The organism is Alistipes sp. i18-0019-D1 (assembly GCF_042852885.1).
Classification (GTDB): Bacteria; Bacteroidota; Bacteroidia; order Bacteroidales; family Rikenellaceae; genus Alistipes.
In genome coordinates, this window is sequence record NZ_AP031424.1 from 461,372 (window position 1) to 922,744 (window position 461,373).

Below are 461,373 nucleotides of genomic sequence, written 5' to 3' on the forward strand. Positions count from 1 at the left end.
GGATACTGCGTGAACCGTTCGTCGTCGGACCGCGTGTCGATCCGCATCGCCGAGATGTACCTCATCGCCGCCGAGGCCGGCTCGTACCTGCCCGCGGAACTGGAAAAGGCCAAGGGATACCTGCTCGACCTGAAGGCCAAGCGGCTGAAACCCGAGGCGATGGAGGCCCAGCGCACGAAGGTCGGAGCGATGGATGCGGAGCAGCTGCGCGCAGAGGTCGCCGACGAGCGCGCCCGCGAACTGCTCGGAGAGGGACACCGTTGGATGGACCTCCGCCGAACGACCCGGCCGGCCATCACCAAGACCTACAAGGACCGGACCTACACCCTCAATGCGAACGACGCGCGTTACACGCTGCCTTTCCCGCAGTCGGCCATCGACAGCAACCCCGAGCTGAACAACTGAACCGCGGGAACGATCCGGAAACCTTCGGAGTCCCGATGAAAAACAGTCCGGTTTTTGCACCGGACTGTTTTTTTTGTAATTTTACACGTCATGAGAGCCATTATCATAGAGGACGAACCGCTGTCGGTCGCGGAACTGCGCACGACGCTCGCGGAGATCGCACCGCAGATCGAGGTCGTCGCCACGGCATCGTCGGTCGCGGAGGCTGCCGCGGTCATCGCCGGCGTCGTTCACGACCTGATTTTCATGGACATCCACCTCGGAGACGGCAGCGGGTTCGACATCTTCGAACGCACGGAGATCACCGTGCCGGTCATCTTCATCACGGCCTACGACTCCTATGCCCTGAAAGCCTTCGAAAACAAGGGCATCGACTACCTGCTGAAACCCTTCGGACGCGAGGATTTGCAGCGGGCGATCGATAAGCTGGGGCTTTTATCGGGGGGGGGAAGCGCGTCTGCGGAGCACGGCGCCCCGACGCAGACGCCTCCCGTTTACCAGGAACGCTTCCTGGTACACATGGGCGCCCGGATGAAATCGGTCACTACGGCCGAGATCGCCTATTTCATGGCCGACGGCAAGTACCTCCACCTGGTGACCCACGACGGGAAAGACTACATCGTCGACCGCACGCTGACCGAGGTGGGCGAAAAACTGCCGCCGAACCTCTTTTTCCGGATCAACCGCCGCTTCATCGTCGCCTTCGACGCCATCCGGGAGATGATACGCTACTCGGGCAGCCGGATCAAGGTGGTGCTCCACCCGCCCCTCGCCGAAGGGGAGGAGGCGTTCGTCAGCACCGACCGCGTGCCCGATTTTCGGCAGTGGCTGAACAGATAATGTTCCGGGCCATACGATCACAGGCTGTCCGAGAACGGATTTTCCGGAATATCCCTGCGATTTTTGATTTTAAGCCGGAGAGTTCCGTGCATCGTGAAGAACGGGATGGATGAACAATACTTCGGTACTACCCATTCACATCCAGATAGAGTTGTAACTTAAAAAGTTATGACTCTATTTGCATATAGCAGCTAATGGTTAGGAAACGGTTGTATGCATTTGTTCGCATCTGCTTTCCTTCATGTCAAACAACTCCTGTTATTGAATACAAATTCAATAAAAAGTCCCGATTTTTCAAATAGGATAATTTATGCCATAGTAACTCATTTTGGGAAATAGACTGTTCTTCGATGGTCATATTCCATCAAATGGTCGTGAGCAACGAAACCATTTCGGAGGATATGGCGTTTTCGTTCCGGAATATTGAGGAACATAAACACATTGACAACCGCTTGTACGCTATATAGAGCGTATGATTTTGAATATTTGGAATACGAATATCAAAGCGCATTGTATGGATCGCCGATAGCACAGCATTCGAGCAGGCAGGCCAGATATTCCCGGAACGAGCACATGCAGAGAGTTCAGTTTCAATAGGCTCTCCCGTTTCGAAATAGGTTGAACCTGATAGATAAGCCCATTATATGCGATATTAAACCGTTTACATAAATATCGATCGCTTCTGAAGCATACGATACCCCCCGGGGATCTCTGGTTTTGGAAACTCATGAATCCCCGGGGCGATCTATGATGAATCCGTTTTTCGGTGTGGGTGGGATCAAAATAATGTAACGGCTTTATTGATCAGATCGTTACATTTTTGCATCGGATAATAGGTAATGAGAAAGTAACGGTTTGTTTTCAGTTTGTTGCACTCAAATACCGCGTTTCAAATAACTTCTTGTAAGATACGAAAATTTTTGGGGATAGGCAAATTCTCTACAACAAAGGAAGGGTTTGCATCATCGTTATCAATACCGAATGTCTTGCTACACAGAATCTGTACATGTGTCACCAAATTGTCCAGTCCTGCAAAAGGCCTCGTCCCCTTTCCGTTTCGGCAGGCTATATGAAAAATGCCATCGCCGAGAGGAGTTTGCGCAGTTCGGCCAGCGCTCCCGAGATGTGGTACTGCACGGTCTTGGGGCTGATGTTGAGCGCCTCGGCGATATCGTTGTAGGACATGTTCTCGTAACGGCTCATGCAGAAAACCCGGCGCCGCTGCTCGGGCATGTTGCGGACGGCCACGTCGATCATCTCCAGCAGATCGTCCGTCGACACCCGATTTTCGGTTTCGGGAACAAGCGGATTCTCCCCGGTCCCGACCTGCGTCTGGTACTTGTACCGGACCTGCCGGTATTTGAAGGCATTGAAAATGGCGTTACGCGTCATGCGGAACAGATAGCCCCGGAACGAAAGTATCTTCCCCATATCCCGGCGCTGCTCCCAGATCTTGAGGAAAATATCATGCGTAACATCCTCGGCATCAGTACTGTCCTTGAGAAGCCGGAAAGCGAAGTCGCGGACCTTGGAGGCATAGCGCAGGTAGAGGATATCCAATGCTTCAGAGTCCCCGTCCCTCAATTTTTTCAGGATGATATGTTCGTCACTGTCCATGGTCGGCTGGTGCAAATATAGATTTAAAGCGAATAAATCAAAAATCTTTTCACCTTTTTTCACTACTTTTTAACAGATCACCGGAAAAATAAAAAAAATTGTACGAACTGACTGGCAATAACCGCCGGTCAGTTGTCTTATTAATGGAACCGGTCCGAAAACAACCTTTTAACTTTAAAAACTGAAGATGAAAAAACAGCTACTATTCATTGCGTTCCTGTTATGCGCATGTCTGGCGGGCGGTTGCAAGGACGACGATCCGTCGGCCCCCGACAGCCTCTACATGTACAGCACCTCGGGAACCGTCGAGGCCGTTGCCGGCACACAGTCGGTGACGATCTACACCACCTGCGGCTGGAAAGCCACCGGCGACGACTGGATCACGGTCGCCCCCCTTTCGGGAGGCGAAAAGGGCATTTTCGCCGTTCACCTCAGCTTCGGGGCCAACGACACGGGCGCACTGCGCACCGGCCGGGTCGTCTTCGAGGCCGGGACCTATTCGGAAACCTACACCCTGACCCAGAAAGCGCAATAAACCACAGCCCCTCTAAAACCGGCACACGATGAGCAAAACGGAGCGCAAGCGAATCATCGGCTATATATTCCGCCATCCGGACACCCCGGAAGACATCCGGCAGCAATTCGAACGCTGGATGCTGGCCCGGGAGCAGGAACCCGAGATCGACGAGATCCTGTGGGAGATATGGAACACGCATACCGCACCCGTCTCGGAAGAGGAGGACCGCAAGGGGCTCGAACGCCTCCGGGCATCGCTCCGTGCGAGCCGGGTCCGCACGCTACCCCGTCGCGTCCTGCGCTATGCGAGCATGGCCGCTGCCGTGGTGCTGGTATTCCTCGGAGGCTATTTCGCTGCCACACAGACGCTCGCACCCGAAAAGGAGGTCACGCTGTTGACTGCCAAGGGACATGTCGGGGAGTTCACCCTGCCCGACGGAACGAAGGTGTGGCTCAACGGCGAAAGCCGGTTGAAATACGACGCGGATTTCTCGGGAAAGACCCGTGACGTGGCCCTGACGGGCGAAGCGTTCTTCGAAGTGCGCAAAGATACGCTGCGGCCGTTCCGCGTCAGCATGAACGACCTCGAGATCGAGGTGCTGGGCACCTCGTTCGACGCCATGAACTATGCGTTCGGATCGAGCGAGGAGGTGGTGCTCAAAACCGGCTCGGTGAAGATCTCCGGGGAGTATCTCCGCAGGCCCGTGACGCTGCGTCCCGACGAGAGGTTCTCGCTCGACCGATTCTCGAAACGCGCCTGTGTCGAAAAGGTCGACGCCCGGAATTACAGCCAGTGGTTTTCTCCGCGTCTGATCTTCGACAACACGCCGCTGAAAGACATCATCATCAACCTCGAACGGAGGTACAACATCGAAATCGCCCTCTCCTCGAACATCTCGCCTGAAAAACGACTGTCGCTGGTCGTCTGCCACGAACCGCTGGAAGACCTCATGGAGGTAATGTCCTCGCTGATGTCGATCCGCTACCGCATAGACGGCAACCGCGTTCTGATCACGCAGAGATAAATCCTGTAACATAGACGGTCTGTTCCGAAGCCTCCCGCAACAAGAGGTTCCGGCATACCCTTCCATTTGAAAAACCGAATCAAACACAAACCGAAACTATCATGAATGAACTCAACGTTTTGAAAAGGATCTGCCGGCATCTGTATCTGGCTGTCCTCCTCTGCGCGGTGTCGGCCGCCACGGCTTCGGCCCAGGTCCCGACCGTCACCGTCGATGCGAAGAACGTTACCATCAAGGAGCTGTTGCAGCGCATCGAAGCCAACAGCCAGTACACGTTCGCCTACATCGACGCCGACATCAACCCCGACAAGCGGGTCTCGGTGAAAGCCGTCAACCGCAGCATCGCCTCGATCGTCGCCGAAGTGCTTCCCAATGTGAATATGGAAGTCAAGGGGTTGAAAATCGTACTCACAGCCAAACGGGGGGGGGAATCGCAGATCCGCCCGGCCGCTGACGCCGGACGCTCCGTGAAGGGCCGCGTGACCGACGAAAGCGGCGCGCCGGTGATCGGCGCCACCGTCATCCTGAAAGGCACCACGACGGGCACGGCGACCAACGCCGCCGGCGAATACGCCATCGACATCCGGCAGGCCGACGCCGTGCTGGTCTTCTCGCTCATTGGCTACAACAAGGTCGAGGTGGCACTATCCGAAGGTCAGACGCAGGCCGACGTTACGCTGAAGAGCGAGGCCATCGCCATGGACAACGTGGTGGTCGTGGGCTACGGCGTACAGAACAAGCGCGACGTGACGACGGCCATCTCGTCCATCAAGGCCGAAGACTTCGCCGCCATGCCGACGGCCGATTTCCGCGACGCCATGGCCGCCAAGATGCCTGGCGTGCAGGTGCTCACCCTGGGCGGCCAGCCCGACGGCAACGTCTCGATCCGCATCCGCGGCATCCAGTCGGCCACGTCGGGCAACGACCCGCTCTACGTCATCGACGGCGTTCCGTGCGACGCCCGGGCCTTCTCGAACCTCGAAAGCAGCGACATCGAAAGCCTCGAAGTGCTCAAAGACGCCTCGGCGGCTGCGATCTACGGTTCGCGCGGTTCGTGCGGTGTCATTCTCATCACGACCAAGCGCGGCGAAGGCGAACGCCCCGTCGTGAGCTACGACGGCCAGTTCAGCGTCTCGAACGTTTCGAAGACGATCGACATGCTCGACGCCTATGAATTCGCCAGAATCTTCAAGGAGGCCCGCGACGGCGCCTACCTGTTCAACGTCCCGACGGGTTCGATCGACGACCCCTACGAGGACCGTCCCCAGACCTACCACCGCGTCGACCCGCTCATCACGGCCTACTTGCAGGACAAGACCGGCACGATGACCGACACCGACTGGCAGGACGCCATCTTCCGCACGGCCTATTCGACCAAGCACTCCGTATCGGTCTCGGGCCGCACCAAGACGCTGGGTTACTACATCGGCGCCAACTACCTCTACCGCGAAGGAACGATCATCGGCTCGGATTTCGAACGATACAGCTTGCGGGCCAACATCGACGGCAAGCGCAACCGGCTGAAATACGGCGTCAGCTTCTCGCCCTCCTATTCGAAGACCAACTATATCTCCTCCGACACGCAGTACGGCAGCGACGGCGTGATCGCCTCGGCGCTGATGGCGCCCCCGGTCTTCCCGGTCTACAACGCCGACGGCTCCTACAACTGGGACATGAACGGATTCCTGCGCGTCAACAGCTGGGACACCCAGACCAACGAAGTGCTGAACCCCGTGGCGCTGGCGCTCGAAATCGACGACGTGCGCGAGAAGATCAACATCCTGGGCAACGCCTATGTCTCCTACGAATTCATCAAGGGACTGGAATACAAATTCACGGCCGGCGGCGACTACTACTCCTACATCCGCAACTACTACCGACCGTCGTACATCCCCCTGCGCGGCCTCAAATACCTCGACGCCCCGTCGGACCCCAAGGCACAGAACAACATGCAGTCCTACTTCCACTGGACCATCTCCAACCAGCTCTCCTTCAACCGCACCTTCGGCGACCACTCGGTCAATGCCGTGGCGGTCTACGAAGCCGAGAAACAGAGCATCCAGACCTCGCAGATCGTGGGCACAGGCACGGCCGGCGACGACAAGATCCGCACCACCAAGGGCAAGACCCTCGATCTGGACAACACCTACAACAACAAGTACGCCTACACGTTCGCCTCGTGGCTCGTGCGTGCGCAGTACTCCTACAAGGGCCGCTACATGGTTTCGGCCTCGATCCGCGGCGACGGCTCGTCGCGCTTCGCCCCCAATACCCGGTGGGGTTATTTCCCCGCGGCCTCGGTAGGCTGGCGCATGAGCGACGAACGTTTCCTGCGCGACGTGAAGTGGATCGACGACCTGAAACTCCGCGCCAGCGTGGGCCAGACCGGCAACGCCCAGATCGGCAACTCGGAATACCTGGCGCTCTACGGCACGACGAACATCGACCTCGGCAACGGACTCACCTCGCAGGTCTATCCCTCGCAGATCGCCAACAACGACCTGGGCTGGGAGAAGAACACGCAGTACAACATCGGCCTCGACGTGAGCCTCTGGCGCGGCACGCTCGGATTCACCGCCGACTACTACTATTCGAAGACGACCGACATGCTGTTCGACGTTCCGGTTTCGTCGGTGTCGGGACTCACCTCGTCGAACGTCAACATCGGCTCGATGCAGAACCGGGGTATCGAGCTGGCGCTCACCTCGCGGCGCAGCTTCGGCGACTTCTCCTACGCCTTCGCGGCCAACTGGTCGCTCAACCGCAACAAGGTGCTGAGCCTCGGCGATGAGAACGCCGACATCATCAAGGAATCCTCCTACGCCGGCGGCTACTACCTCACGCGCGTGGGCCAGCCCGTCGGCTGCTACTACCTGCTCGTGCAGGACGGCGTCTTCCACAGCCAGGAGGAACTGGATTCCTATCCCCATTTCGACACGACGACGGTCGGTGACTTCCGCTTCGTCGACGCCAACGGCAACGGCATTCTCGAAAAGGACGCCGACCGCGTCATCGCGGGCAACTACATGCCTGATTTCTACTACGGCTTCTCGGTCAACCTCTCGTACAAGGGCTTCGACCTGGCAGCCAACTTCCAGGGCGTCTACGGCAACGAGATCCTGAACCTCGAACGCCGCTACCTGCTCAACATGGAGGCTTCGTCGAACATGATGAAGGAGTCGCTGCAACGCTATCCCTACGGGGAGCTGAACCGCGCCACCCGCAAGTCGAGCGGCAACAACGGTGCCTGCACATCGACGTTCCACCTCGAAGACGGCTCCTACCTGCGCCTGCAAAACCTCTCGCTGGGATACACCTTCCCCGACCGCTGGACCCGCAAGGCCGGCATCTCGAAGCTGCGCGTGTACGTGCAGGGCACGAACCTCTTCACGTGGACCGACTATTCGGGCTACAACCCCGAGGTCAACAAACGCTCGACGGACGCCCTGCGTCCGGGCGAGGACTACTGCTCCTACCCACTGTCGCGCACGTTCAGCGTCGGTGTGAACTTTAACCTGTAATCAAAAAATGACGATGACCATGAAACCGAAACATATCCTTGCGCTGGGACTCCTCGCACTGGGCCTGGGCTCGTGCGGCGAAGGATTCTTCGAACAGTACCCGAGCAACAACATCACCGAAGGCAACTTCTACAAGACCGACGACGACTTCAACCAGGGAGTCGTGGCGTGCTATGCCAAGCTCAAAACCCAGATGAGCTTCCACCTCACGGAGATCGGCTACCGCAGCGACGAAAACGTCCTCGAATCGATGGCCGTATCGACGCAGGACCGTTACGACATCGACCATTTCGCCGAGACGGCCAGCAACGGCATCCTGAACGACATCTGGGATGCCTGGTACAACGGCATCTACCGCTGCAACGACGTGCTTGACCACATGGCCGGAGCCAAGATCGCCAACTACGACAAATACCGCGGCGAATGCCTCTTCATGCGGTCGTGGTGGTATTTCAACCTTTACCGGGTCTTCGGCGTGGTGCCCATCACCCGCACCGTAGTGGCCCCGGCGGCCGCCAAACTCATCCCCCGCTGTACGGAGGAGGAGATGTACACCCTGCTGACCGAAGACCTCGCGGAAGCCGCCCGACTGCTGCCGTCGACGCCCGGCGCCGAGAAGGCCCGCGTGGCGAACATCGCAGCCTACACGCTGCTGGCGAAGGTCTACCTCACGTTCGGAAAGCCCGCCGAAGCCAAAACGGTTCTGGAAGAGGCGATGAAAAACACGGCTTACGGGCTGGAATCCACGACGAAAAAAGCCTTCGACGTGGGCAACAAGATGAACAAGGAGATCATCTTCGCGCTCTACTACAACAAGACCAACGACAACGGCCACGGCTACTGGTACAGCGCCAATACGGAAGTGCTGGCCGACATCCGGAACCCGACGCCCGAATTCAAGGCGATCTACGACGGCGGGAAGGACAACCGCCTGCCGCTGATCGGCACCTACACCAAGATTTCGAGCAACCTCTTCGCCATGACCAAATGGTACGACACCTACGACGCGACCTACACGACGCAGGTGGGCAACGACTTTCCGCACCTGCGCTATGCCGACGTGGTGCTGATGTACGCCGAGGCGCTGGCCGAATCGGGCGGCAGTCTGGGCGATGCGCTGGTGTGGCTCAACAAGACCCGCACGCGGGCAGGCCTCGACGAACTGACGACCGACGAGGTCAAAAGCCTGGCGGAGTTCCGCCGCGAACTGGCCGCCGAACGGGGCCGCGAATTCGCCCTCGAAGGCCACCGCTGGTTCGACCTCGTGCGGCTGGGGCTGGCCGTCGATTATTTCCGAGGACTGGGCTATACGCTCGACTCGCACAACCTGATCTTCCCGATCCCGCAGAGCCAGATCGAAATCGTGAACAACCCGTCGATTCTGTGGCAGAATCCCGGTTTCAATTAACCAACATTATAAGCCAGAACAAGCATGAAAAAGATAATCAACCTTTTGCTGACATCGTTCATCGCCGCGGGCCTCACCGCATGTTGGAGTGAGGATATTCCCGAAGCCGGAGCGTCCCGCCGTCAGGTCACCGACCTCACCGCCACACCGGGCGACGAGGAGGTGCTGCTCGCCTGGAACCTGCCCGAAGGCTGGAACCCGACGGATTTCATCGTCTACTACACCGACGCCGATTCGGAAACGGTCACCCTGCGCACGGGCGGCGAGATGAACTGCACGGTCGACGGACTCGTCAACGGCATGCAGTACACCTTCTACGTGCAGGCGGTCTACGAAAAACTCGTCTCGAACTACGTCACCGTCCTCGGCAGGCCCGCCACGACGCGGTTCCCGATCACCGACCTCACGGTCGATGCGGGCGATTCGTTCGTAAGCCTCTCGTGGACCAAACCCGCGACGACGGTGCTTTCCTACACGCTTTCCTACTACAACGAGGACGCACCCGACGACATCGAGCGGCAGACGCTCGACAAGGAGGCGACGAGCGTGACGCTCGACGGGCTGACCAACGACAAGAACTACTACTTCTCGCTGGCGGCCAACTACGAAAAGGGCGCTTCGGAGCCGGCCACCGCCAAGGCGATGCCGACCCTGGCGATCCCCTACATCCTCGACCGCGACCAGGCGGCCAAGAACCAGCCGATCACCTTCACGTTCAACACCGAAGACTACCCGACGGCCACCGACGTAAGGTGGACCTTCCCGGGCGAGGTCGTCAAGGAGGGTACCGTCGTGAAATACGGACTGGGCACGGTCGGCACGCAGACCGTGAAGCTGAACGCCACGATCGACGGCAACGCCCGCTCGTGGACCCTCGAGGTCGAGATCCGCGAATACGTCATCTACAGCACCGACTGGGCGCAGGACGGTTCGAACTACAACGGTTTCAAAGGTTCCTGCCCGGTATTCTCGCCCGACGGAAAGACCGTATACATCGTCACTTTCAACAAACTCTCGGCCCTCTACGCCTTCGATGTCGCAACGGGCAGCGAGAAGTGGCGCTACAAACCGGCCGCCAACACCGGCAGCTACAACATGCTCACCGTAAATCCCGTGACGGGCGACATCTACTACGGCACGCAGACCCCGGGCCACTTCTACGCCGTAACCTCCGAGGGATCCCTGAAATGGGTCTTCGAAGAGGCGGGGTCGATGCAGAGCGCCGCCCCGGCTGTCAACGCCGCCGGAACAGCGGTCTACATCTGCGACAAGAGCGGCAACACGTTCGCCATTGACGCCGCATCGGGACAGAAGATATGGAACTTCACCGCGGGCGTCCCCGGAGGCGGCCTGCTGGTCAACGGCAGCGAACTGCTGATCGGCGCCGAAAGCAACGCCTTCTTCGTCAACATCGAAACCGGCGAGCAAATCGCCAAGGTGGCGCTGGGCTGCAAGATGTCCGACATCACCGGATTCGCCGTCAGCAGCGACAAGACGCTGGCCTACTTCGGAGCCGCAAGCGGTTATATCGGCGCGGTCGATCTGACGACGCACACGGCGAAAACCCCGCTGCTGGCCGGCACGACCAATCCCAACACCATCTACGAACCCGTCGTGGCCCCCAACGGAAGCATCTTCGCCGGTTCGAAGAACGGCTCGGTCTACAACGTGAAGGGCGACCTTTCGGCCGTCAACTGGGAGCACGTCCACACCGGAAAGGCCGTCAACAACACCTACAACTATTCACACCCGTGCGTAGACTCCGAAAACCGGTTCTACATCACGGCGGGACAGACGACCAACACGTCCTATATCTTCGACGCCGAAGGCAGGGTCCTCGACTCGTGGAGCTACACGGGAACCACCGCCGCGGCGCAGCGCCAGATGGGCGGCAACAACTATCTCGACGGCGTGTTCTATTCGGCGTTCATCGGCAACGGCGACCAGAACGGCATGTTCGTCGGGAAATACGTCGGCGGCGAACGCGCATCGAGCTGGAGCACCCACGGCGGCGATATCTGCGGATCGTGCTGCGTTAAATAGGCTGAAACAATGAAAAAACTACTGTTCATAATGACAGCGCTCCTGCTGGCCGCCGGGGCTGCACGGGCCGAATATCCCGTGGGCGTATCGCTCGGCATGGTAAAGGTGCCCGAGCCCGAAAAACTCGCACAGATCAAGGCCGCGGGCATCGACCATGTGGAGGTCGTCTTCAACTATTTCTGGCGCAACGCTCCCGAGAACGAATGCTACACCCGCGCCTACCGCGTCAAGGCGATGCTCGACGAGGCCGGACTCGAAGTCTGGTCGTGCCACCTGCCTTTCAGCCGCACGCTCGACATTTCGGTGCTCGATCCGCAGCGGCGCGAAGAGAACGTCCTGCTGATGGAGCGGATGATCCGCCTGGCGGAGATCTTCCACCCGCAACGGCTGGTGCTGCATCCCAGTTCGGAGCCGATCTCCGACGGGGAACGCGAAACCCGCCTGCAAAACTCCGCCAACTCCATCGGCCGTCTCGCGCTGGCCGCCAAAGGGATCGGTGCGGTGCTCTGCATCGAGAACCTGCCCCGCACCTGCCTGGGACGCGACTCGGGCGAGATCATGCGGCTGATCGGCGATTTTCCCGAAGTCATGGTGTGCTTCGACTCGAACCACCTGCTCCAAGAGGAACACGCCCGTTTCTTCGAAACCGTAGGCAGCCGTATCGGCACGATCCACGCTTCGGACTACGACCGTCGGGACGAACGTCACTGGCTGCCGGGCGAGGGCGTCATCGACTGGCCCGACTTTCTCCGCCGCCTGCGGGCGTCGGGCTACAAAGGGGTCTTCATGCACGAGGTCCGCGCCGGAGAGAACGCCACGCCCGCAAACGTCGTGAAAGCCTACAAGGAGGTCATTCTCGGCAAATCGAAAAAATAACCCACCCAAAACGTACAAAACATGAATAACATAAAATTCCATCTGTTCCGGGTCCTGCTGCTCTGTGCCGGAACGGGATTCCTCGCCGCAGGCTGTGCGAACGACGACGACGATTCGCCCCGTGAACTCGCCGCGAAAACCACCCTGACGCTGTCGAAATACTACAACGACAAGGGAGCGACGACGCTGCCCACCTGGAACAGAAGCGACAAGGCCGGACTGTTCGTCGCGGACCGTAGCGCCCCGGAGGCCGTCTATGCGGCCCCGATCCAGTCGGGATCGCAGAAATCGCTCTTTCTCTTCACGCTCGACGCACCGCAGCACGCCGCCTCGACGGTCGTCGCATTCTGGCCCTCGGACGCCGGCCTCCGCTGTGAGAACGGCACACTGAAAACCGTCGTCCCCACGGCGCAGACGGGCACTGTCGCCCCGATTCTCGCCGGAAAGGCCACGGCGCAGGTCAACGCCTACGAGGGTTGCAGCATGGAGCTGACGAACCTCTTCTGCACGATGTACGTCAGCGTGAAAAAGGGCAACTACTCGGTCAGCAAGGCGGTCGTAAAGGCCAACGGCGGCGAAGGGATCGCCGGAGAGCTCACGATCGGCATCGACGACTGGTCGGCGTCGGCATCGGCGCAGACGATCGCCGTGACGCTGCCCGCACCCCTCGACTGTTCGAAAGAGACGCAGCTGATACCTGTCACGATCGCCCCCGTGACCCTGTCGCAAGGCTACACCGTGACCCTCACCGACACCGATGGCAATTCGTTCTCGGTAGAAAAGACGGAGCCCGTGATCTTGGAAGCCGGAGGCAAGCACGAAACAGACGACGCCCGTTCGAATTTCGTGACCGAACTGGTCTTCTGCGGCGACAACATGGTCTACATGATCGACGCCGGGCTGGCCGACGAAACCACCTACAAGGATGCGGTCACGTGGAGCTGGGACGCGACTGAAGCAGCTTCCGTGCTCGGACTGGCCGAGAACCGCTGCGACCACCTCGACGACTGCAAACCGGTGGACAACGGCAAGAAACTCCTGTGCACCAGCTCCTATAACTGGTGCGTGCTGCTCGACATCGCCACGAAGGAGGTGCTCTTCCACACAACGGCGACGCCCAACGCCCACTCGGCGGAGCTGCTTCCCGGCAACCGCATCGTCGTGGCCTGCTCGGACGGCAGCGGCTCGGGCAACAACTCGGTGCAGCTCTACGACATCTCGCAGCCCAACCGGATTCTCTACCAGTCGGCACTCGGCTCGGCGCACGGCGTGGTGTGGAACGGAACGACCCAACGTCTCTATGCGATCGGCGGCCAGAGCCTCCAAATCTACAAACTCAAAAACTGGGACACGGCAGCCCCGTCGCTCGAACTGGAAAAGACCGTACAGACGCCCCAGGGTGGTCTGCACGACATGTGCTACGTCAATTCGAACACGCTCTGCATCGGCGGACGCCGGGCCTATCTCTACGACATCGGCGCCAACCAGTTCACCGAGATGACGCTTTTCGCCGCATCGACGGCGATCAAGTCGATCAACTACAACGACGAGACGGGTGAACTCTGGTACACGGACTCCACCAAACCCGAAGGCTCGCAGTCGTGGTCGACGCAGACCATCCGCTACTCCACAGACAAGAACGCCTCGACGGAAACACGGACGATCAAGGTCCCCGACCTGGATATGTACAAGGTCCGCGTAATGAACTGGTAACACGGAGCGAATTCCGGCGGAAAATCGTGTATGTCCACGCGAATACACGATTTTCCTTACTATATTTATGTACCATTGAATCAATCCAAACGATCCATGAAAAAACTGCTTATTCTTCTTTCAGGACTGCTGCTTTTACAAACCTCCTGTTCACACTCCGCATCCGTTCCGGGAAACCATGCCGATTGGGTTGTCTCGGAGCTCCACGACCCCTCCTCGGACAAGGTGCTTGTCGCCTGTCACCGTGGCGACTGGCGCAACTGGCCGGAAAACTCTTTGGCGGCCATCGAATCGGTGATCGGCATGGGTGCCGACATCGTGGAACTGGATCTGGCGCTGACCTCCGACAGCGTTCTGGTGGTCTGCCACGACCGGACGCTGAACCGCACCACCACGGGACGCGGACTTATCGCCGAGATTCCCTACGACTCCGTCCAACGGTGCTTTCTCAAATCGGGCCACGGTGTGGCCACGGCGCACCGTATGCCGACGCTCCGCGAAGCGCTCGAAGTCTGTAAGGACCGCATTGTCGTCAATATCGACAAGGGCTACCAGTATTACGACCTGGTGCAGGCTCTTTCCGAGGAACTCGGCGTAACCGGACAGCTCCTTATCAAGGGCAAAAGCCCCGTTGAAGATGTCGCCGCAAAGTTCGCACGCTACGAACACAACATGATGTATATGCCGATCATCGACATCCTCAAGCCCAAAGGGCAGGCGCTCTTCGCCGAATACCGGGACAAAGGCATCACTCCGCTGGCCTATGAGGTCTGCTGGTCGGAATACACGCCCGAGGTGAAGGAGTGCATGGACAAGGTCGTGGCAAGCGGTTCGAAACTGTGGGTGAACTCGCTCTGGCCCACCCTGAACGGCGGTCTTTGCGACGATGCGGCCTTCGAAGGCGACCCTGCGGAAGTCTACGGGAAGCTGGTTGACATGGGGGCCACGATGATCCAGACGGACCGTCCCGAACTGCTGATCTCCTACCTCCGCTCGCGCGGGCTGCATGATTAAGAGACTGCGATGAATCGTATTTCCCGCTTCTACCGCATCAGCGCCCCCGCTCCCGCCCGGGAGATGGACGAGGCCGCACGTGACAAATACTACCGCCGCCTGCGTCTGCAGGCCTTCATTGCCGCCACGCTCGGGTACAGTCTCTACTACGTCTGCCGGACGAGTCTCAACGTGATGAAGAAACCGATTCTCGACAGCGGTTCGCTGGACGCTTCGCAGCTTGGCGTTATCGGCTCGGCGCTGCTGTTCGCCTATGCCATCGGCAAATTCGTCAACGGCTTCATCGCCGACTACTGCAATATCAAACGCTTCATGGCCACCGGGCTGATCGTCTCTGCGGCGGCCAACATGCTGATGGGCGTGCTGGGGCTGATGCACTCGGTCATCCCCACGGCTGTGATCTTCATCGCGTTCGCCGTGATGTGGGGGCTGAACGGCTGGTCGCAGTCGATGGGCGCCGCCCCGGCGATCATCTCGCTCTCGCGCTGGTATCCGCTCAAAGAACGGGGAACCTATTACGGTTTCTTCTCGGCGAGCCACAACCTCGGGGAGTTCTTTTCGTTCCTGTTCGTGGGTTCGATCGTGACCTTTGCGGGCTGGCAGGCGGGGTTCTTCGGGTCGGCCGTGGCCGGGGCCATCGGTGTGGTCGTGATCCTGCTGATGCTGCACGACACCCCGGAATCGAAGGGACTGCCTCCGGTGGAGGCGCTGGCGCATGAGAAACCGGCGGCTTCGGCCGACAAGTCGGTGAAGGAGATTCAGAAACAGGTGCTGCGCACCCCTGCGGTGTGGATTCTTGCCGCGGCGAGTGCCTTCATGTACATCTCGCGCTATGCGATCAACGGCTGGGGCGTGCTGTTCCTGCAGGAGGCGAAGGGATTCTCGGACGTCGAGGCGATCTCGGTGGTCTCGATCAACGCGCTGCTGGGCATTCTCGGCACGGTACTTTCGGGGTGGTTTTCGGACAAGCTGTTCAAGGGCGACCGGAAGATTCCGGCGTTGATTTTCGGCGTGCTGAACGCCGCGGCGCTGGCGCTGTTCTTCTACGGGGGCGACGCCATGTGGGTCAATGTGCTGTCGATGGTGCTGTTCGGCATCGCCATCGGTGTGCTGATCTGCTTCCTGGGGGGCCTGATGGCCGTGGACATCGTGCCTCGGAAGGCCACGGGCGCGGCGCTGGGCGTCGTGGGGATGACCTCCTACATCGCTGCGGGGATTCAGGACGTGGCGAGCGGCTGGCTGATCGACTCCAACATCACCGTTGCCGCCGACGGGGTGAAACACTATGATTTCGGTCCCGTGGCGATCTTCTGGCTTTCGGCGGCGGTAATCTCGTTCCTGCTGCCGCTGCTGAACAAAAAACAAAAACCAGAAATATGAAAAAATTGATATATCCATTCCTCTGCCTGCTGATCCCGGCGATGGCAGCCGCGGAGGAGACGCCGACAAAATATACGGATGCGGCAAGTCTCACGATCGTCGGCAAGGCCCAGCCCGGAGGTCCTGCATTCGAACGCATCGAGGTCGCCCGCTATCCCGAACTGACCCCGACGGTCACGAAATACTACCGCTATCCCACGGGGCTGGTCGTCGCGTTCCGCACCGACAGCCGCAACATCCGCGCCCGCTGGACAACGGTCAACAAACAGGCGGGAGCGAATTCGACGCTCATTTTCCAGCGGGGGCTCGACCTCTACATCCGCCGCGACGGCAAATGGGTGTTCGCCGGGGTCGGGGTACCGAAAAACACCGGAACGGAGCATGAAGCCCCGCTTGTGGAGAACATGGACACCACGATGAAAGAGTGTCTGCTGTATCTCCCGATCCACGACGGACTCACCCGGCTCGAAATCGGGACCGACCAAGCCGCACGGCTGGAGGCAGCCCCCGATCCCTTCCGCCACCGGATCGTGGTGATCGGATCGAGCATCACCCACGGCACCTCGGCAAGCCGTCCGGGAATGACCTACACCGCCCGGTTGGGCCGCACTTTGGGATTCGGATTCATCAACCTGGGAGCCAGCGGGCAATGCAAGCTCGACGCCTTCTTCGCCCGCATCGCGGCGGAGACCCGGGCCGACGCTTTTCTGTTCGACGTCTTCTCGAACCCCTCGCCGCAGCAGATCGACGAGCGGCTGGAGCCTTTCGTGCGACGAATTCGCGAAAGCCATCCCACGACGCCGCTGATATTCATCCAGACTGCCATCCGCGAAAGCGGGAACTTCGACCTCCGGAAGCGGGCATTCGAAGCCGACAAGCGGGCCATAGCCCGGGAGGGGATGCAGAAGCTCCTGAAAACGGACCCGAACATCTATTTTATCGAGCCCGGCATGGATTTGGGTGACGACCACGAAGCGACCGTCGACGGCGTGCATCCCACCGACCTCGGGTTCGAACGCATGCTGAACCGGCTCACGCCCCGGATCGCCCGCATCCTCAAAAAATACGGGATCGAGTAGGCCGACAATCGGGTCCGGACCGGAGAACGGCTGCGAAAAAATCGTATCTTTGTCTCGGAACTTAAAATCGGACAGTTATGATCGAACCCGTTTACCAGCCGTCGCCGTCGCGTTACGAGGGCGGCATGACCTTCCGGCGCGCCGGGCGCAGCGGCGTGCTGCTGCCGGCCCTGTCGCTGGGCATGTGGCACAATTTCGGCAGCGAGCAGACCTTTTCCAACGTACAGCGAATGGCCCATTATGCCTTCGACCGCGGAATCACCCATTTCGATCTTGCGAACAACTACGGTCCGGCCTACGGAACCGCCGAGGAGAATTTCGGACGCCTGATGGAGCGGTCGTTCCGCCCCTACCGCGACGAAATGTTCATCGCCACCAAGGCAGGATACGACATGTGGCCGGGGCCCTACGGCAACTGGGGATCGCGCAAATACCTCACGGCGAGCCTCGACCAGAGCCTGCGCCGCATGAAACTCGACTACGTCGATGTCTTCTATTCCCACCGTTACGACCCCGAGACGCCCCTTGAGGAGACCCTTCAGGCGTTGGTCGACATCGTCCGCCGGGGCAAGGCACTCTATGTCGGGCTGTCGCGCTATCCGCTCGAAGCGGAACGTTTCGCGTTCCGTTATCTGGCCGAGCGCGACGTGCCGTGCCTGCTGTTCCAGGACAGATACAACCTCTTCGACCGCAAACCCGAAACGTCGGGCGTGCTGTCGCTGGCCACCGAGTCGGGCTCGGGATTCGTGGTCTTCTCGCCGCTGGCGCAGGGGCTGCTGACAGGACGGTACCTCAACGGTATTCCGCAGGATTCGCGCATGGCCGAGGGCCGTTCGCTACGGAGCGACGTGCTGACCGACGCCATGCTGGCCCGCATCCGGGGACTGAACGATCTCGCCCGCCGACGCGGGCAGACGCTGGCCGAGATGGCGCTGGCATGGCTGTTGTCCGACCGGCGCGTCACGTCGGTCATCATCGGGGCCAGTTCGACGGCCCAGATTGCGGACAACCTGCGGGCGTTGGAGAACACGGCCTTTTCTGACGAGGAACTGGCGCGGATCAACGCTCTCTCGCGGGAGGAAGCGTAAAGTAAATAAATTCTCTCGTAAACAACGTCGAAAAAAATTTCCGTCACTCTCTCCTCTTTTTCTCGACGAACGATAGATTTTACTTGCGCCTTCTTCGTCTTTTCCGCCGCAGAATCGCCTTTCCCGTTCTTCATAAGCCTGCGGTATCGGCCAAATCCAATACGATGTCGACGACTCTAGAGAGCGGATTGACTTTATAGCTTCGCGCCTCATACTTCTGCTCCGGATGCTGTTCCGCAGCATGCCACTCCTCTTCCTTCGGCGCCGGATAGGTTTATTGAAGATATTTGTTGAGAACTCTTTTCCCAATACCAAACCGTTGGCCGACATACCTGCACTGTGGTCGATAAACGTTACGCCGTAGATTCTACCTGCGGGGGGGGGTGATACGGAAAACAGTGTCGATACCGTCCACTTTGAGTTGTTGCCGGAACACCTCACGCAAATTATGAGGACTTATGGCATCCCGGACAGTCTGTTTAAGCGGTCGAATACTCCATTTATCGTAATACTTTTGAAGAGCCTTATATCCGACATCTTTTTCTATTTTACTGTAAAGCCTCCGAATAAATGCAACTGCTTTCACTTTAGTACATGATTTACCGTTGACTAAAAAGTATGTTGAGCAAAAAAGAAGTAGCATTGATAGAGAGTTATAGTACGATGCAACAAGTAAGTCTGGTGGTCAGTCTATAAAAATCCGGGATCAGTTCGCGTTTATTATCGTGCGAAACACATGTATCTGAAAGAATAAAAGCAAACTGTGTCAAGGGTTGTTTTCGGGGCGATTTTGGGATTATCCAAAATTGCTAAACCGGTTTCTGTTATGCTCCGATCCGGCCTTGCAAAGCAACTCCTTGAAGCGGATATTCTGCTCTTCATTGAGGCGGAAAGAATACTTATAACCCGGTGTTTTAGGTTGCTGTCTTCTTTTTTGGTTGGTATTCATAGTTTCAGGTTAAAAGGCGTTCGACTCGGGAGAACGCCCCAGCCTCGCAGAGCGAGTACCTTTGTCGGACAAAGGTACAGCTCGCTGTTGTCTGGCGACAACAAGAATCCGCGCCGAAGAATTGCTGCCGAAAGTTTCGGAAGTCCTCCATGACGGGTCCTGAGGCCGGGTCTGTTCCCGGTGCAATATTACAACCGTGCGGGCGCTGGAACAAGCCCTCGGTGCGGACTGGTGCGGTCGTGAGCGGACATCGAAACCGAAGCGTTATCCTGTTTATATTGCGGTAGAAATAAAAGGAAGCGTTTGTGAGCCATGAACTTGAATCATCCTAAAAGGCTATCGTGTCGGCGCGATGGCGATTGTCCCGGGACGAAATTCGTTGTTAAAATTGCTCTTTCCCTTTTTCGGAATAAAGGATATTCATAAACTCTGAATTCCTGAAAGAATGCATTTCTGAATGCAGCAAAAATGCAAAATCTGGCAGAATGGCTATCCCCAAACGCGAGTTGTTGAACCTTTTAAATGCTGTATCATGAACATCACCCCTGTAAACATTGCCGTCTGCAATCAGAAAGGTCGCGTCCAGCAAAACGCCGGGGACGGAAATCCGCAAGACTCGCCCTCGGGCGATTCGCATGGCCTTGCGGATTTTCATCTCCGGCGATAAATTCCCTGCCGGCGGAAAAAAGAGCTGGATTGAATCTCCGTTCGGAATTTATCCGACCGCTTCTTTTTTCAGAGTCGGAAATTGGAACTGTTCGCCAATTTGGTCCTCTATTCGGCTTATCGCATTACCTATCATTTGGTTTGTCACCTTGGCATAGATATGAGTCGTAGTCGTGTATTTGTGCCCCAGCATTTTTGATACCGTTTCCAGCGGAATACCGTTCATCAGCGTGACCGTCGTGGCAAAGGTATGTCTCGCGCAGTGAAATTTCAGATTCTTGGTAATTCCGCGTTGTCTGGCGATCTGTTTCAGGCAGGCGTCCGAGTATTTCAAGGAAGCGACCGGGAAGACCCTATCCGGATTTCCGGGAAAAAGTCTGTTGAACCGGTTTGTCGGAATACGGTACTTTTCAAGGATTGCCTTTGCGACCGGAAGCAGTTTTACCGTGAACGCGACTTTCGTCTTCTGACGGATACTGCTAATCCACCATTCTCCGTCCGGAGTTTGTTTCAACTCCTCATAATTCAGTTTCGCCAGATCGGCATACGACAACCCCGTGAAACAGCAGAACAGAAACATATCCCGTGTCCGATTCGGTGAGGTATTCGATCTCCGGCTGTTCGGCAACATAATAGTAATAGGCGAACGGATTCTTGTCTGTTTGCCCGTCGTTAAACGCTTTCTTGACGATATGCTGCAGCGATTTGATCTCAACGCTGACCGTCGTGTCGGCAAGGCCTCTGACATGCTTCAGATAGGCGGTAAACTTTTCTGCAAAAGACTGGTCCGGTTCCGCAAGGGGAATATCCCTGACTTTATAGTTCCGGCAGACGAAGAGACTCAAATCACGTCTTAAGGTTTGATAACGAAGTAAGGAGTGGATGGTACGGTCGACGTCTACACGGGTCTTGTAATCCTTACAGAATTCATCGCATAACTCCAGTAACAGTTTATACTTTCTGCCGAAACCCAGACAGGCATTCTTCACCTTATCGGCGGAAACATATCCGTCATGGTCGCAGATAGATTGATAGTGTTTACCTATCTGGATACGGATATTATCCAGATGGCGGTTGATACGGTCGGCTTCAAAGCTTTTGCCCTTGGCTCTTCCGCCCTTCACTTCCCACAGATGGGGAGGTACGTTGAGTTTGGCGCTGAACTGGGAGATAGTACCGTTGACGGTAATACGGCCCATGACAGGAACAACAGGCTGAACTTTGTGTTTGTCCTTTTTAAGGTAGAACAGAACCTTGAATGTGCTGCGCATGCTCCGAGGAAATTTAGGGGTTAAAAACTAATTTCTTCAGAGTCGTTTGTCAAGATGAAGGACGATCCAAAAAACTACAGATGACTGTTTTATGCAAAACACAACAAAACAGACGAGGTAACGATCTGGAAACCGTAACCTCGTCTGGAATTACCTTTTTATGCCGGTTATTCCCAAAAAGAGAAAACTTTTGCAAATATCAAATTATTGAAAACTCAATATTTACACCATTTTTCACCTCACGGAAAACGAAGGGATAGTGCCGGCGTACGTCCCGTTCACCCCGCGTGAGGGATGTGCGGAAAAGCCGCTTACAAATCAAAAAGGAAGATCGTCCGGATCGTCGGCCGGAACCGAAGGAGCTGCCGGCTGGGGCTGCGGAGCCGCTGCCGGACGGGGTGTCTGCTGCTGGTAACCGCCCTGCTGCCCGTAGGAAGCGCCCTGCGGCTGTGCGCCGTAGGCGGGAGCCGGAGCACCGTCCGAAGCGGGATTGTCCGAGCGGCGGCCCAGCAGGTTCATCGTGTCGGCCAGAATTTCGGTCGTATAGCGTTTGTTGTTGTCCTTGTCCATCCATTCGCGGGTGCGCAGGCGCCCCTCGATATAGATTTGCGAACCTTTGCGGACAAAACGGTCCACCACGTCGGCAAGACCGCGCCACAAGGTGATCGTATGCCATTCGGTGTGTTCCTTCGTCTCGTTCGACGCCCGGTCGAACAGGCGCTCCGTCGTCGCCAGACGGACACGGGCGACCTTCACGCCGCCTTCGGTCGTACGCACCTCGGGGTCGATGCCCACGTTGCCGATCAATATGACTTTGTTTACCATTTGCTTACAGGTTTTTAATCATTCGACGGAAAAGAACCTCCATGCGCACGCCGGCCTTTTTACCCTGCCGCTGCACGTCCTCGTGATCGCCCACCTCGTCCGAAAGACCGCAGTTGGTGATGACCGACACGCCGAAGACGGGAATCGACATGTGGCGCGCCACGATCACCTCGGGGACGGTCGACATGCCCGCAGCATCGCCGCCGATGGCCTTGAAATAGCGGTATTCGGCCTGCGTCTCGAACGTGGGTCCCGTGCCGCCGACATAGACGCCGTACTGGAGCTTGATCGACTCCTCTTCGGCGATCTTCGTGGCCGCGGCGATCAGGGACTTGTCGTAGCAGTTGTGCATGTCGGGGAAGCGCGGCCCGAGCTGGGCCATGTTGGGACCGATCAGCGGATTGGGCATCAGGTTGATGTGGTCGGTAATGACCATCAGGTCGCCCACGCGGAACGAGGTGTTGATGCCGCCCGAAGCGTTCGACACGAAGAGGTATTTGATGCCGAGCTGCTGCATCACGCGCACCGGGAAGGTCACCTGCTGCATCGTGTAACCCTCGTAGTAGTGGAAACGGCCCTGCATGGCGACGACCCGGCGGCCCTCGATCAGACCGAAAATCATGCGGCCCTTGTGGCCTTCGACCGTCGAAACGGGGAATCCGGGAACGTCCTTGTATTCGATGATGAACCGTGCGTCGATCTTATCGGCGAAATCGCCCAGCCCGGTGCCGAGTATGATCCCCACTTCGGGCGAGAAATCCTCGGTCCGGCTCTTGACGAAAGCGGCGGTTTTCTTAATTTCCTCTAACATCTTCTTCTAATTTTTGCAGAAAATCCGTTGCCGAATCCTCTATGAATGAAATATTTATCGGTAAATAGTACAGGTTGCTGCGGACCCGGGCGGGGATTTTCGCCCGGTTGGTCATCTTGACGGCATCCTTCTCCGTGGTAACAATTACCGCGCCCGGATGCTTCTCCAGAAGCGCCACGAGGGCGTTCATGTCGCGGACCTTGTAGACATGGTGGTCGTCGAGCGTCATCTCGGCCACGACCTCGTAACGTTCGCGGAGCGTCTGCAGGAAGGGCTTCGGGTTGCCGATGCCCGAGAGGGCGATCACCGGCCGCCCCTGCGCCAGCGGCTCGCCGGACGCCTCCTCGGCGTAGAGCGGCTGGGGCATGAAACTCTCGAAACGCGTGAAATAGACCCGCTGGTAGGCCACCTGAATCAGCACCTTGCGCAGGATGCGGCGGTCGATCGGGGCCATCCGCTCGGGGCATTTCGTGACCACGAAATAGTGGGCGCGGTGCAACTCCTCCGGAAGGTCGCGCAGCGTTCCCACGGGCAGCATCCGGTCGTGCTGAACGGGCCGCGTGGCGTCGATCATCACGACATTGATTTTCGGTTCCACGTAGCGGTGCTGGAAACCGTCGTCCATAACGATCAGGTCGACCTCGGGATGCTCGGCGCGGATGCGGCGGATGCCTTCGGAACGCTTCTCGCAGACGGCGACCACCGTATCGGGAAACTTGAGCTTGATTTGCAGCGGCTCGTCGCCCACGTCGCGGTAGTGCGAGTCGGCACGCACCTCCAGATACCCTTTCGTACGGCGTCCGTAACCGCGCGAGAGCAGCGCCACGTCGTGCATCTGGGACATGTAGGCGATTACCATTTCGGCCATCGGGGTCTTGCCCGTGCCGCCGACGGTGATGTTGCCGATGCAGATGATCGGAATGTCGAACTTCTCGCTCTTGAGGATGCCCCAGTCGAAGAGGCGGTGACGGAACGTCACCCCCGCTTTATAGAGGAAGGCCGCAGGTGCGAGCAGGCATTTGAGCATCTTTCTATCGGTTTGAACAGATAACTTTCAAAGGTAACGATTTTTCCCGGGACCACCAAACCAAAATCCGCAAATCTGGTTCCAGAGCGGAAAATAGCGACTGATTTGCGGAAACGGATTTCCGGATACCGCCTCTTGCTGCGGGAGTCTCATGTGTTTTTCAGCCGCAAAAAAACGAACCGCGGCGAGTGCTGCGGGGTCTTCTGTACTTTTTGCCCGCAAAAAGTCCCGAGCGCAGTCTTCGACTGCTTTTCTTTACCGCTTTTTGGTCGTCAAAAAGCGGCGCAAAAAACCGCCCCGCCGACAAAAAAGGCTGAAAGACGCGGCCTAACGCTGGCTCCGGGGACTATTCGCGGGTTTGCAAGCAAACCCGCGAAGGCGCCCGTTTTAGCGCAGCCGAGCGACGGTCCCGCGAAAGCGACATGCGGATGGTTTTGGTGCTACCTTTTGACACCAGAAGGTAGCTACTCCCCGCGGCGCACGCCGCGGTTAACCGCCGACCAAAAAGCGGCAAAGAAAAGCGGGCGAAGATCGCGGCTTTACTGCTTTTTGCGGCCAAAAAGTACAGAAAACCCTGCGGCCCGCGCCGCACGACGGCAAGCAATCCGCAAAAAAATTTGGGATTGCGTCCGGCTTGCACTATCTTTGACAGTGCCTTAAACAGGCGGCGGCTCGGCAAATTGCAAACAAGTTTGCATTTGCGCTCGCCTTGCACTATCTTTGTCTTCATCTATGAACGGTCTGAAAATAACGATATGCGCCCTGCTACTCGCGGCGGCAGGCGCCTGCAACCGGCCCCAGGGTCCGGTGGTGGAAGTGGAGGACGCAGAGGAGCCTCACAACATGCTTTACGGCATCAATGCCGACGATTACCGCACCGAGACCGGGGAGGTCGGAAGCGGCGAAACGCTGGGAAAAATACTCAACGGATTCGGCGTGTCGGCCCTCGCGGTCGACCGGCTGGACAAAGCCTCGAAGGAGGTGTTCCCGCTGCGCAACATCCGCGCCGGGCACAAATACACGGCCTTTATCCACGAGGATTCGCTCTACGCGCCCCATCTCGACTACCTCGCCTATGAAATATCGGTCACCGACTACGTGGTCTTCGGATTTCACGACGACTCGGTCTCCGTGCGCAAGGACGCCAAGGCCTACACGCTGCGCCGCACGAAGAAAAGCGCCGTGATCAACTCCTCGCTCTGGGGTGCGATCATGGAACAGGACCTGCCCTACGCGCTGGCCGCAGAATTGGAGGACATTTATCAGTGGACGGTGGATTTCTTCGGCATCCAGAAGGGCGACAACTTCACGGTGATCTACGACGAGCGGTTCATCGACGACACGGTGTCGGTGGGCATCGGCCGCATCTGGGGCGCGAAGTTCTCGCAGGGCGGCAAGGAATATTACGCCATCCCGTTCCGCCAGGGCGGCAAAATCCAGTACTGGGAGGCGGACGGAGCGAGCCTGCGCAAACAGATGCTCAAGGCGCCGCTGAAATACTCGCGCATCAGTTCGAAATTCTCCTACGCCCGCAAGCACCCGATCTACAAGGTCTACCGCCCGCACACAGGTGTCGACTACGCCGCACCGAAAGGTACGCCCGTGCATGCCGTAGCCGACGGCACAGTGACGTTCAAGGGCTGGGGCGGAGGCGGCGGCAACACGCTCAAGATCAAGCATGCCGGCAACCTGATGACGGGTTACCTCCACTTGAGCGGCTATGCCAAAGGCATCGCCAAGGGTTCGCGCGTGTCGCAGGGCCAGCTGATCGGCTACGTCGGTTCGACGGGCGCATCGACCGGCCCGCACCTCGATTACCGCGTCTGGAAGAACGGCACGCCGATCGACCCGCTGAAGATTCCGTCGGAACCCGCCGAGCCGATCGCCAGCGAGAACCGCGCACTGTTCGAATTCGTCCGCGACCGTATCTCGGCCGAACTCAACGGCGAGGTGAAGCCCGGGGAGCAGATCACGCAGCTCGATTCGCTCGTCCTGCCCGCAGCCGCACAGACACCCGAAAACCGATAAGCCGATGGAAAGCACGGGAATCATCATCGTAGCAGGGGGCAGCGGAAGCCGCGCGGGCGGCGCACGGCCCAAGCAGTTCCGGTTTCTGGGCGGCATGCCCGTACTGGCGCGCACGATCAACACGTTCGCTGCGGCGCTGCCCGGTGCGGAGATCGTGGCGGTGCTCCCCGAACAGCACATCGGGTTCTGGAAAAACCTCTCGGCACGTTTCGACGTCGCCGAACACAAAATCGTCGCGGGAGGCGCGGAGCGGTTCCACTCGGTGAGGAACGGATTGGCGGCGCTGACGTCCGATCCCGGCCTGATAGCCGTGCAGGACGGCGTGCGCCCGCTGGGGAGCATCGCGATGATCCGCCGTGTGGCCGAAGCCGCCGCAAGGCACGGGGCCGCGGTTCCGGTCGTGGAGCCGGTGGATTCGTTCCGCGAAACGGACGCGGACGAGGCGGGGAACGTTGCGTCGCACATCGTCGACCGCCGGTTTCTGCGCATCGTGCAGACCCCGCAGATCTTCCGCGCAGACATCCTGCGCCGGGCCTACGAGGCCGAATACCGTGCGGAGTTCACCGACGACGCGTCGGTGGTCGAGGCCATCGGGCAGACGGTCTGCCTCGCGGAGGGCGAGCGCGAAAACCTCAAACTCACGACCCCCGGGGATTTCGTCGTCGCCGAAGCGCTGATCGCCGCACGCGAAGAGGCCGAAAACGAAGAAGAGACGACCGATGCAGAGCACGTATAAATACCGCTTCGATCACAGCACGATCTACTGGACGCTGGTTTACATCATCGTCTTCGTCCTGCTGGGCGGCCTGCTGTACCACCTCTACGAAGGGGGTTACCTTTCGGCGTGGTTCACCTCGTTCATCGTGGCGCTGGTGGCCCTGATGTCGCTGTCGATTCCCCGCAAGATCGTCGTGTCGGACGAGAAGGTCGAGGTGCGCTGTCTGCTGGACATCACCGAAATACGCCGCGATGAAATCGCCTCGGTGCGCCGGGTGGACCCCAAACACATGAAATGGTTCCTGCCGATCTTCGGCGGATGCGGGTTCTTCGGCTACTACGGACACTTCATCGACCTGCGGAGGCTGGACCGCGTGCGGCTATACGCCTCGGAGTGGCGGAATTTCGTCGAGATCACGGACATCTACGAAGACCGGCTCTACGTCTCGTGCGCCGACGCCGACCGTCTGGTGGCCGAACTCACCCCGCCGGGCGGCAACCGCCCCGACGAAGACGCGGAGGAGGAAGATAGCGGCAGCTAATTTGCATACCATTATTCACCTTATAAAATACAGTTAAAGATGAAAAAGTATCGTTGTGTAGTCTGCGAATGGATTTACGATCCCGCAGTCGGCGATCCCGACGGAGGCATCGCCCCCGGAACGCCGTTCGAGGAGATTCCCGACGACTGGGCATGCCCGGTTTGCGGCGTCGACAAGAGCAATTTCGAAGAGGTCGAGGAGTAAGCCCGCGCTTCGGAGAAACGAAGGATGCGCCCCCGATGGGGCGCATTTTTTCGTCCCCTCCCTCCCCCCCCCTTCGGCTGACCGATTCATAAAAAAACTGCCAATCCATAGTGGATTGGCAGGTGTGGAAAAAGAATGGCTTTTCCGGCTTCCATTTCCCGTTGCTTATCGAATAGGGCGCAACGATGTTTCGAGTTTCGGGGCTTCGCAACAGTCCGAGGAGAGGACCGCCCGAATGATGAATGCGCAGTTTTTCATTACCGGATGGAATTTAACAAATCTGTTTTACCGTCGTTTACGAGTTTGAGGATCAGCTCCCCGAACAGTGTGTTCTGCCATGCGAACCATACGCGGGTGTAATCCGCGGCGTCGTGGCGCGAGAACGACTCGTGCATGAAGCCCGTTCCGGCGTCGGTGGTGATAAGCTGGCAGATGCAGTCGCGGATCTCCTCGTCGTCGGTCGAGGTAAAAGCCCGCATCATAATGCTCATGGGCCAGATCATCTCGACTCCGATATGCGGACCGCCGATACCTTCGCCCGCGGCGCCGCGCCAGAAATAGGGGTTGTCGTCACTCCAGACGAAGCGGCGTGTGTTTTCATACACGGGGTCCGTGCGTTCCACATCGCCCAGATAGGCCATCGCCAAAAGCGACGGCACATTGGCGTCGTCCATCAACTGCTGCCCGCCGAAACCGTCCACCTCGAAGGCGTAGATTTTACCGTATTTAGGATGTTCCACGACGGCGTATTTTTGCAGCGCCGCCGCCACCTCGTCGGCCAGCGCCGTACACTCGGCAGCAAGCTCCCGTTCATCGTTCACCGCCGTGAGAATCTCGGCGGCCTTGCGTAGCGACGTGACGGCCATAAAGTTCGAGGGCACGAGGAACCCGAAGGTCGTGGCGTCGTCCGAAGGGCGGAACGCCGAGGCGATCAGCCCCACGGGTTTCACCGGGTTGCCGCGTCCCACATGGCAGCGGGTGTCCAGCTGGCGGTCGGTCGTGCGCAGGAAGATGTAATCCCCGGGACCCTCCTTCATCTGCTGCTCTTTGAGGGTTTTCAGCATGTTGCGCACCGCCGAGGTCCACGTCCCGTCGAAGACCGACTCATCACCCGTCGTTTTCCAGTAGTGGTGTGCCAAGCGGATGGGATAGCAGTGGGAGTCGATCTCCCATTTGCGCTCGAAGACCATCGGGTCGGTTTTCGGGAAGTCCGTCTTGTTGTGTTCGCCCGTCGGCGCGACGTTGAAGGCATTGGCGTAGGGGTCGATGTTGATGAGCTTCAGCTGCCGCCGGATCACCCCCGCGATCATCTTCTGCAAGGCAGGGTCCTTGCCGCACAACTGCACGTAGGGCCACACCTGCGCTCCCGAGTCGCGCAGCCACATGGCCGGAATGTCGCCCGTGTAGACGTAGGTGTCGGGGTTGCCCGCGGCATCCTCGCCGTAGTGGACCGTGGTGTCGAGCGTATTGGGAAAACAGTTGGCGAACATCCACCGCAGGCGCTCGTTGGTCAGAAGGGCGCACACGCGCCCGATCTCCTTTTCGACCGCTTCGGAAGTGAAAAGCCGCTTGTCTTCGGCCGGGCGCTGGTCTGCATACGTTTCGGGTTCGTCGGGACAGTACCACACTTTAGGCTCGGCACCCATCTCGAAGCGCAGTTCTCCGCCCTTCATCAACTCTTCGTGCCACAGGTAGGGCTTCGTATAGGGACGCCCGTCGAGCCACACCCGCTGGATGTATCTGTTCTTCGCGGAGTTGTTCTTAGCCGTCACGATGAACGTACCGCCCGGAACCGCAATCTCCACCCGGTCGAACAGGGGCGATCCGAACCAATATCTTCCGCCCGCAGGCTCCACCTCATACATGCCCAGCGCCGAGAGGACGTACCACGCCGACATCTGTCCCACGTCCTCGTTGCCCGAAAGTCCGTCCGGCTGGTCGTGGTAGAGCGTCGTCAGCACCTCCCTTACTTTATCCGCCGTCTTCCACGGCTGGCCCAGCATCGTATAGAGGTAGAGAATGTGGTGGCTCGGTTCGTTGCCGTGGGCATATTGGCCGATCAGTCCCGAGATATCGGGCGAAGTCTCGCCACCCTCTATAATGGAACTTACCGTAAAGAGCGAGTCGAGTTTTTCGATCATCTTCTCCCTGCTGCCGAAGCAGGCCTCCAATCCTGCAACGTCGTGCGGCGCGAGCCATGTATACTGCCAGCCGTTGCCCTCGCAGTAGTCGTCGGCGCGGTGGGTCGAAGCAAACGGGTTAAACGGCGTGCGCCAGCCCTTCTTCGAGTCCCGGCCCCGCATGAAGCGCGTCTGGGGGTCGAAGTAATTGCGGTAGGAGCGGCTGCGCTCCGTAAAGTACTTCGCCTCCTCCGCCTTGCCCAGCGCCCCGGCGGCACGCGCCGCCGCGCCGTCGGCCAGCGCATATTCCATGTCGTAGGCCACCGCTTCGTTGAACAGATCGCACGGGATATAGCCGTACTGCATCCGCAGGCCGTTGCCCCGGTCGGGGTTCATAGCTGTCTTTTTGATGGCTTCGAAAGCCTTCTCCTTATCGAACCCGCCGATACCCTTCACGATGGCGTCCGCAACGACCGGGATGCCCGGGTTACCCACCATGCAGTCGGTCTCGTTGCCCCACAGGTGCCACACCGGAAGGCGCCCCTGCTCGTCGGCGATTGCCAGCATCGTCCGGATGATGTCGGGCATCTTCTCCGGGTGAAGAATCGTCATCAGCGGCATCGCGGCCCGATAGGTATCCCACAGCGAGAAGGTCGTGTAGTTCGTGAAGCCGGGTGCACGGTGGATTTCGCCGTCCGAGCCGCGGTAGTCGCGGTTGACGTCGCAGAACACCGACGGAGCCACCATCGTGTGATAAAGCGCCGTATAGAAAATACGCCGGGCCGCCTCGTCCGTCGTCGTGACCTTCACTTTCGACAGTTCGGCATTCCATTTCGCGTCAGCGGTCTGCACGGTAGCGTCGAAATCCCAGCCGGGGAGTTCCGCCGCGAGATTCGCCTTGGCACCCTCGATACTCACGGGCGAAAGGGCTACTTTCAGCAACACCTGTTCGCCCTCAGTCGTTGCGAACGACGCCCGGGCGTATTTGTCCCCGATGGTCTCGAACTTCGCAAAGGGTTTCGAGAACTCCGCCACGAAATAGACCCGCTGATCCTTGGCCCAGCCCGTCGAGTAGCGGTAACCCGTAATACGGTTGTCACTCTCTTTCTCCAGATGCGTCTGCGTCGCCTTGTCCCAGCAACCGCCGTTCTCCAGATCGAAGACTACGGCCGCGGCGTCCGACGCCGGGAAGGTATATCTATGCAGCCCCACACGTTCCGTGGCGGTCATTTCGGCCGTGATGCCGTAGCGGGTCAGCGGCACCGAGTAGTAGCCCGGCTTCGTGATCTCTTTTGTCCGATCGGCATAGGACCAGAGGCCCGAAGCCAGGTCTTTCTCCTCCCCGCGGGCATAGGTCACCTCGCCCACCACGGGCATGACCGTAATGTCGAACAGGTCGCCGATGCCCGTACCGGAAAGGTGCGTATGCGAGAAGCCGATCACCGTCGAGTCCGACTCATGGTAGCCCGACGTCCAGTCCCACGCCTGCGGGATGCTCGTCGGGCCTACCTGCACCAGTCCGAAAGGAACGTTCGCACCCACGAAGACGTGCCCGTGGCCGCCCGTGCCGATCTTCGGGTCGACGAAGCGCGTGTAATTCTCCTCTGCGGCGGGTTGTGCGCAGGAGGTCAGCAGAACCGCGGCAAATAAAAATCCGGTAAGTTTCATCTATTTGTCAGTTTGAAGTTCAAAAGTAAGTTTACCGCCCTTGAGCAGTTCGCCATGCAAGATACGATAATTTTTCAACGGTTTATCGCCCAGCGTCATTTTCCGGATATAGCCCTCGCCGTGTCTCTCGATCACCAGCGTGCCGCCGTCGGTGTCGATCTCCGCCCGGTCGAAAGTCGGGGCCGTCAGCGTATAAAACGGCTCCCCGGGACAGTCCGGGTAAAGGCCCAGCATCGAGAAGACCGCCCAGGCCGACATCGTGCCCGTGTCGTCGTTGCCCGGGATGCCGTCGGGCGCTGTCGTAAAGTATTTATCCAGCAAACGCCGCGTCTCTTTTTGCGTGCGCCACTCCTCGCCCCGGAAGCGGCTGAACAGGTACGCATAGGCGATGTCGGGTTCGTTCGCAGGATCGTAAAGGCCCTCGTCGAAGACCATTTGCAGCTTCTCGACGAACTGCCTTTTCCCGCCCATCAGCCGTGTCAGTCCTTCCACGTCGTGCGGCACATAGAACGTGTAGTTCCACGCCGAGCCCTCGTGGAAGCCCGGCGCTGCCGTGAAGTTCTCGCCCGCCTGCGGATCGAAGGGGCTTAAGAAGCCCCCTTTATGAGTAATAGGGCGAAAAGTCCCGAATTCCGGGCAGTAGTAATGTTTGTATCCCGATGAGCGTTCCCGGAACAGGACGGCATCCTCCTTTTTGCCCAGCGAGTCGGCCAGCAGCGACAGCGCCGCGTCGGCCATGTAGTATTCCAGAGCATGCGACACCGAAACGTCGCCCGCAAGGTCCTGCGCGTAGAACCCCAGCGGGATATAGCCCCGCTCGATATAGGGGTCGATGTCCGGACGCAGGGGGTTCTGCGCCCCGGGCGTCGTGGCAGACTTGCGCATCGCCTCGTAGGCCGTCGCGATGTCGAAATCCCGAAGACCTTTCATCCAACTGTCGACAATCACCGGAATCGCCGGGTCACCCTCCATCGTGAAGGTCTCGCGGCCGTACAACTCCCACTTGGGCAGCCAGCCCCACTCCCGGTACATGTCCACCATCGAGCGCACCATATCCAGTTGCCGCTCCGGGTAGACCAGCGTCAGCAGCTGGTGGACGTTGCGGCAGGTGTCCCACAGCGAAAAGACCGTATAGCGCTCGCCGTCGGTAACCCCCGCCTCCCCCGAGCGCTCCATCAGCGGATATTCCCCGTTGACATCGCTCAGGAGGTTCGGGTGGAGCAGCGCGTGGTACAGCGCCGTATAGAACACCCTCTGCTGCTCGTCGGTGCCGCCCTCGATGCGGATGCGCGAAAGGTCGTCGTTCCAGCGTGCGCGGGCCTGTTCCCGGATAGCGTCGAAAGTCGCACCCGCAGGCTGCTCCGCGTCGAGATTCCGACGAGCGTTCTCCGTACTTACATAGGAAATGCCCATGCGCACCTCGACCTGTTCGCCCGCCCGCAGGTCGTCGAACGTGAACCAGTAGCCCACGTCGTCGCCCGCCATCTCGCGGCCGTACTCCGTATAGAGTTTGTAGCGGCCGTTGTCGGGCGTCCACTCCGCCTCGACGCCCGTCATCGGACGCTGCTTCTTCCAGTAGCCCGAAGCCGACGGGACTTTCGACACCCGCAAAACGAAATAGACCGGAAACACCTTCTGCGGGTTATAGCAGAACGTCCCCAGCAGTTTCGTGCCCTCGATCTCCGTGGCGCTCACGCGGCGCACCATCGCGCCCGACTCGTTCGTGAGGCCCTCGCCAAGATTCAGCAGCAGGTGTCCCTTGCCGCCGGGGAACGTATACCGTTCGGCAGAGGTGCGCGCCGTGGCCGTGGCCTCGGCGAGGATGTCGTACTTGTCGAGGTGCACCGAATAATAGCCCGGCGTGGCCCGTTCGTCGCGGTAGGCTGTGCCGTACTCGCGATAGTCCACCGTCAGCGGTCCGGTCGTCGCCATCGTCAGCAGCGACCCCATATCCGGGCACCCCACGCCGCTCAACGCCCCGTGCGCGAAGCCCGTGAAGAACTTGTTGTGGTACTCGTAGGGCGTGGACCACCACCGCGCGTCCTTGTCGTAGAGGTTCTCCGCAGAACCCATCACGTTGAACGGAACCACCGACATCATCCCGTTCGGGGTGACGGCTCCCGGGTTCGTAGTCCCGAAATTCGTCGTCCCGATAAACGGGTCGACCTTGTCAGCTGGGGTCTGCGCCGAAGCCGCAGCGCCGAAAACGGCTGCGGCGAGCGCTGTCAGAAGAAGCGTTCGTCGCAGTCGCATCACAGAATCGAGTTTTTCTTCGTGAATTCGATGATTTCAGGGAGATAGCCGAACGCAAGGCCCGTCACCGTGTCGGCGCATCCGTAGTAGACCGCCACGCGTCCCGTCGCGGGGTCGTGCAGCGCGGCGCACGGAAACGTCACATTGGGAACGTCGCCCATACACTCGTAGGTCTCACGCGGCGAGATCAGGTAGGGGCCGCTGCGGGCCGTGACCTTCCACGGCTCGTCGAGGTCCAGCAGCGCCGAGCCGAAGGCGTAGACATAGCCGTTGCACGAGCGAAGCACACCGTGGTAGAACAGCAGCCAGCCCTCCGAAGTCTCGATGGGCACGGGACCCGCGCCGATCTTCATGCACTGCCACGCCGAGACTTCGAACGCCGCAGGCGACATCACATGCCGGTGGCGGCCCCAGAACTCCATGTCGGGGCTTTCGCTGTAAAATATATCCCCGAAAGCCGTATGGCCGTTGTCGCTCGGACGCGAGAGCATGGCGAACTTCCCGCCGATCTTACGCGGGAAAAGCACCCCGTTGCGGTTGAACGGGATAAAGGCGTTCTCCAGCTGGTGGAACGTCGCGAAATCATCCGTCCACGCGATGCCGATCGTAGGGCCGTGGTAGCCGTTGCACCAGGTGACGTAGTATTTGTCTTCGATCTTTGCCACGCGCGGGTCGTAGCCGTAGACCCACTCTGCGATCTCGGGGTCCGCGCCCGTCAGGCGGAAGTCGGCCTCGTCGATATCCCATTTCAGACCGTCGACCGAAAATCCTACATGGATGCGCATACGGCGATTCGTGTCGTCGCAGCGGAAGACCCCTGCATAGTTATACTTGCCTTTTTTAAACGGAACGACCGCCGAGTTGAAGATCGAGTTCGAGGTCGGCAAAGCGTCGCGCCCGATAATCGGGTTCGCCGAGTAACGCCAAAGCACCTCTTTACTCCCCGCGGGGCGGTCCTCCCACGGCATATCGGGCAGACTGCCGCCCGCAATTTTCAGATTATTCATACTATTTGTCCTTTGGTTTGTCATCATAGGTAAAGGGAACCAGCTTCGTGATCACGAAGGCCGGAACGGTGGCCAGCATCACGGCGATGAAGAAGAACCGGTAGCTCAGCAGATCGCTCAAAAATCCCGAGGCCATGCCCGTGAGCATCACCGAGAGGTTCATGATCCCCGAGGCGAAGGCGTAGTGCGCCATCTGGTGACGCCCCGGAGCCACCTGCTGCATCATGAAGAGCGTAAGTCCCACGAAACCGAAGCCGTAGCCGAAGTACTCCACGACGATGCCACCGCCTACCAGCCACATGCTCGAAGGCTGGAACCACGCCAGCAAAGCGTAGACCGCGAACGGAAAGTTGAAGACGCAGCAAAGCGTGAACAGCGTACGCCGAAGGCCCCGCCGGGCGATGTAGTAGCCTGCCAGCAGCGAACCCAGCAAAAATGCGCCCGCGCCGAACGTGCCGTAGTAAAGGCCGATCTGCTGGTTCGTGAGACCCAAGCCCCCGGATGCGGTATCCGCCTTGAGGAACAGAGGCACGATCTTCATCACGAAGCCTTCGCCCAGCCGGTACAGGATGATGAAGGCGATATAGTATCCGATATGTTTCTTCGTGAAGAATGCCGCGATAACCTCTTTCAGGCCCGAAAGGCCCTCCCGAAGCGAATGGTGTCCGGCAGCGCTGCCGCCCGAAGGAAGTGCGCGCAGGTGGTAAGCCCCCAGAGCCACGAGCGTGGCGCACAGGATCATCAGCACAACCGTCCACGAACGAACAGAAGCGTCGAACGTCGCCGTGCCGTCCGCCGAAAAGCCCTCGTAGAGCCACCCTGCCAGCCACACCAGGCCGCCCGTGGCAACCAGTTTGGCCAAGTTGTAGAAAGCACCCTGCCAGCCGATATACTTCGCCTGATCCGCCGTCGAGAGTTCTGCCATATAGACCCCGTCGGCGGCGATGTCGTGCGTGGCACCGCTGAACGCCACAACGGCAAAGACCGCGACCGTGACGGAGAAGAACGTCGGCAGGTGAAGCGACAAAGCAGCGACACCGAACAGCACGCCGCTCAACAACTGGGTTGCAACGACCCAGAACTTCTTCGTGCGGTACAACTCCAGAAAAGGGCTCCACAGAAACTTGATCGTCCAAGGCCACATGATCAGCGACGTCCAGAACGCAATTTGCGCGTCCGAGATGCCCAGGTCCTTGAACAAGACCGCAGAGACCATGTTCAGCACCACAAACGGCAGGCCCATCGCAAAATACAAACTCGGGACCCAGCGGAGGGGTGAACGCAATTGATCCGTCATCGGGTTTTACATTTTTTGAAATACGGAATGATACAATGAAAGAATCTCATGTCGCAAAAGGATCTTACCTGTGGATTCGACTATTTGCTGAAGAGTTTGTCGAGCAGGGCGGCACGCTGCTGGGTCAGGGTGCGGATGCGTGCGATCTCTTCGGAGTAGGTCCTGGCCGGCATGTTGGCTTCGTCGCTGTACTGGTAATAGAATTTCCAGACCGAGAAGTTCGCTTCGATGGCCTTGGCCATGTCGACGGGGACTTCGTCCAGGATTCGATTGGTCACGGCGAGCAGTTCGGCCTTCTTGTCCGCCCAGCGCTTCGCGACGAAGGCCCGGAAGCTCTCGTCCTCCCACAGACGCCAGAACCAGTCGTTCTCGACATAGGAGGGCATCCAGAATCCGGCATGGATCATCAGGCTCGACAGCGGCTGATAACTCGGATGAGGTATGCGCTTGTCGTTGTTCCAACCCTTGTCGCAATCCCAGATCGGACCGAAGAAAAGTTTGTCGACTCCGCGGCGTTTGTACATGTAGGTGCTCGTATAACCGTCCAAATCGCCGGCCAGCTCCTTGATGATGATAAAGTCCGCAAGGGTCTTTTCGTCGAAGTATTTGCGCCAGCCGTTCTCGCGGTCCTTGTAACCGGAGGCGTAAAGCGCCTGCTCGGCCCGGTTGATGAATGCGGTGATATACTCGTACTGCTCGGGTTTGCACTCGTCGTCCTTGGGGTATTTGTAACTCATCTTGATCCGCTTCAGAGCCGAATAGAAATTGCCTTCGTGGAGGTCGGTTTCGATGATGTAACCGCCCTCGATGTCTTCGGTGGGAGACTTTTCGTTGAGTTTATCGACCTCGATGCGGCCGGGGGCGCGCTCCATCTGGTCGCTCATCTGGTAAACGCCCAGATAGTCGCCGTCCTTCCGCTCGCGACGGCCCGTCGAACTGTCGTAATAAGTACCCGTGAAATAGACGTTGACATACTTCGAGCAGGCGGTGAACAGCACGGCGGCATCGTCGTGGTAGTTATCCGCCCTGTTGTAGAGAATGCGCGAATAGGAGAAGGCGATATGCGTACGGATCAGCGACTTGTCCATATCCTGCGACAGCAGCACCCAGCTTTTTTCTTTGGCATGGTCGAGCCCGATCGGGCTGAACTTTTCGGGGAACTTCATGCGGAAAGGCTTTTTCGGAAGCCCCCACGTCGAATTGCCGCGTCCGCGCATCTGGATCGTCTTGCCGTTCTCGTCCGTATTCCACCATCCCTCTCCGGTCGCTCCGGACGTCTTGTCGAAAAGCTCGATCCGGGTGTCCACGTAGTTCTCCTTGCCGACGATCTCGGAGGCGGGCTGCATGTGGAGCACCGCCAGTTCGGTGTTGATCTGCGGGCAGTTCAGCGTCACGGTGTAGACTTTCCGGTCTCCGCTTTCGGCCACCACCTCCAACTCCACGTCTTCGGCCAGCGAAATCTTCGTCTCGCCGGAGACGACCGGCACGCCGTCGACGAGCACCTTTTCGCCGTTGTGCGTGAATGTCGGAATCATCATCTCCGGGTTGGCGCCCTCGATCCATTTCAGGTACATGGCCTTGAGCGTGCGCGCGTTTTTGTCGAACGTGAACGCGAGGTCGCCCGTCAGCGCGGGATTCTTCGATTTCGTGATGCCAAAGGTCAGCAGGTCGCAGCCCGTATCGAGTTTTTTGAGCTGCGTGACGACGATCTGCCTGGGTTCGCACGCCGGAACGCTTATCGTAACCGTAGCCGTACGCTGCGCACCGGTGTTGGCGGCAACAGTCAGCGCGAGGTTGTTTTTGGCGGCCGAGGGGTTGTAGGAAGCCTCGCACCACTTTTCGCTCGACGCGACCCGAACGCCCGGCTGGTTGGTCGTGACCGTCGCCGTGAGTTTGTCGCCCGCACTGCCGACTTCGGGGAACTCGTTCACGGAGACCGTGAGGAACGGTTCCGGCGCACGGGCGGCCTGCGTCACGGTGATTGCCACCGATTCGCACTCCGGAGCACTTACCGTAACAGTCGCCGTGCGCTCTTTTTCGTCGGGATTGGCCATGACAGTCAGGCGGAGATTATTCTTCTCGGTGTCGGCGAGAAGTTCCGCTTCGCACCATTCGTCGGACGATCCGACCGTCACGGTCCGACTGGAAGTTACCGTCGTGTAAAGCGTTATGTCGTCGACATCGACGTCGTTGAATTCCGTTTGGGCGACTGTGAGATAGGGGGCCTCCGGCAAGTCTTCGATCTGCTTGTCTTTATCGGAGCAGGCTCCGAACATCAGGCCTGCAAGCAGCGTACAGACCGGAATGAGAAAACGGGACATAAATTTCATGTTAGAGGTTGGTTTGAGTTGAAGGATATTTTTCCCGGCCGGGTCGGATACGGCGCGTCCGCCGGAAAAAGGAACAGCTCCGAACCAGCCGATTCGGAGCTGTTCTGCTCGGTTAGTGTCGTTGTGCGTTAAGGCAGGCTGACGGGTTCCCATTTCAGGCCGTCGGATGCCAGATCGTTGCGGTAGGACGTGTGGTCTTTGACGACGTCACCCTGGCCTTCGTCGAACTTCCAGTAGGTGACCAGACCGTCCGCTTTGGTATCCACGTCGTAACGGCGGCCCTCCTCGGCAAGCTCGGTGGCGGTCAGCGCCCGGTTCCAGATGCGAAGCTCGGACATCATGCCCCGGAAATCACGTGCAGGCTCATACGAGTAACCTACCCAGAAGCAGCGGGTAATCTGCTGTCCCGAAGGAGCCTGCTCGTCGTTGTGCGCGACGCCGAAATTCACCGTCGCGGGAACATCCGTCGTCGTGGACCCTTTCTCCACGCCGTTGATGAACACCTTGACCGCTCCGTCGCCGAACGTGACGGCGATATGCGTCCATTCGTTGAGGTTGACCTTCATGTCGCTGTTGCTCAACTTGCCTTCGACCGGACCCCAGGTTCCCTGTCTGCCGGAATCCCAGCATACCTGAACCTGGTTCCAGGGAATACCGACATCGCCCAGACGAACGAGGAACTTGCCCTCGATGCCCATGATCGTCGACAGGCTGCCGCTGGTTCTGGAAACAGTCGGGTTCACCAGCGCTTCGAGCGTGAACGCCGACATGTTGGTCACCGGCGCGGGATCGGTCCATGCGGGCCATGCGCGGGTGCCCGTCATATTGACGGCCGTGCTGATCATGCCTTTGGTTTTCTGCGAGAACATCAGGACGACGGTCAGCGGCTGCGTGCCCGCTGCGGGCTCCTTCTCGGTGAGGGTCGCCGTGCAGGAGCGGATGGTTCCTTCGGGCAGATCCTGATAGGTGAATTTCAGTTTGCCGTCGGCGAAGCTGTTGTATTTGAACCAGTCACCGGCCGACTCGGAGAGCGTCACGTCGAATCCGACGTTGGCCGTTACGGGAATCTCGATCGTCGAACCCTTGACCTCCAGATAGTAGGATGTCTCGGCCACTTCGATCCTGGACTGGGGCATCTGCTTGACTTTCAGAATATCCTCACCGCCTTTGGGACCGGTGATCTTCACCGAAGCCTCGCGCGGGCCAAGCCCGTCGTTCTGCGTCATGTCGAAATACATGATGACTTCGGTCTCGGTCGCGCCCTGAACCGTCACGCCCTTTGTCAGCCAGCCCTCCTCGGTCGAGGTGATTTCGGCTGCCAGATCGCGGTACGGGACATTCGTGTTCAGCGTCACGGCGATTTTGTCCTGCTTCGTATAGGCGAACTTCAGCTCCTTCTCCCCGACGATCTCCAGGGTGTAGATGACACCGCCCTTCACCGTGATCCGGAAAGGCACGCTCTTGCTGCCCATCTTGAAAACGTAGTCGGCGACCTTGTCCTCTTCGGTCTCGTTGGGATCGACCGCGAAGGTCACCTCGGCGCCGTCGCTGCCGGTAGCGGCCGATGGATGCACGAAGGTATAGGAGCCTTCGAGCGTCCATTCGTCCGAACTGGTTACCAGCACCGAGACGTTTCCGCCCTCGCGGGGCAGGATGTTCGATTCGGGAACGAACGCGATTTCGAGCTGCTCCTCGGTCTGCGAGGCTCTCTTCTTGAGGGTGATCGCATAGGAAGCCGTCTCCTTGCCGCAGGTGAACGTATAGTTGAAGGTCTGGTCTTCCTCCTTGTCGTTGGCTTTTACCGTAAACTTCACGATGTCGCCGTCCTTGCCCTTCAGGGCCGAAGGCGTCACGTAGTCGTTCGTGTTGTCGGAGAGCGTCCACTGACCCGAGCTGGTGACCATTACGGACGCCTCGCCGCCCTTGCTGCTGACGTTGGCCGTTTTCGGGGTGATGGCGATCTTGTCCGGAGCCGGAGCCGGCTCCTCGTTGTCTTTATCGTCGCAGGCGCCGCACAATACGAGCGCGGTTGCAGCGAAGAGAAACCATTTTGCTATTTTCATGGTATCGGTTGGTTTTGGTTTTTGTGGGAAAAAGCGGCGGTATGCAAGCGCGTGCGTTTTTCATACCGCCGCCATAAACTGGTTGGATTGCTATTCTTCGTAACGGGTAGGATCATACCTGCCTGCTCCGGTCTTTTTGTAGTAACCGGTTCGCGGCATCAGTTCCTGGTCGTAGAGGCCTTTGGCAGCAGCCGACAGCTTGCTCCAAGGCTCGCGGCCCAGTACGGGATCGAGTGCGAACCACATGCACCAGCCGTAGCCGGCCTCTTTGGCCTGACGGGCCGAATCTTCGCTGACCCAACCGCCTCCGAGGTTGCACTCGACGGACATGAACGAACACATCGACTTGTCGCCTCCGGCTACCGGCGAAGCGCTGCCGCCGTAGTTGGCATTGACCATATCGACGAACTCCGCCGGCTGGCGGCCGTTGATCGCCGGCATGCCCGAGCCGTAAACGCCCCAGTAGAATACCGCGGTCATCGTCTCCCAGGGCACGTCCTTCTTCATGTAATAGTTCGCACGCTCCAGGAAGTAGGTCGCCTGCTTCAGCGAGGTGCTGCTGCCCGTGAAATACTCGTTCGTGGGAGCCTTGTAGTACTCCGAGTACTCGTCGTCCATACAGATACCGTCGAGACCGTATTCGACGCACATCTCGGCGATATGCTCGGCGAACACCTCGGCGCCCTTTTCCGTCAGGTTGGCCGGACCGCTGCCGTCGTGGTCGCCCAGAACGCCCATCAGCACCTTGATGCCCCGGTCGCGCAGCGGCTGGATGTACAGATCCTTGTCCTTGAGCAGCGCCGTGACGTTGTCGTTATAGTGCATGTAGGGCTTGCCGCTCTGCGTATCCCAGTGGATGTTGCCCGAGAAAAGCACGACGGCGTCGAAGAACAACTGACCGTCCGCCAGTACATATTCCAGCGCATTGAGCGGGTTGGTGTCGTTCACCTCGAAATAGAGGAAGTTCCGGACCGTTTTCGAACCCTGCTGCTTGACGATGAAGTTCACGCGGGCAGCGTCCGTTTTCACGGTCACATTGTCCGATTCGGCCACGGCCTGCAGGGGAACCATATAGGTGTCCTTGGTGTTGAGTTCTGCGCTCGGGGAGAGCGTAACCTCGATCGTGGCGCTCGTAGCACCGGCTGCGATCGTCACGATGTTGTTATTGGACATGGCAACGCTCGCTTTGGGGAAAGCGACGTGCTTGGTCCCGTTGAGATAGTTGAACTCCGCAACATAGGCCTCGTCGAAGTTGATCTTCACCCGGGTTTCGGCTTCGGCGGCCTTCTCCAGTTCGAAGGTGAGGGTTTTCTTGACCGCTTGAGGCTCTTTGTAGGGGAACGTGTGGCTCAGCGCGTCGGCGGTCGTCAGCGAACCGGCGATCTTGTCGGTCGGATCAGGCTCGGTCGAGGCGGCCTTCTGCGTCACGGAGATCTTCACCGTCTTCTGCTCGGCGGTGATGACGATCTGGCCCACATGGGCGTCGCCCGTGTTGTCCTTGGCATTGACCGTCAGCTTGTCGCCCTCCTTCGTCGCGGTCATCCACTCCTCCGGGAAGGTGTAGGTCCACTCGGAAGCGTTGGTCGTAACGGTCAGCACGACGGCTTCGTTGCCCTTGGCCTCGAAAGCAATGGGATCCGAAGGCGTTACGCTCAAAACGATTTCACCGACTTCGAGCGCTTCCTGGAGCACGTTGATCTTGACAGGCTCGGCGTTTCCTGCCGAAATCGTGATGCGTCCGGGACGCTCCGATTCCGTCGTATTGGCTTCGGCGTTCACGGTCAGCTTGTTGCCGTTCTGCTTGACCGTGATCCAGTCGGTTTTCTCGACACTCCATTTATCGGCATCGGTGACGACGGTCAGGACTACGTCCTCGTTTCCGTCGGCCTTGAACGAAATGTCGGTCGAAGGCGTAACTTCCAATTTATTTACGCCGTCCGTGTCGTCAGAGTCGTCGCAGGAGACGAATGCCCCGGAGATGGCGAACATCCCTGCAAGAAACATCAAAAATGATCTTTTTTTCATGTTTTAGTAATTAAAAGGTTAGTGAATAGTATTTGTGTTGTCGTGATTGTCTAATCCTCCGCGGGAACCGATACGTTCTGCCAGTTGGCGTTGTTCTTCGTTTCCAGGTGGAAGCCGTTTCCCGAATAGTCCTTGATGACCTTGTCCTTGGTGTTGTTGTCGTTGAATTTCCAATATGAAACCAGACCCGGGGATGCGGGGTCGATCTTGTAGAAGTGATCTTTGGCATTGATCTCCTCGGCGGTGAGCACCTTGTTCCAGACGCGGATCTCGCCCATCATACCGTCGAAACTGCGCTTGTCGTCGTAGGAGTAGCCGATCCAGAAGCAGCGGGGCTTGCCGTCGCTCTCGTCGGAGTGGGGAACCGCAAAGTTGATCTTGTCGATCAGCACGGGATTGCCCTGCTCGTCCTTCTTGTCCGTGACGGTCTGTCCCGATGCCTTCAGCTTGCCGTCGAGGTAGACACATATATTGCCCTTATCGAACGTCACGGCGATATGATACCAGCGGTAGAGCTGCAACTTGAGCGAGGACGACGTTATGTAACCGCGGTAGGTCGAACCCTCGTCCTTGGTGCAGAACGCGACCTGCACCTGGTTCATGGGGATGTCGGCGTCACCCACGCGCAGCAGGAAAACATCCTCGATGCCCATGATCGTCGAAACCTCCTTTTTGAACGAGTTGCCGTAAACGAGCGCCTCGAACGAGAAGCGTTCCATGTCCTTCACCGCTTCGGTGTCGCTCGTCCAGTTGGGCCACGCGCAGTTTTCGTTCATGTCGACCACGACGTTGACCAAAGCAGCTTTCATGAAGACGAAATAGACCGTCCGGGCACTTGCGAGGACCTCCATGCCGTCGGCCGAAACGATCGTCATCGGAAGCACGTAACGCTCCTTGTTTTCGATAGGCAGTTTGTCGAGCTTTTTGAACGTAAAGGCGAGCGGCTCGCTCTCGACCAATCCCGTCCGGATGACGGCCGAAACCTGCGAGAAGTCGTAATATCCCCCGTCCGAAGGAAGCAGCTGCGCCGTCGGATCGTCGTAGAACGTCCGGTAGCGGTCGAGCAGTTCGGGAGCCTCGGCGAACGAAACGGTGATGTCCTGGGCGACGGGCTGCGCCATGGCGACGGTGATCTCGCAGGTCTGCTCCTCGGTCACGTCGAGCGCGTCGCGCATGACGCGTACCTCGGGAGTATAGCTCGCGGCCGAAATGAATACCTTGTTGTCGAAGTGGTGTTTGCCCTCCTGGTCGCCCTGGCAGCCGGTAAACGCCAGAGCCAGAAGGATGCACCAGGCAAATCCTGATTTATTGATGATCGTTTTCATTGTCGTTGTCGTTTTCGGGGTTCAGAATACCGATGGCCTCGCGGATGTTTTTGTAATTCGTCAGGTTGTTGAAGTAGTCGTTCGCAGCGTCCAGCACGCAGAGGCCCACCTTGTCGTAGTCGACTTTCGTGTCTTTCGCCGGATCTGCGACCCATGCCGCCGCAACCTGAACCGACGCGCCGGTCTGTTCGCCGGTCTCAAGCGACGGAACGGAGGCTTCCATGACGAAACGGTCGGAGAACTCGCTGAACTTCGCCTCTCCGAGTTTGTCCCTGGTGTCGCGCAGGTGGTTGCGGGCCCACAGCGTCAGGTCCGAAGCGGTCTTCCGGCTCGCGTCGGCGACGAGAATGATGAATTTGCTGTCGGGCAGCAACTCCGGGTTCAGCAGGTTGGGGATATAGGCGGCTCGCGTGAAAAGCAGCAGATCGGGATTGCTTTGGCACCACGTCCTGACGCACGCCATGAAGGTTGCCTGCCCGTCGGCGATCTCGTCCCCGGGAGTGGTCGTATAGGAGATCACGACGCCGTCGAAACCGTACCGGTTGCAGTTCGAGAGCTGCGTTTCGGTCTGCGCTTTGCAATAGGCCGGGAATTTCTCGTCGGTGTAGTCGCTCTCGTGCTCCGTATCCGCGGCGGCCTCTTTCAAGGCGTTCCACACACTCTGGATCGCCGCGTAGTCCACGATGTTGAGCGAATGCGTGCCTTTCGTCGAGCGGACTTCGGCGATCTCGGCCACGATCTCCGGATGCAGGTCGTCGACATCGGTCATCAGCAGGTAGTCGACGCTGTCGGGCATGGCCGTCGGATGCTGGTTCTGCCGGTTCGGCATCGCGGAGGTTCCCTGAATTGTCATCATCACCACCTTGTGCCCGCTTTCGTCGGCCTTGAAATCCCGGAGCGCGGCCAGGTAGGCCGGGTCGTCCTGCCGTATCTGGGGCAGGTAGTCCTTGTTTTCGGCTTCGGTCCACTCGCTGCAGGAGGCCAGAAGGGCCGCTGCGGCAAGAGCCGGAATGAGTATGTTTTTCATGTCGAATTTCATTTTATACGTTTTAAACTGCATGAGCGGTTATTTGACGTCGGGGTTGCAGTCCCACCAGATGCGGGTCGCCATGTTGTCGCTGCCGCCCAGCAAGGCCACGGCCTTGGCGTAGTTCTCGGCATTGCTGGTCCTCTCTTCGGTAGGATAGGGCATACGGCGGGCGCCGAGTTTCGAATCGACGACGCTGCTCTTGTTCGCCGTGGCGGGAAGCAGGCGCGGGAAGCCCGTGCGGCGGTAGTCGGCCCATGCCTCGTTGCCCAGCTGCCAGTTGGCGATCCACTTCTGGGTGATGATGCGTTCCTGCATCTGGGCTTTCGACGCACTGTCGTCCCAGGCGACGCCGAGCCGGGAGAGGCTGTTGTTCTTGTCGCTGTTCGCACCGCCGTTCGGGTCGATGTAGGTCTGCGGGAGCGTCGTGCCGGCGAGGTATTCGGCGACACCCGTGACACCCCACTGCTCGAACGAGAGGCGAACGCCCTCCTCGTAGAAGTCCCTGGCCGTTCCGGGGCCCATGTTCATGTCGAAGACGGCCTTGGCCTCGGCCTTCAGGAATGCGACTTCGGCGGCGTTCATCCAGTAGAGCGGCGTCTCGGCGTCGTTCTCGAACTTCACACCCGAATATTTGCGTCCGATCGTGTTCAGCGAAGGAATCTCGATGCCGCGGCGTATGCCCACATAGTCGATGCCCTCCCATTCGGACTTGATGAAATACTTGTCGCGGCGCGGATCGTCGTAGCCGTTCATGTAGCAGATGATGTCGGCTGCCGCGTGGGTGTCGCCGCCCGTATTCGACCCCTCCGGCTGGTTATACAGACAGGCGGCCCGCAGCGGGTTGCCGTCCTTGCCGAAGGCGACGGAGGGCAGTTTGGCGTTGTCGCTGTTCGACGTGAAAACGCCGACCTTGTTGCTGACGGCCTCCTCGGCCAGCTGCCGGGGCGTCTTGCCCTTCGAACTGGTGAAGTCGGTGTAGACGACACGCATCGCCAGGCGCAGTTTCATCGAGTTGGCGAATTTGCACCACTTCTCGGCACTGCCTTCGTAAACCGGGTCGGTCGAAGCCGTGATGGCCTCGCTGCTGTGCGCCGTCAGCATCTCGATCGCTTCGTCCAGCTCGTCGAACATCTGCCGGTAAACGTCGGCCTGCGTGTCGTAGGGAACCTGAATCTTACCGCTGATTCCGATTTCCGAGTAGGGAATCGGGCCGTAAGCGTCCGTTACGCGGTTCATGGCGCAGACTTTCGCGATTTTGGCGATGGAGAGCACGATCGGGTCCTCCGAAATGCCGTTCAGTTTCATCAGGTTGCTGTAAAGCACCGGGATGATGCGGTCGCTGTACATGAACACGCGCGTCCAGTCGTTCGTCGGGTTGTAATTGGAGATGGTCGTCTTCCAACCGTTCTGCGAGTCGGCGAAATAACCGCCCTGCGTACCGCCCAGCAGGGCGTCGGTGAACTGCGTCGTATTGACGTCGGGCGAAATGATCGTTCCGAAGATGGCATTGAGGTAGGAGCTGATGGCATAGCCTTTCCGCTGCATCTCCTCTTCGGTGACCTCGTAGGGGTTGCTGTTTATTTCGAGGTAATTGCCGGTGCACGATGCCCCGCTGCATGCGAGGGCCAGGACAAATACCGATTTGATAACTGTATTTTTCATAACGGTTGCAGCTTTAGAATTTGAGTCTGAGGTTGAATCCCACGTTCCGCAGCGACGGCATCATGAAGTAGTCGACTCCCTGATAGTAGTTGCCCGTCGTAGCGATCGACTCGGGGTCGAACGGCGCTTTGTTGTAGATCATCCAGAGGTTGCGGCCTACGAGGGATACGGTGATCTCGCAGACGTTGCGCAGCCATTTGCGGGGGATCGTGTAGCCGATCGAAGCCTCCTGCAGACGGACGTTGGTCGCCGAGTAGGTGTAGAACTGGGGCAGGGAATTGCCGCCGGCCACGGCCGAATACCAGACGTTGGCGTCTATCATGTCGCGGCCGTTGATCAGGACACCTCCCCTGTCACGCGCCGCCGCCGTGGCTTCCGACACGCCGAAATAGTCGAGCGTGGCCTGTGTGCGGGAGAAGACGATGCCGCCCAGACGCGCCGATACCATGAATCCGAAATTCAGGTTCTTCCAGCGGAAGTCGTTGCGCCACGACATATTGGCGTCGGGCAGTACGGAGCCCAGTTTGATGAACTTTTTCACATCCTCGATCGACTGGGTGGGCAGGTTGCCTTCCTCGTCGACGTAGATGGCGTTGTTGTTGTCGTATTTCAGATCGACCAGCGAGTAGAGGTCGCCCAGCGTGCCGCCTTCCATCAGCAGGAAACGGGCGTCGCCCAGACCGCCCATGTCGAGCAGGTCGATGCTGAACTGTTCGCCGGTCGCCGGGTTGATGCAGTTGTTGGCCAGCGAGGTGATCTTATTCTTATTGGTCGAGAACGTGTAATTCGTGTCCCACGAGAAGTCCCTCCAGGTGTTCTTGTAACCCAGCGCCAGCTCGATACCGCGGTTGCGGACGTTACCTGACTGGATGATGATGGAGGAGTAACCCGAACCGCCCGGAATCTGCGGGTCGAAGGTCTGGTTCTGCGTGCGCGAATTGTAGTAGGTCAGATCGAGGTTGAAGTGTTTGAGAAAACGCATGGTGAGGCCGGCCTCGAACGATTTGGTGCGCTCGGGCTGAAGGTGGAAAGCCGGATATTGCGTCTGGAGGTTCCAGCCCAGACCGCTCTCGTCCCAGCCGTAAAGCGGATTGGCGACGTAACGCGCGAACGATACGCCGACCGAAGCGAACGAACCGCGGAGTTTGATGTAGGAGAGGTTTTCGGGCATGTTGCCGATGATTTGCGACAGCACGACCGAAGCGCCGATCGACGGATAGAAGAACGACTTGGCGTTCGAGTGCGGACCCGCCAGCTGCGAAGGCCAGTCGTTACGGCCCGTCAGCGTCAGGTAGTACGTGCCCTTGTAGCCGATTTCGGCCGACGCGAAGACCGACTGGGTCTGTTCGCGCCAACCCTCCTGCAACCGGGTGGTCCGGGTCGAATTGCTCAGGTTCTGGATGTTGAACACGTTGGCCAGTCCGGCCTTTTCGCCCGACTTGCCGTCGGAAATGGGTCCGCGAATCTTCATGGCGTCGTTCTTCATGTCCGAGAAGGACGCGCCGACGTTGGCCTGCAACGACCAGTCGTCGCCGAACGTCTTGTTGATATTGACGAGGGCGTCGCCGTAAACCTGGCGGTCCATGCTTTTCGTAATGCCGAAAAGGCCGTTCTCCGACAATTCGGTCAGCTGCGTATTCGTCGAGGCATAGGCTTTCTCGGTGTAGGTGTTGTGCGAGTTGTCGACGCGGATACGCCCCGAGACATTCAGCCAGTCGAAGATGTCGTAGGAGAGCGCCGCATTGAGCATGTAACGGTCCTTGCGGTTCTCGCGCAGGTTGCGGTAGTTGACCCAGTAGGGGTTCTGCATGGTCATTCCGGCAGCGCCGATGGGCCAGTACTGCGTGGAAATCTTGTCCACGGGATCGTATCGTTCGTACATCTTGATCTCCTCCCAGTCGTTGCCGCGGGGAAAGAGGTAGGCGCCCACGATGGGGTTGTTGTAGGTACCCTGATTGACCATGTTGCAGTCTTCCTGCAGCACGTAGCTGGCTCCTACGTCCAGCCGCATCTTTTCGTTCAGGAAAGAGGTCGTGTTGCGGAAGGTGAAGTTGTAGCGGTCGTAGCTGTTGTTGGGCACGATGCCGCGGGAGTTGATCGCCGCGGCCGAAAAGTAGGTCTGATTGCGCTCCGTACCGGCGGAAAGCGAGAAGCTCTCGTTATTGGCCGTGCTGGTGCGGAAGTAGTCGTGACGGGGGTCGTACCCCATTTTGTTGGCGCTGTTGAGCGCCTTGCCCCAGCTCAGATGCTCGGCCCCGTCCGGCACGCGGAGGTTGCCCGTGCCGTAGCGGTTCTGGAACTCGGGAAGGACGAACGGAGTCATGATCTCGATGCCGCTCGTCACGGTGACGGAGAGCTGCCCGGCCTGTCCCTTTTTGGTCGTCACGACGATGGCGCCGTTGGCTGCGTCCGAACCGTACAGTGCAGCTGCCGCAGCGCCCGTCAGCACGGAGATCGACTCGATGTCCTCGGGGTTGATGTCCGCGATGGGATCGGTCGTGCCCTGCGAACTGAACTCCGTGCCGCCCTCCTGAGCCTTGGTGAACATCGGCACGCCGTCGATCACGTAAAGCGCATTGGAGGTCTGCGAAATGGACTTCATACCGCGCATGATGACCTTCGAAGCGCCGCCGACGCCCGCCGACGAGGCGTTGATGTTCACACCTGCGACCTTGCCGTTGAGCGAATTGATGAAGTTGGCGTCCTTGTTGGCCGTGATGGCATCGGAATTCACCTGCTGCACGTTGTACGACAGGGCTTTCTCGGCGCGTTTGATGCCCAGGGCCGTAACGACGACCTGCTCGACTTCGATGGACGAGTTGGACAGCCTGATGTCGAAAGTCGTGCGCGAGCCGATAGGCACGACACGGGTTTCGTAACCGACGAAGCTGACCGAAAGTTCGGGGTTGTCGACCGAGGCGGGGACCGTCAGGGCGAAGTCTCCGTCGATGCCGGTGGTCGTTCCGACGGTCGTGCCCTTGATCAGAACGGTGGCTCCGATAATGCCCAGGCCGCCGGAATCCTTCACCACGCCCGAGATGGCCGTCGGCCTCGCTGCGGCAACGCGCTTCGACAGCACGATGTTGGGAACCGTGATCTCATAGGTGATGTCCGTGTCCTTGAACAGCAGCGGCAGCACCTCGTTGAGAGGCTTCGAATCGGCCTTGATCGAGACGATGCGTTTCGTGTCGATTTCGTCCGTATAAAGGAAAAGATACTTGGTCTGCTTTTCGATTTCGTTCATGACGGTCTTCATCGGAACCTTCGTCATGTCGAGCTTCACCGCGATTTTCTGCGTTTGGGCCACGGCGGGCGCACCGCACAGGAACACGGCGAGAATTAGAGTAATCAGGCATTTTATCTGCCTAATACTTAAATTTTTCATAAGTTTGCTGATTTAAGATCAATAGGTTAGCAATCGAATCACTGTTTATCTCCCGCCGGCGGACACGACCGTGTCCGGACGCGTCGGCGGTGCAGCATAAAAGTGTCTTGAGGCAGAGGCGGTTTATTCCATAGAGTCGGTTTAGATTTTAGTTATTTTTATGTGGATCGTATTCGTCTCGTCGTCGCGCGTATAGGAGAAGTTATTGGTGATCTGGAGCAGCTTCAGCGCATGGTCCACACCGTCCGACACGCGGATTTTGCCGTGGTACTTGAGTTCGGGCATATCCTCGGGATTGTCGATCGTGATCCGGACTCCGTAATAGTTCTCGAATTTGCGGATCACCTCCCCGAACGACAGCGTGTTCAGGTTCATCAGCCCGTCGACCCAGCGGAAGTCGTCCGGATCGGTTATCCGGTTGAGTTTGAGATGTCCGTCGACCAGGTCGATCTGATCGTTGGGCGAGAGAATGAAGGATTCGCCGCCGACGAGGCGGTTCGAGATTTTCAGCCGCCCTTCGAGCAGCGCCGCCGAGAAATCGGCGGTCCGGGCATCGGCCAGGATGTTGAATTTCGTACCCAGCACCTCGGCATCGCAGGCGAATGTTTCCACGATGAACGGACGGCTGGCGTCGTGTTCCACCTCGAACATGGCCTCGCCCGAAATCTTGACCCGGCGTGTCTTTCTGGAAAAAATCGAAGGGTATTCCAACTTGGCGCCCGAATTGAGCCATACGGTCGTCCCGTCGCTCAAGGTGACGGACATGCTCTGCCCGTTGGGCGCGGTAATGGCCATCATGTCCTGGGCACGGTGTTCGAGGACCCTGTCGGCCAGATAGTGGCTCAACCCGGCACACACGAGCAGCACGGCGGCGGCTCCGGCACTCCATTGAGCCGCCCTCTTCCAGAGCGAAACGGTGCGTCTGCGGACACGAGGCTGCGCCTCTCCGGCCAGGATATTGAGATTGGAAATATAATCGAGCCGATCGAGATACCGCTGATTTTCCGCTGACGCATCCAACCAGTCGAGCACCTCGACGAGTTCCTCTTCCGAGGTCTCGTTTCTCAAGTATTTCTGCAATAAAAGATCGTCCATGTGTTCGTGTTATATAGTAATAACAAACACATGGACGGGGTAAGTAGTAAAAAATGCTGTTTTTTTGAAAAAAGATCGGAACGAGCTCCGGGCGGCCCTGCGGACGCTATCCTACCACCGGGACGAAAGCAGCAGGGTGATCAGTACGGCCGGGAGGTAATCCTTCAGTTCGGTGCGCATCAGGCTGAGCGCCCGGCGGATTTCGAAATTGACATGGCTGACGGAAATTCCCAGTTCGGCGGCGATCTCGCTGTACGTCATATTTCTGATCCGGCTTAACAGGAATACGCTGCGGGTCATTTTCGGCATCTTGCGGACTGCCTGTTTCAGGATGGCGCGAATCTCCTCGGAAAAGAGCAGGTCGGGATCGCAGGCCGACAGCGAGCGCACGTCGGCATGCAGCCGGCGCGTCAGCGTCGAATGCATGTCCTGTTCCGCCCTGCGGTGGCGGATTTGAGCGTTGAGATGGTTCAGGCAGCGGTTTTTGACCGAGGTGAGGATATAGGCCGGCACATTGATGTCCGCCGGCAGGTTTTCGTGCATTTCCCAAAAGGTCATGAAACTGTCCGACACCAGGTCTTCGGCGGTCTCCCGATCGCGGACATAACGGTATGCCAGGGCGATAAAACGGGGCTTGAATTCGAAAAATAACTTCCCGAATTCCGTGGAGGAGATGCTGCATGTCTTGACGTCTGCCATTTGAAGTCCCGTCTGCCCGATACACGAAAATACCGGCGACCCCGATTCAGGATTCGCCCATTACAAAAATCCCCCCCCCCGATAAAAATCGGATCGGGAGTCATTGATAATGTTGTATTTACCGAATTATTCAATTTCCCAGATGCTTTTGTCGGACAGGAAACCGTCGGTGGTTCCTATCATCGACAAAGATAGCAATAAAAGTGATAATTGAGCTGTTTGCGGTGAAATAGTTTTCCGATACGGAGTGGCCGAAACGGCCCGGACGACAACAAAAACGGCCCCGGAACCGCTTTGCGAAAAGAGCGGACGGATGATTTCGCCTATATATATTATCGGTATAGGACGTCGGCCGGATTTCCGCCGCGCCCGGAACGCCGTCCGAGGAGATTCCCGACGACCGGACATGCCCGGTTTGCGGCGTCGGCAAGAGCAATTCCGAAGAGGTCGAGGAGCAGCCCGGAAAGCGAGGCGCAGCCCCGAAAAGGAGCGCCCCGCGGCATTTCGGAGAGCCGTTTCAAAAAAATCGGGGGGGGGTATACAACCTTCGCCGATTTTTGCTATTTTTGTCCGTCGCGCACGGTGCGCGGTTAAGAATCAAATCAATACAATGATGAAAAAAATCCTATTCCTGATGGCTGCAACGGCCATGATGTGGGGGGGGGTGATGCAGTAAAGGCACAGACCCTCGAACCCGAATTCGAGGGAGAGGTCGTCGGCGTATTCCCCGACGGCTCGTCCAAGAAGCTCGAAAAACACAACGTGCGGATGCGAACGGGCGCCGGCGTCTACATCGCCGGATTCGCAGCCAGCAAATCCAAAACAAAAGTACTCGTGGAAGGCGGTTCGGCCAGCGTGCGGTTCGACGCCGCGCAACCGATCGCGCTCATCGTCCGCGCCAAGGACAACAAGGCCGACCCCATGTCCATCGTGCGCGTCTTCCGCATGAAGAGCACCAAGAAAAACCGGTCGGCGGTGATCTCGGCCGTCGGGTCGTTCTCGGTGAACTCCAACACGATGGACTACCTGCGGTTTTCGGCCGAGAAATACGGCGAAAGCTCCTACCGTCTGACCTTCGACGAACGCCCCGCAGGCGAATACGGCATCATCGTCTCGAACCCCAACAACGTGGACGAGAAGATGGTGATCGTCTCGGCGTTCGCCATCGACGGCGGAGCCGCGGCGAAAGAGTAAGCCGGAACCACACGGTTCCGATCAGTGCGGTGCAGAGCGATTCTGCACCGTTTTCGCTTATCGCGGAGCAGGTAAAGAGCCCGTGAGAATCGAAACGTCTTCGGTCAGTGCGGTGCAGATGTCGTGCATCGTGAAGAATCCCCGGATGGGTAGTCCTCGGCGGACGTCCCATTCGGGGATTCGAGGGATGTGCGGCAGGTGCGCCGCAATCATCGAAAACTAATTGATGTTGGGCAGGAACGAATAATCCTTCGCGTAGCCGAGCATCTGTCCCACGTAGTCGGCCGGGTAGGAGATCTTCACGTCGACGATCCTGCCGTCCTTCTCCACCAGTTCGTATTCGGGATTGACGAAACCGCCGTAAGGCTCGATGTCGAGCGCATAGTAGCGGTCGCGGACCTCCTTGTGCAGCTCGGGATCGACCGTGACGGCATACTGCTCGACCAGCGCCTTGCCGGCTTCGTAGTCGCCCTCGGACTTGATGCGCTGCACCTCGCGGAGCATCTGGCCGAACAGGTCGCGCAGTTTGCCGAAGTCGTTGACCACGGCGTAGGTCTTGCCGTTCTCCTTCACCAGCTCGATCACCTTGTCGGCCTTGCCGCGCTCGTAGCACCACTCGCAGATCAGCTTGCGGTTGCGCATGTGCGACTCCTCGACGTTCTTGCCCGGCTCGATGCGCGCCAGCTGGGTCATCATGCCGTTGAGGATATACTTGGCATAACCCGCCTTGGCGACGTCGAGCGAGGGAATCAGCCCCAGTTCGACCAGCTTCGGATCGCCCAGGTAGTAAAGCCCGAACAGGTCGGCGCGGGTCTCTTCGAGCGTCGAGCCGTAGCTCTTCAGCTCGCCGCCCTTGACACCCGGAGCCAGCTGGCCCGAGCCGTGCCCCAGGCACTCGTGCAGGTCGGTGTGCAGGTCGTCGGCCAGCTTGCCGTACCGCTCCATCCGCTCGCGGTCCTCGGCGCGGAGCACGAACTCCTCGTTGAAACCGTTGCCGTGAGCAGCCATGTCGTAGGCATAGGTGATGTTGTCGATGGTGACCGACTTCGAGCCGTACTCCTTGCGAATCCAGTCGGCATTGGGCAGGTTGATGCCGATGGGCGTCGCGGGATAGCAGTCGCCGCCGAGCATCGCCACGGTGATGACCTTGGCCGAAACGCCCCTCACGACCGGCTTGCGGTAGGCCTCGGCCACGGGCGAATGATCCTCGAACCACTGGGCGTTGTCGGAGATCACCTCCGTGCGGTGGCAGGCCTCGGTGTCCATGAAGTTGACGTTGGCCTCCCACGAAGCCTTGCGGCCCAGCGGATCGCCGTAGTCCTCGATGAAGCCGTTGACGAAATCGACGTTCGAAACGGTGTCCTTCACCCAGCCGATGTTGTAGCGGTCGAACTCTTTCAGATCGCCCGTCTTGTAGTAGCTGACGAGCGCCGCGATGTTGGTCTTCTGCGGCTCTTTGGCCACGGCCTGCGCCTTTTCGAGCCAGTAGACGATCCGCTCGATGGCCGGCGAATACATGCCGCCCAGCTTCCAGACACGCTCGCAGATGCGTCCCGCGTCATCCTTCGTCAGCTGCGAGTTCAGTCCGTAGGAGACCGGCTCGGGGTTGCCCGCATCGGCGGCGGCCATGTCGGCGTAGAACGCCTCGGCCTCGGCCTGGCTCACGTTGTGGTAGTAGTTGCTCGACGAGGTGAGCAGCAGGTCGTCGCCGGCCTTCTGGTTGAGCTTCGTCGGATAGAGCGCCGGATCGAAGATCGCCCGGCAGACCTCGCCGCGCAGGGAGTTCAGGGAGCCGAACTTCTCCTCGGGGATGGTCTCGATCGCGTCGAGCAGGTAGCCTTCGGTGAATTCGGGCACGAACTTGTCGTTCGAGTAGTGGTGGTGGATGCCGTTGGCGAACCATACCTTCTTGAGATATTTCTCCAACGCCTTCCACTCGGCCGTCGTGCGGTCGCCCTTATAGTTCTCGTAAACCGTCTCCAGCGTGCGGCGCACGGGAAGGTTCACCGGGCAGTTCTGGTCGAAAAGAATGTCGCGGCCGCATTTGGCAGCCTCGGAGAGGTAATAGATCAGCTCCTTCTCTTCGAGCGGCAGGGCGTCGAAACCGGGAACTTCGTAACGGATGACCTTGATGTCGTCGAAACGGTCGACGATCCACGGCATATCGCCCTTGGGGCCACCGCCGCACGAGGTCAGTGCGGGAATGATGAGTGTCATAGATACAATAGTAAAAAGCTTTTTCATGCTCGTTCGAAATTAGTATTCCTACAAAAGTAATGCTTTTTCTGCGATTTTCCTTCTTTATGTCTGCGGGAATTTCTACCTTTGCCCCGCAACTCGTTTCAAGAAAGAGATGAAAGTATTTACAAGCGTCAAGGAACTTCGCGCCGAACTGGACCGGACGGAACAGTCGGGTATCGGCTTCGTACCCACGATGGGCGCCCTGCATGCGGGCCACCGCTCGCTCGTGGAGCGCGCCCGCAGGGAGAACGCCACGGTCGTCGTGAGCGTCTTCGTGAACCCCACGCAATTCAACGACAAGAACGACCTGCGGCACTACCCCCGCACCCCGGAGGCCGACCGGCGCCTGCTGGAAGAGGCCGGCGCGGATTTCGTGCTGATGCCTTCGGTCGAAGAGATATATCCCGAGGAAGACACACGGATTTTCGATTTCGGGCAGATCGACAAGGTAATGGAGGGTGCGACGCGCCCCGGACACTTCAACGGCGTGGCGCAGGTCGTCAGCCGCCTGTTCGACATCGTGCGCCCGGCACGCGCCTACTTCGGGGAGAAGGATTTCCAGCAGATCGCCGTGATCAAGGCGATGACGGCCCAGTTGAAACTGCCGGTGGAGATCGTCGAATGCCCCATCGTCCGCGGAGAGGACGGACTGGCGCTCTCGTCGCGCAACACGCTGCTCGACGAGGCGCACCGCGCCGCAGCGCCGCACATCTACGCCACGCTGCGCGCAGCCGTGGAGAAATCGCACGAAATGACGCCCGCCGAACTGAAGGCATGGGTCACGGCAGAAGTGGAGCGCAACCCGCTGCTCAAGGTCATCTACTACCAGTCGGTCGACGCGCTGACGATGCAGGAGGTCGCCGCATGGAGCGACTCGGAGCGTATCCAGGGCTGCATCGCCGTACAGGCCGGGGAGATCCGTTTAATTGATAATATCTGTATCCGATCATGAAATTCCAGATTGAAGTCATCAAATCGAAGATCCACCGCGTAACGGTCACGCAGGCCGACCTGAACTACGTGGGGAGCATCACCATCGACGAGGCGCTCATGGAAGCCGCCAATGTGATCGAAGGCGAGAAGGTCCAGATCATGGACATCAACAACGGAGAGCGTTTCGAGACCTACACGATCAAGGGCGAGCGCAACAGCGGCTGCGTGTGCCTGAACGGCGCCGCGGCACGCAAGGTGCAGGTGGGCGACGTGATCATCATCGCATCCTACGCGCTGATGGATTTCGAGGACGCCAAGCAGTTCCGCCCGTGGATCGTTTTCCCCGACACGGCGACCAACCGGCTCGTGAAATAACGCGCCCCGGCGCGGCGGCAGGCCGACCCGACACAAAATCTCCCCGAAAAAGGAGGTTTTTTCGTTTAATCCGTTATCTTTGCAGAAGATAACCCCTGCGGCGGCCGCGCGCCCCGGCCGGTCCGGACGAATCCGCCCGGCTCACCGGATAGTTCCGCCGCCGCAGGGCCAAGCACTTTTCGATGGACATAACCCTCTCCATAGCCGCTTTCGCGCTCTCGATACTGGGCATCATCGGCTGCATCGTACCGGCCCTGCCGGGCGTGGCGTTGAGCTACGCCGGACTTCTCTGCGCCTGGTTCACCTCCTACTCCCAGATGACCTCCGGGGCGATCTGGCTGTGGCTCGCCGTGACCGTCGCCGTGAGCGCCGCCGACTATTTCCTGCCCGCATGGATGACGCGGCGCTTCGGCGGATCGCGCTCGGGAGCCATCGGGGCCACGGCAGGCGTCTTCGCCGGGTTCTTCCTCTTTCCGCCCGTGGGGATCATCCTCGGCCCGTTCGCGGGCGCCGTGCTGGGCGAACTGCTCAACGACCGGAGCGACGTTCCGAAGGCTTTCCTCGTGGGATTCGGGTCGTTCCTCGCATTCGTCGTCGGCACGGGCGTCAAGCTGGCCGCCTCGGCAGGCATGCTGATCCATGTCGCGGCCGACACCTACCCCGCTCTCCGGGACTGGTTCGCAACCACTTTCTAAAACATATCGCATATGAAAAGGTTTCTACTACTAACGGCGGTCATCCTCGCGATGCTCGCTTCGGCTTGCAGCAAATACAAGTACGAAACGGTGTCGAACGATCCGCTGAAAACCCGGATTTACACGCTCCCCAACGGCCTGAAGGTCTACATGAGCGTCATGAAGGAGCAGCCCCGCATCCAGACGGCCATCGCCGTGCGGGTCGGCGGCAAGAACGACCCTGCCGAGACGACCGGCCTGGCACACTACTTCGAACACCTGATGTTCAAGGGAACCGAAAAGTTCGGAACGTCCGACTACGCCGCCGAAAAGCCCATGCTCGACGAGATCGAACGGCTCTTCGAGGTCTACCGCAAGACCTCGGACGAAGCCGGACGCGCGGCGATCTACCACCGCATCGACTCGATAAGCTACGAGGCTTCGAAAATCGCAATTCCCAACGAATACGACAAACTGATGGCCGCCATCGGCGCCAACGGGACCAACGCCTTCACGTCGCAGGACATGACCGTTTACGTCGAGGACATCCCTTCGAACCAGATCGACAACTGGGCTAAAATCCAGGCCGACCGATTCCTCAATCCCGTGATCCGCGGCTTCCACACCGAGCTGGAAACCATCTACGAAGAGAAGAACATGTCGCTGACGCAGGACAGCCGCAAAATCTGGGAGGCGATGGACGCCGCGCTCTTCCCCAACCATCCCTACGGCACGCAAACCGTGCTGGGAACGCAGGAGAGCCTCAAGAACCCGTCGATCACCAACGTCAAGAACTACCACAAGACCTACTACGTGCCCAACAACATGGCCGTCTGCGTCTCGGGCGACTTCGATCCCGACGAGATGATCGCAACGATCGACAAGTACTTCGGCGGCATGCAGCCCAACCCCGACCTGCCGAAACTGGAATTCAAGCCCGAAGAGCCGATCACCTCACCCGTGGTGAAGGAGGTCTATGGTCCCGAGGCCGCGCGCGTCATGCTGGGCTGGCGACTGCCGGCCGCAACGGATCCCTCGAACGACGTGGCGGACATCGTAGGTTCGGTCCTCTACAACGGGCAGGCCGGCCTGATTGACCTCGACCTGAACCAGCAGCAGAAGGTGCTCTCGGCCTACGCCTATGCCTCGACGCAGCCCGACTACGGAACGTTCCTCATGGCGGGCAGTCCGAAAGCCGGACAGTCGCTCGACGAAGTGCGCGACCTGCTGTTGGCCGAAGCGGCGAAGATTCGCGCCGGAGAGTTCGACGAAGGGTTGATCGAGGCTTCGGTCAACAACTACAAGATGCAGATGATGAACGAGTTCGACAAATACGACCAGCGCGCCATGTTCTACGTCTACTCGTTCATCTACGGCAAGGAGTGGGCCGACGACATCCGCCAACTGGACCGCATGGAAAAAATCACCAAGCAGGATGTGGTGGACTGGGCCAACAAGTACCTCGGTCCCGAAAGTTACGCCATCGTCTACAAACGCGAAGGCAAGGACCCCAATGAGCAGAAGATCGCAGCCCCGAAAATCACGCCCATCGCCACCAACCGCGACGCGCAGAGCGCCTTCCTGGCCGAGATACAGAACTCCGAGGTGAAGCCCATCGAACCGGTGTTCGTGGACTACGGGAAAGACATGTCGCAGTTCGAAGCCCGCAAAGGCATCGACGTACTTTACAAGAAAAACGAAAGCAACGACATCTTCTCGCTGACCTACGTGTTCGACACGGGCACGGAGAGCGATCCGGCCCTCAACCTGGCGTTTGACTACCTGAGCTACCTCGGCTCCGAATCGCTGACGGCCGAGCAGATCGCCTCGAAAATGTTCGGCATCGCCTGCTCGTTCTCGATGCAGGCCGGACCCAATTCATGCCATATCTCGATCAAGGGATTGAGCGAGAACATGGGCCAGGCGATGGAGATCGTCGGCGGACTGCTGAACGACGCCAAACCCGACGAGGCGATTCTCGCCAATCTCAAGGCCGACAGGATCAAGAGCCGCGCCGACAACAAACTCAACCAGAGCCGCTGCTTCGGCGCCCTGCAAACCTACTTGTTCTACGGGCCCGACTTCATCCGCCGCACGACACTCACCAACCCGGAACTCGAAGCCATAACCTCCGAGGCGCTGCTGGCGAAGGTTCACGACCTGCTGGGCAAACGGCACAAGGCTCTCTACTACGGCCCGCAGTCGGAAACGGAAGTGAAGGAGGCCCTGGCCGCACACCACAAAACGCCTGCGGAACTCCAACCGCTCGAGAAAAAACACCTGCAGCTGCTGCCCACGGACGAAAGCAAAGTGCTGATGGCCCAATACGACGCCAAGCAGCTCTACTACCTCCAGTATGCGAACCTCGGCAAACAGTTCGACGTCACGGCCGACCCCGAAATCACGCTCTACAACGAGTATTTCGGCGGCGGCATGAACTCGGTCGTGTTCCAAGAGATGCGCGAGGCACGCGGCCTGGCCTACTCGGCTTCGGCATACATCATGCAGCCGCACTATGGCGACATGAAGTACGGCTACATGGCTTTCATCGCCACGCAGAACGACAAGATGCAGACGGCGATCGAAGCTTTCGACGAAATCATCAACCAGATGCCCGAATCGGAGGCTGCGTTCAAGATCACCAAGGAAGGGTTGATTTCGCGCCTGCGCACCGACCGCACGGTGAAGGAACAGGTGCTGTGGAGTTTCATCAAGCTGCGCAACATGGGCCTCGGAGAGGACCGCGACAAGCAGATCTTCGAGAAGGTGCAGGCGATGACGCTCGCCGACGTGAAAGCCGCACAGGAAAAGTGGGTCAAGAACCGCAAATACGTCTACGGCATCCTGGGTGACATTCAGGACCTCGACCTCAACTACCTCAAGACGCTCGGCCCGATCCGTACCGTTTCGCAGGAGGAACTGTTCGGGTATTAAACCCGGTCTTCCGAACAAAAGCCCCGGCTCGACGAGCCGGGGCTTTTGTTTGAAATAACCGCGTATTCGGTTCCGAACCTACGACTAATAGCGATAGTGCTCGGCCTTGTAGGGACCGTCCTCGGGAACGCCGATGTAGTCGGCCTGACGCCGGGTCAGGCGGGTCAGTTCGACGCCGAGGTTGTCCAGGTGCAGGCGCGCCACCTCCTCGTCGAGGTGCTTCGGCAGGCGGTAGACGCCGACCGCAAGCTCCTTCTGCCACAGCTCCATCTGTGCGAGGCACTGGTTGGTGAAGGAGTTCGACATCACGAACGAAGGATGGCCCGTGGCGCAGCCGAGGTTCACCAGGCGGCCTTCGGCCAGAATGAAGATCGAATGTCCGTCGGGGAAGGTGAACTTGTCGACCTGCGGCTTAATGTTCAACTTCACAGCCCCGGATTTTTCGAGGCGCGCCATCTGAATCTCGTTGTCGAAATGGCCGATATTGCAGACGATGGCCTGGTCGCGCATCCGCTCCATGTGCTCCAGCGTGATGATGTCGCAGTTACCCGTGCAGGTGACGTAGATGTTGCCTTCGGCCAGCGCACTCTCGACGGTCTTCACCTCGAAGCCCTCCATCGCGGCCTGCAGGGCGCAGATGGGGTCGATCTCCGTGACGATCACCCGTGCGCCGTAGGAACGCATCGAACGGGCGCAGCCCTTGCCCACGTCGCCGTAGCCGCACACGACGACCACCTTGCCGGCGATCATCACGTCCGTGGCGCGCTTGATGCCGTCGGCCAGCGACTCGCGGCAGCCGTAGAGGTTGTCGAACTTCGACTTGGTGCACGAGTCGTTGACGTTGATGGCAGGAACCAGGAGTTCGCCGGCCTCCTGCATCTGATAGAGGCGGTGTACGCCCGTGGTGGTCTCCTCGCTCACGCCCTTCCATTCGGCGACCGTACGGTGCCATTTTCCGGGATCCTCGGCCAAAATCCTCTTCAGCGTGCCGAGGATCACCTCCTCTTCGTAGGACGAAGGTTCGCAGTCGAGCGTCGTGGCGTCGTTCTCGGCCTTGTAGCCCTTGTGGATCAGCAGCGTGGCGTCGCCGCCGTCGTCGACGATCAGTTGCGGACCTTTGCCGCCGGGAAACGAAAGGGCCATGGCGGTACACCACCAGTATTCGGGCAGCGTCTCGCCCTTCCACGCGAAGACCGGAACGCCCGCGGCGGCAATCGCGGCGGCCGCATGGTCCTGCGTCGAGAAGATGTTGCACGAGCACCAGCGCACGTCGGCGCCCAGCTCCACGAGGGTTTCGATCAGCACGGCCGTCTGGATGGTCATGTGCAGCGAACCCATCACGCGTACGCCTTTCAGCGGCTTCTGGGGGCCGTATTTGCGGCGCACGGCCATCAGGCCCGGCATTTCATGCTCGGAAATTTCGATCTCCTTGCGGCCCCACTCGGCCAGCGACATGTCGGCGACCTTGTAGGGAAGTGTCAAATCCAAATACATATTCCTATCTGTTTTTTAAAATATATTCCTTGTCCCGTTCGATTTGCGCCCGTAGCTCCTCGATCGAGGCGAATTTGCGCTCGTCGCGGACCTTTTCGAGCAGTTCGACGCGCAGCAGGCGACCGTACAGTACGCCTTCGAAATCGAAAATATGGGTCTCCAGACGCCGTTCGACACCTCCGACCGAAGGGTTGCTCCCCAGATTCGACATGGCGTCGTAAGTCCGTCCCCCGACCTCGGCCCGCGAACGGTAGACCCCGTCGGCAGCGGCAATGCCCTCCGGGACGGCCAGGTTGGCCGTCGGAAACCCCAGCTCACGTCCCAAGCGGCGTCCGTGCTCCACAACGCCTTCGATCAGAACCCGCTCCATCAGATTTTTTCGGTCAGTTTACGCACCAGCCGGAACTGCGAGAAGAACTCCTTGGCAAAGACACGCAGGACCGTATAGGAAGGTATCGCCAGCAGCATGCCCAGGATTCCGGCCAGCGACCCGGCAATGAGAATCACCAGGAAGATTTCGAGCGGATGCGCCTTCACACGCTCGGAATAGAGCGTCGGCTGAAGGATGAAATCGTCCATCCCCTTGAGGATCAGCAGCGACCCGGCGATCACGAAGGCCGTATGCCCCACGCTCATGCCCTCGATCGGCGAGACGATGCCCACGAAGACCGAAACCACGCCGCCGATCAGCGGCCCGGCGTAAGGCACGACGTTCATCACGCCCATGATAAGACCGATGAACCCCGCGTCGGCGGCCTTCATCCCGAAAGCCATCATCACCAGCGTCACGGCGATCGTAAGCAGGAGGCTTTCCGAAAGGATACCCGTAAAGTAGCGCGCCAGCAGGACCGTCACCGAATCCAGCGCACGGGTGATGTTGTCGTGATAATGTTCCGGGAAAACGGAGGTGACCATCGCGTAGAACAGGCCCTCCTCCTTGAGGAAGAAGAACGTAATGAACGAGACGGAGAAAACGGCGATCACCGACGAAAGCACGAGGTTGATAACCGACGAGAAGATCGTGTTGAGCGAATTGAAGTCGATGATCTGCCGGAGGGCGGCGGTCAGTTCGTCGGAGAGCGAGAAGGTGCTCGCGGGCAGCGAAAAGAGCGTCTGCAAATCGTGCTGCATCCGGGCGATAGGCTCGCCGATGCTCCCCACGACCGCCGCGAAGTCGACGTGGGCGAACTGGTTTATCTTGTTGAAGACCAGCGGCACGAACAACGAGCAGAGCATGGCCGCCACAGCCCAGATCACCACGAGGGTCGCCAGTGCGGCCAGCCAGCGGGGAACCTGCCAGCCCTTGAAATGAAGTCCCGAAAGGAACTTCACCAGCGGATTGCCCATGACGGCCAGCACGGCCGAAACGAGGATGTAGACGACGATCGAGGAGAAATACCAGACCAGAAAGAGCACGGCCGCGGCAACCGCCGCGCCCGCGATGAACCGCAGGAAGGTCTGGGGCGTCGCCTTCATGGCGCTATTCGTTTTCGAGGTTCTTGCGCAGCCGGGCGATCGGAGTCTGCGAACCCACCGTGGGATCGCCGATCTCCACCAGCAGTTCGCTGTCCTTGGGGACGAGTACGTCGACGCGCGAGCCGAACTTGATGAATCCGCAGACGCTGTTCTGCTCGACCTGATGACCGACGGTCATATACGAGATGATGCGCCGTGCGATGAATCCCGCAATCTGGCGGAAGAGCACCTTTTGGCCCGAGGGCATCCGCACCACGGTCGTCGTGCGTTCGTTCTCGGTCGAGGATTTGGGGTGCCAGGCCACCAGAAAACGCCCCGGATGGTATTTGAAATACTCCACCTCGCCGCCCACGGGAACCCAGTTCATGTGGACGTTCGTAATGGACATGAAGATCGAAATCTGCAGCATCTCCTTCTTGAGGTACTCGTCCTCGGTGACGACCTCCGTCACGACCACGCGGCCGTCGCAGGGAGCGAAGACCAGATCGGCATCGTGGATGCGCACCCGGCGGGGTTCGCGGAAGAAGGCCACGATGAAGAACCAGAACAACAGCAGCACGAGGGTGCTGAACCACAGCAGCGAGACGTTCGCATCGTGGACCAGCAAATGGTAAAACAGCCACCACAGAAGCAGGCAGACAGCGCCCGAAATGCCGATGATTTTGTATCCTTCCTTATTGATTCTCATAACAGGGTTAAGTTTGCAGTTACATCACAAAAAGCATATAGACGAAGACGAACGGCGCCGAGAGCAGCATGGCGTCGAAGCGGTCCAGCACTCCGCCGTGACCGGGAATCAGCGTCCCCGAATCCTTGACCCCGGCAGCGCGCTTGAACATCGACTCCACCAGGTCGCCCAGAACGCCCGTCGCGGCCGCGACGAGCGCCAGTCCGGCCCACACCCAGTAGCTGCCGTCCATCACGCGGGCGGCGACGAGTCCCATGGCAACGGCCCCGGCGATGCCGCCGAAGAACCCTTCCCACGACTTCTTGGGCGAGAGGCGTTCGCACAGGCGGTGTCTGCCGACGGACATGCCCACCAGGTAGGCGAAGACATCGTTGGCCCAGATGATGAAAACATAGAAAATCATCACCCAGGGACTCCACGCTTCGCTGCCGATGATCGGAATGTAGCACATCAGCGAGAACGGCAGCGCCACGTAGACGACACCCATGAACGTGATGCCGATGTTGGCGGAGGGATTCTCCCGGCGGCGGTAAAGCTCGCAGATGAACATGGCGGGAAGCAGCAACAGCAGAAGGGCCATTCCGCAGGCAAAAGCCTGCCGGGCGTTGCCGAGTATCTGAATGTCGTCCGAAACGAATGCGAAGTTCAGTGCGAAAAGCACGAGTCCGGCAACCAGTCCGACGACCCGCTGGGGCTTGTTGCCCTGCTCCTCGGCCAGGGAATAGAACTCCGTCATGCCGGCGATCAGCAACGCCGCCAGCAGCAGGCCGAAACTCCATTGCGACCATGCGATAGCCCCCAGCATCACCACGGCAAGGACAGCCCCGCTCGCAGTGCGCACCCAGAGGTTCTTCATTTTTTCACTCATCGGTTTTTTAAGGGTGTAGTGGGTTTCAACGGGGTTATTTGGTTTCGGGTGCGGCAACGGCCGGAGTTACGGGAGCCGGCTGGGTCGTCGCGGCGTCGGTTTTCCCAGGCTCGTCAGCGACTGCGGCGGCCTGCTTTCCGGCCTGCGGCTCCTCACCGACCGGTTCACCGCCCCCGGTCCTGGCTTTCGCCTCGGCTTCGCGGCGTTCGCGTTCGATGTCCTTCTTGCGGCGGCCGAAGATGCGCTCGACGTCCTCGGTGAAAACCACTTCGCGGGAGAGCAGCAGCTCGGCCAGCTCTTTCAGGCCGTCGGCATGTTCGCGGAGCACCTTCTCGGCCATCTTGTAGGCCTTCTCGATCACCTGCTTGGCCTCGGCGTCGATCTGCTGGGCCGTCAGTTCCGAATAGGGCTTCGTGAAGGCCATGTCGCTCTGTCCCGTGGAGTCGTAGAAGGAGAGCGTGCCGACATTCTCGCTCATGCCGTAGTAGGCCACCATGGCATAAGCCTGCTTGGTGACGCGTTCCAGGTCGTTGAGCGCCCCGGTCGAAATCTCGCCGAAGGTCAGCTGCTCGGAAACACGGCCTCCGAGCGTGGCGGCCAGTTCGTCCATCATCTGCTCGCGGGTGGTGATCTGACGTTCCTCGGGCAGATACCAGGCGGCGCCCAGCGCCTTGCCGCGCGGGATGATCGTCACCTTGATCAGCGGACTGGCGTTCTCCAGAATCCAGCTCACCGTGGCATGTCCCGCCTCGTGGAAGGCGATCACGCGCTTCTCCTCGTCGGTGATGATCTTATTCTTGCGCTCCAGACCGCCCACGATGCGGTCGATGGCGGCGAGGAAGTCCTCTTTCGAGATGAATTTCTTGTTGTGACGCGCGGCGATCAGCGCGGCCTCGTTGCAGACGTTGGCGATGTCGGCACCCGAGAATCCCGGGGTCTGGCGCGCCAGGAACGAACGGTCGAGCTGCGGATCGAGCTTCAGCGGACGCAGGTGGACGTTGAAAATCTCCTCGCGCTCCTTCACGTCGGGAAGTCCCACCTCGATCTGGCGGTCGAAACGCCCGGCGCGCATCAGCGCCTTGTCGAGGATGTCGGCGCGGTTCGTAGCCGCAAGCACGATGACGCCCGTATTGGTCTGGAAGCCGTCCATCTCCGTCAGCAACTGGTTCAGCGTATTTTCGCGCTCGTCGTTGCCCGAGAACCCGGCGTTCTTGCCGCGGGCGCGGCCGATGGCGTCGATCTCGTCGATGAAGACGATGCACGGGGCCTTCTGCTTGGCCTGCTCGAAGAGGTCTCTCACACGCGAGGCGCCCACGCCGACGAACATCTCGACGAAATCGGAACCCGAAATCGAGAGGAACGGCACGTTGGCCTCCCCTGCGACGGCCTTGGCCAGCAGGGTCTTACCCGTTCCCGGAGGGCCTACGAGCAACGCGCCCTTGGGAATCTTGGCGCCCAGCTCCTTGTATTTGTCGGCCTTCTTGAGGAAATCGACGATCTCCATGATCTCGACCTTGGCCTCCTCCAGGCCGGCCACGTCCTTGAATGTCACACGCTTGGAATTGTCCTTGTCGAAGACCTGCGCCTTGGCTTTGCCGACGTTCATGATGCCGCCTCCGCCCCCGGCGCCCGCGCCGCGCGACATGGAGCGCATGATGAAGAACCACGCACCGATGATCACCACCCACGGCAGCAGGTTGATCAGAATCGAGGTCCAGTCGTTGGCCTTGTTTTCATAGATCACCGGAACGGTCTGCCCCGACTTCTCCTCGGCGGCCTTCAGGTCCTCGCGGAACGAGTCCACCGAGCCGATGGTGAACGTCAGCTGCACGCCCGACTCGGGCAGGCGGCGGAAACGCTTGTCCACCGAGTCGTTGCGGTATTTCTCACCGGCATCCTTTTTCAGAAACACCTGCGCCTGATCGCGGTTCACGACCTGGATCTTCTCCACGTCGCCCTTCTCGACCATCTCCTGCACGGTGGTCCAGTCGCTGGGCAGCGGCGCTTCATTGCTGCCGTCGAACAGATACCAACCGATGATGAACGCACCGATCAGACCGTAGATCCACAGCATCGAAGGCCGCGGCATGTTCATATTCATTTTATTGTTGTTCTTGCTTTTCTGTGCCATAATCCGGATTACTCTTCGTATTCATATTTCACCAGCGGTGCGTCGGCCCACAACTCCTCGAGCTTGTAGAAGCTCCGAAGCTCGGTCTGGAAAATGTGCACCACAACGTCCACATAGTCCATAGCGACCCACACGCCGTTCTGCTGGCCTTCGATGCGCCACACCTTCTCGCCCAGTTTTTCGAACACTTTCTCCTCGATTTCGGCGGCAATGGCGCACACCTGCGTCGTGGAATCGGCGTTGCAGACCACAAAATGCGAACAGATCGCCCCGTCGAATCCCGAGAGGTCCAACGATACAATATTCTTACCCTTTTTATCTTCAATCGCGCTGACGATCGTTTCGATCAGTTTATCCATAAATGTTCAATAGGTATCTATAACCTTGCAAAGGTATGAAAAGAGAATGAGATTTGAAAGCAACGCGGTAAAAATCGCGCCGCAAGCGGGCATATTGTTCCGGAAGCGATTCATTATTTCGCCCTTTTTGTTGGCGATTTCGTTTTTATCACTACTTTTGAGGACACTCCAACTAACCCGTTTTCATTTTATGCGAAAAATCTTCATGCTCTGTCTGGCCGGCGCACTCGCCCTGGCGGCAGCGTCCTGCAAAGAGGACAAAAAAGTAGTGACCCTACAAACGATCACCGTCAGCGGCCAGATGTACGAGGTCAAAAGCGCCTTCTATACAGAAAATCCGGCCGAAGAAGGGGGCGAGGCGGGCTTCATGCTCGGGCTTTTCCCGACGGTACTCACGACAATCCCGGAAGAGGAGCCCTCCTTCTATGTCGGAATCGAGATCTCGGAATCGCTCTGCGGAAAGACCATCGACCTGACCAAACCCATTGTAAAGAGCGGCACACTCGAACCCTACCTCGGCATCATCGCGTCTGCCGACGGCACAACTATCGAGATCGACAACTCCGAAGGGTCGATCGACATATCCGTCCAGGAGGCCGACTCACCGCTCACCGTTACGTCCGGAACCCTGAAGGTGACCAAAAACGGCGGGGACTTTTCCGTCAAATTCTTCGTGAACCTCTCCGACGGCCGCTACATCGCCGCCGACTGGAAAGGCACGGCGAAAAAAGTAGAGATACCCGGGTAAGGGATGCCCGATCCGAAACATTGCGCCCGGCAGGAGAACTGCCGGGCGCAATGTTTTATGACCGCGGAAGCTATGCCTTCGCTGCCGGGACGTTGGCCAGGATGGTCTCGGTCAAGGCCCGGATGATCGAGTTCTTGACGTAGGTGCGGCGCACGGCGACGGCGATCTTGCGCGAAGTCGCACCTTTCGAGAGGGTTTTCAGCCGGTCGCGGCGGTCCGAGGGAATGTATTCGACGGCCATTTCGGGAATGATCGTCAGGCACGACGTGCAGTCGACGATGCGCATGAGCGTATCCAGCGAACCCGATTCGAACGAATAGTGCGACGGCATCGAACGCCTGGCCTGGCAGAGTTCGATGATCTGGTCGCGCATGCAGTTGCCGGGACTCAGGATCACCAGGTCCTTGAGGTCGATCTCCTCGATGCGGATGTTCTGCCGTTCGTAGAGCGGATTTTCGGGCGACACGTAAGCGTAGAAGCGGTCGTTGAAAAGCTCCTGTTCGAGGATGCCCTCGCCGCAGGTTCCGCTGGCGACCAGCGCCGCGTCGATGCGGTCGCGCTTGAGCGCCTCGACGATGTCCGAGGTGATCATCTCGGATATTTCCAGTTCGACCTTCGGGTAGTCGCGCACGAAGGCCGGGATGAATTTGTGGAGCAGGTAGGGCGCGATGGTCGGAATGACCCCCAGCCGCAGTTTGCCCGCGGTTTCGCCCTTGAGTTCCGAAACGGCCTCCTTGATGTAATTATACGCCTTGATCGTCTCGCGCGCCTGCTCCAACACCACCTCGCCCGCCTCGGTGGGAATGACGGGCTTTTTCGAACGGTCCAGAAGCACCACGCCAAGTTCCTCTTCAAGTGCCTTAACCTGCATACTCAAAGAAGGTTGCGTCACGAAGCAATGTTCGGCGGCAAGCGAGAAACTCCCGCAGTTGGCCACGGCCAACAGGTATTCGAGTTGAATTATCGTCATAGCAGGCGTCTATTTGAGAGAGCGAAGATATAAAAAAAATCTATATACGGCAACTTTTTCGCATTGCCGCATAGTTTTTCGTATCTTCGGGGTCGTAACGACCCTTTTAGGAAGTCGGAAAGTTTTGCCGCACCGAATGCAATTCGGTTTTGGCGTCGTCAGTTCTTTTTCGTATCTTCGCCCGCAAAATGTACTTTCTCTAAAAATATGGCAAAAATCATCCTCACCGGCGACCGTCCCACGGGCCGGCTCCACCTGGGTCACTTCGTGGGTTCGCTCCGCCGCCGCGTCGAACTGCAGAACTCGGGCGAGTTCGACAAGATATTCATCATGATCGCCGACGCACAGGCGCTCACCGACAACGCCGACAACCCGGAAAAGGTGCGTCAGAACATCATCGAAGTGGCCCTGGACTACCTGTCGGTAGGTCTCGACCCTGCGAAATCGACGCTCTTCATCCAGTCGCAGGTGGCGGAACTGTGCGAACTGGCGTTCTACTACATGAACCTCGTCACCGTACAGCGGTTGCAGCGCAACCCGACCGTCAAGGCCGAGATCGCCCTGCGCGGATTCGCCGAGGGCGCCGCCGAAGGCGACACGACCCAGCGTCAGGGCATCCCCGTCGGATTCTTCACCTACCCCATCTCGCAGGCGTCGGACATCACGGCCTTCAGGGCCACGACCGTGCCCGTGGGCGAGGACCAGGAGCCGATGATCGAGCAGACGCGCGAGATCGTCCACAAATTCAACGCCGTGTACGGCGAAACGCTCGTCGAACCGGAAATCCTGCTGCCCGAAAACGCGGCCTGCATGCGCCTGCCGGGAACCGACGGCAAGGCCAAGATGTCCAAGTCGCTGAATAACTGCATCTACCTTTCGGATACGGCCGACGAGGTCAAGAAAAAGGTGATGGGCATGTACACCGATCCCGACCACCTGCGCGTGGAGGACCCGGGCAAGGTCGAAGGCAACACGGTGTTCACCTACCTCGACGCTTTCAGCCGCCCCGAGCATTTTTCGAGATATTTGCCCGAATACGCTTCGCTCGACGAACTGAAGGCCCACTACCGCCGCGGCGGGCTGGGCGACGTGAAGGTGAAGCGCCTGCTGATCGCCATTCTCAACGAGATGCTCGACCCGATCCGCGAGCGCCGCCACTACTACGAGGCCCGCATCGGCGAGGTGTACGACATCCTGCGCGAAGGTTCGGAGAAGGCCCGCGCCGCGGCTGCCGAAACCTTGGCGGACGTCCGTGCGGCCATGAAAATCAACTATTTCGACGACAAGGAACTGATCGCCGGACAGACCGAGCATTTCGCTCACAACAAGTAGGAAGATGTCCTTCCGCGCCGACCGCATCTACCTCGAATTCCTCCGGCTGACCCGGAGACTCTCCAACCAGCAGATCATGATGCTGCTGGCCGTGGTGGTCGGTGTGCTCGCAGGGCTGGGAACCTACCTGTTCGAAATGCTGCTGCACGGCATCAAGAGCGGGCTGATACGCTGGTTCCCGGTGGACAGCGCCCATATCCTTTTCCTGATCTACCCCGCCGTGGGCATCATCCTGGCGACGCTGTTCGTCAAATACATCGTCCGCGACAACATCTCCGAAGGCGTGACTCGCGTCCTCTACGCCATGTCGAGCCGCAACTCGCGCATCGCCCGGCACAACTGCTGGACCTCGATCGTGGGCGGTGCGACGACCATCGGATTCGGCGGCTCGGTGGGTCCCGAGGCCCCGATCGTGCTCACGGGTGCGGCCATCGGTTCGAACATCGGACGGCTGGCGCGCCTCAACTACAAACACACGACGCTGCTGCTGTGCTGCGGCGCGGGAGCCGCCCTCGCGGCGATCTTCAAAGCCCCGATCACGGGCGTGGTGTTCGTGCTGGAAATCCTGATGCTCGACATCACCGCCGGGTCGGTCATCCCGCTGCTGATCGCCTCGATCACCGCGACGACGATGGCCTTCATGCTGCGCGGCTTCGACCCGATCCTGGCCGTGACGCTGGCCCCCGCGGATGCTTTCGAACTGTGGCAGATCCCGCTGTTCATCCTTTTAGGCGTGCTGTGCGGGCTGATGGCGTGGTATTTCACGTCGATGAACTCGCGGGTCGGAGGCTTCTTCAAGGGCATCGACAAACAGTACAAGAAATGGCTGTGGGGCGGCGCGATTCTGGGTATCCTGATCTTCGTCTTCCCGCCGTTGTACGGCGAGGGTTACGAGGGTTTCACCTCCCTGATGCACGGCAACGCGCAGGAACTGTTCAACAACTCGCTCTTCTACCGCTTCCGCGACATCGACTGGGTGATCATCCTCTTCGTCATCGCCACGATGTTCTTCAAGGTCATCGCCATGTCGACGACCAACGCCGCGGGCGGCGTGGGCGGTACGTTCGCGCCGTCGCTGTTCGTCGGAGCCTTCACGGGCGCCTCGCTGGCGCTGGTGTGCAACACGCTGTTCGGATGGGAGGTGTCGATCGTCTCGTTCACGCTGGTCGGCATGGCGGGCGTCATGTCGGGGGTGATGAACGCCCCGCTGACCTCGATCTTCCTGATCGCCGAACTCTCGAACGGCTACGGGCTGTTCATTCCGCTGATGATCACCGCCTGCATCTCGTTCGCCGTGGACTACTACCTCGACCCCGACTCGATCTACACCAAGCAGCTGCGCCAGAAAGGCGAACTGCTGACCCACGACAAGGACCAGTCGGTCTTCGTCTTCCTGAAACTCGAAGAGCTGATGGAGACCGATTTCCTGCGCATCAAGGAGAACATGACCCTGGGCGACATCGTGCACATCATTTCGACGGCCCGCCGCAACATCTTCCCCGTGATCGACAACTTCGGCCGGCTGATCGGCGTGGTGCAGCTGGACGACCTGCGCGAAGACATGTTCAAACACGAGAAATACGGACACCCGATCTCGGACTACATGATTCCGCCGCCGGACAAGATCATCGAACACGAGGCGATTTTGAGCGTCATGGAGAAGTTCGAGGACAAGCACGCCTGGATGCTGCCCGTCGTGGACAAGCAGGGCCGCTACCTGGGATTCATCTCCAAGTCGCGCATTCTGAACGCATACCGCGAACAACTCGTAAAGATCCAGCAATGACCGCGGAAAACACCTTTCCCTGGGCCGAAGAGGCCGACTGCGCCGTCACGGTGTGCGACACCGGAGGCGTGATCCTCTACATGAACGAAAAGGCACGGGCGACCTTCGCCAAACACGGCGACCTGATCGGCCGGAACCTGTTCGACTGCCACAACGAGCGGTCGCGCGAAACGATCCGCCGCATGCTCGCATCGGGAGGCACGAACGCCTACACCATCGAGAAGCAGGGCGTGCGCAAGATGATCTACCAGACGGCGTGGAAGGAGCGCGGCGAAATCCGCGGGCTGGTGGAAATCTCGATGGAACTGCCGGCCGAAATGCCGCACTACATCAGGAAATAAACAAGGGGAGGCTTTTACAAACCTCCCCTTGTTTTACGGAAACGGCCCGAAACCGGCCGCATCGCTACAACTTGATGTCGTAAATCTGGATCACTCCGGACAACTTGCCGGCGGCGTCCGTCACGAGCAGCGAGGTGACCTTGTTGCGGGTCATCATCTTCTCGGCTTCGATCAGTTTCTCATCCGGCGAAATGGTCTTGGGATTGCGCGTGGCGATGTCGGCAGCCGTGATATTGAAGAACTCCCCGCGCAGGCGCTCCATCGCGCGGCGCACGTCGCCGTCGGTGACGATGCCCTCGATCCGCTCGCCGTCGCAGATCACGATCAGCCCCAGCCCGCCCTTCGAAATGGCGTGGATCATCTCCGCGGCCGGGCAGCCGGGAGCGACGACGGGCAGGTCGTGGTCGCGCATGACGTTGCCCACGGTCATCAGCAGACGCCGCCCGAGGCTTCCGCCCGGGTGCAGGCGCGCGAAATCGACGCTCGTGAAGCCCCGCATCTGCATCAGCGACACGGCCAGCGCATCGCCCATGGCGATCTGCGCCGTGGTCGACGAGGTGGGCGCCAGGTGCAGGATGCACGCCTCCTCCTTCACCCCCACGTCGAGGTGCACATCGGAGTTCTTGGCCAGCGCCGAGTCGGGGTTTCCGGTCATCGAGACCAGCTTGTTGCCGTTGGAGTGGATGAAGGGAACGATCTTGAGAATTTCGTCCGTCTCGCCCGAATAGGAGAGCGCGACCACGATGTCCTCCTTCGAAATCATGCCCAGGTCGCCGTGGAAAGCTTCGCCGGGGTGGAGAAAGAAACTCGGGGTGCCGGTCGAGGCGAGCGTCGCGGCGATCTTACGCCCCACGAGGCCCGATTTGCCCATGCCCGTGATAATACATTTGCCGCGGCTTTCGAGGATCAGTTCCACGGCCTCGGCGAATGCGTCGCCAAGGGTGTCTTCCATGCGTTTGAGCGACAACATTTCGGTATGGATCGCCTTGCGGGCGACCTCCAGAATCTGTGCCTTGGTCGTATCTGTCATTGCTTAACGAGAGTTAGAAGGGTACTTTACAGCAGGCTTTTCACAAGGGACTCCAGGTCGTCGAGCCGCAGCATGTTGGCCGCATCACTCAATCCCTTGTCGGGATCGGGATGCACTTCGAAGAAGAAGCCGTTGGCCCCGAACGCCTTGGCCGCGTGCGCCATGGCAGGCACGAATTCGCGGTTGCCGCCCGTCTTGCCGCCCGCCGCGCCGGGACGCTGCACCGAATGGGTGCAGTCCATCACGACCGTAGGGGCGATTTTGAGCATGTCGGGGATGTTGCGGAAATCGACGACGAGGTTGTTGTAACCGAACGAGTTGCCGCGCTCGGTGAGCCAGATTTCACCGGCCCCCGCCTCGCGGGCCTTTTCGTAGGGATAGCGCATGTCCGCGCCCGAAAGGAACTGGGCCTTCTTGATGTTCACCGTCCTGCCCGTCCTGGCCGCGGCGACCACGAGATCGGTCTGGCGGCAAAGGAAAGCGGGTATCTGGATCACGTCGACGACCTCGCCGACGGGTGCGGCCTGCCACGATTCGTGGATGTCGGTGAGCAGCCGCAGGCCCCACTTCGCCCGCACGTCCGAAAGCATCCGCAACCCCCGTTCGATCCCCGGGCCGCGGAACGACGATACGGAGGTGCGGTTGGCCTTGTCGAACGAGGCCTTGAAGATGATTTGCGTACCGAGGGAGCGGTTGATGGCCGCGAGCCTTTCGGCCACGGCGTCCAGCAGTTCGGCCGATTCGATGACGCACGGTCCTGCGATGAATATCGGACTTCCCATAATTATGAATTGTGAATGATGAATTGCGAATCGAGAAAGCGTTCCGCCTTCTCAAGGTCTTCCGGCGTGTCGATGCCGATGGTCTCGACCTCCGAAATACCGACCCCTATTTTGTAGCCGTTCTCCAGCCAGCGCAGCTGCTCAAGCGATTCGGCCAGCTCAAGCGGCGACTGCGGAAGCGCCGTCACCGCCCGCAGCACGTCGGCGCGGAAGGCGTAAAGCCCGATATGCTTGTAAAACGTGTGGCGAGCGAGCCACTCTTCGCGCGGAACGCCCCGCAGGTAGGGGATCACCGAACGGGAAAAATAGATGGCCCGCGACTGCGCGTCGAGGACGACCTTGGGAGAGTTGGGATTTTCGAGGGCGGCCAGCCCGTCGGCCTCGGCGAAGGGTTTCACGAGCGTGGCGATGTCGGTCGACGGATCGTCGAAACAGCGTTTCACGGTCTCCAGCTGCGAGGGCCGGATAAAGGGTTCGTCGCCCTGCACGTTGACCACCACGTCGTACTCCGCACCGAGGCGTTCGTAGGCTTCCCGGCAGCGGTCCGTACCGCTCCGGTGGTCCGGGGAGGTCATTTCGACCCGTCCCCCGAAAGCCCGCACGGCGTCGCGGATACGCTCGTCGTCGGTGGCCACCACGGCGTCGTCCAGCACGCCGGCGACCTGCTCGTAGACCCGCTCTATGACGGGCTTGCCGCCCAGCCGTGCCAGCGGCTTTCCGGGAAAGCGCGTCGAAGCGTAACGCGCAGGGATGATTGCGATGAATTTCATAGGTTATTCCTGTTCCGCAAGGGCGGTGCGCTGCTGCTTGGTCAGCTTCGCCGCCGCGAGTTCATACGAATCTTTTACCATATCCAGCAGCACCCCGTCGGGCACGTCGCTGCCGAAACGGACGCTGATCCAATGCCGCTTGTTCATGTGCCACCCGGGACCCACGCCCTCGTAACGCTCCCGCAGCTCGGGAATGAGCGCCGGATCGCATCGCAGGTTGCAGAAATCGAACTCCACGGCGTTCACGAAACAGAACCACTTGTCCGCCACATAGAAGACGAGCAGGTTGCGGTCGTATTCCGAAGCGGCCTTGCCGAACGGAAAGTCGTCGTGTGCGCCCGGAAAGGAGAGGCAGTGCGTTCTGAAATCTTCGATGTTCATTTTCCCGTCGAAAAGCCGCCCGGACTATTCCAGAGCCAGTTTCAGCACCTCCTCATTGGTCTTCACGTAGTGGAACGTGAGGCCCGCGACATATTCGGGTTTGATCTCGGCGATGTCCTTGCGGTTCTCCTCCGAGAGGATCAGCTCCGTGATGCCGGCGCGTTTGGCGGCCAGGATCTTCTCCTTCACGCCGCCCACGGGCATCACCCGCCCGCGGAGGGTCGTCTCGCCCGTCATGGCGATACGCTCCTTCACCTTGCGGCCCGTATAGCTCGACACGATCGAAGTGACCATCGTGATGCCGGCCGAAGGACCGTCCTTCGGGATCGCGCCCTCGGGAACGTGGATGTTGATGTCGTTCGTTTCGAACAACTTGGGGTCGATGCCCAGTTCCTTGTGGTGGGCCATCGTCCACTCGTGGGCGATCGTCGCCGACTCCTTCATCACGTCGCCCAGGTTGCCCGTGAGGCTCACCTTGCCCTTGCCGGGCGTCAGCACCGACTCGATGTAGAGGATGTCGCCGCCGACCTCGGTCCACGCAAGGCCCGTCACGACGCCCGTCATGCCGCCCACTTCGTACTCCTCCTTGAGGAACTTGGGCATGCCGAGGATTTTCTCTACGTCCCTGATCGAAATTTCGGGCGCGAAAGCCTCGTCGAAAGCAATCTGCTTGGCGCGGGCGCGGGCGATCTTCGCCAGGTTCTTGTCCAGCGAACGCACGCCGGCTTCGCGCGTATAGCACGCGATGACGTTCTCGACGACCTCCGGGGTCATCGTCATCTCCTGCTCCTTGATGCCGTGAGCCTCGCGCTGCTTGGGCAGCAGGTGGTCCAGCGCGATGCGCACCTTCTCTTCCAGCAGGTAACCGGCGATGTTGATCATCTCCATGCGGTCGCGCAGCGCCGGGGCGATATTCCCGACGTTGTTGGCCGTGGCGATGAACAGCACCTTCGACAGGTCGTACTCCATGTCGAGGTAGTTGTCGTGGAACGTGGTGTTCTGCTCCGGATCGAGCACTTCGAGCAGGGCGCTCGACGGGTCGCCGTGGTTCGAAACGGTCACCTTGTCCACCTCGTCAAGGATGATGACGGGGTTCGACGAGCCGCACCGCCTGATGGTCTGGATGATCCGGCCCGGCATGGCGCCGATGTAGGTGCGGCGGTGTCCGCGGATCTCCGACTCGTCGTGCAGTCCGCCCAGCGAGATACGGCCGAACTTACGGCCCAACGCCGCGGCCACCGACTTGCCCAGCGAGGTCTTGCCCACGCCCGGAGGGCCGTAGAGGCAGAGAATCGGGGATTTGAGGTCGCCCTTAAGTTTGATGACGGCCAGGTGCTCCAGCAGCCGCTCCTTCACCTCGTCCAAACCGAAATGGTCGTGATCGAGCTGTTCGCGGGCGCACTTGAGGTCGAGGTTGTCCTTGGTCACGTCGTTCCACGGCAGTTCCAGCAGCAGCTGCAGGTAGGTCATCTGCACCGAATACTCGGCCACGGCGGGGTTCAGCCGCTCGACCTTCTGCAACTCCTTCTCGAAGGTTTCGCCCACCTCCGCGGGCCAGTTCTTCTTCTTGGCCTCCTCGCGCATCTTCTCGATGTCGGCATCGGCGCCGTCGCCCAGCTCGTCCTGGATCGTGCGCATCTGCTGCTGGAGGTAATAGTCGCGCTGCTGCTTGTCGATCTCCTGCTTGACACGCTCCTGAATCTGGTTCTTCAACTCGGCCAGCTGCTGCTCGCGGATCAGGATTTCGAGCAGCTTGCGGGCGCGGGCCAGCAGGCCGGGGGCCTCCAGCAGCGACTGGCGGTCTTCGTCCGTCAGCTCCATGTTGGAGCAGATGAAGTTGATGATGCCGCGTTTCGAGTCGATGTTCTTGATGGCGAAGGCCGCCTCCTTGGGCATCGACGGCGAGACGTTGATGATGTTCAGCGCCACGTCGCGGATCGAGTCCACGAGGGCCTCGAACTCGATGCTCTTCACATCGGGAGTCGAATCGCGCAGGGCCGTCACCCGGGCCTTGAAGTACGGCTCGGTGGTGATGTATTCCGTGATCTCGACCTTCTCCAGACCGTTCAGGATCACCGTGAGGTTGCCGTTGGGCATTTCGAGGATCTTGATGATCCGCGCGGCCGTGCCGACCTTGTACATGTCGTCCGGCGCGGGGTCTTCGACATCGCTTTCGCGCTGCAGCACGGCGCCCAGGATGCCGCCTTCGGCATTCACGGCCCGCACGAGGTTGATGCTCTTGTCGCGGCCCACCGTGATGGGCGTGATCGCGCCGGGAAAAAGCACCGACGAACGCAGCGTAAGGATGGGTATGATTTCAGGCACTTCGACCTCCTCCACAGGCTCGTCGCCGCCGGTCACGATGGGGATCACGCGGTGATTGCCGTCGAGCAGCTCGGGGACGAGATTCACGTCGTCTACTTCGATGGTTTCGATCTTATCTTTTTTGCTCATAGGATATACAGATATATAATGTTGCAAAGATAACGATTTTTTAGAAATTTTATTTTATCTTTGACAGAATGTTAATAACTTTGCATCCCTGAAAACAAAGTTAAACTCAACGCGCCATGCAAATCGCAGACAAATACGCACCGCAGCAGATCGAATCCAAATGGTACGACTACTGGATCGACCGGGGGATTTTCCACTCGGAACCCGACGAACGCGAACCCTACACGATCGTCATTCCGCCCCCCAACGTGACGGGCATGCTCCACATGGGGCACATGCTCAACAACACGTTGCAGGACGTGCTGGTGCGCCGCGCCCGCATGTCCGGGAAAAACGCCTGCTGGGTTCCGGGCATGGACCATGCGTCGATCGCCACGGAGGCCAAAGTCGTGGCGATGCTGCGCGAAAAGGGGATCGAAAAAACCTCGCTAACACGCGAAAAATTTCTCGAATACGCCTGGGAGTGGAAGGAGAAATACGGCGGAGTGATCCTCCGGCAGCTGCGCAAGCTGGGCGCCTCGTGCGACTGGGACCGCACGTGCTTCACGATGGACGAGGCCCGCACGGAGAGCGTCCTGCGCGTCTTCTGCGACCTCTACGAGAAAGGCAAGATCTACCGCGGCGTAAGGATGGTCAACTGGGACCCCGCGGCGCAGACGGCCCTTTCGGACGAGGAGGTGGTCTTCAAGGAGTCGCACGGCAAGCTCTACTACCTGCGCTACAAGATCGAGGGGACCGACCGGGCGATCATCGTCGCAACGACCCGTCCCGAGACCATCCTGGGCGATACGGCACTGTGCGTCAACCCCAACGACCCGCGCTACGAGTGGCTGGCCGCGGACGCCCGCGTCGTCGTGCCGCTGGTGGGCCGGTCGATTCCCGTGATCCGCGACGAATACGTCGACATCGAGTTCGGAACGGGCGCCCTGAAGGTGACTCCGGCCCACGACGTGAACGACTACATGCTGGGTGAGAAATACGGGCTGGAGACCATCGACATCTTCAACGACGACGGCACGATCAACGACAAGGTGGGCCTCTACGTGGGTCAGGACCGTTTCGACGTGCGCCGCAAGATCGAGAAGGACCTCGACGCCGCGGGTCTGCTGGAGAAGACCGAGGAGTACACCAACAACGTAGGTTACTCGGAGCGCACGGGCGTGGCCATCGAGCCGAAGCTCTCGATGCAGTGGTTCCTCTCGATGCAGGAGCTGGCCGGGCCGGCGACGAAGGCCGTGATGGAGGACGCGATCCGTTTCGTGCCCGAGAAATACAAGAACACCTACCGTCACTGGATGGAGAACATCAAGGACTGGTGCATCTCGCGCCAGCTGTGGTGGGGCCAGCGCATTCCGGCCTACTATTTGCCCAAGGGCGGCTTCGTGGTGGCTCTGACGGCCGAGGAGGCGTTGGAGAAGGCCCGCGCGAAAACGGGCGACGCGTCGTTGCAGACGGCCGACCTGCGGCAGGACGAGGACGTGCTCGACACGTGGTTCTCGTCGTGGCTGTGGCCCATCTCGGTGTTCGACGGCATCCGCTTCCCGGACAACCGGGAGATCAGCTACTACTACCCCACCGACGATCTGGTGACCGGTCCCGACATCATCTTCTTCTGGGTGGCCCGCATGATCATGGCCGGCTACGAATACCGCGGCGAAAAGCCCTTCGGCAACGTCTATTTCACGGGCATCGTGCGCGACAAGATCGGCCGCAAGATGTCCAAACAGCTGGGCAACTCGCCCGACCCGCTGGACCTGATCGAAAAGTTCGGCGCCGACGGCGTGCGCATGGCGATGCTCATTTCATCGTCGGCCGGCAACGACGTGATGTTCGACGAGGCGCTGTGCGAGCAGGGCCGCAACTTCGGCAACAAGATATGGAACGCCTACCGCCTCGTCAACGGCTGGCAGGTGGACACCGCGGCGGTGCAGGGCGAGAACAACCGGATGGCCGTCAAGTGGTTCGAGCAGGCTTTGGGCCGCTCGCTGCGCCAGATCGCCGAGGATTTCAAGTCGTACCGCATCTCGGAGGCCTTCAAGGAGGCTTACCGCCTCTTCTGGGACGATTTCAGCGGCCTGTACCTCGAAATGGTGAAGCCGGCCTACGGACAGCCCATCGACGCTCCGACGATGGAGGCGACGAAAGGCTGGTTCGACGCCCTGATGCGTGTGCTGCACCCCTTCATGCCGTTCGTCACGGAGGAGATCTGGCAGGCCCTCGCGCCCCGAGCCGAAGGAGCCTCGATCTGCGTGGCGCAGATGCCCGAGCCCGTGGCCGAAGACGCCGCGATGCTGGCGCGCTTCGAGCTGGCGAAGGAGATCATCACCTCGGTGCGCAACGTCCGCAACCAGAAGAACCTGCCGCAGAAGGAGGCGCTGACACTCAAGGTCATCGTGGACGAGAACTATCCTGCGGAGTTCGCCCCCGTGCTGGAGAAGATGGCCAATCTCGCGACCATCGAGACCGTGGCGGAGAAGGACCCGGCGGCCGCGGCGTTCATCGTCAAGACCACGCAGTACTTCGTGCCGATGGCCGGAAAAATCGACGCCGAGGCCGAACGCAGGAAACTCACGGACGACCTGGCCTATTATGAAGGATTCCTCGCCTCGGTGATGAAGAAGCTCTCGAACGAGCGGTTCGTCGCATCGGCCCCCGAAAAGGTCGTCGCCAACGAGCGCGCCAAGCAGGCCGACGCCGAAGCCAAGATCACGGCGATCCGCGAACAACTGGCGGCGCTCGGGTCCGGCAAATAAGCATTAAAACCGCCGTCATGCCCCCACGATACAGACTCTTCCTGCTCTGCGGTGCCCTGACCATGGCGACTGTCTGTGCGTATGCCCGGGGATTCAGGCTGGAAGGCAGGATCGAGGGGCTGCAGGCCGGAGACACCCTCCGTTTCGAACGGATTCTCCTGCCCTCGTGGAAATACGCCCCGGGATTCGACGTCGTAGTCCGCAAACCGGGCGCATTCCGCTACCGGGGAAAGTCGGAACACGACCGGTACTACCTGATGACCTACCGTCCGAAAGCCGGAAGGGCCGCGGCCGGGGATCGCGGAGGCAAACCCGTCATCGTCAGGCCCGGCGACCGGATCGACATGACCGGATCGGCGGATGCGATCTATTACTGCCGTCTCGGCGGAGGCATTTACGACGAGCCTGCGTTATCCAGCCTGCTGGCGGTCGATGATTCGCTCGGCCGGATCCGGGGCCGTTACCTGGAAAATGCACGGGAAGCGTCGGAACGAAACGATGCGGCGGCCAGCCGGGAATGGAGCGAAAAATTCAGCCGATTCTACGACGGCAATCCCGGCGTAGACCGGAAGAATATGCTGCGAAAAGCCTACGAAGCGGCCAATCCGCACGGAAGCCTGTACCTGTTGATCGACAAGATACCTATGTTGTCGTACACTCCGGCCAAGGAGGCGCACAAAGCGTACGAGACATTATCCGAAGGGTTGAAAAAGAGTTATTTCGGTCGGATGTACGCAGACTGCATGGCAAGAATGGAACAGCTCGCCGAAGGGAAACCGGCGCCGGATTTCACGCTGGTAACGACCGAAGGCCGCACGGTCACCAAGGCAGATTTCAAGGACCGATACCTGCTGCTCTACCATTGGGGATTGTGTCCGGGTTCGATCTATATCGACCGGCAGGTGCGCGATCTGTCCGAAAAGTACAGGGAAAAAGGGCTGCAGGTGGTGGGACTGACCGAATCCATCGCCGATATCCGGAGCGTATACGAAAGCCTGCCCGCAGGCGAAAAAACGCCGTCGGCGGGTGTGGACGACATACGCCCCGTGCTGGCCGGCATGCTGGAACACGGATGGATCGAAGCGGAACTGGAAACCGGTCATCCGGAAAACCGGCAGATCATGGAAGCCTATGCCATCGAAGGCTGGCCGTTTTTCGTTCTGATCGGTCCGGACGGCACGATACAGGCCCGCAATTACACAAACGCCTTTTACCAGGCGAAAAAGATTCTGGGTGGGGAACCGGGCGGAACGGCCGCCGAATGAACCGCGAAACGGCCGGCGGCGGTACGACAGGCACAAACCCCGAAACCGGACCGGGGCATCCCTTATAATTTTTATGTTTGATCTCTAATCTACGAATATTTTGCCGCAAATCACCATCTACACCGACGGTTCGGCTCTCGGGAATCCCGGCCCGGGAGGCTACGGCGCAGTGCTCCTCTCGGGACACCACCGCAAGGAACTGTCGCAGGGATTCCGTCTCACGACCAACAACCGCATGGAGCTGATGGCCGTGTGCGTGGCGCTCGAAACCCTCAAGTTCGAGGGGTCGGACGTGGTCATCTACTCCGACTCGAAATACGTCGTCGACGCCGTCTCGAAAGGCTGGGTCTTCGGCTGGGTACGCAAGGGATTCGCGGGCAAGAAAAACCCCGACCTCTGGATGCGCTTCCTCAGCGTGTACAACCGCCACAACGTCCGTTTCGTCTGGGTCAAGGGCCACGCCGAAACGGTGGAGAACAACCGCTGCGACTTTCTGGCCGTGGCGGCGGCCAACGACAGGGCGCACTGGCTCGAAGACACGGGCTACGATCCCGCGGAGCGGTAGACGGCTGTACCGCCGCTCCGTTTTTCCGGTCTGAAGTTCATCAGAATTCATCGAATTATCGTACATTTTTCGCTTTTCGGGTTATTATTCCTATCTTTACGCCGCTAATTGCGTAACCAACAAACATACGCTCCGAATGTTCAAAACATACATGCGGCTGTTGGGTTTTGCCCGGCCGATCAAGAAATACGCGATCCCCTACTTCTTCTACTCGCTTTTCTACGCGTTGTTCAACTCGCTGACGTTCATGCTGATCATCCCGATCCTGAACACCATGTTCGACGCGAACTACGCCTTCGAATACGTCGAAAAACTGCCTCCCGTGGAGTTCAACCAGGACTACCTCGCGACACTCTTCAATTTCGCCTACTCGCACATCTTCGAACAATACGACCGCCAGAACGTACTGATGCTGCTGGCCATTGTAGCCATCTGCATCAGCCTGATGAGCAACCTGTTCCGCTACCTCGGCGCATGGACCATGGAGAACATGCGCACGCGGACCCTGCAACGCATGCGCAACGAAATGTTCTCGCGCGTGATGGACATGAACGTGGGTTATTTCTCGGACCAGCGCAAGGGCGACATCATTTCGAAAATCACCTCCGACGTGGGCGTGGTGCAGTTCTGCATCACCAACACCCTCCAGGTCTCGTTCCGCGAACCGTTCCTCATCATCGGCTATATCGCGATGATGATCGCCATTTCGTGGGAACTGGCCATCTTCTCGGTGCTGTTCCTCCCGGTGGTGGCCCTGCTGATCGGCAGCATCGTGAAGAAACTCCGCCACCCGGCCCGCACCAATCAGCAGCGCATGGGCGAAATGGTCTCGACGCTCGACGAGTCGCTCTCGGGCATCAAGGTCATCAAAAGCTACAACGCCACGGAATACATCAAGCAGAAATACTACGCCATCAGCGCCGACCTGGCTCGCCTGACCCTCTCGATGGCCCGCCGCCAGCAGCTGGCATCGCCGATGAGCGAGTTCCTCGGCATCACGGCCGTGGGCGTGATTCTCGTCTTCGGCGGTTCGCTCGTGGCCAAGGGCGCGCTCGACCCCGGCGGATTCATCGCCTTCATCGCCATCTTCTCGCAGATCACGCGCCCCGTGCGCACCTTCATCGACCAGTTCGCCAACATCAACCAGGGAATCGCCGCCGGCGAACGCATCTTCTCGATCATCGACACGAAACCCGAAATACAGGACAAACCCGACGCCCGGGAACTCACGGGGCTGAAAGAGAAGATCGAATTCCGCGACGTGCACTTCTCCTACGACGGGGAGCGCGAAGTGATCGACGGCATTTCGTTCGAGATACGCCGCGGGCAGACCGTGGCGCTGGTAGGTCCCTCGGGAGGCGGCAAGTCGACGCTGAGCGAGCTGCTGCCCCGCTTCTACGACCCCACGGCGGGCGAGATACTGATCGACGGCGTCTCGCTGCGCGACTACACGCAGGAGAGCGTGCGCGCCCACATGAGCGTCGTGGCGCAGGACACCGTGCTTTTCAACGACACCATCGAAAACAATATCGGCATGGGCAAGCGCGGCGCCACGCACGAGGAGGTGGTCGAGGCGGCGAAGGTCGCCAACGCCGACTGCTTCATCCGCGAATGCACCGACGGCTACGGGACCAACATCGGCGACCGGGGCGTGAAACTCTCCGGCGGCCAGCGCCAGCGGCTCTCGATCGCCCGCGCAGTGCTCAAGAATCCCGACATCCTGGTCCTCGACGAAGCCACCTCGGCACTCGACACCGAGAGCGAAAAACTCGTGCAGGACGCCCTCAACAACCTGCTCAAAGGCCGTACGTCGGTGGTCATCGCCCACCGCCTGTCGACCATCCACAACGCCGACCTGATCGTTGTCGTCGACCACGGACGCATCGCCGAACGGGGCACGCATAACGAACTGATGGCACGCAACGGCATCTACGCCAAACTGATCGAGATGCAATCCTTCGACTAAAATGACGGAACGGGAAAAGATGCTCGGCGGCGAGTGGTTCGATCCCCGGGATGCGGAACTCACCGCCATCCGGGACAACGCCACGCGCCTGATGCACCGCCTCAACGTCGAACTCTGCGGCCACGGCGACGCCTACCGCGCCGCGCTGCACGAGTTGTGCCCCGGCTGCGAAGGATTCATCCGCGAACCGTTCCGCTGCGATTACGGACTCAACATTTCGGTCGGCGAAGGGTCGTTCGTCAATTTCGACTGCGTGTTCCTCGACCTGGCGCCGATCCGCATCGGCCGCCACACGCTCATCGGGCCCAAAGTGCAGCTGCTCACCGCCCTGCACCCGTTCGACGCGGCACAGCGCCGCGCAGGGCTCGAGGCGGGCCGCCCGATCACCGTCGGCGACGACTGCTGGCTGGGCGGAGGGGTGATCGTCTGCCCGGGTGTCGAGATCGGCGACCGCTCGGTCATCGGCGCCGGAGCCGTCGTGACGCGCGACATCCCGGCCGATTCGGTAGCTGTCGGAAACCCGGCGCGCGTGATCCGCACGCTGCCGCGGCCAGGCGAAACCGAATAGTCCGCCGATACGCAAAAAATCATCCGGACAACAGTTCGTTTTCTTCCGAAATTTTCTATTTTTGCAGAATCATCGAATAAGGGTATTTCCGCCATGCACTCCGAACAAGCCGCCCCCGACCTGCTGCAAAAATCACTCGACGCCTCCGGTATCGGATGGTGGCGGCTCGACTTCGGACAGCGCGAGATGACCTGTTCGCAGCTGGCGGCGGAACTTTTCGGCGCAGACCGCACCCGCATTTCGTTCGAGGAAGTCTACCTGCTGCCCGGCGAGGAGCACCGGGCACGCATTTACACCCGCTGCGCCGCGCTCAAGGTCTCCGACACGCTCGACGAAACGTTCGTCACGGCCAACGGCGGCAGATGTCTGCAAGTCAGAGCCGTGGAGGCCGGCAACGATCCGCGGACGGGCGTCCGAACGGTTTTCGGGACCGTACGCCGCATCACGGAAGGCACTCCCGAAAATGCCGACCTGGCCTCCATCAATCAAAGTTACAAGGCGACGCAACGCAATTACAGCCACCTCGCACAACTGATCGAACACCTGCCGATCGGCTACCTGCGTGTCAACATCCTGCGCGACAAATCGGGCGAAGCGGTCGATTACCTGCTTTCGTACATCAACCAGCAGGCCGGCAGCATATTGGGCATCCGCACGCAGGACCATGCCGGGAAAACGGCCCGCGAAGTGGGAATAGACCCCCTGAAACACATCCCTACATTCGAGCACATCCCCTCCCGTTCCTTCTGGGAGCAAACCGGGAAAAGCCCGGACGGCAAACGCTCCTACCGCTGCCTGATCTATAACACGCCGGGCGACGACGACGAACTGGTCATCCTGCTCGAGGACATCACCGACGCCACACGCAGCCGCGAACAGCTGGACGATTTCGAGAACCTCTTCAACCTGGTTTCGGACTTCGCACACGTGGGCTGCGTCAACTACAACCTCCTTACGGGAGAGGGTTACACCAAAGGTCCCTGGGTACAGAACTACGGAGAGAGGGAAGATACGCCCGTCTCGCAAATCATCGGGACCTGGCAATACGTACATCCCGACGACCGGGACAGGATGAAACAACTGCTCGCACGCCTCGAACGCGGAGAAATAACCTCCTGCGCCGACGAAGTGCGCGTCATCCGCCCGGACGAACCGATGCGCTGGCTCATGACGCACGTCATCTGCCGCGACTACCGTCCGGAGGAGGGCGTGATCGACCTGGCGTGCGTCAATTACGACATCACCAAACTCAAACGCACCGAGGAGGAGCTGCGCGAAGCGAAGGAGCGCGCCGAAGAGTCCAACAAACTCAAGTCGGCGTTCCTGGCCAACATGAGTCACGAAATCCGCACCCCGCTGAACGCCATCGTCGGCTTCTCGGAGTTGCTGGCAAACGAAAACAGGGACGAAACCCGCCGGGAGTACACCGACATCATCCTGCGCAACAACACCCTGTTGCTGCAAATCATCTCCGACGTGCTGGACCTGGCGCGCATCGAGTCGGGACGCATGGACATCGAGCGCACGCAGTTCGACGCCCGGGATCTATGCCGGGAAATCGCCGACTCGCTCCGCCTCCAGCGCCGGCCGGGCGTGGAACTGCGCGTCGAGGAAGGGCTGCCGGAACTCTTCATCACGGAGTACCGGCAGGGGCTTGCCCAGGTGTTGAACAACTTTACGCGCAACGCGCTGAAATTTACCGGAAAAGGATCGGTGACGATCGGATTCCGACGGATTCCCGGCCACATTCGCTTCTACGTCCGCGACACGGGCATCGGCATCGCGCCCGAAGACCGGGAACGCATCTTCGAACGTTTCGTCAAACTCGACACATTCACCCAGGGGACCGGACTCGGGCTTTCGATCTGCAAGTCGATCGCCGAACAGCTGGGCGGCTCGGTCGGCGTCGATTCCGTGACAGGCGAAGGCTCCTGCTTCCGGATCGACATCCCCTCGGGGGAGTAACCCCGGAAAACCGCCCCGCCCCGGGCGCAGAGCCGGACGGGAAACGGCAGGACCGCTTGCCGCCCCGAAGCCGGACAGGAACGGCTCCGACGCGGGGAGGAGCCGGGCGGCGAGGAGAGCCGGACGAAGGAAAGGGATCGGCGAACACCCGCCCGCAAACCACCGCTTCCCGAAACGGACATCCATAAATCGAACGCTTCAAGTCCGTTTTTCAAATCTTTTTTTATATCTTTGCCAATTGTCAGAAAATTAGCGAAGAAATTTCTTACCGATATGAAGTTCAAGGAGTATAAAGGCCTCGACCTGGCAGGCGTAGCCGCCGACGTGCTCGGCGAATGGGACGCACGCGACACGTTCCACAAAAGCATCACGACCCGTGAGGGCCATCCCACGTTCGTATTCTACGAGGGTCCCCCCTCGGCAAACGGCATGCCCGGCATCCACCACGTCATGGCCCGCACGATCAAGGACATCATCTGCCGCTACAAGACGCAGCAGGGATACCTCGTGCACCGCAAGGCCGGATGGGACACCCACGGACTGCCCGTGGAGCTGGGCGTCGAGAAGAAACTCGGCATCACCAAGGAGGACATCGGCAAGAAGATCTCCATCGAGGAGTACAACCGCACGTGCCGCGAGGCGGTGATGGAGTTCACGGGCAAGTGGGAGAACCTCACGCGCAAGATGGGCTACTGGGTCAACATGGACGATCCGTACATCACCTACGACAACAAGTACATCGAGACGCTGTGGTGGCTCCTCAAGCAGCTCTTCGACAAAGGCCTGCTCTACAAGGGCTACACCATCCAGCCCTACTCGCCCGCCGCCGGAACGGGACTCTCGACCCACGAACTGAACCAGCCGGGCTGTTACCGCGACGTGAAGGACACGACCTGCACGTCGCAGTTCCGCGTGATCCGCGACGCGAAGAGCGAGAAACTCTTCGATGGCGTCGAGGGCGACCTTTACTTCCTGGCCTGGACCACCACGCCGTGGACGCTGCCTTCGAACACCGCGCTGGCCGTAGGCCCGGCGATCGAATACGTGAAGGTCAAGTGCCGCAACCCCTACACCGACCAGCCGCAGACGGTCATCCTGGCCAAGGACCTGCTGGGTTCCTACTTCACCAAGAAGATGGAAGGCACGTACGAGATCGCGGAAAAGACATGGATGGGCCCCGAACTGGAGGGCATCCGCTACGAGCAGCTGATCCCGTGGGTGAAGCCGGAGGGCGACGCGTTCCGCGTGATCGTCGGCGACTATGTGACCACTTCGGACGGTACGGGCATCGTGCACATCGCCCCGACGTTCGGCGCCGACGACGACCGTGTGGCGAAAGTCGCCGGCATCCCGCCGCTCTTCATGGTCGACCGCGCGGGCAAGAACCAGCCGATGGTCGACAGGCAGGGCAGATTCTTTTTGATCGAAGACCTCGACCCGGAGTTCGTGGAGACGCACGTCGACGCCGCGAAATACGGGGAGTATGCGGGCCGCTATGTGAAGAACGCCTACGACGAGCGGCTGTGCGACACCGACCCGACGCTGGACATCGACATCGCAGTGATGCTGAAAGCCGAGAACAAGGCCTTCAAGATCGAAAAGCACACCCACTCCTACCCCCACTGCTGGCGCACGGACAAACCGGTGCTCTACTACCCGCTCGACTCGTGGTTCGTGCGCACCACGGCGCTGCGCGACAAGATGATCGAACTGAACAAGACGATCCGCTGGAAGCCCGAATCGACCGGCACGGGCCGCTTCGGCAAGTGGCTGGAGGGACTGGTGGACTGGAACCTCTCGCGTTCGCGCTTCTGGGGAACCCCGCTGCCCGTATGGGCCACGGAGGACTACTCCGAGGTGAAGTGCATCGGATCGGTCGAAGAGCTGATGGGCGAAATAGAGCGTTCGATAGCGGCGGGCGTCATGCAGGAAAACCCGTACAAGAATTTCAGGGTCGGCGACATGTCGAAGGAGAACTACTCGACGGCGAACATCGACCTGCACCGCCCCTATGTCGATTCGATCGTGCTCGTCTCGTCGAAGGGCGAGCCGATGAAGCGCGAATCGGACCTGATCGACGTATGGTTCGACTCGGGCGCCATGCCCTATGCGCAGGTGCACTACCCGTTCGAGAACAAGGAGGGCTTCAGCGAGGTCTACCCCGCGGATTTCATCGCCGAGGGCGTCGACCAGACGCGCGGCTGGTTCTTCACGCTGCACGCCATCGCTTCGATGCTGTTCGACTCGGTGGCCTTCCGAAACATCATTTCGAACGGTCTGGTGCTCGACAAGAACGGCAACAAGATGTCGAAACGCCTGGGCAACGCCGTCGATCCGTTCGAAGTGCTCGACACCTACGGAGCCGACGCGACGCGCTGGTACATGATCTCCAACTCGCAGCCGTGGGACAACCTCAAGTTCGACAGGGACGGCGTCGACGAAGTGCGCCGCAAATTCTTCGGAACGCTCTACAACACCTACTCGTTCTTCGCCCTCTACGCCAACGTAGACGGCTTCACGGGCCGCGAAGGGGAGATTCCGATGGAGCAGCGTCCCGAAATCGACCGCTGGATCATCTCGCTTTTAAATACACTGGTTAAGAACGTTACCGAATCCCTCGAAAACTACGACCCGACCCCGGCCGCCCGCGCCATCCAGGAGTTCGTGGGCGAAAACCTCTCGAACTGGTACGTGCGGCTCAACCGCAAACGGTTCTGGGGAGGCGGCATGTCGGAGGACAAACTGGCGGCCTACCAGACGTTGTACACCTGTCTTGAGACCGTCACGATGCTCGCAGCGCCGTTCGCACCGTTCATCTCCGACCGCATCTTCACGGACCTCAACGCCGTGAGCGGCCGCCACACGGACGAGTCGGTGCATCTCGCAGCCTTCCCGAAAGCCGACGAACGGCTGATCGACGCCCGCCTCGAAGAGATGATGTCGCTGGCCCAGAAGGTCTCGTCGATGGTGCTGGCCCTGCGCCGCAAGGTGTCGATCAAGGTGCGCCAGCCGCTGACCAAAATCCTGATCCCGGTGCTCGACCCCGCGACGGCGGAGCGTATCTCGGCCGTGAAGAACCTCATCATGGGAGAGGTCAACGTCAAGGACATCGAACTGATCGAGAAGACCACGGGACTGATCACCAAGCGCATCAAGCCCAACTTCAAGACGCTCGGGCCGCGCTACGGCAAGTGGATGAAGCAGATCGCCGCCCTCACGGCGGAGTTCTCGCAGGAACGCATCGCCGAAGTGGAAGCCGCGCCGGAAACGGTGCTCGACCTCGGGGCGGAGCGGATCACCGTGACGCCCGCCGACTTCGAGATCACCTCGGAGGACATGCCCGGATGGCTCGTCGCCTCGGAAGGAAAACTCACCGTGGCGCTCGACATTACCGTCACCGAGGAGCTGAAAGCCGAAGGTGTGGCACGCGAGTTGATAAACCGCATCCAGAATATCCGCAAGGACTCCGGATTCGAAGTCACGGACAAGATCCGCGTAGAGATCGAGCAGAAGCCCCTGGTGGCCGACGGAATCGCCCGATTCGCCGGTTACATCGCTTCGCAGACCCTCGCCGTGGAGGTTCGCACGGCAGCGGAACCGGCAGGCGAAACGGTCGTCGAAACCGACGTGGACGACGAGCCGCTGCGCATCGCCGTGACGCGGATATAGCCCCTTATATATTTTGGTAAAATTTGGTAATATCGGAAATATTGCTTAATTTTACACTAAACCTTAAAAGAGAGGAGACTATTATGGCAGACGAAAGAACCAGATACAGCGACGCCGAACTCGAAGAGTTCCGGCAGCTTATCCTGAAAAAGCTTGAGAACGCGCGTGCGGACTACGAGCTGTTGCGCGCCACGATCACCCATACCGCCGACAACGATACGGAAGACACATCGCCGACGTTCAAGGTGCTGGAGGAGGGCGCCGCAACCCTTTCCAAAGAGGAAAGCGGTCGTTTGGCTGCCCATCAGATGAAATTTATCCGCAATCTCGAAATGGCGCTCGTACGCATCGAGAACAAGACCTACGGCATCTGCAAAACGACCGGAAAGCTCATCCCCAAGGAGCGGCTGATGAAAGTGCCCCATGCAACGGAATGCATCGAGGCCAAAGAGGGCCGCAGGTAAGGCGGGGCGTTCCGCGCCGAACGGCATATGAAAAAAGACGACCTTCGGGCCGTCTTTTTTGTCTTCTCCGCAGGAGGGGGGGGGCATGGCAGAAAAGAGAAGAAGAGAAGCGGGCGGAAAACAGCGATTATAAGCCATTCGGGGAGCCGCACCCGCCGCCGAGACGGAATAATCGGGATTCATGGGCGTCGAATCCTCAATTTAAGCCCCTGGGCCGCACTTTTTGCCGAAAAAATCCGTTATCTTTGACACAATGTTCGCCCGGTTCTGCATATTTTCCCTGATCCTGATCGGAGCGGCAACGGTCTTTTCAGTCCGTGCCGCGGGGCCTGCCATGCACACCCCCGACCGGTTCACGCCCGACAGCGCCCGCGTGGCGAATCCCGACGCATCGGCGCGCAACCAGCGTCTCTACGACAGCATCCAGTCGAAAACCAGCCGGCGCGCCGTGCCGCGCATGCTTTACCGGATGCTCTTCGTAAAACCCGTACTCGACACCACGATGAGCGGCCGCGTGACCGATGAAAGCCGCCTGCTGGAACCCTACGCCGGAAAAACAATCGGCGACATCACCATCGAACGCCAACAGGTTTTCGATCCCGGCGGCAACTGGCTCGAACGTACGGCCAACAAGACCCACATGCTCACCCGCGACCGCGTCGTCCGGCGCGACCTGCTGTTCCGCCCCGGAGACAAACTCGACCCGCAGCTCATCGTGCGCAACAAACAGCTGATCCGCTCGCGCGACTACATCTCGGACATCGACGTCACGGTGCTCCCCGACCCGGCGGACTCGACACGCGTGAACCTCCTGATCACCACGCGCGACAGCTGGACCATCTCCGTCGACGGAGGATGGCATTCCGAGGGCCGGACGATGGTGGGGCTTTCCGACGCCAACATCTTCGGGTCGGGCAACAAACTCAAATTCATGACCAATTTCAGCCGCAAGGACTTCTCCTACGGCGGCAACATGGTCGAATACGAAATCCCCAACCTGCTCGGAACCTTCTACACCGCCGAATTCGGCGCCGGACGCGACTTCTACAACTCGACGCTCAACCTCGGCATGCGCAAGGACTTCCTCAAACCGACGGACTACGAGATAGGACTCACGTACAGCGACGTCAAAGCCAAGCGCTACATGATCGAACAGGACACGTCGCTGCTAGTGAAGGAGCGCAACCTCGACGTCTGGGGCGGTTACTCGCACTACCTGCGCGGGATCAGATCGAGCGCTTACCTCTCGGGACGCTACAACTACCGGCGCGTGAGCCGCAGACCCCTCGTAGCCCCGGACTACAACCCCGCGCTGCACGACCAGGACGCCCTGCTGGTCAGCGGGGGGCTCTACCGCGAGAAATTCTACACGGCCAACATGATCTACGGATTCGGTACGCGCGAGTACCTCGCGACGGGTTACAAGGCCGAAGTGACGACGGGCTATTCGTGGGGCGAATTCAACGACGCCCTCTACCTCGGCACGAGTTACGAAACGGGTGGTTTCCGCGGACTGGGCTACATCATGGGCGGCTTCACGCTCGGAAGCTACATAGACCTCGAAAACGGCATGTGGCAGCGCAGCGCCGTCGACGTCGACCTGCGGTGGTTCTCCAACCTTTTCCTGTTCAAGCGCAGCCGCATCCGCCAGTTCCTCGCCTTCAACTACACGCAGGGCTGGAACCGCGCGACGGGCAGCGACGAGAGCATCCGCTTCACACGCACCGACGGCCTGCAAGCCCTCAAGGAGTACATCATCGGAACCAACCGCATGATCCTCAACACCGAAACGGTGGTGTTCACCCCCTACCAGCCGCTGGGATTCCGCATCGCCGTCTTCGGGTTCGCCGACTTCGGACTGATCGGCTATTCGCCCAATATCTTCAAGAACGACTTCTTCACCTCGTTCGGAGTGGGCGTGCGGCTACGAAACGAACGGCTGGTGTTCAACACGATCCAGATCCGGCTGGGCGTGGCCTTCGGCAAGCGCGGACTGGTCGAGAGCGAGTATTTCCGCCTTTCGAACTCGACGCGCATGGAGCAGTACCGCTACCGCCCGACACGACCCGAAATCGTCGAATTCAAATAGGCACGCACAAAAAAGCGGAGGATTCTTTCGAATTCCCCGCTTTCGTGAACTTTTTATCTGCTTATGGTTTTTCCTTTAAGCCTTTACCTGCGGGCGCGGATTTCGACCACGCCGTTGCGCCCCTTCTCGCCGTAACGCTTCACGGCCTCGTCGCCCTTGTAGACCTCCATGCGCTTGATCCTCCCGGGTTTCAGCCGTTCAACATCCTTTTTCGACGCCTCCCTGCCGTTGATACGGATCAGCATGCCGTCGGGAAATCCGCCTTTCAGCGTAACCTGTCCCTTATAAACCGACACCGAACTCTCCGGCGTTCCGTGAATCGTCACCCGGTCGGCATGCCCGGCATCCGCCGAAAGTTTAAGCGACGTTCCCACCGCTTTCTGCGCTTCGGAAAGCTGTGCCGAAGTCTCCTTGCGGGCCGCTTCAAGCTCTTTCTGGGCCTTGTCGAGCGCTTTCTGCGCCTGCTTCCAGGCGTCCGAATCCATATACTTGCGGGCGTATTCCATGCCTTCGCGGGCCGCTTCGATCCCGGCTCTCCCGGCTTCGATACCCTCCCGGGCCGACTTCGCGGCAGCCTGTTGCGCAGCGGCGGCACGCTTGGTCGTAATCATGATCACGGCATCGAAACCCTGTGCCTTATACATTTCGGGCGTCATGGAATCCTTGATCACCGAAACGGACTGTATCTGCTCCGGATCGATCGATTCAAGTCCGGAAAAGACCTGCACCCCGTCGACCAGAATGATCGGATTTCCCTTCAAAGAACCCGTGGTACGGATGCCTGACAAGTTGGACTTACCCGATATTACGACCGTCTTGGCGGAGTCGGCCGACCGGTTTCCCGATTTGAGTCCGTAGCCGATCACCCGAACATCGTCCGGCAGGTCCGCCCCGGTCGTCACCGAAACCACCGTCCCTTCCAAGCCGTCGATTCCGTTCAGCGTTACGACCTGACCCGTCGCGGACGAAACCGCGGCGGTTTTCGTTGAACCGGACTTCTCCGGGTTCTGTCCGCCCTCCTTTTTCAACGTTACAAGAATCACGCCGTCTTTACCCTTTTCCCCGTAAACAACCTTCGACGTCGAATCCTTGAGCACGGAGATGGATTCGATCCGGCCGGGATCGAGGCTGTCGAGCGTCGTCACCTCCCGGCCGTCGACCAGAATCAGTGCCTTTTCCATCAAATTTTTCGTAGATTTTCCGCTTCGTATCACGACGGTCCGATTTTCTTTTTTAATTTTGTCCTCCGGAAGGGGAACGAGGACGGTTTCGTCCGAGAGCGGTTCCTGCGGAAAGACATACGCGGTTTCGGCGAAAGCCCCCAGGGCGACGGCCGTGAGCGGCAGGAGCAGGAGCGCCCTGGCTCCGGCCCACCGCGACGATTTTTTACGTAACATCATGGTAATACGGTTTTTAAGTTTACTGTGATTGAAGCTGTTGGCGACTGAGTACCACCTCCCGCCGGCAGCTTTCTTTATTAACAACATCTGGTAACTCCGGGCGTCGACGCCGCTGTCGAGCACTGCCTCGTCGGCTTCGTATTCGTGGATGGCCCGCAGTTCGCGGCGCAGCAGCCACATCGCGGGATTGAACCATTGCAGGCAGCCCGCGACGTCGGTCACGATCAGGTCGAACGAATGGCGCAGCCGCAGGTGCGCCCGTTCGTGAAGCAGGATGGCATCGCCGTTTTCCGCCAGGTCCCTCTCGGACATCACGATATAGCGCCCCCAGCTGAAAGGCGTCACGGGCCGTTCCGTGCGCACCAGCACAGCCCCGTCCTCCAGCCGTTCGCGGCTCCCGCAGCGGATCAGGCGCAGGACCCCGGCGAGCGAACAAAGCGTCCACAGCAGCGTGGCGGCAGCCCCGAGAAGGAATGCCGCCCCGGCAAGCGTCTCCCACGGAAAAGGTTCGGGAAGCGGTTCGGCGAAGGCCGTCGTAACAGCGTCCCCTTCGGGGATTTCCGGCAGAACGGGGATTTCGCGGTAGACCGTGATCACGCACAGCGGCAGCACGAACGAGAGGAGCATCGCCCCCAGAACCACGATCCGGTTGAAGCGATGGAAGGTCTCACGGCTCAACAACAATTTGAAAAAGAGGTAGAAGACAGCCAGGCAGACGCCGACTTTCAGGCTGTAAATCATCAGGTCGTACATGGCGCTACCGGTTTTGGGTTTCGATGCGGTCGATCAGGCAGCGCAGTTCGTCGACCGAGATTTTCTCCTCCTCGACCAGCGCCGAGACCGCCCCGAGGTAAGAATTCTCGAAATAGCGGCTGATCACGCTGCCGAGCGTCGAACGCGAAAACTCCTCCTCGCTCACCACCGGATAGTATTGGTAGGTGCTGCCGAAGGAGTTGTGGGCGACATAGCCCTTGGCTTCGAGCGCGCGGACCATCGTCGAGAGGGTGTTGAAATGGGGTTTGGGATCGGGCGACAGGGCCACCAGTTCGCGTACGAACAGCGGTCCGTGCTCCCAGAAGCAGCGCATCAGCTCCTCTTCCCTGCGTGTCAGTTTTTCGGAATTCTCTTTCATATTTCTTTCAAACAATCTTTATCTGATATCGTTTTCAGTCGGAACGCCTGCACACCCTCCGGAAGAGAGGAGGCGTCCGACTGACGCCGGATTCGTCCTGCGATTTCCCGGACACACCCGGCCGGCAATGCGTCCTCCGGAACAGTCGCCCATCGCTTCATCGGTCCTTTTTCATGCACCCGGGAACAAAGGTAACTAAAAAAAATTCACATACAACTATTTTACATAGTTTTTAAACTAAAAAATTTAGTTATGCCGTTTTTCCCGGAATTCAAAGATTAATACGTATATTTGAATCATGGTACTTATAGCAGACAGCGGATCGACCAAATGCACCTGGATCACGGGAGACGGCACTCGCACGACACAGCTGCGCACGCGGGGAATCAACGCCGTGCAGCACTCGGCCGAACAGATACGCGAAGCCCTCGGGGAACTGCCCCCGCACCAGGGTGTCACGGCCGTGCGGTTTTACGGCGCGGGGTGCGGCGAGACTTTCCCGGAGGCGAGCGAAAAACTGCGCAGGGAGCTGGAAGCGCACTTCGGAACGGCGGATATTACGGTCGAATCGGACCTGCTGGGCGCGGCGCGGGCGCTCTGGGGCCGCGGGGAGGGCATCGCCTGCATCCTCGGCACGGGATCGAACTCCTGCCTGTGCCGCGACGGCGAAATCGTGTGCAACATTCCCCCGCTGGGCTATGTGCTGGGCGACGAGGGCAGCGGGGCCGTGCTGGGACGCAACCTGTTGAACGGCATCTTCAAGGGGCACATTCCGCTGAAAGAGGAGTTCCTCGCGGCGCACGGGCTGAATTACGAGGAGATCATCCGCCGCGTCTACCGCGAGCCTTATGCCAACCGGTTCCTGGCATCGTTCGCTCCCTTCATACACGCGCACACGGATTGCGTCGAGGTACGCGAAATGGTCCGCCGGTCATTCCGTGACTTTGCGGCCCGCAACCTGAGCCGCTATCCGGCGGGACTTCCCGTCTCGCTGGCGGGCGGCGTGGCGGCTCATTTTGAAGCATTGCTGCGCGAGGCGCTGGAAGCGGAGGGTTACCGCGTTGAAACCATTGTAGAATCGCCCGCCGAAGGGCTTTTGAAATACCACCATGGAGCATAGAATCACCGAACAGGATTCGGTCTACGACGACCTGCAACGGATGTCGGTGCACGACATCCTCACGGGCATCAACCGCGAAGACGCCCGTGTGCACGAAGCCGTGCGGCAGACCATCCCCGTCATGGAGCGACTCGTCGAACGTATCGTCGAACGCATGGAGCGCGGAGGGCGGATGTTTTATATCGGCGCCGGAACGAGCGGCCGGCTGGGGGTCACCGACGCTTCGGAACTGCCCCCTACCTACGGCGTGCCGTTCGACCGGGTGATCGGGCTGATCGCCGGAGGCGACGGCGCCCTGCGGCGCGCTGTGGAACATGCCGAAGACGATACCGAAGGGGCCTGGCGCGACATGGCGCCCTACCACCCCACGCCCGGCGATGTGCTGATCGGCATTGCGGCATCGGGAACGACGCCTTACGTGATCGGCGGACTGCGCGAGGCGCGCCGTCACGGACTGCTGACGGGTTCCGTCACCTGCAACCCCGCGTCGCCCGTAGCGGCCGAAGCGGAGTATGCGCTCGAAGCGGTCGTAGGACCGGAGTTCGTGACCGGATCGACACGCATGAAGGCCGGAACGGCCCAAAAATTGATGCTCAACATGTTGTCTACGGCGGTAATGATCCGGCTGGGACGCGTCGAAGGCAACCGCATGGTCAACATGCAGCTGACCAACGACAAACTCGTGGCACGCGGCACGCGGATGGTCGCCGAGGCGTCGGGACTCGACGAGGCGGAGGCCCGGAGACTGTTGCTGCGCTGGGGCTCGGTGAAACGGGCATTGGAGGAGATCGAAAAATAAACAAAACAAATAGATATTTCGAGGTACAAACCGTTTTCGACCGCCGTCATTGCCGTCTGCGGCGCCATCTACAAGCCCCGGCCCTTCCCAAGGGAGGGCGGCACATGCTCCCGACGGTTGAAACGATAAAGCGCATGATCGCATAAACAGAACCATGGCCAAACTTTTTTCCGACCGTGAAATACGCGCGACAGCGGTATTCCTGCCGCTGGCCGGGCTGCTGATCGTAGCCCTGATGCTCGTACGCCCGGCAGCCGATCCCGAAGCTGCCCGCCGCGCCGAGGCCGAGATGGAGGAGGCGCTGCCCGCGGACAGCGTCGAGATGTCGCACTTCGACCCCAACACGGCGACGCTCGACGACCTGCGGCGGCTCGGACTTACGAAGCACGAAGCGGTGAGCCTGCTGAAATACCGGGCCGCGGGGAAGGTGTTCCGCATTCCCGAGGACCTGACACTCTGCTACGGCATCGGCGACTCGCTCTACCGGCGGCTCGAACCCTGGGTGCGCATCGGCCGCAAATACGCCATCGCACCTGAAAAGTACCGCACGGGGCGTATTCTCCCTGAACCGCTCGCACCCGGGCCGTTCCGCATCGACACCGTGAGCGCCCGCTACCTGCGCGCCATCGGGGCCTTGTCGAAGCGTCAGGCCGAGGTGTTCATCCGCTGGCGGGATTTGAGCGGCATCTACGATATGGAGGACCTCAGCGAATGCTACGTCGTGAGCGACTCGGTGGCCACGGCGCTGGAACCCTACGTCATTTTCCCGGAACGGAAGGCGCGGCCGATCGAACAGCCCGTGGAACTGAACACGGCCGATTCGGCAACGCTGCGCTCGGTCACGGGCATCGGTCCCAAGACCGTCGTGGCGATCATGCACTACCGCGAACGGCTCGGCGGATTCGTCCGCGCGGAGCAACTCGCAGAGGTTCCGGGAGTGAGGGAACGCAATTATGAAAAAATTTTGAAACAAATTTACTGCGATAGTTGCGAAATTCGGAAAATTGATATTAACTTTGCAAGCCCGAAAGTGCTGGGGAGACACCCCTACATAGCACCGCAGGCATTACGAAAATTGCTGAAAGCAAGACAGTTGAAAGGAGGTTGGAACACCGCTGGAGAATTGGTAGAACAGAACATATTGACCCGCGAGGAGGCAGCACGGCTGGCTCCTTACCTGCAATTCGGGTCGGACAGCGGACCTGCCGACGAATAAACGACTTTTTTCGGGGAACGTGCATCCGGGATGCGCAACCCGCAGTTTTCAAAACGAACAAACGGATTCAAAACAACAAAAAACAAAGAATATTATGATTATCATGCCGGTAAAAGAGGGCGAAAACATCGAGCGCGCCCTGAAAAAGTTCAAACGTAAATACGAGCGCACGGGCGTCCTGAAGGAGCTTCGCCGCCGCCAGTACTTCACCAAGCCTTCGATTGCGAAGCGCGAGGCGATGCAGCACGCCGTTTACGTGGAGCACATGTACCGCGACGACGAATAAACCCGCGCCACAGCGGAAAAAACGGACGATTCCTTGCGGAATCGTCCGTTTTTCTTTGCCGCAGACCGTCCGTCATTTCAAGAAATCGGCCCGCAGGGGCGAGAAGATATCGAGGAGGGTACCCGCCTCCAGGCAGAACAGCTCATGCGGCTCGTCCGGAGCGACGTAATATCCGTCGCCGGGGCCGAGCGTTCGGCGGGTCTCGCCGACGCACGCTTCGAAGCGCCCGCTCACCACATAGGTCGCCTGGGAGTGGTAATGCGTATGCCGCGCGCCGACGGCGCCCTTTTCGAAGGCTACCTTCACCACCATCAGGTGCGGGTCGTAGCCCATGATCTGGCGGCGGAGTCCTTCGCCGCAGGATTCCCACGCCGTTTCGCGTTCGGGAATGAATGTGTTGCTTCGGGTTTTCATCGGTTCTCTCTATTTTCGAGCGACGCGATCAGCGTCGCCATGTTATCGATATAGGTCCGCAGACAGATGCCCTCCACCGGTTCGGTGACCAGCGAAGCCGTGTTGTGCGGATTGCCGAGGGTCTGCTCGTAGGTGTCGGGCACGGGGTCGTCCGCGCTGCCCGGCCCGATATAGGGAACCAGCACCCAATTCAGCGGCCCGATCCAGCGGCCTTCGCCGTCGAGCGACGAAAGGACGGCGTCCGCGTGCGACGGATCGGCGGCGGCGATGGCCGGAGTATGGTAACGCGGCAGTTCCAGCCGTCCTTTTCCCAGCATCGGGGAACCTGCGGTAGCCTCGGCCACGGGAAGGGCGCAAAGCGAGTCGTACTGCCGCTGAAGGCCGTCGACATCGATCACTACGAGCGCGGCATAGTGGCCGATAATGTTGTGCGGGTTCTGGTCGATGTAATAGACCCCGTTATCCACGTGCAGGCCCTTGCGGTGCATGTACAGCGGCGTCAGCGTCCCGGGCCTGACGAAGCGCGGGCAAAGAAGGCGTCCCTTGCCGGGTTTTCGGCCCAGCCCGGCGGCCGAGGCCTCGTCGAGCGCCGCGGCACGCAGGAAATCCAGCGCCGCGGGGATGCCGTCGAGGAATTTACGGTCCCCGGTGAGGCGGTAAAACTCCATCAGCAGGCGGATGCAGTCGCGGGTACGGACGGTGGAGACCGCCGCAGGTTCGAAATCACGCGCCTTGGCGGGTGTGAGATCGAGGTAGTACTGGTCGGCCCAGCCCGCTGCGGGAGTTCCCTGCTGGAGGGTCCGCACACAATTCATGGCCCGGACGAGCGGCTCCACCGCCCGGGCGTCGCCCAACACGTAAGCCACGTGCATCAGGATCTCGATGTTGTTGGGAATTACGTCGTCGTTGAACGTGATGCAGGCCGAGTAGTCGGGCGTACCGTCGGCGTCGGGATGGTCGTGCATCAGCGGCCAGCGCTGGGGCCAGCCCCCGACGGGATACTGGCTTTCGAAGATCATGCCGACGGCTTTGTCGAGCGCCGGCTTGAACTGCGGATCGTTCTTTTCAAGGTAGATGCGCATGAGGAAATTGAGCGCCGAGGCCGTCACATCGTCGTCGAACGTGGCGTTGCCGTAGTAGTGACCGTGCTCGCCCATGCCCCAGGCGTTGCGGCCGATGGTCTCGAACCACCGCCGTTCGGAGGCCGCTCCGGCCAGGTCGAACTTGTAGTTCCAGCCCCCGCAGGGAAGCTGTCCGCGGATGAGGATGCGGGCCGAGCGCACGGCCATGTCGTAATAGAACTCGTCGCCCGTGGCGTGGTAGGCGTCGATCATCAGCTGTCCCACCTCGGGGGTTCCCTTCTCGACCCACACCATCGTGGGGTAGGCTTCCAGTTCACCCCAGCGGCGTGAAAGGTCGGCGGTGTAGTTCCAGACGAACCCGCCCTCGGTGCTCACACGGTCGTACATGAAGCGGGTGGCTTTCTTCATGGCCGCAAGGAGCTTTTGGGAGTCGTTTTTCGGCGCGGCCGCCGCAGTGGAGAGGCTTGCCGACAAAACCAGCAGCAATAGGATACGTTTCATTCGGTTCAGGGTTTTTCTCGGTTGTTCTGCCGGTCGGCAATCGACCCGACAAGGCTGTTCAGGTAGCGTTCGAGCCACGTATATCCGCTCGCGGGATCGGTTTTCGCCCCATCCGCCGCATCGGCGGGGTCGAGTCCGTGCTGTCGTTCCCAGACATCGGGAATGCCGTCGCCGTCGCTGTCCTCCGGAGCGGCCGCCTGCCGGTACTCGGGCCAGCCGCCGACGGCACGCTGCGTATCGACGAAGCCGCCCGTACTGCCGTTGCCTCCATCCGTCACGGTCGCCGTGCCGGTACGCACATCGCGCACGATGCGTTCGTCCACGGCATCCCGCACGTGCGAAGCTCCGGCCCATGCCAGCACGAGCGCACAGGCGCGTTTCGCGTCGTGGGTCGTGGTGTGGCCTTCGGCAAGTCCGTTGACAGGCATCGGACTGTCGAGCAGTTCCCCCTTTTCACCGCCGGTCCTGGCGTAGCGGACCCCGTCGTAATTCGACCGCGAGATCGCCCGGTTGCCCTCCATGACGTTTCCCGACATGTAGAGCGTGGGATAGGGCGATTCGTAATAGACGCGCTCCTCCTTGTTGTGCAGGTCTGGGGTACGTCCGTAGGCGGTGATAAAGGCCGCCGTGCCTTTGTCCGGAGTCGCCGGACCGGGCTTGTAATAGTTGGCGACCATGTTGAAGCGCCCGCCTTCGCCGCCGTAGGTGTTATTCGAGCCCCAATTGTAGATGACGTTATTGCGAAAATCGACCACGCCGCGGAAATCGTCCAAAGCGACGTTGGGCAGGTACAGCAGCGGATGGTCGAAACGCGGATTGCGGCTGTCGTGCGAAGCGAGAAGGTTGTGATGGAACGAAGCGTTTTTGCCGCCCCAGATGCCCCCGTAGCCGTGACTGCCCTTATCGTGCAGCGAACGGCGCAGACTCTCGGAAAGGATGCACCACTGCATCGTGAAATTTTCGTTGGCATAGAACGAGGCGCATTCGTCCGTACTCCAGCTGATCGAGCAGTGGTCGATCAGGACATTGCGGCAGTAACGCCCCCCGAGCGCGTCCTCGTCGTGGGCCGCGGCGCCCATCTCGTCGCCCATGCGGAAACGCAGGTAACGCAGCACGACATTGTCGGCCCGCACGGCCACGCCGAAGCCCGCAATGCAGATGCCGTCGCCGGGAGCGCTCTGGCCGGCGATCGTCACGTCGCCGCCCGTAATGTTCAGCCGCTTCCGGAGCCGGATGACGCCGGAGACCCGGAACAGAATCGTCCGGGGATATTTGCGGGTCACGGCCCAGCGCAGCGATCCCTCCTGATCGTCGTCGTCCAGGCGCGTCACATAGAGCACACGGCCGCCGCGGCCCCCCGTGGCGTACATGCCGCCGCCCTCGGCGCCGGGAAAGGCCGGAAGCCGCGGCGACGCCGCCATGGCTGGGAACGGAGCGACAAACAGCAGAAACAGAAGCAGTTTTTTCATGGTTTTATCGGTTTTTCGGGTAGTTTCAGGCGTTGCGCATGTCCGTTAACGTTAACGGATCGTAGAACAAAAGTACGACAATTCATCTTTTTTCCAAAAAATTCAGACCGGACTTCTCCTCTTTATTCTTCGGTGAGGTAGAAATCGACATTGTAACGCGTCAGGATGTCGATCGAACTGTAATTGTCACGGCGGGGCGGACGCTGGCGAAGCACTAGAAAGTCGATCAGGGACTTCACGGCCTTAAACGCCTCTTTATCCGTACGTTCCGCTACGAGCACGGAGATCGTGCCGTTTTTCAGCGCACGCATGTTGGCTTGCAGCATGTCGAAACCGAGCAGCTTCTTGTCCCGGATGCCGCGGATCTCCATCCAGTCCGAGATCAGATGCGCACGCGAATTAAAGGTGATAATATGCCTCACGTCGGGATGCTCTTCGAAAAAAGCGTCGAAAAGCCGCATGTTATAGAGAAAATCGAAGGGCGACATCGAGCAGTCGGTGAGCGTGCAGCCGGGGTTGTTATCGTTCAGGTAGGCCAGGAATCCCCGGTGGCGGTTGAGCGTCGAATCGTTGGGAGGGGCCTCTCCGCGGTCGATATTGAAACTCACGACCTCTCGCACGCCGGGGTCGTTCCCCACGAGCAGGTCTGCGGCCAGATAGCCGCTTTCGAAAAGCGGCATGCCGAAGTAAGCGAGATAGTCGGTATTCCCGGGTTTGGTGTCGATATAGGCAACCGGAATCGATAACGACGTCAGATGGTGCACCAGACGAATGGTTTCCTCCTTATAAATAGGTGCGATGAAGAGGGCGTCGGGCCGCGCGTCGATCGTGTTGCGGCAGGCCCCCCGGAACGACTCCAGCTCGAACTGGTTGTAGTAAAAAATCTTCAGGTCGATATTCAGTCCCTGCGACTGTTTGACGGCCCTCGTAATGCCGTTATAAACCAGCTCCCAATACTCTCCGGTCTGGAAATAGGGAATGATGGCGACGATGGAGAAGTCCTTCCGACGCGACAGTATTGAGGCGTATATATTTGGTTTATAGCCTATTTCATTGATAACATCGAAGACTTTCTTGCGGGTTTTCTCCGAGACGCCCTCGCGGTTGTGCAACACACGGTCCACGGTCCCGATCGACACCCCGGCCGCTCGCGCAACCTGCTCCATCGTTGCTGTCTTATCCGATTCAATCATAGCCTGCGACTCGATAAATTTAGGTTGAAAATGTAGTTTTTCGCCAATTTGCGGTGTGTAAATATATCATTTTTTTTGCGAAAAATTTGCATCCGGAAGGAATTAATTATAGATTTGTAAACGTTAAAATAGTCTAAAAAGCCATTTTCCAACTATAATGTAAGCATAAATATACTTAAAATCAATATTTTACAAACATACAGCAAGATTAGATCAAAAACCGTGTACGTTAACGAATAGTGAACTGAAAAACTTCCCGACCCATGAAAACCTCCCGATTTTTCGGAATTCTCCTCGCCGCAGCCCTGCTTTTTTCAGCAGGAGAATCGCTAGCACAACAGCGAAAACGGCTGTTCACCATCGGCGATTCGACCATGTCCTACAACAACAAGCCTTACGATCCCGCCTACGACCGGGGCTACGGCTGGGGCGACGCGCTCAAACGGGTGTTCGACACCACGCGTCTCGAAGTCCGCAACTGTGCCCGTTCGGGCCGCAGCTCGAAAAGTTTCATCGACGAAGGGCTCTGGGACAAAGTGCTCGCACAGCTGGAGCCGGGCGACTGGCTGCTGATCCAGTTCGGCGGCAACGACCAAAAAGCGGACCCCAAGCGCCACACCGATGCCGAAACTTCGTTCCGCGACAACTTCCGCCGCTTTATCCGCGAGGCGCGCGAAAAGGGGGCCGAACCCCTGCTGGCAACCTCGGTCGTACGCCGCCGCTTCGACAAGGAAGGGAAACTGATCGACACCTACGGTCCCTACATCACGGCGGTAGAGGCTGTCGGGTCCGAATGCAACGTACCGGTCATGGACCTCAAGACGGCCACGTGGAAGCTGGTCGAACAGGCCGGCGTCGAGGGTTCGAAGCGCTATTTCAACCACATCGAACCAGGCGTGGTCGAACGTTTTCCCGAGGGTAACGCCGACAACTCCCACTGGAACTACGACGGCGCCTACGAGGTAGCCCGGCTTTTCGGCGCCGAACTCACCGAAGCGCACCACCCCCTTGCCGACTACCTGCTGAAATAAACCGTAACCGAATATGAAAACCCTGAAACTCCTCCTCTGCATGTTGCTGCTTCCGGCGGCGGAAGTCCTGGCCGAAGGTCCGGTGACGCTCTACGCGATCGGCGACTCGACGATGGCCCCCAACACCAAGTGCGACGAAGACCCGGGCGATCCGGGACGCGGCTGGGCCGAGCCTCTCCAGCGGTTCTTCGACCCCGCGCAGCTCGTCGTGCGCAACTGCGCCGTCTCGGGCCGCAGCACCAAGAGCTTCATCGACGAGGGACGCTGGCAGAAAGTCCTCGACCGCATCGCCCCGGGCGACCTGCTGCTGATCCAGTTCGGGCACAACGACGCCAAGAAGAGCGACCCGAAACGCTACACCGACCCCGAAACGACCTTCAAGGAGAACCTGCGACGCTTCGTGAACGAGGCCCGCGGGAAAGGCGCCACGCCGATCCTGGCGACCTCCATCGTACGGCGGCAGTTCAACAAGGACGGCACGCTGCGCGATTCCCACGGGCGTTATGTCCCGGCCGCGGCCGAAGTCGCCGCCGAGTTGAACGTCCCGTTGGTAGACATGAACCGCCTGACGGGCGAACTCGTCCTGAAATACGGTCCCGAAGAGTCCAAGAAACTCTACCTCTACGTCGAACCCAACGTCGCCGAACGCTTCCCCGACGGCAATGCCGACGACACCCACCTCTGCATACGCGGGGCCGAGGAGTTCGCGGCGCTCTTCGCCGAAGCGTGCGCCGCCGCAGGCAACCCGCTGGGCCGATACGTGAAACCGAATCCCGCCCGATAACTCAACCTTAACCCCCAACCTGAAACCGCTATGACCAAATTTTATCTGACCCTATGCTGCCTGCTGACCGCCCTTGCACCGGCGGCGGCCCAGCAGTTGACGGGCGTCGTGACCGACAACAACGGCGAACCGCTGTTCGGCGCCGTGGCGGCCCTCAAGGGCAAGACCGCGGCCACGACGACCGGCATCCGCGGCGAATACGCCCTGCAGGGCGCGGACCTGCGCAGGGATACGCTCGTCTTCACCTACGTAGGCATGAAAAAGCTCGAAGTGCCCGTCGCGGGCCGCACGAAAGTCGACGCACGGCTCGAAGCGATGAACACGGCCATCGACGAAGTGGTCGTGATCGGATACGGAACCGTGCGCCGCGCCGACCTCACAGGAGCCGTTTCGTCGGTCTCGGCCGAAGACATCGTCCGCACCCCCGTCAACAACATCGCCGAAGCCATCTCGGGCAAACTGGCCGGCGTGCAGGTGCTCACCACCGACGGCGCCCCCGACGCCGAGGTCTCGATGTACGTCCGCGGCCGAAACTCCATCACGCAGAGCAGTTCGCCGCTCTACATCGTGGACGGTTTCCCCGTCTCGTCGATCTCCGACATCTCGCCCTCGGACATCCAGTCGATCGACGTGTTGAAAGACGCCTCCTCGACGGCCATCTACGGTTCGCGGGGCGCCAACGGCGTCATCATGATCACGACCAAGAGCGCCCGGCAAAACGGCGTCAAAGTGACGTTCAACGCCTATGCGGGACTGAAATACGTGACTCCGATGCCCGACATGCTCGATCCTTACGAGTACGCCCTCTGGCAGTACGAACAGTCGGTCTACCGGAACTCCGTCGGCTCGATGTACGAGCCTTATTTCGGCGTTTACGAGGACATGCACCTCTATAAGAACTATGCGGGCAACGACTGGAAGAAGATCGTCTTCGGGCGTTCGGCCACCACACAGAACTACAACGTCGCGCTCACGGGCAAGGGCGACAAAATGACCTACTCGGCCAGTTACACCCGTCAGATGGACGACGCGGTGATGATCACCTCGGACTTCGTACGCGACAACTTCACCTTCAAGTTCCAGCACAAGCCCTCGCGCAAGGTGACGCTCGACTTCCAGTCGCGCTTCTCCGACACGAAAATCTCGGGTTCGGGGGCCAACGAACAGAGCGGCGGACGCAGCAGCGACCCGCGCATGCGCTACGTCATGCAGTACTCGCCCATCCCGCTCAAGGGACTCTCGACGGAGGGCTTCGACGACGACGAATTCTACAAGAACAGCGGCCTGTTCACCCCGACGGAGTATATCCGCGACAACGACCGCATCCAGAAACGCCGCAATCTGGCGCTTTCGGGAGGATTCTCCTGGACCATCGTCAAGAACCTCGTCTTCCGCTCGAGCCTCAACCTGGAGTTCAACTGGAACGAAAACCAGCGGTTCTTCGGCATCACGACCTACTATGCGCGCATGAACGCTGTGGTCAAGGACCGCCCGGCCATCGAACTGACGAACACCGACTCGCGCCGCATCTCCAACTACAACACGCTCAGCTACGACTTCAAGGACCTGCTGCCGAAGAAACACCGTTTGAACGTGCTCGTCGGACAGGAACTGAACACCACCAAGTCCCGGACGCTGACCACCGACGTCGACGGGTTCCCCGTGACATTCTCCGCCCGGCAGGCGTTCCGCTTCACGACCGAAGGCACGGCCGTCTCGACCAACAACTTCTACGCGACGCCCGACAACCTGCTCTCGTTCTTCACACGCATCAACTACTCCTACGACGACCGCTACCTGGTGACCGGAACGCTGCGCGCCGACGGGTCGAGCAAGTTCCAGAAAAGCCAGCCGTGGGGCTATTTCCCCTCGGGCGCCGTGGCCTGGCGCATCTCCGAAGAGTCGTTCCTCAAGGAGGCCGAATGGCTCTCGCAGCTGAAACTGCGCGCCAGCATCGGCCTGGCGGGCAACGACAACATCCCCGGCGGCCAGACCCTGGCCGAGTATACGTCCGACAACACGCAGCTGCTGCCCTTCGAAACGTCGGTTTCCTACTGGTCGCAGGGCAAATACATGACCAACCCCGACCTGGTGTGGGAAACCACCGTATCGCGCAACGTGGGACTCGACTTCGGGTTCTTCGACAACCGCCTGAACGGCAATCTGGACCTCTACCTCAACACGACGCACGACCAGCTGATCCTCTTCCCGATCAAGGGTGCGGGCTACACCCACCAGTACCGCAACATGGGCAGCACGCAGAACAAGGGCATCGAACTGGCGCTCAACGCCGTGCTCGTCGACAAGCGCGACTACTCGCTGCAATTCTCATTCAACATCGCGATGAACCGCAACAAGGTGCTCGACCTGGGCGGACTGGACCGCATCGAAGCCTACTCGTCGTGGGCCTCGACGCAGATCGACTACGACTTCGTCGTGACGCCGGGCCAGTCGCTGGGGCAGATCTGGGGCTACGTCTCCGACGGCCGCTACCCGGCCTCGGACTTCACGTGGACCGGCTCCTCATGGCAGGCCAACGAAGGCGTGCTGGACAACTCGCACATCGCCGGCAACGGCTGGGGTCCGGGCGCCGTGCGCTTCCGCGACCTGGGCGGCGACCCCGACGCCATCTCTGCGGGAACCGACCGCACCGTGCTGGGCTGCACGCTGCCCAAGGCCACCGGCGGATTCTCGCTCGCCGGGCGCATCAAGGGATTCGACTTCAACGCCAACTTCACCTACACGCTGGGCAACAAGATTCTCAACGTCAACAAGGCCGAATACACCTCGACGGCGGGCTACCGCTACCAGAACCTGCTGACGGCGATGGACTCCGGCAACCGCTGGCAGAGCATCGATGCCGCAGGACAGCGCATCACCGACCCGGCGCTGCTGGACGAAATCAACCGCGGCACCACGATGTGGACCCCCATGAGCGCCTACCGCTACGTCAGCTCCTACATCGTCGAGGACGGCTCGTTCCTGCGCCTCAACTCGGCCACGATCGGCTACTCGCTGCCCGAGGCGCTGCTGCGCAAAATCCGCCTGACCCAGCTGCGCATCTACGTCACGGGAACCAACCTCTTCTGCTGGACCGGCTATTCGGGCTTCGATCCCGAAGTGGACACCCGGCGCTCCACGCCCCTCACCCCCGGCGTGGACTACTCGCCCTACCCCAAGACCCGGGGCTTTATCGTCGGACTTAACCTTACCTTCTAAAGATGAAAACGCTGAAAACCATCATACTCCTCGCCGCAGCCGTCTGCCTGTGCTCCTGTCTGAACGACTTCCTGGAGGCGAAGACCGAGTCCTCGTTCACCGACGAGGCGGTCTTCTCCGACCCCACGCTCGCCACAGGTGCCGTGATGGGCATCTACGAGTCGATCAACTTCAACTCGTTCAACGGCCGTCTGTGGGCCTATCACGGCTACAACAACGACACCGAACGGCATTTGAGTTCCACGTCTGGCGTGACGCCTGCCCAGAACGACAGCCATTCGGCCTACGCCGTCTACAAATACAGCGAGACGGACAACTATTTCGGCGACGCCTTCTCCTATGCCATGATCGCCATCGAGCGGGCCAACAACTGCATCGGAGGACTGCGCGCCTACGGCGATACGGAGCATAACGCCGACATGGCCTACCTGCTGGGCGAGGCGCTTTTCCTGCGCGCCTGGATTTACTACGAACTGGTGGGCATCTGGGGCAACATTCCGGCCCGCTTCGACGCGCTTTCGAACGAAAGCCTCTACGCCGGGCGGGCGGACCGCGACGTGATCTGGAAACAGCTGCTCGCCGACCTCGAAGAGTCCGCACGGCTGATGCCGTGGCCCGGTCAGGGCGTCACGAGCACCGTGCTGCGCCCCAACCGCGCCGCCGCCAAGGCGCTGCGCGCCCGCATCGCCCTCACGGCGGGCGGCTACGCCTACCACCTCTACGGCGAGCTGAACACCGCGCAGCTGAGCGCCGATCCCGAACTGACGGTCGAGAAGACCTACACCATCGCCCGCGACGAGTGCCGCGAGATCATGCAGCACGAAGGCAGCGGATTCATCCTCGAAAACGACTTCGCCAAAATATTCAAGGACAACTGCGCCGCGAAGGTCTCGGCCGGAGGCGAACCCCTCTGGGAGCTGCCCTTCAAGTACAATTCGCGCGGCAACTGGATGGTCGCGGCAGGCGTTTACCACCGCGGCCCCGGGGGCAGCGGAACCATTTCAGCCGACAGCGACCCCTACACCAGCGTCTACATGGGCGGCACGATGGGCGTCGTTCCCACGCTCTATTACGACTTCGACGCGAAGGACAAGCGGCGCGACATCTCGGTCGTGGCGTTCCGCTGGGCCGACGGCGTGCAGGAACTGACGCGCCCGAGCATGATGACCGGCGGCAAGCTGCGCGCCGAGTGGAAAGACCCCTCGCTGGCCAAATTCTCGGCCAACGCCAACGACGGCATCACGCCGATCGTACTGCGCTACGCCGACGTGCTGCTGATGTTCGCCGAGGCCGACAACCGCCTCAACGGCGGTCCGACCGACGAGGCGAAACTGGCCCTCCAGCGCATCCGCGAACGGGCGTTCGGAACCTCGCAGGCCGAATGGATCGCCGGCGTCTCCGGCTCCGAAGCCGACTTCCTGAAAGCCGTCCAGGAGGAGCGGCGCCTCGAATTCGTCGGCGAGATGATCCGCAAGCAGGACCTCATCCGCTGGAACCTGCTGAAGACCAACATGGACAAGGTGAAGCAGGACATGTACGATCTGCGGACGCTTTCGGGCGGCTATGCTGACGTTCCGGCCTACGTCTTCTGGAAATACAAGAGCAACGCCGCCGGGGAGCGCGAGATCGTCTGGTACGGACTCAACCGCGGCGAAACGGCGCCCGGAACCGAAGGACAGCAGGTCACCGACCAGGCGGCGCTCGACGCCTGGATGAAGGCCGGAGGCTGGCGCAACTGGAATCCCTCGGGCAACGCCGCACCCGCACCCGCAACGCCGTCGCTGTGGATCACCCCCTCGGCCTCGTCGGGTTACCTCTCCGACGCCTACATCGAGGCGCAGTATCACACCGATCCCGACCGCAGACTCGACATGCCGCTGCCCTCGTCGGTCATCATGAACAGCCAGGGCCATTTGAGCAACGCATCACTGGGCTACAACAACTAAAACCGCGCGACCAACCATGAAAAACGCCATCCATACCCTGAAATTACTCGCCGCCGTGCTGGCGGCAGGACTCGGCGCCTGCCAGGATGCCGCCGTCGAGGTGTACGACGCCTCGCTGAACAGCCTGCTGCGGCCTTCCGCAGTGACGGCCGTCGCCGCCGATTCCGAGCACATCGCCGTATCGTGGCGCGGATCGGCCGGCGCGTTCCGGCTCGAATACGCCCTGAACGAAGATTTCGCGGGCGATGTCGCCGTCATCGAACCCGTCGAGGACAACAAATACACCGTCGGGGAGCTTACGGAGGCCACAACTTACTATTTCCGCGTGATGGCCCTCTCGGACAAAACGGGCGTCTCGTCGTCGGAATACTCCGCCGTGGCAACGGCCCGAACGCTCACCGAGCCGAAGATACCCAACGTCAAAGCCTCCTCGGAGATGGTCTACACCACCTCGCCGTGGTCCGTGACCTGTACCGTGACGATGACCTGGGGTGAGGCCGGAACCGAGCCGGAAGCCATTTCCGAGGTACGCGCCACCCCGACCGCAGGCGGCCAAGCGCTGGTCTTCCCCGTCTCGGAGGAAGAGGCCGCGGCACAGCGGACCGCCTTCAGCGAGGGCGTGCTCACCGACACGGAATACACGCTGGAACTCTACGCCGGCAAAAAGATGCGCGGCACGTGCACGCACCGCACCGTTCCCGGACCCGTTCCGGCGCTCTACGCCTCGGCGCAGCTCGACTTCACGACCGACCCCGTAAGCGCCTCGGCCGAAATCCGCTGGGAACTCTACTACGTCTCGCCCGAGGAACTTTCCGAAATCGTACTCACGCGCAAAGGCGTCGAAACGCCCGAGCGGCAGGTTCCCGTCACCCCGGCCGACATCGCCGCAGGTTCGGCGACCGTGACGGCACTCGCGCCCGGCGCGGAATACACCGCCGCACTGAAATCCAAAGACGGCAAGACGATCGCCTCGTCGGAATTCACGACGCCGGAGGCCCCCGGGCAGGATGTGATCGTCGTACGCCCGGGCGACGACCTGGCAGCGATCATCAGTGCGCCCGACCGTCAATATGAGACCGTCTATCTCGTAGCGGGCGAATACACGGTAACGGCGGACGCAGCTATCCCCATCGCACGCAATCTGGAACTCTACTCTGACGATCCGGCACGCACAACGATCTCCATAACCAAAAACTTCCAGCCCGAAGGGACATTGGAGCAAATCATATTGCGCAACCTGCGCATCGAATGCTCGACCTACCTGATGCAGGCGAGAAGCGATTACGACATCGCGCTGCTCCGCATCGACAACTGCATCGTAGACCTCAACTCCGGTGCAACCGGCGCTTCGACGCTTTTCAACACCACGAAGGGCACGGCCACCAAACAGATGCTGCACCAATACGAAGTGGTCAACTCCATTGTTTTCTCCAACGCGGGGCAGACACAGAACATCGTCTACGGTTCGGCATCGGGCAGCATCGGCGAGTTCGAAAAGATCGTCATGCGCCATTCGACCTTCTCCAACTGCGCCCGCGGTCTGATCTATGTGACCAATACGGCCGACTGCACTTACGAGATCGAGCTTGAGAACTGTACGCTCTACAACGTCGCCTCGGCCGGGAGCAATGCGCTGATCGACATCCGCATGGCGGGTACGGCGAACGCCTCCGGGCGCAGGATCGCATTGCGCAACTCGGTAATGTGGTTCGGCAGCACAAAGGGTTACCAGGTGCTTCGTTTCGCCGGAAGCGGCGAGGGCCAATATGTTCCCAAAGAGCAGATAGACTGTGCGAACTTCTACCACTTCGCCTCGCAGACCCCGGCTTTCGGGTCGAGCGCCTACAACGTCGCCGACCGGATGACCCCCTACGGCGGCACACCTGCCGAGCTGTGGCAGAACCCCACGGCCGACCCCTCGGCGGCAGGAGCCTCGTTCCGCATCAAGGACCAGTCGGTGCGCGCCGCGCAGGAAGCCGCCGGAACCACACTCGGAGACCCCCGCTGGGAATAATACGACCGAACGATGAAACGGACCCTTCTCACAGCCGCCATCTGCCTGCTCGCCGCCTGTACGGACGGCGGGCAGCAGCCCGGCGCCCCGCTGAACGCCTCGCGCAACGGCGAAACCGCCTTCGAAGCCATCGAAGGGACGACCGTGCGGCTGGAGGAGTACCTGCGTGTCACGGGCGGCGTGCCGCCCTACGGCTACGCGACCTCGCTGCAGGGGGACTTCTCCCCCTCGCTCGAACGCACCGTGCCCGCTCCCGAGCACTCCCCCGCCCAATACGGCGTCTACGTCCGCGACAGCCGGGGCGACCGGACCGAAAGCCCGGTGGTCGTCTCTCTGAAAATCCTTCCCGCCGGCGGGGAGCGGACACCGGCCTTTCCCGGTGCCGAGGGCGGCGGGCGTTACGTCACGGGAGGCCGCGGCGGCAGGGTTTACTACGTCACCAACCTGCTCGACGCCTACCCCGTGCCTCCCGAAGGGTCGCTGCGCTGGGCGCTGACGCAGCCAGGGCCCAAGATCGTGATGTTCCGGGTTTCGGGCGTCATTCCGCTGGCGGCGAAACTCTACATCCGCAACGACGGGCGTTACGCCGGGCAGGGATGCGACATCACCGTTGCGGGCGAGACTGCCCCGGGCGACGGCATCTGCCTGAAGAACTGGCCGCTGGCGATCACTTATGCCGAAAACGTCATCGTCCGCTTCCTTCGTTTCCGCCTCGGGGACGATTTCGACACCGGATCGGCGCAGGACGCCTGCGAAGGCCAGAGCAGTTCCGGCGTGATCCTCGACCACTGCTCGATGAGCTGGAGCGTGGACGAATGCGCCTCGTTCTACCGCAACCGCGACTTCACGCTCCAATGGTGCATCCTCACCGAGAGCCTGCGTCTGTCGACCCACGAAAAGGAGTCGCCTCACGGCTACGGCGGCATCTGGGGCGGCCGCGACGCATCGTTCCACCACAACCTCATCTCGCGCCACGACAGCCGCAATCCGCGGTTCGACGCCGCATCGAGCTATCCCGAAGCATATCCGGCCTCAGAGTGGCGGGGCAACGTCGATTTCCGCAACAACGTCGTCTACGGCTGGGGCGGCGAAGTCTCCTACGGCGGCGAGGGCGGGCATTTCAACCTGGTGAACAACTACTACAAGGAGGGTCCCCACTCCCCGGCGCGCAACCGCTTCCTGACGGCCTATGCCGCGACTTCGCTGACTCCGGCAGGCATTCCGGCAGCCTATCCCGAGGTCTACATCGACGGAAACCGCTACGAAACCCGCTCGGGAACAGGACTGACGCGCATTGAGGAAGACAATTACAACGGGATCGTCTGGTCGGGAGCCGGCGGCGAGGGGATACCCGCTCCTCCGGGCCGCGTTCCGGAATTCCCCATCGGGGGCATGACCGCCCATACGGCGACCCAGCCCGCCGCCGAGGCGTTCCTCGCGGTCGTCAATGGCGCCGGAGCGTGGCCGCGCGACAAGGTCGACCTGCGGGCCGCGACCGACGCCCGCAACGGCACGTCGACCGGATATACAGGCACGGCCGAACCGAGCAAGGCGGGGCTGATCGACTCGCCGTCGCAGGCAGGCGGATACCCCGCCTACGAAACGGCCGAAGCCCCGGCGGACAGCGACGGCGACGGCATGCCCGACGCCTGGGAACTCGCCCGGGGACTCGACCCGTCGGACCCGGCCGACGGAGCGGCGAAAAGCCTCTCCGAAGCCTACACCAACGTAGAGATTTACCTGCACGAATGCGCCGCGGCATTGCTCCGAGAGAAACGCATCAACGAAAAATAAACAACAAACGCATTAAACTATTCAACGACATGGTAACCCGACTGACCAAAGGAAGACTCAAAGTAACGATCTCCGAAACCCGCGCCGAACTGGGCGAGGTGGCCGCCCGCGAGGTGGGCGCATACATCCGTTCGCTGCTGGAAACGCAGCCCGAAGTGAACATCATCTTCGCCTCGGCCCCCTCGCAGAACGATTTCCTCGCAAACCTGCTGCTGGAAGAGATCGACTGGTCGCGCGTCAACGCATTCCACATGGACGAATACATCGGCATCGATCCCCACGCCCCGCAGGCGTTCGGACAGTTCCTCCGCGACCGCATCTTCTCCAAGAAGACCTTCAAATCGGTGAACTACATCGACCCGAAAGCCGCCGACCCGGCCGCCGAATGCGAACGTTACGCCGGACTGCTCCGACAGATGCCCGCCGACATCGTGTTCCTGGGCATCGGCGAGAACGGCCACCTGGCCTTCAACGACCCCCACGTGGCGTTCTTCGACGACCCGCTCACGGTCAAGACCGTCGACCTCGACCCGGCATGTATCCGCCAGCAAGTCAACGACGGCTGTTTCAAGGCCATCGAAGAGGTTCCGACGCACGCCTACACGATCACCATCCCCGAACTGCTGTTCGTGAAGAAACTCTACGCCATCGTGCCCACCATCGCCAAGGCAAACGCTATCAAGGGGACGTGCGACGGCCCGATCGTCACGTCGTGCCCGGCGTCGATCCTGCGCACGCACCGCGACTGTACGCTCTATGCGGACCGCGACAGCGCGTCGCTGGTAAGCAAATAACGCCAAAACCGCAAAAAATGAAAAATTTATTGATAACTTGCATCTGCGCACTGCTGGCGTTCCCCGCAGGAGCCGCCACCCGGTGCGTCGCCGCAGGCGACGACCTGGGACGCGCCATCCGCACGCTCAAGGACAACGACACGCTGGTGATCGCAGCGGGCAGCTACGCCGTCGAGGGCACGCTGGCTGTGAAGCGCAGCACGGTCATCGCGGGCGAAGCGGGCGCACGTCCCCGCATCACCGTCGGGTCGTTCCGGATCGGCACGGGAGCCGAACACCTCGTGCTGCGGGGGCTCGACCTCACGCTCGGCGGCAAACACCTCGTCGACACCCCCTCGGAAGGGAGCGTGGAGATCGGATTGATAGCCATCGAGAACTGCACGGTCGACCTGGGCGGCAGCACGGGCGCCGGGCTGGTGGGCAGCCGCACGTCCGGTACGGCGCGCAACCTCATCGGAGAGATCCGGGTGGAGGACTGCGTGGTCTTCAACGGCGGATTCCCGCAGCACTTCGTCTATTCGGCGGCCAGCACCTCGCAGACCGCCGTGGGCAAAATCCGGCTCTGCGACAGCACCTTCGCCGACATGGCCCGGGGCGCCGTGGTGACCAACGCCAGGATGCAGACCCGGGTCGAGATCGAACGCTGCACGTTCTACGACATCAACCGCGCGGACAACAACGCCGGAACCATCCGGCTGGGCAACGCCGAAGCGGACATCCGCGTCACGGAATCGGTCTTCACCTTCGCAGGTCCCGCCAGCCGCTTCATCGTCGCTGGTCCCGGCAGCAAAGTCGCCGTGGAAGACTCCTATGCCACGGGCGAACTGGCCTCGATACCCGGCGCACGCGGACTGAAGACGCTCCCGGCAAAAGCCGCCGAAGCCTACGAGGCTCCGGGTCGCAACCCGCTTGCGGAAGGCGTCTCGCTGCGCCTCAGGGAAAACAGTACGTCCGGTCGGAAGATCGGAGACCCGAGATGGAACAAACAAATGAAACGAATATGAAAATCAACGGATTAAGATGGATCATACTGAGCCTGATCATGCTCGTGTCCATCATCAACTACCTCGACCGCGGCACGCTCAACTACATGTGGGTCGCCAACACCAAAAGCGAATACCCGGCCGACAGGGCGGTCTACGATGCCGCAGACGGAACCTACACCCTGACCGCCGCAGACGGCACGACGGTCGTGGCGCCTGCCGACCGCGTCGCACAGCAGGCGGACGGCAGCTACGTCTACACCGCCGTGGGCGGCATCGCCGCCGAACTGGGCATCCTCGACCCCGCCATGCCGGAGGCCGAATTCAAAGCGCAGTCCAAGAAACTGCTGGCCGACATCACGATCTTCTTCATGATCGCCTACGGCCTGAGCCAGCTTTTTTCCGGAAAACTCTACGACCGCATCGGCACGCGCCGCGGCTTCGCCTTCTCGGCGCTGCTGTGGGGCGCTGCAGACGCTTTCACGGCCTTCGCCGCCGGATTCAAGTCGCTCACGGCGTTCCGCTTCATGCTCGGCCTGGGCGAGGCGGGACCGTGGCCGGGCACGACCAAGTCCAACGCCGAATGGTTCCCGACCAAGGAGCGGGCGCTCGCGCAGGGGCTGTTCAACGCCTCGACCTCGGTAGGCTCGATCCTCGCCCCGATCGTCATTTCGTTCCTCTACCTCGCATTCGGCTGGAAAGCAACTTTCGCCGTGGTGGGTTCGCTGGCCGTGCTGTGGATCATCCCGTGGCTCTGGGTGAACAAGAAAGGCCCGAAGGAGCACCCCTGGATCACCGACAAGGAACGCGACTACATCCTCTCCGGGCAGCCCGAAGGACACAAGACCGAACCCTGCCGCTGCAAAAGCTGGGGCGAACTGCTGCGCGAGCGGAAAAACTACGCACTGATCGTGGGCCGCTTCTTCATCGACCCGGTCTGGTGGATCTTCGTAACCTTCATTCCCATCTACCTGATCGAGGTGTTCAACCTCGACATCCGCGAAGTGGCCATGTCGGCCTGGGTTCCCTACGTGGGCGCCGCCATCGGGGCATTCGCCGGAGGATGGTTCTCGGGACTGCTGCAAAAGCGCGGACGTTCGCTCAACTTCGCCCGCAAATGCTCGATGATCGTCGGCGTATGTATCGCCCTGCCGGGCGTCGTGGGAGCCACGATGGCTTCGTCGGCGACCTTCGCCGTCGTGATGATGGCCCTGATTCTGGGCGGCTACCAGTTCGTGCAGTCCAACCTGATGACCCTGGCCGCCGACTTCCACTACGGCCGCACGGTCGGCTCGCTGGCCGGGCTGGGCGGTGCTGCGGCGGTGCTGGGCACCATCCTCGCGATGATCGTCGTACCGATGATCACCCGCGCGGGCTGGGCACCGTTCTTCATCTTCGGCGGCCTGCTCTTCCCCGTATCCCTGCTTGCCGTGTTCCTATTCGGCGGGCGCATTCAGAATATCGACGAAGAAAAACAGCGATAGCATGAAAACCCTGATTCCCATTTTCGGACTGCTGGCGTGCTGCCTTCCCGCGGCCGCCGAAGGCCCCCACCGGGTGAAAATCGTCAACGCCGCGGCGGTGATGCCCTCCAAAGTCGTGGAAAACGCGACGATCCTGATTGAAGACGGCCGCATCGCAGCCGTCGGAACCGACCTCGAGGAGGCATTCGAAGGCGCCGAGGTCATCGACGCGGCGGGCCGCTACGCCGCCCCCGGCTTCATCGACGTGCACTGCCACGGCGGAGGGGGCCATGACTTCTCGGACGGCACGGTCGAGGCGATGCTCGGCGCCGCCGAGATGCACGCGCAGCACGGAACGACGCTGATCTACCCCACCACCGCCTCGTGCTCCAACGCGACGCTTTTCAGCCTGTTCGACACCTACCGCAAGGCCGCGAAACGGAACACGCACGGCGCGGCGTTCGGCGGCATCCACATCGAAGGCGGCTACCTCTCGATGGAGATGAAAGGCGGACAGGACCCGCGCTACATCAAGAATCCCACGCCGGAGGACTATAACGCCATCCTCGCCAAAGGCGGCGACCTGATCGCCCGCTGGACCTTCGCGCCCGAACTGCCGGGCAGCGCGGCGCTGATCGGCGAGCTCTCCCGCCGCGGCATCCAGATGTCGATGGGTCACACTTCGGCGCTCTACGACGAGGCGGTCGACGCCTACGATGCCGGAGTGAACAGCATCACCCATTTTTACTCGATGTGCTCGGGCGTCACGCGCCGCAACGCGCTGCGCTACGCCGGGGTGATCGAGGCGGGCTATCTGCTCGACGGCATCTACGTCGAGACCATCGGCGACGGCATCCACCTGCCCGAACCGCTGCTCCGGCTGATCTGGAAAGTGAAGGGGCCCGACCGCATCGTCGGCATCACCGACGCCATGCGCGGTGCAGGCATGCCCGACGGCCCGACCATCCTGGGCAGCCTCGACGACGGCATGGCGGCGATTATCGAGGACGGTGTGGCGAAACTCCCCGATCGCAGTTCGTTCGCCGGATCGGTCTGCACGACGGACCGCGTCGTGCGCAACTACATGATCAAAGCGGGCGCCTCGCTGCCCGAAGCGGTGCAGGTGATGACCCTCTCCCCCGCACGGCTGATGCGCATCGACGACCGCAAAGGCTCGATCGCCCCGGGCAAGGACGCCGACATCGTGCTTTTCGACGAGGGGATCGACATCTCGCTGACAATGATCGGAGGAAAGGTCGTCTACCGGAAATAACGCCGGAAACGGTTTTTGATTTTAAGCCGGAGAGTTCCGTGCATCGTGAAGAACGGGACGGATGGATCGTACATGAGGTACATTCCATTCGTCCCGTTCGAGGGATGTGCGGGAATCGCCGCTTACAAAGGGGAAACTACCGCAGGAAGAGCAGTTCGCGATACTTCGGCAGCGGCCAGATCTGGTCGTCGACGATCTCCTCCAGCTTGTCGATATGGCGGCGGATCTCGTCGAAGCAGACAGCCACGGTGTCGTGGTAGGCAATGGCCTTTTCACGCGGGTCCTCGATCCGGTTGGCGACCTTGCGGGCATCGATCATCTCGCCGGTGAGCTTCTGGATCGAGGCCGTATGGTCCTGGATCTTCTTGATAAGCAGAATGTCCGACGAGGCGTTCAGTCCTCCGATCTGATGCATCTTATAGACCTTGTCGAGCAACTGCGCCTCGTATTTCGAAGCGATCGGCACGATGTGGTTCATCGCCAGGTCGCCCAGCACGCGGCCTTCGATCTGGATTTTCTTGGTGTAGGTCTCCCACTTCACCTCGGTACGGGCCTCGAGTTCGACCTTGGTGAAAACCCCCATGTCGCCGAACATCTTCAGGCTCTCCCTGTCCAGGTAGCGGTCGAAGATCAGCGGCGTCGACGTCTCGCAGTCCAAACCGCGCCGCTTCGCCTCGGCCTTCCACTCGTCGGAATAGCCGTTGCCGTCGAACCGGATGGCCTTGCAGGCCTTGATCATCTGCTTGAGCACCTCGTAAATGGCCTTCTCCTTCTTGGCCCCGGCCTCGATCTTGGCGTCCACGGCCTTCTTGAACTCGGTCAGTTCATATGCCATCGCCGAGTTGAGCACGATCATCGCCTCGGCACAGTTGTCCGACGAACCCACGGCGCGGAACTCGAAACGGTTGCCCGTGAAGGCGAACGGCGAAGTGCGGTTGCGGTCGGTGTTGTCCAGCAGCAGCGTCGGGATGTGCGAAATGCCGCTCATCTTGAAGACGTTCTTGGCGTCGAAACGGATGGCATCGTCGCCCTTCGATGCGGCCAGCTTGTCCAGCACGGCCGACACCTGCGTTCCGAGGAAGGTCGAGATGATGGCGGGAGGCGCCTCGTTGGCGCCCAGCCGGTGGGCGTTCGTCGCGCTCATGATCGACGCCTTCAGCAGACCGTTGTGCTTGTAAACCGCCGAAATGGCGTTCACCAGGAAGGTGATGAACTGGAGATTCTCCGAAGCGGTCTTGCCCGGGCCGAGCAGGTTCACGCCCGTATCGGTTCCCAGCGACCAGTTGTTGTGCTTGCCCGAGCCGTTGATCCCCTTGAAGGGCTTTTCGTGCAGCAGCACGCGGAACTGGTGGCGGCGGGCGATCTTGTCCATAATGGTCATCAGCAGCTGGTTGTGGTCGTTGGCCAGGTTGGCCTCCTCGTAAACCGGAGCCAGCTCGAACTGATTGGGAGCCACCTCGTTGTGGCGCGTCTTGACCGGGATTCCCAACTTCAAGCACTCGTATTCGAGGTCCTTCATGAAGGACATCACGCGCGTCGGGATCGCCCCGAAATAGTGGTCTTCCAACTGCTGGTTCTTGGCCGACTCGTGCCCCATGAGCGTACGCCCCGTGAGCATCAGATCGGGACGCACGGCCCAGAGACTCTCGTCCACGAGGAAATATTCCTGCTCCCAGCCCAGGTAGGAAAAGACCTTCTCGACATTCTTGTCGAAGTAGCGGCACACCTCCGTGGCGGCCTTGTCGATGGCCGTCAGCGAACGCAGCAGGGGCACTTTGTAGTCGAGCGCCTCGCCCGTGTAGGCGATGAAGACCGTAGGGATGCAGAGCGTCGTGTCGACGATGAAGGCGGGCGACGTGGGGTCCCAGGCCGAGTAGCCGCGGGCCTCGAACGTATTGCGGATGCCACCGTTGGGAAACGACGAGGCGTCGGGCTCCTGCTGCACGAGCAGCTTGCCGGAGAACTCCTCCAGCACGCCGCCCTGGCCGTCCGGCTCGGCAAAGGCGTCGTGTTTCTCGGCCGTGCCGCCCGTCAGGGGTTGAAACCAGTGGGTATAGTGGTCCGCACCGTGCTCCAGCGCCCACTGGCGCATGCCCGCCGCGATGCTGTCCGCAACTTCGCGCGTGAGCGGCGTGCGTTTTTCCATCGTATCGAGCAGAGCCGCATAGGTGCGCTTGTCGAGATACTTCCGCATGGCCGCACGCCCGAATACCTTCTTTCCGAAGTAGTCCGACGGGCGTCCTTCGGGAACTTTCACCTCGACGGCCGTGTGATTTATGGCCGCATCGACCATCTTGAATCTGAGTAATGATGACATATACCTGACTGATTAAGGATTAGTGTTCGTAGAAAAAACCGCGCGGGGAAGGACCCGATAATTGCAAACTAAAACCTAACCTGAAATTCAACCGGACAACTGCCTCCCGGCAGGACCTGCCGACCTAACTAACCCGGGGTCGCTCCCCCGCTGCGGTGCATCTTTCGTTCCGGTTACAAATGTACGAATTATTCCGTTACGTTGTTTTTCCAAAATCACTGTTTTTTCAAAAAACATGTATTTTTTTCATCGTTTCCCTGAAAAAACACCCGTTTTTCACCACATACACCCGAAATTTTCGGTCATTTTCCGAAAAACACCCTCATTTTTCACCAAAATCCCAATAAATCCGATTTTTCGTTTTTCTCAAAAATCAAGGATATAAAGACCAATTTTCAACCAATTTTCCACACCGGACACACTATCCGCACCGGGCCGTCCGGAAATGCGGCGGGCAGCGATATCCGGAAAAAACCCGCCGCACTGTTATTTTCGTAACAATTTCTTGTTACAATTCGGTAATTAATTTGTACCTTTACGTGCAATTTTGAAACAGAACGAAACTACACACATACTAATCTCTAAATAGTCATGGCAAATACCAAACGTGAAAAGCTGTTCACCGAGTTCCCGCCGGTTCCGACCGAGAAATGGGAAGAGGTGATTACAGCCGACCTGAAAGGAGCCGATTACGAGCGTAAACTGGTGTGGCGTACGGGAGAAGGATTCAACGTCCGCCCCTACTACCGCGCCGAAAACCTCGAAGGCATCCGTTTTCTGGGCTCGCAGGCAGGCGAGTTCCCGTACGTCAGAGGTACGCGCAGCCACAACCGCTGGCGCGTGCATCAGACCGTCGAGGTAAAATGTCCCAAGGAGGCCAACGCCGAGGCGCTGAAACTCCTCAACTCGGGCGTCGATTCATTGGGCTTCTCGATCGCGAAGGAAGGCTTCACGGCCGAAGAACTCGATCAGCTGCTCGCCGGAATCTCGATCCCGGCCATCGAAATGACCTTCTGCGGCGCGCAGACGGGCAGCATCGCCGAACTGGTGATCGCCAAGCTCGAAAAGGAAGGCGTAGCCTCCGAAGCGCACGTGGCGTTCTCGATCGACCCGCTGGTGAAGGGCCTGTCGCAGAAAGGCGACTTCTGCTCGCCCAACGGCGAAAAGTGCTTCGCGAAGATCGCCTCGCTGATCGAAAAGACCCGCGAGTACAAGCACATCCGCATCGTGACCGTTTCGGCCGGCATCTTCTCGAACGCCGGATCGACCATCGTCGAGGAGCTGGCGTTCGCCCTCTCGGCCGGTAACGACTACATCGCACGCCTGACCGACGCCGGCGTGGACGCCGAGCTGGCGGCCCGCAAACTGCGCTTCTCATTCGCGGTGACCTCGAACTACTTCCTCGAAATCGCCAAGTTCCGCGCGGCGCGCATGCTGTGGGCCAACATCGTCAAGGGTTACAACCCCTCGAAGAACTGCGCCTGCAAAATGCACATCCACGCCCGCACGGCGGACTGGAACCAGACCGTTTACGATCCCTATGTCAATATGCTCCGCGGCACGACGGAGGCCATGTCGGCCACCATCGCCGGCGTACATTCGCTGGAGGTGACGCCGTTCGACGCCGCATTCGAAAATCCCACGGAGTTCTCGAAGCGCATCGCCCGCAACGTCGAACTGCTCCTGAAGCACGAATCGCACTTCGACCAGGTGGTGGACCCCGCAGGCGGTTCGTACTACGTGGAGAACCTCACGCAGTCGATCGCCGCCGAGGCCTGGAAGCTCTTCCTCGAAATCGAAGAGAAGGGCGGCTACGCCGAGGCTTACAAGGCCGGCTTCATCAAGGAGCGCGTAGAGGCTTCGGCCGCCGCCAAGGACAAGGCCATCGCAACGCGCCGCCAGACGCTGCTCGGCGCCAACCAGTTCCCCAACTTCACCGAAGTGGCCCCGAAGGAGATCACCGCCGAGGCCGTCACCCGTCCCGCTGCCGAAGGCAACGTCCTTACGCCCTACCGCGGCGCCATGGCCTTCGAGGCGATGCGCCTGCACGTGGACCGCTCGGGCAAGCAGCCCAAGGCGTTCATGCTCACCTGCGGCAACCTGGCAATGGCCCGCGCCCGCGCCCAGTTCTCGTGCAACTTCTTCGCCTGCGCCGGAATCCGCGTGCAGGACAACACCTTCTTCAAGTCGATCGAAGAGGGCGTGAAGGCCGCACTCGAATCGAAGGCCGAGATCGTGGTGGTCTGCGCTTCGGACGACGATTACGCAGAGGCCGCACCGAAGGTGAAGGAGCTGCTCGCCGGCAAAGCCATTCTCGTAGTCGCAGGCGCACCCGCATGCGCACCCGAACTGGAGGCCCAGGGCATCACGAACTTCATCTCGGTGAAGTCGAACGTCCTGGAGACTCTGAAGTTTTATCTTAAAGAAATGGGCATCTGATCATGAGAGCTAAATTTTCAGAACTGACATATGACGGAGGCGGGCAGAAAAGCTGCTGCGCCTCGAAAGGCTGCGGACAGGTTGAGCCGTGGCTGACGGCCGAGCGCATCCCCGTCAAGGGCGCCTATACGGCCGAGGACCTCGAAGGCATGGAGCACCTGAACTACGCGGCAGGCATCGCCCCGTTCCTGCGCGGCCCCTACTCGACGATGTACGTGATGCGTCCGTGGACCATCCGCCAGTACGCCGGCTTCTCGACCGCCGAGGAGTCCAACGCATTCTACCGCCGCAACCTCGCCGCGGGACAGAAAGGTCTGTCGGTGGCCTTCGACCTGGCCACGCACCGCGGTTACGACGCCGACCACCCGCGCGTGGTGGGCGACGTGGGCAAGGCCGGCGTGTCGATCTGCTCGGTGGAGGACATGAAGGTGCTGTTCAACGGCATTCCGCTCGACCGGATGTCGGTGTCGATGACCATGAACGGCGCCGTACTGCCCATCCTGGCCTTCTACATCGTGACGGGCCTGGAGCAGGGCTGCACGCTCGACCAGCTGGCCGGTACGATCCAGAACGACATCCTCAAGGAGTTCATGGTGCGCAACACCTATATATATCCGCCCGAGTTCTCGATGCGGATCATCGCCGACATCTTCGAGTACACCTCGAAGAACATGCCCAAGTTCAACTCGATCTCGATTTCGGGTTACCACATGCAGGAAGCAGGCGCCACGAACGACATCGAGCTGGCCTACACGCTGGCCGACGGTCTGGAGTACCTCCGCGCCGGCGTCAACGCAGGCATGTCGATCGACGCCTTCGCACCGCGCCTGTCGTTCTTCTGGGCAATCGGCATGAACCACTTCATGGAGATCGCCAAGATGCGCGCAGCGCGTATGCTGTGGGCCAAGATCGTGGGGCAGTTCAACCCCAAGAACCCCAAGTCGCTGGCACTGCGCACCCACTCGCAGACCTCGGGCTGGTCGCTCACCGAGCAGGACCCGTTCAACAACGTGGCCCGCACGGCCATCGAGGCCATGGGCGCCGCACTGGGACACACCCAGTCGCTGCACACCAACGCCCTGGACGAAGCCATCGCCCTGCCGACCGATTTCTCGGCGCGCATTGCGCGTAACACGCAGATCTACATCCAAGAAGAGACCAACATCTGCCGCGAGGTCGACCCGTGGGCAGGTTCCTATTACATCGAGACGCTGACCAACGAGATCGCCCACAAAGCCTGGGAGCGCATCGAGGAGGTCGAGAAGCTGGGCGGTATGGCCAAGGCCATCGAGACCGGCATTCCGAAGATGCGTATCGAGGAGGCGTCGGCCCGCAAACAGGCCCGCATCGACTCCGGCGAGGAGAAGATCATCGGTATCAACGAATACCGCCTGGAGAAGGAGGCCCCGATCGACATTCTCGCCGTGGACAACACGGCCGTGCGCGAGAGCCAGATCAAGCGGCTCAAGGAGTTGCGTGCCAACCGCGACGAGGCTGCCGTGAAGAAGGCGCTGGCTGCCATCACCGAGTGCGTGAAGACCAAGCAGGGCAACCTGCTCGAACTGGCCGTCGAGGCCGCCAAGGTCCGCGCCTCGCTGGGCGAGATCTCCGATGCCTGCGAAGTGGTCGTAGGCCGCTACAAAGCTGTTATCCGTTCCATTTCAGGTGTTTACTCTTCAGAAGTGAAAAACGACAAATCCTTCGAGCGCGCCAAGGAGCTGTGCGCCGAATTCGCCAAGAAAGAGGGCCGTCAGCCGCGCGTGATGATCGCCAAGCTCGGCCAGGACGGACACGACCGCGGCGCCAAGGTGGTCGCCACGGGTTATGCCGACATCGGCTTCGACGTCGACATGGGTCCGCTGTTCCAGACTCCGGAGGAGGCCGCCAAGCAGGCCGTCGAAAACGACGTGCACGTAGTCGGCGTATCGTCGCTGGCCGCCGGCCACCTGACGCTCGTGCCGCAGATCATCGCCGAGCTGAAGAAGCTCGGCCGCGAGGACATCATCGTCATCGTCGGCGGCGTGATCCCCGCACAGGACTACGATGAACTCTACCGCGACGGCGCCGCCGCCATCTTCGGCCCCGGTACGCCGATCGCCACGGCAGCCATCAAGATCCTCGAAATCCTGCTCGCCGAGTAAATTCCCGGCATCCGAAAAGAGAAACGCCCGGTCTTAAGACCGGGCGTTTTTTTGTTCCGAAAAGACAAGGTTCGCAAAAAATCCATATCTTTAACACGGTACTGCGTCACAAACCTTCAAAACTTCACGCTCATGAAAACCCGCTTCAAAATCGGCATCTGCCTGCTATTGGCCGCAGGATTCGCGGCTTGCGACAAAGACGAAACGCCCGTGGTCGGGCAACTGAAAGTCGAATACATAAATATGGAGGCAACCTTTGTCAACATATATACGGAAGCCGGTAACGAAATCTACTCAAAACAAAATCCCAAATCCAACTTCACGGTGGATCTGAATCCCGGCAACTATGCCATCCTGTCAGGTTCATCAGGCAGCAGCGGTAGCGGCAAAGAGTATTTCCAGATTCAGGCCGGACGCACGACACGCGCCTCATATCATAATTCCGGCACGCCGATCATCAACTACGAATAGCTTTCCGATTTACGCTCTGCCGCGGGTTCCGATTGCAGGGCCGAAAACAAAAAAATCCTTTCCGGAACTTTTCGGGAGGGATTTTTTTATCCGCCGGAGACTGGAACGGGAGTTTTTGCGTTATCTTTACAACTGAAACTGAAAAACACAAATTCATTCCAACGTTCCACTCTCATGAAGAAAACCCTCATTCTGTTGCTTGCCTGCTGTGCCTGCATCCGGTCGCAGGCGCAGACTCCGGAGGCGACCGCCGCACCGGAACCCTCCGCAACCCGGACCGACAGCACCCTGACATTCCCCGAACCCGAATTCATCGGCCAAGCGCTGGCTATCCGGCCCGACAACAGAACCGAACAACTCGTCCAGGAGAGCCTGGCCCCGCGCCACCGTTCGTCCACCGGGCAGAAACTGTTCGGCATCGGAAAGGACCACATCGACGAAATGACGCTGAAAGGCACACAGTCCCCCGTCCGGTTCCGGAAGAACGACGGCATCGCCTTCATCATCCGTGTTCCGGACAACCTGATCGACCCGATGTCGGTGATCAGCGTCTTCCGGTTCAAGGTCAAGAAGAAGATGCGGATCGCCGAATACGCATCGGTCGGAACCTTCGGCGACCAGCAGCGCAACACGCTGGAGCGGCAGCCCTTCACCTCGCGCCGGTTCGGAAGCAGTTCCTACCTCATCATCCTCAAGGATGTCCAGGAGGGCGAATACGGCATTACGGTGGACGCATTGGGCAGTCTCAACGTTTCGACATTCGGAGTGGACGAGTGAACCCGCATTCCATGACAAACAATCCCCGCAGCTGAAGTTGCGGGGATTGTTTTGTTCGGATGCCTATGGAATCAGAGGCAGGCCTCCAGAATCCGGCGGGCCATGGCGCCGTCGACGTTCTGCGCCTCGCCGAACCTGTCGCCCGCGGCGTTGAAGCGGCGTTCGATCTCGGCAATCGTCTGCTCGCCGATGCCCTCCTCCGAAAGGCGTGTCGAGAGGCCCAGCGAACGGAAGAACGCCTCGTTGGCCGCAATCGTGCGGTCGATACGCTCCTCGTCCGAGCCTTCCGTAACGCCCCAAATACGTTCACCGTATTGCAGCAGTTTGCCGCGTTTCTGCTCGCGCAGCACGCGCAGCGTGCCGTTGATGACGATGGCCAGCGTCGCGCCGTGCGTCAGGGAGTGCAGCGCCGTCAGCTCGTGGCCGATCATGTGCGTCGCCCAGTCCTGCGTCACCCCCATGCGGATCATATCGTTCAGGGCCAGCGTCGCCGAAAGCATGTACTCCGACATCGTATCGTAATCGCGTTCGTCCGCCAGTGCTTTGGGAGCGATCTCGACCACCGTATGCAGGATGCCTTCGGCCCAGCGGTCCATCAGCCGCGACTGCCCGGGAGTGGTCATATACTGCTCCAGCACGTGCACGAAAGTATCCGCGAGTCCGCAGGCGATCTGCCGCTTGGGCAGCGAATAGAGTGTCTCGGGATCGAGGATCGAGAAGACCGGGTAATCGCCGTAGAAAGCATACTTTTCCTTGGTTTCGTAACGCGAAATGACCGCTCCGGAGTTCATCTCGGAACCCGTGGCCGACATGGTGAGGACCGTGGCCAGCGGCACGGTCTTGCCGGCCTGACCCTTGAGCACGATGTCCCACGCATCGCCGTCGTAGAGAAGGCCCGCGGCGATGAGTTTCGTGCCGTCGATGACCGAACCACCGCCGACAGCCAGCAGGAAGTCCACCTTCCGCTCTTTGCCCAGCGCAATGGCCTTGCGGAGGGTCTCGACAGAAGGATTCGCCTCGATGCCCCAGAACTCGACCAGGTCGCGGCCTTCGAGTGCGGCGACGACCTGATCGTAGACGCCGTTACGCTTGACACTGCCCCCGCCGAAGGTCAGCATGATACGTTTCCCGGCGGGAATGAGTTTCGGCAGACGGGCGATCTGGCCCTTGCCGAAAACCAGTTTGGTAGGATTGTGATAGATGAAGTTGTTCATGGCGAATATTTATTTATTCTATATGAAGATCATGAATAACCGGACGGTTCCGAAACCGGATTGCATATAGTTCGGCGGAGCCTTCCGAGTGTTAAAAAGGTCGTTACGACCCTAAAGATACGAAAAAAGCCGGATTGCACAGAGGATTCCCTACCAATTTTCGATCAGTGCGGCGAAAGCAGCATATTTGTGCCTGAACGAAGCAGGGCGCGGATGGGCAGTACCGAAATACGTCCCATTCGCGCCCTGCAAGAGCAAGTGCAAAAGATGCACCGTAAAATCAAAAGTTTAGAAGTACTTGCCGCGCAGGTCCTGAATCTTGGCCATCTGCTGGATAGCCGGAATGGCGAACTGCTGGGCCATGCCCTCGGCCATGGCCTGGGCACGGACTTTCTCGCCTTCGGCAGTCTGCCGGTCATCGGTCGTGACATCCTCGACCTCGAAGACATAGATGCCCGAAAGTCCCTTCACGGGAGCCGACAGCACGCCCTTCTCGGCCGATGCGATAGCGCCTACCAGGCGAGGCTCCATGCCCACACCGTTCACGTAGAACGAACCGAAGGTCACGCCGGAGAACTCCTCCACCTCCGAGCCGAAGCTTGCAGCCTGCTCGGCGAGGGTCGACCCCGAAAGGCTCTTGACGATAGATTCGTATTTCTTGTCGCGGAGCAGCTGCGAACGGATCTGGGCCGAAACCTTATCCAGCGGTGCATACTCGTTGTCGTCGATCTCGGTCAGCGTGGCGATCACGTAGTCCTTGCCCACGTTGAAAATCGCCGAAAGATCGCCCTCCTTCGCACCGTAGGCCCAACGAGCCACCTCGCGCGAATCCTCAAGGCCGCGGATCGTACGGTCGCCCTGAGCGATCGCAGCCACGCGGGGCGTCACGGCAGCCGTCGAAGCGGCATCGGCGAATGCGGCGGCCGAACCCTTGGCGTTGACCATGAACGAACCGGCCTGGTTATGCACGTCGCGGCGCGTGGCGGCCGAAGCCTCCACGGGATAGGTGATCGTAGCCACCTGCACGTGTTTCGAAGGTTTGTCGGCACGGTATACCTGCATCAGCTGGATGGCGTCGCCCGAAGCGATCTTCACGATGTCGCCCTGTTTGGCATTGGCCAGAGCGGCGGCGAACTCGCCCGAGAAAGCCGAGAAAGGCAGCACACCCACTTCACCGCCGTTGGCGGCCGTAGCGTCGTAAACCGAATAGCGGGCAGCGGTCTGCGCGAAATCGCCCCCTTTCTTCAGCGCCGTCAGCAGGCTGTCGGCAAGCGCCTCCTGCGTATAGGGCAGCACGATGTGGCGCACGCCCACCGAGTCGGGAACCATCTTCGAGTCGAGCACGCGGGACATCGTCCACTCGTTGTTCTTCAGCACGGGACCGTACATTTCGCCCGCCATCAGCGCCTTGGCCTCCTCGTCGGAGAGCTGTGCGGCGGAAACATAGCTGTCGGCGATCTTGCCGTTACGGTTGGCGCGGACGAAGGTCTTCACCTCCTCGGCGGCGGCGAACTCCTTACCCACCTCCGTCACGCTCTTCTCAAGCGCCAGCAGGTCATCGTCCGTGGGGGACACCTCGAATACGACATACGAAATCGTACGCGACGGGGTCTGCTTGAACTGGTTCTTATGGCTGTTGTAGTAAGCCTTCACATCACCCGACGACACCTTGACGAGCGAATCGGGAATGGCCGAGAACTTCTTGCCGGCCCACTTGCCCGAGAAAGACTTGTTGGCAGCCTCGACACCGCGGGCGACCTCCAGCGAATTGACGTAAACGCCGCCCTTCACCAGTCCGAAATACTTCTGCACCCCGCGCTCCAGACGGGCCTGCTCGTTGAGCTGCGCCCAGGCATGGGCCGCCTCGGGATTGGTCTCGGCCTGCGCGAGGAACTGGCTGATGGCAGCCACGTTGTACTCGCCCGTGCGGGGATCGGCGAAAGCGTTGTAGAAAGCCTGCGAAGGATGCTGTCCGCTGACCATCGCCAGACGTTCCGGTTCAGTGACGCGAAGCCCCATCCTGTCGAAACCGGGCGTCAGCACGTGCTTGGCGATCAGCGCCTGCCAGGCGGCATTGGCCAGCATGGCCGACTGCTGCTCGTCGCTCTCCTGCACGTTGTTCTGCGACTTGATCTGCTCGTACTGGTCGTAGTACTCCGAATAGTTGATCTTCTCGCCGTCGATCACACCGACACGCGGGTCGTTGCCCGAGAAGCCCATTTCGGTCTTCAGAGAGAGGATGAATGCCAAGAGGGCCAGTGCGATGATGATCGAAAGCACGATGCCGAACTTGGTTCGTAAAGTGTTTAAACTTGCCATATAAATTGTTAATTATTCGTATTGTTTCGAATTATCAGCCAAAGGTAGTAAAATTAATTGTAAAAAGAACAGAATAAAAGCAAAAATATACGCACGCTTTGCCGCCGTAATCCCCGCCGGGGCGGGAATTTACCGGAAACACGGCGGAATCCGGCGGGCGCTACAATTTCTTCACCCGCGCCAGTTCGATGCGCGAACGCGTCGTGCGGAGAATCCGTAATTGCAGGCCGCCGATGAAAACCGTCTCTCCGGCAGAGGGAATCCCCTCGTAATTGAAGATGATGAAGCCCGCCAGCGTGTCGTACTCCTTGCTCTCCTCGATGCCGAGGTTGTATTTTTCATTCAGGTATTTCACCTCCAGGCGGCACGAGAGGACATATTCGTCGGGGCCGACCTGCTTTTCGGTGAGGTCCGGAATGTCGTGCTCGTCCTCGATCTCGCCGAAAATCTGCTCCAGCACGTCTTCGAGCGAGATGACGCCCGCCGTGCCGCCGAATTCGTCGATCACGACGGCGATGTTCGAGCGGTGCTTGATGAAATTCTCCAGCATCAGCTGCAAAGGCATGGTCTCGGGAACGAAATTGACCTCCATCATCACGTCGGCGATCTGCCGGGGCCGCGTGAAGAGGCTTTTCGAATTGACGTAGCCCACGATGTTGTCGATCGATTTGCGCCAGACGAAGATGCGCGAATATTTCGAGTCGACGAACCGCGCCGTGAGCTGTTCGATCGAGGTATCGTCGATGTCCACGGCCTCGACGTCCACGCGCGGAACCATGCAGTCCCTGACGCGCAGGTCGGCGAAATCCAGCGCGTTCTGAAAGAGTTTCAGTTCGTTGTCCGGCTCCGAATGCTGCTCCGAGTTATTCGTATCGAGCAGCGCCGCAAGGTCCTCGCGGTCGAAACTCGGAGTGATGTTCTGCTCCTCGACGCGGCGGCCCAGAAGGCGCAGGATGCCGTGGGACAGCAGCGTGGTGAAGCGCGCCACCGGATAGAGAACGACGTAGAAAAAGTAGATCACCGGCGCCAACGCGCGGTAATAGAAATTGGGATTGTTCCTGAAAATCGACTTGGGAAGGAACTCGGCGAAGAAGATGATGATGACCGTCGAAACGGCGGTATCCACGGCGACCGAGCCGCTCCGGGCGAGCTGCTCCCACCCCAGCGAAGCGTAGATGCCGCGCAGAAGCATCGACATCGACAGCGAATAGACGACCAGCGCGATGTTGTTGCCCACGAGGATCGTGGTGATATACTGTCCCGGATGACGGGCGAAAACCTCGGCAATCTGGTCGAACATGCGGTTCTGCTTGCGGTCGATCTCCAGCTTGAGGCGGTTCTTGCTCGTAAAGGCAATCTCCATCCCCGAGAAAAAAGCCGACAGCAGCAGCATTACGACGATCAGGACGACGGTGGTAAGCATCGCTTTCAGTTTTTGAGTTTGGGTTCGGTGGAAACCGCCTCCTCACGCGGAACCGGACGGGCCTCCGCCCGGGAGTCGTCGAGCATTTTCTGCGGCCGGCGTTCAACCTCCGCTTCGGGCCTTTCGACCTGTCTTTCAGCCGTTCCGGCGGGAATCTCCCGGGCCGGAGCAATCGCAGCCCTTCCGGATTCGGACGCTTGAACGGCGGGCCGGCTGTCGGACGGCTTCGGAACCGGACGCACGGCCGTGGAATCCGCGGCGGTGGAATCGGCGCTTTGTTTCATCTCGACCTCCATACGGCCCTTCATGCGGCGGAAACGCCAGTCCTTGAACTCCTCGTCCGACTCGAAACCTTCGCCGATGAAGACGTCGCGGCCGTTGTTCTGCACGATCTTCGAATCGACGTTCGAATAGATTTTCTTGGTCCGCGCATTCCAGAACAACTGCTGGGTGTAAAGGGTTTTGCCGTCGGATTTCTCGACGACGACGTTGCCCTTGGCCTCCCACAGTTCGCGGTTCTCGTAATAGATGGCGTAGTTGGCCGTCAGCACGGCATCCACCGTGGTCAGCGAATCGTTCTGGTACGTAGTGATCTTCACCCCCTTGCGGAATTCGCGGTAAGGCTCGCGGGCCAGCGAATAACCTTCGAGCAGCGGCGTGACGAAATGGTACGACCGGCGGCCGTTCTGCGACATCACGACCGAAAGATCCTCGCTGTATTCGGTCATCATCGTCTCCTCGGAAGCCGAAGCGCGGCCCGTATCCTTGTCCGCACACGAGAATAGCAAGATAGCACTCCCCATCACGGAGAGTGCTACCCTGATCGTTCTTGTCATGCGTTTTCCCATCGAAACCTGTCGGGAGCGTGGTTTTTAGCGGGGACGGACAGTGGTGGTGATACCGGCGGCCGTTCCGCAGGTCACCGTATAGCGCGCACCCTCCTGCAACTCGTTGAAGAAGCACTCCTCCGAGCTGGGGAAAACCGAACGGAACTTGCCGAGGGAACTCTTGGCGTGCTCCATGTACTCCGAATCGGCCGGGAGCAGTTCGACCGCCTTGGCCATCGTATCGTAAGCGGCCCAATAGGTCGCCAGACCGGCGAAACCGCTGCACGAACCTGCTGACGAAGCATAGCACTGCGCCAGGATGAAGTACGGCACACCGTCCTCGGGATTCAGGTCGCGGGCCTGGCGCGCGGCGGCGGCAGCTCCCGGAATGTCGTTGGACACGAGGCCCACCAGCGCGATGCGCACGAGCAGTTTCTGACGCTCGGCAGGGTCCTTCTCGACATCCAGCGCCTCGTTCAGGTAGGTCTTCGCCTTCGCATAGTCCTTCTTGTTCTGGAAAGCCTGGGCCAGGAACATGGCCGTCTCCGACGAAGGTTTCACCTGGTAGTATTTCTCGGCGATCGAGAAATAGAAGTCGCCATCGCACTTGGCGCGCGACATCAGGGCCACGGCCTGCGAAAGCAGCGCCTCGTCGTCGGGAGCGGCGGCCAGCTTGCCCTTGAAGAGTTTTTCGAGATTCTCACAGCTCGCAGCGCCGCTCAATCCGAACGCAGCGTCGAACTGGCTCTTGTACTCGGCGGCAGCGGGGTTCTTCTCGAAGAACGGCGTCAGACGGTCGTACTCGGCGATGATTTCGTCGGGCATCACCTCGTCGGTATTCTTATAGTCGTCGCAGAGGTTCGAGAAATAAGCCACGACAGTCTCGGGATCGGTGTTGTCGCCGCCGGCCTCGATGGCTGCGCGGAACGCTTCGCGGATACCCTTGCGGTCGGCGGGTTTGTACATCAGGTATTCACGGGCCTTGCGGTCGAGAATATAGGGCGTGCCGTATTTGGGATGGTCGCCGAAATACTCGTTGCGCAGGTCGTAAACGATCATCAGCGAGTCGGTGTACGTGTTTTTCTCGGCGATGCTCTTGGCGCGCGCGATCTTGTTCTTATAAAGCGTGATGCCACGCACGAAGGTATTCTGCGAAGCCTTCGGGCATTTGTCGAGCAGTTCCTTGAGGTAATGCGCGGCAGCGTTGTAGTCCTTGTTGTCGAGCGACTCCTTGAGGAAGTTGCTGTTCAGGATGTTCTGCTCCCGCTCCTGAGGAGTGTCGCCCCAGACCGCGTACTTCGGATCACTGAAATCTTGCTGTGCCATCGCTGCGACTGCAAAAAGCGCACACGCAGCAGAAAGCAGGAATTTAACGTTTTTCATCGGTCAGATTAATTTTTGTGTTGTTCTATCTTTTATTTTTGCTTGCCTGTCACATCAATCGAACTTGGAGCGCATGAACCAATATTCGCCGTTCTCCATCTGTCCCGCGAAGAGCGTGAAGCCGATCGCAAACTTGAAATACTGCTGCCGGACCAGCCCCAGGCGGTCGGCGACGTTATAACCGCGGCGGCCGTACTCGACGCCGATGTCGATGGCCGAGAAGGCGCCGCGCCTCACCGGGATGCCGATGCCCGCCGTCACGGCGTACTGCGAGAGCTTGTCTCCGTTGAAAGTCTGGTTATAGGCCCCGTAGCGGAAACCCGCACGGTAGGACCAGCGTTTCAGCAGATGGCGCGCATCGTAACGGTTCGGAGTGTATTCCACGCCCATCTTGATCGTGCTCGTATTGGTATAGGCCACCTTGTATTCCGTCTTGTTCTCCCCGCTGCCGCTGGTTCCCGTCATCTCGTAGCCCGAGTTGCGGCCGCCCCAGTTCTGGAAAACGTAATCCACGCCGACGGCCCACCTGCCGGTCTGGTAATAGGCTCCCACGGCCAGCTGCCGGGGCAGCACCAGCTTCAGGTGCGTCGTATCGCCCTTGACCACCGTGTTGTACAGGTCGCCGATATAGAGGCTTTTCGTCACCTCCGGGTTCAGGTCGCCGCCGAAGTCGTACGTCGCGCCGAGCGTCAGAATGCGCTTCGCGTTCAGAATCGCATTCCACTGCACGCCGACCTGCCCCTTGATGCTCGAAATGCTGTAATTGTCCTGGCCCACCGTCGAGGTGAAGGTCCCTTCGCCCGTAATCGCGGTCGGGGTCATCACGAACGTACGGTCGATGTCGCCCCAGTAGTACTGTGCGGCGATACCCACCGAAAAATTCTTGAACGGCTCCCAGCCCAGGCCCACCTTGACCTCCGTCACGTCGCCCTCGCCCTGGTAATTGTACTGAATATTGCCGACGTTGGCGTAAATGGGGTCCTCGGGGTCGTATTCGTGGTAATACTTGGTCCTGTAACCCACCGAACTGTAAGGCGTGAGGCTGAAACCGAGTCCCAACCGCTTGGCCACCGGCATCTGGAAAGCGATGTCGTGGAAGTTGAACGTGTTGTAGGCCGTCCGTTTCCCGACGCCTTCGACCGTCTGGGCGTTGTAGTAGTTCTGGCCCTCCAACCCGAAGTTGAAGAGGAAGGTCTTCTGCGGAGCCGCACTGTAAGCCGCGGGGTTGAGCAGGTTAACCGTGCTCACCGAACGCATGGCCACACCCGCACCGCCCATCGAGCGCATCTGTAGCGTACCGGGGGTATTCTGTTCGCCGATGCCGTACATCGTATAGGGCGAGAATGCGTTAATACTGCTTGTCTGGGCCGAAACGGCAAAAGGAAACATCGCTGCAGCCGCGACAACCAGCTTAATCAAGGTATTCTTCACTTGCATTGTACTCTAAAATTCGATCCAATCCGCAAAAGACCAGATTACAATTTGCAAATATCGTGTTTTTAATTCTTTTCGCAAAGTATTTCGCGTCCCCGCCGGTAAAAATTACGCATAAATCGTCGATTTTTTTCTCCATCCGGGCCATATAGCCCTCGATTTCGAAGGTCAGCGAGTTCATCACCCCCAGGCGGATGGCCTCTTCGGTGGTGAGTCCCTGCAACTCCCCGCTATCGGTCGGGCCGCACAGCGGCAGGCAGGCCGTGTAGTCGTGGAGCGCCCGGAAACGGGTTTTCATCCCCGGCGAGATGCACCCGCCGCGGAACGTGTTGTCGGCCGTCACCAGGTCGATCGTCACGGCCGTGCCGAAGTCGACGATCAGCACGTTGCGCCCCGGGTAAAGCACCGTGGCGCCCACGGCGGCGGCCAGCCGGTCGCGGCCCAGCGTCTCGGGCGTACGGTAGGCGTTGGCAACCGGCACGGGGGTCTGCGAGGTGAACTCCAGCAGGTAATCCGCACGCGGGCGGACCATCTCCGTCACGTCGTCCGCTTCGCCGCGCGTCGAGGCGACGACGGCCTTCGCGGCCCTGCGGCCCTCCAGCAACTCGTCGAGCATCGACGGATGCAGCCGCTCCACGCAGCGCTGGGCAACGATCCGCCCGCCGTCGGAAACGGCCAACTTGACAAGGGTATTGCCTATGTCTACGATCAGATTCAAAGCTGCTGCAGCGTTTTGTATGCGTCTTCCACGTCTTTGACATTCCTAACGGTCATCGCCAGCCGATTATTGTGCTGTTTGAGCACAAATCGGTCGGGCCGCTGCGTAACCCGCTGCAACAGGGTCATGAAGGCCTCGCTCTTGTAGAAAGGCGAATTCTCCTCGCCCACGAAATGCACGATCATCAGTCCGTTCTTGACCTTCACGCGCTCCATGCCCAGGCGGATGGCCTCCCAGCGCAGGCGCACGACGTTCAGCAGCTCCTTCGCGGCGCGCGGCAGGGGACCGAAACGGTCCGCGAGGCGGCTCTCGAAGGCCTGCAAAGCCTCCTCGTCCTTCGTCGAGTCGAGTTCGCGGTAGAGTTTCAGGCGCTCGGCCTGCTGCGAAACGTAGGCGTCGGGCAGCGCGGCCTCGACCTCGATGTCGATGTGCGCGTCGTCGATGAAACGCATCTCGTCGACGACCTCCTGCTCCCCGTCGCTCAGACCCGGGACGTGAAGCCCCTCGGCACGCAGTTCGGCCACCGCCTCGTTCATGATCTTCTGGTAGGTCTCGAAACCGATGTCGGCGATGAACCCGCTCTGCTCGGCCCCCAGCAGGTTGCCCGCACCGCGGATGTCGAGGTCCTGCATGGCGATGTTGAACCCGGAACCCAGGTCGGAGAACTCCTCGATGGCCCGCAGACGCCGCCGCGCATCGGACGACAAGAGTTCGTTGGGCGGCGAAAGCAGGTAGCAGTAGCCCTTCTGATTCGAACGCCCCACGCGGCCGCGCAGCTGGTGCAGGTCGCTCAAACCGAAATTCTGGGCGTTGTCGACGATGATCGTATTGGCGTTGGGGATGTCGATGCCGTTCTCGACGATGGTCGTCGACACCAGCACGTCGAACTCCCCGTAGATGAAGTCCATGATGAGTTTTTCCAGCTGCTCGGCGGGCATCTTGCCGTGCCCGACGGCCACGCGGGCCTTCGGGCAGAGACGCGTGATCAGCCCCTGGAGGGCCGGCAGATCCTCGACGCGGTTGTGGACGAAATAGACCTGGCCGCCGCGTGCGAGTTCCGCCCCGACGGCGTCGCGGATGATCTCCTCCGAGAAAACGTGCGACTCGGTGAGGATCGGCTGGCGGTTGGGCGGCGGGGTCGAGATGACTGACAAATCCCGCGAACCCATCAGCGAGAATTGCAGCGTACGCGGAATGGGCGTGGCGGTAAGCGTCAGCGTGTCGACCGAAACGCTCATCTCGGTGAGCTTCTCCTTGGCGGCGACACCGAATTTCTGCTCCTCGTCGATGATCAGCAGCCCCAGATCGCGGAACACGATCTGCTTGCCCAGCATCTTGTGCGTGCCGATCAGGATGTCGATCCTGCCCGAGGCGAGATCCTCGCGGATCTGGCTGACCTCCTTCGCGGATTTCGTGCGGTTGATGTACTCCACCCTCACCGGGAAATCGCGCAGACGCTCGGTGAACGAACGGTAGTGCTGCAAGGCAAGGATCGTCGTGGGGACCAGCACGGCGACCTGCTTGCCGTCGACGGCGGCCTTGAACGCCGCGCGGATCGCCACCTCGGTCTTTCCGAAACCCACGTCACCGCACACCAGCCGGTCCATCGGCTGGTCGGACTCCATGTCCTTCTTGACGGCCGCCGTGGCCGACTGCTGGTCGGGGGTGTCCTCCCAGCGGAACGAAGCCTCCAGTTCGTGCTGCAAATAGCTGTCGTGCGAGAAGGCGTACCCCTTCGACGCCTTGCGCTTGGCGTAGAGGGCGATCAGTTCGCGCGAAATGTCCTTGACGGCCTTCTTGGTGGCGTTCTTCAGCTTCTGCCAGGCGCCGTTGCCCAGTTTGTAGACCTTCGGCGGCTCGCCGTCGCCCGACTTGTAGCGCGAAATGCGGTGGAGCGAATGGACGTTGACGAACAGCACGTCGCCGTCCTTGTAGACCAGTTTGATCGCCTCCTGCATGCGCCCGTCGCCCGCAGCGATCTTCACCAGCCCGTCGAAACGGCCCACGCCGTGGTCGATGTGCACCACGTAGTCGCCCGGGCGCAGCTGGTTCAGCTCGGCGACGGTCATCTGCTCGTCGCGCCGGATCTCGCCGTTGATGCGGTAACGCTGGTAACGGTCGAAAATCTGGTGGTCGGTGTAGAGGCACAGTTTCAGGTCGTTGTCCACGAAGCCCTCGTGCAGGGTCGCCGACAGCGACCGCACGACGGCCTGTCCGCGGCCGATCTGGTGGAAAATATTTTCGAGACGCTCGACCTGCGCCTTGTTCTCCGAAAGTATATAGGTATCGTAGCCCCGCAGCGCGTTGCGGATCATGTCATCGGCCAGCATCTCGAAATTCTTGTTGAATTTCGGTTGCGGCGCTGTCGAGAACTTCACCGCTGCGACCGCCGGCCGCTCGGGAAGATTGTCGCGCAGCAGGAAAATCCGGCTTCCGGAAAGGTCGGCCAGCAGCGAATTGCGGCTCGTCAGCAGCGAGTCGATCTGATCGGGATGCTCCATGTCCGAGAGCGTCCTGCGGCGGATGTCGTTGACCCTACGCAGCACGAAATCGGCGTCGTAGAACCACCAGGAAACCTCCGCACCCGCAAACTGCGCGAAGGAGACCTTCGCCGAGGCGGGAATCCCGGCGTTCAGGTCGGGAATGATCTCCACGCGGTCAAGCTTGTCCGACGACAGCTGGCTCGAAATGTTGAACCGCCGGATCGAGTCGACCTCGTCCCCGAAGAAATCCAATCGGTAGGGCTTGCTCTCCGAGAAGGAAAAAACGTCGACGATACCGCCGCGCACCGAGTACTGGCCGGGTTCATAGACGAAATCGACGCGCGTGAAGGCCGCATCGACGAGTGCCTGCTCCAGCACCTCGATCGAAATCCGGTCGCCGACCTTCACGCCGATGGTCTCCCGTTGCAGGGCTTCGGCGTCGGCGACCCGCTCGGCCAGCGCCTCGGGGTAGGTGCAGACCACCAGGTAGCCCTTCCCCGTGAAATTCCGCACGGCGTGCATCGCCGCCGTACGCTGCACCACGCCCTGCGCATCCTCGGCGCCGTAGGCCGCCGAACGTTTCCAGGACGAGGGGAAGAAATAAACCTGCCGTTCGTCCAGCAGGTTGTAGAAGTCGTTCAGGAGGTAGGCTGCGGCGTCACGGTCCTCGGCGACAAAGACATGCACGCCCCCGGATTCGGCCACGGCCGCCGCGGCATAAAACGAAAGAGCGCCGCCGACCAGCTCTTCGAGGTGGACGGTAGCACTCCTGTTTTCATATTCGCGGCACAGTCTGCCGAGGGCTTTCGACCCGGCGGCGAACTGCGCCAGCTGCTCGCGGGCGGTTGCCATACCTTATTTGGTTATAAGGTCGTTATCCTTCTTGTCATGGTAGTGGATTTCGACGATCCCGACACTCTGGTCCTCGGCGATCTGAAGGCGCACCTTGTACTTCCACTCCCAGCGGCGGCGCAGCGACCAGAGGCCCTTTCGGAGGAACGCCGCCACGTAAGGACTGACGACCAGCTTGATGAACTTGTGTCCGCGGTCCTGCGTGAGGAACGAAATCTGGTTCTCGATCTTCTTGTCCAGCAGCACCGTAGGTTCGATCTTACCCGAGCCGTTGCACGTCGGGCAGACGTCCGAAACGCTCTCGACGGCCACGGGGCGCACCCGCTGGCGTGTGATCTGCATCAGCCCGAATTTCGTGAGCGGCAGCACCGTGTGCTTGGCCTTGTCGGTGGCCATCAGTTTCACCATCTCGTCGAACAGCGCCTGTTTGTTCTGCGCCTTGTGCAGGTCGATAAAGTCGATGATGACGATGCCTCCGAGGTCCCTCAACCGCAGCTGGCGGGCGATCTCCTTCGCCGCGGCGAGGTTCACGTCCATGGCGGTCTGCTCCTGATTGTCCTCGGCCTTGGTGCGGTTGCCCGAGTTGACGTCGATGACGTTCATGGCCTCGGTATGTTCGATGATCAGGTAAGCGCCGCGTTTGAGCGACACGTACTTGGCGAACAGCGACTTGATCTGCTTCGAAATGTCGAAGTTGTCGAAAATGGGCACGTTGCCCCTGTAGAGTTTGACGATCTTCTCCTTCTCGGGGTCGATCTGGCGGATATAGTCGCGGATGTCCTTGAACATCGCCTCGTCGTCGACGGCGATCTGCGAGAAGGAGCCGTTCAGCGAGTCGCGGATGATCGTGTTGGCACGGTTCATCTCGCTCATCAGCTGCGCCGGGACCGACGCCGCGTTCTTCTTGATCGCCGCGCAGGTCTTGCGCCAGCGGTCGATCTGGGTCTGGATGTCGTGCTCGATGTCCTCGTCCTTGGCCTCCATGGCCGCCGTGCGGATGATGACGCCGAAATTCTTCGGCAGCACCGCCGCGGCGATGCGCTTGAGGCGCTTCTTCTCATCCGCCGAGCGGATTTTCTGCGAAAGGAAAACCTTCGAGGTGAAGGGGACCAGCACCACGTTGCGGCCGGCCAGCGAAATGTCGGCCGTCAGGCGCGGACCTTTGGTCGAAATGGCCTCCTTGGCCACCTGGACCATGATCTGCTGTCCCACCTGGAGGTATTCGCCGATCTTCCCGGTCTTCTCGACGGGCGGTTCGAGTTTCATGCTCTCGACGCGTAATCCCCGCTTTCCGGGCTGCTGCGAGGCGACGAGCTTCTGCAGCGAGGGGAACTGCGGCCCCAGGTCGAGGTAGTGGATAAAGGCGTCCTTTTCGTGCCCGATGTTGACGAATGCCGCGTTCAGTCCCGGCATGATCTTGCGCACCTTCCCGAGGTAGATGTCCCCCACGGCAAAGCCCGTCTGGCACTGCTCCTTGTTCAACTCGACGAGCACCTTGTCCTCGCACATGGCGATCGAGATCTCGGTCGGGTTTACGTTTACGATTAATTCTCTGTTCATCTATCGTGTGCCGCGCTCCGGGAAACCGGGCGCGGTATGGCTGAAATTAGTACTGAAGCCGCGTTTTGCTGTGAAGTGGCGGCGAACTCCAAAGGGAAAAATGGATGCCGGAAACATCCGGCGGAACGCGGGGTCCGGCATCCGGAAAACCCGCGAAAGAGGCGGAAAAACCGCCCGAAAAATCGGAAACCCGAAAATAGGTAAAGCTAAAAGAACCCTTTGGCCCCTTTAGCTTTATCTATCGTTAGCACAAAGGTGCTACCCTACTTTTTCTTGTGACGGTTCTTACGAAGACGTTTTTTCCGCTTGTGGGTAGCCATCTTGTGACGCTTATGCTTCTTTCCGTTTGGCATAGTCCTTAAATTTTAAGAGGTTCTTTATTTATCCGTTATTTCACCTTCGCTGCGAAGCTCTTTGCGGGCTTGAAAGCGGGGATGTTGTGTTCGGGAATGGTGATCGTCGTGTTCTTCGAGATGTTGCGGGCAACTTTCTTGGCACGCTTCTTCACGATGAAGCTGCCGAAACCACGGAGATACACGTTATTCTTCTGGGTGAGCGACGTCTTGATGCTCTCCATGAAAGCCTCGACGATAGCCTGCACCTGCACCTTCTCAACGCCGGTGCTTTTAGCGATTTCGCTTACGATATCTGCCTTTGTCATGTTTATATAGTATTTAAAATTAAGTTCATCCAAAATGATTCGGACTGCAAATATACGCTTTATTTACATATCCGCCAATAATCGGCAATTTTTTTTCACTTTTTTCCCGCGGCAGTGTAGTCTGCACGTTCACAACACGATAACAAATATCGGGCAAAACCCGGGCCAAAATTAAAATATTCTATATCAGTTATTTATTCCGAAGGCTCGACGCAAACGCCAAAAAACCATTAAACAACTGTATTACAAACACATATTAAACACATATCCCGACAGAATAAAGAATAAAGTCATCACTCCGAAGAATATCCCGATCAGCCGCCATGTCATCACCTTTTTCAACATCGTGGCTTCCGGCAACGACAACCCGACAACGCCCATCATAAAGGCGATAGCCGTCCCCAGCGGAATGCCTTTGGTCACGAAGACCTGCACCACTGGAACGATTCCGGCGGCGTTGGCATACATCGGTACGGCGCAAACGACAGCCAGTGGCACGGCAAACCAATTGTCTTTCGACATATATTGCTCGAAAAATCCTTCGGGCACATACCCGTGCATCGCCGCACCTGCACCGATACCGATCAACACATATACCAGCACACCCCGCACAATACCCCACGCATCGCGCACAATGACGGGAAGCCGTCGAACGAACGGCGTGCGCTCTTCGGTCCAAACTTCCGATTTCGTATCGGACTGCGCCTGCAACTGCCGCACCCACGGCGAAAGATAGCGCTCCAACTTGAAGCGGCCGAGTACGAAGCCGCCGATCATGCCGAGCAGAATGCCGCTCACGACATAAATCGCCGTCGCCCGCATGCCGAACGAACCAAGGAACATCGCCACAGCAACCTCATTCACAAGCGGCGAGGTAATCAGAAACGCAAATGTCACACCCAAAGGAATCCCGCCCTTGACAAAACCGATGAACAACGGGATCGACGAGCAGGAGCAAAACGGCGTGATAGCCCCGAACAGCGATGCAAAAAGGTATTGAAACCCGTACAGTTTGCGGGTCGCAAGGTAATGGCGCAGATTGTCAATCGGAAAATAGGCATTGACGATTCCCATTACCATACTGATCAAGAACAGCAGGATCAGAATTTTGACACTGTCGTAGAAAAAGAAATTGACAGCACTTCCGAAATGTGTTTCGGCACTCATCCCGAATACGCCGTAGACAAGCCGGTCGGCAAATCGTTGAATCATCGTTTTAACAGAAATAAATTACTCCATAATAAATGCCCACGGCTATAAAAAGCAAGCCTACAATCCGTGTGAGCCACTTTTGAATCGCCTGCATCCGGTTGTAGAATGCGCCCAACCCGGCAACGCTGTACGCCAGCAGCCATGCGACGATTACCACAGGAAGCCCCGTAGCGACAGCGAATACGGCAGGCAGGAGATAACCGCCCGTTTCTGCGGCCGACATCGGAATAAGCATTCCGAAATAGAAAACGCCGCTCGTCGGGCAGAACGCCAGAGAAAAAAGAATGCCGAGCCACAGCGCACCCCATCCGCCACCCCGCCCCATCCGCTCGCCGCGCCCCGAGAATCCGAAATTCGGCAGATTGAGCCGATGTCCGAAGAGCATAAACAATCCGATCAGAATCAGTGCCGGAGCGATCAGCAGTTCGCCCCATTTGCCGATTGCCTTCTGAATGGCGAAAACACTCGCCCCCGCACGCAACACAGCAATCAGCACCGCACCCAGCAACGTGTAGGCCGCGACACGTCCGAGCGTGTAAAGCAAACCGCTGAAGAAAATGCGGCGGCGGTTTTCCAAATCCTTCGAGATATAACCCACCGCGGCGATGTTCGTCGCCAGCGGGCAGGGGCTTACGGCGGTCAGCAGGCCGAGCAGAAAAGCTGTCAGTATCGGAACGGTCGAGCCGTCCAGCAAGTGCTGCAAATATTCCATACCTATTCGCCCAACTGTTTTCGAATTTCGGCACAGAGTTCCGCTTTAAATTGCTCCGGATTCGTGCGAGCATTGGCAAAGGCGAACTGCGTCAAATCGGTTACGGTTTCTTTCCCGTCCCGCCATTTATTCAGCAACAGCGCCGACCACGTTACTTCATACCTGTCGGCCAACGTTTCATTTTCCGGCTTTGCAATGTCGATAATACGAAAATACACCTCTCCGGCCCCTACCTGCCCGGCGAAATCGGTTTCGGCGACCTCTTTCACGCCGGTTTCAATCGCGATACAAGTTGCGCAGCGTTTTGCCCCGTAGAAACAAAGCACTTCGACACAATCATCCTGCTGTCTGTCGGCAACGGTTTTTCGCGGATGATTTCCGCAGGCGGCAAATACTGCGGCAGCCACAAGCAACAATAATCTTTTCATGGCGAATTATTTTGTCAGCAGTTCCTTGACCTCTGCAAGCGATAATTTTCGCCCTTTGGCTACGACCTGCTCATCCACGACCAATGCCGGCAGGGTCATCACATTGTAGGACATAATCTTCATAATATCCTCTTCCTTTACGACCGTTGCAGTCAATTCCAACTCGGCGACCGCCTGCTTTACCGTTTCGTGGAGTACCTTGCATCCGGCGCACCCCGTTCCCAATACCTTAATCTCCATATCTGTTTTTCATTAGATGTAATTCGCCGAACAACGAACAATGCCGATAAAAAAAACGTTCATCCGCAGCAGGAATCTTTGTCCTTACAGTCACAGAAGAAACCGACAAAAAGATTGCGCGCCACCGTCCAATTCGCACGGTTGATACAATAACGGACTTTCGGTGTTTCAATTTCACCCTGTATCAATCCGGCCTCTTTCAACTCCTTGAGATGCTGCGATACGGTTGCCTTGGCAATCGGCAGTACTTCGTGGATATCCCCGAAAAAGCAACTGTCCTGCCTGACAAGGAATTGCAGAATAGCCATCCGTGCCGGATGCCCCATCGCCTTGGCAAAGCGGGCGATTTGTTCCTCCTGGTCCGTATAGGTCTTTTTCGTCATATCCGTCATTATTGTTCGCAAATATACAAACAATATTCCGTTCCGGCAAAAAATTACCGCAATATTCACACAAAACCGGAGCCGACCCAATAAACCGCGGGGTTTTTGCGTTTGAAGATAAAAACATTAATTTTGCAAATTCTAAATCCGATAACGGTATGGTCAAAATACTCTGGGTCGACGACGAAGTCGAACTGCTGAAACCCCACGTGCTGTTCCTGCGGCAGAAAGGCTACGAGGTGGACACCTGCAACAACGGATACGACGCGATCGACATGGCTTCCGAAGGAGCCTACGACCTGATCATCCTCGACGAAATGATGCCCGGCATGACGGGACTCGAAACCCTTCCCAAGATCAAGGAGGTGCGCCCCACGACGCCCGTGATCATGGTCACCAAGAGCGAGGAGGAGAACATCATGGACAAGGCCGTGGGGTCGAAGATCGCCGACTACCTCATCAAACCCGTCAACCCCAACCAGGTGCTGCTCTCGATCAAGAAGAACGTGCACCAGCAGCAGCTGGTGACCGAGCAGACCACCGCCGACTACCGTTCGGAGTTCGGCCGCATCTCGTCCTCGCTCCAGATGGCCGACACGTTCCAGGACTGGTGCGCGCTCTACCGCAAGCTCACCGCGTGGGAGGTCGAACTGGCCGAATCCACCGACCAGAGCATCAAGGAGGTGCTGACCTACCAGAAGAGCGAGGCCAACCAGGAGTTCTGCAAATTCGTGCGCCGCAACTACTACAACTGGATCAACAAGCGTTCGGACGACACCCCCGTGATGTCGCATACGCTCATGCGCACCAATATCTTCCCCGTCGCCGACGAGAATCCCAAAACCACGCTGCTGCTGATCGACAATTTCCGCTACGACCAGTGGCGGTCGATTTCGTCGCTGCTGCGGGGCTGGTACGACGTGGCGCAGGACGACTTCTACTGCGCCATCCTCCCCACGGCCACGCAGTACGCCCGCAACGCCGTCTTCGCGGGGCTGATGCCGCTGGCCATCGACAAGCTGATGCCCAACAAGTGGCTCAACGACAACGAGGAGGGCGGCAAAAACCAGTACGAGGAGGAGTTTTTGAAGCGGCTGATGAGCCAGAACGGCAAGTCGTGGAAGTTTTCGTTCGACAAACTGGTGCGCCCGGAGCAGGGCCGCAAGCTGGTGGACAACATCCAGAAGGTCTACGACGCCGACTTCTCGGTCATCGTCTACAACTTCCTCGACATCCTCTCGCACGCACGTACCGAGACCGACATCATCCGCGAACTCACGGAGGACGACGCGGCGTTCCGCTCGCTGACGCGCTCGTGGTTCGAGCATTCGGACCTCTACACCATCCTCAAGCTCCTCTCCGAACGGGGACACACCGTCGTCATCACCTCGGACCACGGCACGATCCGCGTGGACAACCCGGTGAAGGTGACCGGCGACCGCGAGACCTCGGCCAACCTGCGCTACAAGACGGGCCGCAACCTCGCGTACAACTCCCGCGAAGTCTACGAGATCCTGAAACCCGAGGACGTGCAGCTGCCGTCGAGCAACCTAACGTCGAGCTACATCTTCGCCTACAACACCGATTTCCTCGTCTACAACAACGACGCGAACCGCCACATCCGCTACTACCGCAACACGTTCCAGCACGGCGGCATTTCGATGGAGGAGATGATCGTACCGTATATCGTTCTAAAGCCAAAACAATAGATGAAAACCATTCACATCACCTCGCAGGACGAGCTTCCGCAGGTCGCCGGGGCGATCATCGGCTCGCTGGGCCGCCGCACGGTGGTCGCCTTCCGCGGCGAGATGGGCGCGGGAAAAACCACGCTCATCCGTGAAATCGCCGCAGAACTCGGGGCCGCCGACACCGTGACCAGCCCCACGTTCGCCATCGTCAACCAATACAAGGGCGAGGGCAACCGACGCATCCACCATTTCGATTTCTACCGCATCAACGACCTGCGCGAAGCCTTCGACTTCGGTTACGAGGAGTATTTCTACTCGGGGGACCTGTGCCTGGTGGAGTGGCCCGAGAAGATCGAGCAGCTGCTTCCCGACAACGTGATGACGGTGCGCATCACCGTCGACAGCGACACGGCGCGCACCTTCGAGATCGACTGACCGGCCCCGGCATGGGGGGGGGTATTCGCCCGCAAGATCGCCGACGACACCGACCTCGCCAGATTCAGGAAAGCCGTCCTCGGCGAATGAAGACCCGATTGCGGGACGGATCGTTGCGGTCCGTCCCGTTTCGTTTTACGCAGTCGAAGAGGCCGGATGTTGCCCGTACCGGAAAAATCCCTATCTTTGCGCCAACCATACCCTTTCCACCATGAAAAAAGCCCTGAAAATCGCTGGCATCGTCCTGCTTTCGCTCATCGGACTGCTGCTGGTCCTCTTCCTGCTGATCCGTTTCGTCTTCCGCGAAGAGGCCATCGATTATCTGACCGGCCTGCAAAAGGAGCAACGCACGGAACTGCTGCGCAGCGCCGGTCCTTACGCCGCCGAGCCGGACGCCGACTACCGTTTCACCTATATACAGGATACCGCCCGGGCACGGGAAATACGCGACTATTTCCGTCTCGACACACTCGTCGATCCGGCAGCTGCGACCTGGGACAAGGCGCGCGCACTGGCAACATTCGTCGCCGAAAACATTCCCCACGCCAACCAGAAGGTCCACCCCGAAGTACGCAATGCCACCGCCTTGTGGGAGTACACCCGCACGGTAGAACCGGCCTTCAACTGCCGGCTGCACGCGATCCTGCTCCATGAACTGCTGCTCGCCGAGGGAATCACGAACCGCTTCGTGACGTGTCTTCCGGCCGATTCGCTCGACTCGGACTGCCACGTGGTCAACGTCGTCTGGCTGCCCGAGCACCGGAAATGGGCCATGATCGACTCCGACATGCAGTCCTGGGTCGCCTCGCCCGAGGGAGAACCGCTTTCGCTCGAAGAGATGCGGCAGCGCACCGTCGCCGGAGAACCGATGACCGTTCACCGGCTTCTCGGCACGCGCGACCCCGAAAACTACCTCTCCTACTGGGCCAAGAACCTCTACTGGTTCATGTGCTGGGAGCAAACCGGATACGACAAGGAGGTCGAATACGAGGGCCGGGTCATCGCCCTGCTGCCCGCAGGATTCGACGGGTTCAAACTGAACGAAGCCGTCCGAACCTCCGACGACGCCCGCTTCTGGGCCGCACCCGACACCGACACTACATTCTAAAACATAACGTCAACATGCAGGAATACATTTCGAAACAACACCGGATTCTACGTCCCGCCGAGCAGATTTACGCCGTCATCAGCCGCTTCGACAACCTCACGCCCGCCGTCGCCGACCGCGTCGAGGAGTGGCAGGCCACCGAGGACACCTGTTCGTTCAAGGCCAAGGGCTTCACCGTCCGTCTCCGCATGGAGGAGCGCGTCGAGCCGCGTCACGTCAAGATCGTGGGCGACGACGGGGGAATTCCGATGGATTTCGCCTTCTGGATTCAGCTCCACAAGGTTTCGGACACCGACACCCGCATGCGGCTGGTGCTGCACATCGAGCTGAACATGATGATGAAAATGATGATCGGCGGCAAGCTCCAGGGCGCCATCGACCAGATCGCCGAAGGCATCGCCCGGGCAATGCAGGCGCAGGCGTAAGACGCCTGTTTCAGGGGCAACCCCAGGACGACAGGCTTCCGACCCCGGCCGCTGCTTCCACTCTGTAAAATACATTGTAGAAAACAACCGCAGACATGAGACCGACCGACTACATCGCTTCGCTGTTCAAACCCTCCGGAGGACCCGGAGAGGAGCCTGCGGCCTATGATTTCGACCCGATCAGCAGCTATTTCTACAATCGCTCGGCCGAAGAGGAAGCCCTCCAGACCATCGATGCCGAGACGACGGCGGACCTCGACCTGAACGCCGTGTTCGAGCAGATCGACCGCACGACTTCGCGCGTCGGCCAACAATATCTCTACGCCCGGCTGCGAACCCTCCGGGGCGAGGAGGACGCCGCGGATTTCGACCGCCGGGTCGGTGTTTTCGAAAACGACGACGAACTGACGCAACGGTGTGCCGGGCATCTTGCACGCCTTTCGAGCGACGACGCCTACGACTTCCAACGGCTGATCTTCGACACCCCGGTCAAAGTCCGCCGCATCGGACTGGTCTATGCGCTGACCACCGCCGCCATCGTCTCGCTGCTCCTCGCGCCCTTCTACCCGTTGCTGCTCCTGCTTTTCATGGCGATCTACGCGGTCAACCTGGTGATCCACTACGGCAACAAACTCAACATCACGCGCTACGCTTTCGCCGTGCGGCAGCTCGCCGCAGCGCTGAAAACGGCCCGCTACCTCGCCTCGGAACAGATTCCCGGCTCGGACGATGCCGCACAGCCGATCCGCCGGGTCGCCCAGGTCGAACACCGCAGCCGCATCGTCGGCGCGCAGGGCGACGGCGGCAACGATTTCGCCGCCATCGCCTGGCTGGTGTTCGAACTGGTGAAGATCGCCTTCAACATCGAAACCATCCTTTTCCACCGCTTCACCGGCAGCATCACGGCCCACCGCGAAGCCATCCACGACGTATTCCGGTTCATCGGCGAGACCGACGCGGCCATTTCGGTCATGCGCCTGCGCCGCGGCACGCCGACCTGCCGCCCGACATTCATCGAGGGCAAATACCTCGAAGCCGTGCAGGTCGTACACCCGCTCATTCCCGGCTGCGTGGCAAACACGCTGACGCTCGACGGCACGGGACTGCTGCTCACCGGATCGAACATGTCGGGCAAAACCACCTTCGTACGCACCGTGATGCTCAACGCTCTGTTGGGCGAAACGATCTGCACCTGCTTCGCCGAGGGATTCACGGCTCCTTACATGCGGCTCCACTCCTCGATCCGCATTGCGGACGACGTGTCGGAAGGCACGAGTTACTACCTGCAGGAGGTGCTCACCGTGAAACGACTGCTCGAAGCCGCGGAACAGCCGTCGCCCTGTCTGTTCGTACTCGACGAACTGTTCAAGGGCACGAACACCACCGAACGCATCGCGGCCGGAAAGGCCGTGCTCGCACGCCTCAACCGCGGGCCGCACATCGTGCTGGCCGCCACGCACGACATCGAACTGGCGGAACTGCTGCGCGGCGACGACTACGAACTGCACCACTTCCGTGAAGAGGTGGCCGACGGGCAGCTGGTTTTCGACTACCGACTGCACACCGGTCCCCTCACCACACGCAACGCCATCCGCATCCTGGAACTGTACGACTACCCGCCCGAACTGATCGCCGAAGCCCTCGACACGCAGGAGCGACTGCTCGGCGGACGCGACACTCCCGTCTTATAAACGGGGGAGGGCATTCCGGAACGGGAGAGGAACGGAACATGGCCGGAAATCCGGCGACCGTCCGCCGTTCCTGAACCCCGGTTCGGAACCGGGTCAGATCCGCGGCTTCTGCAACATGCGGATCACCAGCGAAGCGGCGTAGATCAGCATGCCGTACATCACCGAGATAAACGACACCCTGAATCCGCCGGCCAACAGCGACGGGGAGATGTCTCCGGCCATCTGAATGACACCGAAAGCCTGGAACATGCCGAGAAACTGATAGAAGATCCCGGTCACCAGCGCCAGCAGACCGATCTCCTTCACCCATGCGGGCGCCTTCCATGCCGCGAACAGCATGCAAATCAGTTCGGCGGTCAGGATGGACATTCCCAGCTTGCCGCCTGCAAGAAACAAATCGAACATAACGCAAAAGTTTTAAGTCATCGCGGGACCATTCCCGTATTGCAAAGATAGGCTGCCGCAGGCCGAAACCACAAAAAAACAGGCCGTCGAATCCCGCTCTTGTCCGGTCGAAACCCGCCGATCGGCCCCGGAAGCGGTTTTTGCGGGACCGGAGGAGACACCGGAGGCATATTTTACCTATATTTGTAAAAACGGATTCTTCGGATGAAACAGTTTCTGCCCGTCGTCTGGTGGCTCTCGGCCGCACTCGTCATCGCCTTTGTCCTCGTGGGTTTGGGGTATCTCTTCGCCGACGCCCTGCTGCTCGGCGTACTGTTCCTGCCGGGTATGCTCACGGCCCGCTACTTCGTGCCGCAGCTGTCGTTCGAAAGGCGCAGGGAGGGAATCCTCAATGCCGTCTACCTCGCGCTGGCGATCCTCGGCATCGAATACCTCTCGCTGATGCTGGGCCATGCGGTAGCGCTCGGAACCGGCGAAGGCGGAATGCCGGGGCTGCTGCTCAACCCGCCCTTCATCCTGCTGCTCCTGACGGCCTTCATCGCCCCGGAGATGGCCCTCGAAAACCACCTCGAACGCCGCTGCCCCTACGCCCCTTCGATCAGCTTCGTCTCCGACCGCCGCAAAATCACGCTCGACCCGGCCGAAATCCGCTACGTCGAATCGAACGACAGCGAGGTATGGATTCACACCGCCGAGGGCGGCGCCTACCGGACCAAAACCCGCATTTCGCAATGGGAGACACAGTTGGACAGCCGTTTCCTGCGCATCCACCGCTCGTTCATCGTCAACACGGCACGCCTCGACCGCTGCTGCTCCGGGCACGTGGAGATCGGCGGCATGACGATCGAAATTTCGCGCAAATACCGGGAGGCCGCGCGCCAGCGGCTCAAAACCGCCGCCGACGCATAGCCCTGCAGCACGGAATTTGCCGCACGGGAATTATTGCCAACACATGCGGCGTTCCGGCCATTGTCCGGCGGCCGCAAAAGCGCGATCTTTGCAACATAAAACATCACTCCGGAAGACGGGAGGACACCCCGGAGCGGCAAATAAAGGAAAACTATGAAAAAGTATGATGCCGTCATCATCGGCTTCGGCAAAGGGGGCAAGACCCTCGCCGCCGAACTGGCCGGCCACGATCGGAGCGTCGCCATGATCGAACGTTCGGACAAAATGTACGGGGGAACCTGCATCAACATCGGCTGTATACCGACCAAGGCGCTGATCCACAGCGCCGGGCTTGCGGCCGCGTCCCATCCGCTGACCTTCGAACAGCGCAGGGCCTACTACCGGAAGGCCGTCGCCGAAAAACGCGCGCTGGTCGATCTGCTCCGCGACAAGAACTATCACAAACTGGCCGACGACCCCCGGATCGACGTCTACACGGGCGAAGGGCGGTTCCTCTCGCCGGAGAGCGTGGAGGTGAAGACCGCGGAGGGCGTCGTGCAGCTCGGCGGAAAGCACGTCGTCATCAACACCGGGGCCGAAACGGCGCTCCCGCCCATCCCGGGCATCGCCGAAAGCAAACGGATACACACCAGCACCTCGATCATGGAGCTGGACGAACTGCCCCGGCGGCTGGCGGTCGTGGGCGGCGGATATATCGGGCTGGAGTTCGCGTCGATGTACGCCTCGTTCGGTTCGGAGGTCACCGTGCTCGAAGGATTCCCGGAACTGATCCCGCGCGAGGACCGCGACATCGCGCAGGCAGTCCGCGAGGTTCTGGAAAAGCGTGGAATCGCCTTCCGGCTGAACGTCAAGGTAGAGTCCTTCCGCGACACGGCGGACGGGGTGAGCATCGCCCTCTCGCAGGACGGGACCGCCTCGCGCCTCGAAGCCGACGCCATACTGCTGGCCACGGGCCGCAAACCGGCCACCGCGGGACTGAACCTCGCAGCGGCAGGGGTCGAGACCAACGAGCACGGAGCGATCCGGGTGGACGAACGCCTGCACACCACGGCCCCGAACATCTACGCCATCGGCGACGTGACGGGCGGACTGCAATTCACCTACGTTTCGCTCGACGACTACCGCATCGTCCGGGACGAACTGCTGGGCAGCGCCGCGCGCACCACGGCCAACCGCGGCCCGGTCCCCTACTCGGTCTTCATCGAGCCGCCGCTCTCGCACGTCGGCCTGCACGAGGAGGAGGCCCGCAAGGCGGGATACGACATCCGGGTCCGGAAAATCGCCGTCGCCTCGTTCCCCCGGGCGCGCATCCTGGGTTCCGCGGAAGGGGTTCTCAAAGCGGTGATCGACGCCGAAACCGACCTGATCCTGGGCTGCACGCTTTTCGGGCCGGAGTCGAGCGAGGTCATCAACACCGTGGCACAGGCCATGAAACACGGCGTGACGGCGCGGGAGCTGAGCAATTCCATCTATACGCATCCGAGCATGAGCGAGTCGCTCAACGACCTGTTCGCCCGATAAAACGATAAAACGAAAGGACCCGCCCGCAGGCAGGTCCTTTTTCATTTCACGTCTGCGGAAATTCGGAGCCGGTCGAGCACCGTCCGCACCGTGGGATAACAATCGCCGGCGCGCGCCGCGGCCTCCCCGGGCGTGCACCACGCCACGGCGTCGATCCCCTCCTCGGTCTGGGGCGTCAGGCCGGAGCATCCGGGCGTATGCAGTTCGTACCAATGGGTTCGTTTCAGTTCCCAACGTGCGGTTTTCGGAAAATAGTAGGCGTGCAGCGTCTCGCACAGCGGACGCACGACCTCCGCCGCCACGCCCGTCTCCTCCTCGACCTCCCGCGCGGCGCACTCCTCGATGCGCTCCCCGCTTTCGAGGTGGCCTTTGGGCAGGTCCCAGCGGCCGTTGCGGTGGATCATCAGCCACTCGCCGCAGTCGTTCACCACCACGCCGCCCGCCGCCTCGACCGGCGTGAACTCCGCCGCAAAGGCCGCGAAAACCCCATCGGGATCGTCCGAAACGACGGCCACGGTATTGTGCGATTCGAGAAAATTCAGTATCTTGTCGCGTGATATGCCGCCGCCGGCTGTCGCCGCAACGGCGTACCACGCCCCTCCGGGGGTTTCTGCCGTGAACGCCACGGCCTTATCGGCGAAATAAACGGTACGGTTCATGTTTTCATCGGAAATTCGCGAACAAATATACGTAAGAAACCTCAAAAAATGAAAAAAATTCTCCTGATGACGGCTATTGCAGCTATGGGCCTCGGCGGATGCGACAAGCGTCCCGAGCCTCTGAAGATCGACAATGCGCTGACGGCCGAAGAGATCGCCGCCGGGCGCCTCACCCCCGAGGTGATGTGGAAGATGAGCCGCGCGGGCGCATCGTCGCTTTCGCCCGACGGCCGGACGCTCCTCTACCAGCAGACCGACTACAACATGGCCGAGAACCGCGGCGTGACGACGATCCGGGTCGAAGACATGGACTCGAAGGCCGTGACATGCCTGACGGACTTCACGTCGAACAGCCTCTCGCCGAAGTGGAGCGCCGACGGGCAGCACATCTATTTCCTCTCGGACCGCGGCGGTTCGATGCAGGTGTGGCGGATGAACGCCTCGGGCGGCGACGCGACGCAGATCACGGGCAGCGGCGACAGCGAGGGCATTCCCGACGTGGAGGGCTTCGGCGTAAGCCCCGACGGAAAACACATCTGGTGGGTGCAGACCGTGCAGACGGCCGACCGCCGTTCGTCGGACATCTACAAGGACATGGACAAATCGAAAGCCCGCATCTACGACGACCTGATGGCGCGCCACTGGGACTACTGGGACGAAGGCGAATACCGCCACATCTTCGTCGGCGAGTTGGGCAAGGGACTCGTGACGGGCGGCAGGGACATCATGCCCGACGCGCAGTGGGACGCGCCGCTGGCCCCCTATTTCGACATGGCCGAGATCGCCTGGAACAACGCCGGGACGATGCTGGCCTACACCTGCAAACCGCTGACGGGAACCGCCTACGCCGTGTCGACCGATTCGGACATCTTCGTCTACGACCTCAAAAGCGGCGCGACGCAAAACATCTGCAAACCCGCCGGCATCGAAGCGAAACAGAACGACCTGCCGGGCTACGACAAATATCCCGTCTGGTCGCCCGACGATTCGAAGATCGCCTTCCTCTCGCAGCGCCGCGCAGGCAACGAGTCGGACAAGGCCCGCCTGTTCGTCTACGACTGCCATACCGCCGAAATGCAGGACCTCACCGCCGACTTCGACTACAACGCCCAGAACGTCGTCTGGAGCGGCGACGACCTGATCTATTTCATCGCCCCGATCGAGGCGACGCACCAGATCTGCCGCGTCGCACCGTCGGTCGGCGAGGTGGAGGTCCTCACGAAGGGCGACCACGACATCAACGCCTTCACGATGGCCGGGGAGCGGATCGCCGCCGAGATGTGCACGATCTCGATGGCCACGGAGTTCTTCGGGATAAATCCGGAGGACGGCTCTTTGGCGCAAATCTCGGCCATCAACAAATCTGTCTACGACCATATCCGGATGGGCGAGGTGCAGAAACGCTGGGTCAAGACCACCGACGGCAAGCAGATGCTGACATGGGTCATCCTGCCGCCCGATTTCGACCCGTCGCAGAAATATCCCGTGCTGCTCTACTGCCAGGGCGGCCCGCAGAGCGTCGTATCGCAGTTCTGGAGCTACCGCTGGAATTTTCAACTGATGGCCGCACAGGGATATATCGTCGTCGCGCCGAACCGCCGCGGCCTGCCCTCGTTCGGACAGGAGTGGCTCGACCAGATTTCGGGCGACTACTCGGGCCAGAACATCCGCGACTACCTCTCGGCCATCGACGACGTGGCCCGCGAGCCGTGGGCCGACCGGGACCGCATGGGCTGCGTCGGGGCGTCGTACGGCGGCTATTCGGTCTACTTCCTCGCCGGATGCCACGAGAAGCGTTTCAAAGCCTTCATCTCCCACTGCGGCATCTTCGATTTCGACTCGATGTACGGCCAGACCGAGGAGTTGTTCTTCGTCAACAACGACTACGGAGGCTCCTACTGGGATACGGCGAACGCCACGGCACAGCGTTCCTACGCCAACTCGCCGCACAAGTTCGTCTCGAAATGGGACACGCCGATCCTGATCTTCACCGGCGAGAAGGATTTCCGCATCCCCTACACCCAGTCGCTCGAAGCCTTCACGGCAGCCCGCGTGCTGGGCATTCCGGCGCGGCTCGTGGAGTTCGAAAACGAAGCGCACCAGGTCTTCAAGCCCCAGAACTCGCTGGTCTGGAACCGCGAATTCTTCGGCTGGCTCGACAAATACGTAAAATAGCCGATCCGGCTGAAAACGAGGGCCGTCCGGAATTCCGGACGGCCCTCGTTCGCTGTCACACTCTCAAATACGTCATTTTACACCATTTCAGTCCCGGAGCTGTTTTCGGAATCAGCCTGTCCGTTGAATAAATCTGCCGTTTCGTTGAATTTATTTTCATCCGGTCCCTGCCTTACTTATATTTGCTTTTGACTCAATCAACAAATTTTGACCATGAAAAAAGCAAGCACCAATCACAAGGAGGGGGGGGGATTAGCTACGTCGTACCCCTGATTGAACGAATCGACGTACATGTAGAGAAGGGATTCGCCGCAAGCGACGATCCCGAAAACGGCGGCGGAGGCGTGACCGAGCTTACGTCCTACGACGATCCCTACGACAACTACTAAAGCGGAGGAGCCATGAAAGACATCTTCCGCACACTGCCGGTTATCGCTGTCATGACAACGGTAGCCGCCTGTTCCGGCGGCATCGAGGAACAGAATCCCAACGGCCCGGCAACGGGCGACAAAATCCGCATCGAATTCACCGCCGAAAATCCCGGGACCGGCATCGGCCCGACGCCCGCAGCCGAAACGCGCACCAGCATCCACATCGGCGACGGATCGTTCGTGTCCCGCTGGGACGACGGAAACGAGATGACCCTGCTCTACGGGAGCACTGCCGCCAAGGCGACTTACAGCAGCGCGACCAAAAAATTCGCGACCGAAATCACCCCGGGGACGCAGGATTTCCACGCCTTCTCGCCCCACGTCGAGAACTCCTATGCCGGCAGCGTCTTCACGATTCCGTTCGGGAACCTGCGTACGCAGGACGGCAACAACTTCAACCACCGCTACGATCCGCTGATCACCACGGCGGCCCGGACCGCCGACCCGGCATCCGACGAACTGGTCTTCACGCTCAAACGGCTGACTTCGATCCTGAAATTCGAAATCTCGGGCGGCAGCGATCCGGTAAAGGCCCTGTTGCTGACGGCGGACGAAAACCACCCCGTCTCCTCGTCCGGGTTCATCGGCGCGACCGACGGCACGGGCGGCATCGACACGAGCGTCCAGAACGGCATTCCGGCGGCCTCGAACGTGATCGCCATGACTTTCGCCGAAGGCACGGCTCCGACGACGGCCGGCCTGCACGCCTACTTCAACCTGCCGGAAGGCCAGTACGAAAGTCTGAAACTGGACATCATCACGGAAAACGGCCAGATCGGAAGCATCGATCTGGCGGGCCTTCCCGCATTCGAGGCCGGCGAGCTTTACCGCCTGAAAAAAACCGGCGCACCGGCGTTCGCACCGATCGAAAAGCCGTCTCTCGACTGGCCCGGACAGGACATGGACATTCCGCACGAGATCATCGATGAAGACGGCGACATGGTGCTGGATTATCCCGCGGCAATCACGATCAACGCCCCGGCAGGCATCGCACAACTGTACGTCGACGTCGTCTCCCCGGCGCTGAATGCCCTGGAAATCGGACGGCTCGACCTCTTCAACGAGACACAGCTGCCCATCGGGATCAACTACTCCGACCTGGGCCTGAACTGCACGACCCAGATCCAGTATCAGAAATCCACGCTGTTCGACATTACGCGGCTCGTTCCGATGATTCCGCTGCTGAAAGACGGTCTGGGCAGCCTGGTTTACGGCGACCACACGTTCAACGTCACGGTCGTCGACCTGGCGGGCAACACGGAAACCCGGCCTCTGACCTTCAGGTGCAACCGGGTGGAGTGCTCGGCAAGCGACCTGTGGGCCAACACGGGAACGCTGTCGATCTACGCCGTCGACCCGCAAGCCCGGTCGGTCGTCGTGAAATACCGGGCGGAAGGCGCTTCCGCATGGCACGAGCTGACGGCCTCGGCCGTCGACGCCGCCAACGGGACGTGGAAAGCCGACATCACGGCGGACAATGTCTGGAGCCAGGAGACGAACCCGAGCGGACTCACGATATACATTCCCGATTCCGACGCCGGCATCTTCGCGCAAAAGAACTATGAATACGAACTTCTGGTCGACGGCAGCCTCCTGGAAACCGGGAAATTCGCTCCCGAAAACAACGGAGGCGACGAGATCGACAAATTCACATCCGGCTCCACCTGCTTCACCACGAACAGTTCGAACGCCACTTTCTGGGGCAGCGGCAACAATACCTTCGCATCCTCGCTCTGCACCTTCTCCGATCCGTATGCCTATTTGCAGGGCCGGAAAAATGCACTGATCGGGATTCTGGCCCCGGGCAACCTGTTCACCGGCACATTCAAATTCGAATTGCTGAAACAGACCGGCACGGTAGGATTCGGGCAGAAATATACCTACAGCGCCCGTCCGACAGCCCTGACACTGACCTATAAAGCGGCATTCGACGTTACGGGGAAGGGATTTTACAAAAAATGGGAGGACAGCTACCATACGTCGATCACTTCGGGACAGGACCAGGCGAGCGTTGTCGTATGCATCATCGACTGGGAAGCCCGGCATGAAGTGGCCTCCGGCAACAAAGCGGCCCCGACCGGAGTCTGGAATCCCGAATCGCTGTACGGACTGAACGAAACGGAACGCGCCGGGCTGATCGCCTACGGCGTCGCCTATCCCGATGCCGACGCCAATGCCGACACGCCGCTGACCATTCCGCTCCGTTACTACGACAAGGACGCCGCCGCGCCGAACGGCAGCTACACCATCATTATCTCCTGCGCAACGAGCCGTTACGGCGACTACCTGAACGGCACGGAGAACGATTTTTACGCCAGGGATTTCGCGTGGGTCTACTGATCCCGCGGACGGACCGGAGCTGCGCTCCGGCGAATGCAAAACCTCCCTGTTTCCGGCAGGGAGGTTTTTTACCCTCCGCACCCCCGGAAAGGAGTATCCGGGAGGGCAAAAAGGGAGCTGTTCGTGATGAAAATCTCGGCGTTCGTTGAATTTATTTCCGCGAACGGGAACACGTGCCTATTTTTGTACACATTACAGATAAAAGAATCTATTCTATGCGAATAAATTTCCGGATTATTTTGCTCGCGCTGCCTCTGGTCTTCGGGGCATGCTCCGATTCTTCGGATGCGGACACCCGGCCCGCGACCGAAACAATCAGCGTATCGGTAGGCTCCGGCCCGAAGATCGACATCGAAGCCGAAGACAGGTCCCGCACCCAGCTCGGCGAAGACGGCGTATCGGTCAAATGGGCTTCCGACGACCAGATCGCACTCTGGGCCGTCAACTCCCGATCCGAAACCGCGTTCAGCAAACAGGTTTTCAAACTCTACCACTACAACGCCGAATACAACACGGCCAGATTCACGGGCGACATCACACCAATGCCCGAAGACACCTATACGTATTATGCCGTGTCGCCCGTTCCGCCAGAAAGCGACGGCACGCAGGCCACCTACGAGATTCCTGCCGTGCAGAACGGCGACTTCAACGGCGACTGGGACGTGATGGTGGCCGAGCCGGTCGAGGCTCCGGCCCTGGAGAAGAACGACACCGGTGAGACGGTGCAGTTCCAGTTCCGCCACAAGGTTCACGTGCTGAAGATACGCATTCCGAAGAACGATCTGGGCGAAAAGGTCTCGGAGATCACGCTGGCATTCCCGCAGCCCGTCACGGGGCGCATGACGGTCGATGCCGCCGACCCCGATGCCGCGCCGACGCTCACCGGCGGCGACAACACGCTGACGCTGCGTTTCGATACCCCGAAAGATGCGGGCGACGCGGTTTTCGCCGTCATCGCGCCGATCGAACTCACCGCCGACCAGGCGGTGACCATCACCGCGATCTGCGAAGCCGGGGAATCCGAGCCGCGCGACATCGCCGGCAAGCACTTTTCCGAAGGCCACACCACCCCGATCGCCTACCACATCCCCGCCATCGGCCGCTATTACACGCGTCTGAACTTCTCGCTGCCTGCGGACAAGGGCACGGCGACGCTGGGCGAGACGGTCGAAAAGATCACCCTCACGGCTCCCGAAGGCTCGCTGTTCGACAACGGCACGAACGTCCGCCAGTTCACGCCGGACGCCGAGGGCAAATACACGATGGTGCTCAAACCCTCGTGGACCGACAACCTCTCGGGAAAGACCGTCACGGTGCGCTACGAATCGGAAAGCGCCGTCGTTTCGAACACGCTGACAATGCCGCAGATCACCGAATCCGGCAGCAGCGACATCACGTTCAGCGTTCCCTACCTGCTGGCGGAGGATTTCAGCAAGGCCTCCTCGTTCACGGGCGGCAGTTCCACATCCGGTTCGGCGGCGGGCAACGACCTGTCCGACAAGGGCCTTTCCGGATGGGTCGGAGGACAACGGCTTGAAATAGATGCTGGTAAATGCGCAGTTCTACGAATGTATAGCAACCTCGGCGGTCCCTACCACTCCCGTATCGACACGGCTCCCATTACCTCCATCAAAGAGGGCAAGACGCCCCGTGTCAAAGTAACTTTCAACTGCGACTGGAAGAAAAACAAAAGCAAGGAGATGAAAATCACCGTAGGCCTTTCGACCGAAACGAATCTCAACTCCTCGATAAGCAACAGTACCAACATCACGCTGACAGACAATAAATCGGCGTCGGCAGACAACATTCCGACTTCACACGAAACGATGATCTCCTCATTCGGCAGAAACAGCCGTATCGCCTGGAAAACGAATGGATCAAACGGAGGATTCGTGTTTGCTTATGACAACGTCTACCTCGACAATATCAAAGTATCCATCGTCAACGAATAACCGCCATGAGAAAACTGCTTTATATCCTTGCATCGGCGGCTGTCGCAGCCGGAGGATGCTCCGAGAAGAAAGAGGCCCCGGCCGGAGAGGGCTGCGGAACCATCCGCATCGTCTGCGAGGCCGACGCCACGATCGACGCCGCATCGACGGTTCCGGCCCAGAGCGCGACCCGCGCTGCGGCAAAACCCGCCGGAGAGGATTTCGCCCTGCGGATCACGGGCGAAGATTTCGACCGCACGTGGGAGACGGTCGCGGCGTATAATGCCGAGGACACCTCCTACTCCTTCCCCGAAGGCCGCTACACGATCACGGTCACCTACGGCGATCCCGAAGCCGAAGGCGTGGACAAACCCTACTACGCAGGCTCGACCGAAGTCGAGGTCGCAGCGCGCCGCACCTGCACCGCGCAGATCACGGCGAAGATCGGCAATTCGCAGGCCCTGGTACGCGCCACCGAGTCGTTCAAAAAATATTACAACAACGCGGAGTTCTCCGTGACGACCGGAGCGGGCAATGTCTTCACGTTCCGTCCCTGCGACGCGACCGAAGCGGAATCCGTCTGGGTGCAGGCCGGTAAGCCGCTCACCGTGAAGGGCACGGCCCGGGGCCAGAGCCAGGACGGCACGTCGGAGGGTCCGCTCTACACCTTCACCCCCGAGCCGCTCGAAGCGGCACGCCCAGCCACGCGCCACATCTTCACCCTCGACGCCAGGAAGGCCGGCAGCGCAACGCTGACCGTCACCCTCGGCGAAGGATACACCGAGACCGTGGACCTCGACGTAGAACTCAACGACGAGGCCATCGAATAACGCAAATAAAAACACCGAGATATGAAAACCTTTACCAAGATTCTGACGGCTATGGCAGCGACGGCGCTGCTCGCGACCGGCTGTGTGAACGAAGATCCCGCTTATAAGAACAACGAGCCGGGAACGCTTCCCGATCCCAATGCCAAAGGCTACCTGACGCTGGCGGACATGAGCATGCGCGTCGTGGTCGACACCGATACCGAAACCCAGCCCGACGACACGTCCGACGAAACGGCCAAGCCCACGACCCGTGCGGAAGAGGCGCAGCCCGACGTCGACGCATACATCGTCGAAATTCGCGACGCATCCGGCAAGCAGGTGCTCAAGGAAACCTACGGCAACCTGATGGTCTCGATCGGCGAGGCGGGCAGGCTGGAGCTTCCGGTGGGCAGCTACACGATGGAGGTCCGTTCGGAAGAGGCCGCCACGACGCCGGCAGCCGAATGGGAACGCCCCGTCTATTTCGGTTCGCAGGAGTTCATCATCGAGAAGAACCGAACCACATCCATCGACGAGGTCGTCTGCACGCTGAACAACATCAAGGTGACGCTGATGTGCTCGAAAGACCTCGCCGACCAGCTCACCGACGACACCAAGTCGACGGTCTCGCTGGGCGAAACGACAATGACCTTCCTGAAGAACGAAACCCGCGCGGCCTACTTCATGCCGCAGGGCGAGACCAACACGCTCAAATTACACCTCGAAGGCGCTTTCGCCGATGCGCCCGACGCACCCGTCCGGATCAACAAGAGCATCCCGGGCGTCAAGGCCGGACAATGGCGCAAACTATCCATCGTGATCACCTACTCGGACAAGGGCGACATCAAACTGGACATCGACGTCGACGACTTCGTGGAGGACGACGAAATCCCGGTCAACGATCCCGACAACCCGGGCGAACCCGGACTTCCCGTCGCCCCGACCCTCGAATGTCCCGATTACGACCTCACGAAACCCTTCCAGCTTCTGGCCTCGATGTTCGACGCCCAGGGCAACTACACCCAGCCGTTCGCCTTTGACCTCGCCTCGCCCAACGGCATCGAATCGTTCGCGGTGAAAATCACGTCGGACAACGCGGAGCTGGCCGGCATGGTGGCCGGAATCGGCGGTCCGGAATTCGACCTCTGCACGATCGGGGCGTCGGATCCCGCCTACACGGTTCTCGCAGGCCTCGGCTTCCCGCTGGGCGACGACCTCAAGGGAGCGACTTCGAAGAGTTTCGACATCGCCGGAGCCATGAAACTGCTCTATCCCGCATACGAGGGCACGCACGCATTCGCCTTCGAGATAACCGACGCCAAAGGGCTTTCGGCCCGGGCATCGCTGACGCTCGTGGTCGATCCGGACAACGAAGGCCCTTCGATTGTCGGCGTAGATTTCAATATCGACGAAACGCAAACGCCGTCCGCAGACCGCGACACGGAGATCGACATCACGGCGCAAACAGGCATCAAATCGCTCGACGTGACCATCGACTGCGACAACCTCGACGCCAAGGAGCTCGGCAAGATGGGCATCCCGGCCCGGTTCGATCTCTGCAATATCGAGGGCTTCGAGGATACGGACGGAACCATGCATCCGGCCGAAGATGTCCGGAAAGCGATTTCGGCCCTCGGATTCCCCATCGATGATGCCGTCAAGGACAAACCGTCCATCCGGCTCAAGATCGACAAGATGTTTACCGGATTGCTGGCAGGCTTCCCCGGCAACAACAATTTCATACTCACGGTGACGGAGAACAACGGCCTCAGCACGACCAAGACCTTGAAATATTACGTACCGGTGAATTAAGGCTGACGAATTATGAAAAAATATATTACCGCCGCCCTGCTGTTCTGCGCCGCGCTGACTGCCGCCTGCTCGAAAGAGACGGCCGGGAGCATCGACGCAGGCGACACGGGGGCGCTCGAAATGCGGGTTTCGGCCACGCGGGCCGAGGCCGACGGGGAATACGACCCCTTGCAGCATCTTGCCGTACGCGTCTACCGCGGCAGCAACGAGCTGCTGCGCCAATACACCGGGGAGACGCTCCCCGCGCGGCTGGAACTGCTCGCGGGCGAGTACCGCGTAGAGGTCGACGCGGGAGAAGCCGTCCCTGCGTCGTTCTCGAAGCGTCTCTACAAAGGAGAGAAGACCTTTACGGTGGCAGCCGGCCAGACGACCGTCGCTGAAGTGGAGTGCAAACGGCAGAACGTCGTCGCCGAAGTGAAATTCGACGCCACGGTTTCCGCCGCTTTCGGCGAGAATTTCCATGCGTGGGTAGTCGCCGCCGACTCGTTCGACGCCGAAAAGGCCGAGTCAGGCAGCGTCCCGGCACTGAACTACACGGCCGACGGCACGGGCTACTTTACCATGCCCGAGGGTGTGACCACGCTCACGACCCGCTTCGAGGGCACGCACCCCGACCGCGGCGTCATCGTCAAGGAGGGCCGATTCGAAGGCGTGCAGACCGGCGGCAAATACAGCGTCTCCTTCCGGTTCTCGAAGGATCTGCCGGGCTTCATCGAATGTTTCGTCGTCAAGGTGGACACCTCGACCGACGACTATGACGACACATTCCCGTTCAGCCCCGAGCCGAGCATCGAAAGCGACGGCTTCGACATGGACCAGCCGCAGGATTTCATCCCCGGGACGACCGCCCCGAAACGTTACATGATAACGACGATGGCCGCCGTAAGGAGCGTCGTGATCGGCATCGGCGACGACAGCTACGACGTGCTGAACGACACGACCGAGGGTATCGAAGTCGTCAGGGAGAGCGACTTGAGCCTGACGGTCACCCTTTCCGACGCCTTTTTCGCAGGCAGGCCGGGCGGCAGCCATCCGGTAACCATCCGCGTCGCGGATTCGGCCGGCGCCGAAGCCACCGCCATCTCGGAATACCGTCTGCAAGGCCTTCTGCCCATTGAAAAGACGGATTACGACCTCTGGACGAACAGTCTCACGCTGCGCGCGCTGGTCCTCGACCCGAACGTCACGGCGGCGACCTTCGGGCTGCGCGCCAAGGACGGGCAGTGGCTCGACGCCGAGGGCGTAAGCGCCGGCGAGGGTCTCTATGCGGCCACGTTCACGGCCGAATGGGAGGAATCGACCAATGCCGCGGGCCTGACTGTCTACACGCCCGTTGCAGGTACAGGCGTCTTCGCCGGCAACAGCTACGAGGCGCGGGCGGCACTCAATAACGAAACCGTCTCCTCGGCAGAGTTTCAGGCCGCTGCCGGGCAGGTCATCCCCGACGGGGATATGGAAAGCGAATCGCTCCCCTGTTTCGGCAAAAGCACGTCGGAATCCACTACGTTCTGGGGCAGCGGCAATGCCGCAACTTCGGGACTGTGTGCGCAGTCGACCAAACCCGGCATGGGCGGCAACTACTGCGCCAAGCTCGAATCGCAGTCGGCGTTCGGCCTGCTCGCCGCGGGCAATCTCTTCTCGGCAACGTTCCGTTTTGCGAGTCTCTCGGGAACGGCCTGTTTCGGAATGCCCTACCAGTGGACAGCGCGTCCGACGGCCTTGCGGCTCAAATACCACGCCACCGTGGGCGCCGTCAATAAGGGGACCGTCACCGAAGAGCACGAATACATCCAGGACGGCCAAGACCGTTCACGTATCTTCGCCGTTATCGTCGATTGGAACAGCCGTCACGCGACTGTCGCCGGTATGGGATCGCCGACAGGCATGTGGGACCCCGCCAAAACCGCCAAAACCGACGAAGGCCCCGTCATCGCCTACGGATCGCTGCTGATCGGCGAAACCACACCAGGCGACGCGATGACGACCGTGGAGATTCCGATCGAATATTACGACAGAACGACCAAACCTACGGGCGCATATACACTCGTCATCTCCTGTACGACGAGCGCCTACGGCGACTTCAAGGTCGGTTGTCTGGGCAATGTCATGTACGTAGACGATTTCGAATGGGTATACTAATCACTAAACGCAAGCAGATGCGCAAGCTATTCATCCGCACGCTCGCCCTCGCGCTGTGCCTCACGGGCACGGCGCAGGCGCTGCGCGCACAGGAAACAACCGCCGCCCAAACTGCGGCGACAGCCGACCAGCGCCCGAAAACGATCAACGAAATGCGCCAGGAGCGCGGACTTACCGACACGCACAACCTGTTCGTGCCGAAAGGACAGTGGATTTTCGGCGGTACGGCCTCCTACTCGACCCATACCAACAAAGGCTACCAGTTCCTCGTCATCGAGGGAATCAACTCGAAAGGCTACACCTTCCGCGTCAGCCCGCTGATCGCCTACGCCTTCCGGGACAACATGGCCCTCGGAGGACGCTTCATCTATTCGCGTACGCTGCTCAAGCTGGACAACGCCGAGCTGCACTTCGGCAACGAGGAGACGGGCACGAACATCGTGGCCAGGGATTTCTACTCGCTGAAGCAGACCTATTCGGCGGCGGCGATCTGGCGGCAGTACATCCCGCTGGGACGCAGCAAACGCTTCGCGCTGTTCAACGAAATGTCGCTCTCGGCCGGCGGCACGCAGGCGCGCTTCGCCAACGACTCGCCCGTGAAAGGAACCTACGAAACCGGCTACACCCTTTCGCTGGGCATTTCGCCGGGCATCATAGCCTTCGCTACCAACAACATGGCCGTCGAAGTGAACGTGGGCGTGATGGGCATCACCTACAACCACACCAAGCAGGTTCACAACCAGGTCACCGTGGGCAAGCGCAACACGAGCATGATGAACTTCAAGGTCAATATCTTCTCGATCGGCCTCGGCATGGCCTTCTATCTCTAAAAACGGCATACTATGACACGAAGCATACTCTGCACCCTGCTGATCATGATCATCTCTTGCGGCAACGCGCTGTCGCGGCCGACCGCCGTGGCCGGAAACCCGGAGGAAACGGCCGCTGCGGCAGCAGCCGCAATCGCAGCCGCCGCAGCCGAAACGATCTCCACCGAAGACGAAGTTCCGGCCTCGGAAGCGGCAGCCCCGGCCGACGGACATGCCGGACAAAAGCCAATGCAGGCCCTCAAGGCCGCTGAAGCCGAGTCGCCGATCCGCGGCAAAAACCGGTTCCTGCCCACGCGCCGGCGCATCGACCGTGAGATCAACAAACTCAAGTTCGCCTACAAGGGCGAGGTGATGATGGGCCTGACGGCCTCCTACGGCACGATGTCGAGCGACGACACGGACATCATGCTCATCCTCGACGGCATCGACGCCGACGGCACGGTGGCCACCGTCAAGCCCTTCATCGGCTATTTCTACCGCGACAACAACTGCCTGGGCGTGCGCTTCGGCTACCGCCACATGGACGGCAACCTCGATGCCGCACGCTACGACCTGGGCGAAAGCAACGACGCCTCGGGCAGCATCCCGAAGGTCAATTTCAACAGCGACAACTATTCGTTCGGCATTTTCCACCGCTCCTACGCGGGACTCGACCCGAAGGGCCGTTTCGGACTGTTCGCCGAGTTCGAACTCTCGCTGTCGACAGGAACGTCGAAACTCTCCTACCAGCCGGACACCGCCAGCGACAACATGAAAACCACCCTCAGCGACAATACGCAGCTCAAATTAGCGTTTAATCCGGGAGCTGCCGTCTATATCTTCCCCAACGTCTGCGCCACGCTTTCGTTCGGTCTGGGCGGCATCCAGTACACCTCCGTCACGCAGAAGGACGACGCCGGCAACAAGATCGGCACGCGCAAGGCTTCGAACATGCGTTTCAGGCTCAACGTCGCCGCCATCAATTTCGGCATGACGATACACCTGTGGGACAAGAAAAAGAGATAAGTTATGACCAGATACCTGAAAACAGCACTCCTTGCAGCCGCGGCGCTTCTTGCGTCGTCGTGCATCCACAACGACATCCCCTATCCGGTCGTCGAACTCCGCATCGCTGGCGTCGAAGGCCAGGGCTTCTCGGTCTCGGAAAACAACGTCACGTCGCGGGTGGTCACCCTCTCGCTCGACGAAGCGACAGACATCCGCAACGTGCGGATCGACGCCGTGGGTTACGACGCCGTCATCCACAGCATCCAGCTCGACAAGAAGGAGGTCCTGCAACAGATCCGCAGCTCCCGGGAGCTGACCGGCACGTTCGACATGCGTTCTCCGATCTACACCACGCTTTCGCTCTATCAGGATTACGAATGGACGATCCGCGCCGCGCAGACCATCGAGCGCCGTTTCAGCGTGACGGGACAGATCGGCGCCACGGAGATCGAGGAGAAAAACCGCATCGCCCGGGTCTATGTCCCCGGCGGCACCGACCTGGAGCACATCGAAGTCACGGAACTCAAACTCGGTCCCGCCGACATCACGACCTATTCGCCTTCGCTCGAAGAACTTTCGGGCAGCAGCTTCGAATCGGTGCGCTTCGTAGACGTCACCTGCCACGGGATCACCGAACAGTGGCTGCTTTACGTGGAGCCTACCAATGTAAAGGTCGCTCTCCGGGCAACCGACCTGTGGAACAATACGGCCACGGCCACGGCACTCGTCTCCGCCGAGGAGTATGCCTCGGGCGCCGCGCTGGAATACCGCATCAAGGGCGACACGGAGTGGCAGAGAATGCCGGAGAGCAGCTACGATGCCGGCATCCTGACGGCGACGCTCGCGCCCGAATGGAGTTCGTCGACCAACCCCTACGGTCTTGCCGTCTACAACTTCGTACCGGACAAGGGTCTCTTCGCAGGTCACACCTACGAATTCCGACTGACGGTCGGGGGCGAGCAGACCCAGCTGATGGAATATGTGGCCCCCGCGGGCAACACGATTCCCGACGGCGACATGGAAGACAGTTCGCTGAGCTGCTGGACACAGAACAACAAGACCGCGGAGTTCTGGGGCAGCGGCAACAACACCTTCACCAGGGGACTCTGCACGCAGGCCACCTTCGACGGGGGCACACGTGCCAAACTCCAGGCTACGTCCGCCGTGGGAGTCCTCGCCTCGGGCAACCTCTTCTCGGGACTTTTCCAAAAGGACGTTCTGACCCGGGGTGTCGTGTCGTTCGGCCAGCCCTACGCCTGGAAAGCCCGTCCCAAAGCGCTGAAACTGCAATACTATGCGGAAAAAATCGGCATCGCCGACATCGACAAGAATTTCGGCGCACCGATCAGGGAGGGCGATCAGGACAAGGCCCGCATCATGGTCGCCATCGTGGACTGGAACACCCGCCGCGAGGTCGGATCGGGCACGGAAGCCCCCACCGGGACCTGGGACCCGGAAGAGGCGACGGCGGTCGACGAGGGACCGATCATCGCCTACGGCTCGCTCTTCATCGACCAAAGTTCGACCGGCGGCAAGATGATCGACGTACAGCTTCCGCTCAACTATTACGACCGGACGGCCAAACCGTCGGGACTGTATCAGATCGTGATCTCCTGCTCGACGAGCGCCTACGGCGACTTCATGGTAGGCTGCAAGTCGAACGTACTCTACGTCGACAATTTCGAGTGGGTCTATTAGACGACCCGGACCTCTGAAAAAGGCGCTTCTTCCCGAAGCGCCTTTTTCAATAACCGGCAAAATGCCCCGAAAAGCCGGACGCAAACATCCGTTTCCGCCTTTTTTGCCGGATCATAAAAAATATCCGAAGCCAGGGGTAGGGTTTTCGGGGGCTCGTCCGTGATATAAATAGAATGAAGACACCCGAACATCCCATTGAAGAACTGATAACCCGCCAGCTCGACGGTGTACCCCTCACCGACACGGAACGCCGAAAGCTGCACAAGTGGCTCGAAGCGTCCGAAACGAACCGCCGCGCTTTTCTTCGGGCTTACGAAGCCTGGGGCGACGCGCATCTTGCAGAAACCCGGTTCGACACCGGACAAGCCTTCGAAAATATCAGGGCCCGGATCGCCGAAGCGTCCAAACCCCGGCCTATACTACGGCTGCAACTGCGCCGTCTGGGCATCGGCATCGCAGCGGCAGCCTGTGTCGCGCTGGCGATGGCCAGCTACCACCGGCTGCAACTGGCATCCGTCCCGGACATCGAAGCCTTTATCCGGCAGGCCGAAGCCCCCGTATTCACGCAGAAGGAGGTGCAACTGGTACTCTCCGAACAGAAAACCCTCCTGCTCGAAACCCAAAAATCGACGATCCGCTACGACTCGACCGCCATCCAGATCAACAACGCCGAAAAGACCATTCCCAAGAAAGAGGCCGCGACGTTCAACCAACTGGTCGTTCCCTACGGCAAGCAGACCACGCTGACGCTCGCCGACGGAAGCCGTGTCTGGATCAACGCCGGGTCGCGGCTGATCTACCCCGTCGTATTCGAAAAACAGAAACGCGAAATCTATGTCGAAGGCGAAATCTACATGGAGGTGGCGCACGACGCCGAACGGCCGTTCTCGGTGCATACGGGTAAGATGGATGTCTGCGTTCTGGGAACCAAATTCTACATATCGTCCTACGGCCGCGACCGCACACAGGAGGTCGTCCTGCTCTCCGGTTCGGTGAGCGTGGCCCCCGCCGGGCGGCCTGACCACGGCATCCGCATCGTCCCCGGCCAACAGGCTGTCCTCGGGGCTTCGGAAACGTTGGAGGTTCACGAGGTGCAAGCCGAAAGCTATATCAGTTGGATTTACGGATACCTGCCTTTCGACAACGACCGCCTGTCGAATATCCTCGAACGCCTCGCGCGCTATTATAATTGCCGGATCGAGTGTACGCCCGAGGCCGCTGCGCTGACCCTCTCGGGCAAACTCGACCTGAAGGACGACTTAACCGAAGTGCTGAAGATCCTGAGCGTCACGGCTCCGATCCAACTGCAAATTATCAGTCCCGGAAATTTCCGGATCGACTACAACCCGGCTTCCAGCCGCCTAAACTGACCTGCCTATGTAACAGACCATCCCCGAAAAGAGACCGGATGTCGTCCCACAACGACATCCGGCGTGATTGAAAATCTAAAATTACCCTACTTTAAACTTCAAATCTTTACAAATGTACAACAAAAATGGTAAAATCGGTCTCTCCGAGGCCGATAATGGGGGATTATTCCGCCTATTCCGGATAACGCTCCTGTTTTTGCTGGCTGCAATCGGGTTCATCCGGCCCGTCGGCGCACAAACGGCAGAGGAGGCGAAAACCATCACGCTCGACGTACAGAACCGCCCTATCAAAGAGGTCTTCACGCAGATCGAGCGCCAAAGCGACTACATTTTCGTCTACTACGACAACATCCTGGACATCCACCGCAAAGTCACCCTGAAAGTCGCGAATCAGTCCATTTCAACGGTTTTGAAACAGTTGTTCGCCGGAACCGGCAACACGTGGAAACTCTCGGGACGGCAGATCGTCATCGGCCGGTCCGCGTCCCCGGGCACCGGAGTGCCCCAGAAGATCGCGCGTATCACGGGCGTCGTCAAAGACCCGAACAACGAACCGCTCATCGGCGTCACGGTCCGCGTCAAAGCCCGTCCGAGTATCGGTACGGCCACCGACATCAACGGCAAATACCTGCTCGACGTGTATCCCGGCGAAGTGCTGGAATTCAGTTATGTGGGCTACAAACCGCAGGATGTTCCGGTCGCAGACCGGGAAATCGTCGACGTGGTGATGCAGCAGAACGACGCGATTCTCGACGCCGTGGAAGTCGTTGGCTACGGCGTACAGAAAAAGATCAGCGTCATCGGCTCGCAGCAGACCATAGCGACCAAGGAGCTGAAAGTTCCCGTCGCTAACCTCACGCAGGGCCTTGCAGGCCGCGTATCGGGCCTGGTTTCAGTCCAGCGGACCAGCGAACCCGGCTTCGACGACGCCAACATCTACATCCGCGGCATCTCGACCCTGACGGCCAGCATGAGCGCTCCGCTGACACTCGTCGACGGCGTCCCCCGCTCGTTCGCCAACGTCGACCCCGAGGACATCGAGAGTTTCTCGATCCTCAAAGATGCGTCGGCAACGGCCGTTTACGGTGTCCGCGGCGCCAACGGCGTCATTATCATCAACACCAAGAACGGTCTGAAAGGGCGCCCCAAATTCAGCGTACGCTATACGGAAGGCCTTACCAAACCGACCAAGATCACCGATTTCGCCGACGGCGCGACCTACATGGAAATGTCGAACGAGGCATCGCTGACCCGCGGCGGCGGCCGGCTTTACAGCCGCGACATCATCGAAAAGACCCGCCGCGGGGATGACCCCTACCTCTACCCCGACGTAGACTGGATGAAAGAGATCCTGCGTGACTTCAGCCGCAACCGTTCGGCCAACGTCAACGTGCAGGGCGGTTCCGACAAGGCGGTCTACTACATCGGCCTGGCCTATTACGACGAGAACGGCATGTATAAGGACACGAAACTGGCCGACTACAATTCGAACACCTTCTACCGCCGTTACAACGTCACTTCGAACCTCACGCTCAACCCGTTCCGCACCACCGAGATCAAACTGGGCATCCAGGGCTACCTGGCCAACGCCAACTACCCGGCCTCCTCGCAGGCGAGCATCTTCGAATCGGCCTACTTCACGCCCCCGACCTACATCGCACCGCTCTATCCCGACGGCAAGCTCGGAGCCTTCTCGGGCGGCAACCTCAACCCCGTCGCACAGCTCGGCGCAACGGGTTACGCCAACCAGTGGCGCAGCCAGGTCTACTCGAACCTGCGCGTCACGCAGCAGCTCTACAAAGGGCTTTCGATCTCGGGCATGTTCTCGTTCGACACCTACAACTACACGAGCAACCGTTTCACCAAAACCCCGAACACCTACCACGCCACGGGACGCGACGCCAACGGCAACCTGCTCTACGAGCAGACCCGACAGGGAACCGAGAACCTCGCCTACAGCCTCAGCGCCAAGGGCAACCGCGCCATCTACCTGGAGGCGGCGATCAACTACCGCAACACCTTCGGCAAACACACCGTGTCGGGCATGATGCTCTTCAACCAAAGCGACGAAATCAACACCAAAGCGTCGAACGTCGAAGAGGCCCTTCCCTACCGTTTCCGCGGCTTGGCGGGACGCTTCACCTACTCCTTCGACGACCGCTATTTCGGGGAGTTCAACTTCGGATACAACGGCTCGGAAAACTTCGCTCCGAACCACCGCTACGGCTTCTTTCCGTCGGTCGGACTGGGCTGGGTGATTACCAACGAACCCTTTTTCAAGGGGGGGGGAGCCACGGAAGTGATCCAGTACCTCAAACTGCGCGGCACATGGGGCCGTGTCGGCAACAGTAATATCAGCGGACGCCGCTTCGCCTATCTGGCCACCGTCAAAGACAACAAGGACACGAGTTACCAGTTCGGCAAAAACATGGATCAGACCTACGGGACCACAGCCATTGACGAATATGCCGTGGACGTGACATGGGAAATCGCAGACAAAGCCAACATCGGCCTGGACATGCGCCTGCTCAACAACAAGTTCAACCTGCAGTTCGACGCCTTCAAGGAGTCGCGCAAAGGCATCTACCTGCGCCGCACGAGCATCCCGTCCTATTTCGGCATGATCAACGCTCCCTACGGCAACATCGGCAAGGTCGAGAACAAGGGCATCGAATTGTCGGTCAGCTACGCCAATTCGTGGAACGACTGGTCGTTGAGCGTCATGGGGAACTATTCGTTCAACCGCAACAAAGTCCTGGAGGACGACAGCACTGTGGCCTATCCCTGGCAGAGAACCATCGGCAACAAGGTCGACCAACGGTTCGGACTCATCGCGCTGGGACTTTTCGAAAGCACGGAAGAGATCGCCGCATCCCCCGTACAGGTCGGCGACACACGCCCGGGCGACATCCGCTACAAGGATATCAACGGCGACGGCAAGATCGACGAATACGACAAGGTTCCCATCGGCTGGGGAAGCGTTCCCGAGATCATCTACGGCTTCGGATTCTCCGTGGGCTGGAAAAGCCTCTCGCTGTCGGCCATGTTCCAGGGCGCGGCCCATGTCGACGCGATGCTCAGCGGCGAAGGCGTACTGCCTTTCGCACAGGGATCGAGCCGCGGCAACCTGTTGAGTAACATCACCGACCGCTGGACCGAAGCCAATCCCCGACAGGACGTCTTCTACCCCCGTCTCTCGATCGGAAACATGAACATGAACTACGAGGCCAGCACGTGGTGGCTCAAAAGTACCAGCTACCTGCGCCTGAAGAACATAGAACTCTCCTACACGCTTCCCGACCGCTGGATGAAACGCATACATATCAACAATGCGCGCATTTTCATCCAGGGCGTCAACCTGCTTACGTTCAGCAAGTTCAAACTGTGGGACGTGGAACTGGGCGACGGCCGCGGCGCCAAATACCCTAATATCGGCTCCGTCAGTCTGGGTATCAACTTCAACTTCTAAAACTCCCGACAAGCTATGAAACTTAAAATAACACTCCCATTACTGACCGCTCTCTGTATCCTGACCGCCTGCAACGACGACTTCTTCGACCAGGTCCCCGACGACCGGATCACCATCGAGCAGGTCTTCCAGCAGACCTCCTATTCCGAAAAGTACCTGGCTACCGTTTACAGCTACATCCGCGACGAATCGCACCGCACCAACGGCGTGCCCTGGGACCCCTGCTCGGACGATCTGGATGTCACCTACGACCGCGAAGATTACAACTCCTTCAAAATGAACCTCGGCAACTGGAGCGCTTCGTCGAATTACTACGAATACTGGACCCACTACTACCGGGGCATCCGCTCGGCGACCTATTTCATCCAGCACATCGGCTCGAACCAGGAGATGCTCGACGACCCCACGCGCGGTCCCATCGTCGTCGAACAGTATAAGAACGAAGCCCGCTTCCTGCGCGCCTGGTTCTACTACTGCCTGCTGCGCCAGTACGGTCCGTGCGTACTGCTGGGCGACGACGTGCTTTCCGGAGACCTCGACCGAGACGACGTGAAGATGAACCTGCCCCGCAGCCCCTACGACGAATGCGTGGATTATATCGTCCGCGAACTCGACGACATGATCGACAACAACCGCCTGCCGCTGCACTTCACCACACAGGCCGACAAGGACTACGGCCGCGCGACGCTGGCCATGTGCATGGGCCTCAAAAGCCGCGTGCTGCTGCTGGCCGCCAGCGACCAGTTCAACGGCAACCCGGCCTACGCCAACGTGGTCAACACGGACGGCAAACACCTCTTTCCGACCCGGAAGGACCCGGAAAAGTGGAACCGGGCCGCGCAGGCCGCCAAAGCAGTCATCGACCTGGGCATTTTCGACCTTTACAAAGAATACCACAAGGACGGTACGCTCGACCCCTACATGTCGTGCCGCAACGTCTTCCTGGAGAACTGGAACAGCGAGGTCATGATGGTCCGCATCAGCAACTCCCTGCAACACTGGGAGCGCTCGGCATCTCCGCGTCAGTTCAGCGGCTACGAGAGCATGGGTGCGACCCAACAGCTCGTCGACGCCTTCCGCATGAAGGACGGCACGGCCATCACCCCCGACAAGGAGAGCGGCTATTCGACAACCAATTACGCAGACACCAAATCGGGCTGGGTATTCGCTCCGGCCGGGACGCGCAACATGTTCGTCAACCGCGAGCCGCGTTTCTACGTCAACATCTGCTTCAACGGCGCCTACTGGATCGGCGACCAGAAAACCCGCATCCAGCTCTACTACACCGGCGGGTCGGGCAAGAAGGGCACGTGGGATTTCCCGCGCTCGGGCTATATCGCCATCAAGAACGTCTCGCCCTCGTCCAACCCCAAGAACAGCAACTACATCAAGCGGCCCTTCGTCATCATGCGCTACGCCGAAATGCTGCTCAACTACGTCGAAGCGCTCAATGAATACGATCCGGGCAACCCGGACATTGAGACCTACCTCAACCTGATCCGCGAACGCGGCGGCCTGGGTCCCGTCCAAAGCGATCTCAACCAGAACCAGATGCGCGAGCAGATCCGTCTGGAGCGCCGTATCGAACTTTGTTTCGAGCAACTGCGCTACTTCGACACCCGCCGCTGGCTGATCGCCGACCAGACCGACGGAGGACCCTTCTACGGCATGAACGTCGATGCCGGCAACAGCTTCACCGACGAAGCGTTCTACGAGAAAACGGTGTTCGAGACCCGTGTGTTCCGGCCCGAGTTCTACCTTTTCCCCATTCCCCAGTCCGAAATCAACCGCGATCCGCAGATCGTCCAGAATCCCGGCTGGTAACCGTTAAAACGAATAACAATCATGAAACTTACCGAATACCTGACTCTCCTCTGCTGCGGAGCGCTTTTCGCCGCCTGCGAAAACCCGGTTCAGGATGACCTGAACGTGGACAACCCCGAGAACTATACGCGTATCTACACGGTCAACGCCGCTGATGACACTTCCAAGAACACCCTTGTCTTCCCGCTCGAACGCGACACGTCGTTCATGGTCTATGCCAACCTGAGCGGCATCCGCAATCCGGGCTGCGACGTGACGGTCAAATTCCGGGTCGCGCCCGAACTGGTCGCGGCCTACAACGAAAAGAACCAGAGCAGCTATCCGATGATGCTCGACGGAAGCTATACGGTCGAAAACTTCGAAACGGTGATTCCCAACGGGAAATACATCTCCTCGCCCGTACGGATCGCCATCAACAGCCGGGCTTTCGACGGCGTGGGCGTCTTCCTGCTGCCCGTCAGCATCGAAAGCGTGACGCCCGGCCTGGCGATCAACGAATCGTTGCAGACCGCCTACCTGCGCATCAACGGCTACTACACCGAAAACCCGTTCCCTGCATATGACAAGAGCAGCTGGTCGATCGCGGGCTTCTCGACCGAAGAGGCCGAGGCGACGACCGCCTATCCCAACCGCGGGCGGGCCGTTTCGATCATCGACGGCGAGAACAACACCTATTGGGGCACGCAATGGCGCAGCGCCAAACCCGGTCCGCCGCATTGGGTCGCCGTCGACATGGGCGCACCCAAGGAACTGCACGGACTCACGATCCGCGGACGGTCCGACAAAGAAGGCTCCGACGTTCCCAAGAGCAGCGGCAACCCGCGTATCTTCAACATCGACGTGAGCGACGACAACCAAAACTGGACCCATGCAGGGACCTTTACCGTCGAAAACCGGATCGAGAACACGGTATACCTCGACCACAAGGCAACGGGGCGCTATTTCCGTATCTTCGTCACCGCCACGCAGGCCGATCTCTACCAGACCTGCATCGCCGAAGTATGGGCCTTCTGATCCGACAAACAATATTAACTTCAAACGAGAGACCATGAAAAAAACGATATGCCTGTGGACGCTCCTCCTGATTGCCGTTTCATGCACCAACGACGACAATTACAACGACCGCCACGGCGACAAAGCCGTCATTCCGCCCAAAGGCCGGATTCTCCGCGTAATGACCTACAACATCTACGGCGCACGCGCCACAAGCCCTGCCAATGCAGCCGACCTGGACGCGCTGGCCGAGGTGATCCGCCGGCAAAACCCCGACTTCGTGACCCTCAACGAAGTGGACGCCTTCACCAACCGCACGGGAAAGGACGTACACCAGGCCCGCGACCTCGCCGCCAAACTCGGCATGGAGTGGCACTTCTCGAAGGCCATCGACCGCGACGGAGGCGAATACGGCGACGCCGTACTGTCGAAGCACCCGATTCTCGAAACACGCAGCTACCGGCTTCCCTGCGCGGCCTCACAACCCGGCGAGGACCGCTCGCTGTGCGTCATCCGCGTCGAGATCGACGGCAAGGATCTCTATGTCGCCTCAACGCACCTCGACCATCTTTCGGGCGATGCGAGCCGCATGGTGCAGGCCAATGAAATCCGCCGCATCCGCGACACGGATCTGGGCGGGGACCTCATCTTGTCGGGCGACCTCAATGCGATTCCCAGTTCGAACGTCATCGCCACGATGACGGCGTTTCTCACCAACGTCGGAACGATAGACCAGTATACCTTCCCTTCGGACAGCCCCACACGCAAGATCGACTACATCCTGTATGCCCCGATCGAACACTTCGGCGTGCAGAACTGTACCGTAGTTTCGCGCGCCGACCAGCAGGTCGACGGAGTCGACGCTTCGGACCACCGTCCCGTGGTGGCCGACATCCGGTTCCAGACCGAGGAAGACCTTGTCGAAACACAGGAGTAAACTGTCCGAAGGATGAAAAAATTGCTATTCACACTCCTCGGGCTGGCGGCGTCACTGACGCTGCCGGCCCAGGATTTCAGGATTACGCACGGCCCATGGCTGTGCGACATGACCACCGACGGCGTAACCGTCCTGTGGACCACCGACAAACCCGCACTGTCGTGGGTCGAAGTGGCCGAAGACGACGGACGCAGTTTCTATGCCGCCGAACATGTCCGTCATTACGAGACGGTCGCAGGCCGCAAACAGGCGCACAAAACGCTCCACAGCGTGAGGCTGAAAAACCTGCGTCCCGGAACACAATACTGCTACCGCATTTTTTCGCAGCAAGTCGTCGAATGGAAACACGGGGACAATGTCCTCTACGGCAAAACCGTCGCCAGCGACGTTTACAGGCAGGCTCCGCTCCGGTTCCGGACATTCCCGGCCGCCGGAACCGACTGTTCGTTCCTCATCCTGAACGACATTCACGGACGCGCCGACGAGATGTCTGAACTGTGCCGGGAGGTCGACTTCCGCAAACACGACTTCGTGATGCTCAACGGAGACATGTCCAACAGCACCGAAAGCGAGGAACAGTTATTCAGGGATTTCATCGACGCTTCGGTAGGTCTTTACGCTTCGGAGACCCCGATCTTCTACAACCGCGGCAACCACGAGACACGCGGCGTATTCGCCGACCGCCTGCTCGACTACTTTCCGACGCGCGACGGTCGCTACTACCAGCTCCGCAAGGTCGGATCGGTTTGCTTCCTGTCGCTCGACTGCGGCGAAGACAAACCCGACTCGGACATCGAATACGGAGGACTCGCCGACTACGACGCTTATCGGCGCGAAGAGTGCGAATGGCTCCGCGAGGCGGTGGCGTCCGAGGCTTTCCGCAATGCTTCGGCACGCGTCGTCTTCCTGCATATCCCGCTCGACGCCGGCACATGGCACGGCAGCAAACACCTGCGGGAACTGTTCCTGCCGATCCTCAACGAGGCCGGCATCGACGTCATGTTTTCAGGCCACACGCACCGGTACGGTTTCCACCCGGCGGACAACGACACCCGTTTCCCCATCGTGGTCAACGACAACCAGAGCTACGTGCAGTGTGACATAACGGCCGACCGAATTGCGGTCCGGATCATCGGCCCCGGCAGACACGTCACGCATACGCACGAATTTCCGCTCCGCTAACCGGAGCAGGCGAACGAAAAAAGGGCAGCATCTCGCAGGATGCAGCCCTTTTTCCATTTTTCAAAGGAAAAGTCGCAGGAAGCCGCTGCGGCCGAGCCGTAATCGGAGTTTTGCCAATGCCGAGCCGATATGCTTCTCGACGGTCTTGACACTGATGTTGAGCCGTTCGGCGATCTCCCGGTTTTTCAGCCCCGTCATGCGGCTCAGCAGGAAGACCCGGCGGCATTGCTCGGAAAGGCCGGAAATGCAGAAATCGATCTCATCGCTCAACTGCGACAACTGAAACTCCTCTTCGATATGGTCGGCGACAAGCGTGCGAATACAGGTATCCAGCCCGTCTTCGCCCGGCTCCCCGCCCCGCCATTTCCGGGAGCGCAGCAAATCGATGGCGCGGTTCTTCACGGCAACGGACAGCAGCGGCTGCAACGGCCTGTCGAAGTCCACCTCCGCACGCCGTTCCCACAATGCAAGAAAAACATCCTGTACGATGTCTTCCGACGCCTTACGGTCATGGACCATCTGAAAAGCCCGTGCACACAAGGATTCATAGTGATCGAGGAATAACTGCTGAAAATGCGCCGAAAGATTCTCCACTGTTTTCTCAAAATAAGCCGGAATAATCCAAGCCATCATATCAAAGATAGTGATAATTCGGGAAACTGCAAAATTCAGGCTGTCTGTATCTTTCAAAGTTCGGATTTCGAAACCGTTCCGCGGGATAGGAACACAAAAAAGGCAGGACCCCGAAAAGGGTCCCGCCTTTCATTTATCCTGCCGCCGTTACCTCCCGGCAATGCGGCAGTATCTGTCGTAGCGTCCTATCACGTCGTTCACGTAAGCCAGCGTCTGCCGGCTGCCGGTGAATCGTCCGCATCTGACCACTTCGTTCTCGTAGAATTCCGGCTCGGCCTTCAGCGTAAGGTACCGGGCCACGACCTCCCACGAGTTGGGGTTTTCTCCGTTCAGGCGGGCCAGACGGCGGGCGTCGTTCACATGGCCGATACCGCTGTTATACGAGGCCAGGATGATGCTCATGCGGTCCTTTTCAGGGGTCCCCTCCGGAAAACGGAGCGACGACATGATCTTCGACATCAGCTTGTTGGCCAGCCAGATATTGGTCTCGGGATCGGTGATCTCGGCCGCGGGGACGTCGAACTGGCGTGCCACCGAGGGCATGATCTGCATCAGGCCGCGGGCCCCGCTGCGCGAGGTGATGTCGGGCGTGAAACGCGATTCGTGGTAAGCGATGGCGCTCATCAGGCGCCAGTCGTGGCCCTCCTCTTCGCTGATGTTGCGAATCAGATTGTCGTAGGCCGAAATGACGTAACTGCCCTCGGGGAGCAGCGAGTGGTGCATCCCGGCCAGTTCGTTCAGTGCGTCATCCGTCGCGGGAGCGCTGAACTGGGCGTTGAAGCCGTAAAATGTCGTAAGAATGGTTAAGAACGCAAACGTTAATACGGTCTTTTTTAACATAAAAGGTTGTTTTGCGGGCAGCTTACACCGCGCAGAACAGCACGTCAATCATAGAATCCCCACGAGATACCGATTTTGAACATGCCCGGATTGAGCGGATAGCGAGCCGCCGAGAAATATTCTCCGTTACCGAACAGTCCCTTGTTCACATGCTGATATTTCAGGAATATCCGCATTCTCTTCCACTTTCCCATGACGAAAGCGTCCATGTAGGGGTAATTCCCCGTCTCGACCTCCCGTTGGTTGTAATACACCGACAGTGCCGGATTGTAACTGGGCGCATAATACCTGGTATTATAGCGTCCGTCCAGACCGATCTGCAGGCGCAGCACATCGCGCACGACCCAGAATTCGTAGTAATACGAAAGGAAGGCGCTCAAAAGCGGAACGGGTACAACATCTTGATCCGTACTCCACTGCAACAATACCCTGTTGTCCAAATGAAGTCCGCCTAAGCGGAAATCTTTGCGAGCATACACACTCGTGAGGCTGACGTTCCCGCTGTGCTGGGCGACGTTGCTGTCCGACGCATAGTAAATCTTGTCGGAGACGACTCCCTGCCATGCCCCCGCTTCGAACGCGAAATCGGGAACCGAAAACTTGACCTCGAACCGAGTTTCATTCTCCTTGCTTAAAGGAGTGTTCCATATATAATGGTTAGAGAATAGATTCTCCTGCCAGTAGTTCGGCGAACGGCGGTCCATCGAGAACCGGCCTTCGAGAATCAGGGGGTGTCCGCGGAGATAGCCTTTCAGCGCGAGGTGCGCGCCGATCGAAAGGTCTCCGCCTCTGTATCCCGACGGGTAGAAACGAAGGTTTCCGTCCCAGTCGACATATTTTTTTATCTTTCCGCTGACGGAACCGTAGAAGAAGTAACTCGTCTTGTTGACCTTCGTGTACTTCCCCGTCAGGTAATCTTTCAGTTCGAATTGCGAGTAGGTGTGCATGTCGATGCCGATGCCGGCGTCGAGCGTTCCCACGATCCCGTTCCGGTCCCAGGGCTGCGCCTGCACGAAAAAGCGGTTCGAAATGTTCCGCTCGTAGATCGAGTCGCGCGTCTCCGCAGGGTTGATGAACCAGTCCTGGTAGTAACTGAGCGTGTCGGCCACGAAACCGCCGTTCTCGTCGCGGTGGGCGCGTTCGTTGATGTAAGGCTCGTTCTTGTCGGTGTAGACCTTACTCCACGAACTGTACTCGAACGAATGGCCGATGTACACCGCCGAAAGATTCGCCATCGAGAAATCGCTCTCCGTAAGCCGCTGCAACGGAATGCCGTAGGACTGCGTGACGAAGAAGGCGTTGTTGCGGTAGAGGTTCTTGGCCTCGGCGTCGGCCAGGCGCATCGGCACGCCCGAAGGCATTTCGAACGTCGTGTCCGCAATGGCCCACTCGCCGACCACGCCGCCGTTCTCCTGCTGCTCGATGTGGTTGTTGTAGTACCCCGCATGGACCGAATACCGCTTGCCCGTGTGGCTGATAGCCACCGAAAGGTTGTGGTTCTTGGTCCGCGACCAGACGTACTGGCCGCGCGTGCCCCGCGCCTTGTAGTCGATGTTGAATCCCGTCGTCGGGGAGATGTTCTGCGCATGCATGATACCGAAATTCTCCTCGCGGAAACGCTTCTGCCCCGACTCCGCGTAGTTCATCCGGATCATCGGCCTCTTCGTGTTGTAGAAGGGCACGTTCTCCATGTTGTAGGTGTAGGCGTAGTAAGGACTCGCAAAACTGAAGTCAAAGAACTGCGGACGCCGGAAATAGTTCAGCGGCAGCGACGTCTGGCCCAAAGCTCCCTGGGCGATGTCGCCCACGTCCTCCCGGTAGAACGGATAGTCGATCCGGTAATCGGTCAGCGTGGTGTCCAAAGGCCCGATCTCGACGCGGTTGAAATCGCGGCTCACGTGCCATTTAAAGTTGTTCAGCGCGCGGATCGAGTCACTGAAAAAATAGGACTCGAGCGGCTTGCGGATTTTCCGTTCCTTCTTGGTGGTGTCCTGCGGCTGCTGGTTCTCGCCCTCCTCGCCTTCGGTCTGCTCGTAGGGATTGCTGCCGTAGAGGTTACCCGTCTGGCCGTTGCGCTGGGCGCGCTGAAGGGTTTTCGCATCGAATCCCTGGGAACGCACCGCGGAAGGCGCTGCAAAAAACAGACCGAGCAGGAGCGTCAGCAATATGCGGTTCGAAAATCTCGACATGTCAGCCAAAGAGCGGAAATCCGCGGCAAATATAATTAAAAAAATTTAAATACACAACTATTCGGCTTTCCCACAGCCTTTTGCCCGGCAGGCAAGCCCCCGTACGAGCGAAACGAGGATATACAGCACGATGATCGCCGGCACGGCGTAAGTGCGCAGGAGAACGGCTGCCACAACGGCTGCGGCAATAAATCCGTAACGCAGTTCGTTTCCTTTCCAGCCGAAGCCGTGGAACTTGAGGGCGAACATCCTCACGTTCGAAATCATCAGCAGTCCCACGACCACGGCAATGGCCGGAATCGCCTCACGCGGAAGTTCCAGCCCATCGGTCTCGAACAACAGCCCCAGCGAACCGCAGAGCATCGCCGCCGCCGGGCTGGGCAAACCGCAGAACTCCGTACGCTGCGTGTCGTCGATGTTGAACTTCGCCAGCCGCAACGCGGCACAGGCCGTAAAGACGAAAACGATCAGCCCCGGATACCCCGCAGGCAGCCAGACGCCCGGAAACCACTGATAGAGCGAATACATGATCGCCGCGGGGGCCAGTCCGAATGAAATATCGTCGGCCAGCGAATCGAGTTGCAGCCCGATGGGCGAACTCTGATTGAGCAGGCGCGCTACGAAGCCGTCGAAAAAATCGAACACGGCGGCCAGAACCATCAGGCCGAAGGCCAGTTTCAGGTCGCCCCAAACCAGCGCCGAAACCACCGCTACCGTGCCGCAGAGCAGGTTCGAGAGGGTCAGCAGATTGGGTATCGTGAAGAGTCTGATTTTCATTGCCGGGGCGAAAATTTAATTTTCCAATAGGCGGCAAAGTTACTAAAATATTTTTATCTTTGTCGAAGTTAACTCCATATAATAACTCATGGGAAGCAATAAATATTGTGTCATCATGGCGGGCGGCATCGGATCGCGCTTCTGGCCCAAGAGCCGGCAGTCGATGCCCAAGCAGTTCCTCGACATCCTGGGGACGGGTAAATCCTTCATCCGCCACACCTACGAACGCTTTGCAAAAATGGTTCCTGCGGAGAATTTTCTCGTGGTGACCAACGACAAATACAAGAATCTGGTTCTCGAACACATTCCGGAAATCGGCGAGAGACAGGTGCTCTGCGAACCCGTGGGCCGCAACACGGCCCCCTGCGTGGCCTATGCGGCCTACACGCTGCTGAAACGCAATCCCGATGCCGAGATGATCGTCACCCCGGCGGACCACCTGATCCTCAACGAAGACGATTTCCGGACGATCATCGCCGAGTGCCTGGCCTTCGCTTCGGAGCACGACGCGCTGATGACCGTGGGCATCAAACCCACGCGTCCCGACACGGGCTACGGCTACATCCAGGTCTCGGACGACAAGCCCATCAGCAAGGTCAAGTGCTTCACCGAGAAGCCCGACATCGAACTGGCACGGGTGTTCCTGCAATCCGGAGAGTTTTTCTGGAATTCGGGCATCTTCGTGTGGAAGGTGCACTCGATCGTCGAGGCCTTCGAGAAATACCTCCCCGAGCACCACGCGCTTTTCAGCGGCGTGATGCGCGCCATCGGGACCGACGCCGAACGCAACGTCGTGGAGATCGCCTTTTCGGAATGCCGCGCCATCTCGATCGACTACGGCATCATGGAGAAGGCAGACAACGTCTACGTCCGCTGCGGCGAGTTCGGCTGGAGCGACGTCGGGACGTGGGGTTCGGTCTACCAGCATTCGCGCAAGGACCGCTATGCCAACGCCGTACCCGAAGAGGGATGCTACCTCTACGAGACCCGCAGTTCAATCGTTTCGCTCCCGAAGGAGAAGATCGCCGTGATCAGCGGGCTGAAGGAGTACATCGTCGTCGACACGGACGACGTGCTGATGATCTGCCCCCGTTCCGAGGAGCAGAACATCAAGAAATTCATCGACGAGGTCAAGTTCCACAACGGCGACAAACATATCTGATTCCTCGTCCAAAAACGGGGTAGCCATGTTAAAAAGCAAACCATTCCATGTGGTTTGCTTTTTTGTATCGAGAAATCCGGATCAACGGCAGCGCCGGTCCGGACCTGATTCATTTTTCACCGCTCCCCGACCGCTCCTTCACATGGCTTACGAAATATTTGGGTAAGACCCCGAACTGTTTTTGGAAGCATTTGGCAAAATACGATGCCGAATTAAATCCGGTCATATAACAAATTTCATTGATCCGGTATTCACCGTCCAACAACAATTCGGCCGCCTTTTGCAGCTTTATCAATCGGATAAAGTCGTTAGGAGGCATATGCAGCAAGCCCTTGATTCTCCGATGCAGATTGGAACGGCTCATCGCCATATATCGCGCAATGTGGTTAACCGTAAGATCCTGTTCGGATATATTGCTGTTTATAACGTCCGTCAACCGATTCAGGAACAGCTGATCCGCTTTGTTCAGGCGGTTCGGATCCACGGAAAAACAAGTCCCGATAAGCGGGGATTCCCTGAACTGCGACCGATTTTCCAATATCGTAGCAATCTGCGCCATTAGGTAATCGCTTGAAAAAGGCTTCTCAATGTATGCGTCTGCGCCGGCATCCAACCCGGATATTTTGGATGCCGTGTCCGATTTGGCCGACAACATGACAATCGGAATGTGCGAATAATTCTTTCGGGCTTTCAGAAACTTACACAACTCAAACCCGTCCATTTGAGGCATCATCACATCGGTTATGATAAGATTCACATCCTCATTGTCCAGTATTCCGAAAGCTTCATCGGCATTGTCAGCAACGGAAACCTTATACGATTTCGACAACAGCCGTCGCAGGAAATCCAACATCCCCTTATCGTCGTCGATAACCAGCACATGATATAATTGTCCGTCGGTTTTGGGCCGCAGCGGAGCCGGCATCTCCGGAACAGGATTCGTTCCCTCCCCGCATTGCGAGATATTCGTTTCGACCGTGGCGAGACACACTCTCCTCTGCCAGGGAAGGTCCACGACGAAACGGGATGACGACGCATCCGAAAAGACCGAAATGTTACCCCCATGCTGCTCTACCAAATGTTTTACCAACGACAAGCCTAGTCCGGTTCCGCCTTTAGCGTCCCCTTTTATCTGGAAAAACGGTTCAAATATTTTCCCGAAGTAGATTCCGGGAATAGCATCGCCGTCGTTTTCTATGGAAATGACGACCCGGTCCCGTTCCGAAGCGACCTCAAGGCAAAGCCCGACCTTATTCTGCGCATGTTTCACGGCATTGTCCAGCAGATTGCACACAATCTTGGTCAAAGCCTCTTCATCCGCATAAAGCACGACCGGATCATCGGGAACCGAGACGACGGACCGGATTCTCTTCTGCTGCATTTTCTGGGAAAACTGCAGCATACACTTTTCCAGCAGATCATTCAAATTCACATCCGACCGATTGAGCGCGAACCCCATACTGTCGATTTTCTGAAAATCGAGCAGTTGATTCGACAGGTTCAGCAGCCGGTCGATATTGGCCCCCATGATTTTGAGATTCTCCTTATAATCCGAAGGCTTGATCCCCGGACGGATGATTTGTTCGTAAGGTCCCCGGATCAATGACAACGGAGTCCTTATTTCATGTGTTATATTCGTGAAAAACGCGATCTTCGCCCTATATTCCTGCTGTTCCTGTTTCCGCTTCAACTCCTTGATCTCGAAATCGCTCCTTTGTTTTGTTTTACGCACATACCAGCTAACATACAACCAGATAATCACGGCTATGGACAACACGTACACGACATAAGCCATCGTAGAGGCATAATATGGCGGACAAATCTCGATTTCAAGCCGGGCCGGCTGATCGTTCCACATTCCGGTTCCATTGGCTCCCCGGACCTCAAAAACATATTTCCCGGGAGGCACATTGGAGAATGTCACACTCGGCTGCTTTATTTCAATCCAGTTGTCAATATAGTTGCGCATGATATACCGGTATTGATTCCGGCTGGAGGCATCGTAGCTGAGCATGGCAAAATCTATGGTGAACGAAGACTGGTCATATCGGAGTTTGATTTTATCCGTATACGGCATGGAAACATTCAGCGGGGATCGCGGGCCGCAGATTTCGGAGGACCGGTCGTTCAGTTTCAAATCGGTCATTACGACAGGAGCGAGATTGCTGCTCGTTATGAACTGCTCCGGAGAAAAACTCACAAAACCGTTGATCGTACCGAAATAGAGTTTACCGTTCAAATCCCTGAATCCCGATTTATAATTGAATTGATTGCTGGTCAGACCGTTACCAGAGGTATAAACTTTCAGGTTCCCCGATAAGGGTTCATAACAAACCAGACCTTTGTTCGTGCTGATCCATAAATTTCTATTTCTATCCTCGATCACTTTGTACACGACATCGTTCGGAAGTCCGTCCCGGGTCGTATACGCCTTCAAAGCGCCCGAAGAAGGCGTATAGCGCACCATACCCCGCCCTTCCGTACCGAACCAGATATGAGAAGCGCTATCCTCATTGATACTGATAACATGTTTGAGAAGACCTTCATCCCCGCATTCCACCTGTCCCCACTTCCCCGTATAGGGATTATAGGTAATGACTCCCCGATTATATGCGGCAAAATAGATGATCCCGTCGTCTCCCTGGTAAATATCGTATATAAACAAATTTTCAGGAATCTCCTTTACGAGGTCGAACGTTCTGTCTCCGGGATTAAACAGGCATAGCCCGTAAGTCAGCCCGACCCAAATGCGACCGTCATGATCCCGGAATATCGAGAAAATACTGTCGTCGGGAAGTTTTTGCGAACCCGATGCGACAATCTCATTCGTTTTCAGATCCATTATATTGAATCCTCCGAAGAAAGTCCCGATATAGAGCCGGTCGCCATCCACACATAATCCGTGTACGTTATCGCAGGAGAGACCGCTGTTACGGCTGTTGTATTGAGTGAATTTTCCGGATACGGGATCAAAACGGTTCAGTCCCTGATCTTCGGTCCCGATCCAGATGATACCGTTTTCATCCTGAACGAATTCCCGCACGGCCTTCCCGCTCAACTGATCGGAATCGCCGATGGGATAAAACTTATCGAAAATCAACGACGACGAGGGCGGAAGATAATTGACGCCTCCGAAATACGTTCCGATCCACAAGGCTCCCTCCTTATCGCAATAAATGGAATATACGGCTTTACAGGACAACGAATAGGGATTTCCCAATTCCTGATTTATGTGCCGTGTTTTCCTGGTCACACAATCATATATGTATATGCCGTTTTCAGTCCCGACCACAATTTCCCGGCTGTTACGGACAAAAATAGCCCTCACGAACAAATCCCCGCGTCCGGGATCCAAAAGCAACGGCCGACAGGTTCCCATATAAGGATTAAATGAAAACAGACCGTCTTTCATCGTACCTATAAGCAGTCGATTCTGCTTGTCCAATACAATCCGGCTGACATCCGAAAGTCCTTTCAGGCGGTGGCGGATGAACCGATCCGTTTCCCGGTCGTACCTGTCCAGCCCTCCGTTCTGGCTGCCCACCCACAGATTACCGTCTCCGTCGAAACACAGGTCCCACACATGGATCGAGCTGAGCGAAGTCGTGTCACCCGGAACCGGTTCATATAATTCGAGGGATTCATCCCTCCGATCATATCGGAAAACGCCCTGCCAGTTAACCCCGATCCACAAATCGCCCGCCGAATCGCATTTGATGGAACTGACTTCCCGGGAAATCACATCGCCCCTCTCCGTCGCCACGTCGAATTTGCGGAAATTTTCGGTTTTCGGATTATAAATGTAAACTCCGACATTGGTCCCGATCCAAATCCGGCCATCGGAATCTTCGTGCAATACGCGGATGAAATTATTCCCGATCGACATCGAGTCAGCCGCATCGTGTTTGAATACCCGGAACCGGTAGCCGTCATACCGCGTCAGTCCGTCTTTCGTTCCCAGCCAAATGAAACCGAGATGATCCTGCAATATGCAACACACCGTATTCTGGCTCAATCCGTCTTCTACCCCAATATGTGTAAAGTACAAATTATTGGGGAGTGTAACCTGCGCCGACAAATGCGTACAATAAAGCAATACGACGAATAATACATTGATGAATTTCATATCGAGAAAGTAGATGACAGACTTTAGAGACAACTCCAAGACATATGGGATTCGCAGAAATCGCAAGCAGATTATTTAATTTAAAATTATAGCTTAATTTCCTAATTTCAAAATCCGATTCTGTCAAAAAACAACCCAAATGTCCAATCACAGCCCGAATTCAAGGTAAAATCCGCCGTTGTCGACATCCATAACACTCTTTGGTCAGATTGTAGCATGCGACGTCCCGGAACGACTTTATATTTGTAACAACCGCTATCCGGCCCTCCGAACTTCAACAACGAACCATTATGAAACAAGTTCTCATCGGCATCCTCTGTCTGACAGTATCACTTCACGCCTTCGGACAACGGAACTACAACGGACCGTATTCCGGCAAATACCTCGACCGCGTGGCATTCCCGATCGGAGGGATGGGAGCCGGCATGTTCTGCCTGGAAGGGACCGGTGCGGTCTCTCACATGTCCGTACGCCACCACATGGACTTTTTCAACGAGCCGGGCATGTTCGCAGCCATCCATTTGAAAGGCGTGAAAAACGGCTCCAAAGTCCTTGAAATCAAATGTCCCGACTGGAAGAAATTCGGTCGTCCCAACTCCGGCCGCGGAAACGGACAGACACTTCTCGGCATGCCCCGCTTCGACAATGGACAATTCACATCCCGGTTTCCGTTCGCCGAGATTGCCTTACGGGACAAAGACATACCCATAGACATTCGGATAACAGGCTGGAGTCCCTTTATTCCGACCGACGCCGACAACTCCGGCCTGCCGGTCGGAGCCTTGGAATACACGTTCACGAATACGTCCGACGAGGCTGTCGAGGCCGTATTCTATTACGGCGTCAACAATAATTTCATGTCCGCAAAGCATAAGTCGGCGGCAGCTTCGATACTTCCGACTGCTACGGGCTTCATCCTCACGCAGGAGGCTGTCCCCGACGGCAGGGAACCATGGGTCGAAGGCCATTTCGCCATTTTTACCGGGGACCCGGCGACAGTCGTCAACCACTGCTGGTTCCGGAGCGTATGGTTCGACCCGCTGACATTCGCATGGCGGGATATAAGCGAGGGGAAACTGACTTCGAATCCACCCTCGAACGATGCCAAAGCGGCTTCGCTGGCCGTACCGCTAAAGCTCGGACGGGGAGAAAGCAAAACCGTAAAAGTACATCTGGCATGGTACGTCCCCTCATCGGGCAACCATATCGGAGGCGACGCCCGCAACGACCGGGACCGGGGTCCCTGTTACGATCCGGCCGACTACGAGGAAATCCCGTATTATTATAAACCCTGGTATGCCTCACGGTTCGAAAGCATCGATGACGTCATCGCATATTGGAGAACGCACTATGACGATCTGCGAAAAAAATCGGAACTTTTTGCGGATGCTTTCCATGCATCGACACTTCCTCCGGAAGTGACGGAGGCCGTAGCCGCCAATCTGTCCATCCTGAAATCCCCGACCGTAATGCGGCAACACGACGGACGGCTATGGTGCTGGGAAGGCAATAACGATTCGAGCGGAAGCTGCCACGGCACATGTACGCATGTCTGGAACTACGCCCAGGCCCTGCCGCACCTGTTTCCCGACATGGAGCGCACTCTGCGCGAAACGGAATTCATGGTCGACCAGGACAGCCGGGGACATCAGACATTCCGGGCGAATCTTCCGATCCGTCCCGTCGAACACGGATTCCATGCCGCATGCGACGGCCAGTTGGGAGGCATCGTCAAAGCCTACCGGGACTGGCGTATCAGCGGGGATACGGAATGGATAAAGCGGCTCTATCCGCTGATTAAATCGAGTATCGACTATTGCATCCGCACATGGGACCCGAAAGAAAAGGGTATCATCGAAGAACCGCACCACAATACATACGACATCGAGTTCTGGGGACCGGAAGGCATGAGCATGAGTTTTTACGCGGCGGCTCTCCGCACAATGGTCGAATTAAGCAAAACGTTCCGGGACGATCCGACCCGCTACGAGTCGCTGCTGCACAAATGCCTCGCCTACATGAACGGGAAACTGTTCAACGGCGAATATTTCATTCAGGAGATTCGCTGGACCGACCTCCAGGCTCCGGACCCCACGAAACAAGAACGTTATTACCGCGGCTATTCGCCCGAGGAAACAGCCGTACTTATGCAGGAAGGGCCTAAATACCAGTTCGGGAAAGGCTGTCTCTCCGACGGGGTCATCGGCGGCTGGATGATCCGCACCGCAGGGCTGGACGATCCGATGGACCCCCAGAAAACAGCCTCGCATTTGCGTTCCGTACACCGGTACAACTACCTGCCCAGCATGAAAAACCATGCGAATCCCCAAAGGCCGACATTCGCCATGGGGGCCGACGACGGAGGGCTTGTACTCTGCAGCTGGCCGCACGGAGGCCAGCCCAGCCGGCCGTTCGTTTACAGCAACGAAGTATGGACCGGAATCGAATACCAGGTTGCCGCGCACCTGATCTTTCTGGGCGAAACGGAGAAGGGGCTGGAAATCATACGCACGGTCCGGAACCGGTACGACGGGCGAGTCCGCAATCCGTTCAACGAGTATGAATGCGGACATTGGTATGCACGGGCCATGTCGAGTTACAGTCTGCTGCAGGCATGGACGGGAATCCGTTACGACGCCGTCGACAAAACACTTTATGTTGACCCTGCAACAGAGGGCGACTTCACCTCTTTCCTCTCCACGGCAGGAGGCTTCGGCACCGTGGAACTGAAAAACGGGAAACCGGTCGTCACGACCTGCTACGGCAATATCGACATCCGGCATTGCATGCTGCGCGGTAAAAAAGTGAAAGTCCGGACCATTCGCTTATAACACAGAAAAGAGGAGGCCTGCGCCCTCCTCTTTTCCGGCATGAACGGCCCCGAATATCCGTCACGGCAACAACTGCGACATCCTGGCCGCAAATATCGCGGCCATCTTTCGCTGAATGTACTGATCCTTTCCCCGCAACGGATGCCACCCGACCCGCACTCCATTCACCACCTGCGTATCGTCGGCATAAATCAGACTGATCTGCCCGCCCGTGACGGGATGCGGCATATGACGCGAGAATCCGATGTTGGCATCGAATTCCACAAGGGGAAGCCCCCACTTCGCAGCCAGTTTCCGCACGCTTTCATTATAAACCGTGCGCGCATCGTGCCAGTGCGTACACAGGACGATCAAAGCCGGCTTACCCGATCGGGACCGGTAGTACTTCGAATCCGGGTCGTCCCGCAGATTGTAACAATCGGACATATACCGTTTGATGACAAAATCGAACCCTTCCGCATAATTTCCCGTTTCCAGACAGGAAACGCATTCCTCCCAGCATTTACCTTTACCGAGGTCTTCGCTGACGTACACATCCCTGTCATGGACCTGCATGATCACCAGCGCATCCATCCGTTCGAGTTCTTCACGGGAATACAACGTACCGTCGAGCATCATCTTCACGGTGGATAAAACGGACTGCCCGCCGACGGCCCGGTTGATCGGCGTCGCCCCGATATGCCCGCAGCCGGTTTCGAACCAGGTATTGGAAGGCGACGCGAAAGAGGCACCCGTCAATACGAACGTGTATCCCGGATTTTCATCCTGCCCGCAGACAGCGGCCGGGTAAAACAACAACAGAGCGATAGACGCAATAAAATAACAGAATTTCATAACTCGCAAAATAAAAAAACGCCCGGCAGCCATTCCTGCCGGGCATTCCGGTTTCACAATGTCAATAGCACGGCCTCACCGTTTCCTGCACCTCGGTATAATCGCCCGAAGCGTTGGTGATCACCGTATACTTCAGGTCGAACGATTTCGTTGCCGGATCATATGTACTCACCGTTCCGTCCGTATTGGTCAGGGTCCATGAATAATTGCCGTAATACCCCACCAGATCGACCGTATTGTCTTCATTTATCGTGAGCCGGAATAAATTTACGGCGTTCGTTCCCCAGCCGCCGATAAAATTGCAGTCGTACGTATTGTCATTCGCACGTTGCAGAATCTTTCCGTAATTGGACCATGCAATCGGATTACCGGCCTTACCGCCCGTATATTGGACACGCGAGCCCGTGGAAACATAGGTCAGGAACTGCTTCGCATACCGTTTGGGAATCGTATCGCATGCACCTTTTTCGGGAATATAATAACAGACCACCTCGAACGAAGAATTCTCGTCCCCCAGCACATTGCCCACATCGTCGAACTTCGTCACCAAAGCCTGATTGGTCGGGTCCTTCTTCGAAGTGACATGTATCGTTTCCCGTTTTCCCGTCGATTTTTTCGTATAAACAATCTCCGAGCAGACATTCAGCATATCCGCATCTCCCCAGACTATCTCGATCGAATTACTCTGCGTCTCCGCATTCGGCGTGACCGCAACCGACGAAATGGCGCGCTGCCGCAGACCGTTCATATAGGCATCGCCATATACATGGCCCGAAACGGTCTGGGTCATGGAATACAGGCCCTCGACATTGCGGTTATACACCTCGAAATTGAAATTCCCCTCCCCGAGGCCCTCTATGAATACAGAATCTTTCTGCATTCCGGGAGTCGTCCTTACAAAAGGTTTTACAAGCGAATCCTGCCTGAAATTCCAATAGATGACGGTGCTGTCAATCTTGGGGTCCGAATTCATATACCAGCTCAGCATCGTCCGATTAAGGCCGCCATGAGCTTTCAGCGAATCGACCCGGCCGATATAGATTTTTTCCGGCCGGCCGGAATATTGCTCATGGATGCTGTCCATATCTCCGCAGGCAGTCACCGCCAACGAAGCCGCTGTCCCTGCCAACAAAATTCCAAATATGATTTTCATAGTCTAAAGTCTTTTATTTCTGGGGAACCGTATTATCACCGTACATGCTGAGCTCGGACAACATGAAATAATCGTTCAAAGCCCGCGGAGGATATATATCGGGTTGTGAGCCGGCCCCGCTCCACGTACGGCGTACGACAAACCGTATATAATGAATCGGTTCGGCATCAATGGGGAAATCGAAGGAGAAGCCCGCTCCGCAGGCCGCCAGAAATATCTCCTGCTGGTTGGCTCCTTCCGGCACATCCGGCTTCACGATCTCGAATTCACCGAGGCATTGCCAGTCGTTCTTCCAATGCTCTTTCGCGACCGGATCGCCGCCCTCTTCCGGTTCGTCGAATTCCGGAATATCCTGCCAATAATAATCATGCCCGGAGAGCATCTCCGTTTTCAGCGCGGAGGTTCCCCACACTTCGAAATTACGCACGTTGATGCTTCCGAACGGTTCCGATGCGGTCCGCAAACGGGGATACAGCACAACACGGCTCATTTTCATATGCTCGCCCAGATCGATGGTAAACATGTGTCCGTTTCCGAATTTGCTGCCGGACAGCCAGGCGTCCCCACTGGTACTGATGGACGTGTGCCAGGTTCCGTTGCACACATTGGAAAACGCCCAGGTATCGCTTACGACATCACCCGGCAACCTGACGCGGGAAAACGGCTTTTTCGACATCGTCTCATAATAAGGCGTCGTAGTCAGTTCCAGGGTATCGGACGTGTTCCCCCAGTTATCGATCAGACACGCACCGAACGTAGCCTCTTCGGCCTCGAATCCCCGGAACGTCTCCTTCACCTCTTCGAGCCGGGAGAAACGGTATTCGTTATCCCGGAATTCGCCCGTCTCATCCTTAACGAGGAATGCGACTCCGACCTCCGTGTTGAAGCGGTTCTTCCAGAAAACCGACACACCGCCGAAATCGGTCACGATCGAAAGCGTCTGCCGGACGAGGTAAAGCGGAGCAGTCAGGGGTTCGAACGTCCGGACGACGGGCTCCGATTTGACACCGTTCCGGGCAACGGTGTAGAAGGTAACCGTTACCGGATCGGTCGTAGCAAATCCTTCCATACGAATGGTATTGCTGTAAACCGACGATCGTTCGACGCATTTCTTACCATTCCGTTCATACTCGGCCATGACATACATGACCTCTTCGGAATCCGGGATCGAATACGTAGCAATCCCGCCTCCGTTAATCGGCGTTATGACATAATCTTCGATCACGGGAGGCTCCGGACCTGCCGGGCCTTCATCTCCGCTGCATCCGGACATCGCCGTCAGAGACGCCGAACACATTAAAAACACTATCGCTGCATATATCCGTTTCATATCGATTCTTTTTTTCATTACCACCCGAACGTCTGTTCCAGATTTCTGTTCACAAGCAAATCATTGAGGCTTACTGGCCACAGATACTCCTTAAACGATACCGAACGGCCCGTATACACCTCTTTCCGGACATAATAGGCTTCGGCCTTGCTTCCAAGGTTATCCCACCCATAGGTTGCCTGGGACCAATGCTGCTGCGCTGTTTTCCACCGGCGCATGTCCCAAAAGCGCTGGCCTTCGAAAGCCAGTTCGATAAGCCGCTCCCGCCGGATGATCTCCCGCATATCCGCCTTGTACTTGGGCCGATCGGGATAATTGGAATACTGGTTCCAGGCATTTACGACCCCTTCCAGACCGTTTACGGCCCGCACTCTGTCGATCCACTTGTAAACCTCGTCATCCGGTTCGTCCTTCACTTCGTTGAGCGCCTCGCTGTAAAGCAGATACAAATCCGCCAACCGTAGCAACGGCATCCGATAATTATAACCGCTGTACACGGGTCCCGTGGACTGGCCCTGGCTGGCACTCGTCTCGAATGCGACGAGTTTCTTGACCATATACCCCGTAACAGAGCCATTTCCAGGTTCCCCGTATCTCATTTTGAGCATATTGAAACTGGCCCCCGCATTCGAAGTCGTGGTCGTCAGTTCATAATAGCCCCGGTCGAAACCGAGACTTCCGTAAAATCTCGGCTCCCGTTCCATATTCAATTTCGCCGTGATTTCATTGACCCCGACAAAATGTCCGCTGAACGTGCCGGCCTTCACAATGTCGAAATTATAGCGGTCGGCATAGGGCCACGACTTGTCTTCATCAATGGGGACTCCGTTGCTCGTATAGAACAGTTCCGCCATATTCGCCGAAGCGGACATCTGACCGATCTCGGAACGCGTATCCTCGCTGAAAACCTTGGCCATCAACGTCCGCTGCATATTCCCATACGACGGGAAAGCCCCGAGTCCCGAACCTTTCCCCTGGCCGAAACTTGCCGTAGACACCCAGACCTGTCCCGGATTCCATCGTTCGGTCACGGCCTTGCGGACTGTCATGGATTTAGCCTGCTCGTCGTCCATGGCCATCGACCCGGTAAATTTGCTTTTATCGAATTCATAAAGCGCGTGTCCGGCAAAATGGCACGTGTCGATCGCTTCTTTCAACGCATCCGCAGCCCGTTCCCACTTTTCCCGGCTGAACGTCGGAGAGACCAGATGCTTTCCCCGGTTATCGGTCCAATTCGCATAGTCCGAATTTCCGTTGAACAACGGGCTGGCCGCGAGTACGAGGGCTTTGGCCCGGATTCCCAGCGCGATGCTCTGCGTAATGCGTCCGTCATCCTGAATAGGGTTGGGCGGGGTCGTCGGCAAATCGGGTGCGGCCTCCTCAAGCAGGTTCACGATGTAATCGATACATTCGTCCACGGGCTCCCGATACACCATCGTCTCTTCAGCAGGGGTCGAAATATCCAGATTTTTGTCGACGATGGCGACCGGGCCGTACAAAGACACCAGCCAATAATGATAGTAAGCCTTCAGGAACTTCACCTCGGCAATCCATCGTTTCCGCTCATATTCCGGAATATCCTGGGGCGTGCCTATTCCTTCCAGAAAAATGTTGCAGTAACGGATCGCCCGATACATTGTCGGCCAATAGTTCTGCTTGGGACTGTTGGCATTTTGCTGCCCGTTCGCTATGGCATACGCAGCAGTTCCGACAATCCAGTGCATGCTGCCGATCTCAAACTCGTCGTGGCTGGTAAAATAGGCCGGATAATCGTATGGATTCGTCGGGTCCGGCAGGAACGAATAACAGGTAAAAAGCGCCTTTTCGGCCGCCGCCCTGTTCTTGAAGGCGTCTTCGATCGTCGGAGCGTCGTCCGGCACGACATCCAGAAAATCACAGGCCGTCATCAAGGTGATAGCACCCAGAAGCGATATAAAGTATCTATAATGTTTCATGGTCGTTTTCTATTAAAAATTCAAATTCAGGCCAAGATTGAAAACCCGCTGAAGAGGATATCCGAGACCGTTTCCGGCCATTTCCGGGTCCCACATCTTAAAGTCGGACAAAACGAACAGGTTGGTCGCATTGAAATAGATCCGCGCCTTATCCATCTTCACCTTTCTGGTCCACTTCACAGGCAGCGTATAGCCGACTTCGAGTTTTTTGAGTCGCAGGAAAGATCCGTTCCGAAGCCACCAGGTGCTGTTCACCGTATTATTGGGCACTACATCATCGGCCAGTCTCGGCCATAAAGCGTCCAGCTTACGGTTGTCCTCCGACCAATGGTCGTCGGCATAATATTTCAGCAAAGCCCGCTGCCCGTTATTGAGGAACGGCGCCGTCTGCGTCGGACTGATCATGAATGAAGAGCGGCCCGATCCCTGGAAAAAACAGGAAAAGTCGATACTCTTGTAACCCAACGAGAAGCCTACGCCGTACACGACCTCGGGGGCTGTCGGGAATCCGATCGGAACCATATCGTTGGAATCGATCACCTGGTCGTTGTTAATATCCTTGTATTTGATGTCTCCGGCCCCATACTGAATGCCGCTTACCGACGATACGGTCTGAACGGGAGAATTCTTCACATCTTCGTCGTCGATGAAAAGACGCTCGGCGATATACCCGTAAATCTGATTGATCTTTTGTCCCACATGCGAACGCCAGGGCGTATCGGAAAAATCGGCCTCTTCATATTTGGTATATTTCCCGATCGCATACGTATAGTTGAACATCGCCGTAAGCCAGAAATCGGGATTAAAGGACTTGTTGAAATTCACCGAGACTTCGAAACCCTCGGAGTGCGCCTCGCCGACATTGGAGGTCGGCGTATATCCCAGCCCCATGGTGCTCGGTATGTCGGCCCGCGTCTGAAGGATGTTCCTCCGCTTGTCAAAAAAGTAATCCGCCTGAATGTCCAATGCGTTCCAAAGTCCGAGCTCTATGCCGAAATCCGCCTTCCGGGCAATCTCCCACGTAATATCGGGATCCGCATAGCGGTTGATGGCGATTCCGGGACGCGAATAGGTCAGATCCGTTCCGAATGTGTACCCGCCGGCCTTCATGTTTATATTCGACAAATAGAAAAACCGGTCTTTGAGATTTCCGATCTGGTCGTTTCCGACAAGTCCGTAAGTCGCTTTCAGTTTCAGTTTGGTCAGCACTTTTTTCACCGGCTGCATGAATTTCTCGTTGGAAACCATCCAGCCGAGACCGATCGACGGGAAAAATCCGAACCGATGGCTCTTTGCGAATCGTTCGGATCCGTTATAGCCGAAATTGCCCTCGACGAAATAGCGGGAATCGTAACCGTAAGCGAGTCGCCCGGACAGCGAAATATTCCGGTTCGGCAACGACTCGTACAACGACCACACCTCCGTAGTCGTGGCATTCCGGATCGTACCGACCAACATTGCCGTAATATTGTGTTTCTCCGCGATCGTCTTGGTGTAATTGGCGCGAAGTTCCCCGTACAAGGTCGAAGTCACGTATTTGTTTCCACCGTTAAAATCGAGGTATTCGGTTCCGTCGTCGGGATTGAGCGACTGCAACCGGTATTCGTTATTGGGCAGCCCGGCGACGGGGGCGTAATAAAACGGCACGAATCCACGCTGCAAATCATAGTACGAGTCCCGCTTCAGATTGAAAATTCCCGACAACACCAATCCCTCCAGCGCATTCTCGAACGTATGCGTCAATTCGACCTGGCTCGTCATCATCGAAGACGAACTTTTCTTGAATCCGCTCACCATTTCAGCATACGGATTCGTATAGACGAGTTTGCCGTCCTGGGTCTGATTTCCGAAAAGGGTATGCGTCGTATGGGTGTGCTCCTCATCCGGCTCATAAAAAGGAAGAAACATGACCGGAGTGGCATTACGCGCCGCGCTGAACATCTCGCTACCCTCCTTTTTGGGTCCCGTACGCTCATCGAACGTCCCGTAGAAGCGAATGACCGCCTTGGTCCTGCGCGTCAGTTTGATGTCGACATTCGAGCGCAGCTGAAACCTGTTCAGCTTGATATTGTTATCGAAATTATTCCGGCTGTCCTCCTTCAAAATACCCTGATCCCTCAAAAAATTGGCGGACAGATAATATTGTACGGCCTTACCGCCTCCGGTAATGTTCATGCTGTAACGCTGATTGATGGTAAAATCCTTCATCATGTAATCGTACCAATCGACAGACGGATAAAGCACCGAATTTCTTTTAAGCTGCGTATTCATTATCTTCGCGGTAGAATAGGGCATCATCTTTTCCGCGCCCCATCTTGTCCTCACAGCCTCGTTGTGCAGTTTCATATAGGTAACCGGATCGGCCAGTTCCACGAGGCTCGTGTTCATGGAGGTCGAGATCTCGGCCCGGACCGAAAGCCGCACGCTCTCTTCCACACCGCGCTTGGTTGTCACCAGAATAACTCCGTTCGCACCGCGTGCACCGTACAGAGCCGCAGCGCTGGCATCTTTCATGACCGAAAAACTTCCGATGTCGTCCACATTGAGACGGGCCAGATCGGAGGAACTCATTTCGATTCCGTCGATCAGAATCAACGGGTCTTTTTTACCGGCGCCGAACGAAGTCACTCCGCGAATGAAAAATTCGGCGTCGTCGAGTCCCGGCTCGCCCGAACGCTGGTACGCAATCACACCTGCCAGCTGACCGGCAAATGCACTCGTAAGGTTGCTGGCCGGAATACGCAGTTTCCCGGGATCGACGGTCGACACGGATGCGATCACGCTCTCCTTCTTCTGCGTTCCGAAAGCCACAACCACGACATTTTCAATTTCCTGCGAATCGGGCTGGAGCACCACGGCAAACCGGTCGGCCTCCTTCGCTTTGATCTCTTGGGTTTTATAACCCACATAAGAATATACGACGATATCTTCGGTATTCACAGTCAGTTCGTATTTACCCTCCGAATCCGTGGTAACGCCCTTGGTGGTACCTTTTATCGTAATGGTGACGCCCACCAGCGAAAAACCGTCGGGATCGACTACCCTGCCGGTCAGTTTCATCGATTTCGAACCCTGTGCGGAAGCCGACAAGGCGAACAACAAAGAGAGACAAAGGACCCGGAAGGCCGCTGTTATTGGCTTTCTTTTCATGGATTTATGTTTTAAAAATCGAATTAATCGTTCATCGAATGGGCATCCATTCCATGAACTGCATTCATCGTATCCTCCTGGCTGAGGTAAATGAGTATGCCGCGGCGCACTCTTTTGAAATAGGAAAAATTGCTGTCATAATTGTCGAAGTTCATGACAATGGCATTGATGTATTCGCGCGCCTTGGCCGGATTTTTCCGCTCCAGCATTTTCAGCAATTCATAATCATAAATGCCGTCCCTCATCGCTTCAAGCCGGATCGAAGAGTATAGTTTGCGGTATCCCGGATAGGTTATGTTGGCATCGCCGGCCGGAAGTTTACCACGGTCGCGCGAAGCGTCGGACGTCAGCGGGTCGCTGCCCCAGAAATTCAGTCCCCAGTGAAGATAGCCGACAAGACCGTATTTGTAATTGATCCAATGCAGAATACGGGTTTGCACGAGCGGCTGTTCCAGGAAACGGTTGGCATAATTCCCCCGGGGACCTACACAGGTGTAGAACCAGATTTCTTTCCCCTGTTTTTTGAGATCCTGGTAGAATTTCCAGTCCCGGTGTATCACGTCCAGCACCGGAACCCACACGTCGATCGTTCCGGCAAGCTCCTTGGAAGTAAGCACGGCGTCGAAGACAGGAACCCCCGGCAGGTGTTTTTTCACATATTCGCTGATTGCCCCGTACGACGGCGCATTCCGTGCCGTCGGCTCGTCGGCAATATGCTGCATGTAGCGGCTATACCACCCTTTCTCTTCGAGATGGGCTTTCAGCGCGGGCAGATACTGATCCAGATAGTTCTTCGTCCGGGGGTCCGTGATGGGCAGAATCACCCGGCGCAGTCCGTTTTCCACCTTATTGGGAGCGGCCGTCCCTTTGTATTTCCGGGTTTCCTCGTTGTCCGGAAGCAGAATCTCGACATGGAACGGTTCGTCCCAGGCGCCGGAGCGCCAGGCGAGATGCCCGCCTTCGATTCTCTTCAGAGGGGTCTCTCCCGCCGCATCGAAAAGCTCCACTTCCCGGTCGAACCGGCTGAAGTCGAAGGTATATTTACCGTCATCGCAGGTCGCCAGCACATGCCAGGAAGGATATATCCGATGAACGTTCTGTTTGTGCGAAACCATCATTTGAGCATGGACGCCGATCAGTTCCCAATATAAGTCGCTGTACAGTTCGACCGGAGCCATTCCGTTGAGATAGCTCAATGTCACCGGCGAGGTGTGTGCGGACCAGTTGCTCACCAGAAGCGAAGTCTCCCCGATCGTAACGGGAAAAACCCGCACATAAAACTCTTTGCTCCACGACTGTTTTTTCCGGTCGACCTGTCCTTCTATGACAAGCTTGCCCTTATAAAGGCCCGGTTCCGTATTCCTGGCAATCGGAACGGTGACCCACACCGGCTGCACATCGTTCACCTCCATATCCATTTCGACATCCGTCAGAATCGGATCGGGGAAATAATCCGACGGGGTACGCAGCAGATCCTTGGACGTCGGCTGATACTTCCGGCCGGCCCTTACATATCCGACCCAACCGGTCTGTGCTCCCTCGATCTTTCCGGCTTCTCCGGCAACAGATTCCACATAAGCCCGCATCTCTTTCACCTCCCGGTTGGACTTGATGACCACCTGAAGCGTCGCATATTCGCCCCTGGCGACTGCAAGGGTATCGATTTCATCCACGAAATAGCGCCGGTCCTTGAACACTTTATCCAATGCGTCCACCTGATAAAGATAGAGCACAGGATCTTTCGCGTGCAGGGCTGTCAGACAGCAGAACACGCCGCAAAAAATTAGAATAAGTTTTCTCATACGGTTAATTTTAGATTGGTTAGTGGTTCACTGTTATTCAAAAAAGCCGGTTGTCGGCCTTTGCCGTAAGCGCATGAATCAGGGGTTTGTAAAAATCCAGGGCCGTATCCGAAGCATATTCTCCGCGTTCAACCAATCCCAGAAACTCCTTTCCTCTCCGAAGCGCCGTTTCATCTTTTTGTACGGCAGTCCATCCATCGGCCAGTTCGCGGGCTTTCGCCTCATCTCCGGCTATATGCCAGGCCGCGGATTGCAGAAGCTGGTATTCCGGAGTATTTACATGCGAACCGACAAGACGCTGTAAGAAATGCTCCCGTTGCCCTTTCAGCCCCTCCCGTTCCGCGGCAACGAACGACAGCCAGTCCTCGAGCCTCGTGTCGATCACCTCGTCATACGGCTTGCCGACGCCGAGATTCCGCGGCCACAATTTCGCCTCTTCAATTTTATCCAAGGCCGCTTTAGGCTGCTTTTTCAGCATTTTATCCACCGCCAGCATCAACTTGATATGTTTTTGCAGGTTGATTCCGTCCTTTGCGCCCTCGAACGGAAGGATGCGGGTTTTCGCAAGGACCCGTTCGGCTGCGCCATACTCTTCATTGCAAATCAAGGCTCTCACCAAAAGCGTTTCCGTCGGGAAATGGTCCCGCTTCCGCCGGCTGAACTCTTCGATCACGGACAACGCTTTCCGATTTTCCGAATGCCGCATGTAAAACCGGGTGAGCGCATGTGCATAGCGCCACTCCGAGCTGTCGAGCGCCACGGCCTGCTTGTAATCCGCCTCCTGCAGCGTCTTGTCGGGTTCGAGACTCGCCCTCGTTATGTAAAACGGCGCGAAATCGGGTTCCCGGCCTTGTTTTCGCAACAACATCAAAGCCTCGGCATCGTTATTCCGGGAATAGTGGACAAGCGCCAGCAAATAGGCGCTCCGCCAGTTTCCGCTCTCCCTCATCGCCCATTCGAATACCGGCACGCTCTCCTCGCGAAAAGGAAACACAAACGAGACATCGGAAATATCCGCCTTTTTCAACAGGTCCCGATCCTGCGACAGGTATGCGCTCCAATACGCAGTTTCCGCATCGCCCGGCGACAGCGACAACACTTTTTCCGCCCGGCCGACCTGCCCGATCGAATAATACCAGATTGCCAACTCCAAATAATTTTGCACAGCCATCTCATTTCGGATCAGCGACTGAAAGGTGGTCCGGTTTTTCTCATCCGGGTCTGCCCAGTAGCGTTCAAAGCGCACGAAGTCATTGAGCGGATCGCAGTTTTCGATCGTCGAGAGCACGGCGTCGGCGTCTTCCGAGAGGCAATCGGACGCCATATACAACATTTTCAGACCTTCAATGTTATAGGCATTCCCGATCAAACTCTTCCGGGCATACTGAACGCCCTCTGCATATTGTCCGTCCCTGACATACAATTTGGCCAACTGCGTACAGGCCGCACTACGATATTCATTCGTAAGTGCCGCGACTTCGAATCCGTCTATCGCATCGTCAGTCCGGCCGAGCCTCATCGCCGCACATCCCATCAGGTAATTGGCCTCTGCATCGTACGTATCGACGGCAAGCGCCCGCATCGAACAATCGAAAGCTCCCTGACAGTCGTTCCGGTTAAGCAGCAGGGCGGACATCAGATTGAGTCCCGGCACATAGCACGGATCATACCCGATACTTTTCCGGGCAAAAGGTTCGGCGTCGGCATAATTACGAAGCCATACGAGATACTGCCCCCGCACCCATTGTCCGTAAGCCGTTTCCCAATTGAAATCCCCGGGGGCGACCATCGGACGGGAGAGCGTCTTGTCTCTGCCCGTCCACAACTCCACCCCGGAAGCCATCACCCGCCCCAGAGAGTCCGGAGAGACCCGCACTTCCATCCGGAAGGGTTTTCCGGGAGACCAGTCGGCCCTCCGCTCCGCAATCACTCTTCCCGATTTGTCATATACTTGCAATACGACGGATTCGCGGCGAAGCGGAGAGACGGCTATCTCCGTACCCGATTCCGTCTCCTTCAGATTGACGACGCCTTTCAACGTCACGTCGGCCGCCCCTTCCGTCCCGTGATACGGGAACCAGTATTCCGTCCACATATCGGTTCCATAAGGGGCGAAACCGGTCTGTTTGTAAGGAGTCCGAACGCTCGTAACCATATTTTGATTGAACAGACGACCGCTTTGAAGCTCCACGTACTGCCCCGCATTATCCGTAAGCAATTCCTCCCAGATGTCACCCTGATCCGACAATGCCCAACTGAACATCTTCCGTCCCAGCTTGTCGTCCCGCTCGCTGTAATGCATCATCCCGAAATTCCGGTCGGCCCACCATGTTCCGAAATATTTGTCGCGCGTACCAACGATGTGATACGATTTAGACCACAGAAAATTATTCTCACGCCATTTCGAAAGATCCTTGCCGTACTCCCTGTCATAGGGCCAATCGTGAATAGTGCCGTCGTGCCGCACGACCATCGTTCCGGGATAAACGAATTCCAGATCGTCCGTCGCCGAAACGCCCGAATTGGCCCAACTGTAATAAGGCTGCGAAACGCCCGAGTTATTATGCCACACGGAATTCGTCTCAAACCACATTCCATCGGCCGGCAGCCGAATATCGACACTCCAGGTCGTCCGCGTCAGCAAATCGAGCATCCGGATGATACAGCTCGCACTGCCGTCCGCATTTTCGCGGGTCAGATAATCCACGGGATACGAAGTCGTAGGGCTGTGTCCCACCACTCCGTAATTAAACTCGATACCTCCGCTCGTCCAGGGACCGCGCAGGGAAATATCGCGGAACTTGACTACGTCGTTGTCATAAATATACGCGAGACCCGTCGTTTTGTCCGTAGCGCCCCACACTTTGCCTCCGATTTCCGGCATAATGGTGACAGCCACATAATCATTCTCCAGCACCACGACATTCCATGCTCTGTCTTCCGCCCGGTCCGTGAATCCGTCATACCGAAAATACGGATATATCTTTCCCCGTACAGCTATCGGATTAGGGTCTGAAAAAGGATATGTTTTATACACCGTGCGTTTCTCCCTCACCGTGGCCCGCTGCCCTCCTTCTGCGACTGCGGCAGAAGGCTGCACAAGAATATAAAAAAGGAAAATCAGGATAACGTGTTTCATGACATTGTCGTTATGATTATGGCAAGTCGTTTCCGGCTATTTTGCCATCTGCGGGACCATGTAGTTTTTATCTATTTCCATCATATAGGCTCCATCCCTGTATCGGAACATGACGTTGCTGATGAACATGTTCCGCGGATGTATTTTCTCTTTGCTGTTGTGCGCATGGAACACGATACGCAACCGCCCCGTTTTATCTTTGAACATGGCGCTGTGTCCCACGCCGACCAAGTCCCCGGGGAACTGCAATAACGGATTATGATCGTATTTGGTCCACGGGCCGGCAGGAGAGTCGGCCGTCGCGCATCCGACGCCATAATTGGGGCTTTCGTAGCTATTTGCCGAGTAGGTCATGTAATAAATACCATTATGTTTTATCACGAAACAGCCTTCGTTCACCCGCGGCCATACAGTCTCCCATTCCTGGGAAACATGGATACATTTCTGCATTGTCCCGGGTTTAATCCGGAGCAAATCGTTTTCGAGTTCACACACCCAGATATTGAGACCGTCGTTAAAACGGTCGAAATACATGTATTTCCGGCCGTCGTCATCGATGAAAAGAGTGTTGTCGATACACTTCTCCCCTTCGATCATCGGTTTCCTTTCCTTCTGCACGAATGGTCCCAAAGGCGAATCGGACACTGCGACACAGATATGCGATTGCGCGGAGAAAAACATATAGAATGCTCCGTCTATACAATACACCTCCGGAGCCCAGAACCAGCGGTCTCCGTATACGTCGTCCTTATGCAAGGCCAGGCCTTCGGCGGCCCGGCCGGAAGCCTTGCGCCAGGTTTGCAGATCATCGGATTCGAAAACGGCGATTCCATTTTCAGCCTTTGTCCCGTAAGCGTAATACGTACCGTCATGCAACAGAATAAAAGGATCGGCCAAAGGTACATTCACCATCGAACGTTCTTTCTGTGATTCCGAACCCGACTTTTTCTGTCCGGAAGTTCTCAAACCACATCCGTTCAATAACATCAAAGTCGTCAATACAAAAATTGCTGATTTCATTTTCATTCGAATTCCGTTTTTAAGGTTATAGCAAATGTAAGGGAACCCCGATCCTTTTCGGGAAAGTATCTCGCCAAAAAATACGACAGTCCGGCACCTGTCGCGCAAAGCCATTACACAATGATTACAAGAAAGTTACACAAAATAAATGTAAGTTTGTAGCATAATTTGACCGGAATACGTCATTAATAACGAAGCGGAAGCGATGTAAAACAGTTTCTTGCAAAATCCGATTTAATTCCTATCTTTGCCTCACCGGTCGATCCACAGATGGGAACTTGTATCCGCCGGCACCGATTTTACCTCACAATCGTTATCTCAAACAATACCTCGAAAGTGATAAGCAGACCTTTATATCACGCTGCAAAACACCACCGGACGGTAAAACAGAAAAAACGCTAAATCTTCGTTACACACCCTATATGTCGGAATTATACGAACTTTTCAGTCAATATCCCCGCATCTCGACCGACACGCGCCGGATCGAACCGGACTCCATCTTCTTCGCCCTGCGGGGCGATACCTTCGACGGCAACCGTTTCGTCGCCGAAGCGCTCGAAAAAGGCGCGGCCTACGCCGTCTCCGACGATCCGCAGGTCGCCGCTTCCGATGAGCGGCAGCGTATCCTGCTCGTCGACGACACACTGAAAGCCCTTCAGGAGTTGGCCCGGGAACACCGCCGGGCGCTCGGAATCCCAATCCTCGCCATCTCGGGCAGCAACGGCAAAACCACCACGAAAGAACTTGTCAGCCGCGTGCTGGCCGAGCGGTTCGAGGTCTACGCCACCCGCGGCAACCTCAACAACCACATCGGCGTGCCGCTGACGCTGCTCGCCATGACCCGCGACACGGAGTTCGGCGTGGTGGAGATGGGCGCGAGCGCCTGCGGCGAACTGGCCCTGCTGGCATCGGTCGCCGAGCCGAACTACGGCATCCTGACCAACATCGGCCTGGCGCACCTCGAAGGCTTCGGGGGACCCGAAGGGGTTCGCCGCGGCAAGGGCGAACTGTTCGATTTCCTCGCGGCGAACGGAGGCCACGCCTTCGTCCCGGCCGACGACGAAATCCTGACGAACATGGCCTCCGAGCGCAATCCGCTGGCCGCGGAATATTACTCCGTATCGCTGGCCGACGGCATCGAGAACCACCTGGACGGCAGCTACAACCGGTTCAACATCGCGGCCGCCGTCGCCGTGGGTCGCTATTTCGACGTTCCCGACGAACGCATCCGCCACGCCATCGCCGGTTATGTCCCCGACAACAACCGCTCGCAGCGTATCGGGACGCCGCGCAACACGCTCGTCGCCGACTGCTACAACGCCAACCCGTCGAGCATGCGGGCTTCGGTCGGGAATTTTCTCGCCGAGCCGCTCGAAGAGCGCCAGCGCCGGGTGCTGATCCTGGGCGACATGCTCGAACTGGGCGACTGGTCCGGACGCGAACACGCCGCGATCATCGCGATGGCCGCGCAGGACCCCGGAGCGGAACTGCTGCTCGTAGGCCCGGAATTCGCCAGAGCCTACGACGGACTCGCGGAAAAGCCCGCGAACGTCACACTCTGCCCCACGCGCGACGACCTGATCTCGCTGCTGAAAGTATCCCCCGTGGAAAACTCCCTCGTGCTGGTCAAAGGCTCGCACGGCATGGGGCTGGAACAGGCGCTGGAGATGCTCTGACCGCTGCCGGAAACCGACCCGAAAACAACCGGAATAACCCCGACCCAAAATAAACCGACCCATGAAAAAACTACTCGTTATCCTTCCCCTGCTGGCACTGCTCTCCTGCACCGGCGTCCCCTCGCAGACCGTTCTCTCGCATTTCGACTGGACCGAACCCGCCGATCCGCAGGGAGAGCAACCCGAAACCTGGAACGGAGTCGAAAAACCGCTCGTCACGTTCGGCTCGACGGATATCCGCTATCCCCGCGCGACACCCTGCGCAGATGCCGTGACGGACCAAACGGCCCTCACGGGCTGGCGCGGCGAAAAGGTCTCGGCCCAGGCTGTCGTCTCTACTCCTGAAGCCATCGACGGCCTGACCTGCACCGTGGGCGACTTCGTCGCGGACAACGGAGCCAAACTCGCCGGCATCGCCCGCGCGCGTTTCGTCAAATACGTCGTCAGCGACCGTTTCCTGCCCGACCAACCCTGCGGCGCACGGCCGGAGAACAACCCCGCCCACCTCGAAGCGGACCTGCTCGACGAGGCGGCTTCACTCGACGTGCGCGCCCGGTCGACCCGTCCCGTCTGGATCACGGTCGACATCCCGCGCGACGCCGCCCCCGGCCGCTATACGGCTCCGGTTGCGGTAAAGGGCAAAGGCATCGACAAAACGCTGACGCTGTGCCTGAACGTCACCGGCCGCACCCTGCCCGCGCCCTCGGAGTGGACCTACCACCTCGACCTGTGGCAGCATCCGGCGGCCGTGGCCCGTGCCGAAGGGGTAGAGGTCTGGAGCGACGAGCATTTCGAACGGATGCGGCCGACGATGCGGCAGCTCGCAGACGCCGGGCAGAAAGTCATCACGGCAACGCTCAACAAGGATCCCTGGAACAACCAGTGCTACGACGCCTACGCCGACATGATCGTCTGGACGCGCCTGGCCGACGGCACGTGGGAGTATGACTTCACGGTCTTCGACCGCTGGGTGCAGTTCATGCTCGACCTGGGCATCGGCAAGTACATCAACTGCTACTCGATGCTGCCGTGGAACAACATGCTCCACTACAAGGATGCCGTGACGGGCGAATTCGTCGACGTCAAGGCCGATCCGGGCACGCCGGCCTTCCGCGAAATGTGGGGTCCGTTCCTGCCGGCCTTCGTCGGCCACCTCCGCGAAAAGGGGTGGCTCGGCATCACCAACATCGCCATGGACGAGCGCTCGCCCGAGGTGATGGCCGCCGCGACGGCCCTGCTGAAGGAGGTCGCACCCGAACTGGGCATCGCGCTGGCCGACAACCACAAGATCTTCAAGCAGTATCCCTACATCAAGGACATGTGCGCCAGCATCTTCGGCCCCATCGAACAGACGGACATCGTCCAGCGCCGCAGCCAGGGGCTGACGACCACCTTCTACGTCTGCTGCTCGTCGGGGTTCCCGAACACCTACACCTCGTCGGGACCGGCCGAGGCGACCTATTTGAGCTGGTACGCCGCCGCGGAGGATTACGACGGATTCCTGCGCTGGGCCTACAACTCGTGGGTCGAAGACCCGATCCGCGACTCCCGGTTCCGGAAATGGGCTGCCGGCGACACCTACATCGTCTACCCCGAAGGCCGCTCGTCGATCCGCTTCGAACGGCTGATCGAAGGCATTCAGGACTGGGAGAAAATCCGCATCCTCCAGGCGGAATCCGCCGGCGACACCGCCAAACAGCAAACCCTCCTCGACCTGCTGGAACCGTTCCGTTCGCCAATCCCCTTCGACGGCTGGGAACAGACCCTTCGCGACGCCCGCGCGACGCTGAACACGCTCTGACCCGCCGCTGACGCCCGACCCGGATTCCGCCAAAGCCGCCACCGCATTTACCGGCAATCCGCAAACACACTGCTTCCATACGAAAAACGAGCGATGCCGCGGCATCGCTCGTTTCGTTTCAATGTTTCAGCACCCGTCCGGGCGGCAGGTCGATATGAGGAGGCTCGGCCAGCGTCTTTCCCCGGTTGTAGGTCTGATCGTCGGGAAGCCCCCTGCGGCCGGTTCCCTCCTGCATCAGGGCTTTCAGCTCGCCGAGGTGGTAGCGGTAAATATCGCGCGGCAGCGCGCCATGCTTCCGGCACAGCGAAGCCGCCATGCCCACCACTTCGCCCATCATGCCGGTCGTCCGCATCACGCGCACGGTTCCCAGCGCCACGTGCGTCACGCTGATATTCCGGCCCGCCATGAAGAGGTTGTCGACGTTACGCGAGTAGAAGCAGCGGTAGGGAATCGGATAGGGGTGAATCGGAATCTGCACCGAAATGGCCTTGAACTCGCCCCCGGGGAAATGACGGCCGTTGACCGAATCGGGGTAGTGCAGATCGATGCTCCACGACGTCGCGGCCGTGCCGTCCTCGTGAAAAACATAGCGGCGGATGTCGTCCTCCTTGAGCACGTAATCGCCGATCAGGCGGCGCGATTCGCGTTTCCCGGCGACATAGGCCACCCATTCGAGCCGGCGGCCGCGGAACTCGTCGTTGGCTTTGAGGTCGTTTTTCAGGTAGCTCCAGTTCGAGTAGACCGCCAGCAAGCCGTAGTCACGGATGCGCTCGAAGTCGTCCACCTGGTTCCGGAACATCCCGGTCTCCCAGGTCCACTGTCCGCGGATCACGCGTTCGCAGCTCTCGTCGCTGAATTTCAGTCCGTATTCGAAACGGGGGAACTTCGCGCTCCCCGGCTCCTCCACCGAGTACCACTGCACCGATGCGCCCATCGTCATGCTATCCTGTTTTTCGGGGGCTTCGAGTTCTCCGAACTGCGCCCGGGATTCGCGCCCCATCAGGTAATCGGCCCCGGCCAGATAGCCCACCGCACCGTCGCCCGTGCAGTCGGCGTACACCGGAGCGCGGAACACCACGCGCTCGCCGGTCTCGACCTGTTGCGCCACGATCTCCGTAATGCGCCGTCCCTCCATCGAGACCCCGTTGGCACGGTAGCCCAGGAAAAGCGTCACGTTCGGCTCGTTCTTCACGAAATCCAGCTTCCGCTCGTCCTGGTAATAGTCGGGCGTCCCGGCGTTCATACCCTTCGGCGAGGCGAACTCCCGGACCATGTTCCCCAACTCGGGATAAGGACCGACCCCGAGGCGGCCGCCCAGCAGCACACGCACCTCCGAGCTGTTGTTGCCACCCAGCACCGGGCGGTCGTTGAGCAGCGCCACGCGGCATCCCAGCCGCGCCGCCGAAACCGCCGCGCACATTCCGGCCAGGCCGCCGCCGACCACCACCAGGTCGTATTCACCCGCATCGCGCGGCTCGGCAGGCCGGTTCGACAGCCGGTCGCGGAACGCGGCCAGCTCCCCGGCTTCCGCGGGCGGTTCGCGCCGCTCCGTCGAGAAGTAGAGCGCATCGCAACGGCCGTCGAATCCCGTCAGGTCGTGCAGGGCGATCTCGGCCTCGGTTTTGCGCACGGCGACCTTCCCGGCGTACTGCCACTGCCAGCAGTCGCCGCGCCCGCCCAGCTCCGCGGCCAGGCGGCGGCCATTCACCGAAACGAAAAACCGCCCGGGACCTTCGCCCGCATACCACGGCGAAGTCCAGTTATAGGTCCTCACGTAAACGTGGTAGACGCCGCGTTCGGGAAACCCGACCGACGCCACCGCATCGCCGACGGGACGGCCCAGGCCGTGCGCCAGCAGATAGGGCGAACCCATCCTGTCCATGAACTGCTGGTCGACGACCCAGCCCCCTTTCCTTCCGAACGCCTCGGCCTCGACCAGCAGTTCGGCGGCACGTACCCCGGTCAGCGAACAGAGTCCCAGCAATAAAATCCAAAATTTTTCTTTCATACTCTTTTTACCTATTTATAACCGATTTGAAATTTCGTTTCGACAACCAATATCGGCATTCCGAACGGCATATACAACACCCGGAGGGCAAAAAATCGTCGGGAACGGTTGCGGGAACGCTCCCGACGATTTTTTCGGCAAAACGCTTGTTTTTTGTTTTCGGGTTTCCTTATCTTTAGTATTGCGAAACCAAGACTTAAAACAAATCAACCATTTAATTCAAAGCATTTTACACCATTCCGAACACCCGGAGGTTCCGGATCGGAAAAATTGCAGGAATAAACCCTCTACAACCTTAAATCCATGAAGCGAACTCTACGATTCACCCGGGCAGTCTGCTTCGTCTGCCTGCTCCTTGCGGCAGCGGTCGCACATGCCCAGCCGCGCACGGTCTCCGGCACGGTCGCCGACAAACAGACGGGCGAACCCATGCCCGGCGTCAGCGTTGTCCTGAAAGGCTCCACGCTCGGCACGACGACCGACAGCAAAGGCGCCTTCCAACTCAAACTCCCCGCGCAGCAGAGCACGCTGCTCTTTTCGTTCCTGGGGTACAAACCCCTCGAAGTTCCGACGGGCAGTAACAAGGACGTATTCGACGTCCGACTCGACAAGGAGACCCTCGACATCGAACAGGTGGTCGTGGTCGGCTACGGCGTACAGAAGAAGGTCAACCTCACGGGCGCCATCTCCACCATGGAGGGCGACGACATCTCCCGGCGTCCGGTCATGCTGGCCTCGTCGGCCCTGCAAGGGCTTTCGGCGGGCGTCACCGTCACCCAATCCTCGGGCCAGCCCGGCTCCGACGGCTCGACGATCCGCATCCGCGGCGTGGGCACGCTCAACAACTCCGACGCACTGGTGCTGGTCGACGGCGTGGAGGGCAAGCTCGACGGCGTGAACCCCAACGACATCGAGTCGATCTCGGTGCTCAAGGACGCCGCTTCGGCCGCCATCTACGGCTCGCGCGCGGCCAACGGCGTGATCCTCGTCACCACGAAGATCGGCACACAGGAGAAGTTGAGCGTCAACTACAACGGCTACGCCGGATTCCAGCGGTTCACCACCCTGCCGGAGTTCGTCAACGGATACACCTATATGAAGGCCATGAACGACGCCTATGCCAACCTGGACATGACTCCGCTCTACTCCGACACCTACCTGCGCGACTACCTGCGCTACAAGCGCATGGACCCCGACAACTACCCCGACACCGACTGGCAGAAGGAGGTCTACACCGGTTCGGGCTTCACCCAGAGCCACCACGTCAGCGTCAGCGGCGGCAAGCGGGTCAATGTGCTGGCGTCGTTCGGTTATCAGGACCAGGACGGTCTGCTGCCGCACTTCTCGTCGGACCGCTATTCGTTCCGCCTGAACGCCAAAATGAACATCACCAAGGCCATCGAGGCCTCGATACTCGTCGACGGACGGCGCGCCGACATCAACTCCCCGACCGGCTCCGCGGCGGTCAAGAGCAGCGTCAACCGCATTCCGAACATCTATCCGGCGCGCTTGAGCGACGGCCGCTGGGGCACGGGACTCAACGGCAACAACCCGCTGGCGCTGGTCACCGAAGGCGGCATGAACAACGGCGTCTACTATAACCTCCGCGCCAGTTTCCAGGTGACCGTCAGGCCGTTCGACGGCGCGAGCGTCGAATTCAACTTCACGCCCAAATATTCCAACTCCCACGTCCGCAAGTTCAACAAGGCCATCGAGACCTTCGAACCCGGCCGCGAGACCCCGGCCTACACCTCCCCGGCCAAGAGCAGCCTGAACGAGAGCGACAGCAAGACCACCGAGAACCTGCTGCGCGTGATCGCCCGCTACAACAAGACCTTCGGCAGCCACGAGATCGGCGTCCTGGCCGGTTACGAGCAGATCGCCAGCAAGACCCGCGACATGGGGACCCGCCGCGAAGGTTTCCCGCTCACCAACTACCCCGAGATGAATGCCGGTTCGACCGAGAACATGAGCAACTCGGGCGGCGCGAGCGAATGGGCGCTGTTGTCGTGGTTCGGACGCATCAACTACGCCTACAAGTCGCGCTACCTGTTCGAAGCCAACGTCCGCGTCGACGGCTCGTCGCGTTTCGCCCGCGGCCACCGTTTCGGCACGTTTCCCTCGGTATCGGTGGGCTGGCGCCTCTCGGAAGAGGAGTTCCTCAAAGAGGTGCGGTGGATTTCGAACCTCAAGCTGCGCGCCTCGTGGGGCCAGCTGGGCAACCAGCAGATCGGAACCTACCCCGCCTACACCACCATCACGCTCGGCCCGAGCTTCATCTTCGGCGGCAAACCGGCCGACGGCGGCGTGCAGAAATCCTACGCCAACGCAGGCATCACGTGGGAGACCACCGAGACGACCGACGTGGGTCTCGACGTGGCGCTGTTCGGCAACAAGCTGAGCGCGACGTTCGACTTCTACAACCGCAAGACCAGGGACATCCTGCTCACCCTGCCGCTCCCCGGCATCACGGGCATGAACGAACCCTACCAAAACGCCGGCGTGGTGCAGAACCGCGGCTGGGACCTCGAACTCAAACACACCAACACGGTGGGCAAATTCAGCTACCAGATCGGTTTCACCCTCTCCGACGTCCACAACAAAATCCTCGACCTGAAAGGCGCCGGGCCGATCATCAGCGGCTACAACCTCAAGGCCGAAGGCTACCCCATCAACTCGATCTACGGTTACAAGGCGCTGGGACTGTTCCGCACCGAGGAGCAGCTGGCCGAAAGCCCCAAACAGACCTTCAGTTCCTACGATTTGGGCGACATCCGCTACGCCGACCTCAGCGACGCGGGAGCGGCCAACACCATCGACCGCGAGGACCGCACGGTAATCGGCAACCAGATTCCGCGCTTCGTCTACGGCCTGAACATCAGCGCGCAGTGGCGCAATTTCGACCTCTCGGTGCTGATCCAGGGCGTCGGCAAGAAGGACGTGATCTACACGGGCGACGTGGTCTGGGCGCTTTACAACGCCGGCAAGATGCAGACCTGGCAGACCGACTACTGGTCGAAGGAGAACCCCGACGCCTCCTACCCGCGCCCGATCGCGGCATCGTCGCACAACAACTTCCAGAATTCGAGTTTCTGGGTCTACGACGCGGCTTACCTGCGCCTGAAGAACCTCCAGGTGGGCTACACTCTCCCGGCACGCCTCACGCGCAAAATATGGATCGACAAACTGCGCGTCTATTTCACGGGCGACAACCTGCTGACCTGGGACAAAATGCCCAAGGGCTGGGACCCCGAGACCCCCAGCGGCGACGCCGAGATCTACCCCATCGCCCAGACCTTCGTCTTCGGAATCCAACTTACCTTCTAACCTGAAAACGCCATGAAACTCAAATACAGCCTCATCCTGCTGGCCTCCGCGGCGTTCGCCTCGTGCCAGGACTTTCTGGACCGCTATCCGCTGGAGGAACCTGCCAGCTCGGAGTTCTACTCCAACGAAGACGAGCTGACGCTGGCCGTCAACGGCGCCTACCGCAGTCTCTACTGGCTCTCGAACGACGACGTTCCCTACCAGCTCTTCATCGACGGCGCCACCGACATCGTCTACATCCGCGGAACCTACGCCAACATGACCGACATGCGCCGGGGCGAAGGCTCGGCCGAAACGGCTACCTTCAAAACCATCTGGGACACCTTCTACGGCTACATCGCCCGCTGCAACAACCTGCTCGACAACATGCACAACGCCCGGGGGCGGGTCAGCGAAACGTTCTACAACCGCATCGAGGCCCAGGCCCGGTTCCTGCGCGCCTACAACTACTTCTACCTCGTCAACCTTTACGGCGACGTGCCCTTCGCCGAGCACGTGCTCGACTGGCAGCAGCCGCGGCTGCCGAAGAGCCCGAAGGCGGAGATCGTCGCGCGCCTCTACGCCGACCTCGACTTCGCCAAGGACCACCTGCCCGCCAAGTGGACGGGCAACGACGCAGGGCGCGCCACACGCGGCGCGGCATTCGGTCTGAAAGCCCGCATCGCCCTCTACGCCAACGACTACGAGACCGCCGCCGCAGCCGCCGATTCAGTCATCCAATCCAAGGCCTACGAAATCTACCCCAGCTACGAAAAACTCTTCCGCCACAGCGGCGCCGGCTCGTCCGAAGCGATGCTCTACATGCCGTTCCTGCTGGGCACGCAGACCAACCAGATTCCCAAATACGTCGGAACCCGCCTGGCCAACTGCTACTCGATCATCGTCCCCACACAGGTCCTCGTCGACATGTACCAGTGCACCGACGGCCGACGCATCGACCGGTCGCTGGCATACGACCCGAAGAAACCCTACGAAAACCGCGACCCGCGGCTGGGTTACTCGATACTCTACCCCGGCCAGTGGCATGCGGGCTATAAGTTCGAGGTGCACCCCGACTCGACCAAGACCAGCGCCGTGATCAACGGCGAGACCGTGCGCATCAACAATACCGAGGTGACCAACGCCTACGGCACGTTCACGGGCTACATCGAAAAGAAATATTACGACGAGTCGGACGTTCCGGGCAAGATCACACAGTGCGAACTCAACTTCATGCTGATGCGTTACGCCGAAGTCCTGCTCACCTACGCCGAGGCCCGCATCGAACTCAACCGCATCGACCAGTCGGTGATCGACGCCATCAACGCCGTACGGCAGCGCAAGGACGTGATGATGCCCGCCGCGACGCTCTCCATGTCACGGGACGAACTGCGCGAACTGGTGCGCTACGAACGCACGATCGAGCTGGCGATGGAGGGCTTCCGCCTGCTGGACATCCGCCGCTGGAAGATCGTCGAGCACGTGCTTCCGGGCTACATGCTGGGCAAGCGGACCAAGGCCGACTGGTACACGCCTGTCGTTCCCGCCTTCAGCGACTACGGCAAACCCGAATATCCCGACGAGTCGATCTTCCAGAAACTCGGATTCGCCTCCTTCAACCGCGACATCCAGTACAGCTGGCCCATTCCCCAGGCCGAGATCGACCGCAACCCCCTGTTGAAAGACTAAAAATGAAAACCATGAAATCTATGAAAATCCGCAAACCGAACCTGCTGCTGTTCGCCGCGCTGACGCTGCTCTGTTTCTCATGCAGCGCCAACGACCACAAAGCGCAGCCCGTCACCCAGCCCTACGGCATGAAGGCGCTGCCCTACACCACGGCCGTCGAAGTCGTATGGCCCGCCCAGGAGGGCACTTCACGCTACGAAGTGCAATACACGGAAGGCACGGACTTCACCGCCGCAACCGCCCGCGAAGTGACGGGCGAAAAACTGCTCGTCGAAGGGCTGAAACCCGACACCGAGTATTCGGTGCGCGTGCGGGCCGCCGCAGGCAGCGACTGGACCGACTGGAGCGTCACCAAGACGGTCACGACCTACAGCCTCGAAATCAGCGTCGGCACGTTCAACCTGCTGGGCGCGACCTACACCTTCAAAGGTTCCTGGGACGTACGCAAAGGTCCCGCCAGAAAACTCATTCTGAGCGATCAGTTCTTCCCCGACATCCTGGGCACGCAGGAGACCGCCAACGAACAGCAGATGAACGACATGATCGCCATGCTCCGGGAGCACTACGACTACCGCGCCGGAGAGCACGAAACCATGTCGGCGCACCTCGTCTTCTGGAAAAGGGAGCGGTTCGAACTCGTCGAGGCCGAAGATGTCGACATGATGGGCGACAACTACCCCGGCAAATACCTCACTTCGCGCTATGCCAACTACGTGCGGCTGCGCGAGAAGGCCTCGGGCAACGAAATTCTCGTCTACGACATCCACCCGCGCGCGGGCAACGACGTCGAAACGCAGAAACTCCGCGAGATGACGGCCAAGGGGCTCACCACGGCGGCGCTGCGCAAGGCCCGCGAGACGAATCTTCCGGTCATCATCACGGGCGATATGAACAACTACCCCACGACGATGATCGAAGGTGTGGCGGGCACCCCGCTGACCCTCACGAGCAAAGGGTTCCTCGACACCTACGCCATGACCGAAAACCGGACCAACGGCGACTTCAGCACCCACTGTTCGCAGGAGAACGTCGCCGAAGACGGGTCCCTGACCGTCGGCAGGAACGGCACGAAGCGTATCGACTACATCTACGCATATCCCTATGAACGGGCGGCGGCTTCGGATTACGCCATCGTGATCGACTTCGCCGACGACACGCACACTTCGGCCCGCGTGCCGATGCCTTCGGACCACCTGCCCGTGCGCACGACGCTCCATTTCCGTTACTAACCCCCAAACCGATCCGACAATGAAAAAGATATTCCGCCATCCGGCCTGCCTCGCGGCTTTCGCCGCCCTCGCGTGCCTGGGCTGGTCGTGCGACGACCAGCCGGAGGAACTGCCCTGGTTCCTGGACGTCAACCTGAAATTCTCGGCCCGCGTAACGCCCCGACCGGGGCAGGAGGTGAAATGCCAACTCTACTACAAGGAGGTGAAAGGCTCGGAATTCACGGCGCTCACGCCCGACATGGAGGTCGGCGCTGTACTGACCGAAAAAGACATCGCCGAAGGGCTGCGCCTGACCTTCGACCCCGTTCCGCGCGAGGCCGAAAAGGTCTACGTCTCCTCGTGGGTCGACATCGACGGCGACGGCACGCTGAACAAGGGCGACCTGGCCGCGTTTTACGGCAACTGCCGCTTCGAGGACGTGGCCTCCGGCGCCGCTTCGCCGACCAATGCCGGCGGGGACTATGCCATCAACCTCAACCACATGCTCATCTACGGCGATGAACTGGTGGCGCGCGACGCCACCGACATCGAAGGCAACGTCTACAAGACCGTAGTGATCGGCGGACAGGTGTGGTTCAGGGAGAATCTCCGCACCACCCGTTTCGCCAACGGCGACGCCATCCCCACCGGGTTCGACGACACCGCGTGGATGAACCTCTCTACGCCGGGATACGCCCAGGCCCCGGGCACGAAGCTCGAGGAGGACGGGCTGCACTACAACTGGTACGCCGCGTCCGACGCCCGGGGGCTTTGCCCCGAAGGGTGGACCGTGCCGACCGAAGCGGACTGGGAGACGCTCGAAGTCACCATCGGCATGGACGCCGCGACGGCCGCCAAGGACGGCTGGCGCCACACCGCCTACGAAGGCGAAAAGCTCAAATCGAAGGAGCGGGGATTCGGCGGCTCGGACGAGTTCGGCTTCAGTGTCCTGCCCTCGGGCGAGCGCATGAAGGACAACGGCACGTTCAACAACATCACCAACTACGCCTACATCTGGACGGTGACGATCAACCCGAAGAACGCAATGCAGGCCTACCGGCGCATCTTCCGCAGCAACTACCGCAACCTCAACAAGCAGCCCATCAAGTTCACCGCCGGGTGCAACGTGCGCTGCATCAAGGTACTCGACGAATAGGCGCGCGGCCGGGACAACGAAAACGGGCGGGCCTTTCGAAAAGGCCCGCCCGTCGTTTAGGGAAAAAGAAACTCAACGGTTCCGGTCGGTCGATTCGCGGACATTGATCCGGGCATCGAGCACTTCGGTCCGGTCGGGCGTGCCGGGTTTCTCGATCTTTTCGAGCAGCAGTTCCGCCGAAAGCCGTCCCATCAGTTCGAGCGGCTGGGCCACCGACGTCAGCGACGGAGTGAGCAACGGGGCCGTCGTCGACTCCGTAAAACCCATCACCCCAACCTCCCGGGGAATGCGGATGCCGTGAGCCTTCAACGCCCGAAGCACCCCGAAAGCCAGCGGGTCGCCGAACGCGTAAACCGCATCGAACCCGACGCCTGCGGCGAAGCTCTCCTCCGTCAGTCGCACGCCCTCTTCGAGCGTGATGTCGCGGCAGTTGCACACGAGGCGTTCGTCATAGGGAATGCCGTGATCGCGCAGCGCCTCGCGGTAACCCCGGTAACGCGGCTCGGTGTTGTATATCCGCTCGGGACCCCGGAAATAGAGCACCCGGCGATAACCCTGCTCAATGAGGTGTTCGAAGGCCAGGTACGACATGCGACAGTCGTCGATGCAGACCCGGCTGGCCGGAACGGCCTCGCACACCCGGTTGAAAAAGACCAGCGGAATGCCCGTGTCGAGCAGGTGGCGGTAATAGTCGACGTTGTCGTCCTGATGGGTCATCGAAAGGATGATCCCCTCGACCATGTTGTCCTCCAGCATCCGGAGGTTGCGGCGTTCGATCTCGCTCGACCCGTTCGACTGGGTGATCAGCACGCGGAACCCGTACTCTTCGGTGACGTTCTGTATCTCGGCGATGATGCGCGGGAAAAACGACCCCGAGAAGCCCGGCACGACGATACCGATGGTCTTGGTCCGGCGGCTCAACAGGCTCAACGCACTCGGATTGGGCTTGTAATGGAGTTTCTCGGCCATCTCCAGCACGGCCTTCCGGGTCTCGGGATTCACGTCGAAACGGTCGGCAAGGGCACGCGACACAGTCGATTTGGATATGTTCAGGGCATTGGCTATATCCTTGATGGTAACGTGTCTCTGCATAGGCTTCAAAACGGATTGATCGGGTATTCCCGACGAAGTTAAACATTTTACGCCGTTTCTCCAAAAACAACGAAAATAGGACTATCTTTGCTATTCCTGATTTTTCCGTTTTTGCAAACGCTCGACTATATCACCATCGTCCTCCTGCTGGCGGGGATTTTCGTCGCCGGAAGCCTCTTTTTCGGCTCCGGGCACAACCTGCGGAGCTTTTTCGCCGGCGGCGGCAACATTCCTTGGTGGATCGGGGGCCTATCGCTTTTCATGAGTTTTTTCTCGGCCGGGACCTTTGTCGTGTGGGGTTCGATCGCCTACACCGAAGGGTGGACCGCCGTCACGATCCAGTGGATGATGGCCGGAGGCGGCGTGATCGCCGGACTGCTGATCGCACCCCGCTGGAACCGCACGGGCTGCCTCACGGCCGCCGAGTACATCACGCGGAGATTCGGCGCCCGGGTGCAGAAATTCTACACCGCGCTGTTTCTGTCCGTCTCGCTCTTTTCGACGGGCACGTTCCTCTACTCCATCGCCCGCATCGTCGAAACGGCCGTCGGCATCTCCTTCATCACGAGTATCCTGGTTCTCGGACTGCTCTGCATCCTCTACGTGGCCATCGGCGGCTTCCGGGCCGTCGTGGTGACCGATGTATTGCAGTTCCTGATTCTCACGGCCGCCGTGGTCATCGTCCTGCCGCTGGCTTTCGAACGGATCGGCGGCACAGACACACTCTTCCGGCAGACCCCCGAAGGCTTCTTCCGCCCTGCGGCCGGGGAATATACGTGGGGTTTCATGCTCGCCTCGCTGCTCGGCAACGCCTCCTCGCTGGGCGGCAACTGGGCCTTCGTCCAGCGTTACACGAGCGTCGCCACCCCCGCCGCAGCCCGCAAAACGGGGCTGCTGTTCGGCGCCCTCTACCTGGTATGCCCCGTCGTCTGGATGCTGCCGCCGATGCTTTTCCGCCTCCACGAGCCTTCGCTCACGGGCTTCGGCAGCGAAAACGCCTACCTGCTAATGTGCCGCGAGGTACTGCCACCGGGACTGCTCGGGCTGATGCTCGGCGGGATGATCTTCGCCACGCTCAGTTCGTTCAACACCATCCTCAACACCTCGGCCAGCGTCGTGACCAACGACCTGCTCAAACCCCTCCTGCGCCGCTTCCCGGAGCGGACGCTGATGCGCGCAGCGCGCCTCTCGACCGTCGTTTTCGGAGTCCTGGCCGTCACCTTCGCGCTGTTCATCCCCCGCTGCGGAGGCATCGTCAACGTCGTAATCAGCATCGGCGCCATGACCGCCGCCCCGATGTGTCTGCCTGTCGTCTGGTCGCTCTATTCGAAGGGGCTCTCCGGCCGTGCCGTACTCGGCACGACCCTCGCGGCGCTGGGCATCAACCTCGCATTCAAATTCGCCGTTCCCCTGCTCTTCGGATTCTCGCTCTCCCGGGCCGGGGAGATGGCCCTCGGCGTACTCGGCCCGGCGGTCATCCTCGCGGGGCACGAGGTCTGCCGCCGGTTCCACAAACCCGCCACGCAATCCCCGATGCCGCAGAGGTCCGCAATCCCCGACGACGGTTCCGCCGCCCGGAACAACCGTTTCAGCCTAAAGGTGATCGGCGTCGGCGCAATGCTCTCGGGGGCGCTGGTCTCGGCGCTCGGCATTCCGGCTCTCGCCGTCAGCCGGTTTCCGCTGGGCATCGGCCTGCTCCTGCTGGCCGCCGGACTGCGGCTCTATTTCCCCAACCGTCGGATCTGAACCCCGCGTCTCTGCCCGCCGCCCCGTTTTCCGCAGGAAGCGGGGCTTTTTACTGCGTATTCTTAAATTATTTTGCTATTTTTGTACGATTGTAAACCTTCAAATCAAAACAATGACACTCAACGAATACCAGCAGCACGCCCTCGAAACGGCAATCTACCCCGACGACCGCCGCATCATCTACCCCACGCTCGGCCTTACGGGCGAGGCGGGCGAAGTGGCCGACAAGGTCAAAAAAGTGATCCGCGACGCCCACGAGGAGTTCACCCCGGAAAAGAAACTCGAAATCGTCAAGGAGATCGGCGACGTCATGTGGTACTGCGCCACTCTCGCGCGCGACCTGGGCTACGAACTGGACGACGTGGCGCAGATGAACGTCGACAAACTCCGCTCGCGCATGCAGCGCAACCACCTGACGGGCAGCGGCGACAACCGGTAAATCAATCTCAAAAAACGCGCATACATGGAACCGAACAAAATCCAGACTTCGCTGCCCGAAAACGCCTACCGCGAACTCAAGCCGGGCGAAGCGTACACGCCCGTGATGCCGGCTTCGTCCAACCCGAAGGAGGTGACGCCCTATTCGGTCACAATGGGCATCATTATGGCCGTCGTCTTCTCGGCCGCCGCGGCATTCCTCGGCCTCAAGGTCGGACAGGTCTTCGAAGCGGCCATCCCCATCGCCATCATCGCCGTGGGCATGGGGTCGGTGCTGGGCAAGAAGAACATGCTGGGACAGAACGTCATCATCCAGTCGATCGGCGCCTCGTCGGGCGTGATCGTCGCCGGAGCGATCTTCACCCTCCCGGCACTCTACATCCTGGGGCTCGACGCCGCCTTCTGGCAGGTATTCCTCTCGTCGCTGTTCGGCGGACTGCTGGGCATCGTCCTGCTGATCCCCTTCCGCAAATACTTCGTCAAGGAGATGCACGGCAAATACCCCTTCCCCGAGGCCACGGCGACCACCGAAGTCCTCGTCTCGGGCGAGAAGGGCGGCTCGCAGGCCAAACTGCTGGCCGTGGCGGGACTCGTGGGCGGATTGTACGACTTCGTCGTCGGCACGTTCGGCCTGTGGACCGAGTCGGTCTCGACGCGCATCTGCGAATGGGGCGCTGTCGCCGCCGACAAGTTCAAGGTGGTCTTCGGGCTGAACACCTCGGCCGCCGTGCTGGGTCTGGGCTACATCATCGGCCTGAAATACGCCATGATCATCACCGCAGGTTCGTGCCTCGTGTGGTTCGTGATCGTCCCGGTGGTCGGCTCGCTGGCCGAAGCGGTCGACCCCGCCGCGATGCTCTCGCTGCTGGGCGTCACACGCGCCGACATCGTCGCCGACCCGCAGTCGATCTTCACCGCCGAGAACCTCTTCGCCTTCATCGGCAAGCCCATCGGCATCGGCGGCATCGCCATGGCGGGCATCATCGGCATCGTCCGCCAGTCGAAGATCATCCGCCAGGCCGTAGGCCTCGCGGTCTCGGAGTTCGGAGGCGGCAAAAGCGCCGCCGCAGCCCCCGAGCGCACGCAGCGCGACATCTCGATGAAACGCATCCTCACCATCCTGATCGCCACGCTCATTTCGGTCTTCGTCTTCTTCCACTTCGGGCTGCTCGACGGCTGGGTACAGTCCGTCACGGCCATCCTGATCGTCTTCATCATCGCGTTCCTCTTCACGACCGTCGCGGCCAACGCCATCGCCATCGTGGGAACGAACCCCGTCTCGGGCATGACGCTGATGACGCTGATCCTCTCGTCGCTGGTGCTGGTGAGCGTCGGGCTGAGCGGCACGACGGGCATGACCGCCGCGCTGGTGATCGGCGGCGTGGTCTGCACGGCCCTGTCGATGGCCGGCGGCTTCATCACCGATCTGAAGATCGGCTACTGGCTCGGCACGACGCCCCGAAAGCAGGAGGCGTGGAAATTCCTCGGCACGTTCGTTGCTGCGGCCACCGTGGCCGGGGTGATGATCATCCTCAACAAATCCTACGGATTCGTGGGCGAAGGGGCGCTGGTGGCTCCGCAGGCCAACGCCATGGCGGCGGTGATCCAGCCTCTGATGACCGGCGGCCAGACCCCGTGGATGCTCTATTTCTGCGGCGCGGCGCTGGCGCTGGTGCTGACCTCGATCGGGGTTCCGGCCCTCGCCTTCGCGCTGGGCATGTTCATTCCCATGGAACTCAACGCCCCGCTGGTGGTGGGCGGACTGGTGGCCTGGTTCGTCTCGAACCGCTCGAAGGACGAGGGGCTGAACAAGGCCCGCTTCGACCGCGGCACGCTGATCGCCTCGGGCTTCATCGCCGGAGGTGCGCTGATGGGCGTGGTAAGCGCCATCCTGAAATTCATCGGCGTCGACTGGTTCCTCTCGGGCTGGGCCTCGTCGAACGCCGCCGAATGGACTGGCCTTGCGATGTACCTCGTGCTGATCGGCTACATGGCCTGGCACACGATAAAAGCCAGGAAAGAAGACTAAAGAAACAGTATTTTCTCCGATTGCAATCCGGTCGCGCCGCGACAAGCCCCCGCCGAGGCGGGGGTTTGGGGGTGGGTCAGACTTTCAATCGGCGCCGAAGGCGGCGGGAACAGCCGGCCGAAGCGAAAACAGCGTATGCATAAATCTCAAAATCATGGACTTGAAAGAACGCTTTCTGAAATACGTATCGTTCGACACACAGTCGGACGAAAACAGCACGACATTCCCCTCGACCGAGAAGCAGAAGGTCCTCCTAGCGGCCCTGCGCGACGAGATGGAGGCCCTCGGGATGACCGAGGTCTCGATGGACCGGTACGGCTACGTGATGGGCACGATCCCCGTTTCCGAAGGGTGTGAGAACGCCCCCGTCATCGGCTTCATCGCCCACGTGGACACCTCGCCCGACATGAGCGGCAAGGAGGTGAAACCCCGCGTCATCGAAGAATACGACGGCAGCGACATTCCGCTGAACGGCCAGCTGACGATGCGGGTCGCGGATTTTCCCGAACTGGCCTTCTTCAAGGGTCACACGCTCATCCACACCGACGGCACGACGCTGCTGGGCGCCGACGACAAAGCGGGCGTGGCGGAGATCATGACCGCCGCGGAATACCTCCTGGCGCACCCCGAGGTGAAACACGGAAAAATCCGCATCGGCTTCACCCCCGACGAAGAGGTGGGCCGCGGCGTGGATTTCTTCGACGTGAAGGCCTTCGGCGCCGATTTCGCCTACACGGTCGACGGCGGCATGGAAGGCGAACTGGAGTATGAAAACTTCAACGCCGCGAGCGCGAAGATCGAAATACAGGGCCGCAACGTCCACCCGGGCTACGCCAAGAACAAGATGATCAACGCCATCGACGTGGCCTGCGAACTGCAGGGGCTGCTGCCCGCTGCCGAGCGCCCGCAGTTCACCGAGGGCTACGAAGGGTTCTACCACTGCGTAGGGCTGAACGGCACGGTCGAGAACGCCTCGATCAGTTACATCATCCGCGACCACGACGCCGAGAAGTTCGAGCAGAAAAAGGTCTTCATGTGGGCCGCAGTCGACCTGCTGAAAAAGAAATACGGCGACGAGGTGCTGACGCTCACGCTCAAGGACCAGTATTTCAACATGCGCAAAATGGTCGAGCCGCACCCCCAGGTTATCGACAAGGCCTTGAAAGCGATGGAGATGGCCGGTGTGAAACCCCTCGTGCGGCCCATTCGCGGCGGCACGGACGGCGCACGGCTCTCGTTCATGGGCCTGCCGTGTCCCAACCTCTTCACCGGCGGCATGAATTTCCACGGCAAGTTCGAATACTGTTCGCTCACGACGATGCGCAAGGCGCAGCAGGTGATCCTGAACCTGGCAGCTCTTTGGGCCAAATAAATGATAAATGATTGAGGCTTGACCGTCTGCAATCCGGGCAAAATCCGGTTGCGTTGCGACAAGCCCCCGCTTGAGGCGGGGGTTCGGGGGCGGGTCGGATTTGGAAACGCGGCGGAACGCCGCGACTACAAGCGGCAACAGAACTCCGGCGGCGGACAGGCTGCGATCTAACAACGGATCTCTTATGGACAATTTCGGTTTTCTCAAGGTAGCGGCGGCCGTTCCGCACGTGCGGGTCGCCGACTGCGACTACAACGCCGAACGGATGGCGGCGATGGCCGAAGAGGCCGCCCGGCGAGGCGTCGAGATCGTGGTGTTCCCCGAGCTGGGCGTCACGGCCTACACCTGCGGCGACCTCCTGTTGCAGCAGACGCTGCTCGACGCGGCCGACGAGGCGCTGGAGCGCCTGGTGCGCGCCACGCGCAAACTGCCCCTCACGCTGATCGCGGGCGCCCCGCTGCGCCACGGGTCGACGCTCTACAACTGCGCCGTGGTCTTCACGCAGGGGCGTGTGCTGGGCGTGGTTCCCAAGACCTACATTCCCGACTACGGGGAATTCTACGAAAACCGCTGGTTCGCGTCGGGCGCCGGGATTTCCGACGAACATATCGCCGTCGCGGGGCAGCGGGCCGACTTCGGTGCCGACCTCACGTTCGAGGTCAACGGCACGGAATTCGGCATCGAGATCTGCGAAGACCTCTGGACCGCCGTACCGCCCTCGTCGCAGCTGGCTCTCAACGGCGCGAAGGTGATCTTCAACCTCTCGGCCTCGCCCGAATCGGTCGGCAAACACGCCTACCTGCGGCAGTTGGTCGCCCAGCAGTCGGGACGCGCGATCGCAGCCTACGTCTACTGCTCGGCGGGCTTCGGCGAATCGACCACCGACCTCGTTTTCGCCGGCAACGCCGTCATCGCCGAAAACGGCACGGTGCTGCGCGAGGCCGCACGCTTCTCGCCCGAAGAACAGCTGGTCGTCGCCGACGTGGACATCGAGCGGCTGGAGTTCGAACGCCGCCGCAACACCTCGTTCCGCGCGAACGAAGGGGCCACGGAGAACACCGTGATCGAAATGGAGATTCCCGAGGGGCTTCGCGGCGTGGTGCTCGACCGCGACATCGACCCGATGCCGTTCGTACCCAAGGACGAGGCGCACCGCAGCGAACGCTGCGAGGAGATTTTCCGGATACAGTCGCACGGCCTTGCGCAGCGGATGGTTCACACCCGCTCGGAAAAAGCCGTCGTCGGCATCTCGGGCGGCCTGGACTCGACCCTCGCGCTGCTCGTGACGGCCCGGACCTTCGATTTCCTCCACCTCGACCGCTCGGGCATCATCGGCATCACGATGCCCGGATTCGGGACCACCGACCGCACCTACAACAATGCGCTGGAGCTGATGCGCGGACTGGGTGTGACGATCCGCGAAATCCCGATCCGCGACGCCTGCACACAGCATTTTCAGGATATAGGCCTCGACCCCGAAAACCGGGGCGCGGCCTACGAAAACGCCCAGGCGCGCGAACGCACGCAAATCCTGATGGACGTGGCCAACATGGAGTGCGGCCTCGTGGTCGGCACGGGCGACCTGTCGGAACTGGCGCTGGGCTGGGCGACCTACAACGGCGACCAGATGTCGATGTACGGCGTCAACGCCTCGGTTCCCAAGACGCTGGTGCGCCACCTCGTCAAGTGGGTCGCCGCGACGGAAAAGGACGCCGCGACGCGCGCCACGCTGCTCGACATCATCGACACGCCGGTCAGCCCCGAACTGCTCCCGGCCGACACCGAGGGCCGGATCGCACAGAAGACCGAGGACCTCGTGGGTCCCTACGAACTCCACGACTTCTTCCTCTACAACTTCCTCCGTGCGGGTTACGGTCCGGCGAAAATCCTGCTGCTGGCCGAGCAGGCCTTCGACGGCAGCTACGACCGCGCCACGATCCTCAAATGGCTCACGGTCTTCTTCCGCCGTTTCTTCACCCAGCAATTCAAACGTTCGGCCATGCCCGACGGCCCGAAGGTGGGTTCGGTAGCCCTCTCGCCCCGCGGCGACTGGCGCATGCCCTCCGACGCCTCGGCCGCGGCATGGCTGCGCGAACTGGAATCGTTGTAACTTATGGATATGACGTGAAAGCAATGACCGGAATCGTACTTGCTCTTTTCATCATCATCACCGCCCTTAGAGTCGCGAACATCATTAAAGAGCGGCCACGAGTCAACCGAATAAGGATCGAACCGCGGAAAGCAGGTTACAGCAGAACTGACGCCGTAAATTTCGTAAAACGTCTTGAAGAACTCGGCTATTTCAAATACGCCGCACCTTCGGACGTAGAACCGCTAAAGCGGGATTTGATCGACTATTACAGTCCGGACGGCGACCTGCCAAGCATCAACGACGAAGAAACAGACACGCCCAAAGATTACAGATGTTATCTCTGCGACGGCGAGGAGGTTTATGAAGAGGACGGCATAATCAAATTATTGAAGGAGTTGCAGCCGACATTCGACAAACTCGGTTTCCAATGCGAGATAACCGACCACTTCGAAGAATGGGACTGTGAAAACGACTGGCTCAACCACCGAATAACCATCAACGGAACGGAATATGTGCTTTTTAAGAACTTTACCGGGATAGGCTGGGGCGAAGCGTTGGCACGAATAGCCAAGATCCTAAACCGGGAGTTGGAGAAACAGGGTAAAGATGAAAGAATATATCTGGCGATGGGCGGCAACGACAGTTGTTGCATATTCCTCACCGAGGAGCTTTACCGATATATTTATTCGATCTACAAAAATCCATACTACAAACCGCTCGAACCGTGCGAATGGGAAAAAGTGATGGGTGCGAAACCGATGCACTACGACTAAAACACAAATAAACGAAATGATTTCAAACTTGAAACGAATACTGATCCTTGTCACGTTGCTGGCCATCGGCTCCACCGCCGCAGCCCAGGACTGGAAAGAGGCCCTGAAAAAAGCCGCCACGGCCGCCGCTGACAAAGCCACTGACGGTAAACTGACCCAATACGCCCTCGCCGGAACCTGGAACTATACAGGTCCGGGCGTCAAGTTCGAAGGAGGCGACATCGCCTCGGAAGTCGGCGGCGCAGCCCTCGAAGCCACCGTCGTCAAACAGCTCGAAAAGGCCTATGCCAAGGCGGGCATCCGCCCCGGCGCCGGAACGTTCACCTTCGGCAAGGACGACGACACCTTCACCGCCACGCTCGGCTCCCACACCCTCTCGGGAACCTACGAATACGACGCCCCGACACACGTCGTGACGCTCCATTTCGCCAAGGGCAAACTCAACCTGGGATCGGTTCCCGGCCACGCCTACATCAGCGGGCAGGAACTGGTGCTGGTCTTCCCGGTCACCAGACTCGTCGAGGTCGTCACGGCGCTCGGCAGCAAAGTCTCCTACTTTTCGACGGCCTCGGCGCTGCTGTCGAAATACAAGAACGTCTATGTCGGCTTCGCCTTTTCGAAATAACAGGGGCGTTCCGGAAAAAAAGCCGAAAAAAATTTGAAAAAATTTCGATGACGGATTTACTGCAAATCCGTCATTTTTCGTTACGGATTTTTATTGCCGAAGTCCAACCGCCTCGCAGACAGTAAGCAAATGCGGGAAGCGGGTAAATAAAATATTTTACGAAATTCTTAAAGAAGTTGCAAAACTCCGATAAATGTTCTAATTTTAGGGGCGAGAAACAAATACAAACCCCTCAAAATCGAATCGCTTATGAACGAACAAGCCCAACAGTACGTCGAAGATTTCATGGCCCGGCTGATTGCACGCAATCCCGGAGAGCCGGAATTCCATCAGGCCGTCCGTGAGGTGGCCGAGTCGCTGGCCCCGCACATCGTGACCAGCCCGATCCTGCAGAAGATGAAGGTGCTGGAACGCATTGCCGAACCCGAGCGCGTGATTATTTTCCGCGTACCGTGGCTCAACGACAAAGGCGAAATCGAAATCAACCGCGGCTACCGCATCCAGATGAACAGTGCCATCGGTCCCTACAAGGGCGGTATCCGTTTCCACCCCTCGGTAAACCTCTCGATCCTCAAGTTCCTGGCTTTCGAGCAGACCTTCAAGAACAGCCTCACGACCCTCCCGATGGGCGGCGGCAAGGGCGGTTCGGATTTCAACCCGAAAGGCAAGTCGGATAACGAAGTGATGAAATTCTGCCAGTCGTTCATGACCGAGCTGCAGCGCCACATCGGACAGGACACCGACGTTCCGGCGGGCGACATCGGCGTCGGCGGCCGCGAAATCGGCTTCATGTTCGGCCAGTACAAGCGTCTGCGCGACGAATTCACCGGCACGCTCACCGGCAAGGGCCGCGACTGGGGCGGCAGCCCGCTGCGCCCCGAAGCCACGGGCTACGGAACCTGCTACTTCGCGCAGGAAATGCTCGCCACGCGCAACGACTCGTTCAAAGGGAAGACCGTCTGCATCTCCGGCTCGGGCAACGTCGCCCAGTACGCCTGCCAGAAGGCGACCGAACTGGGCGCCAAGGTGGTGACGCTCTCCGACTCGTCGGGCTACATCCACGACCCCGAAGGCATCAGCCCCGAGAAACTGGAATACGTCATGGAGCTGAAGAACATCTTCCGCGGCCGCATCAAGGAGTACGCGGAAAAATATCCGTCGGCAACCTACTATCCCGGCGAACGCCCGTGGGGCGTGAAGTGCGACATCGCCATGCCGTGCGCCACGCAGAACGAGCTGAACGGCGACGAGGCGCAGGCGCTGGTCGACAACGGCTGCATGTGCGTCGCCGAAGGCGCCAACATGCCCTCGACGCCCGACGCGATCCGGATTTTCCAGCAGCACAAGCTGCTCTACGCTCCGGGCAAAGCGGCCAACGCCGGCGGCGTCGCCACCTCGGGACTCGAAATGACCCAGAACTCGATACGCCTCACCTGGTCGCCCGAGGAGGTCGACGCGAAGCTGAAGTCCATCATGCAGAACATCCACGCGGTCTGCGTGCGCTACGGAACTCAGTCCGACGGCTACATCAACTACGTCGTGGGCGCCAACATCGGCGGCTTCATGAAGGTCGCCAACGCCATGCTCGCCCAGGGCTGCGTCTAACAGGCAGTCCCAATACGAAAAAACCGGCCGGAAACTGTTTCCGGCCGGTTTTTCATTTTTCCGGGAATGTTTACAGAAAGAGCACCGCGAGGACGGACACAGCGAAGCCGCCGCAGAACCCGGCCAACACCTGCCGGCCGTTGTGACATCCCAGATAGAGGCGCGCCGATGCGAGCGCACCGGCACAGAGGATGGCGACCATCAGCGGAACGAGCATGTTGCCCACGCCGACGACGTTCATCACCACGAGCAGCGCCACAACGGCCCCCATGCCCGTCAGGTGGAGGCTGATCTTCCAGTAGAACGACACCACGAGGCACAGCACCTCGCAGCAGGCCGCGGCGATCATGAATTTGCGCAGGAAGATCGCCGAAGGAATCTTCGCGATGGTGATGGCGCACAGCACGTAGCAGACGGCCCCGACGAGCAGCGGCAGGAAGCGTTCCTTGCGGTCGTCGATCCGGTAGTCCGAAATGCGGCCCAGCGAGCGCAGCACGCCGAGCGTCAGGAGCGGAATGATGATCGCATAGAGCGCCACCACCCACAGCAAATAGAACTTCACGTTGGGAGGATAGTGCGAAAAGGTGGTCATCGTCAGCAGCACCGCCATCAGGTAGACGGGCAACAGAAACGGGTGCAGAACCCAGGATATGCCGTTCGAAAGTTTTGTATAATTCATTGCTTCATTCATTAAAGTAACCCCGTGCAGTTTCCGGAGAAAGGTACGCAGAACCGAATCGGAGACCTGAAAGCCTGTCCTCTAAATCCCCTACTCGGAGGGGACTTATCGCATGCGACCGGAGCTCTGCCGGCAAGTTCCCTATATCTGCTTTCGCAGGCGTGCCACCGGGATACCGAGCATTTCGCGGTATTTGGCCACGGTGCGCCGGGCGATGCGGTAACCCTTCGAATTGAGAATGTCCATCAGCGTCTCGTCGGTCAGCGGGCGCCGCTTGTCCTCCTCGTCGATGCACTGCTGCAGGATGTTCTTGATCTCGTAGCTCGACACCTCCTCGCCCGAATCGGTCTGCATGGCCTCCGAGAAGAGCGATTTCAAGAGGATGATCCCGAACTGCGTCTGCACGTACTTGCTGTTCACCACGCGCGAGATGGTCGACACGTCCAGCCCCGTGCGGTCGGCGATGTCCTTGAGGATCATCGGCCGGAGTTTCGACTTGTCGCCGTCCTTGAAATACTCCTGCTGGTAGTCCAGAATGGTCTGCATCGTGCGCATCAGCGTGTCGTGCCGCTGCTTGATGGCCGAAATGAACCACTTCGCGGAGTCGATCTTGTTCTTCACGAACTGAATGGCCTCCTTGTCCTTCTCCTTCACCAGCCCGTCCGAACCCACCATTTCGCGGATCATGTCCATATAGCGGCGGTTGACGCGCACTTCGGGAACGTTGTAGGAATTCAGCGAGAGGTTGAACCGCCCGTCCTGGTAGTCGAGAATGAAATCCGGAATGATATAGGGCGTGGTGTCCGTGCCGCCCTCGACGTAGAGGTTGCCGGGCTTGGGCGACAGATGCCTGATCTCGGCGATCGCATCGCGGAAATCGTCCTCGGAAATCTGCAGCCGCGCCATCAGTTTCTCGTAGTGCTTCTTGACGAACTCGTCGAAATAGTTGGTCAGAATCTTCTTGGCCAGCCGCCGCGGACGGGTGTTGACCGGCATCTGCGCCATCTGCAACAGCAGGCATTCGCGCAGGTCGCGCGCGCCGATGCCCGCCGGCTCCAGTTCGTGAATGATTCCGAGCAGGCGCTCCAGCTCTCCGGCCGTCGTTTCGAGGCCCATCGTGAAGGCGATGTCATCGGCCACGGACTCCAGGTCGCGGCGCAGGTAGCCGTCCTCGTCGATGCTGCCGATCAGGTAGACCGCCAGCCGCATGTCGCGCTCCGGCAGATTGCGGTAGCCCAGCTGCTCGACGAGGTATTCCTGCAACGACCGCCCCTCGGTCAGATAGACGGGACGCTGCTTGTCGTCCTTCGAAAAGTTGTTGATGCGGCTCTTGTACGACGGCGTGTCGTCCTCCCGGAGGTATTCGTCGACGGAAATCTGCTGGGGCGGCTGCTCCTCGTCCTCGGCCGAACGCTCCTCCTCTTCCAGCACGATATTGTCTTCGATCTCCTGTTTGATGCGCTGTTCGAGCTGCACGGTGGGCAGCTCCAGCAGCTTGATCATCTGGATCTGCTGCGGAGAGAGCTTCTGCTGAAGCGAAAGTACCTGTTTCTGATTAATAGCCATATTGGGTCCAAATTAAGAATTGTTCAGCATTCCGAATTTGGTCTCTTCATTTATCGGGTTTCAGGGTTTTCGAAAGTCGTTCAGGGCGGGCGGATTCCGGTTTTCGGGAAGTCGGGCGCGGCAGGAGCACACTCAAGTATGTGGCTGTCGCGGACGGCGAAGGAAGGCCGGAAGACGCCGCACTCGGACGGCTTTCGTTAGAAGTCGGCGTGCTGGGGCGTCCGCGGGAACGGCTGCACGTCACGGATGTTGGTCATGCCCGTCACGAAAAGCAGCAGGCGGTCGAAGCCCAGGCCGAAGCCCGAGTGCGGCGCCGAACCCCAGCGGCGGGTATCGAGATACCACCAGAGTTCCTTCTCGCTCATGCCCAATTCGGCGACTCTCGCATGAAGTTTGCCATAATCGGCCTCTCGCTCCGAACCGCCGATGATTTCGCCGATTCCCGGGAACAATACGTCCATGGCGCGCACCGTCTTGCCGTCGTCGTTCTGCTTCATGTAGAAGGCCTTGATGTCCTTGGGGTAGTTGATCAGGATGACCGGACGCTTGAAGTGCTCCTCCACGAGGTAGCGCTCGTGCTCGGATTGCAGGTCGCAGCCCCAGTCGCAGGGGAATTCGAACTTGCGGCCCGAAGCCTTCAGAATCTCGATGCCTTCGGTGTAGTCGAGACGCTTGAAATCGTGCTCCAGCACAAAGTGCAGACGCTCCAGCAGCCCCTTGTCCCACATCTTGTTCATAAATTCGAGGTCTTCCATGCAGTTGTCCAGCGCATACCGGATGAGGTATTTGAGGAAATCCTCGGCCAGTTCCATGTTGTCCTCCAGTTCGAAGAAGGCCGCTTCCGGCTCGATCATCCAGAACTCCGACGCATGGCGCGGGGTGTTCGAGTTTTCGGCACGGAACGTGGGGCCGAAGGTGTAGATGCGGCCCAGCGAGAGTGCGCCCAGCTCGCCTTCGAGCTGGCCCGACACCGTGAGGTTGCACGCCTTGCCGAAGAAGTCCTGCGCATAGTCGACCGCCCCCTCCCCGGTCCGGGGCAGGTTGTTCATATCGAGCGTCGTCACCTGGAACATCGCGCCGGCGCCTTCGCAGTCCGAAGCCGTGATGATCGGGGTGTGGAAATAGTAGAATCCGTGTTTGTTGAAATATTCGTGGATGGCGTAAGCCATGGCGTGACGGATGCGGAGCACCGCACCGAACGTGTTGGTGCGCGGACGCAGGTAGGCGATTTCGCGCAGAAACTCCAGCGAATGCCCCTTCTTCTGCAGGGGATAGCTCTCGGGGTCGGCCGTACCGTAAACCTCGATTTTTTCGGCCTGCACCTCGACGCCCTGCCCCGCGCCCGGCGAAGCCACCAGACGGCCGTCGACGCGGAGACAGGCGCCCGTGGTCACGGGCTTGAGCTGCTCCTCGGAGATTTTGGCCAGATCGACCACCACCTGTATATTACCTACGCACGACCCGTCGTTCAGGGCGATGAACGCCACGTTCTTGTTACCGCGCTTGGTGCGCACCCAGCCTTTTACGACGACGTCGGTATCGACAGCGTCCGATTTCAGGATTTCTACGATTCTCTGCGTTTTCATATCTCGATTTTGTCTGTGTTTCCAGTCGTTTTTTCCGAATTGACAAAGTTAACGATTATTTGCGATTTGTCAAAAAAAAAGTACCTTTGGTGCCGTAACGACACTTCCATGCGTCGGAATGTTTCACCGGGCCGCATGCAATTCCGTTTTGAACCCATTCAACTTTTTTGTACCTTTGGCTTCGCCTTAGATACTCCCGCTCGGCAAATTGCAAACGCGTTTGCTTTTGCCCTCGTTTATTCGTATCTTTGTCCGGATTATACACCCCCGCAAACGATGAAACGAACGATATTGACGGCTGCGCTGGCAGCCTGCACGCTCTCTGCGGCAGCCCAGATCATGGAGGAGAGGAATCCGGTCCCGATGGCGGCCGGAGGGGGCCGCGTCTACCGCACGGAAGTCGTCCCCTACGACGCGCGCCACGACGCCGAGGCCCGCAACCGCGAAGCCGGAGGCTACTGGATGGCCTTCAAACCCGAGGTGGCGGCAGCGGGCGACGCCATATCGGTCGTGGGCCAGACCGTGGACATCCCCTACGTCTGGACCGACGGCGACGTCTACCTGCACCTCGAAAACACCCGCTCGGCCTACACGCTGTGGGTCAACGATCAGCTCGTGGCCGAGGTCGAAGACTCGGCGACACCCGCCGAGTTCTGCCTTACGCCCTACATCCGGCAGGGTAAGAACTCGCTGAAACTGATCCTGCGCAACGCCGCGGCCGAGCAGCTCAACGCCATCCCCGCCAAGCGCAAACCCTTCGAAAACAGTTACCTCTACTATCAGAACAAACGCGCGATCGGCGACTTCGAGATCGCACTCGTGCCCGATTCGACCCGCCGGTTCGGCATCCTCGACCTGGCGATCGTGGTCCGCAACGCGTACAACTACGAGGAACCCGTCACCGTCGGTTACGACATCTATTCGCCGCAGGGCAAGCTGCTCGATTTCAACATGACCGAAATCACGATCCCCGGCCGTTCGACCGACACGGTGCGTTTCAGCCCCTTCATCTACCACACCTACGAGAACAAATGGGAGGCCGGGAGCAAAACGCCGCCGCTTTACAAGGTGATGCTTTTCACGCGCCGCAACGGAGTCTACAAGGAGTATATGCCCCTGAAGATCGGCTTCGGCAAGACCGAACTCGTCGACGGACGCATCATGCGGCTGGGTAAGGAGCTGAAACCCGTCAAGGCCGAATACAACGCCGCCGCCGACCGCAAGACGACGCTCGCGGAGCTGAAAGCCCTGAAGGCCAAAGGAAAGAACACGATCTGCCCGGACTATCCGCAGCCCGCATGGTTCTACGAGTTGTGCGACTCTCTGGGCCTCTACGTCATCGACCGGGCGAACATCAACGCCCCGGAACGGAGCGGCGACCGCACCGTCGGGGGCACGCCGTCGAACGATCCGAAACTCGTCGGCGACTACCTCGAACGCGTGAAGGCGATGTACTACCGTTCGCGCAATTTCACCTGCGTCATCGCCTATGAGCTGGGCGGCCCCTCGGGCAACGGTTACAATATGTACAAGGCCTACCAATGGCTCAAATCGGTCGAAAAGTCCCGTCCGGTGATCTACGCCGATGCCGACGGCGAATGGAATTCGGACTTGTAAATACGATAACCAAATGAAAAAACTACTGCTGCTGCTGCTCTTCGCCGGTCTGCTCGACACGGGAAGTGTCCTGGGATGGGGACGCGAGGGGCACGAGACCATCGCCAAGATCGCCGAGCGCAACCTGACGAAAAAAGCCAGGAAGCGCATCGAGAAGTACCTCGGAGGCCACTCGATCGTCTACTTCGCCAAATGGATGGACGAATACCGCCACACCCCCGAATACAAGTTCACCAACAACTGGCACACCGCGCCGGTCAACGCCGAACTGCGTTACGAGGATTCGATGCTCACGACGGGCGGCAACGCCATCTACGGACTGGAGCAGGCCATCGAGAACCTGAAGAACTACCGCAGCCTCACCGACTCGGCCGTGGAGGTCAACCTCAAGTACGTCATCCACCTGACAGGCGACATGCACTGCCCGGCGCACATCAAGTACACGACGCACGACATGAAATACGACGTGCTGTTCGAGGACAAGTACCACAAGCCGCACAAATTCCCCATCCACAGCGTCTGGGACAACGAGATCATCACCACCACGCGCATCTGGTCGGTCAGCGAGTGGGCCGGCGAGCTGGACCGCCTTCCGAAGGCCGAAAGGCAGGCCGTCGCCGCCGGGACGCCGCGCGACTGGCTCCACGACAGCGCCGTCGTGTGCGAGGCGCAGTTCGAATGGGCGAAGCCCGGCCAGCGTCTGGGGCAGGATTTCCTGAACGAGGCCTTGCCGCTGGTCGAGCACCAGATCCGCAATGCCGGATACCGTCTTGCCCGTGTGCTGAACGAACTGTTCGGATAGCACCCCCGGACCCGAAGTCCCGATGCCGCGCCCCGAAGCGCGGCATCGCCGTTTCCGGGCTGGAAAAACGATTTGTCCGAACCGAATAAAAAGGCTATCTTTGCGCCGTACTGCGCCCGACGCACGCGCAGGCGGAACGCAATGACCATAGAGCTGATCGTCATAGGAAAGACCGATTCGAAAGAGATCGCCGCGCTGGTGGAACTGTATGCCCGGCGCGTAAATCACTATTGCCGGTTCGCCGTCACCTCGCTGCCCGACGTGCGCAACACCAAAAACATGACCGTCCGGCAGCAGCGCACGGCCGAAGGCGAAGCCATCCTGCGCCAGCTTGCCGACGGCGACTACGTGACGCTGCTCGACGAACGCGGCGAGGAATACCGCTCGGTGGAGTTCGCGCTGTGGCTGCAAAAGCGGCTGAACAGCGGCGTGAAACGCCTGGTACTGGTCATCGGCGGTCCCTACGGCTTCTCGGACGAAGTTTACGCGCGCGCCGACGGCCGCCTGTCGCTCTCGCGCATGACCTTCTCCCACCAGATCGTGCGGGCCATCTTCGCCGAGCAGATCTACCGGGCCTTCACCATCCTCAACAACGAACCCTACCACCACGAATGATGCAGCAGCGCCCCGCCATAGCCGTCCTGACCACCAATGTCCTCGTAGGCGTGGGTCTGCGCTCCATCCTCGAAAAAGCGGCCCCGACGGCCGATGTGGAGTTGTTCGGCGATTTTCAGGAATTTGCGGACGCCGATCCGGAGCGGTTCATCCATTATTTCGTCACGGCGCAGCTCTTCGCGGCGCACAACGCCTATTTCCGCGTCCGCAGCCACAGAACCATCGTCCTCACCAACGGACAGACGCCCGCCGGGATGCACTGCATCGACGTGCAGTGCGACGAGGAGCGGTTCGTGCGCTCGCTCATGCAGCTGCAACACAGCGTCCGCCGTCCGGAGCACGCCCTGCCCGCCCCGCCGCAGGCCGCGCAGCCGCTCACGGAACGCGAAGCCGAAGTGCTGACGCTCATCGCCGGCGGACTGATCAACAAGCAGGTCGCCGACCGGCTGGGAATCGGCCTGACAACCGTGATCTCCCACCGCCGCAACATCATGGAGAAGCTCGGCATCCGCACCGCCGCCGGGCTGGTGGTCTACGCCCTCGCGGCGGGCTACGTCGATCCCGACGGGATGTGACGCGCCTCCTCATAAATTAGGATTGCACCGACCGAAATAAAACCGTTACTTTGTACACCCGATAACCGCAACCGACACATGCACCGCAAATCGCTCGTCATACCCCTGCTGCTGCTGGCCTCCGCGGCCGCGGCCCGCGCCGCGGGCGGCAACGGCCCGGCGCCGGACACGGAGACGGCCGACACGGTGATCGTGGTGGACAAGGTGCAGGTGACGGCCATCAAACAGGGACTGGTGCTGCGCTCGCAGCCCGTCGCGGCGTCGATCGTCGGCAGCCGCGCCATCGAACGGGGCCGCATCGGGGCGGTGAAAAACCTCTCGCAGACGGTTCCCAACTTCCACGCCCCGGACTACGGTTCGCGCATGACCTCGTCGATCTACGTACGGGGACTCGGGGCGCGCATCGACCAGCCGGTCATCGGACTTAACATCGACAACGTTCCGGTGCTGAACAAGGACAACTTCGACACGGAGCTGGCCGACGCCGAGCGCATCGAGGTCCTGCGCGGCCCCCAGTCGACGCTCTACGGCCGCAACACGATGGGAGGCGTGGTGAACGTCTACACGCTCTCGCCGCTCACCTACGAGGGCGTGCGGCTCATGGCCGAATACGGCAGCGGGGATTCCTACCGTTTCCGAGCCTCGTCCTACTACAAGCTCGCGCCCGACCTCGGCATGGCCGTGACGGGCTACTACACCCATACGGGCGGCTTCTTCGAAAATCAGTGCACGGGCGAAAAGTGCGACCGGGAGCGGCTGGGCGGAGGACGCTGGAAAATGCAGTGGCGCAGCCGCCGGGGAGTGCGCATCGACAACACGCTCGCGTTCTCGGTGCTGGACCAGGGGGGCTATCCCTATGCCTACGTCGGCGAGGACATCGTGCGCGACGGCAAAACCGTCATCCGCAACGGGGAGATCGCCTACAACGACCCCTCGTCCTACCGCCGCACGACCGTCAGCGACGGGCTTACCGTGCGCTACGACACCGAAAAGTACTCCGTCTCGTCGATCACCTCGTACCAGTATTCCGACGACGAGATGAACCTCGACCAGGACTTCACGCCCGAATCCTGGTTCACCCTCCGGCAGGCCCGGCGCGAGCACGCCCTGACCGAGGACGTCGTGTTCCGGTCGCGCGACGGGCGGCGCTACGGCTGGCTGTTCGGGGCCTTCGGCTTCTACCGCCACGGAACGATGGACGCCCCGGTGAATTTCAAACGGACGGGCATCGAGGAGCTGATCCTCGGAAACGCCAACGTCAGCCCCGATCTGGTCTACACGATGGATGCCGACGAACTGCCGCTCTACTCCGATTTCCGCATGCCTTCGTACGGCGCAGCGCTCTACCACGAATCACGCCTTACGCTGGGCCGCTGGCGGATCACGGCCGGCATACGCGCCGATTACGAACGCACACGGCTGCGCTATCACAGCAAAGCCGACATGAGCTACTCTTTAAGCGTCAACGGGGGAGCGCCGTTTCCCCTCGGAATCGCCATCGACGAGACGAACGAGATAGCCCACTCCTATACCGAAATACTCCCGAAATTCTCGGCGATGTACAGCTTCGATGAGATGCGCAACCTCTACGTTTCCATAGCCCGGGGCTACAAGGCCGGAGGATTCAATACGCAGATGTTCTCGGACATCCTGCAGGAGAAAATCAAATGGCAGATGGCTTCGGGAATCCCTTACGAAGAGCCGGACCTCATGTCCTATAAACCCGAATACAGCTGGAACTACGAACTGGGCGGCCATTTCTCGTGCATGGACGGCGCCGTGCGGGGCGATTTCGCGCTGTTCTATATCGACGTCCGCGACCAGCAGATCACGGTCTTTCCCGAGGGGCAGACCACGGGCCGCATGATGACCAACGCAGGACGCACGCGCAGCCTCGGGGCCGAAGCGGCATTGCAGGTTTCGCCGTGGCGGCAGTTGGACATCAACCTGGCCTACGGCTACACCGACGCCCGGTTCGTAAAGTACGAGACCACCGTGAAAGACGACGCCGGCACCCCCGTGCGCATCAGCTACAAGGACAATCGCATCCCCTACGCCCCGCAGCACACCCTCTCGGCCAATGCGGCGTGGACCGTAGCGACGGGTGTGACGTGGCTCGGCGACGTAGTCCTGCAGACCGGGGTCCGCTGTGCGGGGCGCATCTGGTGGAACGAGGAGAACTCGCTCTCGCAGCCGTTCTACGCCCTCGCGGACGCCTCCGTACGGTTCGAACACAAGCACTATTCGCTCGACATCTGGGGCCGCAACCTCGGAGGAGCGCGTTACGACGTCTTCTATTTCAAGTCGATCGGCAACGAGTTCGTCCAGCGCGGACGCCCCCGGACTTTCGGCATCACCCTGAATATAAACATATAAAAAATAATCTCGTTATGAAAAAATTCTTCCTCCTTCTGTTCGCCGCCGCGGCATTCGCGGCCTGCAACGACGATGACGGTGAACCCAAGATCCGTTATGCCACGATCAACGACGGTATCGTAAACGGTCTGATGCAAGGTATCAATATGCATTTCTACGGCACCGCTACGGTCACCGAAGAGCAGCAGAACAGCACCTACACCGACAATGAAGCCTATTTCGAGTTTGCGGGCGGTCCGGAAAATTTCTCCCTCTACATGCACAAAACGCGCTTCGCCGCCAACATGCCGCCCCTCGAAATGAAGATTCCGCATACGGCTTACACGGGCGACGGCAATTCGATCGCCTTCTCCGAGGTGAGCATCGTCCCCGAAGTGAACCTGCCCAACAGCACCGGCGGCGGATACAGCTACCAGCCCATGCCGGCCTACACGCTTACCGAAGTCGAAGGGGCGATCGACGGCGTCAACTGCCGCGTCAGCTTCATCTGTAACGTTCCCAAACTGGGAACCTATCGAATGGAATACGAAGGCAAACTGATTATCAAAGAATAAATTCACAAAGTCATGAAACCCGAATACAAACCTTTCGTAGACTCCCTGATCGAACTCTGCATCCGGGAAGACATCGGCGACGGCGACCACACGTCGCTTTCGTGCATCCCCGCCGACGAGCACGGACGCATGCGCCTCTTGTGCAAGCAGGAGGGCACGATCGCCGGCATCGAAATCGCACAGCTGGTGCTGCAGCGCCTCGATCCGGAAATGAAATTCGAACAGATCCTGCACGACGGCGACCGTGTCGCGCCCGGCGACGTGGCCTTTTACGTCTCGGGACGCCTGCGCTCGCTGCTTCAGGCCGAGCGCATCCTGCTGAACATCATGCAGCGCATGAGCGGCGTGGCGACCCAGACGGCCGTTTACGTCAAGCGGCTGGAGGGTCTCCACACCAAGGTCCTCGACACGCGCAAGACCACGCCCGGCATGCGCGTGCTGGACAAAATGGCCGTGAAGCTGGGCGGCGGCGAGAACCACCGCATGGGACTCTTCGACATGATCCTGCTGAAGGACAACCACATCGACTTCGCCGGCGGCATCCGTCCCGCAATCGAAGGCGTGCGCGAATATCTCAAGGCCAAGGGCAAGAATATCCCCATCGAGTGCGAGGTCCGCTCGCTGGAAGACATCGACGAGGTGTTCGCGGCGGGCGGAGTCGACCGCATCATGTTCGACAATTTCACGCCCGAAATGACCCGCAAGGCTGTCGAGAAGGTCGCCGGACGCTGCGAGACCGAATCGAGCGGCGGCATCACGCTCGAAACGATGCGCGACTACGCCCAGTGCGGCGTCGACTTCATCTCGGTGGGCGCGCTGACGCACCAGATCAAATCGCTCGACATGTCGCTGAAGGCCTGCGAATAACCGATGAAGCGCCTGCTCCATACGCCGCTGGCACTGCTCGTGTGGCGCATCGCACTGCTCTACGCGGTGCTGATGCTTTGCCGCGCGGCGTTCTGGATCTACAACGCCGCCCTGCTCGGTCCGCTGACGTGGGGTGAGCTGGGACCGCTGCTGGCCGGAGCGTTGAAATTCGACACGGCGTCGGTCGTCTATGCCGACGGCGTGTTCATCCTGCTGTCGCTCGTGCCCCTGCACCTGCGCGAACGGCGCTGGTACCGGAGCATGCTGTTCTGGTATTACGTGGTCGTCAACGCCGCGCTGGTCGCGGCCGCGAACCTCGCCGACACGGTCTATTTCCGCTACACGCAGAAGCGCTTCACGGCCGATGAAATCTTCTTCGCCAACAACGACAACTCGTTGCAGTTAGTCGGTAAATTCATGGCCGAGAACTGGTATCTCGTGCTGCTGTGGGCGGGACTCGTGACGCTGCTGGCGTGGGGTTACCGGCGCCGGGTGCGGGAGGAGAGCCTCTTCAGCCGCGGCTGGGCCTACTATGCCGGCGGCACGATCGTCTTCGCCCTGGCGGCGGGGCTGAGCGTCGCCGGGATGCGCGGCGGCATGACCCGCATGACCCGTCCGATCACCCTTTCCAACGCCACGCTCTACACCGCCGACAGCGGCAAGGCCAACCTGATTTTAAGCAACCCGTTCTGCATCCTGCGCACCGTCGGCAGCGCGGGAAGCGTCAAATACAAAAAACAGTTCACCCCCGAAGAGCTGCCGCGGCATTTTACGCCCGTGCACCGGCCCGCCGACAGCGCAGCCGTGGACCTCACGGGACGCAACGTCCTGGTTTTCATCATGGAGAGCATGTCGGCCGAACACTCCGCGTTCCTCCATCCGGAACTCTACGCCGATCTCCCGGAAAAGGGCTTCACGCCCTTCCTCGACTCGCTGATGCGCAACGGACTGGTGTTCAAACGGATGTACGCCAACGGCACACGGTCCATCCAGGCCATGCCTTCGGTGCTGGGAAGCATCCCCTCGTTCCGCACGCCGTTCGTGCTGATGCCGCAGTCGTTGGGCGAGAGCCGCCAGCTGCCCGCCATGCTGGCGGACAAGGGCTATGCGACTGCCTTCTTCTGCGGCTCGGAACGCGGCTCGATGGGCTTCGGGGCCTATGCCCGTTCGGCAGGCGTCGAGCGGCTGGTGAGCCGCGAGGACTACGAGGCGAAGCACGGCACGGGGGATTTCGACGGCTACTGGGGCATCTGGGACGAAGAGTTCCTGCAATTCACGGGCGAGGAGCTGGCGGCGATGCCCGAACCCTTCTTCGCCGCGCTGTTCACCCTCTCGTCGCACCACCCGTTCATCGTACCCGAAAAGTACGCCGCGACGCTGCCCGATGGCTACACCCGGATTCACAAGGGCGTGGCCTACGACGACCGGGCGTTCCGCCTCTTTTTCGAACGCTTCGGCGGCGAGGAGTGGTTCCGCCGCACGATCTTCGTCTTCGTCGCCGACCACGTGTCGTCGGAGAAATTCGCGGAGGAGACGCGCTCCTACCCGGGCAACATGCACATCATCGGCTTCATCTACACCCCCGACGGCGCGCTGCGGGGCGAGGTCGGCGAGGTCACGCAGCAACTGGATATCATGCCCACGGTGCTGGGCCTCGTGGGCAACACCGAGCCCTACTTCGCTTTCGGGCGCGACGTGCTGAACGAACCGCAGCGACCCCGCTGGTCGGTCAGCTACGACGGGCGGTTCCGTGCGCTGACCGGCGAAGGCGCGGTCGTGCTCGACGATTCGGACATGGATGTACAGGAATGCCCGGCCACCCCAGCCGCCGACAGTCTGGCACAGAATTTCCGGGCGCTGGTCCAGCAGTATTACACCCATATCGAGAAAAAGAGCTATACGGCAAATGATTGAATTCAAACCCGTGCGCCTCGAAGACCGGGCGGTCATCGAGCGTTATACCATGCCCTCGGGCATCTGCAACTGCGACCTCGCCTTCGCCAACATGTACTGCTGGCAGGCGGTGTTCCACAGCGCGTGGGCCGAGATCGGCGGATTCCTGGTGATCCGCTTCCAGATCGACGGCGGCGAGCGCATCGGCTACATGCAGCCCGTCGGCGAGGGCGATTTCGGCCCGATCCTCCCCCTCCTGCGCGAGGACGCCCACGCCCACGGACAGCGGCTGCGGATCATCGGCCTGACGGACGAGGGCCGCGACACGATCCGCCGGGTCGTTCCCTGCCATTTCGCGTTCGAGTCGGACCGCGCGCTGGAGGATTACGTCTACTCGGCCGACGATCTTCGCAACCTCGCCGGACGCCGCTATCAGCCCAAGCGCAACCACATCAACCGCTTCACGGCCGAATATCCCGACTACCGCTACGAGGAGCTGACGCCCGACCGCTTCGGGGAGTGCATGGCCCTCGAACGCGAATGGCGCAAGGCCCACGAAGGGCACACCTCGGAGCTGTGCGCCGAACAGCGGGCCATGCAGCGGGCCTTCGAACACTTCGGAGAACTGGGGCTTATAGGCGGCTGCATCTACGTCGGCGACCGCCTCGCGGCCTTCACCTACGGCTCGGCGGTCAACGACCACACGTTCGACACCCACGTCGAGAAGGCCGACACGGAGTTCGACGGCGCCTTCACCGTCATCAACAAACTCTTCGCGCAGCACCTCCCCGAGCGTTTCACGCTGATCAACCGCGAGGAGGACCTCGGGCTGGACGGACTGCGGCAGGCCAAACTCTCCTACCACCCGGCGTTCCTCCAGCACAAATTCACGGCGATCTGCATGCACCCCGACGAGTTGGCCTGCAAAGACCTTTGGATGAAGGCCTTCGGCGACGACGAACAGTTCGCCGACTCGTTCATCATGCGCTATTACTCCCGCCGCCGGATGCTGACGGCCGAGGCCGAAGGCCGCACGGCGGCGATGCTCCACCTGCTGCCGTTCCGGACGGAGCTGGGCCGCACGACCTATATCTACGGCGTAGCGACGGACCCCGCGTTCCGGGGACGCGGACTGGCCTCGCAGCTCATGCGCGAAGCGATGCGGCTCATCGCGGACCGCGGCGACGACGCGGCGTTCCTCATCCCGACGCCCGGCAAGGAGTGGCTCCGGGAATTTTACGGACGCTTCGGCTTCGCAGGCGACGTTCCGACGGAGTTCGTTTCCGCGGACCGCTTCGACTTCGGCACGGGCGACGCGGCCGCCGACCGGGCGATGGTCTGGCGGCGCACCCCGGAAGGGCCGCTCCCCGAACAGCTCACCGCCTCCTGGCATTCATAGCCCGGGACTCTCCTCCGCGAGAGTCTTTTTTTTGCCTGCGCCGGAATCCGCCCCACCCTGCTGCTCCCGGCGCAGGCGACAGCCTGCTCCGAACGGCCGGAACCGGTTCCGGCAACACCTCCGGTTCCGCCCGGCACTCGTCTTCGCCACACCGTTTTCCGCCCGGCCGTCGCCGAAAAAACAGTCATCCGACAGTTTCGTTTCATAACCATTCCATAAATCAAGGACAACGAAAAAGAGATAAAAGGGAAATACTTAATCTTTCAAGCGAAACATGAGCAATATTTAAAATTTTTTATTTGCAAAAAAAGTCCTCCGATTTTGTTTTTTAATAAAATAAGTTTAATTTTGAAATACGTTCGAAACACAATCGAAACTAATTTAAGTTATATTTGAAAAGTTTTTCAGACAGGAGCGACAGCGCTAAACAGATGGTTACCATATATATAATGGGAGACGGGAAGACCGGCAGGGCGACAAACGGGGACTTCGGGACGGAGTTCCCGACCGGAAATTTCCGGGCCTCTACGGCTCTCGGATAACCGGTAATTACAAAATCGCATACAAATAAAAAAATATAAAACAAGGACTAAAAATGAAAAATGTAATAAAGTATTTGTTGCTGGGACTCATCGTCGTCTCGCAATTTTTCGCCTGCGGCGGCAGCGATGACAACAAGACGCCCGCAGACAATTTCAACGTGCAATTCACGGTTCCGGGATCGGTAGACGTCACCGAAGGCGGCGAGTGCACGTTCGCCGTAACCGGTGGGGGGGGGAAATCGCCCCTAACCACTGACACATTCATTCTTGAGTCGGACGCAGGCATCTCCTATGTCTGCCCCATCATCAACACCTCTTCCGAAAGTTTCACCGTACGCCTGGCCGACGGGTGTGAAACGGGTTACTACAAAGTCTTCGTCAAAAGGGACACGCGCAAAAAATCGTTCGGAAGAATCTACATCAACATCGTCGAGGACATAGGTTTCGAACCGGATGCGGGCACCACGGTCTACGGGATCGTGTCGTCGGCCGGCGTCGGTGTGAAAAACGTCGTAGTGTCCGACGGCGCGGAAGTAACCGTCACGAACGAGGAGGGCATCTACCAGCTCAAATCGGCCAAGAAATGGGGATATGTCTTCATCTCCGTTCCGAGCGGCTACGAAGTGCCGTGCGACGGCGTGCTCCCGCAGTTCCACCGCGCGCTCAAAAACAGCCCCAGTGTCGTCGAAAGAGCCGATTTCAAACTCGAAAAGGTCGACGGCCAGGACTCCTACAAAATCTTCATGCTCGGCGACATGCACCTCGCCAACCGCACGAACGACCTCCGGCAGTTCGCCGAATTCACCTCCGACCTCACGGACTACATGACCCGCCACAAGGGCGAGAAGATGTATGCGCTCACCCTCGGGGACATGACCTGGGACCTCTATTGGTATTCGAACAGCTACTATTTCCCCCAATACCTGAACACCATCAACAGCCAGGTCAAGGATCTGCCGATCTTCCACACCATGGGCAACCATGACAACGACTTCAAGACCACGTCGGACTACGATGCGGCGGTCAAGTACGTGGATCAGATCTGCCCGACCTACTACTCGTTCAACATCGGCAAGATCCATTATGTCGTCATGGACGATATCGATTGCAGCGGCTACGACGGAACCGATTCCCGCAATTATGTCAAGAGCCTCTCCGGCGAACAGCTGGACTGGCTGGCGAAAGACCTGTCGTACGTAGCCAAGACGACCCCCGTCGTCGTTGCAATGCATGCGCAGGTATTCTATCCGACCACGACGGGATTCAAGATCGACCACGATTCGGCCAATACCCAGCGGCTTTTCGACATTCTCGACGGATATACGGTCCATTTCGTGACGGGGCATACCCACATGACCTTCAACGTAACGCCCGACGCCTCGATCGTAGGCGGGCGGAACTTCCGGGAGCACAACTCCGGTTCGGTATGCGCTTCGTGGTGGTGGTCCGGCAACCTCACGTCCGGAGTTCATGTCGGGACCGACGGAACCCCGGGCGGCTACGGCATCTGGGACATTTCCGGGACCGATTTAAAATGGCTGTACAAATCGACGGGTTGGCCCGAAGAGTACCAGTTCCGCAGCTACGACCTCAACAACGTGCATTTTTCGATGGACGACGTGCCGCTGATGCCCGCGGACGTACCCGCCTCGGTGAAGAAAGTCTATCAGCAATACGTCGACGCCTATCCGCAGAACAGCAACAACGAGGTGCTGATCAACATCTGGAACTGGAATTCGGACTGGACGCTGAACGTCACCGACGAAAACCACAAGACGCTGCCCTACACCGAAGTCTGGGCCTACGACCCGCTCCATATCGCGGCGCTTTCGGTCAAGCGGTTCAACAATGCGGGACTCAAGTCGACGCCGTCGTTCGTCACCTCGAAGTTTACGCACTTCTTCAAGGTGAAGGCGGACAATCCGGACACCGACCTGGTGATTACCGTCAAGGACGAATTCGAAAACGAATGGACCGAAAACATGCAGCGGCCGAAAGCATTCTCCACGGATGCCTACAAACGCAAATGATCTTCGCCACATACCAACCACAATCACCATTCACTAACCAACAAACACAGATCTTATGAGAGTATTTAGACCATTGGTTCTATCTCTGCTTCTGGTATTGGGAGGGGGACTAACAGCCCTTTCAGCCCAAAACAGAGAGGTATCGGGAAAAGTCCTCGATGCCAATCAACAGCCGCTTGTGGGAGTAGCCGTTCTGGTCGATGGTACGACCAAAGGCGTTACAACTTCCGAAAACGGCAGCTTCAAAATCCAGGTTCCTTCGGGGGAAACCGTTCTTCATGTCACCTGTCTGGGCTACCTGCCCCAGAAAGTGACGGTCCCCTCAAGCCGGAACAGCATCACGATCTACCTGCAGGAGGATGCCATCATGCTCGATGAAACCGTCGTAATCGGCTACGGCACGCAGAAAAAGGTCAACCTGACCGGTGCCGTTGCGACCGTAGGGAGCAAAGAGCTCGAAAACCGCGTCACCCATTCGCTGGGCAGCATGTTGCAGGGTTCCGTAGCGGGTCTCAACATCACCACCTCTTCGGGTAAACCCGGCAGCACGCCGGCAATCAACATCCGCGGCGTCAACTCGATCAACTCGGCCGACCCGCTCGTGCTGGTCGACGGCGTGGTGGGCGACCTGAACCGCGTCAACCCCAACGACGTGGAGTCGATCTCGGTCATCAAGGACGCTTCTGCAGCAGCCGTCTACGGCGCCCGTGCAGCCTTCGGCGTCATCCTGGTCACCACCAAGAACGGTACGGCCCAGGACGGCAAGGCTACGGTGCGTTACAGCGGCCGTTTCGGCTGGGAGGAGGCCACGACCTCGACCGACTACGAAAACCGCGGTTACTGGTCGGTCTATACGATCAACAAGTTCTGGCAGGCCGACTCCGGAACGAACTATGTCAAATACAACGATCACGACATGCAGCAGCTGCTGGCGCGCGTGAACGACAGGACCGAGCATCCCGACCGTCCGTGGGTCGTCGAGGAGATCCGCAACGGCCGCAAACAGTGGGTCTACTACGGCAACTACGACTGGTGGGACATGCTCTTCCAGCAGCGGCGGCCCGTGCAGCAGCACAACATTTCGCTCAGCGGCGGCACGAAGGACATCAAATACCTCGTTTCGGGCGCCTATGACCGCCAGGAAGGTATCCAGCGTGCACATCCCGACGTATATAACAAGTACAACCTGCGTGCGAAACTCGATTTTCGGATCAACCGGTGGGCGACGCTCTCGAACAACACGTCGTTCTTCTCGTCGAATTACAAGTCTCTGGGAGACGGCAGCGTAGACAACACCATCGCTTACAGCGCCCGCCACGCACTGGCCAACTTCCCCATGAAGAACCCCGACGGATCGTGGCTTTACAGCACGCCGTATCTCGATTACAAGATCGCCAACGGACGCCACATCCTGCTCAACGAGGGCACGCACCGCAACGTCGACCGCTCGAACGACTTCTCGAACACGACACGCCTGGTCATCACGCCGTTCAAGACGCTGAGCATCACGGGTGACTTCACCTACCGTCTCTACCAGAACCGCAATACGAGCCGCAGTTCCGCAATGAACTACCGCGAATACCCCGACGGGCCGCTGCTCGCCTACGACACGGGAGCGGGCATGAACCAGCTCGACGAAGTGGTTCAGACGCGCAACTACTATTCGGCCAACGTCTACGCCAACTACGACGAAACGTTCGCAGATGCCCACCATGTGTCGGCAACCGCCGGATTCAACTACGAAACGTGGGCCAGCAAGAACGTCTCGGTGGCAGGCATCAACCTCTCCTCCATAAACCTCGACGACCTGAATCTGGCAACGGGATCTCCCACGGAGGGCGCTTACGGCGGCGGCCAGAACGAATACGCCCTGGCAGGCTTCTTCGCCCGTATCAACTACGACTATAAAGGGCGCTACCTCTTCGAGGTGAGCGGACGCTACGACGGATCGTCGCGTTTCGCCCCGGGAAACCGCTGGGGCTTGTTCCCCTCGGCATCGGCCGGATGGCGCATCTCCGAGGAGCCTTTCTTCGGCAACGCCAAAGACCTGGTGGACAACCTCAAGCTGCGCGCTTCGTTCGGCAGCCTGGGCAACCAGAACGTGTCGTCCTACTACACCTACATGCGCCTGATCACGAACCACGATTTCGACAACTACACCTTCGACGGCAGCATAAAGGGCAAATACTCCTCGCTGGGCGCCCCCGTAGCCTCCGACCTGACGTGGGAAACCGCCCAGCAGTGGGACCTGGGTCTGGATCTCACCATGCTGAACAACCGGCTCAACTTCACCGGCGACGTCTACATCCGCGACACGAAGGACATGCTGACCGACGGAATGGCGCTGCCCGGCGTATACGGGGCCGATTCGCCCAGCATGAACTCCGCCGAACTGCGCACGAAGGGCTATGAACTCTCCGTCAGCTGGCGCGACCAGTTCAAACTGGCCGGCAAACCGTTCGAATACAGTGTCGGTTTCAACATCAGCGACTACAAGAGCGTCATCACCAAATACGACAACAACCCGAACAAGTCATTGACCAACCTGACAAAGGGAGATTATTACGTCGGCATGGAGATCGGCGAAATCTGGGGCTTCAAGACCGACGGATTCTTCAAGACCACCGAAGAGGCGCAGGCCTATGCCAAAGAGGTCGACCTGAGCTACAGCTCGGGCCGTCTGACCGGCGGCTGGCAGGCAGGCGACCTGAAGTTCCTCGACCTGGACGGCAACCACATCTGGGGAGTCGGCAGCGACACCGTGGACGATCCCGGCGACCGGACGATTCTGGGCAACTCGCTCCCGACGTTCTCCTACGGCATCAACGCCTCGATCCGCTGGATGGGCTTCGACGCTTCGGTCTTCTTCCAGGGAACGGGCAACCACTACTGGTACCCCCACGCACAGATGATGCCTTTCTGGGGCTGCTATTCCTATCCCTACCTTTCCTACCTCCCGACGGATTTCCTCGGCAAGGTATGGGCGGAAGACAATACCGACGCCTATTTCCCGCGTGCAAGAGCCTATTCTTCATCGGGAGGCTATCTGAGCAAGGTCAACGACCGTTACCTGCAGAATATCCGCTACCTGCGCCTGAAGAACCTGACCGTCGGCTACACGATCCCCGCGACCCTCACCAAGAAGGCCGGCATCGACCAGATCCGCATCTATTTCTCGGGCGAGAACCTCTGCTACTGGTCGCCGCTCAAAAAGAACTCCAAGTACGTCGATCCCGAAGCGGCCATCAACCGCAGTTCCGACGTGAGCAACAACGCCTACTATCCGTGGGCCAAGACGTTCATGTTCGGCATCGACATCACCTTCTAATTTCAAAATCCGAATATCATGAAGCGATTAATCATATTGGCAGCAACGCTGATTGCAGGATTATCGGCCTGCGACTCCCTGCTGGACAAAGAACCGTTGGATCGGGTGACGCAGTTCGACTATTTCAAGACGAAAAGCGACCTGGAACTCTTCTCCAACCCCTTTTACGACAACCTGCTGGACAAGACGCCCTACGATGAGCAGAACGACCTGCTCGTTCAGATGACCCTCTCCGATATCCTCTACGGAGGCGACAAACGCACCGTTCCCAACACCGGCGGCGGCTGGTCGTGGGGCAACCTGCGCCGCATAAACACCTTGCTGGAATATGTCGACCAATGCGAAGACAAGGACGCTGTGCTCGAATATACCGCCTTGTCCCGGTTCTTCCGCGCCGCCTTCTATTTCGACAAGGTGAAACGTTTCGGCGACGTGCCCTGGTACGACACACAGCTCGGATCGGCGGATCCCGACCTCTACAAGGCGCGCGATTCGCGGGAGCTGGTCATGACCAAGATGATCGAGGATGTCGACTTCGCCATCAACAGCGGCGGTCTGACCGAGGAGGTGACGCCCTACCGCGTCAACAAATGGGCGGCACTGGCGCTGAAAGCGCGGTTCTGCCTCTTCGAGGGAACCTACCGCAAATACCACGGCATCAACCTCGAAGGACATGACTACACCTATTATCTGGAGGAAGCCGCCAAGGCCGCCAAAACGATCATCGACGAAGGTCCCTACAAGCTCTACTCCACCAAAACTCCGGACAAGGACTACATGATGCTCTTCGCACAGGAGAATGCCAGCACCGAAGAGTATATCCTCGCCATCCGGAACAGCTACGAGGCCCAGGTCTACCACAATGCGACGGCCTACACGCTGCTGCCGACACAGGGCCGCCCGGGCTACACCCGCAAATTCATCAACATGTACCTGAAGAAGGACGGCACCGCATTCACCGACCAGGAGGGGTGGCAGACGCTGCCTTTCACCGAAGAGGTGAAGGACCGCGACCCGCGCCTGGCGCAGTCGATCCGCACCCCGGGTTACAAGCGCATCGGCGCCAAGCGGGTGCAGGGACCCGATCTCGGCGTCACGATCACCGGCTACCAACCCATCAAATTCGTTCAGGACACGACGGCCTCGGGAGGACAGATCGACCGCAACGACCGTTCGACCTGCGACATGCCGGTTTTCCGCTATGCCGAAGTGCTGCTCAACTATGCCGAAGCCAAGGCCGAACTGGGAACGCTCACGCAGAATGATCTGGTTATCACCGTCAACGAAATCCGAAGCCGGGTGGGAATGCGGGGCCTCGACATGAACGAAGCCAACAAAAATATCGACTGGTATCTTGAGTCCAAAGAGTACGGCTATCCCAACGTGACCGGCGCCAACAAGGGCGTCATTCTGGAAATCCGCCGCGAACGGGCCGTCGAGCTGATCCAGGAGGGTTTCCGCCTTCAGGATCTGTATCGCTGGAAAGCCGGCTATTGCATCGACCAGGCCATTTCCGGCATGTATTTCCCGGGCCCCGGCGAATACAAGCTTGCGGGCAAAGAAACGGCCGATCTGATTCTCTATAAGGCAGGAGAGACCAAACCCCAAGCCGGCGAAGGAGTTTCGGTATACGAACTCGGTTCGGACATCATTCTCTCCGAGGGGGACAAAGGCTATGTCTTCTATCACAAAACCGTTCTGCGCACTTCGTTCAACGAGGAACGCGATTACCTCTACCCGATTCCCAGCGGCGAGCGTTCGCTCAACCCGAACCTCACGCAGAATCCGGGATGGAGCGACGGACTCGATTTTTAAGTCGGAAATAACCTAAAAAACAAGATTATGAGATTTGTAAAATATATGACAGCCCCGATCCTCATGGCGGCCCTGTGTTCCTTCTGGGGCTGCGACAAGGATGAGGACCATCTTTCCGAAGCTGTTCTGGCAAGTGCCAATACCCTGAATTTCGAAGCGGAAAGAGCGGCGGAAAAGATCATCACCATCTATGCCGACGCCGACTGGGTGACGGAAGTCCCCGACTGGGTGACGGTCACGCCCGACTCGGGAACCGGCGTCATGGACGTGACGATTTCGGTGACCGACAACATGCGCGACGGTGCGGAGGACAATCCCCGCAAAGCGGCCCTCGTCTTCAAGGGACGGACTCTTGCAAGCCGCGCCGAGGTGCTCATCATGCAGAACGGAGACAAATACCGCGATGTGAAGGAGTACACGGCAGGTGAACTCGCCGCCCTGGCGGACGAAACGGTCATTTCCGTACCGTCGGCGATCGTCGTGGCCGTGACGACCAAAGGCTTCGTCATCAGCGACGACCGGAATACGGACAATATCTTCGTCTCGAACAGTACGGCGGTTGCCGTCGGCGACAAGATTTCGCTGCTGGGAACCAAGTCGTCCGATTCGCAGAAACTCGCTACGGTAATCGACTGCGACGAGGTGACGGTTCTGTCCGGCGGAGCGGTCAACTACCCCGAGCCGGAGGACATCAGTGCGAAAATCGACGATTACACCTCCTCCAAACGGGGATACGTCACCGTCAAGGGCATCTTCAACGGCAGCAGCCTCTCCGTTTCGGAGGACGCCAAGTATTCGGTCAGCGTCGTGGACGCACCGGCAAGCCTAGGCCTTTCCGCCCTGACCGGCCATATCGTAACCGTCACCGGCTACTACGCCGGGTTGGCCGAGCCTGTACAGCGCATCATGGCCACCGATGTCGAGGACAACGGTCTGAACGAGATCGTCTATTTCATGGAGAACTTCGAATGGCTCGATCCGTGGGCGGAAGCCGGAAGCGCAGGCCGGACCGTCGAGAATGACGATCTCGGTGCAACCGCCCCGCAACTTCCCACTCCGAAAATCGACGGTGTTTCGGCCCTCGACGCTCTTCTTGCAAAAGGGTATGAATTCCTGCGCGTCACCACCAAAACCGAGGGAGAGTGCATTTATCTCCAGCGCAATTACCTCAAGTTCGGTAAAACGTCGTATCAAGCGGGTATCATCCTTCCATCGATTGATAACATTCCGTCGGGCGCCGAACCCAGGCTTTCGTTCGACTGGTGCCCGATGCGCCAGGGATCCGGTAAGGTCGACCCCGTGAACCTGATTATCATCGTGGAGAACGACGGCCAGGAAATACCATTCGAGGTTCCGACCCACGGTTGGGAAAACGATCATAAGCTCGAATGGATCAAGGCCGAAATTGCGTTGACCGGGGTTGCGATCACCAAGGACACCAAGATCACGATCCGTCAGACGCAGTGGCCCGAGGCTACGGCCAACCGCTGGTTCCTCGACAACATCAAAATATCCGAGCCGATAAAACTCTGATAACAGGAACCCTGTAAAACGGAATCAGCCGTTGACCCATGGGTCAACGGCTGATTTTTTTCAGCGGCGCCGCAAAAAAGCCGACGTTTCCGCTCTGTTCTGCCGGCTATCGGCCCGCCCGCCGCAGGAAACACTCGATCGTGTTCTCCATCAGGCAGCAGATCGTCATGGGTCCGACGCCGCCCGGCACGGGAGTGATCACCGAAGCCTTGGGTTCGATGGCCGCAAAGTCTACGTCGCCGCACAACTTGCCCGTCTCCGGGTCGCGGTTGACCCCCACGTCGATCACCACGGCGCCGTCCGACACCATATCCGCCGTGACGAACTTCGGCCGCCCGATGGCCACCACCAGAATCTCCGCCCCGCGCGTCACCTCCCCGAGGTTGCACGTACGGCTGTGGGCCATCGTCACCGTGGCGTTCGCGTCCAGCAGCAGTTTCGACACGGGAAGTCCCACGATATTGCTGCGGCCGATCACCACGGCACGCTTGCCCGCGATCTCCACGCCTGCGGCCCGCAGCATCTTGAGAATGCCTTTCGGGGTGCAGGGAAGCGTGCAGGGCTGTTTCTGCCACAGCGCCGCGACATTCAAAGGGTGAAAACCGTCGACGTCCTTCGACTTGTCGATGGCGGCGATCACCTTGTCCTCGTCGATGTGCTTCGGAAGGGGCAGCTGGACCAGAATGCCGTCCACCTCGTCATCGAGGTTCAGGGCCGCGATGATGTCCAGCAGTTCGGCCTCGGAGACCGACTCCGGCTTGCGGATCGTGGTATTGCGGATGCCCACCTCGGCCGATGCCTTGGCCTTGCCCGTCACATAACTCACACTGCCGGGGTCCTCGCCCACGAGGATGACCACCAGATGGGGCACGCGCCCATATTTCGCGGGGAAGGTCTTCACCTGCTCCGCCATTTCAAGTTTCAGTTTAGCTGAAAGTTCTTTTCCGCTGATGATTTTTGCCATATATCGCTCGTATTATCTTTTCAAAAGGTATGTAAAAATGCAGAGTACAGAATCCGATAAGCCACAATCCACCCATACTCAAGGCTTGATTGGGAACTGCGAGCATCGGTCCCTCTTCGACGCAGAGCTCCTCCGCACCGATATAGAACGACGAAACACACATTATCAAACCGAGCAAAATTCCGCAGGGAGCTAACCACCACCTCCGGCGCCACCAGTCATTCAATCGGTAGATGAACCGCAAAGGCAACCCAACTACCCCCAGTACGACGACCGTTACGACGGTCAGTAACAGCATCCACGCCGTATTGAGAGCGAAAGCAAACGCTCCTTCCACACCGCTCCAATCCCACCAGACCGTCACTGCAAGATTCAACGCGGTGATCAGCCCCACGGCCAGCGGAAACTGATAAACGATGTGCCACTCACGGCGGACAAGGCTCGGAAGACGCATCAATCGTCGAATGCCCGGTGACCGATGTCGGTGCGGTGGAACAGATTGTCGCAGTCGATGCGGGCCACGCCGGCCAACGCATTCTTGCGCGCCTCGGCCAGATTCTTACCCGTCCCCACCACGAACAGCACGCGGCCTCCGGCAGTGAGAATACGGTCGCCGTCGGCCCGGGTTCCCATGTGGTAAACAGCCCCTTCGACACGGTCCAGGCCTTTGATCTCATGTCCTTTTTCGTAATCGCCCGGGTAACCCTTCGAGGCCAGGACGACACCCAGCGTGGCAAAATCGTGCCACTCCAGCTGCGTGTCGCGGCCCTCGGCCACGGCGCAGAAGATGTCGACGATGTCGCTCTTCAACCGCGGCAGCACCACCTCGGTCTCGGGATCGCCGAAACGGGCGTTGAACTCGATGACCTCGATACCCCGCGCAGTCTTCATCAGTCCGCCGTAGAGCACGCCTTCGAAAGGACACCCTTCGGCGATCATCGCGTCGGCCACGGGCTGCATGATCCTCTCCATGGCATACCGCTCGTCGTCGGCCGTGATGAACGGCAGGGGCGAATAGGCGCCCATGCCGCCCGTATTGGGCCCCTCGTCACCGTCGTAGGCCCGTTTGTGGTCCTGCGCCAGCGCCATCGGCCACACCCGGCCGCCCGAAACGAAGCACATGAACGAAAACTCGGGTCCCTCGAGGTAATCCTCGACGACCACCTTACCCTCGCCGAACTTGTCGTCGAGCAGCATGTCTTTCAGAGCCGCTTCGGCCTCGGCCATCGTCTGGGCGATCACCACGCCTTTGCCGGCGGCCAGTCCGTCGTATTTCAGCACCGCGGGCAGAGGGCGCGCCCCGACATAGGCCACGGCCTCGGCATAGTCGGTGAATGCGCGGAAACCCGCCGTCGGAATGCCGTATTTGGCCATCAGGCACTTGGCAAACTCCTTCGACGACTCGATGCGCGCCGCGGCCTTCGTGGGACCGAAGATGCGCAGCCCCGCGGCCTTGAAGCAGTCGACGACTCCCGCCGCCAGCGCCACCTCGGGACCTACGACCGTGAGGCCGATGCCCCGCTCCGCAGCGAAATCGCGCAGGCGCTCCACTTCGGTTTCGCGGATCGCCACGCACTCGGCCTGCCGGGCAATGCCCGCATTCCCGGGTGCGCAGTAGATTTTCCCGACCTGCGGCGAACGCGACAGCGCGTCGACAATGGCGTGTTCGCGGCCGCCGGAACCTATTACCAAAACTTTCATAAACAAAATACTTGATATTAAAAGTGCTAAACACAGTCTTCGACTGCTGATCCTTACCGCTTTTTGGCCGGCAACTAACCGCGGGGGTTCCCTGCGGAGGCTTATGTACTTTTTGGCCGCAAAAAGTAGTAAAGCCGCGGTCTTCGCCCGCTGTTCTTTGCCGCTTTTTGCCGCCCAAAAAGCAGCGTAAAAACCAACCCGCCGCCAAAAAAGCCTGAAAGACGCGGCCTAACGCTGGCTCCGGGCGACGGTCCCGCGAAAGCGACATGCGGATGATTTTAGCGCTACCTTTTGACACCAAAAGGCAGCGACTCGCCGCGGTTCGATCATTCTACCATCAAAAAGCACATAACCTTCGTGGCAAATGAGAAAGGACGAAAGATGTCCCGTAAATCGGAAATCGTCAGTGCTTGAAATGGCGTTCGCCGGTAAAGCACATGGCGATACCCTTCTCGTCGGCCTTCCGGATCGAATCCTCGTCACGGACCGAACCGCCGGGCTGCACGATCGCCGTCACACCGTACTGGGCGGCCAGCGTCACACAGTCGTCGAAGGGGAAGAAGCCGTCCGAAGCCAGCACCAGGCCCTCGGTGACGCCTGCGGCATGCGCCTGCTTCAGGGCGATCTCCGCCGAGCCGATGCGGTTCATCTGTCCGGCCCCGACACCCAGCGTCCGGCCGTCCTTCACCGCCACGATGGCGTTCGACTTCACATGCTTGACGATGTGCCAGCCGAAGTTCAGGTCCTCCATCTGCTCCGGGGCAGGCTGAACCTTCGTGACGCACATCTCCGCCGTAACGGCCTTCGTCGCCACGTCGAGGTCCTGCACCAGCAGACCGCCGTTGACGCTCACATACTGTTTGGGATCGACGTCGCCCTTGTCCATCTTGACTTCGAGCAGGCGCAGGTTCTTCTTCGTCGAGAGCACTTCGAGCGCCCCCTCGTCGAACGCAGGAGCCATGATGATTTCGAGGAAGATCGGCTTCATCAGCTCGGCGGCCTCGCGGGTCACCGTGCAGTTCGTGGCGACGATGCCGCCGAAGATCGACACCTTGTCGGCCTCGTAAGCCTTGGTCCACGCCTCGACGACGTCTTTGCCCGTGGCCGCGCCGCAGGGGTTCATGTGCTTGAGACCCACGCAGAACGGCTTGTCGAACTCGCGCACGATGCACAGCGCGGCATTGGCATCCTGGATGTTATTATACGACAGTTCCTTGCCACCCAGCTGTTTGGCAAAAGCCAGCGAATAGGGAACCTCTTTCTCCTCGCGGTAGAATTTGGCTCCCTGGTGGGGATTCTCGCCGTAACGCAGCGACTGCACGAGGTCGAACTCGAGGAACAGTTTTTCGTTCAAACCGGCCTGCGCACGCATATAAGTCGCGATCATCGCGTCGTACTCGGCGGTATGCGTATAGGCTTTGGCCGAGAGTTTCAGACGGGTGGCCTTTTCGGTGTTGCCGCCCTTCCCGATCTCGCCGAGGATCTGCGCATAGTCCGCGGGGTCGCACACGACCGTCACGTCGGCCCAGTTCTTGGCCGCCGAACGCAGCATCGAGGGTCCGCCGATGTCGATGTTCTCGATGGCGTCCTCCATCTTCACACCCGGCGTCTCGATCGTCCGGCGGAACGGATAGAGGTTCACGCAGACCATGTCGATAAACTCGATGTGGTTGTCCTTCAAGGCTTTCAAATGCTCCGGATCGTCGCGGCGGGCCAGCAGTCCGCCGTGCACGTTGGGATGCAGGGTCTTCACGCGGCCGTCGCAGATCTCGGGAAATCCCGTGACGTCGCTGATGTTGATTACCTCCACGCCGCTGTCGGCCAGCAATTTCATCGTGCCGCCCGTGGCGATCACCTCCCAGCCCAGGGCACGCAGCCCCCTGGCGAACTCCACGACACCGGTTTTGTCACTTACGCTAATTAATGCTCTCATAATCTATTTTCAATTTTACCGCCGAACTCTTCCGACCGCTGCCGTCGTCGCCTGCGGCGCCGTTTACAAGTCCGCCCCTCCCTGAACCCCTCTCTCGGGAGGGGCTTATCGCATGCGAGCGGAAGCGATTCAATTGTCAATTGCACAACACGGCAAAACGAACCCGTTCGACGATATTAAACTACCTACCTTATTAATTTACCAATCGTTTCAATATACAGCGGATATTCCACGGCGTGAATCATCTGCTCCAGTTCTTCGATGTCATTTCCCTCGTAGGGAAAGGCCCTCTGGGCGATGATGCGCCCGCCGTCCAGCTCGGCATCGACGTAGTGGATCGTCACGCCGAAGACCTTGACGCCGTATTCCAGGGCCTGCTCGATGGCGTGCGCCCCGCGGAAGGCCGGCAGCAGCGAGGGATGGATGTTGATGATCCGCCCGCCGTAGGCCCCCAGCAGCACGTCGCCCACGATACGCATGTAGCCCGCCAGACAGACCAGTTCCACGCCCTCGGTATCCAGCCGCGCGACGATCTCCCGTTCGTAGTCCGCCTTCGAAGCGTACTGTTTCGGGGCGAAGACAAACGCCCCGACCCCGTGCTCCGCAGCCCTTTCGACCACCTTCGCACCGGGTTTGTCGCAGACCATCAGCACGACTTCGGCATCCAGCACACCCTGCTCGCAGGCCGTGACGATGGCTTCGAAGTTCGTGCCGCTGCCGCTGGCGAAGACTGCAAGGCGCCGCATCCGTCTACCGGATGACGACACCCTCGGTGTCCGTTACGCGTCCGATGACCGTGGCCCGCTCGCCCTGCTCCGTAAGGATGCCGATGGCCTTCTGCGCCTCGGCGGCATCGAGTGCGATGACCATGCCGATACCCATGTTGAAGATATTGAACATCTCGCGGTGGGCCACCTTGCCGTATTTCTCCAGGAAGCGGAACACGGGCAGAATCTCCCATGACCCTTCGTCGATCTCAAGCCCCTGACCCTCGTGCAGGATGCGGGGGATGTTCTCGTCGAAACCGCCGCCCGTGATGTGGCTGATACCGTGCACGTCGCAGTTGCGAACCACCTCCAGCACCTGCTTCACGTAGATTTTCGTCGGCGTGAGCAGCACCTCGCCCAGCAGTTTGTTCGAAAGTTCCGGATAGGACTCGCGCAGGTTCAGGCAGTTGTCCGCAACGATCTTGCGCACGAGGCTGAAGCCGTTGGAGTGCACGCCGCTCGACGCAACGCCCACCAGCACGTCGCCGGCCCTGACCTTCGATCCGTCGATCAGCTGCGACTTCTCCACGACGCCCACCGTGAATCCGGCGATGTCGTATTCGCCCTCGGCGTACATGCCCGGCATCTCGGCGGTCTCGCCGCCCACCAGCGCACAGCCGGCCTGACGGCAGCCCTCGGCGACACCCGCTACGATGGCCTCGATCTTCTGGGGTTCGTTGTGCCCCACGGCCACGTAGTCGAGGAACACCAGCGGTTCGGCGCCCTGCGCCAGCACGTCGTTGACGCACATGGCCACGGCGTCGATGCCGATCGTATCGTGCTTGTCCATCTCGAAGGCCAGCTTGAGTTTGGTTCCCACGCCGTCGGTCCCGCTCACGAGCACCGGCTCCTTCACCTTGAGGGCCGAGAGGTCGAACATCCCGCCGAAAGCGCCGATGTTCCCCATCACACCCAGACGCGAGGTCGAGGCCACATGCTTTTTGATGCGCCGCACCACTTCGTATCCGGCTTCGAGATTCACGCCGGCCTTTTCATAAGATTGTGCCATATTTTTTCCTTGCTAACATTTTACATCCTTGTTGGCCTCGTCGGGCGACTGGTACAGCGCCGTGGGATAGTGTCCCGTGAAGCAGGCCATGCAGAGTTCCCTGCGGTTGCCCGCCTTCAGCAGCGACGCCGGCGAAAGGAACACCAGCGAATCGGCACCGATCTCCTCGCAGACACCCGCCGTGTCCTTGCGGGCCGAGATCAACTCCTCGCGCGTCGAAGTGTCCACACCGTAGAAACAGGGATCGGTCATCGGGGGACTGGCGATGCGGACGTGCACCTCGGTGGCTCCCGCCTCCTTGAGCATCGTGACGATACGCCGCGAGGTGGTACCGCGCACGATCGAGTCGTCGACCAGCACCACGCGCTTGCCCCTGACGATCGAGCGCACGGCCGAAAGCTTCATCCGCACGCCCTTCTCACGTAGCTCCTGCGAGGGCTGGATGAAGGTGCGGCCGATGTATTTGTTCTTGATCAGTCCCATTTCGTAGGGAAGACCGCTCGCCTCGGCGTAACCCATCGCGGCGCTGAGGCTCGAATCGGGAACTCCGACCACGATGTCCGCCTCGGCGGGCGCCTCCTTCCAGAGCAGGCGCCCCGACTCCTTGCGGTAGGCGTGGACGTTGCAGCCGTCGATGTCGCTGTCCGGACGCGCGAAATAGATGTACTCCATCGAGCACATTTCCGAACGTTTGTACATCGAATAGTCGCGGCTGCGGATGCCCTGTTTGTCGATCGTGACGATCTCGCCCGGCTCGACGTCGCGCACGAACTCCGCACCCAGCACATCGAAAGCACAGGTCTCGCTCGACACCACCCAGCCGTCGCCCAGCTTGCCGATCGACAGCGGGCGCAGGCCGTATTTGTCGCGGCAGGCGTAGATGCGGTTGGCCGTCATGATCAGGAAGGCGAAGGCGCCTTCGAGCATGTTCAGCGCGTCGATAATCGAGAAGATGCGCGGCCGGTCGTGGTAGCGCGTCTCCTTCTTGATCAGGTGGGCCAGGATCTCGCTGTCGGAAGTCGACTGGAACAGGCTGCCCTTGTTTTCGAGGTGGCGGCGCAACAGTTCCGAATTGACGATATTGCCGTTATGCGCCAACGCGAAGTCGCCCGTGTTGTGGCGGAAGAGGAAAGGCTGCACGTTCTCGATGCCGCCGCCCCCGGCCGTGGTGTAACGCACATGGCCGATGGCCGTGGAACCTTTCAGCGTGGCGAGTTTCGCCTCGTCGAAAACTTCCGTCACCAGCCCTCCACCCTTGATGCGGCGGAACGTGCCGCTGTCGTCCACCGAGACGATGCCGGCCCCCTCCTGCCCGCGGTGCTGCAGGGCGTGGAGACCGTAGTAGGTCAGCGACGCGGCGTCCGGCACTCCGTAGATGCCGAACACCCCGCATTCCTCGTGCAATTCGCGGTCGCGGATCACTTCCATCATACTATCCGACGATTTTTTGCAGGCGTGCCAGAATCTCCTCGTAAGCCTCGCGAACCTTGCCCAGGTCGCGGCGGAAACGGTCCTTGTCGAGTTTCTCGTTGGTCGTGGCATCCCACAGGCGGCAGGTGTCGGGCGACACCTCGTCGGCCAGCACGATCTCGCCGTCCGACGTCTTGCCGAACTCGATCTTGAAGTCCACCAGCTTGATGTTCATCTTCAGGAACAGCTCCTTGAGCACCTCGTTGATCTTGGCTGTCATGGCGTACATCTCGTTCAGCTCCTCGTAGGTAGCGGCGCCCAGCGCCACGGCGTGGTGGTCGTTGATCAGCGGGTCGCCCAGCTCGTCCTTCTTGTAGCAGATGTCGAAAATGACGTTCGAGGGCTGCGTACCCTCCTCGATGCCCAGACGCTGGGCCATCGAACCGGCGATGACGTTGCGCACGATCACCTCCAGCGGAATGATCGTCACCCGGCGGCAGACCTGGTCGCGGTCGTTGATCGTCTCGATGTAGTGGGTCTTCACGCCCGCCTTCTGCAGCTCCTTGAAGATCAGGGTCGAAATGGCGTTGTTCAGCACGCCCTTGTTCTCGATCGTGGCTTTCTTGATGTTGTTGAAAGCCGTAGCGGCATCCTTGTAGTGGATGATGATCTTATCGGGATCGTCCGTGCGGAAAACCTGTTTTGCCTTGCCCTCGTAGAGCATTTCGAGCTGTTTCATGTTGTTTGGGTGTTTTTTGATTATTTGATTCGTTGTCTCATTTCATATCGAAGTCCACCACGATCGGACGGTGGTCCGAGGGATGCCAGAAATTCGAGAGTTTGCCCGGGTCGCGGACCGGCCCGGTGTAGGCGTCGGTCACCACGTCGGCATGCGTGACGCGCTCATAGAGCGGCGGCGTGCAGTAGACGAAGTCGATGCGCGACTTGCCGCCCGTCGTGGTCTTGAACTCACCCGGGTATTTCTCGGCAATCACGTCCACATAGGGCGTATTTTGCAGGATGTAGTCGTGGACCAGGAAACGCGTGTCGCCCGCCGGATATTTGTAAAACCAGTTGTCGCGCGACGAACGCGAATTGAAGTCGCCCATCATCATCCAGAGCTGCTTTTCGGCACCCGGAACCGAATGGATCGTATGGCTGCAGATGTATTCCATCTCCATGCGGCGGTATTTGTCCCCGCCGTTCTCGGCACGGCTCGCGTCGCGGTCCTTGGCCTCGTAGGCATAGCCCTGCGGCCAGGTGTGGAGCGTCACGATGTTGACCGTCTTGCCGTTCTTCTCGATGCGCGCCCAGCCCGAGCCGTGCGTCACCACGCTGTCGGGCTTCGCCCCGACGATGCGCCCGACGTTCTCGATCGGGTATTTCGACGTGATCACCTGCGGGTAATTGTCGCGGTGTCCGCCCACATACCAGTATTTATGACCGTAACGGGCAGCCAGTTCGCCCCAGTTCCCGACCAGATAACGGTCGGCGGCATCCATCTTGTCGGCCGTGCCGGTCTTGTAGATCGACTGCGCCTCGCACCACACGCACACGTCCGGATCGTACGCCCTGACCCATTCCACGAACTTGTCGTAGTTGTCGCCCTGCCCGGACCACATCCCGTTCTGGATGTTCCAGTACAGCAGGCGCATGTTGTTTTTCGGGTTCTTCGGGTTTTTCCGGGCATGGACGCAGACCGGAGCGAGCATCGCCGCAAGAAGCAGCACGCTGCAAAAACGGAACAGGGAGGTTTTCATCGGTTATCGGTTTTAAGGTTATTGCATTTTGCGGAAATACGCCACGGCGTTGTCGAACAGCGACTGCTGCTTGTTGCCGGCGATATTCCTGAACAGGTTGTTTTCATAACGCTCCGTGTGGCCCATCTTGCCGAGAATCAGTCCGTTCTGCGAGATGATGCCCTCGATGGCGTACGACGAGCCGTTGGGGTTGCAGGGAGCCTCGGCCGTGGGATTTCCTGCGGCATCGGCGTACTGGAAGGCCACCTGTCCGTTGGCGAACAGCTCGCGGGCGAGCGCCTCGCTCACCACGAACTTGCCCTCGCCGTGGCTGACGGCAATCGAATGCAGTTCACCCAATTCGAAGCCACGGAGCCACGGGGAAGCGGTCGTCGCGACGCGCGTGGTGACGATCTGCGAAATATGACGGTTGACGTCGTTGCGGAACAGCGTCGGCGAATCCTTGGTGACCATGCCCAGACGGCCGTAAGGCAGAAGACCCGACTTGACCAGCGCCTGGAAACCGTTGCAGATGCCCAGGATCAGGCCGCCGCGGTCGGTCAAAGCGTGGATTTCGTTGCGAATATCCTTATTGTTCAACACATTGACGATGAATTTGGCGCTTCCGTCGGGTTCGTCGCCCGCCGAGAAACCGCCTGCGAGCACGAAGATGTGCGCCCGGCGGATATGCTCCTTCATTTCGGCGATCGAGCGCAGGACGTCGTCGCCGGCGATGTTGCACAAGACGCTCGTCCGGACCTCGGCCCCTGCCTTGCGGAACGCCTTGGCGGTGTCGTAGTCGCAGTTCGTGCCGGGGAACACCGGGATATAGACCACCGGGGTCTCGACCGCCTCGCCGGGATAGGTGAAACTCTTCGGCGCCGGCCGCGAGGTCATCACCTCCGCCGAGTTCCGGCCCTTGTCCGGGTAAACCGCCGCAAATTTCTCCGTATTGGCCTTGTAAAGCTCTTCAAGCGGCATCTTCGTCCCGTTGACCGTCAGCGCCTCCTCGGCGACGGTGAAGCCCAACTGTTCGGCGCAGGGATATTCGAGCGTGCCCTCGCACTCGACGAGGATCGAGCCGTAGGCGTATTCGTAAAGCCGCTTTTCATCCATCGTCACCTCTGCGCCGATACCGTTGCCGAAAGCCATCTTCGCGAGGCCCTCCCCGACGCCGCCGAAGCCCACGGACCACGCCGAGAGGATTTTCCCGGACTCGGCCTGCCCGCTGACGAACGCAAAGTTCTCCTTCAGCTGCGCCGTATCGGGCATGCGGTTCTCCAGCGGAGTATGGCGGACGAGATAGATGCGGTGTCCGGCGCCTTTGAGGTCGGTGGAAATGACCTTCGAAGCATCGACCGTCGTGATGCCGAAGGCCATCAGCATCGGCGGTACGTTGATGTCCTGGAACGTACCCGACATCGAGTCCTTGCCGCCGATCGAAGGCAGTCCCAGCTCGACCTGCATCTTCAGCGCCCCGAGCAGCGCCCCGAGCGGCTTGCCCCACGACTCGGGATTCCGGGTCATACGCTCGAAATACTCCTGGTAGGAGTAGCGCATCCTCTCGTAACGCGCGCCCGCGGCCACGACCTTCGCCGCAGCTTCCACGACGGCATAGGCCGCGCCGTGGTAGGGACTCCACGAAGCCACGTAGGGGTTGTAGCCGAAGGCCATGACGCTGGCCGTGTCGGTATAGCCGTCGGTGGGGAGTTTCTGCACCGAAACCTGCGTCTCGCTGCGCTGCATGCGGCCGCCGAAGGGCATCAGCACCGTCGAACGGCCGATCGTCGCGTCGAACATCTCCACGAGGCCCCGCTGCGAGACGACATTGTTATCCTTGAGGTTATTCGTAAAACGCTCGGCGAGGGTCTCCCCCGCCACTTCACGGGCAAAGGGATCGCGGTTCTCCACCGCACCGATCCGCGCCTCGGCATAATGCTTCGCCCCGGCGCTGTCGATGAATTCGCGCTTGAGGTCCACGACCATGCGGTCGCCGTTGAACATCCGCATGCGGGCCGTGTCCGTCACATCGGCCACGTGCACCGCCTCGATGTTCTCCTCGCGGCAGTATCCCATGAACTCCTCCATGTCCTTCGCCTCGACCACCACCGACATGCGCTCCTGCGACTCGCTGATGGCGAGTTCCGTGGAGTTCAGACCGCTGTACTTGGTCTTCACGCGGTCGAGGTAGATGTCCAGCCCGTCGGCCAGTTCGCCGATGGCGACGCTGACGCCGCCGGCACCGAAGTCGTTCGATTTCTTGACGAGGCGCGTCACCTCCGGACGGCGGAACAGCCTCTCGAGCTTGCGCTCCTCGGGAGCGTTGCCCTTCTGCACCTCGCTGCCGCAGGTTTCGAGCGACTTCGCGTCGTGCTCTTTCGAAGAGCCGGTCGCCCCGCCGATGCCGTCGCGGCCCGTGCGGCCGCCGAACATGATGATCCGGTCGCCCGGTGCGGGACGCTCGCGGCGGACGTTCGAAGCCTTCACGGCTCCCACCACGGCCCCCACTTCGAGGCGTTTGGCGACGTAGTCGTCGTGGTAAATCTCACGGACATGGGTCGTGGCCAGTCCGATCTGGTTGCCGTAGCTCGAATAACCCGCCGCGGCCTTCTTCGAAATGACGCTCTGGGGCAGCTTTCCGGAAAGGGTCTCGGAAACCGGCAGGTAAATGTTTCCCGCACCCGTCACGCGCATCGCCTGGTAGACGTAGCTGCGGCCCGACAGCGGGTCGCGGATGGCACCGCCCAGACAGGTCGAAGCCCCGCCGAAGGGTTCGATCTCCGTGGGATGGTTGTGGGTTTCGTTCTTGAATTGCAGAAGCCATTTCTCGGTCTGCCCATCGACGTCGACGTCGATATAGACCGAGCAGGCGTTGTTCTCCTCCGAGACTTCCAAATCGTCCAGCAGGCCTTTCCGCTTGAGGTAACGCGCGCCGATCGTCGCCATATCCATCAGGCAGAGGCTCTTGTGCTCCCGGCCCAGTTCGCGGCGGATACGCAGGTACAGAGCCAGCGAATCTTCGATCTCCGCCTTGGCGAACGACTCCTCGACGGTGATGCCCTCGAGTTCGGTCGTGAAGGTCGTATGGCGGCAATGGTCGCTCCAGTAGGTGTCGAGGATGCGCAGTTCCGTTTCGTAGGGATCGCGCCCCTCCGAACGGAAGTATTTCACCACCTCGCGCAGGTCGTCGGCGTTCATCGCCAGGCCCATCTTCCGGCAATAGGCGTCCGATTCGGAATCCGCCATCTCCCGGAACCCTTCGAGCACCTCGACGGGCTTCACCTCGGCCTGCTCCATGTCGCTGAGCACCGAGAGGTCCTTCTCACGCGATTCGACGGCGTTGATGTAGTAATGCCGGATCTTCGCCAGCTCCCCGTCGGTCGCCTTGTCGTCGAAAACGAGCAGTTTCGACGAGCGGATGCTGACCCGGGCTTCGGGATCGATCAGCCGCACGCAGTCGACAGCCGAAGCGGCGCGCTGGTCGAACTGCCCGGGGAGGTACTCCACGGCGATATACCTGCGCCCCGCAAGATCGAACGTGTCGGTCACGGAGTCGGTCACCACCTCGCCGAAAACCGTATAGCGGCTCTTTTCCAGCAGTTCTTTGCTGAAGCCGAAAAGATCGTAGACGCAGAGCAGGCGCACCTCGCCCAGCGACAGGTTCAGATTGGTGTTCAGCTCGCGGCGCAGGCTCTCGGCCTCGACCCGGAAGCGGGGCAGTTTTTCTACGAAAATGCGGTAATTGGTCGTATTATTCATTATTTCTGTTTATATTTCATTCATCGTTCAGCGGCTCCATACGCCGTCATTACGGCCTTTGCCCGTGTATACAAGCCTGACCTTCCCCCAAATCCCCTCCTCGGAGAGGACGACTCGCCTGCAGGACGACACAATCTGTTATTTCACAAACCGGCCTGCCCATTCGGCCTCAAACCGTGCGGCATCCATTCCCACGAAAGTGATGTGGCCCATCTTGCGTTTGGGACGGCTTTCCGTCTTGCCGTAAAGGTGCACGTAGACCCCCGGGAGGTTCTCCGCGGCGATTTTCTCCGCGGCTTCGAGGTCCTGTCCCAGAATATTTTTCATCACCGCGGGAGCCACCGGCTGCGGCTCCTGCAAAGGCTCCCCGACCAGATAGCGGACCAGTTCGCGGAACTGGTTCGTGGTCGCCCCCTCGATGGTGTAGTGACCCGAGTTATGCGGGCGCGGGGCCATCTCGTTGAAGTAGATTTCATCGCCTTTGATGAAATACTCGATGGCCAGGATACCCCGATAACCGCAATCGCGCATGAAACGCTCGCTCTGGGCCTTCATCCGCCCGAGCACCCCGGAATCGACTTCAGCAGGTACGATGCACAAATCCAGAATCCCGTCGCGGTGGACGTTGCGCCCCACGGGAAAACTCACGACCCGCTCGCCGTCGGCCACCATCACGATGCTGGCCTCGGAATCGAACGGCACGAACTCCTCCAGGATGCAGGGAACCGCGAGCAGGGGCAGCGCCCCGGCGATGTCGGACTCCGTCTTCAGCACCCTCTGTCCGTGGCCGTCGTAGCCCAGCGTGCGGGTTTTCAGCACGGCGGGAAGCCCCAGCCGCCGCACGGCTTCGCGCAGCGACGCTTCGTCGTCCACGGCCTCGAAACCGGGCGTGCGCAGCCCGTGGGCACGGGCGTTCGACTTCTCGCGCAGGCGGTCCTGCGAGTCGTAGAGGGGCTTGTAGCCCTGCGGGATGTTGTATTTTTCACACAGCGGAATCAGAATGTCCCCCGGCACGTTTTCGAATTCATAGGTCACCGCATCGCTGCGGCGGCACAGCTCCTCGAGCGCCGCGGCATCGCCGTAGGCCGCGACGATACGATCGTCGCAAACCCTGAATGCCGGGGCGTCGGCCGCCGGATCGAGGCACACGGTGCGCACGCCCAGTTCCCGCGCCTGCTCGGCGATCATCAGGCCCAGCTGGCCTCCTCCTATGATACCGATGGTCTTCATCACAATTCGGCTTTCAGCACATCCGCGGTCTGTTTGGCGCGGAAAGCATCGAGTTTCGCCGCCAGGGCGGCATCCTGCAATGCGAGGATCGACACGGCGATCAGCGCGGCGTTCTTCGCGCCGTTGATGGCCGTCGTGGCCACGGGAACACCCGCGGGCATCTGCACGATCGACAGCAGCGAGTCCAGCCCGTTCAGGGCGCGCGACTTCACGGGAACGCCCACAACGGGCAGCGGAGTCATCGAGGCCACCATGCCCGGCAGGTGCGCCGCGCCGCCGGCCCCGGCGATGATCACGCCGATACCGCGCTCTTTGGCCGTCTTGGCGTATTCGCACAGCAGATCGGGCGTGCGGTGGGCGCTGACCACCCGTTTTTCGAAATCCACACCGAACGCTTCGAGCGTGGCGGCGGCTTCGGCCATCACCTCGTAGTCGCTCACAGAGCCCATAATCACGCCTACTTTCATATGAATTCGTTTTTTATCATCACTAAAATCCATCCCCTAAACGGGCGGAGAGCCGGCCCCAAACGTTCCAACCTGCCGCCGCCCCTGAAACCCGTCTTTCAGACGGGCGAAAAAACAAACCGCCACGACATCGCATGTCATGGCGGTCTGGTATCTATCCGAGCACCCCACGAGCAGGCATCTGCTGCCCCAGGGACTCTGCACGCCGCATCTCTCGCTGACACGCCCGCGAATAGAAGGCAGCGGCCTGGCCCTGCTGTTTCTTTCGTTCGCGTTGGTCGATATTGCAGCCTGAAATCATGGGAATTAACCTAACAGTTGTAAAAACAACGTTACAAAAGTAGTGCTTTTCGGCATACTTTCAAAATTCCCGGACAGATTCTATCGACAATTTATCGACAATCCTCCCGGCTCATCGAATAGGGCGCATCCCCGGGCTTCGTGCCGCGATCTTTTTCGGGTTCCGGCTGCATGTCGAAACGGATCTTTGCCCCTTCGAGCAGCTCTCCGTATTTGAGGAATGTCCTGCCGGCGGCTTTCCCGTCGACGGTCATCCCGCTGACATATCGGTTTTCGGGACCATTCTCGGGGGCTTCGATTTCGACCGTTTTCCCGTTTTCGAGATGAATGGCCGCTTTTCGGAACAGCGGCGAGCCGACCACGTATTCATCCGATCCCGGGCAGACGGGATAGAATCCGAGTGCCGAGAAGACGTACCATGCCGAGGTCTGGCCGTTGTCCTCGTCGCCGCAGTAACCGTCGGGTTTCGCGGAATAGAGTCGGTCCATCACTTCGCGGGTCCAGAACTGCGCCTTCCACGGCTGGCCGACATAGTTGTAGAGGTAGATCATGTGCTGTGCGGGCTGGTTGCCGTGGGCGTAGTTGCCCATGTTGGCCACCTGCATTTCGGTGATCTCGTGGATGCGCGCGCCGTAGTAACTGTCGTCGTAAATCGGCGGCACGACGAACACCGAATCGAGCATTTCTCCGAATTCGGTTTTGCCGCCCATCAGGGTTGCAAGGCCCTCCGGATCGTGGAACACCGACCAGGTGTAGTGCCACGCGTTACCCTCCGTGTATGCGTCGCCCCACTTGTAGGGGCTGAACGGAGACTGGAACGTGCCGTCTTCGTTACGGCCCCGCATCAGGCGGGTTTCGGGATCGAAGACATTGCGCCAGTTCTGCGAAGCTTTTTCCAGCATCGCGACATCCTCCGTCTTGCCGAGTTTAGCGGCCACCTGCGCGATGCACCAGTCGTCGTAGGCGTATTCCAAAGTGCGGGCCACGTTCTCGTTGATACCCACGTTATAGGGCACATAGCCCAGCGTGTTGTAATACTCGTGTCCGAGCCGCCCGGTCGAGGAGACCTGCGGGTGCACCTTGTCACGGCCCGCGAGCATCGCCTCGTAGAGCGTGGCGATGTCCTCCTGCGGGGTGATACCCTTGAGAATGGCATCCGAGACCACCGAGGCCGAGTTGTTTCCCACCATGCAGCCGCGATGGCCCGGTGATGCCCATTCGGGCAGGAAACCGCTCTCTTTATAGGTATTTGCAAGACCCGCCTGAATCTCGGCGTTGACCGAGGGATAGACGAGGTTCAGCAGCGGAAACAGACTCCGGAACGTATCCCAGAAGCCCGTATCGGTATACATATATCCCGGCAGCACCTCACCGTTATAGGGGCTGTAATGCACAGGCTTGCCCGCCGCATCTATTTCGTAGAACTTGCGCGGGAACAGCGTCGAACGGTAGAGGCACGAATAGAACGTGCGGTATTGCTCCTCCGTGCCGCCCGCGACTTCGATACGTTCCAGCACCTCGTCCCAGCGGGCCTGCGCTTTTGCTTTTACGGTTTCGAAATCGTCGGTGCCCAGCTCCGTTTCGAGGTTGCAGACGGCCTGCTCTGCGGAGATGAACGACGAGGCCACGCGGGCGTTGACCCGTTCACCGCGGCGGGTGGTGAAGTAGACCGCCGCCAGTGCATGGTCGCCCGTCACGGCATCGCCCTTGATCTCCTGCCCGCCGTCGAAAATGCGGTAGGTTTCGATCGGCTTATCGAAGCGGATAACAAAATAGTTCCTGAAATTCGCCGGAACACCCCCGCTGTTGCGCGTCGTGTAGCCCGCGACGGTGTGTTGGTCCAATACCTTCACCTGCGAACCCCGGTCGAAGGCGTCGATCACAACGCCGCTCTCCGCGCTCTCGGGGAATGTGAAGCGCAGCACGGCGGCGCGCTCCGTCGGGGTCATTTCGGCCACGACATCGTGATCGGCGAGGTAGACCGAGTAATAATAGGGCTTCGCCGTCTCGGACTGGTGGGAGAACCAGCTTTGGCGGGCGTTTTCATCAATCCTGTCTTTGCCGCGCACGGGCATCAGCGAAAACTGTCCGTAATCGTTGATCCACGGCGAGGGCTGGTGGGTCTGCTTCAGACCCCGGATCGTGTGAGACCCGTAGGTATAGGCCCATCCGTTGCCCATCTTGCCCGTCTGGGGCGTCCAGAAATTCATGCCCCACGGAACCGCAACGGCCGGATAGGTGTTACCCGTCGAGAGCGTATAATCCGACTGGGTTCCGACAAGTGTCGAGACATATTCCGAGGGGCGCAACGGCGGCTCGGATTGCGGGGTCCGGCAGCAGGCCGCGGCCAGGGCCGCAAAAATCAACAATATGAGATTCTTCATTTTTTATTCCAAATTATCGAATTGGGTAAAAAGACAAGCTACCGGGCTTTCGCCTCGCAGTAGGCGCAGCGGCAGGTCCCGTCCGCCTGACGGTGGAACAGCCGGTCCACATCCTCCGAAGCGGAGATGCAGCGGCGGTTCGGGCACTCGTATTCGTTCACGACATACTGTTCGCTGAAAACCGGGGTGTGTTCGAAGGGCCTGTTCTCGTCAGCCCAGCGCAGCAGCGTATAGATCAGCGCCATGCGCACGAACTTGCCGTTCTCGACCTGCCGGAAATAAGCCGCGCGGGGATCGTTGTCCACGGCGCGCGTGATCTCGTTGACACGCGGCAGCGGATGGAGTATGATCATGTCCTCCTTGGCAGTCTTCAGCTTCTCGGGGTTGAGCACGAAGCTGTTCTTCACGCGGTCGAACTCCTCCTCGTCGAGGAAACGCTCCTTCTGGACGCGCGTCATGTAGAGGATGTCCAGCTCGGGCATCACCTCCTCCATGGTCTCGACCTCGCGGAACTCCAGACGCGAGTTCTCGGCCATCTCCGCGAGCATGTAGTCGGGCAGGCGCAGTTCCTGCGGAGCGATCAGGATCACCTTGATATTCGAATAGCGCGACAGGGCCTTGATCAGCGAGTGGACCGTGCGGCCGAATTTCAGGTCGCCGCAGAAACCGATCGTCATGTTGTCGAAACGGCCTTTCTCGCGCTTGATCGTCAAAAGATCGGTCAAAGTCTGCGTGGGATGGGCGTGGCTGCCGTCGCCGGCGTTGATGACCGGGATGCCCGCATACTGCGAAGCCACCAACGGCGCACCCTCCTTGAAGTGACGCATGGCGATGATGTCCGCGAAGCAGCGGATCACGCGCACGGTGTCGGCCACCGTCTCGCCCTTCGACACCGACGAGGAGTTGGCGTCGGAGAAGCCGATGACCTGACCGCCGAGTTCGAGCATCGCCGCCGTGAAGCTCAGCCGCGTGCGGGTCGAAGGCTCGTAGAAGAGCGTGGCCAGTTTCTTGCCCCTGCATGCCTCGCTGTACTTGGCGCGGTTGGCGATGATGTCCTCGGCGAGGGCCACGATCTGTTCGGTTTCCTGAACCGTGAGGTCCGTGGGATCAATTAAATGTCGCATAGGTTTTCATTCATTTACAAAGTTTCCGATTTTCACCCAATTCTGATTTTAGGGGAGCGAATTTCGGCCCGACCGATGGTCGGCACGGATGGGCTGCACCGAAGTACCGTCCATTCGTGCCGAACGAGGAAGGACGAAAGGCGCCCGCCAAAATCGGAATTATCGCATCCAGCTCTCGTCCGCCGGATTGTTCCGGAACGCGATCAGCCGCGCCTTGTCTTCGGGCCTGATATACCCCTCCTCGGCGGCCACTTCGACGAGGGCGTCGAGGTTCGACAAACTGTAATTCGTGACGTTCGCCTCCCGCATGCGGTCGAGACCCTTCTGCATCCCGTAGGTGAAGATCGAAGCCACGCCGAGCACCTCGGCGCCGGCTTCGCGCAGGGCGTCGACCACCTCGATGCACGAACCGCCCGTCGAGATGAGGTCCTCGATCACGACGACCTTCTGGCCCTTTTCCAACTTGCCCTCGATCCGGTTGCCGCGGCCGTGGTCCTTCTGCCCCGAGCGCACGTAGCCCATCGGCAGGTCGAGGATCGTGGCCGTGATGGCCGCATGGGCGATGCCGGCCGTGGAGGTTCCCATCAGCACCTCGGCTTCGGGGAATTTCGTGCGGACGATTTCGGCGAGGCCCGCCTCGACATGGCCACGAACCACGGGGGCCGTAAGCGTCAGGCGGTTGTCGCAGTAGATCGGGCTTTTGATGCCGCTCGCCCAGGTGAAAGGCTGTTCGGGACGCAGGAATACCGCGCCGATCGACAGCAGGTCTTTAGCAATTCTCTTCTCCATAATTTTCAACGAAGTCCCGGCAGGTTTCTTCCTCCGTTTTTCACGATGAAACCTGCCGGGACCCCGTTAAAGCACCTGCGGTGCCGGTTTCATCGTGACATTTCCTCCAAATCACCCCTTGACAAAGGGAAACTTTGCGATTCGGATTCTCTTGAATTTCTATTTCAGGTTTTTAGTTTTCAGTTCTTCGGCGACCCAGCGCACCCATTCATCCACATTGTCGGTCAGTTCCCCGGGCAGCGGCAGCGGAATGCGCACATCGGGCGCAATGCCCGCGGAGTCGATCCCGCGGCCTTCCGAAACCCGGCAGGAACGGGTCGTGGGGAGCATCATCCACCGGGTCGAGTCCTGCGGAAAATAAAGTATTTCGCAGTTCGAGAAATCGAGGCACCCGAGCGTATTGTCCTGCCCGTAAACGGTCGTCCGGCGGCTGCTGGCCCTGACTTCGAGCACCAACTGTTCACCCGAGGAGCCGACTTTTCCATCGATCAGCAGCCCCGCCCGGCGAGGCCGCGGCGAGACGGAATCGTAACGGATCCGGTAAGTTTTGCGCTCCCCGGCGAGAAATTCCCCGGCCGGGGTCCGCTCCATCCGTGCGATCTTCGCGCGTCCCCGCTCCGTATCGCCGGCAAACTCCCTCACGTGGGCGATGGCCAGGTCCGAAACGCGGTACTCCATGGCATCCTCCACCCCTTCGTGGTCGTAGAGCAGTTTGAGCAGCGGTTCATAGGCACTGTCGCTCCCGCCGCCGTTGCCGCGGATGTCGAGGATCAGGTTTGCACATCCCGAGGCCAGATAAGCCCGCACGGCAGTCCGCACCCAAGCGGCCTGTTCTTCATTCAGGTCGCACGACGGGAAACGGATCAGATACGTTTCGCCGTCCACCCGACAATGGGTGAACTGCGGGTCATAACGCTCCATCCGTGCCGCGTAATCCGAAGGTCGGCGGACCGATTTGGGCCGGTAAGTCCTTACGCCCTCCGTTCCGAGGTGCGAATCATCGAACCAGCCGAGATACTCGGCAACGGCGTCATACGTGTCGCGCCCCGAGGCGATCCCGCTCCGCAGCCGCTCTTTCAGCGCCGCATATTCCGCCGCGCGGTTCGCGGTCTTGTCCGGATAGCCCGCATAGGCGCGCTCCACCGCGTCGACGGCAAAGTCGAAGTCGGACACGGCGCCTCCCGCAGGGGTTTGCGCCCCGGCAGGCAGCAGGCCGGCAACGGCCGCAACAAGCGGCAAAACACACAGTAAGATTCTCATTTATTCCAGCGCCGAGCGTAAAATCTTCTCCACCTCCTCGGGATAGATGCCGCCCTCGTGGACCTTCACGCCGTCCACGTAGAACGTAGGCACGTAGTAGTAGTCGAATGTGTCGGCCACATCGGGCTGTTCCGACTCCTCGATCATCTCGATCCCGACGGCGGCCAGCTCCGGATGGGCGGCACGCGCCTCCTCGATGTAACGCAGCGCTTTCTTGCAGAAGGGACACGATTTCAGGTAGAAAAGTTTTACCGGTTTCATATTTTCCTTATTTTAAAAGGTTTGTCCGTTATCCGACGAACTCGGCGACACACCGGCGGTAAGCCGCCACGGGGTCCTCCGCCGCGGTGATCGGGCGTCCCACGACGATGAAGTCGGAACCGATCTCCCGGGCGCGGGCCGGCGTCGTGACACGCACCTGGTCCGCCACGTCGCCATCTGCAAAACGCACGCCGGGCGTGACCGTGAGGAACTCTTTTCCGCAGGCCCCGTGCACCATGCCGGCTTCCAGCGGCGAGCAGACCACGCCGTCCAGCCCTGCGGCCCGGGTGTTCTGCGCGTATTTGACGATCGTGTCGTCGATCGAAGCGTCGATCAGCAATTCGCTGCGCATGCGCTCCTCGCTGGTCGAGGTGAGCTGCGTCACGGCGATCAGCAGGGGCCGCGTGCCGTCCTCGCGCGTAAGGCCTTCAAGCGCGGCCTTCATCATCTCGATCGTCCCGGCCGCATGGACGTTGCACATGTCCACGTCCAGCCGCGACAACACGGCCATCGCCTTTTTCACGGTGTTGGGAATGTCGTGGAGTTTCAGGTCGAGGAAAATCCGGTGTCCCCGGCGCTTGATCTCCCGCACGACGGCGGGTCCCTCGGCGTAGAACAGCTCCATGCCGATTTTCAGAAAAGGTTTGCGCTCCTCGTCCTTAAAGAGGTCGAGGAACCGGAAGGTGTCTTCCGCCGACTTGAAGTCGCAGGCAATGATTACGTCGCGTTGCATCTCTATTCGATTATTCCGATTATGTCACTCAATTTTTCAATGCCCAGCCGCTCCATTTCGCCGGGCAGCGCCTCGACGATCTCCTTCGAGGCATAGGGATTCACGAGGTTCGCGGCTCCGACCTGCACGGCCGTGGCCCCGGCCATCATCATCTCGATAACGTCGCGGGCCGTCGTGACGCCGCCGCACCCCATCACGGGAATCCGGCACGCCCGGGCAACCTGATAGACCATCCGCAGCGCAACGGGGAAAACCGCGGCGCCCGAGAATCCGCCCATCGTGTTGGCGACGACCGGACGACGCCGGGCGACGTCGATACGCATGCCCAGCAGCGTATTGATCAGGCAGATGCCGTCGGCCCCCGCCTCCTCGCACGCCCGGGCGATCGCGACGATGTCCGTCACGTTGGGCGAGAGTTTGATGAAGACGGGCTTCGTCGTCACGGCCTTCACGGCGCGCGTCACCTCGGCGGCGGCGTCCGGGCAGGTCCCGAACGACATGCCCCCGTGCCGCACGTTGGGACACGAGACATTGACCTCGATCAGCCCCACCTGCTCCTGCTTGTCGATACGCTCGCAGCAGTAGGCATATTCCTCGACCGAGAAACCCGATATATTGGCGATGACGGGTTTTCGGAAGAAGGTTTTCAACCGCGGCAGCTCCTCGCGGATCACGGCGTCGATGCCTGGGTTCTGCAACCCCACGGCATTGATCATCCCCGCACCGCACTCGGCGATGCGCGGCGTGGGATTGCCGAAGCGCGCCTCGCGCGTCGTGCCCTTGAACGAGAACGACCCGAGGACGTTGATGTCATAGAACTCGCGGAACTCGTTGCCGTAGCCGAAGGTTCCGCTGGCCGGGACGACCGGATTGTCCAGCCCGAGGCCGCACAGTTCGACCGATGTGTCTACCATATGATCTCTCCTTTCTCCAAAACAGGTCCCTCCTTGCAGATGCGTTTGTAGCCGTATTTGGTCTTGCACGAACAGCCCATGCAGGCGCCGAATCCGCATCCCATGCGCTCCTCGAACGACAGCTGGCCGTCCTGCTCCACGGCGTTGTAGAGCGCATGGAGCATCGGCAGCGGCCCGCAGGCGTAAAAGTAATCGAAATCCATCTCCCGTTCGGCGATGGCCGTGGTGACGAAGCCCCCGACGCCCCGCGAACCGTCGACCGTCGAGACGGCGACCTCGCAGCCCAGTGCGCGGAACTCCTCCTCGTAGAAGACCTCCGAGGCGGTGTTGAAACCCAGCACCACCTGCACGGGTTTTCCTTCGGCAAGGAGCCGTTTCGCCAAGTTGTAGAGCGGCGGCACACCCACGCCGCCCCCGACCAACAGGGGTCTCCGCGCGTTGTTCTTCGTCGAGAAGCCGTTGCCGAGGCCCGTCAGCAGGTCGAGCGCTTCGCCCGGCCGCATGCGGCTCATCTGCTCCGTTCCCCCGCCCACGACCTTGTAGATCAGCACAATCAAGCGATCATCGTAATCACAGACCGAGATAGGACGCCGCAAGTACTTGCCTTCCAGCGCGATATTGACGAACTGCCCCGACGCCGCGATCCACTGCGTGTCGCCCGCGAGCGTCATCCGCCACACCGCGTCGGTGAGCGGCTCGTTCGTGAGGATTTTATAAATGCCTTTCTTATACATTCTTTTTTCAGCACTTTTGATCCGGCAAAAGTGCCACAAAACCGGCCGACGATCGCCTTCGCCTACTTCATGCGACCTAACGCTGGAAACGGGCGCCTATTCGTGGGTTTGCAAGCAAACCGGCCCCGTTTCCCGCGCTTTTAGTCCGCATTCCGTTGACGGCTCCGGCGTCTTGTCGGGATCAATTTATTTTGCGCAATTCTATTATACCGACCGTCCGGAGCGTACGCCATCTCCCTCCCTGAAGGAGGGCCGGGGTGGGGTCAGACTTGTAAATAACGCCGAAGGCGGCAACAACAGCGGTCGGAAGCAACGGTACGGCAAAGTATATACCGTTTACTTTGAATCGATCGTCGAAACCCGCAGCGTGATCTCCTCCAGCACATCCAGCAGCACCTTCACCGTCTCCAGCGCCGTGAAGACCGTCACGTTGTTCTCGACGGCCGTGCGGCGTATTTCGTAACCGTCGAGGCGCGTGTTGTGCTGGTTGATGTCGATGGTGTTGATCACGTAGCTGACATGCCCCTGACGCAGCGCCTCGATGATCTCGTTGCTGCCCTCGTTGAGCTTGCGGCGCGTACGGGTGCGGATGCCGTGCGCCCGCAGGAACTCGGCGGTCCCGGTCGTCGCCTCGATGTTGAAGCCCAGATCGTAGAACCGCTTCACCAGCGGAAGCGCCTGCTCCTTGTCGTGGTCGGCGATCGTCACGAAGATCGTTCCGTAGTTCGAGACGTGCATGCCCGTGGCCTGCAACGCCTTGTAGAGCGCGCGCGTCAGTTTGTCGTCGTAGCCGATGGCCTCGCCCGTCGATTTCATTTCGGGCGAGAGGTACGAATCCATGCCACGGATCTTGGCGAACGAAAAGGCCGGAGCCTTGACGTACCAGCGCTCCTTCTCACGACCGTAGACCTCCGTGATGCCCTGCTCGCGGAGCGACTTGCCCAGAATCACCTGCGTGGCGATGTGGGCCATCGGCACGCCCGTGGACTTCGAGAGGAAGGGCACGGTGCGCGACGAGCGCGGGTTGACCTCGATGACGTAGACGTCGTCCTCGCCGGCGACGATGAACTGGATGTTGTACAGGCCGACGATACCGATCCGAAGGCCCAGCTTGACCGTATAGTCGATGATCTTGTCCTTGGCCTTCTGGCTCACGCTGAAGGTCGGATAGACGCTGATCGAGTCGCCCGAGTGGATACCCGTATGCTCGACATGCTCCATGATGCCGGGGATGAAGACCTCCTTGCCGTCGCAGATGGCGTCCACCTCCAGCTCCTTGCCCATGATATAGCGGTCGACCAGCACCGGCTGGTCCACGTCGATCTCCACGGCGGTTTGCAGGTAGTGGCGCAGGCGCTCCTCGTTCGAGACGATCTGCATGGCGCGGCCGCCCAGCACGTAGCTCGGACGCACCAGCACCGGATAGCCGATGCGCGCCGCGGCCCGGACGCCCGACTCGATGTCGGTAACGGCCTCGGCCTCGGGCTGCGGAATTCCCAGCTCCTCCATGATCCTCTCGAAGCAGCCGCGGTCCTCGGCGTTCTTGATCGCCTGCGTGTCCGTGCCGATGATGGGCACGCCCAGCTCGGCGAGCGGTTCGGCGAGGTTGATGGCCGTCTGTCCGCCGAGCGACACCACGATGGCCTTCGGTTTTTCGAGATGGATGACGTTCATCACGTCCTCCACGGTCAGCGGCTCGAAGTAGAGCTTGTCGCTGGTGGTGTAGTCGGTCGAGACGGTCTCGGGGTTGTTGTTGATGATGATGGCCTCGTAGCCCGCCGCACGGATCGACCAGATGGCGTGCACGGTCGAGTAGTCGAATTCGACGCCCTGGCCGATGCGGATCGGGCCGGAACCGAGCACGATGATCTTCTCTTTCCCGCTGACGATCGACTCGTTTTCTTCCTCGTAGGTCGAGTAGAAATAGGGCACGTAGGAGGCGAATTCGCTGGCGCAGGTGTCGATCATCTTGTAGACCGGGAAGACGTTGTTCTTCTCGCGCAGACGGTACATTTCGTTCTGCGAAAGGCCCCACAGCTGACCGATGTACTTGTCGCTGAAACCCATGCGCTTGGCAGCGCGGAGCGTCTCGACGTCCATCGGGTGTGCGCGGACGACGTTTTCGAACTCGACGATGTTCTTGAACTTCTCCAGGAAGAACATGTCGATCTTCGTCTTGTCGTAGATCAGCGCCAGGTCGACGCCGTTACGGATCAACTGGCCGATGGCATAGAGCCGGTCGTCGGTTCCCCCCTTGATGTAGGCGAGCAGGTCGTCGTTCGACCACTTGTCGAATTTCTTGTGGTAGATGTGGCAGACGCCCGTTTCGAGCGAACGCACGGCCTTGAGCAGCGACTCCTCCATCGTGCGGCCGATGGACATCACCTCGCCCGTGGCCTTCATCTGCGTGCCGAGCTTGTTCGACGCGTCGGAGAACTTGTCGAAGGGAAAGCGGGCGACCTTCGTCACGATGTAGTCCAGCGTCGGTTCGAACGAAGCCGGCGTATTGGCGATCCGGATCTCGTCGAGCGTGAGTCCCACGGCGATCTTCGCGCTGACGCGGGCGATGGGATAGCCCGAGGCCTTCGACGCCAGGGCCGAGGAGCGCGACACGCGGGGATTGACCTCGATCAGGTAGTATTTGAACGAGAGGGGGTCGAGTGCGAACTGCACGTTGCAGCCGCCCTCGATCTTCAGTTCGCGGATGATCTTCAGCGCCGAGTCGCGCAGCATCTGGAACTCCTTGTTGGTGAGCGTCTGGCTCGGGGCAACGACGATCGAGTCGCCGGTGTGGATGCCCACCGGGTCGATGTTCTCCATGCAGCAGATGCAGATGGCCGTGTCGTTGCGGTCGCGCATCACCTCGTACTCGATCTCCTTATAGCCCTTGATGCTTTTCTCGACGAGCACCTGGTGCACGGGCGAGAGCGAAAGGGCGTTGCGCATCATCTCGCGCAGTTCGGTCTCGTCGTCGGCGAAACCGCCGCCCGTGCCGCCCAGCGTGAAGGCAGGGCGCAGCACCACCGGATAGCCGATCTCCTCGGCCACCGCCACGGCCTCCTCGATCGACATGGCGATGTGCGAAGGAAGCACCGGCTCGCCCAGCGACTCGCACAGCTCCTTGAACAGCTCGCGGTCCTCGGCGCGCTCGATCGACTCGAACGACGTGCCCAGAATTTCGACCTGGCACTCTTTCAGAATGCCCTTCTTGGCCAGCTGCACGGCGAGATTCAGACCCGTCTGTCCGCCCAGCCCCGGGACGATGGCGTCGGGACGCTCGAAGCGGATGATCTTGGCGACGTATTCCAGCGTCAGCGGCTCCATGTAGACTTTGTCCGCAATGTGCGTGTCGGTCATAATGGTAGCGGGGTTCGAGTTGGCGAGGATCACCTCGTAACCCTCCTCCTTGAGCGCGAGGCACGCCTGCGTACCCGCATAGTCGAACTCGGCGGCCTGTCCGATGACGATGGGACCCGAACCGATGACCAGAACCTTCTTGATATCTTTTCTCCTAGGCATTTTTGTGCTCCTCCATTATTTTTGTGAACTTCTTGAACAAATAGGCGCTGTCCTGCGGACCCGAAGCGCTCTCGGGGTGGTACTGCATCGAGAAAACCCGGTCGGCGGCGCACTCCACGCCCTCGGCCGTGCCGTCGAGCAGGTTGACGTGCGTCAGCGTAAGCCCCGTGCCGGCGAGCGAATCGACATCCACGGCGTAGCTGTGGTTCTGGCTCGTGATTTCGAGTTTCCCCGTCACGAGATTCTTCACCGGGTGGTTGGCGCCGCGGTGACCGAACTTCATCTTGAAGGTCCGGGCGCCGTAGGCCAGCGAAATCAGCTGGTGGCCCATGCAGATTCCGAAGATGGGCAGCCTGCCGCGGAGCTGCTTCACCAGTTCGATCACCGGCGTCACGTCCTCGGGATTGCCGGGTCCGTTCGAAAGCACAAGCCCGTCGGGATGGAAGGCCATGATCTCCTCCACGGTGGAGTTGTAGGGCATGACGGTCACGTTGCACCCCACACGGTTCAGCAGACGGATGATGTTGTACTTGATGCCGCAGTCGACGGCCACGACGTCGTACTTGTGGTTGGGGACACGCGACATCCAGCGCTTCTTGCAACTCACACGCGAAACCATGTCGCGCGGCATGACGTATTCGCCGAGTTTGCGCAGGGCCTCGTCGCGCGGCGTCGCCACGTCGGTGATGAGCACCTTCTGGGACCCCTCGTCGCGGATGATGCGCGTAAGGGCGCGGGTGTCCACGCCCCAGATGGCCGGAATGTCGTGCTCCTCGAAGACCTCGTTCAGCGTCTTCGTATAGCGGAAGTTCGAGGGCGAGTCGTTGTACTCACGCACGATCATGCCGCCGATGGTCGGCGTTTTGGTCTCGTAATCCTCATCGGCCATACCGTAGTTGCCGATCAGCGGGTAGGTCATCACGACCATCTGATCCGTATACGACGGATCGGACATGATCTCCTGATACCCCACCATCGAGGTATTGAAGACGATCTCGTTGATGGCCTCGCGGTCGGCGCCGAAACCGTATCCGTAGAACTCGCGGCCGTTCTCCAAGACAATTTTTTTCGTAAAAGCTTTCATCCTTATCTGTTTGATTCGTAGTTATCGTCATAAACCTCTTTGCCGCCGACCACCGTCAGCACGGCGCGCCCCTGCACCTTCCATCCGGCGAAGGGCGTGGCCCGCCCCTTCGAAAGGAACGTCCCGGGGTCAACGGCATACTCCGCCCCGAGATCCAGCACCGCAAAATCGGCGGCATCGCCCACCTCCACGCCCCCTTCGAGCGCGAAGATCCGGCGGGGATTCACCGACATCAGCGCGACGAGCCTTTCGAGGGTGATCACCCCCTCCAGCACGAGGTATTTGTACAGCAACGGGAAAGCAGTCTCAAGCCCCACGATGCCCATGGCGCTCCCGGCCAGTCCGCGCGCCTTCTCGGCGGCGGTATGGGGCGCATGGTCCGTGGCGATGACCTCGATCGTGCCGTCGGCAATGCCCTCCAGAAGCGCCCGGCGGTCGGCGCGGCTCCGCAGCGGCGGGTTCATCTTGAAGCGGCCCTCCTCCCGGAGGTCCTCGTCGCACAGCAGCAGGTAGTGCGGCGCCGTCTCGCAGCTCACTTTCAGCCCTTTGGCCCTGGCCTGCCGCACCAAATCGACGCTCTCCTTCGTGGAGACGTGACAGACATGGTACTGGCAGCCGGTCTTCTCCGCGAGCGCGATGTCGCGTTCCACCTGCCGCCATTCGCTCTCGGAACAGATACCCTTGTGTCCGTGCTCGCGGCAGTAGACCCCGTCGTGGATGTAGCCCCCGCGCAGCAGGTCGTCGACTTCGCAGTGGGCCACTATGGGCTTGCCCACGGCGGCGGCCCGGCGCATCGCCTCCTCCATCAGGGCGTCCGACTGCACGCCGCGGCCGTCGTCGGAGAATCCGACTACCTCCGGGGCGAGGGCCGCGAAATCGACCAGTTCGCCGCACCCGCGCTGGCCCATCGTGATCGTGCCGTAGGGTTTCACGCGCACCACGGCGTCGCGGCGGATAATCTCCAGCTGTCCGCCGAGCGTCGCCGGCGTATCGGGCGCAGGGTTCAGGTTGGGCATCGAGCAGACCGTGGTATACCCCCCGCGGGCCGCGGCGGCCGTACCCGTCGCGATGGTCTCCTTCTGCGGGAAGCCCGGCTCGCGCAGGTGCACATGCACGTCGACCAGCCCCGGCACGAGGTGCCGCCCCCCGAGGTCCACCACCCGGTCGCCCGGCCGCGGCTCCCCGGCGGCCGCGATGCGGCCCCCTTCGACGGCGATCAGCCCCGGCTCGAAACGGCCGTTGCGGAAAATTTTCGCGTTGGTGTAAAATGTCTTCATTCGTCGCTGGACACAAAAAAATAGGGCAACCAAAACAGTTACCCTAATAAAACAACAATACCCAAATCCGTCGGAGACTGGAAACCCGACCAGTAATCCTGCTGCCAGAACGCTTGCGCCGATGCTATGTTGGGTTTACAATTCATAGGATTCAGGTGTCACTATAATTGTGCACAAAGATAGGGCATTTTCGCCGCCCCTGCAAAACTTTTCCGGAAATTTTTTTCAACATTCCGTGCACATCACGCCGCCCGCACGCCGTATGCGGCGGTCCGAAAGGCGCATGTCCGCAGATTCCGGCACGACAGGCCCCGTCATTCCGGAACCGCCCGCCCCGGGCGGTCTACCGCACAATGACCAGGTCGACGCCCGCTTCCTCGATGATCGAGATCATCGGTTCGGGAACCCGCTCGTCGGTGACGATCACGTCGATGTCCTCCAGCGCGCAGATGCGGCCGAAACCGCGCTGCCCGAATTTCGACGAGTCGGCCAGCACGATGACCTGCGAGGCGGCGCGCATCATCCGCCGCGTGAGTTTCGCCTCGTCGATCGTCGAGGTCGTGATGCCGTGCTCGGGGTCGATGCCGTCCACCCCGAAGAAGACCTTCGAGCAGATGCAGTCGTCCAGTTCGCGCGCGGCCTCCTCGCCAAGCACCGACAGCGACTTCTTATGCACCGAGCCGCCCAGCTGCACGACGTTGACGTTCTCCGACTCGTTCAGCAGTACACCCAGCCGCAGGAACGGCGTGACGATGTTCAGGTGATGCCACATGCGCATCTTGATCTCCTCGGCGAAGGCGTAAACGGTCGATCCCGAGGCCACGATGATCGAGTCGGTCTCGCCGAGCATCTCCACCGCACGCTGGGCGATGCGCCGCTTGGCGTCGCGATTGATGTTGTCCTTCACGTGCACGTCGAGGTCCGCAACGTGGGGATTGGCCGGACGCGCGCTGCCGTGCACCTTATATAATAAGCCTTTGCTTTCGAGAATCTTGATATCCTTGCGGATGGTCACCTTCGTAACGCCCAGTTCGTTGGCAACGTCGGTAATCCGGACGAAACCGTGCTTGTTCAGGCTGTCGAGAATGTATTTGTGCCGTTCGGCAATACTCAACATATCGGTTGTTTTTTAAAGAGTTAAACAGCAACGATACAAAAAAAAGGAACGGAGGGTTCCAAAACCGGATAACATGCGGTCCGGCAAAACGTTCCAACCTCCCAAAAATGTCGTTACGACATCAAAGATAAGAAAAAGTTTTCTTTTATCACAAAAAAAGGGTCCGAAACCCGTCACGGGCCGGACCCTCCCGGACCGAAGTCCGTATCATCATCTAAAATGGAACCTTCAATTCCCTCATTCCGCCTCGGATTCGTAGCCGTCGGCCTTGGCGCCCCACATCAGGAGGAAGACCAGCATGCCCACGAGGGCCATGCCCAAGATGCCGACATAGGCCCAGTTCCAGCCGTAGTGCTGGGCCACGAAGCCCAGTCCCACACCCGAAACGAGCGTCGAAGCATAACCGAACAGCCCCGTGAGGCCGTTGGCCGTGGCGGCGGCCTTCTTCGTGGCCTGATTCGCGGCGGCAATGCCGATCAGCGCCTGCGGGCCGTAGATGCAGAACCCTGCGGCGCAGAGCGTGGCGAACAGCAGCCAGATCGGCGCGTCGGCGGGCAGCTGCCAGAAAAGGAAGACGAACAGTGCGGCGCCCGCCATGCAGAAGACGCAGGTGCGGTGCGCGCGCCCCTTGAGCCACTTGTCCGTCGCCCAGCCGGCGAAGAGCATGCCGAGGATACCGGCGATCTCGAACATCGCCACGAGCCATCCGGCATGCGACATCGAGACGCCCTTGGACTGGCTCAACAGCGAGGGCCCCCAGTCGAGCACCGAGAAACGAACGATGTAAACGAAGAAGTTGGCGAAGCCCAGAATCCAGATCAGCGGATTCTTGAAGACGTATTTCATCAGGAACGCCTTGTGCTCGGCGCCCTTCTTTTCGGTTTTCACCTGCTTGGTCTCGGTTCCCTCCAGTTCGGGAAGCCCCACCGAGGTCGGGGTGTCGCGCAGGAAAACCACCAGGCCGATGGCTCCGGCGAAAGCGATCGCCGACGGAATCCAGAAACACCATTTCCATGCCCCGACATGCGCCGCGGAGGTCATCACGCGCTCCATACCCGCGGCATCGTCGGGCGAAACGCCCAGGTTGGCGGCGATGGAAGCCACGGTGTCGGGATCGCCCGTCATGTTCGTCCCCAGCGTCCCCATGATGTAACCGCAGAGAATCACCACGAGGCCCGCGCCGATCGAGTGCGAGGTATTCCACACCGACATCTTCGTCGCCAGCTCCGTAGGCGGAATCCAATGGGTCAGCAGACGCGCGCAGGGCGGGAATCCCGTACCCTGCAACAGGCCGTTGACGACCCACATGACGCCCATGAAGAGGATCATCGTGTTGCCGAACTGGTCGCCCGAATGCTCGCCCGTGATCCAGTAGGAGACGTCCTCGCCGAATCCGAACGCGAAGTTGGCCAGCGCGCACAGCGCCAGGCCGATGGCCATGTACCAGCGGGCGTTCATGCGGTCGGCCAGGATGCCGTTGGCGAAACGCGAAAAGCCGTAGATCAGGCCGTTCAGGGTGAGGAAGATACCGAGGCTCGTCTTCGAAATGCCGAGATCGGCTTCCAGACCGGGCATGGCCAGCGAAAAGTTCTTGCGCACGAAGTAGAAGAGCGCGTAACCGACCATCGTCGCGATGATCGTACGCATCTGCCAATACTTGAAGCGCTTGGTTTGTTCAGATGTCATTTCGAAATGAAAGTTAGTAGTTTCAGAAGCCAAATATACAACTTTCGGAGCGATATTCTAAATTATTTTCGTGATTTTTCCGTTTTATCGCCCGGAAGCCGCACACGGCTCTATGCGCCCGGGACCGGAGCCGCGGCGGAGCGAGCCGGTTCGCCAGAACCCGGCGCAGGGCTTCCGACCTCCCAGACGCCGCCCTTGCCGAACAGCCGGTCGAGCCACTCCTCCATCCAGCCGCAGCGGAAGGCGGTGTCGATGACCGTATAGCGGCTGCGCATGTAGGGAATCTTCCCGAACGCCTCGCGGAAACGGGTGCGCGAAACGCCGATCTGTTCGGGTTCATAAGGCGCCCCGACGAGTTCCAGGCGGCGGCGCACCTCGTCGAAAGGAATGATCTGCCGGCGGATGCGTTCGCGCAGTTCGGGCCACGCCTTTTTGAGCCGCGTGAGCTGGTCGCGCAGCCCCTCCCTGTCGACATATTTGTCGCGGGTCTCCTTCAGGCCGCGGGCCACGAATTCGGGATCGTCGTTAAAAATAGCCCGGATGTCCCGCTCGGTCTCGTCCCACGATTTCCACGCAGCGACGCACCTCTCGATGTCCAGCTGCTCCACGGGGGCGTCGAGCAGCATTTCGAGAAAGGCCGTCGAGGCCAGCGTGCCGATACCGACCTTGAAGCCGTGCGACACCGAAGCGCCGTTGTATTTCAGGTGCTCCATGTCCCACAGATGGCTGAACTGGTGTTCGGCGCCCGAAGCCGGGCGGCTCGACTGCGTGGCCTGCATGGCGAAACCGCTCAACAGCAGCCCTTCGGCCAGCTGTTCGACCTTCTCCAAATTGCCCGCATGCACGTCTGCGGGATCGGACAGAGCCTCTTTCAGCCCGTCCTGCACCAATCCGAAGGCGAAATCGTCCATCGGCTCCGACCCCACGGCGTCGGAAAGCATCCAGTCGGCCCCGGCAGGGATCTTGGCGATCAGGTCGGCGTAGCCCGAAGCCGACATTCTGGCGGGCGCAGCCGCCGAAATCGACGGATCGAGAACCATGCCCAGCGGCGCCGGACAGTCGAAGGTCTGCTTGTTGCCGTCCTTGGTGATCGAGGCTCCGTAGGCCGTGTAACCGTCCATCGAAGCGGCCGTGCCGACCACCATGTAACGGCGGCCGTTGTGGTGGGAGCAGAGTTTGGTCAGGTCGTTGATCACGCCCGAACCGACGGCCACGGGAACGGCATCGGTCGCAGCCAGCACACCGTCCAGCTCCTCGACGAACGACCATTCGGCGTAGAGTTTCGGATCGGCGAACACGTGCGGTTCGTCCTGCCCGATCCCCGCATCGGCGAGGATGCGGTGCACCTCGCCGCCGGCGACGCGCCACGTATTGGTGTCGGCGACCACGACGGCGCGGCAGCCGGGAAACAACTCGTTGAACATCTCCGCCGTCCGCGGAAGGGTTCCGACGCCGATCACCAGCGCTTTGGTGTCGGTCGTGCGCTGAAGGGCGCTCTCTACCTTATTCATATCTGCTTGATTTTACCGTTTCCAATTTTTCACAAACGAAACCCGCAGGAAAGCTCCCGGGTTTCCCAAAACAAAGGCAAATATAAATATTATTTTCCTTTCGACAGCCAAAAGCGACGAAAAAATTTTCCTTTCACGATGCATTTTATTTCTTTTCGGATTAATAAAACGAAAAATTGGATAAAAGAAAATAAAAACATACCTTTGGATTTCGAACCGATACAACTTTCACCATGAAACGACTTACCCTGCTGCTGGGCGCGCTCCTGCTGACGGCCGCCGCCCTCGCCCAAACCGCCGTGCCGCCTACGGTACGCATCGCACACGGACCCTATGTACTGAATGTCACCGAAGACGGCTTCACGGTCGTCTGGGACGCGAAGGCCGACGCCATCGGCTGGGTCGAACTCGCCCCGATGGACGGATCGCACTTCTACTCGGCCGAACGGCCCAGGTATTACGACTCGCATCTCGGACTTTGCCGCGTCGGACGCATGCACCGGGTGCGGATCGAAGGGCTCCAACCCGGCACGACCTACCGCTACCGCATCATGCAGCGGGGAATCGTCCTGAACGAGGGCAACCGGCGCGTCATCCTCGACGACGGGGACGGCAGCGAAGTGTACCGGCGCAAGCCCTACACCATCAGAACCCTCGACCCTGCACAGGAAAAGGTCGATTTCTGGATGGTCAACGACATCCACGCCCGCGACTCCGTTTTCCAGCTGCTGATCAAGGAGGCCCCCGAAGCCCAGCCGGACTTCGTCTGCCTGAACGGCGACCTGGCCAGCCAGACCGAGACCGAGCAGACGCTCTGGGACGCCTGCCTCGGGTCGGCATCGAAAATACTCACGCCCGCGGGCATCCCCCTCGCCGTGACGCGCGGCAACCACGAGAACCGCGGCGCCTATGCACAGCACTGGCTCGACTATTTCCCCACGCCGACCGGCGAAACCTACTACACGTTCCGCCGCGGCCCGGCCTTCTTCATCGTGCTCGACGGCTGTGAAGACAAGCCCGACAACGATCCCCGCTATTACGGCATGGGCGACTGGAACGAATACCGCCGGCAGCAGGCGGAATGGCTGAAAGGCGTCGTCAACAGCGACGAATTCCGGGCGGCCCCCGTGCGCATCGTGCTGATGCACATGATCCCGGGCAAGGAGGACAGCTGGTACGGCGAGCAGCAGATCCGCAGGCTGTTCGTCCCCGAACTCGCCGGCAAAGGCATCGACCTGATGCTCTGCGGCCACTACCACCGCTACCACTGGATCGACGACGGCAGCCGCGGGGTCGACTTCCCGATCCTCGTCAACTCGAACAACGACTGCCTCCGCGTGTCGGCCGACGCGAAGGGCATCGACCTGAAGGTGGTCAACACCGCGGGCGCCGTGATCAAACAACACCGCATCGACAAAAAGAACAAATAACGACATGGAAAACAAACCCTTTCACAAGTACCGCTCCGTCTGGGAGCACGCCGAACTGATGGAACGCCTGCGCCGCATCCGCCACGTGGCGCTCGACATGGACGGCACGATCTACATGGGGATGTCGCTGTTCCCCTACACGCAGGCCTTCCTGCACGGACTCAAGGAACAGGGGATCGGCTACTCGTTCCTGACGAACAACCCGTCGAAAAGCATCGCGGACTACCTCCATAAACTCGACACGCTGGGCATCAGGGCTTCGCGCGACGAGATGTACACCACGGCGCTGGCCACGATCGACTACATCAAGACCCATCACCCTGCGGCCAAGCGGCTGTTCCTGCTCGGCACGCCGTCGATGATCTCGGAATTCGAAGCCGCGGGCTTCGAGTCATGCGCCGACTCGGCCGACGACGTGCCCGACGTGATCGTGGCGGCGTTCGACATGACGCTACGCTACGAACGGCTGTGCCGCGCGGCCTGGTGGATCAAACAAGGAGTGCCTTATATCGCCACCAACCCCGACCGGGTGTGCCCCACCGACCTGCCAACGGTGCTGGTCGACTGCGGCTCGATCTGCGCCTGCCTCGAACACGCCACGGGACGCCGCCCGGACATCACGCTGGGCAAGCCCGACCCGAACATGCTTTCGGGCATCCTCTCGCGCCACGGGTTGCAGCCCTACGAGATCGCCATGGTCGGCGACCGCATCTACACCGACGTCCAGATGGCCCACAACGCCGGGGCGATGGGCGTGCTGGTGCTCTCGGGCGAGACGACGCTCGACGTGGCCGGCAAGGCCGACCCGCAGCCCCACATCACGGCCGACAGCATCGAAGTGCTGGGCGAACTGATCCGCGAAGCGAACAGGTAGCAGCGGCCGGAACTTCGCTGCCGGAACTTCGCTGTCCGACGCCATGCCGCCGATCCGCCGCCCCGGCGGGGTTTCGGTCAAACAGAAACGCCCGATAAGTTACGACAATGGTCCTATCAGAAAATACCGAATCCTTGCGGGTTCGGTATTTCGTTTTATGCACTATCTTTGCGGTAGTAAAACCCGGTAAACCGGACGATTTACAACGTATTCACCGAACAAACGAAAACGATCCGCATGGAAGAACACAATATCCTCATACCCCTGCTGCTGACGCTCGGAGCGGGCCTCGCCACCGGCATCGGCAGCGCGATCGCCTTCTTCGCCAAGCGCACCAACAAACGGCTGCTGTCGTTCTCGCTGGGCCTCTCGGGCGGCGTGATGATCTATGTCTCGTTCGTCGAACTGTTCCAGCAGGCCAACGTGACCCTCTCGGCGGAATGGGGTACGCACACGGGCGCGATCGTCACCGTGGCGAGTTTCTTCGCGGGCATCCTGCTGATCGGCGTCATCGACCGGCTGGTCCCCTCGTTCGAAAACCCCCACGAAGCCCACAGCGTCGAAGAGATGGACCACCAGCCGCACAACCCCCGTCTGATGCGCATGGGCGTGATGACGGCGCTTGCCATCGGCATCCACAACTTCCCCGAAGGCATCGCCACCTTCACCTCGGCGGTGGACAACATGGCCCTCGGCGTGGCCATCGCCGTGGCCATCGCCATCCACAACATCCCCGAAGGCATCGCCGTCTCGATCCCGATCTACTATGCCACGGGCGACCGCAAGAAGGCTTTCCGGCTGTCGCTTCTCTCGGGCCTCGCCGAGCCGGTCGGCGCCGTGCTGGCCTACCTGGTGCTGATGCCCTTCATGACCCCGACGCTGATGGGCTGCATCCTGGCCGGCGTGGCCGGCATCATGGTCTTCATCTCGATCGACGAACTGCTGCCCGCAGCCCGCGAATACGGCGAGGCGCACATCTCGATCTACGGCGTGGTGGCCGGCATGGCCCTGATGGCCGTAAGTCTGATTCTATTAGGTTAAATCATGGATATACTCTTACTGATCGTCGGCCTGGGGCTGATACTCGCGGGAGCGAATTTCCTCACCGACGGCTCCGCGGCGCTGGCACAGCGGTTCCGCGTCCCGGAATTCATCATCGGACTCACAGTGGTCGCCGTCGGGACCTCGACACCCGAACTGGTCGTGTCGGTGCTCTCGGCCATCGCGGGCAAAAGCGACGTGGCGATCGGCAACGTCGTGGGGTCGAACATTTTCAACGTCTTCGTCATCCTGGGCGTCTGCGCCCTGATCCGCCCCCTGCCGCTCACGGCGGGCAACATCCGCCGCGACATTCCGTTCGGGGTGATCGCATCGCTGCTGATGCTGGCGCTGGCCGCGGACTCCTACGTTTGCAAGGGTGCGGCGGACCGCATCGGACGCATCGACGGCATCGTCATGCTCCTGCTCTACGCCGCGCTGATGTGGTACACGATCCGCACCACGAAACGGCCCGAAGCGACGGTCCTGAATGCCGGAGCGAAACCCGGAATGGCCGGGTGGCTCATGGCCGTGATGATCGTCGGAGGCCTCGCCGGACTGGTTTTCGGCGGCGAGATGTTCCTCCGCAGCGCCACGGAAATCGCCCGGAAACTCGGAATCAGCGAATCGGTGATCGCCATTACGCTCGTGGCGGGAGGCACATCGCTGCCCGAGCTGGCCTCGTCGCTCGTGTCGCTGTTCAAGGGCAAGGCCGACATGGCGCTGGGCAACGTCATCGGATCGAACATCGCCAACATCCTGCTGATCCTGGGTCTGAGCGCGACGATCCATCCGCTCTCGATGGGCGGCATCACAGTCTGGGACCTGCTGATGGTCGTATTGAGTTCGGTGCTGCTGTTCCTCGCGGCCTTCACGTTCAAACGCCGGGCGATCGACCGTTGGGAGGGTGCGATTTTCCTGGCGATCTACGTCGCCTACATCGGGTATCTGATCAGGTAACGGTCGACGAGCCGCGGCACGGCATAGTCGCCCGCTGCCGCGACCGGGACGGCCATAGCGGCGGCGGCAGGGGTAAACGCAGGGGTTTCGATGCGGTGGAAGACCGCATGGAGCGTCTGGTGGGAAAGCTGGTGGCGGGGCATCGCAACACTGCGCACCAGATGCCACGGGCCGTCGCCCAGCAGGCGGCGGAACTGCGGCAGGGCCGCAAGGTCCGGCAGTTCGGCGGGAGCGTCGGTCTCGATCAGCGGAAACTCGTAAAGCCCTTGCCAGATGTCGCGCCCCTCGCGGCGGTGCAGCAGGACCCGATCGCCCGAGGTGATGTGCAGGTAATTGAACCAGCGGTCGCGGACCCGGGTTTTGCCCTGCTTCACGGGACGGTCGGCGACGGTTCCGGCAGCGAGGGCCAGACAACGGTCCGCCAGCGGGCACGCCTCGCAGCGGGGCGACGCGGGCGTACACCGAATCGCCCCGAAATCCATGATCGCCTGGTTGTAACGACCCGGATGCGCGGTATCGAGCTGCGACTGCGCCAAACAGGCGAAGGCCCGTTTTCCGGCCGTGGTGTCGATCGGTTCGGCGAGGTCGAAGAGCCGCGAGAGCACCCGGTAAACATTGCCGTCGACGACGGCGCACGGGGCATCGTAAGCCGCCGAACAGACGGCCGCGGCAGTGTAGTCGCCCACGCCGCGCAGCGAGCGCACGTCGTCCGGCGACACGGGAAACACCCCGCCGAAACGTTCGACGACCTGCCGGGCGGCGGCAAGCAGGTTGCGGGCGCGGCTGTAATAACCCAGCCCCTGCCAAAGTTTCAGCACCTCGTCCTCGGGAGCGGCAGCAAGCGATGCGACATCGGGAAAACGCTCCGTGAAACGAAGGTAGTACTCCATCCCCTGCGCCACGCGGGTCTGCTGGAGGATCACCTCCGAGAGCCAGATGCGGTAGGGATCGCGCGTACGGCGCCAGGGCAGGTCACGGCCCTCGCGGGCATACCAGTCGAGCAGTATTTCGGCGATGCGGTTCATAACGGAAGACAAAAATACGACTTCGGAATCAAATTTGAAGCATTCCGACCCAATTAAAACGAGATGCATATGGAAAAGAAGCACACTTTGGTAGACAATGCCGCCGAAAAGCGTTACGAACTCGACCTCGGAGACGACATCGCCCTGGCCGAATACGTTCTGGGCCGCGGGCTTATCGTACTGACGCACACCGAAGTGCCCCCGAAGTACGAAGGCCGGGGCATCGGCAAGGAACTGGTGCAGGGCGTGCTGGAGGACATCCGCAAAAAGGAGATCAAGGTCGTCCCCCAATGCCCGTTCGTCGCGGCCTATATCCGCCGCCACCCCGAATGGATGGATTTGGTGCTGACCGCCGAAAACAAGTAGGCCCGGACCGGTTCAACCCCGCAAACATCGGCCCGCAAGGGCCGTCCTGCCGCGAAACCGGACTCTTTTCGAAGGGTCCGGTTTTGCATATCCGCATACCTCCTCCCCTCTTAATAAATATAGGTATCCATTTTTCCGAAAAATTTCCGGCTTGAAATTTGGTTTATTTTATAAACTACTTTATATTTACAACAGATTTACAAACCGAGCAGCTGCTCACAACCGGAAAAAGCCATGGAAATCACTCCCGTCCGCACCGACAAACGCCGCCTTTTCGCGCGCTGGTTCACCCGCCGCCTGACCACCTACGCCGTGGTCTGCGCCTTCCTCGCCTTCGTCAACTGGCAAACCTCGCCCCGCTACTGGTGGGTGCTGTGGGTCATCGCCGGATGGGGCCTGAACATCGTGCTGTCGCTCGTCTGGTACCTGTTCGACTGCGACGACGAATGCAATTACCGCAACCACTAAACATACACACCATGAAAACTTTACTCGCAACGCTCGCCGCCCTCGTCCTGGGCACGGCCGCCACAACGGCCAAGACGCTCGAAATCACGATCGAAGATATTCGCAGCGACAAAGGACAGATTCTCGTAATGGCCACCGTCGCCGGGCAGGAACAACCTGTTTACGGCAAAGCGGAGGCAAAAAAAGGATCGGTGGCCGTGACCCTCACGGGCCTCGAGGCCGACGCGGCGGAGGTGTCGCTGTTTCACGACGAGGACGGCGACTACCAGATGAAAACGGGCGACCGCGGCCCGCTGGAGGGCTATGCCGCCAGGAAGTGTAAGCTCCCTGCCGAGAAAAACACCGCGAAGATACGCCTCTACTACCCCGCCGCCGAAAACGAATAGCCCATGCGCCGCCTTGCCATCCTGTTTCCGCTTCTGCTCACTCCGGCATTCGCCGCCGCACAACGCCCCGCCGTCACGGGACGTGCGGATGAAGCCGGCGGAGGGGTGGCCTACGCCACGGTCACCCTGCTGCGCGGGGACCGGCAGGCCGCAGGCGGGGCCACCGACGCCGAAGGGCGTTTCCGCCTCACGGCCGACACGGGCCGTTACCTGCTCTCGCTGCGCCACGTGGGATACGAACCGCTCGAACGGCCGCTCCATCTCGGTCCGCAGGGACTCGACCTCGGGGAACTCCGCCTCACGGCGGCCGGAATCGGGTCCGTGACCGTCACGGCCGAAGCGGTGACACGCGAGAGCGACCGGTTCGTGGTCAGCGTCGGCGACGGCCCGGCCTTTGCAGGTCGCGACGGGGAAGAGCTGCTGCGGCTGGCCCCGGGTGTCCGGATTGGCGACGAGGGCATTTCGGTCAACGGCGCTTCGGGGACACAGGTCTACGTGGACGGGCGCAAACTGAAAGGCTCCGCCGAACAGACCGCATCCTACCTCCGGAGCCTCACGGCGGCCGACATCGCACGCATCGAGGTCGTGCCGCAGACCGGGGCGGAGTTTGCGGCGGACGCACGCGGCGGCGTGATCCTGATCACCCTGCGCCGCCGCAGGGCCGACGGGCTGGACGGCCACCTGCAAGCCGCGACGACCCAAAGCTCCGGTTTCGGGGTCTACGCCCCTTCGGGCCGCCTCGGAATCCGCTCCGGCCGCTGGACCGTCAGCGCCTCGGCTGCCGGAGTCTTCACACCCCGGGCCGAAAGCCATTTCACGGAGAGCCGCAGCTACCCGTTCAGCGGCAAAAGCCGCACCGAGGGCCGCAGCAACTACGGCCGCGGAGAGTTTGCGGCGATCTTCGATCCCTCGCCGCACCACACCGCGGGGCTTTCGGCCGAATACACCGCACGCGGCCTGCACATGCCGACCGCGTCACGGACCGAGCTAAGCGGCACGACGACCGACAGCCGCTACCGCCAGCGCGCGGACGGCGGGACGCTGACCCTCACGGCCAACTACGTCTGGCGCATCGACACGCTCGGCTCCGAACTGAAACTGATCGCCGACTACACCCGCTACGCCTCCGACGGAGACAACGATTACCGAACCCGTTACACCTCGGGAACGGATGCCCGCGATTCGCTCTACCGTTCCGACGACCGGTCGCGCTACGACATCCTGACCGCCGAACTCTCGCTGACGCACCGCCTGGCCCACGGCCTGACCCTGCGCGCAGGAGGCCGCTGCACCCGCAACGGGATGGACGACCGCAGCCGTTACGAGGCCCGGCAGGACGACACCTGGCACGACCTGGCGGACTACGGCTACGCACGGCATTACACCGAGCAGACCGGGGCGGCATACGTTTCGCTGGCGCTGAAGCGCGGCCGCTGGGACCTCTCGGCGGGACTGCGGGGCGAATACACCGCCATCGGGTCGGAGAGTCTCGACCGCAGTTACTTCGGGCTGTTCCCGAACCTCTCGGCCAACTACACCCTGAACGGCCTGCGGACCTGGATGCTGGCTGCGCAGTGGAGCCGCAATATCGAACGCCCCTCGTTCCCGGCGCTCAACCCCGTGCGAATCCAGCTCTCGGATTACAGCTACCAGACGGGCAATCCGGCGCTGCGCCCGACCTATATCCACCGCCTGTCGCTGACGCTGATCTGGCGTTACCGCTACGTGCTCTCGATAGGCGGCAATCTCCACCGCGACCTGATCCGCGAAGTGGCTTCGGCCGACGCCGCGAATCCCGATGCAATCCGCATCCGGCCCGAAAACCACTGCACCGAGAACCACTGGTTCGCCTTCCTGACGCTGCCGCTGAAAATCACCCGCTGGTGGGAACTCAAACTCAACGCCGTGGGTGTGGCCCAGCGCATCCGCCTCGAACGACGCGACACGCCCGCCACGCACGGACTGCTGTTCGCCGACGCCACGGCGGCCTTCACCCTGCCCGCGGAGTTTTATGTCGAAGCCGTTTACCGCTGCCAGAGCCGGCTCTATTCGGGAAACAGCGAGGTCGGACCCCGGCACACACTCGGAGCCACGGTCAAAAAACGTCTCTGCAAAAAGCGGCTGACGCTGTTCCTTACGGCACAGAATCTCACGGACTGCGGCTGGGAGTTCGTATCCCGGACCGACGGCATACGCCGCGTGGTGAAGGGCCGCCAGCCGTGGTCGGGCCGCGCATGGAAAATCGGCGCGTCGTGGAATTTCAGCTCCGGGGAGCGTTTCCGCACCCGGAAAGTCGAAAGCGCCGCAGACTCCGAGCGCAGCCGCCTCGCCAAAACGGACGGACAATCGAAATAAATTCGTAACTTTAACCCCAAAATCAACCCTCATGGACGACAAAAACCTCCAAGCCGACCAGAGCATCGAACTCATCCGGCGGATGATCCGCGACACGCGCCGCCGCCTCTCGGCGGGAAGCAGCAACCTCTTCATCCTGTGGGGATACCTGCTGGCCGCGACCGCCGTAGGGATCTTCATCCTGCTGACCGTCACCGGCAGCCGGGCCTGGCAATGGCTGTGGCTCCCCGCGCTGGCCGCCGGATGGGCCTTCACCCGGTGGTACAACCGCCGCCGTGCCCCGCAGGTCAAAAGCTACACCGACCGCCTGCTGGAGCAGATCTGGGGCTGTGTGGCAGGCCTGGCAGCCTTTTCGACCTTCGTGATCTGCATGGACCGCGAATGGCCCGTCGACCCGCTGTTCCCGGCCCTGCTGCTGATCAGCGCGGGGCTGTATATCTCGGGAACGGTGATCCGTAACAAGTACATGTACTACGCTTCGTGCTTCCTGCTGCCGGTGGCCTTCGGCATCATCCGCGAAACGTGGATCAACGCCAACCCCGACGGCAACCTCATTCAGTTCGCCGCAGCAGTCCTCATCGGGCTTGCAGGCTCGGGATACGCACTCAAAAGACAGGTCAAACGCGACGCCGCAAAGACGCCGGAAAACGAACAGTAAAATGGAAGAGCGCAAACTGGAAGCCGCCGAAAGCCTGGCGCTGATCGGCCGCATGATCGAAAACACCCGCAGCCGCATGGTCCGCAACTCGGGCCGTCCGTTGCTGGCATGGGGCTACGCCACCGTACTGACGACGCTCATCGTCTGGGGCGCAGTCGTCTATTTCCAAGACCCGCGCTGGAACTACCTCTGGCTGCTGCTGCCCCTGCTGGGCTGGCTGCTGATGTGGGTTTCGCGCGAGAAGAAGTCCGAAGGCGAGGTGCGCACGTTCGTCGACCGCGTGATCGGGAATGTCTGGACGGTAATGGGTCTTTCGGCGTGGTTCGTCAGCATGCTGGCGCTCTTCACGCCCATGCGTCTGCCGATACTCTTCATCATCCTGCTCATCATGGGCATGGGTACCGCCGTGACGGGACTGATCATCCGCTTCACACCCACCGTCGTCGGGGGCGTCGCGGCCATCATCCTCGCTCCGTTCACACTGATCGCCGGCAATATGTGGCAGCCGCTGCTTTTCATCGCCGGCTTCGTGGTAATGATGGTCGTTCCGGGGCATATCCTCAACTACAAGTCGAACCACCCTGCCCGATAACGCGATGTTCAAAGAGCTGAATCCCCTGCTGCACTCCGAATTGAGACTGGCCGTCGTTTCGATCCTCATCGGGGTCGAAAGCGCCGACTTCGTCTTCATCCGGCAGCAGACCAGAGCCACGGCGGGAAACCTCTCGGTGCAGCTGGACAAACTCGCCAAAGCGGGTTACATCGAGGTCGAAAAGACCTTCCGTGGCAAGATTCCCTGCACGGTATGCCGCATCACCGACGCCGGACGCGACGCCTTCGCCGAATACGTCGAGGCGCTGCAAAGCTATATAAAGAAATAGGCTGCGGCCTTGTCCTGCTCCCAAAAAGTTTCTTGTTTAACTTTTGGAGTGCAGTACAGGATTTTATCCGCGAGATGTTTTTTCCAAAAAAACGCCAGAATACCGCGGTCTTCGCCTGCGGAGGGTTATGTAACTTTTTGACCGCAAAAAGTACCAAAAACTCTCCGACGGATGCCTCTGCCTACTTCGTCCCGTCTAACGTTCGAAACGGGCGCCTATTCGCGGGGGCGCACGCGCCCCTGCCCCGTTTCTTACCACTTTTAGCCGGGACTTCGTTTAACGGCTCCGGCATCGAATCGGATTCATTCGCCGCCTTTGGCGGCGTAAGAAGCGCAACAACCGGATCGGAAACACAGCATCCTGCCATCGCCCCTGGAAGCGGTTTAAAACCGCCGCATTATCGTTCGGAGCGGAAAAAGAGTCTTCTCCGGCTCGCGCGCCCGGAGCGGGAGGCTGTAAAGGCTTGATCTTACTGCGCCCGCTCAGCGCGGGACGGAGAAGACTCCCGCAGAGAACGACATGCGGATGGTTTTGGTACTTTTGACATCAAAAGGTACAAAACCTCTTGCGGTGACAGCCGCGAAACGTTTGCTCTTTAGAGAAAAATTTCTATCTTTGTCCCTGCGAACATAATTCATAATAAACTTTCTTGCAATGGCTTTCAAAATCGGAACGCTACTACTAAAGGTATGCACAGAGTCGTTGGGGAGCAATCCCGCGAACGACACCGGTTTTGAACTCGCAAGAGGGATGGATTGTGTTCGCAGCTGTGCATTTTTTTATTTATGCGAACACAATCCATCGTCCGCGTTCCGACGCCGACACGCCGCAAGGCCAGCCGCAGGCGGTTCCCGCCGTGCAACCTCCCAATTCGTTTCCATTTTCATCCGCCGGATTAGCAAATAATTGCTAATCAACTTGCTATTCTCTTTGTTGTGCCCTGCGCACGATAAGGGCAGCCCTTACTATGCCAAATTTCTAACAATCAATCGAATGGAAACGAATCAAAACCCCGTGCAGGAAAACGCTGCACAACGCATAGCCCCCGAACCGGGACAGCCCGCCGAACGCCTTTACAATCCCGCCGAAGCCACCCGGATCGTCCAAACTTTGACGGACGGCTATTTCGATCCCGAATATATCCTGCTGTTCGGGAATCTGGCCGGCGGCACGCCCCACAGCGACGCCGTGGCCTATGACCTTTTGATGGTCGTGCGCGAAACTCCCGAATACGACTGGATACGTGCGAAGCGGATACTCCGGTACAGAATGCCCGTCAAACACCGGGATATTGCATACATCAATCTCTATATTATGACGTTGAACTACGTCGAATCGAACAAGACGCCCTTTCTCTATTTCGCGCACTCCGAGGGCGAATTGCTCTATTGCAGCGATCACTGCCATTTCCGCCGCCCGAAACACCCGATCGACTTTGCCAAAGCGTATGCCGATGCCAAATTGCATTACGACACGTTCCGGATGCTGGGCAACGAGCTGATCGAGCAGGCGCGGGAAGCATTGAGCGAAAGCCGCAATATACGTCTGGCCGCACTTTTCTTTGCGCAGGCGGCGGTCTATTTCTACCACACGCTCTACTACGTCTATCACGGTCAGGAGTTCGACAGCCACGATCCGGTGGTGATGCACGACCGGATGCGGACGCTTTCGACGAAATTGATGCTTACCTTCGACGATACGAATATCGAACGGATCTTCACGCTCCCCTGCCTAAAGAAATTTCTGGTCAAAGCGCGTTATGACCTTGGTTTCGATCTCGCGCCGCAGGAGTTGGAAATGCACCTGCAACGTGTGGAGAAGATGGGCGATATTATCGAAAACTACGCCGGCCTGCGGCTGGAGCTTTATAAAGAGTTGAGCGAACGGCAATAGGCGGTCAATCATCCGAACGAGCGGGGGCTTGCGGGATCGTGGAAATCCCGGCAGGCCCCCGTTCCGTTCATGCCGCTTTTTGAGGCTTTCGGCGGAGCGGCCGGTCACGGGTTGGAACCCGGCAATTTCCCGTTGTTTTGCACGCCATGCTTCTCATGTAAGCGCATGGTCGGACCTGCCTATGGTCCTTTCGGTTCTCGAAACTGTGCCCGGAGGTCGGACGTCCCTCCGTTTCTGCAAATCTTTAGCTGGCTTCAGGCGGTCTTTGATTTGCGGCTTCCTATCTTGCAACGCAGTTTCACTAAATTCTATTCTATGATGCACTCACCAGATTTAGTCGGCATGTCCCGCCTTACCTACATGGGACAGCCTGTATTCGCGGGCAGGACCCGTAACGAAACCCGTCCTGATTTCATCTCCTGCTTCGCACTCCACATCGAGGAGTGTGAACAGACGGGACGAAACGGTTCGACCGCAAACTACCGGATGGCATACCGTATGCTCGTCCGCTATGCGGGCGGGGGCAAGCTGCCTCCGGAACAGTTCACCGCCGAATGGCTCGAACGTTACGAGCGGTGGCTCCTGGCGCGGGGCCTCGGGACCAATTCCGTCGTATTCCACATGCGCTCCCTGCGGGCCGTTTACAACCGGGCCGTCGAACAGGGGCTTTTCCCCGCTGCGGGCGGCAATCCCTTTCGCCGCAGGCTCATCAGACAGGTGGCGACCCGCAAACGCGCTCTGCCGCGCGAGACACTCCGGCGGATCGGCGATGCCGATCTCTCGGCCTTGCATCCCAAATACGCGCTGGCGCGCGATCTTTTCATGTTCAGTTTTTACACCCGGGGCATGTCGTTCGTCGATATGATCTATCTGCGCAAAAGCGATGTCCGCGACGGCGTGCTGACCTATCGGCGCAAAAAAACCGGTCAGATGCTCTCCCTGCGCATCGAAGCGCCCCTGCGGGAAATCATCGACCGCTACGATAACGATTCTCCGTATGTGCTGCCCGTCCTGACCGCCGACGACAGCTACCGCGCCTATCGCCAGCAGCAGCGTGAGCTGAACAAATTCATCCGTAAAATCGGCGAATTGCTGGAAATCTCCGAGCCGCTGACATTTTATGTGGCCCGCCACTCATGGGCGACGCTGGCCCGCGACTGCGGCACGCCGCTGACGGTGATCAGCGCCGGCATGGGGCATACCTCCGAGCGGACGACGCGCGTCTATCTGGCGCAGCTCGACCGCAACGTCATCGACAAAGCCAATCGGAAAATTATCAATCTGTGACGATCGGACCGATTCAGGCGACATTCGGATCAAATAGATACAAGGGAAAAACCGTGCGGATGACAGAAACAAGGCCCATTACTGTAAATAATGTGTCTTCAGGACATAAATGATTGCTATTTAAGCAATTCCCGTCGTCTGCAAAGGTAAGGTTATTTCTGATTATAACCAAATGTTTTACATTAAAAAAATGTATATAATCTGTTAGTCGCCTGATTATTATCACTTTATATCTCTGTCTCATTTCCCGAACCGGGTCACGGACATAAAATCCGGTTCTTGCTCTTCATTGTGTCCAAATATGCTATTTTTTAGCTGACTGTCAGCGCTTTAGGTAAACAAGACCCATTATTTACAGTAATGGGACTCGGGAGAATAGTGCAACTGTTTGAATTAAAACGGATTACAAATTGACACTCTCTCTTAAGATTTTGTGGGCGGTGAAGATTCTGCTCACATTGCGCAAGGCGGCGGAAGCCGGGGTTCCTCCTATGAAGAGCCCCGAATTGCTGGCGGCCTGCCTGACTCCGAATGCGGATACCTATATGTACCGCCGCGCCCTGCGGGAACTGGTTGCCAAAACCGACTTCGTGACCTGCGACATCCAGTCGAGCCGGACCACCTACGAGTGGAACCCCAACGTCCGTCCGAGCCTGTACGATCTGGTCATCCGGCTGGAGGGCGGCATGCACGAAGCCTCGAACGCCTTCTGGTCGTACGAGAATACCTATACGATGCAGCCTTTGTACAAGGTGAACAAACAGTACGACGCGCTGACGCGCGAATACCTCTCGAATATCTACGTCGACGAGCTCGACTCCCCGGCGCTGTTCAAACGGAACAGGTTCAAATTGCCTCGCATTAACCTGCGAACGCCGGAACATACGGAACAACACATTTAAAATTATAAAAAATGAAACATCTCTACATCATTGTACTGTTCGTTTTCGCGGGCGGAGTCGCTTCTGCCCAGGAGAACGGCAACCGGGATGCGCAGAACCGCATCGTACGGGGCCCTTATGAGACCAATCGCTTTTTCGATAATGTTTTCGTCGGAGTGGCCGGAGGTGTGAATCTCTATTTCGGTGAGAACGACTCCGAAGGAAAATTCGGCAAACGTCTGGCCCCGGCGCTGGACATCCACGTCGGCAAATGGTTCACGCCTTCGATCGGCGCGCGCGTCGGTTACGCGGGTTTGCAGGCCAAAGGCTGGACCACCGCCGGAACGCTCTATGCCAAGAGTGCCGACGGCGGCCTGTTCCGGGAGAAATTCGGCGTGATGTACCTGCACGCCGACGCCATGTGGAACTTTTCGAACGCCGTGAGCGGCTACAAGGAGACCCGAACGTGGAACTTCGTGCCCTTTGCCGGTGTCGGCTGGGCGCGCTCCTACGGCAACGACACCCACGACAACGAGATCGGCTTCGACGTCGGCCTGCTGAACGTGGTGCGCCTGTGCAGCTCGCTCGACCTGACGCTCGAAGCCCGCTGCCTGCTCGTCAACCAGCGTTTCGACGGTGTGACCGGCGGCCGCCTCGGCGAGGGGATGCTTTCGGTCACGGCCGGTCTGGCTTACAAGTTCAACCGCCGCGGCTTCGTGCGCGCCTCGAACGTGCAGCCGGTGGACATTACGCCCTATCTCGACCGGATCCGGAACCTTGAGGAGAACAACACCGACCTTGCGTCGAAAAATTCCGTCCTGAACGACGAGAACGAGAAACTGCGCAATGCGCCCGCCAAGGTCGTCGTCGAACGGAAGGTCTCCGCATCGCCCGTGGTGCTCTTCTTCAAGATCGGCAAGGCCACGCTCGACAGCAAGGAGCTGACGAATCTCGAATTCTATGTCCGGAATGCCATCAGGGCCGACGAGGACAAGACCTTCACGCTGATCGGTTCGGCCGACAAGGCCACCGGCAGCCGGGAGCTGAACCAGCGCCTGAGCGAGCAGCGGATGGAGTATGTCTACAACCTGCTGAAAGACAAATACGGTGTCCCTGCGGACCGTCTGGTCAAGAAGGCCGAGGGCGATACGAACAACCGCTTCGCCGAGCCGGAGCTGAACCGCGCCGTCATCGTGGAATAATTCAATCAAATCATACATAAACGTTACATCCAAAAAGAAGAAGCCATGAATAAATTGTTAATGCCTTATGAGGCACCGGAGTTGTCTCTGATCTCCGTCCGCGTCGAAAAGGGGTTTGCTGTAAGCAGCGACATCGAGCCGGGAGAAGGCGGCGGTGAACTGGGAGACGAAACCTACTGATGAGATCGGAGACCCGAAAACCAACATTCAAAACAAAGAATGCACTATGAAAAAATTATTGGTTATAGCGACTCTTGCCGCAGTCGGCATGGGCGCATGCAGCAAGGACGACGGCGTTTCCGCTCCGGAGGACTTGCGGAAATATGTTCAGGTGACCATCCCCGAGAATGCGGCTTCCGACGAAACCCGTACATCGGTTGACGGCACGACGACCTCCTGGGTCGCAGGCGACAGGGTAGCCGTCTCTCTCTACAACGGTTCCACGACGGAGGTCTGCGAATTCACGGCCGACAGGTCGGGCGCTACCACGACCTTCTCGGGCAGCGTGCCCGTCGGCAGCTACACGTGCGCCGCAGCCCACTATCCCTTCTGCGCCGCCACGTTCGACGCCGTCAACAAGACCTTCACGCATACGTGGGGCGATGCTTACTGCTCGACGGATCTGGCCGCCTACGACTTTATGTTCTCGACCGTGTGCGAAACTCCGTTCGTAGTCGACGAGACAACGACGGTTCTTCCCGTCGCGCTGACTTTCAGACCGCTGATGGCCCGTATCGGAATGAAACTCGCTCTGGGCGCCAACGAAACCCCGAAATACGTCACCTTCACCACCGCCGACAATGTGCTGCCGACGGCCGGCACGGTCAATGCCGACGGAACTTTCTCCGCTTCGGCCCTGACCAACTCGCTCACCGTGGAGACTGACCGTAAGGAGTTCACCGTGGGCCTGCTGCCCGTCGGGGCCGCTTCGAACATGAGCGTAGAGGTTACGACCACCGACGGCATGACCTATTCGGACAAATCGTTCCAGTTGGCCGGTCTGAAGCGCAATACCCACTATACGATGAATGTTCCCTGCCGTACGAAGCGCTTTACGCTTACGGTTCCCGATGGCGTAAACTCGCAATACGGGACGGACACCTATGGGGATAACGGATTTTTCCAGGTCGAACCGCAGTATGATCCGGAAAGAATTTTTAACAACTGGTATTTCCTCCGCTCCGAGATCAAGAGCGACAAGGACGCTGCCGGCGGTGACGTACTCAAGAACAGAAATCGTATTCAGTTACAGGCTACCCTCGCTAACAGTGCACGAAACGGTGCGTTTGTAACGCCTCCGATTCAGTGCGACGGAACCAAAAAGGTGACGGTGTCCTTTACGGCGGCCACCAATACGATTATTGCTAATCCGGTTGAATACCGAATCGGCGTGACGGACAATGGCGCTGATATTTCGGAGAATTTCCTCCGGAGTTTTGACAATATTCAGTCGAGCCAGACAGGAACGTGTCCGTGGAGATACAGCGGTTCCGTATCCCGGACCCATACCTTTACGGTTGCGAACGGACAACGGATCATGATGAAGCTTTACACTACCTGCGGTTCCACCTATCATTTGGAACTCGCCGACTTTACCTATACGGTCGAATAGGTCTCGGCACGGCAAAATACATACGATCGGGACGGATGCAACAGCCGTCCCGATTTATATATAACCATATCCAGCATGAAAGCAGTTTATACAAAACCGGAACTGGAGGTCTTCGCAGTTGCGGTGGAAGCCGGTTTTGCAATTTCGCAGCCCGACGGGGGAGAGTTGGGTCCGATTTCGGAGGACTATTCGGATAACGGGGATTTAACCTATTGAAAATAAAAAAATATGAAATACAGTTCTGTTTTCCGCTTGCCGCTGCTGGCGCTTCTGCTGACGGGATGCGGGAAGGACGATGCCGGAACGACGGCATGGCCCCGCCCCGAAGAACCGGCAGCGGCGGGCGATCCCGTCGCCTGCCGCCTTTCGATCGACAACGGCGATCCGTCGCCGGAGGCTGAGACCCGGACGGCATACGGCCCGCTGACGAACGGCTTCTGGCCGATCTACTGGCGCAGCGGAGACCGGGTGGAGGTCATCTCTCCGCAGACGACTCCGCAGCGGGCGACGGTCGAGGTCCGCGTTTCCGGTGCGACCGAAAGCGAGGCCGATTTGAGCGATACCGGGATGGTCTGGGGCGAAGGGCTGCACGACTTTTACGCCTTCTATCCCTCCGGTGCGATCCGGGCCAACAGCGGTTCGATCGTCGTGGCGGCGGTTCCCGCCGTCCAGACCTGCAACAACGGGGAGTGCAACATGCGGTATGCCTACATGTCGGCCTGCGCCGAAGGCGTGGAGCGCGGCGGGGAAGTGTCGTTCGCATTCCGTCCGCTGATGACCACGGTGACCGTGTCGGTGGGATTTTCCGAGGCCGTCGAAGTGCAGAAGCTCGTCCTTTCGAGCGAGAACGATGCCGTGGCGGGACAGTTTACCCATGACATTGCGACGGGCGGCAGCACGGTCGATCCGGACCGGAGTTCCAATGTGCTGGCGCTGCATCTGACGACGGGGAGCGTGCCCTACATCAAGCTCAATGCCGGTTCGAAAATCGTGGTGACGGCCTTTATGCTGCCGCAGGACATCCGCGGTCTGACGTTGACGGCCGTTACGACCGAAGGCCGGACTTACAGCTACACCACGCCGGCGACGCTCCGGGCCGGACACCGCTATTCGTTTTCGGTCGGCGACATGCCGGCCCAGGCCCAGCGCATTGTCTCGGACCGGTCCGACTGGATGAAATACCTGCCCGACAACACCTACCTCTCGCAGGTCTCCATTCCCGGATCGCACGACGCCTGCGCGATCTACGGCTCGCACTACGAATATAAGAGCGGTATGCCGCATGAGAGATACCATTTCAAATGGCTTCTTTCCTGGTTAGGCAACACCAACATAACGAAAGTCACCAAGGCGCAGGAACTTTCCATCGAGGAGCAGCTGGCGGCGGGCGTCCGCATGTTCGACCTGCGTCCCTGCGCGTCTTCGGCTTCCGTCAAGGACCTTCCGATTCATCACGGCATCTCCGTGCTGGGCGATCCGGCCCGCGGCGGTTATACGCCGGGCGCGTCCGGTAGGCAGGAGCTGTCGCCCTTCCTGCTTTCGCAGGTGCTCGACCGCTTCGTGCGTTTCCTGGAGGAGCATCCGGGCGAGACGCTGCTCGTGCATATGAAATATGAGAATACCACCACCAACGCCAATAAAAGAGGGTGGAACAAGAGTGTCGTGAGCTACATCAAGACCCGTTGTAACGGCCGCATTGCCGACTTCACGCCGCGGATGACGCTCGCCGACGCCCGGGGCAAGATCCTGTTCGTCATTCGCGAGGATTATAAATCGGACAATGACGGGGAGTATCTCGGGGCCTACCTGAACTGGACGAACGATAAGGTAGTCTTCGAAACCACGCTCCACGGCAACACCGGCGAGGCGGCTCCGATCAAGGTCAACGACCTCTATAACATCAAGAACGGTTCTTCGGACGGTGTGAGCAAGTATTCGGCCATCGACGACTGCATCGCCTACACCTACAATGCGACGGACGTCTCGCGCTGGTGCATGAACTACGTGAGCTGCTATGACAGAGACCATTGCAGCGTGACGGGGCTCGGCGTCCTCGGGGCCTTGGGCGACTATGATTATTGCGCCAACCGCTACAACCGCTACACGGCGGACAAGCTGAACCGGCCCGATTTCCGCGGAAACGCCGGCATCGTGCTGATGGATTTCGCCGGAGCTTCGAACGCCACGATGACCTACGGGCAGACCTGTTCGAACATGGCGGTCTACGGCGACGACCTGGTGAAGGCCGTTATCGGCGCCAACAACAAGTGGGACCTGCGCCGCAGCGAATAGGCGCTGTCTGCTGTGAAAAAAGAAGCGTCCGGTTGCCGGACGCTTCTTTTTTTGTGGGTGCATGTGGTGTCAGCGGCCGGTGAAGAGGTTGAACTGGTGCAGCAGCGTGAAGGCGAAGAAGCACCCGATGATCAGGCACATCACCGCGAGCAGTGCGTTGAGCACCCGCGGCGAGGGTTTCGTGGGCCGCCCGGCGTTGTCGCGGATGTATTCGCGGAAGAAGAGGTACAGCGCCGGGACGATGCTGCACGCCAGCAGGTAATCCTCCGGGATGCCGAAGAAGTAGACCTTCGAAAGCCCGATCAGCGCCCAGTGGCAGAGGAACATCGCCAGTACGATGTTGATTCTCTCCGAAAAGGCCAGCATCAGCCCGATCGTGAAGACCGCCACCGAGCAGGGCATCACCGGCGAGGTGATCATCGGGAAGGTGCGGCCCAGCAGGAGCGAGAACAGCGGGTAGACGAGCGGCATGACGAACAGCAGCGCGGCGAACGCCGTGTGGTTGCCCGTGCGCTGGAGCGAGGCGTGCTTGACCGCCAGGTCGTAGACCCAGATGCACCCCATGATGGCCCAGAACAGCGCCAGCAGGTCGTGGTGCTCGCGCGGCTCGCAGTAGACGAGGTAGTAGACCCCGGCGATCCAGAAGTTCAGGAGCGCCATGAAAATCTTCATAGCGGTCCGCACGGCGGGCGAGGGGCGGAAGTAGAGCAGCAGGGTCAGGACAACGGCCGCCAGCACCAGCGCGAGCTGTGCGGGCCATGTCGCGGCGTTGTAGGAAGCGATGGTATTCCAGAAAGTCTCCATGCGGAAGGTTTATTTCGCGTTTTTTCTGCGCCGCGTGAGCGAGAACGCCCGGCGGTTGAAGACGAAGATCGGCAGCGTGGCTCCGGCAGCCAGCAGGGCGATGACGCTCAGCGACACGGTGGCGTTGAGGAAGAACAGCTGCATGTACTGCATGCCCTGTCCCGGGTCGTTGAGCGACTGGAGGAACATGATGAGCGAGAAGACCGTCTTGTAGGCGTAGATGCCCGGAACCATCGGCAGCAGCGCCGGGATGTAGAGCGCCGTCATCGGGCAGCGGATGGCCTTGCCCAGCCAGAGGCTTCCGAAACCGATGGCCGTTGCGGCGCAGAGCGACGCCGTGGCGATGTCCATGCCGGCGCAGTTCATCAGGCAGAACCGCAGGGCGTGTCCCACGGCGGCCAGCAGGGCGATGCGCGGGAAGGCGCGCATCGGGGGATCGGAGACGGCGCCGAAGCCGACGGCCGCCACGGCCGCGAAAAAACCGTCGAGAAGAATGTCCGCAGCGATCATAACAGGCTGTTTTTAACCATTAACAAAGTCGCCGAAAGTCCGATGGCGATGCAGATGATCAGCAGCAGGGCGTTGATCAGCCGGCTGAATCCGATCAGGATGTGGCCTTCGACGATGTCGATCACGCCGTTGATCAGCGGCACGCCCGGCACGAGGTACAGTACGCTCGTGGCGAGGGCTGTCTCCGCCGTGCAGTCGAAGCGCAGGGCCGCCGAGGCGCACAGCGAGGCCATGAAGGCCGAGATGATGAAGATCAGGAAGTGGTTGACGCCGTGCGCCTGCATCCGCTGCCGGGCGGCGAAGCCCACGAGCGTGGCGGTGAAGACGATGCCCGCGGCCGTCCAGTCGCCGCCGAAAAGACGGCAGAACGAGGCGTTGGCCAGTCCGACGGTCACCAGCACGAAGATCGGGTCGATGCGCGGTTTGTCGATCAGCTCCCCGTAGCGCCGGCGGATTTCGCCCAGGGGGAGCCGGTCGTCGAGGGCGTCCCAGCTCAGGGCGCTCAGGTCGGAGTTGCGCTCGAAGCTGATCGGCAGGGCGGGAATCTTCACCACGCGGGTGATGGCTTCGCCCGTCGCGTCGTCGCGGACCGTGAGGATCGTGCTTTTCTGGAAACTCGACAGCTGAATGTCGACTCCCTGCGACTGTCCGATGCGCTGCGAGTTGCGGATCACGCGCGAGGTGTGGACGCCGGATGCGAGCAGATAGGTCGCGTAGTCCGCAATGAAATCGAGGATTTCGGTCAGTTCTTGTCTGGTTTTCATAGCGGCTGCAAAAATAGTTCATTTCCTCCAAACGGCCCGTCTCCGGGCCTGAAAAATCTGTCCGGCGCGTGATTTTGCCACCGGCCTGCGCTGCGGGCCGTCCCCATGGCGGTTCTCCGGATGGTTTCAGCCCGGCGGTTCGGATGGTTTCGGGGACAAACCGGGGCTTTTTTAGGCGGAACGGATAAATTTTCCTACCTTTGCTTCCCGGTATGAAAGCATCTTTCAAAAAGTCATACGCCTCGCTGGGGGCTGATAAGTTGGTCCTTCTGTGGCTCGGGGTGTGGTGGATCGCGAACCTCGTGCAGGCCGGCTTTACGGAGCTTGCCAACGACGAGGCCTACTACCACATGTTCGCCGAACGGCTCGCGTGGGGGTATTTCGACCACCCGCCCGTGACGGCGCTGCTGGTCTGGGCCGGAGAGCGCCTCTTCGGCGGGGAGCTGGGCGTGCGTTTTTTCTTCACCGTGCTGCAACCCCTCTACCTCTGGATCCTGTGGCGTCTGATCCGTCCGGCGGATGCCGGCCGCCGCGATGCGGGACTGTTCGTCGTGCTGTCGGCCGCGACGCTGATGCTTCAGCTCTACGGCTTCATCGCCGTGCCCGACGGGCCGCTGATGTTCACCACGGCGCTGTTCCTGCTGACTTTCAGATGGTTCTCCGGCGGATGCCGCCGGGCATGGCTGTGGATGGGCGTCGCCATGGCGCTGATGGCTTACAGCAAATACCACGGCGCGCTGGTGGTTCTCTTCGCGCTGGCCGCCAACCCGCGGCAACTGCTGCGCCCGGCCCTGTATTTAAGCGGCGCGGTGGCGTTGCTGCTGCTCGTTCCGCACCTCGTGTGGCAGTACGAGCACGACTGGGCGTCGTTCGCCTACCATCTTTCGGGCCGCAATTCGGTCTTCAAACCCGGTTACGTCGTCGAATTCCTGGCCAACATGCTGGTGGTCTTCAACCCCTTCTTCGTGCCGCTCTACGTGCAGGCATGGCGGAAAGTGAAGCCGCAGACCCCCGTCGGGCGGGTGCTGAAGCTCCTGCCCGTGGCTTTCATCGCCTTCTTCGTACTCTCGTCGCTGCGCGGTTACGTCCAGCCCCAGTGGGTGATCGTCGCCTGCTTCGGACTGGTCTACCTGCTCTTCACCTATGCCCGGCGGCATCCCCGCACGCGCCGTTACGTGATGCGGGCCGGGGGCGTGACCGTCGGACTGATCGTCCTGGTGCGGCTGGTGATGATCTTCAACCCGCTGGGCATCCGCTTCGAGGTGTTCAACAACCCGGAGAGCTACACCGCCATCGCCGCCGAGGCCGACGGCCGTCCGGTGGTTTTCCGCTACGGTTACGCCGTTGCGGCCAAATACGCGTTCTATACGGGCGGCGAGGCCTATTGCCAGCCCAATATCCGTTATCGCACGCACCAGTGGCAGTTCCGTGACGACGATTCGCGGTTCATCGGCCGTGAGGTGCTCGTCGAGTGCCCGGACGGGACCGTCTCGGACAGCACGCGGCAGGTGCGTACCCTCACGATGGCCAACGGCAGGAGTTTTAGGTGGTTCGTCGATCCGGCTTTCCACCCCGTGCGATTGGTGGACATCGCCTTTGCGGGTCTGCCCGAAAAGGTGGCCGCGGGCGAGACGCTGCGCCTCGAACTGCGCATCACGAATCCCTATCCCTATGCGATCCGCGTGGGCGGGGGCGACACGCAGCTGGTGATGCTGTGGAAACACGGGCGTTTCCGGGTCGACGAGTTCCCCACGGGCGAGACCTTCACGATTCCGGCCGACAGCGTCTTGACGCGCGGGGTGACGTTCACCGTCCTGCCGCAGCTGGCCGGCGAGAGTTTCGACGTGGGGTTCGCCCTGCGCCGCGAGGGTTATACGAATTGGTTTAACGGAAAATCCGTCCCGACGGAGGTCGGAAATTTATGATAGAACAGTTCTTCAAATTCTGCGTCGTCGGCGGCTCGGGCGTCTTCGTCGATTTCGGTATCACCTATCTCTGCAAGGAGTGGCTGCGGCTGAACAAATACGTGGCCAATTCGCTGGGGTTCCTCTGCGCTTCGACCTCCAACTACATTCTCAACCGCGTCTGGACGTTCCAGAACGAAAATCCCGACATCACGGGCCAGTACCTCCGGTTTCTGGGCATCGCGGCTGTCGGGCTGGTGATCAACAACGCCACCATCTACGTCCTGCACGGTCGTTTCCGCCTGAATTTCTACCTGGCGAAACTCTTTGCCATCGGCGTGGTGACGTTCTGGAATTTCTTTATGAATTATTTCTTCACCTTCTGACCGGGCCGTGCTTCCGGTCCCGCATCATTGGCGTTTGCGGATACGGCGGAAGGGGAGTTTGAGCACCCCGAAGAATGCCTCCCCGAAGATTCCTCCCGACATTTTCGACGTTCCCTCGCGGCGCTCGACGAAGATGATCGACACCTCCTTGAGCCGCATTCCCAGCCGCCAGGCCGAGTATTTCATCTCGATCTGGAAACCGTAGCCCTTCATGCGGATGGCGTCGAGGTCGATGGTCTCCAGCGCACGGCGCGAGTAGCAAACGAACCCGGCGGTGGCGTCGCGCAGCGGCATGCGCGTGACGATGCGCACGTACATCGAGGCGAAGTAGGACATCAGGAGGCGCGACATCGGCCAGTTGACGACGTTGACCCCCTGCACGTAGCGCGAACCCACCACCACGTCGTAACCTTCGGCCGCGGTGCGGTAGAGGCGCACGAGGTCGTCGGGGTTGTGCGAAAAGTCGCAGTCCATCTCGCAGATATAATCGAATCCGTTCTCCAGCCCCCAGCGGAACCCCGCGAGGTAGGCCGTCCCCAGGCCCAGTTTTCCGGCCCGTTCCATGAGGTGGAGCCTCCCCGGGAACTCCTTCCGGCGCTCCTTGACGATCGCGGCCGTGCCGTCGGGCGAACCGTCGTCGATGACGAGCATCTCGAAGGGTTCGGGCAGCGAGAAGACCTTGTCGATCATCGCCGAAATGTTCTCTTTTTCGTTATAGGTCGGAATGATTACCAGTTTGCGCATGGCGGATGTTGTATCTTTTGAAATTACAAAGATAATATTATTTTGCAAATCACGGTTATTTTGTGCGCCGTTTCAAGGCGCGGGCCGCAGCGAAGTAAAAGTACGCTTTTTTCCGCACACAGCCGCAACGTTTCCGTTAAAAAGGTTATCTTTGTGCTGAAATGAAACTTGAGGTGCGACAGGTGACCCAAGTCACCGATTCCCTGCTCGAAGCGTTCGGGCGGCTGATGCCGCAGCTTTCGCCGCGGCTGGAGGCCCCTTCCGGGGAGCGGTTGCGGGCAGTGGCGGCGGGGCCTTCGGCGGCGCTTTTCACCGCGGAGTCCGGCGGCGCTGTCGTCGGGGTGCTGACCCTGGTGTGGTACGATGTGCCGTCGGGGCGCAAGGCCTGGATCGAGGATGTGGTGGTCGACGCTGCGGCCCGTGGAATGGGTGCGGGCGAAGCGCTTGTGCGCGCGGCGCTGGCGCATGCCGCCGTGGTCGGGGCCGGGAAGGTGATGCTCACCTCCAACCCTTCGCGCGGGGCTGCGCGCAGGCTGTACGCAAAAATGGGATTCAAGGAGGCGGAAACTACGGTTTTTGCCTGTAAAACGGATACGGAATGAAAAAAATCGTGAAGATCGCGGCTGTCGTCGCGGTCGTTATTCTGGCAGTCGCCCTGATCGCGCCGATTGCGCTCCGGGGCAAGATCGCCGACATCGTGAAGCGCGAGGCCAATGCGATACTCGCCGCCCGGCTGGATTTCGAGAAACTCGACATCAGCCTGCTGCGCCATTTCCCCAACGCTTCGGTGGAACTCAAGGGACTGACGCTGGTGGGCGCCGACCGTTTCGAAGGCGACACGATCGTCGCCGCGCGGCGTATTTCGGTGGTCGTCAATCTGATGTCGCTTTTCGGCGACAGCGGGTTCGAGGTGACGAAGGTCATCCTCTCGTCGCCTGCGGTGCATGCGCATAAACTCGCCGACGGAGCCGTCAGCTGGGACGTGATGAAACCCTCGGACGCTCCCGCGGAGGAGGCTTCCGCGGAAGAGTCCGCCCCGTCGTCGTTCCGGCTTTCGGTCCGCGACTTCCGCATTTCCGACGCCGCTATCCGCTACGAGGACGACTCGACGAACATGCGGTTCTCGACCGCGCCCCTCTCGCTGCGCCTCCGGGGCAACATGTCGGCCGACCGCACCGACCTCGACCTGCGGCTGACGGCCGCCGCCATGCGTTTCGTGTCGGGCGGCATTCCGCTGTTGAGCGGCGCCGAGGCGGAGCTTGTCGCCGTGATCGACGCCGACCTTGCGAACAACCGCTTCGCCTTCTCGCGCAATACGCTGCGTCTGAACGCCATTTCGGTCGGCCTCGACGGCTGGGTCGAACTGGACGGCGATGCCGTGCTCATGGACCTCAAGGCCGGCTGCGACAAGGTGCAGTTCAAGGACGTGCTGTCGCTGATCCCGGCCTTCTACACCCGTGAGTTCAAGAACCTCACGGCGGGCGGCGAACTGTCGATGGAACTCTGGGCCAAGGGCGAAATGCGCGGCCCGGCGCTTCCGGCATTCGAACTGAAAACCGAGGTCCGCGACGGCAGCTTCCAGTACTCTTCGCTGCCCAAGGCCGTGACGGACATCAACATCGCCGCCAGGGTTTCGAATCCCGGATCGGTGATGGACAAGACGGTCGTGGACCTCTCGAAATTCGGACTCCGGATGGCCGGAAATTCCGTTGCCGCGACCTTTTACGCCACGAATCTCGTCAGCGACCCCGTTTTCCGCGCTTCGGCCGACGGACGGGTCGACCTGGGAGCCGTGAAGGAGGTCTATCCGCTGGAGGAGGGCGTCGATCTGGGCGGTCTGATTACCGCGGACCTGAAACTTTCGGGCCGCATGTCCGACATCGAAAAGAACCGTTACGAACAGCTCGGCGCGCAGGGAACCTTCGTCGTCGAAGGAGTGGGGCTGACGCTCCCCGGCCTCCCGGCAGTCCATATCCGCCGCGCAGCGGCCACTGTCACGCCCGCCGCGATGACGCTCGGGGAGTTCGGCCTGACGGTCGGCAAGAGCGACCTTTCGGCCAACGGCCAGCTGACCGGCTACATCGGTTACCTGCTGCGGGGCGACCTGCTTTCGGGGCGTCTCTACGTGAAATCGGAGCTGCTCGACCTGAACGAGATCATGGATGCCATGCCCGCTTCGGAAGGCGAGGCTGCGGCCGAAGAGGCTTCGGCGGAACCGGTGCGGGCCATCGAGGTTCCGCGCAACCTGAACCTCTCGCTCAACACCGACCTGCGAAAGGTGCTTTTCGAAAAAATGACGATCGGCGACATCTCGGGCGAGATGCGCGTTGCCGGCGGTGCGCTGTCGCTCGAACGGCTTGCGCTGGGCGTCTTCGGCGGCAAGGCCACCGCTTCGGGAAGTTATTCGACGGCCGCCGACCCGGCGCGTCCGGTTCTGAAGCTCGACGCCGCCGTTTCGGGGGCTTCGTTCCAGAAGACCTTCGAGGAGCTGGAGACGGTGCAGAAACTTGTGCCGATCTTCGCCAAGACGGGCGGCGACTACTCGCTGTCGCTCGACCTGGGCACGTCGCTCGACGCCGCCATGTCTCCCGACCTGCGGTCGCTCAACGCCACGGGCGAGATCAGGTCGGCCAATATCCACGTGCAGAATATCGAGGCGTTCGATGCCCTGGCCAAGGCGCTGGGCAACGACGAACTGCGGAAAATCGAGGCCAGGGATGTCGCCATTCGCTTCGCCATCAAGGACGGGCGCATCACCACGCAGCCCTTCGACCTGAAGATGGGCGGCGTGAACATCAATCTCTCGGGTTCGACGGGGCTGGACCAGACCATCGACTACAAGGCCAAGGTGGCCGTCCCGGGCGGAAAGACGCTCCAGTCGGTCGGCGTGAACATCGGCGGCACGTTCTCCTCGCCGAAGATCACCCTCGGGGTCAGGGAGGCTGCCGAGGAGGCCGTGAAGAACGTCGTCAACGAGCAGATCCAGAAGCTCACGGGCAGCGAATCGCTCTCGGAAGAGATCGCCAGACAGGCCGAGAACCTCCGCACCGAGGCGAAGCGCGCCGGCGAGAAGCTCATCGCCGCCGCGCAGGAGCAGCGCGCCAAACTCGTCGAGGCTGCGGCTTCGAAGGGGGCTTTGGCCAAGATCGCCGCCGAGAAGGGCGGGGATAAGCTGGTGCAGGAGGCCGAGAAGCAGGCCGCCAACCTCCAAGCCGAGGCCGAGCGGCAGATCGAAAAACTCACGGCGAAAAAGGAGTAGCCGGAATGGTTGCGATATTCGCCGTCATCATCGGAGGCATTGTGACGGGGCGTCTGCTTATCGGCTGGCGCCTCGCCTTCGTACAACGTCTGATCACCTTCATTATCTGGGCGCTGTTGTTTCTGCTGGGCGTCGAGGTCGGTTCCGATCCGGCGGTCGTCGGCTCTCTGGCGACGCTCGGGGCGGCCGCCTTTGCGATCTTCGTGCTGTCCGTTGCGGGGAGCGTCTTCGCAGCATGGCTGCTGTGGCGGCGCATTCGCGGCCGCACCATGTCTGCGGGCGACGGCGGAGATGCGGCCGAAGCTCCCGTTTCTGCGCGGACGGCCCTTCGCGGCAGTCTCGTGATCGTCGCTTTTTTCGTTGCGGGATGTGTTGCGGGGCTTCTGATGCCGCTCGACGTGGCCGGATCGCGAATCAGTGCTTATGTGCTCTATGCGCTGATGTTCTGCGTCGGCGTGACGCTGGGCAACGACCGCACCCTCGCAGGGCGGGTCCGGCGGCTCGATCCGCGGCTGGCACTGCTGCCCGTGGCCACGGCTGTCGGCACGCTGGCCGGGGCAGCCCTCGCTGCGCCGCTGCTCGGCGGATGGTCGCTGTCCGACTCGCTGGCCGTGGGCGCGGGATTCGGCTACTATTCGCTTTCGAGCATCTTCATCGCCGACCTCCGGGGACCGGAGCTGGCGACGATCGCCCTGCTTTGCAACGTCATGCGTGAGATCTTCACCCTGCTGGCCGCGCCGCTCGTGGCGCGCTGGTGCGGACCGCTGGCCGCCGTGTCGATCGGCGGCGCGACGACCTTCGACACCACGCTGCCTATTATCACGCAGGCTGCCGGGCGGCCCTATGCCGTGGTTTCGATTTTCCACGGCTGTGCGCTCGATTTCAGCGTCCCGTTTCTGGTGACGTTCTTCTGTTCGATCTGACAATGCGGATTGGCCGCATGGTATTGCCGCTTTTCGGTCGGTAACTAACCGCGGGTTTCGCCCGCGGGAATTTTATGTACTTTTGATGTCAAAAGTACTAATTAAATCTAACTATCTGACAAACAGTGTGTGGTAAAAGCCGAGGTAATGATTTGTCAACTCTACATCGCGTGTCCTTTACATTCCATTTAACTTGTCAAAGACTCCGATACAAAGATACAAAATATGCAGAATATAGGCAAAAAATCTTTTAATATTGAAAATAAGATAATTGCTGTAATCCTAAAAACCAAAGTTGATTTTACAATTGATAAATCGCTCAATTTCGGTAGGGTGAATTTCATATAAAGAAAAGCTTCGTCAAGGTTGCGGGCGCTTGATGTCAGTTCTCATTTTCGTTTGTAAATATAGTTTTCGTCCAGTCATCCAGCCACGTTGAAATCGCCGGGCAGCAAGGAATAAAAAACCGTCACGTTTTCGTCTTCATCGAGCGCCACTTCAAGACCATCTCTAATAATATGCATGTATGGATTTCGGCGGTAAAGTTGGCCCTTTTTAGGATTCCCAATTGCATACCCGAATATCCGGGTGGATATAAAAAGTTACTGTAAAAATCGTTATTCGTCCTCCTTGTTCAAGATGTAAAGTAATGCCTCGGTAAATCTCGTGCGATCCTTTTTGCGCTCCAGAACACGGCGTTTGACATCGGTCGGATCGCCGAGTTTGACATGCAACGTATCCTCGAAGACCCGAACGACCAGATTGAACGGAGCGGCCGTACCGTCGGCCAGCAGCAAAGGCTTCGGGGTCATCCGATCGAGCCCGCAAAGGATTTCCGAAACGCTGATTGCTGAATGCTCCTTCGACCAATAGAGCGGTGACTGAGGGGCGGACCCGGAGATGAAATACTGCGAATGTTCGAGGCGATAATACAACAATTCTTTTTCCATGCGGATAAATTCGATAGCCATGTCGATAAACCGGGATAGATAATGCGGCGGTGGAGTGCCCTGCTCGGAAACCCGGCGAAGAAGGGAGTGAAATTGAACATGCGCGTAGTTCAAGGTTCTTAATGCCGATAGAGCATCCGTATCGTCGCCGATGGCTGTGACCTGTCGTGCAAAATCGTGAAAGTAGTTCCGCAATCTGTTTTCCGAAACGACTTTCCGAGTCGGCGATTTTAACAAAGCCCGATATAAAGATGTGCGTAACAATCTATCCATCTGTATTTGTATTTTTGACGGCCAAATGGCTCGACCATTGCATAAGGAATTATCTACGGCAAACAAAATGACCTGTTTCCATCTTATTTGTGTGATTGAGTGATGTTTATTGGAAAAAACATACCGGGATTTCTTCGGAATCTATTTTTTATTTATATCTTTGTATTGCTATCCGTCGAAAGACGGGCAGCATTTGCTGCGAAGTAAACGTGGAAATTTACAGTAAGCGGCAGATTCACAGTCCCGCGCCCGCAGGGGCGAGGTGTTTTCAAGAGCAACGACCTTAACGGGCGTGGGCTTTGTGTTATTGCTTACGGGTTTTCCACGACCTACTTCGCGTAATGCATCGCCCCGCCCGTTATTTTTTCGGATAGCACAATTTTAATTTGAAGAATTATGCTATATTTACAGAAATATTTATCGGAATCTTCTTGTATAATCAATAGAATTCTATAACTTCTTTTTGGCCGCAAAATTGATAAACATAAAAGATGAGTTGTAAGTGATTAAAAAAGGCCATAGCAGGCACTTGCTACATATACATTATTTGCGATGTCAATTTTGTGAAACCCCGTATATTCTGAAAAGAGTTTACGGGGTTATTTTCTTGTATATTTTGTTTTAAGGCTGTTTTAATGGTGTTCGAATGCCTTTAATAGCATTCACATATGGGCACAAAAAGCCCGCACACCGGTTCCAGAATGGTGTGCGGGTTGCAAACGCCATAGCGGACGAGAGTACGATGCCGATTATCGATAACGAGAAACATCGTACCGTAAAAGGCTATATGTGGTGCGTGCGCGATGCTGTGGCGGGGAATCTGTTCTTCCACTACGACATGGGCTCCCGTAGTGCCCGCACGGCAATGAAACTCCTAAAAGATTATCAGGGGGGCGATCCAGAGCGACGGGTATAATGTCTACGACCGCTTCGAGGGGCTGCAAGGCAAGCTGATGCTCGGATGCTGGGCACATGCCCGACGTAAATTTACCGAAGCGCTCGAGGAGAACCATACGCTGGCATCCGAGGCTCTCGTATACATCGGAAAACTCTACCAAATAGAACGGCAGGCCGATGAAGCGCTGCTGGACTACGAACAGCGCCGGGACAAGCGCAAAAAGGAGGCATATCCGCTAATCACAGCCCTTGAAAAATGGCTGGAACAAACCTATCGACAAGTACTCGACCCCAGCCGTATCGGGAAAGCCATAGCTTATACCTATGCCATCCTGCCTAAATTATCCCGCTATGTGCTGGACGGACGATATCGTATCGATAACAATCTCGTCGAAAATGCCATCAGACCTCTGGCCATCGGACGCAAAAATTATCTGTTTTGCGGCAACGATGCTGCTGCCGTAAGAGCTGCAATCGTATACTCGCTGATCGGATGCTGCAAGGCCGCACAGGTCGATCCGAGGATATGGATGGAAGACATCCTATCCAGAATGCCGCAATACGAACTCGGAAAGAAGGACTTCGCTGAACTACTCCCTGAAAACTGGCGAAAAGCACACACCACAAGTGCATTATAAACCTCTCCTCGCTGTCATGACTGCGTAAGCACTGTCATTGGGCTGTCACTACAACTACTGACACACGACTGACGGACACTATGCTGTCTCTACCATGTCACTAACGCTAATGACATACTGATGACAAGGCTGATAACTCCAAATATGCAATTTATCGGATGCTTACGTAATATTGTGATGCAAGGGAAATCCATAGGTGACTTTAGTCGACGGTCAAATACCCATTATAAACGACAAGCGGGAATGAAGCAATTCATTCCCGATATAATGCTTTCTGAAAGATTCCGATATTCCTGTTAAATGGAGTCAGGCTTTCTGATATGTGCTATAAATGATTGCCAGATGCGAAGCAGATATACTTCATGAAGAACATCGCAATAAATCCATTTTTGATTGTGCCTGCGTAGAATTTTATTCCTGATTCGTTTAATGAGAATCCGGGAATCAGTATCAAACGCAGGCGGTTCCAGAATATGATTCAGTAAGCGTTGTTCGATATCTGGTATTCGTTGAAACGCTGGAAGCAAGGAGCGATCGACCAATCCTGAATCGTAGATCATGCCGTTCAAAGCATTCCAGAATGTCATTAGATTGCATTGTTTTAAAATTCCAATTAACGCCTTCCAGTTAATTTCATGACCGTGTTTTTTAATAAATAGAGCCCAATCGGTCAAATGACGAAGCGCAATACCTGTCGGTAGATGCCGCGAGGTATGACGTAACAGGAATAGAGCATGTGCGGTCGGAGAAAGTGTTTGTAATCCGGTGCGAGAATCCTGGCTGTATCCCTCTTTTTCGATAAAGTTATGCATCGCGCACTCAAGAATTCGATCGATACGATGCGTCTTTGTATCGAAAAAAGTATCGTGATTCTCAATGCTCACTCCTTTATAGGTAAATGTGGCGTGTTTGGGATTTTCGTAATTCACCCTGATTCCTCGATTTTCGATCCACCGATTTCCATCGGCGAATCCTCCCGACATCCAGCAATCGATATCTCCGCATTCCCGATGTTGCGGCACCGGATAACAACTGCTCAACGGAAGACCCTTGAAGATCACCATACGGACCTCTGCTTCCCGAAACAGCCGGTCGGACAAATCATTGGCTATGGACAATTGCCGCTGATATTTATCTTCGATTTGTTTTATGTTGTATGCCCATTGTAATTTCAGGTTTCGATCCGGCTCTTCTGTAGTTGTAATTCGTCTTTGCGTAACATATTGCTGCAATCCATCCCATATGATCGCCAATATTCCGTGTTTGACAGCCAATCTGTAGAGCTGCGGCCAGTCAGTTTCCCCGAATCGCATATTTGTTATATCTTCCTCAGGAAGAGTGTGAAGTCCAGCGCGCAACAAGACAAGTAATTTGTCATGGGTATGGTATGAATTGCAACCGATATCAGGTTCATGCATATCGTTCGATTATATTCGGCGTGTGATGATCTTTTAAGTATCAACATGTTATGATCGTACCTAAAAGGCTCTGTAAAAGGTCTTTTTTATTGTAATACCACTTTAATTATTAATATTTATTCGTTAGAACATTCCACCAAAAAGGCATGGCTTTGAATAGTCTTTTCATTTTCGACCATTTAAAACCGGCCAAAGATCGATAAAGTCCTTCCAGCTGGTGCTTTCGCCACCATTCAGGAGCCCGTGATACTTTGCCGGTGTAAACATCGAAACTTCCGCCCAGGCCCTGATATATAGCGTCGTGTCTTGCAGCCATCTCCGCCATCAGCAATTCCTGTTTAGGCGACCCCATTGCTACAAAAATTATATCCGGTCTCAGTTCTTCGATATCTCTAAGCAAGAGTTCTTTTTCTGCTTGCGTCTTGATATATCCATTCCGATAATTCGCAATTATAATATTCGGAAAATCTTGTTTTAGTTGACGGACTGTTTGTTCAATTACTGCTTGCGTGCCGCCGACCAGGTAATAACTTTTGCCTTGCTGCCAGGTCATTGCTATTATTTTCAGCCACAACTCGCATCCGGCTATCTTGATTACATTTTGATATCCTTTTTTTCTTAATGCGACTACCGCTCCGATGCCGTCACAATAACCGCAGTTTTGGTTAATAATTTCGCGTGTCAGATTGGTTGCATGAAGTATTTTTTCCGCATTGACAGCGACAAGAATTCTTTTATGCGCATCTATATGCGCAAGCAACTCTTTGTCGGAGGTAAAAGGGTATACTTCTACCCCGTTTATTGAAACCTTGTTCATAATTTTAGATTAAATTCGATTCTTGAAATAAACTCTGTAAGCGGTTGATTATGGTGGGCTTCCGGAAGCGTAGTTCATTGTACTTGACCCAAAACGCTGTTCGTCTCATTTATCGGACTATCTGCTCGTATGTACGGGCTAATTTTGGGAACATGGAGCGGCAGGAATGAATTATAAGATCTGTCCGTATTTCCCGGTTTGGATTCCTTCCCGGATTATTCGTGCCGGATTACCTGCGACTATGCAGTTAGAAGGAATATCCCTGGTTACGATTGCACCGCTGCCGACCACAACGTTGTCACCAATATGGATCCCGCACATGATGATGGCATTCGCTCCGATGAAGCACTGCCTGCCTATGTAGGTGTCGGCATGAATTCCTCTACAAAAGTCATGGGTAAAAACGGCCGCACCCGATGCCGTGTAACTTTCGTCGCCGATGTGGATACCTCTCGGATACACCTTGTCCAAATGCGTTCCGAAAGAAATCCTTGCTGATCTGGCTATATCCATTCCAAGTAATTTGGTGGAATAGAAATATTTCATCCAGATTGCTGCCAGTCTGATGGATTCCCTGAATATCATATTCTATATTTAATAACAGTTGCTGGATTACCTGCTGCTACGGCATATTCGGGTATATTCTTAGTAACGACGCTCCCGGCGCCTATAACGGCTCCTTTCCCGATTCGTGAAACTTTCCCGAGGATGATAACACTGTTTCCGATCCAAACATCATCCCCGATAGTCAATTGACTTTTAGAATAATTACCCTGCTTGCCGATCAATTCGTTCTTGTGTTCGAATTTATGGCCGCCGCCTAAGATTTTTACATTAGGAGCGATCATGACATAATCCCCTATTTCCAATTCACAATTCTGAAGGTGAAAATGGGAGCCGAGACCGCTCCCTTCTCCTAAACGGATCTGGTTCCTGCCGAAATAAACATGGCTCTCGATATTTATCCATTTGCCGGTCCTTGCAAAAATTCTACGGCAAAGCGCTCCTCTGAACCGCCTTGACAATTCGCCTAAAATAGGATTGTTTCTATTTGGCAGATAGTATCCGATCGCGTAATAAAGTATCGTGCAGATCCCCCCCCCTCTCAATATATTGAGTTTCATACAGTCAGAAATTTTTTGATGTCATCTTCGAATTTTTCAGTCACTTTCGAAGCAAGAAAATGGTCCCTGGCATATTGCCGGTTGAAAGTGGAAATATGTTCTACGAGCGAACTGTCTCCTATCAATTGTTCTATTTGTTGTGCGTAATCGTGGCTGCCTAAAGACTCCATAAGGAATCCCATATCCTTGTTTTTCCAGAAATCCCTGACGCCTCCTACCGGTCTGGACAAGACCGGCAGGCCGAACGCCATTGCTTCGAGTACCGAGGTAGCCATGCCTTCCTGATAAGTCGGGAGGATGTACAAGTCTGCATCCAGGTACATGTCGCGTAACTTATTCCCGGTTATATTGCCTTTGAAGATGACATTTTTGATTTTTCGGTCCGCGGTGTATTTTTTTGCATCGGCCAGTGCCGGGCCGTCTCCGCATACGGTAAGCCGTAACTGCGGATATTTCGGTTGTAGTTCCTCGTAAGCCCTTAACGTGATGAAAATGCCCTTTTCTTTGACGATACGAGCTACAAAGAGTATGTTTATGATATTTTTTCGAGCCGGTATAGTTACTCCCGCCAACATTTCATCCGCAACTTTAGTAGTTGTCAGCACAATGGGGCAGGTTATGCCGATTCTCTGCAACTGATTTCGGAAGCCGCTATAGAGCGTATAAATGAATGCGGACTTATTATAACACCATCTGAATAATTTACCTTTTTCGGCGAGCCGTGCCGCATAATCCGTATCGAAACCGTGAATGAAGGTTACTGCTGGCCTCCCGAAAGCTCTTGTGAGGAGTAGAAACAACCCGTCCCGGATGACCTGGGCTTTGCGTAAGGAGGGATTGATAATAACGACATCGTATTTTCCCCTAATCGAACTCCATATAAATCTGAAATAATCATATGGATACAATAAAATTGTCAGCCAGGTGGGCGTTTTGTCGGAGCGCTTGCCGTAAAACAGGTATGAAACGTGTTCTGTCCAGTATGGGGAAAGACCGAGGTAATGGTTTGCTACACCACCTAAACGATGTATCTCGGGCGTAATAATCAATATTTTCATTATAAAGTTTCCAAAAATGGGATCATTGTACCAGTTACGATGGCCTCCCATGTACAATCTTGCAATGATGCACGTATCTTTTGTTCTGCAAAAAGATGGTTGTTTGCTTCGATATATTCCAACGCGGAAGCGAAATCTTCGGCAGTGTCGTTTATTAGGATGCCATTGTCTTGGGTAATCAATTTCTTATTTTCGTCGGTCGCAGTAGCTATTACGAAAAGACCGGACATTGCATATTCATAGGTTTTGGTAGGAGGTTGTATGTTGTAATAGTCGGTAATGGGTACGAAACATACGCCGACGTTGCATTGCATCATAATACCTGATAACGCTTCGTGTGGAACTTTGCCGTGGAATACGACCTTGTTTTCGAGACGAAGCTCCATGCTTAACTCTCGCAGCTTTTTTTCCGTATCGCCGAACCCAAATCCTACGATATGGTAAACAATATCGGCATGAGGATTTCGGATGATGAACAGAGACAACCCTTCGATGGTCTTATGCAAATCCCTACCGTCAAAAGTACCGACATATATCAGTCGAATATCTTCATAATGTTTTTTTGCGGTAGAGATCACGTCCGAACCGAGAGGCAGAATCACAGATTTCTTTTTTCCGATAGGTAGCTTTTTCAGTATACCTTCCGATATTGTCGAAACAGAATCATAAACGGCAACTGCTTGTTTAACTTGGTAATCATAGCGCTGCCTGAATACTGCATTTTTGCTTACGGATAGCGTTCTGATGTCCAGGTGCATCGTTTTCCGGGGTAGAATCTTTTTGAGTATTACGCACCGCTCAAAAAAAACGACGATCACGATACCTTGGAAGTGAATCAGATGATAAAGGCATGTTGCAAAAAATGAAATACCGTTGAGGAATCTCATCTTTCGGGACCGAACCGAAATGACCTTAACTCTGTCGGTATCTACCCCGGGGTCAGGCAAGCCCAATCCGATATATGTGACATCGTATTTGTCCCTCAGGTTCAGGCACCATTTGTACGAATCGATCAAATAGCCGTAAGGGGCTTTGTTAATAATTAGCAGCTTTTTCACACCTTTTCAAAGAAGAAATGATAGAGAACCGTCGAATAACTGTCTACCGGATTAATATACCCTTTATAAATTGTAATGGCGATGTAGGAAAAGCAAAGTATACAGGCGAAAAGGAAGATGTCTTCCCGCCTGATCACTTTCTTCAGATAATAGAGAAGATAGGCCGTCATAGGCAAGCGGAATATGGTGAAATACTCCGTAGGGCGGATCATTTGATGGACCGTGTTCATCACCAGATAATACCAGCATATTCCAATAAAGAAAAGTAGAAAGAACATATCGATCTTGGTCTGCTGAAACTGTTTCCTCATCTTCGGATAATAGATGATAATCAAGATTTCCAGCAGCAGAGCCGCGATCTTGGTGGGTCCCCAGTCGAATCTTACCAATTTGGTCACACCTTCATTCATTGCATCGAAAACTCCTCCGTATCTGTCAAATCCGACCGTATCCAGAAGCGGACCCAAAAAAGAAAGGGAGCTGATCCAAGTAGGAGTAGAACCTAAAAAAATACATATGAATAGGATAATCAGGTTTTTTGCTGTCGTGTCTGAAACTTCCTTTTTCCTTCCGAGCAAATAGAAAGGTAAAAGAATCAATGCGGAATGGTGAATGGTATATGCAAGAGCAATGAAAAGCAGATACGGTTTGAGTCTCTGCTCTTTTATAAATCGGACAGCCCATACAAACGCACAGGCTACAACCGTTTGCCTGATGCCGTTCATCCAGGTTAGGAAATAGGGCCCAAGCATGATACACAGTGCCAGGTAAGGTATTATGTAACGGCTGTCTTTCATTGCTGAATACACAAATCCGATCTGAACCGATGCCCATAATGCAAAGAAGAAGAAAAAATGCGCATCCAGAATTGCCAGTAACCGAGAAATAAGCAGGAACCCGATTTCAAAATCATCTCTGTACAATTCTTCGCCCGACAATATCTCGTTATAACTGTTTAAATACCCTATGTAATCCACTCCCACCTTATAACGTGCTCCCGCTATAAATGCGAAAACGATCACCGACCAAATCATATCGGCCGTCCAAAACTTGCGGGAACAGTTCGGATTCAAATAGGGTAGTGCCAGCTGATATAAAATCAAAGCTGTGAATGAGTATACAACTATACTTTCCAGCATGATCCTTATTTCAGATTGTCAACGAAAGCCACACGGCCAATCACCTTTGCTGGTACACCACATACCACTGAGCCGTCGGGAACATCGTGGACTACAACTGCATTCGCACCGATGATGACGTTGCTGCCGATGGTGATACCGCCTAAAACCTTGGCTCCGGCACAAATCATAACGTTGTCTCCGATCGTGGGCCGACGGTCTCCATTATAACCAATGGTAACTTGCTGGAATACCTTGCAGTTTTCTCCGATAGAATCTGCATTGATGATGGTGGAGAATCCATGCTGTACTAAAAAACCTGCTCCAATTTTCGGGCAACGTAAATAAAGGCAACTTTCCCCTTTAATGATACCGGAAAATAGATTTCCTGCAGGACCGACCCGATAATAGTACAAAGAACGGAACTCTTTGTATACGGCAAACAGATAAATCAGGCCGGTGAAACCATACGGACCTTTCTTCCATTCGCTCCATTTACCTGCATCGCTCTGAATGAGATTGCGTCTGCGGGTACCGATCAGCAAATAAAGCAGGCCGATGATCGGAAAGAATAGTACGGATTTGAATCCTATGCTGATCTTACGCATGAGTTTCGATAAGTTGACTGTAGTATGCTTCGAGCTCGGAAACGATTGTATCAATGGTGTAATAGTTCCTGATTTTCTCAGCTGCCTTTTGGGCGATATTTTCCCTTAAAGTTTCATTCTCTGCGAGCATTTCCATTTTTTTACAAATCTCATCCGCATCATGCGGGTCAACGAGCAAGCCGTCAACGCCGTCCTCGATCACCTCCCTGCCGGATGCCGCCGCAGTAAAAATCAGCGCCTTACCTAATGCCATAATTTCCAAAGCCACCATACTGAAATTTTCGAAAAATGAGGGGACTGCACAAAAAGTAGCATTTTTCAAGTACCTGCAGACTATTTCTCTCTGTTGATAACCGGTAAATATTACCTGATCCCGCAGCTCCTGTTTTACCATGGACTTCCCTTTGTCGATCTCTCCGCCTCCAATCATTATCAACTTATAATCAGTATGTTTGAGTGCTAATTTATTGTAAGCCTCGATAAGTTTGAAAGCGCCCTTGGTTTCCACGACCTTTCCCAGGAAAACAATGTTTTTGGTGCGTTCACCTCCTTTGGAAATAGCCTCTGCCATCTTTAGAAGTCCCTTCAAATTGAGTGGATTGTAGATCACGTCGATCTTCCGTTTTATGCCCAACTTGTCATTTACAAAATTTGCGGAGAACCTGCTTACCGCAAGAATCCTTGTAGCGTGGTTGAAAAAGGAGGAGTCATTGTACCTGTCCACCGCTTGGATGTTTCCATTCCGGTAATAGGAAGCAAATGACTGGCTACCGTGGACACGGGCAACCACAGGAATATCGTATTTAGGAAAATCGATCTTCACCCGAGATTTATAATAATCGGAAAGCTTCAGGTAATCAGGAAATTCAACCAGGTCGATTTGCTTTTCCCGAATAATTTTTCTAATGAATTCATGGGTTTTGACAAATTCTTTTTGAGCCAGTCTGGCCAGCAATCCCGATCTCTGAAGTAATTTCAGCGAAAGTGTTTCCACGCCTGTTTCAGCATTTTTGAATATCCATGCAAACTTACTGAAATAGGAGAGGCGATAGATTCGGACACCATTATCGATTGTGTAGGCAGGCAGCGTCACTTCCGGTAAAACGCCGCTGACTACATATACCCTATGCCCTCTTCGGGCCAGCTCCTCTGCCACTATCTTCGTTACGGTACCTATCCCTCCGCTTTTTACCGGAGGGTATTCGTCACAGGAAAAGAGTATATTCATATTGTCTATCCGAAATACTCGTTACGAGCAAACAACAATTCGTAGAAATCTGTTGCGCAGGCCTTGAACCAATCCTTATACCGATGCGCCGACTTGTATTTATTCCTATAGGAGCGGCAGACGGTCGCCCAGAATTTCATCCTGAAGCCGAGCGGTTGTAGCTTGGCATAAAGCAGGCGGGTATTCTTCAGCCTGATCAGGAAAAGCAGGGTCTTTTCCGCGGAAACCATGTGGCTGACACTTTTGCCGAGAATCCTGTAGACAGCCGTATTGTCGCCTAAATATTTTATTTTCGATAAGCGGCTTATTTCAAGAACAAGTGCCAAATCCCCTCCGAAATACCTGGAGGTGTCAAAAATGGGCCTGTTCCTGTCGAATTCGGTTCGGTATACCCAGGTGCAGGGGCCCGCGAAGCGAGCATTAAGAATGTAGTCCTGATGTGTATCGGTCATATTGAGCATCGATTCGAACATACCGGGTTCAAGCCTGTTCTCATTTTGATAATACCGGCTGAAATTCGTTCTTACCATGCCGTAATCAGGATGGGATTCTAAAAAATCAACCTGTTTTTGGAGTTTGAGCGGATCCGTCCAATAGTCGTCTCCTTCCAGGTTGGCCGTATATTTCCCTTTACAGGCTGTGATCAGGATCCTGCGCAGGGATCCGTCGTGTTTGGAGAACTGATTTTCCTGTTGCAGGATCGGTTTAATGATCGCGGGATATTTTTCGGCATATTCCCTGATAATATCCTGTGTCCCATCCGTCGATGCATCATCGTGTATGACAGCTTCGAATCTGAAAGAGGTCCGCTGCATGACAATTCCTTCGAGACATTGCCTGATATAGTCGACTTGGTTGTATGAGGTGCAGCAGACCGTTAACAGCAAGGGATGACTATCCTCCATGCTCCGATTGTTTATATGTTTTTCCATTTATTTATGACCGGTTTTCGCTTGCCGGAACAGAGTATGGGGATATCCTCCACCTCTTTTATTTCCAAATCCGCATCTTTCCCGAGAATCTCCTTAAAGAGTACTATCGCCTCCGACAGTTGTTCTATTGAACCCGATTTCAACATCAGCCTTAGCTGATATCGTTTCTCATCGAGTTGTACAAATTGCCACTGAGAAACGATGTCGTAGTTTTTAAGTATGCGGCCGTATGCAAGAGGGGATACGGCCTTGCCGTCAGTTGAATACGTGAGATCAAAACGCCGTCCGTACAGTTTGTCAATCACGGGATACCCGTTGCTGTATTCGTTGGGCGGCATCATGATGCAGGTATCGCCGCAATCATAACGGATAAGCGGAAAGGCATAATTGTGAAGGTCGGTGATGACGATGCGTCCGACTTCTCCATAGGCAGCAGGTTCAACGCTATCCAATTTCAGAATCTCGAAGATATAACTGGAATGGTTGAAATACATCACGTTGTCCGTGCTTTTTGTCGGTACTTTTTCCTGAGCAAGTATGCCGCATTCTTCATCTGCATACTGCGAAATAATTTCGCAGTGCATGCACTCTTTTACCATTTGCCTGACATCATCGTACAGAGCCTCGCCTCCGGCTATGATTACCTTGAGATGTGGAAATCTCCATTTTGTCGGAGCATTTTTGACATATGTCGCCAGGTTGGCAATTGTCGTCGAATACCCCCGTATGCAAACTACTTTTTCGGTTACGAGAAGGTTGCATAGATTCTCCAGGTCCTCAGGGCCGAACTTGCTGATATCGAACGGGATGATGTTTTCTAATCTGATTTGGCTGTTTGTCTTGCTCTGCCATTTGTTCCAAGTCCTTAGGTGTACGAGTTTTTCATGCGTGGTAAAGCCTACCATGTGGCCGAAATATTTTAATTCGGCAATTCGCCGCTGACGTTTGATCGTATCCTGAGGAATAGCAAGGGGAACTCCCGTCGATCCCGAAGTGCGTTGAATATGAACATCCCCGATCTGGCTCGGAATTTCCGACGGAACTACCTGGATCCTGCTCATATTCTCGATGAGCAACATCTTGTTCATTATGGGATAGTCTGTCAAGGTAAGGCTACTGAAGCGAGCGTAAAATTCGGTGTGCTTTTGCGCATGCATCAACAGCGCATGCAGTTTGTGCTCGATGATCGATGCACACTGTTCTTTGGTATGGGTGTCGATATACCTGACATCATTGTATTGTTTCCCTATGGGGGAACCTTTTAGGTAATCCGTTATCCAAAACCGGGAACGAAGATAGAAAGCGTTGAAATCCATTCTGATTAATTCTTGAAATAACGATCGATCACGTCTCCCATATAATCCATATCGGCCTTATCGTAATTCTGATCAATGGGAAAGCAAAGGATGGTGTTATATAATTGTGCGTCTTTATCGCTTAACGTATACCTGAATTTTTCGGGCATTGTCCACAATACGGTTGCGTAGATGTTTTTTCCAGCCAGGTATGCCTGTAATTCCCTGCGATTTTCTACCATAACCGGTAAATAGTAGGGAACGACTCTTTCACCAGGCAAACCGAAAGGAAGGTATAGCGCCTTGTATTTGACAATACGTTTGTAAAGTACCGCGTAATTGGATCTTCGACGGTCGGCGATCTGTTTTAAATCCTTATGGTTGAAAATCGCTTTGGACAAAGAAGACATTCTGTAAGGCTTCCGCCTCGAGTCGAGTATCTTCTCGGCCACGGAAAAAGACTTAAGAAAAGCCGCCTTATCGCCTTCACCTTTTGCCAAATAGTCGCTTTTGGACATAAATGCTTTCATTTTCGCCATTACAAGTTCCGTGTCTTCCTCAAGCCGACCGGTGGTAAGAGGTCCCCGGAATACAGCTCCGTCGGGGACCGGCAGCCATTTTCGGATGCTTCCTATCTGATAATCCGATTTCAGACGATCGAAAGAGGAGAGCATGATACAGGTCAGATCGTTGATGATACAAATGCCTTGCTCTTTCAGCTTATTGATATATTTGGGGTTATCGTTGACCGTGTCGAAACCAAAATAGGAATGAAAAAGTACGGCAGAAGGTTGAATCGTGTCGACTTTTATTTTAAGGTCTTTCCAGTCGATCATAAGATTCCCCTGGATCGAATATGGGATTACCTGCCACCCATTTTCAACGAAAGGTTCTATGACGGTGGAACAAGTATATGAAGGGATGAGGATCTTTTTAGAGGTTGATTCCTCTGCAATAAGCCGTAATCCGCTTCTGCAAGTCGATAGGTGGATTTCATCGGAGGCAATGAGGACGAATTCATCCGAAGACTCCGTCCGGTTGATTTTTTCGATTTCGGCAGAAGATATCCATTTCCCACCGCCTATTTCGCGTAGTTTATTCATTGTCGATAAAATCCGTGATTCTGTGGTCCGACCGGTAAATCAGATATCCGTTCCGATCCCTGTTTCTTGCTGCAGCGGTGAGGTGGAAATTGTCCAAGTCCATGGTCATCTCTACCAGCCACGGTTTGCCTTTTGCAGCTCTGAAGAACGGTAGCCTACATGCGGTTTGCTCGCATAGATAATAGACTCCTGAACAATGATTCTCTGTTATTGTCGGAACCCTGAAAATACCGAGTGCGACTTCTATCATACCGCGGACATAATCGTAACCCGTACTTAATTCGACAAGTTGGTTGGATATTTCATCTCCTCCTCCTCGGGCATTAATCTCAATGAGATAAATATGATCCTGGCTGTCGATTTTTAACTCTGTGTGGGTGGCTCCATTCTCGAAACCGACGGCGGAGAGCAGACGTGGGATGGTATTCAAAATGTTATCACGTACCTTCGGGTTTACGGTCGATGGCTGATGGTGCGCCAGTTCCAGAAAATGAGGGGCGCCTGTCGTTTGCTTGTCCGTAATCTGAATGACGTGGTGCCTGCCTTCAAAAGAAATGGTTTCAACCGAAACCTCTCGGCCCTCGATAAAGTCCTCTATCAGAATGGCCTCGTGCGGTTCCGCCTCTGCATAACGTACGGCCTGTCGAAACTCGACAACCGTATTGACGAAAGAAACGCCTCTCTTACCTGCTCCAGGAACCGGTTTTACTACACACGGTAGAAACCTCGGAGAACCGTCCTTGTAGTTGTAATAACGTATCGGTGTCAGACCTTCAACGTGTTGGGATATTTCACGAGTATAGGTTTTATCTCTTGTCGCTTTAATGACACTTCTTTTCGTACCGTGAAGATTCATGGCTTCAGCAATGAAAGCTACCAGTTCAGAGGTTTTGTCTGATGCGTTGGATACGATGCCGTCGATTTTTTCCTGCATGCAGATACGCAGGATTTCCTCCTCTTCGGTAATGGAGACGGGATAGAATCTGTCAACCATATCTTTGCACACGGCACCTTTTTCCCATGCAAAACATATGGTTTCTATATTCATCTCCCGAGCTTTTTTACATAAGTAATATTGTCCGGGGGAAGCTCCTATGATTGCCAGTTTCATAAGCTGTACGGAGTATATGTAAGAAACTTGATTTTAGCGTTATATCTTTCGCCGTTGTGTCCTGTCAAAGGTGAGTATCACACGACGAGAGGAATACTCTCGACGTGGATATATTCATTCAAATGATTGGATACCTGCTGCATCTCATCCATCGAGTCGAATTTGGCGATTACAATACCGATAGCCGCATTTGCTCCCCGGAAAGAGCGGACATGACCTCCAGCAGGTATATAATCATGACGCTCTACAATCTTGTCATTCAGGCGATCATCGATCGTTACCTTAGCAAGGATTCCGTCCTTTTCGGCATGAATGACAAGATAGGCGAAGAATCCCTGCTTATTTACGGTCTGGGCATACGGTTTGCGCTCCATGGAAAAATTCAGCATTGCTTCAATGAAATTGAAACCGGAAGCGTACTGAATTACATAAGGTGTATAGTTTCCTCCACTGCGCGCTCCGACGTCAATCAAATAAGCCTTTGAGTCGGCCTTGCTGATTCTGCTTTCGATATTCATGCAGCCATTCATAAAACCGACCTTGTTGATGAACATTTGAATTTGCTGCTCGACTTTTTTCAGCGTCTCTTCCGAATGAACCGAGGGCCATGTGGTCGATACCGGGACCAGATTGTTTATACCGGCATCAAAATGGTGATCACCTAAATAGATAAAGACTATTTTACCGTCCTTTACAAAGCAGTCACCATGAATCTGAGGACCGACCGGATCGATGAATTCTTCCACGATAATCTCTTTGCGGGTGGAAAATTCCAGCGCATACTCGCAGGCACTGCACAAATCCTCTTTTGCGACGACCTTTGTTACTCCCTTGCTGCCGGCAGCATCGACCGGTTTGATCATGACCGGAAAATGGAAATCCAGCGGCTCCATTTCGGGCATGTCTCGTTTGGTATATTTCCGGAATAAAGGAGCATTGCAACCATTTTCGCGGAGGAACGTTCGAAATTGATCCTTATTCTGTATGATCTCAATAGCTTCATAGCTGCCCAGTCGGGCCAATCCCATTCGGTCGCAGATATATGCAGCCGTGATAACGCCTGAATCCGTAAATGTCAGTACGCCGTCAATTTTGTTTGCTTCGGCCCATGTAAGAATCCCTTCTTTGTCTGTAGTACTGTAGTTTATATATTCGTCGGAGTACTTGTGAGCAATGTTGTCAGGTAGATAATCGCAGGTGATGACACAATAACCCCTCGCCTTAGCAGACTTGATAACGGGCAGCAAAGTCGCATCGCCGCCCAATAACAGTAGTTTTTTCATTATGCCAGGGTGCTGTTAATGATGCTTGCAATACGCTTTACCTCCTCTTTGGTCAAGTCATAATACAGCGGCAGACAGAGAATACGGCTTGCAATGTCCTCCGATACGGGCATGCCCGCATAAGGAATCAGGTCCTTGTAGGTATTGAGCGAGGGATAGAAATATCTTCGTGGGAAAATATGTTCGTCATTGAGTGCTTTCTCGACTTTGAGCAGCGTCGCCTCCGAATCTAAAATTACCGGAAAGTAACTATAGTTGCAATCTCCGTTGATCTTTTGGAATTTTAAACCGGGAATTGCGCAAAGCAAATCCTTGTAGCGCATGTATTTTTCCTTCCGGTCGTCTAACGCAGCCTGCAGGTATTTAAGATTGGCAAGGCCCACCGATGCATGTACTTCAGTCATCTTGTAATTTGAACCGACCTCGGCAATATTGGACTTGTCGTTCGAAAATCCGAAGAAACGGATGCGTTTCATCTTTTCATGAAGAGCGTCGTTGGTCGTAAAACAACCCCCGCCTTCGCCCGAGTTGAGCATTTTGGTAGCGTGATAGCTGGTGCATGAAACATCTCCGTATGCAAATATACTCCTCCCCTTGTAGGTAACGCCTACGGCATGGCAGGCATCATAAATTACTTTGAGACGATGTTTTTTCGCTATAGCATCGATGGCCTCGATGTCACACGGATTGCCAAACACGTGCACCGGCATGATGGCGACCGTTTTGTCCGTAATCTTTTCTTCCAGTTTGGCGGGATCGAGATTTAATGTCTCGTGGTCGATGTCGGAATATACGGGGGTGCATCCTTCATACATGATCGCACTGGTTGTTGCGATAAAAGAAAACGGCGTCGTTATAATTTCGCCTTTAAGCTCCAATGCCTTGATGGCCAGTTGTAGGGCAATCGTGCCGTTGACGACGACAACATGGTTCTTTAATCCATGCCATGCAGCTACCTTTCGTTCAAATTCCTGGAGTACAGGACCGTTATGGGTCATAACTCCACTCTTCCAAACATGTTGCAAAATTTCAGTTACTTCGGTGAGCGGCGCCAATGTTGGCATTGTCACATATATGTTTCTGTTTGCCATATTAAATATTTTTTCAATATAAATCAGATTGATTCGAAGCGGATAATCTTTTAAAGTCATCGACGAAAGTGGATTGCCGTTCGATTACTCGATAGTTTTCTTTCCTGGCTTCTTCGTCGGCCAGGCATTCATAAAAACGACGAATGGATTTCTCGAATGCATTGTCGGCAGGTAGTATTGCAGTGGCGTATTTCTGGTTGTGCTTGATGATCATCTCAGGCTTTAAACCGTCGGGAGCAGTCAAGATACGGCCCGTAGTTAGAGTCCCCGTGCTGCCCCATGCTTCGAGTTCGCATTTGTAGTCATTGTCCATACCGAAACTCATCTGCACGATGACTTCCTGCCTGTTCACCATAGTAGCCGAGCCGAAAACGTCCACATCGAACTCGCACTCATAATAACTGTTGGCATGAACGAGTCGAGCGGACTCCCCAAGCAGGTGATCGGCATACTTGATACAGTATCCGCCGGCGTCGAGCAAAGCTCCGCCTCCGAGGACCTTGTTGTAGCGGAAATCCGAGGATGCGCGGCGAGGAAATCCGAAAGAAATCCGATAGCAACGGACCTTGCCGATTTCTCCTTCTTCTATGAGTTGGTCAATAGCTTTCAACTGATTATGATAGACAAACATGTAGTTCTCATGGACGGCGAGACCTTTTTCTTCTGCAATCCGCAGCAGTTCTCGTGTATCTGTAAGATCGGTTGTAAAGGGTTTTTCCACGAAGGCATGTTTGCCGCACTCAAGAACACGTTTGGTCCATTTGAAATGCAGTGCCGGTGGAAGAGGTAGATATACGGCATCGATTTCGTCGGAACGAATCATCGTTTCGTAACCTTCGAAGATTTTTCCGCCATAAATGTCGATAAACGGTTGAGCTTTGATGCGTTCGTTTTCGATGGATGCACATGTTTTGTCAGTAACATTCTCCGCTCCGGCCCACTCTGCAGGCGAGGCAATGGCTACTCCGGCGAAAGTAAACTCCTTCACATTGCGTAGAGAGGGAAGAAATCTCCTGAAGGCGATCTCCGAAGGACAGATAATACCTATTCTGATCATAAAATTTTTAAGCTATCGGTTTTTTATAACTCATTTTTATAATTCAGAGCTGAAATCAAACTCCTGGCCTGGATATTCAAGTAGTTGTTGAATCGCAGGAACTTATATATTTGACGGAGGCTCATCCAGGTAAATCTAGCCGGAAGTGCAAGCGGAAAATTTTCGTCGGCCTCAACGATCATATTGCGGTTCTGTTCTTTGTAGAAGCGACCGCCTTCTTCGGATTGCAGCGTATCGAAAATGATCTGATCTCTCCTTGCGTGAAGCACGTATTCCGCGAATTCCGGTTTGCATGCCGTTTCTGCATAGACGTTTCCAGTCAGGCATTGAACGGTAGGGGCAAGCTCGATTACGTCGAAGTTTCCGCATTCCAATTTGGCTTGCACCAGGAAGTGATAGACACCGTTAATCTTTCTGATGATGAATGCACAAAGTCCCTGCTGCATGGGCTGGACGAGAGGCTGACACCAGGAAGCTACCTCTCGGTTGGAAATGGTAACATTAACTCCGATAATCTTGAAATACTTTTCATCGTCACGGACAATTTCCATACGGGTCTTTTTCCATCCAGGCATCTCATTGACAGGACAAAAATTCACGAAGAGATCGTATTTTGCTTTCAGGCCCGTCAGCCAGGAAAGATGATCGCGCGTGCTGATAAAAGCGTGGTTGGTCGTAGAAGACAGGATCATGTCCTTACCGAACTGCGACATTACGTTCAAGCCGTCCAATGGTGTTATATAGTCGCTTATCTTCAGACCGGAAAGAACGGTCCGTGTATCCATGTTGACCATATTGTCGCAGTGCATGAGTTTCTTGATCTGGCCCAGGGTCATCCATCGAAAATCCTCGAGCACGGGCACGTCCTTCTCCACCTTGATGATGATATTGCGATTCCGCTTGCGCATGAAACGGGCGCCCTGCTCCGACTGGAGTTGGTCTAGGATGATATTCTCGGGTTTCGCATTGACGAAATATTCCAGGTAGTGAGGTGATTTCCCCGAGTGCACACACGAGTAATTGCTTTTAGTAGCCTGGAGCGTGGGTGAAATCTGAACGCAATTTACATTCCCGGGTTCTATTTTCGCCTGCATCAAACAATATAGAACGCCGTCGATCTCTTTTGTGAGAATTCCCAGATAACCTACCTCCGGTTGGAGAATGATCGGTTGTCGCCAATGCGAGTTACAATCGTAATCCGTAATTACATCAACGCCGACAATTGAAAAAAAACGACCGGAATCATGGTGCAAACTCCCGTCCGGATCGGAATGCCACAATTTCATACGATCAAACGGTATTTGTTCGATCTTGACCTCAACTTGCCTGTTGCGTTGAACGATCCATTCCTTGATCTCCTCTGTCGAGTTAAACGGATTGGAATCAGTTAAAAGGGAACGTATAATCATACATGTACGAATTTAATTTTTCCGGTTGCGGCATTAAGTACGCATCCTGGACTCGTCCTGTGGTGCCTCTGATCCGCTGTCCTGATCTCATGATAAGATTGCGGATAGTTTCAATTGTGTCTTTATGGCATTCAGTACGATACTCTTCAATTCCAGGTATTCGCTCAATCGGAAGATTTCACAGAGCGTAATTTGAAGGATGGCGCCGACTCCTATCTGGATGCATAAAACGATAATCGGCTTGACCGGAAGGTACGAAATGCTATAAACCGACATTGCCATACACAGGCTGACGGCAAAGGATGGTAGTATATCCTTTACTTGCTCCGATATGCTGTAATTCAGGAGCGGTTTGGAGTAATATGCGTTGATATAATAGGCGGTTATACCCGTTATCACGCTTCCTATCAACATCCAATAAATACCTACGAAAATGCCCAGCAGGATTGGAATAACGGCAATGAATTTCTTTAAAATCTGTATTTTAAGGAAAAGATCGCTTCTTCCTCGTACCTGCAGTAAACTGAGGTTGATGGCATGTAACGGATAAAGAAACATTTGGAAACATACGATCTGCAGAAAAGGTACACAAGGCAGCCATTTATCGCCTATAAGTACTCTGATCATCGGTTCGGCCACTGCAGCCATTCCCAACATCAAGGTAAAGGTGATGAGCATCGTGGTCTTAATCACTTTCTGATAACCTCTTTTCAATCGGATCAAATCATCCTGAATCTTGCTGAGAGCCGGAAAGGATACCGATTGGACGACCGATGTCAGGTTGGAGGAAAATATCGATCCGAATTCATTGGCTTTCGTATAGTATCCGAGTGTTGCCGGGGCATAAAACTTTCCAATGACTACCTGATATATTTGATTCCAAGTTGTATCGATGATTCCTGCAGCCAGTAATTTTGATCCGAAACCGAAAAGCTCTTTGAAACTTTTCCAGGAAAAAACAAGTTTGGGCAACCAATGGTTATAGATCCAAAGTAGAAGGGTATATACACCCTGTCTGGATATTTGTTGACCGACAAGGCTCCAAATGGCATAACCCTTATAGGCCATTGTGATACCGATGACGCCGCTGGTCAGGGAACTGCCCATGGAAATAAACATCTTACCCTTAAAATCCAACTTTTTCAGCAGGATGGTATTCTGTATTATCGAAAGAGCATTGATGATGAGCACACAGCCCATCACTTTTCCCAAAAGATTCAGCTGCGGCTCGTTGAAAAAATCGGCTATGAGCGGAGAGCAGACGTAGAAGACAAAAAAGAGGATGACACTAAGAATTAAATTCGTATGGAAGACCGTATTGTAATCGTCTTCCGTACAATCGTTCTTTCTTATCAAAGCAGTCCCTAATCCGCTCTCGACAATGCTGTTGAATACGGCAATGAAAATAAGGACGATGCCGATCAGACCGTATTCCGAGGGGGATATGAGCCGAGCCAATACGATACCGACAACGAACGAAATTCCACGGTTCAACACATTATCGAGGAAATTCCATCCGAACCCCTTTATCGTTCGGTTTTTAAGATTTTCTTCACACATTTATATACATGTATCAAGCGTTGCCATACATGGATTCGTAGTATTTCTCATACTCGCCCGAAACGATATCGTCCATCCACTCTTCGTGTTCCAGATACCACCTGACAGTTTTTTCAATGCCTTCCTCGAATTGCAGTGACGGTTCCCATCCGAGTTCTCTTTGGAGTTTGGTCGAATCGATGGCATAGCGCGCGTCATGCCCCAACCGGTCGGTTACATACGTAATCAGGTCCAGGTCGGCACCTTCCGGCCGGTTAAGGAGACGATCGACGGTTTGGATGATTAGTTTGACGATGTCAATGTTTTTCCACTCATTGAATCCGCCGATATTATAGGTCTCGGCAACGATGCCTTTGTGAAAAATCACATCGATGGCTCTTGCATGGTCCTCCACGTACAACCAATCACGTACGTTTTCCCCCTTGCCGTAAACCGGAAGCAATTTGCGACGACGGATGTTGTTGATAAAAAGAGGAATCAGTTTTTCCGGGAACTGGTATGGACCGTAGTTATTCGAACAGTTGGTCACAATGGTCGGCAGTCCGTATGTATCGTGGAAAGCGCGAACGAAATGATCGGATGATGCCTTGGAGGCCGAATAGGGGCTGTGCGGGTTGTATTTGGTCGTTTCATTAAAGAAATCCACCCCGTAAGCTTTCTGCCGTTGCGAACTGGACGCGGGAGAGATAAACGGAGGTTCAATTCCTTCCGGGTGTGTCATCTGGAGTGCTCCGAAAACTTCATCGGTTGAGATGTGATAGAATCGTTTACCCTCATATTTCTCCGGTAGACTTTCCCAATACATTTTAGCCGCCTGTAGCAAGCTCAATGTGCCCATTACGTTGGTCTGGGCAAACGTAAAAGGATCCCTGATACTCCGGTCCACATGACTCTCTGCGGCCAGATGTATGATGCCGTCTACTTTTTCGTCTTGCATCAGGCGGTAGAATGCATCAAAATCGCAGATGTCCAACCTTGCAAATTTGTAGTTGGGATAGTTCTCAACATCAGCAAGGTTGGCAAGATTGCCTGCGTAGGTCAGTTTGTCGAGATTGATAATCTTGTACTGAGGGTATTTCCGCACGAACAGACGGACGACATGACTCCCGATAAAACCGGCCCCACCGGTAATTACTATAGTTCTATTTGGCATATTAATTTCCCACTTTAGAGAGAATATTGGTAGAATTTATGTCACCCTTCAGTTCGTCGATGACTTTGAGGAGGTATTGTCCATATTGGTTCTTCAACATCGGTTGCGCAAGTTCACGCATCTTTTCTTCGGTTATCCAGCCATGGCGATAGGCTATTCCCTCAAGGCTAGCTATCTTCAACCCCTGGCGTTTTTCTACGACTTCAATGTAGGTTGAAGCCTCCGACAGCGAATCGTGTGTTCCGGTATCCAACCAGGCGAAACCTCTCCCAAGCAGTTGTATTTTCAGCTCGTTCGCTTTCAGGAATTCTTGATTCACCGTTGTTATTTCGTACTCTCCGCGAGCGGACGGTTCGATGTTTTTTGCGATTCGTACCACCTTGTTGGGATAGAAATAGAGGCCGACGACTGCATAATTGGATTTGGGACGAGCGGGCTTTTCTTCTATGCTCAGGCAGTTACCCTGTTTGTCGAATTCCGCGACACCATAGCGCTCCGGGTCCTTAACCCAATAACCGAAAACGGTCGCTTTACCCTCTTCTTCCGCCATCTTTACAGCCTGTTTCAACATGCTGGTGAAAAAACTACCGTAGAAAATATTATCCCCCAATACCAGGCACACCGCCTCTTTTCCGATAAAATCGGCTCCTATCGTAAAAGCTTGTGCAAGTCCATCCGGAGAAGGCTGTTCTGCATATTCAAAGTGCATCCCATAATCGCTTCCGTTCCCGAGCAAACGCCTGAACCCCGGAAGATCATAGGGTGTGGAGATGATCAGAATCTCTCGAATACCGGCCAACATCAATACCGATATCGGATAATAGATCATCGGTTTGTCGTAAATCGGCAATAATTGTTTTGAGATGCCTTTTGTAATGGGATATAGACGGGTTCCTGAACCGCCCGCGAGAACGATACCTTTCATATGATGAAGATTTAGGGAATACTTGTTTAACAGATTTCCGTCCTGTTCTGCTTGGAGGCAGAATCCTTGCATATATCCGTTGCGTGAACAGGCAACGTAATTTCATAAACGAATGAAGACAACGTTTCCTGCCCTAAATTCGTTGGACTTGCCGCTTTGATGGAATTAAATATGATAGGTTCCTTCCAACGGACAAATATTGAAGCAATCAAGAATAACTTTTCCTTTCAGTTTATTCCAATTCTGTTTGATATGATCGTGCTTCACCATAAGTACGACCAAGTCGATGCCTTCGAGAAATTCATCGAAATCATGATATTGATTGGCTACGATGTCTGTGGAGACAAACGGATCATATACTTTCAGCGGACGCGCCAAGTGCCGTTCCTGGGCCTCCAGCATCTGCAAGGTCGGACTTTCGCGGTAGTCATCAACATTCTCCTTGTAGGTCAGGCCGTACAGACCTACCTTGCGATTGTCCGTTATTCCCTCTTTCTGCATGATCTCATAGATTCGGTTGAGCACGAAAGCGGGCTGCGAATCATTGGTCTTCATCGATTCGTCGATCACCTTTGCGAGCTGAGGATAGTCTCCCACCAAAAACCACGGATCGACACTGATGCAGTGGCCACCTACTCCAGGACCCGGCTGGAGGATATTCACTCGAGGGTGCATGTTGCATATCTTGATGATCTCATATACATCCATATCATCGTGACGGCATATACGGGCCAGCTCGTTGGCGAAAGCGATGTTGACCGCCCGGAACGTATTTTCCACCACCTTGGTCATTTCGGCCGTACGAATGTCCGTAACGACGATTTCACCCAAGCAGAACGAGGCGTAATAGCTCTTCACTTTCTCGCCGATATCCCGGCTGTCGGCACCGATCGTGCGGTTGTTGTGGAGCAACTCATAAACCATGTTCCCCGGAATGATCCGCTCGGGTGCATGTACGAGATTGATGTCGTCTCCTGTTTTGAAGCCTAACGCTTCTATTTCCGGACGGATATATTTGTCGATTGTTCCCGGTGAAATTGTGGATTCAATTACTATCGTAGCTCCCTTGGGGCATACTTTCATTATATCTTTCACCGCTGCCACCACATAACAGGCATCGACTTTCTTCGAAAACTTGTCATAAGGTGTTGGAACGGAGACTATATACATGTCTGTCTGCTGGTATTGGGTTGTGAATCGTATGCCTGATTTCACCGCAGCTTGGAAGAGTTCGTCAATGCCCTCTTCGCTGAAAGTGGTTCGGCCCGCATTCAGCGTATCGATGAGTTTGCGGTTGTAGTCTGTACCCACGACCTCGACACCGTGGGATGCCATCATCAAAGCAGTGGGCAACCCGATATAGCCCAGTCCAATTACGTTTATCATTTTCTTTTGAGTTAGTTTAAGGCTTCTACTATTCTTTTGCAGGCCAATCCGTCTCCATAAGGATTGACGGCTCTGCTCATCCGATCGTATGCTGCGGCATCGTCAAGAAGTCTGCTGACTTCTTCCGTTATTTTATGGCGGTTTGTCCCTACCAAATGGACTGTCCCCGATGAAATCGCTTCGGGGCGCTCGGTAGTATCGCGCATTACCAATACCGGTTTTCCAAGTCCGGGAGCTTCTTCCTGAATACCGCCGCTGTCCGTAAGTACAATGGTCGATTTATTCATTAAGTAGACGAAAGACAGATATTCGAGCGGCTCGATGAAGAACATGTTTCCAAGATGGCTTAGATCAGCGCCGAATACCTCATGGATGGGTTTACGTACGTTTGGATTAAGATGCATCGGATAAACAAAGTCCACATCCGGATATTTCAGTGCCAGACCTTTGATGGCATGGCACATCGAAAGGAAGCCGTCGCCGAAGTTTTCCCGCCGATGTCCGGTGATGAGCACCAGTCTTTTACCGTCAACGAGCCGATCGACGTCGTAACCGGCATCGTTAAGAATTTTCTTCTGTTCATTGCCGAGCGTTTCATCCGTTCGGAATTTTTCCACGACCCTGTAAAGAGCATCAATCACGGTGTTGCCGGTCACGAATATCCGCCCCGATACTTTTTCTTCTTTCAGGTTGTTTTCCGAAAGGGGTGTCGGAGAAAAATGGTATGCGGCTATTCGTCCCGTTATCTGACGATTCATCTCCTCTGGCCATGGACTGTATATATTGTGAGTCCTCAGTCCGGCTTCTACATGGCCTACCGGTATCTGCTGGTAGAATGCTGCAAGGGCGGTTGCCGTAGAAGTGGATGTATCGCCATGTACAAGAACCAAATCCGGATGCACCTCTTTCAAAATATCCCGCATGCCGATCAGAACCCGAGCTGTAACGTCGTAAAGATCCTGACCTTGCTTCATGATGTTGAGGTCGTAGTCGGGTGCAACTTCGAAGATTTTGAGTACCTGGTCAAGCATTTCTCGATGCTGTCCCGTAACGCAGACTATGACTTTGAATTTCTCTGGATGCTTTTGGAATTCCTTGACAAGAGGACACATTTTTATGGCCTCCGGTCGCGTTCCGAAAACAAGCATTACCTTTTTCATTTTTTTATTTTTATGGTTCGGAATGGGTTGAATAGCGATGATTGTCTTTTATAAACGATCGAGCGCTGTTATAATAGCTTGATCGATAAGTGGACTCGATTGCCTTTTAGATTCTGTCCATCGTTTTCTGAAGCCAGATGAAAATTCCTGTGCGGCTGACATGGGTTCTGTAGCCTAATTGACGCATTATGCCGAGGAAGCGCGTGTTTTGTCGGATATGCCACTGCATGAAATGGTAGGTTCCGAACGTGGCGAGCAGGCTCATTGCCACCACGGCGTAGAACTGCATATCGACCGAGGCCCCGAGAGTCATGAGCAGCCACCAGGCCAGGACGATAAGAAAATTCATGGAGAGGATGGCCACGGTGGTAGCCACATGCGAACAGCCCAGCTCGATGAACATATGGTGCAGATGCGTCTTGTCGGGTCGGAAAGGGGATGCTCCATTGAGCAGCCGGGTCGCCATGACCCGTAGCGTGTCGAACACCGGCACGCTCAGCACGGCCAGTGTGAATGCCACCAGCCCGACCCGCTCGCTGACGTAGGATGCCGACAGAGAACCCTGCTTCAGCACCGCAATGACGAACACCGACATGACGCCCCCCATTACCAGCGTGCCGCCGTCGCCGATAAACATCTTGGATGTTTTTCCGAACACGTTGTGCATAAAAAACGGAATGAGCGCTCCGCCCGATACGGCAGCCAAAATGGCCATCGGGGTGTCCCCCGCCAGGAAAAAGAGCACGCCGAACAGGATGCAGGCCATGATGCAAAACCCGGAGGAGAGTCCGTTCACCCCGTCAATGAGATTGATCGCGTTGATGATTCCCGTCGCGGCGAAAACCGTCAGCGGAATGGCCGCCCAGACAGGTATCTGTCCGATGCCCCACAATGTATGGAAGTCGTCGATACTGTATCCTCCGACGAATATAAGCAGCAGGATCACGATGATTTCGACTAGAAACCGAAACGCCGGCGACAGGTTGAGTATATCGTCCATCGTTCCGGTGTAGAGCATGGCCATCATGGCCATGATGATAACCAGCATGTGCGTGCCGTTCATTACGGGAGCCATGCAGCCCATACTGACGACCACCCCGAAGAATACCGCCACGCCGCCGAGCACGGGCACCGGCGTTCGTTGGAGTTTGCGGGCATCGGGGTTGTCGACGATGTTTTTCAGATTGGCAATCTTCACCAGCCGCGGATGAATCCATGCCACCAGCAGCAGGGAGATGCAGAATGGAATAAATACAAGGTAAAGAGGCGTCATAGGCGTAAAGGTATGTGTTCGACGGGTCAGTGGTCAGGGAGCGTCTATCGTTGCTTCACGCAGCCCGCGGGCCCAGGCACGGTAACTCTTGGACTCGATCCGCAGGCCCGACCGCAGGACGACGCGGCCGGATGCCTCGTTGCCGCCTGAGCAGCTTGCGGCGACGGATTGCAGGCCGCGGGGTGTTACGACGGCTGTGGGCATCATCAGACTCTCGGAGTATGCAGTGATGCAACCCGCGCCGCACACCTGCGCCAGCCGGTCGAGCAGGAATGCCGACATGCCGCAGGCCAGCCACATCCCCGCCTCGTCCAGAAAGTAGAGGTGGACGGTCGAAGCGTCGTTGCGGCACTCGTTGAGGGTAACGGTCTGCAAGTCGGTCATCGTATCAGAGGAATTGCTGTATTTCGTTGCGGTGCCAGCGGCTATACTGGGCGGCGGAAATCTCCGTAGCTATGAGCTGTTTGTACTCCGCGTCGTCGTGCTTGAGCGGGTGACGCCGGACATAGGCGTTCAACTCGCTGTCGGGGATGCTGGCCATCACCACGGGAAACGGGTAGTCGGGGTGGGTGAGCACGCTGATTGCAGGCGCTTTGAAAAGACGACAAAGCAGGTAGGCCGACTGTTCAAATCCCGCCCAGTACTCACCGGTTCCGTAGAGGTGAATGCTGTTGATGTTGTCCTGCTCGCGGCGTACGATCTCCATCAGGCGGGTGTCCACCAACCGCATCAGCCGTATTCCGCAAGGCTCGTCCGAAGGTCGATTGTCTCTCATGGTTCTTTTATTTACTTGCGATGCCCCAGCCACATGTCGTAGTCGTCCAGCCGACGCATGAGCTGCACTTTGCTCTTTTTGGGGTTCTCCTCCGCCCGCCACGGATCGACCAGGGCATGCGCCCGGTCGTAATAGATGCAGTTATCGGTGCATCCGTAGAGCGTTACCAGCAGCAAGGCCCGCGACTGCTCGGCCCTGACGGCGGAAAGAAGTGCCTGCATCACCCCGACGGTGCGCTGGCAGGCCTTTTTGTCGCCCAGAATCGTGTATGCCGGCAGCAGGAGTGCGTAGAGTTTGCACCGCGTGACGTCGGAATCCATCCTCAAACTGCCGTACTGCAACCGGGTTTCTTCGGCCAGTGCGCGATCTTTCTCCGTTAGGGTTGTGCTGTGGTAGCGCTGTAGGGCTTCGTGCAATGCGAGAAACAGCCGGTCGTTGTTCAACCGGGTATAGATGTGCGTGTTGGCCGTGTGGAGCGCGATGACCTCGTATTGTCCGGGGAGCACATGCAATAGCGGCACCCACATCCAGTTATCGATGCAGACCATGATATCCTTGCGTCCGGCGCCCGGCTGGATGATGACGCTCGCCTCGGCGTTTTTGAATTTTCCCTCGGTAATCCGCACCCGGTCGCCTTTCATCAGTCGCTCGGGTTCGGGGGTGTAAACCGGCACCACGTCGGCATAGGAGCGGGCCACCCACCGTAGGTTCCGCATTGCTTCGTCCATGAGGTAGGGATAGTGGCTGTTTTTGCCCTCTTTCACTCGCGGAAGAAAACTGTAAAGCGAGAGTCGGGTTTGCATCAGATGGTAGATTTCATTCTCTGAAGCTTTGACGAAAACGTAATTGTAGAGCAGCGGACGGGCTGTTTCGACCCAATGCCCGTTTTTCTGTGTTACTTCCACATAGGTCGGGGCGAAAAACTCGAATGGCGGCTCCCCGCTGCGCTTCCGGCGCTCCGCTTCGGCCTGCAATTCGCGGGCGCTGCCGCGGTGGCAGGAGGGCAGTGTCAACACATACCACCGGATGGCGCGACTGTTCTGCATACCCGCCAAGGGTGGGGCGGTCGCGGCTTTTTCTATGGCAGCCGATGCTCCTTTTTTGTTCACCTGCTGCCTGGTGCGCTCACTCATAGATACTTCTCGACCATGTCGGCAGGTATACGCAACCTGCAGATTAACAGAGATTTATTATCGAGCATGAAAGCGATTCCCAAAAATTGTATCCCTTTCTGCGTCCGGTTACGTCGTGCGTACCGTATCGGGTAATGTATCCGCCCCGGTCGAACGGCGTACGGTTTCTGTGTAAGAAACCATACTTTTACTACACAAAAGTATGGAATATTGTTTAAACGACCAAACTATTTCGTCTAAATCTTATGCTGAAAAATCCCCCCCCCCCTCCGAAAAACAGCCTCTGAATTAAGTATTTATGTCTGTTCCAAACCGTTAATATTGCCCGAATGGACAATAACGCGCCCTTTCTGTTGCATTCTTTCTTGTAATGGGAAAAGTACCTGAGATCTCGAACTATCAGAACTGTTTTGCGGAAAATGCTGACTTATTAGGCAGATAGACAGCACTTTGCCGGTTGTTATTGGTTTCTTACACAGAAACGGTTCTATTCAAAACCGAACAACTTTACGATTGATCTCTATCTTTGCAACCATTCCATCGTTTGTTTTGCCGGATTTAGTATCTCGATATTCAGAGCTTTCAACTCGCGGGTCCGCTGCTCCAAAGCGGCGATTTGCTGCGTGATTGTGACGTTCGAAAAGTGCGCGTTGACGGCTTTTACAACCTGATTATGTAGGCTAAGCATCCGGCGCCTTGTCATATTTCTATAATAGGTTTCCCAATACTCGCCTCCGAACCGGACATACACCTTCCAGCGTATCCGGCTCTCCACTAATATTGTCAGTCTAAAACGTTCCATGATGTATTTTTTGATGACAGCTACTACAAACAGCCATAGTCTTTCGACGTCTGGCAATCATCAATTTTTCCCAATTCTCCTTGCCTTTCAGTTCTCCGAGTTTACGCACATGGTGCATAACCAGATTATCCGTAGCACCGCACAACTCACATTTCTGAGCTTTCAGCCTGTTTATAAGGCTTGTGGTGCTGACGCCGGGCATTGGATTTGGGCATCTGTCAATCGACCGATCATAGGAAGGTCTTTTTCTTTTGAACCCTTCATTGTATAAGCAGCGTTCTTTTGCTTTGCCGTTTTTTACCGTATATCTCACTGTAAAGACTCCATTGCGTTTGTATTTCTGGCAAATTCGTCTTACCGTGGTTCGGTATTTCCCAGCAAAGGTTTTGTACATACTGTACTGCATGATGTAGTGAAAAGTGTTCAGTTCAGAAGCGTTGTTAGCTATCGAGTAATAGTTGTAAAACCCTCTGATCTCGGCATTGTAACCGTCAAGGATCTCAAGGTCGTCATTATTGATAAGTTCCGACCGGTGTTTGGGAATCCATTGCTCGTGCCCGTTATGATAGCTGAATTTCAGCACCCCGAGTTCCAACAACTTTTTCTTTATCACTTCGGTCGTCACCTTTAATCTGACCTTATTTCCATACACACGGGACAGGTTTCCCCGCTTGTTCCGTTTTTGCAGGTTCGACCTGCGGACAGTCACCTCATATCCGAGGAATTTTGCAGGCTTTTCAGTATGAGTGACGAGCGTTTTTTCATCGGATAATTCCAATGCCAATTCGTTTGCAAGGAAACGCTTTATATCGTCCTTGATCTTTACGGCATCTTCTTTACTGCCGATAATTCCTATCAGGAAGTCGTCGGCATACCTCACATATTTGAGCCTTTTGAAGTTCCTGTCCATAGGAGCGAAGCACGGCATCGCGGATCGGGTTTTGTCTATCTCTTTGAGCCGTTTGACGAGCACTTTTCTTTCTACATCGTTTGTCGCTGTTTTGAGTTCACGCATAACCAGCCTCTTTTGGTAAGTGAGGACTTCGTATTCACGGCACGCTCTTACCCTGTTGCCCCTGTCGAATCCGGCGGCATATTCCTTCATGTACTTATCCAGCTTGTCCAAATAGATATTGGCCAATATCGGACTGATAATTCCACCTTGCGGCATTCCGCTGTACGTTCCATGAAATTGCCATCGTTCCAAGTAACCCGCTTTCAGAAATTTTCTGATAAGTCGTATGAATCGTTCATCGGAAATACGTTTCTTTAAGATGTCGATCAGAATATCATGATTGACATTGTCGAAGAAACCTTTTATATCTCCTTCGATGAACCACTTCTTACCCGTAAAAGTCTTCTGTACGACATTCAATGCGGTGTGGCAGCTGCGATGCAGACGGAAGCCGTATGAAGTATCTTCAAAATGACCTTCGCAAATAGCTTCCAGTACCATTCGTACTACCTCCTGCACCAGTTTGTCATCGAAAGAGGGTACGTCGAGAGGTCGTGTCTTTCCGTTTTTCTTCGGGATATGCACTCTTCTCGATGGCTGGGGAGAGTAGCTTTCGTCTTTCAACGAAAGGATCAGTTTCTCAATGCGGAAAAGGCTCATACGGTCGATGGTTTCCCCGTCTGCACCTTGTGTCATATTACCCGGCTTGGAATAGATGCGTTGATACGCCAGATAATACATTTCCTCATTGAAAAGAATACGATAAAGCCTCTCAAACCTGTATTCCGTGGTTTGACTATGCTTTGTCAGACTGTTTAATACTCTTGCGGGACTTCTCATAATGCCTCTCGCATTTTCCGTTAATCGTATTAATGGATATTAGCTGCCGCCTTTCGTCATGTGCGAGGCTTTCCCTCGCGCGGACTACTACGGAGGCTCCGTTACCATGCCGGATATTCATAGACCTTCGTCCAATAGCCTTACGGCATTCCGGTTTAGGTAATCCCCGTTTACGATATAATAACTATGGCGCGACAGATTGTCGGATATGACGTCCGCCTTTTACTGCTTATTACAGTTGCGTCGTGATAAGTTCTTGCTCTCTCTGTACAACTACTACAATGAGAGTATCACGATATGACGAGTATAGTTACCCTAACGTCACAGTTTCGCTAGGTACCGCTCAGGCTGTCATTCAATCAATCCGGATTTTATCCTCATATCTGTCTTTCATCACCCCATTCAGTCGCAGTCCGGTAACTGACTGACTTATGGTTTACCCCGACATGCTACACTCCCTGTCCGGTTTCCCTTTCAGATAAGTCGGTTGATGATAGGTTATTTGCAAAGAACACTTACCTAATAGCTTGCCATCGCTATATTTATTATATCACCTTGACGGGCGCACAGTTGTTCGCAAGTTTCTGAAACTGGAAGTAAAAGTCGTTCAGCCGGGCGATGAATTGCGCCTTCGAAGGGTCACGTCTGACGACGACGAACTCCTCGCCGAAGATACGTTTGACGATAAAACGGCTCCGGTTATGCTCCAGTCCGACCTTACAAAGCAACTCGTTGAAGCGGATATTCTGCTCTTCATTGAGGCGGAACGAGTATTTATAACCCGGTGTTCGGGGCTTCCTGTCGGTTATGTCTGTCGGTTTTCGGTCAGTATCCATACTATCGGTTAAAAAGGCGTTCGACTTGGGAGAACGCCCGGCCTCGCAGAGCGAGCACCTTTGTCGGACAAATGCCAATTTGTCGGACAAAGGTACAGCTCGCTCGCCTCAAGTGAGGCGAAAGACCCGCCGCCGAAAATCCGGAACGACGATTCTGATAAACTCTTGGCGGGGGGCTTGGGGCCGGGTCGTTTCCGGGTGCAATATTACAACCGTCGGGAGCCGAAAAAAAGCCCGGCGAACGGACTGGAGCGGTCGTGGGCGGACATTAGTTCGGAAGCGTTTTACCCTGTTGTATATTGCGGCAGAAAGGAATTTTTCATTATTCGGATACTTGAATTTATAGCTCTCTGACAACTTCTCCAATTTTATCCTCAGTGATAAATTCGGGGATGTACGGAAATAGAAAAATATAGATTTCCAGAAATCTGAATCGGAATATAAATAACTATAAATATGGAAATTATCCTTTCTGCAAAACAATAAGAACCTCTAAATATCCAAAAATGATGAAACAAGCAAGCATTTCGATCTGCAATCAAAAAGGGGGTATCGGGAAATCGACATTTACGATGTTACTCGCCAGTCATCTGCACTACACATTAGGCTATGACGTACTGGTCGTGGACTGCGACTATCAGAGTTCAGATATGCGTGTCGTAGAGTCAATAGCCCGTTGGGTAGCGTCCGGGGCGCAGAAAGCCTCCTTTTCCGACGGTAGCGACCAGCAAAATGCCGGGGATGGAAATCCGCAAGGCTCGCCCCTCGGGCGATTCGCATGGCCTTGCGGATTTTCATCTCCGGCGTTTAATTCCCTGCCGGCGGAAAGAGATTACAGGGATATATCAGACTTTTTTGTTTTGAAGGGTGAGACGATATATGCTGTTCTCACATGGCTCCGTATCGTTTTTCCCAACTGTCTGCTATTTCTATACAGCCATAAATTTATCCGCCAGCTTCTCCTTGAGCATCTCCACCTCCCGGTCGATCATCGGCTGGGTCACCTTCGCATAGGTCTGCGTCGTGGTGATGCGTTTATGTCCCAGCATCTTCGAGAGCGTTTCCAGCGACACACCGTTCATCAGGCAGACCGTCGTGGCGTAGGTATGGCGCCCGACATGGAAGGTCAGTTTCTTGTCGATGCCGCATAAGGCGGCGATGCGCTTCAGGGAGCGGTCTACCGTATTCAGATGCGGCATGAAAGAAAAGACGCGCTCCGCACCATCGTCCCGGCAGCGTTCCAGAATGGACAGGGCCGCAGGCAGCAGTTTGACGATATACTGTGTGTCCGTCTTGCAGCGGTTGCCTGTAACCCACCAGTCGCCGTGCGCATCCTGTTCGAACTGTTTCCAAACAAGGGATTTCATATCCGCGTAGCAGATACCCGTAAAACAGGAGAAGAGGAACAGGTCGCGGATGAGGCGCTGTTTCTTCGTGCGGAGCGCAGCGTGCTGGAGCGTGAGGATCTCTTCCTCGTTCAGGAAGGCACGCTCCGGCGTGGGTTCGTTGTAACGGTACGAGGCGAACGGGTTGCGGGGCATGATTCCGTCGTTGAAAGAGACTTTGACCACATTGATCAGGCAGTCCAGATAACGGCAGATGCTCGTGAATTTAAGCGCTCGTTCCGTCTTCAGGTAGACATGGAACTGTTCGATGAACGACTGTTCCAGTTCGGCAAGGGCGATGTCGCTCACACGGTATTTCGCCGTAAGGAACGCCTGCAGGTGTTTCATCGTCGCAAGATAGCGGTACCATGTGTTTTTCGAGCGGTCGACGCCGATACGCCCGTGCAGATCCTCCGTGAAACTGCGGAAAGTCTCCAGCAGGGTGCGGTAACGTTTCCCGAACCCCAGCCAGGCGTTCTTGACCTTCTCGGCCGTCACATAGCTTTCCCGGTCGCGGATGTCCCGATAATGACGGTCGATTTGAGAGCGGATATCGTCCAGATACCGGTTGATACGGTCCGCTTCGAGGCTTCGGCCCTTGGCACGGCCGCCGCGGACTTCCCACAAACGCTCCGGAACCGTGAGCTTCGCACTGAACTGCGAAATCGTGCCGTTGACCGTGATGCGGCCCATGACAGGAACCGCCGACTGTGTTTTTTCCTTGTTCCTTTTCAGGTAGAACAGAACCTTGAACGTGCTGCGCGTAAACTCTGCTTTTTAAGGGGTACAAAACTAATTTCAGCAGAGTCTCCGATCAAGATGAACGAAAATGCAATAGACGGAAAATCACCGTTTTATGAAATGAGAGGCATTCTCGAACAAGGTAATGTTTTGGAAACCGAACCCTCGTTCGACGATGCCGCCGGCTGTCCATTCGAAAACTTCTACAGGGCGAACCGAACCGAAAAACAGCCTGATTGTCAATACCACTGCGCTTATTTGCCCGTTTTGGGGATTTGTTGTACTTTTGGTGGCAAAAGGTACCCAAAACCATCCGCATGTCGCTTTCGCGGGATCGGAGTTCGGCGACGCTAAAACGGGCGCCTTCGCGGGTTTGCGGCGCAAAGGAATGCGCCGCTTCGACTGTGGCGGCTCGGCAAAGCAAGCTTTGCTCTCGCCTGCTGGACGTCGTTGCGAGCAAACCGGCCCCGTTTTTACACGCTCCGCCTTCACTCCGCCCTTTTTCCGCTGCAAGCGATAATGCGGAGGCTCAAAACGGCCGATTGGCGGCCGCGGTGCGGTCGCAAGCGGAAAAACAAAAACGCCAAAACATTAACGAATAATGTTTCAGCGTTTCCGAAAAGTACCCGGAGCCGATACACAACCTATACAACAACATCCAATCAAAAGAATATATAATATTAATTATTAGCTATTTATAAATATTTACAACTCTGTCATTTGAGCTTGTTTTGAGTGTTTTTCGTTATTTTTTACACCTTTATTACACTCTGAATTAAAAAATAATTATATATCTTTGCGCCATAAGATCAGGAAGATACAAAACTACTAAATTCCGGGATTATGGCAAAATTGCAAGCAAAGACCAAAGAAAATCCAAAATTGATGCAAAAAACGCTAGCCGACGGTCGGCAAAGTTTGTATCTGGAGTATTACATGGGCTACAACAAGGTAGTCGATGAAACAACGGGTAAGGAACATATCAAACACATACGCTCTAAAGAATTTTTGGGCTTATACCTCTTGCCCAATCCCCGCACGCCGGAAGAGCGGCAGAAGAACAAGGAAACATTGGCCCTTGCCGCTGAAATTCGCATCGACAAGGAAAAGGTATTGGTTGCCCGTCGATACGACAAGGCTGCACCCGTGAAACAGAAAGTCAATTTCTTGGAGTTCTTCGATGCCTATGTCAAGAATTACAAAAAGAAAGATATTCGAATGATGGAAGGTTGCCTGCGACGGTTCCGGGGATTTCTTGCGGAATCCTATCCGAGTATGCAGACCAATATCAGGCCGGATCAGATGACCAAGGAGATGATGATCAAATTCGTGGACTATCTGCAACAGCACTCTTTCGGCGAGGGTGCACGTGGATTTTTCCAACGGTTCAAAAAGGTTATCAAATATGCCATAGACCAAGACATTCTGCTAAAGAATCCCTGTACGGGTGTTCCCTGCGTTGTCGATGATACTGCTTTGCGAAAGGACGTGTTGAGCCTTGAGGAGATTGCACAACTCGCAAATACCCCTTATCAAAATATGGATGTACGCCGGGCATTTCTATTCTGCCTGTACGCCGGATTAAGGTATTGCGATGTGGTCGATCTGAAATACAGCAACGTCGATTATGCCAACAAGACGATCCGGTTTGACCAAAACAAAACCACCGGGCACTCGACACATTCGATTGTCACGATACCATTAAGCAATACGCTATTAAAGTTGATCGGCGAACGCCCGGAGAAAGACGGCCCCATCTTCACACTGCCGAGCCACACAGGATGCCTGAAAGCCCTGCGGATATGGGTTGCCCGTGCAGGAATTGAAAAGCACATCACATGGCACTGCGCCCGCCACAGCTTTGCCGTGAATCTACTCGGCGAGTGTCACACCGATATTAAGACTGTCGCGTCCCTGCTTGGCCACAGCGGATTAAAGCACACGGAGAAATACACCCGTGCCGTCGATTCGCTCAAAGAAAAGGCGGTTAATGCCTTGCCGGAGTTGACAATTTAAGTTTTTAATTTATATTTGCGATAAAATCAATAAGTTATGGGGAATATACAGGACATCATAAGAATCTTTTCAGCTAATATCCTATTGGCTGAAAAAGAAGATTTATCCGTCAAAATATTAGCAGAGACGCTTATTATTAACGGATTAGGTGGACATCAACCAATTAAAGAAATGACAATAAACAATGCAGTTGATTATCTTGCTCATCATCATAAACAACAAATTGATTGTCGAAAAAATTTGTCGGACATAGAAAAAGAAGCGAAAAAAAGAGCAATAGATACCCAAAGTGAATTCTTAAAACAAGGAATCAAAGAAACATTTAAAGCACAGGCCTTGCTTCTTTGACATGAATATCAATTTTCTTGCTTCACTCAACAATAGGCAGTTAACGGCTTTGACCGAGCTGTTCAACGGCCAACGTGTATTCCAGCCAGAAGTCGATACAAATACGGTCGCCGCCTTGTTCATGTGCAGGCTCAAAGAACCGTTGGTCGTTTGCAATACCCGTACCCTCTGTTACATTTTCCACATCTTGGGCGAAGAGCAGTTAATTACTCCTATTTGGCAAGCCGTAGCAGCAAAGCATAAGTGCTTCGTATCGCTCAACGGCAAGCCCATAAACCGCAACACACTTTCAAGTGCAAAGTATTGCGCAGTCAATTCCGACTCTCCCTACAGAGCCTACCTTATCAAAAGCTACATCGGCATCCTAAAAAACACTAAATAACCCTTACAACATCCCGCAAGGACACTTTGCCTAGCCAAGAGTGAGCGAGAGTGAGCATATGAGAACAATCCGCCTCGATCACCCTTATATTTGCCGCTGATAATTTATTCCTTGTCTAACTAAAACACTATCTATGGAAAATGAAATCAGTATGGAGCAGCGGCTGAACCGCATCGAGCAGCTGCTCGCAGGGCAGAAGAATGTCCTTACTTTCGATGAGGCTTGCACTTACACCGGGATTTCCCGGACGTACATGTACAAGCTGACCTGCGGGAGCCGTATCCCGCATTACAAACCCAACGGCAAAAACATCTATTTCGACCGGGCGGAGTTGGAGCGCTGACTGCTCCAGAACCGAATCAAGCCTGCCGCAGAGATCGAGCAGGACGCAGCCAATTACGTAGTAAATTCCAAGACCTAAAGACGGGATCAGCAACTATCGCCGACCTCGCCCTACGAGATTATGCGGATCTCTGCGGGCGAAGGTCGGCGAATCTTTCCAACGGCCCACGCTCCCCATCAGGCAACAATAAAGTAGGGTGGCAAGTTTGTGTTTTCGTAAACGAAAACGAGGCTTGCTCTCGCTGGTCGGCGCGTCATCCCGTTGGTCTAATCATTAAAATTCCAAGTATGAAAAGAACCTTTAACAAGGGCGGCCGTCCGGTGTTAGAAGCCGCCCAAAGACAGAAGTACATCGTCAGCGCAAGGCTCGACAGCGAACACTATTTCCGGCTGAAGAAGTTAGCCCGCATATCGGGCTGCCGTCCGTCCGAGATTATCCGGCAACTTATCGGACGCGGGTGAGTGCGTGAGCGAATGCGTCCGGAACATCTGAATTATATGGTGCAGTTGAAAGGCATTGCCCGCAACCTCAATCAACTCACTCGCTCGGCCAATGTCGGCGGATTTGCGGCGGTAATTGTGTCCCACGCGGCAATCATTACCGAGATCGAGGACTTTCTAAAACAGGTGCGCCATGATCGGTAAGATTATCGCCGGATCATCCTTTGGTGCGACGGTCGGCTATGTAATGAAAGAGCAGTCGCGGATATTGGGTTTTGAGGGTATTGAGCCGCCGGGCGTGTCGGACATGGTGCGCGATTTCAAAGACCAAACGCTCCTCAATCCCCGGATCAAAAACGCAGTCGGACATATATCGTTATCCTTCTCTCCGAAAGATGCCGACCGACTGACCGACCCGGCTATGGCGCAGATTGCACGGGAGTATATGGAGCGCATGGGGATTCGGGACACGCAGTTTCTAATTGTCCGGCACACGGATCAAACGCATCCGCATTGTCATATCGTCTACAACCGGGTCGGAAACGACGGGCAGACCATATCGGACAAGAATACCAAAATCCGGAACGGCAAGGTTTGCAAGGAGCTTACAGCCAAGTATGGTTTATACTATCCGAAAGGCAAAGAGCAGGTGCGGCGTGAACGGTTGCGGGAGCCGGACAATACCAAGTACGCCATTTACGACGCTATCCGGGGTTGTCTGTCCGGTTGTAAGTCGTGGGATGATCTGGAGAAACGATTGCAGGAACGAGGTATTACGACCACATTCAAGTATTGCGGGAATACCGACCGCAGGCAGGGCGTATTGTTTGGTATGAACGGTTACACCTTTTCCGGCTCGAAGATCGACCGGGCTTTCAGCTTCTCCAAGTTAGACCGTCGTTTCTCGCAGGTACAGCGGATCGTTACTCCCGTCGCACAGCCCCGCTATTCGGCGCAGGCGGTCGGGAATTTATCCGCAGCAGCAGGTCGTTATCGGTCGGCGTTTGCCGGGTTGTTCGGCAGTCGCGGTAATTCGGGCGAATCCCTCGATTTAGGCGGCTTCGGCGTGGCGGGCGGTATGACTTTACCGCCGGGCTGGTGTTGCGGCTCAATCACCCCGGAACAGATGCAGCGGAGGATCGGGGAATCCCACGAGGAACACATAGCCCGCGTTACGGCCCTGATCCGGCAGGCGACCGAAGCGATGCTGATCGAACAGGCCGAGCGAAGCCGAAAATTACGCACAATTAAAACCAACAAACCAAAATTCAGAATACACTAACCGATATGGATAACACACAAAACAACATCCTTACATTAGATATGTACGAGGATTTGAAAGAAGAAATCATCAAAGCCCTGAAATCCGAGGTGTCAAAATCACAAGGCAGGGATAATGCGGCATTGACCCAGAAGATCGAAGAAATAGCCGAAACATCGGCACACACTGCCGAACAAGTCGCAAACCTGTTAAACCGCATCGGGCAGATTGAATTCAAACCCGTAATCAACACCTTGCCATCCGACAATTCGGGTATAAAAATGCTGTTCAAATATATTTTCGGCTCATTGAAGCAGATCGGGACAGACGTCAAACAGAATACACAGGGAATAACGGCATTGCAGGAACAGGTAGCCAAAATGAAGACAGAGGTCGATACGGAAAAGTTTGAGCACCTGACGAATCACACCATTTACGAAATGCAACAACAAATCCGCTACCTGAAACAGCCGCCTATCGTACTGAAAATTATTATAGGCCTTGTAATCGTCGCATTGGCTACAACATGCGCGGCAGGGTATTATATCCGAGACAGGCGGGAGTGGAAAAACACCGCGAAATACTGGTACGAACAAAGCCAACAGAACGTCCAGTCAAAAGCCAAGAAAAAGTAGGATGACAAAAAAGGGAGCTTGCGGGCTTGTCAATGATCTCGCAAGCCCCCTTTTCGTTCGGATGATCGACCGCTTACGACCGTTCGCTCAATTCTTTATAAAGTTCCAGCCGCAGGCCGCACAGGTTTTCGATAATCCCGCCTGCTTTACGCACACGCTCCATGTGTATATCCAACTTTTGAGGTGCGATGTCGAACCGGATGCCATACGGAGACTTTTGCAGGAAACTCTTCAGACGCGGCAGCGTGAAGATGTTTTCGATATGATTGTCGTCGAAAGCAAGCATCAGCTTCGTGGAAAGCGTCCGCATCCGGTCGTGCATGATGACCGGATCGTGGCTGTCGAACTCCAGACCGTGATAGACGTAATAAAGCGTATGGTAGAAATAGACCATTGCCTGCGCCGAGAACTGCGCGGCCAGACGCATATTGCGGCTCTCGCTGAAAGCGTCCTGCGCTTGTTCCAATAGTTCGTTGCCCTGCGTGCGGAACGTGTCGAAATGAAATTTGGCATCCGCATACGCCTTGGCGAAGTCGATCGGGTGTTTCGGACGCTGGAAATGGTAGCTGTCGCTGCAATACAGCAACTCGCCCTCGGCATGGGCGAAGAAGAGGAACGGCGTCGCGTTCGATTCAACGTAGCTCAACGTCATGATATAGAGATTAATGTAGGTAATCTTCCGGCAGCTGTAGGGCACTTTATAACGCAGGATGCGTTTGGTCTGAATCCAATCGTATTCCGGGGGTTCACGAACGACCATCAGCAGGTCATAAGCCATTGCGTCGCTGTGCGGCGTGCCGCCGACCAATTTACCGAACAATAGGATATATTCGGGATCGAAATAGCCGTCTGTCAGGCATTGGACGATCCGGGCGGCTTCGGCAGGATCGTAAAGTCGTTCGGCGGGCTGTTCGAGTTCGAGGGCTATGCGTTGTGCAGAGTTTTCCTGCACGGGGTTTTGGTTTGCTTCCATTTGATTGATTGTTAGAAATTTGACATAGTAAGGGCTGTCCTTATCGCAGGTTTTCGGCAATAAAGAGAATAACAACTTGGTTAGCAATTATTTGCTAATCCGGCGGGTGGGAATGGAAATGAATCGGGAGGTTGCACGGCGGGAACCGCCTGCGGCTGGCCTTGCGGCGTGTCTGTACGGAGTACGGACATGATGCATTGTTCGCATAAATATAAAAATATGCGCAGCTGCGAACAATACATCACCCTTTTACAAGCTCAGCAAAGTGCCGTTCGCGGGTCGCTAAACCCCAACGGCTCTGCGCATACCTTTAATATGGTTGCTTTGCTGGCTACCACGTAAAAGAATTTTATAACATATTGTTCGCAGGGGCAAAGTTAAAAAGAAATTTTGAGAATGCTAGATTATTAGTTATATTTGATATATTGAATTTTTCAGGCATTAAATCGAACAATAATATAGTATGTCGTATGAGCATAGATAACAACTTAATATATAAGTTAGATAATATAGAAAGAGTTGAAATAGACACATTGCGCAAGTCTCTCAAGGCAATAGGGTTGATTGGCAAAAGTTAAATATATAGAAACTATAGTAAATGATAATAATATTGTAGCTTATAAGATTTACGAAATTATCCCAATGATTGCATAATTGACGAAACAGAATTAAGTAACGAATTATTTTAACAATAAACAAGTTATTATGGATAATAGATGGAATATTCTGCTTACTCCTGAAACGTTTAGAAAGCGGACAAAAACGATACCTATAGACAAAAGAAATCCTTTCGAGCAGGATTATGGCAGACTAATATCAAGTGCACCGATAAGGCGGCTTCAAGATAAGACACAAGTATATCCATTAGAGCAAAGTGACTACATAAGAACTAGACTTACACATTCATTAGAGGTTTCTTATATAGGCAGTTCAATCGGAACTAGTATAGAGAAAATACTAATAGAGAAAGAATTATACGATCCCGAACTATCAAATCAATTAAGTTCATTATTAAGAGTTGCTGGACTTATCCATGACATAGGCAATCCACCATTTGGTCACTTTGGAGAAGAAGCCATAAAAGACTTTTTTGTCAAGTTTTTTAATACAAATCAGCTAATTGGATTATCCAAACAAGAGAAAGAAGATTACATTAATTTTGATGGCAATATACAGGCCTTTAGAATATTAAGGCGATTATATTGGTTTAAAGATGAGAATAGTTTCAATTTGACATTTCCCGTTTTTGCAACTATTACAAAATATCCTGCAAATTCAATTGACGGAAATAAAGGTAAAAAAACGAATGAAATAAGATTAAAAAAATATGGTTATTATACATCCGAAGAAGCCGACTATAAAGCTATAAGCGAGACCCTTAAACTCAATCTTAAGCGACATCCCGCAGCCTATTTATTAGAGGCTGCAGATGATATTGCATATTGCGCAGCAGACATAGAGGATGGGGTTAAATTAGGGGCTATAAGCTATGAGAAGATAAAAGACGTATTTACAGAAAAACTTGATAATAATAAAGACCTTATAGAAATTTTCGACAAGATATATCAAAGTACAGACAAGAATATTGGAGACCGTCTGATGTTTGCGACACAACAATTGAGGGTTATTGCACAAGGCAAAATGATTGATGGCGTAATTTCAACATTTGTGAGTAACTATGAAAAAATAATGACCGGTGAAGTAGAAGACGAATTGCTTTATCTATCAAATGCTTCAGACATAAGGCAAGCTTTTAAAGAGTTAGGAAAAATTGTTTATAATGATAAACAAATTACACAAATTGAACTAGCTGGCTGGGAGGCAATCCAGGGGTTATTAGGCATATTTATTTCTGGAATTATGGAAGAAACGCCTCAAAGCAGTCGACTCTACAGAAACATTTCTTCAAGCTATAGATATATCTTTGAAAAATACCCTAACCAAAGCACATCAGACCAATATAATAAGATACAACTTATCGTTGATTTTATAAGCGGAATGACTGACTCTTATGCAATATCATTATATCAAAGATTGAAAGGAATTAAATTATAATGATCAAACAAATTAATGATTACAAAGAATTTAAAAGGTTATTTCTTATAAAGTTTAAAAATACTTTAAAGAATAGCCCTGAATTTGAACAGTTTATTTATAAATTACTAACATATAATGTTGCTTATATTGTCGGTGGATATTTAAGAGATATCATTAATAATAAATCTTCCCGCGACGTAGATATTATTACAAGTGCAGATAAAGATACATTGGTAAATCAAATCAAATCCCATAATCTGAACTACAAAGTCAATCGACATAATGGAATAAAAATAATATTAAATGGTTTGGAGGTCGACATCTGGAATATTAATGACAATTGGGCATTCCGAAATAAGGTCGTTAAATTCAAGACTCTAAATTCAGTTTCAGATATAGAAGATAAAAAGTTATTAGAGAAAATTGCAAACGGATGTTTTTATAATTACGATTCAATTGTATTAAACATTCAGACTCTTAATTTGCATGCCCAGAATTACAACAAATTAGCCAAGTCAAATAAACTAGATATTCTTCAAAAGCATTACCTTTACCAAAAAAGGAATCATACAATAGAGGCTAACATCTTACGAGCATTCTATTTACATATAAAATTCAACATTGATTTTTCAGACAATTGTAATAGATATATAAAGTTAATGCTAGCAAAAATAAAAGACGAAGGCAAAGATCCACAACAAAAGCTAGGGAAATATCTTATACAATATCCTAAATACGCAGATTATCTAAATGAAGCAAACATCAATAATCTTATTATAAAATTTACTCAAAGAACTAACAGCCCTCAAAAATCATTTGATTTTTGAATAATATCGACTTCTTTATAGTCGATTAGCGTTTGATAATCTTCTATTTTATAGAGTTATGAAATTTGATGTATTCCAATTTACACTCACCATAATTCATATTTCATTCTGTCGTTTTTTACACCTTATTTACGCCCCAACAAAAGCAAAACGGCGCTTAATCAACTGATTAAGCGCCGTTTTACGTACCCGGAGCCGGGGTCGAACCGGCACGACATTGCTGTCATTGGTGTTTGAGACCAACGCGTCTACCGATTCCGCCATCCGGGCATTTCCGCGAGCATTACACGGCGAATCGGGTGGACAAAGATAGGCGATTTTCGTAACTTTTCAAAAAATACGGCTATTTTTCGAAAAAGGCCCTGATTTTTTTCGCTTTCGCCGCCCCGACCAGCGCCGAAAGTTCTTCGATATTGGCCGCACGGACCTTTTCCACCGTGCGGAAATGGCGAAGCAACGTCTGGATGGTCTTGTCCCCGACCCCCTCGATCTGCTCCAGTTCGCTGTGGATAAATGCCTTGCTGCGTTTCTGCCGGTGGAAGGAAATGGCGAACCGGTGCACCTCCTCCTGAATGTGGGACAGGAAGTGAAACAGGGGCGAAGTAGGACGGATACCGACCAGCACGGGCGGAAAGCCGTAGAGCAGTTCGGCGGTGCGGTGACGGTCGTCCTTGGCCAGTCCGGCAATGGGGATGTCCAGCCCGAGGCGCTCCAGCACCTCGTGAATGACTCCCATCTGCCCCTTTCCGCCGTCGGCGATAATGAGGTCGGGCATTTCGGCCCCTTCGGCCATCAGGCGCGTATAGCGCCGGAAGACGACCTCCCGCATCGAAGCGTAATCGTCGGCCCCCGCCACGGTCTTGATGTTGAAATGGCGGTACTCCTTGCGGGAGGGTTTTCCATCCCGGAACACCACGCACGAGGCCACCGGATGAGCGCCCTGCAGGTTGGAGTTGTCGAAACATTCGATGTGCCGCGGCTGTCTGTCGAGGCGCAGTTCCTTTTGAATGGCATTCATCAACCGCTCGGTATAGCGTTCGGGATTCTTGATTTCGAGGTTTTTCAACTGCTCGGCGCGGTAGATACGGGCGCTCTTCTGCGAGAATTCCAGCAGTTCGAGTTTCTCCCCGCGCTTCGGGACCGTGAACGTCACGCCTCCGAACAGCAGCGTCGTCGAGGGCAGCAGCGGCACGATCACCTCGCGGGCCAGTTCACCCCCGGCGATATTTTCGACGATGTGCTGGATGGCCAGCGTCAGCATGTCGCGCTCGTCGCCCCCGATACCCGTCGAGAGTTTCACGGTCTGCACGCCCACGATCGAACCGTGGCGGATACGCACGAAATTGCACCAGGCCACATCGTCGTCCGGCAGCAGCGAGAAGACGTCGACATCGACGATCTTCGCACTGACGATCACCGACCGTCCGGCATAGTTGTCCAGGGCGTCGAGCCGCTGTTTGTACCGCTGCGCCAGCTCGAATTTCAGCTCCCCGGCCGCACGCGCCATCTCCCCTTCGAGGTATTGGCGCACGGGACGCAGGTCGCCTTTCAGCACCGAAACAACCATGCCGACCAGCTGCGCATACTCCTCTTCGGATTGCAAACCGACACACGGACCCTTGCAGTTGCCCAAGTGGTATTGCAGGCAGACCGAATACTTGCCCTTGGCGATCGGTTCCGGAGCGAGGTTGAGTTTGCAGGTCCGCAGGGGGACCACCTCGCGGATGAAGTCGAGCACGCTGCGCTGCATCATCACCGAGCCGTAGGGACCGAAATACTGCGAACCGTCGCGCGTCAGGATACGCGTCGACTGCACACGGGGAAAGTGCTCGCGCCGCACGACGATCCACGGATAGGTCTTGTCGTCCTTCAGCAGGATGTTGTAACGCGGTTGGAGGCTCTTGATCAGCGAATTTTCCAGCAGCAGGGCGTCGGTCTCGCTTCCCACGACGATATGGCGGATCTCGACGATCTGCTTCACCAGCACGCGCACCTTCGCGCTGTGCTCCTTCGACTGCACGAAGTACGACGACACCCGCTTGCGCAGGCTCTTGGCCTTGCCCACGTAGATGATCGTCCCCGAGCGGTCCACAAACTGGTAGACGCCCGGCGACAGCGGCAGCAGGGCCACCTGCTCCTTGAGACTCGGTTTTTCCGTTTCAGCCATACGCCCTGCAAATTTAGCAAATATATCGGAAAAACGAAGGTCTATAAAAAGGTCGCATTTCTTGTTTAATCCGTCGAATAATTATATATTTGCATCTCACTATTTCAGCACAATCCATGCCTATGAGAAAACTTATCCTCCTGCTCCTGTCCGGCGTGCTCTCCACCGCATGCGTGGACAAGGATTACGATCTGGGAAACATCGACACCGACAACATCGCCATCGGCGACGAGGGGTCGCAGTTCCGCATCCCGCTGGTCAAGGTGCTCGTCTCGAAGGACGAGATCAAAAACAACGACGGCGACATCGAAAAGATCTTCCGCGAAGCCGACATCTGGTTTCCCACCCAGCTGCCCGACGACAAATTCGTCGACCTCGTCAAATTGCAGAACGAGCCGGCGTATGTAAACACGCTGCTCCGAACGCTGCGCGAGGAGATGCAGACCAGCGACGCCAAACTCGCATCGGTCGTCGATTTGGTTTGGGACAAATACGCCGCGGATTTTCTGCCGCTTCTCAACCTGACGGCGCCCGACGAGCAAACCTTCAAGACGGCATTCAAAACCGCCTACCGCAACGACGCATCGCTGCGCGAACGGCTCGCGGACGAAGTCAGCGCATTGGCCCGCACCTACCTGACCGGCTCGCTCGGAATAGACCAGCTCGAATACGAAGTCGGCCATATCGACATCAGCAGCGACATAGTGGACATGCTCGCCGACAACCTCGACCCCGAGGGCACGCCCAACGCCAGGAACACACTGTTCCTCTACGGCCAGATCACCAGCAGACTGCCCCTCTCGCTGCGCCTCGATCCGCGCCTCTCGCCCACGGAGGTCACGTTCCAGGTCGAGGTCGGCGTCGACAAGACATCGAACGACATCCCCGAAACGCAACTTTTCGCCGAAGACCTGCGGCAGATCGTCGAGGGCATCACGATCCGGATTCCCGTGACGCTCACAGAATACTATCCCGGCAAAGGATTCAGCGACGACCAGTACCAGATCGTCATCAGCCTGAGCCTGCTCAAGAACGGAGGACTGAAACTCGACATCTAAACCGCACTCCATCATGAAAAAAATATACACCCTCATCGCGGCGGCGCTTCTGGCGACCGGCGCCGCAGCTCAGAACCCCACGGCCTATTTCATGGAGGGTTCGACCTTCCGCAGCCAGTTCAACCCGGCGTTCGCACCGCTGCGCGGCTACGTCAACATCCCGGTCATCGGCGGCATGAACATCAACGTGGGCGGCAACCTCGCCGTAGACAACATTCTCTTCTCCCGCGACGGCAAGCTGGTGACGCTGCTCGACAGCTCCGTGTCGGCCGCCGACGCACTCTCCGGCCTCAAGCAGGACAACCTGCTGGGCATGGACTTCCGCATGAACGTCATCGGCTTCGGCGCCTTCACCAAAAACCACAAGAATTTCTGGTCGTTCGACCTCAACGTGCGGGTCAACGAAGACGCCAACCTGCCCTACTCGCTCTTCGAATTCATCAAACTCGGCAAGGAGGGCCAGATCCGCAACTTCGGCACCTCGATGGACTCCTACCTCGAGGCGGCTTTCAGCTACTCGTTCCCGCTGATGGACGACCGTCTCTACGTCGGCATCCGCGGTAAATTCCTCGCCGGACTCGCCCGTGCGCAGGTCACCTACGACCGCTTCGACATCTCGCTCCGCGAAGACCGCTGGGCTGTTCTCACCCAGGGTACGCTGGACCTCACAGCCGCCGGGGCCGAAGTCGAAATGAACCCCGACAGCGAGACCTTCGAAATCGGCGATCTCGACTTCAAACCCACCAAACCCGCAGGATACGGTTTTGCACTCGATCTGGGCGCCACATACGACATCCTGCCCAACCTGCAGGCGTCGCTGGCCGTAACCGACCTGGGATTCATCAGCTGGAGCAAGAAGAACTCCGTCATGGGCGTCTCGACGCAGGAGACGGAATTCACGGGCGCCACGGTTCCGGAAAACGCCTCGGAGCCGGTTCCGGATTTCGACCTCGAAATGCTGAAATTCAACCAGGTCGACGGGCGCAGCACGACCAAGATGCTCCGCGCGTCGATCAACGCGGGACTCGAATACGAAGTGTGGCGCCACAAAATCGGCATCGGCCTGCTTTACACGGCCCGTGTCTGGAAGTACAAGACCATGCACAACATCACCGGATCGGTCAACTTCCACCCCGTACGCTGGTTCACGGTTTCGGGAAGCTACTCGGTGATCGACAACCGCGGCGGAGCCGTCGGCCTGGCGCTGAACCTCTGTCCCAACTGGATCAATTTCTATCTGGCGACCGACGTGCTGACTTCGAAGCACACGCCGCAGTGGGTCCCCATCAAGCAAAGCACGATGAACGTAACGCTCGGACTGGGCATACCCATCGGCAAGCGGAGCCACCGCATCGCGGCCTACGTCCGCGAAGGCGACAGGCGCTGAACCCGCACCCCGCAAACAGGACAATTCCCGGCTCGATGAGCCGGGAATTTACTTTGCGAATGCTTCCCGCAGGCCGGACCGGACACCCGGACAGGCGGCCGCAGCGCGAAAAAAAGCGGATTTGCCACCCGAAAAAGACACATACCTTCGGAATTTTGGACGCACCCATATCACTTTCAGGCAAAGCGGTTGCAAATCCCGAAACTTTCTTTATCTTTGTCACGTAAGGAATCCGGAAATGTTTTCCGACATTCCCTCAATCCTTGAATATTGCGGCGGCCCTAAAATCTGTGTGAAGTTGCGTCACTACTTTTGAATTCTTCAAAAACGGGCCGTCGCAATCTTTTCTTCACTTCCAGCAAAAACCATACCGTTTTTACCGTCGGCTTCCAGCCGCTCCAACGCCGCACGCGTCGCCGTACGCCCCGCTTCGAGGATCTCCTCCGAACGGTAGAATTCGAACATGCCGTAGCTGTCGGCGGGCAGCTCGACCATGATGTCGGGTTTGTACAGACGACACATCAGCTGCGTGATGCGCTGCTGCATGATCTGCGACGAAGCGATCAGCACCTTGTAATAATTCAGCGACGCATTGGCCCGGTGGGCGGGGTCGGCCCCGAACTGGGCGCTGACGTCCACGGCGACCAGCAGGTCGCCCTCCTCGCGCCGCACGCGGTTCAGCGGCAGCGGGTTGACCGTGCCGCCGTCGACCAGCACCCGGCCGTCACGGTGCACGGGTCTGAAAACCGAAGGAATCGAAATCGAAGCCCGGATGGCATCATACAATCCCCCGCTGTCGAGCACCACTTCGCTGCCCGTCAGCAGGTCGGCCGCCACGGCGGCGAAAGGCACGGGCATCTGCTCGATCTCCACGTCGGGGACCAGTTCCTTCATCGCCTCCATCACCCGGTCGCCCTTGACCAGCCCTTCGGTGCTCAACGCAAAGTCGACCAGACTGAAAACCTTGTATTTATCGAGTGCGCACATCCACTCCTTGAACGGTTCGAGATATCCCGAGGCATACACGCCCCCGACCAGCGCCCCCATCGAGGTCCCTGCCACGGCGCCAATCTCGAATCCCTGACTCTCCAACTCTTCGATGGCCCCGATATGGGCCACACCCCGTGCGCCGCCGCCTGCCAGCACCAGCGCCACTCTTCTCTTTTTCATATATTTCCTTTATTAATACGGTCCCGAACCTTGTTCCATGCGTGGGTCCCGAAAAGACAGCTTGCACGCATCGTGCCGCACATCTCGCGCAAACGCGACATCGGCGCGACGAAACCCAGCGCCGAGGCATCGACCCACGGACGCACCGAAGGATCGAACAACGCCAGGAAGACGCTGCGTCCGCCCCGGCGGTTCTCCTGCACGGCCTGCGTCACGACGGCGCTGCATCCCGACCCGAAAGGCGCGCACACGGCGTCGTCGGCATTGTTGTCGTAAACGGCCCACGACACCAGTCCCGACAGCACGTCGGGCGTGGCGAAAAACAGCATTCCGTCGGCCGCGCCGAAAGCCTCCGCGGCCTGCGGCGTATCGACGCGCGCAAAGTTGAGCCACGCGCCGGAAGCCTCCGGCACACCGAGCCGCCCGATAAACTCCAGCACCATTTCGGGCGTCTGCTTGTAGTGCTCCTTCTGCGACACGAAGGTCGGCACGAACGGCGGCATCGGCGCAAAGCCGGTGTAGAACTTTCCGCCCCCGCAGCCGATATTCCCGGCATTGAGGCTCACCGGGAGCCCCTCGCGGGCTTCGGCCAGCGCCTTGAAAAAGCACCCTTCGACTTTGGGCACGGCACGCACCGGCTCCTCCGAATACCAGAACAGCAGCGGCAGTCCCGCGGCCGGTCCGAACGCCTCCCCATAGGCGGCGGCAAACTCTTTCGCATCCATCATTCAATCCGTTATCAGGTAATCCATCGCCACGTCGTGCGGCTCCGCAGGCAGTTCCCCGACCAGCTGGTGGGCAAAACACACGCCGACTTTCACGGCGTGCACGCCCGGCTGCGCGAGGTATTTGTCGTAGTAGCCCCGCCCGCGGCCGCAACGGACTCCCGCGGAGGTGAACGCCGTGCCGGGAACGATCACGAGGTCGATCTCCGACGGGTCGCACGCCTGCGCCTCCGGTCCCGGCTCGGCGATGCCGAAAGCCCCCGGGCGCAGCGTCTGCGGGTCGTATCGGTAAAACCGCATCGCGTCGCCCTCGACACGCGGGACCACGATGCGCTTCACGGCGCTCCATCGCACCAGCGCCTCCGCCGTGTCCGGCTCGTCGCGGAGCGAGCAGAAAAACCCCACCGTCCGGGCCGCGCCGAAAGCCTCCAGCCGCCCGACCCGGCCGAATATCCGCCGCGAGGCTTCGGCACGCTCCGCAGGGGCCATTCCGAGGTTCCGTCCGCGCATCGCGGCGCGCAGTTCTTTTTTGGTCATAAAACCCTCCTTTCAGGCATAAAATTCCCGTCCGTTTTTATTGTTATTCCGCAAACAATGGCTATCTTTGCGTGCGTAAATCAAAAGCGCCGGAACACAAATCATTAACAAATATAACAAATTAAAATCATTATGAGCTGTTTTCTATCTAATTCCTCGCTTGGCAAGAAGTTAGTAATGAGCGTGACGGGCGTGTTCCTCGTGCTCTTCATCCTCTTCCACATGTCGATGAACATCACGGCGATCATCTCGCCCGAAGCGTACAACATGATTTGCGAGCTGCTGGGCGCAAACTGGTACGCACTGGCCGGAACGGCCGTACTGGCACTGGGCGTATTCGTCCATTTCCTCTACGCCGTCATCCTCACGCTGAACAACTACAAGGCGCGCGGCACGCAGCGTTACGCCGTGACGGTGCAGGAGCCGGGCGTGACATGGGCTTCGAAAAACATGCTCGTACTGGGCTTCATCATCCTGGGAGGCCTGCTGATCCACCTGTTCAACTTCTGGTCGAAGATGCAGCTCGTGGAGATTCTGGGCGGGCACGAGAACTCGCTGGGCCTCGACCCCGCGGACGGCGCCTCGCTGATCGCCTACACCTTCTCGCAGTGGTACTACGTGGTGATCTACCTGGTGTGGTTCGCCGCCCTGTGGTTCCACCTCACACACGGCGTATGGTCGATGTTCCAGACCGTGGGCTGGGCCAACGACACGTGGTATCCCCGCCTGAAGTGCATCGCCAACATCGTGGCCACGATCGTATTCCTCGGATTTGCCGCCGTGGTGCTCGTCTACTTCTTCTGCCCCTGCATCGCAGGCGTCTGCTAATCACCCCATTGTAGAATAATAAACACACAAACGATATGGCTTTAAAATTAGATGCTAAAATTCCTGCCGGTGCTCTGGCCGAAAAGTGGAGCAACCATAAGACAGCTATCAAGGTCGTAAGCCCCGCCAACAAGCGCAAGCTCGACATCATCATCGTCGGTACGGGTCTGGGAGGCGCCTCCGCAGCCGCTTCGCTCGGCGAACTGGGCTACAACGTCAAGGTATTCTGCATCCAGGATTCGCCCCGCCGCGCCCACTCGATCGCAGCCCAGGGCGGTATCAACGCAGCGAAGAACTACCAGAACGACAACGATTCAGTCTACCGCCTGTTCTACGACACGATCAAGGGCGGCGACTACCGCGCCCGCGAGGCCAACGTCTACCGTCTGGCCGAAGTCTCGAATCTGATCATCGACCAGTGCGTGGGCCAGGGCGTCCCCTTCGCCCGCGAGTACGGCGGCCTGCTGGCCAACCGTTCGTTCGGCGGCGCGCAGGTATCGCGTACGTTCTACGCCCGCGGCCAGACGGGCCAGCAGCTCCTGCTGGGCGCCTACGCGGCTCTCAACAAGGAGATCGCAGCCGGTTCGGTGAAGAGCTACCCGCGCCATGAGATGCTGGACATCGTCATCGAGGACGGCGAGGCAAAGGGTATCATCGCCCGCAACCTCGTGACGGGTGAGATCGAGCGCCACGGCGCTCACGCCGTCGTGATCGCCACGGGCGGCTACGGCAACGTCTTCTTCCTGTCGACCAACGCCATGGCGTCGAACGGCTCGGCCGCATTCCAGTGCTACCGCAAGGGCGCCGGCTTCGCCAACCCCTGCTTCACGCAGATCCACCCCACCTGCATCCCGGTTCACGGCGACCAGCAGTCGAAGCTGACGCTGATGTCGGAGTCGCTGCGCAACGACGGCCGCATCTGGGTTCCCAAGAAACTCGAAGACGTAAAGGCCATCCGCGCCGGCAAACTCAAGCCCTCGCAGATCGCCGAGGAGGACCGCGACTACTACCTGGAGCGCCGTTACCCGGCCTTCGGCAACCTCGTTCCGCGCGACGTGGCTTCGCGTGCCGCCAAGGAGCGCTGCGACGCGGGCTTCGGCGTGAACGAGACCGGCCTGGCCGTATACCTCGACTTCAAGACCGCCATTGCGCGTCTGGGCAAGGATATTATCAAACAGCGTTACGGCAACCTCTTCGACATGTACGAGGAGATCACCGACGTCAGCCCCTACGAGGAACCGATGCAGATTTTCCCCGCCGTGCATTACACGATGGGCGGCATCTGGGTCGACTACAACCTGATGACCACCATCCCGGGCCTCTACGCCATCGGCGAGGCCAACTTCTCGGACCACGGCGCCAACCGCCTCGGCGCTTCGGCCCTGATGCAGGGTCTCGCGGACGGTTACTTCGTGCTGCCCTACACCATCGGCGACTACCTCTCGCACAAGATCCAGGCCCCGAAGGTGAAGACCGACACCAAGGCCTTCGACGAAGCCGAGAAGGGCGTGAAGGAGAAGATCGCAAAACTCCTTTCGATCAACGGCAAGCAGTCGGTGGACGACATCCACAAGAAGCTGGGCCACATCATGTGGGAGAACGTCGGCATGGCCCGCACGAAGGAGTCTCTCGAAAAGGCCATCGTCGAGATTCAGGCTCTGCGCAAGGAGTTCTGGAAGGACGTGAAGGTCGTAGGCAAGGAGAACGACTTCAATGTCGAGCTTGAAAAGGCGCTGCGCCTGGCCGACTTCCTGGAGCTGGGCGAGCTGATGGCCCGCGACGCACTCAACCGCGAGGAGTCGTGCGGCGGACACTTCCGCACGGAGCACCAGACCGAGGAGGGCGAAGCCAAGCGTGACGACGAGAACTTCGTATATGCCGCCGTATGGGAGTACAAGGGCATGGACCAGGCCCCGGAACTCACCAAGGAGCCGCTGAACTTCGAGTTCGTGCACCCCGCACAGCGCAACTACAAAGATTAAGGCCATTTGACGTTGAACTTTAATATCGAATCGAAACTATGAATTTTACATTAAAGATATGGCGTCAAAAGGACGCTAAATCCAAAGGCGCTTTCGAGAGCTACAAGGTGGAGAACATTTCGGCCGACACCTCGTTCCTCGAAATGCTCGACATCCTGAACAACAACCTCATCCACGAGGGCAAGGAGCCGGTGGCCTTCGACCACGACTGCCGCGAGGGTATCTGCGGCATGTGCTCGCTGCACATCGACGGACAGGCTCACGGTCCCAGCCAGGGCGCCACGACCTGCCAGATCTACATGCGCAAGTTCAAGGACGGAGCGACGATCACCATCGAGCCGTGGCGCTCGGCGGCGTTCCCCGTCATCAAGGACCTCGTGGTGAACCGTTCGGCCTACGACCAGATTCTGCAGGCCGGAGGCTTCATCTCGGTACGCACGAACTCGGTTCCCGACGCCAACGCCATTCCGATCTCGCAGGCCGATGCCGAGGAGTCGATGGACGCCGCTGCCTGCATCGGCTGCGGAGCCTGCGCCGCAACGTGCAAGAACGGTTCGGCCATGCTCTTCGTCGCCGCCCGCGTGTCGTCGCTCGCCAAGCTGCCCCAGGGCCGTGTGGAGGGTGCTCGCCGCGCCAAGGCGATGGTCGCCAAGATGGACGAACTGGGCTTCGGCAACTGCACCAACACGGGAGCCTGCCAGGCCGAGTGCCCCAAGCAGATTTCCATTGCGCATATCGCCCGTCTGAACCGGGAGTTCCTCTCGGCCAAGTTCGAGGACTAACCGCCGCCGAAAGCGATAACAACGAGGGCCGGAACGAATGTTCCGGCCCTCGCATTTTACGATAGATCCGCGACCTTTTGATGCAAAAGGTTGCAAAGTGTCATCGCAACCCCCAAATCCGGCGTATTACGCCGGTGATGTTGGGTGCCTTTCAGTGACAAAAGGTACTAAACTATTTCTTCGGCCTTATCGTCGAAAGCCGCGCCACCTGCTTGAGGTCGAACCGCCCGTAGATATTCACCGCGACGGTCTCTTTCGCGCCGTAAGTCAGCATCAGCAGTTCCGAATTATTGTAGAATTCCGCTTCGCGGATATAGAATTTCGTGGTCTGCCCCTCCTCGGTCCCGGACATCACCAGCTGGAATTTATACTCCGGCTTGGCGGCCAGCTCCTCCGCATCGGCGACGAACCGCTCACCGTCGCCCGTGCCGAGGGCCACGATGCGGATATATTCGATGCCGGCAAGCAGTTTAGCCAGTCCTTCATCCCCCTTCTCCGCGGCTTCGCGGCTCATCATCCGCATCATTTTCCGTTCGAGCCGCACGCTGGTGAATCCCTCGGCTTCGGCATAGCGGTCGAAGAACTTCCAGGAGGCGTTCTGCGCACGCGCCAGCAGCGGCAGCGTGACCAGCAGGATCAATATCAATCGTTTCATGGCAGGTTCGTTTTACAAAAAAATACAAATTCCGAGACTCAGCGGATGAGAGACCGGTCCGGCACTCTTTTTAAAATAGGAGGTGACGCCGTAACGGGCATAAACCCCGATACCGCAATACGCGACCGAAGCGCCGACCCCGAATTGGAACGTATTCACCCCGGAAAGCCTCTGCATCACACGCGGCTCGGGCATCGCATAGACCGCATCGGTCCAAACGGCAAAATCGCAATAGGCCGCAGCCGATATGCGGAGATGCTGCGCAGGCCGGAGTGTAACCCGCAGAGGAACTCCCAGCGACAAAGTTGTCAGGCCTGACTTTTTCGCCGTTTCGCCCAACGCTTCGGGAACAACGCGCCCGTCCCGATTGCGCAGGGTGATCGAACGGTCGGACAACCGATAGTTGTCGACCGTCATGGAAAATCCGGCCGAGAAAAGAATCCTCCGGCGACGGTCGAGCCGGACATGGATTCCGGCAAGGTCTTCGGCGGCATGGAACGACCTGGAGGTCTGCAAATCGAGAAAATCGCCCGATTCGGACGGATAACCGCCGTAATCGACACCGGACAGCCGGTTGAAGCCGAACTCGAAATTATCCAGAATATAGTATCTCACCCGCCGGGATTTGCCCAGTCGCCCGGGTCCTTCATCCATCTGCCCGAGCGTGATGCCGAAACCGGCCACTTCGAGAACAATGCTGTTTTCATCGACTCCCTTACGCATGGCGATCAAGTCGCCGCCCACGTTCCCGAACCGTCGAACGGTATCGCACGAACCGACCCTTCCCTCATTTTCCGGCAGACCGTTGCCCGCATGTGCATGAAAGCACACGGCGACGGCGATTCCTAAAATAACTCGTTTCATGGCAGCAGTTTTTTTACATGAAGACACAAACACCGAACGATACCGGATGGCAGGCCGGTCCCGCCCCGCTCTTGAAGAGCGGCGTCACGCCGTAGCGGACATACAAGCCGAATCCGCGGTAGGAAACCGAGCCTCCGAATCCGAACCGGAAGGGATTGACGCCGGAAAGGGAACTCTTCTCCTTCGGCTTCTTATAGATCGCGTTGGACCCGAGCGTGAAGTCGCAATACCCCACGACGGCAACGCGCAAATGCCGGACCGGGTCGAACGAGAACTGCAACGGAATGCCCAGCGACGTGATGCGGAGTTTCGACTTGTCGGCCTTCTCGTCCAGCGGCAGGGGAACGATCATTCCCCCTTCGCGGCCCAGCGTAATCGAATTGTCGGACAAGCGGTAGTTGTCCACCGTGTAGCGCAGCCCGGTCGAAAACTCGAACCGCCGCTTCCTGTCGAGCGCCACGCTCAAACCGACGGGCGTAATGCCGAAGTGGAACGAATTGCCGCCCTTGATGTCGAGGAAATCCCCCGCTTCGGCCGGATAGCCCGCATAATCCGCGCCGGTCAGGAAATTGAAGCCCAGTTCGACACCATCGAAAAACAGGCCGCACACCCGCGGATAGGACTTCACTTGCTGTTTTTCGCCTCCCGCGGCCTGCCCGAGCGTGATGCCGAAGCCCGCCACTTCGAGAATCATCCCCTCCCCGTCGGCGGCGCGCCGCATGGTCACCGGGCCGGTGCCGACATCCCCGATCCGCCCGAGGGAATCCGCGGCCGTCGAATCCGCAGTCTGCGCCGACGCGCACAGCGACAGCAAAATGAAAAGACCCGTAAAAACCAATCGTTTGTTCATGGCAATGTCGTTTTTTTAATTGCTTCTGATCAGTTCGTCGACCATCCGGCCCGACGCATCGAGCGCCGAAAACGATTCGAGGTAAACCGTCGCCTGCATGGCCGCCTCCTTGTCGTAGACCGCCCGGCCGTCGATGTAGCAGTAGGGCTTGCGCAGCAATTCCGCGCAGAAGAAAAGCCCGAGGGCCACGACAGCCGCAGCCGCAAAGCCCCACAGCGGCGACATGCGCCGGCGCAACGGCACCCTGCGCCCGGCGGGAAGACGCTCCTCCGCCAGCGCATCCAGCCCCGCGAGCATCGCCTGCACGTCGCGCAGCGCAGCCGGCACTTCCTCCGCCTCCCGCAGCCATTCGCGCAGTTCGCGCTCCTCGGCATCGGTCGTCTCGGCCGCAAACCAGCGCTCGGCCAACCGTTCAATCCGTTCTTGTCGTTCGTTCATCGTCCATCATTTTTTTCAGTACCTCCCTCAAAGAGTTCCGGGCGCGGGAGAGGATCACGCGCACCTGCGCTTCGTCACAGCCGACCGTTCCGGCGATCTCGCGGGTCGGATACCCCTCGATGTCCTTCAGGTGGAGCACCTCGCGCTGCCGCTCGGAAAGACATCCCATCGCCCGCCGCACCAGTTCGCGCATCTCCCACCCCTCGGCCTCGGCTGCCGCCGAGCGTTCGGTCCACCCCGCCAGCGTGTCGTCGCGCCGGCCGCAGGCCTGCCGTCGGCGAAGACAGTCGTAACAGCGATTCCGCACGGCCCGCATCACGAAGGAGTCGATGCTGCGGCATCCGTCCAGCCGCGCCCGCTCGGCCCACAACCGCTCGAGCAGGTCGTGCACCGCGTCCTCCGCTTCCGCCGGAGAGAGCAGCAAGCTCTGCGCGTAGCGGAACATCCGGTCGCGGAGCGGCACGACGAGCGAGGTGAATTCTGTTTCCTTCATGGTATCTGTAAGACGAAACTGGCGTGCAAAACGCAACATTGCCACGCCAAATATCGCATTTTTTCCGGCGCAAAGCCTCCGCAGAGGCTAAAATTTACACCGTTATAAATATAAGTATAAAAATATTTTCAAAAAATAAGGTACTTTGTATTGCATAATACTAAAATTCGTATTATATTTGCATTGTAATAATAGTAAAACCCGCAAAACATTAAACCGCGACAATACTTTTACGACCATGAAAGAGACTGTAAACGTAAACATCGGCTCCGTGGCATTCATCCTCGACGAGGACGCCTACCGGGTACTGGGCAGTTATTTCGACGACATCCGGCGGCGCCTGCCGGAGGGTGACGCCGAAACGATGGGCGACATCGAAGCCCGCGTGGCGGAGATTTTCCGCGAGCGGGTCGCTTCGCCCATGCGGGTCATTACGCTCGACGTCGTCCGTGCGACGATGGCCCAGATGGGCAGTCCGGCCGACTTCGGCGAACCCCGCGGCGCAGGGCGGCCCGAGGCCGCCGAGGGACAGGCCGGAACCGAATCCGCCGGGCAGCCGCCCCTGCGCAAACTCTACCGCTCGCGCACCGAGCGTTCGATCGCCGGCATCTGCGGGGGTCTGGCCGAGTATTTCGACTCCGACCCGACGATGATCCGGCTGCTGATGCTCCTGCTGATCCTTTTCGGCGGACTCTCGATCTGGGCCTACATCATCCTCTGGATCGTCATTCCCGAGCAACCGGCACGCAAATTCAATATCAACAACAAAAACCGATAAAATTATGGCAACGAACGAAAACAGACGGTTATTCCGTTCCCAAGACAGCATTATCGCAGGCGTCTGTGCCGGCCTGGCCGAATTCTTCGGACTTGACACATCGCTCGTACGCATCGCGACCCTGATCCTGATTTTCTTCGGAGGACTCTCGCTCTGGGTTTACATCATCCTCTGGCTGATCGTCCCGAAGGCCCCCAAAAGGTTAAACGCATAGCACCATGGCTGAAGACAACGTAAAAGCGCAGATGCGCAAAGGAATCCTGGAGTACTGCATCCTCGCCATTCTCTCCCGCGAGGACTCGTATGCTCCGAAGATCATCTCCGAGCTCAAACAGGCGGAAATGATCGTAGTCGAGGGTACGCTCTACCCGATCCTGACCCGGCAGAAGAACGCCGGACTGCTGACCTACCGCTGGGAAGAATCCCCCCAGGGCCCGCCGCGCAAGTACTACACGCTCACGGACAAAGGCCGCGAATACCTCGCAACGCTCGACGAAGCCTGGGATGAACTCGTCGGACAGATCCAACTCATCCGCCACGGAAAAAACGATTGACCCTAAAAAAACAATACCATGAAAAAGTTCCTGTTGATAGCCGTCCTGATTGCAGCCATGCTCTCCGTAACCGCTTATGTCGCCTGCATCGCAACGCCCCTGCTGGGCAAAACCATCAAGGGCAGCGGCAATATCGTCACCAAAACCGTCCCGGCCCCCGATTTCGACGGTATCGAAGCGTCGCGCACCGTGAAAGTCATCATCTCGGACAAGGTGTCGGACATCCGCATCGAAGCCGACGACAACCTGATCGACCTGGTGGTGGTCCGGGCCGTCAAAGGCAAACTCGAAGCCACCCTCGACCAAAAGGTGAACAGCATCCAGAACGCCAACGTCACGATCACCGTCCCGGCCAACGGAAAAATCCGCTCCCTCGACGCTTCGAGCGCCTCGAAGATCGTCAGCGAAGTGATGCTCAAAGCCGACAAATTCAGCATCGAGGCTTCGAGCGCCGCCCGGATCGAAACTGCGGTAGAAGCCACCTCGTGCACCATCGAAACGTCGAGCGCCTCAAAGGTCGAGGCTTCGGTCGAGGCCGGAAGCTGTTCGCTGGACGCTTCGAGCGCTTCGAAAATCACCCTCGAAGGTTCCGCCCGGACGTTCAAGGCCGACATGAGTTCGGCATCGAAACTCGACGCCGAAAAATTCTCGGCCGTCAACGCCACGATCGACACGTCGAGCGCCGCAAACGTTTCGATCGACTGCAGCGGGAAACTCACCGCCAGCGCTTCGAGCGGCTCTTCGATCCGCTACTCGGGCGACTGCCAAACTTCGCTGGAAAAGTCGAGCGGCGGCAGCATACGCAAACTCTGAATTCCGAAACGACGCGACAACCATGAAAGAGGTTAAAAAATGCAGCATCTCGGGCGTGGCGTTCACCATGGACGCCGACGCCTACGAGGCCCTCGAAACCTACCTCGAAAGCCTCAAGACAACCTATAAGGACACGGCCGACGGCGCGGAGATCGTCGCCGACATCGAAGCCCGCATCGCGGAACTGATCCTCTCGACGCAGGACAACACCCGCATCGTGGAGAAACCGCTGATCCTGAACATCATCCAGCAGATGGGTTCCGCCGAAGACATCTCCCGGGAGAGCGTCGACCGCGACCTGCACTGCGACACGCCGCGCATCCCCCGCCGGCTGTACCGCGACACGGAAAACGCCAAACTGGGCGGCGTCTGCGCCGGCATCGGCAAGTATTTCGACATCGACCCCGTGTGGGTGCGTCTGGGGCTGTTCCTGCCCCTGCTGTTCACCTGCTTCGGATGGATTCCCTTCCTGCACTGGTTCAGCCCGATGTTCGGCAACCTGTTCGGCATCTTCCTGATCTGCTACTTCATCATGTGGTTCGCCGTTCCGGCGGCCCGTTCGGCGCGGCAGAAACTCGAAATGAACGGCGAGAAGATCACCGCGCAGTCCATCGGCGAGGTCACCGCAGCTACCGCCACGGCCTGCGCCGAACCCGACGCCAAGGCCAAACCGATCGTCGCCGAAGTCGTATCGGTCTTCGGCAAGGTGGTGCTGATCCTGCTGAAAATCATCGCCGGATTCATCGTCTTCGGACTCATCATGGCGGCCTGCGCCCTGATCATCGGCATATTCGCCCTGATCGTCGGCGGCGAAGGGTTCTTCACGCCCGCCGTCTTCGGCAACACGGTGTCGATCTGGATCGCGAGCCTGGGCATCCTGGCCGCACTCATCCCCATCATCCTGCTGATCTACGTGCTGATGTGCCTGATCGCCTCGCGCAAACCCGGCGGCAAGACCGTGCTGGCGATCTTCCTGCTGTGGCTGGCCTCGATCATCGCCGTATCGTGCGTGGCCATCCGCGAGAACGTGGGCGACAAGTTCCGGACGAAACGCAGGGCCCTCGAACAAATATTCCAGAGCGAAATCGTCATCGACGGCGACACCACCACCCTCGAACGGCTGCTGGAAGATTACGACGACGAGAGCGTGATCGAGGAGGGCCGCAAGACGCTCCACATCTCCGTGCCTTCGAAATCCATCGACATCACCGTCGACAAGAAGCAGGGCGAACTGCGGGTCAACGCCGACGGCCGGAAGGTCTCGGTCAAAGCCTCCGAGAACAGCGACGAAGCCTCGGTAACGATCCGCCGGGAGACCGACGCCGCCGACAGCGCCAAAACGACCCGCGGCAGCGCCGCCCGGACCCTGTAAGCGAAGCCGGAAATCATTCGCGTTAAAATAAAAAGTTCCCGGAAGTGCGGGCGGCATCCTTTTTGGGCCGCCCGTATTTTTTGAAATTTTTGAAATATTTTCGTACCTTTGAACGGTTTTGTTTTTAACAAATGAGAGTATGGCCGGAATCAAGAGCATAGGCATTCTGACATCGGGCGGCGACGCGCCGGGCATGAATGCGGCAATCCGCGCGGTGACGCGCAGCGCGATCTACAACGGATTTACCGTAAAAGGAATCATGCGCGGATTCAAAGGTTTGGTATTCAACGAGATCGTCGAATTCAAATCGCAGAGCGTAAGCAACATCATCCAGCTGGGCGGCACGATCCTGAAAACCGCCCGCAGCGAGGAGTTCAAGACCGTGGAAGGCCGCAAGGCGGCTTACGACAACATGGTGGCCGCGGGCATCGACGCCCTGGTGGTGATCGGCGGCGACGGATCGCTGACCGGCGCGGGACTTTTCGCCGAGGAATACAACGTTCCGATCGTGGGGCTTCCCGGAACGATCGACAACGACCTCGGGGGAACGGACTCGACAATCGGTTATGACACGGCACTGAATACGATCATGGAGTCGGTCGACAAACTGCGCGACACGGCGTCGAGCCACGAACGCCTCTTCTTCGTCGAGGTGATGGGCCACACGGCAGGTTACCTGGCGCTCAACAGCGCCATCGCGACGGGTTCCGAGGCGGCGATCATCCCGGAGATGGACACCGAGGTCGACCAGCTGGCGGAACTGATCAACCACGGGTTCCGCAAAAGCAAGAACTCGGCGATCGTGATCGTCGCGGAGAATCCCAAGACGGGCGGCGCCACGGCACTGGCCGAGCGTGTGAAGAAGGAGTTCCCGCAGTACGACGCGCGGGTGACGATCCTGGGGCACATTCAGCGCGGCGGCTCGCCGACGGCCGTGGACCGCATCCTCGCCTCGCGCATGGGCGAAGCGGCCATCGAGGCGATCCTCGACGGACAGCGCAACGTGATGATCGGCACGATGAACGGCAAGATCGTCTACGTGCCCTTCGCCAAGGCCGTCAAACACGACAAAGGCATCGACCGCGGGGCGCTGGAGCTGGTGAAAATCCTGTCGATTTAGACACCTCCGCCTGCCCGCCGCCGAACGGCCGCAATGCAAACGAATTCAACAAAAACCCGAACATAAGCGAATGAAACGCGTAATTGGCATCGGCAATGCCCTGACCGACATGCTGGTCAACCTGAAAACCGACTCCGTGCTGGGGAGGTTCAAATTAGCCAAAGGCTCGATGAGCCTCGTGGACACACGGCTCCAGACCGAGATTTCGAAATCGGTGGCCGGACTCCCCTATTCCCTCTCGCTCGGAGGATCGGCCGGCAACACCATCCGCGCCATGGCGCAGCTGGGTTGCAGCGTCGGTTTCATCGGCAAGGTGGGTCCCGACACCACGGGCGATTTCTTCGTGCAGGCACTGGACAACCTCGGCATCGAGCCGATCATTTTCCGGGGCAGGGAGCGCTCGGGCAAATGCGTGTCGCTGATCTCCGCCGACGGCGAGCGCACGATGGTCACCCACCTCGGCGCAGCGCTCGAACTCTCGGCCGGGGAGATCGAACCGTCGATTTTCGAGGGGTACGACTGCCTCTACGTCGAGGGCTACCTGGTGCAGAACCACGACCTGATCCTCAAGGCCGCCCGTACGGCCAAGGAGTGCGGGCTGAAGGTCGCCATCGACCTGGCCAGCTTCAACATCGTGGCCGAGAACCTCGAATTTCTGCGCAATCTGGTGTGCGAGCACGTCGACATCGTCTTCGCCAACGAGGACGAAGCCAAGACCTTCACCTGCGAGGCCGAGCCGCTGAACGCCCTCCAGGCCATTTCGCAGATGTGCGAACTCGCCGTCGTGAAGATCGGCACGAAAGGCGCGCTGATCAAGCAGGGCGAGGAGGTCGTGCATGTGGGCATCATGGCTGCGGCCAGGCGCGTGGACACCACGGGAGCGGGCGATTTCTATGCCGCCGGATTCCTGGCGGGACTTTGCGACGGACTCTCGCTGCGCCAGTGCGGCACGATCGGCGCCATCACCGCCGGCAAGGTGATCGAGGTCGTCGGCACGACCTTCGGCGAAGAGGCCTGGGCCGACATCCACCGGCTGGTCAACAAGGTCAAAAACGAAAAATACCTGTTTTAGAAACAAGGGGTTGAACGATCGTTCAACCCCTTGTTTTCAACATATCGGCGCATATCCGGATTCCGGGAAATGCGCTGCCGGCCCGTGTTCCCACGGCGTCCCGCCGTATCCGCAAATTCCGTCCCGCACAAGCCCCTCCCGAGCGAGGAGCCATGCGCCCGGAACCCGCGACTCTCAACGTTCTATCTTCGAGAACAGCCCCCGGCTGATCCCCAGACGCATGCGCAGCAGCCACCGCGATTTGCGGGGCGGCATCGTGCAGCAGAGCACGAGCGTCGCCGCCCATTTGGCGATCTCCAGCACGAAGGTCTTCGGCAGGCGGCGGTGGATTTCGGCCCGCAGCCGCTGGCTCACACCGACGTTGTAGCTCAACCGCCGGAAATAAGTCCCGGTGAGTTTCGCCGGCGGAATGATATGCCACATCACCGCCCCCGGCACATACCAGATCGTTTCGCCGCCGAGCAGGAGGCGTTCGAAAAAGTCGTTTTCCTCACCGCCGATCAACTCGCCGTTCACGCGTCCCAGCGTCGGGTCGAAACCGCCGTAACCGGCCAGCCCCGCACGGCGGAAAGCCATGTTCCCGCCCCCGGGGACGCGTCCCGCCGGGAACGGACGCACCTCCCCTCCGAAATCCATCGGATTGGCGATCGGCATTTCGACGTATTTCGACATCCACGCCGGACGCCCTGCGGGGTATTCGGCGATGATGCGCCCCCCGGCCACGACGGCCCCGGGACGGGCTTCGAAAAATTCGAGATAGGCGCGCAGAAACCCTTCGTTGACCCGCTCGTCGTCGTCGATGAAGGCCACCAGCGGCGCCTGCGCCTCCCGCAGTCCGCGGTTGCGGGCGTACGACACCCCCGGTCCGTCCTCCGCGACGAGCCGCAGTGCGCACTCCGGATGGGCCGCGGCAAAGGCCGCAAAACGCGCTTCGGTATCGTCCGTGGAATTGTTGCTCACCACCACGCACTCCCACTCGGCACGCGGCAGATCCTGCCGCACGACGGATTCGAGCGCCGCAACGAGTTGTGCGGCACGGTTGTGGGTGGGAATGACGAGCGAGATTCGAATCATCGTGCGAATGTAGCAATTTATCCGTAAAAAACCCGTATATTTGTCCGAAATATAAAAAGCGATACGACTATGTACAAACTGATTCGTACCCTTCTGCCGGTCCTTGCCGCGGTGATCGCCACGACTGTCTCGGCGCAGAGCGTCAGTTGGAAAAGCACGGTGCAGCACCTCGACGGCCAGACCTACCGGATCGTGCTGGAGGCGTCCATCCCGGCTCCCTGGCACATGTACGACATGGGTCCCTACGAAGGCGGACCCAACGCCACTACGATCACGTTCACCCCGGGCGAAGGCGCCCTCCTCGAAGGAGGCGTCGAGCAGCTGACCCGTCCCGAACGCCACTACGACAAAACGTTCGGAATGGAGATCGGAACCTTCGCCCGAAAGGCGCAGTTCGCCCAAAGCGTGAAACTCACGGCCCCGCAGGCGACCGTCACGGCCGAACTCGCATGGATGATCTGCAACGACACGAGCTGCCTGCCGCCCGACGATACGGAGCTGACGATCAGCCTGCCCGCAGGCGCGACGCCCGCCGTGCAACCCACGGAGTCTCCGTCCAAGGAGAGCGCCGCGGCCAAGGAGACGACCCCGGCAGCCGAAATCGCTCCCGCGCAGAAGGACGCCGCAGGCGGCGGCTCGCTGTGGGGGCTGATCATCGAAGCCATTCTGTGGGGCTTCGCCGCTCTCTTGACCCCCTGCGTCTTCCCGATGGTCCCGATGACCGTCTCGTTCTTCATGAAAGGCTCCGGAAGTCCCGCGCTGGGCCGCATCCGCGCCGGTATGTACGGGTTCTTCATCGTGGCCCTCTACACGCTGCCGATCGCGGCGATCATCCTGATCACCCGCGTCGTGGGCGGCGACGCCGTGACGGCCGACATCTTCAACTGGCTGGCCACGCACTGGCTCCCGAACATCCTCTTCTTCCTGGTGTTCATGGTCTTCGCCGCATCGTTCTTCGGAGCGTTCGAGATCACGATGCCCTCGTGGATGGTCAACAAAACCGACTCGAAAGCCGACTCCAAAGGCCTTGCAGGCATCTTCTTCATGGCCCTGACGCTCGTGCTGGTGTCGTTCTCGTGCACCGGACCCATCGTCGGCTCGGTGCTGATCAAATCCACCGCCGGGGAGTTCTGGAGTCCCATCGTGACGATGCTGGCCTTCTCCGTAGCCTTCGCGCTGCCGTTCACTGTTTTCGCCTTCTTCCCCTCGATGCTCAAAAAGCTGCCCAAGAGCGGCGGATGGCTCAATTCGGTGAAGGTCGTGCTGGGCTTCATCGAAGTCGCGCTGGGCATGAAGTTCCTCTCGGTCGCCGACCAGACCTACCACTGGGGGCTGCTCGACCGGGAGATCTACCTCGCCGTGTGGATCGTGACCTTCTCGCTGCTGGGACTGTACCTGTTAGGCAAAATCAAGTTCGCCCACGACAGCGACATGCCCTACCTCGGCGTAGGACGCCTGGCGCTGGCGATCATCACCTTCTCGTTCGTCGTCTACCTCGTTCCCGGCATGTGGGGCGCCCCGCTCAAAGGCCTTTCAGGCTACCTGCCGCCCCTGCACACGCAGGACTTCGTGCTCGGACAGGAAAGCTCCGGCCCGGTCCCGGCAGGCGGCGACGCGCGCATGCTGCTGACCGTCGACGGCCAGAAACCCAAACACAGCGACTTTCTCCACCTGCCGCACAACCTCGAAGGGTTCTTCGATCTGAAAGAGGCCGAGGCATACGCCGCCAAGGTCGGCAAACCGCTCTTCATCGACTTCACGGGCCACGGATGCGTCAACTGCCGCGAAATGGAGGCCCGCGTATGGTCCGACCCGCAGGTGCTGGACATCCTGCGCAACGACTACGTGATCGTGGCGCTCTACTCCGACGACAAAAAGGTGCTTCCCGAAAGCGACTGGGTGACGACCGACTCGGGAAAAGTGCTGAAAAGCCTCGGCAAGATCAACTCCTACTACGCGCTGAAGACCTTCGGGGTCAACGCCCAGCCCTACTACGTGTTGCAGGGCCGCGACGGGAAGGAGTTGGTTCCGCCCCGCGGCTACGACCTCAACGTGCAGGGATTCGTGGATTTCCTCCGCAGCGGCGTCGAAGCCTACGGCAAACAGAAATAGGGAGTCACTCCCCGAAAAAAGCCTGCGGCCTTCCGGCCGCAGGCTTTTTCAGTATTCCGAACGAAGAATCAGTCCGAAAACTCGTCGAACATCGTCGTGCTCAAATACTTCTCGGCCCGGTCGGGGAAGACCACCACGATATTGCCCCGTTCGATCTTCTGCGCCGTACGCACCGCCGCCAGCATCGCCGCGCCGCTCGACATGCCGGCGAAGATCGCCTCCCTGCGGATGATCTCCCGAGCCATGGCGATCGCCTCCTCGCTCTCGATCATCTCCTGCACGTCGATCTGCGACGGATCGTAGATGTCGGGCACGATGGCCTCCTCCATGTTCTTGAGTCCCTGGATGTAGTGGCCGCGGATCGGCTGTGCGCAGACGACCTTGATGTCGGGCTTCATCACCTTGAGAAAACGCGAAAGACCCATCAGCGTCCCCGAGGTCCCGATGGCGCAGACGAGGTAGTCGATGTTGCCGCCGGTCTGCTGCCAGATCTCCAGCGCCGTCGACTGGTAGTGGGCCAGGTAGTTGCTGGCGTTGGCGAACTGGTCGGGCATGAAATACTTGTCGGGAGCGTCGGCTACCTTCTTCCGCGCCAGGCGGATCGCCCCGTCGGTTCCCTCCTCGGCGGGCGTCAGAATCACCTTGGCCCCGTAGGAGCGGATGATCTTCCGCCGTTCGATCGACACCGCTTCGCTCATCACGATCTCCACGGGATAGCCCTTGACAATCCCCACGATGGCCAGCCCGATGCCCGTGTTGCCCGACGTGGGTTCGATGATCGTCTTGCCGGGCGTCAGGCGTCCGTCCTGCTCGGCGGCCTCGATCATCCGCAGCGCAATGCGGTCCTTGATGCTTCCCGTGGGATTGAAGCCTTCGAGCTTGGCGAAGATTTTCACTTTCGGATTGGGGCACAGCCGGTTGATCCGAACCATCGGGGTCGTGCCGATGGTCCCCAGAATATTCTTTTTAACCATAAATCACCTCTCATTAAACCGCGTAAAGATAATCATTTTCCGGAAAAAAGATTAATTTTGTGAAATGTCACGTCCGTTCGTGGAGGCAAACGGGTCCCGGCCTCACGAAACGGCATCCCCGGACAAGGACCCACCCTACCCGAATGAACCCATCGAGATTCAGGCCGGCCGCCGGCATGGCGTTGCTGACCTTCGCCGGAATTCCGGCGGCACAATGCGCCGACGCGCATCCGAAACGCCACAGACAACAGCCGCCGAACATCGTGCTCATCCACCTCGACGACATGGGTTACGGCGACCTGACCGCAACCGGGGCCACCGGATACCGGACTCCCAACATCGACCGGCTCTGCGCCGAAGGCATGCGCTTCACCAATTATTACAGCGCCCAGGCCGTCAGCAGCGCCTCGCGCGCCGGGCTTCTGACGGGATGCTACCCCAACCGCATCGGATTCGCCGGGGCGCTCGGCCCGAAATCGAAAATCGGACTCAACCCCGACGAGGAGACCATGGCCGAGAATCTTAAAAAAGCCGGTTACGCAACCGCCATCGTCGGCAAATGGCACGTGGGATGCCGTCCCGGGCTTATGCCCCTCGACCACGGTTTCGACGAATACTTCGGGCTGCCCTACTCCAACGACATGTGGCCCCACCATCCGCAGACTTCGGCCTATCCGCCGCTGCCGCTGTACGAAGGGCGCGAGGTCGTCAACCCGTCGGTCTCGGCCGCGGACCAGGCGCAGCTCACCACCTGGTATACGGAACATGCCGTCGACTTCATCACGCGCAGGTCCGAAGGCCCGTTCTTCCTCTACCTGGCCCACTCCATGCCGCACGTGCCGCTCTTCGTCTCGGACAAGTTCAAAGGCAAAAGCGAGCAGGGACTATACGGCGACGTGATGATGGAGATCGACTGGAGTGTGGGCGAAGTGCTCAAGGCGCTGGAAAAGAGCGGCGCCGACGCCAATACGATCGTCGTATTCACTTCGGACAACGGGCCGTGGATCAACTACGGCGACCATGCCGGCTCGACGGGCGGCCTTCGCGAAGGCAAAGGAACCACCTTCGAAGGCGGACAGCGCGTGCCGTGCATCGTCCGGTGGCCGGGAACGACGCCCGCCGGGACGATCTGCAACCGGCTGGCCTCGTCCATCGACCTGCTGCCGACCTTCGCGGAGATAGCGGGCACGCCGCTCCCTGCAAAGCAAATCGACGGCGTAAGCATCCGCAGCCTGTTCGAGGGCGTCCCGGACGCTGCGCCGCGCACGTCATTTCTGTTCTACTACCGGAAAAACAGCCTGGAAGCCGTGCGCAACGGACTCTACAAACTCGTGTTCGCCCATCCGGGCCGCAGCTACGAAGCGTTCCTGCCCGGCAACGGCGGACGCCCGGGCAAGGTGACCGAAGGGCACGAATTCCCGATGGCGCTCTACGACATGCGCCGTGATCCCGGCGAACGCTACGACGTGCAGAGCCAGCACCCCGAAGTGGTCGAGGAGCTGATGCGGATTGCCGATGCAGCGCGCGAAGACCTGGGCGACGACCTCCGGGGAATGCCCGGCAGAAACAGGCGTCCGGCAGGCCGGGCCGAATGAACGACGAGGGGCGGGTCCGCATGGACCCGCCCCTTGCCTTTACAGCAGGAGAACGGACTATTTCCGCTCCTTCCCGTCCCCGGCAAACGCCGATTCGATCTCCCGCTCCTTCCGACGGCGCTCTGCGGCCGTGGGGGCTTCGCCCTCCCGGACCAGTTCGTCGATGTTGCGTTCGAACTTCTCCTCGCAAGGTTCGCAGGCGGTGTTTTTGTTCTCTTTCATGGCTTTGGAAATTTTATGGTATCGACTCCTGCCGCTGCAAATAGCGCGCCGCAGTCATCCCCCGACCGGACAGGTCTGCCCGAAAAGCGCTCCCCTCGCCCTCCCGGTCGAATCCTCGCCGATCTCCCCGTTCACCCACTCCACGACCGACTTGCAGATCGCCAGCCCCAGGCCGACGCCCTGCGCAAAGGGAAAAACACTTTATCCGGAAATTTCGCTATCTTTATGCGATACTGACGCAACCCCCGAAAACATGAAAATCGAAAAATCCCCGCTCCCCGAAAATTCAGCGGCAGCGCATTATCCGAACGTAGACTACAGCGACAGCTTCCGCTGCCGGCTCCCGAAGGCGGCGGCGATCCGCCCGGACAACCTGATGCTCGCATTCTGGACCACGATGCCCGGATGGCTGCGGCTGCTCTTCAGGGTCCGCAACCTGCTGGTCAAGCCTTTCGGGCTGAAGACCGGGGAAGGCGTCGACACGGAAGCATTGCGGGAAGCTCTGGAAACCGGCGGAAGCTGCCATATCATGTCCGTAGCCGAAAAGACACCCCGGGAAACGGTCATCTCCCTCGACGACAAACACCTCAAAGCGTGGCTATCGGTCTACGTCGAAGAGCGTACCGTCTACCTGATCACCCTGGTCCGGTATCACAACAAACTGGGTGTCGCTTATTTCACACTGATCCGTCCGTTCCACAAGCTCGTCGTGAAAAGTCTCTTCAGAAGCGTCATGCAAAAGCGGGGATTCTAGAGGGCAGGTTGCGGAAGGCGATATAATTGCCAATTCCTCCGGACGGAAATCCTATCCTCCGGATCAGATAGTATGAAATTAAAAATCCGGCCGCCCGAGTGTTTCCTGTCGCTTTCGAGAGCACTCTCCGGAATCAATCCGAATGTCGTCATCCGCCGCCACGCCCATCGACAGCGGAACCATCTATTCCGATCCGACAAACAAAAAACGGACAATTCCGTAGAATTGTCCGCTTTGGTAGCGGGAGGAGGACTCGAACCTCCGACCTTCGGGTTATGAGCCCGACGAGCTGCCAACTGCTCCATCCCGCGATATGTCTTCAGATAGGATCTATCGCTTTTGCGTGTGCAAAGATAAGACAAAAATCCGGATTGTGCAAATATTTTCGTGCACTATTCATCCGCACACCCCTTACCAGGCTCGCTATCAGCAACAAAAAAATTACTTTTTATATTTCTCGCACGTCATCTCCATCCGGAACTTCTGATACTCATCCCCGGAAACGAAGCCGCTGCTATTAAAAATATATTCGCCGCCCGGCGAGGCGATACGCATCCGTTCATCGTCGTTTTCGACAAACGTCAGTTCCCGAATCTCCAGTTCGACCGGTTCCACACGGTTTCCATATCGCACATCCATCCGTAGCCGGCCCGCTTCGAGCCGTATTTCGCCATCTATTTGAGATCCTTTAACCATACTTCGGAACCCGACATAAGCAACCCCGATTCCGATGGCCAAAGACGACATGAACGCATACAAACGTATCTCCGGCGGCAAAAGGCCGAAAAAGCCACGGGAAGAATCGCCCTGAAAATAATCGACCGCCAGATACAGCGACCACGAAGCCGGTATCCCGAAGAAAATCAGATTAGTCATCAACTTCTGATTGCGCCTTCCGTATTTATACTGTCCCATAATCAATGAATATTAGCGGCCACGATCTCCGCCAGGTCGCGGATTTCACCTTTCGTTCCGCGGCCGAGGGCCTTTTTGCAAAGCGGACAGGCCGTGACGATCACTTCGGCGCCCGTGGCGTCGAGTTCCGCTGCGACCGACTGCGCGATCCGTACCTGCTGACCGTCGGAAATCGCCGTATTGGCCACCGAGGAACCGCAGCAGAGGGCGTTCTCGCGCGTCGAGGCAGGTTCCAGCAGCTTGCCCACGGCTTCGATCACCGCACGCGGCTCGTCGTAGATGCCGCTCCCGCGCCCCAGTTCGCAAGGGTCGTGGTAGGTGAAACGCGTCTCTCCGCGCTCCGGCGCGAGGCGTCCGGCACGAATCAGCCGCAGGATATATTCCGAATGGTGCAGCACCTCGATCCCCGGCAGGTCGTAATCCTCGCGGAACACCTTGAGGCAGATCGGGCACGAAGTCACCAACGTCGTGATGCCGTGCCGGCGGAACAACTCCTCGTTGTAACGCATCATCCTGTGCGCCGAATCGGTCTCGCCCGCCAGTTTGAGCGGACGGCCGCAGCAGACGCCGCCTTCGCGGTCGGCCCACCAGACCTCCTCGCCCGCAGCGCCGAAAATCGCCGACATCGCCGACATCGTGCGCGGCGTCAGCAGGGTCATGCATCCCGCGAAGTAACCCACCTTGCCTTCGCCCGCGGAACGGTCCAGCCCCTTGAAATAGCCGTAGCGGCGTTCGTCGGGGACGTTGCGCATCTTGTCGCGCGAGTTGACGCGGAGCGTATTGAGGTCGATGCCGACGGGACATTTCTCGGCACAGCGGCCGCACATCAGGCAGTTGTCGGCCGTCTGGAGACGCAGCATGTTGTAACGGCGGTCGCGCAGGAAATAGACCGACTGCACGTCGTCGACACCCAACACGCTCTGCAACTGGCAGGGGTCGATGCAGATGCCGCAGCGCGAGCATGCCTCGACCTGGAAATTATCGAAAGAGGACTCCTTTTCGCCCGAGCGCAGGTTGTAATGACGCAGGAAGATGAGAGGAATCTCCGTAAAAATGTGCATGTAACGCGAGAACGGCAGCGCCACGAAGAACACCCCGAGGCACGAGGAGTAGAACCACCACGCCGCGGTTTCGAGATTCATCAGCGGCATCATGCCGATATGTGCGGACATCCACGCCCCGAGGCTTCCGGTGAGGAATCCCCCGCCGCCGTAAAGCGCGCACGTGGCGCTTTCGGCCACCAGACGCGCCGGGAATACGAACCACAACGCCGACAAGGCCACCCGGTCGCCCGGGACGTGCTTCGTCGTGCGGCGCATGCCCATTGCCCGGGAGTAGAGACGCTTTCCCCAGGCCAGCGCCACGCCCGAAAGGACGAACAGCAGCAGCAGGTCCATCGTGAAATCGAAGAGGGGCTTGTGCTCCAGCCCCGTGGCGAAATACTTGAAAAAGACGTGCCCCTGCAACGGTACGTAGCGGAACCCGAGATAGGAGACGGTCTCGATCCACCCCACGGCGATCAGCAGGAACCAGCCGAAAGCCAGCGACATGTGCATGTACCCCAACAGGGGGTTGACCTTGAAGATGCGGCGGTGCAGCAACGACTCGCTCACCACCTCCCACGCCGCCCCGAAGGTGCGGCGCGTCGGCAGTCCGAACAGAATCCGTTTCTTATCGGCGCGGGGCAGGCGGTAGAGCCACGTCCCCCACTTCCAGGCCAGGACAGCAAACATCACCGCGGCGCCGATGATGAACGGCAGACAGAATGGTGCGTAGAAAGTCATCGTCAGAAATCCCCCAGTTTACGTTTGATAAGCATTACCACGCCGCGCGTATTGATGCCGCGCGGGCATACCAGCCGGCATTTGCCGCACAGCATGCACTTGTTCATCTCCTCGTAGGCCCCCTGGTATTCGCCGCGGCGCACCAGCGTGTGAACCCTGCGGAAGTTAAACTCCGTGAGGTTGCCCGCCGTGCAGACCGCCGTGCAGGCCCCGCACCCGATGCAGGTCTGCAACTCGGGCATCTCGCGCAGGATCTCGTCGCTCTTGCGCAGGTTGTTGCGGTCGATGTCGATGGCCCGGGGCTTCGAAATGGTGTATCCGAAATTGATCGCCGCCATTGCTATGCCTCCACGTATTTGGCCGCGGCGTCGGCTGCGGCGATACCCTCGTTCAGCGACTCGCCGATGTTCTTGGGCGCCGTAACGGTCCCGGCATAGAAAATGCCGTCGATGTTGCTCTTCACGTTGCCGAGGAACATGTCCCGCGGGGCCATGAAGCCGCTCGGAGCGCGCCGGAGTCCTGCCCCTTCGGCCAGCGCGGCGTTGTCGTCGTTGGCCCGCATGCCCACGATCAGTACCAGCATGTCGACGCTCATGCGCAGGGGCCGGCCCGTCAGCGTGTCCTCGGCCTTGATCTGCACCCTTCCGTCGATCGTCGGACTGGCCTCCGAGATGCGTCCGCGCAGGAAGTGGATGTTGTATTTCTGCTGCGCCTCGCGGTACATCTCCTCGTAGCCGGGACCGAACATGCGGATGTCCATGTAAAAGTTGAAGACGTCGGCCTCGGGGAAGAGCTGTTTCATCTCCATGGCCTGCTTCACGCCCGTGATGCAGCACACCTTCGAGCAGTGCTGCTGGCACACCTTCTCGTCGCGCGAACCCACGCAGTGCAGGAAGGCGATGCGCCTGGGGCGCGAGCCGTCGGCCATGGCCACGCGGCCCTCGTTCAACATCCGCTCGATGTCGACCGTCGTGAAGACGTTGTCGTAGATGCCGTAGCCGTACTCCTCCTTGATCGAGGCGTCGAAAAGCGTGAAACCGCTGGCCACCACCACCGAATCGCACGGCAGCGTCCGCCCGTCGGCGAGCGTGACGCTCTGCTTCGTGAAGCCCGTGACCTCCGTGGAGGTCATCACCTCGATTCCGCACTCGTTGACTCTGCTGCGCAACTGGGTCAGCACCTCCCCGGCGGGGGTGAACGACGGGAACAGCACGTGCCAGCCCCGGAGCTTGCCGCCCAGTTCGGCCTCCTTCTCGATGATGACCGGGCTGATGCCCTGCTCCGCCAGGCGCAGGGCCGTCTGCATGCCCGCAACGCCGCCGCCGATGATGATAACTCGTTTTTTCATTATTCTCTGATGTCGTAAATCGTATCCGTCGGGCAGCAGTTGACCACCGCCGACTCGGGTTTTCCGATATATTTCCCGTTGCGGCCCAGATACTTGGCCGCGGGGTCGTACTCGACGCCCATCTTGTCCAGCAACGGTTCCACGTCGACCTGGTGCATCTGCATGCCCAGCGCCCAGGGGTCGTAGCCCAGCACCAGCCCGGCCATCTCCTCATAGGTCAGCACCGGGATTCCGTGGCCGTTCTGGCCGTAGGTCGTGCCCTCCATTTCGGCAATGGCGTACTGCCACTTGTCGAGGAACATCGCGCAGCCCGGACAATTGGCCACGATAAAATCGGGCTTGTAGGGCGCCATGCTCTCCAGTTTCTTGTGCGAATTGGCGATCGAATAGCCGCGGTTGGCCTGCACGAGGTAGTTGCGGAAACCGAATCCACAGCAGTGCCGGCGTTCGGGATAGTCGACTACATCGCCGCCCCACGACTCGACCATGCCGGCCAGTACATACGGAAATTCCGACCCTCCGATACCGGATTTCGGAAATATCTTGGCATAGTGGCAGCCGATGTGCTCGACGACTTTCAGCGGTTCGCCCGTCGCGGCGTTGACGAGCCGTTTCCGGGCCTTTGCGGCGATCTCCTCCCGGAAATGGAACACGATGTCCGAGGTGTGGGCCAGGCTCGCGGGCTTCTTGAACTCACGCCGGGTCGCCTTCCAGAGGTTCTCGCGGGTCTTCTCCTCCGTCTCGGGGAACTCGTGCCATGTGGCCAGAATCTCCGAATAGACACCGAACGAGGTGATGCACGAAGTCACGAGGTTCTCATACCCCGCCTCGCCCATCAGCGCGAACTGCCGCGCCACGACGGTCATGATCGTCTCCAGCGGCACGATGTCCGAATGGTAGCCGATACCCGTGCACGACGAGTGCTTGGGGTCGTCCGTGAGGTCCTTGCCCAGGTCGTTGCGCAGCATGTCGATAAACAACTTTTCGCTGCCCGGGAAGAAATTCTGCCGGATGCAGCTGCGCGCGTAATAATAGTGGTCGTCGGCGATCTCCTTCTGATAGTCCTGCCAACTCTTTCGCTTCATGGTCATCTCAATAATGCTCGTTGCTATTGTTCAGGAAGACATCCATCATGTACTGCTGGTCGGCGCCCTCCTCGTAGCCCAGTTCGCGGGCCTTGCGGTCGGAATGCCGCTCGATGGTGTCGAACATCTCGCTGCCGCCGCTGACCTTGAAGATCTCGTTGATCTCGGAGAGCGACTCCTCGTCCAGACGGCGCAGGGCACCGGCGCCGTGGCGCATGTAGACGGGCGTGAACTGCCCGTAAATCTCCCGGTCGTTGTCGTAGACCCATTTCCAGACGGTCCCCTGCTCGGGATGCAGGTCGGGTTTCACGAGGCGCGGAACGATGCAGTAGCCCGTGCGGAGGATGTTCTCGCCGATGATGCGTTTCAGGGCCAGCTGCTGGCGGCCCTTCTCGCTCTCGACGAAGAAACCGAGTTTCTGCGACAGCGTGCGCAGCGCCTGGATCACGTAACCCGGCGTATTGCCCCGCGGACAGCGCGGACGGCACGACATGCATTCGCCGCAATACCAGATCGTGTCGCTCTTCAAAAGCTCCTCGATGGCTTCGTCGTCGCGCGTCTGCACGATGGAGACGATCTGGCGGGGATCGTAGTTGTAGAACTCGGCCGCCGGGCAGACGCCCGTGCAGACCCCGCAGTTCATGCACGACTGAAGGCCCTCCTTCATCCGCACGTCCTCCATAAGCATATCGAAGTACTTGGTAGTCATATATTCATCTCTTTTTTTTCGCAGGTTCTTTCCGCTTTCGGTCGTCCCTGGCTCACGGCGTTCCACCGTGTTTGCAAGTTTGACCCCTCACCAAACCCCTCCCAAGGGAGGGGCTTGTCGCATCGCGTCCGGAATGCGGACAAGACGAAACCGGGAAACATAAAAAAACCTTTGCAGTGCAAAGGTAGGGAATCCGGCCGAGCCGGGTGGTGGTATAAATGCGTAATTTGCCCGGGCACCTACGGACGCTCCCAGGTTTCGAACGCAAAGGGATACGGATACTCCTCCCCGCAGGGGAACGACTCGGAATCCGTGAGCCGCCATTCGCGCTCGTCCCACGCGGGAAACCGCGTGTCGCCCTCGTAGGAGCGGAAAACGCGTGTGAGGTAGAACCTCCGGGCCAGCGGCAGCGCCTCGGCGTAGATCTGCGCCCCGCCGATGACGAACACCTCCTCGTCCTTGGGAAAGAGTGCGACGGCCTCCTCCAGCGAGTGCACGACCGTGCAGCCCGGAATCGCGGCCTTTTGCCGCGTGACGACGACGTTGGTGCGGTTGGGAAGCGGGCGCCCGAGCGACTCCCAGGTCTTGCGGCCCATGACGACCGGATGGCCCGTCGTCACGGCCTTGAAATGCCGGAGGTCCTCGGAAATGTGCCACAGCAGGGCATTCTTGTCGCCGATAACGCCGTTTTCGGCAACGGCTACGATAAGGCTTATCATAAAGTCGTTTTGTTTTCGAAAAGAAAGAAGCTCCGCCCGGCCACACGGGACATAACGGGCAGGACACCGTTCCTATCTGGGTCTAATCATAATCTGTTCGAGGAGCATGGTTTCGGCTTCGCTTTTCTCGACGCCGATGATCCAGTCCCCATACGCATAATATTGAAACCGCCCGGCCTTCCCGGAAGCATACGGTTGCAGAAGGCGGCAGAGATCGTCGGCAAACGATGTCTTGTCGACAAGATTGAACCAGGAAAAAGAGGTCACTCCTTTACGGGTTTTACCGATAGCGAGCACCATTTCGCCGGGTTTCCCCTGCTGATAAATCGGCGCATCCGCATCGTCGCTCATACACGTGAGTCCCAGGGACGACATCTCCTTTTTCCAGGCTTCGAAATCCTGCTCCGCATAGCGTATGAGCAGATCGATCGTAGGGACGACAAACCGAATGCCATGCACCTCCCTCATCGCAACGGATCGCTGCGCAAAAGCCCCGGTGACCACCAGCAGAAACAACACGAGCAGGCTAAATGTCTTTTTCATAAGCAACGGTCTTTTTTTCACGAACGGCACTGCCGGGAAAACTGTCAGAACGACATCGGGGCCTTGATCGCGGGCCACGGGTCGTAATCTTCGAGCGTGAAATCTTCGTAGCGGAAGTCGAAAACCGACTTTACGGCGGGGTTCAGCCGCAGCGTCGGCAGCGGACGCGGCTCGCGCGACAACTGTTCGTCGACCTGCTCCAGATGGTTCAGGTAGAGATGCGTATCGCCCAGCGTATGGATGAACTCGCCGGGCTGCAAGCCGCACACCTGCGCCATCATGGAGGTCAGCAGGGCGTAGGAGGCGATGTTGAACGGCACGCCGAGGAACGTGTCGGCGCTGCGCTGGTACAACTGGCACGAGAGGCGCCCCCCGGCCACGTAGAACTGGAACAGCACATGACACGGCGGCAGGGCCATCGCGTCGATCTCAGCGACGTTCCACGCCGAGACCAGGATGCGCCGCGACTCGGGGTTCGTGCGGATCAGCTTGACGGCCTGCGCGATCTGGTCCACGACGCCCCCGTCGGGCCGGGGCCACGAACGCCACTGGTAGCCGTAGACATGGTTCAGGTCGCCGAAGCGGTAGCCTTCGACCGGCGATTCGACGCCCGCCGAGGCGAGGAACGTCTCCCGGCCGACGGGCAACACCCCGTGGCGCACGCACAGTTCGTTGTAATGACGGTAGGCGTCGTTGTCCCAGATATGAACGCCGTTCTCCACGAGGTATCTGATATTGGTGTCGCCCCGCAGGAACCACAGCAGTTCGTGGATCACGCCCTTCAGAAAGACCTTCTTGGTCGTCAGCAGCGGGAAACCCTCCGCCAGGTCGAAGCGCATCTGGTGGCCGAAGATCCCCTTGGTCCCGGTTCCCGTGCGGTCGCCCCGCACGACGCCTTCCGTCTTGATCCGGCGCAGCAGATCGAGGTATTGTTTCACTGAATCGTCATTTAATCGTTCAACCTATATTCGCTCCGGGCCGCCGCATGCGCCGCCTCCAGCGTCGTTTACGAAGGTCTTACCCCAGCATTTTCAGCGTCATCTCCCCTGCCGCATCCAGCACGGCGTAGGAGGGATTCCCGGCCCAGCAGCCGAGATTCACCACGTGCAGCGACCCTTCGCGGTAGTCGCGCGGGAAGTGCATGTGTCCGAAAACGAAATGGTCGACCGCATGCGCCCGGGCGTACTCGCGGGCGTACTCGACCAGCGGCTCGGTGTGCGGCTCGGAAGGTCCCGTGTAGGGTTCGGTCAGCACCGCCCCGCGGACCGCCTCCTCGCCGTGCCCCTTGCGCGACTTGCCGCTCCACCAATGGCCGAAGCGCAACGCCCAGTCGGGGTGCACGCCCCACGAAAAGAGCCATTTCAGCGTCCGCGAACGGAAAATGCGGTTCAGGAACTTGAGCATCGGCTGCCCGTCGATCTTCATGTTGTCGCCGTGGGCGATGAAGACTTTTTTGCCCGAGAGGGTCATCACCTGCGGCGCGGTGTGAATCTCCAGCCCGCACTCGCGCGCGAGGTAGTCGCCGACCCACATGTCGTGGTTGCCCGTGAAGAAAACCACCCGGACACCCCGGTCGGTCAGTTCGGCCAACTTGCCCAGCGTCCGCACGAACCCCTTGGGGACCACGCGGCGGTATTCGAACCAGAAATCGAAGATGTCCCCGACCAGGAAGATCGCCTCCGCATCCCGGGCCGCGTCGTCGAGCCACGCCACGAAACGCCTTTCGACCGCCCGCGCCGTCGCGGCATCGCCGGCTCCCAGGTGGATGTCGGATGCGAAATAATACATGATTCTATTTTGTCAGCTCGTCCAGTTTCGCTTCGAGGCTCTTGCCGTAGATGTTCTTGGCCACGATCGTGCCCTCCTTGTCGATCAGGAAGTTCGCCGGAAGCCGCTGCACGTTGTAAAGCCCGAGGGCCACGGACGAGCGCCCGCGCAGGTCGCTGACCGAAATCCACGGCAGCTGCTGTTCCTGCACGGCGGTGATCCACAGCGGCTTCGACGTATCGACGGCCACCTGATAGACCTCGAACCCGACGGGTGCGTCGGCATATTTCCGATAAAGTTCCTTCAGATCGGCATTCAGCGCGTTGCTCGACCCCAGCTCCGCCGACCAGAAATCCAGCAGCACGACCTTCCCCGCCAGCGACGAGAGACGGATCTTCTTGCCGTAGATGTCCGTCATTTCGAGGTCCGGATGGCGAGCTTCGGTGATCTGCGAAGTGAGGCTGATACGGGCGTCCATGCGGGCGATCTCGGCCAGCAGCGATTGCAGGTAGGGCGACTCGGGGTAGCTCTCCTGCAACGCCTCGGCAACGGTGCGGTAGTAGACCACGTCGCTGTCGCCGTTGAACAGGTACGTGTCGCCCGGCAGCCGCTGGTAGAGGGCGTAGACCGCCGCCAGCGACGCCTTGTGCTCGATGATGAACCGCAGCTGCTCGCGGCGGATGCGGTAGTATTCGGCCGTATAATCCTTGATCAGCGCCTTGCGCTCTTCGTCCGTGAGGTTGCGCGCGAATCCCGCGCCCATGTTCTCCAGCCGCTGCGCCCCCGTGACGAAGGCCTGGTAAAACTGCCGCAGCAGTTCCGACTCGGAGGAACCCGCCACCGTATAGTTGCGGATGACGCTGCCCACGGAACTGACCGTCAGCCGGTCGCCGCCTGCGATCAGCAGCGGAATGCGCTCGCCGTCGTAGATCACATTATATAAGGAAGGGTTTTTCGCCACGCCCGTGAGTTCCATGCGGTAGCTGCCGTCGGGAGCCAGCGCCGCCGAATCCACGACCGACTGCGTCAGCGGAAGAACCTGCTCCAGATAGATATTTTTCGCGTCGCCGCCGACGAAGCGGCCCGAAATCTTCACTTTCGACGACTGACAGCCACACATCAGGGCGGCCGTCGTAAGCGTTACGAAAAGCGTTTGCTTGTTCATTTACGATCGTTTTCGCGGTTAATGAAGAACAAAGATATAAATTTTCCGCAAATACGCGCCCTTTATTTCGACGAATTGCGGTGCGGCCCGTTGTTTTTCGTGAAATTGCGGTAGGGCTGCTGGTTGCGGTTTTTCTGCTGCCGCTGCTGCTGATGGGGCTGGCGATGCTGCTGCGGACCCTTTTGGGGACGCGCCGAAAAGGGCTGTTTATAGTCGCTTCGGAGATTATTCAAGGCAACTTCGTCGATTTGGATAGCTCCCCCGGACATGCGCTTGATGTCTTTTACGATCACTTCGTTACTGGGATGCTCCTGGTTGTATTCGTAGCTCTTCGTGCGCATGTAGCGGGCCAGGTTGTCCACCGTGCGCGAGACCGTCCGCGGGTTGCGCTCGTCGGCCAGACCGCGGATCATACGCTCGACGTATTTGCCGTAATGCTTATAGGCGATCCGCCCCTGGGAATAGGACATCCGGCGGGGCGATGCGGTCAGCTCCTGGCGCGAGGGCTGCGGGTAGGGCGAGTCCACATCGAGCTGAAAATCAGACATGATGAAAAGGTGATCCCAGAGTTTGTGGGTGAAATCGGCCGTGTCGCGCAGCAAAGGATTCAGATTGCCCATCACGGCGATCACGGCCCGCGCCTGGCGGTTGCGCTCGCGGCGGTCCTCGATCGCCAGCAGCGAGTCGATCATCTCCTGGATATGGCGCCCGTACTCGGGCAGGTACAACTTGCGTCGTGTGTAATTGTAATTCTTTTTCATATTGTATTTGCGGTCCGGCACACTAGTGCGATTCGTCCGCCGGAGCCTCCGGCAAGACCTTTGCGGTAGACCGTTTAAAGATCGTTTTCATCATTATCCGCACTCCGGAGCAAGACCTCCGGGATTCGTTTTACACGGCGGAAAATCATAACTTTGGGACAAAAGTAGGTAAAATTTCGGAAAAACAAGCTATGGCAAAGGTTTTAATTCTGGACCAATCAAAAAGCGTGCGAAACATTCTGCGCGAGCGGTTGGAGTATGAAGGGTTCTCGACGGAAGCCGTCGAGGACGAGGCCGCGGCCTCGGTATTGTGCGAGAAGATCCCGTTCGACGTGATTCTGTCCGACACGGAGTGCAAGGTTCCGGACGCCGGTATCCCGTTCATAGCTCTCTCGTCCGATACGTCGATCGACACGGCGGTCGAGGCCGTGCGCAACGGAGCGCAGGATTTCCTCACCAAACCCATCGACATGAACCGGCTGCTGCAATCGCTGCACCGCACCATCGACAATCCCAACCCCGCGCCCGCGCAGGCGCCCCCTGCCGCCGCACCCGTGCGCCGCAGCCGCCGGGCGCATCCCGCCGAGGCCGAACGGATCATCGGCGTCTCGCCCGAGATCGAGCACGTCCGCCAGCTGATCGACAAGGTGGCCCCATGCGAGGCCCGGGTGCTGATCACGGGCGAAAACGGCACGGGAAAGGAGCTCGTGGCCCGCTGGCTCCACGCCAAGAGTGTCCGCGCGGCGGCGCCGTTCGTCGAGGTCAACTGCGCGGCCATCCCCTCCGAACTGATCGAGAGCGAACTGTTCGGCCACGAACGCGGAGCCTTCACCTCGGCCGTCAAACAACGCAAGGGCAAGTTCGAGCAGGCCGACGGCGGCACGCTCTTCATGGACGAGATCGGCGACATGTCGCTCGCGGCGCAGGCCAAGGTGCTGCGCGCCCTGCAGGAGAGCCGCATCAGCCGCGTGGGCAGCGACAGGGACATCGAGGTCAACGTGCGGGTGGTGGCCGCCACGAACAAGAACCTTCGCGAGGAGATCCATAAGGGCAACTTCCGCGAAGACCTCTACCACCGCCTCGCGGTGATCGTGGTTCGGGTTCCGCCGCTGCGCGAGCATGCCGGGGACATTCCGGCGCTGGTCGAGCATTTCATCCGCACGATCTCGGCCGAATACGGCTCCGTCCCCAAACCCATCGACGCCGATGCGCTGGCCGACCTGCAACGGATGCCGTGGAGCGGCAACATCCGCGAACTGCGCAACGTCATCGAGCGTCTGATCATCCTCTCCGGCGACCGCATCACGGCCCGCGACGTGAAGGAGTATTGCTGACGCCCCCGCCCGCTTAAGAAGCAGGGTTTAATTGCGGCTGGCGGCTTCATCCCGCTCTCCGTCCGGTTCTGCGCCCGGTTAAGAACCGGGATTTAGGGAGGGGGCCGTTTTGCGGGCCGGTCGCGATTCTGCGCCCGCCCGGTTAAGAAGCGGGCCGGCGTTACAGCAGCCCCAGCAACTCGTCGGGACGGTCGACCAGATGCCGCGCGCCGGCGGCAACCAGTTCCGCACGGTCGCGGAAACCCCACGTCACACCCGCCCCGCGGACCCCTGCCGCCGCCGCGGTCTCGATGTCCACCCCCGAATCGCCGACGTAGAGCACGCGATCCTTCGCCACCCCCGTCAGCGCGAGAATCTCCTCCACGACTGCCGGGGAGGGTTTCAGCGGCACGCCGGGACGCTGCCCGAACACCGCGGCGAACGTCACGCCGGGAAAAAACAACCGGATCAGTTTCTCGGTCCCTGCCTGAAACTTGTTCGACGCCACGGCCAGCCCGACGCCGCGCCGCACCAGTTCGCCCACCAACTCCGGAATGCCGTCGTAGGGACGCGTATGGGCGTCGATGTGCTCGGTATAGTATTTCACGAAATCCGCACGTACCGCGGCGATGGTCTCCGGCGTGCGCAGCGGTTCGGGCAAGGCCCGTTCCACGAGCCGCAGAATGCCGTTGCCCACGAAATGACAGTACTCCTCGTAGGTGTGCTGCGGCAGTCCCCGCACACCCAGCACGGCGTTGCATGCCACGGCCAGGTCGCCGATCGTGTCGAGCAGCGTGCCGTCGAGGTCGAAGATGACGAGTTCGGTTTTCATTTTTTCCGTTTTATGTTCCATCCCACGGCCGCCACGAGCAGCGACATCAGCGGAGAGACGATGTTGAAGATGCAGTAGGGCGCGTAGACGAAGGTCGAGACGCCGAGCACCGTGGCCTGCGTCATGCCGCACGAGTTCCACGGGATGAGCACCGAGCAGACCGTGGCGGAATCCTCCACCGAGCGGCTCAACAGCCGCTCTTCCAGCCCCCGGTCGGCGTAGAGGTCGCGGAAAAGCCGCCCCGAGAGGATGATCGAGATATACTGGTCGGCGGTGCAGAGGTTGAAGAAGATGCCCGCGCCGACGGTCGACGCCACGGCCGAAAAGGTGCGGCGGACCCAGCGCAGGAAGATCGCCGTCAGCGACCGCAGCATGCCGCTGCCGGTCATCACCCCGCCGAAGCACATGGCGCAGATGATCAGCCATACGGTGTTGAGCATCCCGGCCATACCCCGCGTGGCGACCAGTTCATCCAGCGGCGCGCTCCCCGTGGGGATGGCCGTGGGGCCGAAGCAGGTCATCAGCACCCCCTTGAACCCCGACATGAAATCCAACCCCCCGACACCCGCCACCCGGGCCACCATTTCGGGCTGCGCCAGGAGCATCGCCCCGCAGGCGAAGACCACGGCCGAAAACAGCGTCACGATGGCCGGGAGTTTTCGCGCGATGAGTATTCCCGTGGCCAGCGGCACGACGAGCAGCCACGGCGTGATGCGGAACGTGGCAGCGAGCGCCGCGGCGTACATTTCGGCATGGGTCGAGGCTCCGTGGTCGAGCGCCAGGCCCGCGACGGCGAAGACCCCGAGGGCAATGAGCATCGACGGCACGGTGGTGTAGAGCATGTAGCGGATGTGGGTGAAGACCCCGACGCCGACCGTCGACGAGGCCAGCACCGTCGTGTCGGAGAGCAGCGAGAGTTTGTCGCCGAAATAAGCTCCCGAGATGATGGCTCCGGCGACCCAGCCTTCGGGAAAGCCCATCGCCTGGCCGATGCCCATGAGCGCCACGCCGATGGTGGCGATGGTGGTCCACGACGATCCGGTCATCAGCGATACCACGGCGCAGATGGCGCACGAGGCGACGAGGAAGAACGACGGATGGAGGATTTGCAATCCGTAGTAGATCATCGTCGGGACCACGCCCGAGACCATCCACGTACCGGCGATGGCGCCGATCAGGAGCAGGATGACGATGGCCGACGCCGAGGCGCGGATGTTGTCGATGATGGCTTCTTCGAGCACGGCCCAGCGGCAGCGGTAAATGCCGATCGAGAGCATCACGCAGACCGACGTGGCCGACAGCAGGGCGATCTGGCTTCCGCCGTTGATGGCGTCGCCGCCGAAGGCGCGGATCACGACATAGAGGAGTCCCGTCAGCACCGCCAGCGGAATGGCCGACACCCACGGAGACGGCAGTTTTTCAGCGTTCGTCTTCATATTCTCTTTTTACGAAGGGCAAAAGTACGAAAATTCTTCGGACTTGCGCCATCGGAACGCCCGAAACGCGGTTCCTCACAGGTGACGACCGCGGTTTGGGCTGCGGGGCATAGCTACCTTTTGTACTCAAAAGCACTAAACGCAGTCTGCGACTGCACTCGGTACTTTTTACGAAAAAAGCACAACGAATCCCAGCAGCCGCAGCATGCGCCTAAATCCCGGTTCTTGACCGGGGGAGGGTACGCATTTCCGTCCTTATCGTATCCCGGAATCGTTTTTTTCGGGCCGGGGATTTCCATATTTCCTTTTTTCTGCCTAACTTTGATAGAACATCCAACACGCAGCAAAATGGAGACGCTCCGCAAAGTGATCCGGTTTTACGTCGAGGGATTCCGCGAAATGACCGTGGGACGGACCCTGTGGGCCATCATCCTCATCAAACTCTTCATCATGTTCGCCGTGCTGAAAGTCTTTTTCTTCCCCGACCTGCTGGCGGGCAAAAGCCCTTCGGAAAAGGCCGGCTGCGTGCTGGAAAACCTGACCGATCCGAAGAACCGGCTATAAGGGCGACAGCCCCCCCCACGAATACAAACGACTATAAAGCCAACCTTACACTATGCTTTCCGACTACCTATCCACCGTCGACTGGTCACGCGCACAGTTCGCCATGACAGCCATCTACCACTGGCTGTTCGTCCCGCTGACGCTCGGGCTGGGCTTCCTGATCGCCATCATGGAGACCCTTTACGTCCGCACGAAGGACCCTTTCTGGCTCCGCACGACCAAATTCTGGATGCGCCTGTTCGGCATAAACTTCGCCATCGGCGTGGCCACGGGCCTGATCCTCGAGTTCGAATTCGGGACCAACTGGTCCAACTACTCCCACTTCGTGGGCGACATCTTCGGCGCCCCGCTGGCCATCGAGGGCATCTTCGCCTTCTTCCTCGAATCGACCTTCATCGCGGTGATGTTCTTCGGCTGGCGCAAGGTGAGCCGGGGTTTCCACCTCACGGCCACATGGCTCACGGCCTTCGGCGCCAACCTCTCGGCATGGTGGATTCTGGTCGCCAACTCGTGGATGCAGTACCCCGTGGGGTGCGACTTCAACCTCGAAACCGTGCGTAACGAGATGACCTCGTTCTCGGCCGTGGCGCTGTCGCCCGTGGCGGTCAACAAGTTTTTCCACACCGTCACTTCGTCGTTCGTCCTGGCGGCGCTGTTCGTCGTGGGCGTCAGCGCATGGTACCTGCTGCGCCGGCGCGAGCAGCAGATGGCCCGCAAGAGCATCGCCATCGCCTCGGCCTTCGGGTTCGTCTTCGCGCTCGTCACGGCCTTCACGGGCGACCGTTCGGGGGCCATCGTCGCGCGCGTGCAGCCCATGAAACTGGCGGCCATGGAGGCGCTCTACGACGGACAGAAGGGCGCCCCGCTCACGGCCGTCGGCATCCTGCGCCCCGAGGCGCAGCGGACGAACGACGACGACGCCTTCTATTTCAAGATCGACATTCCGAAGATGCTTTCGCTGATGAGTTTCCGCTCTGCCGACGCATTCGTTCCGGGCATCAACGACCTGGTTTACGGCAACGAGAAGTACGGCGTGATGTCGGCCGCCGAAAAGATCGAACGGGGGCGCGTGGCCGTCGAGGAGCTGGGACGCTACCGCACCGCCCGCAAGAAGGGCGACACGGCGGCCATCGCCGAGATCGAAGCCAAATTCGACCGCTCGACGCCTCGGGGTGCGGAGTTCCTGCGCGAGCATTTCGCCTATTTCGGCTACGGCTACCTCGATTCGCCGCAGCAGATCGTGCCCGACGTGCCGCTGCTGTTCTACTCGTTCCGCGTGATGGTAGGCGCCGGCTGCTTCTTCATCCTGCTGCTGGGCCTCGTCTGGTGGCTGAATCGCCGCGACCGCCTCGCCTCGAAACGCTGGCTGCTGTGGACGGCCGTGTGGACCGTCCCGCTGGCCTACCTCGCCTCGCAGGCCGGGTGGGTCGTCGCCGAGGTCGGACGCCAGCCGTGGGCCATCCAGGACCTGATGCCCGTGGGCGTCGCCGCCTCGAAAATCCCCAGCGGATCGGTCTCCACGACCTTCTTCATCTTTCTGGCGCTGTTCACGGCGCTGCTCATCGCCGAGTTGAGCATTCTGTTCCGGCAAATCAAAACAGGCCCTAAAAACGACTAAACCATGGATACAATAACCCTACTCCAACACTACTGGTGGCTGATCATTTCGCTTTTGGGAGCCATCCTGGTCTTCCTGATGTTCGTGCAGGGAGGGCAGGCGCTGCTCTACACGATCGGCCGCACGGAAGAAGAGCGCAACATGCTCGTCAACTCGCTGGGCCGCAAATGGGAGTTCACCTTCACGACGCTCGTGACGTTCGGCGGGGCGTTCTTCGCCTCGTTCCCGCTCTTCTACTCCACGTCGTTCGGCGGGGCCTTCTACGTCTGGATGGCCATTCTCTTCTGCTTCGTCCTGCAGGCTGTGGCCTACGAATACCGCCGCAAACCGGCCAACGTCTTCGGTGAAAGGACCTTCAACGCCTTCCTGCTGATCAACGGCGTGCTGGGTCCGCTGCTGATCGGCACGGCCGTGGGAACCTTCTTCACGGGGGCGGAATTCACGGTCGACCGGCTCAACCTGGCCAACCAGGGCGGTGCGGCGGTGATCTCGCAGTGGGCGACGCCGTGGCACGGGCTGGAAGCCGTCGCCGAGTGGCGCAACGTCCTGCTGGGCGTGTCGGTGGCGCTGCTGGCCGTGACGCTGGCCTGCCAGTACTTCATGAACAACATCGACGACGAGGTGATCTTCCGGCGGGCGGCACACCGCATGCGCACGTTCGCCGTCCTGTTCGTGGTCTGCTTCGTGACGTGGCTCGTGGCGCTCGTCCTTGCCGACGGCCGGGCTGTCGATGCCGCGGGCCGAATCTCCGTCGAACCCTACAAATACCTCCACAACCTCGTGGAGATGCCCTACGTCACGGCCGTGCTGCTCCTCGGTGTGGTTTCGGTGCTGTGGAGCGTCTGGCTGGGGTGGCGCGGCAACCGCCATGCGATCTGGTTCGGAGGCGCCGGCACGGTGCTCACGGTGCTGTCGCTGCTGCTGCTCGCAGGATGGAACAACACGGCCTACTACCCTTCGCTCACGGACATGCAGTCGTCGCTGACGATCTATAACTCCTCGTCGAGTCTCTTCACGCTCCGCACGATGGCGTGGGTCTCGCTGTTCGTGCCGTTCGTGGCGGCCTACATCTGGTACGCCTGGCGTGCGATGAACCGCCAGGCGATCACCCGCGAGGAGATCCGCGGCGACGACCACCAGTATTGAACAAAAAAGCGGGGGCTTCGGCCTCCGCTTTTTTATCAACCCGCTCCCGGTCTATTTCTCCTCTTTGTCCCCGAACGGATACTGGTTCTGGTGCACGTCCTCGAACCGCATGCCCTTCTCGTAGGTCTTCATGGCGCGGCGCGACATGCCCATCGACGAGAATCCGCCGTCGTGGTAGAGGTTCTGCATCGTGACCTTGCGCGTGAGGTCCGAGAAAAGCGTCAGCACGTAGTCCGCACAATCTTCGGCCGTGGCGTTGCCCAGCGGCGACATGTTCTCGGCGAAACCCATCAGGTCGCCCAGCCCCAGCACGCCGCTGCCCGCGGTGGTCGGCGTCGGCGACTGCGACACGGTGTTGATGCGCACATGCTTCTCGCGGCCGTATATGTAACCGAAGCTGCGGGCTATGGACTCCAGCAGCGCCTTGGCATCGGCCATGTCGTTGTAACCGTAGAGCGTGCGCTGCGCGGCGATGTACGAAAGGGCTACGATCGAACCCCAGTCGTTGATGGCGTCCTTCTTGCGGGCCACCTGGATGGCCTTGTGGAACGAGATGGCCGAGATGTCGAGCGTCTTCGAGAGGTAGTCGTAATCCAGATCGTCGTACGTGCGGCCCTTGCGGACGTTGGGCGACATGCCGATCGAGTGGAGCATGAAGTCGAACTTGCCGCCGAAATGCTCCATCGTCTTGTCGATCAGGTTCTCCAGATCCTCGACGCTCGTGGCGTCGGCCGGAACGACAATCGTATTGCATTTTTCGGCCAGCTTCGAGATGGTTCCCATGCGGATAGATACGGCAGTATTGGTGAGGACGATTTCGGCTCCCTCCTCCACGGCTCGTTCCGCCACTTTCCAGGCGATCGACTGCTCGTTGAGTGCTCCGAAAATCAGACCTTTCTTTCCTTTCAATAAATTGTATGCCATCGTAATTCAGTTTAAAAATTCGGACAAATATAACAATTATTTTTGAATTGGCCCACCGACCGCCCCCAAACGGCCCCGAGTGCTGTCCCTGCTGTGGCCGCCCGACATTCCTTCATTTAGGCTCGGCCTGACAGGCGAACGCACGAACAAAGCGTCTTCGCCCCTGTTCGTGTGCTCGTCTGTTCGTGGGGCACATTTCCTTTTTTTCATACACTGCGCCTTTGTTGCGGCTGTTCATTGCCGCTTTTTGGTCGGCAGCTATTTGCGGCTGTCACCGCAAAACACTTGTTTTTTCAGAAAAAACCTCTACCTTTGCCTCTGCGAATCATATATTTCTACAACTTTTACTGTCGGTGCTCAATAAAGCAACCGCATTTAGAAAAGGTATGCGTAGAGTCGTTGGGGTTTAGCGACCCGCGAACGACACTTTATTGAGCCTGTAAAAGGGGGATGTATGGTTCGCAGCTACGCATCCTTTTTTATTTATGCGAACCATGTATCCCGTCCGCGTTCCGACGCCGACACGCCGCAAGGCCAGCCGCAGGCGGTTTCCGCCGTGCAACCTCCCGATTCGTTTCCATTTTCATCCGCCGGATTAGCAAGTGACTGCTAACCAATCCGTTATTCTCTTTATTGCCGAAAACCTGCGATAAGGACAGCCACACTATTGTCAAATCCGTAATACTTAACAACATGGAAACGAATCAAAACCCCGTGCAGGAAAACGCTGCACAACGCATAGCCCCCGAACCGGGACAGCCCGCCGAACGCCTTTACAATCCTGCCGAAGCCGCCCGGATCGTCCAATGCCTGACTGACGGCTATTTCGATCCCGAATATATCCTGCTGTTCGGGAATCTGGCCGGCGGCACGCCCCACAGCGATGCCGTGGCCTATGACCTGCTGATGGTCGTGCGCGAAACCCCCGAATACGACTGGATACGTGCGAAGCGGATACTCCGGTACAGAATGCCCGTCAAACACCGGGATATTGCATACATCAATCTCTATATTATGACGTTGAACTACGTCGAATCGAACAAGACGCCCTTTCTCTATTTCGCGCACTCCGAGGGCGAATTGCTCTATTGCAGCGATCACTGCCATTTCCGCCGTCCGAAACACCCGATCGACTTTGCCAAAGCGTATGCCGATGCCAAATTGCATTACGACACGTTCCGGATGCTGGGCAACGAGCTGATCGAACAGGCGCGGGAAGCATTGAGCGAAAGCCGCAATATACGTCTGGCCGCACTTTTCTCTGCGCAGGCGGCGGTCTATTTCTACCACACGCTCTACTACGTCTATCACGGTCAGGAGTTCGACAGCCACGATCCGGTGGTGATGCACGACCGGATGCGGACGCTTTCGACGAAATTGATGCTTACCTTCGACGATACGAATATCGAACGGATCTTCACGCTCCCCTGCCTAAAGAAATTTCTGGTCAAAGCGCGTTACGACCTTGGTTTCGACATTGCGCCGCAGGAGTTGGAAATGCACCTGCAACGTGTGGAGAAGATGGGCGATATTATCGAAAACTACGCCGGGCTGCGGCTGGAGCTTTATAAAGAGTTGAGCGAACGGCAATAGGCGGTCGATCATCCGAACGAGCGGGGGGGGGCATCCCTGCTGCTGGTTACAGACAGGAATGAGGAATTACGTCGCATTCGCTCCGTGATCCCTCGGATTCCTCAAGTTGCAAACGAAAAACAAACGACAGACATCACCTCTTTCGAGGTGATGTCTGTATACAGTACTCCTGCAAAGCAGTAACCGTCGTTTGTTATTCGCTTGATGCGGAAAGTGAGGGATTCGAACCCCCGGAACCTTGCGGTTCAACGGTTTTCAAGACCGCCGCGATCGACCACTCCGCCAACTTTCCGGGGACAAAAGTAGCATCGTTTTTCCATTCCGCCAAATCTTTACCGCGATTTATCGTCCGCAACGGCGGCCCGAAAATCAAAATCGGACGATAATTTTCTTCTTTATCCGAAAATTGCATATCTTTGTCAGTGAGTTAGGACCGAGAGGTTAGTTTCTTCACGCACAACACCATGAACAAAGCGCAGTTTGTCGAGGCCATCGCCCTCGACGCGAACATCTCGAAGGTAGACGCCCGCAAGGCCGTCGACGCCATGATCCGGGTCACGGTGCAGTCGCTCCGCGAGGGCGAACGGCTGACCCTGACGGGATTGGGTACGTTCAGCGTGCAGCAGAAATCCGAACGCGTGGGGCGCAATCCCCGCACGGGCGCCGCAGTGAAGATTCCGCCCCGCAAGGTCATCAAGTTCCGTCCTACGGCCGAGGTCGAGTAACACCCCGTCCGCAAAAACACCGTAACATGCCCGAAATTTCACTCCGCGCCGAGCAGATGCCGGCCTCCCCGATACGCAAACTCGTCCCGCTGGCCGACGCGGCCCGCGCCCGGGGAACGAAGATCTACCACCTGAACATCGGCCAGCCCGACCTCCCTTCGCCGAAGGAGGGGCTCGAATCCCTGAAACATATCGACCGCAAGGTGCTGGAATACAGTCCCAGCGACGGCTACCGCTCGCTGCGCGAAAAGCTGGTGACCTATTACGAGCAGTACCAGATCAAACTCTCGCCCGAGGAGATCATCGTCACCACGGGCGGCTCCGAGGCCGTGCTTTTCGCCTTCATGTCGTGCCTCAACCCGGGCGACGAAATCATCGTTCCCGAACCGGCCTACGCCAACTACATGGCCTTCGCCATATCGGCGGGCGCCGTGATCCGCCCGGTGGTAGCCTCCATCGAGAACGGATTCGCACTGCCCCCGATCGAGGAGTTCGAGAAGCTGATCAACGACCGCACGCGCGGCATCCTGATCTGCAACCCCAACAATCCCACGGGTTACCTCTACACCCGCCGCGAGATGAACCGCATCCGCGACATGGTGAAGAAATACGACCTGTTCCTCTTTTCGGACGAGGTCTACCGCGAATTCATCTACACCGGTTCGCCCTACATTTCGGCCTGCCACCTCGAAGGCATCGAACAGAACGTCGTGCTGATCGACTCGGTGTCGAAACGCTACTCCGAGTGCGGCATCCGCATCGGCGCGCTGATCACCAAGAACAAGACGCTGCGCAATGCGGTGATGAAATTCTGCCAGGCGCGCCTCTCGCCGCCGCTCATCGGGCAGATCGTCGCCGAAGCGTCGATCGACGCACCGCGGTCATACAGCACCGAGGTCTACGAGGAGTACATCGAACGCCGCAAATGCCTGATCGACGGACTGAACCGCATCCCGGGCGTCTACTCGCCGATCCCGATGGGAGCTTTTTACACCGTGGCACGGCTCCCGGTCGACGACAGCGACAAGTTCTGCGCCTGGTGTCTCTCGGACTTCGAATACGAAGGCGAAACCGTCATGATGGCCCCGGCGTCGGGCTTCTACTCCGATCCCGAATGCGGCCGCAACGAGGTCCGCATCGCCTATGTCCTCAAAAAGGAGGACCTCGAACGGGCCTTGCTGATCCTGAGCAAGGCGCTCGAAGCCTACAACGCCCGAAACAAAGAATAGACGGAAGACCTGCCCTGCAAAGCAGGTCTTTTTTATAAAGGTATCCCATTTCCGTTTTGCCGAGGCCCCCGGCCCGAACCGGGCAATTCGGCCAAAACTATGCCATTTAGTACATTTTTCGGGAATTTTAGGCCAAAAAGTTTGGGCCGTGGGGATAGTTTTCCTACTTTTGCCCCCGATTTTGCATGCCGGCGAGGCATGCCGAGTATAAACCAAACTAATTCGTTATGAAAAAACTTTTCCTCGTTCTGGCCGCCGCTGCCATCGCCTCCGGCGCTTACGCCGAGGGTTATCAGGTAAACAATCTCTCCTCGAAACAGAACGGTATGGGCCACGTGGGCACCGCGCTCAAACTCAACTCGGAGTCTTTGCATTTCAACCCTGCGGCAGCCGCTTTCCAGACCTCCAAATTCGATATTTCGGCCGGCATCACGGGAATTTCCTCCTACGTAAGATACAGCAACATCGACTATTCGGGCGAAAACCGCATCAAAGCGGAGTCCGACAACAAGATTTCGACCCCGATGTACGTCTATTTCAACTACAAACCTACCGAGCGGCTGGGCATCGGCGTCAGCTTCACCACACCGTTCGGCTCTGCCATGAAATGGCCGTCGAACTGGGCCGGTGCGCACCTCATTCAGGACATCAACCTCACGGCATTCCAGATTCAGCCCACCGTGTCGTATAAAATCTGCGACAAACTCTCGGTAGGTGCGGGTCTGACCGTCGCCTGGGGCAACTTCGATCTTTCGCGCTCCATGTTCCCCGTAGGCGCCGCGACGAACAATACCATCGCCGGGATTCTCACGGCCAACGGTATGGGACAATACGCCCCGCTGTTTACGAACGCAGGCGACAATGCGCTTCTTTCGGCCAAACTGGCCGGTGACGCACAGGTTGCCGTAGGCGTCAACGTCGGTATCATGTGGGACGTGCACGAACAATGGACATTCGGTTTCAACTACCGTTCGCGCCTGAATATGAAAGTCAAGAAAGGCACGGCGGAGATGAACTACCACTCGCCCGAGATCAAGCAGGTCATGAGCGCCACGGGACTTATCCCGCGCCTGGACGAAGGCACGTTCAACGCCGAACTCCCCCTGCCGACCAACCTCACCTGGGCCGTCGCATTCCGTCCGGCCGAAAAGTGGGAGTTCGCCGTCGACCTGCAATGGGTGGGCTGGAGCGCCTACAAAGAACTGAACGTATCGTTCAACGAGCCGGAACTGAAGATCGAGGACATCAACTCGGTGAAGAACTACAAGAATACGCTTGCATTCCGTTTCGGCGGCGAGTACAAGGCCTGCGACCTGATCCAGGCGCGCATGGGTATGTATGTCGACGAAAGCCCGGTGCGCAGCGACTACCTCAATCCCGAAACCCCGTCGATGACCAAACTCGCCTATACGGCAGGTCTGACGATCAATCCGGTAAAATGCATGTCCATCGACGTGGCCTACGGTTACGTAGCATCGGCCGACCCCGAGCGCACGGGTTCCTACCCCTACTTCAACTCACTGACCTACGGCGCCGTTTACCAACAGGCTCTGACTGCCGGCGCCTCGGAGACCGAAGCGGCCGCATCGGCGGCCAAAGCCGCGAACCAGCCCTTCTCGGGCAACTATGCACTGCATGCCCACACATTCTCGATCGGTGTAAGATTCCGTTTCTAAAAACAGAAAAAATCACTATCTTTGCCGGTGCGTTTGGCGACAGACGCACCGCATTGTTTTCAACGGCTCCATAGTTCAAGGGATAGAACGAGGGTTTCCTAAACCCTAAATTCGCGTTCGAGTCGCGGTGGAGCTACAAGAAAAGGAGGAATAAATATTCCTCCTTTTCTTATGGAATTTTACCTATCTTTGCTCCCGTAAAATCACGATTATGGAATCGCTCAAAGAGTTATACAGGATCGGCAGCGGCCCGTCGAGCAGCCACACGATGGGCCCCAAGCGAGCCGCCGAACAGTTTGCGGAACGCTGCCGCGACGTCGACGCCTACCGCGTGACCCTCTACGGATCGCTGGCCGCCACGGGCAAGGGCCACCTGACGGACGTGGCGATCCTTTCGGTCCTCGAACCGGCCGCCCCGACCCAGATCGTCTGGAAACCGGAGGTCGTGCTCCCCTTCCACCCCAACGGCATGCTGTTCGAAGGGCTGAAAGGCGGCCAGGTCGTCGATGCGTGGACGATTTTCAGCGTCGGCGGCGGCGCGCTGGCCAACGAGGCCTCGCGCCTCGAAACGCCGCAGAGCATCTACCCGCTGTCGACCATTTCGGAGATCAAGGAGTGGTGCTACCACGAGGGCAAAACCTTCTGGGAGTATGTGAGCGACTGCGAGGGTCCCGAAATCTGGGACTACCTCGACACGGTCTGGGAGACGATGTGCGCGACCATCCAGCGCGGCCTGAACAACGACGGCGTGCTGCCCGGAGGGCTGAAGGTCGCCCGCAAGGCCTCGACCTACTGGGTCAAGTCGAAAAGCTACACCGACTCGCTCTCCTCGCGGGCCAAAATCTACGCTTACGCGCTGGCCACCTCCGAGGAGAACGCCTCGGGCGGCACGGTCGTGACGGCCCCCACATGCGGGTCGAGCGGCGTCATGCCCGCGGTGCTCTACCACCTCTCCTCCTCGCGCAACTTCCTGCGCGTCCGCATCCTGCGGGCGCTGGCCACGGCCGGGCTTTTCGGCAACGTCGCCAAGACCAACTCCTCCATTTCGGGCGCCGAGGTAGGCTGCCAGGGCGAGGTCGGCGTGGCGTGCGCCATGGCTGCCGCCGCCGCGTGCCAGCTCTTCGGCGGAACCCCCTCGCAGATCGAATACGCCGCCGAGATGGGTCTCGAACACCACCTGGGCCTCACGTGCGACCCCGTGTGCGGACTGGTGCAGGTCCCCTGCATCGAACGCAACGCCATCGCCGCGGCCCGCGCCTTCGACGCCAACGCCTACGCCACGCTCTCCGACGGCTCGCACATGGTGAGCTTCGACAAGGTCGTGGAGGTGATGAACGAAACGGGCCACGCCCTGCCGAGTCTCTACCGCGAGACCTCCGAAGGGGGCCTTGCCAAACGCTTCAAACGTTAAGTTCCGGGCACGCCGGAGGCATCCTTTCGGGCGTGTGACGATTTTTCCCTGTAAACGGATAAAATTTCCCCGTCGGACAACCTCCGGCGGGTTAATTTTGTTATCAGCAAACGTCAACCTAAAACCACAATACGTATGAAACGAATTTTACTGCTTCTGCTGGTCGTTCCGCTGCTCGCCGGAGCGTGCGGCGACGACACCACCACCGAAGATACCCCCGATCCGCCCGCAACGACGCTGCCCGCGGGAACGAAGGACGATCCCTTCGGCGTGGGCGACCTCGCGGCCGCCGCCGGGAAATCGGCCGTCTGGATCCGGGGTTACGTCGCCGGGGCCGAAGCCGATGCAAAGGCCGCCGTGCGTTCCGTCGGTTCCGACACCCCCTCGCGCAGCAACATCCTGCTGGCCTCGAAAGCCAACGAGTACCGCCCCGACAAGTGCATCCGCGTGGAACTGCCGGATGAATCGGACGTTCAGGCCCGTCTGAACGTGGTCGACCACCCCGATCTGATCGGCAAAAAGGTCCTGCTCCGTGCCGACATCGTTGCGGCAAACGGCTCCGTGCGCATCGCCAACGTCACCGAACAGGAGGGCGGCAAGGAACCGGTCGAGAACCCCGATCCGGAACCCGATCCCGATCCGGAACCCGATCCGGACGTTCCGACGCCTCCCGTCACGGGCGACGTCGAACTGGACAAACTCTACGGCTATGCCGAAGGCACGACGGGCGGCGCCGGCGCCACCGAGGCCAACATCCACCATTTCGACGACGGCAAGAAGTTCGGCGAATGGCTCTACCTGCGCGAGAAGAACAAGACCATGACCCCCGCGATCGTCTGGTTGAGCGGTACGTTCCACAAGGACGACGGCTACCGCTCGGGCAAGCCCTGGTTCGACATCAAGCGCACGGGCAACCTCACGATCAACGGCACGAACGACTTCTTGATGGAAAACGTCGGGTTCTTCATCAACGAATCCTCGAACATCATCATCCGCAACATCTATATCAAGATGCCCAAGGCCGACGACGGCGCCGACGGCATCTCGATGCAGGAGAGCAATAACGTCTGGGTCGACCACTGCACCTTCGAGTCGATCAACCAGACGAAGGACTACGAGGACGGCTCGTGCGACGTGACGCACCAGACCTACAACGTCACCGTATCGTGGTGTCACTTCATCAAGACCCAGAAATCGTGCCTCGTAGGCCACTCGAACAGCCAGACGGCCGACACGAAGATCACCGTGACGTTCCACCACAATTTCTTCGACCTGTCGAGTTCGCGCCATCCGCGCGTACGCTTCGGCCGCGCCCACGTCTACAACAACTATTTCAACCAGGTGACCACCTACGGCGTAGGCAGCGCCTACGGCGCGATGGTGCTCGTCGAGGACAACTGTTTCGAAGGCGTGAAACTCCCGACCGACATCTGCACCTACCCGGCCAAACCGAGCGGCAGCAGCTGGGTGTCGAACCTCACGGGATCGGTGGCCGGATACCTCTACGAACGCGGCAACCTCTTCAACAACAAACCCGCCGACGCCACGTCGCCCTACCCCTTCACCAATGTGGAGTACAAGGCCTACAACGGCGAGAAGATCGCGACGCCGTATACCTACGACGACTTCAAGCCGGCGTACAACTACATCGTGGACCCCGTCGGCCGGATCGCCGAGATCGTGCCTTCGGCTTCGGGCGTGGGTAAACTGACGGGCTATTCCGCAGCGCCCAAAGAGGTGGACAACGGCGGCATCACGGGCGGCGGAACGACCCCGGACCCCGACCCGGGAACCGATCCCACACCCGGCGGCAGCGACCTGGGCAACGGCTGGACACTGCTCTCCAACGGCACCACCGCCGCAACGGCCGTCTGCAACGGGGGCCAGTTGGCGCTCACGGCATGCGGCAAATTCGAAAGCGGCACGCAGACCCTCGGGTTCGTCTACCGGGAGGTCACGGGCAACTTCGTGGCTACCGCGCAGGTCGACTCCTTCTCCGCCCTGAAAGACACCAACCAGGCGTTGGCCGGGCTGCTGGTCACTCCTGACGCAGGAACGATCTCGACCGGCGATTTCATCCACGCGATGGCCGCCCGGAGCCTCACGGGATTCTACTACTCCAACCGGACCGAAGCCGCCGGAAAGGGCAACAAGGGCGCATTAGGCGCACCGGCAGCCACAACCGAGGGGGCAAAGCCCATCGTGCGGCTCGAACGCGCAGGCGACAAATTCACGGCGTCCTATTCGCTCGACGGAGGCGCAACGTTCGGCGCGGAAAAGTCCGTCTCCATCAGCGGATTGCCCGACAAACTGCTGATCGGCCTGGCGGCCAACAGCGGCGACAGCAAGAAGGCCTCGGAAGCCGTCTTCAGCAATGTGAAGATCAACGGTCAGGCGGTCGCATTCGAATAAACAGCCGGACGCAAACACAGTACACACGGCGAAAGTCCGGGTCCGTCGCGGCCCGGACTTTCCGCATTCCGGTCTTTCCGACCGCCCCGTACTTTCCGTGTCTCCGAACACCCGGCTCCTGCGTCTTTGCAACCCGGTTCGCCCCTCCGACAACCAAAAATCCCCTTCCGGCTCTCCGGAAGGGGATTTTTTTCAATCTATTTCAGGCGGGATCACTCCCGCGTCGCAGACTACTGCGCCTGCTGGAGCGACTCCAGATCGGCCTTCGAACCGACTACGAGGTCGTCGTAGTCGCGCAGGCCCGTACCGCCGGGGATCAGGTGACCGCAGATCACGTTCTCCTTGAGGTTCTCCAGCGGATCGACCTTGGCCTGGATGGCCGCCTCGTTCAGCACCTTGGTCGTCTCCTGGAACGAAGCCGCCGAGATGAAGCTCGAAGTCTGGAGTGCGGCGCGGGTGATACCCTGCAACACCTGGGTCGAAGTCGCGGGCACGATGTCGCGCACCTGCACCGGCTGCTGGTCGCGGCGCTTGAGGCTCGAATTCTCGTCGCGCAGCTTACGCAGCGAAACGATCTGTCCGGGTTGCAGCGACGTCGAATCGCCGGCGTCGGTGACGACCACCTTGTCATACAACTCGTCGTTCACGTCCATGAACTCCCACTTGTCGACGATCTGGTCCTCGAAGAAACGGGTGTCTCCCGGGTCCTCGATCTTCACCTTGTTCATCATCTGGCGGACGATGACCTCGAAATGCTTGTCGTTGATCTTCACACCCTGCATGCGGTAGACCTCCTGCACCTCGTTGACGATGTACTCCTGCACCTTCGTCGGGCCGAGGATATTGAGGATGTCGCTCGGGGTGATCGCACCGTCCGACAGCGGGCTGCCGGCCTTCACGTAGTCGTTCTCCTGCACGATGATCTGACGCGACAGGGGAACCAGATAGCGTTTCACGTCGCCCTGCTTCGAGGTGATGATGATCTCGCGGTTACCGCGCTTGATCTTGCCGAACGCCACCTCGCCGTCGATCTCCGATACAATGGCGGGGTTCGACGGGTTGCGGGCCTCGAACAGTTCCGTAACGCGCGGCAGACCGCCGGTGATGTCGCCGCCCGACTTGCCGACGGCGCGCGGAATCTTGATCAGGATGTCGCCGGCCTTGATGCGGGCGTTGTCCTTCACGACCACGTGGGCGCCCACGGGCAGGTTGTACTGCTTGACCTCCAGACCTTCGCGGTCGACGATCTTGATGACGGGGTTCTTGGTCTTGTCCTTCGACTCGATCACGACCTTCTCCGAAAGGCCCGTCTGCTCGTCGCGCTCGTCGCGGTAGGTGATACCCTCGATAACGCTCTCGTAGGAGGCCTTACCCTCGTACTCCGAGATGATAACGGCGTTGTAGGGGTCCCACTCGCAGATCAGGTCGCCCTTCTTGACCTCGGAGCCATCCGCCATGAAGAGCGTCGCGCCGTAGGGCAGGTTGTGCGTATAGAGCACGATATCGGTCTTGGGGTCGACGATGCGGAACTCCGACTGACGCGAAATCACGATGTCGATCGCCTCGCCGGCTGCATTCTTACCCTTGACAGTGCGCAGCTCGTCGATCTCCAGACGGCCTTCGTATTTCGAAACGACGTTGGTCTCGACAGCCGTGCCGCCGGCCACACCGCCGACGTGGAACGTACGCAGGGTCAGCTGCGTACCCGGCTCGCCGATGGACTGCGCGGCGATGACGCCGACGACCTCGCCTTTCTGAACCATGCGGGCCGTAGCCAGGTTGCGGCCGTAGCACTTCGCGCAGACGCCGCGGCGCGACTCGCAGGTCAGCACCGAACGGATCTCCACCGACTCCAGCGGCGATTTCTCGATGGCTTCGGCGATCGGCTCGGTGATCTCCTCGCCGGCCTTGCAGATCACCTCGCCGGTCAGCGGATGAACCACATCGTTCAGAGCCACGCGGCCCAGAATACGGTCGTAGAGGGTCTGCACCACGTCGTCATTGCGCTTGATGGCCGTAGCCGTCAGTCCGCGCAGCGTGCCGCAATCCTCCTCGTTGATGATCACGTCCTGCGCCACGTCCACCAGACGGCGCGTCAGGTAACCTGCGTCAGCCGTCTTCAGGGCGGTATCGGCAAGACCCTTACGGGCACCGTGGGTCGAAATGAAGTACTCCAGCACCGAGAGTCCCTCCTTGAAGTTCGAGAGAATCGGGTTCTCGATGACCTGCTGACCACCCTCGACACCCGACTTCTGCGGCTTGGCCATCAGGCCTCGCATACCGCTCAGCTGACGGATCTGCTCTTTCGAACCACGGGCGCCGGAGTCGAGCATCATGTATACCGGGTTGAAACCGTCGTTGTCCTTGATCAGCGTTTCGATCACGGCCTTCGTCAGCTTGGTATTGATATTCGTCCAGACGTCGATGATCTGGTTGTAGCGCTCGTTGTTGGTGATAAGACCCATGTTGTAGTCCTCCATGATGGAGTCCGAACGTTCGTACCCCTCCTGCACGAGCTTCTCCTTCTCTTCGGGGATGATCACGGCATCGAGGTTGAACGACAGACCGCCGCGGAAGGCCATCCGGTAACCCATATTCTTGATGTCGTCGAGGAACGCGGCCACCTTGTCGGCACCGGCCTTCTTCATCACCACGGCGATGATGTCGCGCAGCGAACGCTTCGTCAGAATCTCGTTGATGTAGCCTACCTCCTTGGGAACCACCTGGTTGAAGAGGATGCGGCCGATGGTCGTCTCCTTCAGCACGCGCACCTCGTTACCCTGCTCGTCCAAATCGTCGACCATACACTTCACGATGGCGTGCAGGTCGGCCCGGCCCTCGTTGTAGGCGATGATCGCCTCCTCGGCGCCGTAGAATACGCGGCCTTCGCCCTTCACGCCCTTGCGGGGCTTGGTGATGTAGTAGAGACCGAGGACCATGTCCTGCGAAGGGACCGTGATCGGCGCGCCGTTCGCGGGATTGAGGACGTTGTGCGAACCCAGCATCAGCAGCTGGGCCTCCAGGATGGCGGCGTTGCCCAGCGGCAGGTGTACGGCCATCTGGTCGCCGTCGAAGTCGGCGTTGAACGCCGTACATGCCAGCGGGTGCAGCTGCATGGCCTTGCCCTCGATCAGTTTGGGCTGGAACGCCTGGATACCGAGGCGGTGCAGCGTCGGGGCGCGGTTCATCAGCACGGGGTGTCCCTTGATGACATTCTCCAGAATGCCCCAGATCACGGGGTCCTTGCGGTCGATGATCTTCTTGGCCGACTTCACCGTCTTGACGATGCCGCGCTCGATGAGCTTGCGGATCACGAACGGCTTGTAAAGTTCGGCGGCCATGTCCTTCGGAATGCCCATCTCGTGCATCTTCAGCTCGGGACCGACGACGATGACCGAACGGGCCGAGTAGTCGACACGCTTACCCAGCAGGTTCTGGCGGAAGCGGCCCTGCTTGCCCTTGAGCGAATCCGACAGCGACTTGAGCGGACGGTTCGACTCGTTCTTCACGGCGTTGCTCTTGCGCGAGTTGTCGAACAGCGAGTCGACGGCCTCCTGCAACATGCGCTTCTCGTTGCGCAGAATCACCTCCGGGGCCTTGATCTCGATCAGGCGTTTGAGGCGGTTGTTGCGGATGATGACGCGGCGGTAGAGGTCGTTCAGGTCCGACGTGGCGAAACGTCCGCCGTCCAGCGGCACCAGCGGGCGCAGCTCGGGCGGGATCACCGGAATCACGTTCAGCACCATCCACTCGGGCTTGTTCTTGCCCTCCGAGGCGCGGAACGACTCGATGACGTTCAGACACTTCAGCGCCTCCGACTTACGCTGCTGCGAGGTCTCGGTCGAGGCCTTGTGGCGCAGGGCGTAGGACATCGAGTCGAGATCCACCTGCTTCAGCAGCGTGTAGACGGCCTCGGCGCCCATCATGGCGACGAACTTGTTGGGGTCCGAATCGTCGAGCGACTGGTTGCCCTTCGGCAGCGCGGCCACCACGTCGAGGTACTCCTTCTCCGAAAGCGTGGCCAGACGCTCGATGCCCTGCTCCGAGGCGGCGCCGGCGTTGATCACGACGTAACGTTCGTAGTAGATGATCGCCTCGAGTTTCTTCGACGGAATGCCCAGCAGGTAGCCGATCTTCGAAGGCAGCGAGCGGAAATACCAGATGTGCACCACCGGAACCACCAGCGAGATGTGTCCCATGCGCTCGCGGCGCACCTTCTTCTCGGTCACCTCCACGCCGCAGCGGTCGCAGACGATGCCTTTGTAGCGGATGCGCTTGTACTTACCGCAGTGGCACTCGTAATCCTTCACCGGGCCGAAAATCCGTTCGCAGAACAGACCGTCGCGCTCGGGCTTGTAGGTACGGTAGTTAATGGTCTCGGGCTTCAGCACCTCGCCGCTCGACTGGGCCAGAATCTCCTCGGGGGAGGCCAGGCCGATCGAAATCCGGCTGTAACCATTATTCGGTTTATTGTCTTTGGTAATTGACATATTTGTTCTCGTTTTTCTTTTCCTCTAAAATACACCTTACTCGAGTTTCACCGACAGAGCCAGACCGCGAAGCTCGTGCAGCAGCACGTTCATCGCCTCGGGAATGCCCGGTTTGGGCAGATTCTCGCCCTTGACGATGGCCTCGTACGCCTTGGCGCGGCCCATCACGTCGTCGGACTTGATCGTCAGAATCTCCTGCAGGATGTTGGCGGCGCCGAAGCCTTCGAGCGCCCAGACCTCCATCTCACCGAAACGCTGACCGCCGAACTGCGCCTTACCGCCGAGCGGCTGCTGCGTGATGAGCGAGTAGGGACCGATCGAACGCGCGTGCATCTTGTCGTCGATCATGTGGCCCAGCTTGAGCATGTAGATCACGCCCACCGTAGCCGGCTGGTCGAACATCTCGCCCGTTCCGCCGTCGTAGAGGTACGTACGGCCGCTGTGCGGGATACCCGCCTGCGCGGTGTATTCGTTGATCTGGTCGAGCGAAGCGCCGTCGAAAATCGGCGTGGCGAACTTCAAGCCCAGCTCGCGGCCGGCCCATCCGAGCACGGTCTCGTAAATCTGGCCGAGGTTCATTCGCGAAGGCACGCCCAGCGGGTTCAGGCAGATGTCGACGATCGTTCCGTCCTCGAGGAACGGCATGTCCTCGTCGCGCACGATACGGGCCACGATACCCTTGTTACCGTGGCGTCCGGCCATCTTGTCGCCCACCTTCAGCTTACGCTTCTTGGCGATGTAGACCTTGGCCATCTGGATGACGCCCGTCTGCGGAAGCTCGTCGCCGTTGGTGATGTTGTACTTCTCGCGCTTGATGGCGGCGTCGGCCTTCTTCCACTCGATGGTGTAATTGTTGATGGTGGCCTCGATGAGCGCATCGGTGTGGGCGTCGCCCGTCCAGTTGCACGACCCGAGGTTCAGATACCCCATCACCACGCCGGTCTTCTCGTCCGTCGACTTGCGGGCGATCTCCTCCAGCATCTTCTGCGAGAATTTCGTCCCCGCGGGATAGAGTTCCACCCCGAAGTAGTCCGTAACGCCCGTGGAGGTCTTGCCCTGAAGCAGCGTCCACAGTTTGCCGACCAGACGCTTCGTAAGTTCCGCGATTTCGGCTGCGAACTTCTCGTCGAGCTTGTCCAGCTGGGCCTTCTCGGCGCTCTTGCTCTTTTTGCCCTCCTTGTTGGCGCGGCTGTAAAGACGGGTGTCGATCACCACGCCGTGCAGCGACGGCTGGGCCTTCAAAGAGGCGTCCTTCACGTCGCCGGCCTTGTCGCCGAAGATCGCGCGGAGCAGCTTCTCCTCGGGCGACGGATCGCTCTCGCCCTTCGGGGTGATCTTGCCGATCAGGATGTCGCCCGGGTGGATGTTGGCGCCGACACGGACGATACCGTTGGCGTCGAGGTCCTTCGTGGCGTCCTCCGAGACGTTGGGAATGTCCGACGTAAGCTCCTCGACACCGCGCTTGGTGTCGCGGACCTCCATGATATATTCGTCGACGTGCACCGAGGTGAAGATGTCCTCACGCTGGATACGCTCCGAGATCACGATGGCGTCCTCGAAGTTGTAACCCTTCCAGGGCATGAACGCCACCTTGAGGTTGCGGCCCAGGGCCAGCTCGCCGTGCTGCGTCGAGTAGCCTTCGGTCAGAATCTGCCCCTTCGTCACCTTGTCGCCCGTCAGCACGATGGGCTTCAGCGTCACCGAGGTATTCTGGTTGGTGCGACGGTAGCGCGGCAGCGTGTAGGTCGTCACCTCCGGAGCGAACGACGCGAGGATCTCGTCCTCCGTACGCTCGTATTTGATCTGAATCTTCGTCGCATCGGCGAAAACCACCTCGCCGTCGCCCTCGGCAACGATCTGGATGCGGCTGTCGGAGATCATGTCCTTCTCGATACCCGTGCCGACGATCGGGGCTTCCGAAGTCACCAGGGGCACGGCCTGGCGCATCATGTTCGAACCCATCAGCGCACGGTTGGCGTCGTCGTGCTCCAGGAACGGGATAAGGCTCGCGGCGATCGAGGCGATCTGGTTCGGAGCCACGTCCATCAGGTCCACTTCGCTGGCCGTAACCACGGGGAAATCGGCTCCTTCACGCGCCTTGATACGATCCGGCTCCAGGAAGTTGCCTTCCCCGTCGATCGGGGTGTTCGCCTGTGCGGCGACCAGGTCCTCCTCCTCCTCGGCCGAATAGTAGTGGATGTGCGAGTTGTCCATATCGACCTTGCCGTTCTCCACGCGGCGGTAAGGCGTCTCGATGAATCCCATCGGGGAGATCTTCGCATAGACGCACAGCGACGAGATCAGACCGATGTTCGGGCCTTCCGGCGACTCGATCGGGCAAAGGCGTCCGTAGTGCGTGTAGTGCACGTCTCGCACCTCGAAACCGGCGCGGTCACGCGAAAGACCGCCCGGGCCGAGGGCCGACAGACGGCGTTTGTGCGTGATTTCGGCCAGCGGGTTGATCTGGTCCATGAACTGCGAGAGCTGCGAGGTTCCGAAGAAGGAGTTGATCACCGACGAAAGGGTCTTGGCGTTGATCAGGTCCACCGGGGTGAACACCTCGTTGTCACGCACGTTCATGCGCTCGCGGATCGTACGCGCCATGCGCACGAAACCGACCGAGAACTGATTCGACAGCTGCTCGCCCACCGTACGGACGCGGCGGTTCGACAGGTGGTCGATGTCGTCGACGTCAGCCTTCGAGTTGATCAGCTGGATCAGGTATTTGATAATAGCGATGATGTCCTCGCGCGTCAGCGTGCGGATGGCCGGATCGGTGTCCAGATCCAGTTTCTTGTTGATGCGGTAACGGCCCACATCGCCCAGGTCATAGCGTTTGTCCGAGAAGAAGAGCTTCTCAATGACGTCGCGCGCCGTAGCCTCATCGGGCGGCTCCGAAGCGCGCAGCTGCCTGTATATGTAAACCACGGCCTCCTTCTCGGAGTTGCACGGGTCCTTCTGCAGGGTATTGTAGATGATCGAGAAGTCGATGCCCGAGAGGTTCTCCTTGTGCAGCAGAATCGTCTTGGCGCCGCTTTCGAGGATTTGGTCCACATGCTCCTCCTCGAGAACCGTCTCGCGGTCCACGATCACGTTGTTTCGTTCGATGGAAACCACCTCGCCCGTGTCCTCGTCCACGAAGTCCTCGACCCACGTCGAGAGCACCCTCGCGGCCAGCTTGCGGCCCACGGCCTTCTTGAGGTTGGCCTTGTTGACCTTCACCTCGTCCGCCAGGTCGAAGATTTCCAGGATCTGCTGGTCGGCCTCGTAACCGATGGCACGCAGCAGCGTCGTGACGGGCAGTTTCTTCTTACGGTCGATGTACGCGTACATCACGTTGTTGATGTCCGTAGCGAACTCGATCCACGAACCCTTGAAAGGAATGATTCGCGCCGAGTAGAGCTTGGTTCCGTTCGTGTGCATGCTCTGTCCGAAGAACACGCCGGGCGAACGGTGCAGCTGGGATACGATGACACGCTCCGCGCCGTTGATGACGAACGTACCGCGTTCGGTCATGTAGGGGATCGTACCGAAGTACACGTCCTGAACGACAACGCCGAAATCTTCGTGTTCGTCGTCCGTGCAGTAGAGCTTCAGCTTGGCTTTCAGCGGAACGCTGTACGTCAAACCGCGCTCCAGGCACTCCTCGATCGAGTAACGGGGCGGATCGATATAGTAGTCGATAAACTCCAGAACGAAATTGTTCCGGGTATCCGTGATGGGGAAATTTTCCTGGAAGACCTTGTAGAGGCCCTCGTTCTTACGGTTTTCGGCCGTGGTGTCCATCTGGAAAAAGTCCCGGAATGATTTAAGCTGTACCTCCAGCAAATCCGGGTACGGAACCCGGTTCTTTACTGTCGAAAAGCTAATTCTTTGTTGTGTTTTTGCTGCGGACATCGTAAAATCCAAATTAGTTGAAGTGTAATGGGTTACGCTCCCCAAAATGTGCGGGTCATTATCCCGGCAATGCTCCCGTATGAAGGCGTCATACGCCCCGGGAGCATCCTATATTCCAAAAACCGGACACAGCTCCTGATCGGCACTTCCGGTCTTTAGACCAAGAAAAGGCATAGAGCTTACACACCGGTAAGCCCTATACCTGTTCGTCTTCTATTGACGCTTAAGCAGCAATGCTACTTGAGCTCAACTTCAGCACCTGCTTCCTCGAGCTGGCCTTTGATCTGCTCAGCCTCCTCCTTGGAAACACCCTCCTTAACGGCCTTGGGAGCACCGTCAACGAGTGCTTTAGCATCGCCCAGCGAAAGACCTGCGATGTCCTTCACTACCTTGATAACCTGGAGCTTGGCCTGACCTGCGGCCTTCAGAATAACGTCGAACGACGTCTTCTCTGCAGCAGCAGCCTCGCCTGCGCCTGCAGCGGGGGCTGCAACGGCAACAGCGGCAGCAGCCGGCTCAATGCCATACTCCTCCTTGAGGATCTGTGCGAGTTCGTTTACCTCGGTAACCTTCAGGTTTACCAGTTCTTCAGCAAGTTTCTTTACGTCTGCCATAGTTGTAAGCTTATTAATTTGTTTTTGATTCTTGTTTGTGAAATTAGTTGTTTCTCGATTCGAGCGTCTTCACGAGGCCCGCAATCTTTTGGCCTGCATTAGCCTGCAATGCAGAGATAACATTCTTGGCCGGGGACTGGAGCAGTGCGACGATGTCGGCGATAAGCTCTTCCTTCGACTTGATGTTACACAGAGTGTCCAGCTGATTGTCACCCACGTAAACGCAACCCTCGGCGAAAGCCGCCTTCAGAACGGGCTTCTCCGACTTCTTGCGGAATTCCTTGATCAAAACAGCGGGAGCTTTCGCAACGTTGGCGAACATAATCGAGGTAGGACCCTCCAATACTTTTACCAGATCAGCATCGGCCTTCTCCACCTTCTCGAGGGCTTTGCCCAGGAGGGTGTTCTTAACGACCACCAGCTTCACGTCGCTCTCGAAGCACTTGCGGCGCAGGGCAGCGGTCTGCTCTGCGTTCAGCGACTCGATGTCGGCGATATAGAAGTGAGGATAAGCCTGGAGCTGCTCGGCAAGGCTGTCAATTACAACCAGTTTTTCTTCCTTAGTCATCTCTTCTCTCCTCCTTCTTATTTGGTTTCTACTGATTTGGAATCAATCTGCACGCCGGGGCTCATGGTGGTCGAGAGATAAACACTCTTCACGTAAGAACCTTTGGCAGCAGCCGGTTTCAGCTTGAGAATCATATTCAGCACCTCTTTCGCGTTGTCCACGATCTGATCTGCCGAAAACGAAACCTTGCCTACCGTCGTGTGGATGATACCGAATTTATCGACCTTGAAGTCGATCTTACCGGCTTTCACCTCCTGGACGGCCTTGCCGACTTCCATCGTAACCGTACCGGTCTTGGGGTTCGGCATCAGTCCGCGGGGACCCAGAATACGGCCCAGCGCACCGACTTTACCCATCACATTGGGAGTACAGATGATCACGTCAACGTCGGTCCAGCCGGCCTTGATCTTGTCAACATACTCGTCCAGACCTACGTAGTCTGCGCCTGCAGCCTGTGCCTCGGCCTCCTTCTCGGGAGTGCACAGCACCAGCACGCGCACCGTCTTACCGGTTCCGTGGGGAAGCGTCACCACGCCGCGGACCATCTGGTTCGCCTTGCGGGGATCGACACCCAGACGCACGTCGATATCCACCGAAGCGTCGAATTTCGTGAACGTAATTTCCTTCAGAAGAGCGGCAGCCTCCGAGAGCTTGTAAGCCTTACCGGCTTCCACCTTAGCGTAGGCGATCTTTTGATTTTTTGTCAACTTACTCATCTTCTTCGCAATTACATATTAGGAAATTCTCCGACGACACTGATACCCATACTGCGGGCAGTACCGGCAACCATGCGCATAGCGGATTCCAGCGTAAAGCAGTTCATATCGGGCATTTTGTCCTGCGCGATTTCGCGGATCTGATCCCACGTCACCTGACCGACCTTGTCGCGGTTGGGCTGTGCGGAACCTTTCTGCACTTTAGCTGCTTCCTTGAGCTGGATAGCTACGGGCGGCTGTTTTACAACAAAGTCGAACGACTTATCGCTGTAAACCGTGATGATGACCGGAAGAACCTTTCCCGCCTTGTCCTGCGTACGAGCATTGAATTGCTTGCAGAAGTCCATGATATTGACTCCCTTAGAACCCAATGCGGGACCAACCGGGGGCGAAGGATTGGCGGCACCACCTTTGATCTGCAATTTAATAAATGCAGCAACCTCTTTTGCCATAGTTTTCCTTGGTTAATTATTCTTTTTCTACTTGGGTGAAACTCAACTCCATAGGAGTTTTGCGCCCGAATATCTTCACCGATACCGTGAGTTTCTTGCGCTCGTTGTCGACTGCCTCGATAGTACCTTGGAAGCTCGAGAAAGGACCGTCCGTAACCTTGACAGTCTCGCCGACAAAGAAGGGTATTTCGTTTTCCTCCTCCTGTGCGTTCAGCTCGTCGACGCGGCCGAGGATGCGCGCTACCTCCTGCGGACGCAGGGGCGTGGCGTTCATCTTGCGGCTGTCCTCTTTGGTGTCGCCGAGGAAACCCAGCACGTTGGGGGTATTGCGAATTATAATCGGAATCTGGCCTACGAACGCAGCCTCCACCAGCACGTAGCCCGGATAAGAAACCTTCTCCTTGGAGACCTTCTTTCCGTTGCGGATGGTATAGACTTTTTCAGTAGGGATCAGCACCTGGGAGATGTAGTCCTCAAGGTGGTTGTGGCGGATTTCAGCCTCGATATACTCTTTGACCTTCCCCTCCTTGCCACCGATTGCGCGGACGACATACCATTGTTTCTTAATCTCGCTCATCGTTCTGCAAACAATTAACGGCCAAGACCGCCCAGGGTCTTGTAAATGCCTGCCATCACGTTCTCGAACGTCACGTCCATCGCCAGGACGACCACGGCGAAGATGACCGAAGCCACCATCACGACGATCGTAGAACTCTGGAGCTGCGGGAACGTAGGCCACGTCACCTTGTTTACAAGCTCGTTGTAAGATTCTTTAACGTATTTGAACATATCTTCGTCTTTTACTCTTGGCAGGAGCAGAGAGATTCGAACTCCCATCAACGGTTTTGGAGACCGCTATTCTACCCTTGAACTATGCTCCTAAAAGAGGGAGGCGATGCGGATGACCGCCTCCCGGAATATTCGGATGTGAATTACTTCACGATCTTCAGGATCTGACCTGCACCTACCGTACGGCCACCCTCGCGGATTGCGAAACGCAGACCTTCGTTGATAGCTACGGGGTAGATCAGCTTCACGGTGATGGTCACGTGGTCGCCCGGCATAACCATGTCGACGCCTGCGGGCAGGTGAACCTCACCCGTTACGTCCATCGTACGCAGGTAGAACTGGGGACGATAGTTGTTGTGGAACGGCGTGTGACGGCCACCCTCCTCTTTCTTGAGGATGTAGACCTCGGCCTCGAACTCGGTGTGCGGAGTGATCGAACCCGGCTTGGCAACCACCATACCGCGCTTAACCTCCTTCTTGTCGATACCGCGGAGCAGCAGACCTACGTTGTCGCCAGCCTCGCCCTCGTCGAGCAGCTTGCGGAACATCTCGACGCCCGTGCAGGTCGACGTGAGGGTCTTCTCCTCGAGACCTACGATCTCGACGGGATCGCCTACGTGGATGATACCGGTCTCGATACGGCCCGTTACGACGGTACCGCGGCCGGTGATCGAGAACACGTCCTCGACAGGCATCAGGAACGGCTTCTCGTTCTCACGCGGAGGAATGGGAACATATTCGTCAACGGCAGCCATCAGCTCCATGATCTTCTCCTCCCACTGCGGCTCGCCGTTCAGGCCGCCGAGTGCGGAACCGCGGATGATGGGAGCGTTGTCGCCATCGTACTCATACTTGGAAAGCAGGTCGCGAACCTCCATCTCGACCAGGTCGAGCATTTCGGGATCGTCCACCATGTCGCACTTGTTCAGGAAAACGACGATGCGCGGCACGTTCACCTGACGGGCGAGCAGTACGTGCTCGTTGGTCTGGGGCATCGGACCGTCCGTAGCGGCAACGACCAGGATAGCGCCGTCCATCTGGGCAGCACCGGTAACCATGTTCTTCACATAGTCGGCGTGGCCCGGGCAGTCTACGTGCGCGTAGTGGCGGTTGGCCGTCTGGTACTCAACGTGCGAGGTGTTGATCGTGATACCACGCTCTTTCTCCTCGGGAGCGTTGTCGATCGAGTCGAACGAACGGAGTTCCGACAGACCGTTCTTTGCCAAAACAGTCGTGATAGCAGCGGTAAGGGTGGTCTTACCGTGGTCAACGTGACCGATGGTACCGATGTTTACGTGCGGTTTCGACCGGTCGAATTTTTCTTTTGCCATAGTATTAAGTATTTAAAGTATTGTTAAAAATTGTCCTAAAGTTTTAAAATTCATTTCGCAGAACAAGCGAGCGACACAAACTCCCCATCATCGCTGAACGGAGGCGTTCGTATCACACGCTGCTGCGCACTGGAGCGGAAGACGAGGCTCAAACTCGCGACCCTCAGCTTGGAAGGCTGATGCTCTATCAACTGAGCTACTTCCGCAAAAACAGACCGTATCAGAGTTATCCCTTCCCTCGCACCGCCTCTCCGCGGCGTCCGGGGTCCTGCAACTCCAACCGGCACTCTCTTTTTAGTGGGAAGTGATGGATTCGAACCACCGAAGGCGTACGCCAGCAGATTTACAGTCTGCCCCATTTGGCCACTCTGGTAACTTCCCTTGTTTTGCTCCTCTCCCGTGAGGAATTCGCTTCGCTCGTCTTTCCCGGAGGAATTGGCTCGTTTCACTCGGCTGCGCCTCGTTCCACTTCGCCGATCCCGCTTTGGGGAGGCCTTCGTCCTGCCGCCGCTCGTCGTCGTAAAAAGCCCTCGTTCCTTCGGAACTCCCAGCCTCAAAATAGTTCGTCGCTTCAAACAAGTTTGACCGTCAAACTCTTTTTCGGCTGCTGCCATCGGCAGGGTCTTTTTAGCTCCTCCTCGCGTCGGCTTTCCGAGCCGATGGAGGGATTCGAACCCCCGACCAGCTGATTACAAATCAGCTGCTCTGGCCAACTGAGCTACATCGGCAGTATTCACCGTTTTGGATTGCAAAAGTAGGCATAAAAAATTTACCTCGCAAATTATTCGGGATAAATTTTCTACTTTTTAACTCTTCTCAAAGAACCGCGCCCGAACGCCATTGGTTCACGGGCGAAATCGGGTGCAAAGATAGGAAAAGTTTTGGATAACACAACAGCTTCTGAAAAAAATATCGTCTTTCGCACCCAACTATGTCATCCGCCGGTCCGGCCGGCATCCGTTCCCCTTCCGGACAGCCTATTTCCGAATCCGGCACACCTATTTTATATAGGCGGTCTGCAAACTTTTTAGTATCTTTAAACCTTGAAAAAACTTTTACTGCATGAATGCCATCCCCCTCTTCGGCCCTTACGCGCTCCGGCGGCTCCGCACGGAGGACGTCCCGGACATCTTCGCCTCGATCGACACCCAGCGCCGCCACCTGGGCCGCTGGCTCCCGTTCGTGGCCGACACGCACCAAATCGAGCAGACCCGGCAGGTGGTGGCCGGGATGCTCGCCGACACGGCCAATCCGGTCTACACGATCCGCGACGGCGAGACCTTCGCCGGACTGATCGGCTTCAAATCGGCCGATGCCGGAAAGCGCAGCATCGAGATCGGCTACTGGCTGCGCGAAGAACAGCAGGGCAAGGGGATCATGACGGCCGCCGTGCGGGCGCTCTGCGACCTTGCGTTCGGGGAGATGGGCATGCGGCGCGTGGAAATCCGCTGCGGCACGGGCAACCTCCCGAGCAACCGCATTCCGCAGCGTCTCGGCTTCCTCCGCAGCCACGTCGAGGAGCAGGGTGAACAGCTCTCCGACGGAGCGTGGATCGACCTGAACGTCTACGTGCTGGAACACTGAAAACCAATCGACCGCCGCCCCGGACTCATCCGCAAAACCGGCCCGCCACGGTCTAATGGCGTATGCCGCGCCCGGCCCGACGACGACGTGCCCGGTCCGTACGGTATCGCACCGAAAAAAGGAGATCTCCTCGGAGGTCTCCTTTTCATCCATAGCGGCCGTCGGCCCTATTTCTTCTTGATCGAGCTGATCAGCTGCGCGGGCGTCGCCTGGAGGTAATTCTTGCAGAACCGGCTGAACTGCGTGTAGTGGCGGAACCCGTACTTGTTCATCAGTGCCTTGGTGCTGTCCTCACCGTCGCGGATGTCGCTAAAGACCTTCAGCGCCTTCTGACGCATCATCCAATGGTAAACGCTGTCGTTGAAGTGCTCGGCGAAACGGCGTTTGAAAACCGAGAGGCTCATGCCCGCCAGCGAAGCCAGTTCGGCGACGCCCTGGGCCTTGTCGTAATTGTTGCAGACGAAGACGCGGAAATTGTCCTGCGGCTGAATCATCGACTGGAAGAAGTAGGCATGTTCGGTAGGCGTGTAGAGCACCTTGATCATCATGAAAAGCTCGGTGGCCTTCATCCGGTGATAGCGGACGCAGTTGAACATCTGGCGGATCGTAAAGAATGTGCCTAAAAGCCGTTCTATGGCCGGATGCATCGCAAGCGTGGGAACCGATTCGGTCGGAACGACCGAGTCATAGGGCATCACCTTGTCGAAAATGTCCTGTTCGCAGAATTCGATCCGGTGGATGAGCGACAGCACGACCACGTGGGTCTCGTCGTCCTGAGCCGTCACCACGAAGCGTTCACTGCGGGCGAGACATACGCATTGTTTCGACGTAACCAGGCGCACCGTATCGTTTCCGTGTTCCAGCCTCAACGATCCCGACATGACGAAAAGGATGCGCACCATGCGGTCCGCGGGGAACGTCACCCCCTCTCCGGCCGCAAACGTAAGCTGTGAAAACCGACAGTAGGTCGAATCGCCGATACGGCGGAACGGTGCCGGAAACGTGGGACAACTACTACAATCCGCAGTACAACTCTCCTTCAATGCCGACTCCTCAAACTGCGGTTGGGGTTGATAATCCATAACTTATTTGATCTGTGTGACGTGATTTCACGAACAAAATTACAAAAAAAATCAGAAAAGCAAACAAATTAGCTCCCGCGACGACAAAAAAGTCCCCGCCACGACCGGCAGGGACCCTGAAAGGCACTATTACGACGAAAAAATCGTCTATTTGTAACTAATGATCAGAATTTTCGAAGACTCCCAGAAACGCACGGGATCGGTAATGAGCAGTTTCTCGACGATTTTGTTCGAATCGGTCACCAGTTCGTACGAACCTTCGGGATGCGAAGTGACGAGCGTCGCCTTCTTCTGTCCGACGGGGATCTCCGTCAGCAGGCGCGAATCGGCCATCGTGAAGCTGTCGAAATTGCTGTTCCGACCGACGGTCAGCGTCCGTCCGATGAATCCCTGCTTGTTGATGATCTGCGCGTCGCGCAACTCCTTCTCGGCCCCCACGATGTAGTAGACCGTATTGAGCTGGTTCTGCAACTCGACCTTCTCGCCGCTCAGGTTCTCGACCTCGGCGCTGCGAACGGCCACCTCCTCGGTCAGACTCTTCACCTCGTCGCCCATCCGGACGAGGCTCTCGCGCAGCTGCTCCACCTCGGTTTTCTTCTCCGCCAGCTGCCTGTTCATGTCGGCGATCATCTTCTCCAGGCCGTCGATACGCAGGTTGGCCTTGCGCAGCAGGGCCGCCGAACGTTGCAGCGATTCGATCTTCGAGCGGTTCTCCCGCAGCAGCCGGTCGATGGCCTTGATGTCGTTGCTGATCTCCTCGACGGGACGGCGGCCGCCCTCCGCCTCCCCGGCCACGGTGATCAGGTTCTCGCGCGACTTGATCAGCGCGAGATTCTCCGAGATGGCGTTGATGTCCGCGAACACGGCGTTGATCAGCGAGTCCTTCGCGCTGACGACCAGCTGCTCCAGCGAATCGCTCCGGCTCTCGGCCTCGACGACAACCTGTCTGCTCACACAGGAGGCAAGGAGCGCAACGACGCCCAGCGCCGCGGCGGTCGCGATATGCTTCATCTTGTTTTTCATGGCTCCGACTTTCTAAAGATTACGATCTTGTTTGCCTTCGGGCGCAAATATATACATAAAAACAAAACCTTGTGCGGATTTTTTCACAAAGACCGGAAATTCCGTGCGGAGAACAAAAAACAACGGGCCGCAACCCTCGGTTGCAGCCCGTTGTTTCGTAAATGCGCAAGCAGATTTACTTCGCATTCTTCTTATCGTAGCGTTTTGCGTAACGGCTCATAAACTTATCGACGCGACCAGCGGTGTCAACCAACTTCATCTTACCGGTGTAGAACGGGTGCGAGGTGTTGGAAATTTCCATCTTATACACGGGATAGGTTTCGCCGTTCACTTCGATGGTCTCTTTTGTCGAAACGGCGGACCGACACAAAAACACGATGTCGTTGGACATGTCCTTGAACGCCACCAAACGATAATTCTCCGGATGAATACCCTTTTTCATTTCGCTGTTTTTGTTTTTAATTAATGCTTAAGCGCGACAAAGGTACGAATTAATTTGCAACAAACAAGATCCCGTGCACTTTTTTTCACACTCGGGCGTCCGGAGGGTTGCGCAATCTGAATACTTTTTCTATCTTTGCGCCACCGAAGCGCCCCTGCGGGCGCAGGACCGGGCCCATAGCTCAGTCGGTCAGAGCAGCGGACTCATAATCCGAAGGTCGTGGGATCATGCCCCTCTGGGCCCACAGAAAAAGAGGTTACGAACCGTCGTAACCTCTTTTTCCGCATTTCAGGCCGGACTTCCCGTTTCCGGTGGACCGGAACCGCGGTCTGCTGCAAAATAATTCGGGAAACGCGGTTTTTCATAAATAATTTTTACCTTTATACTCCACTACCGACGTTGCCGGCCCCTGCCCGAACCGGGGAGGCAACCAGCAAACGACCGCGAACAAAATGACCGACAACGAACTGGCCCGGGAAATCCGCGACGGGAATCAACTGGCATTTACCATGACTTATGATAAATACCACAGGCAGTTGTACGCCTTTGCGTACAGGTACGCCCGCAACGGCGCCCTGGCGGAAGATATCGTGCAGTACACGTTCCTCAAACTCTGGGAAACCCGTTCGAAACTTCTGCCGGCCTCCGGTCTGGCCGGCTACCTGTTTCGCATTGCGAAAAACCGGACGCTCAACGCCCTGCGCGATTACATACCTACACAGTCCGAATACCGGGAAACAGCAACTTCCGCAAGCGAATTCCTGCCCGACCTGGAGCGCCACAACCTGATGGAACAACTCGACAAAGCCATCGAAAAACTCTCGCCGCAGAAAATCGCAGTCTGCCGACTGAAAATCCACGAAGGACTCTCCAACGCCGAAATCGCCGAACGGCTGGGCATCTCGGTCAATACCGTCAAGGTCCTCTATCACCAGGCCGTCACACAACTGCGCAAACTGATGAAATCGGGTTACGCCATTCTGCTCGTCCTGCTGGTCTCCCGCTGACGCCTTCCGCACAATCTTTTTTCAGAAAAACGAACCGGGCATAATACTTTTCCCGCCGCCGTGTGTATTCTAATAAAACACGCGCCCCCAAATGAAGCAAGCCAAACGCACAACTATTATATACAGCCGGGAATCGCTCCTTGCCTATTTCGACGGGAAATGCCCTCCCGAACAAGAATACAGCATCCGGCTTTACCTGAAAACCCCCGCCGGACAACAGGCGGCCGCGGAATTGATGGACACGGACATTGTCTCGCAGCTCAACAGGAAAGGCGGAATCGCCGGACCGACGCCTCCGGCCGACCTGCGGGATAAAATCCTGCGGGAAATCGGGCAACGCATCCGACGCGGGCAGCGCATCCGAACGCTGTCCCGCATCGCGGCCGTCGCGCTTCCGCTCGTGTTCCTCAACCTGCTGCTGCTCGGCCGCCTCTACGACTGGGGCGGAGAGCAAGTCGCCTATCAGAAGGTCTACGTCCCCGCCGGAGAACAGCTCCGGATGCTGATGGCCGACGGCACGTCCGTACTGCTCAATTCGGAAACCACACTGGAATACCCGGCTCGCTTCGACCGTCGGAACCGAAACGTGCGCCTGCAGGGCGAAGCCTATTTCGATGTCGCCAAGGACCCGCACCGCCCCTTCCGGGTCGAAACCGGCGACCTGACGGTTCGCGTACTCGGCACCCGGTTCAACCTCAATACATCGGCTCCGGAATCTACGTTGCTTTACCTGCAGGAGGGCAGGGTCAACATCGAAGAGCATCTCTCCGGAAAACGCCGCAGCTACGACATCACCCCGGGGCAACTCTTCGAGATGAACCGCATTTCGGGCCGTTGCAGCCTGTTGCCCAACGCCGACACGGCGGCCGTCGTCGGCTGGATGCACAAACGCTATTATTTCAAGAATACCCCGCTGAAGGACCTGCTCGAGTTTCTCGAACGCAACTACGGCGTAACGTGCCGTGTGACGGACAGCCGACTCTACAAATACACCTATACGATCAACTTCAACAACGAATCGGTGGACCAGATACTCTCCGCCATGGAACGGATCACCCCCATGCGCATCGTCCGGGTCGCCGACTCGATCACCATCCATCCGCTCGGCAGGTAGCGGCAACCAAATCCGATGAACCAAAACCCGAAAACAATGACATAGATCCCCACCCTTCCCGACAAAAAAGGGTCGGGTATGCCCCACATACCCGACCCGGTGTCAGAACCAGTACACAAATTACCCAATCCTAACAACTACAAATGTATGAAAAACAAATTACAATCGGCGGAAAGTCCGGCAAAAAAATGCCCCTGCGCCCGACTTCTCTGTCTGTTTTTCCTTTTCACGCTGTTCTCGGTCCCGGAACTGAAGGCCCAGAAGGTGACCCTGCTGTTTTCCGATGCGAAAACCGAACGGATCATGGAGGAGATCACCCGGCAGACCGGCCTCCCGTTCGCTTTCAGCCGTGAAGTCGTGGATGTGAACCGGACCATCTCGATCCAACTGACCAATGCAGAGTTGAGCTCGGCCCTCACGCAGATATTCGCCGGAACCCGCATTTCGTTCCGAATTACCGACCGGCGCATCCTCCTGGCCGACCGGGAGACCATGAAACAGAGCGGCTCATGGATCGTCACCGGCAAGGTCACCGATGAAAACGGCGCTCCGATCGTCGGAGCCACCGTTCTGCTGCAAGGCACGACCCGGGGCACGACAACCAATGCCGAAGGCGACTACCGGATCGCGATTCTGGAAACCGATACATCGCCTACGTTGCTCTTCTCGTTCATCGGGTACGACCTGCGCAACATCCCCGTATCGTCCACCCGGTCGATTGTCAACGTCACAATGAAAAGTTCCTCGACCGCCATCCAGAATGTGGTGGTGACGGCCCTCGGCCTGACCCGCGAGGAAAAATCGCTGGGTTACGCCGTCTCGAAGGTCAACAACGAATCGCTGAACACGACCGTTTCGAGCAACTGGCTCAACTCGATGGCCGGCAAGGTCGCCGGGCTCAATCTCGAAGGAACTTCGTCCGGTCCGGGCGGTTCGATCCGCGTCACGCTGCGCGGCGAAGGCTCGCTGTCGCACGATAAGAACACGGCGCTCTTCGTGGTCGACGGCATCCCCATCAACAGCGAGATGACCGCCAGCAGCTCGGCTTCGCAGACCTTCGACGCCGACGCACCGATCGACTACGGCAACGGGGCGAGCGACCTCAACCCCGAGGACATCGAATCGGTATCCGTTCTGAAAGGCCCCGCAGCCACGGCCCTTTACGGTTCGCGAGCGGCCAACGGCGCCATTATCATCACCACCAAATCGGGACGCACAGGCAAGGGCATCGGCGTCACGTTCAATTCCTCGTTCACTTTCGAGCGCGCCGGCTACTGGCCCGACTTTCAGACCGAATACGGCGCCGGCAACGGCAACCTGACCAACATCGACCAGCAGCGCTACTACAACTACTGGAGCATAAAGGCCGAAGATGCCGAAGACGGAATCGCCGCCCCCGACCGCATCTATTCGCGCATGGGGTTCGGTCCCAAATTCGAAGGACAGATGTTCTACCAGTACGAATCGCGCGACTGGGAGACGGGGAAATACAAAAAGCTGCCCTGGAAATACAACGACAACTGGTACAAGGGGCTTTTCCGGACAGGCATTACCTACAACAACAGCATCTCGGTCGAAGGCAGCAACGGCAAGGGGAATTCAGTGCGTCTCTCGCTGCGGGACTCTCGCAACGACTGGATCATCCCCAACACCGGCTACAAGAGCCAAAACATCAGTTTCTCGCTGGTCCAGAAACTAAACCGGTTCATCACCTTCAAGGGCAAAGTCACCTACTACCGGAAGAACAGCGATAACCTCCCCATGTCGGGCTACAATCCCGCGGCTCCACTCTACACGCTGCTGTGGAACCCCACGGTGATCGGCGTCGACTCCTATGCCCGCGAGTATGACAACGACCGCATCCGGCAGATGTACCAGGCAGGCACGGAATACCTGCTGATCAACTCCTCCTACGCCGACAACGTCTATATGCAGCTCTACCAGCAACTCAATACGCTCGACCGCGACCGCGTCTACGGCAACGTAGCCGTGACGCTCGACCTGCACAAGAATCTGACACTGGACCTGCGCTCGGGCGTCGATTTCTACAACGACTTCCGCACCCAGCAGAAGCCTTGGTACTCATCGAGCTACCAATACGGGTACTACAAGGAGCAGACCGTACGCAATTTCGAAATGAACAACGACTTCCTGCTCACTTACAAGAAGCGCTTCGGGGATTTCGACCTGACGGCTTCATTTGGCGGCAACAACATGGTCTACAACTACCAGAACGTCCAGCTTACGGCCAAGGACGGCCTGCAGGAGTACAACATCTTCAAGATCAGCAACTCGAAATCCATCCCATACAGCTACGCGCGGCGCAGCAACAAGTCGGTCAACAGTTTCTACGGACTGATCAACCTCTCGTGGAAGGATATGCTCTTCCTCGACATCACCGGCCGCAACGACTGGTCGAGTGCCCTTGCCCGCGGCAACAACTCCTATTTCTACCCCTCGGTAAGCGCCAGCATCCTGATCGACAAGGTATTCAACTTCAGCGACAAGGCCCCGTGGATCAACCTGCTCAAGGTGCGCGGTTCGTGGGCCAACGTAGGCAACGACACCTCGCCCTACAGCCTCAATCATGTTTATTCGACCAGCAGCTTCGCCAGCGCCTACTACCTTTCGGGTACGATCCAGAACCCAGACATCAAACCCGAGAACGTCGAGAGCTACGAAGTGGGACTCGAAGCGCGGCTGTTCAACAACCTTTGGTCGTTCGACGCCACCTACTACAACTCGCGCACGACCGACCAAATCATCGGCGTCCCCGTCGACCAGACCACCGGCGCCACAAGCAAGTTGATCAACGCCGGCGAGGTCCGTAATCAAGGCGTGGAACTCTCCACACGCATCGTCCCCGTCCGGACCGAGCACACCCGCTGGGAAATCAACCTCAACTGGAGCAAGAACTGGAACAAACTCGTCAGCCTCGCCCCGGGTGTGGAGGTATGGCAGCTGAATTCGGGCATGAACATCAGCGGCAACATCTACATCAACGCCTACCCGGGCAAAGAACTGGGACGCCTTTACGGCCGCGGGTACAAACGCGCCCCGGAAGGCGCCTTCTACACCGACGCCCAGGGCCGCAACATCAGCTGCGCCGGACAGGTCATCGTCGACCAGGCCAGCGGCGCTCCGGTGCTGACCGGCACGGAAGACCCGCTGCTCGACCTGGGCAGCATCTATCCCGACTGGAAGGCGGGCATGACCCATACCTTTTCATACAGGAACCTGAAGATGGCCCTCACCTTCACCGGACAATGGGGCGGCAATGCCTATTCGGTCACCCACTTCGCGCTGGCCTACCAGGGCAAACTGAAGAACTCGCTACCGGGACGCTATGCAGGCCTGGTTCACGAGGGCGTGAACCTCAATACCGACGGCACTTACCAGAAGAACGCCACCATCACACGGGACATCGCCGACTACTACTCGACTTATGTCTACGCCCGCGAGAACGCCGAGAACAACACCTTCGACACCTCCTTCCTCAAACTCAAGGAGCTTCGCATCGAATACGCCCTGCCGTCGAAAATCTGCCGGAAAACGAAATTCATCCAGGGGGCTTCGCTGGCCTTCTACGCCACCAACCTCTTCTGCTGGACCAATTTCCCGATCTACGATCCGGAAGCCGGCTACATGGTGGGTTCCTCCATCAGCCGGGGTATTGAAGCCGGAGCCTATCCCCTGACGCGCACCTACGGGTTCAACCTCAAACTGAACTTCTAACTTCGAGAAACCATGAAAAGACTCAAATACCTGGCCGTTGTCGCGTGTGCCGCTCTGGCCGCGGGCTGCGAACACATGTTCGACGAATACAACAGCGACCCCAACAATACAGAGATGTGGCAAATCCACCCCGAAAGCATGATGGAGCAGTTGTTATTTTCGGCCGCAGACGAACTGATGTACGGAACCTGGCAGCTCAACGGCGAACTGATGCAGTACACCGTCAATCTCCAGTCGGAAAACATCCACCGCTATATCATTCGCGACAGTTACGCCAACACCCCCTGGAACTACCTGTCGAAATGGGCCGCCAATGCCGACCACATGCGCCGGCTGGCCATCCTCAAGGAGGAACCCAACTGCCAGGCGATCGCGCTGACCATGCGGGCGCTGATGGTCTCCAACCAGACCGACCTGTTCGGCAGCATCCCCTTCAGCGAGGCCTACAAGGGACGCGATACCGTCGCCATCACCCAGCCCAGATACGACACCCAGCAGGAGGTCTATACCCGGCTGCTGCAGGACCTGGAGCTGGCCAACTCGCTCTACGACGTTAAAAAGCCGTTGCAAACCCCGACCAAAGACCTGATCTATGGAGGCGACGTGAGCAAGTGGCGGAAATTCACCAACTCGCTCCACCTGCGCCTGCTGATGCGGTTGAGCAACCGCAACCAGGAGATGAACGTCACGCAGCGGATCCAGAAGATCGTGAACGACCCAACGACCTATCCGGTCTTCACAAGCAACGCCGATAACGCCATTCTGACCTTCACCAACATCTCGCCGAACGTCAACCGTTTCGGCAAATACACCGAGAAGAGCTTCTCCTCGAACACCCGCGTCATGGCCGAATACATCATCAGACTGATGGACGGTCTGGGCGACCCGCGCCTGGTCATCTACGCCCGGCAGCAGAACAACGAGTGGAAAGGACTCCCAAGCGGCTATCCCACTACCGAGACGATCAATGACGGCAGTGCCACGCTGAACAAGGAGGTGCTGGGCGATTACACCTCCCCGTCGACCTACATGCGCTACGACGAGGTGCTGTTCATCCTCGCTGAAGCGACCTATCGCGGCATGCTCCGGGGCGGCGAGATCGAGGCCCAGAAATACTACGAACAGGCGATTCTCGCCTCGATCGACTTCTGGGACAGCGTCAACCCCTCGTCGGTGCGTGTAACGCAGGCGCAAAAGGATCAGTATATCCAGAAGACGACCTACAACAACACCCTGGAGCAGATCATGACCCAGAAATACATCGCACAGTTCTGGTGCGGCTACGAGGCCTGGGCCGACTACCGGCGAACAGGCTATCCGGTGTTGATCATCGGTACGGCCACCGACAACAACGGCATTCTCCCCACGCGGCTGATGTACCCCTCGCGGGCACAGCAGACCAACAGCGTCCACTACGAGGAGGCGGTCCGCGAGATGGGCGGCGATAACATGCGCATTCCCGTATGGTGGAGCCAGAAAGCAACCAGCAAATAGTCATTCACCGTAACCCAACGATTTCATGAAAACGACAAAATACAATCTCCGGAGCCTGCGCAGCCTTGCCGCCTGCATATTCGTATGCGCGGGCGCCCTGGGCGTCTCCTGCCAGGAGGACGACACGCATTCGGAAGATCCTTACATCCGCTTCACCGAGGAGATCACATCCCTCTCCTACGACAAATCCGGCGGAAAACAGGAGATCGAAATGTACACCAACATGGGAAACTGGACCGTCGAAACCTCGTTCGCCGAGGACGCCGAATGGCTCGACATCTGGCCCCGCGAAGGACACGACAGCGGCCGCTTCACCGTCACCGTCGGCAAGAACGAGGAGGCTTACACCCATTTCGGGACGGTCAATGTGGTCATCGGCGGCAAATCCGTCAAATCGTTCACCGTGCGCCAGCTCTCCAGCGACGTGGAGTTCCGGCTGGATATGGGCGGCAACAACATGACCGCCTCGGCGCAAGGGGTGGATTTCACCATCGGACTGATTACCAATGTAGGCTGGAAAGCCGAAGCGCTGGGCGATGCCGCAGCATGGATCACCGTCGGAGAAGCGACCGAAAACACGCAGGTCCTCACCGTCCGCCGGAACGACGGGGACGAGCGCTCCGGACAAGTGCGGTTCTACGCCCTCGGAACCGGGCTGGAGGATTTTCAGGCCACCGTCAACATCAAGCAGTTCGACCAGGCGCACGACCCCTACAACGGTACGCAGCTGACCGTTGCGGAACTGATGGGCAAACTCACCGACGGCATCGGCCGCATCACGGAGAACTGCTGGGTGGAAGCCACCGTCGTCAGTGACCGGAAACTGCTTAATTTCGACAGTAACCAGCTGGTCGTGCAGGACGACAGCGGCCGCGGCATGCTCCTCGAATTCGCCAACGCGAAGGACAACACCTACCAGCTCAACGACAAACTCAAGATCCACCTCTACGAGGCCGAATTCGTCCGCGATCCCGTCACGCTCGGATCAAAACTGGCAGCCTTCACTCCAAACTCGGTCTTCGAGCAGTCGGAAGGCGCGCCCGTCACCCCCGTCGAGACCGGCATCGACCAACTCGACCGGTATGAGAATACGCTGGTGAAACTGCCCGAAGTCGAGTTCGCCGTACCGCTGGGAACCTATTACAACAGCCAGGAAGAGGGATATGCCATCACCACCGTACACGCCGCGTCGGCCCCCTACAACGACGGCTTCGCCCGCTACGGACACATCCTGCGCGACCGCGGGGGCAACACGGTCAAACTCTATACGCTCAGCTACTTCCTCCAGCGTTATGCCCAGATCATCCCCCAGGGCAGCGGCTCGGTGAGCGGCATCGTGCTGAAATATACGAAGAACGGAGTCACGGAGAACACGCTCCGAATGCGAAAACTCGACGACATTGCGGTATCTGCCGACGCCGCGACACGCGTGAGCAATACGCTGGTGCAGTTCGGGCCGTTCGACTGGAACGCCCTCCCGCTCGAAACCGTCACACCCGTTGTCGGCAGCGGCGAGGTCAAATCGACGGCTTACCGGGGCGTACAGAGCGCCGGAGCGCTGAACTACGGCTGGAGCCACACCCGCAAAGACACTCCGGCGGCAATTACCATAACGCCGAACGGCAAGCAGACTTCCGATCCCGCCGTCACCCAGCAGATGATGTATCCCTACCTCTATTCCAGCAATTTCTGGAACTTCACCGGATCGACCATGAATCGCTCCGGAAGCGACGATCCCGATTACAAGGGCGAGGCCTGGGTATTCAATATTACCGATTTCCGGCCTTCGGGCGGCGACCTTATGCTGGTCTTCACAACGGCAAGCAGTTGGGGAGGCCCGCTCAAAATGCACATCGAATGGGCCGATGAGGAGAACGCCGCGCTCGACGAATACCACGCAATCGCCGACTATTTCAGTCCGATGTGGAACGAAGGCTCCTCTTACCATCTCAAGCAGTTCAGCGTGGCACTGCCCGACGAACTGAAAACGAAGTCGAAATTCACGATCCGCTTCCGCAACATGGCGAACCTCCGGGCGCCCAACGACGGTGGCGCACTCTCCTCGGGCGGATACTCGGGAATCGGGTTCTGGGCCATCACGGAGCGGAAATAATCCATTGCCGGTCCCGGAGGGAAACCACCCCGGTTTTTCTCCGGTATCCGGCAGGCAGGCATCAAATTACGAACCTTCAAAGCAATACGAAATGAAACTCGATAGATTCTTTTTAATCCGGCTGCTGCGCATCCTGCTCCTGCTGCCGCTCGTAACGGGCTGTAAAAGCGACGACACCGCACAGGACCCATTCCAAAAGGGAAAGCTGGTCACCGACCTCTATATCCCGGGCACGACCTTCTACACCTCGACCGTCAGCGAACTGACCATCCAAGGCAAAGGGTTCCGGCCGGGCGACGCGCTGTACCTGCGCAGCGAGGACCGCGAAGACACGCCGCTGACGCTGAAGGCCCTCGACGCGGCCTACGTCACCTTCGCCGTTCCGCAGCAGATCGAAACGGCCGAATACACGTTGATCCTTCTCCGCGGGACGCAGGAACAACCGCTCGGCATACTGAATTTCCGCCAGAGCATCAACCTCGACGTCCCCGACAAGGACCTGATGACCATCAAGGGCGCCGTTTTCTGCGGCAGCACTCCGGTCGTCGGCGCCATCGTGTCGGACGGCGAGGAGGTCACCACCACCGACGACAACGGCTACTACTGGCTCGGATCGCGCAAGTACCACGGCTACGTCTTCGTCACCCAGCCGTCGGGTTACCAGCCCCTCACCGAGAACTCCATGCCCCGGTTCTGGCAACCGCTCACCGAATCGCAGTTCGTCTGTGAGCAGCACAACTTCGAACTGGAAAAAGTCGACAACGACAACCACGTGATGTTTGTCACTTCGGACATCCACCTGGCCAACCGCGTCAACGACCTGAAACAGTACAGGGAACTCTTCATTCCCGAGATCAATGGGGCCATTGAAAACTACGGCAACCGCCCGGTCTATACGATGGTACTGGGCGACATGACCTGGGACCAGTTCTGGTACGACACCAAGTACAACATGGAAAGCTACCTCAAGACGCTGGCCGACGCTAAAATCCCGACCACGTTCTACCATCTTCCGGGCAATCACGACAACGATCCCTACTACGCCGGGGATTTCCAGGCCGAAGCAGCCTACAAGCAGTACCTCGGACCGACCTACTACTCGTTCAATCTGGGCAAGGTCCATTACATCGCCCTCGACAACAACGTCTACATCAACAACGGCGCCTCCGTCGGCTCGTCGGGTGACCGGTCGTTCCGCAACTACCTCACCGAGATCGAACTCAACTGGCTGAAAAAAGACCTCGCGCAGGTCGACAGGAACACGCCCGTCGTGGTCGGGCTTCACTGTCCCATCTTCGGGTTCAACAGTTCGCTGGAGATCACCAACGCCATGAGCAGCCAAGTCGACAACGACAACCTGATCCAATGCTTCGAGGGGTTCTCCGACGTCCACATCCTCACCGGGCACACGCACTACACCCACAACACGGTCTATTCGGAATCGATCATGGAGCACAACACCACGGCCATCTGCGCCACCTGGTGGTGGACAGGCTACTATGGCAACGGGCACATCAGCCGTGACGGGACCCCCGGCGGCTACGGCGTCTACGAAATCGACGGCACACAGATCGAATGGCATTACAAGGGGCTGGGACTTCCCCGCGAAAAGCAGTTCATCACCTATGACATGAACACGGTAAAAAACTACTTCCGCACCAACCAGATGGCCGTCAGGTTCCTCAAGGCCTATCCCACGCGCGACGACTACAAGGACGTCGGCAACAACGTGGTCTACATCAATGTCTGGAACTGGGACCCCGAATGGACGATCTCGGTCAGCGACGGCGTGAAAGAACTGCCCGTAGAGCAGATTTACGGGCTTGACCCGCTGCACACGGCCAGTTACGAAGTGGCCCGCGTCTCCGACGGCGGTTCCTACACGGCCGCCTTCGCCACACAGCCGAGCATTCATCTCTTCTCGGTCACGGCCCCCGACGCCAACACGACGCTGACGGTCACCGTCACGGACCGCTTCGGAAAAACCTACAAAGAGGTGATGTCGCGCCCCAAAGCTTTCGCCGTAAACATGCAGTAGAACCCTAAACCAGCAAACGCAATGAAAAACATCCGCATATATTCGTGTTCCGTTCTTCTGCTTTGCGCAGGTCTTCTCGGGGCCTGCAGCGACGACCCCGAAACGGAACAGGCATACGTACAAACCGACTCCCCGACTTTTACGGCCAACAAACGCGGCGTGGCTGCCGACGGGGAGACGCTGCGCATCGGCGTCCGGTCGAACACCTACTGGATCATCCGCCAGCAAGCGGAGGATGACTGGTTCACACTCTCGCCCAAAGCCGGTTCGGGCAGCCGGGAGGTGGAGGCGGCGATTGCCGCCAACACCGGGCAGGAGCGCAGCGCCACGCTCGTCTTCGAGACCGAGCAGGGACGAATGCAGCAGATCACCCTCCGGCAGGAGGGCCATAACAGCACGGTGCGCTTCCTCAACGACGACTTCGGAACGGGCACTTCCGCCCAGTCCGTCGCGCAGTTCGACGGCTGGAACCGCAACGGCATCGGCAGCCTGCGCTGCCAGTACTGGGGCAACGACGTCAACGTCGACGCCGGACAGCCCTCGGCCGGTTACGACGGAGCCTCGGGCGGCAACGGCATCGTCTTCGCCGCCGACTCGGCCAATTTCATCCTGGGCGGCATCGCCCTCAAGGGCGACATCAATTTCAACCTTTCGTTCGGTTGCACGACTTCGCAGGCGATTTTCAATCCCGGAGAGCTAAAAGTATTTTTCAGCAAGGACCTCGTGAACTGGACACCCATCGCCTACGAACGTTCTTCGTCCGCAGGCTGGGAGCGGGTGAACATCCCTTTCTACCTGCCCGAAGGCGTCGACCAGCTCTACGTACGGTTCCTGGGGCGCAAAGCCGATGCCTACCGGCTCGACGACGTGACGCTGGCCGAAGGCGACGGACGCGGCGAGACGATCACCTTCATCGAGGACATCGTCGAATACGAGGAGATCACGGTCTTCGACGAGACTTTCGACTGGTGCGTGGGTCCCAACAGCACGCTGCCCGGCAACGACGGCAAGAATATGACCACCGTCAGCAACCGCAACGGCTGGGAAGGCAACCTGGTCTACATGCACAACGGGTTCCCGAAAGTGGGGACCTCGTCGGGTCTGGGCTACCTCACCAGCCCGGCGATGACAGCCGTTGGCGAAAAGCGCGTCGACGTGACCGTGACCTTCAACGTGGGAATCATGGGCAGCGATTTGAGCGACATCCGACTGATCGTACTCAACAGCGGATCGGTCGAGGGCAGCGAATCGAAGACCTTCACCATCGAGAGCGACAATTACTGGGAAACCCGGAGCTGCGTCATCAACGGTGCGACCAAAGAGACCCGGATCCGCTTCAGTGCCATCCAGGCCAAAGGAAACCGCTTCTACATCGACAATGTAAAAGCTACGTTCACAGACGTAAAAGAGAAACTCTGACTCCGACACAAGGGTATGAAAAAGGAGGATTGCTTTTCGGGCAATCCTCCTTTTCGTAACGTCCGAAGGGGAATTACTCCAACTTCGCCGCGTCGGCGGCCATCTTTTCGTAGATGGCGACCATCTCGCCGAACGATCCCTCGCCGCGTTTGAGTTCGTACATGAAGACACCCTTGTAACCGGCCTTCATCAGCGCCTTGTACAGCGCGGGCCAGTCGGTCCGCCCCTTGCCCGGAAGCCAGTGGCGTTCATCGACCCCGTCGTAATCCGAGACGTGAAGGGTCGCGATCCGGTCGCCGCACGCCTCGACGAAGTGCAGCAGGTCCTCCGAAAGCAGGTGGTTCGTGTCGAAACAGATCTTCACGTCGGGATAAGGGGCGATGATGCGCAGCAGCTCGGCCGAATTCCGCCCGAGACACGTGCGGGGCAGGTCCTCGATGCACAGCTGCGCGCCGATCCGGGCCGCCTCCCCGCGCAGCACGCCGACCGAGGCGATGCTGTTCCGGATACGCTGCTCGCGCTCCCCGTCCGCAATCGGTTCGGAACTGGGATGCAGCACCAGTTTCTCCGGTCCCACCTCACCGCAGATGGCGATCATCTCGGTCAGGAATTCGAGGTTGGCCATGCGGGCGCTGTCGTCCAGCACCGAAATGTCCAGCTTGCGGGAGAACGGGAGATGGCACGACCAGACCTTCAGACCGGCCTCGTCGGCCATGCGTTTGGCGTGCAACGCCTTCTCACGGATTTCAGCCACGGTCCCGCGGCCGCTGATACCGATTTCGACATACTCCACGCCGGCCTTCGCGGCGGCGGCCATCTCCTCGGGACTCATGCTGCTGGTCGAACTGCCGACCCCGAGGCACTGGGCCGCCAGGTTCGCGGCGCACACCAGTGCCGCCGCCGTAAACAGGATTCTTTTCATCGCTTCCGGTTATTTGGTGTAGTTTTTCACGCAGCGGACGTTCAAATAAATGTTCTTGGCCGCCTCCTGATTGGTCTTGGTCTGCAAGTTCAGACTCGTTCCGCTGATGACCAGCGAACGTGCCGTCGATTCGTTGGTCTGCCCGATGAACCACATGTAGCCCCATTTGCCCAGCGCGCTGCTGTTGAAACTGCCGTCGGCCTTCTGATACCCCAGCGGATACCAGCCGAAACCGATGCTTTCGGCCCCGTCGACGAATTGCTGCAGAGCCTCTCCGGCGTCCGTAAGCGTCAGATTCGCCTGATTCCAAACACCGCCGTCAACGATACGGCCGTTGCCGCCGCGCAGCCACGCGCCGACGTTGCCCGTGTTCTTGACCGTGCAGCCCGACTTGTAGAACCCGGCCTTCGTAATGGCATTCTCGGGTTTCCCGTCGTGACCGCCGGAGAAGGTGTAGCCGCCCAGCGCGAAATCGTCGGGAATGGCGTACTCGCTCTTGATCGACATGATCATGTCCCACCAGTCGTTGGCGTTGGCCACGTGCCAGCCTTCGGGACAGTAGCCGCGTATCTGGACGCCGAATTCGCCCTCCTCCGTGCCGTCGAGTTTGAACGGGTTGCCCACGTCATCCACCCCTTCGTAGCCTGGTATATAGGGACACTGCTCCGGCGTGCAGCCCGAGATGCCGGTCATCGCCTCGTACCAGGTGTAGTAACGGCCCTTCGCGTCGTTCAACCGCTGCAAATGCGACGCCTCCAGCCCTGCGACGGTGAAGGTCGTCAGGTCGGGCGCAACGCCCAGGTTGCCCTCCCCGCCCGCTTCGTGGCAGTTCTCGGTCATCCACCAGCGTTTGCCGTACTTCTTGATCGTATAGCCCGGCAGTTCGATGGGAACCGACACGGTGATCGCCGCGAAATATTCGCGCACCTTGCTCGTACCCAGTTCGTTTTTGGCCACCACCGACACCGACTGCGCGGGAATCACCACGTCGTCGTTGACCACCCTGACGGTGATGACATTGGTTCCCTGGCCGTCGATGATCGAGATTTTCGATTTTTCCTGATCGGCGATCGTCCATTCGTAGGTCTCGGCCCACTGAACCTTGGTCACCGAGAAGGTGAACTCTTCGCCGCCGTTGCAGGTGAGCGTGGCGGGGACTTTGGTGATCGGTCCGGGCTTCTTGGGAACGGTCATCTCCTGGATTTCCTCCTCGGCATCGCGTTTCACAGCCTCGGTGCAGGCGAGCAGCGCCGCCGCTGCGGCCATGCACGCCGCGGTCATCATGTATTTTCGGATGTTTTTCATCGTTTTTGCATTTTAAGTTTTACAAAGTGTGAACCTCGGGATACCCGAACGGATTTTCCACATACCAGCGGGCCTTGTAAATCTGGTAGCCCGCACGGTTGAACAGCCGGTTGCCCTTCAGGTCGCACACCTCGGCCGACCACCAGTTGCTCCCGCCCGACGTGGGGCGCATGACGATCGTGGGATAGCCCTCGGGGCCCGTCGAAACGCTCTTGATGGTGTTCTGCTGGAAGATTTCCACGTCGAGGAACTTCTCCGCCGCACAGTCGAACTTATAGACATGCTCGTTCGTCGAGACGTACATCGCCTCTTCGCCGTAGACCGGCGCCAGGTCGTGGGCCATCGTGTTCCCCGAGGCCATGTCGTAGGAGCGGACCTGCGTCAGTTCCGGTGCCGTGCGGTTCCCGTTATAGGTGAGTTTCAGCAGCTGGGCGCCGGTCGCCGTCCAGAGGCAGCCGCGCTTCCGGTCCCAGACCACGTTGTGGGCCGAATGGACCGGCATGGTGAAGGCGGGCCTGGAAACGTAGCTGTCGGCGCCGTTGTACACGTAGACGCTCAACAGGTTGCCCGTGCTCGACGCCACGACGATATTCCCGTCGGGCAGCACCTCGGCCGAGTGGGGGTTTCCGCCCGGCTTGGCGTAGAACATCGCCTTCTTGTCCGCAATGCGGATCAGCGCCACGCCGCCGCCCGAAGCCGTGACGAGCACGCACGTACGGTTGTAGACCGGTTTGGCCTCGTCGGGCAGATTGAACCACGCCTGTTCCGCGGCCGAAAGCCCGCTGTCGGAGGCCTTCCACTCCCAGGCGATCTTTCCCGTCGGCTGGTCAATCATCACGATCCGGTTCTTCGCCTGCTCGGTCAGAATCATCACCCGGGTAGCCTTGTCCAGTTCGATCGTCTCCTCCTTGTCGTCGCCAGGCCGCCAGGGAACGTAAGGTCCCTCTTCCTCGTCTTTGCTGCAAGCCTGAAGGAGGAATGCGGCAGCCAGTATCCACAGATATTTTTTCATAAATTGCCAGTTAACGGTTGTCGGATCAATAATTGGGATTCTGTTCGAGCTGCTTGTTCAGCAGGATCTGGTCCGCCGGAACGGGCCACCAGTAGTCGCGGTCGGGATCGAACGCCCGGACGGCGATGTCCGTGCCCGCATAGTCCTGAATCACGGCGTTCATCACCAGCTCGGCGGTCATCCAGCGGCGGATGTCGTTGTAATAGAGTCCCTCGCCGGCGAACTCGATGCGGCGCTCGTGGCGGATGATCTCGCGCATCTCGGCCTGGTTCTTCGAACCGTAGGCATAGATGGGCATGCCGACGCGGCCGCGCACGCGGTTCACGGCGTCGTAAACGGCGTCGGACGGCGTTGCGTCGACCTCGTTCTGCGCCTCGGCGAACATCAGCAGCACATCGGCGTAGCGGATGAACATGTAGTTGGTTTCGCCGTTACCGTCGTCCGAATCACGCTTCTGCGTGTCGTAGATCGAGAGTTTCTTGTGCGCGAAGCCCGTGAACTGGCACACCTCCCCGGCCGGGCAGTTGGCCTTGCCGAGGAACGTGCTTCCGGGATAGAAGTTCGTCGCCGCGAAACGCGGATCGAGGTTGTCGTACTTGCCCATCGTGGCCGCGCCGTCGGTCGTCGTCCGGTAGTCCATCACCAGGTCGAGCAGCGGCGCGTTGTTGCGGTACTGGACGCTGTAGACGTTGAACGAATTGACGGCCGTGTTCTTGGTCTTCGAAAATTCGATGTTGAAGACACACTCGCAGCTGTGCTCGTTGGCCGGCAGGAACAGTTTCCGGTAGTCGCCGAACAGGTCGTAACCCGCCTGGGCCTCCTTTTCGATCAGGGCGCCGGCGGCCTCGGCGGCAGCGCGCCACTTTGCGGCGTCGTTCGAGGGGTTGACCAGCTTGCTGGCCTCGAAAAGCAGCAGACGGGCCTTGAGGGCCATCGCCGCGCCGAGCGTGGCGCGCCCCTGGTCGGCGGCCTTCGTCCACTGCCAGTCGAGCAGTCCGCGGTCGATGATGTCGTTCAGGTCGTCGAGGATGGCCCGCACCACCTCCTCGCGCGAGGCGCGGGGCAGCGAACCGTGCGCATAGACGGGTTCTTCGAGGATCAGCGGCACGCCGTTGTAATAGGTCACCAGCATGTAGTAATAGAGCGCGCGGAGGAACTTGGCCTCACCCTCCATCTGCACCCTGCGGTCGTCGGCCACCACGGCGCGAGGCAGGCGGTTGAGATGGGTGTTGCAGCGCCCGATGCCTTCGTAGCACTTCTTCCAGCGGTTGGCGATGATGCCCGAGCTGTTGGCCGTATGGGTCCCCTGGGCGATGACGTTGTATCCGCCGGCATTGTTGTAATTATAGGCGTTGGGCGTGCAGGTCTCCTCGAGCAGCGGCGCCGAGTCTCCGAACAGTGCGCTGTTGGTCAGTATGTTGTAACAGCCGGTCATGGCGGCCTCGGTTCCCTCCTCGGTTTCCCAGAACGTCTCGACCGTATATTTGTCGGTGGGAATGGTGTCGAGGTTGCAGGAGGCCAGCGCCGCCGCACCGCAAAGCATCAATCCGAATAGTGTCTTTTTCATAATTTTCCGTATTTGAAACAATTAGAAAGTGATGTTGAAACCGAAGTTGATCGTCCTGAGCGAAGGATACTGCATCAGGTTGGTCGACGAGAGGTCGATCTCGGGGTCGAACATCTTCAGCGGGGAGATCGTGAAGAGGTTCTCGCCGTTGACGAAGATCTGGCACTGGCTCATTCCGAGCTTCGAAATCCACCTCTTGGGCAGGGTGTACGAGAGCTGCAGCTGCTTGCAGCGCAGGTACGACGCGTCGTAGAGCCACTGCGTGTTCTTGTAGTCGTGCATTTCGGGCGCGCCCGTTGCGGTGTGGAGGATCGGCAGACGGGAGTTGTGGTTCTCGGGGGTCCACGCGTCGGTCGCCCACTCCTTCAGCACGCCCGCGCCGTTCCAGAACGGGGCCGCGAGGTTGCCCGAAAGGTAGGTCTTCACGTCGGCGACGCCCTGGAACTGCGCCGAAAGCTCGAGTCCCTTCCATCCCAGCGAGAAGTTGAAGGCGTAGGTGATGCTCGGCGTGAGGTTGCCGCTGACGGCGCGGTCGCCGTTGTCGATCTTGTCGTCGTTGTTGAGATTCTTGTAGCGGATGTACCCCGGTTTCACGCCGCTGCCGACGGTCACCGAATTGGCGATCTCCTCGTAGCTGTTGTAGAAGCCGTCGGCCTGGTAGAGATACCACGCATCGATGGGTTCGCCCTCGCGGATGATGTTGAAGGTCTTGATGTACTCCTGCCCGTCGAGGTCGACGACGATGTTCTTGTTGTAGCAGAAGTTGCCGCCGAGGCTGTAATGGAAATTCTTGACTGTGCTCCGCCACTGGAGGTTCAGTTCGACGCCGTCGTTGGCCACCACGCCGATGTTCTGCTTCGGGCCGTTCAGGTTGCCGATCTGCGCCGGGATCTTCACGTCGCGCAGGATGCCTTCGGTACGTTTTTTATAGAGGTCGACGCTGAACAGCAGGCGGTGGTCGAAGGCCTCGAAATCCAGTCCGAGGTTGTAGGTGCGGGTGGTCTCCCACGAGATGTTCTCGTCGACGAAGTCCTTGATCGCCGCGCCGCCCGAGAGCACGTCCCCGAAGCTGTAATTGTAGTCTTTGCTCGCCAGCACGGCCATCAGGTACTCGTAGTTGCCGATGGCCTGGTTGCCCATCTCGCCGACCGAGCCGCGGAGCTTGAGCACGTCGATAGCCCGGGCGTTCTGCATGAAGTTCTCCTTGTCGATGCGCCAGCCGACCGACACGGCAGGGAAAAAGGCCCAGCGGTTGCCCTTGGCGAATTTCGACGAACCGTCGTAACGCGCCGTCACGTCGATCAGGTATTTCTCCTTGTAATCGTAGGTGACGCGCCCGAAGTAGGAGAAGAGCAGTTCGAGCGACGATCCGCCCGAGATCTCATCCATCGTGGCGCCGACCGACAGGGCCGTGAGCTGGTTGTTGAAGTAGTCGCGTTTCTTGGCCTGGAAGTTCTTGCCGTCGTAACGCTTGTACTCCGTGCCCGCCATCACGTTCAGGTTGTGGTTGCCGCCGAAGCTCTTGCCCCACGAAAGGGTGTTGTAGAAGGTGTAGTTGATCGAGTTGTTATCCCAGTCCTTGGCCGAGACATAGGCGCTGAAGTCCTTCCGCTCGAGGGTTTTGGGATTGTAGGTGTACATCGCGTGCTTGAAGTCCTTCGAATAGTGGTCGATCTTCACATAGCCCAGATTGGCGTTGTACTTGATGCCCCACGGCAGGTCGTAGCCGATGTTGATGCGGCCCAGGATGCGGTGGTACTGGCGGCGGGTGTTACCCTCGTGCAGCTCCATGAGCGGATTCTCGGGATTGTTGCGCCCGGGGGTCGAGAGCCACGTCGAGAGCCACTTGCCGTCGGGCAGCTGCGTGCCGAAGATCGGCAGGGCGCGGTTGATGACGTTGACCGTCGTCGAGACGCCGTAGATCGGGTCGGTGTTGTAGCGCAGGTTGCCCAGCAGGCTGACGCCCACCTTCAGGCGCTTGGTCACCTGCGCGTTGATCTTCATGTCCCACGAGAAGCGTTCCGCATCGTCGTTGGCGACCATGATGCCGCGCTGGTTCATGTAACCGCCGCCCAGCGAGTAGGAGATCTTGTCCGTGCCGCCCGAAACGCGGGCGTTGTACTGCTGGAGGAACCCGTTCTGGTAGCAGAGGTCGTACCAGTCGGAGGCGGGATAGATGTAGCGGTCGTGCTTCATGCCCTCCTCGTATTCGAGGATGTCGTCGCGGTTGTAGGTCACCGTCAGCTTGCCTTCGTTCAGTTCGGCCTGGTTGCGCATGTTCATATACTGAATCGGGTCGGTCACCACGTCGGGGACGTAGGTCGCCGACTGAATGCCGAAGTTGGCGCTCAGCTTCACCACCGGTGCGCCCTTCTTGGCCTGCTTCGTGGTGATGAGAATGACGCCGTTGGCGGCCTTGGAGCCGTAGATCGAGGCCGAAGCGTCCTTCAGCACCGAGATCGTCTCGATGTCGCCGGGGTTGAGTTCGTTGAGCGAATACTCCATGCCGTCGACCAGCACCATGGGACTGGAACTGCTCATCGTGCCGACGCCGCGGATACGGATCGTCGCGCCGTCGCTGCCGGGCTTCGCCGAAGCCTGGTTGATGTAGACGCCGGGCATCGAATAGAGCGCCTGCGAGGCGTGTGTCATCGGCTGGTTCTCGATCTCCGACATCTGGCGCACGGCGACCGAGCCGGTCAGGTTGACCTTCTTCTGTACGCCGTATCCGATCACCACCACGTCGTCGAGGAGCTGGTTATTCTCCTTCAGCACCACGGTCAGATGGGTCCGGTTGCCCACTTCGACCTGCGCCGCGTCGTAACCGATGAACGACACGCTGAGCCGCGCGCCCGCAGTCACGTTCAGGGCGAATTCGCCCTTCGAGTTGGTCACCATGCCGTTCGTCGTGCCCTCGACCAGCACGTTCGCGCCCACGATCGGGTCGCCGGCCTCGGTCTCGACGCGGCCCTTGAGCTGGTATTCCCTGCCCGGACCGGCCGGATCGGACTTGTAAAGCACGATGTGGCGGCCTTCGAGTTTGGCCAGGATCCCCTGGTCGGCGAGCACGCCGTCGAGCAGTTTCAGGACGTTCTGATCGCGCGCCTCGACCGAAACGCGCTTGCGGAGGTCGATTTCGCTCTCCCGGTACCAGAACGAATAGCCGCTCTGCGTCTTGACCGCTTCGATCACCTCGCGTACGGTGGCGTTCTTCAGCGTCAACGAAATCACGGGATTCTGCGCGTAAAGAGCCTGCGCCGCCACCGTGAACCAACACAGCGTCAGCAATCCGCTCAGCCGGCACAGCGTCCGCTGGCCGAAAAGGTCCCGGAAGGACCTCCTGCTGGTAGAATTTTTACTCATAAGGATTGAAATTTAGGTTGTAGTGAAAAAGTTGGATTGAATCTCTATCGGTTTCTGTAAAGTTCGAAATGGTTCTTGCGGCTGCGGCAAAGGATGCGGCTGTCGGCCGAGATGATCCGCATGATTTCGTGGATGTTCTCGCCTTCGACGAACTCGCCCGTGAAACAGATCCTGCGCAGCCGCTCGTCGGGGATCGCTATGCTGACGTTGAACTGCCTTTCGAGGCTCCGGGCGATCGACGCCAGGGGTTCGGCCCGGAAGTAGAGCCTGTCCTCCTGCCACGAGAGCACCTGCTCGACGTTCACCCTGCGCAGCGACAGCAGTCCGGAGGTCCTCTCGAAGAATCCCTGCTCGCCGGGACGCAGCCGCACGCTCCGCGACTCGGGACCGCCGTCCACCAGCAGGCTGCCCGTCGCCAGCGTGATCTGGTAATTCTCGTCCTCGGAATAGGCGTGCACGTTGAAAGTCGTTCCGAGCACCGTCGAGACGACCTGTCCCATGACGACGACGAAGGGCCTGCGGGCGTCGTGCTCGACCTCGAAATAGGCCTCGCCGTCGACCTCCACGCGGCGTTCGTCGCCGAACAGCGCGGGATAGACGATGCGCGTGCCGCCGTTGAGCCGCACCCGCGAACCGTCGGGCAGCACCACGTCGGACTTCACGCCCAGAGGCGTCGAGACGCTCACCGGCTGCGCCGCGGCGACCAGACGGCTTTCGGTCCGGCGTCCGCCCATGAACCAGCTGCCGCAGACGACGCCCGCCATCACGGCCGCAGCCGCGGCGTAGCGGACGATCCGCATCCGGATTCCCCGGCGGCGGATGCGCGAGCGCACGTCGGCCCACACCGCCTCCCGCATTCCGTCGGCCATGGCGTCGACTCCGGGTCCCACCCGGATGCCGTCCAGCAGCTCCACCAGCCTGCGGCGGTCGCGCTCCGAACCTTCGATCAGTTCCGCCATCTCCGGCTCCCTCTTCGTATGCTGATATTGCATGATTTCTCCTTTTTGGTCGTATACACATATAGAGTGCGAAAGCCGCGGTTCCGTTTAAGGGAACCGCGGCTTTTTTTCGTTTTTTTCATTCCGGCAGGCGTCAGAAACGCGCCGTGAAGAGGAACAGCAGCAGGGAAACCAGCTTCAGGTCGGGATAATGCGTGCGTATGCCGGCCACGATCCTGTCGACGGCGATCTTGATCTGGACCCGCACCGTGCTCTCGGAGAGCGACAGCGCCTCGGCGATCTCGCGCGACGACAGCCCCTCCTGCCGGTTGAGCAGGAACACCGTGCGGCAGCGTTCGGGCAAATCGTTTATGAGACGGCGCACCAGCTCCTCGACTTCGGCCTCTATCAACCGGCTATCGGGAGCGTCTTCGCTGTGGGGGGGGGGAATTTCGGTCGATCAGCGAGATGGGAATCTCCTCGAACGAGAGGCAGCGGCGGCGCGTACGGGACTCCTTCAGATACCGGTTCGCCTCGTTGCGCGCGACGACGTAGAGGTAGGCGTCGATGTTTTCGATCCTCCGCAGCGCGACGCGGGACTTCCAGACGGCGACGAAGACGTTGCTCACGACCTCGCCGCAGGCCTCCCTGTTGCGCAGAAAATAGTAGGCGAACCGGAAAACGCTCCGGTAATAGAGATCATAGAAAACCCGGAAAGCGTAATCGTCGTTCTCGCTTACGGAAACAAGCAAATCCTCAAGTTCTTTTTTCTTCTCCACGTCCGGGCATGTTCAGGCTTTCACAAGACAAAATTAGGAAACTTTTTCAGAACCGCAATATACAGTTCCGTTAAAATCCCGCGACGCGGCCCCGGAGCGGCAGCCGCAAAGAGAGAGAGGGACCGCGCCCTCCGCACGGTCCCTCTCTCCGCCGGCCTGCGGCCGGATTATTTCCCTTCGTCGCCGCTGCGGATCTCCTTGCGGCGGATCTTGCCGCTGATGGTCTTGGGCAGCGACTCCACGAACTCGATCACGCGCGGGTATTTATAAGGAGCCGTGATGCGCTTCACATGGTCCTGCAACTCCCTGACCAACGCCTCCCCGGCCTGCCCGCGGTAGGCCTCGGCGAGCACGATCGTCGCCTTGACGACCTGGCCGCGAATCTCGTCGGGAACGCCCGTAATGGCGCACTCCACCACCGCCGGGTGGGTCATCAGGGCGCTCTCCACCTCGAACGGACCGATGCGGTAGCCCGAACTCTTGATCACATCGTCGGCACGCCCCACGAACCAGTAGTAGCCGTCCTCGTCGCGCCACGCCACGTCGCCCGTATAATACACCCCGTCGTGCCACGCCTCGCGGGTCAGGGCGTCGTTCAGGTAGTAGCCCTTGAACAGCCCGAGGGGCTTGCCTCCGTCGGTGCGGATCACGATCTGCCCCTGCTCGCCGTCCTCGGCCGAACGTCCGTCGGGCGTCAGCAAGTCGATCCGGTACTGGGGATTGGGCACGCCCATGCTCCCGGGCTTGGACTTCATCCAGGGGAACGTCGCGAGCGTCAGCGTCGTCTCGGTCTGCCCGAAGCCCTCCATCAGGCGGATGCCCGTCAGGCGGAGGAAGGTGTCGTACACCGCGCCGTTCAGCGCCTCGCCCGCCGTGGTGCAGTACTCCAGCGACGAGAGGTCGTATTTGGTCATGTCCTCGCGGATCAGAAAGCGGTAGACCGTCGGAGGCGCGCACAGCGACGTGATGCGGTACTGCTCGATCTTGCGCAGCATGTCCGCGGGCGTGAACTTCTCGTGGTCGTAGACGAACAGACAGGCCCCGGCCAGCCACTGCCCGTAGAGTTTGCCCCATGCGGCCTTGGCCCATCCCGTGTCGGCGATCGTCAGGTGCAGGCTGCCCTCGTGCAGGTTGTGCCACAGCAGTCCCGTGGTGATATGCCCCAGCGGATAGGTGAAATCGTGGGCCACCATCTTCGGCTCCCCGGTCGTTCCCGAGGTGAAGTACATCATCATGATGTCGTCGTTGGCGTTCACCCGCTCCGGGCGCACGAAAGGAGCCGCCTTCTCGATGCCGGCGTGGAAATCAAGAAACCCTTCGGGGACCTCGGGGCCCACGCTGATCAGCAGTTCGGTCGTGGGGCTTTCGGGCATGGCCGCCGCGATGTGGTCGGTGATCACCCGTTCGCCCGCCGCGACGATGGCCTTGATCCCGGCCATGTTGCAGCGGTAGACGACGTCCTTTTTGGTCAGCAGGTGAGTCGCGGGGATCGCCACCGCACCCAGCTTGTGCAGCGCCAGAATCGAGAACCAGAACTCGTAGCGGCGCTTGAGTATCAGCATCACCACATCGCCCTTTCCGATGCCGAGGCTCTGGAAATACGAGGCCGTGCGGTCGCTTTCGCGCTTGATGTCGGCAAAGGTGAACTGGATTTCGGCGCCCTGGTCGTTGGTCCACAGCAGCGCCTTCTTGCCGGGCTGCTCGGCGGCGTATGCGTCCACCACGTCGTAACCGAAATTGAAATTCTCCGGAACCCGGATGTGCAGGTTTTCCCGGTAATCCTCCTGCGACGAGAAGGAGGTCTGGGTCAGGAATCGTTCTACCATACGCTTACATGATTATCGCCAGGAACCGCACCGTTTTGCCGTCGAGGGCCTTCATCCCGTGCGGCTGGCCCGAATCGAAATAGAGGCTGTCGCCCGTGTCGAGGACGATCTCCTTGCCGTTCAGCCCGATCAGCAGGCGGCCTTCCAGCACGTAGTTCATCTCCTGCCCGGGATGGCAGTTCAGGTGCATCGGGACGTCGTCCGCCGCCGGCTCGACCGTCACGATGAAGGGGTCGATCTTCCGGTCGCGGAATCCCGCCGCCAGCGCCTCGTACTTATAGGCCTTCTGCCGTTCGACCGACACGCCCTTCCCGGCGCGGGTGATGAAATAGGCGTTCATCTTCGGCTCCTCGCCGAACATCAGCACGTCGAGGCTGATCCCGTAATGGCGGGATATGGTCTGCAGCACGTTCACCGAAAAATCGGCCTTGCCGCTCTCCATCTCCCTGTACTGCTCGACCGGGAGGTTGCAGCTCGCGGCCACCTCCTCCTGGGTCAGTTCGAGCGCTTCGCGCAGCCCGCGCAAACGGGTCGCAATCGACTGAATAGGGTCACACATTGTCTTTTCGTTTTAAATAATAAGGTCCGCGCCGCGGGTCCCGGACGAACAGGTAACAATCCGGAAGGCCGCCCGGACGGCTCCTGCGCATCGCACGGGCCGTTTTCACTGGATGCAGGCCGTAAATATACTAAAAACTCTTAAAAACCGCAACTTCACACTCCGTTTCCGCTCCGCATCACCGGCCGCACCTATAATCTAATAGCGAAGCGTCTCGCCGGGCGAGAGGGGCAGCCACCCCTCCCCGGCCGCGTTTTTCGCCGGATGCAAAAAAATCCGGTCCAGATTTTGTTTTTTCCCGCAGAAACCCTATATTTGTCCCCGACAACCGAACGAATGACGATTTTCAACCATATCCATCATCACCATCACCACTTTACCGAGGGGTAGGTCGATTATGTATATGTAAACAATTTTTTATAGCATACATGAAGCTCACCCCCTGCGGGTGGGCTTTTTCGTGTGCCGAACCGCAGGTGGGTGTCCGAAAGAAGAAAACAATCAAACACACACCGAATATGTTGCGAATAGCCATCCAGGCCAAGGGCCGACTGAATGAACAGAGCATCGACCTGCTTTCCGAAGCAGGCATCCGCGTTGCCGAGAGCAAACGCAAACTCATCTCCCGTGCGGAAGGGTTTCCGCTGGAAGTCCTCTACCTGCGCGACGACGACATCCCGCAGGCCGTCTCGATGGGCGTCGCCGACCTGGGGATCGTGGGGCTGAACGAGGTCGCCGAGAAGGGCTTTCCCGTCGAGCAGATCATGGACCTCGGGTTCGGAGGCTGCCGTCTCTCGCTGGCGGTGCCCAAAACGACCGCCTACGAGGGCCTCGCGTTCTTCCGCGGCAAGCGCGTCGCCACCTCCTACCCCAACATCCTCGCCCGCTATTTCGCCGAGAAGGAGATCGAAGCCGAGATCCACACCATCGAAGGCTCCGTGGAGATCGCCCCGGCGGTAGGCATGGCCGACGGCATCTTCGACATCGTCTCCTCGGGCGGCACGCTCATCTCCAACGGGCTGGTCGAGGTCGAAAAGGTTCTCTTTTCCGAAGCGGTGCTCATCGCCAGCCCGGGACTCGACAGCGACAAACGCCGCGAAACGGAGCAGCTGACCTTCCGTTTCAACTCGATTCTCGACAGCCGCGGCATGAAATACGTGCTGATGAACCTCCCGAAGGAACGGCTCGGCGACGCCATCCGGATACTCCCCGGCATGCGCAGCCCGACGGTGCTTCCGCTGGCGCAGGAGGGGTGGTGTTCGATCCACGCCGTCATCTCTCAGGACCAGCTCTGGGAACGCATCGAACGGCTCAAGGAGATCGGTGCCGAAGGCATCCTGATCCTGGCACTCGAAAACATGATCCGCTAAAATTCCGGAACCGTCATGGAAATTCTGAAAATCCACAACAATCCCGAACGCGCCGAGTGGGCTGCCCTCACCGAGCGCTTCACCCGGCAGGAGGAGGAGATCACGCGACAGGTGGCCGAAATCCTCGCCGACGTAAAATCCGGCGGCGACCGCTCGCTGCGCGAGATCACCCGCCGCGTCGAGGGACGCGATCCCGGGACGTTCGAGGTCCCGGCCGACGTGCGCGCCGAAGCCTCCGCACTCATCCCCGCCGCGCTGAAAGAGGCCCTCGCCACCGCGAAAACGAACATCGAGACCTTCCACCGCGCCCAGCTGGCGCCCGAGGTCGACACCGAGACGATGCCGGGCATCCGGTGCGTGCAGCGCGCCGTGCCGATCCGCCGCGTGGGCCTTTACATCCCGGGCGGCAAGGCCCCGCTCTTCTCCACGGTGCTGATGCTGGCCGTCCCGGCCCGCGTCGCCGGCTGCGGGGAGGTCATCCTCTGCACCCCCGCGCGGCCCGACGGCACGATAGCCCCCGAAATCCTCTATGCCGCCGACCTGTGCGGCGTCGACCGCGTCTTCTCCCTCGGCGGGGCGCAGGCTGTGGCCGCCATGGCCTACGGCACGGAGAGCATCCCGCGCGTCGACAAGATTTTCGGCCCCGGCAACCGCTACGTCACCAAGGCCAAACAACTGGTCGGCGCCAACGACGTGGCCGTCGACCTGCCCGCCGGCCCCTCGGAAGTGCTGGTGCTGGCCGACGACGAAGCGTCGCCCGCCTTCGCCGCCGCCGACCTGCTGTCGCAGGCCGAACACGGGGGCGACAGCCAGGCGGTGCTGGTCTGCCCGTCGGTGGAGTTCGCCCGCGACACCCAGCGGGCCGTCGGCGAGCAGCTGCTCCAGCTGCGCCGCGGCGAGACCATCCGCGAGGCGCTGCGCCAGAGCCGCATCGTGGTCCTCGACAGCCGCCAGAAGATGATCGACTTCGCCAACGCCTACGCCCCCGAGCACCTGATCGTCTCGATGCGCGACGCATGGGACGTCGCGGCGCAGATCACCGCCGCCGGGAGCGTCTTCATCGGAGCGTGGTCGCCCGAAAGCGCCGGGGACTACGCCTCGGGAACCAACCACACGCTGCCCACGGGCGGCTGGGCGCGGGCTTACAGCGGCGTGAACACCGACTCGTTCCTGCGCAAAATCACCTACCAGGAACTCTCGCGCAAGGGGCTTGCAGCCCTCTCCCCGACGATCATCGCCATGGCCGAGGCCGAGGGCCTCGGAGCGCACGCCGCCGCCGTGCGCGTCCGCATGAAAGGAGGTGCGCTGTGAGACCGCTCGAAGAACTGGTGCGCCCCAACATCCGGGCGCTGAAACCCTACTCCACGGCCCGCGACGAGTTTTCCGGCGGGGAGATCACGACGTGGCTCGACGCCAACGAAAATCCCTACGACAACGGCGTCAACCGCTACCCCGACCCGCACCAGAAGGTGCTCAAACAGAAGATCGCCGCGCTGAAAGGCGTACGCGGGGAGCAAATCTTCATCGGCAACGGCAGCGACGAGGCCATCGACCTCTGCTACCGCATCTTCTGCCGCCCGGGCGTGGACAACGCCGTTTCGATCGCCCCGACCTACGGCATGTACCGCGTCGCCGCCGACGTCAACGACGTCGAGATGCGCGAGGTTCCGCTCGGCGCGGACTTCTCGCTTCCGGTCGACGCCCTGCTGAACGCCGCCGACGAACACACCAAACTGCTGTGGCTCTGCTCCCCGAACAACCCCACGGGCAACGCCTTCCCGGCGGCCGGCATCGAGCGGCTCGTCCGCCGGTTCGACGGCATGGTCGTCCTCGACGAAGCCTACATCGACTTCGCCGCCGGGCCGGGATTCCTCGCACGCCTCGGCGAATTCGGGAACCTCATCGTCCTGCAAACCCTCTCGAAGGCGTGGGGCATGGCAGGGCTTCGCCTCGGGCTGGCATTCGCGTCGGAAGCCGTCGCCGGACTTTTCGCACGCGTGAAATATCCCTACAACATCAACAGCCTGGCGCAGGAAGCGGTCGCCGAACGGCTCGCACAGGACGTCTCACCACAGGTGGCCCGACTGTGCGCCGAGCGCGAAAGGCTCCTCCCGGCCCTCGCCGCCTGCCCCGCGATCGAGCGGGTCTACCCCTCCGACGCCAATTTCATCCTGGTCCGCACGCCCCGGCCCGACCGCATGTACGACGCGCTGATCGCCGCCGGGGTCATCGTCCGCAACCGCTCGCGCATCCCGGGGTGCGAAGGATGCCTGCGCATCACCGTCGGAACCCCCGCGGAGAATGCCCGGATGCTCGAAACCGTCAAAAATTTCCGTTTATGAAAAAAGCCCTCTTCATCGACCGCGACGGCACGATCATCGCCGAACCCGCCGACGAACAGATCGACAGCCTCGAAAAACTCGCGTTCGTCCCCGGAGCCATCTCCGCCCTGAAGGCCCTGACGGGCCTCGGGTTCGACCTCGTGCTGGCCACCAACCAGGACGGCCTCGGCACGGACTCCTTCCCCGAGGAGACCTTTTGGCCTGCGCATAACAAAATGCTCTCGACGCTGCGCGGCGAAGGCGTCGCGTTCGGCGACCAGCTGATCGACCGCACGTTCGAAGCCGACAACGCTCCCACGCGCAAGCCCCGAACGGGCATGTTCGGAAGCTACCTCAACGGGGAGTACGATCTGGCTGCGAGTTATGTCATCGGCGACCGCGCGACCGACGTCCTGCTGGCCC

365 protein-coding genes, 9 tRNA genes and 3 pseudogenes (2 of these 377 only partly in view) are annotated in these 461,373 nt (G+C 58.4%); 181 read left to right on the forward strand and 196 right to left on the reverse strand.

Annotated elements, in window-relative coordinates:
- Both ACGHP5_RS01890 and ACGHP5_RS01895 read left to right on the forward strand, forming a co-directional pair.
- Positions 1 to 405, forward strand: the end of a protein-coding gene (locus tag ACGHP5_RS01890) for a RagB/SusD family nutrient uptake outer membrane protein (RefSeq protein ID WP_321590106.1). Its footprint begins 969 nt before the window's first position; the window shows 405 of its 1,374 coding nt (coding positions 970–1,374); the start codon falls outside the window, past its left edge; its stop codon occupies positions 403 to 405.
- Between the two features lie 90 nt (positions 406 to 495).
- Positions 496 to 1,245, forward strand: coding sequence for a LytTR family DNA-binding domain-containing protein (locus tag ACGHP5_RS01895; RefSeq protein WP_295901557.1), 750 nt, complete (start codon positions 496 to 498; stop codon positions 1,243 to 1,245).
- Between the two features lie 1,065 nt (positions 1,246 to 2,310).
- Here ACGHP5_RS01895 and ACGHP5_RS01900 read toward each other — a convergent pair.
- On the reverse strand, positions 2,311 to 2,862 hold the full coding sequence (locus ACGHP5_RS01900) for an RNA polymerase sigma-70 factor (RefSeq protein WP_279065989.1): 552 nt from the start codon (positions 2,860 to 2,862) through the stop codon (positions 2,311 to 2,313).
- A gap of 187 nt (positions 2,863 to 3,049) precedes the next feature.
- On the opposite strand from ACGHP5_RS01900, the gene ACGHP5_RS01905 reads away from it, so the two are divergent.
- The 11 genes from ACGHP5_RS01905 to ACGHP5_RS01955 all read left to right on the forward strand — a co-directional run bounded on the left by ACGHP5_RS01905 (position 3,050) and on the right by ACGHP5_RS01955 (position 18,525).
- Entirely contained in the window at positions 3,050 to 3,397 is a 348-nt protein-coding gene (locus ACGHP5_RS01905) for a BACON domain-containing protein (RefSeq protein ID WP_321590108.1), read from the forward strand.
- Between the two features lie 28 nt (positions 3,398 to 3,425).
- Positions 3,426 to 4,403, forward strand: a complete 978-nt coding sequence (locus ACGHP5_RS01910; protein WP_390567910.1) for a FecR family protein — start codon at positions 3,426 to 3,428, stop codon at positions 4,401 to 4,403.
- Between the two features lie 101 nt (positions 4,404 to 4,504).
- Positions 4,505 to 7,924: a SusC/RagA family TonB-linked outer membrane protein gene (locus ACGHP5_RS01915; RefSeq protein WP_390567911.1), complete on the forward strand. Its 3,420-nt coding sequence runs from the start codon at positions 4,505 to 4,507 to the stop codon at positions 7,922 to 7,924.
- Between the two features lie 19 nt (positions 7,925 to 7,943).
- Complete coding sequence (locus tag ACGHP5_RS01920) at positions 7,944 to 9,332, forward strand: RagB/SusD family nutrient uptake outer membrane protein (RefSeq protein WP_290531847.1); 1,389 nt, start codon at positions 7,944 to 7,946, stop codon at positions 9,330 to 9,332.
- Positions 9,333 to 9,356: 24 nt separating this feature from the next.
- Entirely contained in the window at positions 9,357 to 11,375 is a 2,019-nt protein-coding gene (locus ACGHP5_RS01925; protein ID WP_390567912.1) for a fibronectin type III domain-containing protein, read from the forward strand.
- A gap of 9 nt (positions 11,376 to 11,384) precedes the next feature.
- Positions 11,385 to 12,251: a sugar phosphate isomerase/epimerase gene (locus ACGHP5_RS01930; RefSeq protein WP_290531849.1), complete on the forward strand. Its 867-nt coding sequence runs from the start codon at positions 11,385 to 11,387 to the stop codon at positions 12,249 to 12,251.
- A gap of 21 nt (positions 12,252 to 12,272) precedes the next feature.
- Positions 12,273 to 13,964, forward strand: coding sequence for a DUF6528 family protein (locus ACGHP5_RS01935; RefSeq protein ID WP_390567913.1), 1,692 nt, complete (start codon positions 12,273 to 12,275; stop codon positions 13,962 to 13,964).
- A gap of 96 nt (positions 13,965 to 14,060) precedes the next feature.
- Positions 14,061 to 14,978: a glycerophosphodiester phosphodiesterase family protein gene (locus ACGHP5_RS01940; RefSeq protein WP_390567914.1), complete on the forward strand. Its 918-nt coding sequence runs from the start codon at positions 14,061 to 14,063 to the stop codon at positions 14,976 to 14,978.
- 9 nt (positions 14,979 to 14,987) lie between these two features.
- Positions 14,988 to 16,358 carry an MFS transporter gene (locus ACGHP5_RS01945; RefSeq protein ID WP_278997080.1) on the forward strand — a complete coding sequence of 457 codons (1,371 nt, stop codon included), beginning with the start codon at positions 14,988 to 14,990 and terminating at the stop codon, positions 16,356 to 16,358.
- The gene (locus tag ACGHP5_RS01950) at positions 16,355 to 17,437 is read left to right on the forward strand and encodes an SGNH/GDSL hydrolase family protein (protein ID WP_390567915.1); all 1,083 of its coding nucleotides are present in this window, start codon (positions 16,355 to 16,357) and stop codon (positions 17,435 to 17,437) included. The genes ACGHP5_RS01945 and ACGHP5_RS01950 overlap by 4 nt, the downstream gene beginning before the upstream one ends.
- A 77-nt stretch (positions 17,438 to 17,514) precedes the next feature.
- Complete coding sequence (locus ACGHP5_RS01955) at positions 17,515 to 18,525, forward strand: aldo/keto reductase (RefSeq protein WP_390567916.1); 1,011 nt, start codon at positions 17,515 to 17,517, stop codon at positions 18,523 to 18,525.
- 1,331 nt (positions 18,526 to 19,856) lie between these two features.
- On the opposite strand, the gene ACGHP5_RS01960 is transcribed toward ACGHP5_RS01955, so the two are convergent.
- The 7 genes from ACGHP5_RS01960 to ACGHP5_RS01990 all read right to left on the reverse strand — a co-directional run bounded on the left by ACGHP5_RS01960 (position 19,857) and on the right by ACGHP5_RS01990 (position 24,804).
- The gene (locus ACGHP5_RS01960; RefSeq protein WP_390567917.1) at positions 19,857 to 20,129 is read right to left on the reverse strand and encodes a hypothetical protein; all 273 of its coding nucleotides are present in this window, start codon (positions 20,127 to 20,129) and stop codon (positions 19,857 to 19,859) included.
- A 60-nt stretch (positions 20,130 to 20,189) separates the two neighbouring features.
- Positions 20,190 to 20,720, reverse strand: coding sequence for a site-specific integrase (locus ACGHP5_RS01965; protein ID WP_390567918.1), 531 nt, complete (start codon positions 20,718 to 20,720; stop codon positions 20,190 to 20,192).
- Positions 20,659 to 21,411, reverse strand: a complete 753-nt coding sequence (locus ACGHP5_RS01970; RefSeq protein WP_390567919.1) for a phage integrase SAM-like domain and Arm DNA-binding domain-containing protein — start codon at positions 21,409 to 21,411, stop codon at positions 20,659 to 20,661. The genes ACGHP5_RS01965 and ACGHP5_RS01970 overlap by 62 nt, the downstream gene beginning before the upstream one ends.
- 318 nt (positions 21,412 to 21,729) lie before the next feature.
- Positions 21,730 to 22,236 (reverse strand): single-stranded DNA-binding protein, encoded by a 507-nt coding sequence (locus ACGHP5_RS01975; protein ID WP_295901555.1) that lies wholly within the window; start codon positions 22,234 to 22,236, stop codon positions 21,730 to 21,732.
- A 4-nt stretch (positions 22,237 to 22,240) separates the two neighbouring features.
- Complete coding sequence (locus ACGHP5_RS01980) at positions 22,241 to 23,047, reverse strand: purine-nucleoside phosphorylase (protein ID WP_290531779.1); 807 nt, start codon at positions 23,045 to 23,047, stop codon at positions 22,241 to 22,243.
- The gene (gene lpxK, locus ACGHP5_RS01985) at positions 23,031 to 24,074 is read right to left on the reverse strand and encodes a tetraacyldisaccharide 4'-kinase (protein ID WP_295901549.1); all 1,044 of its coding nucleotides are present in this window, start codon (positions 24,072 to 24,074) and stop codon (positions 23,031 to 23,033) included. Before lpxK ends, ACGHP5_RS01980 begins: the two co-directional genes overlap by 17 nt.
- Positions 24,075 to 24,420: 346 nt before the next feature.
- Entirely contained in the window at positions 24,421 to 24,804 is a 384-nt protein-coding gene (locus ACGHP5_RS01990) for a hypothetical protein (RefSeq protein WP_337757540.1), read from the reverse strand.
- A 2-nt stretch (positions 24,805 to 24,806) separates the two neighbouring features.
- Here ACGHP5_RS01990 and ACGHP5_RS01995 point away from each other — a divergent pair, with 2 nt between their 5' ends.
- The 4 genes from ACGHP5_RS01995 to rd are packed head-to-tail and all read left to right on the forward strand — an operon-like array spanning position 24,807 to position 27,565.
- The gene (locus ACGHP5_RS01995) at positions 24,807 to 26,102 is read left to right on the forward strand and encodes a peptidoglycan DD-metalloendopeptidase family protein (protein ID WP_337757539.1); all 1,296 of its coding nucleotides are present in this window, start codon (positions 24,807 to 24,809) and stop codon (positions 26,100 to 26,102) included.
- Between the two features lie 4 nt (positions 26,103 to 26,106).
- Positions 26,107 to 26,838: a 2-C-methyl-D-erythritol 4-phosphate cytidylyltransferase gene (gene ispD, locus ACGHP5_RS02000; protein WP_337772758.1), complete on the forward strand. Its 732-nt coding sequence runs from the start codon at positions 26,107 to 26,109 to the stop codon at positions 26,836 to 26,838.
- Positions 26,822 to 27,361 carry a PH domain-containing protein gene (locus ACGHP5_RS02005; RefSeq protein WP_290531784.1) on the forward strand — a complete coding sequence of 180 codons (540 nt, stop codon included), beginning with the start codon at positions 26,822 to 26,824 and terminating at the stop codon, positions 27,359 to 27,361. Before ispD ends, ACGHP5_RS02005 begins: the two co-directional genes overlap by 17 nt.
- 39 nt (positions 27,362 to 27,400) lie before the next feature.
- Positions 27,401 to 27,565, forward strand: a complete 165-nt coding sequence (gene rd, locus ACGHP5_RS02010; RefSeq protein WP_015547243.1) for a rubredoxin — start codon at positions 27,401 to 27,403, stop codon at positions 27,563 to 27,565.
- A 257-nt stretch (positions 27,566 to 27,822) separates the two neighbouring features.
- On the opposite strand, the gene ACGHP5_RS02015 is transcribed toward rd, so the two are convergent.
- From ACGHP5_RS02015 to ACGHP5_RS02075, 13 genes are all read right to left on the reverse strand, one after another.
- Positions 27,823 to 31,353 (reverse strand): GH92 family glycosyl hydrolase, encoded by a 3,531-nt coding sequence (locus ACGHP5_RS02015; protein WP_390567920.1) that lies wholly within the window; start codon positions 31,351 to 31,353, stop codon positions 27,823 to 27,825.
- The gene (locus ACGHP5_RS02020) at positions 31,354 to 33,606 is read right to left on the reverse strand and encodes a GH92 family glycosyl hydrolase (protein ID WP_390567921.1); all 2,253 of its coding nucleotides are present in this window, start codon (positions 33,604 to 33,606) and stop codon (positions 31,354 to 31,356) included.
- On the reverse strand, positions 33,606 to 34,613 hold the full coding sequence (locus ACGHP5_RS02025) for a glycoside hydrolase family 130 protein (RefSeq protein ID WP_390567922.1): 1,008 nt from the start codon (positions 34,611 to 34,613) through the stop codon (positions 33,606 to 33,608). The genes ACGHP5_RS02020 and ACGHP5_RS02025 overlap by 1 nt, the downstream gene beginning before the upstream one ends.
- A 1-nt stretch (position 34,614) precedes the next feature.
- Complete coding sequence (locus ACGHP5_RS02030) at positions 34,615 to 35,910, reverse strand: MFS transporter (protein WP_390567923.1); 1,296 nt, start codon at positions 35,908 to 35,910, stop codon at positions 34,615 to 34,617.
- An 80-nt stretch (positions 35,911 to 35,990) separates the two neighbouring features.
- Positions 35,991 to 38,231: a CotH kinase family protein gene (locus tag ACGHP5_RS02035; protein WP_337657057.1), complete on the reverse strand. Its 2,241-nt coding sequence runs from the start codon at positions 38,229 to 38,231 to the stop codon at positions 35,991 to 35,993.
- A gap of 137 nt (positions 38,232 to 38,368) precedes the next feature.
- Positions 38,369 to 40,303, reverse strand: a complete 1,935-nt coding sequence (locus ACGHP5_RS02040; protein ID WP_337657056.1) for a LamG-like jellyroll fold domain-containing protein — start codon at positions 40,301 to 40,303, stop codon at positions 38,369 to 38,371.
- A 90-nt stretch (positions 40,304 to 40,393) separates the two neighbouring features.
- Positions 40,394 to 42,328 carry a BACON domain-containing protein gene (locus tag ACGHP5_RS02045; RefSeq protein WP_390567924.1) on the reverse strand — a complete coding sequence of 645 codons (1,935 nt, stop codon included), beginning with the start codon at positions 42,326 to 42,328 and terminating at the stop codon, positions 40,394 to 40,396.
- A gap of 50 nt (positions 42,329 to 42,378) precedes the next feature.
- The gene (locus tag ACGHP5_RS02050; RefSeq protein WP_295901515.1) at positions 42,379 to 43,653 is read right to left on the reverse strand and encodes a DUF1735 and LamG domain-containing protein; all 1,275 of its coding nucleotides are present in this window, start codon (positions 43,651 to 43,653) and stop codon (positions 42,379 to 42,381) included.
- On the reverse strand, positions 43,634 to 44,680 hold the full coding sequence (locus ACGHP5_RS02055; RefSeq protein ID WP_390567925.1) for a glycoside hydrolase family 18: 1,047 nt from the start codon (positions 44,678 to 44,680) through the stop codon (positions 43,634 to 43,636). The genes ACGHP5_RS02050 and ACGHP5_RS02055 overlap by 20 nt, the downstream gene beginning before the upstream one ends.
- 39 nt (positions 44,681 to 44,719) lie before the next feature.
- Complete coding sequence (locus ACGHP5_RS02060) at positions 44,720 to 46,345, reverse strand: SusD/RagB family nutrient-binding outer membrane lipoprotein (protein WP_290531794.1); 1,626 nt, start codon at positions 46,343 to 46,345, stop codon at positions 44,720 to 44,722.
- Between the two features lie 13 nt (positions 46,346 to 46,358).
- The gene (locus tag ACGHP5_RS02065) at positions 46,359 to 49,730 is read right to left on the reverse strand and encodes a SusC/RagA family TonB-linked outer membrane protein (RefSeq protein WP_390567926.1); all 3,372 of its coding nucleotides are present in this window, start codon (positions 49,728 to 49,730) and stop codon (positions 46,359 to 46,361) included.
- Positions 49,731 to 49,871: 141 nt separating this feature from the next.
- A complete protein-coding gene (locus ACGHP5_RS02070) occupies positions 49,872 to 50,825 on the reverse strand; it encodes a FecR family protein (RefSeq protein ID WP_390567927.1) in 954 nt (317 codons plus the stop codon).
- Between the two features lie 111 nt (positions 50,826 to 50,936).
- Positions 50,937 to 51,524 carry an RNA polymerase sigma-70 factor gene (locus ACGHP5_RS02075; protein WP_390567928.1) on the reverse strand — a complete coding sequence of 196 codons (588 nt, stop codon included), beginning with the start codon at positions 51,522 to 51,524 and terminating at the stop codon, positions 50,937 to 50,939.
- 356 nt (positions 51,525 to 51,880) lie between these two features.
- Between ACGHP5_RS02075 and ACGHP5_RS02080 the strand changes: the two genes are divergently transcribed.
- Positions 51,881 to 52,138: a rubredoxin gene (locus ACGHP5_RS02080; protein WP_138265977.1), complete on the forward strand. Its 258-nt coding sequence runs from the start codon at positions 51,881 to 51,883 to the stop codon at positions 52,136 to 52,138.
- Between the two features lie 40 nt (positions 52,139 to 52,178).
- Positions 52,179 to 52,718 (forward strand): hypothetical protein, encoded by a 540-nt coding sequence (locus ACGHP5_RS02085; protein ID WP_022062566.1) that lies wholly within the window; start codon positions 52,179 to 52,181, stop codon positions 52,716 to 52,718.
- A gap of 219 nt (positions 52,719 to 52,937) precedes the next feature.
- Here ACGHP5_RS02085 and ACGHP5_RS02090 read toward each other — a convergent pair whose 3' ends face one another.
- A complete protein-coding gene (locus ACGHP5_RS02090) occupies positions 52,938 to 54,935 on the reverse strand; it encodes a peptidase M49 (protein ID WP_022062567.1) in 1,998 nt (665 codons plus the stop codon).
- Positions 54,936 to 55,071: 136 nt separating this feature from the next.
- Between ACGHP5_RS02090 and panC the strand changes: the two genes are divergently transcribed.
- The 4 genes from panC to ACGHP5_RS02110 all read left to right on the forward strand — a co-directional run bounded on the left by panC (position 55,072) and on the right by ACGHP5_RS02110 (position 59,875).
- Complete coding sequence (gene panC, locus ACGHP5_RS02095) at positions 55,072 to 55,911, forward strand: pantoate--beta-alanine ligase (RefSeq protein ID WP_147620593.1); 840 nt, start codon at positions 55,072 to 55,074, stop codon at positions 55,909 to 55,911.
- Complete coding sequence (gene panD, locus ACGHP5_RS02100; RefSeq protein WP_015547859.1) at positions 55,908 to 56,267, forward strand: aspartate 1-decarboxylase; 360 nt, start codon at positions 55,908 to 55,910, stop codon at positions 56,265 to 56,267. The genes panC and panD overlap by 4 nt, the downstream gene beginning before the upstream one ends.
- 182 nt (positions 56,268 to 56,449) lie before the next feature.
- Complete coding sequence (locus ACGHP5_RS02105) at positions 56,450 to 56,962, forward strand: DUF456 domain-containing protein (RefSeq protein ID WP_015547860.1); 513 nt, start codon at positions 56,450 to 56,452, stop codon at positions 56,960 to 56,962.
- A 51-nt stretch (positions 56,963 to 57,013) separates the two neighbouring features.
- Positions 57,014 to 59,875 carry a M16 family metallopeptidase gene (locus tag ACGHP5_RS02110; protein WP_390568390.1) on the forward strand — a complete coding sequence of 954 codons (2,862 nt, stop codon included), beginning with the start codon at positions 57,014 to 57,016 and terminating at the stop codon, positions 59,873 to 59,875.
- A gap of 84 nt (positions 59,876 to 59,959) precedes the next feature.
- Here ACGHP5_RS02110 and ahcY read toward each other — a convergent pair whose 3' ends face one another.
- Genes ahcY through rsfS form a run of 7 tightly spaced genes read right to left on the reverse strand, consistent with a single transcriptional unit; the run spans position 59,960 to position 66,891 of the window.
- A complete protein-coding gene (gene ahcY / locus ACGHP5_RS02115) occupies positions 59,960 to 61,369 on the reverse strand; it encodes an adenosylhomocysteinase (RefSeq protein ID WP_390567929.1) in 1,410 nt (469 codons plus the stop codon).
- Positions 61,370 to 61,373: 4 nt separating this feature from the next.
- Positions 61,374 to 61,739 (reverse strand): riboflavin kinase, encoded by a 366-nt coding sequence (locus ACGHP5_RS02120; RefSeq protein WP_290531804.1) that lies wholly within the window; start codon positions 61,737 to 61,739, stop codon positions 61,374 to 61,376.
- Positions 61,739 to 62,845 carry an AI-2E family transporter gene (locus ACGHP5_RS02125; protein ID WP_337756857.1) on the reverse strand — a complete coding sequence of 369 codons (1,107 nt, stop codon included), beginning with the start codon at positions 62,843 to 62,845 and terminating at the stop codon, positions 61,739 to 61,741. Before ACGHP5_RS02125 ends, ACGHP5_RS02120 begins: the two co-directional genes overlap by 1 nt.
- Before the next feature lie 4 nt (positions 62,846 to 62,849).
- Positions 62,850 to 63,533, reverse strand: coding sequence for a phosphatidylserine decarboxylase family protein (locus ACGHP5_RS02130; protein WP_290531806.1), 684 nt, complete (start codon positions 63,531 to 63,533; stop codon positions 62,850 to 62,852).
- Positions 63,534 to 63,552: 19 nt separating this feature from the next.
- A complete protein-coding gene (locus tag ACGHP5_RS02135) occupies positions 63,553 to 64,389 on the reverse strand; it encodes a phosphatidate cytidylyltransferase (protein WP_390567930.1) in 837 nt (278 codons plus the stop codon).
- 46 nt (positions 64,390 to 64,435) lie between these two features.
- The gene (ftsH, locus tag ACGHP5_RS02140; protein WP_390567931.1) at positions 64,436 to 66,532 is read right to left on the reverse strand and encodes an ATP-dependent zinc metalloprotease FtsH; all 2,097 of its coding nucleotides are present in this window, start codon (positions 66,530 to 66,532) and stop codon (positions 64,436 to 64,438) included.
- Between the two features lie 8 nt (positions 66,533 to 66,540).
- Positions 66,541 to 66,891: a ribosome silencing factor gene (gene rsfS / locus ACGHP5_RS02145; RefSeq protein WP_015547873.1), complete on the reverse strand. Its 351-nt coding sequence runs from the start codon at positions 66,889 to 66,891 to the stop codon at positions 66,541 to 66,543.
- Between the two features lie 190 nt (positions 66,892 to 67,081).
- Here rsfS and ACGHP5_RS02150 point away from each other — a divergent pair, with 190 nt between their 5' ends.
- Positions 67,082 to 67,639 (forward strand): hypothetical protein, encoded by a 558-nt coding sequence (locus ACGHP5_RS02150; protein ID WP_290531809.1) that lies wholly within the window; start codon positions 67,082 to 67,084, stop codon positions 67,637 to 67,639.
- 70 nt (positions 67,640 to 67,709) lie between these two features.
- On the opposite strand, the gene ACGHP5_RS02155 is transcribed toward ACGHP5_RS02150, so the two are convergent.
- Positions 67,710 to 68,609, reverse strand: coding sequence for a hydrogen peroxide-inducible genes activator (locus ACGHP5_RS02155; protein WP_290531810.1), 900 nt, complete (start codon positions 68,607 to 68,609; stop codon positions 67,710 to 67,712).
- 207 nt (positions 68,610 to 68,816) lie between these two features.
- Here ACGHP5_RS02155 and trpS point away from each other — a divergent pair, with 207 nt between their 5' ends.
- Genes trpS through ACGHP5_RS02170 form a run of 3 tightly spaced genes read left to right on the forward strand, consistent with a single transcriptional unit; the run spans position 68,817 to position 72,068 of the window.
- Positions 68,817 to 69,941 (forward strand): tryptophan--tRNA ligase, encoded by a 1,125-nt coding sequence (gene trpS / locus ACGHP5_RS02160; protein WP_337657761.1) that lies wholly within the window; start codon positions 68,817 to 68,819, stop codon positions 69,939 to 69,941.
- A gap of 4 nt (positions 69,942 to 69,945) precedes the next feature.
- Positions 69,946 to 71,727, forward strand: a complete 1,782-nt coding sequence (locus ACGHP5_RS02165) for a chloride channel protein (protein WP_290531812.1) — start codon at positions 69,946 to 69,948, stop codon at positions 71,725 to 71,727.
- A complete protein-coding gene (locus tag ACGHP5_RS02170) occupies positions 71,724 to 72,068 on the forward strand; it encodes a PAS domain-containing protein (RefSeq protein WP_337657760.1) in 345 nt (114 codons plus the stop codon). Before ACGHP5_RS02165 ends, ACGHP5_RS02170 begins: the two co-directional genes overlap by 4 nt.
- Positions 72,069 to 72,132: 64 nt before the next feature.
- Here the strand turns inward: ACGHP5_RS02170 and ACGHP5_RS02175 are convergent, their stop codons facing one another.
- The 5 genes from ACGHP5_RS02175 to lon are packed head-to-tail and all read right to left on the reverse strand — an operon-like array spanning position 72,133 to position 77,485.
- A complete protein-coding gene (locus tag ACGHP5_RS02175; protein WP_290531814.1) occupies positions 72,133 to 73,098 on the reverse strand; it encodes an SIS domain-containing protein in 966 nt (321 codons plus the stop codon).
- Between the two features lie 26 nt (positions 73,099 to 73,124).
- A complete protein-coding gene (gene kdsA, locus ACGHP5_RS02180; RefSeq protein WP_290531815.1) occupies positions 73,125 to 73,880 on the reverse strand; it encodes a 3-deoxy-8-phosphooctulonate synthase in 756 nt (251 codons plus the stop codon).
- A 2-nt stretch (positions 73,881 to 73,882) separates the two neighbouring features.
- Entirely contained in the window at positions 73,883 to 74,650 is a 768-nt protein-coding gene (kdsB, locus tag ACGHP5_RS02185; RefSeq protein ID WP_290531816.1) for a 3-deoxy-manno-octulosonate cytidylyltransferase, read from the reverse strand.
- 3 nt (positions 74,651 to 74,653) lie between these two features.
- Positions 74,654 to 75,031, reverse strand: a complete 378-nt coding sequence (locus tag ACGHP5_RS02190; protein WP_295901457.1) for an MmcQ/YjbR family DNA-binding protein — start codon at positions 75,029 to 75,031, stop codon at positions 74,654 to 74,656.
- A 24-nt stretch (positions 75,032 to 75,055) separates the two neighbouring features.
- The gene (lon, locus tag ACGHP5_RS02195) at positions 75,056 to 77,485 is read right to left on the reverse strand and encodes an endopeptidase La (RefSeq protein WP_390567932.1); all 2,430 of its coding nucleotides are present in this window, start codon (positions 77,483 to 77,485) and stop codon (positions 75,056 to 75,058) included.
- Between the two features lie 116 nt (positions 77,486 to 77,601).
- Here lon and ACGHP5_RS02200 point away from each other — a divergent pair, with 116 nt between their 5' ends.
- The 9 genes from ACGHP5_RS02200 (at position 77,602) to ACGHP5_RS02240 (ending at position 92,789) form a co-directional block, all read left to right on the forward strand.
- Complete coding sequence (locus ACGHP5_RS02200) at positions 77,602 to 80,238, forward strand: valine--tRNA ligase (RefSeq protein WP_390567933.1); 2,637 nt, start codon at positions 77,602 to 77,604, stop codon at positions 80,236 to 80,238.
- Positions 80,239 to 80,255: 17 nt separating this feature from the next.
- Complete coding sequence (locus tag ACGHP5_RS02205; protein ID WP_337773229.1) at positions 80,256 to 81,503, forward strand: redoxin domain-containing protein; 1,248 nt, start codon at positions 80,256 to 80,258, stop codon at positions 81,501 to 81,503.
- 100 nt (positions 81,504 to 81,603) lie between these two features.
- Complete coding sequence (gene rnhA, locus ACGHP5_RS02210) at positions 81,604 to 82,068, forward strand: ribonuclease HI (RefSeq protein ID WP_295901443.1); 465 nt, start codon at positions 81,604 to 81,606, stop codon at positions 82,066 to 82,068.
- Positions 82,069 to 82,204: 136 nt separating this feature from the next.
- Positions 82,205 to 84,034, forward strand: a complete 1,830-nt coding sequence (locus ACGHP5_RS02215) for an ABC transporter ATP-binding protein (RefSeq protein ID WP_337757498.1) — start codon at positions 82,205 to 82,207, stop codon at positions 84,032 to 84,034.
- A gap of 1 nt (position 84,035) precedes the next feature.
- Entirely contained in the window at positions 84,036 to 84,602 is a 567-nt protein-coding gene (locus ACGHP5_RS02220) for a sugar O-acetyltransferase (RefSeq protein ID WP_290531822.1), read from the forward strand.
- Positions 84,603 to 84,695: 93 nt separating this feature from the next.
- Positions 84,696 to 86,567 (forward strand): ATP-binding protein, encoded by a 1,872-nt coding sequence (locus ACGHP5_RS02225; RefSeq protein WP_390567934.1) that lies wholly within the window; start codon positions 84,696 to 84,698, stop codon positions 86,565 to 86,567.
- Positions 86,568 to 86,840: 273 nt separating this feature from the next.
- Entirely contained in the window at positions 86,841 to 90,236 is a 3,396-nt protein-coding gene (ileS, locus tag ACGHP5_RS02230; RefSeq protein WP_337773223.1) for an isoleucine--tRNA ligase, read from the forward strand.
- Positions 90,237 to 90,319: 83 nt separating this feature from the next.
- Positions 90,320 to 90,700, forward strand: a complete 381-nt coding sequence (locus ACGHP5_RS02235) for a TraR/DksA C4-type zinc finger protein (protein WP_015547888.1) — start codon at positions 90,320 to 90,322, stop codon at positions 90,698 to 90,700.
- Positions 90,701 to 90,953: 253 nt separating this feature from the next.
- Complete coding sequence (locus ACGHP5_RS02240) at positions 90,954 to 92,789, forward strand: hypothetical protein (protein WP_337657105.1); 1,836 nt, start codon at positions 90,954 to 90,956, stop codon at positions 92,787 to 92,789.
- Positions 92,790 to 92,872: 83 nt separating this feature from the next.
- Here ACGHP5_RS02240 and ACGHP5_RS02245 read toward each other — a convergent pair whose 3' ends face one another.
- Positions 92,873 to 94,942: a M56 family metallopeptidase gene (locus ACGHP5_RS02245; RefSeq protein WP_390567935.1), complete on the reverse strand. Its 2,070-nt coding sequence runs from the start codon at positions 94,940 to 94,942 to the stop codon at positions 92,873 to 92,875.
- Positions 94,943 to 94,946: 4 nt separating this feature from the next.
- Positions 94,947 to 95,321 (reverse strand): BlaI/MecI/CopY family transcriptional regulator, encoded by a 375-nt coding sequence (locus ACGHP5_RS02250; protein WP_295901419.1) that lies wholly within the window; start codon positions 95,319 to 95,321, stop codon positions 94,947 to 94,949.
- A 298-nt stretch (positions 95,322 to 95,619) separates the two neighbouring features.
- Between ACGHP5_RS02250 and ACGHP5_RS02255 the strand changes: the two genes are divergently transcribed.
- The 4 genes from ACGHP5_RS02255 (at position 95,620) to rpsU (ending at position 98,742) form a co-directional block, all read left to right on the forward strand.
- Positions 95,620 to 96,441 carry an ATPase gene (locus tag ACGHP5_RS02255; RefSeq protein ID WP_337773216.1) on the forward strand — a complete coding sequence of 274 codons (822 nt, stop codon included), beginning with the start codon at positions 95,620 to 95,622 and terminating at the stop codon, positions 96,439 to 96,441.
- Complete coding sequence (locus ACGHP5_RS02260; RefSeq protein ID WP_295901413.1) at positions 96,431 to 97,240, forward strand: N-acetylmuramic acid 6-phosphate etherase; 810 nt, start codon at positions 96,431 to 96,433, stop codon at positions 97,238 to 97,240. The genes ACGHP5_RS02255 and ACGHP5_RS02260 overlap by 11 nt, the downstream gene beginning before the upstream one ends.
- Positions 97,241 to 97,394: 154 nt before the next feature.
- Positions 97,395 to 98,456 (forward strand): helix-hairpin-helix domain-containing protein, encoded by a 1,062-nt coding sequence (locus ACGHP5_RS02265; protein ID WP_390567936.1) that lies wholly within the window; start codon positions 97,395 to 97,397, stop codon positions 98,454 to 98,456.
- 94 nt (positions 98,457 to 98,550) lie between these two features.
- A complete protein-coding gene (gene rpsU / locus ACGHP5_RS02270) occupies positions 98,551 to 98,742 on the forward strand; it encodes a 30S ribosomal protein S21 (protein ID WP_290531829.1) in 192 nt (63 codons plus the stop codon).
- Positions 98,743 to 98,814: 72 nt separating this feature from the next.
- Here the strand turns inward: rpsU and ACGHP5_RS02275 are convergent, their stop codons facing one another.
- The 4 genes from ACGHP5_RS02275 to ACGHP5_RS02290 form a co-directional block, all read right to left on the reverse strand.
- Positions 98,815 to 99,156: a cupin domain-containing protein gene (locus tag ACGHP5_RS02275; protein ID WP_295901405.1), complete on the reverse strand. Its 342-nt coding sequence runs from the start codon at positions 99,154 to 99,156 to the stop codon at positions 98,815 to 98,817.
- On the reverse strand, positions 99,153 to 100,739 hold the full coding sequence (locus ACGHP5_RS02280) for a pectate lyase (protein ID WP_390567937.1): 1,587 nt from the start codon (positions 100,737 to 100,739) through the stop codon (positions 99,153 to 99,155). The genes ACGHP5_RS02275 and ACGHP5_RS02280 overlap by 4 nt, the downstream gene beginning before the upstream one ends.
- 5 nt (positions 100,740 to 100,744) lie before the next feature.
- Positions 100,745 to 102,208, reverse strand: a complete 1,464-nt coding sequence (locus tag ACGHP5_RS02285; RefSeq protein WP_337756798.1) for a pectate lyase — start codon at positions 102,206 to 102,208, stop codon at positions 100,745 to 100,747.
- A gap of 122 nt (positions 102,209 to 102,330) precedes the next feature.
- Positions 102,331 to 103,401, reverse strand: coding sequence for a LacI family DNA-binding transcriptional regulator (locus tag ACGHP5_RS02290; protein ID WP_290531833.1), 1,071 nt, complete (start codon positions 103,399 to 103,401; stop codon positions 102,331 to 102,333).
- A gap of 263 nt (positions 103,402 to 103,664) precedes the next feature.
- Between ACGHP5_RS02290 and ACGHP5_RS02295 the strand changes: the two genes are divergently transcribed.
- From ACGHP5_RS02295 to nagA, 10 genes are read left to right on the forward strand one after another with little or no spacing between them, the layout of a single operon-like run.
- Positions 103,665 to 104,432, forward strand: a complete 768-nt coding sequence (locus ACGHP5_RS02295; RefSeq protein ID WP_290531834.1) for a rhamnogalacturonan acetylesterase — start codon at positions 103,665 to 103,667, stop codon at positions 104,430 to 104,432.
- 13 nt (positions 104,433 to 104,445) lie between these two features.
- Complete coding sequence (locus ACGHP5_RS02300) at positions 104,446 to 105,216, forward strand: rhamnogalacturonan acetylesterase (RefSeq protein WP_295901394.1); 771 nt, start codon at positions 104,446 to 104,448, stop codon at positions 105,214 to 105,216.
- A gap of 30 nt (positions 105,217 to 105,246) precedes the next feature.
- Positions 105,247 to 108,435: a TonB-dependent receptor gene (locus tag ACGHP5_RS02305; RefSeq protein WP_290531836.1), complete on the forward strand. Its 3,189-nt coding sequence runs from the start codon at positions 105,247 to 105,249 to the stop codon at positions 108,433 to 108,435.
- A 2-nt stretch (positions 108,436 to 108,437) separates the two neighbouring features.
- On the forward strand, positions 108,438 to 110,381 hold the full coding sequence (locus ACGHP5_RS02310) for a RagB/SusD family nutrient uptake outer membrane protein (RefSeq protein WP_337773206.1): 1,944 nt from the start codon (positions 108,438 to 108,440) through the stop codon (positions 110,379 to 110,381).
- A 16-nt stretch (positions 110,382 to 110,397) separates the two neighbouring features.
- The gene (locus ACGHP5_RS02315) at positions 110,398 to 112,395 is read left to right on the forward strand and encodes a hypothetical protein (RefSeq protein WP_337756805.1); all 1,998 of its coding nucleotides are present in this window, start codon (positions 110,398 to 110,400) and stop codon (positions 112,393 to 112,395) included.
- 12 nt (positions 112,396 to 112,407) lie between these two features.
- Entirely contained in the window at positions 112,408 to 114,189 is a 1,782-nt protein-coding gene (locus ACGHP5_RS02320; RefSeq protein WP_337756807.1) for a pectate lyase, read from the forward strand.
- A gap of 29 nt (positions 114,190 to 114,218) precedes the next feature.
- Entirely contained in the window at positions 114,219 to 114,983 is a 765-nt protein-coding gene (locus ACGHP5_RS02325; protein ID WP_337773205.1) for a glucosamine-6-phosphate deaminase, read from the forward strand.
- Between the two features lie 17 nt (positions 114,984 to 115,000).
- The gene (locus ACGHP5_RS02330) at positions 115,001 to 115,987 is read left to right on the forward strand and encodes a hypothetical protein (protein ID WP_390567938.1); all 987 of its coding nucleotides are present in this window, start codon (positions 115,001 to 115,003) and stop codon (positions 115,985 to 115,987) included.
- Positions 115,984 to 117,450: an MFS transporter gene (locus tag ACGHP5_RS02335; RefSeq protein ID WP_290531842.1), complete on the forward strand. Its 1,467-nt coding sequence runs from the start codon at positions 115,984 to 115,986 to the stop codon at positions 117,448 to 117,450. The genes ACGHP5_RS02330 and ACGHP5_RS02335 overlap by 4 nt, the downstream gene beginning before the upstream one ends.
- Before the next feature lies 1 nt (position 117,451).
- Positions 117,452 to 118,702, forward strand: coding sequence for an N-acetylglucosamine-6-phosphate deacetylase (gene nagA, locus ACGHP5_RS02340; RefSeq protein ID WP_390567939.1), 1,251 nt, complete (start codon positions 117,452 to 117,454; stop codon positions 118,700 to 118,702).
- Positions 118,703 to 118,838: 136 nt separating this feature from the next.
- On the opposite strand, the gene ACGHP5_RS02345 is transcribed toward nagA, so the two are convergent.
- Entirely contained in the window at positions 118,839 to 120,995 is a 2,157-nt protein-coding gene (locus tag ACGHP5_RS02345; protein WP_290532224.1) for a glutamine synthetase III, read from the reverse strand.
- Between the two features lie 615 nt (positions 120,996 to 121,610).
- Here ACGHP5_RS02345 and ACGHP5_RS02350 point away from each other — a divergent pair.
- The 4 genes from ACGHP5_RS02350 (at position 121,611) to ACGHP5_RS02365 (ending at position 126,847) form a co-directional block, all read left to right on the forward strand.
- Positions 121,611 to 123,458: a methylmalonyl-CoA mutase family protein gene (locus ACGHP5_RS02350; RefSeq protein ID WP_290532073.1), complete on the forward strand. Its 1,848-nt coding sequence runs from the start codon at positions 121,611 to 121,613 to the stop codon at positions 123,456 to 123,458.
- Positions 123,459 to 123,460: 2 nt separating this feature from the next.
- On the forward strand, positions 123,461 to 125,599 hold the full coding sequence (gene scpA / locus ACGHP5_RS02355) for a methylmalonyl-CoA mutase (RefSeq protein ID WP_290532074.1): 2,139 nt from the start codon (positions 123,461 to 123,463) through the stop codon (positions 125,597 to 125,599).
- A gap of 132 nt (positions 125,600 to 125,731) precedes the next feature.
- The gene (locus ACGHP5_RS02360; protein WP_337756899.1) at positions 125,732 to 126,070 is read left to right on the forward strand and encodes a hypothetical protein; all 339 of its coding nucleotides are present in this window, start codon (positions 125,732 to 125,734) and stop codon (positions 126,068 to 126,070) included.
- Between the two features lie 174 nt (positions 126,071 to 126,244).
- Positions 126,245 to 126,847: a hypothetical protein gene (locus ACGHP5_RS02365; RefSeq protein WP_337773197.1), complete on the forward strand. Its 603-nt coding sequence runs from the start codon at positions 126,245 to 126,247 to the stop codon at positions 126,845 to 126,847.
- A gap of 71 nt (positions 126,848 to 126,918) precedes the next feature.
- Here ACGHP5_RS02365 and ACGHP5_RS02370 read toward each other — a convergent pair whose 3' ends face one another.
- The 15 genes from ACGHP5_RS02370 to ACGHP5_RS02440 form a co-directional block, all read right to left on the reverse strand.
- Positions 126,919 to 128,061 carry an iron-containing alcohol dehydrogenase gene (locus tag ACGHP5_RS02370; protein WP_337756898.1) on the reverse strand — a complete coding sequence of 381 codons (1,143 nt, stop codon included), beginning with the start codon at positions 128,059 to 128,061 and terminating at the stop codon, positions 126,919 to 126,921.
- A gap of 288 nt (positions 128,062 to 128,349) precedes the next feature.
- Positions 128,350 to 130,380 (reverse strand): peptidylprolyl isomerase, encoded by a 2,031-nt coding sequence (locus tag ACGHP5_RS02375; protein WP_337773196.1) that lies wholly within the window; start codon positions 130,378 to 130,380, stop codon positions 128,350 to 128,352.
- A 160-nt stretch (positions 130,381 to 130,540) separates the two neighbouring features.
- Positions 130,541 to 131,803, reverse strand: coding sequence for a hemolysin family protein (locus ACGHP5_RS02380; RefSeq protein WP_290532079.1), 1,263 nt, complete (start codon positions 131,801 to 131,803; stop codon positions 130,541 to 130,543).
- Positions 131,804 to 131,808: 5 nt separating this feature from the next.
- Positions 131,809 to 132,639, reverse strand: a complete 831-nt coding sequence (lptC, locus tag ACGHP5_RS02385) for an LPS export ABC transporter periplasmic protein LptC (RefSeq protein ID WP_390567940.1) — start codon at positions 132,637 to 132,639, stop codon at positions 131,809 to 131,811.
- Between the two features lie 36 nt (positions 132,640 to 132,675).
- The gene (locus ACGHP5_RS02390; RefSeq protein WP_337756894.1) at positions 132,676 to 134,013 is read right to left on the reverse strand and encodes an enzyme of heme biosynthesis; all 1,338 of its coding nucleotides are present in this window, start codon (positions 134,011 to 134,013) and stop codon (positions 132,676 to 132,678) included.
- Positions 134,014 to 134,067: 54 nt separating this feature from the next.
- A complete protein-coding gene (locus tag ACGHP5_RS02395; protein WP_290532225.1) occupies positions 134,068 to 135,402 on the reverse strand; it encodes a hypothetical protein in 1,335 nt (444 codons plus the stop codon).
- A 22-nt stretch (positions 135,403 to 135,424) separates the two neighbouring features.
- Entirely contained in the window at positions 135,425 to 136,165 is a 741-nt protein-coding gene (locus ACGHP5_RS02400; protein ID WP_390567941.1) for a type III pantothenate kinase, read from the reverse strand.
- Positions 136,162 to 139,500 (reverse strand): transcription-repair coupling factor, encoded by a 3,339-nt coding sequence (gene mfd / locus ACGHP5_RS02405; protein ID WP_390567942.1) that lies wholly within the window; start codon positions 139,498 to 139,500, stop codon positions 136,162 to 136,164. Before mfd ends, ACGHP5_RS02400 begins: the two co-directional genes overlap by 4 nt.
- 3 nt (positions 139,501 to 139,503) lie before the next feature.
- Positions 139,504 to 141,060 carry an Rne/Rng family ribonuclease gene (locus tag ACGHP5_RS02410; protein ID WP_290532084.1) on the reverse strand — a complete coding sequence of 519 codons (1,557 nt, stop codon included), beginning with the start codon at positions 141,058 to 141,060 and terminating at the stop codon, positions 139,504 to 139,506.
- 388 nt (positions 141,061 to 141,448) lie between these two features.
- A complete protein-coding gene (locus ACGHP5_RS02415) occupies positions 141,449 to 141,721 on the reverse strand; it encodes an HU family DNA-binding protein (protein ID WP_015547910.1) in 273 nt (90 codons plus the stop codon).
- A 243-nt stretch (positions 141,722 to 141,964) separates the two neighbouring features.
- Complete coding sequence (locus tag ACGHP5_RS02420) at positions 141,965 to 142,933, reverse strand: permease (protein ID WP_290532085.1); 969 nt, start codon at positions 142,931 to 142,933, stop codon at positions 141,965 to 141,967.
- Positions 142,934 to 142,937: 4 nt separating this feature from the next.
- Positions 142,938 to 143,645 (reverse strand): aromatic aminobenezylarsenical efflux permease ArsG family transporter, encoded by a 708-nt coding sequence (locus tag ACGHP5_RS02425; RefSeq protein WP_337756890.1) that lies wholly within the window; start codon positions 143,643 to 143,645, stop codon positions 142,938 to 142,940.
- A gap of 2 nt (positions 143,646 to 143,647) precedes the next feature.
- A complete protein-coding gene (locus ACGHP5_RS02430) occupies positions 143,648 to 144,073 on the reverse strand; it encodes a nitrophenyl compound nitroreductase subunit ArsF family protein (protein ID WP_290532087.1) in 426 nt (141 codons plus the stop codon).
- Between the two features lie 6 nt (positions 144,074 to 144,079).
- On the reverse strand, positions 144,080 to 144,313 hold the full coding sequence (locus ACGHP5_RS02435; RefSeq protein WP_290532088.1) for a thioredoxin family protein: 234 nt from the start codon (positions 144,311 to 144,313) through the stop codon (positions 144,080 to 144,082).
- 59 nt (positions 144,314 to 144,372) lie between these two features.
- A complete protein-coding gene (locus ACGHP5_RS02440) occupies positions 144,373 to 144,696 on the reverse strand; it encodes a helix-turn-helix transcriptional regulator (RefSeq protein WP_290532089.1) in 324 nt (107 codons plus the stop codon).
- Between the two features lie 158 nt (positions 144,697 to 144,854).
- Between ACGHP5_RS02440 and ACGHP5_RS02445 the strand changes: the two genes are divergently transcribed.
- The 5 genes from ACGHP5_RS02445 (at position 144,855) to ACGHP5_RS02465 (ending at position 150,046) form a co-directional block, all read left to right on the forward strand.
- Positions 144,855 to 146,405 carry a response regulator gene (locus ACGHP5_RS02445; protein ID WP_290532090.1) on the forward strand — a complete coding sequence of 517 codons (1,551 nt, stop codon included), beginning with the start codon at positions 144,855 to 144,857 and terminating at the stop codon, positions 146,403 to 146,405.
- Positions 146,406 to 146,822 (forward strand): tRNA (adenosine(37)-N6)-threonylcarbamoyltransferase complex ATPase subunit type 1 TsaE, encoded by a 417-nt coding sequence (gene tsaE, locus ACGHP5_RS02450; protein ID WP_290532091.1) that lies wholly within the window; start codon positions 146,406 to 146,408, stop codon positions 146,820 to 146,822.
- Between the two features lie 211 nt (positions 146,823 to 147,033).
- Positions 147,034 to 147,930 (forward strand): transglutaminase-like domain-containing protein, encoded by an 897-nt coding sequence (locus ACGHP5_RS02455; RefSeq protein ID WP_390567943.1) that lies wholly within the window; start codon positions 147,034 to 147,036, stop codon positions 147,928 to 147,930.
- Between the two features lie 14 nt (positions 147,931 to 147,944).
- Entirely contained in the window at positions 147,945 to 148,355 is a 411-nt protein-coding gene (locus tag ACGHP5_RS02460) for a polyketide cyclase (RefSeq protein WP_290532093.1), read from the forward strand.
- A gap of 95 nt (positions 148,356 to 148,450) precedes the next feature.
- Positions 148,451 to 150,046 carry a DNA mismatch repair protein MutS gene (locus ACGHP5_RS02465; protein WP_390567944.1) on the forward strand — a complete coding sequence of 532 codons (1,596 nt, stop codon included), beginning with the start codon at positions 148,451 to 148,453 and terminating at the stop codon, positions 150,044 to 150,046.
- Positions 150,047 to 150,139: 93 nt separating this feature from the next.
- Here ACGHP5_RS02465 and ACGHP5_RS02470 read toward each other — a convergent pair whose 3' ends face one another.
- On the reverse strand, positions 150,140 to 150,451 hold the full coding sequence (locus ACGHP5_RS02470) for a hypothetical protein (protein WP_337756885.1): 312 nt from the start codon (positions 150,449 to 150,451) through the stop codon (positions 150,140 to 150,142).
- Between the two features lie 204 nt (positions 150,452 to 150,655).
- On the opposite strand from ACGHP5_RS02470, the gene ACGHP5_RS02475 reads away from it, so the two are divergent.
- Both ACGHP5_RS02475 and ACGHP5_RS02480 read left to right on the forward strand, forming a co-directional pair.
- Positions 150,656 to 151,360 (forward strand): LytTR family DNA-binding domain-containing protein, encoded by a 705-nt coding sequence (locus tag ACGHP5_RS02475; RefSeq protein WP_337756884.1) that lies wholly within the window; start codon positions 150,656 to 150,658, stop codon positions 151,358 to 151,360.
- Between the two features lie 153 nt (positions 151,361 to 151,513).
- Positions 151,514 to 152,881 carry an FAD-dependent oxidoreductase gene (locus ACGHP5_RS02480; RefSeq protein ID WP_390567945.1) on the forward strand — a complete coding sequence of 456 codons (1,368 nt, stop codon included), beginning with the start codon at positions 151,514 to 151,516 and terminating at the stop codon, positions 152,879 to 152,881.
- Between the two features lie 41 nt (positions 152,882 to 152,922).
- Here ACGHP5_RS02480 and ACGHP5_RS02485 read toward each other — a convergent pair whose 3' ends face one another.
- Complete coding sequence (locus ACGHP5_RS02485; RefSeq protein ID WP_390567946.1) at positions 152,923 to 153,540, reverse strand: NUDIX hydrolase; 618 nt, start codon at positions 153,538 to 153,540, stop codon at positions 152,923 to 152,925.
- A 48-nt stretch (positions 153,541 to 153,588) separates the two neighbouring features.
- On the opposite strand from ACGHP5_RS02485, the gene ACGHP5_RS02490 reads away from it, so the two are divergent.
- The 16 genes from ACGHP5_RS02490 to ACGHP5_RS02565 all read left to right on the forward strand — a co-directional run bounded on the left by ACGHP5_RS02490 (position 153,589) and on the right by ACGHP5_RS02565 (position 178,467).
- Positions 153,589 to 155,715 (forward strand): S9 family peptidase, encoded by a 2,127-nt coding sequence (locus ACGHP5_RS02490; RefSeq protein ID WP_390567947.1) that lies wholly within the window; start codon positions 153,589 to 153,591, stop codon positions 155,713 to 155,715.
- A 188-nt stretch (positions 155,716 to 155,903) separates the two neighbouring features.
- Complete coding sequence (locus ACGHP5_RS02495) at positions 155,904 to 156,104, forward strand: hypothetical protein (RefSeq protein ID WP_390567948.1); 201 nt, start codon at positions 155,904 to 155,906, stop codon at positions 156,102 to 156,104.
- A gap of 12 nt (positions 156,105 to 156,116) precedes the next feature.
- The gene (locus ACGHP5_RS02500) at positions 156,117 to 158,486 is read left to right on the forward strand and encodes a PCMD domain-containing protein (protein WP_337773189.1); all 2,370 of its coding nucleotides are present in this window, start codon (positions 156,117 to 156,119) and stop codon (positions 158,484 to 158,486) included.
- A gap of 215 nt (positions 158,487 to 158,701) precedes the next feature.
- Entirely contained in the window at positions 158,702 to 160,438 is a 1,737-nt protein-coding gene (locus tag ACGHP5_RS02505; RefSeq protein WP_302583696.1) for a fimbrillin family protein, read from the forward strand.
- Between the two features lie 5 nt (positions 160,439 to 160,443).
- Positions 160,444 to 161,247: a DUF4493 domain-containing protein gene (locus tag ACGHP5_RS02510; RefSeq protein ID WP_337657553.1), complete on the forward strand. Its 804-nt coding sequence runs from the start codon at positions 160,444 to 160,446 to the stop codon at positions 161,245 to 161,247.
- A 21-nt stretch (positions 161,248 to 161,268) separates the two neighbouring features.
- Positions 161,269 to 163,038 (forward strand): DUF4493 domain-containing protein, encoded by a 1,770-nt coding sequence (locus tag ACGHP5_RS02515; RefSeq protein ID WP_390567949.1) that lies wholly within the window; start codon positions 161,269 to 161,271, stop codon positions 163,036 to 163,038.
- Between the two features lie 12 nt (positions 163,039 to 163,050).
- Positions 163,051 to 165,177, forward strand: a complete 2,127-nt coding sequence (locus tag ACGHP5_RS02520; RefSeq protein ID WP_390567950.1) for a DUF4493 domain-containing protein — start codon at positions 163,051 to 163,053, stop codon at positions 165,175 to 165,177.
- A 17-nt stretch (positions 165,178 to 165,194) separates the two neighbouring features.
- Positions 165,195 to 166,007, forward strand: coding sequence for a hypothetical protein (locus ACGHP5_RS02525; protein ID WP_290532105.1), 813 nt, complete (start codon positions 165,195 to 165,197; stop codon positions 166,005 to 166,007).
- A gap of 12 nt (positions 166,008 to 166,019) precedes the next feature.
- A complete protein-coding gene (locus ACGHP5_RS02530) occupies positions 166,020 to 167,012 on the forward strand; it encodes a hypothetical protein (protein ID WP_337773180.1) in 993 nt (330 codons plus the stop codon).
- Positions 167,013 to 167,015: 3 nt separating this feature from the next.
- A complete protein-coding gene (locus tag ACGHP5_RS02535; protein WP_337773179.1) occupies positions 167,016 to 168,692 on the forward strand; it encodes a PCMD domain-containing protein in 1,677 nt (558 codons plus the stop codon).
- Between the two features lie 173 nt (positions 168,693 to 168,865).
- Positions 168,866 to 170,062, forward strand: a complete 1,197-nt coding sequence (locus ACGHP5_RS02540) for a FecR domain-containing protein (protein WP_337773177.1) — start codon at positions 168,866 to 168,868, stop codon at positions 170,060 to 170,062.
- 196 nt (positions 170,063 to 170,258) lie between these two features.
- A complete protein-coding gene (locus tag ACGHP5_RS02545; protein ID WP_390567951.1) occupies positions 170,259 to 173,531 on the forward strand; it encodes a TonB-dependent receptor in 3,273 nt (1,090 codons plus the stop codon).
- Between the two features lie 15 nt (positions 173,532 to 173,546).
- The gene (locus ACGHP5_RS02550) at positions 173,547 to 175,355 is read left to right on the forward strand and encodes a RagB/SusD family nutrient uptake outer membrane protein (protein ID WP_337757043.1); all 1,809 of its coding nucleotides are present in this window, start codon (positions 173,547 to 173,549) and stop codon (positions 175,353 to 175,355) included.
- A 21-nt stretch (positions 175,356 to 175,376) separates the two neighbouring features.
- On the forward strand, positions 175,377 to 176,369 hold the full coding sequence (locus tag ACGHP5_RS02555) for a BT_3987 domain-containing protein (protein WP_390567952.1): 993 nt from the start codon (positions 175,377 to 175,379) through the stop codon (positions 176,367 to 176,369).
- Positions 176,370 to 176,403: 34 nt separating this feature from the next.
- Positions 176,404 to 177,285, forward strand: a complete 882-nt coding sequence (locus ACGHP5_RS02560) for an endonuclease/exonuclease/phosphatase family protein (protein ID WP_290532112.1) — start codon at positions 176,404 to 176,406, stop codon at positions 177,283 to 177,285.
- 12 nt (positions 177,286 to 177,297) lie between these two features.
- Positions 177,298 to 178,467, forward strand: a complete 1,170-nt coding sequence (locus ACGHP5_RS02565) for a metallophosphoesterase (RefSeq protein WP_390567953.1) — start codon at positions 177,298 to 177,300, stop codon at positions 178,465 to 178,467.
- 60 nt (positions 178,468 to 178,527) lie between these two features.
- Here the strand turns inward: ACGHP5_RS02565 and ACGHP5_RS02570 are convergent, their stop codons facing one another.
- From ACGHP5_RS02570 to pssA, 4 genes are all read right to left on the reverse strand, one after another.
- The gene (locus ACGHP5_RS02570; RefSeq protein ID WP_295902564.1) at positions 178,528 to 179,157 is read right to left on the reverse strand and encodes an RNA polymerase sigma-70 factor; all 630 of its coding nucleotides are present in this window, start codon (positions 179,155 to 179,157) and stop codon (positions 178,528 to 178,530) included.
- Positions 179,158 to 179,247: 90 nt separating this feature from the next.
- Positions 179,248 to 179,940 (reverse strand): transglycosylase SLT domain-containing protein, encoded by a 693-nt coding sequence (locus ACGHP5_RS02575; RefSeq protein WP_290532115.1) that lies wholly within the window; start codon positions 179,938 to 179,940, stop codon positions 179,248 to 179,250.
- 44 nt (positions 179,941 to 179,984) lie between these two features.
- Entirely contained in the window at positions 179,985 to 182,129 is a 2,145-nt protein-coding gene (locus ACGHP5_RS02580) for a putative porin (RefSeq protein ID WP_290532116.1), read from the reverse strand.
- Between the two features lie 57 nt (positions 182,130 to 182,186).
- Positions 182,187 to 182,906, reverse strand: a complete 720-nt coding sequence (gene pssA, locus ACGHP5_RS02585; protein WP_337756461.1) for a CDP-diacylglycerol--serine O-phosphatidyltransferase — start codon at positions 182,904 to 182,906, stop codon at positions 182,187 to 182,189.
- An 88-nt stretch (positions 182,907 to 182,994) separates the two neighbouring features.
- Here pssA and ACGHP5_RS02590 point away from each other — a divergent pair, with 88 nt between their 5' ends.
- The gene (locus tag ACGHP5_RS02590) at positions 182,995 to 184,068 is read left to right on the forward strand and encodes a mannose-1-phosphate guanylyltransferase (protein WP_390567954.1); all 1,074 of its coding nucleotides are present in this window, start codon (positions 182,995 to 182,997) and stop codon (positions 184,066 to 184,068) included.
- 109 nt (positions 184,069 to 184,177) lie between these two features.
- Here the strand turns inward: ACGHP5_RS02590 and ACGHP5_RS02595 are convergent, their stop codons facing one another.
- Positions 184,178 to 188,194: a two-component regulator propeller domain-containing protein gene (locus ACGHP5_RS02595; protein WP_337771964.1), complete on the reverse strand. Its 4,017-nt coding sequence runs from the start codon at positions 188,192 to 188,194 to the stop codon at positions 184,178 to 184,180.
- A gap of 290 nt (positions 188,195 to 188,484) precedes the next feature.
- Between ACGHP5_RS02595 and ACGHP5_RS02600 the strand changes: the two genes are divergently transcribed.
- On the forward strand, positions 188,485 to 191,025 hold the full coding sequence (locus ACGHP5_RS02600) for a GH116 family glycosyl hydrolase (protein ID WP_390567955.1): 2,541 nt from the start codon (positions 188,485 to 188,487) through the stop codon (positions 191,023 to 191,025).
- A gap of 60 nt (positions 191,026 to 191,085) precedes the next feature.
- On the opposite strand, the gene ACGHP5_RS02605 is transcribed toward ACGHP5_RS02600, so the two are convergent.
- From ACGHP5_RS02605 to ACGHP5_RS02640, 8 genes are all read right to left on the reverse strand, one after another.
- Complete coding sequence (locus ACGHP5_RS02605; protein ID WP_390567956.1) at positions 191,086 to 191,859, reverse strand: DUF5040 domain-containing protein; 774 nt, start codon at positions 191,857 to 191,859, stop codon at positions 191,086 to 191,088.
- A 61-nt stretch (positions 191,860 to 191,920) separates the two neighbouring features.
- Positions 191,921 to 193,012: a DUF4998 domain-containing protein gene (locus ACGHP5_RS02610; RefSeq protein ID WP_390567957.1), complete on the reverse strand. Its 1,092-nt coding sequence runs from the start codon at positions 193,010 to 193,012 to the stop codon at positions 191,921 to 191,923.
- Between the two features lie 13 nt (positions 193,013 to 193,025).
- Positions 193,026 to 194,360 carry a DUF5126 domain-containing protein gene (locus ACGHP5_RS02615; protein ID WP_337756454.1) on the reverse strand — a complete coding sequence of 445 codons (1,335 nt, stop codon included), beginning with the start codon at positions 194,358 to 194,360 and terminating at the stop codon, positions 193,026 to 193,028.
- Positions 194,360 to 196,297 (reverse strand): RagB/SusD family nutrient uptake outer membrane protein, encoded by a 1,938-nt coding sequence (locus ACGHP5_RS02620; RefSeq protein WP_290532123.1) that lies wholly within the window; start codon positions 196,295 to 196,297, stop codon positions 194,360 to 194,362. Before ACGHP5_RS02620 ends, ACGHP5_RS02615 begins: the two co-directional genes overlap by 1 nt.
- A 12-nt stretch (positions 196,298 to 196,309) precedes the next feature.
- On the reverse strand, positions 196,310 to 199,447 hold the full coding sequence (locus ACGHP5_RS02625) for a SusC/RagA family TonB-linked outer membrane protein (protein WP_390567958.1): 3,138 nt from the start codon (positions 199,445 to 199,447) through the stop codon (positions 196,310 to 196,312).
- A 23-nt stretch (positions 199,448 to 199,470) separates the two neighbouring features.
- Positions 199,471 to 201,249, reverse strand: a complete 1,779-nt coding sequence (locus ACGHP5_RS02630; protein WP_337657067.1) for a DUF4091 domain-containing protein — start codon at positions 201,247 to 201,249, stop codon at positions 199,471 to 199,473.
- Positions 201,250 to 201,286: 37 nt separating this feature from the next.
- Positions 201,287 to 204,388, reverse strand: a complete 3,102-nt coding sequence (locus ACGHP5_RS02635) for a DUF5107 domain-containing protein (RefSeq protein WP_390567960.1) — start codon at positions 204,386 to 204,388, stop codon at positions 201,287 to 201,289.
- Between the two features lie 36 nt (positions 204,389 to 204,424).
- Complete coding sequence (locus ACGHP5_RS02640; RefSeq protein WP_374048495.1) at positions 204,425 to 205,414, reverse strand: glycoside hydrolase family 43 protein; 990 nt, start codon at positions 205,412 to 205,414, stop codon at positions 204,425 to 204,427.
- 416 nt (positions 205,415 to 205,830) lie between these two features.
- Here ACGHP5_RS02640 and murF point away from each other — a divergent pair, with 416 nt between their 5' ends.
- The gene (gene murF / locus ACGHP5_RS02645) at positions 205,831 to 207,084 is read left to right on the forward strand and encodes a UDP-N-acetylmuramoyl-tripeptide--D-alanyl-D-alanine ligase (RefSeq protein ID WP_390567961.1); all 1,254 of its coding nucleotides are present in this window, start codon (positions 205,831 to 205,833) and stop codon (positions 207,082 to 207,084) included.
- Positions 207,085 to 207,145: 61 nt separating this feature from the next.
- On the forward strand, positions 207,146 to 208,885 hold the full coding sequence (locus ACGHP5_RS02650; RefSeq protein ID WP_337756447.1) for a glycoside hydrolase domain-containing protein: 1,740 nt from the start codon (positions 207,146 to 207,148) through the stop codon (positions 208,883 to 208,885).
- A 118-nt stretch (positions 208,886 to 209,003) separates the two neighbouring features.
- Here ACGHP5_RS02650 and ACGHP5_RS02655 read toward each other — a convergent pair whose 3' ends face one another.
- Positions 209,004 to 210,893, reverse strand: a complete 1,890-nt coding sequence (locus ACGHP5_RS02655) for an FAD-dependent oxidoreductase (protein ID WP_290532129.1) — start codon at positions 210,891 to 210,893, stop codon at positions 209,004 to 209,006.
- A 303-nt stretch (positions 210,894 to 211,196) separates the two neighbouring features.
- On the opposite strand from ACGHP5_RS02655, the gene ACGHP5_RS02660 reads away from it, so the two are divergent.
- Genes ACGHP5_RS02660 through ACGHP5_RS02675 form a run of 4 tightly spaced genes read left to right on the forward strand, consistent with a single transcriptional unit; the run spans position 211,197 to position 218,252 of the window.
- Positions 211,197 to 214,220, forward strand: coding sequence for a SusC/RagA family TonB-linked outer membrane protein (locus ACGHP5_RS02660; protein WP_390567962.1), 3,024 nt, complete (start codon positions 211,197 to 211,199; stop codon positions 214,218 to 214,220).
- A gap of 12 nt (positions 214,221 to 214,232) precedes the next feature.
- On the forward strand, positions 214,233 to 215,888 hold the full coding sequence (locus ACGHP5_RS02665) for a RagB/SusD family nutrient uptake outer membrane protein (RefSeq protein WP_321590101.1): 1,656 nt from the start codon (positions 214,233 to 214,235) through the stop codon (positions 215,886 to 215,888).
- Positions 215,889 to 215,908: 20 nt separating this feature from the next.
- A complete protein-coding gene (locus ACGHP5_RS02670; protein ID WP_337756443.1) occupies positions 215,909 to 217,117 on the forward strand; it encodes an endonuclease/exonuclease/phosphatase family protein in 1,209 nt (402 codons plus the stop codon).
- A 19-nt stretch (positions 217,118 to 217,136) separates the two neighbouring features.
- On the forward strand, positions 217,137 to 218,252 hold the full coding sequence (locus ACGHP5_RS02675; protein WP_337756441.1) for a fibrobacter succinogenes major paralogous domain-containing protein: 1,116 nt from the start codon (positions 217,137 to 217,139) through the stop codon (positions 218,250 to 218,252).
- A 72-nt stretch (positions 218,253 to 218,324) separates the two neighbouring features.
- Here the strand turns inward: ACGHP5_RS02675 and ACGHP5_RS02680 are convergent, their stop codons facing one another.
- Positions 218,325 to 219,344: a LacI family DNA-binding transcriptional regulator gene (locus ACGHP5_RS02680; protein ID WP_337756440.1), complete on the reverse strand. Its 1,020-nt coding sequence runs from the start codon at positions 219,342 to 219,344 to the stop codon at positions 218,325 to 218,327.
- A gap of 87 nt (positions 219,345 to 219,431) precedes the next feature.
- Between ACGHP5_RS02680 and ACGHP5_RS02685 the strand changes: the two genes are divergently transcribed.
- The 8 genes from ACGHP5_RS02685 to gdhA all read left to right on the forward strand — a co-directional run bounded on the left by ACGHP5_RS02685 (position 219,432) and on the right by gdhA (position 230,024).
- Entirely contained in the window at positions 219,432 to 221,090 is a 1,659-nt protein-coding gene (locus ACGHP5_RS02685; RefSeq protein WP_390567963.1) for a sodium transporter, read from the forward strand.
- A gap of 112 nt (positions 221,091 to 221,202) precedes the next feature.
- On the forward strand, positions 221,203 to 221,529 hold the full coding sequence (locus tag ACGHP5_RS02690; RefSeq protein WP_015547944.1) for a nucleoside triphosphate pyrophosphohydrolase family protein: 327 nt from the start codon (positions 221,203 to 221,205) through the stop codon (positions 221,527 to 221,529).
- Positions 221,530 to 221,553: 24 nt separating this feature from the next.
- Positions 221,554 to 223,557 (forward strand): OPT family oligopeptide transporter, encoded by a 2,004-nt coding sequence (locus ACGHP5_RS02695; RefSeq protein ID WP_337771944.1) that lies wholly within the window; start codon positions 221,554 to 221,556, stop codon positions 223,555 to 223,557.
- Between the two features lie 154 nt (positions 223,558 to 223,711).
- On the forward strand, positions 223,712 to 224,929 hold the full coding sequence (gene pepT, locus ACGHP5_RS02700; RefSeq protein WP_390567964.1) for a peptidase T: 1,218 nt from the start codon (positions 223,712 to 223,714) through the stop codon (positions 224,927 to 224,929).
- Between the two features lie 184 nt (positions 224,930 to 225,113).
- Positions 225,114 to 227,039, forward strand: a complete 1,926-nt coding sequence (locus tag ACGHP5_RS02705) for an NAD(+) synthase (protein ID WP_390567965.1) — start codon at positions 225,114 to 225,116, stop codon at positions 227,037 to 227,039.
- Between the two features lie 23 nt (positions 227,040 to 227,062).
- A complete protein-coding gene (locus ACGHP5_RS02710) occupies positions 227,063 to 227,794 on the forward strand; it encodes a hypothetical protein (protein ID WP_390567966.1) in 732 nt (243 codons plus the stop codon).
- A gap of 28 nt (positions 227,795 to 227,822) precedes the next feature.
- Complete coding sequence (locus ACGHP5_RS02715; RefSeq protein WP_295902629.1) at positions 227,823 to 228,419, forward strand: DUF4923 family protein; 597 nt, start codon at positions 227,823 to 227,825, stop codon at positions 228,417 to 228,419.
- A gap of 249 nt (positions 228,420 to 228,668) precedes the next feature.
- Positions 228,669 to 230,024, forward strand: coding sequence for an NADP-specific glutamate dehydrogenase (gdhA, locus tag ACGHP5_RS02720; protein ID WP_015547949.1), 1,356 nt, complete (start codon positions 228,669 to 228,671; stop codon positions 230,022 to 230,024).
- Between the two features lie 70 nt (positions 230,025 to 230,094).
- On the opposite strand, the gene ACGHP5_RS02725 is transcribed toward gdhA, so the two are convergent.
- From ACGHP5_RS02725 to asnS, 3 genes are all read right to left on the reverse strand, one after another.
- Positions 230,095 to 230,703, reverse strand: coding sequence for a hypothetical protein (locus tag ACGHP5_RS02725; protein WP_295902636.1), 609 nt, complete (start codon positions 230,701 to 230,703; stop codon positions 230,095 to 230,097).
- A 141-nt stretch (positions 230,704 to 230,844) separates the two neighbouring features.
- Positions 230,845 to 232,269 (reverse strand): RNA polymerase factor sigma-54, encoded by a 1,425-nt coding sequence (gene rpoN, locus ACGHP5_RS02730; protein ID WP_295902639.1) that lies wholly within the window; start codon positions 232,267 to 232,269, stop codon positions 230,845 to 230,847.
- Positions 232,270 to 232,466: 197 nt separating this feature from the next.
- On the reverse strand, positions 232,467 to 233,855 hold the full coding sequence (asnS, locus tag ACGHP5_RS02735) for an asparagine--tRNA ligase (RefSeq protein WP_118406560.1): 1,389 nt from the start codon (positions 233,853 to 233,855) through the stop codon (positions 232,467 to 232,469).
- 276 nt (positions 233,856 to 234,131) lie between these two features.
- On the opposite strand from asnS, the gene ACGHP5_RS02740 reads away from it, so the two are divergent.
- The 13 genes from ACGHP5_RS02740 (at position 234,132) to ACGHP5_RS02800 (ending at position 253,801) form a co-directional block, all read left to right on the forward strand.
- Positions 234,132 to 235,472, forward strand: a complete 1,341-nt coding sequence (locus tag ACGHP5_RS02740; protein WP_337771930.1) for a glycoside hydrolase family 2 TIM barrel-domain containing protein — start codon at positions 234,132 to 234,134, stop codon at positions 235,470 to 235,472.
- Positions 235,473 to 235,485: 13 nt separating this feature from the next.
- A complete protein-coding gene (locus ACGHP5_RS02745; RefSeq protein ID WP_390567968.1) occupies positions 235,486 to 236,274 on the forward strand; it encodes a S1/P1 nuclease in 789 nt (262 codons plus the stop codon).
- 141 nt (positions 236,275 to 236,415) lie between these two features.
- Entirely contained in the window at positions 236,416 to 236,889 is a 474-nt protein-coding gene (gene rlmH / locus ACGHP5_RS02750; RefSeq protein WP_290532145.1) for a 23S rRNA (pseudouridine(1915)-N(3))-methyltransferase RlmH, read from the forward strand.
- Positions 236,889 to 237,464, forward strand: a complete 576-nt coding sequence (locus ACGHP5_RS02755; protein ID WP_337771970.1) for a helix-turn-helix transcriptional regulator — start codon at positions 236,889 to 236,891, stop codon at positions 237,462 to 237,464. The genes rlmH and ACGHP5_RS02755 overlap by 1 nt, the downstream gene beginning before the upstream one ends.
- A 78-nt stretch (positions 237,465 to 237,542) precedes the next feature.
- Positions 237,543 to 239,840 (forward strand): TonB-dependent receptor, encoded by a 2,298-nt coding sequence (locus ACGHP5_RS02760; RefSeq protein ID WP_337771927.1) that lies wholly within the window; start codon positions 237,543 to 237,545, stop codon positions 239,838 to 239,840.
- A gap of 14 nt (positions 239,841 to 239,854) precedes the next feature.
- Complete coding sequence (locus tag ACGHP5_RS02765; RefSeq protein WP_295902654.1) at positions 239,855 to 240,394, forward strand: hypothetical protein; 540 nt, start codon at positions 239,855 to 239,857, stop codon at positions 240,392 to 240,394.
- A gap of 12 nt (positions 240,395 to 240,406) precedes the next feature.
- The gene (gene nadC / locus ACGHP5_RS02770) at positions 240,407 to 241,261 is read left to right on the forward strand and encodes a carboxylating nicotinate-nucleotide diphosphorylase (protein ID WP_290532148.1); all 855 of its coding nucleotides are present in this window, start codon (positions 240,407 to 240,409) and stop codon (positions 241,259 to 241,261) included.
- Between the two features lie 3 nt (positions 241,262 to 241,264).
- A complete protein-coding gene (locus ACGHP5_RS02775) occupies positions 241,265 to 243,175 on the forward strand; it encodes an LTA synthase family protein (protein WP_390567969.1) in 1,911 nt (636 codons plus the stop codon).
- Positions 243,168 to 244,553, forward strand: a complete 1,386-nt coding sequence (locus ACGHP5_RS02780; protein WP_390567971.1) for a GNAT family N-acetyltransferase — start codon at positions 243,168 to 243,170, stop codon at positions 244,551 to 244,553. The genes ACGHP5_RS02775 and ACGHP5_RS02780 overlap by 8 nt, the downstream gene beginning before the upstream one ends.
- Before the next feature lie 595 nt (positions 244,554 to 245,148).
- Entirely contained in the window at positions 245,149 to 247,125 is a 1,977-nt protein-coding gene (locus tag ACGHP5_RS02785) for a calcineurin-like phosphoesterase C-terminal domain-containing protein (protein ID WP_390567972.1), read from the forward strand.
- Between the two features lie 55 nt (positions 247,126 to 247,180).
- Positions 247,181 to 250,453, forward strand: coding sequence for a TonB-dependent receptor (locus ACGHP5_RS02790; protein ID WP_337771916.1), 3,273 nt, complete (start codon positions 247,181 to 247,183; stop codon positions 250,451 to 250,453).
- 18 nt (positions 250,454 to 250,471) lie between these two features.
- Positions 250,472 to 252,268, forward strand: a complete 1,797-nt coding sequence (locus tag ACGHP5_RS02795) for a RagB/SusD family nutrient uptake outer membrane protein (protein ID WP_390567973.1) — start codon at positions 250,472 to 250,474, stop codon at positions 252,266 to 252,268.
- A gap of 27 nt (positions 252,269 to 252,295) precedes the next feature.
- Positions 252,296 to 253,801: a BACON domain-containing protein gene (locus tag ACGHP5_RS02800; RefSeq protein WP_390567974.1), complete on the forward strand. Its 1,506-nt coding sequence runs from the start codon at positions 252,296 to 252,298 to the stop codon at positions 253,799 to 253,801.
- Positions 253,802 to 253,907: 106 nt separating this feature from the next.
- On the opposite strand, the gene folD is transcribed toward ACGHP5_RS02800, so the two are convergent.
- From folD to ACGHP5_RS02930, 26 genes are all read right to left on the reverse strand, one after another.
- Complete coding sequence (gene folD, locus ACGHP5_RS02805; protein WP_390567975.1) at positions 253,908 to 254,765, reverse strand: bifunctional methylenetetrahydrofolate dehydrogenase/methenyltetrahydrofolate cyclohydrolase FolD; 858 nt, start codon at positions 254,763 to 254,765, stop codon at positions 253,908 to 253,910.
- Complete coding sequence (locus tag ACGHP5_RS02810) at positions 254,728 to 255,219, reverse strand: hypothetical protein (protein WP_390567976.1); 492 nt, start codon at positions 255,217 to 255,219, stop codon at positions 254,728 to 254,730. The genes folD and ACGHP5_RS02810 overlap by 38 nt, the downstream gene beginning before the upstream one ends.
- Positions 255,219 to 256,466, reverse strand: a complete 1,248-nt coding sequence (gene purD, locus ACGHP5_RS02815) for a phosphoribosylamine--glycine ligase (protein ID WP_390567977.1) — start codon at positions 256,464 to 256,466, stop codon at positions 255,219 to 255,221. The genes ACGHP5_RS02810 and purD overlap by 1 nt, the downstream gene beginning before the upstream one ends.
- Positions 256,467 to 256,869: 403 nt before the next feature.
- Positions 256,870 to 258,399 carry a bifunctional phosphoribosylaminoimidazolecarboxamide formyltransferase/IMP cyclohydrolase gene (gene purH / locus ACGHP5_RS02820; RefSeq protein ID WP_337771909.1) on the reverse strand — a complete coding sequence of 510 codons (1,530 nt, stop codon included), beginning with the start codon at positions 258,397 to 258,399 and terminating at the stop codon, positions 256,870 to 256,872.
- A gap of 185 nt (positions 258,400 to 258,584) precedes the next feature.
- On the reverse strand, positions 258,585 to 259,145 hold the full coding sequence (gene purN, locus ACGHP5_RS02825; RefSeq protein ID WP_337771907.1) for a phosphoribosylglycinamide formyltransferase: 561 nt from the start codon (positions 259,143 to 259,145) through the stop codon (positions 258,585 to 258,587).
- 4 nt (positions 259,146 to 259,149) lie between these two features.
- Positions 259,150 to 260,175 carry a phosphoribosylformylglycinamidine cyclo-ligase gene (purM, locus tag ACGHP5_RS02830; RefSeq protein WP_337656475.1) on the reverse strand — a complete coding sequence of 342 codons (1,026 nt, stop codon included), beginning with the start codon at positions 260,173 to 260,175 and terminating at the stop codon, positions 259,150 to 259,152.
- A gap of 12 nt (positions 260,176 to 260,187) precedes the next feature.
- Positions 260,188 to 261,606 (reverse strand): amidophosphoribosyltransferase, encoded by a 1,419-nt coding sequence (purF, locus tag ACGHP5_RS02835; RefSeq protein WP_295902689.1) that lies wholly within the window; start codon positions 261,604 to 261,606, stop codon positions 260,188 to 260,190.
- A 1-nt stretch (position 261,607) separates the two neighbouring features.
- Positions 261,608 to 262,324: a phosphoribosylaminoimidazolesuccinocarboxamide synthase gene (gene purC / locus ACGHP5_RS02840; RefSeq protein WP_290532162.1), complete on the reverse strand. Its 717-nt coding sequence runs from the start codon at positions 262,322 to 262,324 to the stop codon at positions 261,608 to 261,610.
- A gap of 37 nt (positions 262,325 to 262,361) precedes the next feature.
- Positions 262,362 to 263,345 (reverse strand): endonuclease/exonuclease/phosphatase family protein, encoded by a 984-nt coding sequence (locus ACGHP5_RS02845; RefSeq protein WP_337656478.1) that lies wholly within the window; start codon positions 263,343 to 263,345, stop codon positions 262,362 to 262,364.
- Between the two features lie 18 nt (positions 263,346 to 263,363).
- A complete protein-coding gene (locus ACGHP5_RS02850) occupies positions 263,364 to 267,083 on the reverse strand; it encodes a phosphoribosylformylglycinamidine synthase (RefSeq protein WP_390567978.1) in 3,720 nt (1,239 codons plus the stop codon).
- Between the two features lie 138 nt (positions 267,084 to 267,221).
- Positions 267,222 to 268,313, reverse strand: coding sequence for a 5-(carboxyamino)imidazole ribonucleotide synthase (gene purK, locus ACGHP5_RS02855; RefSeq protein ID WP_337756353.1), 1,092 nt, complete (start codon positions 268,311 to 268,313; stop codon positions 267,222 to 267,224).
- Positions 268,313 to 268,786: a 5-(carboxyamino)imidazole ribonucleotide mutase gene (gene purE, locus ACGHP5_RS02860; RefSeq protein ID WP_365944607.1), complete on the reverse strand. Its 474-nt coding sequence runs from the start codon at positions 268,784 to 268,786 to the stop codon at positions 268,313 to 268,315. Before purE ends, purK begins: the two co-directional genes overlap by 1 nt.
- Positions 268,787 to 269,172: 386 nt before the next feature.
- Complete coding sequence (locus ACGHP5_RS02865) at positions 269,173 to 271,464, reverse strand: GH92 family glycosyl hydrolase (RefSeq protein WP_390567979.1); 2,292 nt, start codon at positions 271,462 to 271,464, stop codon at positions 269,173 to 269,175.
- 38 nt (positions 271,465 to 271,502) lie between these two features.
- A complete protein-coding gene (gene pyrB, locus ACGHP5_RS02870) occupies positions 271,503 to 272,588 on the reverse strand; it encodes an aspartate carbamoyltransferase (protein ID WP_290532169.1) in 1,086 nt (361 codons plus the stop codon).
- Between the two features lie 159 nt (positions 272,589 to 272,747).
- Positions 272,748 to 273,377, reverse strand: a complete 630-nt coding sequence (gene pyrE / locus ACGHP5_RS02875) for an orotate phosphoribosyltransferase (RefSeq protein WP_295902708.1) — start codon at positions 273,375 to 273,377, stop codon at positions 272,748 to 272,750.
- Positions 273,378 to 273,536: 159 nt separating this feature from the next.
- A complete protein-coding gene (locus tag ACGHP5_RS02880; protein ID WP_390567980.1) occupies positions 273,537 to 274,637 on the reverse strand; it encodes a S41 family peptidase in 1,101 nt (366 codons plus the stop codon).
- The gene (locus ACGHP5_RS02885; RefSeq protein WP_290532172.1) at positions 274,638 to 274,898 is read right to left on the reverse strand and encodes a thioredoxin family protein; all 261 of its coding nucleotides are present in this window, start codon (positions 274,896 to 274,898) and stop codon (positions 274,638 to 274,640) included. It lies immediately after the preceding gene.
- A gap of 28 nt (positions 274,899 to 274,926) precedes the next feature.
- Positions 274,927 to 275,631 carry an orotidine-5'-phosphate decarboxylase gene (pyrF, locus tag ACGHP5_RS02890; RefSeq protein ID WP_337756361.1) on the reverse strand — a complete coding sequence of 235 codons (705 nt, stop codon included), beginning with the start codon at positions 275,629 to 275,631 and terminating at the stop codon, positions 274,927 to 274,929.
- Between the two features lie 2 nt (positions 275,632 to 275,633).
- Complete coding sequence (locus tag ACGHP5_RS02895; RefSeq protein WP_295902718.1) at positions 275,634 to 276,545, reverse strand: dihydroorotate dehydrogenase; 912 nt, start codon at positions 276,543 to 276,545, stop codon at positions 275,634 to 275,636.
- Positions 276,539 to 277,279: a dihydroorotate dehydrogenase electron transfer subunit gene (locus tag ACGHP5_RS02900; protein WP_390567981.1), complete on the reverse strand. Its 741-nt coding sequence runs from the start codon at positions 277,277 to 277,279 to the stop codon at positions 276,539 to 276,541. Before ACGHP5_RS02900 ends, ACGHP5_RS02895 begins: the two co-directional genes overlap by 7 nt.
- Positions 277,280 to 277,615: 336 nt before the next feature.
- Complete coding sequence (gene carB, locus ACGHP5_RS02905; RefSeq protein WP_022061320.1) at positions 277,616 to 280,798, reverse strand: carbamoyl-phosphate synthase large subunit; 3,183 nt, start codon at positions 280,796 to 280,798, stop codon at positions 277,616 to 277,618.
- Positions 280,791 to 281,882 (reverse strand): glutamine-hydrolyzing carbamoyl-phosphate synthase small subunit, encoded by a 1,092-nt coding sequence (gene carA / locus ACGHP5_RS02910; protein WP_022061321.1) that lies wholly within the window; start codon positions 281,880 to 281,882, stop codon positions 280,791 to 280,793. Before carA ends, carB begins: the two co-directional genes overlap by 8 nt.
- A gap of 2 nt (positions 281,883 to 281,884) precedes the next feature.
- Entirely contained in the window at positions 281,885 to 283,159 is a 1,275-nt protein-coding gene (locus tag ACGHP5_RS02915; protein WP_390567982.1) for a dihydroorotase, read from the reverse strand.
- 343 nt (positions 283,160 to 283,502) lie between these two features.
- Entirely contained in the window at positions 283,503 to 284,276 is a 774-nt protein-coding gene (locus ACGHP5_RS02920; protein ID WP_290532179.1) for a DeoR/GlpR family DNA-binding transcription regulator, read from the reverse strand.
- 237 nt (positions 284,277 to 284,513) lie between these two features.
- Complete coding sequence (locus ACGHP5_RS02925) at positions 284,514 to 285,962, reverse strand: MFS transporter (RefSeq protein WP_390567984.1); 1,449 nt, start codon at positions 285,960 to 285,962, stop codon at positions 284,514 to 284,516.
- Positions 285,963 to 286,072: 110 nt separating this feature from the next.
- Positions 286,073 to 287,473 carry a sn-glycerol-1-phosphate dehydrogenase gene (locus tag ACGHP5_RS02930; RefSeq protein ID WP_390567986.1) on the reverse strand — a complete coding sequence of 467 codons (1,401 nt, stop codon included), beginning with the start codon at positions 287,471 to 287,473 and terminating at the stop codon, positions 286,073 to 286,075.
- A gap of 233 nt (positions 287,474 to 287,706) precedes the next feature.
- Between ACGHP5_RS02930 and ACGHP5_RS02935 the strand changes: the two genes are divergently transcribed.
- The 4 genes from ACGHP5_RS02935 (at position 287,707) to ACGHP5_RS02950 (ending at position 291,775) form a co-directional block, all read left to right on the forward strand.
- Positions 287,707 to 288,903, forward strand: a complete 1,197-nt coding sequence (locus ACGHP5_RS02935; protein ID WP_022061326.1) for an FN3 domain-containing metallophosphoesterase family protein — start codon at positions 287,707 to 287,709, stop codon at positions 288,901 to 288,903.
- Positions 288,904 to 288,907: 4 nt separating this feature from the next.
- Positions 288,908 to 289,777 carry an HAD-IIA family hydrolase gene (locus ACGHP5_RS02940; RefSeq protein ID WP_390567987.1) on the forward strand — a complete coding sequence of 290 codons (870 nt, stop codon included), beginning with the start codon at positions 288,908 to 288,910 and terminating at the stop codon, positions 289,775 to 289,777.
- 237 nt (positions 289,778 to 290,014) lie between these two features.
- Positions 290,015 to 290,818, forward strand: coding sequence for a zinc transporter ZupT (gene zupT, locus ACGHP5_RS02945; RefSeq protein WP_290532184.1), 804 nt, complete (start codon positions 290,015 to 290,017; stop codon positions 290,816 to 290,818).
- Between the two features lie 3 nt (positions 290,819 to 290,821).
- A complete protein-coding gene (locus ACGHP5_RS02950; protein ID WP_390567988.1) occupies positions 290,822 to 291,775 on the forward strand; it encodes a calcium/sodium antiporter in 954 nt (317 codons plus the stop codon).
- Here the strand turns inward: ACGHP5_RS02950 and mutY are convergent.
- Positions 291,751 to 292,800 carry an A/G-specific adenine glycosylase gene (mutY, locus tag ACGHP5_RS02955; RefSeq protein WP_290532186.1) on the reverse strand — a complete coding sequence of 350 codons (1,050 nt, stop codon included), beginning with the start codon at positions 292,798 to 292,800 and terminating at the stop codon, positions 291,751 to 291,753. The genes ACGHP5_RS02950 and mutY overlap by 25 nt on opposite strands.
- 69 nt (positions 292,801 to 292,869) lie before the next feature.
- Between mutY and ACGHP5_RS02960 the strand changes: the two genes are divergently transcribed.
- The 14 genes from ACGHP5_RS02960 to ACGHP5_RS03025 all read left to right on the forward strand — a co-directional run bounded on the left by ACGHP5_RS02960 (position 292,870) and on the right by ACGHP5_RS03025 (position 307,081).
- Entirely contained in the window at positions 292,870 to 293,166 is a 297-nt protein-coding gene (locus ACGHP5_RS02960; RefSeq protein ID WP_290532187.1) for a GNAT family N-acetyltransferase, read from the forward strand.
- A gap of 234 nt (positions 293,167 to 293,400) precedes the next feature.
- Complete coding sequence (locus tag ACGHP5_RS02965; RefSeq protein WP_290532188.1) at positions 293,401 to 293,634, forward strand: 2TM domain-containing protein; 234 nt, start codon at positions 293,401 to 293,403, stop codon at positions 293,632 to 293,634.
- 11 nt (positions 293,635 to 293,645) lie between these two features.
- Positions 293,646 to 294,020 (forward strand): DUF2141 domain-containing protein, encoded by a 375-nt coding sequence (locus ACGHP5_RS02970; protein ID WP_337756380.1) that lies wholly within the window; start codon positions 293,646 to 293,648, stop codon positions 294,018 to 294,020.
- A gap of 3 nt (positions 294,021 to 294,023) precedes the next feature.
- Complete coding sequence (locus ACGHP5_RS02975; protein WP_337771870.1) at positions 294,024 to 296,375, forward strand: outer membrane beta-barrel protein; 2,352 nt, start codon at positions 294,024 to 294,026, stop codon at positions 296,373 to 296,375.
- A 31-nt stretch (positions 296,376 to 296,406) separates the two neighbouring features.
- The gene (locus tag ACGHP5_RS02980; RefSeq protein ID WP_390567989.1) at positions 296,407 to 297,033 is read left to right on the forward strand and encodes a hypothetical protein; all 627 of its coding nucleotides are present in this window, start codon (positions 296,407 to 296,409) and stop codon (positions 297,031 to 297,033) included.
- A gap of 1 nt (position 297,034) precedes the next feature.
- On the forward strand, positions 297,035 to 297,625 hold the full coding sequence (locus tag ACGHP5_RS02985) for a hypothetical protein (RefSeq protein ID WP_290532192.1): 591 nt from the start codon (positions 297,035 to 297,037) through the stop codon (positions 297,623 to 297,625).
- A 4-nt stretch (positions 297,626 to 297,629) separates the two neighbouring features.
- Positions 297,630 to 297,914, forward strand: a complete 285-nt coding sequence (locus tag ACGHP5_RS02990) for a transcriptional regulator (RefSeq protein ID WP_337756388.1) — start codon at positions 297,630 to 297,632, stop codon at positions 297,912 to 297,914.
- Between the two features lie 993 nt (positions 297,915 to 298,907).
- Positions 298,908 to 299,807 carry a nucleotidyltransferase domain-containing protein gene (locus ACGHP5_RS02995; RefSeq protein ID WP_390567990.1) on the forward strand — a complete coding sequence of 300 codons (900 nt, stop codon included), beginning with the start codon at positions 298,908 to 298,910 and terminating at the stop codon, positions 299,805 to 299,807.
- 315 nt (positions 299,808 to 300,122) lie between these two features.
- Complete coding sequence (locus ACGHP5_RS03000) at positions 300,123 to 301,094, forward strand: tyrosine-type recombinase/integrase (RefSeq protein WP_390567991.1); 972 nt, start codon at positions 300,123 to 300,125, stop codon at positions 301,092 to 301,094.
- A 410-nt stretch (positions 301,095 to 301,504) separates the two neighbouring features.
- Positions 301,505 to 301,996, forward strand: coding sequence for a hypothetical protein (locus ACGHP5_RS03005; RefSeq protein ID WP_290532222.1), 492 nt, complete (start codon positions 301,505 to 301,507; stop codon positions 301,994 to 301,996).
- An 11-nt stretch (positions 301,997 to 302,007) separates the two neighbouring features.
- A complete protein-coding gene (locus ACGHP5_RS03010; RefSeq protein WP_290532221.1) occupies positions 302,008 to 303,177 on the forward strand; it encodes an OmpA family protein in 1,170 nt (389 codons plus the stop codon).
- Positions 303,178 to 303,222: 45 nt separating this feature from the next.
- Positions 303,223 to 303,357 (forward strand): hypothetical protein, encoded by a 135-nt coding sequence (locus tag ACGHP5_RS03015; protein ID WP_290532220.1) that lies wholly within the window; start codon positions 303,223 to 303,225, stop codon positions 303,355 to 303,357.
- A 46-nt stretch (positions 303,358 to 303,403) separates the two neighbouring features.
- Positions 303,404 to 304,789 carry a hypothetical protein gene (locus ACGHP5_RS03020; protein WP_390567992.1) on the forward strand — a complete coding sequence of 462 codons (1,386 nt, stop codon included), beginning with the start codon at positions 303,404 to 303,406 and terminating at the stop codon, positions 304,787 to 304,789.
- 228 nt (positions 304,790 to 305,017) lie between these two features.
- Entirely contained in the window at positions 305,018 to 307,081 is a 2,064-nt protein-coding gene (locus tag ACGHP5_RS03025; RefSeq protein ID WP_390567993.1) for a fimbrillin family protein, read from the forward strand.
- A 69-nt stretch (positions 307,082 to 307,150) separates the two neighbouring features.
- On the opposite strand, the gene ACGHP5_RS03030 is transcribed toward ACGHP5_RS03025, so the two are convergent.
- From ACGHP5_RS03030 to ACGHP5_RS03040, 3 genes are read right to left on the reverse strand one after another with little or no spacing between them, the layout of a single operon-like run.
- Positions 307,151 to 307,885 (reverse strand): DUF6064 family protein, encoded by a 735-nt coding sequence (locus tag ACGHP5_RS03030; protein WP_337771833.1) that lies wholly within the window; start codon positions 307,883 to 307,885, stop codon positions 307,151 to 307,153.
- A 9-nt stretch (positions 307,886 to 307,894) separates the two neighbouring features.
- On the reverse strand, positions 307,895 to 308,395 hold the full coding sequence (locus tag ACGHP5_RS03035; protein ID WP_337657953.1) for a threonine/serine exporter family protein: 501 nt from the start codon (positions 308,393 to 308,395) through the stop codon (positions 307,895 to 307,897).
- Positions 308,392 to 309,159 (reverse strand): threonine/serine exporter ThrE family protein, encoded by a 768-nt coding sequence (locus tag ACGHP5_RS03040; RefSeq protein WP_290532215.1) that lies wholly within the window; start codon positions 309,157 to 309,159, stop codon positions 308,392 to 308,394. The genes ACGHP5_RS03035 and ACGHP5_RS03040 overlap by 4 nt, the downstream gene beginning before the upstream one ends.
- A 212-nt stretch (positions 309,160 to 309,371) precedes the next feature.
- Between ACGHP5_RS03040 and ACGHP5_RS03045 the strand changes: the two genes are divergently transcribed.
- The gene (locus ACGHP5_RS03045) at positions 309,372 to 311,084 is read left to right on the forward strand and encodes an ArnT family glycosyltransferase (protein WP_390567994.1); all 1,713 of its coding nucleotides are present in this window, start codon (positions 309,372 to 309,374) and stop codon (positions 311,082 to 311,084) included.
- Positions 311,081 to 311,449 carry a GtrA family protein gene (locus ACGHP5_RS03050; RefSeq protein WP_290532213.1) on the forward strand — a complete coding sequence of 123 codons (369 nt, stop codon included), beginning with the start codon at positions 311,081 to 311,083 and terminating at the stop codon, positions 311,447 to 311,449. The genes ACGHP5_RS03045 and ACGHP5_RS03050 overlap by 4 nt, the downstream gene beginning before the upstream one ends.
- Positions 311,450 to 311,473: 24 nt before the next feature.
- Here the strand turns inward: ACGHP5_RS03050 and ACGHP5_RS03055 are convergent, their stop codons facing one another.
- The gene (locus ACGHP5_RS03055) at positions 311,474 to 312,193 is read right to left on the reverse strand and encodes a polyprenol monophosphomannose synthase (RefSeq protein ID WP_290532212.1); all 720 of its coding nucleotides are present in this window, start codon (positions 312,191 to 312,193) and stop codon (positions 311,474 to 311,476) included.
- Between the two features lie 161 nt (positions 312,194 to 312,354).
- Here ACGHP5_RS03055 and ACGHP5_RS03060 point away from each other — a divergent pair, with 161 nt between their 5' ends.
- The 3 genes from ACGHP5_RS03060 to ACGHP5_RS03070 are packed head-to-tail and all read left to right on the forward strand — an operon-like array spanning position 312,355 to position 316,375.
- Positions 312,355 to 312,795, forward strand: coding sequence for a GNAT family N-acetyltransferase (locus tag ACGHP5_RS03060; RefSeq protein WP_390567995.1), 441 nt, complete (start codon positions 312,355 to 312,357; stop codon positions 312,793 to 312,795).
- The gene (locus ACGHP5_RS03065) at positions 312,792 to 315,452 is read left to right on the forward strand and encodes an AsmA-like C-terminal region-containing protein (RefSeq protein WP_390567996.1); all 2,661 of its coding nucleotides are present in this window, start codon (positions 312,792 to 312,794) and stop codon (positions 315,450 to 315,452) included. Before ACGHP5_RS03060 ends, ACGHP5_RS03065 begins: the two co-directional genes overlap by 4 nt.
- A 5-nt stretch (positions 315,453 to 315,457) precedes the next feature.
- On the forward strand, positions 315,458 to 316,375 hold the full coding sequence (locus tag ACGHP5_RS03070; RefSeq protein WP_290532210.1) for a lysine exporter LysO family protein: 918 nt from the start codon (positions 315,458 to 315,460) through the stop codon (positions 316,373 to 316,375).
- A 617-nt stretch (positions 316,376 to 316,992) separates the two neighbouring features.
- Here ACGHP5_RS03070 and ACGHP5_RS03075 read toward each other — a convergent pair.
- Positions 316,993 to 317,598, reverse strand: a complete 606-nt coding sequence (locus ACGHP5_RS03075) for a hypothetical protein (RefSeq protein ID WP_390567997.1) — start codon at positions 317,596 to 317,598, stop codon at positions 316,993 to 316,995.
- A gap of 646 nt (positions 317,599 to 318,244) precedes the next feature.
- Here ACGHP5_RS03075 and ACGHP5_RS03080 point away from each other — a divergent pair.
- Positions 318,245 to 318,514: a transposase gene (locus ACGHP5_RS03080; RefSeq protein WP_390567998.1), complete on the forward strand. Its 270-nt coding sequence runs from the start codon at positions 318,245 to 318,247 to the stop codon at positions 318,512 to 318,514.
- A complete protein-coding gene (gene tnpC / locus ACGHP5_RS03085) occupies positions 318,495 to 319,133 on the forward strand; it encodes an IS66 family transposase (RefSeq protein ID WP_390568393.1) in 639 nt (212 codons plus the stop codon). The genes ACGHP5_RS03080 and tnpC overlap by 20 nt, the downstream gene beginning before the upstream one ends.
- Before the next feature lie 296 nt (positions 319,134 to 319,429).
- Here the strand turns inward: tnpC and ACGHP5_RS03090 are convergent, their stop codons facing one another.
- From ACGHP5_RS03090 to ACGHP5_RS03230, 29 genes and pseudogenes are all read right to left on the reverse strand, one after another.
- Positions 319,430 to 320,551: a nucleotidyltransferase family protein gene (locus ACGHP5_RS03090; protein ID WP_390567999.1), complete on the reverse strand. Its 1,122-nt coding sequence runs from the start codon at positions 320,549 to 320,551 to the stop codon at positions 319,430 to 319,432.
- Between the two features lie 109 nt (positions 320,552 to 320,660).
- Positions 320,661 to 321,368, reverse strand: a complete 708-nt coding sequence (locus ACGHP5_RS03095) for a WecB/TagA/CpsF family glycosyltransferase (protein WP_390568000.1) — start codon at positions 321,366 to 321,368, stop codon at positions 320,661 to 320,663.
- A gap of 171 nt (positions 321,369 to 321,539) precedes the next feature.
- Positions 321,540 to 321,881: an acyltransferase gene (locus ACGHP5_RS03100; RefSeq protein ID WP_390568001.1), complete on the reverse strand. Its 342-nt coding sequence runs from the start codon at positions 321,879 to 321,881 to the stop codon at positions 321,540 to 321,542.
- Between the two features lie 68 nt (positions 321,882 to 321,949).
- A complete protein-coding gene (locus tag ACGHP5_RS03105; RefSeq protein WP_390568002.1) occupies positions 321,950 to 322,492 on the reverse strand; it encodes an acyltransferase in 543 nt (180 codons plus the stop codon).
- Entirely contained in the window at positions 322,489 to 323,550 is a 1,062-nt protein-coding gene (locus ACGHP5_RS03110) for a glycosyltransferase family 4 protein (RefSeq protein WP_390568003.1), read from the reverse strand. Before ACGHP5_RS03110 ends, ACGHP5_RS03105 begins: the two co-directional genes overlap by 4 nt.
- The gene (locus ACGHP5_RS03115; protein ID WP_390568004.1) at positions 323,550 to 324,308 is read right to left on the reverse strand and encodes a glycosyltransferase; all 759 of its coding nucleotides are present in this window, start codon (positions 324,306 to 324,308) and stop codon (positions 323,550 to 323,552) included. Before ACGHP5_RS03115 ends, ACGHP5_RS03110 begins: the two co-directional genes overlap by 1 nt.
- Positions 324,309 to 324,604: 296 nt before the next feature.
- Complete coding sequence (locus ACGHP5_RS03120) at positions 324,605 to 325,747, reverse strand: EpsG family protein (protein ID WP_390568005.1); 1,143 nt, start codon at positions 325,745 to 325,747, stop codon at positions 324,605 to 324,607.
- Positions 325,748 to 325,752: 5 nt separating this feature from the next.
- Positions 325,753 to 326,334 carry a serine O-acetyltransferase gene (locus ACGHP5_RS03125; RefSeq protein WP_390568006.1) on the reverse strand — a complete coding sequence of 194 codons (582 nt, stop codon included), beginning with the start codon at positions 326,332 to 326,334 and terminating at the stop codon, positions 325,753 to 325,755.
- Complete coding sequence (locus tag ACGHP5_RS03130; RefSeq protein WP_390568007.1) at positions 326,327 to 327,562, reverse strand: glycosyltransferase family 4 protein; 1,236 nt, start codon at positions 327,560 to 327,562, stop codon at positions 326,327 to 326,329. The genes ACGHP5_RS03125 and ACGHP5_RS03130 overlap by 8 nt, the downstream gene beginning before the upstream one ends.
- Positions 327,563 to 327,567: 5 nt before the next feature.
- The gene (locus ACGHP5_RS03135) at positions 327,568 to 328,494 is read right to left on the reverse strand and encodes a glycosyltransferase family 2 protein (protein ID WP_390568008.1); all 927 of its coding nucleotides are present in this window, start codon (positions 328,492 to 328,494) and stop codon (positions 327,568 to 327,570) included.
- A complete protein-coding gene (locus ACGHP5_RS03140; RefSeq protein WP_390568009.1) occupies positions 328,479 to 329,810 on the reverse strand; it encodes a hypothetical protein in 1,332 nt (443 codons plus the stop codon). Before ACGHP5_RS03140 ends, ACGHP5_RS03135 begins: the two co-directional genes overlap by 16 nt.
- 5 nt (positions 329,811 to 329,815) lie before the next feature.
- Complete coding sequence (locus ACGHP5_RS03145; RefSeq protein ID WP_390568010.1) at positions 329,816 to 330,892, reverse strand: hypothetical protein; 1,077 nt, start codon at positions 330,890 to 330,892, stop codon at positions 329,816 to 329,818.
- Positions 330,885 to 331,940, reverse strand: a complete 1,056-nt coding sequence (locus tag ACGHP5_RS03150; protein ID WP_390568011.1) for an acetyl-CoA carboxylase biotin carboxylase subunit family protein — start codon at positions 331,938 to 331,940, stop codon at positions 330,885 to 330,887. The genes ACGHP5_RS03145 and ACGHP5_RS03150 overlap by 8 nt, the downstream gene beginning before the upstream one ends.
- A gap of 140 nt (positions 331,941 to 332,080) precedes the next feature.
- The gene (locus ACGHP5_RS03155; RefSeq protein WP_390568012.1) at positions 332,081 to 333,286 is read right to left on the reverse strand and encodes an ATP-grasp domain-containing protein; all 1,206 of its coding nucleotides are present in this window, start codon (positions 333,284 to 333,286) and stop codon (positions 332,081 to 332,083) included.
- Positions 333,286 to 334,377 (reverse strand): DegT/DnrJ/EryC1/StrS family aminotransferase, encoded by a 1,092-nt coding sequence (locus ACGHP5_RS03160; protein ID WP_390568013.1) that lies wholly within the window; start codon positions 334,375 to 334,377, stop codon positions 333,286 to 333,288. Before ACGHP5_RS03160 ends, ACGHP5_RS03155 begins: the two co-directional genes overlap by 1 nt.
- A 13-nt stretch (positions 334,378 to 334,390) precedes the next feature.
- Positions 334,391 to 335,434, reverse strand: coding sequence for a Gfo/Idh/MocA family protein (locus ACGHP5_RS03165; RefSeq protein ID WP_390568014.1), 1,044 nt, complete (start codon positions 335,432 to 335,434; stop codon positions 334,391 to 334,393).
- 23 nt (positions 335,435 to 335,457) lie between these two features.
- Positions 335,458 to 336,843: an NDP-hexose 2,3-dehydratase family protein gene (locus tag ACGHP5_RS03170; protein WP_390568015.1), complete on the reverse strand. Its 1,386-nt coding sequence runs from the start codon at positions 336,841 to 336,843 to the stop codon at positions 335,458 to 335,460.
- An 87-nt stretch (positions 336,844 to 336,930) separates the two neighbouring features.
- Positions 336,931 to 338,403, reverse strand: a complete 1,473-nt coding sequence (locus ACGHP5_RS03175; RefSeq protein ID WP_390568016.1) for a lipopolysaccharide biosynthesis protein — start codon at positions 338,401 to 338,403, stop codon at positions 336,931 to 336,933.
- A 13-nt stretch (positions 338,404 to 338,416) separates the two neighbouring features.
- The gene (locus tag ACGHP5_RS03180; protein ID WP_390568018.1) at positions 338,417 to 339,556 is read right to left on the reverse strand and encodes a dTDP-glucose 4,6-dehydratase; all 1,140 of its coding nucleotides are present in this window, start codon (positions 339,554 to 339,556) and stop codon (positions 338,417 to 338,419) included.
- Position 339,557: 1 nt separating this feature from the next.
- Positions 339,558 to 340,481 (reverse strand): glucose-1-phosphate thymidylyltransferase RfbA, encoded by a 924-nt coding sequence (gene rfbA, locus ACGHP5_RS03185; protein ID WP_390568020.1) that lies wholly within the window; start codon positions 340,479 to 340,481, stop codon positions 339,558 to 339,560.
- 165 nt (positions 340,482 to 340,646) lie between these two features.
- Positions 340,647 to 341,867 carry a nucleotide sugar dehydrogenase gene (locus tag ACGHP5_RS03190; RefSeq protein ID WP_390568021.1) on the reverse strand — a complete coding sequence of 407 codons (1,221 nt, stop codon included), beginning with the start codon at positions 341,865 to 341,867 and terminating at the stop codon, positions 340,647 to 340,649.
- A gap of 11 nt (positions 341,868 to 341,878) precedes the next feature.
- Positions 341,879 to 343,027, reverse strand: a complete 1,149-nt coding sequence (gene wecB / locus ACGHP5_RS03195; RefSeq protein WP_390568022.1) for a non-hydrolyzing UDP-N-acetylglucosamine 2-epimerase — start codon at positions 343,025 to 343,027, stop codon at positions 341,879 to 341,881.
- A gap of 106 nt (positions 343,028 to 343,133) precedes the next feature.
- Positions 343,134 to 344,300 carry an MraY family glycosyltransferase gene (locus ACGHP5_RS03200; RefSeq protein ID WP_390568023.1) on the reverse strand — a complete coding sequence of 389 codons (1,167 nt, stop codon included), beginning with the start codon at positions 344,298 to 344,300 and terminating at the stop codon, positions 343,134 to 343,136.
- A 33-nt stretch (positions 344,301 to 344,333) separates the two neighbouring features.
- On the reverse strand, positions 344,334 to 344,684 hold the full coding sequence (locus ACGHP5_RS03205) for a hypothetical protein (RefSeq protein WP_390568024.1): 351 nt from the start codon (positions 344,682 to 344,684) through the stop codon (positions 344,334 to 344,336).
- A 4-nt stretch (positions 344,685 to 344,688) separates the two neighbouring features.
- Positions 344,689 to 345,075, reverse strand: coding sequence for a hypothetical protein (locus tag ACGHP5_RS03210; protein ID WP_390568025.1), 387 nt, complete (start codon positions 345,073 to 345,075; stop codon positions 344,689 to 344,691).
- 11 nt (positions 345,076 to 345,086) lie between these two features.
- Positions 345,087 to 346,121, reverse strand: coding sequence for a transcription termination/antitermination protein NusG (locus ACGHP5_RS03215; protein WP_390568026.1), 1,035 nt, complete (start codon positions 346,119 to 346,121; stop codon positions 345,087 to 345,089).
- 607 nt (positions 346,122 to 346,728) lie between these two features.
- Positions 346,729 to 347,010 carry a hypothetical protein gene (locus tag ACGHP5_RS03220; RefSeq protein WP_390568027.1) on the reverse strand — a complete coding sequence of 94 codons (282 nt, stop codon included), beginning with the start codon at positions 347,008 to 347,010 and terminating at the stop codon, positions 346,729 to 346,731.
- Positions 346,997 to 348,805, reverse strand: coding sequence for a reverse transcriptase domain-containing protein (locus ACGHP5_RS03225; RefSeq protein ID WP_390568028.1), 1,809 nt, complete (start codon positions 348,803 to 348,805; stop codon positions 346,997 to 346,999). The genes ACGHP5_RS03220 and ACGHP5_RS03225 overlap by 14 nt, the downstream gene beginning before the upstream one ends.
- A 569-nt stretch (positions 348,806 to 349,374) precedes the next feature.
- A pseudogene (locus ACGHP5_RS03230) lies at positions 349,375 to 349,731 on the reverse strand (mobilization protein); the annotation flags it as partial.
- Between the two features lie 419 nt (positions 349,732 to 350,150).
- Here ACGHP5_RS03230 and ACGHP5_RS03235 point away from each other — a divergent pair.
- Positions 350,151 to 350,279: pseudogene (locus ACGHP5_RS03235) on the forward strand (ParA family protein); the annotation flags it as partial.
- 291 nt (positions 350,280 to 350,570) lie between these two features.
- On the opposite strand, the gene ACGHP5_RS03240 reads toward ACGHP5_RS03235, so the two are convergent.
- The gene (locus ACGHP5_RS03240) at positions 350,571 to 351,770 is read right to left on the reverse strand and encodes a site-specific integrase (RefSeq protein ID WP_390568395.1); all 1,200 of its coding nucleotides are present in this window, start codon (positions 351,768 to 351,770) and stop codon (positions 350,571 to 350,573) included.
- 840 nt (positions 351,771 to 352,610) lie between these two features.
- On the opposite strand from ACGHP5_RS03240, the gene ACGHP5_RS03245 reads away from it, so the two are divergent.
- The 8 genes from ACGHP5_RS03245 to ACGHP5_RS03280 all read left to right on the forward strand — a co-directional run bounded on the left by ACGHP5_RS03245 (position 352,611) and on the right by ACGHP5_RS03280 (position 357,192).
- Entirely contained in the window at positions 352,611 to 353,783 is a 1,173-nt protein-coding gene (locus ACGHP5_RS03245; RefSeq protein WP_278977370.1) for a site-specific integrase, read from the forward strand.
- 36 nt (positions 353,784 to 353,819) lie between these two features.
- Entirely contained in the window at positions 353,820 to 354,131 is a 312-nt protein-coding gene (locus ACGHP5_RS03250) for a hypothetical protein (RefSeq protein ID WP_278977371.1), read from the forward strand.
- A 1-nt stretch (position 354,132) separates the two neighbouring features.
- Positions 354,133 to 354,513: a hypothetical protein gene (locus ACGHP5_RS03255; protein ID WP_390568029.1), complete on the forward strand. Its 381-nt coding sequence runs from the start codon at positions 354,133 to 354,135 to the stop codon at positions 354,511 to 354,513.
- A gap of 133 nt (positions 354,514 to 354,646) precedes the next feature.
- Entirely contained in the window at positions 354,647 to 354,856 is a 210-nt protein-coding gene (locus ACGHP5_RS03260) for a helix-turn-helix domain-containing protein (RefSeq protein ID WP_278977373.1), read from the forward strand.
- Positions 354,857 to 355,143: 287 nt separating this feature from the next.
- Positions 355,144 to 355,317 (forward strand): hypothetical protein, encoded by a 174-nt coding sequence (locus tag ACGHP5_RS03265; protein WP_298032536.1) that lies wholly within the window; start codon positions 355,144 to 355,146, stop codon positions 355,315 to 355,317.
- A gap of 36 nt (positions 355,318 to 355,353) precedes the next feature.
- Positions 355,354 to 355,500 carry a plasmid mobilization relaxosome protein MobC gene (gene mobC, locus ACGHP5_RS03270; RefSeq protein WP_390568030.1) on the forward strand — a complete coding sequence of 49 codons (147 nt, stop codon included), beginning with the start codon at positions 355,354 to 355,356 and terminating at the stop codon, positions 355,498 to 355,500.
- Positions 355,490 to 356,578: a relaxase/mobilization nuclease domain-containing protein gene (locus ACGHP5_RS03275; protein WP_390568031.1), complete on the forward strand. Its 1,089-nt coding sequence runs from the start codon at positions 355,490 to 355,492 to the stop codon at positions 356,576 to 356,578. The genes mobC and ACGHP5_RS03275 overlap by 11 nt, the downstream gene beginning before the upstream one ends.
- A 5-nt stretch (positions 356,579 to 356,583) precedes the next feature.
- Complete coding sequence (locus tag ACGHP5_RS03280) at positions 356,584 to 357,192, forward strand: hypothetical protein (RefSeq protein WP_390568032.1); 609 nt, start codon at positions 356,584 to 356,586, stop codon at positions 357,190 to 357,192.
- A 73-nt stretch (positions 357,193 to 357,265) separates the two neighbouring features.
- Here ACGHP5_RS03280 and ACGHP5_RS03285 read toward each other — a convergent pair whose 3' ends face one another.
- Positions 357,266 to 358,165 carry a nucleotidyltransferase domain-containing protein gene (locus ACGHP5_RS03285; RefSeq protein ID WP_390568033.1) on the reverse strand — a complete coding sequence of 300 codons (900 nt, stop codon included), beginning with the start codon at positions 358,163 to 358,165 and terminating at the stop codon, positions 357,266 to 357,268.
- Between the two features lie 705 nt (positions 358,166 to 358,870).
- On the opposite strand from ACGHP5_RS03285, the gene dgt reads away from it, so the two are divergent.
- Positions 358,871 to 360,220 carry a dGTP triphosphohydrolase gene (dgt, locus tag ACGHP5_RS03290; protein ID WP_390568034.1) on the forward strand — a complete coding sequence of 450 codons (1,350 nt, stop codon included), beginning with the start codon at positions 358,871 to 358,873 and terminating at the stop codon, positions 360,218 to 360,220.
- Positions 360,220 to 361,029 carry a hypothetical protein gene (locus tag ACGHP5_RS03295; protein WP_390568035.1) on the forward strand — a complete coding sequence of 270 codons (810 nt, stop codon included), beginning with the start codon at positions 360,220 to 360,222 and terminating at the stop codon, positions 361,027 to 361,029. Before dgt ends, ACGHP5_RS03295 begins: the two co-directional genes overlap by 1 nt.
- A 186-nt stretch (positions 361,030 to 361,215) precedes the next feature.
- Here ACGHP5_RS03295 and ACGHP5_RS03300 read toward each other — a convergent pair.
- Both ACGHP5_RS03300 and uvrC read right to left on the reverse strand, forming a co-directional pair.
- Positions 361,216 to 361,299 (reverse strand) — tRNA-Leu (locus ACGHP5_RS03300).
- Between the two features lie 73 nt (positions 361,300 to 361,372).
- Entirely contained in the window at positions 361,373 to 363,196 is a 1,824-nt protein-coding gene (gene uvrC / locus ACGHP5_RS03305; RefSeq protein WP_390568036.1) for an excinuclease ABC subunit UvrC, read from the reverse strand.
- Positions 363,197 to 363,318: 122 nt separating this feature from the next.
- On the opposite strand from uvrC, the gene ACGHP5_RS03310 reads away from it, so the two are divergent.
- Both ACGHP5_RS03310 and ACGHP5_RS03315 read left to right on the forward strand, forming a co-directional pair.
- Entirely contained in the window at positions 363,319 to 364,254 is a 936-nt protein-coding gene (locus ACGHP5_RS03310) for a hypothetical protein (RefSeq protein WP_390568037.1), read from the forward strand.
- Between the two features lie 13 nt (positions 364,255 to 364,267).
- Positions 364,268 to 365,641, forward strand: coding sequence for a DUF5723 family protein (locus tag ACGHP5_RS03315; RefSeq protein WP_290533492.1), 1,374 nt, complete (start codon positions 364,268 to 364,270; stop codon positions 365,639 to 365,641).
- A 321-nt stretch (positions 365,642 to 365,962) separates the two neighbouring features.
- On the opposite strand, the gene ACGHP5_RS03320 is transcribed toward ACGHP5_RS03315, so the two are convergent.
- Genes ACGHP5_RS03320 through ACGHP5_RS03330 form a run of 3 tightly spaced genes read right to left on the reverse strand, consistent with a single transcriptional unit; the run spans position 365,963 to position 368,073 of the window.
- Positions 365,963 to 366,811, reverse strand: a complete 849-nt coding sequence (locus ACGHP5_RS03320; RefSeq protein WP_337756592.1) for a patatin-like phospholipase family protein — start codon at positions 366,809 to 366,811, stop codon at positions 365,963 to 365,965.
- A complete protein-coding gene (locus ACGHP5_RS03325; protein WP_390568038.1) occupies positions 366,808 to 367,536 on the reverse strand; it encodes a DUF169 domain-containing protein in 729 nt (242 codons plus the stop codon). Before ACGHP5_RS03325 ends, ACGHP5_RS03320 begins: the two co-directional genes overlap by 4 nt.
- 3 nt (positions 367,537 to 367,539) lie before the next feature.
- On the reverse strand, positions 367,540 to 368,073 hold the full coding sequence (locus ACGHP5_RS03330; RefSeq protein ID WP_290533490.1) for a 5-formyltetrahydrofolate cyclo-ligase: 534 nt from the start codon (positions 368,071 to 368,073) through the stop codon (positions 367,540 to 367,542).
- A 132-nt stretch (positions 368,074 to 368,205) separates the two neighbouring features.
- Here ACGHP5_RS03330 and ACGHP5_RS03335 point away from each other — a divergent pair, with 132 nt between their 5' ends.
- The 3 genes from ACGHP5_RS03335 to ACGHP5_RS03345 are packed head-to-tail and all read left to right on the forward strand — an operon-like array spanning position 368,206 to position 371,665.
- The gene (locus ACGHP5_RS03335) at positions 368,206 to 368,901 is read left to right on the forward strand and encodes a succinate dehydrogenase cytochrome b subunit (RefSeq protein WP_390568039.1); all 696 of its coding nucleotides are present in this window, start codon (positions 368,206 to 368,208) and stop codon (positions 368,899 to 368,901) included.
- 35 nt (positions 368,902 to 368,936) lie between these two features.
- Positions 368,937 to 370,883, forward strand: coding sequence for a fumarate reductase/succinate dehydrogenase flavoprotein subunit (locus tag ACGHP5_RS03340; RefSeq protein WP_390568040.1), 1,947 nt, complete (start codon positions 368,937 to 368,939; stop codon positions 370,881 to 370,883).
- A gap of 38 nt (positions 370,884 to 370,921) precedes the next feature.
- Positions 370,922 to 371,665 (forward strand): succinate dehydrogenase/fumarate reductase iron-sulfur subunit, encoded by a 744-nt coding sequence (locus tag ACGHP5_RS03345; protein ID WP_015548041.1) that lies wholly within the window; start codon positions 370,922 to 370,924, stop codon positions 371,663 to 371,665.
- 172 nt (positions 371,666 to 371,837) lie between these two features.
- Here ACGHP5_RS03345 and ACGHP5_RS03350 read toward each other — a convergent pair whose 3' ends face one another.
- The 5 genes from ACGHP5_RS03350 to ACGHP5_RS03370 are packed head-to-tail and all read right to left on the reverse strand — an operon-like array spanning position 371,838 to position 374,965.
- Positions 371,838 to 372,320, reverse strand: a complete 483-nt coding sequence (locus ACGHP5_RS03350) for a DUF4252 domain-containing protein (protein WP_337656495.1) — start codon at positions 372,318 to 372,320, stop codon at positions 371,838 to 371,840.
- Between the two features lie 12 nt (positions 372,321 to 372,332).
- Positions 372,333 to 373,184, reverse strand: coding sequence for a hypothetical protein (locus tag ACGHP5_RS03355; RefSeq protein ID WP_337656496.1), 852 nt, complete (start codon positions 373,182 to 373,184; stop codon positions 372,333 to 372,335).
- Between the two features lie 13 nt (positions 373,185 to 373,197).
- Entirely contained in the window at positions 373,198 to 374,034 is an 837-nt protein-coding gene (locus ACGHP5_RS03360) for an outer membrane beta-barrel protein (RefSeq protein WP_337756579.1), read from the reverse strand.
- A gap of 15 nt (positions 374,035 to 374,049) precedes the next feature.
- Positions 374,050 to 374,472, reverse strand: a complete 423-nt coding sequence (locus ACGHP5_RS03365; protein ID WP_390568041.1) for a hypothetical protein — start codon at positions 374,470 to 374,472, stop codon at positions 374,050 to 374,052.
- A complete protein-coding gene (locus ACGHP5_RS03370; RefSeq protein ID WP_337656501.1) occupies positions 374,447 to 374,965 on the reverse strand; it encodes an RNA polymerase sigma factor in 519 nt (172 codons plus the stop codon). Before ACGHP5_RS03370 ends, ACGHP5_RS03365 begins: the two co-directional genes overlap by 26 nt.
- A gap of 238 nt (positions 374,966 to 375,203) precedes the next feature.
- On the opposite strand from ACGHP5_RS03370, the gene ACGHP5_RS03375 reads away from it, so the two are divergent.
- The 7 genes from ACGHP5_RS03375 to ACGHP5_RS03405 all read left to right on the forward strand — a co-directional run bounded on the left by ACGHP5_RS03375 (position 375,204) and on the right by ACGHP5_RS03405 (position 380,674).
- Positions 375,204 to 375,743, forward strand: a complete 540-nt coding sequence (locus ACGHP5_RS03375) for a PspC domain-containing protein (RefSeq protein ID WP_290533482.1) — start codon at positions 375,204 to 375,206, stop codon at positions 375,741 to 375,743.
- A 4-nt stretch (positions 375,744 to 375,747) separates the two neighbouring features.
- Entirely contained in the window at positions 375,748 to 375,957 is a 210-nt protein-coding gene (locus ACGHP5_RS03380) for a PspC domain-containing protein (RefSeq protein WP_195458659.1), read from the forward strand.
- Positions 375,958 to 375,961: 4 nt separating this feature from the next.
- Positions 375,962 to 376,297 (forward strand): PadR family transcriptional regulator, encoded by a 336-nt coding sequence (locus ACGHP5_RS03385; protein ID WP_290533481.1) that lies wholly within the window; start codon positions 375,962 to 375,964, stop codon positions 376,295 to 376,297.
- An 18-nt stretch (positions 376,298 to 376,315) separates the two neighbouring features.
- Entirely contained in the window at positions 376,316 to 377,110 is a 795-nt protein-coding gene (locus ACGHP5_RS03390; protein ID WP_390568042.1) for a head GIN domain-containing protein, read from the forward strand.
- 22 nt (positions 377,111 to 377,132) lie between these two features.
- Positions 377,133 to 378,482 carry a PspC domain-containing protein gene (locus ACGHP5_RS03395; protein ID WP_337756575.1) on the forward strand — a complete coding sequence of 450 codons (1,350 nt, stop codon included), beginning with the start codon at positions 377,133 to 377,135 and terminating at the stop codon, positions 378,480 to 378,482.
- A gap of 139 nt (positions 378,483 to 378,621) precedes the next feature.
- The gene (gene pfkA / locus ACGHP5_RS03400) at positions 378,622 to 379,602 is read left to right on the forward strand and encodes a 6-phosphofructokinase (protein WP_288238002.1); all 981 of its coding nucleotides are present in this window, start codon (positions 378,622 to 378,624) and stop codon (positions 379,600 to 379,602) included.
- A gap of 70 nt (positions 379,603 to 379,672) precedes the next feature.
- The gene (locus tag ACGHP5_RS03405; protein WP_290533478.1) at positions 379,673 to 380,674 is read left to right on the forward strand and encodes an adenosine kinase; all 1,002 of its coding nucleotides are present in this window, start codon (positions 379,673 to 379,675) and stop codon (positions 380,672 to 380,674) included.
- Positions 380,675 to 380,848: 174 nt separating this feature from the next.
- On the opposite strand, the gene ACGHP5_RS03410 is transcribed toward ACGHP5_RS03405, so the two are convergent.
- Positions 380,849 to 381,748, reverse strand: coding sequence for a glycosyltransferase family A protein (locus ACGHP5_RS03410; protein ID WP_337756574.1), 900 nt, complete (start codon positions 381,746 to 381,748; stop codon positions 380,849 to 380,851).
- 69 nt (positions 381,749 to 381,817) lie between these two features.
- Here ACGHP5_RS03410 and ACGHP5_RS03415 point away from each other — a divergent pair, with 69 nt between their 5' ends.
- Complete coding sequence (locus ACGHP5_RS03415) at positions 381,818 to 383,860, forward strand: cytochrome c biogenesis protein CcdA (RefSeq protein WP_390568043.1); 2,043 nt, start codon at positions 381,818 to 381,820, stop codon at positions 383,858 to 383,860.
- A gap of 68 nt (positions 383,861 to 383,928) precedes the next feature.
- Here the strand turns inward: ACGHP5_RS03415 and ACGHP5_RS03420 are convergent, their stop codons facing one another.
- Complete coding sequence (locus tag ACGHP5_RS03420) at positions 383,929 to 384,834, reverse strand: PLP-dependent cysteine synthase family protein (RefSeq protein WP_290533475.1); 906 nt, start codon at positions 384,832 to 384,834, stop codon at positions 383,929 to 383,931.
- A 143-nt stretch (positions 384,835 to 384,977) separates the two neighbouring features.
- On the opposite strand from ACGHP5_RS03420, the gene ACGHP5_RS03425 reads away from it, so the two are divergent.
- Positions 384,978 to 386,429 (forward strand): sulfatase, encoded by a 1,452-nt coding sequence (locus ACGHP5_RS03425; protein ID WP_290533474.1) that lies wholly within the window; start codon positions 384,978 to 384,980, stop codon positions 386,427 to 386,429.
- Positions 386,430 to 386,486: 57 nt separating this feature from the next.
- On the opposite strand, the gene ACGHP5_RS03430 is transcribed toward ACGHP5_RS03425, so the two are convergent.
- The gene (locus ACGHP5_RS03430) at positions 386,487 to 386,651 is read right to left on the reverse strand and encodes a hypothetical protein (RefSeq protein WP_337756570.1); all 165 of its coding nucleotides are present in this window, start codon (positions 386,649 to 386,651) and stop codon (positions 386,487 to 386,489) included.
- Between the two features lie 253 nt (positions 386,652 to 386,904).
- Between ACGHP5_RS03430 and ACGHP5_RS03435 the strand changes: the two genes are divergently transcribed.
- Complete coding sequence (locus tag ACGHP5_RS03435; RefSeq protein ID WP_337756568.1) at positions 386,905 to 387,405, forward strand: DUF2867 domain-containing protein; 501 nt, start codon at positions 386,905 to 386,907, stop codon at positions 387,403 to 387,405.
- 235 nt (positions 387,406 to 387,640) lie between these two features.
- Here ACGHP5_RS03435 and ACGHP5_RS03440 read toward each other — a convergent pair.
- The 13 genes from ACGHP5_RS03440 to ACGHP5_RS03500 form a co-directional block, all read right to left on the reverse strand.
- Positions 387,641 to 387,716: transfer RNA gene (locus ACGHP5_RS03440), tRNA-Met, on the reverse strand.
- A gap of 130 nt (positions 387,717 to 387,846) precedes the next feature.
- On the reverse strand, positions 387,847 to 388,320 hold the full coding sequence (locus ACGHP5_RS03445) for a hypothetical protein (protein ID WP_290534139.1): 474 nt from the start codon (positions 388,318 to 388,320) through the stop codon (positions 387,847 to 387,849).
- A gap of 2 nt (positions 388,321 to 388,322) precedes the next feature.
- Entirely contained in the window at positions 388,323 to 390,104 is a 1,782-nt protein-coding gene (locus ACGHP5_RS03450; RefSeq protein WP_337756566.1) for a (Fe-S)-binding protein, read from the reverse strand.
- Between the two features lie 2 nt (positions 390,105 to 390,106).
- Positions 390,107 to 390,442 (reverse strand): 4Fe-4S dicluster domain-containing protein, encoded by a 336-nt coding sequence (locus tag ACGHP5_RS03455; RefSeq protein ID WP_390568045.1) that lies wholly within the window; start codon positions 390,440 to 390,442, stop codon positions 390,107 to 390,109.
- A 2-nt stretch (positions 390,443 to 390,444) separates the two neighbouring features.
- The gene (locus ACGHP5_RS03460) at positions 390,445 to 391,452 is read right to left on the reverse strand and encodes an FAD-dependent oxidoreductase (protein WP_290534141.1); all 1,008 of its coding nucleotides are present in this window, start codon (positions 391,450 to 391,452) and stop codon (positions 390,445 to 390,447) included.
- Positions 391,452 to 392,543, reverse strand: coding sequence for a CoB--CoM heterodisulfide reductase iron-sulfur subunit B family protein (locus tag ACGHP5_RS03465; protein ID WP_295905505.1), 1,092 nt, complete (start codon positions 392,541 to 392,543; stop codon positions 391,452 to 391,454). Before ACGHP5_RS03465 ends, ACGHP5_RS03460 begins: the two co-directional genes overlap by 1 nt.
- A gap of 1 nt (position 392,544) precedes the next feature.
- The gene (locus tag ACGHP5_RS03470) at positions 392,545 to 393,246 is read right to left on the reverse strand and encodes a 4Fe-4S dicluster domain-containing protein (RefSeq protein ID WP_290534143.1); all 702 of its coding nucleotides are present in this window, start codon (positions 393,244 to 393,246) and stop codon (positions 392,545 to 392,547) included.
- Between the two features lie 239 nt (positions 393,247 to 393,485).
- The gene (locus tag ACGHP5_RS03475; RefSeq protein ID WP_390568047.1) at positions 393,486 to 393,965 is read right to left on the reverse strand and encodes a dihydrofolate reductase; all 480 of its coding nucleotides are present in this window, start codon (positions 393,963 to 393,965) and stop codon (positions 393,486 to 393,488) included.
- Between the two features lie 72 nt (positions 393,966 to 394,037).
- Positions 394,038 to 394,508: a hypothetical protein gene (locus tag ACGHP5_RS03480; protein WP_295905507.1), complete on the reverse strand. Its 471-nt coding sequence runs from the start codon at positions 394,506 to 394,508 to the stop codon at positions 394,038 to 394,040.
- Between the two features lie 44 nt (positions 394,509 to 394,552).
- Positions 394,553 to 395,446, reverse strand: coding sequence for a thymidylate synthase (gene thyA, locus ACGHP5_RS03485; protein ID WP_337756562.1), 894 nt, complete (start codon positions 395,444 to 395,446; stop codon positions 394,553 to 394,555).
- Positions 395,447 to 395,525: 79 nt separating this feature from the next.
- Complete coding sequence (locus tag ACGHP5_RS03490) at positions 395,526 to 396,296, reverse strand: UDP-2,3-diacylglucosamine diphosphatase (protein WP_290534146.1); 771 nt, start codon at positions 396,294 to 396,296, stop codon at positions 395,526 to 395,528.
- Between the two features lie 4 nt (positions 396,297 to 396,300).
- Positions 396,301 to 397,440 carry a redoxin domain-containing protein gene (locus ACGHP5_RS03495; RefSeq protein ID WP_390568049.1) on the reverse strand — a complete coding sequence of 380 codons (1,140 nt, stop codon included), beginning with the start codon at positions 397,438 to 397,440 and terminating at the stop codon, positions 396,301 to 396,303.
- 62 nt (positions 397,441 to 397,502) lie between these two features.
- Entirely contained in the window at positions 397,503 to 398,201 is a 699-nt protein-coding gene (locus ACGHP5_RS03500) for a DUF4290 domain-containing protein (protein ID WP_290534148.1), read from the reverse strand.
- Between the two features lie 191 nt (positions 398,202 to 398,392).
- Here ACGHP5_RS03500 and ACGHP5_RS03505 point away from each other — a divergent pair, with 191 nt between their 5' ends.
- Positions 398,393 to 399,535: a sigma-54-dependent transcriptional regulator gene (locus ACGHP5_RS03505; RefSeq protein ID WP_390568050.1), complete on the forward strand. Its 1,143-nt coding sequence runs from the start codon at positions 398,393 to 398,395 to the stop codon at positions 399,533 to 399,535.
- Between the two features lie 160 nt (positions 399,536 to 399,695).
- Here ACGHP5_RS03505 and ACGHP5_RS03510 read toward each other — a convergent pair whose 3' ends face one another.
- Positions 399,696 to 400,346, reverse strand: coding sequence for an HAD-IA family hydrolase (locus ACGHP5_RS03510; protein WP_337756556.1), 651 nt, complete (start codon positions 400,344 to 400,346; stop codon positions 399,696 to 399,698).
- Complete coding sequence (locus ACGHP5_RS03515; RefSeq protein ID WP_337771287.1) at positions 400,343 to 401,782, reverse strand: Na+/H+ antiporter NhaC family protein; 1,440 nt, start codon at positions 401,780 to 401,782, stop codon at positions 400,343 to 400,345. The genes ACGHP5_RS03510 and ACGHP5_RS03515 overlap by 4 nt, the downstream gene beginning before the upstream one ends.
- A 348-nt stretch (positions 401,783 to 402,130) precedes the next feature.
- Between ACGHP5_RS03515 and ACGHP5_RS03520 the strand changes: the two genes are divergently transcribed.
- Genes ACGHP5_RS03520 through ACGHP5_RS03530 form a run of 3 tightly spaced genes read left to right on the forward strand, consistent with a single transcriptional unit; the run spans position 402,131 to position 405,110 of the window.
- Positions 402,131 to 402,346, forward strand: coding sequence for a DUF4492 domain-containing protein (locus tag ACGHP5_RS03520; RefSeq protein WP_290534152.1), 216 nt, complete (start codon positions 402,131 to 402,133; stop codon positions 402,344 to 402,346).
- 52 nt (positions 402,347 to 402,398) lie between these two features.
- The gene (locus ACGHP5_RS03525) at positions 402,399 to 403,964 is read left to right on the forward strand and encodes a cytochrome ubiquinol oxidase subunit I (protein ID WP_337771288.1); all 1,566 of its coding nucleotides are present in this window, start codon (positions 402,399 to 402,401) and stop codon (positions 403,962 to 403,964) included.
- Between the two features lie 3 nt (positions 403,965 to 403,967).
- The gene (locus tag ACGHP5_RS03530; protein WP_290534154.1) at positions 403,968 to 405,110 is read left to right on the forward strand and encodes a cytochrome d ubiquinol oxidase subunit II; all 1,143 of its coding nucleotides are present in this window, start codon (positions 403,968 to 403,970) and stop codon (positions 405,108 to 405,110) included.
- A gap of 51 nt (positions 405,111 to 405,161) precedes the next feature.
- Here the strand turns inward: ACGHP5_RS03530 and ACGHP5_RS03535 are convergent, their stop codons facing one another.
- A complete protein-coding gene (locus ACGHP5_RS03535) occupies positions 405,162 to 406,034 on the reverse strand; it encodes an enoyl-ACP reductase (RefSeq protein WP_290534155.1) in 873 nt (290 codons plus the stop codon).
- 693 nt (positions 406,035 to 406,727) lie between these two features.
- Here ACGHP5_RS03535 and ACGHP5_RS03540 point away from each other — a divergent pair.
- Entirely contained in the window at positions 406,728 to 407,627 is a 900-nt protein-coding gene (locus ACGHP5_RS03540) for a nucleotidyltransferase domain-containing protein (protein WP_390568053.1), read from the forward strand.
- A 207-nt stretch (positions 407,628 to 407,834) separates the two neighbouring features.
- Here ACGHP5_RS03540 and ACGHP5_RS03545 read toward each other — a convergent pair.
- Positions 407,835 to 407,919: transfer RNA gene (locus ACGHP5_RS03545), tRNA-Ser, on the reverse strand.
- Between the two features lie 166 nt (positions 407,920 to 408,085).
- On the opposite strand from ACGHP5_RS03545, the pseudogene ACGHP5_RS03550 reads away from it, so the two are divergent.
- From ACGHP5_RS03550 to ACGHP5_RS03575, 6 genes and pseudogenes are all read left to right on the forward strand, one after another.
- Positions 408,086 to 408,352 (forward strand): annotated as a pseudogene (locus ACGHP5_RS03550) (HU family DNA-binding protein); the annotation flags it as partial.
- Between the two features lie 26 nt (positions 408,353 to 408,378).
- Positions 408,379 to 409,581 (forward strand): pyridoxal phosphate-dependent aminotransferase, encoded by a 1,203-nt coding sequence (locus ACGHP5_RS03555; RefSeq protein ID WP_295905545.1) that lies wholly within the window; start codon positions 408,379 to 408,381, stop codon positions 409,579 to 409,581.
- 227 nt (positions 409,582 to 409,808) lie between these two features.
- Positions 409,809 to 411,257 carry an OmpP1/FadL family transporter gene (locus ACGHP5_RS03560; RefSeq protein ID WP_295905543.1) on the forward strand — a complete coding sequence of 483 codons (1,449 nt, stop codon included), beginning with the start codon at positions 409,809 to 409,811 and terminating at the stop codon, positions 411,255 to 411,257.
- Positions 411,258 to 411,321: 64 nt separating this feature from the next.
- A tRNA-Arg gene (locus ACGHP5_RS03565) sits at positions 411,322 to 411,393 on the forward strand.
- Positions 411,394 to 411,468: 75 nt separating this feature from the next.
- Positions 411,469 to 412,668, forward strand: a complete 1,200-nt coding sequence (locus ACGHP5_RS03570) for an L-serine ammonia-lyase, iron-sulfur-dependent, subunit alpha (protein WP_290534182.1) — start codon at positions 411,469 to 411,471, stop codon at positions 412,666 to 412,668.
- A gap of 135 nt (positions 412,669 to 412,803) precedes the next feature.
- Positions 412,804 to 415,080: a DUF6359 domain-containing protein gene (locus tag ACGHP5_RS03575; protein WP_390568055.1), complete on the forward strand. Its 2,277-nt coding sequence runs from the start codon at positions 412,804 to 412,806 to the stop codon at positions 415,078 to 415,080.
- A 230-nt stretch (positions 415,081 to 415,310) separates the two neighbouring features.
- Here ACGHP5_RS03575 and rpoC read toward each other — a convergent pair whose 3' ends face one another.
- From rpoC to ACGHP5_RS03640, 13 genes are all read right to left on the reverse strand, one after another.
- Positions 415,311 to 419,570, reverse strand: a complete 4,260-nt coding sequence (gene rpoC / locus ACGHP5_RS03580) for a DNA-directed RNA polymerase subunit beta' (protein WP_390568056.1) — start codon at positions 419,568 to 419,570, stop codon at positions 415,311 to 415,313.
- 36 nt (positions 419,571 to 419,606) lie between these two features.
- Positions 419,607 to 423,467, reverse strand: a complete 3,861-nt coding sequence (gene rpoB / locus ACGHP5_RS03585; protein WP_044054613.1) for a DNA-directed RNA polymerase subunit beta — start codon at positions 423,465 to 423,467, stop codon at positions 419,607 to 419,609.
- 236 nt (positions 423,468 to 423,703) lie between these two features.
- Entirely contained in the window at positions 423,704 to 424,081 is a 378-nt protein-coding gene (rplL, locus tag ACGHP5_RS03590; protein ID WP_015548061.1) for a 50S ribosomal protein L7/L12, read from the reverse strand.
- Positions 424,082 to 424,124: 43 nt separating this feature from the next.
- Positions 424,125 to 424,649 (reverse strand): 50S ribosomal protein L10, encoded by a 525-nt coding sequence (gene rplJ, locus ACGHP5_RS03595; protein ID WP_290534186.1) that lies wholly within the window; start codon positions 424,647 to 424,649, stop codon positions 424,125 to 424,127.
- A gap of 17 nt (positions 424,650 to 424,666) precedes the next feature.
- Complete coding sequence (gene rplA / locus ACGHP5_RS03600; protein WP_290534187.1) at positions 424,667 to 425,365, reverse strand: 50S ribosomal protein L1; 699 nt, start codon at positions 425,363 to 425,365, stop codon at positions 424,667 to 424,669.
- An 11-nt stretch (positions 425,366 to 425,376) separates the two neighbouring features.
- A complete protein-coding gene (gene rplK, locus ACGHP5_RS03605; protein WP_015548063.1) occupies positions 425,377 to 425,817 on the reverse strand; it encodes a 50S ribosomal protein L11 in 441 nt (146 codons plus the stop codon).
- A 16-nt stretch (positions 425,818 to 425,833) separates the two neighbouring features.
- The gene (gene nusG, locus ACGHP5_RS03610; RefSeq protein ID WP_015548064.1) at positions 425,834 to 426,394 is read right to left on the reverse strand and encodes a transcription termination/antitermination protein NusG; all 561 of its coding nucleotides are present in this window, start codon (positions 426,392 to 426,394) and stop codon (positions 425,834 to 425,836) included.
- A 14-nt stretch (positions 426,395 to 426,408) separates the two neighbouring features.
- A complete protein-coding gene (gene secE, locus ACGHP5_RS03615; protein ID WP_015548065.1) occupies positions 426,409 to 426,606 on the reverse strand; it encodes a preprotein translocase subunit SecE in 198 nt (65 codons plus the stop codon).
- 18 nt (positions 426,607 to 426,624) lie between these two features.
- Positions 426,625 to 426,698 (reverse strand) — tRNA-Trp (locus ACGHP5_RS03620).
- 51 nt (positions 426,699 to 426,749) lie between these two features.
- Entirely contained in the window at positions 426,750 to 427,937 is a 1,188-nt protein-coding gene (gene tuf / locus ACGHP5_RS03625; protein ID WP_290533194.1) for an elongation factor Tu, read from the reverse strand.
- 130 nt (positions 427,938 to 428,067) lie between these two features.
- Positions 428,068 to 428,143, reverse strand: a tRNA-Gly gene (locus ACGHP5_RS03630).
- A 92-nt stretch (positions 428,144 to 428,235) separates the two neighbouring features.
- Positions 428,236 to 428,318, reverse strand: a tRNA-Tyr gene (locus ACGHP5_RS03635).
- 273 nt (positions 428,319 to 428,591) lie between these two features.
- A tRNA-Thr gene (locus ACGHP5_RS03640) sits at positions 428,592 to 428,665 on the reverse strand.
- Between the two features lie 334 nt (positions 428,666 to 428,999).
- Here ACGHP5_RS03640 and ACGHP5_RS03645 point away from each other — a divergent pair.
- Complete coding sequence (locus tag ACGHP5_RS03645) at positions 429,000 to 429,521, forward strand: GNAT family N-acetyltransferase (RefSeq protein WP_337658383.1); 522 nt, start codon at positions 429,000 to 429,002, stop codon at positions 429,519 to 429,521.
- Between the two features lie 167 nt (positions 429,522 to 429,688).
- On the opposite strand, the gene ACGHP5_RS03650 is transcribed toward ACGHP5_RS03645, so the two are convergent.
- The 3 genes from ACGHP5_RS03650 to ACGHP5_RS03660 all read right to left on the reverse strand — a co-directional run bounded on the left by ACGHP5_RS03650 (position 429,689) and on the right by ACGHP5_RS03660 (position 432,068).
- Positions 429,689 to 430,603, reverse strand: a complete 915-nt coding sequence (locus ACGHP5_RS03650; RefSeq protein ID WP_278972733.1) for a helix-turn-helix domain-containing protein — start codon at positions 430,601 to 430,603, stop codon at positions 429,689 to 429,691.
- Positions 430,604 to 430,750: 147 nt separating this feature from the next.
- Positions 430,751 to 431,626 carry a hypothetical protein gene (locus tag ACGHP5_RS03655; protein WP_337756236.1) on the reverse strand — a complete coding sequence of 292 codons (876 nt, stop codon included), beginning with the start codon at positions 431,624 to 431,626 and terminating at the stop codon, positions 430,751 to 430,753.
- A 175-nt stretch (positions 431,627 to 431,801) separates the two neighbouring features.
- Positions 431,802 to 432,068, reverse strand: a complete 267-nt coding sequence (locus ACGHP5_RS03660) for a type B 50S ribosomal protein L31 (protein ID WP_290533196.1) — start codon at positions 432,066 to 432,068, stop codon at positions 431,802 to 431,804.
- Between the two features lie 170 nt (positions 432,069 to 432,238).
- Between ACGHP5_RS03660 and ACGHP5_RS03665 the strand changes: the two genes are divergently transcribed.
- The 8 genes from ACGHP5_RS03665 (at position 432,239) to ACGHP5_RS03700 (ending at position 444,988) form a co-directional block, all read left to right on the forward strand.
- A tRNA-Ile gene (locus ACGHP5_RS03665) sits at positions 432,239 to 432,312 on the forward strand.
- Positions 432,313 to 432,520: 208 nt separating this feature from the next.
- Positions 432,521 to 433,075, forward strand: coding sequence for an RNA polymerase sigma-70 factor (locus ACGHP5_RS03670; protein ID WP_390568058.1), 555 nt, complete (start codon positions 432,521 to 432,523; stop codon positions 433,073 to 433,075).
- 91 nt (positions 433,076 to 433,166) lie between these two features.
- Positions 433,167 to 434,189, forward strand: a complete 1,023-nt coding sequence (locus tag ACGHP5_RS03675) for a FecR family protein (protein WP_390568059.1) — start codon at positions 433,167 to 433,169, stop codon at positions 434,187 to 434,189.
- 147 nt (positions 434,190 to 434,336) lie between these two features.
- Positions 434,337 to 437,924 carry a SusC/RagA family TonB-linked outer membrane protein gene (locus tag ACGHP5_RS03680; protein WP_390568061.1) on the forward strand — a complete coding sequence of 1,196 codons (3,588 nt, stop codon included), beginning with the start codon at positions 434,337 to 434,339 and terminating at the stop codon, positions 437,922 to 437,924.
- A gap of 12 nt (positions 437,925 to 437,936) precedes the next feature.
- Complete coding sequence (locus ACGHP5_RS03685; protein WP_390568062.1) at positions 437,937 to 439,418, forward strand: SusD/RagB family nutrient-binding outer membrane lipoprotein; 1,482 nt, start codon at positions 437,937 to 437,939, stop codon at positions 439,416 to 439,418.
- A gap of 25 nt (positions 439,419 to 439,443) precedes the next feature.
- Positions 439,444 to 441,531, forward strand: a complete 2,088-nt coding sequence (locus ACGHP5_RS03690) for a DUF5689 domain-containing protein (protein ID WP_390568064.1) — start codon at positions 439,444 to 439,446, stop codon at positions 441,529 to 441,531.
- Between the two features lie 91 nt (positions 441,532 to 441,622).
- The gene (locus ACGHP5_RS03695; RefSeq protein WP_390568065.1) at positions 441,623 to 443,569 is read left to right on the forward strand and encodes a calcineurin-like phosphoesterase C-terminal domain-containing protein; all 1,947 of its coding nucleotides are present in this window, start codon (positions 441,623 to 441,625) and stop codon (positions 443,567 to 443,569) included.
- Positions 443,570 to 443,590: 21 nt separating this feature from the next.
- Positions 443,591 to 444,988, forward strand: coding sequence for a BACON domain-containing protein (locus ACGHP5_RS03700; protein WP_337772334.1), 1,398 nt, complete (start codon positions 443,591 to 443,593; stop codon positions 444,986 to 444,988).
- Between the two features lie 73 nt (positions 444,989 to 445,061).
- Here the strand turns inward: ACGHP5_RS03700 and ACGHP5_RS03705 are convergent, their stop codons facing one another.
- The 10 genes from ACGHP5_RS03705 to ACGHP5_RS03750 form a co-directional block, all read right to left on the reverse strand.
- Positions 445,062 to 445,910, reverse strand: coding sequence for a sugar phosphate isomerase/epimerase (locus ACGHP5_RS03705; protein WP_290533204.1), 849 nt, complete (start codon positions 445,908 to 445,910; stop codon positions 445,062 to 445,064).
- Positions 445,911 to 445,919: 9 nt separating this feature from the next.
- Positions 445,920 to 447,215: an FISUMP domain-containing protein gene (locus ACGHP5_RS03710; protein ID WP_390568066.1), complete on the reverse strand. Its 1,296-nt coding sequence runs from the start codon at positions 447,213 to 447,215 to the stop codon at positions 445,920 to 445,922.
- Between the two features lie 19 nt (positions 447,216 to 447,234).
- Positions 447,235 to 448,227, reverse strand: a complete 993-nt coding sequence (locus ACGHP5_RS03715; RefSeq protein WP_390568067.1) for a DUF6528 family protein — start codon at positions 448,225 to 448,227, stop codon at positions 447,235 to 447,237.
- 25 nt (positions 448,228 to 448,252) lie between these two features.
- On the reverse strand, positions 448,253 to 449,794 hold the full coding sequence (locus ACGHP5_RS03720; RefSeq protein WP_390568068.1) for a RagB/SusD family nutrient uptake outer membrane protein: 1,542 nt from the start codon (positions 449,792 to 449,794) through the stop codon (positions 448,253 to 448,255).
- A 21-nt stretch (positions 449,795 to 449,815) separates the two neighbouring features.
- The gene (locus ACGHP5_RS03725; protein ID WP_290533208.1) at positions 449,816 to 453,157 is read right to left on the reverse strand and encodes a TonB-dependent receptor; all 3,342 of its coding nucleotides are present in this window, start codon (positions 453,155 to 453,157) and stop codon (positions 449,816 to 449,818) included.
- Between the two features lie 44 nt (positions 453,158 to 453,201).
- On the reverse strand, positions 453,202 to 454,149 hold the full coding sequence (locus ACGHP5_RS03730) for a FecR family protein (protein ID WP_390568070.1): 948 nt from the start codon (positions 454,147 to 454,149) through the stop codon (positions 453,202 to 453,204).
- 100 nt (positions 454,150 to 454,249) lie between these two features.
- Entirely contained in the window at positions 454,250 to 454,507 is a 258-nt protein-coding gene (locus tag ACGHP5_RS03735; RefSeq protein WP_022061380.1) for a sigma factor-like helix-turn-helix DNA-binding protein, read from the reverse strand.
- A gap of 4 nt (positions 454,508 to 454,511) precedes the next feature.
- Positions 454,512 to 454,874 (reverse strand): RNA polymerase sigma factor, encoded by a 363-nt coding sequence (locus ACGHP5_RS03740; RefSeq protein WP_138266208.1) that lies wholly within the window; start codon positions 454,872 to 454,874, stop codon positions 454,512 to 454,514.
- 167 nt (positions 454,875 to 455,041) lie between these two features.
- Positions 455,042 to 456,700, reverse strand: a complete 1,659-nt coding sequence (locus tag ACGHP5_RS03745) for an AMP-binding protein (RefSeq protein ID WP_390568072.1) — start codon at positions 456,698 to 456,700, stop codon at positions 455,042 to 455,044.
- Positions 456,701 to 456,704: 4 nt separating this feature from the next.
- A complete protein-coding gene (locus ACGHP5_RS03750) occupies positions 456,705 to 457,259 on the reverse strand; it encodes a helix-turn-helix domain-containing protein (RefSeq protein WP_290533212.1) in 555 nt (184 codons plus the stop codon).
- A 518-nt stretch (positions 457,260 to 457,777) separates the two neighbouring features.
- Between ACGHP5_RS03750 and hisG the strand changes: the two genes are divergently transcribed.
- The 4 genes in view from hisG to hisB are tightly spaced (at most 15 nt apart) and all read left to right on the forward strand, a layout consistent with a single transcriptional unit that may run on beyond the window.
- Complete coding sequence (hisG, locus tag ACGHP5_RS03755; RefSeq protein WP_337657922.1) at positions 457,778 to 458,629, forward strand: ATP phosphoribosyltransferase; 852 nt, start codon at positions 457,778 to 457,780, stop codon at positions 458,627 to 458,629.
- A 15-nt stretch (positions 458,630 to 458,644) separates the two neighbouring features.
- Entirely contained in the window at positions 458,645 to 459,940 is a 1,296-nt protein-coding gene (gene hisD / locus ACGHP5_RS03760) for a histidinol dehydrogenase (protein ID WP_337756228.1), read from the forward strand.
- Entirely contained in the window at positions 459,937 to 460,971 is a 1,035-nt protein-coding gene (hisC, locus tag ACGHP5_RS03765) for a histidinol-phosphate transaminase (protein ID WP_337772327.1), read from the forward strand. The genes hisD and hisC overlap by 4 nt, the downstream gene beginning before the upstream one ends.
- Positions 460,968 to 461,373, forward strand: partial view of a bifunctional histidinol-phosphatase/imidazoleglycerol-phosphate dehydratase HisB gene (gene hisB, locus ACGHP5_RS03770; RefSeq protein WP_390568074.1) — the 5' end (the start) only. Its footprint extends 722 nt past the window's final position; only the first 406 of its 1,128 coding nucleotides appear in the window; the start codon lies at positions 460,968 to 460,970; the stop codon falls past the right edge of the window. Before hisC ends, hisB begins: the two co-directional genes overlap by 4 nt.

Excerpts from the sequence above, each read along its gene's own strand:
- ACGHP5_RS01895 (WP_295901557.1), top strand. The coding sequence starts at position 496 with ATGAGAGCCATTATCATAGAGGACGAACCGCTGTCGGTCGCGGAACTG.
- ACGHP5_RS01900 (WP_279065989.1), bottom strand. The coding sequence starts at position 2,862 with ATGGACAGTGACGAACATATCATCCTGAAAAAATTGAGGGACGGGGAC.
- ACGHP5_RS01905 (WP_321590108.1), top strand. The coding sequence starts at position 3,050 with ATGAAAAAACAGCTACTATTCATTGCGTTCCTGTTATGCGCATGTCTG.
- ACGHP5_RS01910 (WP_390567910.1), top strand. The coding sequence starts at position 3,426 with ATGAGCAAAACGGAGCGCAAGCGAATCATCGGCTATATATTCCGCCAT.
- ACGHP5_RS01915 (WP_390567911.1), top strand. The coding sequence starts at position 4,505 with ATGAATGAACTCAACGTTTTGAAAAGGATCTGCCGGCATCTGTATCTG.
- ACGHP5_RS01920 (WP_290531847.1), top strand. The coding sequence starts at position 7,944 with ATGAAACCGAAACATATCCTTGCGCTGGGACTCCTCGCACTGGGCCTG.
- ACGHP5_RS01925 (WP_390567912.1), top strand. The coding sequence starts at position 9,357 with ATGAAAAAGATAATCAACCTTTTGCTGACATCGTTCATCGCCGCGGGC.
- ACGHP5_RS01930 (WP_290531849.1), top strand. The coding sequence starts at position 11,385 with ATGAAAAAACTACTGTTCATAATGACAGCGCTCCTGCTGGCCGCCGGG.
- ACGHP5_RS01935 (WP_390567913.1), top strand. The coding sequence starts at position 12,273 with ATGAATAACATAAAATTCCATCTGTTCCGGGTCCTGCTGCTCTGTGCC.
- ACGHP5_RS01940 (WP_390567914.1), top strand. The coding sequence starts at position 14,061 with ATGAAAAAACTGCTTATTCTTCTTTCAGGACTGCTGCTTTTACAAACC.
- ACGHP5_RS01945 (WP_278997080.1), top strand. The coding sequence starts at position 14,988 with ATGAATCGTATTTCCCGCTTCTACCGCATCAGCGCCCCCGCTCCCGCC.
- ACGHP5_RS01950 (WP_390567915.1), top strand. The coding sequence starts at position 16,355 with ATGAAAAAATTGATATATCCATTCCTCTGCCTGCTGATCCCGGCGATG.
- ACGHP5_RS01955 (WP_390567916.1), top strand. The coding sequence starts at position 17,515 with ATGATCGAACCCGTTTACCAGCCGTCGCCGTCGCGTTACGAGGGCGGC.
- ACGHP5_RS01960 (WP_390567917.1), bottom strand. The coding sequence starts at position 20,129 with ATGAAAATCCGCAAGGCCATGCGAATCGCCCGAGGGCGAGTCTTGCGG.
- ACGHP5_RS01965 (WP_390567918.1), bottom strand. The coding sequence starts at position 20,720 with ATGTTTCTGTTCTGCTGTTTCACGGGGTTGTCGTATGCCGATCTGGCG.
- ACGHP5_RS01970 (WP_390567919.1), bottom strand. The coding sequence starts at position 21,411 with ATGCGCAGCACATTCAAGGTTCTGTTCTACCTTAAAAAGGACAAACAC.
- ACGHP5_RS01975 (WP_295901555.1), bottom strand. The coding sequence starts at position 22,236 with ATGGTAAACAAAGTCATATTGATCGGCAACGTGGGCATCGACCCCGAG.
- ACGHP5_RS01980 (WP_290531779.1), bottom strand. The coding sequence starts at position 23,047 with ATGTTAGAGGAAATTAAGAAAACCGCCGCTTTCGTCAAGAGCCGGACC.
- lpxK (WP_295901549.1), bottom strand. The coding sequence starts at position 24,074 with ATGCTCAAATGCCTGCTCGCACCTGCGGCCTTCCTCTATAAAGCGGGG.
- ACGHP5_RS01990 (WP_337757540.1), bottom strand. The coding sequence starts at position 24,804 with ATGAAGACAAAGATAGTGCAAGGCGAGCGCAAATGCAAACTTGTTTGC.
- ACGHP5_RS01995 (WP_337757539.1), top strand. The coding sequence starts at position 24,807 with ATGAACGGTCTGAAAATAACGATATGCGCCCTGCTACTCGCGGCGGCA.
- ispD (WP_337772758.1), top strand. The coding sequence starts at position 26,107 with ATGGAAAGCACGGGAATCATCATCGTAGCAGGGGGCAGCGGAAGCCGC.
- ACGHP5_RS02005 (WP_290531784.1), top strand. The coding sequence starts at position 26,822 with ATGCAGAGCACGTATAAATACCGCTTCGATCACAGCACGATCTACTGG.
- rd (WP_015547243.1), top strand. The coding sequence starts at position 27,401 with ATGAAAAAGTATCGTTGTGTAGTCTGCGAATGGATTTACGATCCCGCA.
- ACGHP5_RS02015 (WP_390567920.1), bottom strand. The coding sequence starts at position 31,353 with ATGAAACTTACCGGATTTTTATTTGCCGCGGTTCTGCTGACCTCCTGC.
- ACGHP5_RS02020 (WP_390567921.1), bottom strand. The coding sequence starts at position 33,606 with ATGCGACTGCGACGAACGCTTCTTCTGACAGCGCTCGCCGCAGCCGTT.
- ACGHP5_RS02025 (WP_390567922.1), bottom strand. The coding sequence starts at position 34,613 with ATGAATAATCTGAAAATTGCGGGCGGCAGTCTGCCCGATATGCCGTGG.
- ACGHP5_RS02030 (WP_390567923.1), bottom strand. The coding sequence starts at position 35,910 with ATGACGGATCAATTGCGTTCACCCCTCCGCTGGGTCCCGAGTTTGTAT.
- ACGHP5_RS02035 (WP_337657057.1), bottom strand. The coding sequence starts at position 38,231 with ATGTCCCGTTTTCTCATTCCGGTCTGTACGCTGCTTGCAGGCCTGATG.
- ACGHP5_RS02040 (WP_337657056.1), bottom strand. The coding sequence starts at position 40,303 with ATGAAAATAGCAAAATGGTTTCTCTTCGCTGCAACCGCGCTCGTATTG.
- ACGHP5_RS02045 (WP_390567924.1), bottom strand. The coding sequence starts at position 42,328 with ATGAAAAAAAGATCATTTTTGATGTTTCTTGCAGGGATGTTCGCCATC.
- ACGHP5_RS02050 (WP_295901515.1), bottom strand. The coding sequence starts at position 43,653 with ATGAAAACGATCATCAATAAATCAGGATTTGCCTGGTGCATCCTTCTG.
- ACGHP5_RS02055 (WP_390567925.1), bottom strand. The coding sequence starts at position 44,680 with ATGAAAAACATACTCATTCCGGCTCTTGCCGCAGCGGCCCTTCTGGCC.
- ACGHP5_RS02060 (WP_290531794.1), bottom strand. The coding sequence starts at position 46,345 with ATGAAAAATACAGTTATCAAATCGGTATTTGTCCTGGCCCTCGCATGC.
- ACGHP5_RS02065 (WP_390567926.1), bottom strand. The coding sequence starts at position 49,730 with ATGAAAAATTTAAGTATTAGGCAGATAAAATGCCTGATTACTCTAATT.
- ACGHP5_RS02070 (WP_390567927.1), bottom strand. The coding sequence starts at position 50,825 with ATGGACGATCTTTTATTGCAGAAATACTTGAGAAACGAGACCTCGGAA.
- ACGHP5_RS02075 (WP_390567928.1), bottom strand. The coding sequence starts at position 51,524 with ATGGCAGACGTCAAGACATGCAGCATCTCCTCCACGGAATTCGGGAAG.
- ACGHP5_RS02090 (WP_022062567.1), bottom strand. The coding sequence starts at position 54,935 with ATGACACTCATCATTCCCGCACTGACCTCGTGCGGCGGTGGCCCCAAG.
- panC (WP_147620593.1), top strand. The coding sequence starts at position 55,072 with ATGAAAGTATTTACAAGCGTCAAGGAACTTCGCGCCGAACTGGACCGG.
- panD (WP_015547859.1), top strand. The coding sequence starts at position 55,908 with ATGAAATTCCAGATTGAAGTCATCAAATCGAAGATCCACCGCGTAACG.
- ACGHP5_RS02105 (WP_015547860.1), top strand. The coding sequence starts at position 56,450 with ATGGACATAACCCTCTCCATAGCCGCTTTCGCGCTCTCGATACTGGGC.
- ACGHP5_RS02110 (WP_390568390.1), top strand. The coding sequence starts at position 57,014 with ATGCTCGCTTCGGCTTGCAGCAAATACAAGTACGAAACGGTGTCGAAC.
- ahcY (WP_390567929.1), bottom strand. The coding sequence starts at position 61,369 with ATGTATTTGGATTTGACACTTCCCTACAAGGTCGCCGACATGTCGCTG.
- ACGHP5_RS02120 (WP_290531804.1), bottom strand. The coding sequence starts at position 61,739 with ATGGAGCGGGTTCTGATCGAAGGCGTTGTGGAGCACGGACGCCGCTTG.
- ACGHP5_RS02125 (WP_337756857.1), bottom strand. The coding sequence starts at position 62,845 with ATGAAGGCGACGCCCCAGACCTTCCTGCGGTTCATCGCGGGCGCGGCG.
- ACGHP5_RS02130 (WP_290531806.1), bottom strand. The coding sequence starts at position 63,533 with ATGAGAATCAATAAGGAAGGATACAAAATCATCGGCATTTCGGGCGCT.
- ACGHP5_RS02135 (WP_390567930.1), bottom strand. The coding sequence starts at position 64,389 with ATGAAGAACCTCTGGGTGCGCACTGCGAGCGGGGCTGTCCTTGCCGTG.
- ftsH (WP_390567931.1), bottom strand. The coding sequence starts at position 66,532 with ATGGCACAGAAAAGCAAGAACAACAATAAAATGAATATGAACATGCCG.
- rsfS (WP_015547873.1), bottom strand. The coding sequence starts at position 66,891 with ATGGATAAACTGATCGAAACGATCGTCAGCGCGATTGAAGATAAAAAG.
- ACGHP5_RS02150 (WP_290531809.1), top strand. The coding sequence starts at position 67,082 with ATGCGAAAAATCTTCATGCTCTGTCTGGCCGGCGCACTCGCCCTGGCG.
- ACGHP5_RS02155 (WP_290531810.1), bottom strand. The coding sequence starts at position 68,609 with ATGACGATAATTCAACTCGAATACCTGTTGGCCGTGGCCAACTGCGGG.
- trpS (WP_337657761.1), top strand. The coding sequence starts at position 68,817 with ATGGCAAAAATCATCCTCACCGGCGACCGTCCCACGGGCCGGCTCCAC.
- ACGHP5_RS02165 (WP_290531812.1), top strand. The coding sequence starts at position 69,946 with ATGTCCTTCCGCGCCGACCGCATCTACCTCGAATTCCTCCGGCTGACC.
- ACGHP5_RS02170 (WP_337657760.1), top strand. The coding sequence starts at position 71,724 with ATGACCGCGGAAAACACCTTTCCCTGGGCCGAAGAGGCCGACTGCGCC.
- ACGHP5_RS02175 (WP_290531814.1), bottom strand. The coding sequence starts at position 73,098 with ATGACAGATACGACCAAGGCACAGATTCTGGAGGTCGCCCGCAAGGCG.
- kdsA (WP_290531815.1), bottom strand. The coding sequence starts at position 73,880 with ATGGGAAGTCCGATATTCATCGCAGGACCGTGCGTCATCGAATCGGCC.
- kdsB (WP_290531816.1), bottom strand. The coding sequence starts at position 74,650 with ATGAAATTCATCGCAATCATCCCTGCGCGTTACGCTTCGACGCGCTTT.
- ACGHP5_RS02190 (WP_295901457.1), bottom strand. The coding sequence starts at position 75,031 with ATGAACATCGAAGATTTCAGAACGCACTGCCTCTCCTTTCCGGGCGCA.
- lon (WP_390567932.1), bottom strand. The coding sequence starts at position 77,485 with ATGAGCAAAAAAGATAAGATCGAAACCATCGAAGTAGACGACGTGAAT.
- ACGHP5_RS02200 (WP_390567933.1), top strand. The coding sequence starts at position 77,602 with ATGCAAATCGCAGACAAATACGCACCGCAGCAGATCGAATCCAAATGG.
- ACGHP5_RS02205 (WP_337773229.1), top strand. The coding sequence starts at position 80,256 with ATGCCCCCACGATACAGACTCTTCCTGCTCTGCGGTGCCCTGACCATG.
- ACGHP5_RS02215 (WP_337757498.1), top strand. The coding sequence starts at position 82,205 with ATGTTCAAAACATACATGCGGCTGTTGGGTTTTGCCCGGCCGATCAAG.
- ACGHP5_RS02220 (WP_290531822.1), top strand. The coding sequence starts at position 84,036 with ATGACGGAACGGGAAAAGATGCTCGGCGGCGAGTGGTTCGATCCCCGG.
- ACGHP5_RS02225 (WP_390567934.1), top strand. The coding sequence starts at position 84,696 with ATGCACTCCGAACAAGCCGCCCCCGACCTGCTGCAAAAATCACTCGAC.
- ileS (WP_337773223.1), top strand. The coding sequence starts at position 86,841 with ATGAAGTTCAAGGAGTATAAAGGCCTCGACCTGGCAGGCGTAGCCGCC.
- ACGHP5_RS02235 (WP_015547888.1), top strand. The coding sequence starts at position 90,320 with ATGGCAGACGAAAGAACCAGATACAGCGACGCCGAACTCGAAGAGTTC.
- ACGHP5_RS02240 (WP_337657105.1), top strand. The coding sequence starts at position 90,954 with ATGTTCGCCCGGTTCTGCATATTTTCCCTGATCCTGATCGGAGCGGCA.
- ACGHP5_RS02245 (WP_390567935.1), bottom strand. The coding sequence starts at position 94,942 with ATGTACGACCTGATGATTTACAGCCTGAAAGTCGGCGTCTGCCTGGCT.
- ACGHP5_RS02250 (WP_295901419.1), bottom strand. The coding sequence starts at position 95,321 with ATGAAAGAGAATTCCGAAAAACTGACACGCAGGGAAGAGGAGCTGATG.
- ACGHP5_RS02255 (WP_337773216.1), top strand. The coding sequence starts at position 95,620 with ATGGTACTTATAGCAGACAGCGGATCGACCAAATGCACCTGGATCACG.
- ACGHP5_RS02260 (WP_295901413.1), top strand. The coding sequence starts at position 96,431 with ATGGAGCATAGAATCACCGAACAGGATTCGGTCTACGACGACCTGCAA.
- ACGHP5_RS02265 (WP_390567936.1), top strand. The coding sequence starts at position 97,395 with ATGGCCAAACTTTTTTCCGACCGTGAAATACGCGCGACAGCGGTATTC.
- rpsU (WP_290531829.1), top strand. The coding sequence starts at position 98,551 with ATGATTATCATGCCGGTAAAAGAGGGCGAAAACATCGAGCGCGCCCTG.
- ACGHP5_RS02275 (WP_295901405.1), bottom strand. The coding sequence starts at position 99,156 with ATGAAAACCCGAAGCAACACATTCATTCCCGAACGCGAAACGGCGTGG.
- ACGHP5_RS02280 (WP_390567937.1), bottom strand. The coding sequence starts at position 100,739 with ATGAAACGTATCCTATTGCTGCTGGTTTTGTCGGCAAGCCTCTCCACT.
- ACGHP5_RS02285 (WP_337756798.1), bottom strand. The coding sequence starts at position 102,208 with ATGAAAAAACTGCTTCTGTTTCTGCTGTTTGTCGCTCCGTTCCCAGCC.
- ACGHP5_RS02290 (WP_290531833.1), bottom strand. The coding sequence starts at position 103,401 with ATGATTGAATCGGATAAGACAGCAACGATGGAGCAGGTTGCGCGAGCG.
- ACGHP5_RS02295 (WP_290531834.1), top strand. The coding sequence starts at position 103,665 with ATGAAAACCTCCCGATTTTTCGGAATTCTCCTCGCCGCAGCCCTGCTT.
- ACGHP5_RS02300 (WP_295901394.1), top strand. The coding sequence starts at position 104,446 with ATGAAAACCCTGAAACTCCTCCTCTGCATGTTGCTGCTTCCGGCGGCG.
- ACGHP5_RS02305 (WP_290531836.1), top strand. The coding sequence starts at position 105,247 with ATGACCAAATTTTATCTGACCCTATGCTGCCTGCTGACCGCCCTTGCA.
- ACGHP5_RS02310 (WP_337773206.1), top strand. The coding sequence starts at position 108,438 with ATGAAAACGCTGAAAACCATCATACTCCTCGCCGCAGCCGTCTGCCTG.
- ACGHP5_RS02315 (WP_337756805.1), top strand. The coding sequence starts at position 110,398 with ATGAAAAACGCCATCCATACCCTGAAATTACTCGCCGCCGTGCTGGCG.
- ACGHP5_RS02320 (WP_337756807.1), top strand. The coding sequence starts at position 112,408 with ATGAAACGGACCCTTCTCACAGCCGCCATCTGCCTGCTCGCCGCCTGT.
- ACGHP5_RS02325 (WP_337773205.1), top strand. The coding sequence starts at position 114,219 with ATGGTAACCCGACTGACCAAAGGAAGACTCAAAGTAACGATCTCCGAA.
- ACGHP5_RS02330 (WP_390567938.1), top strand. The coding sequence starts at position 115,001 with ATGAAAAATTTATTGATAACTTGCATCTGCGCACTGCTGGCGTTCCCC.
- ACGHP5_RS02335 (WP_290531842.1), top strand. The coding sequence starts at position 115,984 with ATGAAAATCAACGGATTAAGATGGATCATACTGAGCCTGATCATGCTC.
- nagA (WP_390567939.1), top strand. The coding sequence starts at position 117,452 with ATGAAAACCCTGATTCCCATTTTCGGACTGCTGGCGTGCTGCCTTCCC.
- ACGHP5_RS02345 (WP_290532224.1), bottom strand. The coding sequence starts at position 120,995 with ATGGTCGATGCGGCCATAAATCACACGGCCGTCGAGGTGAAAGTTCCC.
- ACGHP5_RS02350 (WP_290532073.1), top strand. The coding sequence starts at position 121,611 with ATGGCAAATACCAAACGTGAAAAGCTGTTCACCGAGTTCCCGCCGGTT.
- scpA (WP_290532074.1), top strand. The coding sequence starts at position 123,461 with ATGAGAGCTAAATTTTCAGAACTGACATATGACGGAGGCGGGCAGAAA.
- ACGHP5_RS02360 (WP_337756899.1), top strand. The coding sequence starts at position 125,732 with ATGAAAACCCGCTTCAAAATCGGCATCTGCCTGCTATTGGCCGCAGGA.
- ACGHP5_RS02365 (WP_337773197.1), top strand. The coding sequence starts at position 126,245 with ATGAAGAAAACCCTCATTCTGTTGCTTGCCTGCTGTGCCTGCATCCGG.
- ACGHP5_RS02370 (WP_337756898.1), bottom strand. The coding sequence starts at position 128,061 with ATGAACAACTTCATCTATCACAATCCTACCAAACTGGTTTTCGGCAAG.
- ACGHP5_RS02375 (WP_337773196.1), bottom strand. The coding sequence starts at position 130,380 with ATGGCAAGTTTAAACACTTTACGAACCAAGTTCGGCATCGTGCTTTCG.
- ACGHP5_RS02380 (WP_290532079.1), bottom strand. The coding sequence starts at position 131,803 with ATGCTTACCACCGTCGTCCTGATCGTCGTAATGCTGCTGCTGTCGGCT.
- lptC (WP_390567940.1), bottom strand. The coding sequence starts at position 132,639 with ATGACAAGAACGATCAGGGTAGCACTCTCCGTGATGGGGAGTGCTATC.
- ACGHP5_RS02390 (WP_337756894.1), bottom strand. The coding sequence starts at position 134,013 with ATGAAAAACGTTAAATTCCTGCTTTCTGCTGCGTGTGCGCTTTTTGCA.
- ACGHP5_RS02395 (WP_290532225.1), bottom strand. The coding sequence starts at position 135,402 with ATGTTTCCTTTTGCCGTTTCGGCCCAGACAAGCAGTATTAACGCATTC.
- mfd (WP_390567942.1), bottom strand. The coding sequence starts at position 139,500 with ATGGCAACCGCCCGCGAGCAGCTGGCGCAGTTCGCCGCCGGGTCGAAA.
- ACGHP5_RS02410 (WP_290532084.1), bottom strand. The coding sequence starts at position 141,060 with ATGAACAGAGAATTAATCGTAAACGTAAACCCGACCGAGATCTCGATC.
- ACGHP5_RS02415 (WP_015547910.1), bottom strand. The coding sequence starts at position 141,721 with ATGACAAAGGCAGATATCGTAAGCGAAATCGCTAAAAGCACCGGCGTT.
- ACGHP5_RS02420 (WP_290532085.1), bottom strand. The coding sequence starts at position 142,933 with ATGATTCAACGATTTGCCGACCGGCTTGTCTACGGCGTATTCGGGATG.
- ACGHP5_RS02425 (WP_337756890.1), bottom strand. The coding sequence starts at position 143,645 with ATGGAATATTTGCAGCACTTGCTGGACGGCTCGACCGTTCCGATACTG.
- ACGHP5_RS02430 (WP_290532087.1), bottom strand. The coding sequence starts at position 144,073 with ATGAAAAGATTATTGTTGCTTGTGGCTGCCGCAGTATTTGCCGCCTGC.
- ACGHP5_RS02435 (WP_290532088.1), bottom strand. The coding sequence starts at position 144,313 with ATGGAGATTAAGGTATTGGGAACGGGGTGCGCCGGATGCAAGGTACTC.
- ACGHP5_RS02440 (WP_290532089.1), bottom strand. The coding sequence starts at position 144,696 with ATGACGAAAAAGACCTATACGGACCAGGAGGAACAAATCGCCCGCTTT.
- ACGHP5_RS02445 (WP_290532090.1), top strand. The coding sequence starts at position 144,855 with ATGGTCAAAATACTCTGGGTCGACGACGAAGTCGAACTGCTGAAACCC.
- tsaE (WP_290532091.1), top strand. The coding sequence starts at position 146,406 with ATGAAAACCATTCACATCACCTCGCAGGACGAGCTTCCGCAGGTCGCC.
- ACGHP5_RS02455 (WP_390567943.1), top strand. The coding sequence starts at position 147,034 with ATGAAAAAAGCCCTGAAAATCGCTGGCATCGTCCTGCTTTCGCTCATC.
- ACGHP5_RS02460 (WP_290532093.1), top strand. The coding sequence starts at position 147,945 with ATGCAGGAATACATTTCGAAACAACACCGGATTCTACGTCCCGCCGAG.
- ACGHP5_RS02465 (WP_390567944.1), top strand. The coding sequence starts at position 148,451 with ATGAGACCGACCGACTACATCGCTTCGCTGTTCAAACCCTCCGGAGGA.
- ACGHP5_RS02470 (WP_337756885.1), bottom strand. The coding sequence starts at position 150,451 with ATGTTCGATTTGTTTCTTGCAGGCGGCAAGCTGGGAATGTCCATCCTG.
- ACGHP5_RS02475 (WP_337756884.1), top strand. The coding sequence starts at position 150,656 with ATGAAACAGTTTCTGCCCGTCGTCTGGTGGCTCTCGGCCGCACTCGTC.
- ACGHP5_RS02480 (WP_390567945.1), top strand. The coding sequence starts at position 151,514 with ATGAAAAAGTATGATGCCGTCATCATCGGCTTCGGCAAAGGGGGCAAG.
- ACGHP5_RS02485 (WP_390567946.1), bottom strand. The coding sequence starts at position 153,540 with ATGAACCGTACCGTTTATTTCGCCGATAAGGCCGTGGCGTTCACGGCA.
- ACGHP5_RS02490 (WP_390567947.1), top strand. The coding sequence starts at position 153,589 with ATGAAAAAAATTCTCCTGATGACGGCTATTGCAGCTATGGGCCTCGGC.
- ACGHP5_RS02500 (WP_337773189.1), top strand. The coding sequence starts at position 156,117 with ATGAAAGACATCTTCCGCACACTGCCGGTTATCGCTGTCATGACAACG.
- ACGHP5_RS02505 (WP_302583696.1), top strand. The coding sequence starts at position 158,702 with ATGCGAATAAATTTCCGGATTATTTTGCTCGCGCTGCCTCTGGTCTTC.
- ACGHP5_RS02510 (WP_337657553.1), top strand. The coding sequence starts at position 160,444 with ATGAGAAAACTGCTTTATATCCTTGCATCGGCGGCTGTCGCAGCCGGA.
- ACGHP5_RS02515 (WP_390567949.1), top strand. The coding sequence starts at position 161,269 with ATGAAAACCTTTACCAAGATTCTGACGGCTATGGCAGCGACGGCGCTG.
- ACGHP5_RS02520 (WP_390567950.1), top strand. The coding sequence starts at position 163,051 with ATGAAAAAATATATTACCGCCGCCCTGCTGTTCTGCGCCGCGCTGACT.
- ACGHP5_RS02525 (WP_290532105.1), top strand. The coding sequence starts at position 165,195 with ATGCGCAAGCTATTCATCCGCACGCTCGCCCTCGCGCTGTGCCTCACG.
- ACGHP5_RS02530 (WP_337773180.1), top strand. The coding sequence starts at position 166,020 with ATGACACGAAGCATACTCTGCACCCTGCTGATCATGATCATCTCTTGC.
- ACGHP5_RS02535 (WP_337773179.1), top strand. The coding sequence starts at position 167,016 with ATGACCAGATACCTGAAAACAGCACTCCTTGCAGCCGCGGCGCTTCTT.
- ACGHP5_RS02540 (WP_337773177.1), top strand. The coding sequence starts at position 168,866 with ATGAAGACACCCGAACATCCCATTGAAGAACTGATAACCCGCCAGCTC.
- ACGHP5_RS02550 (WP_337757043.1), top strand. The coding sequence starts at position 173,547 with ATGAAACTTAAAATAACACTCCCATTACTGACCGCTCTCTGTATCCTG.
- ACGHP5_RS02555 (WP_390567952.1), top strand. The coding sequence starts at position 175,377 with ATGAAACTTACCGAATACCTGACTCTCCTCTGCTGCGGAGCGCTTTTC.
- ACGHP5_RS02560 (WP_290532112.1), top strand. The coding sequence starts at position 176,404 with ATGAAAAAAACGATATGCCTGTGGACGCTCCTCCTGATTGCCGTTTCA.
- ACGHP5_RS02565 (WP_390567953.1), top strand. The coding sequence starts at position 177,298 with ATGAAAAAATTGCTATTCACACTCCTCGGGCTGGCGGCGTCACTGACG.
- ACGHP5_RS02575 (WP_290532115.1), bottom strand. The coding sequence starts at position 179,940 with ATGTTAAAAAAGACCGTATTAACGTTTGCGTTCTTAACCATTCTTACG.
- ACGHP5_RS02580 (WP_290532116.1), bottom strand. The coding sequence starts at position 182,129 with ATGTCGAGATTTTCGAACCGCATATTGCTGACGCTCCTGCTCGGTCTG.
- pssA (WP_337756461.1), bottom strand. The coding sequence starts at position 182,906 with ATGAAAATCAGACTCTTCACGATACCCAATCTGCTGACCCTCTCGAAC.
- ACGHP5_RS02590 (WP_390567954.1), top strand. The coding sequence starts at position 182,995 with ATGGGAAGCAATAAATATTGTGTCATCATGGCGGGCGGCATCGGATCG.
- ACGHP5_RS02595 (WP_337771964.1), bottom strand. The coding sequence starts at position 188,194 with ATGAAATTCATCAATGTATTATTCGTCGTATTGCTTTATTGTACGCAT.
- ACGHP5_RS02600 (WP_390567955.1), top strand. The coding sequence starts at position 188,485 with ATGAAACAAGTTCTCATCGGCATCCTCTGTCTGACAGTATCACTTCAC.
- ACGHP5_RS02605 (WP_390567956.1), bottom strand. The coding sequence starts at position 191,859 with ATGAAATTCTGTTATTTTATTGCGTCTATCGCTCTGTTGTTGTTTTAC.
- ACGHP5_RS02610 (WP_390567957.1), bottom strand. The coding sequence starts at position 193,012 with ATGAAAATCATATTTGGAATTTTGTTGGCAGGGACAGCGGCTTCGTTG.
- ACGHP5_RS02615 (WP_337756454.1), bottom strand. The coding sequence starts at position 194,360 with ATGAAAAAAAGAATCGATATGAAACGGATATATGCAGCGATAGTGTTT.
- ACGHP5_RS02620 (WP_290532123.1), bottom strand. The coding sequence starts at position 196,297 with ATGAAACATTATAGATACTTTATATCGCTTCTGGGTGCTATCACCTTG.
- ACGHP5_RS02625 (WP_390567958.1), bottom strand. The coding sequence starts at position 199,447 with ATGAAAAGAAAGCCAATAACAGCGGCCTTCCGGGTCCTTTGTCTCTCT.
- ACGHP5_RS02630 (WP_337657067.1), bottom strand. The coding sequence starts at position 201,249 with ATGAGAAAACTTATTCTAATTTTTTGCGGCGTGTTCTGCTGTCTGACA.
- ACGHP5_RS02635 (WP_390567960.1), bottom strand. The coding sequence starts at position 204,388 with ATGAAACACGTTATCCTGATTTTCCTTTTTTATATTCTTGTGCAGCCT.
- ACGHP5_RS02640 (WP_374048495.1), bottom strand. The coding sequence starts at position 205,414 with ATGAAAATGAAATCAGCAATTTTTGTATTGACGACTTTGATGTTATTG.
- murF (WP_390567961.1), top strand. The coding sequence starts at position 205,831 with ATGTCGGAATTATACGAACTTTTCAGTCAATATCCCCGCATCTCGACC.
- ACGHP5_RS02650 (WP_337756447.1), top strand. The coding sequence starts at position 207,146 with ATGAAAAAACTACTCGTTATCCTTCCCCTGCTGGCACTGCTCTCCTGC.
- ACGHP5_RS02655 (WP_290532129.1), bottom strand. The coding sequence starts at position 210,893 with ATGAAAGAAAAATTTTGGATTTTATTGCTGGGACTCTGTTCGCTGACC.
- ACGHP5_RS02660 (WP_390567962.1), top strand. The coding sequence starts at position 211,197 with ATGAAGCGAACTCTACGATTCACCCGGGCAGTCTGCTTCGTCTGCCTG.
- ACGHP5_RS02665 (WP_321590101.1), top strand. The coding sequence starts at position 214,233 with ATGAAACTCAAATACAGCCTCATCCTGCTGGCCTCCGCGGCGTTCGCC.
- ACGHP5_RS02670 (WP_337756443.1), top strand. The coding sequence starts at position 215,909 with ATGAAAATCCGCAAACCGAACCTGCTGCTGTTCGCCGCGCTGACGCTG.
- ACGHP5_RS02675 (WP_337756441.1), top strand. The coding sequence starts at position 217,137 with ATGAAAAAGATATTCCGCCATCCGGCCTGCCTCGCGGCTTTCGCCGCC.
- ACGHP5_RS02680 (WP_337756440.1), bottom strand. The coding sequence starts at position 219,344 with ATGCAGAGACACGTTACCATCAAGGATATAGCCAATGCCCTGAACATA.
- ACGHP5_RS02690 (WP_015547944.1), top strand. The coding sequence starts at position 221,203 with ATGACACTCAACGAATACCAGCAGCACGCCCTCGAAACGGCAATCTAC.
- ACGHP5_RS02695 (WP_337771944.1), top strand. The coding sequence starts at position 221,554 with ATGGAACCGAACAAAATCCAGACTTCGCTGCCCGAAAACGCCTACCGC.
- pepT (WP_390567964.1), top strand. The coding sequence starts at position 223,712 with ATGGACTTGAAAGAACGCTTTCTGAAATACGTATCGTTCGACACACAG.
- ACGHP5_RS02705 (WP_390567965.1), top strand. The coding sequence starts at position 225,114 with ATGGACAATTTCGGTTTTCTCAAGGTAGCGGCGGCCGTTCCGCACGTG.
- ACGHP5_RS02710 (WP_390567966.1), top strand. The coding sequence starts at position 227,063 with ATGACCGGAATCGTACTTGCTCTTTTCATCATCATCACCGCCCTTAGA.
- gdhA (WP_015547949.1), top strand. The coding sequence starts at position 228,669 with ATGAACGAACAAGCCCAACAGTACGTCGAAGATTTCATGGCCCGGCTG.
- ACGHP5_RS02725 (WP_295902636.1), bottom strand. The coding sequence starts at position 230,703 with ATGAATTATACAAAACTTTCGAACGGCATATCCTGGGTTCTGCACCCG.
- rpoN (WP_295902639.1), bottom strand. The coding sequence starts at position 232,269 with ATGGCTATTAATCAGAAACAGGTACTTTCGCTTCAGCAGAAGCTCTCT.
- asnS (WP_118406560.1), bottom strand. The coding sequence starts at position 233,855 with ATGAAAACGCAGAGAATCGTAGAAATCCTGAAATCGGACGCTGTCGAT.
- ACGHP5_RS02740 (WP_337771930.1), top strand. The coding sequence starts at position 234,132 with ATGAAACGAACGATATTGACGGCTGCGCTGGCAGCCTGCACGCTCTCT.
- ACGHP5_RS02745 (WP_390567968.1), top strand. The coding sequence starts at position 235,486 with ATGAAAAAACTACTGCTGCTGCTGCTCTTCGCCGGTCTGCTCGACACG.
- rlmH (WP_290532145.1), top strand. The coding sequence starts at position 236,416 with ATGACCATAGAGCTGATCGTCATAGGAAAGACCGATTCGAAAGAGATC.
- ACGHP5_RS02755 (WP_337771970.1), top strand. The coding sequence starts at position 236,889 with ATGCAGCAGCGCCCCGCCATAGCCGTCCTGACCACCAATGTCCTCGTA.
- ACGHP5_RS02760 (WP_337771927.1), top strand. The coding sequence starts at position 237,543 with ATGCACCGCAAATCGCTCGTCATACCCCTGCTGCTGCTGGCCTCCGCG.
- ACGHP5_RS02765 (WP_295902654.1), top strand. The coding sequence starts at position 239,855 with ATGAAAAAATTCTTCCTCCTTCTGTTCGCCGCCGCGGCATTCGCGGCC.
- nadC (WP_290532148.1), top strand. The coding sequence starts at position 240,407 with ATGAAACCCGAATACAAACCTTTCGTAGACTCCCTGATCGAACTCTGC.
- ACGHP5_RS02775 (WP_390567969.1), top strand. The coding sequence starts at position 241,265 with ATGAAGCGCCTGCTCCATACGCCGCTGGCACTGCTCGTGTGGCGCATC.
- ACGHP5_RS02780 (WP_390567971.1), top strand. The coding sequence starts at position 243,168 with ATGATTGAATTCAAACCCGTGCGCCTCGAAGACCGGGCGGTCATCGAG.
- ACGHP5_RS02785 (WP_390567972.1), top strand. The coding sequence starts at position 245,149 with ATGAAAAATGTAATAAAGTATTTGTTGCTGGGACTCATCGTCGTCTCG.
- ACGHP5_RS02790 (WP_337771916.1), top strand. The coding sequence starts at position 247,181 with ATGAGAGTATTTAGACCATTGGTTCTATCTCTGCTTCTGGTATTGGGA.
- ACGHP5_RS02795 (WP_390567973.1), top strand. The coding sequence starts at position 250,472 with ATGAAGCGATTAATCATATTGGCAGCAACGCTGATTGCAGGATTATCG.
- ACGHP5_RS02800 (WP_390567974.1), top strand. The coding sequence starts at position 252,296 with ATGAGATTTGTAAAATATATGACAGCCCCGATCCTCATGGCGGCCCTG.
- folD (WP_390567975.1), bottom strand. The coding sequence starts at position 254,765 with ATGGCAAAAATCATCAGCGGAAAAGAACTTTCAGCTAAACTGAAACTT.
- ACGHP5_RS02810 (WP_390567976.1), bottom strand. The coding sequence starts at position 255,219 with ATGCGTCTTCCGAGCCTTGTCCGCCGTGAGTGGCACATCGTTTATCAG.
- purD (WP_390567977.1), bottom strand. The coding sequence starts at position 256,466 with ATGAAAGTTTTGGTAATAGGTTCCGGCGGCCGCGAACACGCCATTGTC.
- purH (WP_337771909.1), bottom strand. The coding sequence starts at position 258,399 with ATGAGAGCATTAATTAGCGTAAGTGACAAAACCGGTGTCGTGGAGTTC.
- purN (WP_337771907.1), bottom strand. The coding sequence starts at position 259,145 with ATGCGGCGCCTTGCAGTCTTCGCCAGCGGCAGCGGCACGAACTTCGAA.
- purM (WP_337656475.1), bottom strand. The coding sequence starts at position 260,175 with ATGGCACAATCTTATGAAAAGGCCGGCGTGAATCTCGAAGCCGGATAC.
- purF (WP_295902689.1), bottom strand. The coding sequence starts at position 261,606 with ATGATGGAAGTGATCCGCGACCGCGAATTGCACGAGGAATGCGGGGTG.
- purC (WP_290532162.1), bottom strand. The coding sequence starts at position 262,324 with ATGAAACAGCTCGAAATGCTCTACGAGGGCAAGGCAAAACAGGTTTTC.
- ACGHP5_RS02845 (WP_337656478.1), bottom strand. The coding sequence starts at position 263,345 with ATGAAAACCTCCCTGTTCCGTTTTTGCAGCGTGCTGCTTCTTGCGGCG.
- ACGHP5_RS02850 (WP_390567978.1), bottom strand. The coding sequence starts at position 267,083 with ATGAATAATACGACCAATTACCGCATTTTCGTAGAAAAACTGCCCCGC.
- purK (WP_337756353.1), bottom strand. The coding sequence starts at position 268,313 with ATGAAGACCATCGGTATCATAGGAGGAGGCCAGCTGGGCCTGATGATC.
- ACGHP5_RS02865 (WP_390567979.1), bottom strand. The coding sequence starts at position 271,464 with ATGAAGAATCTCATATTGTTGATTTTTGCGGCCCTGGCCGCGGCCTGC.
- pyrB (WP_290532169.1), bottom strand. The coding sequence starts at position 272,588 with ATGCGACATTTAATTGATCCCACGGACCTCACGGTTCAGGAAACCGAA.
- pyrE (WP_295902708.1), bottom strand. The coding sequence starts at position 273,377 with ATGGAGAAGAGAATTGCTAAAGACCTGCTGTCGATCGGCGCGGTATTC.
- ACGHP5_RS02880 (WP_390567980.1), bottom strand. The coding sequence starts at position 274,637 with ATGAGAATCTTACTGTGTGTTTTGCCGCTTGTTGCGGCCGTTGCCGGC.
- ACGHP5_RS02885 (WP_290532172.1), bottom strand. The coding sequence starts at position 274,898 with ATGAAACCGGTAAAACTTTTCTACCTGAAATCGTGTCCCTTCTGCAAG.
- pyrF (WP_337756361.1), bottom strand. The coding sequence starts at position 275,631 with ATGCAACGCGACGTAATCATTGCCTGCGACTTCAAGTCGGCGGAAGAC.
- ACGHP5_RS02895 (WP_295902718.1), bottom strand. The coding sequence starts at position 276,545 with ATGGTAGACACATCGGTCGAACTGTGCGGCCTCGGGCTGGACAATCCG.
- ACGHP5_RS02900 (WP_390567981.1), bottom strand. The coding sequence starts at position 277,279 with ATGTATAAGAAAGGCATTTATAAAATCCTCACGAACGAGCCGCTCACC.
- carB (WP_022061320.1), bottom strand. The coding sequence starts at position 280,798 with ATGCCTAGGAGAAAAGATATCAAGAAGGTTCTGGTCATCGGTTCGGGT.
- carA (WP_022061321.1), bottom strand. The coding sequence starts at position 281,882 with ATGAAAGCTTTTACGAAAAAAATTGTCTTGGAGAACGGCCGCGAGTTC.
- ACGHP5_RS02915 (WP_390567982.1), bottom strand. The coding sequence starts at position 283,159 with ATGAAGACATTTTACACCAACGCGAAAATTTTCCGCAACGGCCGTTTC.
- ACGHP5_RS02920 (WP_290532179.1), bottom strand. The coding sequence starts at position 284,276 with ATGTTGAGTATTGCCGAACGGCACAAATACATTCTCGACAGCCTGAAC.
- ACGHP5_RS02925 (WP_390567984.1), bottom strand. The coding sequence starts at position 285,962 with ATGACATCTGAACAAACCAAGCGCTTCAAGTATTGGCAGATGCGTACG.
- ACGHP5_RS02930 (WP_390567986.1), bottom strand. The coding sequence starts at position 287,473 with ATGAATAAGGTAGAGAGCGCCCTTCAGCGCACGACCGACACCAAAGCG.
- ACGHP5_RS02935 (WP_022061326.1), top strand. The coding sequence starts at position 287,707 with ATGAAACGACTTACCCTGCTGCTGGGCGCGCTCCTGCTGACGGCCGCC.
- ACGHP5_RS02940 (WP_390567987.1), top strand. The coding sequence starts at position 288,908 with ATGGAAAACAAACCCTTTCACAAGTACCGCTCCGTCTGGGAGCACGCC.
- zupT (WP_290532184.1), top strand. The coding sequence starts at position 290,015 with ATGGAAGAACACAATATCCTCATACCCCTGCTGCTGACGCTCGGAGCG.
- ACGHP5_RS02950 (WP_390567988.1), top strand. The coding sequence starts at position 290,822 with ATGGATATACTCTTACTGATCGTCGGCCTGGGGCTGATACTCGCGGGA.
- mutY (WP_290532186.1), bottom strand. The coding sequence starts at position 292,800 with ATGAACCGCATCGCCGAAATACTGCTCGACTGGTATGCCCGCGAGGGC.
- ACGHP5_RS02960 (WP_290532187.1), top strand. The coding sequence starts at position 292,870 with ATGGAAAAGAAGCACACTTTGGTAGACAATGCCGCCGAAAAGCGTTAC.
- ACGHP5_RS02965 (WP_290532188.1), top strand. The coding sequence starts at position 293,401 with ATGGAAATCACTCCCGTCCGCACCGACAAACGCCGCCTTTTCGCGCGC.
- ACGHP5_RS02970 (WP_337756380.1), top strand. The coding sequence starts at position 293,646 with ATGAAAACTTTACTCGCAACGCTCGCCGCCCTCGTCCTGGGCACGGCC.
- ACGHP5_RS02975 (WP_337771870.1), top strand. The coding sequence starts at position 294,024 with ATGCGCCGCCTTGCCATCCTGTTTCCGCTTCTGCTCACTCCGGCATTC.
- ACGHP5_RS02980 (WP_390567989.1), top strand. The coding sequence starts at position 296,407 with ATGGACGACAAAAACCTCCAAGCCGACCAGAGCATCGAACTCATCCGG.
- ACGHP5_RS02985 (WP_290532192.1), top strand. The coding sequence starts at position 297,035 with ATGGAAGAGCGCAAACTGGAAGCCGCCGAAAGCCTGGCGCTGATCGGC.
- ACGHP5_RS02990 (WP_337756388.1), top strand. The coding sequence starts at position 297,630 with ATGTTCAAAGAGCTGAATCCCCTGCTGCACTCCGAATTGAGACTGGCC.
- ACGHP5_RS02995 (WP_390567990.1), top strand. The coding sequence starts at position 298,908 with ATGGAAACGAATCAAAACCCCGTGCAGGAAAACGCTGCACAACGCATA.
- ACGHP5_RS03000 (WP_390567991.1), top strand. The coding sequence starts at position 300,123 with ATGATGCACTCACCAGATTTAGTCGGCATGTCCCGCCTTACCTACATG.
- ACGHP5_RS03010 (WP_290532221.1), top strand. The coding sequence starts at position 302,008 with ATGAAACATCTCTACATCATTGTACTGTTCGTTTTCGCGGGCGGAGTC.
- ACGHP5_RS03015 (WP_290532220.1), top strand. The coding sequence starts at position 303,223 with ATGAATAAATTGTTAATGCCTTATGAGGCACCGGAGTTGTCTCTGATC.
- ACGHP5_RS03020 (WP_390567992.1), top strand. The coding sequence starts at position 303,404 with ATGAAAAAATTATTGGTTATAGCGACTCTTGCCGCAGTCGGCATGGGC.
- ACGHP5_RS03025 (WP_390567993.1), top strand. The coding sequence starts at position 305,018 with ATGAAATACAGTTCTGTTTTCCGCTTGCCGCTGCTGGCGCTTCTGCTG.
- ACGHP5_RS03030 (WP_337771833.1), bottom strand. The coding sequence starts at position 307,885 with ATGGAGACTTTCTGGAATACCATCGCTTCCTACAACGCCGCGACATGG.
- ACGHP5_RS03035 (WP_337657953.1), bottom strand. The coding sequence starts at position 308,395 with ATGATCGCTGCGGACATTCTTCTCGACGGTTTTTTCGCGGCCGTGGCG.
- ACGHP5_RS03040 (WP_290532215.1), bottom strand. The coding sequence starts at position 309,159 with ATGAAAACCAGACAAGAACTGACCGAAATCCTCGATTTCATTGCGGAC.
- ACGHP5_RS03045 (WP_390567994.1), top strand. The coding sequence starts at position 309,372 with ATGAAAGCATCTTTCAAAAAGTCATACGCCTCGCTGGGGGCTGATAAG.
- ACGHP5_RS03050 (WP_290532213.1), top strand. The coding sequence starts at position 311,081 with ATGATAGAACAGTTCTTCAAATTCTGCGTCGTCGGCGGCTCGGGCGTC.
- ACGHP5_RS03055 (WP_290532212.1), bottom strand. The coding sequence starts at position 312,193 with ATGCGCAAACTGGTAATCATTCCGACCTATAACGAAAAAGAGAACATT.
- ACGHP5_RS03060 (WP_390567995.1), top strand. The coding sequence starts at position 312,355 with ATGAAACTTGAGGTGCGACAGGTGACCCAAGTCACCGATTCCCTGCTC.
- ACGHP5_RS03065 (WP_390567996.1), top strand. The coding sequence starts at position 312,792 with ATGAAAAAAATCGTGAAGATCGCGGCTGTCGTCGCGGTCGTTATTCTG.
- ACGHP5_RS03070 (WP_290532210.1), top strand. The coding sequence starts at position 315,458 with ATGGTTGCGATATTCGCCGTCATCATCGGAGGCATTGTGACGGGGCGT.
- ACGHP5_RS03075 (WP_390567997.1), bottom strand. The coding sequence starts at position 317,598 with ATGGATAGATTGTTACGCACATCTTTATATCGGGCTTTGTTAAAATCG.
- ACGHP5_RS03080 (WP_390567998.1), top strand. The coding sequence starts at position 318,245 with ATGCCTTTAATAGCATTCACATATGGGCACAAAAAGCCCGCACACCGG.
- ACGHP5_RS03090 (WP_390567999.1), bottom strand. The coding sequence starts at position 320,551 with ATGCATGAACCTGATATCGGTTGCAATTCATACCATACCCATGACAAA.
- ACGHP5_RS03095 (WP_390568000.1), bottom strand. The coding sequence starts at position 321,368 with ATGAACAAGGTTTCAATAAACGGGGTAGAAGTATACCCTTTTACCTCC.
- ACGHP5_RS03100 (WP_390568001.1), bottom strand. The coding sequence starts at position 321,881 with ATGGATATAGCCAGATCAGCAAGGATTTCTTTCGGAACGCATTTGGAC.
- ACGHP5_RS03105 (WP_390568002.1), bottom strand. The coding sequence starts at position 322,492 with ATGAAACTCAATATATTGAGAGGGGGGGGGATCTGCACGATACTTTAT.
- ACGHP5_RS03110 (WP_390568003.1), bottom strand. The coding sequence starts at position 323,550 with ATGAAAATATTGATTATTACGCCCGAGATACATCGTTTAGGTGGTGTA.
- ACGHP5_RS03115 (WP_390568004.1), bottom strand. The coding sequence starts at position 324,308 with ATGCACCTGGACATCAGAACGCTATCCGTAAGCAAAAATGCAGTATTC.
- ACGHP5_RS03120 (WP_390568005.1), bottom strand. The coding sequence starts at position 325,747 with ATGCTGGAAAGTATAGTTGTATACTCATTCACAGCTTTGATTTTATAT.
- ACGHP5_RS03125 (WP_390568006.1), bottom strand. The coding sequence starts at position 326,334 with ATGCGTAAGATCAGCATAGGATTCAAATCCGTACTATTCTTTCCGATC.
- ACGHP5_RS03130 (WP_390568007.1), bottom strand. The coding sequence starts at position 327,562 with ATGAATATACTCTTTTCCTGTGACGAATACCCTCCGGTAAAAAGCGGA.
- ACGHP5_RS03135 (WP_390568008.1), bottom strand. The coding sequence starts at position 328,494 with ATGGAAAAACATATAAACAATCGGAGCATGGAGGATAGTCATCCCTTG.
- ACGHP5_RS03140 (WP_390568009.1), bottom strand. The coding sequence starts at position 329,810 with ATGGATTTCAACGCTTTCTATCTTCGTTCCCGGTTTTGGATAACGGAT.
- ACGHP5_RS03145 (WP_390568010.1), bottom strand. The coding sequence starts at position 330,892 with ATGAATAAACTACGCGAAATAGGCGGTGGGAAATGGATATCTTCTGCC.
- ACGHP5_RS03150 (WP_390568011.1), bottom strand. The coding sequence starts at position 331,940 with ATGAATATAGAAACCATATGTTTTGCATGGGAAAAAGGTGCCGTGTGC.
- ACGHP5_RS03155 (WP_390568012.1), bottom strand. The coding sequence starts at position 333,286 with ATGAAAAAACTACTGTTATTGGGCGGCGATGCGACTTTGCTGCCCGTT.
- ACGHP5_RS03160 (WP_390568013.1), bottom strand. The coding sequence starts at position 334,377 with ATGGCAAACAGAAACATATATGTGACAATGCCAACATTGGCGCCGCTC.
- ACGHP5_RS03165 (WP_390568014.1), bottom strand. The coding sequence starts at position 335,434 with ATGATCAGAATAGGTATTATCTGTCCTTCGGAGATCGCCTTCAGGAGA.
- ACGHP5_RS03170 (WP_390568015.1), bottom strand. The coding sequence starts at position 336,843 with ATGATTATACGTTCCCTTTTAACTGATTCCAATCCGTTTAACTCGACA.
- ACGHP5_RS03175 (WP_390568016.1), bottom strand. The coding sequence starts at position 338,403 with ATGTGTGAAGAAAATCTTAAAAACCGAACGATAAAGGGGTTCGGATGG.
- ACGHP5_RS03180 (WP_390568018.1), bottom strand. The coding sequence starts at position 339,556 with ATGCCAAATAGAACTATAGTAATTACCGGTGGGGCCGGTTTTATCGGG.
- rfbA (WP_390568020.1), bottom strand. The coding sequence starts at position 340,481 with ATGAAAGGTATCGTTCTCGCGGGCGGTTCAGGAACCCGTCTATATCCC.
- ACGHP5_RS03190 (WP_390568021.1), bottom strand. The coding sequence starts at position 341,867 with ATGATAAACGTAATTGGACTGGGCTATATCGGGTTGCCCACTGCTTTG.
- wecB (WP_390568022.1), bottom strand. The coding sequence starts at position 343,027 with ATGAAAAAGGTAATGCTTGTTTTCGGAACGCGACCGGAGGCCATAAAA.
- ACGHP5_RS03200 (WP_390568023.1), bottom strand. The coding sequence starts at position 344,300 with ATGACGCCTCTTTACCTTGTATTTATTCCATTCTGCATCTCCCTGCTG.
- ACGHP5_RS03205 (WP_390568024.1), bottom strand. The coding sequence starts at position 344,684 with ATGACCGACTTGCAGACCGTTACCCTCAACGAGTGCCGCAACGACGCT.
- ACGHP5_RS03210 (WP_390568025.1), bottom strand. The coding sequence starts at position 345,075 with ATGAGAGACAATCGACCTTCGGACGAGCCTTGCGGAATACGGCTGATG.
- ACGHP5_RS03215 (WP_390568026.1), bottom strand. The coding sequence starts at position 346,121 with ATGCAGAACAGTCGCGCCATCCGGTGGTATGTGTTGACACTGCCCTCC.
- ACGHP5_RS03220 (WP_390568027.1), bottom strand. The coding sequence starts at position 347,010 with ATGGAACGTTTTAGACTGACAATATTAGTGGAGAGCCGGATACGCTGG.
- ACGHP5_RS03225 (WP_390568028.1), bottom strand. The coding sequence starts at position 348,805 with ATGAGAAGTCCCGCAAGAGTATTAAACAGTCTGACAAAGCATAGTCAA.
- ACGHP5_RS03245 (WP_278977370.1), top strand. The coding sequence starts at position 352,611 with ATGGCAAAATTGCAAGCAAAGACCAAAGAAAATCCAAAATTGATGCAA.
- ACGHP5_RS03250 (WP_278977371.1), top strand. The coding sequence starts at position 353,820 with ATGGGGAATATACAGGACATCATAAGAATCTTTTCAGCTAATATCCTA.
- ACGHP5_RS03255 (WP_390568029.1), top strand. The coding sequence starts at position 354,133 with ATGAATATCAATTTTCTTGCTTCACTCAACAATAGGCAGTTAACGGCT.
- ACGHP5_RS03260 (WP_278977373.1), top strand. The coding sequence starts at position 354,647 with ATGGAAAATGAAATCAGTATGGAGCAGCGGCTGAACCGCATCGAGCAG.
- ACGHP5_RS03265 (WP_298032536.1), top strand. The coding sequence starts at position 355,144 with ATGAAAAGAACCTTTAACAAGGGCGGCCGTCCGGTGTTAGAAGCCGCC.
- mobC (WP_390568030.1), top strand. The coding sequence starts at position 355,354 with ATGGTGCAGTTGAAAGGCATTGCCCGCAACCTCAATCAACTCACTCGC.
- ACGHP5_RS03275 (WP_390568031.1), top strand. The coding sequence starts at position 355,490 with ATGATCGGTAAGATTATCGCCGGATCATCCTTTGGTGCGACGGTCGGC.
- ACGHP5_RS03280 (WP_390568032.1), top strand. The coding sequence starts at position 356,584 with ATGGATAACACACAAAACAACATCCTTACATTAGATATGTACGAGGAT.
- ACGHP5_RS03285 (WP_390568033.1), bottom strand. The coding sequence starts at position 358,165 with ATGGAAGCAAACCAAAACCCCGTGCAGGAAAACTCTGCACAACGCATA.
- dgt (WP_390568034.1), top strand. The coding sequence starts at position 358,871 with ATGGATAATAGATGGAATATTCTGCTTACTCCTGAAACGTTTAGAAAG.
- ACGHP5_RS03295 (WP_390568035.1), top strand. The coding sequence starts at position 360,220 with ATGATCAAACAAATTAATGATTACAAAGAATTTAAAAGGTTATTTCTT.
- uvrC (WP_390568036.1), bottom strand. The coding sequence starts at position 363,196 with ATGGCTGAAACGGAAAAACCGAGTCTCAAGGAGCAGGTGGCCCTGCTG.
- ACGHP5_RS03310 (WP_390568037.1), top strand. The coding sequence starts at position 363,319 with ATGAGAAAACTTATCCTCCTGCTCCTGTCCGGCGTGCTCTCCACCGCA.
- ACGHP5_RS03315 (WP_290533492.1), top strand. The coding sequence starts at position 364,268 with ATGAAAAAAATATACACCCTCATCGCGGCGGCGCTTCTGGCGACCGGC.
- ACGHP5_RS03320 (WP_337756592.1), bottom strand. The coding sequence starts at position 366,811 with ATGAAAAAGAGAAGAGTGGCGCTGGTGCTGGCAGGCGGCGGCGCACGG.
- ACGHP5_RS03325 (WP_390568038.1), bottom strand. The coding sequence starts at position 367,536 with ATGGATGCGAAAGAGTTTGCCGCCGCCTATGGGGAGGCGTTCGGACCG.
- ACGHP5_RS03330 (WP_290533490.1), bottom strand. The coding sequence starts at position 368,073 with ATGACCAAAAAAGAACTGCGCGCCGCGATGCGCGGACGGAACCTCGGA.
- ACGHP5_RS03335 (WP_390568039.1), top strand. The coding sequence starts at position 368,206 with ATGAGCTGTTTTCTATCTAATTCCTCGCTTGGCAAGAAGTTAGTAATG.
- ACGHP5_RS03340 (WP_390568040.1), top strand. The coding sequence starts at position 368,937 with ATGGCTTTAAAATTAGATGCTAAAATTCCTGCCGGTGCTCTGGCCGAA.
- ACGHP5_RS03345 (WP_015548041.1), top strand. The coding sequence starts at position 370,922 with ATGAATTTTACATTAAAGATATGGCGTCAAAAGGACGCTAAATCCAAA.
- ACGHP5_RS03350 (WP_337656495.1), bottom strand. The coding sequence starts at position 372,320 with ATGAAACGATTGATATTGATCCTGCTGGTCACGCTGCCGCTGCTGGCG.
- ACGHP5_RS03355 (WP_337656496.1), bottom strand. The coding sequence starts at position 373,184 with ATGAAACGAGTTATTTTAGGAATCGCCGTCGCCGTGTGCTTTCATGCA.
- ACGHP5_RS03360 (WP_337756579.1), bottom strand. The coding sequence starts at position 374,034 with ATGAACAAACGATTGGTTTTTACGGGTCTTTTCATTTTGCTGTCGCTG.
- ACGHP5_RS03365 (WP_390568041.1), bottom strand. The coding sequence starts at position 374,472 with ATGAACGAACGACAAGAACGGATTGAACGGTTGGCCGAGCGCTGGTTT.
- ACGHP5_RS03370 (WP_337656501.1), bottom strand. The coding sequence starts at position 374,965 with ATGAAGGAAACAGAATTCACCTCGCTCGTCGTGCCGCTCCGCGACCGG.
- ACGHP5_RS03375 (WP_290533482.1), top strand. The coding sequence starts at position 375,204 with ATGAAAGAGACTGTAAACGTAAACATCGGCTCCGTGGCATTCATCCTC.
- ACGHP5_RS03380 (WP_195458659.1), top strand. The coding sequence starts at position 375,748 with ATGGCAACGAACGAAAACAGACGGTTATTCCGTTCCCAAGACAGCATT.
- ACGHP5_RS03385 (WP_290533481.1), top strand. The coding sequence starts at position 375,962 with ATGGCTGAAGACAACGTAAAAGCGCAGATGCGCAAAGGAATCCTGGAG.
- ACGHP5_RS03390 (WP_390568042.1), top strand. The coding sequence starts at position 376,316 with ATGAAAAAGTTCCTGTTGATAGCCGTCCTGATTGCAGCCATGCTCTCC.
- ACGHP5_RS03395 (WP_337756575.1), top strand. The coding sequence starts at position 377,133 with ATGAAAGAGGTTAAAAAATGCAGCATCTCGGGCGTGGCGTTCACCATG.
- pfkA (WP_288238002.1), top strand. The coding sequence starts at position 378,622 with ATGGCCGGAATCAAGAGCATAGGCATTCTGACATCGGGCGGCGACGCG.
- ACGHP5_RS03405 (WP_290533478.1), top strand. The coding sequence starts at position 379,673 with ATGAAACGCGTAATTGGCATCGGCAATGCCCTGACCGACATGCTGGTC.
- ACGHP5_RS03410 (WP_337756574.1), bottom strand. The coding sequence starts at position 381,748 with ATGATTCGAATCTCGCTCGTCATTCCCACCCACAACCGTGCCGCACAA.
- ACGHP5_RS03415 (WP_390568043.1), top strand. The coding sequence starts at position 381,818 with ATGTACAAACTGATTCGTACCCTTCTGCCGGTCCTTGCCGCGGTGATC.
- ACGHP5_RS03420 (WP_290533475.1), bottom strand. The coding sequence starts at position 384,834 with ATGGTTAAAAAGAATATTCTGGGGACCATCGGCACGACCCCGATGGTT.
- ACGHP5_RS03425 (WP_290533474.1), top strand. The coding sequence starts at position 384,978 with ATGAACCCATCGAGATTCAGGCCGGCCGCCGGCATGGCGTTGCTGACC.
- ACGHP5_RS03430 (WP_337756570.1), bottom strand. The coding sequence starts at position 386,651 with ATGAAAGAGAACAAAAACACCGCCTGCGAACCTTGCGAGGAGAAGTTC.
- ACGHP5_RS03435 (WP_337756568.1), top strand. The coding sequence starts at position 386,905 with ATGAAAATCGAAAAATCCCCGCTCCCCGAAAATTCAGCGGCAGCGCAT.
- ACGHP5_RS03445 (WP_290534139.1), bottom strand. The coding sequence starts at position 388,320 with ATGGGACAGTATAAATACGGAAGGCGCAATCAGAAGTTGATGACTAAT.
- ACGHP5_RS03450 (WP_337756566.1), bottom strand. The coding sequence starts at position 390,104 with ATGACTTTCTACGCACCATTCTGTCTGCCGTTCATCATCGGCGCCGCG.
- ACGHP5_RS03455 (WP_390568045.1), bottom strand. The coding sequence starts at position 390,442 with ATGGCGGCGATCAATTTCGGATACACCATTTCGAAGCCCCGGGCCATC.
- ACGHP5_RS03460 (WP_290534141.1), bottom strand. The coding sequence starts at position 391,452 with ATGAAAAAACGAGTTATCATCATCGGCGGCGGCGTTGCGGGCATGCAG.
- ACGHP5_RS03465 (WP_295905505.1), bottom strand. The coding sequence starts at position 392,543 with ATGACCATGAAGCGAAAGAGTTGGCAGGACTATCAGAAGGAGATCGCC.
- ACGHP5_RS03470 (WP_290534143.1), bottom strand. The coding sequence starts at position 393,246 with ATGACTACCAAGTACTTCGATATGCTTATGGAGGACGTGCGGATGAAG.
- ACGHP5_RS03475 (WP_390568047.1), bottom strand. The coding sequence starts at position 393,965 with ATGATAAGCCTTATCGTAGCCGTTGCCGAAAACGGCGTTATCGGCGAC.
- ACGHP5_RS03480 (WP_295905507.1), bottom strand. The coding sequence starts at position 394,508 with ATGAAAAAGACATTTAGCCTGCTCGTGTTGTTTCTGCTGGTGGTCACC.
- ACGHP5_RS03490 (WP_290534146.1), bottom strand. The coding sequence starts at position 396,296 with ATGTATTATTTCGCATCCGACATCCACCTGGGAGCCGGCGATGCCGCG.
- ACGHP5_RS03495 (WP_390568049.1), bottom strand. The coding sequence starts at position 397,440 with ATGAACAAGCAAACGCTTTTCGTAACGCTTACGACGGCCGCCCTGATG.
- ACGHP5_RS03500 (WP_290534148.1), bottom strand. The coding sequence starts at position 398,201 with ATGAAAAAGAATTACAATTACACACGACGCAAGTTGTACCTGCCCGAG.
- ACGHP5_RS03505 (WP_390568050.1), top strand. The coding sequence starts at position 398,393 with ATGGCAAAGGTTTTAATTCTGGACCAATCAAAAAGCGTGCGAAACATT.
- ACGHP5_RS03510 (WP_337756556.1), bottom strand. The coding sequence starts at position 400,346 with ATGAAAACCGAACTCGTCATCTTCGACCTCGACGGCACGCTGCTCGAC.
- ACGHP5_RS03515 (WP_337771287.1), bottom strand. The coding sequence starts at position 401,782 with ATGAAGACGAACGCTGAAAAACTGCCGTCTCCGTGGGTGTCGGCCATT.
- ACGHP5_RS03520 (WP_290534152.1), top strand. The coding sequence starts at position 402,131 with ATGGAGACGCTCCGCAAAGTGATCCGGTTTTACGTCGAGGGATTCCGC.
- ACGHP5_RS03525 (WP_337771288.1), top strand. The coding sequence starts at position 402,399 with ATGCTTTCCGACTACCTATCCACCGTCGACTGGTCACGCGCACAGTTC.
- ACGHP5_RS03530 (WP_290534154.1), top strand. The coding sequence starts at position 403,968 with ATGGATACAATAACCCTACTCCAACACTACTGGTGGCTGATCATTTCG.
- ACGHP5_RS03535 (WP_290534155.1), bottom strand. The coding sequence starts at position 406,034 with ATGGCATACAATTTATTGAAAGGAAAGAAAGGTCTGATTTTCGGAGCA.
- ACGHP5_RS03540 (WP_390568053.1), top strand. The coding sequence starts at position 406,728 with ATGGAAACGAATCAAAACCCCGTGCAGGAAAACGCTGCACAACGCATA.
- ACGHP5_RS03555 (WP_295905545.1), top strand. The coding sequence starts at position 408,379 with ATGCCCGAAATTTCACTCCGCGCCGAGCAGATGCCGGCCTCCCCGATA.
- ACGHP5_RS03560 (WP_295905543.1), top strand. The coding sequence starts at position 409,809 with ATGAAAAAACTTTTCCTCGTTCTGGCCGCCGCTGCCATCGCCTCCGGC.
- ACGHP5_RS03570 (WP_290534182.1), top strand. The coding sequence starts at position 411,469 with ATGGAATCGCTCAAAGAGTTATACAGGATCGGCAGCGGCCCGTCGAGC.
- ACGHP5_RS03575 (WP_390568055.1), top strand. The coding sequence starts at position 412,804 with ATGAAACGAATTTTACTGCTTCTGCTGGTCGTTCCGCTGCTCGCCGGA.
- rpoC (WP_390568056.1), bottom strand. The coding sequence starts at position 419,570 with ATGTCAATTACCAAAGACAATAAACCGAATAATGGTTACAGCCGGATT.
- rpoB (WP_044054613.1), bottom strand. The coding sequence starts at position 423,467 with ATGTCCGCAGCAAAAACACAACAAAGAATTAGCTTTTCGACAGTAAAG.
- rplL (WP_015548061.1), bottom strand. The coding sequence starts at position 424,081 with ATGGCAGACGTAAAGAAACTTGCTGAAGAACTGGTAAACCTGAAGGTT.
- rplJ (WP_290534186.1), bottom strand. The coding sequence starts at position 424,649 with ATGACTAAGGAAGAAAAACTGGTTGTAATTGACAGCCTTGCCGAGCAG.
- rplA (WP_290534187.1), bottom strand. The coding sequence starts at position 425,365 with ATGAGTAAGTTGACAAAAAATCAAAAGATCGCCTACGCTAAGGTGGAA.
- rplK (WP_015548063.1), bottom strand. The coding sequence starts at position 425,817 with ATGGCAAAAGAGGTTGCTGCATTTATTAAATTGCAGATCAAAGGTGGT.
- nusG (WP_015548064.1), bottom strand. The coding sequence starts at position 426,394 with ATGAGCGAGATTAAGAAACAATGGTATGTCGTCCGCGCAATCGGTGGC.
- secE (WP_015548065.1), bottom strand. The coding sequence starts at position 426,606 with ATGTTCAAATACGTTAAAGAATCTTACAACGAGCTTGTAAACAAGGTG.
- tuf (WP_290533194.1), bottom strand. The coding sequence starts at position 427,937 with ATGGCAAAAGAAAAATTCGACCGGTCGAAACCGCACGTAAACATCGGT.
- ACGHP5_RS03645 (WP_337658383.1), top strand. The coding sequence starts at position 429,000 with ATGAATGCCATCCCCCTCTTCGGCCCTTACGCGCTCCGGCGGCTCCGC.
- ACGHP5_RS03650 (WP_278972733.1), bottom strand. The coding sequence starts at position 430,603 with ATGGATTATCAACCCCAACCGCAGTTTGAGGAGTCGGCATTGAAGGAG.
- ACGHP5_RS03655 (WP_337756236.1), bottom strand. The coding sequence starts at position 431,626 with ATGAAAAACAAGATGAAGCATATCGCGACCGCCGCGGCGCTGGGCGTC.
- ACGHP5_RS03660 (WP_290533196.1), bottom strand. The coding sequence starts at position 432,068 with ATGAAAAAGGGTATTCATCCGGAGAATTATCGTTTGGTGGCGTTCAAG.
- ACGHP5_RS03670 (WP_390568058.1), top strand. The coding sequence starts at position 432,521 with ATGACCGACAACGAACTGGCCCGGGAAATCCGCGACGGGAATCAACTG.
- ACGHP5_RS03675 (WP_390568059.1), top strand. The coding sequence starts at position 433,167 with ATGAAGCAAGCCAAACGCACAACTATTATATACAGCCGGGAATCGCTC.
- ACGHP5_RS03680 (WP_390568061.1), top strand. The coding sequence starts at position 434,337 with ATGAAAAACAAATTACAATCGGCGGAAAGTCCGGCAAAAAAATGCCCC.
- ACGHP5_RS03685 (WP_390568062.1), top strand. The coding sequence starts at position 437,937 with ATGAAAAGACTCAAATACCTGGCCGTTGTCGCGTGTGCCGCTCTGGCC.
- ACGHP5_RS03690 (WP_390568064.1), top strand. The coding sequence starts at position 439,444 with ATGAAAACGACAAAATACAATCTCCGGAGCCTGCGCAGCCTTGCCGCC.
- ACGHP5_RS03695 (WP_390568065.1), top strand. The coding sequence starts at position 441,623 with ATGAAACTCGATAGATTCTTTTTAATCCGGCTGCTGCGCATCCTGCTC.
- ACGHP5_RS03700 (WP_337772334.1), top strand. The coding sequence starts at position 443,591 with ATGAAAAACATCCGCATATATTCGTGTTCCGTTCTTCTGCTTTGCGCA.
- ACGHP5_RS03705 (WP_290533204.1), bottom strand. The coding sequence starts at position 445,910 with ATGAAAAGAATCCTGTTTACGGCGGCGGCACTGGTGTGCGCCGCGAAC.
- ACGHP5_RS03710 (WP_390568066.1), bottom strand. The coding sequence starts at position 447,215 with ATGAAAAACATCCGAAAATACATGATGACCGCGGCGTGCATGGCCGCA.
- ACGHP5_RS03715 (WP_390568067.1), bottom strand. The coding sequence starts at position 448,227 with ATGAAAAAATATCTGTGGATACTGGCTGCCGCATTCCTCCTTCAGGCT.
- ACGHP5_RS03720 (WP_390568068.1), bottom strand. The coding sequence starts at position 449,794 with ATGAAAAAGACACTATTCGGATTGATGCTTTGCGGTGCGGCGGCGCTG.
- ACGHP5_RS03725 (WP_290533208.1), bottom strand. The coding sequence starts at position 453,157 with ATGAGTAAAAATTCTACCAGCAGGAGGTCCTTCCGGGACCTTTTCGGC.
- ACGHP5_RS03730 (WP_390568070.1), bottom strand. The coding sequence starts at position 454,149 with ATGCAATATCAGCATACGAAGAGGGAGCCGGAGATGGCGGAACTGATC.
- ACGHP5_RS03745 (WP_390568072.1), bottom strand. The coding sequence starts at position 456,700 with ATGGTAGAACGATTCCTGACCCAGACCTCCTTCTCGTCGCAGGAGGAT.
- ACGHP5_RS03750 (WP_290533212.1), bottom strand. The coding sequence starts at position 457,259 with ATGTGTGACCCTATTCAGTCGATTGCGACCCGTTTGCGCGGGCTGCGC.
- hisG (WP_337657922.1), top strand. The coding sequence starts at position 457,778 with ATGTTGCGAATAGCCATCCAGGCCAAGGGCCGACTGAATGAACAGAGC.
- hisD (WP_337756228.1), top strand. The coding sequence starts at position 458,645 with ATGGAAATTCTGAAAATCCACAACAATCCCGAACGCGCCGAGTGGGCT.